Consider the following 397,716-nt stretch of genomic DNA (forward strand, 5'->3'; position numbering starts at 1 on the left):
ATGACGTGGCCCTGGGCGAAGGCATCCATCAGGCCCTGAGCCGCGAAGGCTATACCGTAGACTGGTTGAAGGACGGGAGCAGCGCCTTGCACGCACTGCTCAGCGAAACCTTTGACCTGGCTGTGCTTGACCTGGGCCTGCCACGGATGGACGGCCTGCAGGTGTTGCGTCGCTTGCGTGACAGCGGTTCCAACCTGCCGGTGCTGATCCTCACCGCCCGGGACGCCACCGAAGATCGCATTGCCGGGCTCGATGCCGGGGCCGACGACTACTTGATCAAACCCTTCGATCTGGCGGAACTCAAGGCCCGGTTGCGGGCCTTGTTGCGCCGCAGCGCCGGTCGTGCCCAGGCGCTGATCGAGCATGCCGGCATCAGCCTCAATCCGGGGACCCAGCAGGTCAGCTATCAGGGCAACCCGGTGGCGTTGACGCCCAAGGAGTATCAGTTGCTCCATGAATTGCTGTCGCCGCCGGGCCGGGTCATGACGCGCGATCATCTGATGCAATTGCTTTACGGCTGGAACGAGGAGGCCGAGAGCAACACCCTGGAAGTGCATATTCACCACCTGCGCAAGAAATTTTCCACCGACCTGATCCGTACCATTCGTGGCGTCGGGTATCTGGTGGAGGAGCGCCGATGACTTCAATCCGGCGGCGCACCCTCACGCTGATCCTGGGGCTTTTGTTCGTTGGCCTGTTGATCATCACCGTATTCAATCTGCATGACAGCAACCACGAGATCGCTGAAGTCTACGATGCCCAACTGGCCCAGAACGCCCGGCTGTTGCAGGGTGTCATGCGCATGCCCATGGCCAGCAAGGAACATGCGCAGTTGTATCAGGCATTCAATTCGGCCTTGGCGTCGGCGGTTCCCAAAGTCGATGGACATCCCTATGAGAGCAAAATCGCCTTTCAGGTCTGGGATTCAAAAGGTGCGTTGCTGGTTCACACCTCCAGTGCACCGACATTCACCTCACCGCCGATTGCTCCTGGTTTCAGCGACGTGATAGACCAAAAGGACCGTATGTGGCGGGCGTTCGTACTGGATGATACACAGTACGGCCTGAAAATCTGGGTAGGGGAGCGTGATGATGTGCGGTCCGATCTGGTCGATCGTATTGTCCGTCACACGGTGGTGCCTAATCTGATCGGCAGCCTGATTCTTGCCGCCGTGATCTGGTTGGCCATCGGCTGGGGGCTCAAGCCTCTGGTCGACATGGCAGCCAAGTTGCGTGCGCGGCATCCGGGCTCACTGGAGCCTCTGCAATTGGTGCCGCTGCCCAGCGAACTGGAGCCCATGCAAGCGGCGCTCAATCGGGTGCTGGCGCAGATCCAGGAGTTGATGGGCCGTGAACGGCGTTTTATTGCCGACGCAGCCCATGAGATGCGAACCCCCCTGGCGGTGCTCAGGGTTCATGCGCAGAACCTGATGGAGGCGGGGAATGAGCAGAGCCGGCGTGAGTCCCTGCAACACCTGATCGTCGGAGTGGATCGCACCACGCGCCTGGTCAATCAGTTGCTCACCATGGCACGCCTTGAACCACAAGCCGGCGTGCCTGCACCCGCCGTGATCGATCTGCCCGCCACTGTGCGTGAAAGTCTGGTTCAGATGACTCCCTGGTTGCTCAGCAAGGGGCTGGAGCTGGTTCTGGACGTCAGTGATGACATCGACCCGGTGAGGATTGATCCGGTGTCCATCGATATTGCCTTGAACAACCTGGTGACCAATGCGGCCAACTTTTCTCCCCCCAACGGCTTGATCACGGTGCGACTGGCCCGACAGGGAGATCATTACGAGCTGGCGGTCGAGGATCAGGGGCCAGGCATAGACGAGGCCGAACGGGACCGGCTTTTTGAACGCTTCTACAGCCGCGGCAACGACCAGGGTGCTGGGTTGGGCTTGACGATCGTGCGGACCATCGCCAATCGGCTTGGCGGGCAGGTCCGGTTGGAGAATCGCCCCGAGGGAGGTCTGCGCGCCACGTTGCAGATGGGCCGTCTTTAACCTTGCTCGTCGCGTGCCGGTAGTGTTTGGGCATCGGATGGACCGACGAGGAAAGCGGCAATTTCGTTGACCGTGCTGCGGGCCGTGCGTGTTACGCCGATCAGCGTAGCGGAGGCCGCACCGGTCCATTCGCCATAGCCGACCAGCCATAGCCTGGGCTCTTGAATCGAATGAGTCCCGTCAACGTCCACGCGTCCTTCAGCGTTGAGCACACCCAGTGGCTCCAGATGCTGCAGGGCGGGGCGGAAGCCGGTGCACCAGATCACCACGTCCACCGCAGACTCGCTCCCGTCGGCCCAGATTACGCCGTTGCGGGTGAAGCGTTCGAAAGGTCGGACTGATTTGAGCGCGTTGCGCGACCGGGCCTCGACAACGGGCGGTACCATGACGATGTCACCCAGCCCACCCACGGGCTGTTCGATGACGCGACCTTCCTGTTGCGCTTTCCAGCGCTGCGTGGCGCGCTCGAACAACACCTGCCCATCCACTTCATCAGGCAGGAACAGGGGTTCAACAGGTGTTACCCATGTGGTTTCGGCAACCCTGGAAACCTCGGCCAGAATCTGCGCCCCTGAATTGCCGCCACCGATAACCAGGACTTTTTTTCCGGTGAACGGCTGCGCTTGGAGGTAGTTTGCCGAGTGCAGTTGTTGACCGGCGAATAATCCCTCGCCGGGGTAGTGGGGGATGAACGGGGTACTCCAGGTGCCGGTGGCGCTAACCACAACCTTGGCGTCCCAATGTCTATCGTACGCCTTAATCCGCAACCCGGTTTCTGTACGCTCTACAGAGGTGACGCGCACGGGACGCACGATGGGCAATTGATAGCGCTGTTCGTACTGCTTGAGGTAGTCGATCACATGGTCGCGTGATGGGTAGCCATCCTGCGTGGGCGGCATCATCCAGCCTGGGATCGAGCTCCAGGTGGCGGGGGAGAATAGACGCAAAGAATTCCAGCCATGGCGCCAGGCACCTCCTGGCCCTTGCTCGGCATCGAGAATGACGAACGAAAGTCGGGTGCGCCGCAGGAAATACGCCACCGCCAAGGCGGATTGGCCTCCACCGACAATCACCACGTCATATTGACTGGCAGTGGCAGGCGAATGAGTCATGACGGTGGTCTCCGATTGAGGTGGGAAAACAAGCCGGTGTAATGGCTGACAGTACCGTCATTTGCAGGCGCGGCAGCACCCGCCTCAGCAGCGTTTGCAGGTCCTGATGCCCAGTAATGTATAGACCGGGCAGAAACGGAAGATCCCCGTGGCCAGCGGCACCAGGCCGATCCAGCCCCACAAGCCGATCACGCCGCTCAGGCTGAGGGCAATGAGGACAAGTCCCGCGGCAATACGCAAGCTACGGTCGATGGTTCCGATATTGGCTTTCATGACGATCTCCCGATCAGTGAGTGCGCCGGTTCTCCAGCGCGGTGAACAACAACATGCCAGCCAGCATGGCCGCCATGAATACGATGATTTGCCAGTGCCCGGTGAGCAGGATCGCCACGGCGGGCCCCGGACAGATACCGGCTATCCCCCAACCGATGCCAAACAGCAGGCTGCCGCCGATCAGGCGAGGGTCCAGCTCACGCTTGATCGGCAATTGCATCGGGTTTCCCAGCACCGAACGGGTCTGGCGGCGGGCCCAGGTCAGTGGGCCGATCGCGACACCAATCGCTGCGAGCATGACCAGGGCCAGGGAGGGGTCCCAAGTGCCGGTCACATCCAGGAACGCCAAGACTTTGCTCGGATTGGCCATGCCCGCCAGGAGCAGACCGAAGCCGAACACCAGACCGGCCATGAATGCAGTCAGTTTGAGCATGTTCAACCCTCCAACACATGACGCAGGACAAAGACCGTGGCGAAACCGCTGAACATGAAACATGCCGTGGCGATCATCGAACGCGGTGAAAGGCGCGACAGGCCACATACGCCGTGGCCGCTGGTACAGCCCGACCCGTAGCGGGTGCCGATGCCCACCAGCAGGCCGGCGACGCTGAGGCCGAGCCAGCCGCTCTGAAACTCGATCTGCGGCAACGCGGTGAATAGGCCCCATAGCAGCGGCGCAACGAGCAGCCCCAACAGAAACAGCGCTTTCTCGCTAACCCCCTCGCTACCACGCTGCAGCAGGCTGCCGAGTAAACCGCTGATGCCGGCGATACGCCCATTGGCGACAACGAAAAGGCTGGCAGCCAAACCAATCAACGCACCGCCGGCAAGGGCTGACCAGGGCGTGAAGTTGAGCCAGTCAATGTTCATGAGATTTCTCCGATACAAACCACGTTGAGACTCCAGCAGGCGATTAACCCAGGGCTTTTACAACCAATGCCAGGGCCACCAGCGCAGCCAGAATGGCGAAGCCTTTTTGCAGATAGGGCTCCGGCAGCCGGGCGGCGAGCAAGCGGCCGCCGGTCATTCCCAACAATGCGCCAAGGGTAAAAGGTACGGCAATCGCCCATTGCAAATGACCCGCCGCCGAGCTCGCCACCACGCCGGAAATTGAAACCAGGGCAATGACCGTCAGCGACGTGGCGAGCACCGATTGGGTGGACAGATTGGTGTAGCGCTGGAGTGCCGGGACCATGACAAAACCGCCGCCCACACCCAGCAGGCCGGACAGCGCGCCGGCGACCATGCCGGATACCGCAAGCGCCCAGGCACAGGGTGCGGTCCAATGGAGCTTGCCGCGGTTTTCGTCCAGTACACAAGGCGGGGGTTTGCGCTTCGACGTGGCTTTGCAATCTGCGCGCGAGGGCAATGATTTTTGAAAGGCTCGGAAGGCCACGTACATCAATAGAAGGGCAAACAGGACCGCCAAAGGACGGTTGGGCGTGCGCTGAGCCAGCCAGATCCCCAGTGGAGAACAGATGATGCCCGCGCCTGCGGTCAGCAGCGCAGCCTTATAGCGTACGGTGCCGTTTCTAAGGCCCATCACTGCACCCAGGGACGCGGCCAAACCCACCGCCATCAAGCCGATGGGCCCGGCTTCGGCCATGCTCAGGCCCGCGCCGAAGACCAGCAGGGGAACCGCCAGTATTCCCCCGCCAGCGCCCGTCAGCGCCAGAATCACACCCACGGTCAGGCCGAGCAGCAAGATGACGATCATCCCTCTCTCCTTGCCTTGAGGTCTGGTTTCATAGATCCGCCAACTCCGGTTTAGCCAGCCACTCATGTCCCTTGAGCATGCCCTTCCAATACAACGGAGGGAGAATCCGCTCCTTGAGTAGCCAGGCCAGCCGCGATGGTCGGGTACCGTCAATCAGCCAGGACGGGAAGCTGGGGGCGACGGTGCCGCCATAGGTGAACTCCGCCAGGACGATCTTGCCCCGTTCGACTGTCAGCGGACAGGAGCCGTAACCGTCGTAATGAGCGTTGCCCTTGGCTTTGCCCATGGCTGCCAGCACGTTATGGGCGACCACGGGCGCCTGCTTGCGAGCGGCCGCGGCGGTCTTGGCATTGCTGGAGTTGGTGGCGTCGCCCAGTGCGTGAATATTCGCCCAGGTTTTATGGCGCAGCGTGTCGGGGTCGACATCAATCCAGCCAGCGGCATCGGCGAGGGGGCTGACGCGGATAAAGTCTGGCGCAATCTGTGGGGGCACCACATGCAGCAGGTCGAAGTCGCGCGTGACAAGCTGGCGTGTGCCATCGGGCTGGGCGCAACTGAAGGTGGCGGTTCGCGCGGGACCGTCAACGCTCGTCAGCGTGCTGCCGAAGTTCAGGTCGATGCCATAGGCGCGGATGTACTCCATCAGGGCCGGCACGTAATCGGGCACGCCGAACAGCACTGCTGCGGCACTACAGAAATCGATCTTGATGTTGCCGAGTACCCCTTCACGCCGCCAGTGGTCGGCAGAGAGATACATGGCTTTTTGCGGCGCCCCGGCACATTTGATCGGCATCGGCGGTTGCGTGAAGATGGCCCGGCCACCGCGCAGTTGCTGCACGCACTCCCAGGTATAGGGGGCGAGGTGATACAGGTAGTTGGATGTAACGCCGTTGCGACCCAATGTCTGCGGCAGACCTTCAATGGCATTCCAGTTGAGTTTCAGGCCAGGGCATACGATCAGTTGTTGATACTTGACGACTCTGCACCCATCGAGAATGAGCGCATCTTTCTCGGGTTCAAAAGCGGCCACGGCGGCTTTGATCCAGTGCACGCCGCGAGGAATGGTCGAGCCCATCGTATGGGCGGTCCGGGGGGCATCGAAGACACCGCAACCGACCAGCGTCCAGCCGGGCTGGTAATAATGCACATCTGCCGGGTCAATGATGGCGATGTCGAGCCCCGGTTCCCTGGCCAATAAGCTGGATGCCGCCGCAATGCCCGCTGCGCCGCCCCCGATAATGACCACCGCATGTTCGGCCTCGGCCACTTCGATCGGGGTCTGCCCCTTGTTTGCAATCCGGCGGATAACGCCTTTCATGTCAAACCCGGCATCTTTGGCTGTTTCGACGATCTGCGGCAGAGGAAGCAGGTTCGCTTGTGACAGCGCCCACATCGTTGTCGAACGCATGCCGGAGCGGCAATACGCCAACACCGATTTTGGCAGCGATTCAAATAGCCGGCCGAAGGCAACGCCTTGCTCGTCGGTGACCTTGCCCGATTCCGCGGGAAGATAGTGAGCTTCAATGCCCATCGCTTCAGCCGCGCGCTTGATTTCGGCAAACAAGGGTTGATCGCTGCCTTCGCCATCCGGGCGATTACACACGATGGCGCGAAAGCCGGTGTTTTTCAGTTCCGTCAATTGATCGGGGAAAATCTGCTCCGATACCGCTAAGCCTGGCGCAAGGTGGCGGATGTCCATGGTGGTCTCCGTGATGGGATTTTCTTATAGGGGGAGGGGACGTCAGAGCACGTTGAGCGGGATCTTCAGATAGCGTGTGCCGTTCGATTCCGGCTCAGGAAAGTGTCCGGCGCGCATGTTCACCTGAACCGATGGCAGGATCAGCGTCGGCATTTCCAACGTGCTGTCACGCTTGGTGCGCATGGCCACGAACTCTTCTTCACTGATGCCGTTGCGCACATGGATATTGTCGGCGCGCTGCTCGGCAACGGTACTGGCGAACAGTACCTCGCGGCCGTCGGGCTGGTAGTCGTGGCACATGTACAGCACCGTATCGGCCGGCAGGCTCAGTACCTTGTTGATGGACCGGAACAAGGTGCGGGCATCGCCACCAGGAAAATCACAGCGCGCCGTACCGTAGTCGGGCATGAACAGGGTGTCGCCGACGAATGCCACCGTTTGCCTGGCGTCGCTGACGACGTACGTCATGCAGGCGGGTGTATGGCCCGGCGTATGCAGTGCGCGGCATTGCAGCGAACCGATGGAGAACGTGTAGTCATTGACGAACAGATGATCGAACTGACTTCCATCCTGGGCCATGTCATCACCGGTATTGAACAGCGTGCCAAAGGCTTGCTGCACGGTGGTGATGCGACTGCCGATGCCGATCTTGCCTCCCAGCTTTTCTTTGAGGTAAGGCGCTGCCGTGAGGTGGTCGGCGTGGACATGGGTTTCAAGAATCCATTGAACCTTGGCGTCCAGCTCGGCCACCCTGGCGATCAACGTGTCGGCAGACGTCGTCGTGGTATGGCCGGACTTGGGATCGTAATCCAGTACGCTGTCCACGAGTGCGCAGTGGCGGGTCGCCTGATCAAGCACGATATAACTGACAGTATGAGTATCGGGATCGAAAAATCCTTCGACGTGCAGTGTAGCGGTCATGATCGGTCTCCTGGTCTTGTTGCCGACTGGTTTAACCTGACATAGCAATAAGTCTGCCATGGACCGAGTGAGCGAAAAATCATAGCTATCTATTTGAATTTGTTGTGTTTATTTTTGTAGGTTGGATGCGGCATTTTCACGCACACGAATAAACAACTGCCATTGGCAGTGTTTGTTGGCATAGTGGCAGTGTCGCTTGCGTCCGGATGAATCCACAGGAACCCCGATGAGCACTATCCTGCCAACCCCGAACAATTCGATCCCCCCGCCGGACCAGGTGCAGTCTCTGGTTTCGTTTCTCGAGCACGAGCCGCAGCCGATGATCGTGCTGGACCCGGACTACAACATTCTGGCGGCGAACACCGCCTATCGGCGCCAGTTCGGCAGTGCCGATCAACCGTTTATTGGTCATAAGTGCTATCGGATTTCCCATCATTACGATGTGCCTTGCGATCAGGCGGGGGAGAACTGCCCGATGAAGAAGGCCAGGGAAATGCGCGGCCCGGATCGAGTCCTGCACATTCACCACACCCCCCGCGGGCCTGAACATGTCGACGTGGAGCTGCGGCCGATCCTCAATGACCATGGCGACATAACCGCTTATGTGGAGCGCCTTACCCTGGTACGCAGCGCCTCAGCACGGCCCAGCAATGAGGGCCTGGTGGGCAGCTCTCCGGCGTTCAACCGTGCACTGTCGGAACTGCAGCGGGTCGCGCCGTCCATGTTGCCGGTGCTGCTGCTGGGAGAGTCGGGGACGGGTAAGGAACTGTTTGCCCGTGCGGTCCATGAAACCAGCGAGCGGGCCAACGGGCCCTTTGTGGTAGTGGACTGTTCCGGGTTGACTGAAACGCTGTTTGAGAGCGAACTGTTCGGCCACGAGAAAGGCGCATTCACCGGGGCCACCCTGCGCAAGCAGGGCCTGGTCGAAACAGCCCAGGGCGGTACGCTGTTTCTTGATGAAATCGGCGACGTTCCCCTGGCCATGCAGGTGAAACTGCTCAGGCTGATTGAGTCGGGAACCTATCGCCGTGTTGGCGGCGTGGAAACCTTGCATGCCGATTTCCGATTGGTTGCCGCCACCCATAAGCCCTTGGAACAGATGATGGCCCAGGGTGAGTTCAGGCAAGACCTGTACTACCGCATCAGCGTATTTCCCATTCATTTACCGCCTCTGCGCAATCGCATGGAGGACATCGCGCTGCTGGTCAATTCGTTATTGCAACGTTCCGGTACGGGCAAGCGCCGGCTGACCATCGACGCCGATGCCTTGATGCAACTGCAGCGATACTCCTGGCCGGGCAATATCCGCGAGCTTCGTAATGTGCTGGAAAGAGCCAGCCTGTTTGCCGATGACGGGGTCATTCATTCCGTGCATTTACCCCAGGTCCCCGATGCGACAGCCCAACGACTGGCTAACCCGGCTGGTGCTGATGGCCACTCGTTGGCCCAGATCCTGTCTGCGTTCAAAGGGACCCGCAGTGAGCTGGCCCGGCACTTGGGTATCAGCGAACGGACTTTGTACCGGCGCTTGAAAGAGCAGGGTTTGGCCTGATCAGCCGCTATGACACCTGACTGCCAATCACTGCCGTCATGGCAGATTGGCAGGCTCTGAGGTTGGCGCAAAATCCCCCTTCTCCCAGGTTACGTTCCTAATCGGCTGTTATTTAACGATAAAAACCTGACCCTGAGCCTTGGCATGGCGCGTGCTAACTGCACCGACATGACTATTTCCGACAAACGACTGCGCCGTCATCTGCTCACAGCAGTGCTTATCAAGCTGCTCGTGCTGGCAGTGCTGTGGTGGCTATTCATCCAGGATTTCCACGTCAGCGTCGATTCCAACGCGGTCGGCAACCGTTTCGGTGTACCCACCTCGGCTCAAGGGGCAAGCAAGTGATCTCAGAACAACTGGTGGATTTGTCGCGGCTGCAGTTCGCAGCCACGGCGCTTTATCACTTCCTTTTCGTACCGCTCACCGTTGGCATGGTGTGGCTGCTGGTCATCATGGAAAGCGTCTATGTGATGACCGGTAACGTCATCTGGAAAGACATGACGCGCTTCTGGGGCAAGCTATTTGGCATCAACTTCGCGCTGGGGGTGACCACCGGGATCACCCTGGAATTTCAGTTCGGCACCAACTGGGCCTACTACTCGCACTATGTCGGTGACATCTTCGGTGCACCGCTGGCAATCGAAGGCTTGATGGCGTTCTTCCTCGAATCGACCATGATCGGGCTGTTCTTTTTTGGTTGGGACCGTCTCAAGAGACAGCATCACTTGCTGGTCACGTTGTTGATGGCAATCGGCACAAACCTGTCGGCGCTGTGGATCCTGATCGCCAATGGCTGGATGCAGAACCCGGTGGGCTCAGAGTTCAGCTACATCACCATGCGCATGGAAATGGTCGATTTCTGGACGGTGGTGTTCAATCCGGTGGCCCAGGCCAAGTTTGTCCATACGGTTTCGGCCGGGTATGTCACCGGTTCGATGTTTGTGCTGTCGATCTCCAGTTGGTATTTACTCAAAAATCGTGATGTCGAGTTTGCCAAACGTAGCTTTCGGGTCGCCGCAGCGTTCGGCCTGGCCTCTGTGCTGAGCGTCATCGTACTGGGCGATGAGTCCGGTTACACGGTGGGGGAGGCGCAGCAGACCAAGCTGGCGGCCATGGAGGCCATGTGGGAAACAAAGCCCGCGCCGGCTGGCCTGACGCTGATCGCGAGCATCGATGAAGCTCAATCCCGAAATAATTGGGAGGTCGAGGTGCCATGGTTGATGGGCCTGATCGGGACCCGCTCGGTCAGCCAGCAGATTCCCGGCATTCATGAGATCAAGGAAAAGAACCGCGCCCGAATCATCCGCGGTATTAGCGCAGTCAATGCGCTGGAAGCACTGAGAGCCAATCGCAGCGATCCGGCGGCGTTCAAGACGTTCGAAGAATACAAAGCTGACCTGGGCTTCGGGTTGCTGCTCAAGCGCTATGTCGAGGACGTCAATCAGGCCACGCCGGCCATGATCGAAACCGCGGTGAACGATACGGTTCCGCGCGTGACGCCTATGTTTTGGGCGTTCCGGATCATGGTCGGCCTGGGTTTTGCGATGCTGATGCTCTTTGCACTGGCATTCTGGAGCACGCTGAAGTCGAACCGCACCCGCCACCGAGGGTTGTTGCGTTGGGCACTCTACATGCTGCCGGCGCCCTGGATCGCCTGTGAACTGGGCTGGTTTGTCGCCGAATACGGCCGTCAGCCCTGGACGATCTACGGCGTATTACCGACCCACATGAGCGTGTCCACGCTCAGCGTCAACAACCTGTATGGCTCGCTGGCCGGGTTCATCGTTTTCTACACCGTCTTGCTGGTGGTGGAAATGTTCCTGATGGTCAAGTTCGCCCGCCAAGGGCCCGGCAGCCTCGGTACAGGCCGTTATGTTCACGACGCTCATCTGAAGGAGCTTCACCATGCTTGATTACTTCACCCTGAAAATAATCTGGTGGGCGTTGGTCGGCGTCCTGCTGATCGGTTTTGCGATCATGGATGGTCATGACATGGGCGTCGGCACGCTGCTGCCATTCGTTGGCCGCAATGACCTGGAGCGGCGCGTTGTCATCAATACTGTCGGGCCGCATTGGGATGGTAATCAGGTCTGGTTCATCACCGCTGGCGGCGCCTTGTTCGCGGCCTGGCCTGTGGTCTACGCCACTGCCTTCAGTGGTTTCTACTGGGCGATGATTCTGGTGCTCTGGGCGTTGTTCTTCCGCCCGGTGGGGTTTGACTACCGTAGCAAGATCCACAACGCCACCTGGCGCAGCACCTGGGATTGGGGGCTCTTTATCGGAGGGGCGGTGCCTCCGCTGGTGTTCGGGATTGCGTTTGGCAACTTGCTGCTGGGCGTGCCGTTTCACTTCAATGACTATCTGGTGTCTACCTACACTGGCAGTTTCTGGCAACTGCTCAATCCTTTCGCGCTGCTGTCCGGTGTTGTGAGCAGTGCAATGATCACCCTGCAGGGCGGCACTTATCTGGCCCATCGCACTGAGGGGATTATCCAGTCCCGGGCAGTAAAAGGTGCGGTGGCGGCGGCGATCGTGCTGGTGTGCTCATTCATCGTGGCCGGCATTTGGCTGCAATGGATTGACGGCTACCGCATCACCTCGCTCGTTGATACCGCGGCGCTGCCGGACATCCTCAGCAAGACTGTGGTACGTGAACCTGGCGCCTGGATGGCCAACTACGAACGCTATCCATTGCTTTGGCTGCTGCCCGTCCTTGGATTGGGCGGGGCTATAGCTGCCGCGTTCTTGTTGATGGTGCGCCGTACGCTGTCGGCGTTTGTCGCCTCATCGCTTGCGGTGATTGGCGTGATCAGCACGGCAGGCGTCTCAATGTTTCCGTTCATCATGCCTTCATCAACCATGCCCGCGGCAAGCCTGACGGTGTGGGACAGCGTCTCCAGCCACCTGAGCCTGGCGATCATGTTCTGGGCCACGTTGATCTTCATGCCCCTGATCGTGATTTATACCTCTTGGGCGTATCGCGTCATGAGCGGAAAAGTCACCGCTGCCCAGATCAAAGCCAACGAGCATTCGGCCTACTAGTGCCGGCAAAGGAGCAAAGAATATGTGGTATTTCGCCTGGATGTTGGGAGTCGGCTTTGCGCTGTTGCTGGCGATATTGAATGCAATGTGGGGGGAGAACGAAGCGAACCGGGCCTTGAGTGACAATGACGAGCAGCAGCGATGATTCAGCAACGCTCAGATACCCAGCCGTCTTCACGCATTCATCTGGCGAGTCTGATGATCGCCATCACCATCATGCTTGCCTGCACACTGTACCCGCCGATGATGGCAACCCCGGAGGGTAAAGCTGATCACGCACTGGCGGGTGCTTTGTTTGCGGCGATGAGTGTGGCTTTCGTCAGGGGCGTGGGTTTTATCCCGCGCCGGTGGCTCTGGCGCTGGCTGTTTTCAGGTTGGACCTGTACTGCGGCATTGGTGCTGGCCGGATGGCTGATGTTCGTGCGGTGAAGGCGGGCTTACGTTCAATAACGCTGCACGAGAACGGCGACAGTAGTATTGGCTGCGCCGTTCATTCAGTTCCCTGGCCAAGTATCACGCCGTTCACTTCTTTGCCATAAAGATTGATCCCGTCATTGGCATGGAATTTCAACCGGGTCTGCTCGATAGAACCGGCAATCATCCTGGGGTCTTTCGGCCGTTCGTGGCTGTTCATGTAGGCAGCAACGTGCCAGGCCTCATCGGCGGACAGGGTGGCGCCTTTACCTAATGGCATATTCGACTTTATGAACCCGGCTGCGGTATTGATACGATGCATCCCCGCGCCCCAATTGAATGAGTCTTTGCCCCATAACGGTGGGAATACGTAATCGCTCCCGGCCTTTTGGCCTTCGCCCTCGTTGCCATGACACACCGCGCATTGCTGGGCATAGATGACCTTGCCCTTGGCCACATCGAAGCCTCCCGCCGGTTGTGGCACCTCAGGATAAGCTCGCCCGGGCAGTTCCTGGCCTAGCGGTGCTCCTGTTGCCAACCAGTAGGAAAAGGCAGTCAGGGCGGCGATGACCTGCCCGTCGGCCGGAGGCGGTTTTCCGTTCATGCTGAACTCAAAGCAGCCTTGTAGGCGCTCGGCGTAGGTATTGACCTTGTCGTTCTTTTTTCGATAAGCCGGGTACATCGTGTAAGCCGCCCAAAGGGGCGCCGAGTCGGCTTTTCTGCCTTGGTCCAAATGACAATTGGTGCAGTTCATCCCGTTTCCCACGAACTCGGGGGCGTTGGCTTTGGTATCGACAAAGATCGCATGCCCTTGCCGCACCAAACGGCCAAAGGCGTTATCAGGCAGCGTGTCCTCTGCTGGCGGAATAAATGTCGCCGTCCGCTGTTGTGGGGTGTCTGGGCCGGGCAAAGGGGGCGATGCACCTGCCACATCAGCAGCGCCAGCCATTGATACCATGTTGAAACTGATGAGTGCCGCGATGAATGATTTCATGGCCAGACCTCTATTGACTGAGCTCAGCGAAATACCGGGAAACAGCCTCGACCTCGGCTTCAGTGAGGGACCTCGCGATGTGGCCCATGAGATCGTCTGGATCATTTTTCCGGGTCTTCTGCCGCCAGGCATTCAGTTGCGAGACCAGGTACTGAGCCGATTGGCCCGCCAGCGGTGGAAAAGAGGCACCGACCCCGATTCCGCCAGGGCCATGACAGGAGACGCACTCGGGTATGTTTCGATCCCATGCGCCTCTCAATGCCAGGGTCTGCCCCAGGCCCTTGGCCGCCTGCGCACGATTGATGGGTTTGACAGGTGGGCCTGGCATGTTGGCGAGCATGCTGGCGAGGGCTTGTACCTCGTCCTCGCTCAATGCCTGGGCGATAGGAAGCATGATTGGGTTGGCCCTGGAGCCTGAGCGAAAATCCGCGATTTGTTTTGAGAAGTACTCAGCAGGTAACCCTGCAAGCCTTGGGAAGCCAGCCGCGGGCATCCCTGTACCGTCCGCACCATGACAGGTTGAACAGGCAATGGCGGCGGGGTTGGTCCCGCCCTGGGTGAAGGTCTTTTGCGCGTCAGCTGCATAAGCGGATGTTGCCAGCGCACCGGATAAAGCAAGGACTGATCCCCATCGCGACATACCCATCGTTCTGCCTCGCAGACGTTATGGGGGACAGGCCCCCTGGTGCGCCATCAACTGCAACTCACCCTCGGTTATTTGACCAAGGTAATCGGGATACTGGACAGCTGGATCACTTTGGCCGCGACAGAGCCCAGGAAAATGCCTTCGAGAAAACCACTGCCGTGCGAACCCAGGATGATGCTGTCGCACCCCAAGGATTTGGCGCACGCCACGATTCTGCTGGCCGCGTCGCCGTGCAGTGTATGGAAAGTAAAGGCGATGCCTTGCTGTTTCAGAAGAGCGATTGCCTTATTCGCATCTTCGGCACTTTTGCCGTCGTAGTAACGGTCAAGTTCATCCTTGCTCATGGTTTGCGCGATGCGAGTGGGTAAAAATGACTGCACATTGACCAGGTGCACCTCCACGCTGCCTCCCAGCAATCCGCCGTCCCGGATCAGTCCAATGAGGTAATGCACCACACGTTCGGAGTGCTCTGAACCATCGACAGCGACCAATACTTTGTGCATTTTCCGAATCCTCTTTCAGTAACATCCAGCGGCTGGTCGAACACCATGCCAGCCGCAGCGTCAGGGTGACTTCGGGGTCTGTCCCACTATGAGCGTAGCGCCCTTGGGGTCGGTTAACCGTAGCCGAATCTGTTTTTCAGTTTCGATGATCGCAAAGAGCGCGATGCCCACTGCGATAATCAATAGCCCATCCATAAAGGGGATCGCTTGAGTGGCAAACACCCTTTGCAGGGGCGGCGCGTAGGTGATGGCGAACTGAGCGAAGGTTACCACTGCAACGGTCAGCCACACGACCTTTGTGCCTCTGACAGCCTTCCAGGTCAGTGAAGTGCCATAAAGATTGCGAATGAAGAATAGATGGAATATTTCCATCACCACCAGCGTGTTGACGGCGATGGTGCGGGCCAACTCCACCGGGTAGCCTCGGTCGAGTGCGTAGGTAAAAATGCCGTAGACACCGCAAAGAAACAGGATCGAAACCAGCACCATGTGCCAGATCAACGCGCCGCTTATCAACGGCTCGTGCCTTGAGCGCGGCGGCCTGCGCATGGTGTTTTCTTCGGTCGGCTCGAACGCCAGGGCGATACCCAGCGTTATGGCGGTAATCAGGTTGATCCACAAGATTTGAATCGGTGTCACCGGCAGGGTGAGGCCAAACAGCAGCGCGACAATGATGGTCATGGTTTCGCCCGCGTTGGTGGGCAACGTCCAGCTCAGCACTTTCTTGATGTTGTCGTAGACCGTCCGCCCTTCACGTACGGCGGCCACGATGGAGGCGAAGTTGTCATCGGCCAGTACCAGGTCCGCCGCCTCTTTTGCCGCCTCACTGCCTTTGTCACCCATGGCGATGCCGGCGTCGGCGCGTTTGAGCGCGGGTGCGTCGTTGACCCCGTCGCCGGTCATGGCCACGGTCATGCCGTTCGATTGCAGCAACATCACCAGCCGTAGCTTATGTTCAGGGCTGGTGCGGGCGAAGATATTCACGTCCTTGAGCGCTTCTTTGAGCGTGCCGTCGTTCATCGCGTCCAGGTCGACGCCCGTCAGCACCTTGTCGGGATTTTGCAGGCCGATTTGCGCGCCGATCGCGGCGGCGGTGCCGGAGTGATCGCCGGTGATCATCTTGACTGCGATACCGGCAGCCTGGCATTGCTGGACCGCCTGGATCGTCTCGGGGCGAGGCGGGTCAATCATGCCTGTCATGCCAAGCAGGGTCAGCGAACCCTGCACGTCGCCAAACTCCAGAACGGTGTGCTCGGACGGCACGGGGCGGCTGGCAAACGCCAGCACGCGCTGACCTTTGCCGGCAATGGTGTTTGCCTGTTGGTGCCAGTAGTCAGCATTGAGCGGCTCCGTGGCGCCGGTACTGCCACGCTGCTGCGCGCACATGGCCAGGATCTGTTCCGGCGCGCCTTTTACATAGATTGACGCCTGTCGCTCATGGTTGTGGTGCAACGTCGCCATGAAGCGGTGTTTGGCGTCAAACGGAATCGCATCGGTGCGGGGCCAGGTGCGTCGTTCTTCTTCGCCATCGATTCCGGCTTTCACGGAAAACGCCAGCAGTGCGCCCTCCATGGGATCGCCCTCGACCTTCCATGTGGCGTCGTGCAGTCTCAACACCGCGTCATTGCAAAGCGCGGCGGCGCGTCCCAGTTCGGCTAACGTGGGGTGATTGGAGGTGTCGATCAACTGGTCAGCCAGGTTCATGTTTCCCGACGGCTGATAACCGGCACCGTCGACCGTGAACGTCAGATCACGGGTGACCACTGATGCGACCATCATTTCGTTGCGGGTGAGGGTGCCGGTCTTGTCCGTGCAGATGACCGAAACCGATCCCAGGGTTTCGATGGCGGGCAAGCGGCGAACGATGGCGTTGCGACGGGCCATCGCGCGAACCCCGACCGCCAGGGTAATGGTGAGAACGGCGGGCAGTCCTTCGGGGATGGCAGCGACCGACATGCCCACCACCACCATGAAGATTTCGTTGAATGCGTAATGGCCGACAAAATGACCGTAAACCAGTAACAGCCCGGCGACGAGCAGAATCAGGATCGTCAGCCAGCGCGCGAAGACGTTCATTTGCTGGACCAATGGCGTGGTCAGTGTCTCGACTTCCGACAACAGATTGCTGATGCGCCCGATCTCGGCGGCGGTCGCGGTTGCAACGACAACCCCGGTGGCCTGTCCGCAGGTCACCAGGGTTCCACTGAAGGCCATGCAGGCACGATCACCCAGGGGCGCTCCAAGGCGCACAGGTTCAGTGTGCTTTTCCACGGCGGCGGATTCACCGGTCAGGATGGCTTCCTGGATCTGCAGCCTGTTGGCGTGCAGCAAGCGAAGGTCTGCCGGGACTTTATCGCCGGCCTCCAACAAGACGATATCGCCGGGTACCAGCGCTTCACCCGCGATGCTCAAACGTTCACCAGCACGAATCACGGCGGCGCGGGGCGCCAGCATCTGCCGGATCGCGTCCATGGCTTTTTCCGCTTTGCCCTCCTGGACATAGCCAATGATGGCGTTGGCCACCACCACCGCCAGAATGACCACCGTATCCCAGAGGTGTTGCAGCAGCGCGGTGATCACCGCAGAGCCCAGCAGCACGTAAATCAGGATATTGTGAAACTGCAACAGAAAACGCAGCCACGCCGGTCGCCGCGCCGACTCCGGCAGGCGATTGAAGCCTGTGCGCGCAAGCCGGGCTTGAACTTCTGCATCGTTCAGCCCGGTGTGCTCATTGACCTCCAGCCGTTCGAGCACCTGCTGCGCAGGCAACGTGTACCAAGCCTCGGCATCTGTGGGAATCGGATCCCGCTCGGTCGGTGCGTTGCTCGCTCGGTTCATCAGGCCGCTATCCCTGCGCTCATTATGCTGTTGGTATTCATGCGTTCAATCGAACTGCTGCGGTGCAATCACCCACAAGCTGCACGGCATCTTGTACAGCAGGCCTTCCACGGTGCTGCCGATCAACTTGTCCAAACCTTTGTAGCGCACGCGCCCCATGACAATGACATCCATGTCATGGGATGCCGCGTAGCTGGCCAATACCTTGGCCGGGTCGCCCATGACCATGCGTCGTTGTTCCGGCGCGATGCCGTTGCGCTCGGCCAACGCGTCAAACGCCTCGCCCTGGGATTCATAGAGCTGCCGGGCCAGGGTGGAAGAAAAGAACATCGAGCCGCTGCCGAAACCATATTCGGAGGCGGTGATGGACGACAGGTCATAGGCGTAGATGACTTCCAGGCTCGCGTCGCAGGAGGTGGCCAGTTTGTTGGCTTCGCTCAGGATCCGGTCGTTGAGGCCTTCGTAGCGGCCGTCGAGATGAAAGGGGTCAATGGCCGCCAGAATCTTGCGCGGACGGGCGTGAGTGACTTTGTTGACGAAATGCAACGGCACTTCGCTTTCGCGCAGCAGGTGCACATCCAGCGGGGTGAACATCAGGCGCGAGAACCAGGATTCATGCTCCACCGTCTTGATCAGGGCATCCATCGGCTGCTCCTTGAGGTGGACCAGAATCTCCTGCAGCGGTCGCTCGACCCACGCCACTTCGGTCGTGACTTCAATGCCCAGCTTGCGCAGTGGCCGGGCCTGGTCTTCCAGCCAGTGGCGATGGCGTTCAACGTAACCCAGGCGCATCTGTTCCAGGGCCTGCTCATTGACCAGGCTAGCGGTGGCCAGGCCTTCGAGGTAGTCGAAGGCAACGATATGCAGCGCGGCGCCTTCGGCCTTGGCCAGCGCCGCTGCCCGGTCGAAGGCCGGACTGTGTTCCATCAGCGGCGAGACGACCAACATCAAACGTGATTGCGTGGACATGACAAACCTCCCGAGCATGGACGTATGGGTACCCGACGGCCTTCGCGCCGCGTGGAGCCAGGGTTTGATCATGATCGTATCGGGCATCGGTCACTTGATTTGCATCAAGCTCATGCCAGAAGCGTGGCATCAATGCACACGACGCCTGGCAATAGCGCTATGTTTGATCATGAAATCCTCCCAGGGACTACCCTGGACTCAGGTACAACCGGAACACTCAGTATAGAACCGAGGCCATGAGCGAAACCCTGGGCTTTGCCAATGCCGCCGCTGCGCTCGGAATCGGCTTGTTGATTGGGCTAGAACGCGAGCGACGCAAAGGCGAGGGCGCTCGGCGCGACTTCGCCGGCCTGCGTACCTTTGCCATTACCTCGTTGCTGGGGTATGTCACGGTCCAGGCTGGCGGAGTCTTGCTGCTCGGGTTCGTGGCGCTTGCGCTGGGGGCACTGGTCACGGCGGCGTATTGGCGAAACCTCGACCAGGACCCCGGTATCACCAGCGAAGTGGCGTTATTCGCGGCGCTGGCGTTGGGGGCGCTCTGCATGACCGCCCCGGCCCTGGCGATCGCGATCGGCGTGGTGATGGCCGGTCTGCTCGCCAGCCGCCAGGCGCTGCACCATTTTGCCCGTAACCAATTGACCGCCGCGGAAATGCGTGACGGGCTGGTGCTGTTGATCGCCGCGCTGGTGGTGTTGCCGCTGGTGCCGGATCGCTTTCTCGGACCTTACGATGCGATCAACCTGCGCACCATCTGTATGTTGACGGTCATGTTGATGGCTGTGGGTGCGCTGGGGCATGTTGCGGTCCGTACCCTCGGCACTCACTACGGTTACGCCCTCAGCGCGGTTGCCTCGGGGTTCGCCTCGGCCACGCTGACCGTCGCCACCATGGGTAACATCGCCGCGAAAGAACCGGCCAATCTCAAGGTGCTGAGCGCCGCTGCCGTGCTATCCAATCTGGCGACAGTGGCGCAAATGGGGCTGATCCTCGGTGCCGTCGAACCGGCCCTGTTACTCTGGATGTGGGGCCCGTTGCTTTGCGGTGTATTGACAACATTGGTCTACGCCGGGGTGCTGATGTTTCCCCGACCCAGGGCTCGGGCGGATGAACCGATCAAGCGCGGCGGGGCCTTCAACCTCAAACTGGCCTTGACGGTAGTCCTGGCGATGGCCGGTATCACGCTCCTGTCGTCTGCGATGCTTGCCGAGTTCGGCCAGACCGGGGTAACCGTAACGGCGGTTTTCAGCGGGCTGGTTGATGCTCATGCTTCGATTGCCTCTGTTGCTTCCCTGGCGAAGGCCGGATTGTTACCCCTGGATGGCATCGCCATACCGGTCTTGATGGCGATGAGCAGCAATTCCCTGAGTAAATGCGTAGTGGCCTGGCTCAGTGGCGGACGGCGTTTCGCCGGGTATTTCATCCCCGGCCAGGTGCTGGTGACGCTGGGAATGTGGGCCGGCGTTCTGCTCCCGAATCTGTGAGCCTGTGTGGTGGCAGTTTGATGAAGATCAAGTCCTGCCCGTGGCATACGTTCATTCTGGAACCCTCAATCCTTTAAGTGGCTGCCGCCACGTGCCGAGGTGTTCCATGTCCCAGACCCAACGTTTGTTGTTATTGGCACCCGATGCCATGACCCGTTCGCCTGCGTTCGACCGCGCCACCGAACTGGCCCTGGCGCTGGATCTGCCCCTGCACATCGTCGCCATCGATTATCTGGAGGTGCTCTCGGTGGCCGGTCTTTTTGCGCCAGAACAAGTCAAGAAGGCCCGTGACGGGTATCTGGAAACGCACCGGCACTGGTTGTGGCAACAGGCTGAGCTGGCGCGCCGCCATGGAGTGGAGGCGACGAGCGAGGTGGTCTGGGGCAAAGACGCTTATCAGGCCTTGCAGCAGTACGTCAAAGAGATGCCACTGGCGCTGATCATCAAGGACGCCGAGCCTGAACCGGCGATGAAGCGGATTTTCTTCACACCCATGGACTGGCGCCTGCTGCGCGACTGTCCGGTGCCGGTGCACCTGGTCACCGACGCGCGTCATCCGCGGCCCCGGCAGGTCCTGGCGATCGTCGATGTGCTGCGCAGCGAGGAGCAGGACCTGGTGTTCAACGACCGGATCGTCGATGCCGCCGTGAAACTGGCCGATCAATGCAACGCCCAGGTTGAGTTGTTGCACGCCTTCGACTGGACGGCGGTGTACGCCGCCGACATGGGCGTGGGTGCGCTCCCGCTCGCCACTGGGCTCTATGAAGCATTGGGGCAGGCGCAGCACGAAGTGTTTGAATCCCTGGCCGAGCGTCACGGCGTGCCGCCGCAGCAGCGTCACTTCATCGAAGGTGCGCCGCTGAGCAGCATCTGCACATTCGCCACCGATCATCAGTGCGACGTCATTGTCATGGGCACGACACAGCATCGAGGTCTGGACAAGCACTTGGGCAGTACTGCCGAGCAGGTGCTGCAACGGGCACCTTGCAGTATATGGGCAATCAAGCCGGGCGAGTGACGGCAGGGTGACCTTGCGCGGGGCCTGGCCCCGGGTCCCGCGCAATGCACTGTGGTTAAAGATAGAGCCGGTGGATGACCTGCCGGGCGTCGTCGGGGTCGGTGCGGGTATCAAATCCAAGGCTATGGGCCAGATCCCGCATAGGGGCGTTATCGGCGGCGTCGATGGAATACAGCTGGCGATAGCCGTTCTTGCGGGCCGCCTCTATCAAATGTTCCATCAACAACGTCCCCAGCCCCAGATGCTGCCATTGATCGGCTACGGTCACGGCGCACTCGCATTCGTGTTCACTGGTAGCGCAATAGCGACTGACACCGATTTCGATCAGTTGGCCGTTGTCGTGGACCAGGGCGATGTAAGCCATGCGCGTCTTGCAGTCGACATCCATCAACTGGTCGAGCATGGCCGCGCCGGGCTCATTGATTTGCGCCAGGAAACGCATGTGCCGGGACTCCGGTGACAGACGCTTGATGAAGTCATACTCACGCTGGCGATCTTCTTCCTTCAGTGGCCTGATCAACACGTGCCGGCCATCTCTGAGGGCCTGGATCCAGTGCTTGCCGCTGATGCTGGCATACAGGGCAGCGGCGCGTTCATTGTGGTCTTTGACGTTGAGCATGATGCGTTCCTCCATCGGGTGTGAACCTTCGGCGCGGCAAAGGCCGTGCATTCGCTACTGTTCTACGCCGGCGTGGCAGATCGATTCTGATCTGGATCAGTGCTCGCGAATCCGCTCGTCGATGATCAATGCCGGGGAGCAATTTCTGTGGGAGCCAAACCTGTGGGGGGCAAGCTTTGCTCCCACAGGTATGTGCATGCAGTTGATAAAGATCAAGCCGCCCCGGGGTGACAAGCGCAGGCTGTTGCACATGCCAGAGAGGGACCGCTGGGGACCGGATGGCCAACAGACCAGTGGAGGTGTGTAATGGGACAGTACCAACGTTTGCTATTGATCGTTGAAGCCGACCTGCATCCGTCTGCCGCGCTACGTCGCGCCAGTGCCCTGGCCAGGGTCAGTGGCGCGGCCTTGCACTTGTGCGCATTTGTTCAACCACCGCCTCACACGCATTTGTGGGGCGAAAAGAACGATGAAGCGACAGCTCAGCGCTATATGCACCACTACCGTCGCTGGATGGTGGAGGAGGCGGCGCTGCTCAAGGAGCAAGGGCTGGATGTGACGACCCATGTGGTCTGGACCACTCATCCATTACTGGACATCCTGCGCTACGTCGAGCAGTTTCAGCCCGATTTGCTGATCAAGGATGTGACCCTTGAGCCGCTGCTCAAGCGTGTTTTCGTGACGCCCCTGGACTGCCATCTGCTGCGCGATTGCCCGGTGCCGGTGCATCTGGTCAATCGCGCCACCCACAGCTTGCCACGCCGGGTCGTGGCGGCGGTGGACCCCGCCAATCCGCAGGCCAACGCCTTGAACCAGCGCATTATCGAGGCCGCCGGGGCAATGGCCCTGCAATGCAATGCCCCGCTGCATCTGCTGCACGCCTGCGACCTGTCTCCGGCCTTCAACGGGGAGGCTTCGTTGGTGGCTGGGGCCTGGGATGAAGATTTTGCCGAGGCCTTGCGAGAGTCGCTGCATGCGGCGTTCATCAATTTGGCCGAGCGGTGGAGCATTCCACCCGAGCGCCGTCATTTCGTCATTGGCCTGCCGGTGCCGGTGATCCATGAGTTCCTCGATGAGTTCGAGGCTGATGTGGTGGTGATGGGCACCGAGCAACGCGCTGGGCTGGACCGTCTGATCGGTAGCACGACGGAACGGGCCCTGTATTCGGTGTCGGGCAGCTTGTTGGCAGTCAGGGTATGAGCAGGGCGCGTTGACTCTGATGTAAATCAAGTCGGGTTTGTTCAAGCGCTCCAGAATCAGTCGTGGCAGACCGTTCGATATCGGTTCAAGCGACCAGGGCAGTTCGCGGGTAATCCAGCCTCTTTGGGAGAATGTGATGAGTGATTTTCTTAGCCCCGACCAACTGGAAGGCATTGACGCCTATTGGCGTGCTTCCAATTATCTGGCTGTGGGTCAGATTTACCTCAAAGACAACCCATTGTTGCGCAAACCGCTGCTACTGGGCCACGTCAAGCCGCGCCTGTTGGGTCACTGGGGCACCACGCCGGGATTGAACCTGATTTACGTTCACCTCAATCACCTGATCAAGACCCACGACCTGAACATGATCCTGGTCACCGGCCCCGGACACGGCGGCCCAGCCATCGTCGCCCAGAGCTATCTGGAGGGCAGCTTCACCCAGTGTTATCCCTCGGTGGAACAGAACGAGAACGGGATGCTGCGCCTGTTCCGGCAGTTTTCCTGGCCCTACGGGTTGTCCAGTCATGTCTCGGCGCAGATCCCAGGGTCCATTCATGAAGGCGGGGAACTGGGGTATTGCCTGGCCCACGCCTACGGTGCGGCGTTCGACAACCCTGACCTGATCGTGGCCTGCGTTATCGGCGATGGTGAAGCCGAAACCGGTACGCTGGCGGCGAGCTGGCATTCCAACAAGTTCCTCAACCCCCGGCGTGACGGTGCGGTTCTGCCCATCCTTCACCTCAACGGCTTCAAGATCGCCAACCCCACGCTGCTTTCGCGTATCAGTGAAGACGAGCTGTCAGCCCTGATGTACGGGTATGGCTACGATCCTTATTTTGTCGAAGGCGACGACCCCCACAGCGTTCACCAGCAACTGGCGATGGTCCTGGACGCCATGCTGCTCAAGATCCGCGAAATCCAGCGTACGGCCCGTGCAGACTCGTCGGCACATGAACTGGAGCGGCCACTGTGGCCGATGTTGGTGCTGCGCACGCCCAAGGGCTGGACCGGTCCGAGATTCGTCGACGGTCAGCAGGTCGAGGGCACCTGGCGCGCCCATCAGGTGCCACTGAGTCATTTCGAGCAGCCCATGCATCTGACGCAACTGCAACAATGGCTCGAGAGTTACCGGCCACAGGAGCTGTTCGACGCCAGTGGTGCATTGCTGCCGGAGATTGCGGCGCTGGCGCCCACAGGGCATCGGCGTCTGGGCGCCAATCCCCACGCCAATGGCGGCTTGCTCCTCCAGTCACTTGAGCTGCCTCGATTTACCGATTACGCCGTGCAGTTCTCCGCGCCCGGCAGTGTGCAGGCGGAGTCCACCCGGGTGTTGGGCGGTTTTGTCCGGGACGTGATGAAGTACAACCTCAAGGCCGGCAACTTTCGCCTGTTCGGCCCCGACGAAACCGCCTCCAATCGCCTTGATGCGGTGTACGAGGTCAGTGGCAAGACCTGGATGGCGGCACTTGAAACGGGGGATACCAACCTGGCCTGCGAAGGCCGGGTGATGGAAATCCTCAGCGAGCAGGTGTGTGAAGGCTGGCTTGAGGGCTATTTACTGACGGGCCGCCATGGCCTGTTCTCCTGCTATGAGGCGTTCATCCATATCGTCGATTCGATGTTCAACCAGCACGCCAAGTGGCTCAAGACCGCTGCGCAGATTCCCTGGCGCGCGTCGATCGCTTCGCTCAACTACCTGCTCACATCCCACGTCTGGCGCCAGGACCACAATGGTTTCTCCCATCAGGATCCGGGATTTATCGATCATGTGGCGAACAAAAGTGCCGATGTGGTGCGTATCTACCTGCCGCCGGATGCCAATTGCCTGTTGTCGGTGGCCGATCACTGTCTCAAGAGCCGCGATTACATCAACGTGATCGTGGCCGGCAAGCAACCAGAGTGGCAATGGCTGGATATCGATTCGGCCATCAGGCACTGCTCCATTGGCATCGGTCGCTGGGCCTTCGCCTGCCAGAACGATGACGACCCGGATGTGGTGATGGCCTGCGCCGGTGATGTGCCAACCCTGGAAACCCTGGCCGCCGTGACACTGTTGCGCCAATACGTGCCGGATCTGCGCGTGCGGGTGGTGAACGTGGTGGACTTGATGGCCCTGCAACCGCCGCAACAGCATTGCCATGGTCTGCCGGATGCCGGGTTCGATGAGTTGTTCACCGTGGACAAACCGGTGATTTTCGCGTTCCACGGCTATCCTTCATTGATCCATCGTCTGGTCTACAAGCGCCATAACCATGACAATTTCCATGTGCGCGGTTTCATGGAGGAGGGGGCCACAACCACCCCGTTCGACATGGCGGTCATCAATCACTTGGATCGCTACCAACTGGCATTCGATGTCATCCAGCGAGTACCGCGCTTGCAACCGTTGGTGGAGGGCGCCCGGGACCGCTACTGGGCCACCATGGAGAAGCACCAGCTTTACCTGATCGAACATGGGCAGGACATGCCCGAGGTCTTGAACTGGCGCTGGACGCCGGCGCCGGGTTGACTGTACGCCCTGTTACGACTTCGACATCGCGCCGTTCGCCCTGACTTTTTGGAGATCCATCATGAGCCAGTACCAGCGCTTACTGCTGATCCTCAACCCGGCACAGCGACACTCTCCGGCCCTTCATCACGCAGCGGCCCTGACGGCGGCCAGCGGGGCGCACTTGCATGTTTCTGCGTTGGTGCCGTCACTGGACATTCTCAAACTGTTGGAGCAGGAGCCCCGTGATGAAGCGCGTCAGAATTACCTGCAGGACCACCGTCACTGGCTGGAGGAGGAGGCCGACAAGATGCGGCGCCGAGGCCTGAGGGTCACCACGCAGGTGGATTGGGTCGACGGCATGGACGAGCAGATTCTGCAGCACGTTACGCAAATCCAGCCTGATCTGCTGATCAAGCAGGTGCAACACGAGCCCCTGCTCAAACGGGCCTTCCTTACTCCGCTGGACTGGCGTCTGTTGCGCCAGTGCCCGGTTCCCATGTACCTGGTGGGCGCCACCGGCCACGCCTTGCCGCGCAAAGTGGTTGCTGCGGTGGACCCTTCCAGCGACTTTGCGCAAAACAGTGGGCTCAACGACCGGATTATTCGCGAGGCAATCGGCTTGGCCTTGCAGTGCGACGCCGAGTTGCATCTGGTTCACGCCTATGAGGTTTCGTCGGTCTATCTCGGCGATGTCGGCGGAGGTGGCCTGACGCTTAAACAGCTCAGCAATGAACTGCGCAGGAGCCTGGAAAAAACATTCCTGGAGCTGGCCAACCTGTTCGGCGTGCCGGCCGAGCGCAGGCACTTCGTGCTGGGCCATCCGGTTTCAGCCTTGAGTGAGTTTGCCCTGGAGCATGAGGTCGATGTCGTGGTCATGGGGCGCTCGCAGAAGGGTGGTTCGCACGGGCTGTTGGGTAGCACCACGGAGCATATTTTGTATCAGGTGTCGTGCAGCGTACTGGCTGTGTGAAGAAACCGGTGCTCATGGCTGTGTCCTTGATGAAAATCAATGGCCCGCTGGGCGAATAGTGCGACCAATGGAACGCCAATCGATTGTTCAGGAGCACGCTCATGCGCATGACGTTTCTAGGGGCGGCCGGCACAGTCACCGGCAGCAAGTACCTGCTGGAGCATGACGATCAACGCATCCTGATCGACTGCGGGCTGTTTCAGGGCTACAAACAATTGCGCTTGCACAACTGGGACCCCTTCGAACTGCCGATGCGTGACCTGGACGCGATCGTGCTGACTCACGCACACCTGGACCACAGCGGTTACCTGCCAGTGCTGGTGCGAAACGGTTATCGCGGTCCGGTCTATGCCACGTCGGCCACCTGTGAGCTGGTCAAGATCCTCTTGCTCGACAGCGCCCGCTTGCAGGAGGAAGAGGCCGAATACGCCAACCGCAAGGGGTTTTCCAAGCATGATCCTGCCCTGCCGTTGTACACCCGGGAGCATGCCGAGCGGGCACTGAAACTGTTACGCCCGATAGCGTTCGATCATCCGGTGGATATCGCCCGTGGGGTGGGGATTGTGCTGCGCCGCGCGGGACACATCCTGGGCGCAGCCACGGTGCAGGTGCAGGCCGCTGGCGTTACGTTGGTGTGCTCCGGCGACCTGGGGCGCCCCGAGGACCCGGTGATGTTTGCCCCGCAAACCATCGAGCAGGCGGATTACCTATTGGTTGAGTCCACCTACGGCGACCGGAGGCACCCGAGTCAATCGCCCGAAGATCAACTGGCTGACGTCATCACCCGCACCGCATTGCGCGGCGGCATCACCTTGGTGCCCTCGTTCACGGTCGGTCGGGCACAACTGCTGATGTATCACCTGTATCGCCTGAAACAGCGGATGGCGATCCCGGACATCCCCATCTACCTGAACAGTCCCATGGCCATTGATGTAACCCGCTTGTATCAACGCTTTGGCGATGAGCATCGTTTGTCCAGGGAGGAGTGTGAGGGCATGTGCCACATCGCGCACCCGGTGCGCTCGGCCAGGGATTCCATGAACCTGGACCTGCAACGCACCCCGGCGGTGATCATCGCCGCCAGTGGTATGGCTACCGGAGGGCGGGTGTTGTTTCACCTCAAAAGCCTGGCGCCGAACCCGATCAATACCTTGCTGATGCCAGGTTTCCAGGCCGGCGGGACGCGTGGCGCAAGGATCGTGGCGGGTGAGCCTGCGGTGCGCATCCATGGCAAGGACGTGCCAATCAACGCTGAAGTGGTGCCGATGCAAACATTGTCCGCCCATGCCGATGCCGATGAAATCATGCAATGGTTGCGCGGCTTCAAGACACCGCCCCGGCATACCTATGTCGTGCATGGCGAACCCAACGCGTCCGATGTCCTGCGCCATCGCATTCGCGATGAGCTGGGCTGGTCAGTATCGGTGCCGGAGTATCGCGACAGCGTGGAGTTCTGAGGCCTCCTTCGCGAGCAGGCTCGCTCCCACAAAGGTCCTGAGGTGTACGCGGTATTTGTGTTCATCACCGCCCCTGTGGGAGCGATCCTGCGCGCGAAGCGGCCCATCAGCTTCAACAACACATCTAAATGCACAGGCAAAAAAAAGCCCCTCGTCGTTGGCCGGCGAGGGGCAGGGTGCACAGCGTCAGTCAGCCTTGATCGGCACGACTTTTTCCGCTTTCAGCGCTTCCGGTTTTTTAGGCAGCGTCAGGGTCAGCACGCCTTTGCTGAACTGAGCTTCGATCTTGTCGCTATCGATGCCTTTTGGCAGGTTGAAAACCCGTTCGAAGGAGCCGTAATGGCGTTCGGACAGGTGATAACCTTTTTTCTTTTCTTCCTTGGCTTCTTTCTTCTCGCCCTTGATGATCAGGTTGCCATTGGCGAGCCGGATTTCGATGTCTTTCTGATCCATGCCGGGCAATTCGGCTGTGATTTCAAAGCTCTTTTCCTTCTCGCTGATGTCCACGGCCGGCAGGCTCGTGGAGAACTCCCTGCGCCAGAATGGCTCGACATCGAACAGTCCGCGACTGAAAGGAGAAAGACCTGTACCCCGGTTGAAGTCATCGAACAGGTGATCCACCTGCTGACGGAGTTTTTCCAGTGGATGCCAAAGGTCATTCTTGGCCGGATGTTGAGTGTTGTCTTGGGTATCGACCGGCATTTTTTTCACTGAATTGGACATTTGATTTTCCTCTTTGGTGATGTCCGGGCGGGACTTGGCATCATTGCCAGGGACCGGTTCCGGACGGGTCAATGCACGCTTGCAAGCCTTACAACGAGAGCTGGCCGGACCAGAGCATCCAGCCGGCGAAAATCGCCGCCACCCAGATCACCAGCAGCAACCCCCAGCCGAAACCATTGAGCGCATGCCCGGTCCTGGCCCGTTGCGCGCTGAGGTAAATCAGCGAACCGGGGGCATAGAGCAGGGCGCTGAGCAGCATGTAGCGGGGGCCGGCGGCGTAGAGCAGCCAAATGCAATAGGTGGTGGCGACCAAGGCGATGGCCATGTCGCGCAATTGCAGGACGCGGTGCCCGGCGTAGGTCTGGCCTTGCCAGGTCATCTTCAGCGCGTACAGGCCGCTGAACAGATAAGGCAGCAGGATCATCGAGGTGGCGAGTGAGATCAGGGCCAGGTAGCTGGCGCTCGAATACAGCGTCAACAACAGGAACAGCTGAATGCAGCCGTTGGTGATCCACAGCGCGTTGGCCGGCGCGCCATGCTGGTTTTCCGAGGCCAGCGCGCGGGGCATGACCTTTTCCCTGGCCGGCGTGAACACCGATTCCGCTGCCAGCAGGGTCCAGGCCAGCAACGCACCGCCGACCGACACAATCAGGCCGATACTGATCAACACCGCACCCCAAGGACCGGCCACCGCCTCCAGAACACCCGCCATGGATGGGTTCTTCAGGGCAGCCAGTTCAGGTTGTCTGAGGATCCCCAGAGACAGGAGCGACACGGCAATCAGCAGCAGCAACGTCAGGACGAAACCGATCACCGTGGCCCTGCCCACATCCGCCCGGTCGGCGGCACGGGCGGAAAACACGTTGGCACCTTCAATGCCGATAAAGACCCAGACCGTCACCAGCATGGTGCTCTTGACCTGATCCAGGGTACTACCCAATGCCGGCGTGCCCCAAAAGTCGACCATGAAGGTGTCTTTGGAAAATCCGGCGATCACCAGGCCGATGAACAGCAGCAAGGGCACGACTTTGGCCACGGTGGTCAGGGCGTTGGCCTTGGCCGCTGTGCGCATCCCGCGCAGGATCATCCAATGCAACGACCACAGCACCACCGACGCACCGGCAATCGCGGCCTTGTTATTGCCTTCGCCGAACAAGGGAAAAAAGTAACTGACCGCCGCGAACAGAATCACCAGATAACTGACGTTGCCAATCCACGCACTGATCCAGTAGCCCCACGCCGAATTGAAGCCCAGGAACTCACCCCCAAGCGCACGAGCGTAGGCGAACACGCCATTATCGAGTTCCGGTTGACGGTTGGAGAGTGTCTGATAGACCAGAGCCAATGACAGCATACCCACGCCAGTGATCAGCCAGCCGATCAGGATAGCCCCGGCACCCGCGCTGGAGGCCATGTTCTGGGGCAGGCTGAAAATGCCGCTACCGATCATCGAACCCACCACCAGCGCAACCAGCAGGCTCAATGACAGGCGTTTGGGTTCGACCTTTCGCAAACTGCCGGCCAAAGGATGAGGTTTGACGGCCGGGATGACCGGCTCAGTGCCTTGCAGGTGCGTTGCCATGATTGAAGCCTCCACGAGACGAAGGGGTCGACGACCTTCGCCAAAGCGAAGGTTCTAGCGCTGGTTATTAATCTCTGCGTGAAGAGGCTGGGGAGCATTGATTTAGATCAGAGGTTATGCAGGGCGTGCATGCGTGAATTTCATAGGAAAAGGACTGAGCTGCCTTGCAGGGAAATTGACATAAATCAACGCCGAGGCCGCTCTATCAGAGGACGCTGGATTGACGCTGAACGACGGGGCGCAACAGCCTGTGGAGGTTTTCCAATGAGTCAGAGTCCCTCAATGCAAACAGTGTGGAAGGACCGCAGCGCAGCGGGGCAAGGGCTGGTGGAACATTTGTTCAAATACGCCCATCGACCCGATGTCATCGTCCTGGCCTTGCCCCGCGGCGGAGTTCCAGTGGCTTATGAAGTGGTCACCGCTCTGCACGTGCGCCTTGATCTGATGCTGGTTCGCAAACTGGGTGTGCCGTCCAACCCTGAGTTCGCGATGGGCGCCATTGCCAGTGGTGGCATACAGATCCTCAATGACGACGCTCTTCGTGCCCATCCGATTGATCAGCCCAGTTTCGACGCCGTGGTTGCCCGGGAAACCCGGGAGCTGTTGCGTCGTGAGCAGGCGTATCGAGGCACTCGTGAGCCTGTACAACTCAAGGACCAGGTGGTCATCCTGATTGATGACGGTCTGGCGACGGGGGCCTCGATGATGGCAGCGATCCACGCGGTCCGCACGCAAGGGCCTTCGCGCGTTGTGGTCGCCGTGCCGGTTGGGCCGCTTGAAACAGTGGAGGCGCTACGCAGCGAAGTGGATGAGGTGATTTGTCCGCTTATTCCTGACTGGCTGGTTTCCATAGGCTATTGGTACAAGGACTTCCCTCAGACATCCGATGAAATCGTCATCGATTTGCTGCAGCGGGCCTGGCAACGGGAGTCGACCGCCGCGTCTCAGGGGTAGAGCGGCAGGACTGCGAACGGGCTCACACGCCAAATGGAAACGTCTCGTCTTCCGGCTCCAGCTTCTGGCTTTTCGGCAGTGCCAGCGCCGCTACCGGCTGTGTCTTTTCGATCCAGACCATGGCATCGAACTGTTCACTCAGGACTGCTTCGAAATAGTGGCTGTCACGCTCGGTTTCGGGACGATAAATCACCCCGATAGCCCGTTCCAGCATGGGTTTTGAGAGTGCGCGGCGCAGGTCCTTGCGCTGCGGATCTCGCCAGTCGGTCAATGAAGCCGGAACGCCGGCTTTGAGAAACTGATGCTCCCAGCTGTCCGGGCGCGAAGGTCGAATGTCTTTGATGAGCATGGCGCCGTCCCAGTCATCGGCCGCCGCCACCTGGCCACGGTCAGTGCTCATGCCGATCAGGGCGACGTCGCGCCCATAGGCGCTGCGGCATAGCTGGCCGATGTTGAACTGGCCCTTCCAGCCCATTTGCGTGGCAGCCGCGTTGCCAATGTGAGAGTTGTGAGCCCACACCACGGCTTTGGCTTGAGGGCCCCGGTGTTCCAGCAATGCTTGCAGGGTGTTGAACATGTGGCGGTCACGCAGGTTCCAGGAGGCGGTCGAACCTCGATAAATTGCCCGATAATACTGTTCCGCCGCCTGCACCACGCGAGCATTTTGCGTCGCGTTGAAGAACGCCTCATCGTCCTTGATAAGTCCTGCCAGTTGTTCGGCCAGCATGCTATTGAGCTGCGCTACCACGGCATCTTCACAGGGCATCACCCCACCGCGCTCGACAAAGTGGCCATATAGCGCCGGATCATCCTGCCAGGGTGTCAGGCAGCCATAGCGACGTCGGGCTTCGCTGGCCAGTTGCGGGTCGACGCGGTCCAGGTAATTCAGCACCTCATGAATGGAGTTACGCAAACTGTAGATGTCCAGGCCGCGGAACTCGACGCGATCTTCCGGGCTGCGCGGGTGGTTGAATTGATGGAGCCAGTGGGCAAATGTCTTAACTTCAGTGTTGCGCCACATCCAGGTCGGAAATCGGCTGAAGATGTGACGCTTCCACGCCGAGGGCGCGAGCCCTCGGACATATCGATCAACATGCGCCGCATCCGGCCAGTCCGCTTCAACGGCGACGATGTTGAACCCATGCTGTTCGATCAACCGTTGGGTGATGGCAGCCCGGAATCGATAGAACTCGCTGGTGCCGTGGCTGGCCTCACCGATCATCACGATACGCGCATCCGCGTAGCGATCGAACATTTGTCCAAAGCCCGGTGCATCCGGTTCCGGTAGAGGTTCGGCGTAGTGTTGCAGGACCGGGGCAATGCTGGCCTCTTCAATGGGGTGGGGTGAACCATACAGCCCATCGAGTGTGTGTTGCGAAGGTGTGTTCATGTTCGTCATCCGCTAATCGTGGGTGCGTGCGTCAAAGGTTGCACAACCCTTACCACGGGGCGCTTGAGCGGTAGGAGCGGTGCAAATTCTTCAGGGGTCAAGGTTTCCCTTTCCAGCAAAAGACGCGCGCCGGCGTCCAGATCGCCCCGACGGCTTTCAAGCAGCGTCTTGGCTCGTTGATAGGCTTCATCGAGCAAGGCGCGAATGGCCAGATCGATCTCTCTGGCCGTTATTTGCGAATAATCCCTTTCTGCGACTTCCTGCATGCGTTCGCCCAGGTAAGTGGCACTTTTACGTTCCAGCACCGCCTGACCAAGCTCGGCACTCATGCCGAACCGGGTGATCAGTTGGCGAGCGATATCGGTTGCATGGGCCAGATCATCGGCAGCCCCGGTCGATATCTGGCCATAGGCCAGGAATTCGGCGGCGCGGCCGGCCATCAGCACGACAATGCGGTCCTTGAGCATCTGGCAACTGATGAGGAAATGGTCTTCGGTGGGGCGCTGTAACGTGTAACCGAGCGAACCGATGGCACGGGGCACAATCGAGACCTTGTGGACCGGGTCCATGGCCGGCAGGTTGCTGGCGGCCAGGGCGTGGCCCATTTCGTGATAGGCCACCACCTGGCGTTCATCAGGCAACAACAGGCTGCTCTTGCGTTCAATTCCGGCGACGATGCGTTCCACGGCCGCGGTAAAGTCGTCGAGGCTGACGGTTTCGGCGCCGCGACGAGTGGCAACGATGGCGGCTTCGTTGACCAGATTGGCCAGGTCAGCGCCGGTGAAACCGGTGGTGATGTCAGCGATGCGCTCGCTGTCTAGATCCGGCCCCACGACGATTTTCTTGAGGTGTACCTTGAGGATCGCCTGCCGGCCTTTACGATCGGGGCGATCGATCAGAATCTGCCGGTCGATACGGCCGGCACGCAGCAATGCCGGGTCCAGGACCTCGGGCCGGTTGGTTGCGGCGAGCAACACAACACCCTCTCGAGGGTCGAACCCATCCAGTTCCGCCAGTAATTGATTGAGGGTTTGTTCTTTCTCGTCATTGCCACCCCAGGCGCCGACGCCGCGCATCTTGCCCAGCGCATCGAGTTCATCGATAAAAATGATGCAGGGGGCTGCCTGCCGTGCCTGCTCGAACAAATCGTGCACGCGAGCGGCACCGACACCGACGAACATCTCGACGAACTCGGAGCCCGAAATCGAGAAGAAGGGCACCCCGGCTTCTCCGGCGATGGCTTTGGCCACCAGAGTCTTGCCTGTGCCCGGCGGGCCGACCAGCAGCGTACCTTTGGGTATATGCGCCCCCAGCCGTGCGTATTTCGCCTTGTCCTTGAGAAAGGACACAATTTCCACCAGCTCGACCTTGGCTTCGTCGATTCCGGCCACATCGGCAAAGGTTACTCCGGTGTCCCGCTCGACGAATACCTTGGCGCGGGACTTGCCGATGTTCATCAGGCCGCCCATGCCTTGTTTTTCCGCCAACCCCCGGAACATGAAATGCCAGATCACCATGATCAAGCCGAAGGGCAGTAACCAGCCCAGCAAACCACCCAGGAAGGTATTCTCGCTCACCCCGGTAAAACCGACACCCGAATGGGCAAGATCCGTCGCCAGCGCAGGATCCACCCGTATAGTCGAGAACAGGTTATGACCGGCGATCGGCTCCTGCAGTTTGCCGCTGATCCGATCGTTTTCCACCCGTAGATCGCTGACCTTTTGCTCGTTGAGCAACTGCAGGAACTGGCTGTAGGGAATGACCTGGACCATGGGGCGTTCGAAAAACAAAAACTGCGCAAGGCTGAACACGACCAGGGCGACCAAAAAATATGACAGGTTCCATTGGTGGGTTTTTTTCATGGCCTCGGCTCAATGACGACAGCAGATGGAAATACAGCGAATGGATCACCGCAGAGACGGTTCTCTGCGGGCCTGCGACTCAGACAAGCAACAGGTGATCGTCCACCTCTCTGACCCCCGGCACCGACCAGGCCGCCCGTTCCGCGATTTTACGCTGGCGCCATAAATGGACTTTGCCTTCGAGCCTCACCACATCCCCATCGACCTTGACGTGAATTGCCTTGGCATCCACTTCGGCATTGCGTTTAAGGGCCTCTTCGATACGACGCTGGATGTTGCCCGCGTCCACTCGAGGGCGCAGGGTCAGTCGATTGTTCACGCCCACCACGCCGGATAGCTTGAACACGGACCGCTCCACGCTTTCTTTCTGGTATTGCCATTCCACTTCGCCTTCCAGGCTGACCCAGCCGTTCTGCACGATGACTTTTATGTCGCCTTCAGGAACGTCGCAGCTCCAGTTGATGATCTTCAAGGCGCGATTGGCAATGGTGTCGTCTGCGGTGCCGGCGTTTTTATTCAATCGGACCTGGATTTCCTCAGCTACGGCGCGCACGCCCTCGATGCTTTTGACGGCGCGTTCGGCGCTGATCTTTTCTGCATAACTGCCGACATGACCGGAAAGGGTGACGACGCCATTGTCCACGGCCACGCCAATATGGGCTGCGTTGAGGTCGGGTTGGAATTCCAGTTCTTCCAGAATGGTCTTGCGCAGGGTCAAGTCGCTCATCGTGGCGTCCTCCAGGTAATGCGAAGCGGGCGGGGCTATCAGGGCCCGGTCTGCTTTTTCTACGCCTGGGTGATGCCGACACATTGAGCTAAATCAACAAGGGTGTAAGTGGGGTCAACGCGCTGTCGGGGCAACGGCCTGTGATTTGATGAAAATCAGCAGGGCGGTCGACCGTGCCAGCGGAAGGGGCGATCAGGCGACGGGCAGGTGATCAGTGATGCAAGCGCCTCGAGAGGGTTTCACCGCTCTGAATGACGGTGGCAACCAGCCACTTTTTGCTTGAGGCCGGGCAGGTCCAGGATGGTGACGTTGCGTCCATGCATTTCTACCAGTTCCTCTTCTCGCAGGTGCGCGATACCCCGGCAGATCGTTTCCAGCCGCAGGCCCAGATAAGAGCCGATAGCCTCGCGGCTCATGCGCAAGACGAATTCCCTGGAGGAGTAACCGCGCATGTTAAGTCGCTGAGACAGGTTCAGCAGAAACGCCGCAAGACGTTCATCGGCATTCATGTTGCCAAGCAACAGCAGCATGCTGTGGTCGCGCACGATCTCCTGGCTCAGGAGCTTGTTGAGGTTGTGCTGTAAAGAGGGCAAATCGTGGGCAAGTTTTTCCAGGTTGCTGAAAGGAATCGGGCAAACTTCGCTGTCTTCCAGCGCTATTGCATTGCAGGCGTAATGATCGGTGCTGATGGCGTCCAGACCGAGCATTTCGCCTTGCATCTGGAAACCGGTGATTTGTTCGCGTCCGTCCATCGACAATACGCTGGTCTTGAAGAAACCCAGCCGCACCGCATACAGAGAGCGCAGCGGATCGCCGATGCGGTACAACGCCGCGCCTTTTTTGACCTTCACACGCTGTGAGATCAAGGTGTCCAGGCGCTCGACTTCGCCGCCCGTCAGCCCGATAGGCAGGCACAGCTCAAGCACGCTGCAGTTGGAGCAAGCGGTTTTAAGGGAATGCACGCGCAGAAGTCGTGCTTCTGATTCGCTCATCGGAATAAACTCCTTTGCTGGAGCAATCATAGAAGATCAAACCCGTTGCGCCTGTAATTTGTCGTATATAGATATACCGGCTGTCATGTTTCAATCTGCAAGCTCAGGTCTTGAAGCGAATGGTTCGACAAACACGAGGCCGACTACACTCAATTGCTGCTCTTCAGCGCGCTAGAAAAGATCCCTGTCCAGTTCAAACACCGAACCTGTTGAACTTTCATGAACTAGCGCGGTGAATAGGGATCTAGACCTCCAACACAACGGCTCTATGAAATATATCCGAACCCGCATTCAGAAGGATTATCCGAGCTGGAATCACCGACTCCGGCCATAAAACCGGGGGCGATGGGGAGCGTGGGCGTTTCAGCCAGGCGGATTGAGGATTACCAGATGTCGAACATTGAAGAGCTTGCCGTGGAGGTTTGCGCTCCGAGCGAGTACCAGAGCCTGCTCACCCTGGGCGCGAGCGCGCTCGACGCCATACCGGGGGCGGTATACCTCTGTGATCACGAGGGTTGGCTCGTCAGGTACAACAGTGAAGCGGCCGAGCTATGGGGCAGGACGCCCATTATCGGGAAAAACGGTGACCGCTTCTGCGGCTCGCACCGGCTTTTTTTACCGGATGGCACGCCGCTGGCTTTCGAAGACTGCCCCATGGCTTCGGTGCTTATTACCGGCGCAGCGACACGCAATCAGGAAGTGATCATTGAGCGTTCGGATGGAACGCGGCTTATGGCGCTGGTGAACATCCGGGCCCTCAGGGATCGGCGCGGGGCCATTCAAGGGGCGATCAACTGTTTTCAGGATGTCTCGGCGCGTCATGCGATGGCCGAAGAGCTTCGTCGCAAGAGTGCCGACCTCGAGGATTTTTTTGAAAACAGCGCGGTGGGGCTTCACATTGTCAGCAACGCGGGCATCATCCAGCGTGCCAACAAGGCCGAGCTGAACATGCTGGGCTATGCGGCTGACGAATATATCGGCCGCCACATTACGGAGTTTCATGTGGATGAGCCCGTTATTGGTGACATCCTCAATAAACTGGGCAGCGGCGAAAGCCTGGACAGCTACCCGGCGCGGTTGAGGGCCAAAGACGGCACGATCCGGCATGTAGCGATTACCTCCAATGGGCGTTTCGAGGACGGTAAGCTCTTTCACACACGCTGTTTCACCATCGACGTCACGCTCGCCCAGCAAATGGAAAGCCAGATTCGCGAAAGCGAACGGCATATGCGCAATCTTCTCGAGGCTCTGCCCGCTGCGGTTTATACAACCGATGCACAAGGGCGCATCACCTTCTTCAATCGGGCGGCTGTCGAATTGTCTGGCCGGACCCCACAGTTGGGTGACCTGTGGTGCGTGACCTGGAAAATATTCAATACCGATGGAAGCGCGCTTCCCCACGACCAGTGCCCGATGGCGGTGGCCTTGAAGGAAAACCGCCCGATACGTGGTGTCGAGGCCATTGCCGAACGGCCGGATGGCACTCGTGTGCCGTTTGCGCCGTATCCCACACCGCTGCATGACGCCGATGGCAATCTGGTGGGCGCCATCAACATGCTGGTGGACATCACCGAGCGAAAGCAGGCGGAGAACCGGCAGAAGACCCTGATCGACGAACTCAATCATCGGGTCAAGAACACCCTGGCCACCGTGCAATCCCTGGCGGCACAAACGGCGCGCAATGCCGAGGATGCGAACGACGGTTACAGGCGTTTCGAAGCCAGGCTGCTTGCGTTGTCCCGGGCTCACGATCTGTTGACCCGGCGCCATTGGGGCCATACCCCGCTGGGGTCCCTTGCCCATGAAGTGCTGATGCCGATATTTGGCCAGGAACCCAGCCGAATCGTGGTGGAGGGCGACCCTGTCGACGTCGGCACCCGCGTTGCGCTCAACCTCACCATGACCCTCAATGAACTGGCGATCAATGCACTGAAATACGGCGCGATGTCAGTAGAGACGGGCACGCTTTCAGTGAAGTGGGTTGTGCAACCACAATCCGATGGAATGCTACTGACCCTGGACTGGCGCGAGCAGGGCGGGCCACGGGTGGCCCAACCCAAGCGGGAAGGGTTGGGTTCGCGTTTGATGAAGCGCTGCATCGAGCGCGATTTGGGCGGGACATTTGACCTGACCTTCGACCCGAAGGGCGTTTGCTGCCGAATCTCGTTTCTGATCCGGGCGTCCAGCCCATGAGTTCGTTCCCCGGAGTCAGGGTGCTGCTGGTTGAGGACGAAGGCACCATCGCCATGCTGGTCGAGCAAATGCTGGAAGAACTCGAATGCGTGGTGGTGGCGTCAGTGGCACGGCTCGCTACGGCCTGCGAAGTGGCGAACCGGGTGGCAATTGACCTGGCCATTCTCGATGTCAACCTGGCCGGTGAGCGGGTTTTTCCGGTTGCCGAAATTCTCCAGGCGCGCCAGATTCCGTTTTTATTCAGCACCGGATACGGTGCCAGCGGGCTGCCGAACGAGTTCGCCCATCGTCCTGTGTTGCACAAGCCATTCTCCGAAAACGAGTTGCAACTGAAAATCGCTCTTGCGCTGGGGCGCTGACCTTCAGCGATGAGCGGGCACGCTGTCCGGCCCTGGTGATTCCCCGCAGGCGCCCAGGACGTGTTCATTCCAGTTTATGAAACAGTGGATTGCAGTTCGTGCGTATTCCTCCCCAATCCCTTTGGGAAGAAGATAACCCCACCTGCAATGCACCCTCGGCAAGAGGCGTAGCGCAGTCCCCCTGACCGTAGCGTCTTAACGCAGCCTGCAAGGCTGCGGGCGCGAGGAGTAGCTGATGGACGAAGCCGCGAAACCACAATCCTCACCCTGGCATGAAGGCGAACTGACCTTGCAACGCTCGGTCGGTGCGGTCGACATGATGACCAGCGTCGGCCAGCGACAATTGGCGCGCAACTGGATGCCGGACCAGCACCGGGAGTTCTACGCACAGTTGCCTTTCGTGGTATTGGGCGCCGTGGATCGGCAAGGTGACGTGTGGGCGACCCTGCGCACCGGCAAACCCGGTTTCATGAGCTCACCTGATCCGCAAACCCTGCAGATCGATCTCAAGCCACAACCCAGCGATCCGGCCCAGGAGGGCATGGGCGAGGGGGCTGCCATCGGCATGCTGGGTATCGAATTGCACACCCGTCGGCGCAACCGCATGAACGGCAACATTCGCCGTCTGCTCGATCACGGGCTGGAGATTTCCGTCAGCCAGGCCTATGGCAATTGCCCTCGTTATATCAACCTGCGCCAATATTCCTTTGTCCGCGAACAGGCCGGTGACGTTCGGCACCTGGTGGCAACGGACCCATTGGCTCGACGCCTGATCACGGCGGCTGATTCGTTTTACATCGCCACCTATGTGGAGCGCGACGGCGAACGGCAGGTCGATGCGTCCCACCGCGGCGGCAAGCCAGGTTTTGTGCGCATGGACGAGGACGGCACGCTGACCATCCCGGACTTCTCTGGAAACCTGTTCTTCAACACCCTGGGCAACATCCTGCTCAATCCCCGCGCAGGCCTGATCTTCGTCGATTTCAAGACCGGCGATCTTCTGCAAATGACCGGTTCCGCCCAAGTATTGCTGGACGATCCCGAAATTGCCGCGTTCCAGGGCGCCGAGCGGCTGCTGCGCTTCAAGCCGCAGCGCGTGGTTTACCGCCAGGCCGCGATCCCGTTGCGCTGGAAGGACCAGAGCGCGGGCGACTCGCCCAATTCATTGATGACTGGCAGTTGGGAGCAGGCCGCCGAGCGCTTGCAGGCCGAAGCCCTGCGGACCCAATGGCGCCCATTGCGTGTGGTTCGTGTGGTGGATGAGAGCCACAACATTCGCTCCTTCTACCTGCAAGCCGCCGACGGAGCGGGCGTGCCCCGGTTTGACGCCGGCCAGCACTTGCCCGTGCGGATTTCGCTGGAGGGGCAGAAAGTCCCCTCGATTCGTACCTACAGCGTGTCCAGCGCGCCGTCGGATGATTTCCTGCGCATCAGCGTCAAGCGCGAGGGCTTGGTCTCCTCGCATCTGCATGACCGGATTGAGGTGGCGCAGCAGATCGAGGCGCGAGCGCCCCAAGGGCATTTCACCGTTCAGGCCGCTGAGCGGCGGCCCTTGGTGCTGCTGGCGGCGGGCGTGGGTGTGACGCCGCTGTTGTCGATGTTGCGCGAGGTGGTCTATCAGGGTCTGCGCATGAGTCGGATGCGTCCGGTCTGGTTGGTGCAAAGCGCGCGCACGGTTGCCGACCTGGCATTTCGCGAGGAAATCGATGAGCTGGTCAAGCGTGCCGCAGGCAAGGTAAAGGTACTGCGTCTGGTCAGCCAGCCACCTACGGACGGTGCGGGGCAAGGCTACGACGCGACGGGCAGGATCGATGTGGAACTGCTCAAGCAACTGCTGGCGCTCGATGACTACGACTACTACCTGTGCGGGCCCGGCAGCTTCACCCAGTCGCTGTATGACGGATTGCGCAAATTGCGCATTCCAGACGATCGCATTCATGCCGAAACCTTCGGCCCATCCACACTGGTACGCGACGCCGAAGTCAGCGTGCCAGCGGCCCCGCAAGTGCCTGCATCGAGCGAGTCGGTGAAGATCCTGTTCGCCAGCTCCGGCAAGGAGGCCCGCTGGGAACCGGGCAGCGGGACCCTGCTGGAGCTTGCCGAAGCCCGGGGCCTGAGCCCTGAGTTCAGCTGCCGCGGCGGTTCGTGCGGCACCTGTAAAACCCGGCTAAGCCAGGGGCAGGTGCATTATCTGAACAGTCCGGCCGAGCCGGTTGCCGAAGATGAGGTACTGATCTGTTGCGCAGTACCGGCACAGGGGAGTGAGACCGTGGTTCTGGACGTTTGAGCAGGTGCTAATCTCGCCCCAATCGCCCAGCCAAACAGAACCCGTGGCGAGGGAGCTTGCTCCCGCTGGGCTGCGCAGCAGCCCCAAAAGAGCTGAACACCATCACCCTGACACACCCGCGATGGCAGATCTTAGGGCTGCTGCGCACCCCAGCGCCCTTGCCACAGGCTAGATCGTACGTCGCACTTTTCCTGGTGCTTGCCCATAAATCTCCTTGAACTTCTTGCTGAACGCCGCCTGGGATTGGTAACCGACCTGCACGGCAATATCGCTCAAGCCCAAATGTGAATGGCTGAGCAGACTGAACGCCAACTCCATGCGTATTTGCGTCAACAACACCCAAGGCGATACCCCGGCCACGCGAACGAATGTTCGCATGAAGTTCGCGCGGGACATGTTCGCGAGGTCCGCCAGGCCTTGAATCGTCCACTCGTAGGCCGGATCTGCGAGCATCGCCTGCCAGGCTCGGCCCAGACGTTTATCGCCCAACAGCGCCAGCGAGCCGCTGTCCTGGCCATGACTTGCCAGATGCGCACGCAGAATAAGCGTGAACAATGCCTGGGAAAGCGCATCGAGCAGAAAACGGGCACCGACCTTGGCCTCATCGGCTTCCGCACGAATGACTTCCACCAGCGCGGGTAGCGGACCGTTGGCCGGCAACGCGCCGCTGGGGATGACCAGGTATTCGGGCAGGGAGGCAAACAGCAGTGAAGCCCGATTGAAGTGAAAGTCGCCACACAGCATGTCCAGTTCGGCACTGGCGTTACCAATACGATGGACCGGCAGCGCGCCACCTGTGACGAGTTTCGGTGAAGTTGGCGCCACTGTTTTCCCAGGGCTGTGCATCAGGTGTCGCGCACCACGGGGCAGAAGCAGGATGTCACCTGCGCGCATGGGCAAACGCTGCCCATCGGGAAACTCCACCCGGCACTCTCCCGCCAACACGATGTGATAGGGCGCTCTGCCCAGGGCTTGCTGTTCATGATCCAGAGCCCAGTCACCCTGGAACTGACAGCGTAGATCCAGACTGCCGCGCACATTGGCCAGGCTGATGAGTCGATCGATCGCATTCATTTGAGAGCATCGCCAAAAAAACTGAGCGGATTGAACAAAATCGACCCGCCCCGGAGTGAAAAACTGAGGGCGTCGAAACAGTACACCCAACCCACTCAGGAGTTAATGCCATGTTCCACAACTGGTCTGAATTGTTGCCCACCATTCAAAAAGCCTTTGGCGCACTGGGCAAGAGCAACCCGAAAATGGTCAAGGCCTACATGGCCCTTGGGGAGGCCGCCAGCGAAAATGACGTACTCGATGCCAAGACCCGCGAGCTGATTTCAATCGCGATCGCGGTCACCACCCGCTGCGATGGCTGTATCGCCGCGCACACGGACTCGGCGATCAAGGCCGGGGCGAGCCGAGAGGAAGTGGCCGCCGCCCTGGCAACCGCGATCTCGCTGAATGCAGGCGCTGCGTACATTTACTCGCTGCGTTCGCTTGAAGCCTATGACACGTTGAAAAACCGCGCGTGACGCCACGCAACGTCAGGCCCCGGCACTGCAAAGTACCGGGGCTTTTGCCCGTTTTATGGAAAACAGCCAGTTGATTGTGCTAAACCTTCTGATCGTTCGATGCCGGCTTGCTGGCAGTCAACTGTCCTGACAACCGCTTAAGGGAATGATCATGAGCCTGCACGGCGATTACGATCCGCAGAACATCTTCGCGCTAATCCTTCGTGGCGACGCGCCGTGCTACAAGATTTACGAAGACGCCGATGTACTGGCCTTTCTGGATATCTTTCCTCAATCGCGCGGCCACGTCCTGGTGATTCCCAAAGCGTCCCAGGCCCGGAATATTCTTGATGTCGAGCCTGCGGCTCTCGGCGCGATGATGTCTGCCGTGCAGCGGCTCACACGGGTCATCGTGGACGAGTTGAAACCCGATGGTGTGCAAATCGCGCAGTTCAACGGGGCTCCGGCCGGGCAAACGGTCTACCACATTCATGTACACATCGTCCCTCGCTGGGAGGGCGAGGAGGCGGGCATACATGGGCGGGGCAAGGCCGACCCCGAGGAGCTCAAAGTGCTGCAGGCACGTCTGGTCGAGCGCATCCGTGCAGAGGGCTAGCGCTGGCCCGATCCTGACGTAGGTAGAGAGTCAGTACACGGTTTTCTTGAAAGGGCGGGTGACCACGCCCTTGTAGAACGCCAGGATCGCGAGGCCTTGCACCACGACAGCGGCAATCACGATAGCGGCGATGGCCTGGCTCGGTTCGGCAAAGACTGAACGGACCAGGCCGAAGAACGCCGGAGCGAAGGCATAGGTGGCTTGACTGATTGCGACCATCAGCGCAATCACCCTGGCGGTCTGTTCGCGGCTGAACTCAGTCTGGGCGATCAACGGCGGCAATGAAGTGGCGTTGCCGATTCCCGAACCGATCAACACCACCGCCACCCAGGCGACCGCCGGATGGATATCCAGGCCCAGGAGCATCAGTGTTCCAAGCATCTGAATCCCATAACCCAGGCAGGCCAGTTGACGGCGGTTGACGCCTTGGGTCATCAGGCGTGCGGCCACGTAACGCCCGCCCATGGCGCTGGCGGTGGCCAGGCCCATGGCGAATGAGGCGTCATGGGCGCCCATGCGTCCCGCCAGAATCGAATACAGGTGGGCGATCAAGCCTATTTGGGCGAACAACCCCAGGGACATGCCCGCTGCCAAGGAACGGAAACTGGCCGACTTGAGAGTTTGCGCCGCATTCCAGGGTGTGGCGCTCGTGCCAGTCGCTATCGGTTCTGGTTGGTCGGCATTGTCCGGATGCTGGCCGAGGCTTTGAGGGCTTTTATTGAACACCAGAAAGGCGAAGCAGCCGAGCAGCACCACGGCTGCGAGGCTGATCACCAGCGCCGCCGTGGCAAAGCCAAAACGCTCGATCAGCAACACCCACAACGGCGAGAAAATCACCCCACCCATGCTGGCGCCGTTGTAAGCCTTGCCCAAGGCTTTGGGCCGCTCCTTGATATACCAGGGCGCGATCAGGGTGTTAACGGCGGCGGCGCCCAATGTCACCCAACCGATGCCCGAGCAGATGGCCCCGGCATACAGCACCCATAATTGGCTGGCCTGAGCCCAGATATTCACCCCGACCCCCAGCACCACGCTGCCCAGCAGGGTAATGGCCGGCACACCGAAGCGCGCGTAGAGCCTTGGCAGGTTGGCGATGACCAGGGTGCCGCTGAGAAAGTGCAGGGTAACGGCCGCCGACACCTGGGCCACCGGCCAGCCGGTGCGATCCATCACGGCCTGCATATAGATCGGCGGCCCATAGAAACCGACCCCCCATCCGATCATTGCCAGGATGAATGTGCAGGTCAGTACGGTCTTTCCAAAAAAACGGGTGGGTTTCATCGCCATCTCCTCCATGTGGGCTCACAGGTTATGCACCTGAGACATCGCTCACTTCGAGGAGGGTCAAACTATGGATGTCGCTGCTGCCAGTACTTTTTATCCCACACCCGGTGGCAGGTTCAGCGCACGCGCGTGCGGCTCTGCTCCGCCAGGTCCAGCGCTTTTTGCATGTCCAGCCGCGCCGAACGCCCCACGTCCTTGTCGTTTAGCTGATAGCTGCGCTCCGACGGCAGGATGGGCGCGGTGAGGTCCTCGCCATCCATCCGTTCGAAGTCGTGGTTTTCACCGATGGTCATGGCGCTGCGCCGTAGCAGCATGCGTAATTGCTCGGGCTGAAGTTGCGGGTTGATGGACAGCATCGCCGCCAGCAAGCCCGCGACCATGGGCGTGGCATAGGATGTGCCGCAATGCACTGCGCCGTTTTCGCCGGCGCTGGTGGTCGAGGCGTGGGCGCAAGCGGCGGCGGTGATGTCCACGCGCATGTCGATATTCGAGGAGCTGCGCTTGACCGCATAGGCCGGATCATCGACGGCAACCCCGGCGCGCTCGTTGCGCTGGTGCCCGCCGACCACCAGCAGTTGTTCGGTGATGAACGAAGAGGGCAGGCGGTATTCATCGGTGCCCGAGAACGAAGACCCATTGCCGGCGGAGTTCACCACCACCACGTCGGGATGCTCCTTGCGCAGCCACAGGAAAAACTCTTCCAGCAGTTCCTCGTAACCGCTCATGGCGATGCCTGAGCGCAACAGCGAGTCGACTTCATCGCCTTTGACGTTTTTCGCGCCAACGCGGTGAATGCCCCAGCTCCAGTTGAGCACCCGCACGCCGTCCTCCACAAGGTTGACCGAGGCGGCGATGTTGGCGGTGATCCCGGCATCGGAGTTGCGCTCGACAATGACTTCGAAACCACCGCTGGCTTTGTCCAGACCCCGGAGAAAACCGGTGTTTCCACCGTCATCCCAGCGCGCGGCGAGAATGCCGGCGACGGTGGTGCCGTGGTTGTCTGGCGTACTCGCATCGCGCGCATAGACGCAGGTGCGCGGCATCGAGCAGCCACCGAGGTAGTCGGCGAAATCGGCGGTGTCGAAATCCACGTTACGTTCGATCAGGCCAATGCGCACCGGTTGCGGCGGGGTGGGCGGTTGCCGCGCAGGAATGCGCCGCTGGTAGTAGTTCACCGCGTCGAGAAAGCGGTTGGCGGCCCATTCATCGGAGTCCAGGGCCGGCTTCTTCGGCTCTTCAGGGTGGGCGCTGGCTTGCTCGGCCTCTTCTGCCGCCGACTCCTCGATCACCACGGCATCGACACTGGTCTCGCTGCCCATCCGTAGCACCAGCGCGTCGCGCTGCACCAGATCCTTGGCAGGTAGCCGAAGCTGATACAGGTTCAGGGGAGCAATGCTGCCGACGACCTTGGCGCCGAATTTTTGGGCGAGACGCTCAGCTTCCTGGCGCCCATCGTGATTCTCCTCGATCAACAGGCTCACCAGATCGACGTAGGTGCTCAAGCCGTCCATGTTCTTCGCCACTTCGTCCGGCCCGGCGGCCAATACGTGACTGTTGCGCAGGCTCAGCCAGGCTGCATTGCTGACGCGCTGCCCGTCTTCCAGCCAAATAGGGCCGCTCTGATAGGCGGCGCTGTCCAGGCGCACGCGCAAGGTTTGCCCTTCGCGCTGGACAATGAGCGCGGGTAGCGTTTTTTCACCGAGTTTCAGTTGTGGCGTTTGAGTATCCAAGCCGTGCACCGTCAGGCACCAGTCCTGATGCTGGCTTTGCAGCAGGTCACCGCAGCGGTCCAGGCGTTCCAGACGCAGCGGTTCTTGTGCGGCGGCTGCCGTGCTGGCGGCCAACGTGAGCAACGTAGCGAGGACAGCAGATCGTAAGGACATGAGTCAGGTTTCTTTGCCGAGGGGCCTGGTGTTCCGACTGCCCCGTGGCCTGTTTCGTTCAGCGCGAACAGCAACGGTGACTGACTCACAGCATCCGGGGGAAAAACCGTTTCATCTGATCTGCTCGCCGAGAATTTCACCCTGAATTCTTGCCGCATCGCGTGCTGGGGGCAGTCCGAATACTCGTGCGTAATCGCGACTGAACTGTGTAGCGCTTTCGTAACCGACCTCCAATGCCGCGCTGGTAACGCTTTTGGCATGGGCGACCAAGAGTGTCCGAGCCTGAAGCAAACGCACTCTTTTTTGGTACTGCAGAGGGCTCAACGCGGTCACGGCTTTGAAGTGACGGTGAAAGGCCGAAACGCTCATCGCAGCCCGTTGTGCCAGCGCTTCCACGCGAATGGACTCGGCAAATTCCCGGCGAATGTACTGGATCGCGAGGCTAACCCGAGCCATGGCGCTATCGGGTGCTGCGATATCACGCAGCATCCAGCCGTGAGGGCCTTGTAACACCCGGTAGAGGATCTCTCGTTCGTAAACGGGGGCAAGGGCCGCAATGTCTTCAGGCCGGTTCATCAACCGCAGCATGCGGACCCAGGCATCCATCAACTCGGGCGTGACCGCGGCTACCGAAAAGCCTGCATCCTTGTCGTAGTGGCCGACAGGCTTTGGCAGGTCGGCGAGCAAAGTCGCCAGGACCGCCGGGTCGAGTGTCAGGCTGACCGCCAGGTAAGGCTCGCCGGACGCAGCGGGATGGACTTGGCCGACCGCTGGCAATTCGATGGACATGACGAAATAGGTCGCAGGGTCATAGTCCAGCGTACGGTCGCCGATGGTCATTGACTTACTGCCTTGCAGAATCAGGTTGATCATCGGTTCGTAAACGGCGGCCAGCAAATGCGCCGGGATTTCACCCTGGACCATGGCCAGGCGCGGTATGCCCGTTTCCGTGCGGCGGTTCTCGGCCCGAGCAGCCAGGGCGCGCAGTTCGTTGAGTGGGTTGGTCATGGGGGCCATCTGAACCCAGGCGGATGCGTCCACGCAAGCAAAAAGCAGAAACAGGCAGGATTCGAGCAGGAACGGCTGCGCTCGCTACCAAGGCGATGGTTACTGTGGTGACTCAACTCAGTGACAGTGGCGCAGCGAATGAGCGTGATCGCCATGCTGCTGTCCGAAGAAGGACGCTGGATCAATGCTCAGACGATCGAAGTCGCGGGCGGCTACAACATCTGAATAGCGAGGCTAGCGCATGCTTGATCATATTTTTATCTCAGTCAGCGACATTGAGCGTTCCATCCGTTTCTACACCGCGACACTGACCCCGCTGGGCATTACCGCGCGACTTGATTACGACGGCAAGGACGGACCGCCAGGCCACCCGGATCTCAAGGGCTTCGGCGCCAATGGGCGGATGTTCTTCTGGTTGCGCGAGGGCGTGGTCGAGGGTAGAGCCGTTCATGTTGGTTTCGTGGCGAGCAGCAAGGCCGAGGTCAACGCGGCGTATGCGGAGGCCATGGCCAATGGCGGCCGCGACAACGGCGCCCCCGGCGCACGTCTGCATTACGACCCCGATTACTACGCAGCCAATGTCCTTGACCCGGATGGCTACAGCCTCGAATTCGTCTACAAGAACTGGCAGCACAATCAATGAAAAAATTAATGATCTACGGCGCGACAGGCTACACCGGGCGCATGGCTGCCGAGCATGCCAAAGCGTTGGGGCTGGAATTTGTCATCGCGGGACGCAATGGTGAAAGGTTGCAGGCTCTGGCTGCTCAACTGAACGTCACGTACCGAGTGTTCAGCCCGGATATACACGCAGCACAATCCCTGGAAGGCATCAGCGTGCTGCTGAACTTCGCCGGGCCTTTTGCACAGACGGCGCACGCCCTGATGCAGGCCTGCATCAAGGCTGGGGTCGACTACCTGGATATCACTGCCGAGATCAACGTCTATCGGCAAGCCGAACAGCTTGGCGCACAGGCCGCCCAAGCGGGTGTCATGTTGCTGCCCGGCGTTGGCTGGGACGTGGTGCCGACAGACTGCCTGGCCATGCATGTCGCCCGTCGTGTACAGGATCCGCAGTCGCTGAAGGTGGCGCTGCAGGTCGCAGGCTCCATGTCACGGGGATCGGCTTTGAGCGTCAGCGAGATCATCGGCGCGGGGCTCTTGGCGCGGGTGGACGGGTTACTGGTGGCAACACCCGACGCGCAGCCTCAGCACTTCGACTTTGGCGATGGCCCGGCACTGTGCGCGCCGCTGTCCTTCGGTGATCTGATCACCGCGTGGCATTCCACCGCTGTCCCGAATATCGCCATGTTCGTGAATATCACCGGTGACGCCTTTCCCGAAGGCGATCTGTCACAACTTTCCGACGGCCCAAGCGTTGAACAACGTGAGGCCAACCGCGCCCGCGCCGTGGCAGAAGTCACAGGAGCTGACGGCACGGTGGCGTGTTCAATGATCGAGACGGTCAACGGCTATACCTACACCCCCCAGGCGGCCGTGGAGGCTGCGCGGCGGGTGCTGGACGGTGAGCGGCGGGCAGGCTTTGAAACCCCGGGCCGGATGTTCGGTGTCGGTTTCGCCGAGACGATTGCAGGGACGACAATCACTGATTTATAGGGCGCTATAGCGCTCCACACGATCACCCTACGGCCTGCTTGCGATATCCCTTCGCCAGGTCCCGAGCCAGCACGACGAAATTGCGCAATGCGGGCGATTCGTTGTCCTGGCGGCAGACCAGCGTCAGCGGTGCGACAAGGCGGGGGCGGGCGCCCAGGATGCGACGGTAGACGACACTTTCCCGGTGAATGTCGCGCATCGAGGCCGGCACGACCGAGACACCCTCACCAGCCGCAACCAGGCTGACATTGGTCAGCATTCTTTCCACTTCGAAAGCGACTCGCGGTTCGAAGCCGACCGCCTCGCAGGCGCGCAACAGATTGGCGTACATTCCCGGCGCGCCGGGCCGACGAACCAGGATAAAGGGCTCGTCACGTATGGCCCGCAGCTCTACGGCATCGGGGTGCTCGGCCAATGCGGGGTGGCCCACCGGCAACACCATCAATAATTCCTCCACCAGCAGGCGATGGAACTCGATCCCGTCTGGTCGGCTGACCGGCGCACGAAGGATGCTCACGTCCAACTGGCCGGCGCTGGCACGTTCGGTCAAGCGACCGGCGTTGCCTTCGGCGAGCGTGATTGCCACCGCCGGGTACTGTTCGCGAAAGGCACGGATGATGCGCGGGATCAGCGGGTGTGCCGCGGCTGACGAGGTGAAACCAATTGCTAATGTACCTTCCACGCCCTTGGCCACCCTTGCAGCCCGACGCGAACCGTCCTGCACGCGGGCCAGGATGGCTTTGGCCTCCTCCAGAAACACTGCGCCACCGGTGGTCAGGTCAGCGCCCTTGGGATGGCGTTTGAACAATTCGAATCCGAGTTCGGTTTCCAGCGCGCGGATCTGTTGGCTCAGCGGGGGTTGTTGCATGTTCAGGCGCGCGGCGGCGCGGGTGAAATGCCCTTCTTCGGCGACCATGACGAAATAGCGGAGATGGCGAAGTTCCATATAAACGGGAGTCCTGGTGGGGCGGGAGCAGACCGGTGGCGCAACTGCGGCTCTTGATCGGTTAGGATACGGGGCACTGAAGCGACTAAAACAACAATATTGCGCGACGGCCCATGATTTTAGCCAAGCTATACCGCAACGATACCCTGCTGATCCTGATCGCGATTGCCCTGGGCATATCGCTTGGTGTCGTGCAGCCGCAATGGGCGACGCGGATGAAGCCGCTGAGCGATGTTTTTCTCGGCGTGATCGGCCATGCGGTACCCCTGGTAATGTTCGTGCTGGTGTCTTCTGCGGTGGCGGGCTTCGGCGAACGCGGGCAAAAGACGCGGTGTGCCAGCCGCGTGCTGGCTTACTTCCTGCTGATGACCGTGCTGTCGCTGATCACCGGGGCGGCACTGGCGATATTGCTCGCGCCTGGCGTCGGCGGTGAGTCGCTCCCGGCTTCCATCGCGCGGCCGATCAGCGATCTGCCCTCGGCGGTGATGACCAGTCTGGCTCAGATAATGGCTCATACCGTCATTCTTCCCGTGTTGTTGGCTGCATTGGTGTTCGGCCTGGGGCTTGGCTATGCCGGTGATGCGGGCGAGCCGCTGCGGCGCAGGCTGGATGCGCTGGTCGGCTGGCTGCTGTGGGCGTTGCGCAAGGTGCTCAGATTCGCGCCGCTGGCCGCCTTCGGGGCGATGGCCTTCACGGTGGGGCGCTATGGGCCAGCATCCGCCTGGTCGCTGCTCAAGTTCGTGGGCACTGTCTACTGCGCCTGTTTGTTGTTTGTCACCCTGGTGCTGGGCCTGACGGCGCGGTGCACCGGCCTGGGGTTATGGCGTCTCATCGTCTATATCAAGGCCGAACTTTGTCTGGTGGCCTTTACCGGCGCTTCGGTGGCGGCGGTGCCAGGGCTGATCGAAAAGCTCGAGCGGGCCGGATGCGATCAGCGGGTGGTGCGGCTGGTGCTCAGCACTGGCTACACCTTCAATCTCACCGGCTCGAATATCTACCTGACCTGTGCCCTGGTGTTTCTCGCCCAGGCCGCTGGGGTAGTGCTGGATGGACCGCTTCTGGTAATGCTGTTGTTGGTGACGCTTGTGACCTCGATGGGCTCGACCAGCGCGGCTGGCTCTGCCTTTTTGACGCTTGCCGCCACGGTGGCCGGCCTGAATCTGGTGCCGCTGGAAAACCTCGGGCTCCTGCTCGGTGTCGAGCGATTGATGAAATGCCGATCACTGACCAACGTGATCGGCAACAGCCTGGCGTGTGTGGTGATCTCGGCCTGGAGTGGTGCGCTTGACCGCTTGGCCCTGCGCGAGGCGCTGATGCCTGGGAAGGCGACGCTTCCCGACGCTGTGGCCGGGAAGCGCTAGGGCTCAGTTTTTCAGCAGTGCGCCAAAGGCATTGCCCAGACTGGTCTCAGCCTTCGCCAGCCGCTCACGACGACCATTGGCCCAGTGCTGATCACCGGCCAGCGCGTCGTTCGCTTCCTTGAGCATGCGCTTGACCTCGGCTGGTTGCGGGCCGCCCGTACCGACGCGGGTCTTGACCATGTTCTGTGGCGATAGGGTAGCCCGCAAAGCCGACTCGCTCAGCGGCAGTGTATGGGTCTTCCAGTTGTACTTCTGCGCCGCTTTGGTGAACAGTTGCTGCGCCTCGGCGTAGGGGAAGTTGGCTGGCACGAAACCTTCCTTGCGCGCATGGCCTACCACCAGCGAGGCGAAACTGTGACCGATACGGAAGGGCACCTTGTGCTCGCGCTCCAGGGTGTCGGCCAGCTCCATCGAGGTTGTCCATTCGCCCTCCAGCTCCTCCAGCGCACGCTGCGGATTGATCACCAGCGCATCCAGGACCTGGCGCGTGCGGACGAACATCTGCTGCGCATTATCGAACAGCCCGAGTGCGTCGAAGGCGAACTTGTAGTCGGTCATGCCGGTGGTCACGTTGTGCGCACGCAGAGTGACGGTCTGGGCAAGACCGACCACATCAGTGGCCGATTCCCGCGCGCGCATGATCAGGCCCGGGTTGCGCTTCTGCGGCATGGCGCTGCTGGTGTAGGTGGCGCCTTCCTCAAGCAACAGCCAGGGCCGAATCTGATGATATTGCGTATGGATGTCGCCCAGCATCGCGCCGATACGAATCGCCGAGGATGAGGCAATCCCGGCCGCCTCAATAGGAATGTCATAGGTCGAGACCTGTCCGGCATCCAGCGAGTTTTCCCGGACGCCATCGAAACCGAGCAATTCGGCCAGGCGTTCACGGTTGAGTGGCCAGCCGGAATTGGCCAGCACCGCCGTGCCCATAGGGCTGAGATTCAGACGCTCATACAGCTCGCGTATACGCTGGGCGTCGCGCTCGAACGCGGCCTCATAAGCCAGCAGGTAATGGGCGTAGGTGATCGGCTGCGCCTGCACGCCATTGGTGTAGGCGGGGATCAGCGTATCGACATTGTCCTTCGCCAGCTTCAGCAGTTGCGCGCGAGTGTCATTCATTGCGTCGGTGTAATCCAGCAGTTGGCTGCGCAAGGTCGCGAGACGGTAGGTGGCGTACATGTCCTGGCGACTGCGGCCGGAGTGAATCAGCGAGGCCTGCGGGCCGATCTTGTCGATCATGATGCGCTCGATCTGTAGCACGTCGCTGGGCTTCTTGCCGTCGGGTTTGCCGGCCTGATCAATCACGTACTGAACGCCGCGGGCGATCTCTTGCCCTTGTTGGCGGCTGACGATGTCTTCTTCAGTCAGCATGACGATGGACGCCTTGTTGATCCGGTTGACCCAGGTGAACTGGTTGTCGTGCTTGCTGTGCTTGGCACCAGCACGATCGACCGTCGCGCCAATCTTCGCCGCCTCGGCCGCGCATTCGGCTGTGGTGCGGCAGGGCAGGTCGGCAGTGTCTGCCGCCTGTGCGCTCAGCTGGGTGGTGGCCAGGGCGCACGCCACGGCCAGGCAAAGCAGTGTTTTTCGCAAAGTCATGATCAATATCCTGTTCAGCAAAACCGTTGCCCGCTCGGGCAACGGTGCGGTGTGGGCGGGCGTTAGAGCAGCGACAATGTGTAGCTGAGGATGAAGCGGGTCTGATCGATGTCATTGCCCGTGCTTCGGTAGGTGCCGTTGCGCAGCTTCACGCCGAAGTTCTTCAGCGCGCCTTGCTGGAACACGTAGCCGATATCGGTATTGCGTTCCCACTCACGGCCGTCACGTCCGCCAGGGCCGTCGAAATCGTCGCCCCGCACATAGCGGGTCATGAAGCTCAACCCAGGCATGCCCACGGCCGCGAAGTCGTAGTCGTAGCGCAACTGCCAGGACTTCTCGCCGGGGCTGGCGAAGTCCGGCGAGATCATCACGTAGTTCACCAGATACGAATTGGTGCCATTGATATGCGGAAAACCCGTCTCGCCACTCATCTTCTGGTACGCCGCCCCGAACGCGTGACCGCCAAGCTCATAGGTGAACTTGGCGCCAAAGGCATCGTTGTCGACGTTGGTGTTTCCGGCCTCGGTGGAACGGGCGAAGCGCAGATCGCTCTTGAACGCCTGGTCCTCGCCCAGCGCCAGCACGTGCGCCAGGTTGAAGATGTGCTGCTTGTAGTTCTGATCCAGATGGCCGTAGTGATAGCCCGTGGTCAGTTTGGGCGTCCAACGATAACTGGCGCTGGCGAAATCGAACCGGTCACTGGCCTGACCGCCGCTGATGCCCTTGCCGGCCACCAGCATGTCCTCATTAGCGGGGGAGTTGCGCAGGCTGTTCTGGGTCAGGCGCCCCGCGTTCAGCGTCAGCCCGCTGATTTCCCGCGAGGTCAGCATCCCGCCGCGAAAAGTCTGCGGCAGCAGGCGCGAGTCGTTGGGCAGCACGGTCGGCAGCTTCGGCACCAACGTGCCGGCGTACAGCGTGCTTTTCGAATAACGCGCCTTGGCTGTCACGCCCAGCTGGCTGTACTCATCCGGTGCCTTGTCATCGCCGACCGGCAACAGGCCAGAGTTCTGCCGGTCCGGCCCCGAGTCGAGCTTTACCCCCAGCAGGCCAATCGCATCGATACCGAACCCCACCGGCCCTTCGGTGAATCCGGACTCGTAGTTCAATAGAAAGCCCTGCGCCCATTCTTCGCGTTTCGACTGGTTGGCGTCTTCCTGTCGGTAATCGGCGTTGAAGTAGAAATTGCGCAGTTCCAGCGATGCCTTGCTGTCCGCAAGAAAGTCGGCCATGACCACGCCCGGCAAACTCGCGCCCAGCGTAGCGGTCGCAATTGCCGCAGCGAGCGGCTTCGATGACCTGTGCATTGATGTCTCCTGATTATTTTTATTGGAGGTAGACGCCGCAGATAGAAGGCCACGCAGCGTCCGGGCGAATGCTAGTCACCGGTGCGAGGGAATTGAAAATATATGTTATGTACTGAGTTCAGATGTTTTGCGTATGGGTGGGGCGAGTTAGGGTTTTTTGCGGACTACTTACCGTGCTCAATGTTCATGTGTCGTTGGGGTTTGGGAAGCCAAGGACTGGCTTGCGAAGTCGCACCGCTGGACGTGCCAGCGATCGGGGGCGCCGGTCCTGATTGACGCTGGGCAGCTAACGTCCGCTAGGGTTGAAAGCCTTCGTTTCTATCGTCGACTCACGTCGCACTTGAGTCCGAGACACGTGCAGTTCGCACAAATAACGCGTGCACCTTCTCCCAGAAATTCCCCCCGAGTACAAAAAAGCTGCCAATCAGCATGACGTCACCCAGCAATTGGGCCTGCCAGAGGTTCGGTCTGAGACCTGGCCAGAAGGCATCGACGTAAGGCTCGAGGAATGAGGAGATCAACGGCAAGCAGAACATCACGATGCCGATTCGATGACGAACCGGGCCAACTTCGTCCTTCATGGAAGGCACAAGCCCGGACACGTAACCGACCAAGCTGCCCTTCAACTGCTGGAAGCCGGCCTTGCCCATGACGGCGATGATGAGAATCAGCAGGACTTTGTTGCTGATAAACAGGACCCCAGTCAGCGCTGCGATCTTTGATCCAGGCACATCGAGCGCCGCCGCGACTGGCACCATCAGCCAGGAGCCTAGCATCAGACAAATGATGGCTATACCCAGTTTGAAGCGCCATTTAGCGGTATGGGGGGAGTTCATGGCTGCCGTACCTTTTTGACGGGTCTTATCAAATATAACGATGCTGAAAAGCTTAGCAGTCTGCGGGCGATCAGGGCGTCTATGCTCCTGTAATCTTCCTTGACTGGAAAAAACGCATGCATCTGACGCGATCGGGCCAACTGCTAGTGTTTGGAGTGCTCGGCTTGAGCGGCTGCGTGCGCCTGGGGCCAGACTTTCAGTCACCGAGGGAGGCGTGGCCAGGACACTGGACTACTCCTGCCCTTGAGCAAGTCAGCCAACGCAGCCGGGCCCCGGACTTTCGTCAATGGTGGCAAGTTTTCGGCGACCCGGTCCTCAATCGTCTGATTGCCGAGGCGGATGCCAACAATTCAGACCTTAAAGTTGCCGGTCTGCGGGTGATTGAGGCACGGGCCCAGCTGGGTATTGCCCAAAGCGGGCGTTACCCACAACTGCAGCAAGCCAGCGCCGACAGTCTGTACTTCAACCGTCAGCAATCCGGCGGAAGTAGTCCGCAAAACAGTCATTTCTGGCAATACAGTGCGGGGTTCGACATTGGTTGGGAACTGGACTTCTGGGGGCGCTTCAGTCGCGCCATTGAATCATCCGATGCCAGTTACTTCGCCGCCCAGGCCAATTTCGAAGACGGGCTGGTTCTGCTACGCGCCCAACTGGCCAGTACTTACTTTTCGCTGCGTACCACCGAAGCACGTTTGCGCGTGGCCAAGGAAAACGCCAAACAGCAAAAGCGTAACTTCGAGATAACCGAGAAGCTGTTCAAGAGCGGCCAGAATGCAGAGCTCGACTTGCAACAAGCCAGAACCCAATACCTGGGCACCCTGAGTACCATCCCCAACTTCGAGGATCAGGTTCTGCGTACCCGTAATTCGTTGGCGGTACTGATTGGACGGCCGCCCGGCGCTCTGCCGCAACTGGTCGAAAATGAAGGATGGATTCCGCTGGTGGACCGTACCGTGCTGCAGGATGTACCGGCCAACCTGCTGCTGCGCAGGCCCGACGTGCGTGCCGCTGAACTCAATGTCGCGGCCCAGTCGGCCCTGATCGGCGTGGCCGAAACCGATTTCTATCCGTCGCTGACCTTGCTGGGCAGCATCGTTTGGACGACTGATACGCTCAATGGCACCCCCAGGAGTCTGGACCTGATCGGTGGCCCGAGTCTGCGCTGGAATCTGTTCGATCACGGCCAGATCAGTAACAACGTGCGCGTGCAGGATGCGCGGTTGCAGCAACTGATCGAAGGGTACCGCGAAAAGGTGCGCCAAGCGGCACGCGAGGCAGATGACGCAGCCAATGGACTGATCAAGTCCCTGGAGCGCGAAGCAATCCTGCGCGAGGCCGAAGTCGCCGCCAAGCGATCACTGGTGCTGGCCAACGCCCTGTATCGGGAAGGGTATTCGGACTTCCAGCGGGTGCTCGACTCGCAACGCGCACTGCTGGAGCAACAGGACAATTACCTGGTCAGCCGAAGCAATGCCGTCAGCAATGTGATTGCCCTATACAAAGCGTTGGGCGGCGGTTGGTACAGCGTCCAACCGAAAGTCGCCCCGGCCACCCGCCGGCAAATGGAAGGGCGCACGGACTGGGGCAACTTGCTGGATGAGCCTTCAGCAGCGGAACCGAAAAAGGTCAACAATCATGAGTGAAGCCGCGCAGTCTTCCACCGATGCCTCTTCCCCCGAGGCGCCAGAACCGCCAGTTGAATCCGGCTCAAAAGGCATCAAATGGGTACTGATCTTGATCACACTGAGTCTGGTCTGGTACTTGTTGGCGGACCGCTTTACGCCTTATACGCAACAGGCTCGAGTCGGTGCCTTTGTGATACCGGTGGCTGCGGAAGTGGCTGGTCGAGTCATCCGCGTCAACGTGCGTAACAATCAGGACGTCAAGGCGGGAGACGTGCTGTTCGAAGTGGATCCTCAGCCTTATCAGATTGCCGTCGACCGTGCGCATGCAGATCTTGAGTCCACCCGCCGACAGATCGGTGCCAGCACCGCCGGCATAGCCGCTGCACAAGCCAATTTGCGAGCGGCTCAGGCGAATGAACTCAAGGCGCGGCAGGACAACCAGCGGCTCGAGAGTTTGTACCGCGAAGACCCAGGCACCATTTCCGTACGCTTGCTCGAAGTATCTCGCGCCAACTACCAACAAGCGCTCAGCCAGGTCGCCGCCGCCCGTGCCGAGGTCCAGCGCGCGCGCGAGCAAGAAGGTGGCAGTGCGGAAAACAACGCTTTGCTGCGCAGCGCCGCCACCGCGTTGTCGAAAGCTGAACTCGACCTGGCTAATACACAGATTCGCGCACGTTCGGCAGGTTTGATCACCGATCTACGCACCGACGCGGGACAGTTCGCAGCCATCGGCAGCCCAGTCATGACCCTGATCGCCATCCACGATGTGTGGATCAGCGCAGACATGACCGAAAACAACCTCGGTCTGGTCAAGCCCCAGACACCGGTGGCGATCGTCCTGGATGCATTGCCAGGCGAAGTGTTCGACGGGCGTGTACGCAGTGTCGGCTACGGCGTCAGCGTGGGGCCAACGACAGCGCCCGGTACATTGCCAACTGTGCAGAACAGCCGGGACTGGCTTCGTCCGGCACAGCGTTTTCCGGTGATCATCGAATTTTCCGAGGATTCAATGGCCCGGCTGCGTGACACTCGCGCGATACGTGCCGGTGGCCAAGCCGAGGTCATGGCTTTCCCCTCTCAAGGCAACCCGCTGAATCCACTGGGCCGCATATTTCTGAGGCTGATGAGTTGGCTGTCTTATGTCTACTAAGCGGACGCCGAGGACTCAGCGGGCGTTGCGCCTGGCTACAGGCACCGCGCTGTGCCTTGCGGTCAGCTTCGGCATGGCCTTGCCGATTCCCTTTATCGCGCCCGTGCTTGCGGTACTTTTGATTTCCACCCTCAATCGTCCGTTGCAACTCAAGGCTGGACTGACACTGGCCCTGGTCGCGATGTTGATCACCGGTGTCGGCCTATTGCTTATCCCAATCCTGCGCTACTACCCGTTCAGCGGCGTTCTCCTGGTCGGCGTGAGCCTGTTCCTGGTTTTTCGATTGGGTCTGCGTGGCGGCAATAACCTGATCGTCACGTTTCTGGTGATTGGCCTGACCATGATCTCCTCAGCTGGCTTCGTCGATTTTGACTTGGCGATGATGATCATCGGTGCATTGGTTAAAGGCTTGATCCTCGCTGTCATCGTGCTGGCGATAAGTCATTGGCTGTTTCCCGAGTCAGCCAATACTCCGTCACCACCTGCGGCCCCGGCCTTGCGGGCGGAAGACGTCGACAGGGTTGCGCTACGGGCAGCGCTGATTGTATTACCAGCGTTTCTGGTGGCCCTGATTGATCCGGCCACTTACCTGCCCATTGTCTTGAAAGCGGTCAGCCTGGGTCAGCAGAGCTCCACAACGACGTCGCGTAATGCCGCTCGAGAATTGATTGGCTCGACCTTGTTGGGAGGCCTGCTGGCGGTGTTGTTCTGGTGTGCACTGAGTCTCTTTGTACACCTATGGATGTTCTTCCTTTGGATGCTGCTGTTCGGCCTCGTGCTGGCGCGCAAGCTATATGGGATAAGCCCTACACGGTTAAGCCCAGGGTTCTGGCTCAACAGCCTGATCACCCTGATTATTCTGCTGGGCCAGTCGGTTCAAGACAGTATTGCGGGCAAGGACGTCTACACGGCGTTTGCCGTACGCATGGGATTGTTCATTCTCGTGACGCTGTATGCCTGTCTGATGGTTCATATTCTGGATCAGCGACAACCAAGACGAGCTCAAGAATTAATCTGATGGATAGACCGCTTCATGGGCAATCCTTGCGATGAAATCCTCAGAAATCATGGCAAGGGGTGGCAAAAGCGTTTACTCACTTTGGGGCGATGCAGACTGCCGGTCGTGAAAGTCCACTATCGACTCATACTGTTTTAAACCGCAGGTCTTGAACTGCTCGGCGGTGTTTTCACACAGCCTGGACCCCTTGCTGCCGGTTGTGACAGGCAGCAAGGGGCCAATCTCTCTCGTGCGCTGCGTCGGCAGCCGTGGCAGCAGATCTTTGAGATAGGCATACGGATCATGCCCATGCATGCGTGCTTAGATATCCAGGCAAATTTTGCCGAAATGCTGGTTGGTTTCCTGATACTTGAACGCTTCGACAATCTCGCTCATAGGGAAATGACGATCAATAATCGGGCGCATGCCATTAGCATTGATGGCTCGGATCATGTCCTGCTGCTGGCTGCGGCTACCCACCAATACACCCTGCAGACGCACTTGCTTGATCAGTGCCGGTACAAAATTCATTGCACCGCTTACGCCACTCAATATGCCGATGACGGAGATGTGACCAGCAACCCGAATTGCACTCATCGATTGCTCAAGCGTCGCAGGGCCGCCGACTTCGATGATGTGGTCAACACCACGGCCACCCGTTAGCGCGCGTGCAGTTTCGCCCCAGTTGAGGTCTTTGCGGTAATTGATCACATGATCAGCGCCTAGCGCTTTCAGACGTTCAAGTTTTTCGTCGCTTGAAGAGGTCGCAATAACGGTAGCGCCGGCCATTTTAGCGAACTGCAGGGCGAAAATTGAAACGCCACCAGTGCCTTGGACGAGCACGGTGTCGCCCGGCTTGAGTGAGTCATCGGCCATCAGGGCGCGCCATGCAGTCAGGCCAGCGGTGGTAAGCGTCGACGCTTCAGCATGGCTGTAGCCAATAGGCGCGAGGGTGAACGATGTGGCGTGGGCCGTTACTTGCTCACGAGCGTAGCCGTCAATGCCATCACCTGGCACGCTGACAAAGCCTTCAACCAGTGGCGTACCGTTGATCCATTCCGGGAAGAAGGTGCTGACGACCGAGTCACCTACCTTGAATTCAGTGACATCTGGGCCGACAGCAATGACTTCACCTGCACCATCGGCCATGGGGATGCGTTTTTCGCTAGGGCCCCACATACCGCTGACCACCGCGAAGTCGTGGTAGTTGAGCGAGTTTGCATGAAGACGTACGGTGATTTCGCCACGCGCTGCGGCTCGGACTTCGCTGCTGCCAACCACAACCTTTTCATAGCCGCCACCGGGTTCAACGAAGATAGTTTTGCTGCTCATAGGGGTTCCCTCATGCTTTCTCATTACGCGAAATAACGAAATGAATGTTTAAAAATTACAATTCGATGATCAGCCTAGCCGCAAAGTCATTAATCGCCTGCTCATTGCGCCGGTAGTAAGTCCATTTTCCGATGCGGGTGGTCAGCACGAAGCCTGCACGTTGCAAGATAGCTAAATGTGCAGACGCAGTAGAAGGTGAAAGCCCGGCCTTGTGCTGCAAATGGGTGACGCACACGCCTATCGCAGGATCGCCATGATCCTGTGGGGGGAAATTACTGAGTGGGTCTTTGAGCCACTCCATCATTTGCATGCGAGTGTCATTGCCCAGGGCTTTGAGCTGTTCGAGTATCATGGGCGGCAATGCTACGCTTTTTTACGAAATGTTCAATAAGTAATCTATGGTCCCGCGCAAAGGGTTGAAATCAAAAACGCATCCAGCTGAATCGACCCCGCTCCGGTAGACATCCCCGGTCTATGCCTGAACGACTGCTTCTGGCCGCAAGCCGACTCTCGCAATCAACGGTTCTCGCTGTTTTTCACTCGCAGTTTGAGCAGAGTGACAGTGAGACGAAATAAAACAAACCCGAGACAAGATACCGGGTTTGTTTCATTAGCAGGATGCTCACCTGCTATCGCGGATCCACGTTTTCCAGCACCCGGTTCGCCAGCATCGCACTCAGTTCGATCAGTTGCTGAATGCCGAGGGCAGCGTGACGTCGTGAACCATCCAGCTCGAAGCCAGGTCGCTAACCATTGCATCGGCTGAGGCCAGGGTCTCGCTAAGCAACGAACCATGCTCCGCGGAACGCGTACATTTTCGTGGCGAAAGCTTGACCACGCTCGGAGACGCTGCGGTCCTAAGCCGGATGACCTCCGTTCAGAAATGGCCTGTCGACTGACTAGGCCTGGACAGTTACGCTGACGTTTTTCACCGGCACGGATGAACTTATGCCAGAGGTTTACCAAGGAAGCTGCCTGTGCGCAGCCGTCAGTTATGAACTGCTCGCCCCACCGAAAGCAGTGAGTCATTGTTATTGCAGTCAGTGTCGCAAAAGTCACGGAGCAGCGTTTGCTTCCTACGGCAGCGTTCCGCGTAACGCGCTTCGAATACTCAGTGGCGCCACCAGCATCAAAACCTATGCATCTTCACGGACGGTATTACGAGAGTTCTGCGTGCAGTGCGGTTCGACGCTGTTCTGGTCACGTTCTCAAGGGGAGTTTGCCAGCTGGGTTTCGGTAGCACTGGGTACCCTCGATACGCCTTTTCTGCCCCAAAAGCAGAAACACGTTCATTTCGATAGCGCAGCTCCTTGGTACACACTGTCGCAGGAACGCTTGGGCAGCCAGTAAAGTCATCAATATCGATATGTCTCACGCTGGGAAGGTGAGAGGGTATGCGCCTTTTGCTTGGCCGGGATAGGCCAAGCGCTCCGATTCAACTTTGGATTTCTACGATCCTGAGCCAAGGCCAGCGAGCCTGATAACTTTTCGCCTTCTGATCGAACAGATCCGGCTTGGGATTCTTTGGGTTGATGCGAAGGAGTCCTTGCTCGGTGTCGGTCAGGCCGTAGGGAGCATAGACTTCGCCAGTTTCTATATCCAAACCAATGCACGTACCCGAAACCAGGTAGCGATCAACTCCGTCTTTAGCCGACTGAAGCTGGGGATAGTCCCATACCGTTAAAGCAACGACGAACAAAAGGGGCACCGCTGCCAGAGGGCATGAAACAGTGGGCGGCTGCGTTGATGAGTTTGAAGTTCGATAGGGGTAAGAAATGGCGAATCAACCCGACCCCGAGTCATGCATGTTGCGCCATGAGGTGCAGGGGGAAGCCTCAACAGGGGAAACCTATGGGCCAGGAAATGAGCCGGGTAATCAGGAGTCCGGGATGCCGATGCTGTTATCCGAGTTACTGAGAAGGCGAATACGACCGTAGTACCTGAGAAGCTATGGAACAACGGGCCTAGTCCTGTGAAGATGGTTTTTCATCCTGAAGGGTGCCCACCAGGGGCACCGTTTCAGTTCTATCGCAAGACGCCAGACTCAAGCCAAGTCTTCAGGCTGCATGGTCAAAATGATTTTCCCGACGTTCTTGCAAGATTCCATCCGGCGATGTGCATCGGCGGCACGTGATAACGGGAACGTGCTGTCAACGACAGGCTCGAGGCTTGCAGCGCCATCGAAGCGATCAAGCCAATGCTCACGGAAGCGCCTGATCATGTCGTGCTTCTCCGGCTGCGTGCGGGACTTCATGACCGTGCCAATGATTTGCAAGTGACGGTAGAGGATATGCTCCAGCTCTATAGTTACTTTGCCGCCACCGCCGAGGATGCCAACCTGAATCAGGCGGCCGCCATGCGCAAGGGACGCGACGTTGCGTGCGAAGTAGGGCTCGCCGACGAAGTCGATGACGATATCGACGCCTCGACCGTTGGTTTTATCGGCAATGACTTCGGCGAAGTCCTGTGTCTTATAGTCAATCGCGACATCTGCCCCCAAGTGTTCGACGCGAGACAACTTGCTGCCTTCAGTTGTCGCATACACCGTGGCGCCTGTGGCGTAAGCCAGCTGCACGGCGGCAGACCCAACGCCTCCAGCAGCAGCGTGAATCAGCACCGAATCGCTGGCCTTGAGCCGAGCCAGATGCATCATCGCTTCATGGGCAGTGACGAAGACCTCCGGAATTGCTGCCGCGTGCACATAGTCCAGCTGGGCAGGGATGTGCATGGCCATGCGGTAGTCGATTCGAGCCAGTTCGGCATAGGCGCCGCCTCCAACAACGCCCATCACTCGATCACCCACCTCAAATCCGATCACCTCACTGCCTGCATCGATCACCTCTCCGGCGATCTCCAGCCCGATGATCAGGGAGTCGCCGAAATTAGGATGGCCATAGCCACCCGTTCGATGAGTCAGATCCGCACGGTTTACCCCCGCGGCATAGACACGCACTAGCAGGTCGGTAGGACGCACTTCAGGAGTGGCAACCTCTGCGAGTTCCAGAACGTCTGCGGCACCAAATTCTCTGATGTTGATGGCTTTCATGCTTGGTTGTTCTCCGATTCGGTAAACGTGGCGTTGGCGATAGCAGACGCGGTAATGGCGCCAGGGAATCCCACGTAGAAAGCCAGGTGCGTGATCGCCGCTGCAATTTCGTCATGGTTAACGCCATTGCCCACCGCCCGGCGTAAATGAGCGGGCAATTCTTCCGAGTGGCCCCCGGCGATCAATGCGGCCACGGTGATCAGGCTGCGGTCGCGGGGGGACAATGCCGGATCGCTCCAGATCTGCGGATAAAGCGTTGAGTCGACGAACTGCGACAGCTTGGGAGTGAATGCGCGCGCCGCCTCGCGGGGACTGCTGAAATTGATCTTGGACATGGGAATTACCCTTAAACCTGGCTGATGAATTTGTGGGTCAGATAGTGCTCGATGCCTTCAATGCCGCCTTCCGAGCCATGACCGCTTTCTTTCATGCCGCCGAACGGAAGCTCGGTGGCGACGATGCGGTATTGGTTGATCCCGATCATTCCGGCCTCCAATCCGTCAGCGACGTCAATGGCGGTTCGTGCACTGGATGTGAATGCGTACGCTGAGAGCCCGTAGGGCAGGCGGTTTGCTTCTTTCAGTCCATCCGCCAATTCATCGAACGGCATCAGCACTGCGATCGGGCCAAAGGGTTCTTCGTGCATGACTCGGGCGTTCAGCGGCACATCCGCCAGAACGGTGGGCTGGAAGAAGAAGCCTTCACGTGACAAGGCTTCGCCCCCGACCAATACCCGAGCACCTTTCTCGACGGCATCGGCCACCAGTTCTTCCATCTTTGCCAATTGCCTTGGGTTGGCCAAAGGGCCCACTTGAGTGTCTGGATGCAGGCCATCACCGATTCTCAGGGCTTTGGTTGCAGCGACAAAATGATCGACAAAAGCTTGATAGGCACCGCGCTGGATCAGAAAACGAGTGGATGAAATGCACACCTGTCCGGTCCCGCGAAACCGATTCGCGACACCTTCGGTTGCAGCCTTTTCAATATCTGCATCTGCGAATACGAGCACGGGGCCGTGCCCACCCAACTCAAGGGTGATGGGCTTAACGCCTTCGGCAGCTCGGGCAGATAACAGGCGACCGATGGGCACTGAGCCGGTAAAGGTGACTTTGCGAATGATCGGTGAGGCGATCAGATGGCTGGACACTTGATCCGGTACGCCGAAGACCACCTGCAGCACCCCTTTGGGCAAGCCTGCGTCGTCGAGCGCACGAGCCAGGGCCAGCGCTGTGGAAGGACTTTCTTCACCTGGCTTGAGGATAACGCTGCACCCGGCGGCCAAGGCTGCCGAGAGCTTGCGGGCTGGAGTAATGGCCGGGAAGTTCCAGGGTGTGAACGCTGCCACTGGGCCGATGGCCTGGCGTTTGACCAGTTGCAGTACGCCAGGACGGTTGGCGGGTACCACGCGGCCATCAATACGCCGGGCACTCTCGGCGAACCACTCGAAGTATTCCGCCGCACGTATCACTTCATCCATGCTTTCACCCAGCGGCTTGCCTTCTTCCAGTGTCATTTGCGCGGCGATGTGCGGTGCTCGTTCAATGATCAGGTCGGCGGCCCGCTTGAGGATTTTTGCGCGTTTGTCAGGTACGGTCTGGCGCCATTGTTCGAAGCTCAGTCGAGCCACCTCAAGGGCGTTATCAAGGTCACCTGCGGTGGCGAGGGGGACGCGCCCGATCATCCGTCCGGTTGCCGGGTTAACGACAGCAGCAGTGTCGCGCCCTTGGTCACTGATCCATTCACCACCGATGAAAAGATAAAGCGGGTCGTAGGGAGTGTTCATGATGTGGCCTTCATTTGGTTGTCAGGGTTTGGTATGACGCTCGGCGCCTGAGTGGCTGTGCCGCAGGCCTGTTGAGGCGGCCTGTGCAACCAAGTCTATGGAAGGCGACACCGTTGATTTAGTCGGCCCAGAGGGAATCATTGTTGTCAGCAGAGGTAATATCGAGCATCGGGCCGAGCGTGTAGCATCATGGAAAAATGCGTGTTTTCACGGGTATGCGTCAGATCTGAAGGAAGGTCGCAATGGATAAGCTTTCGAACATGTCGGTCTACATAAAGGTTGTCGAGATGGGCAGTTTCACTGCCGTGGCAAATCATCTGGACTCCACAGTAGGTAACGTATCGCGTGCTGTTTCTGCGCTCGAAAACGTGCTCGATGCGCGTCTGTTGCAACGCTCGACCCGGCGCCTGTCGGTCACTGATGCGGGGCGGCGGTTCTATGAGCGGTGCACGAAAATTCTGGCTGATCTTGAGAGTGCGGAAGCCGAAGCAAGCAACGCGGCCTTGCAGCCCAGGGGAACACTCCGTGTGCATTGTGTACCCGGACTGGCTCGGCATCTGGTCACGGGAGCCGTGCTGGAATACCGCAAACATTTTCCGGATGTCACTGTGGATCTATTGCTTTCCCAGCGCATGCCTAACCTGCTTGAAGACCAGCTCGATGTCTCGATTCTGATTGCCCGAACGCTGCCTGATTCGGCGTATGTCAGCCAAAAGATCGGTGTCAGCCATTGCGTTCTGGTGGCGTCACCAGACTATCTGGCTCGACATGCGCCGCCCGTGACGCCGAAGGATCTCGATGATCACCAGTGTCTGCTGCTGGGCACCGTGGACTATGTCAGGGATGAGTGGCAACTGAAGAGCAAGGCGGGCGACGCGACATTTGTCCCTGCCGGGCCAAGTTTCAGCGTGAACGATATGGATGCGATGGCGGTGGCTATTCGGGAGGGGGCTGGAATTGGGTTGCTGGCCGGGTTTACGGCCGTCGAGGATTTGCGCTCCGGGAAGCTGGTGCGGGTTCTGCCTGACTTCCATACGTATGAGCGCAACGTCTATGCCATCTACAACTCACGACAGTTTGTCGATGCAAAAATCACCCGCTTCATCGACACGTTAAAGGATCGGGTTGGTCGTCAATTGGCAGCCACCGCTCAGGAGCTCATCCATTGAAATACCGCGAGTCATAAGTATTTTCACCTCGACAAGACAACTTTCGAGCAACTCGCCTAAGCGCAAGGATATGTAGCCCCCCAAAAACCACCACCGGTAGCATCGACTGGCCAATACCCAATAGTGAATTAAGCTATGAGGGCTGACCGCCTCCCGGCTCAAGTCGCTTTCAGGACACGTTAAGTCGTCTGTGTGCAATCGCCGCCCCCCGGGAGTGGCAAGCTGTAACGATGCCCCGGACCTGGTGCGCCTAGACACTTGGCCGGAGAGCGAGAATGGTGACTGGATCAGCCACGCGTCCGTGACGTGGCCCGGCACCGCAGCCAAGACTCCGGACGGTCGTCGCGTTGCGGCGGTATCGTTCGAGATGCCGAGGTACGTTTATGCCTGATGAGACGCTTCACCTGCCTCTGATTCATAGCGTGTTGCAGCGCGAAAAGGACACTCCCGGTGCCTTGCTGCCGATTCTCCACGCCATCCAGGAAGGCTGCGGGTACGTTCCCGACGCCGCCGTCCCGGAGATTGCCCATGCCTTGAACCTCAGCCAGGCTGAAGTGCGCGGCGTAATCAGCTTCTACCACGACTTCCGTACCTCGCCGCCGGCGCGCCACACGCTGCGTCTGTGCCGGGCCGAGTCCTGCCAGAGCATGGGGGCCGAGGGCCTGGCTGCGCAGTTGCGTGAGCAATTGGCGCTGGATGACCATGGCACCAGTGCCGATGGCAGCATCAGCCTGCGTCCCGTCTATTGCCTGGGTGCCTGCGTCTGTTCACCTGCTCTGGAACTGGACGGCGAGCTGCATGCACGGTTAACCCCCGAACGCTTGCGCGAGCTGGTGAAGGGCTGTCTGGAGGAGGGCGCATGCTGAAGCTCTGTATCCCCCGTGATTCAGTGGCCCGCGCCGTGGGGGCGGACAAGGTTGCCGTGGCGCTGGTGAGTGAGGCCGAGCGTCGACAACTGCCGCTTGAACTGCGCCGCACCAGCTCCCGTGGGCTCTATTGGTTGGAGCCAATGCTGGAGCTTGAAACCGCCGAGGGCCGGCTGGGCTTTGGCCCGATCACGCCGCAAGACGTGCCGAGCCTGCTCGATGCCCTGGCGGGAGATCCCGCCAGTCATCCGTTGGCCTTGGGGCTGGTCGAGGAAATTCCGTACCTCAAAAGCCAGCAGCGTCTGCTGTTTGCGCGTGCCGGCATCACTCAACCGCTGTCCCTGGACGATTACCGTGCCCAAGGTGGCTTTCTTGGGCTTGCGCGGGCGATCCAGATGGACGGCGCCGACGTGGTCGCCAGCGTGCTCGATTCCGGCCTGCGTGGCCGCGGTGGCGCGGCGTTCCCGGCGGGCATCAAGTGGCGCACCGTTCGCGACGCGGTAGGCGCACAGAAGTATGTGGTGTGTAACGCCGATGAGGGCGACTCCGGCACGTTTGCCGACCGTATGCTGATGGAAGGCGATCCGTTCCTTTTGATCGAAGGCATGATTATCGCGGGTATCGCGGTCGGCGCGACCATGGGCTACATCTACGTGCGTTCGGAGTACCCGGACGCGGTAGCTACCCTCAATGCCGCCCTGGGCATCGCTCGCCAGGCGGGTTATCTGGGGACGAACGTGGGCGGCAGCGGGCGCGCGTTCGAGCTGGAAGTCCGGGTGGGCGCGGGGGCCTACATCTGTGGTGAGGAAACCGCCTTGCTGGAATCGCTGGAGGGCAAGCGCGGCACCGTTCGCGCCAAACCGCCATTGCCGGCGCTGCAAGGTTTGTTCGGGCTGCCGACACTGGTCCACAACGTGCTGACCCTGGCCTCGGTGCCCGTGATCCTGGAGAAGGGCGCACAGTTTTACCGTGATTTCGGCATGGGCCGTTCCTTGGGCACGATGCCTTTTCAACTGGCGGGCAACATCCGTCACGGCGGCCTGGTAGAGCGCGCCTTCGGTTTGAGCCTGCGTGAGCTGGTGGAAGGTTATGGGGGCGGTACCGCCAGTGGTCGGCCGCTCAAGGCCGCGCAAGTGGGCGGGCCGTTGGGTGCCTGGGTGCCGCCTTCGCAGTTCGACACGCCGCTGGACTACGAGGCATTCGCCGCCATGGGCGCCATGCTCGGCCACGGTGGAGTGGTGGTTGCCGACGACAGCCTGGACATGGCCCGGATGGCCCGTTTTGCCTTGCAGTTCTGCGCCGAGGAATCCTGCGGCAAGTGCACGCCGTGCCGGATCGGTTCCACCCGTGGCGTGGAAGTGGTGGACCGCTTGATCGCCAGCACCGATGCCGCTGCGCGCCAGGAGCAGGCACTGCTGCTGCAAGACCTTTGCGACACCATGCAGTACGGCTCGCTCTGCGCCCTGGGTGGGATGACTTCCTTTCCCGTCGGCAGCGCCCTCAAGCATTTTCCCGCCGACTTCGGTCTGGCGACCACGGAGGCCGACCAATGATCAATATCTTCGACCCAAGCAGCGATATCGACCTTGGCACCCCGGCACGTGAAAGCGACGTGCAGGTCAGCCTGACCATTGATGGCCGCGAAATCAGCGTCGCCTCTGGCACCTCGGTGATGCGTGCGGCGGCCATGCTCGGCACCACCATTCCAAAACTCTGCGCCACCGACAGCCTGGAAGCCTTCGGCTCCTGCCGCATGTGCCTGGTGGAGATCGACGGTATGCGTGGCTACCCGGCCTCCTGCACCACGCCGGTGACACAAGGCATGGTGGTGCGCACCCAAACGTCCAGACTGGCCGATCTGCGGCGCAACGTGATGGAAATGTACATTTCCGATCACCCGCTGGACTGCCTGACGTGCGCCGCCAACGGCAACTGTGAATTGCAGACGGTGGCGGGGCAGGTGGGCCTGCGCGAGGTGCGCTACGGCTACGAGGGTGCCAATCACCTGGCCGAAGCCAAGGACGTCTCCAACCCTTATTTCGAGTATGACCCGAGCAAATGCATCGTCTGTAACCGTTGTGTGCGCGCCTGTGAGGAAATCCAGGGCACGTTTGCCCTGACCATCACCGGCCGCGGCTTCGATTCCCGCGTGGCGGCGGCCGGCGGTGACAACTTCCTCGACTCCGAATGCGTCTCCTGCGGCGCCTGTGTCCAGGCCTGCCCGACGGCGACCCTGATCGACAAGAGCGTTGTGGAGATCGGCCAGCCGGAGCGCAGCGTCATCACCACCTGTGCCTATTGCGGTGTAGGCTGCTCCTTCCGCGCCGAAATGAAAGGCGAGCAACTGGTGCGCATGGTCCCGGACAAGAACGGCCAGGCCAACCATGGCCACTCCTGCGTCAAGGGCCGTTTCGCCTGGGGTTACGCCACCCACCCAGACCGCATCACCAAACCGATGATCCGCAAGCACATCAGCGACCCGTGGCAGGAAGTCAGCTGGGAAGAGGCGGTCAACTACGCGGCCAGCGAATTACGGCGTATCCAGCTCAAATACGGGCGCGACTCCATCGGTGGCATCACCTCCAGCCGCTGCACCAACGAAGAAACCTACCTGGTGCAGAAACTGGTGCGCACCGCTTTCGGCAACAACAACGTCGACACGTGCGCCAGGGTCTGCCATTCGCCCACCGGTTATGGCCTCAAGCAGACCTTGGGCGAATCCGCCGGCACCCAGAATTTCGACTCGGTGATGAAGGCCGACGTGATCCTGGTGATGGGCGCCAACCCCACCGACGCACACCCGGTGTTCGGCTCCCAGCTCAAGCGTCGCTTGCGCCAGGGCGCGCGGCTGATCGTCATCGACCCGCGTCGTATCGATCTGGTGGACTCACCCCATGCCCGTGCCGAACTGCACTTGCAACTGCGTCCGGGGACCAACGTGGCCATGCTCAACGCGCTGGCCCATGTGATTGTCACTGAGGGGCTGGTCAACCAGCCTTTTGTCGAGGAGCGCTGCGAGGCGGCGGACTTCGCCCGGTGGCGCGACTTCGTCAGCCAGCCGGAAAACTCGCCCGAAGTCCTCGGACCGGTGTGTGGCGTGCCCGCCGAGCAGATCCGCGCCGCCGCGCGGCTTTACGCCAGCGTGGACAATGCCGCTATCTACTACGGCCTCGGTGTCACCGAACACAGTCAGGGCAGCACCTCGGTGATGGGTATCGCCAACCTGGCCATGGTCACCGGCAATATTGGCCGCGAAGGGGTCGGGGTGAATCCGCTGCGCGGGCAGAACAACGTCCAGGGTTCCTGCGACATGGGTTCTTTCCCCCACGAGCTGCCGGGCTATCGGCACATTTCCAACGAGACGGTACGCGCCCAGTTCGAACAGGCCTGGAACGTGACGCTGCAACCTGATCCAGGGCTGCGCATTCCCAATATGTTCGAAGCGGCCCTGGACGGGACCTTCAAGGCGCTTTACTGCCAGGGCGAGGATATCGCCCAGAGTGACCCGAACACCCAGCATGTGACCGCGGCACTGTCGGCCATGGAATGCGTGGTGGTGCAGGATATCTTCCTCAACGAGACGGCCAAGTTCGCCCATGTGTTCCTGCCGGGCAGCTCGTTCCTTGAGAAGGACGGCACCTTCACCAACGCCGAGCGCCGCATTTCCCGCGTGCGCAAGGTGATGGAACCGCTGGCCGGTAAGGCCGACTGGGAAGCCACCGTGGCCCTGGCCGATGCCTTGGGCTACAAGATGCACTACAACCATCCTTCGCAGATCATGGACGAGATCGCTCGCCTGACCCCCACCTTCAGCCGCGTCAGCTACGCCGAACTGGATCGTCACGGCAGCCTGCAATGGCCGTGTAACGACGCCGCGCCCGACGGCACGCCGACCATGCACATCGAGCAGTTCGTGCGTGGCAAGGGACGCTTCATGCTCACCGGCTATGTACCCACCGAGGAGAAGGTCAACAGCCGTTATCCGTTGCTACTGACCACCGGGCGGATCCTTAGCCAGTACAACGTCGGCGCCCAGACCCGACGCACCGACAACGTGGCCTGGCACGAGGAAGACCGGCTGGAAATTCATCCGACTGATGCCGAAAACCGCGGTATCGTCGAGGGCGACTGGGTCGGTATCGGCAGTCGCGCCGGGCAGACCGTGCTGCGTGCGAAAGTCACCGAGCGGGTGGCGCCAGGGGTGGTCTACACCACCTTCCACTTCCCCGAATCGGGCGCCAACGTCATCACCACCGACAACTCCGACTGGGCCACCAACTGCCCGGAATACAAAGTGACGGCGGTCGAGATCGTGCGGGTCAGCCAGCCTTCCGAATGGCAGAAGCGCTACCAGGCCTTCAGTGATGAACAGGGACGTCTGCTCAGAGAGCGTCGCCATGCCGAGAAAGCCGAGGTGCGGCGATGAGTTCCGAAAGCCTGATCAAGATGGCCAACCAGATCGCGCAGTACTTCGCCAGTGAACCGGATCACGCACAGGCGGTGAACGGCGTGCGCCAACACATGAAGAACTTCTGGACGCCGGCCATGCGTCGCCAGTTGAGTGCTTGGCAAACCGAGCATCCAGGCGCAGTACTGCATCCTTTGGTGCTGGCGGCACTGATGGAAACGACAGAGGGGGCGGTCTAGCGGGGCCTGCGATGGCGGGAACGGGCACAGCCCTGGCCGGTTCATCGTCGAAGACGTATGACAAAACCGATCAGGGCTGTGGTCAACTCAGGGATCTGTCAGTTGACAGTGATGTAGGGGTCCCAGCTGTAGTTCGGACCAATCTGGTTCAGGTTCCGGTCCAGCAGAACGAAGGTAACGGTGTACCAGAGTTTTCCTGCGTTCAGGGCCGTGGACTGCCAGAAGGTGTAGGTCACGTCAGTTTTGGCGATGCCGTGGGGGGCGCCCTTGTCCAGGTACGGCACCGGGATATTCGGGATGTTGTAGGAGATCGGGGTCGACATGGAACCTGGGTAATCACCGCCCTGGTGAGGATTGCCTTGCTGGACGTTGGTGATCAGTGCGACGCGGTCGAAGTTGCGCGACAGGGTCGTTGCGCGCCAGCGGATGTTGTCGCCGGGGTTCACGTCGATCCACAACTCGTCGCCACCTTCGCCGGTGTTGCCGCTGGCTTGCTTGTCGACCGCATCGCGGCTCACCAGCATGGCCACTGCGCCGCCGACATCGCCAGGATGGGCGATCAGGTAATCGGCATCAATCGTGACAAGCACATCAATTGTTTGGGTCGCTCCAGACATTTTGTTGCTCCTTGATCGTAGTGACATCGACGACCGCGCCCTCAAAGGGCGTCCGGGCCACCCGGTCCCTGGGTGCGGTCTCGGGGGGAACGATAGAAGACGGCTTTATGGAGTCAAATTTCGATTTCTTGACGCTGAAAAAGCGCAGCGAAGCGCGACGGCGGCATGTCCTTGATTCGGTTCCGAACCGGACATTTTCGTAAGATGCATCGGGTGAAATTCTGGCGGCATGCGTAGGTGAAGGCGCACAGCGCATGTCTGTCTTTGCCTTCAATGCCGCCACGGACACGCCACAGGAATTGGTCAGCCGCCGTGCTCGGTCCTGCGGCTGCTGACTTCCGCCGGTACGTCATCCCCGGCCATGCGTTTGCGAAACAACGCGGCGCGGGCCAGCAACAGGGTGGTCACCGGTACCGTGATGGACAGCAGGATCGGTATCAGCCAGGCATGCAGAACCGGCGCGGACTTGAGCGCTGAAAAATAGATGATCGAGGCCAGCGCCACGCACCAGGCGCCCAATGTCGAAGCCAGGGCCGGCGGGTGCATGCGCTGGAAATAATCCTTCAAACGCACCAGGCCGATCGCTCCGGCCAGGGCGAACAGGCTGCTGAGCACCAGCAGGATCGCCACGGGAATTTCGAGCCACATCGACAGTTCGCCGCTCATTCAATCACCTCGCCGCGCAACAGGAACTTGGCCAGGGCGAACGAGCCGACAAAGCCGAACAGGGCGATCATCAGCGCCGCCTCGAAATAGGTGTCACTGGCGTAACGAATGCCCAGCACCAGCATCATCAGCATCGCCACGATGTACAGATAGTCCAGGGCCAGTACCCGGTCTTGCGCTGACGGTCCCTTGAACAGACGCAGCAAGGTCAGCACCATCGTCAGGGAGAACAGGAACAGGCTCAACAGGATCGCGTTGGACAGCAATGGGCTCATTCGAAAATCTCCATCAGCGGCCGCTCGAAGGTGGTCTTGAAGTGCGTAATGAATGCCGCTTCGTCTTCCAGATCGAACACGTGCAGCAGCAGGACGCTGCGATCCAGGGCCAGTTCCGACCAGACCGTGCCGGGAATCACTGTGGTGATCATCGACAGCGCCGCCAGGCCATTGGCATCGTGCAGGTCCAGCGGCACCTTGATGAACCGCGAGCGAGGTGGGCGGTGTCCAGCGTTGATCACACTCCAGGCCACGGCCAGATTGGACACCAGCACTTCGCGACCCACCAGCAGGAACAACCGCAGCACTGCCCAGGGCCGCCGAATATGGATGGGTCTGGGGCGCAACGGGCGCATCATTAAAGGTGCCAGCACGCCCAGTGCCGCTCCCAGCAGCAGATGCCCTGCGCTGAGGGACAGGTTCAACAGCAGCCAGAGCAACCAGAGTGCCAGGGACAACCACGGAGCAGGAAACAGACGTTTCATGGTTGCACCTCTGTCAGTGCGCTGTCCGCTTTCGGGCCGGGGACGGGGCGGGTAGCGAGCACCGACATCACATAATGTTCGGGGGTGTTCAGCCCGGCGGCCGCCTCCTGGGTGTAGCGCAGCAGTGGCTCGGCCTTGAAGGTCAGCGCGATGCCCAACCCCAGCAGCACGATGATCGGCAGGCATTCGGAAGGTCGCAACAAGGGGGACGGTCGTTCTTGCGGCGTCCAGAAACGCTGGATACCCAGGCGCGAGAAAGCGATCAACGACGCCAGCCCCGACAGGATCAACAGCGCCAACAAGCCCCACGCCTGGTTCGACACCGGTTCCACACTGTCCCCAAGCCCCTGAGGGTTGAGCAATGCGCTCATGAGCCCCAGCTTGCCGATGAACCCCGAAAGTGGCGGCATGCCCACCACCAACAGCGTGCAGGCGATGAAACTCAAGCCGAGGAAGGCCATGGTCCAGGGAATGACTTGCCCGATGACGGCTTTCTGTTCGTCATCAAGGTTGATGCCCTTGGGCGGTTGCAAGGATTCCAGCGGCCGAGGCAGGACATCGAGATCGTCCTCCAGCGACGGTTCATTGGCCGAGCGCGAGCGTTCGATCAGCTCGGCCAGCAAGAACAACGCACAGAGTGCCAGGGTCGAGCTCACCAGATAAAACAGCGCCGCACCCACCAGGTTTGGCTGGGCAAAGCCGATGGCCGACAACAGGATTCCGGCGGACACCAGGATACTCAGGCTGGCCATGCGCTCCAGGCGCTGGGCCGCAAGAATGGCGATGGCGGCACAGATGATCGTCGCCATGCCGCCGTAGATCAGCCAGTCGCCGCCGAAATATGCCGAGGCACCGGCCTGGCCGGAGAACAGCAACGTCCACAGGCGCAGGATCGTGTAGACGCCCACCTTGGTCATGATCGCGAACAGGGCCGCCACCGGCGCACTGGCGGCGCTGTAGGCCGGCACCAGCCAGAAGTTCAGCGGCCACATGCCGGCCTTGGCCAGGAACGCCACCGCCAGGATGCCCGCCCCGGCGTGCAGCAAGCCCCGGTCGGCTTCCGGTACCAGGGGCACCTTCAACGCCAGGTCAGCCATGTTCAACGTGCCGGTGACGCCATAGATCAGCGCCGCGCCGATCAGGAACAGCGAGGAGGCCAGCAGGTTGATGGAAATGTAGTGCAACCCCGACGACACCCGCGCCCGGCCCGAGCCGTGCAGCATCAAACCGTACGACGCTGCCAGCAGCACCTCGAAGAACACAAACAGATTGAACAGATCCGCGGTCAGGAAGGCCCCGTAGAGGCCCATCAACTGGATCTGGAACAGCGCATGGAAACTCGCGCCGGCGCGATCCCAGCGGGCTGTGGCGAACAGCAAGGCACTGACGCCGATGATGCCGGTCAACACCAGCATCAACGCCGACAGACGATCGACCACCAATACGATGCCGAACGGCGCCTGCCAGTTGCCCGGCAGGTACACGCCGATGGAGGCGGGCAGGGCCTGGTCCTGGGTCCAATGCAACAACAGCATGGCGATGCCCAGGCCCAGCAGGCTGGAAAACAGATTGATCCGCGCTTTGAGCGGGCGATGCTTCTCGCCCAGCATGAGCATCAGCGCAGCGGTCAAAAGCGGCAGCAGGATCGGCGCGGCGATCAAATGAGGCGTCAACGTCATTCCTTGGGCTCCCGACCGTCCACATGGTCCGTGCCGGTCAAGCCCCGGGAGGCCAGCAGGACCACCAGGAACAGCGCGGTCATGGCGAAGCTGATCACAATCGCAGTGAGAACCAGCGCCTGGGGCAGCGGGTCGGTGTAATGCAGCAGGTCCTGGGGTATGCCGTCCTTGATGATCGGTTCCTTGCCGATGAACAGGCTGCCCATGCTGAAGATGAACAGATTGACGCCATAGGACAGCAGGCACAGGCCCATGACCACTTGGAACGTCCGTGGCCGCAGCACCAGCCAGACCCCGGAGGCGGCCAGCACGCCGATTGCTATTGCGATGACTTCTTCCATCAGGCCGCGCCTCCCGCTACCGGTTGTGCAATGGGTTTTGGATGCAGGCCAGGCTTGTGGGCCCGCACCGACTGGTGAGCCAGAGCGGTGAGAATCAACAGGGTCGAACCGACCACCACGGCGTAGACGCCGATGTCGAAGAACAGCGCGCTGGCCAAATGAATATCACCCAGCACCGGCAACTCGAAATGCCAGGTGTGGGTGGTCAGGAATGGATAACCCACGGCCATCGCTCCAAGCCCCGTGACCGTGGCGAACAACAGCCCCGTGCCCATCCAGCGCAGCGGACGCAGGCTCATCTGCGCTTCGACCCATTGGGTGCCGGCGACCATGTATTGCAGGATGAACGCCACCGACATCACCAGCCCGGCCACAAAACCGCCGCCGGGTTGATTGTGACCGCGCATGAACAGGTAGAACGACACCACCAGGGAGATCGGCAGCAGCAAACGCACCAGCACCGACGGCACCATCATGAACCCCAGTGCGGTATCACTGGCGTGGCGCGGGTTGACCAGGTCGGTGACCACGTCGGGTGCCAGCAGACGCTGTTGGGCCGGTAGCTGCATGCTTTCCTTGGGTGGCCGGAAACGTCGCAGCAGGGCGAAGACCGCCAGGGCCACCGCCACCAGTACCGTGACTTCGCCAAGGGTGTCGAAGCCGCGGAAATCTACCAGCATCACGTTCACCACGTTGCTGCCGCCGCCCTCGGGCAAGGCCCGGCTCAGGTAAAACGATGAAATATCGTTGGGTGTCTGGCGGGTCAGCATTGCGTAGGACAGCAGCGCCATGCCGCCACCCACGGCGATGGACAGCAGCAAGTCCCGTAGGCGGCGGATGCGTGCGCGTCGTTCGCTGTTGGGCCGCGGCGCTGCATCCTCGATCCGCCGGGGCAACCAGCGCAGGCCCAGCAGGATCAGCACGGTGGTCACCACTTCCACGGCCAGTTGCGTCAGGGCCAGATCGGGGGCCGAGAACCAGACGAAGGTCACGCAGGTCATCAGGCCGCAGACGCTGACCATGGTCAGGGCCGCGAGCCGGTGATATTTGGCTTGCCAAGCCGCGCCCAGGGCGCAGGCAATTGCCAGCAGCCACAGGGTCACGAATACGATGGAGCCAGGGATCTTCGGCCGGTCACCCCACACCAGCGTGCTGTTGAGCATCGGGATCAGCCCGGCCAGTACGGCGGCCAGCACCAGCCAGAACAGCTGCGCTTGCAGGCGCCGGGTGCTGATCTTGCGCTCCAGCCGTCGGCCCTGGCGCATCATCAGCACCAAGCAGCGCTCGAACAGCCGCTTGCCGCTGAATCGGCCGATGAACGGTGGATGCTTGATGTGGCCCAGTTTGAACTGATTGCGCAGCAGCAGATAAAGCACGATGCCGCCGGACATCGCCACCAGGCTCATGATCATCGGCGCGTTCAGGCCATGCCAGATCGCCAGGCTGTACTCGGGCAACGGGCCGCCCACCACCGGCAATGCGGCGGCGGCCAGCAACGAGCCGACCACCTGGGCCGGGAAAATGCCCACCAGCAGACAGGCGAACACCAGCAACTCCACCGGTGCTCGCATCCAGCGTGGCGGTTCATGGGGGGTATGGGGCAGGTCGGTGGCCGGGGGGCCGAAGAACACGTCCACGGTAAAGCGCAGGGAGTAGGCGACGCTGAAAGTCCCGGCAATGGTGGCGATGATGGGTAGCGCCAGCTCGACCCAGGCCGTGGCGGAGATAAACACGGTTTCGGCGAAGAACATTTCCTTGGACAGGAACCCGTTGAGCAGCGGCACCCCGGCCATCGCCGCGCTGGCGACCATGGCCAGGGTGGCGGTGAACGGAATCAGCCGCACCAGGCCGCTGAGCCTTCGAATATCGCGGGTGCCGCTTTCGTGGTCGATGATCCCGGCGGCCATGAACAGCGAGGCTTTGAAGGTGGCGTGGTTAAGAATATGAAACACCGCCGCCACCGCCGCCAGCGGACTGTTGAGGCCCAGCAGCAGGGTGATCAACCCCAGATGGCTGATGGTGGAGTAGGCCAGCAGGCCCTTGAGATCGTTCTGAAACATCGCGCAGTAGGCGCCCAGCAACAACGTACAGGCCCCGGCGCCGCCGACGATGTAGAACCATTGTTCACTGCCCGACAGCGACGGCCACAACCGCGCCAGCAGGAATACGCCGGCCTTGACCATGGTGGCCGAATGCAGATACGCCGATACCGGAGTGGGCGCGGCCATGGCATGGGGAAGCCAGAAGTGGAAAGGGAACTGCGCGCTTTTGCTCAGCGCGCCGATCAGGATCAGCGGCAGCAGGATGGGGTAGAGAGCGTGGTCACGGATCAGGTTGCCGGCAGCCAGGACCTTGTCCAGGTCATAGCTGCCCACCACATGGCCGAGGATCATCACGCCGGCCAACAGGCACAGCCCGCCGGCCCCGGTCACCATCAAGGCCATGTAGGCACCGCGTCGGGCATCGGCGCGGTGATGCCAATAGCCGATCAGCAGGAATGAGAACAGGCTGGTCAGTTCCCAGAAAAACACCATCTGGATCAGGTTGCCGGAAATCACCAGGCCAAACATGGCGCCCATGAAGGCCAGGAAAAACGCAAAGAAACGCGGCACCGGATCGTCCGGCGACATGTAGTAGCGGGCATACAGCGACACCAGCGTGCCGATGCCCAGCACCAGCATCGCGAACAGCCAGGCGAAACCGTCCAGGCGCAGCACGACATTCAGGCCCAGGCTCGGTAGCCAGAAATACTCCTCACGAATCACACCGCCGTCGGCGATCTGCGGGTACAGCAAAGCCACCTGAACGGTGCCGACCAAGGCCACGAGGCCTGCCAGCAAGGATTCGGCGTTACGGGCGTTATGCGGCAGCAGCGCCGCGACACAGCTGCCGATGAAGGGCAAAAGCAATAGAACTATCAGTGACATAGGCTTCTATTCGGCGGGAGTTTGTCAGGGATCATACGTGGCGAGCGTCCGATCACCAACCGCCAGCCTGTCGCAGAATCCTACAAGGCCGGTGGAGTTTTCCTATTTTGCGTGGGGTAGGAGCCGCCGAAGACGGCGATCTTCCTAGAGACAAAACTTCTCGAAAGGTTTTTCGATTGCCTCAGCGTTCGCGCTCGAGCACCTCATTCGCCTCGTTGACAATTTTGCCGCGGGTTTTCAGTTCACTGACGATCACCGCCGCCACGATCAACACCGCACCTACCAGCGCAATCGCCGGCAACCGCTCGCCGGCCAGGCGCCCGGCAATACCGGCCCACACCGGCTCGCCGGCATAGATCAGCGTGGCGCGGGTGGGCGAGACGCTTTTCTGCGCCCAGTTCATCGCCACCTGGATCGCCGCGCTGGCCGCCCCCAGGCCCACGGCGCTGATCAGCAACAGCCAGGAAAAGTCCGGAATTCTTTCCTGGGTGGGCACCACCATCAAAAATGCCAGCACCGCCGTGCTTGCCAGTTGCACCACGGTTACCCGGCGCACATCGACCTGACCGGCGTAGGCACTGATCAGGATGATTTCGGCGGCAATGGCGATGGCGCTGATCAGCGTGGCGATTTCACCGGGGCTGAAATTCAACGATGCCCCGGCCGGGCCCGACACCAGCATCAACCCGGTGAAGGCCAGCATGATGCCCAGGCTCGGCATCAAGCCGGGCCGACGGCCCAGCACCAGCCACTGCAACAGCGGCACGAACGGCACGTAAAGTGCGGTGATGAACGCCGATTGACTGCTGGGAATGGTCTGCAGGCCGACGGTCTGCAAGCCATAGCCGAGCATGATCGCCACGCCGATGAAGCTCCCAGCCTTGAGTTCGAACAAGGTCAGGTCCCGCAGATGCCGCCACGAAAACAGCGCGACAAAGGCAGCAGCGGCGGCAAACCGCAGGCCCACGAAAAACATCGGCCCGCTGACCGTCATGGCGTGTTGCACCAGCAAGAAAGTCCCGCCCCAGATCATGGTGATCAGCACCAGCACGCATTCGGCCTTGCTGAACCTTGAGAAACGGGAGGAAGCTTGAGGGGAGTTCACCGATGCCATGACCTTGCGCGCCACTTGAGGCGGACGCACAATGCGCCCGAAGAAGGTGGGCAGTATAATGCGCAACCCCAGCAGATGAGCAATATAGTGCACAAAGAAAACGGCCAGCGGGCATCCGTCCTGCAACACGTCAGCCAGAACGTCCGCCGCCTGCGGCACGCCGCGCAGCTCAGTCAGACAACCCTGGCCGAACTGTCAGGGGTCAGCCGGCGCATGTTGGTGGCCATCGAGGCCGGCGAAAAGAACGTCAGCCTGACCACCCTTGACCGTGTCGCCGAAGCCCTCGACGTGGCCTTTAGCGACTTGATCCAGGCCCCCGATGCCCGCGACCCGAGTCGCATCAACGAACTGGCCTGGGCCGGTACCATCCCCGGCAGCAAAGCCGTGCTGCTGGCCAAGGCCACCGCCAGTCGCGAAGTCGAACTTTGGGAATGGCGCCTGGAGCCCGGTGAGCATTACCCATCCGAACCTGATGCCGATGGCTGGAGCGAGCAGCTCTATGTGTTCGAAGGCTGCCTGACCCTGACGCTGGGCAGCGCAGAGCACCAGATAGGCGCCGGTGAGTTTTTCATGTTTGCCAGCAACCAGCCCCATGCCTATCGCAATGAGGGTCCGGTGGCGACGAGATTCGTACGCAACGTGGTGATTTGATTCCTGGAGAGCGACATGCATACAGCGCTGGATCGACCTGGCAGCAGCATCACCCGCGAGGCCGATGTCCTGATCATCGGCGGTGGCCTGAGCGGAGCCATGCTGGCGGCGCAGCTACTGCGCCTGCCTGGCCGGCGCAACGTGCTGATCGTCGAGCCGCGCAGCGAGTTGGGCCGGGGCGAGGCCTACAGCGCCGTGGAGCTGGGCCACACCTTGAACGGCAACGCCGCGCGAATGAGCGTCGATCCGGACAACGCCGATGACCTGACCCAATGGCTCGCCGAATTCATCGAGGCCGGCGGCTGGCCCGAGTCGGATCAGCAGCATGTGCCGGTCAGCGAGCTGTTCCCGCCCCGGGGAATCTTTGGTTTATATGTGCAGCAGCGCCTGGCGGAAGCCCGGGCGCTGGGGGCCCGCAATGGCTCTGTGGCGGAGCATGTGCGCGGGGAGGCCGTGGATCTGCAGGTCGCCGGTGATGCCGTGCTGCTGACGCTTGACGATGGCCAGACGTTGCGCGGACGTTGCGCGGTGCTCGCCACCGGCATGTTCCCGGCGGCGCGCACCCCGCAGACCGAATCCAGCGGCTTGAATGCCGCCGCGCTGGACCCTTGGGATGTAGCGGCGATGCGTCGGCTCAATCCGCAATCCACGGTGTTGATCATTGGCTCAGGGCTGACGATGGTGGATGCCGTGGTGTCCCTCGAGCAGGCCGGGCATCGCGGACCTATCGAAGTGTTTTCCCGCCATGGCCTGCTGCCCCATGTGCGTCGACAACCGCCTGAGTGGGTGGACTTTCTCGCCGCCGATCACAGCCTCCGCTCGCCACGCCAATTAATGCGCGCTCTGCGTGAGCAATGCCGTCAGGCCCAGGCCGAAGGCATCGACTGGCAGGCCCCGCTGGACACGGTGCGTGCGCACATCGGGCGCTTGTGGAGCCAGGCCAGCGATGTGCAGCGCCGGCAATTCGTGCGGCATGTACGACCCTGGTGGGAGAGCCATCATCATCGTTCGCCGCCTCTGAGCGCTGAGCTGGTGGCGCGGTTGCACGAGGAAGGGCGGTTGCGGATCCAGGCAGCGTCGTTCAAGGGGCTGGCGCCGTCTGCCGAGGGAGCGGTGAACATCCGCATTCGCCGAAGGGGCGAGGCAGACCTGACGGTGGTGCAGGGCGCTGCGCTGATCAACTCCAGTGGCATTGAATACGATTGGCGCCGGGTTGCACGACCGTTGCCCCAACAACTGCTGGCTCGCGGATTGGTCCAGCCCGGCCCGCTGGCCCTGGGCATCGCCGCCCGTCCCGATGGCGCGGTGCTGGATGCCCAGGGCGAGCCTGCCAGTCGTCTGTTCGCCATGGGGCCACCGTTGCGCGGGATGTGGTGGGAAAGCACCGCCGTGACCGATGTGGCGAGCCAGGCCAAGGCGCTGGCGGCGCGGTTGGTTGAGTGGCAAACCCAATACCCACGTTGAACACAGTCCCCTGTGGCGAGGGAGCAAGCTCCCTCGCCACGGGGTGTTCACTCGCGTGTGAGGTTACAGCTCGCTGATATTCACCCAGCGCTGTTCCCTCGCCGCCAGGCGAATCGCCGCCGCCAGCCGCTCCACTTCCCAGGCTTCTGCAAAATCGGTCCCGTCGCCGCCTTGGCCAGCGAGGGCCATGATCAGTTCCTGGACTTCCAGGGTCTTCAATTCGTTGTACCCCAACTGATGCCCGGCCGCTGGGCTGAACGCGGCATAGCCCGGCAGATCCGGGCCGGCCAGCAGACGTTGGAAGCCCCCGTGGCCGACGCGGCACAGGCGCAGTTCATTCAGCCGTTCCTGATCGAACGCCAGGGTGCCGAGCGTGCCGCTGATCTCGAAGCTCAGGTGATTCTTGTAGCCATGCTTGAGCCAACTGCTGCTGACCGTGCCTCGGGCGCCGCTGGTGAAGCGCAGCAGGGCGTGGACCTGGTCATCCACGGCGATGGTGCGCTGCTCAGTGTTGCCGGCACTGGCGGGGCGTTGGCTGTGTACGGTCTGGCTGTCGGCACACACGGCCTCGACATCGCCCAATAAATGACGGGCCATGGCCAGCAAGTGACTGCCCAGGTCCGCCAATGCGCCGCCAGCGTGGGCGGCTTCGCAGCGCCATGACCATGGTGAGGTCGGATCGGCCATGAAGTCTTCGCTGAACTCACCCTGGAAACTGATGATCTGCCCCAGTTCCCCGCGCCGGATCATGTCACGCGCCCGTTGAATGACTGGATTGTGCTGGTAGTTGTAGCCGACCCGCGTGACCACGCCGGCCGCCTTGGCCGCCCGCTGCATCTGGTCGGCCTGTTCCAGCGACACGGCCAGGGGCTTTTCACAATAAACCGGCTTGCCCGCTGCCAGCGCAGCCATGGCCATCGGGAAGTGCAAATGGTTGGGCGTGGTGATGGCGATCAGGCCGACCTTCGGGTCGTCGATCAGTTGTTGCCAGTCGCTGTGGGCCGTCTCAAACCCCCAGCTCTGGGCGCACTGCCGGGCACGCTGGGGATCGGCATCGGCCAGCGCCGCCAGTTTCAGGTTCAGGGGGAGGTCGAATACCGCTTTGGCATTGTGAAACGCCAAGGCATGGGCACGGCCCATGAAGCCAGTGCCAATCAGACCGATGCGGAGTTCGCGCATGAGAAAGAGCCCTTTGAATTTTTATTTTCAGAAGGGCTCTTTATGGAATAAATATTCGCATATTGCAAATACTGGAATAAATATTCTTTTGTTGGCACTCCCTGCACCACCCCCTGTGGGAGCGAGCCTGCTCGCGATAGCGGTGGATCAGTGACATCAATGCTGGCTGATCCAACGTCATCGCGAGCAGGCTCGCTCCCACAGGGGAAACATCATCAGGAGAGGAAACCCCCATCCACATTCAGCGCCACACCGGTGGTATAGCTGGACGCATCACTGGCCAGGTACAGCACCGCGCCGGCCATTTCGCTTGGGTCGGCCACGCGCTTGAGCGGGATCTGCGCCAGGGCGGTTTTCAGGATCGCGTCGTTCTTGACCAGCGCCGAGGCGAACTTGGTGTCGGTCAGGCCCGGCAGCAAGGCATTGCAGCGGATGCCGAATTGCGCACATTCCTTGGCGAACACCTTGGTCATGTTGATGACTGCAGCCTTGGTTACCGAGTAGATGCCCTGGAAGATCCCCGGCGAGATGCCATTGATCGACGCCACGTTGATGATGCTGCCGCCACCGTTTTCGCGCATCAGCTTGCCGGCTTCGACCGACATGAAGAAATAGCCGCGAATGTTCACGTCGACGGTTTTCTGGAATGCCCCCAGGTCAGTGTCCAGCACGTTGCAGAACTGCGGGTTGGTGGCGGCGTTGTTCACCAGGATGTCCAGGCGCCCGAACTGCTCGCGGATACCGGCAAATACCTGGCTGATCTGTTCCATTTCACCGATGTGGCAGGCGATGGCGGTCGCTTTGCCGCCAGCGGCGATGATGGCATCGGCCACGTGCTGGCAACCCTCGAGTTTGCGGCTCGAGACGATCACATGTGCGCCTTGCTGGGCCAGCAGTTTGGCGATGGCCTCGCCGATGCCGCGGCTGGCGCCGGAAACGAAAGCGATTTTACCGTCGAGGTCGAACAACTGAGTCTTGGACATGCTGTTTCCTTGTTATAGATGCGCTCAGAGCGTGGATTTGCTGATGACCTGCAGGCTCATCTGCTCCAGCAGTTTGTTCATCTGAACGAACTGCGCGAAGCGTTTGTCCTGGGTCTGGCCATGGAAGAAGCGGTAGTAGATCTGTTGGACGATGCCGGCCAGACGGAACAGGCCGTAGGTGTAATAGAAGTCGAAATTGTCGATGCGGATCCCGGAGCGTTCGGCGTAGTAATCGACGAACTCGCGACGGGTCAGCATGCCCGGTGCATGGCTGGGCTGGCGGCGCATCAGTTGTACCGGGGCGGGGTCGCCGGCTTCGATCCAGTAGGCGAGGCTGTTGCCCAGGTCCATCAGCGGGTCGCCAATGGTGGTCAGTTCCCAGTCCAGCACGCCGATGATCTGCATCGGGTTCTCTGGGTCGAGGATCACGTTGTCGAAGCGGTAGTCGTTGTGCACGATGCTGGAGGTGGGGTGGTCGGCAGGCATCTTCTCGTTGAGCCAAGCCTTGACCGCCTCCCATTTCGGCGCGTCCGGGGTCAGGGCTTTTTCGTAACGGTCGCTCCAGCCTCGGATCTGCCGGGCCACGTAGCCTTCGGGCTTGCCCAGGTCGGCCAGGCCGCAGGCCTTGTAGTCAACCTGATGCAGTTCGACGAGGCGGTCGATGAAGCTCTTGCACAGGGCTTCGGTACGGGCAGCGTCAAAACCCAGTTCCGGCGGCAGGTCGGAGCGCAGGATGATGCCTTTGACCCGCTCCATCACGTAGAACTCGGCGCCCATCACCGACTCGTCGGTGCAGTGCACGTAGGCTTTCGGGCAATAGGGGAAACCTTCGCGCAACTGATTGAGGATGCGGAACTCACGGCCCATGTCGTGGGCGGACTTGGCTTTATGGCCGAACGGCGGACGCCGCAGGACGAATTCCTGTTCAGGGTATTCCAGCAGGTAAGTCAGGTTCGAAGCACCACCGGGAAACTGGCTGATCTGCGGCGTACCGGTCAGGCCTGGAATGTGGGCCTTGAGGTACGGGTCGATCAGACTGGCATCGAGTTCTTCACCGTCGCGGACACGGGTGGACTGATCAGTAAACGCCATGCTTATCCCTTCTGCTTATTTTGGAGGCCATCGATCATTGGCTAATCTAATGGCAGGTGAGAGGCGTCACAAGCACGCCAGGGTCTTATAGGTTAGCGTGTTGCAGGATAATCAGCGGGCCTGATGCCGGGTGGATGAGCTATGGTTTCAGCGTCTGCCGCTTTTCAGGGAGCCATCGCGATGGGATGCCCGCAAGTCTGTGGCACCGCAACCTTGCAATGCAGTTTCGGCGCCGCCCCGGCGGTGCTCAATGTGCTGCCGGTCAATCGGCTGCTGACCGGCGGGATGCCGGCGGCGAATATCATGGATCACATTCCTCTGGTGAACATCACCACCTTCGGCATGTGTCAAAGCCTGGCTAACCCGACCGTCGCCGCTGCGACTGCCGCGGCATTGGGCGTGCTGACACCCATGCCGTGCATTCCTGCCACCGCTACGCCCTGGATCCCCGGCGGCCCACCGACCTTGCTGCTGGGCAACATGCCGGCCATCGATGCCAACAGCACCCTGATGTGTACCTGGGCCGGGGTGATCAAGATCGTCGTGCCGGGGCAGGTGCAGATGCTCATTCCCTGATTGGTTCGGACCTACAGGTAGGGATGATTTCCTGTGGGAGCGAGCCTGCTCGCGATAGCGGTGGGTCAGTTGGTGGAGATGTTGGCTGTACCACCGTCATCGCGAGCAGGCTCGCTCCCATATGGGTAAGGGGAAAGATAATAATTATGCTTGCGCCGGATCACTCCAGCGCCTGAACCACCAGCGCACCCTGGAAATCGGCTTGCCCTCGGCGTCCAGTGGTCGGCCGTCTTCGGCATAAGCGTGTGCCGGTTCCAGCAGTTGGCCGTTGAGGTAGCGGGCCTCGACGGCGGGGTTGCCATTGGGGTGCATGCGTCGATAACGACCGTCACGCACACCGTCACGATAGAACTCGGACTCGGCCAGTTGCCCATCGGGGAAATAGTTGTTCGCTTCACCGTGCAGCAACCCACCCCGATAAGTGGCCTGGCGCTGCAGCCCGCCTTCGGCGGCGTAAAAACTCGCGACGCCCTGCAGTTTGCCTTTGACGAAGGGCAACACCGCCGAGACTTTACCGTTGGGGTGATACAGCGTGCTGGTGCCTTGCAGCTCACCTTGCTGATAGTTGAGTTTCGCTTGCGGGCGCTGGGCCTCATCAATCTGCAGCGGGCCGTCGAGGTGGCCGTCGACCAGTTGCCCGCTCAGGTGGCTGTCGCCACGCTCCACGTCGAGTTTTTTCGAGGTCATTGGCACGCTCCCGTCAGTTGACCTTCACCAGGCCGCCCTTGATGGTCAGCATGCCGCCGCCGTCCACGGTCTGTTCGGCGGCGGCCTTGTTCACCAGGCTGATGCCTGCGTCGTTGGTCAGGGTGGTGCCGGCCTTGTTCTCCAATGACGTACCGGCCTGGTTGCTCAGGGCGGTTCCAGCCTTTTGGCTGATGGACGTGCTGGCCTGGGCCGCCAGGTCCGCACCGCTCTTGATCGCGAAGCTGCCGCCGCTTTGCAGGGTCAGGGTGCCACTGACCTTGATGGTCAGGTTGCCGTCCACCGTCAGCTCATAGTTACCAGTGACCTTGTGCGCGTAGTTGCCCCCGGTGCTGTGATTCTGGTCCGAACCCACGGTCACGGTGCGAGTGTCCTTCACATCGAGGCTGTCGCTGCCGGTCTGGATGGTCACGCTGCGTTTGCCCTTTTCCAGGGTGACGGTTTCGTCGCCTTCCTTGACCGTGCGGGTGCGCGCGTTCTGCACCGTGAGGGTTTCATCGTGACCGACCGTGGCGGTGGTGTCGTTGAGCACGTTGATGTTGAAATCTTTCTGGGCCTGGAGAAACACCTCCTCGGCGTCCTTCTTGTCCTCGAAGCGCAATTCGTTGAAACCGCCGCCGCCCTTGGACGAGTTGGTCTTGATCCCGGACTGGGTCTGGTTGGCCGGCAGCGCGTAGGGCAGGGCGTTGTCGCCGTTGTAGACACAACCGGTCACCAGCGGCCGGTCGGGGTCGCCGTCGATGAAGGTGACGATGACCTCCTGGCCGATGCGCGGCACGAACTGCATGCCAAACCCCTTGCCGCTCCAGGGCAAAACCACACGAACCCAGCAGGATGAACTCTCGTCGTTCTTGCCGGTGCGGTCCCAAGGGAACTGCAACTTGATCCGCCCGTATTCATCGGTCCAGATTTCTTCGCCGGCCTTGCCCACCACCAGTGCCGTCTGGGTGTGCATGCGTGGTTTTTGCGTGGTGCGGGGCGGTCGATAAGTGGTGGCCTTGGGAATCGCCTCGAAGCGGTTTCGGTAGCTATCGTGGCTGGCTTCGTGGCTGACCGAGGTCACCACCCAATCGATATTCAGCGTCGGGTCTTCATGGCCGGCGAGGGTGAACCAATACCCCGGCACCAGCCAACGGCAGTCGCTTTCGCCGACAAACCGCTTCTCCTGACTGCGCAGGCCATCCACCCGTTGTTTGGTCAACGCATCGCCCTGGCCCTTGGCGTCATAGCCGCCCGGATGCTCGTATATCGAACTCGGCCCGGCGACGGCTTCGGCCTGGCTGTAGAGCGAAGTCGTTGGCGTGGTGAATTGGTAGTCGGTTGCCTGGTAGACCCCGGCCACCGCTTGCAGGCACACCTGGCCTGAGCGGACGCCATGCAGTTCCCGATCACCTATTTTCTGCCCGAGATAACTCACCGTCGGGCCATTGGGGATCGGCAAGAACGCATCATTGTTGTCAGCCAGCACCAGCGTGTGCGTGCCTTGCTCGTGGCTGAAAAACCAGAAAATCCCGTCTTCTTCCATCAAGCGCGAAACAAAGGCCAGATCGGTTTCGCCGTATTGCACGCAGTATTCGCGTGGTGTGTAGCTGCCGGTGAGTTTGAGCTGGAAATCGGTGAAACCATGGGCCTTGAAAATCGTGGTGACGATGTCCGAGGTGGCGAGGTTCTGAAACACCCGATTGTTGCTCGCCAGGGTCAGCCACCAAAGCCACGGGCGCAATAAAAGTTGATAGCGTTCGGCGGTGGCGTCGGCGGGGAGCTGGCGGATCTCCGCGACCAGAAAATCCAGCGGGCGCAACAAGGCGTCCTTGTGCAGCGTCATGGTGACATGGCTGGCGACAGCGCTGGTGAGGGTCAGCGAAGGGCCGTCGTTGATGCCGTTGAGGATGTGCGAGCCCAACGCATTGAGGCTCTCTTCGCCGGACAGCGATTCCGGATACAGCGCCGACAGCGTGGCCGCGGTGAAGGAGAGGGTGGTGTTGCTGTCGGTGGAGCGGGGCATTGATTGTCCTCAGCGCCTTTAAATATCGTCAGGAAATCCTTCGACCGGGCCTGCCCATAAACACGACTCAACCGGGAAAGGAACATTGTCCAGTTGATTGGTATTGACCCCAATGCGTTGAGCGCAAATTTTGTCAGGCTCGCCAACTTTTTTAATCTTGATGAATCCGCTATTTACGTAATCATCCACTTTCTTCATCTGTTTTGGTTTTATCCATGCGAGGTTGAAATACAAAACATAGACTTCTGACAGTTTGCTAATGCCGAGTTTCTCTTTTTTCTCTCGTATTTCAGACGGCGGTATGGTCGTTAAATAGAAACCTTCTTCATGCTGCTTTTTGAACCAGGCCCACTTTTGAGGTTGATTCATCGTGCATTTCCACTCCCGGACGGCGGGGGTGCCGATTTGATTATCAGTGATGGATTTGGCCGCTGACTGGGTGGTGTAGTGATAGAACTTCATAAGGGCTCCGGTCCAACTCAGAAAGACTTAACAGGCGATGAACCACGACGGTTTGTCACTCCAACACCCACTCCGCCAACTTCCCCGTCACCTGCGTCATCAACACATTCTCCACATCCCTTGCTCCTGCCGCGCTGCACTTGGCCAACACGGCCTTGACGATCCCTGCGTCGAACTCGAACTGCTTGCCGGTCGCGGCCTTATACCGCCCACGCAGTTTCTCCAGCTTGGCCAGGACAATGGCTTCCAGCGTCGCCTCCTCCAGCGGCCGATACGCCACCACCGTCATGCGCGCCAGGAATGCGGGGCGAAACGCTTGCAGCAAGACTTTATGCAAGGCTTCGTTGAAGGCGTCGCTGCCCAGTTGCGCGGCTGGCGTGTCCAGTAGCAGTTCGGCGCCGACGTTGCTGGTGGCAAGCATCACCGTGTTCTTGAAGTCCACCACCAGGCCGGTGCCGTCTTCCATCAGGCCTTTGTCGAAGACGTTGTAGAAGGCCTCGAGCACATCCGGGTGGGCCTTTTCGATTTCATCCAGCAACACCACCGAGTAGGGTTTGCGCCGCACCGCTTCGGTGAGCACACCGCCGCTGCCGTAGCCGACATAGCCGGGCGGGGCGCCCTTGAGCTGGCTGACGGTGTGGGCTTCCTGGTATTCCGAAAGGTTGATGCTGATCAGGTTACGTTCGCCGCCATAAAGGGCATCGGCCAGGGCGTAGGCGGTTTCGGTCTTGCCCACGCCGGTGGGGCCCACCAGCAGGAATACGCCGACCGGTTTCTGTGGATCGGTCAGGCCGGCGCGGTAGGCTTGCAGGCGCTGGGCGATGGTGTTCAACGCGGTGTCCTGGCCCATCACCCGCAGGCCCATGCGCTGACCGAGGGTGCGCACGGCGTGGGCTTCGTCGGCGAGCATCTTGCCTACCGGGATGCCGGTCCAGCCGGCGATCACGGCGGCGACGGTCTTGCTGTCCACCTGTTCGGGTACCAGCGGATCGTCCTGGCGAATGGCATCCAGGCCGGCCTCCAGACGCAGCAGTTCGGCAGCCAGGTGGTCGATGCGGTTATCGATCTCGGTGTCGGGCTTTTCACCGTCGGCGCGCTCGCTCAAGGCCAGCAGCTCGCGGCGGGTGTCGAGCAGTTCGCGCACCGCTTCGCGCTCTTCACCCCAGCGGGTCTCCAGCTCGCGGATGGCCTGCACGTTGCCGCTCGACTCGGTTTCCAGCAGGGTGATGCGCTCGCGGTGATCCAGTCCGGTGGCCTGTTCACGGCGCAAGCGTTCGACTTCGTCCTTGAGGCTGTTCTGGCGATGGCGCAGGCTTTCCAGAGGCGGTGGCACATCGTGTTGGCCGAGGGCGACCCGCGCGCAGGCGGTGTCGAGCACGCTGATGGCTTTGTCCGGCAACTGTCGCCCGGAAATGTAGCGGTGGGACAGTTTCACCGCCTCCTGAATGGCCGCATCCAGCACGTGTACGCCGTGATGTTGTTCCAGTTTGGTCGCTACGCCACGGAGCATTTCCACGGCGGTGAGTTCGTCCGGTTCTTCGACCTGCACCAGTTGGAAGCGGCGGGCCAGGGCCGGGTCTTTCTCGAAGTATTTTTTGTATTCCAGCCAGGTGGTGGCGGCCAGGGTGCGCAGTTCACCCCGGGCCAGGGCCGGTTTGAGCAGGTTGGCCGCGTCGCTGCCACCTTCAGCGCCGCCGGCACCGATCAGGGTATGGGCTTCGTCGATAAACAGGATGATCGGTTTTTCAGCGCTGCGTACAGCGTCAATCACGCCTTTGAGACGCTGTTCGAACTCGCCCTTGACGCCCGCGCCGGCCTGCAACAGGCCCAGATCCAGCACGCGCAATGTGACCTCCTGCAACGACGGTGGCACGTCGCCTGCGGCGATGCGCAGGGCCAGTCCCTCCACCACCGCGGTCTTGCCGACGCCCGGCGCGCCCACCAGGATCGGGTTGTTCTGCCGACGTCTGAGCAGGATATCGATGCACTGACGAATCTCACCGTCGCGTCCGACGATGGGATCGATGCGTCCGTCCCGAGCGTCGGCGGTCAGGTCCTGGGTGTATTGGTCGAGCACCGGGTCCTGTTTCGGTGGTGCCTCACCGGGTTTTACCGGGCGCACGCCGCCGACATGTTCCCGCGAGCTTTCGGTCCATTCCAACAGATGGGCGCGCAAGGCCTCCCGGGGAATGCGCAGCAGCGACGAGGCACTGTTGAGCAACAGGCTGCGACGCTCATCACGGTCCAGCAGTGCCAGCAACAACAAGCCGGAACGAATGCTGTCCAGGCCCAGCACGCTGGCTTGCACCACGGCGTCCTCCAGCAGGCCGATGGTTTGCGTCGACAGGGCCGGCGTGCGGGTACTGCCGGATTTGAACAGCTCCAGGGCCTTGTTGATTTCTGCCGCCACCGCGTCGCGCTCCAGGCCAAAGCGCGGCAACAGACAGGCGAAGTCACCGCCTTCGATGTCCAGCAGTTCCAGCAGCAGGTGCTCGATTTCCACATAGTGATGGCTGCGTTGCAGGCAGCGTTGCGCGGCGCGTTCCAGGGCACGACGGTTGTCCGGGTTGAGGCGTCCGATCAGGCTGGCCAGTTCCATTTCAGGCGATCTCCGGCTGACGAAGGCGAGTTTCGATCCGTTGTACGGCAAGGTTCGGCTGGCGTTGCAGGCCACCGTTCCAGCTCAATCGTGGCGGCGCCTGGCGAACCAGTTGCAGTGGCCCGGCGCCACGGATCAGCAGCACCAGGGTGCAATCCAGATCGGGACCGAAGTACAAGGCGTAAAGGCTGGCGAGTAACGGATGGGTCTCGCCGGTGGGCAGCAATGCATTGGCCTGAACCGCGGTCAGCGGGCCGAGGGTCAGGCGCACGCCGGCATGTTCGTCCCAGACCCGAGTGCCGGCGACCGCGCTGTGGCCCAAGCGCAAGTTGCGCCCGCCGGGCTGCAAGCGGCTGCGGCTGGCGGGAGGAATTTCGCGCCAGCCACCTTTGTAGGCGGTCAGTTCCACCGGCAGCCCGAACTGTTCGCGCACGATGGCTGCAAACCCGGCCAGGGAGCGCCGGCCATCGGCGTACAGTGCGGTACACGCCAGCACGCCCGCATCGGGTGCGGCCTGGCGTTCTTGCAACGCCTTGGGCAGCAGGCCGGTCAATGCACGCAATTGCGCCTGCACGGCAGACGCCGCCGGTGCGGTAAAACCCAGGGCGATGCGGTGTTTGCGCATCACTTTGTAGAGCAGGCTGAGCAGACGATGCTGGAACAGGTCGAGAAACTCCGCCGGCGCATGATCGCGCGCCCGTGCCCGTTGTTGCAGCCATTCCTGATAGGCGTAGGGCAAGGGGCCGTCGGGGCCGCCGAGGCCAAAGATCGGCGTGGTCAGGATGGGTGCCGTGCCGGGCTCCTGCTTCAGGCTTTCGACTTCACTGGCGGCGAACAGCGGTGTCAGCGGTCCCCGCAGGCGCAGGGCTTCGGCGTGGGGCGCGGTGCCGCTGCCCAGGGTTTCGGCCTGGGGCTGTTCGCGCTCCAGCACCAGCAATGCCTGAAGCCATTCGAAACGATGCGGGGCGCGCCGCAAACGTTCGCTCAGGTTCAGAGCGTCAGGGGCTTGCCGGCTTGGGGTTGCCATGTTTTCACCTCCCTGTCCGACTGAACGAGTACGGTGCGCACGAAACGATTGGCGGTGGCATAGAGGGAAAAGAACTGCGCCAGCACCCCGGAGAACAGCACGGCACTGCTGCCGACGAAGTGTTGCGGGTCCAGTTGCAGGCTTACTTGCAAGCCGTTGCGCCAACCGCGCCAGGCGTCTTCGCCGACATGGGCGATGACCCGGTCACAGGCCAGTTCCAGCACCCCGGCGATCTGTCGCCGGGCGCTGGCCTCGTCCCGCAGATTGTGCAATTCGAGAATTTCCCGCAGCGCGTCGAGAGCCTGGGGACCTTCCACCAGCGACAGGTGGTTGAGGGTCAATTGCGACACCAGTCTCCAGCGCGATTCGCCATCCAGGCGTGGCAGGCTTTGCGGGCTGGGCGGGTTGCGCAGACGAGCCCAGGCCACCGGCCCGGGACGCTCAAAACCCAGCGCGGTGCCGGACGGTAGGCTCTGGGCCAGATGGCGGTTGGTGCACAGCAACTCGGCGGTGAGGCTGTAGTCCCGCGTGTCAGCCAGCGGGTCGAACTGAGTGTCCACCAGGCTGACCATCAAATCGGTGCCCAGGCGATTGGGGCTCATGCCGCTGACTCGCCGCGCATGCCAGTAATAGGCCTGGTCGTTGCCGTGCTGGCTGCCGTAATAGGCCGGCACTTTGCGCACCCCCTGGCTCGACGTCGCGCGCATGCCGCGGATGCTGTGGATCTCGACGCTGTTCTCTCGATGACTGTCGGCCACCAGGCGGTATTCGCTGCGGGTGCCGTCCGGGCGTAGCGGCTCGGACGTCCTGGGGAACAGGTTGATCACTGGCGCGCAGCCCAGGGCGATGTCGCTGGCCTGGAGCGGAAGGCGGCTGACGGGGGCGCGGTCGAACACGATGTACAGGTACAACGCTTGGCTGTCGCTGGACGCTCCGGCCAGTGGCAGGTCGAAAAAGCCGAATTTGTCGGGGAAGGCAAAGTACTCCGCCAGCAGGCGCATGCCGGGATGCACCCCGGCCTCGTCCGGCAGCAAGGCTTGATCACTGGCGAAACCGACGATCTCAGGCAGGCCGGTCAGGGGTTCCGGCACGCTGCCCGGTGGGCCGGCCAGGACCTTCACGGCATGGGCGCCGAGCAGGTCATACAGCCAGGCGTTGATCATTGGTGAGGCTGCCAGGTGCACCCGCAGAGAATCGATCCCCAGCGTCGACCATTGGCTTTCCCCCAGGCAACGCAGGTTCAGGCGCAAGGCGGAACGCGCCTGCACCACCCCCGTCAGCGCCTGAGCCTCATCGCTGCCCAGCAGCAACGCTTCACTGACTTCGACCGGCCACAGGCGCACGGCGGCCGTGGTGCGAAAATGAATGCTCTGCCCCTTGTCGGTGGTGACGAACAAGGGCGTGTCCCGGGGCAGGGGGTAGCCTTCATTGAGGTTGCCTTTGCTCGGGTCGGGCTCGAACTGCACGATGGCGCAGGACGGCAGAGGACGCAGGGCCAGAGGGTAAAGCTGTTCGAGCAAGGCATCGCTGAACTCGGCGTAGTCGTCGTCCAGTCTTCGCTGCAAGCGGGCGGCCAGCAGTGCGAAGCCCTCCAGCAGTCGCTCGACATGCGGGTCCGGGCATTCACCGGGAGACAGTTCCAGGCGCCTGGCGACCTTGGGGTAACGTTCGGCGAACAGGCTCCCGGCATGTCGCAGCCAGGTCAATTCACGCTGGTAATAATCCAGCAGTTGCGGGTCAATCGAGTCGCTCATGTCGTACCTCAAGGCCGTCGCCGGCGGGCTCGATGACAAATGCCACAGGCCATGAGTGCTGATCACCGCGCAACTCGCCCAATAGCCGTATGTTCAGTTGCTGGGGATGACCCGGCACAGGGTTGACCTGGACCTCGCCCAATCGCAGGCGCGGTTCGAAGTGGTTGATGGCCTGACGGATCTCGCGGGTCAGTTGGCGACGGTCATCGCTGCGCTGCTGTTGTAGCGCCGTCCAGTCAGCGATGCCGTAATCCAGAATGCTCGGCGGCTCGGTCAGCGCCTTCGGGCCGCGTCGGGTGTTGAACAGGCGCAGCAGTTCGGCATGAACCGAGTCCTGCAGCGCCTGCCGGTCGAACGCCCGCTCAGGGTCTTGCGCCGGGCTGGCCAGGCGGTCGAACAGGGGAGGGCGAAGCCCGAAATCAGCCATGGGCGCGGCTTCCTTACTTGGTCATCTTGTTGGCCGCCAGGTCCCACGTCGTGCCCGCCGTGCCTTCCTTGGTGCCGTCGTCTTTCTGCGCGGTGAGTTCCCATTTGATCTTGGTGAAGTTCAGCGACAGGGTTTCCACCGGTTTGCCGCCCGTACCGCCACTGACGCTGACGTTGGACAGCACGACGTTGGTCAGGGTGTAGACGATGAACGGCATGATCTGACCGCTGCCTTCGGCAGCGTTGCGACCGATGGTGATGATGGCTTCGGGGATCGGTTTACCGGCGCAGCAATATTCGTTGAGGGTGGGGGTAGAACTGTCGACGAATTTGGTCAGGGTGAATTCGCCGATGTGGGGCCTGCCGGACGTACGTTCCGAGTTGCTGACGTCATTGGTGACTTGCATCGCCACGTTGTGGCTGTAGGACATGACTTCGATTTTGTCCGTGAAGCCCTCGAGCAGGCTGTCGCCCTTGATGTCGCCGCCGAGGTCGAGAATGATCGCATCCATTGTGTGGAACTCCTGAATAAGACGAGATGGGGGGGCCAATACCGATCTGTTAAAGACGAACGCCGAACCTGTGGCGAGGGAGCTTGCTCCCGCTGGGTCGCGCAGCGGCCCCCTCTTTTGTGGGACTGCTGTGCAGTCCAGCGGGAGCAAGCTCCCTCGCCACATAGCTACATAGCCGTCAGGCCGCTACCGGCGGCGGCAGGGTCGCCACCAGGCGGATCGAAGCAGTCAGCTCCTCCAACTGGAAGTGCGGCCGCAGGAACACCGTGGCCTTGTAGGCCCCTGGCTTGCCCGCCACCTCCGTGACGTCCACCCGCGCTTCGCGCAACGGGTACTGCGCCTTGATCTCTTGCGGCGCGTTGTCGTTGATCAGCACGTAATCGGCGATCCAGTTATTGAGGTAGGTCTGCACGTTGTCGCGGGTCATGAAGCTGCCGACTTTGTCGCGCATGATGACCTTCAGGTAATGGGCGAAACGCGAGGCGGCGAGCACATACGGCAACATCGCCGAGATTCGCGCGTTGGCGTTGGCCTCGTTGGTGTTGTAGAGCTTGGCCTTGTTGGTGGTCTGGCCGCCGAAGAACACTGCCACGTCACTGTTTTTCTTGTGGCACAGGGAAATGAAGCCCAGGTCGTTGAGTTCTTTTTCGCGCCGGTCGGTGATCGCCACTTCGGTCGGGCATTTGAGCGACAGGTCCCCGGAACTGGTGCGGAAGGTATGGGCCGGCAGGCCTGCTACCGCGCCACCGCCTTCGGCCCCGCGAATCGCCGCGCACCAGCCATATTTGGCGAAGGCTTCGGTGATGCGTTGCGACAGCGCCCAGGCGGCGTTGCCCCACAGGTATTTACTGTGGTCGGTGCCGTTGACGTCCTCGACGTAGTTGATGCCTTCCACCGGCAGCGTGTCCGGGCCGTAGGGCAGGCGCAGCAGAAAGTGCGGCAGCACCAGGGACACGTAGCGCGAATCTTCGCTTTCGCGGAACGAGCGCCACTTGATCAGCTCCTGGCTTTCGAAAATCTTCGACAGGTCACGGGGCACGGCCAGCTCGGTGAAGCTGGTCATGTCGAACAACCGGGGGCTGGCGGCGGCAATGAACGGCGCGTGCGCGGCGGCGGCGACGTTCGACAGCTTTTCCAGCAGGCCGATGTCCTGGGGGTGGCGACCAAACGTGTAGTCGCCCACCAGCAGGCTGAACGGATGCCCGCCGAAGGTGCCGTATTCTTCCTCGTAGATCTTCTTGAACAGCGCGCTCTGGTCAAACTCGACGGCTTTTTCCAGATCGTTCTGCAGTTCTTTCTGGGTCACGTTGAGCAAGCGCAGTTTAAGCCGCGTGCTGGTTTCAGTGTTTTGCACCAGCAGATGCAGGCCGCGCCAGGAGGCTTCGAGTTTTTGCAGTTCCGGGTGGTGCAGCACTTCATTGAGCTGGGCGCTGATCAACTGATCGATCTGGCTGATGCGGTCGTTGATCATGGCCACGGTGTCCTTGTCGATGGCCATGCCTTCGTCGAGGACCTGGGTGGCGAATTCGGCCAGCATGTCGCGGGCGTAGTCCTGCTGGCTGTCGTCGTGGGCCATGCGGCCTTCGGCGATGATCTTGTCCAGCAGGGACAGGGTCTGGGTCGTGCTCTCGCTGGTTTGAGCGCTGGATGAAGCAGGCATGGCTTTATCTCCCTTGAGTGATGAGCGCGATCAGGCCTGTGGTTCGGCCGGGGCTGGGTCATCGTTGGCGGCTTCGGTCGGCAGGTCTTGCGCATCCTGAGGGCGGGCTGACTTGATCTCTTGCAGGCCTTCGGTGTTGGCGATCACGTCGCGCAGCAGCTTGTCCAGGTCGTCGTTGCCATCAAGCTTGGTCAGCAGGTCCCGCAGCCGCTGGCGGGCTTCGAACAGTCGGCGCAGGGGCGTGACCTGCTCCACAACCTTGACCGGGTCGAAGTCGTCGATGTGACGGAAGTTGAGTTCGATGTTGAGCTTGCTGTCGTCACCGCTGAGGGTGTTATTCACCTGGAGCGTGGCGCGAGGGGAGATGGAGGCCAGTACCTCGTTGAAATTGTCGCGATCGATTTCGGTGAAGCGCCGCTCGTTGAGCTTGGGCAGCGGGTCCAGTGGTTTGCCCGAGAGGTCGGCCAGAATGCCGACCACCAGTGGCAATTCTTTCTTTTCGATGGCATTGCCGATTTCCACGTCATAGGTGATCTGGACGCGGGGAGGACGGACTCTGTCGAGCTTGTGCTGGGTACTTTCTGCCATGGCGGCCGACTCCGATGCATGTAGGGAGCAATGCATCGGGGGGCCCGCTCATCGCATTCCCTTGCTGATCCGCAGGTTGCAAATGGAGGGCAGTAGACCTGTCATTCCCTTGACGAACCTGGTGCATTCGACTGTGTGGGTCGAACTACCCAAGACGCTAGAACAGGTCTATAAAAATGCAAGCAAAAACAATTTTTGACCGCTGAGAAAAGGAAGATTCATTTTGCGTGTTCTTTTTTCCGGATTTTTTTTGAGCGTCGCGCTCACCGGTTGTTCGCTGTTTGCTCCCAGTGTCGACCTCGACAGTTTGACCCTGGACGTCGCGCCCCGAGCCAATGACGACACACCCATCGCAGTGGATTTTGTCGCCGTGAACGACCCGGATCTGCTCAAGCAGCTTTCGGGAATCAGCGCACGCCAGTGGTTTGCCGAGCGCGAACAGTTCCAGCGCGACTATCGTCAACTCATGTCGGTGTGGGGGCTGGAGCTGGTGCCGGGGCAATTCATCGACCGCCAACCCTTCCCTCTGGAGGGCAGGCGCGCCGCTGGACTTTTGGTCTTCGCCAGCTATAACACTCCCGGAGCCCACCGGCTTCGGCTGGACGATCAGCGCCAGGCTTGGCTGAAGTTCGAAAGTCGTGAGATGACCCTGGTGAACGATGGCCAACTTGCCAGTCAGCCTTGAGTGACCGCGGGCCGCCCAGGGGCGGCGTCATTGGGATGTCGAAGGGAGTCGTATGAGTCTGTTACCTGACGCGGTTTGCTGGCACGAGGGCATGCAGTTGCTGCCCCAGCACTTCCAATTGCAAGGCCTGCGCGCTGAAGCCCTGGCCGCGCATTTTGCCGGCGCCTGCAACCCCTGGTTCTGGGGTGTCAGCCAGTTGGAGGTCGACCCTTCGGCCCTCAGCGCCGGCCAGGTCCGGCTGTTGCAGCTACAGGGCACCTTGCCGGACGGGTTGCCGGTCAACGTGCAGGCCGGGGTCGGGCCGACCCTGGAGCTGGACATCACCGAAGCGGTGAACAAGACCGACGACGCGACGGTGACCGTGTACCTGGCCATCAGTCCGCTCTGGCGCGCCGGGCAATTGCTGCCGCTCAAGGGCCGGCTGCAATCGGTAGTGGGTGACGCCTTGCCGGACCTCACCAGCGGCGAGTTCCCCGAGTCCATCACGGTGTGGCGGCCGAACCCTCGGCTGTGCACACAACTGAGCAAGGCCGACTCGATCTGCCTGCCGCTGTTGCGCATCCGCAAGGAGGGCGGCGGTTTCCTGCGGGTGGCCTACACACCGCCGACGCCGATCCTGTTGCCGGAATCAATTCTTGGTCGGCGAGTGGCCGGGCTGTGTGCCAGGGCTCGGGAGAAATGCCTGTTCCTGGCCGGGCGCCTGCGTCAGGCCCAAGCGGCCGGTAACCAGGACGATGCCATGGAGATTCGCCGTCAATTGACTGCGTTGTGGGCGCGTTTGCCGGAAGTCGAAGGCGCGCTGAACACTCGGGTGGCGACACCCCAGGCCTTGCATGGTCTGCTGTTGGGGCTGGCCGGCAGCTGGGCGGCGCTCGATCCGCTGGCCGGTGTCCCGGCCTTTGCGCCATTGGATTTTCTTGAGTTGCAACGCGGCTATGAGCCGCTGCTGGACTGGCTGGAAAACACCCTGGAGCTGGTCCGCGCCGGTTATCGCAGCCTGGCCTTCGAGCGCGATGACCAGGTGTTCTCGATCCAGTTGCCCGACGACCAGCCGAACCAGCGCCTGGTGATCGGCCTGCGTATGCCCAACGGCGCCAGTGAGCAAGCCGCGGCCGAGTGGTTGCGCGGGGCGATCATCGCGTCGGCGCCGCACATCCCGTTGTTGAGTCGCCAACGCATGAGCGGTCTGCCCCATCAGGCCATGAGCCGCAACGAACAGGTGGCCTACAGCGTGGGTGACGACACCCGGTTGTTCGTGGTGGCCGCCAGCGGGCAATGGTTCGATGGGCAATTGCCGTTGCACATCGTAGCGCCGGCCTCGCATCAGGCCAGCAGTCCGTGGCAAGTGGTGTTGTTTGTGGCGCAAGCCGGTGAAAGCGCCTGATCGTAAAAGGGGAGTCGTATGCCTGACGGAAGTGGCGGGGCGGTTCGGAGTCTGCATGAGGCACCGCTGAGCAGTGCGTTTCGTCAGGCTTGGCTGAAGTGGTCCCAGGACTGGCAGGACTTGCCCAAGGACAGCGACCCCGCGGTATTGGTCAGCCGGGTGGTGGAGTTTTCCGGTCGAAGCGCCCAGCGGTTGTGGCGGGTTGCCTTTGCCACCGTGGGCGATGCGGCCACCGAGCAGGTCAAGGCATTGGTCTACGCCTTCGTGGCGCTGGTGGACGAGACCTTGCTGTTCACCCCATGGCCGGGACAACTGGCCTGGCAGCAGCATCCCCTCGAATCGCGCATGTACTCCAGCCGTCAGGCCGGCGAACGGTTGCCGGCTGCGATCAAGAAACTGCTCGATGAGCAGATGCCCGGCACCCGGGACCTGGCCAACGTGTACCTGCAGTGTCTGATTCTCGGTTTTCAGGGCCGATTGCGGGGCGAGCCCGGTCAGGTCCAGCACGAAAAATGGCGTGTGGCGCTGTTCACGTTCGCCTGGCAGCACGAGCCCGATTATGTCGATGTCAGCCAGCGCCTGGCGATGTCTGCGGCGGCCACACCGATACGTGTCCCGGTTCAACAGTCGTTGCCGGACGGTTTGCGCCTGGGCCTGGTGATCCTGGCGATGGTGCTGTTGCTGACCGGGTTGGGGCAGGTGTTCTGGCGTGACATCCAATCAGAGCTTGAACCGGTGCTGCAACTGAACGAGTCGGTGGTTCAGGAGCAGGACTCATGAGCCTCTTGAGCATCGTCGCCCTGGTGTTGCTCGCCATTGTCGCGGTGCTGCTGATTGCGGCCGCGATCTGGTGGCTGCGCACCCAGGGCGGGGCGGCCATCCGCAGCTTCTATGGCGCGGTGCGCCACATGGAGCAGGAGCAAGGCACTCGGGACCGCTATCAGATGCCCTGGTTGTTGATGCTGGGCAACGAGGCCGATGGCGCGCAGTTGTGCGCCCAGTGGCGTTTGCAGCCGACAGACAAGGCGGCGTGGTTCGGGCGCTGGTGGTCGGATGCCGAAGGCGCGGTGCTGGTGGTGCCCCAGGCGCTGTTTTTGCCCGATGAGGGCATGAACATGCAGCGGGGCAACTGGTGGCGGCTGTTGGGATTGATTCTGCGCCTGCGCAGCAGACGTCCGCTGGATGCAGTGATCTGGACTGTGCCGTTCGGCAAGCTCGATGACATCGAGCAGACGACCGAGCTGAGTCTCAAGGTCCGGCGCTGTTTCATCGACCTCTTGCAACGGTTCGGTCTGAGCTTGCCGGTGTACGTGGTGATCACCGGGATGGAAGAACTGCCGGGGTTCCAGGAACTGGTCAGCGCCTTGCCCGCCCAGGCGCGGGAATCGACGCTGGGCTGGTCGTCGCCATATTCGCCCGAGGCGGCGTGGCAATCGCAATGGAGCGATCAGGCGCTGGATCAGGTCAACGCCGCATTGTCCCAGTCGATCATCGAAATCGGCGCGCTGTCGGGGCAGTTGAGCAGCGATCTGTATGGGTTGCCGGAGCGTTTCGAAGGGTTGCGGCGCGCCATGCAGCTGCTGCTGGAACCGGTTTTCCAGGGCAACGCGCAAGGCGAGGCACCACGCTTTCGTGGCGTGTATTTCACCGCCAGCCAGGCGCCCGCCGTCACTGGCGATGGGTTGACCGCCAGCGACAGCGTTTTGCGCCAGACGGTGTTCGCCCGGCAATTGTGGTCGCGCCGGCTGGTGGCCGAGCGGGGGCTGGCCCAGCCGGTGCCACGCCTGCTGCGCTTGCGCCAGCGCTGGCATCGGCTGGGCGGTGGGGTGGCGCTGGTGGTCGGCGTGGTCTGGCTGGGGAGCATGGTCTGGGTCTGGCACGATTCGGTCGAGCAAGCCGAGGGCTTGTCGCGGTTGGTCCTCAGCGCGCACAAAAACCATGTCGTGGTCGACCCCGACAAGCCGCAACTGGAGCCGACCCGGCACAACGTGCAGAACTACTGGAACGTGCTGGAAAAAGCCCCGCGCTGGCGTTTCGTCTCGGTGGTGTTTCCGACTTCCTGGTTCTCCGCCGTGGACGTACAACTGGACAACGGCTTGCGCATGACCGCCCGCCATCATTGGATATTGCCGCTGCGTGACCTGCTGGTCTCGGATCTCGAACAACTCAAGGGCATCCGCAATACCGAGCGGCGCGGCAACGTGGAAAGCGAAGATCCGGCGCAATGGCAAAGTTACGTGAAAGCCAAGGACCTGGTTGAGCGTGCGGTGCGCCTGGAACAGCACAACCAGATGTTCAGCCAGGCGGTGAACAACCCCAAGGCACCGTTGGACGAGCTGGTGCAACTGAGCAACAACGCCCTGTCGTTGAACCTCAACACCGGGACCTTGAGCCGGGCGCGTTTTTACAATCGGGTGCTGTTCGATGCCCAGAATAGCGATTTGAAAGGCCTGGACCTGAACGCCGCGCGCCCGGTGATTGCCGATAACTTCATGGGCCTGATGCAGCGCTGGCTGGATCATTACTTTCTGGCGGACAACTTCGTGCGGCAGGCCGGTTACCTGAAGCTGCATCTGCAACGGCTTGAGGCCGGCGGCGGCAACTCCTTGAGCGAACTCGAAGAGCTGATGGCGTTGGTCGATGACCTGCAAAGGCTCGTCAGCCTGACCAACTCAGCCTGGGGCCGGGGCAAGGGGCAGGACCTGGTGCCCGGTTACACCCAGTTGATGGACAAGGTGGGCCACAGCACGCTGCTGGGGCCGGATCTTGAGCAGGATCTGCAGAGCCAGGCGGCAAAATTGCAGCAGAGCTTTCGCGACCAGTGGATCGTCCAGACCGGTTCCAGGGACAATCTGTTGGTCCAGCAGGGCAGCGGTTTGCTGGTGCTGCAGGAGCATGTCACGGCGCTGGACGGCGCGGTACAAGCGCTGTTCAAGCGTGACTTCGTGGCGTTGGCCATGCAGAAGGCGCCGTCGGACAGTAACGCCGACTCGATGGGCCGGGGTGACAGCGACGATTTCAGCGTTGCCTTGAACTACTTCGCCAGCTACCAGAGCTACGCCAATGAAGAACTGCCGCGCATCCCGCCGGATTATCGAGGGGCGCTGATGGAGGCTGCTGAAAGCGCGGCGGCGCGGGCCATGTGGCTGAGTCTGGATGACAGCGAGCAACCGCTACCGGGCATGAGTTTCAATGTGCAGACCTCCCAGGCCGTTGCCCTGCAAAAAGCTTTCATGGATGTGAAGCGCAGCGATCTGGCGATTCGTTTTCAGCGCCTGCTCAACCGCCGCGCGTTGGCGCAGATCCAGAGCGGCCTGAACGAAATCGACGCCCAGCCACTGTTCACTCAACGTGCCGATGTCCAACGCTGGGACGGCTCGAAGAACTTCGGCTTGCAGTTGTACGGCGCCACTGATCCTCAGGACTTGAAGCTGAACCTCAACCAGCAGTTCGGCGCCATGCTACAGATCGCCGAGCAGCGCATGCCCGCGCTGGAATGGCTGATTGTCCAGCAGGACAACCTGTCGGCCCTGGAGCATGATCAGGTCGCCCGGTTCATGGCGCTCAACGACGAACTGCTCAAATACAAGAACCAGAACCCGGCCAGTGCGGCTGCCCAACTGGAGCAATTGGTAAGCCGCGATTTCATCGAAATGGACACCACGTCCTGCGCGCAAATACTGCAAACGTCCAGCCTGCCCGGCGGACGTGGCGACCTGGCCGTGCGCACCGTTACGCTGCAACAAAGTGCCTTGCAGCGCTGCCTGTATCTACAACAGAACCAGGCGGCGACCGCCTGGAATGACCTGGCCAATTATTTCAATCAGTACCTGGCCGGGCGCTTTCCGTTTTCCCAGGACGTGCGGGCCAGCGATGCCGACCCGGCGCGGGTCCAGCGCCTGCTGGAGCTGATCGACACGCGGCTGCCTCAGGCACAGGCCGGACTGGCGTTGAGCCGGACGCCGGAGCGATTGGCGGCGGAGGATTTTCTCAACCGTTTGAAACAGGCCGGTGCCTGGCTCGGGCCGCTGTTCGTGCGGGACAAGAGTGGCTTGCTCGGCGTGGAAATGGACGTGCGCTGGCGAACCGATCGCGAGCAGGAACGCGGCGCGGATCAGGTGATCGCCTGGGGGCTGAACGCCGGCAACCAACAGATCAGTTACCCAGGTGAAACCGGGCAGAACCTGCGCTGGATGGTCGGGCAACCGGTGAGTTTGACCCTGCGCTGGGCCCGTAACGGTTACCAGCGTCCGGCCAACGACCCCTTGCAACCCGACCTGGTGGTGCGCGATCTGGAAGCCGGCTGGGAGTATCAGGGGCCGTGGGCGTTGCTGCGCCTGATGCGCTCACTGGTGTCGAGCCAGCGCCAGCCGAACGCCGACTACACCGACTTCCCGCTGACCCTGCAACTGCCCGTGACGGCCCAGACCCAGGCGACAACGGCGCAACAGACCCAGATGTTCCTGCGTTTGTCGCTGATGAGCCAGGGTTCGAAGCTACCGCTGTCGATTGCGCCGCTGCCGACCCAGGCCCCCCGTTCACCTTTCATGGCGACCTCATCGAGCACCGCCATCGCAACCCGCGAGGAGGGCTTGTGAGTTTGCCGATATCCCCTTTGCCCGAACTCATCCCCCGGTTGCTTGAGCCGATCAGCGCCGAATCGCCCTGTGGCCAGGATCTGCGCTACGAGCCGGAGTTCGACCAGTTGCGCGAGTTGCGCCGGGAGGACGACACCAGCCTGCCCACAGGTGTGTGGCAATCGTCGATCAAGCGTGCCCAATGGCCGGAACTGGAAAGACTCGCCACTGCGTTGCTGCTCGAGCGCAGCAAGGATTTGATGATCAGCGCGTGGCTGGGGGAGGCCTGGTTACACCTGACCGGGCTGGAAGGACTGCCGGGAAGCCTGGCGTTGGTGGCGGGTCTGTGTGAGCGTTACCCCGAGCAACTGTATCCCCGGGCCGATGACGGTGACCCGTCGTGGCGGGTCATTCCGCTGGAGTGGCTGGCCCGTCGCTACAGCGAAGTGTTACTGACACGGGTGCCCTTGTTCGATGGCCGGGACCCTGATTTCGACGGCTTCTGCCTGGCCGACTGGCAACGCTTGCAGCGTCAGCAGGTGTTGGTCAACGACAGTAAAAACGCCAAGGCCTCGGCGGAAGCGGCACGCAACGACCAGAAAAAACTCAGCGAACTGATTCGCACCACGCCATTGTCGTTCTGGTTGCATCGCCAGGGCAGCCTGATGCTGAGCCTGCAGCACCTGCAACGGCTTGAAGCCTGGAGTGATGCCTACCTGGGCGATCAGGCCCCAGGCTATTCCTCCCTGCAGGACGTGATGCAGGCCTTGCTGACATTGATAGAGGAGTTCATTGCGATGAACCCACAGCAACCCACCGTCGTGCCGGTGCAAGCACCACCGCCGGTGACGCCGCAAACCGCCCCGGCGCAGGCGGGCGCCGCGGCAACCCTGGCTTTTCAGGAGCCGGTCAGCCGCGAAGAAGCCTATCGCCAGTTGCTGGTCATCGCCAGCTACCTGGCTCGCACCGAACCCCACAGTCCGGTGCCCTATTTGATCCGGCGCGGCGTGGAGTGGGGCAACAAACCGTTGAACGAGCTGCTGGGCGAACTGATCAGTGCCGATGCCGAATCCCGGCGCGTGTGGACGCTATTGGGCGTTCTCTAGCGCTCCTCGTCGGGCAAGCGCACCGGCGTCAGTACCGGTTTGCCGGAAAAAAACGCGGTCAGGTTCTGGCCCACCAACTCCACCATAGCGCGGGTGGCTTCCGGCGACAGGCCTGCCACGTGGGGTGTGAGGACGACGTTGGGCAGGTTCTTCAGCGCCTGCGGCACCTCGGGCTCGTGATCGAACACATCCAGGGCCGCTCCGGCAATTCGCCGTTGTTCCAGGGCGCTGATCAGGTCGGCGGTGGCAACCACGCTGGCCCTGGCGACGTTCACCAGAAATCCTTTTGGACCGAGCGCATCCAGGCTCTGCTTGTTTATCAACTGCCGGGTATCCAGGCCGCCTGGCGTGGCGACGATCAGGAAGTCCGAGACCCGCGCCAGTTCCGTGGGCGTGGCACAGAAGGTGTAGGGCACGTCGTTGCGTACCCGGCGATTGTGATAGCTGACACTCATGTCAAAGCCCAGGGCGGCCCGTTTGGCGATCGCCATGCCCACCGCGCCAAGGCCCAACACGCCCAGCCGCTTACCGGCCAGGGAAGGGCGCGCGCTCCTCGGCCATTCGCCCCGTCGCAGGGCGGCATCGCAATGGGGGATGTCGCGCACCAGCGCCAGCAACAGCGCCATGGCATGGTCGGCAACCGACGACGCGTTGACCCCGGCGCCATTGGTCACGACGATGCCGCGCTGATGGGCGGCCTGCAGGTCCACCTGCTCGTAGCCGGCGCCGATCACGCAGATGATTTTCAGGTTGGGCAGGGCGGCAATTTCCTCGGCCGTCAAACCCAGGGGACCGCGGGTCAGAACCGCACTGAACCGTTCTCCATGTTCGTAAATCGCCGTCTTGCGCTCGGCAGGCGTTGGCGCCAACTCCAAGTGATAGCCCTGACGCTCAAGAATCGGCAGGTATTCGTTGACGGTTTCAACCAGTACAAGAACGGTTGCGGTCATGCTGTGCTCCTGTGGGCAATCGGACTGACGAAAAACCTGTGGGAGCGAGCCTGCTCGCGATAGCGGTGTCTCAGGAAATACCATGGCTGGCTGTTCCATCGCTATCGCGAGCAGGCTCGCTCCCACAGGGTTTTGTGCATTATGGCTTATCCTGCGCTGGTAACTGTTTCATCTGTTCTGAGTGTAGGAGTTGGCGCAAAAAGGCGATAGGTCGGCGGCTTCATCATAAGCTTTCAATATCGATTGGCACGGGAATCCCTGAATACTTACTTGAAATGGATCTCGAATGCGGGATTCTTGTCTTTCTTTTTGAACAAGCGTTTACCGGTAGGTTTTCTCTGATCGCGGAACTTTAAACTCCCCCAACCCTTTGATCGAGGCGCATCATGCGAATCCACGTCACATTCAATGATCGCGTCGGTATTACCCAAGAAGTGCTGGCACTGCTCGGCGCGCGAAACCTCAACTTGGACGCGGTGGAGATGATTCCACCTAACGTCTACATCGATGCGCCAGACCTGAGTCAGACGGTGCTGGACGAGCTCAATTATGCGTTATTACGAGTAGAAGGCGTCAAAGCTGTGGAGCTGGTCGACATGCTCCCGGGTCAATGTCGCCGTCTTCAACTTGATGCGTTGTTAGCCGCTATGAGCGATCCGGTATTGGCGGTTGATCCGGGGGGGTATGTCCTGTTGGCCAATCCCGAACTGATCAGTCTTTATGGCAGCGATCCAACGGGAGAGCCCCTTTCGAATTTGTTCACAGCGCCGAACTTCACAAGGGCCTTGTTGGACAAAAGCTTTCGGTTGCCGATGTGTGAGGTCAATTTCAAAGGACACGACCTGTTGCTTGACGCCACTCCCATTATCGGTACGACACAGAGTTCGCGTTTGCTCGCGGGTGGATTGTTGACGCTTTATCCTCCGAGCCGTATCGGTGAGCGCCTGGCTTCTCTGCATCACGATCATGCGGAAGGGCTGGACGCTTTACTGGGGAAGTCGCCGGTGCTAGCACAGCTCAAGACGCGACTGCACAAGGTTGCCGGGCTGGACGCACCGTTGTTGATTCAGGGCGAGACGGGGACGGGTAAGGAACTTGTAGCGAGGGCCTGTCACACCATGAGTGCAAGACGAGACGCACCGTTCCTAGCCCTGAACTGTGCAGCGCTGCCGGAAAGCCTGGCCGAGAGTGAGCTGTTCGGCTACGCCGCCGGTGCGTTTACCGGAGCACAGCGAGGCGGCAAGCCTGGGCTGTTGGAGCTGTCGGATCGGGGTACGGTATTTCTAGATGAGGTAGGCGAGATGTCACCGTACCTGCAAGCAAAATTGCTGCGCTTTCTCAGTGATGGCTGCTTCCGCCGCGTCGGTGGTGATCGCGAGGTGCATGTCAGCGTGCGGGTGCTGTGCGCCACCCACCGAAATCTCGAACTAATGGTGACTGAGGGTAGCTTTCGCGAAGATCTTTACTACCGACTCAACGTCCTTAACCTGATGGTGCCTGCGCTTCGCGAGCGTGGACAGGACATCCTGCTGCTGGCTGAACATTTCTTGCGCCAGGCCTGCGAACAGATTCAGCGTTCGCCCTGCCGGTTGGCGCCATCGACCCATCTACTGTTATTAGGAAACCAATGGTCAGGTAATGTTCGCCAGTTGCAGAACGTCATTTTCAGAGCGGCCGCAATCTGCGAAGGGGACGTGATCGACAGCGACGGGCTTGAGCTCGCCGGTACTGAACTGATCAGTCAGAAAGCAGATTCGCAAGGAATAATCAGCCTGGAAGCGGCTGTGCAGGATTTCGAGAAGTCGCTATTGGAGAGCCTCTATCTGGCCTATCCCTCAACCCGGCAATTGGCACATCGTCTGCAAACGTCGCACACCGCTATTGGGCAGCGGTTACGCAAATACGGCATAGGTTCTCGTTCGTAGCTGTCTCCTGATTACTGGTTCGATTACGTTCCATTGGAGCGTTTTCGCTCCAATGTCAGGTAGACACCGTGTGCCTTGACTTAACCCTTGCTTTTTGGGCGCAAGCCCACGTTCGCTGTGGAGCGATTTCGCTCCACAGAATCCAGAATAATTTGTTTTTCCTTAATAACTATCTGATAAATATGAAAAATATAAAGATGGCATTTCCTTTGCTCTTGTTCTGTCAGCCAATGCCGACTACCTGCCGGCTCATTCGTCCTGAAATCGGGACACACTGATAACAAGAGGAAAATCCATGAGCACGCTGCGTTTCACTTCCGAGCATGAATGGTTACGTCTGGAAGCTTCCGGCGAATTGACTGTCGGCATTACACACTTTGCTCAAGAAGCATTGGGTGACGTGGTTTTCGTGCAATTGCCAGATCTGGGGCCATTTGCCGAAGGACATGAGGTGGCGGTGCTGGAGTCGGTGAAAGCCGCGAGCAATATCAGCATGCCGTTGACCGGAGATGTGGTCGCGATCAATCAGGCGCTGGTCGATGATCCCGAGCAGGTCAATGCCTCGCCGATGAACGATGGCTGGTTCTTCCGTATCCGTGTCGACAATCTGGATGCCTTCAACGATCTGATGGATCAGGAAGGTTATGACCGTTTCCTGGTCGAAAACGCCTGAGTCGGGAGGGGTGAGATGAACAAGCCACAGATTCCCCTGGGCACGGACAACGAATTCATTGCCCGCCACATCGGTCCTCGCGACGAAGACATTAGCGCCATGTTGTCGCTGATCGGTCATGACTCGCTGGAAGCCCTGATCGACAGCGTCGTTCCACAGAGCATCAAGGGCACCAGTGTGCTCGAGTTATCGGCGGGGCAGGGCGAAGCCGAGGCCCTGGCCGCAATCAAGGCCATTGCCGGCAAAAACCAGCTGTTGCGCACCCACATCGGCCAAGGCTATTCCCCTTGCCATACGCCGACGCCGATCCTGCGAAACCTGCTGGAGAACCCGGGCTGGTACACCGCGTACACACCGTATCAACCGGAAATTTCCCAAGGTCGTCTGGAAGCACTGCTGAATTTCCAGACTTTGATCAGCGACTTGACCGGAATGGAAATCGCCAACGCCTCGTTGCTCGATGAAGCGACGGCGGCCGCCGAAGCCATGACCTTCTGCAAGCGCTTGGCAAAAAACAAAGCGCCGGCTTTTTTTGTCTCGCGCCACTGCCATCCGCAGACCCTCGACGTGCTGCGCACCCGGTCCGAACCGCTAAACATCGAGATTGTGATCGGCGACGAGTCCGAACTGGAGAAAGAAGGGCTCGACGGTTATTTCGGCCTGCTGTTGCAATATCCGGCCAGTACCGGCGAGATCGTCGATCATCGTTCGCTGGTCGAGCGCGCCCACCAGGCCGGTGCATTGGTGGCGGTGGCGGCCGATCTGCTGGCATTGACCCTGCTGACACCGCCGGGTGAATTTGGTGCCGATGTGGTGTTGGGCAGTGCCCAACGCTTCGGCGTGCCCCTGGGTTTCGGTGGCCCGCACGCCGCTTACTTTGCGACACGCGATGAGTTCAAGCGCGACATGCCCGGGCGCCTGGTAGGCATCTCCATCGACCACCATGGCAACCCGGCGCTGCGCCTGGCGATGCAAACCCGTGAGCAACACATTCGTCGTGAGAAAGCCACGAGCAACATCTGCACCGCGCAAGTGCTGTTGGCCAATATCGCCAGCATGTACGCGGTCTACCATGGCCCCAAAGGTCTGACAGGCATCGCCCGCCGCGTGCATCGCTTGACGTCGATCCTGGCCCAGGGCCTGGAACAACTGGGGCATCGGGTCGAGCAACAGCATTTCTTCGACACTCTCAGTGTCGTGTCGGCAATCCCGGTGCAAACCGTACATGACGCGGCCAGGTCGGCGGGGATCAACCTACGTGTCATCGACCCACCTCGCGTCGGTCTGTCGCTGGACGAAACCTGCGAGCAACAAAGCGTAGAGGCCCTCTGGGCCGTGTTTGCCGTCAAAGGACAGTCGCTGCCGGACTTCCTCGCCCTGGCGAAAACCACTGGCGATTGCCTGCCACTGTCGTTGTTGCGTGAGACACCGATCCTGCAGCACGAAGTGTTCAATCGCTATCACTCGGAAACCGAGTTGATGCGCTATCTGCGCAGACTGGCGGATAAGGACCTGGCGCTAGACCGCACCATGATTCCGTTGGGCTCCTGCACCATGAAGCTCAATGCCGCCAGCGAAATGATCCCGATCACCTGGCCAGAGTTTGGCGCCCTGCATCCGTTCGCGCCGGGCGAGCAAGCCCGGGGTTATCAGCAACTGATCAAGGAGCTGGAGCAGATGCTGTGCGCGGCGACGGGTTACGACGCCATGTCGTTGCAACCCAATGCTGGCTCGCAGGGCGAGTACGCAGGGCTGCTCGCCATTCGTGCGTATCACGCCAGTCGTGGCGAAGCCAATCGCGATGTCTGTCTGATCCCTTCGTCGGCCCATGGCACTAACCCGGCCACCGCACAAATGGCCGGTATGCGCGTGGTCGTGGTCGATTGCGATGCCAGGGGCAACGTCGACATCGCCGACTTGGAGTACAAGGCGCAACTGCACGAAGAGCGCCTGGCGGCATTGATGATTACCTACCCGTCGACCCATGGCGTGTTTGAAGACGGCATCCGCCAGATCTGCGCGATCGTGCATGAGCGCGGCGGCCAGGTGTACATCGATGGCGCCAACATGAACGCCATGGTCGGGCTCTGTGCGCCGGGCAAATTTGGGGGTGATGTCTCGCACCTGAATTTGCACAAGACTTTCTGCATTCCCCACGGAGGAGGCGGGCCAGGCGTTGGACCCATCGGCGTCAAGGCACACCTGGCGCCGTTCCTGCCAGGGCACGAAACCATGGCGCGCAAGCAAGGTGCAGTCAGCGCCGCAGCCTTTGGCAGCGCCAGCATCCTGCCGATCACCTGGATGTACATGCGCATGATGGGCGGGGAAGGCCTCAAGCGTGCGTCGCAACTGGCCATCCTCAGCGCCAACTACATTGCCCGGCGGCTGGAGGATCACTACCCAGTGCTCTACACCGGCGAGAATGGACTGGTCGCCCACGAGTGCATCCTCGACCTGCGCCCGATCAAGGAGACCAGCGGCATCAGCGTGGAAGACGTGGCCAAGCGGCTGATCGACTTCGGTTTCCATGCCCCAACCATGTCATTTCCGGTGGCGGGCACGCTGATGGTCGAGCCGACCGAGAGTGAATCCCTGGAAGAGCTGGACCGGTTCTGCGAAGCGATGATCTGCATCCGCGAAGAAATTCGCGCAGTGGAAAGCGGTGATCTCGATCTGCACGACAACCCATTGAAAAATGCGCCACACACCGCTGCCGAACTGGTCCATGAGTGGCCGCATTGCTATAGCCGCGAGTTGGCGGTGTACCCGCTCGAGTCGCTGCGCGACAGCAAATACTGGCCGCCGGTCGGTCGGGTCGACAACGTGTATGGCGACCGCAATCTGGCCTGTGCCTGTCCGCCAATTTCGATTTATCAAGACGCTTGATGATTGTGCCCGGACCCTGTCCGGGCCTTCATGCCAGTGCGCTGTGTGTACTCAAACAAAAAAAGGAAAGCTCACCATGTTCCATAAAAGTCTGACCCTGTCCGATTTCGACCCCGTGCTCGCTGAGGCCATTCATCGCGAAGCGAAGCGCCAGGAAGACCACATCGAATTGATCGCCTCGGAGAACTACGCAAGCCCGCAAGTGATGGAGGCTCAGGGGACCGAGTTGACCAACAAATACGCCGAGGGTTATCCCGGCAAGCGCTACTACGGCGGCTGTGAACATGTCGACGTGGTCGAGCAGTTGGCGATCGATCGAGCCAAGGCGCTATTCGGTGCCGGTTACGCCAACGTTCAGCCGCACTCCGGTTCGCAGGCCAATGCGGCGGTCTATCTGGCCTTGCTGCAAGCCGGCGATACGCTCCTGGGCATGAGTCTGGCTCACGGTGGTCACTTGACGCATGGGGCGAAGGTCAGTTCGTCCGGCAAGCTGTACAACGCTGTCCAGTATGGCATCGATGCTAATGGCCTGATCGACTATGACGAGGTAGAACGTCTAGCGGTCGAGCACAAGCCAAAAATGATCGTCGCGGGTTTCTCAGCCTATTCGAAAACCCTCGACTTTCCGCGTTTCCGCGCCATTGCCGACAAGGTTGGGGCGTACCTGTTCGTTGACATGGCGCACGTCGCCGGTCTGGTGGCTGCTGGCCTGTACCCGAACCCGGTGCCTTACGCCGACGTGGTCACCACTACCACGCACAAGACCCTGCGCGGTCCCCGCGGTGGACTGATTCTCGCCAAGGCCGACCCGGAGCTGGAAAAAAAACTCAACTCGGCGGTGTTTCCGGGCGGGCAAGGCGGGCCATTGATGCATGTTATTGCGGCCAAGGCTGTGTGCTTCAAGGAAGCATTGGCGCCGGGTTTCACGGACTACCAGTTGCAGGTCATTCGCAACGCACAAGCCATGGCTGACGTCTTCAAGCAGCGAGGTTACGACGTCGTGTCCGGCGGCACTGACAATCATCTGTTCCTGGTTAGCCTTATCCGCCAGGGGATTACCGGCAAAGACGCCGATGCCGCGTTGGGTCGTGCCCGTATCACCGTCAACAAAAATGCCGTTCCTAATGACCCGCAATCGCCTTTCGTGACGTCCGGTCTGCGCATCGGTACGCCCGCCGTCACCACGCGTGGCTTCAAGGTCGTTGAGTGCGTGGGGTTGGCCAACTGGATCTGCGACATCCTGGACAACCTTGGCGATGCTGATGTCGAGGCGCATGTCGCGCGGCAAGTGGCCGGGTTGTGCGCGTTGTTCCCGGTGTATCAGGCCTGATCACGGATCAGCATTCGAGACGCAGGCCTGCATTCCCTATTGGGATGGCCTGGCCGTGAGCTCACAGCCTCCTGACAGCCATTCCATTCATTCCAGGAGTCACCCATGTTCAACGAAGAATTGTTGCGTACGCCATTGCACGCTTTGCACCTGGAGCTGGGTGCACGCATGGTGCCCTTCGCGGGCTACGAGATGCCGGTGCAATACCCGTTGGGAGTGATGAAAGAACATCAACACACGCGCGCACAGGCAGGCCTGTTCGATGTATCGCACATGGGGCAGATACGTCTGCACGGAGCCTATGCCGCCCTGGCGCTGGAAGCCCTGGTGCCAGTGGATATCGTCGACCTGCCGGTGGGCATGCAACGTTATGCACTGTTCACCAATGAGGACGGCGGCATTCTCGATGACTTGATGGTGGCGAACGCCGGTGATCATTTGTTCCTGGTGGTAAATGCCGCCTGCAAGCATCAGGACCTTGCGCATCTAACCAAGCACTTGCAGGGCCATTGCGAGGTCGAGTCGCTGTTCGAAAGCCGCGCATTGCTCGCGCTTCAGGGGCCCCGCGCTGCCGATGTGCTGGCACGTCTGGCGCCTGATGTGAAAAGCATGACGTTCATGCAATTTGCGCAGATGCGCTTGCTTGGCATCGATTGCTATGTCAGTCGCTCGGGCTACACCGGCGAAGACGGTTACGAAATTTCCGTACCGGTCGAGCAGGCGACCACGTTGGCCCGTTCACTCCTGGCCGAGCCAGAAGTGAAGGCGATCGGCTTGGGGGCCCGGGATTCGTTGCGACTTGAAGCCGGCCTGTGTCTGTACGGCCATGATATGAATCCGGACATGACGCCCATCGAAGCCAGCCTGACCTGGGCCATTTCCAAAGCGCGACGCGCCGATGGTGTTCGTGCCGGCGGCTTCCTGGGTGCGGAACGTATCCTTGCCCAGCAACTCGATGGCGTGGCCAGCAAGCGAGTCGGGTTCCTGCCGAAAGATCGCACACCTGTACGTGAGGGGACGAAGATCATCAACGCACAGCAAGAATTGATCGGTCAAATCACCAGCGGTGGTTTCGGCCCCAGCTTTGGCGGGCCGGTCGCGATGGGCTATTTAGAGAGGGCCTACGCCGCCCTTGGCACGGAGGTGTTCGCGCTGGTGCGGGGTAAGCCTGTGGCTATGGAAGTCGTCAAAACGCCGTTTGTGGCGCAGCGTTACTACCGTGGTTAACACGGGTGCAATTTTCCTGGGAGCAGGGCAATGACAGACATGCAAAAGGTTGGTCTTCGGCCGGAGCCCTTGCAGGGTGGCGTCAAGCTGCGGGGCGCGGAGAAGGTCGCGCGTATTCCGGTAAAAATTCTTCCCACCGAAGACATCCCGCGCAAACCCGACTGGATTCGCGTACCGATCTCCACGTCGCCCGAAGTCGCGAGGATCAAGGCATTGCTGCGTAAGCACAAATTGCACAGCGTCTGTGAAGAAGCTTCTTGTCCAAACCTCGGCGAGTGCTTCAGTGGAGGCACTGCCACCTTCATGATCATGGGGGACATTTGTACCCGCCGTTGTCCGTTCTGCGATGTGGGGCACGGGCGCCCGAAGCCGCTGGATGGCGATGAACCACGCAACCTGGCGACTGCCATTGCGGATTTGCGGTTGAAGTATGTCGTGATCACTTCGGTGGATCGCGACGATCTGCGAGACGGCGGAGCAGGGCACTTTGTTGAATGCCTTCGCGAGATTCGAAAACTGTCACCGGGCGTGCAGCTCGAAACCCTGGTGCCCGATTACCGCGGACGTATGGACGTGGCCCTGGCAATCACCGAGCAGGAGCCGCCCGATGTGTTCAACCACAATCTGGAAACAGTACCGCGGCTATACAAGGCGGCCCGCCCAGGTTCGGATTTCGATTGGTCGCTGGACCTGCTGGACAACTTCAAGAAACGCGTACCTGGTGTGCCCACCAAGTCCGGCTTGATGCTCGGGCTGGGTGAGACGGATGAGGAGGTGATTGAAGTCATGCAGCGTATGCGTGAGCACGGTATCGACATGTTGACGTTGGGGCAGTACCTGCAACCTTCACGCAGCCATTTGCCCGTCCAGCGTTTCGTCCACCCGGATGTATTCGCCTGGTTTGCCGAGGAAGGGTTGCGCATGGGCTTCAGCAATGTCGCGTCGGGTCCATTGATGCGATCTTCCTACCATGCGGATCAACAAGTACTGGGCAACCGAATGGTTCAAGACGCGTAGCCCCAAACAAACAAGACGACCCTGAGGTCGCCTTGTTTGTCGGTCACGTGCTTGTTCGTAAGCAGCAAATACTCAAAATGGAGCGTATAGACTCAATGTTCAGCCGGACCCTTGAAAGGACGAATTGATAGGCAAATGGACAGGATTTCCGTCTCACCGTCAGCACCGGAGACAAACGCATGTCGCATGGTGCTATCGATATAACAGCTGTCGCCTACTTTCAATGTCAGCGGCGCATAGTGCTCGGTGTGGAAAATAAGCACACCCTTCAACACAAAAACGAATTCCTCCCCATCGTGCAGACTCCAGTCTTCCATCGGAGGTACTTCGTGGTTCCTGATCGTCATGCGCAAAGGCACCATGACTTTGGATTTCAGCGCCGCCGAATGCACGCGGTAATCGTAGAACGGCGTACTGAACAGCTCCGCTTCCTCAGCCTTGGTCGAGATGAGGCGTGCCATGCCGCCTTGAGGCTGGCTGGCCGACGCCCCATCCATGATGTCGACAAAGTTCATTTTCAGGCATCGAGCGATACTCAACAACGTATCAAAGCTGGGGCGTGACTGACCCTTTTCGATTTTCGAGATCGCCGCTATCGACACCCCGCTGCGCTGGCTGAGTTCTTCCAGTGTCCAGCCGCGCGCATTGCGCTGAGCCTTGATCTCGATGCCGAGCATGGGATCAGGTTTGGGTTTAATAGGGTTATTACTCAAGCTATCGTCTCCGTGAATTTAACCGAGGCAACGGGTCAGGACGTTTGAAATCAACGATTCAACCCTGGGCTGTACCTCTTTTACCTCGGCGACGGCAGTATAGAGAAATTGTCCGATATCAACATTGTTACGGAGCATGGACTCGAGATTTATCTCAACCCACGTTCTGATAGTCTCCTCATCGACCTCAGGATGAAACTGCATTCCGACGGTATTTCCCTTCTGAAAGCCCTGTATCACCTTACCTGCGCTGGCTAGCTTTTCTGCGCCTTCCGGGAGGGTGAAATTGTCCCCATGCCAGCGAAACCAAGGCCCTGCCCACGTTTGATCGACTGCGTCATCATTGAGAAGCCAGCCTGAATCGCGATATCCCATCGGTTTGACTTGAGCGCCATGCGCTGCTGCGAGCATCTGCCCGCCGAAACAAATACCCACGATGGGACGAGCGCGAGCGATGAGCTGTTTGGTGAATTCCAGTTCCGCCTCAATCCAAGGTATGTGCGTGTCATAAACGCCATTGGGGGAGCCCAATAGAACGAAAAGGTCCGCCGACTCTGGATCGATGTCATCAAAATTAATCGTCCTGGCATCGATCGTCTGCAATTCGAAACCATGCAGATCACGAAGGATTGGGCCAACCAATCCAATCCCGGTATCGGGGGAGTGTTGAAGAACAATGGCTTTCATATGTGGGCAGTCCAAAGATGTTGAATAGAAGGAGCTTTTATTTTTTTACAAACGAATCGTGGTTGTGGATCGCTTGTTGACGCGTTCGATCGATCGAGAAGCGGAATACGTCCTGCCGGGAGTAGTGGCCAGTGGGGTCGAAGTTGTGTCGCTCCTCGCGCACACGGCCTAGATCGGCATCGAAAGAAATGATCTGTTCCTTGCCATCCTCAGCCTGCGCGACAACCTGTCCGGAAGGGTCGACGATGCATGAGCCTCCGGTGAATATGACGTCCACGCCGTCAGCTTTGAGCGCGTCGTAAAACACAAAATCCTCGGGCACGTCCGTCAGCGAAAGGAGGCCGCTGGAGCTGACTACCCAAACTCTGCCTTCAGTGGCAATCAGTTGCCCCGCATTCTTGATCGCTGACGCGTTGCCTGGCCACACGCTGACGTGAATGTCCTCGCCTTGCGCATAGAGCGCAAAGCGAGCGAGCGGCATCCAGTTTTCCCAACAGTTGAGGCCGCCGACCTTGAACTCGCCAAAGTCGTGGCACTGCAATCCGTGACCATCGCCCGGTGCCCAGCAGAGACGTTCGTCGAACGTCGGGACCAACTTTCTGTGGATCCCCACTAGGCCCCGCTCGGGGTGAATGGCCACGAGCGTGCAGTAGATTGAGCCGCGGCCTTCTCGTACGCCGCGCTCGTTGATTCCCAGATAAACGCCAACGCCATAATCACGACTGGCCTCGACGATCAAATTGATTTCGTTGCCCGGAACTTCGACGGCCGCCTCTAGAAACTGCGAGTACGCACGTTTCTGAAGAGGGTCATCGAAGGCCGATCCATTGGTGCGACATATCCAGAACGGGTAGCCGCTCAGAAACGACTCCGAAAACACCAGGAGTTCGATACCCTGTTCGCTAGCTTCCTTGATCGCGTCAATGACGATCTGGCATGTCCTGGCTCGATTGAGCCAGGCAGGCCGTAACTGAGCTGCGCCAATTTTCATAGTTAACCTCCTGGTTCTTGAGTTCATGAGTACGCTTCTGAGCAGCGGTCGCTCAATTAGTACATTTCGAAGTATTCTGACTGTTCCCAATCGGTGACTGCGGAGAGGAAGCGGTTGGCTTCGAACTCCTTCAGCATCACCATGTAGTTGTGGAAAACAGGGCCCAGCTCTTCCTTGAGCACTTCGTTGTTCTTGAAGGCGACGATGGCTTCCATCAGACTCATTGGTAGCTGCGGACGGTCTGCCAGGTAGGCAGCCTTGACCGCTTCGCCTGGATTGAGCTTGTTCGCGATGCCGTTTCTGCCCGCAATGATCTGCGAGGCGATGTATAGGTACGGGTTCGCTGTTGGTTCGCCCACACGGTTTTCGATACGCGAAGCCTTGTCGCCAGGGCCGCCGATCGAACGCAGCATTGAGCCGCGGTTTTCGTGGGCCCAGGAAGCCTTGTTCGGGGCAAAACCGTCTGGCCGGTGGCGTTTGTAGCCGTTGACGGTCGGGGTGGTGAGCAGTGCGGTACCTGCAGCGTTTTTCAGCAGACCACCCATGTAGTGCATACCCAGCGGTGACAAGGGACCTTCGTTGTCCTCTCCTGCCATGAACACGTTGTTGCCATTGTTGTCCACGACGGACTGGTGCATGTGCCAGCCGCTTGGGAAAACGTTCTGTACCTTGGGAATCGCCATGAAGCTGGCATGCAAGCCATTGCGGCGACACAGTTGCTTGACCGCCGAGCGGAACAGCAGCGCAGCGTCGGCTGCTGCCATGGCGTCCATTGGCAAGAACGTCACTTCACACTGGCCAGGGCCCCACTCGTCTTCGAGGGTTGCCAGTGGCAGTCCGAGCTTCTGGACGTTCTCATGAATGAACGACAGCAGGCCTTCGACTTCGTCGCCGCGATTTTCCGTCAGGTACTGATAACCGTGCTGGATCATCATGACTTCCGGAGGCGTTGCCGGGTTGGCGCACGACTCTGGAGAAAGCTTTGGATCCAGCAGTTTGAAGACGTAGAACTCGAATTCCAGCCCCACAACCATGTTCAGGCCGTCGGCTTTCAGTTTTGCGATTTGGTCGCGGAGAATCTGGCGAGTCGAGAACGGGCAAGGGGCGCCATTCGACAGGTATGCATCGCTCAAGCACCAGCCGGTGTCCTTGACCCATGGAAGCACACGGAATGTGGTCGGGTCCGGTACCAGGATTCCATCGGGCAGACCGATCATCTCAGGTACGCCAAGCGCGTTCTCAGCGCCGAAAGGAGGGACGATCGGGTGGTTGGTCGTGTCAAAGATCGCTGTAACGAGCTGGAAGTCCTTGCCGCTATGCAGGGCGGTCTTGAATTCTTCGACGGTTATCGTTTTCCCGCGAACGATACCGTGTTGGTCACCCCATCCCAGACGAATAAAGCGTAATCCTTCTTCCTCAATACGCTGGAGGACACCAGCTGCGGCGCGTTCCATGTCCTCAGTCCAGAGGTTGTGACGTTTGATGAAGTGAGCTCTTTCGGTAGACATATCTGGCCTCATTTTTGTTGTGATGCAGCTTGGCTATGACGAATGCGCTTTACGGTTTTCGTCCCTTCGAATGTGAGGGGGACAGTTTCAGCATACAGCTATTTTTCTTTTGCGCGAGAAAAATTTTACTGATATGTTTCTTGTGCGTCCTGTTTTTCTCCTTTAAGAAAATAATAAGAGGGTAAAACGTATGAACTCTGTTCTCGCAACCGCAATCGGCGTCGGCGTCATGGGTGGCATAGCCACCTTCATGTTCCTAAGCATAGAAACCCTGCTTCTATGGGCTGCTTTTGTTGCTTGGGCGTGCTATTTCGCCTTGGGCGGTGATCGGCCCGCCATCTCACTCAACCTCACTTCAAACGCCTTTGGCGTCGTGGTCGCATGGATTGTTGCGTTGCTCGCACTTGCCAAGCCCTTTCCCGCGCTTCCGGCGCCTGTTTGGGTCGGCCTGCTCGTTGCACTCAGCGTCTTTCTCTACATCATGGCGTCGCGCATTTACATCTTCTCCTCAGTTCCGGCAGCGACGCTGGGGTATGCCACAACCTTCGCCTATATCAGCCAGACGCCTGGCGCTTTCGCTTATCCAGCGTTGCTGTCCGCCGGGTTTCACAACGTGCTGATAGTGGTCATCGTTTCGATGTCGATAGGGACAGCTTTCGCAGTGGCTTCCGCGAAGCTGTCAGCGGCTTTGACAGCCAAGGCATAACCGGAGAAATCGCCGCGGGTCCGCTTGGAGTGGGCCACGGCAACTCTGTGCAAACCGAGGAAATACTCATGTTCAAAGACTGGAAAACTGCACGTCGATCGATGTATTACGCGGGGGCGCCAGAACCCGATGATCCTGTGCTTGCTAAAGGCAAGGTGGCGCTACTGGTCATCGATGTCCAAAACACCTACCTGGAACGCCCGGACCCCGCATCGCTCGACAAAGTGGAGCGGGCCCGATTCGACGCTTGGACTCCGTTCCATCAGCGAATGCATGGAACCGTAATTCCGAACCTGGAACGATTGATTGGTGCTTTCCGCAGGGCGGATCTCGAAGTCCTGTTCGCGCGCATCGGCTGTCAGAAAGAAGATGGCGGCGATCGTTCGCTGAGCCAGAAAAAGCCTGGCTGGAACAACCTGCTGCTACCTGCGAACGAGCATGCCTCTCAGGTGATCGACCGTCTCGCCCCTGCATCGGACGAGATCGTCGTTCTGAAGACGACAGACAGCGCATTGACGGGTACCAACCTGCGACTGATCTTGCGCAACTTGGGCATCACCCATGTGGTGTGCGCGGGGCTGTTCACCGACCAGTGCGTGTCATCTACAGTGCGTAGCCTCGCCGACGAGAGCTTCGATGTCATTGTGATCGACGATGCCAGCGCGGCCGGCAGCATAGAGCTTCACAATAAGGAGTTGGAGATCCTCAACATGATCTACTGCAACGTAATGACAACCGATGAGCTGTTGGACTATCTCCCCTAGGGAAAAGCGGTGATCTAGGGGCATAATTTTTATTCGGGATGGAATCTATAGGATTTTGCTAGGGGCCAACGCACATGGTAAGTGCTGAGCCCCTTTTACTTCATGCAAGAGTTTTCCGAGTCGTTATTATTGTCTAGGGCTGGTTTCTAAGGATGTAGCGCTACGAGAGAACAGAAAAGCGCTTTAGAGGAAGTTCAATTGAGTCAATTATTGCCCCTTAACGATTCAGTGCTCTTGATTGATGACTCGGCGCAAATGATGCTTGGCCTCAGTCTCCGGAGCGCTATGAGGTTGGAGGCGTAGCGCACATCTAAGCGTGCCCCCTCGCCGCGGCTGGTAAATTCTTGACTAGAAAATCTGAAAATGAATATATCGATGATGAGCTTTTGATTCGCTCCCGGAAAATCAAATTCACGGGGAGCGGAGGAAGCTCATAGTCTTCCAGCAGTAGTTCCAATTGTCCGCGCCGTACATAGTCGGCTACTTGGTATAAGAATGCCCGAGTAATTCCGCAAGCATCGAGTGCTATGCTGACAGCGGCCTGGTTGCAAGTGACATCCATCCGGGCCGAAGGAGTGATTGTGAGTAACTGGTCACCGTTTTGAAATTGCCAAGTAGGGGGCAGTGCGCTGGCAGTGCAATTGATAATGTCGTTGTCACGAAGTTGCTCAGGGTGTGTTGGACGGGCATGCTTTTGAAAATAGGAAGGAGAGGCACACAAAACCTGTCTGGTTTCTCCAATTTTTATGGAATGACCGGCGTTCAATTCAAAGTGTCCAATCTTAATGCAAATATCGATGCCCTCGTTCAGCATGTCAGTCTCCCTGTCGACGAATAAGCACGAAAATCTTACGGCCGGGAACTGCTCTAGGTACTGCCTGACAAGCGGAGCAACAAACATCCCTCCAAATATCATCGGCGCTGATAATCTGATAAGACCGACTGGTGCAGTATGTTGTCCTGTGACTGCCGCTTCCGCGGACTTTATGCCATTCAGAATATGTCGACAATCAAGTAGGAACCGTTCGCCGGCTTCAGTTAAATTCATGCTACGACTATTCCGCGAGACGAGGGGTAGCCCTATCCGTTGCTCAAGCGCTGCTATTGTTCGCGTTACGCTCGGTGGTGAAATGCCTTCGCGCCGCGCTGCAGCCACAAAGCTTCCCTCATCCACTACCGATAGAAAAATCTCCATTTCTCGAAATCGATCCATTCGCTACCCCTAGAACTCGCAAATTCCTTCCGTGATCCTTTAGGACCAAGAGGACCCGCGCCATTGCGCATACAACATTTGATAGGTGCTTACCATGCGTTTTGAGAAGCAACCGGCTTCCTTGCGATTCTTCGACATGGACGATGAGGGGGGAATACGGTTTTCTTACAAAAGTGAATTTCAGCTGACGAAATGATTTAGAGGTTTAGCGCGATCAGATCATTGTTCTAAAAACAGCAATTAAATTAGCCAGGTTTTGACCTGTATACACGCGTGGGGCGACGGCATATTCACAAAGCATCACCCAAACATGCTGAACCTACAGAAGATTATTTCTTCGCGTCGCGTCGCTTTCACTGGAGATCAACTGAGCCTTCTAACGAAGGTGATCGCATCGTCGCTATCCTGCTGAGGGCTGGTAGTGACCGGTGAGGAGGCGTTGGCGCCGCTCAGCTCCTTATTGTTGTCTGAAGGAAAATTCATGAAGCCGCTTTTTGAACACGTAGTGCTTGGAGCGTTGAAGGCCTCTAATCGAATCATTATGGCTCCTCTGACCCGTGCTCGCGCGACACGCGAACACGTCCCGACCGAGATCATGGCCCAATATTACGCACAACGCGCATCAGCCGGACTCATCATTGGCGAAGCTACGGGCATCTCACGCCAAGGCGTTGGCTGGCCTTACGCACCGGGGATCTGGTCTGAGGAGCAAGTGAACGCCTGGAAGCCTGTCACACAGGCGGTGCATGACAAAGGTGGTCTGATCATCGCCCAGCTTTGGCATATGGGTCGCATGGCGCATTCCGCCGTCACCGGCCAACAACCCATTTCGTCAAGCGCGACCGTAATGCCAGGGGATGCCCACACCTATGACGGCAAGAAGCCTTTTGAGGTGGCCCGTCCCCTGACTCAGGAGGAGATTCCGGGTCTTATCGCTGATTATATCCGAGCGGCGAAGAATGCCATGGCTGCGGGTTTTGACGGAGTTCAGATACACGCGGCAAACGGCCAATTGATGGACCAGTTTTTACGCGACAATAGCAATATGCGCTCCGATGAATATGGCGGAAGCGTTGAAAATCGTGTGCGCCTATTAGAGCAGGTGACGCGAGCGGTGGCGGATGCCGTAGGTGCGAATCGCACAGCGGTTCGGCTATCCCCCAATGGCGAGAGCTATGGTGTGGACGACAGCGATCCCGTCCCTCTGTTTACGGCAGCTGCAAAGATGCTGAATGATATCGGTATCGCCTTTCTGGAGCTACGTGAACCTCCGCCGAACGGTACGTTTGGAGCGACCGACGTACCACGGCTTTCTCCATTGATCCGCGAGCATTTCAAAGGTCCGATCATCCTCAACAGCGACTATGACGTAACGCGAGCACAGGCCGACCTCCAGAGCGGTCTAGCCGATGCCATCAGCTTCGGACGTCCCTTCCTGGCCAATCCAGATCTAGTCGATCGGCTGCACAAAGGCGCGACCTTGAACGAGGACAATATGGATACCTATTACAGCCAGGGTGCTGAAGGTTATATCGACTACCCAACGCTTTCAGAAACTCAAACACCACTCCCGTAAACTTAAGGCGGCCTACGAATGAATGACAACCGCAAGGGCGCGATGGTGGGTGACAGAAGGGCCTGGATTCTACCAGCGTTAGTGAGTCTGTTCGCGTTCGCCGCCAATTCGCTGTTCTGCCGCTTGGCGCTAATTGACGGAGATATCGACCCTGAATCCTTTACTGCAATTCGCTTGTTAAGCGGTGCGATTTTTCTCCTGTTGCTACTTCGTATGAAGAGGCTGAGTAAAGCGGAGGGCGGGAGCTGGAAGGGTGGCGTGTTGTTGTTCATATACGCCTGGTTCTTCTCGATGGCCTACGTCGAACTCGGTGCCGGCATAGGCGCATTGATATTGTTTGGCACTGTGCAAATTACCATGGTCACGTATTCCTGGTGTAAAGGAGAGCGGGTCAGCTACAGCGTAATGGCGGGTATGCTAATCGCATTCAGTGGTTTGATCATTCTGCTCCTCCCGGGCTCGACTACGCCCGAATTCCATGACTCGATGATGATGGCAATTTCCGGGATCGCTTGGGGGGCTTATTCGCTTATTGGTCGTGGGGCCGTCAACCCAATTGCTGATACCTCAGGAAATTTTCTGAAAAGTTTGCCATTTCTGACTTGTCTGTTATGGGGTGTAGTGTCGGGAGAGGGCCCGCACATGAGTGGCGCTGGTTTGGTGTACGCCGTGGCATCGGGTGTATTAGCTTCCGGCGCCGGATATGCAATCTGGTATGGGGTTGTAAGGCGAATTTCCGGACACCACGCCGCCATACTTCAGCTGAGTGTTCCGATCATTGCGTCTCTCGGGGCCGTCATTTTTTTGGGTGAGTCTATTTCATCGCGCTTGTTGATTGCTACGATCGCAGTGTTAGGAGGAGTTGCACTATCTCTGGCTTCGTCTCGCAAAAAAACGTAGCGCTGCATTGGCAAAAATTTCCTTAACCGCTTCTGGAAAAATCAAACTTAGATTATCACGCTAAGTGATAGGTGGGTTGAGCGACTTTTTATGTTTGACTTAGAAGTGAAATGCAGACATGGTCAGCGCAGCTATCATTCACAATGATAAATCTAGCTCAAGGCAAAAAAAACCGCCTGGTAACAGGCGGAAAACCAAAGGATGGAGCACAGATCATACCGGCCTCTCAACTCGGCAACACCTGCTTTCCACGGATATAAATTTACCATGTAAATGGACCTATTTTTATTATTTGCATTGATATCCATAATTAAAGAATATTGCTGTACCAAGACCGTCATCAGTTGTATTTATCGGCTCGCAGCATATGCTGGCATTTCTAATGCCAGTCACGCCTGCATCAGTTGCCATCTATTCTGGGCAACCCTCACGTAAGTGTTCTGCCAATAATAATCCAAACGGTTTCTTGGGAGCATCTATGATTAATCGTAAAACTATCGCGTTGGCGTGTACGTTATTCTCAATCAACGCACCGATTGCATCCGCCAGTGAGCAGTCCGAGTCCAAAGGATTTGTCGAGGACAGCAACCTGAAATTGCTGTTGCGTAACGCCTACTTCAACCGTGATTACAAGAATCACGCCAACGACGCCAAAGTATGGGGTCAAGGCTTTATCAGTACGTTTCAGTCGGGCTTCACCCAAGGCACCATCGGGGTGGGGGTGGACGCTTTTGGTCTGCTTGGCGTCAAGCTCGACAGTGGTCGGGGTCGAAACTACAAAGCCTTTTTTGATACCGATAGTAATGGGCACCCGGTGGACGATCTGTCGGAAGCTGGCGCTGTTCTCAAACTGCGTATTTCCAACACTGTCCTGCGCTACGGTAACCAGTTCCCGTCGATGCCGGTGCTGGCGTATGACGACTCTCGTCTATTGCCCGAGGCGTTTACCGGTACGCTGATTACGAGCAAGGAAATCGAAGGACTGGAATTGAATGTCGGGCGATTTACCGCCGATAGCCCGTTGGGTGATTCAGCGCGGGATCCGAATCGTCTGAAGAGCATCGACGTGATCGGTGGCACTTACGGCGTCAGCGACGCTTTGAGTGTCGCGGTTTATCACTCCGACGTCGAGGACACCTACAGGAAGTACTATGGCAACGTGAACTATACGGTGCCGTTTTCCGAACTCCAAGCGTTGAACCTGGACTTCAACATCTATCGCACTGACTACGATAATGGCTCTCAAGCTGCGCGGGATTTTGGCGGCGATGGGGTAACCGACAGCAACACCATCTGGAGCCTGGCGGCCAAGTATAGCGTCGGGGCGCATTCCTTCATCGTTGCTCATCAGCGTAACAGCGGCGATGCAGGTTATGCCTATGACTATGGCGATGGCGGAAGCACTATCTATGTAGCAAACTCATACTACTCCGACTTCAACCTGAAGGACGAACGGTCCTGGCAATTAAGCTACGAGTTGGACTTCGCGGAATTCGGACTACCGGGACTCACCTACAAGACTGCTTATGTGCGCGGCAGCAACATTGATGCTGGCGGCGAGCAGGACGGCACCGAGCGTGAGTTCTTCAATCAGGTCAAATACGTTGTTCAGGACGGCACGTTGAAAGATATGTCATTCAAGTTGCGCAATTCGATCTACCGGGCAGACCGCGATGTCGGTCCCAACCTGAATGAAGTCCGTGCCTTTATCGAATACCCGTTGGACGTGCTTTAATCGATTGCGCCGTTCAGCCATTGCATTTCCGGGCATTGAGTAACTTGGAGATGTGTGGAAATGGCTACGGCACAAACCTTCGCACCGTTCTTAAATCGGTGCGAATGTCCAAGCAGATCCCGTCGAAAAAAAACAGCGCATTCAGGGTATGAATGCGCTGCGAGGTATCTCGAAAAGGCAGAAAGTTTTAAGGTTATAGTAGCGGGATGGAGTAACTGACGATCAGGCGGTTTTCATCCTGGGAGCGCGTGTTTGGCAGCTCAGTGCGCCAAGTGGCGTTTTTCCACATCAGGCCTAGGTTCTTAAAGGCGCCAGACTGAACAACATAACCAACGGTCAAATCCCGTTCCCACTCTGAGGCGTCATTAGCCGCTTTGCGACCTGCCGCATTCATGGTATCGATATTGTCTCCGCGTACGTAGACCACGCCAGCAGTCAAACCAGGCACGCCAACTTTAGCGAAATCATAGGAGTAGCGTGCTTGCCAGGAGCGCTCGCCGGCTCGGGCAAATTTCTGGATTTGCATGTCGCTGATGATGTATGCCGAAGAGCCATCGCCCTGATTCAGCCAAGGGAAGTCGCTACTGCCGTTACTGACTTGATAACCACCGCCGAAGGTATGACCGGCTACCGAGTACAAAAACAGGCCACTGTATAAATTGTTATCGACCTTACCCTTACCGCTGGGCGCGTGATAATTGCCAGTGGTGTAGTAAGTCGAGTCGTGACCATTGGCACCGTCATCGGAGCTGTTGAAGTAACGCATGTCGGACTTCAGAACACCCGAGCCGATTTCCCAGTTGTGAATCAACCCCACAAAATGCTGCTTGTAAAAATTGTCCAGGTTTCCGTAATAGTACTGGGCAGTCAGATCCTTTGTGATTTTGTAGTCACCGCCTGCGTAAATAAACTTGTTGCTGTCACGCCCCGATGCAGTGCGGCCATTAGCGCCCGCGATCGAAAATTCTTCGTTGTTACTCGAGTTACGACCCTTGACGTGCTCGATCTGACCGCCGACCAGCGTTAGGTCCTTGATGTCGTTCGAAGTGATCTGACCGCCCTGGAAGGTCTGCGGCAACAGGCGACCGTCGTTGGTCACGATGACTGGCAGCTTCGGCTGCAGGGTGCCTAGCCTCAATTCAGTCTGCGAGATTTTGGCTTTAGCGGTCAGGCCCAGGCTGGAAAAGTTATCAACTGCTTCGCCGTTGGACTTGCTTGGGAAAACTATACCGCCATAAGCGTTGTTGCTCGCACCGTTCGTACCGCCACCCGAATCAAGTCGTACGCCCAGCAGGCCTATTGCGTCTACGCCCAAACCGACCGTGCCCTGGGTATAACCGGAGGTAAAGCGCAGGTCGAAGCCTTGCCCCCACTCCTCATATTTACTCGGCCCGGTACCATCACGGAAGTCTTGGTTGATGTAGAAATTACGCAGCCCCAATGTAGCCTTACTGTCTTCGATAAAACTGGCGGCGCTTGCGTTCTGGGCGAGCACGACCGAGGCGACCGCTAGGGACAAAGTGGATCGATACATGTGGAGCACTCCATTTACTATTATTGTTTTGTGCACAGAGCAGAGCCGACACAGCGAAGGTCGGCTGCAAATTGAGAAGGATTAGTCAGGGGTTAAAAACGATAGCAATCATTGACTCAACTAATAGCTATTAGTCGGATATGACTTCCAGTATGGGAACCATACGGATGGCCTTTGAGAAGTTGGCCAGATTGACTGAGGTTTTGGTGGCTACGCGATGCAACTCTTCCACTTTCTCGGTCGATGCATCGGTATGAATGCGAACAACGAAGCTTACCTCGTCATAACCTGGATTGACGTTCTCATCCAACCCCAGAAATCCACGCAGGTCCAGTTCACCATCGGTTTCAATTTCGAGGCTGTGAATAGTGATCCCCATCACCGAAGCATTCACTGCATAGCCAACGGACAGACAGGCGTTCAACGCTGCCATCAGTAATTCTTGTGGGTTTGGCGCAGTATTTTCCCCCAACAGTTCCAGTGGCTCGTCGGCCGCAATTTCAAAGTGACGAGGGTGATCTTGACCACTCAGGTGATAGCGGCTCACAGTCGCCACGCTGCGGGTTTGATGCTGCCACTTGGTCTTTACGTTGAAGCGCGCATGACGTTTTGATACATCTTGCTTGATGCTTTGCGCAAAACCTTGCAGGGCAGGGACATTGATACCGTTGAGGAAGTTACTCATGTCTAAATCCTGTTTGAGTTGTGGGTGAAATAAAAACGACTTAATTGACGGGCGAGTTTCGTCCGGCAGTTAAATCTTGATCGCCTTCAGTTAAGGTTTTTTAATGCGGTACTTAATTAAACTTGAGCGGTTTCGTACCAATGTCTATCTGGTGTGGGAAATCGCATGATTTTGCGAATAGTGTCGGCGTTAGATTTGTTTGTCAGCATTTCAATTAACAAAAAAGCAACTTCCGATGCGGTGCCAGGACCGCTGGAGGTAATGATGTTTTTGTCGCGGACGATTGGCTGATCAATGAACATTGCCCCTGTGTCGACAAGCTGCTGCTTCCTGCGCCCACCGACTTGATGATAAATCGTAGCCTTCCTGTCTTGCAGCGCTCCGGCATGTCCCAGACTCAGTGATGAAACACAAACGCTCGCAACAATTTTCTGTACGTGGATAAAGTGCTTGATAGCGGCTAGATACGGTTCACTCAACGCTTCCTCGTAGAATCCGCTGGGTTCGAACCCCCCAGGTAGCGCCAGTGCATCAAATTCATTGAGGTCCAAATCTGCCAGCATTCGGTTTGGCCGAATAGTGATATCGAAAGTAGAAACGATTTCTGGCCTGAGTCCCGCCATTACCAGTTCAATTCTTTCATCCCCTAGCAGATCAGCCCAACCGAGGATGTCGGTAAACGCAGCCATTTCCATTGGCTCAACTCCATTTGCGAGCAGCATCAAGACCTTTTTCACACTCTTTCTCCATCAACGGCAGGCGTCAGCCTGTCTACCGGATTAATGGGCGGGATACTTGATGGTTTGCTCCTCGGTTACAACCCTCGGATTTGCAATAAATAATTCCACTGTGTGAAAAAAAGCGTTGGGGGGCAGCGCCATGTGCCGTTCATGTCGATCGCCAACCAGGTTCTGCCTCACGAACGACATCGGCTACCCAGTCCACGAACGCTCGCACGGTGGGTGAAAGGTGACGGTTTTTGGGGTAGATGACAGACAGCGGAACTGAAGGAGCGGAGTAGTCGCTCAGTATGGGCTGAAGGCGGCCACTCATGAGGTGCTGAATCACCATGTAGCTTCCTGCGCGAATGATCCCCAAGCCTTCGAGGGCGCATGCTACGTACGCATCCGTATCGTTGACGATGAGGCGCTCCGGCATCCTGATACAGCGGTCCTCGCCATCCACAACGTAGTGCCATTCCATCGAGCGTGCCGTTCGACTCGATAAGTAGCCCACGGCTTGATGGCCGGCCAAATCCTCAAGGGACTTCGGCGTCCCGTGAAGAGCGAGGTACTCCGGCGAGGCGCATGTTATCCAGTCAAAGCCGCCAATGCGTTTTGCAACCAGCGTCGAAGAGTCTTCAGGGGTTCCCGTACGGATGACGCAATCAATACCCTCCTGAACCAATTCGACGGTTCGGTCAGACATTGTCAAAGTCAGTTCAACGTCTGGAAAACGAGACTGGAAGTCCTTGATCGAGGGCAGGACAACAAGGCGCGCGAGGGACAGTGTCATGTCTACTCGCAAGCGGCCACGAGGCTTTCCGGCAGATCCCGGGAAGCTGGACTCGACAGCCTCAACGTCGGCCAGTAATCGCCTGCAGTGATCGTAATAGAACGTGCCATCCGGGGTCAGGCTGATATGGCGAGTGGTCCGTCTTAACAGACAGACGCCGAGAAATGCCTCCAGATCTTTCACCGCGCGCGTTACCCGCGAAGGTGGTAGGGAAAGACTATCGGCTGCCCGACTGAAGCTGTGCATTTCGACGACGCGAGTAAAGATTTGCATTGATTGGAGGCGGTTCACTTCATCACTCCTTACCAAAATTTGTTCTCATTCAAGCAATAAGTATGACTTGTTTTTCTTGAGTTTTACCTATTTATGCCACTTTTGCGCGGACGAAAGGTGGTAATTATTCCAAAAAAGGCAATAAATTTACCCAGGTTTTGATCTAGATGTCCATGCGAAGCGTGCTCAGACTCCAAGCTATCCAACTTGGCTAGGCACATCACATGAATCCCTTGAAGAAACATCATCTAGCGGTCCTGACGGTTGCCATCGCAGTGATTGGCGGCGGGAGTGTCCTCTTGACTAATGGTTCGCAAGTACACGCAGAAGCAGCCGCGGTACTGCCGACCGTGAAGTACCAACCAGCACTGCAACGTGCGGTGTCGGACTCGCAGGACTACACCGGTCGCCTCGAAGCGGTGGACGTCGTAGACGTGCGACCAAAAGTGCCGGGAACGTTGCTGACCGTGCATTTCAAGGCCGGTCAGCATGTTCGTCAGGGCGAGCTTCTTTTCACGATTGACCCGGCGCCGCTTGAGACCCAGGTGCGTCAGGCGCAGGCGAACCTATCCGTTACTGAAGAGCGCAAACGGCTTACGGAACTCGAGCGGGCTCGTGGGAAAAGGCTGATGGAGTCGAACTCAATCGCGCGCAGAGAGTTTGACGTGCTCGACAATGCGGCCCGAGAGGCGGCGGCATCTTTGAAAGGAGCGCAGGCTGCATTGGCTGAGGCTCAATTGCAGCTCAGCTACACACAAGTGAGGGCGCCGATTGCAGGGCGTATCTCACGCGCGGAAATCACGGCGGGCAACGTAGTAGGGGCAGGCGGGGATGCGACACCGCTCACCCGAATTGTTTCTGACGACAAGCTCTACGCGTCTTTCAACGTGGACGAGCAGAGCTACCTGCGAATCATCGCACCCTCGCTGCAGGCCGGTGCGCAACCGGTGGTCAAAGTTGGTCTTGCTAACGATAACGCCTACCCCTACGCGGCCATCATCGAGGCGATCGATAACCAGATGGATACTCGTTCGGGAACGGTGCGAGTTCGCGCCCGGATTGACCGTGTGAGCCCCGAAATGCTCCCGGGTCTCCAGGCAAGAGTCCATCTTCAGGGAGGGAAGCCTTACAACGCCGTGATGGTCGACGATGCCGTCGTGGGTACCGATCAAGACCGCAAGTACGTGCTGATCGTGAACGCTCAGAACAAGGTCGAACGGCGTTTCGTCGAGCTCGGCGTTCTCCAGGGAAAAGAACGGGTTCTACGCAGCGGAGTTGAAGCGGGTACCAGGATCATTGTGGACGGAGCATTCCGGGCTCCACCGGGTTCCGAGGTATCTGCGGTCGCCGCCGACGTTCAGAAGGAGCCCGTCAGTGCCTCAATCGGAGGCCGGTCGTGAACATCTCTAAATTCTTCATCGATCGTCCCATCTTTGCGTGTGTGCTGTCTGCGCTGATCCTGCTCGCTGGGATAGTTTCCGCGTTTAATATGCCGGTCTCGGAATACCCACAGGTCATTCCTCCCTCAGTTGTGGTGCATGCTCAATACCCGGGCGCGAACGCAAAGACCATCGCGGAAACAGTTGCGGCACCACTGGAGCAGTCCATTAACGGTGTGCAAGACATGCTGTACATGGATTCGAAAGCCAGCGGTGACGGACACCTGTATCTGACGGTGACTTTCAAGCTCGGAACCGATCCCGATAAAGCTCAACAGTTCGTGCAAACGCGTGTGTCCCAGGCTCAAGCGCGACTTCCCGAGGATGTTCAACGGCTGGGCGTTACGGCAATTAAGAACTCGCCCATCATCACCATTGCCGTACACATGGTTTCGCCGAATGGCACCTACGACAATAACTACGTGAGCAACTACGCGATCCTCCACGTGAAGGATCGTTTGGCAAGAATTGCAGGTGTTGGTGAAGTGTCGATCTGGGGGCCTGGGGGTTATGCCATGCGTGTGTGGCTGAACCCAGCCGCGCTGGCTGAGCGTGGCCTGAGCGCCAACGATGTTGCCGACGCCATTCGCCGTCAAAACATTCAGGCCGCAGTCGGTACCATCGGCAGCGCACCTACCCCTTCGGACACTGCCTTCCAGCTTAACGTCAACGCCGACGGGCGACTCAAATCCCCTGAAGAGTTCCAGAGGATTGTCATCAAGTCCGATGCTCGTGGGGCGATCACTCGGTTGGGCGATGTCGCTCGAGTAGAGCTCGGCGCTGAGGACTATGGCATCCGTGCAACACTGGATAACGCACCCGCCGTCGCAGTGACAGTGCAAGAAGCGCCTGGGGCAAACTCGCTGGAGATTTCTCGAGAAGTGCACCGAGTCATGGAGGAGCTCGAGAAGGATTTCCCGCAAGACCTGATTTACCGCGTGGTGTATGAGCCGAGTCGTGCGGTCCAAAGTGGTATCGATGCGGTTGTCGAAACACTTCTCGAATCCGTGGCGCTGGTAGTACTGGTCGTGTTCCTGTTCCTGCAAACATGGCGTGCATCGATCATCCCGTTGCTGGCAGTGCCGATATCGATCATCGGCACATTTACCTTCTTGCTGCTGGCTGGATACTCCATCAACACGCTGTCGCTATTTGGGCTGGTGGTCGCGATAGGAATTGTGGTCGACGATGCCATCGTGGTGGTCGAGAACGTGGAGCGAAACATCGCGCGCGGGCTCAGTCCCCGTGAGGCGACGTACCAGGCGATGCGAGAGGTCAGTGGTCCTATCATTGCCATCGCTCTGACCCTGTCCGCTGTTTTCCTTCCGCTGGCTTTCCTTAGTGGGTTGACCGGTGAGTTTTACAAACAGTTCGCGGTCACCATCGCCATTTCGACACTGATCTCTGCCGTGAACTCGCTGACGCTGTCCCCGGCGCTTTCGGCCTTGCTCTTGAAGGGACATGGCGAAGCGCCCGATGCCGTGACTCGTGTGACGCACAAACTGTTTGGCCGCTTCTTCGGACGCTTCAATCGGACCTTTGATCGAGCCTCCGTTGGATACGGTGGAAGCATCGGTGGTTTGGTAAAGCACAAGGGCGCAATGCTCGTGGTGTACGCCGGATTGCTCGCTGCTACCTGGTGGCTTACGGGTCATGTTCCCGGCGGTTTTGTCCCTGCACAGGACAAGGAATATCTAGTCAGCCTCGCCCAGTTGCCGGAAGGATCGACACTGGATCGCACCGAAGCAACCATGAACCTGATGAATGAGATGGCGCTCAAACATCCTGCGGTCATGGGGACCTCGGCCTACAGCGGCCTTTCGATCAACGCGGTAACGAAGAGCTCCAGTACTGCGCTGAGCTTCGTTCTGCTCAAACCGTTCAAGGACCGCAACGGCATCAGCGCCAATCAGGTTGCGGCCGACCTGGCCCATGAGTTCAGCACTATTGGTAACGCCTTCACCGGTATTTTCCCACCTCCGCCGGTCTATGGTCTGGGCACGCTGGGAGGCTTCAAGTTACAGATCGAGGATCGGTCGGACCTGGGCTATGAGGAACTGTACAAAGCGACTCAGGCCTTCATCAAAAAGGCGTCCCAAGCGCCGGAACTCGGCCCGCTGTTTTCAACCTATACGGTGAACGTTCCTCAGCTGAAGATTGATATCGATCGTGCAAAAGCGCTCCAGCTCGGTGTGGACACGCCAGCGATATTCGATACGTTGCAAGCTTTCCTTGGTTCGTATTACGTCAATGACTTCAACTTCCTTGGGCGTGTCTATCAAGTACGGATGCAGGCCGACAATCAATACCGCTCCAAACCGGATGACATTGGGCAACTGCACGTACGCAGTGAGTCCGGACAGATGATCCCGCTCGCCTCAGTGGCGAAGGTGAGTCAGACCTACGGTCCAGATCAAGTCGTTCGCTACAACGGTTTCACGGCGGCTGACATCGGCGGAAGTCCTGCCCCCGGCTATTCATCGGACCAAGCAATGGCCGCTATTCAAAGGGTCGCTTCCGAAACGCTGCCAGCCGGCATGACCTATGAATGGACCGACCTGACGTATCAACAAATCATCGCAGGCAATACCGCGGTCTGGATTCTTCCGCTCTGCGTCCTCCTGGTGTTTTTCGTCCTGGCCGCCCAGTACGAGAGCCTGACGCTGCCGTTGGCCATCATCCTGATCATCCCAATGAGCATCTTCTCCGCATTGCTCGGCGTATGGCTCACAAAGGGTGACAACAACATTTTCACGCAGATCGGTCTCATCGTGCTCGTGGGCCTGGCGTCGAAAAACGCCATCCTGATTGTCGAGTTTGCCCGCGAGCTGGAGATAGCCGGGAAATCCACGGTCAACGCAGTGATCGAAGCCTGTCGGCTGCGTCTGCGGCCGATCCTAATGACTTCAATCGCCTTCATCATGGGCGTCATTCCTCTCGTCTTGTCCACGGGTGCAGGCGCGGAGATGCGCCAGGCGATGGGCATTTCAGTTTTCTTTGGAATGATTGGCGTCACGCTTTTCGGTCTGTTCCTTACACCGCTGTTTTACGTGGTCGTTCGGGCACTTGGCGGAGGAAAACCATTGCACTCTGCAGCGCATCACAAAGCTCCGGCCCTCGCCCCTCATCATCTTGAACAGAAGCAGCCGGAGGGCCTGGTATGACCAATCGAATCCACACACGCCTGCGTGGGGCACGCGCGAACAAGAGTGCAATTGCACTGGCGATCGGTGTGTCGCTTCTGACAGCGTGCTCGTTGACGCCCGTCGAGAACAGACCGGACTTCGACGTGCCGGCGAATTTTGCAGAGTCCCATCACCAGGCACTTGTCCCATTGAAGCCAACTGAAGAGCCTGGTCGATGGCAGCCGGCAGAACCCGCGGACCAGCAAAAACCTTCTCCATGGTGGAAGGTGCTGGGCGACCCTACGCTTGAGCAACTGGAAGAGCAGGCTCTCGTAGCCAACCCCGATGTCACCATCGCAATGGCGCGGCTCAAGCAATCACGGGCCCTCACCGCCCGAAGCCAGGCAGCCCGTTTCCCGGACGTAGACCTAGGCTTCGGCCCGACTCGCCAGCGCACTTCAGGTGCCGCTGACGGGTATGGAGATGGCGCGCCAGGAACCACGCAAACATTGTGGCGAGCGCAGGCCACCGTGGGCTACGAAGTTGACCTTTTTGGTCGTGTCTCGGCAGGGATCGCAGCCGCACAGGCTGATGCAGCTCAGCAGCAAGCATTGGCCCATCAGATGTTGCTGCTGGTTCAGGCCGACGTCGCTAGAACCTACTTCAGCCTGCGGCAACTGGAAGGTGAACATCGTTTGCTACGGGAAACTGTAAAGCTTCGGGAAGACACCGAGACGCTGTTGCAACGAAGACTTAGTGACGGCGACGTGGCCAGCTATGTTGTCGACCAGGCAAAGACAGAACTGTTCTCTGCGCGCGCTGAACAATTGGCGGTGGAGCGTCAGTACGCACTGGTCGCGCACGCGTTGGCGACTTTGCTGGGCAAGCCTCCGGCGTCGTTCACACTTGAGCCAAAACCCTTGGAAAACGTCACCGTTCAGATTCCGCCAGGTATCCCATCGACGTTACTTGAGCGTCGACCGGACATCGCAGCCGCGGAGCGAGCTATGGCCGCCGAGAACGCCAGGGTCGGCGTGGCAAAGGCGGCCTTTTTCCCTTCGCTCTCGCTCACTGGGGCTGTGGGCTATGAGTCGACGGATCTGGGAAATCTGACCAATTGGTCGCAGCGGACTTTCCTTTTGGGTCCATTTGTAGGAACGGCCTTGAGCTTGCCCATCTTTGATGGCGGAAGACGTGAGGCCGACATCGCCCGCGCCCGTGCAGCCTACGAAGAGAGGGTCGCTGAGTATCGCAAGACCGTACTCCAGGCCTTCCGCGAAGTTGAGGACTCATTAGTGTCCATCAGGACCCTGGATGAGCGAATCGTCCATCAGCGCGGTGGAGAAGAAGCATCGTCCCGCGTCGCACGGTCTGCGCAGCAAAGATTCGATGAGGGGGATGTCGACTACCTGGTGGTGGTTGATGCGCAGCGTACCCTGCTGCGTAGTCAGCAATCGCTTATCCAGTCAGAAGGCGAGCGTGCTCGAGCGACCGTGGACCTGGTGCGCGCACTCGGAGGGGGCTGGCAAGTCTCCGACGTTGAAAAGCCCGGGACGAAAGGCTGACAGGGAAGGGGGCGAAGGGCCTTTCGAACTCGTCTGGCCCTTTACCCGACGCTGCTGGTCGATGTTGGTAAGACGCACTTGTCAGTTGGAGATTTTTTACATGTCCGTTTCAGATTTATTCAAACCGCTCACGCTCTTGCATGGCCCGGCAATGAGAAACCGTTTCATGCTGGCCCCGCTTACCAATCAACAGAGTGGGCGTGACGGTCTCGCGTCCGAATTCGATCAGGAATGGATCAGACAGGTTGCGCAAGGTGGTTACGCATTGATGCAAACCTGCGCCACGCATGTAGAGGAAACGGGTATCGGATTTGACCGGCAGTTGGGCATCTTCAGCGACGCTCATCTACCAGGTTTGACGCAGATGGCCACTTCGATTCGTGAAGGTGGCGGTCTCTCTGCGGTGCAACTGCACCATGCGGGACACCGCGCAAATCCGTTGCTGGGAGGCGTTCCAGCGCCTGCTTCCGATTACACAGTACCGGGCGTCAGGGCGTTGTCGACTGAAGAGGTTGAGCGCATTCGCGACAGCTTCATTGCCGGCGCGAAAAGAGCCGAGTTGGCAGGGTTTGATGGTGTCGCAGTTCACGGTGCTTTCGGGTGGATTCTGTCGGAATTCATGTCCCCGCAATTCAACGACCGTACAGATAAATATGGCGGTAGCCTTGAGAACCGTGCTCGCCTCACTCTTGAAGTCATCGAAGGTATTCGACGCGAATGTGGTCCTGACTTTCAGATCGGCTGGCGATTGTCGGTCGAGCGCTACGGGCTGCTTCTGGAGGAACTGCGTGATATTACCGCGGATATTCTGGATCGCGAGGTGATCGACTATCTGGATCTGGCTCTTTGGGACTCCGCTCAAATAGTGCAAGACGGGACGTTCAGGGGGCAGAGCATGCTGAGTGTCTTCACAGAGCTTCCGCGTAGAGGAGTAAGGGTAGGGACAGCAGGCAAGATTATGAGCGCCCAGCGTGCCGGGCAATTGATGGACGAAGGGTGCGACTTTGTGTTGATTGGCCGGGCCGGCATTCTTCAGCGCGACTTCCCTCTTCAAGTGCAGGCAAACCCCTTCTATGACAGTCCGAAACTTCCAGTGACGGCTGACTATTTGCGCAAGGCCGGGTTGAGCGAGCGATTTATCAATCACATGCGCGGATGGCAGAGCTTTGTTCTACGTGGAAGTCTGTGAGATCAAGGGTGTCAGGAACATTGCTCAGAATTAAACGACGGGGTGCTGGATAAATATCTGGTATCCATTCTATTGATCAGTAAGCGCCTTCAAGAGTTTATTGAGCGATTCAATTTTTGTCGGCTAAGAATCTTCACACAATAAAATATCGATGGTTTTTTATCCTGTTAAGGGGAGGGCGTCGTGTTTCTTAAATTTCGCAGTAAAGTCATATTGCTCGCCGTTATTCCGAGCTTTTCTCTGGCGCTGATCATCAGCGGAATAATTTGGTTTGTATTACAAAGTCTGGCGGCAGAGGAGGTCGAGCAAACCAGGGAGTTGCTTCTGGAAGAGCGCAAACTTGCCCTCAAGAATTATCAGCAAATCGCAGAGGCTGCTATCAAGCCAATTTACGATGCCTCGGCCCAGGGAGATATGGAGGCTCGCAAACAAGCCATTGCCATTCTCAAGACGCTCCAGTTCGACAAGACGAGTTATTTTGCTGGGTATACGTCCGGCAGTGTGCGTGTTTTTTGGTCTGATAAAGACCAGGATATTGGAAAGGATTTTTCGGACGTCAAGGATGCCAACGGGATCTATGTGATTCGCGGCCTCGTCGCCGCCAGTAAATCAGGGCCTTCATTTTTCAGATATGACTGGCCAACGCCGGGCAGTGACAAGCCAGTTCCAAAGATCGGTTATTACCATTACCTTCCTAAATGGGATATGTCGTTTGGCACTCAAGTCAATCTGGATGACGTAGAAGAACGTGTACAGATCATTGCGACATCTATGCAGACGCGCTTGGGTGCTTCTGCCGCAATGATCGTAACGGTAGTGGCATTGCTGCTGCTGATCGTTGCAGTCGTAGCTGCTTTCCTGGGTAATGGCTTGGTTAAACCTATCTTGATAATCAAGCAGAATCTCGATGATATCGCTGCCGGAGACGGTGACCTGACACGCCGTCTGCCCGACGGAAACGACGATGAACTAGGCGCACTGTCGAAGTCGTTCAACCGATTTGTCGAAAAAATTCATGGGCTGGTCCGACAGATTTATGAGATGACAACTCAATTGGCACTGTTGGTCGACAATGTATCTATTCAGGCTTCTCGTTCCGAAAAAGCGATGGCAGGGCAGCGACTTGAGACCGATCAGGTTGCCACCGCCATTCACGAAATGTCGGCGGCAGCTCAACAGGTTTCTGCCAGTGCGCAAAGTGCTTCGCAGGCTGCTCGCGAAGGCTCCGATGTGAGCAGCGAAGCCAAGTCTGTCGTGAACAAGAGCATCACCAGCATCCATGCATTGATTTCGGATGTTAACCAAACGAGTGCTTCGCTCGACAACCTCCGTTCAGATGTTCATTCGATCGCGAGCGTTGTGGACGTTATCCGATCAATTGCCGAACAGACAAACCTGCTGGCACTCAATGCTGCAATCGAGGCAGCGCGAGCAGGAGATGCTGGCCGTGGATTTGCTGTAGTGGCAGATGAAGTACGAGCGCTTGCCAGTCGTACCCAGCAAAGCACCGTAGAGATCAACGAAATGATCAGTTCATTGCAGCGCGGCGCCGAAGAAGCGGTGGTCGCCATGGCGCGCTCCAGCGAGTCCGGCGAGACCACCGGGAAGCTGGCAAATCAGGCCGGAGAGTCATTGGACTCGATTGCGCTGTTGATCGAAACCATCAACGACATGAACGCACAAATTGCCAGCGCTTCAGAAGAGCAGACATCGGTTGCCGAGGAAATCAATCGCAGCATGACCGCCATTGCCCACGCAGTGGATGCTGTTGCAGATGATGCGTTGGTCGGTGCGAACACAGCACGAAAACTTACGGACCTCGGCGAACGACTACGGTTACAGGTCAAGCAATTCAAGATTTGATGGATCTTTGAAGTGTAAAACCTTTCATAGTTATAGCCGACGTTACAGTTCTGTCCGGAGAAGCAGGTCAAAGTAGTTTAATAGGGGTATTGCCATGTTAATCAACGCTGTCAGCACTCTTGAAATCGAAATTGCAGAGGGCAATGTAAGCGATCTCAAATGCTGCGTTGCAAACTACATCTCTAGATTTGAAAAAATGCCCGGCTGCTTGGCCTACGGGTTAGCTCACAGTGCATTGTATCCTAACCTTTGGTTACTGAGTGGCTACTGGGAAAACAAGGAAACGATGCATGCTCATTTTATCGCTTCAGAGTTCAACACATTAATTTGGATGATTGGCCAGCGTTCACTGGGTGTTCGGTTCGCCAGCTACTTTCCGCATACTGGCGGAGAAGCTTGATGCCAATTGATCAAACGATCTTCCACAAGTTTGACCTCAATTCGTTAGTGACGTTTTTGGTAATTTATCAGGAGAGAGGTGTATCCAGGGCGGCCAAATCGCTGAAAGTGACGCAACCTGCAGTCAGCAATGTGCTGAGCAAACTCCGGGCGAGATTTGACGATCCGCTCTTCATTCCTTGTGGGCGAGTGGTGCGACCGACCCATAAGGCAGATTTGATTGCTGAAGTGCTGGCACCCGCGATGATCATCGTACAAGAGCTCATCACTCAGGATGCGATAGATAAAGGAGCTGTATGCCCGACGACACAACAGACGAAAGCAGAAAATTTCAGCCTGACAGGAAAATAAATAAAAATGTTTCACAAGGATAAATTCTCAACGAAATTGCAGAGTGCTTTTTTTTTATGTGCCTGTATCACGCTGCTCGTTGGATCAATTGGAATTGCGGGAGTCGGACGGTTAGCAGACGCGTTGTCGAAGACCTATTCTGAGGATCTGATAGCGGTCTCCAGCGTGGGAAATATATTGAGCGGGGTGACGGCACACAATCGGGGGGTCTATCGCTTGATAAACGCCAAGGCGCTAAATGCTCCCGAGGCCGATATCCAAAGACTGCACAGCGAAATAACAAACAGTCTTGACACTGCAGAACGAACGTTGAGCGCTTCGCGCGATCTTCTTCAGGGCAAAGATAAAGATGTTTTCAAGAATATTGACGAGCGCTGGTCAAGCTATGTCGCGACCTCACGCAAGGCTCTCGAGCATATCAATAATGGTGAAATCGAGGTTGCACAGAAGCAGCTTGATATCGGGAACCTCCATGTTTTCAGAGAGCTGCGACAGAATTTGCGAGAAATGGTGGCTCACAATGACAAAGGTATTCAGGACGGCGCCAAGCGGGCCATGGAGCTGCGTCAGACTGTATTCTCTCAGTTGATCATCGGTATCGTTGCCGCCTTTTTATTTGCCTTGGGCACTGGCGTCATCATTACGCGCATGATCACCCGCCCACTGGCCGAAGCCGTGGCAAGTGCCGAGCGTATTGCCAGTGGCGATCTCACGCACCCGATTTGCACTGAGCGCTCTGATGAGGCAGGCCGACTCCTGGCCGCGTTGAGCGATATGCAGATCAGTCTCAAGAATACACTGCTGGAAATAGCGAGCGCAGCGGATCAACTGGCGACATCCTCAGAAGAACTGAGCGCGGTCACCGATGAGAGTACACGTAGCCTGATCCGGCAAAATGATGAGATTCAACATGCCGCGACTGCTGTCACGGAGATGACCAATGCTATAGAGCACGTGGCCACAAATGCGGTGTCCACATCGGATGCCTCACGACACGCCACAGACGAGGCGGAGGATGGGCGCAACCAGGTCGAGCGGACAGTCGACGGCATTCATATCGTACTAAGTGATATTCAGAGGTCATCCGAGACAGTTACTGATTTGGCTTCGCGTGTGCACAACATCACTGGGTCCTGGATGTGATCCGCAGCATCTCCGAACAGACCAATTTACTGGCGTTGAACGCTGCGATTGAAGCAGCGCGCGCTGGCGAACAGGGCCGAGGATTTGCGGTGGTCGCCGATGAGGTCCGTGCGCTGGCTCATCGAACGCAAGCATCAACGGTCGAGATTGAAACCATGATTGGCGCGGTGAAGACCGATGCCGACAGCGCCGTGGCCGCGATGGGCAAGAGTCTTGCGGTGGCAACGGCTACCCAAAACAAGGCGCGTCAGGCAGGTATCGCGCTAGAGCAAATCGCACGAAACGTCTATCAGATCAACGAACGTAACCTGGTGATTGCCTCCGCCTCCGAACAACAGGCGCAAGTCGCTCGGGAAGTCGACAAAAATCTACACAACATCCAACAGCTTTCTGAACAAACCACCGCCGGAGCGAACCAGACGGCAGGATCCAGTCGAGAACTGTCCCACCTTGCGGCCTCATTCAATATGATGGTTTCGAAATTTAAACTGTAAAAAGCGATTGGCTTCGTGCACTCAAGGAACAAAATGAACAAATTCCAAGCAATGGAGGTGTTCGTCCAGGTGGTGGATACCGGCGGATTCAATCGTGCGGCTGAAAACCTGAAGCTTCCCAAGGCAACCGTCACCACCTTGATACAGTCGTTGGAAACTTCTCTATCGGTGAAGTTGTTGAACCGAACCACCCGTCACGTCAGTGTAACTTCCGATGGGGCTGCCTACTATGAGAGGTGCGTACAGATCCTTTCAGACGTTCGCGATGCCGAGGACTCATTAATACTAAACCGCCTGAATCCATCAGGGCGTCTGCGCGTCGACGCTCCTACCGGCCTGGCCAGCGACGTGATCATTCCTGCTCTTCCTGATTTCTTCGCGTTGTATCCGGATATCCGATTGGAACTGGGTTGCAGCGATCGTCCGGTTGACCTGGTGGAAGAGGGCGTGGATTGCGCGATACGCGGTGGTCGTCGCTTGGCTGACTCTCGGTTGATTGCGCGCCGGGTTGGAACCATGAATTACGTCACTTGCGCCTCACCCGCCTATCTGGAGCAACACGGGCGACCAACGCACCCCGACGATCTTGTGCATCATCGCTGTGTGAATTACTTCTCCTCCCGTGGGGGTAAACCCTTTGATTGGTATTTCACGCGAGGAGGTGAAAGCGTTCAGGTCGCGCTATCCAGTCACATTGCGCTCAGCGACAGTTATGCTTACACGTGCGCGGGCCTGTCAGGGCTGGGTATTGTGCAAATGGCCAATTTTTTGATGACATCCTTTATCGAGGACGGACGATTAATTCCGATACTGGAAGACTGGACCAATGAACCGCTACCTATTCATGTCGTATATCCGCAGAACCGTCACCTTTCGGCCAAGGTTCGTGTGTTTGTGGAGTGGATCGCGGATCTGTTTTCCAATCACCCGACGATGCGTGAATAAAGACCTGCAAAACTCCACATTACAAATAACCATGGAGCTTTGCAGAGGCGCTTATTTAATCAAAGCTGCTCGGCTGCTAAAGCATCGCGAACGCTTGGCCGCTGCTCCATTCGGGCCATGAATTTCTGAATGGAGGTGTATTTGGATAGGTCAATATTCACTCGTGGTGCCCAAGTCAAAACGTTGTACAAGTAAGCATCCGCGATTGAAAATTTGTCGCCTAAAATATAGTCGTTGTTAGATAGGTGCTTTTCAATATATTCAAAATGAACGCTCATGTTGCCTTCCGCAAAACGGATCTTTGACGCTCCATCTACAAACGATGAAAACATCACGCCCATGCCTTTATGCAAATCAGAAGCTACAAAGTTTAACCATTCCAGGGCCCTATAGCGCTCCCAGGTACCAAATTCAGGTAAAAGTTTACGCTCAGGGTTGCCATCTGCAATCCATTGCAAAATTACCGCCCCTTCAGTAAGGACGTCTCCGTTCTTTAATTTCAAGGCCGGCACGTAGCCTTTTGGCGTTACCTTGTAATAATTACCTTCAATAGTCGTTTTGGTGGCGAAGTCGACTTTGATAAGTTCAAATTTCTGCTCGGACTCGCGCAATGCGATTTGTGAAGCAAGGCCGCAAGAGCCAGGCGCAAAATACAGTTTCACAGTACCTTCCTTCTATTTTATCAACGATTCAAAATCACGTGCATCATGACGCTCTCGCAAGAACTCGCCCGGAGCTCCTGAGATGCGGTTAACGACTCTGCCGCGCGCAACTGCGGGTCGTGCGGCAATCGCGTGATACCAGCGCAGCAGATGCTCGTATTCCTCTACAGCGAGAAACTCGTGTGCGGCGTAAACACCGTAAAGACTGCCGGGGTACCACGGCCAAACAGCCATATCTGCGATCGTATATTCGTCCCCCGCAAGGAATTCATTTGATGCCAGGTGAGTGTCTAGGACATGCAGCTGTCGTTTGGTTTCCATCGCATAACGATCGATCGCGTACTCGATCTTGATTGGCGCATAGGCGTAGAAATGGCCTAGGCCACCGCCAACGAAAGGAGCGGATCCCATTTGCCACATCAGCCAGTTGAAAGTCTCGGCTCGTGCTCTAGGGTTAGTGGGCAGGAACGCGCCGAACTGCTCCGCAAGGTAGACCAGGATCGAGCCGCTCTCGAAAACCCGCGTAACGGGCTCCGTTGTATGGTCCACAAGCGCTGGAATCTTGGAGTTGGGGTTGATATTGACGAAGTCGCTGCCGAACTGGTCTCCTTCGAAAATATCTATCAGCCATGCATCATATTCAGCACCCGAATACCCTGCCGCCAGTAGCTCCTCCAGCATGATCGTGATCTTCTGACCATTCGGCGTTCCCTGCGAGTAAAGCTGTAGGGGGTGTTTACCTACCGGGAGCTTTTGTACGAACCGGGAACCTGATACCGAGCGATTGATGCTGGCAAATTGGCCGCCGTAGGTGGTCTTCGGACTCCAGACCTTAGCCGGCATGTAGCCTGCGGGCAGGTTCTCATGAGAATTGTCTGACATCGATTACTCCTTATGTCGGAGATATTCAGAATGTTTAAAAGGCCGTATGAAATACCATAAAGCGACTTGCAGTAAGCTCGCGTCGAAATGCTATCGAGGCTTGGGGAATTGATATATAGCCAGAGCGCGAATTCACAATTCACCAATTCGAATAATGTCGTGGCGTGATGGGTGTAGAAAGTTTAACTCCACCAAATGTGATACTCGTGAATCAAGGAAGATTTTTTCCGCCACACGCGAGCGTCACCTCTGCAGTAGCCCTGCCTTCATCAAACACCGCGAGCAGCTTTTTACCTGTCTCGCTTCCGTTGTCATAATCCAGAATTATTTTATGTGCTCCATTAGGAGTAATTGCTCGATCCTATCGAGCATAATGTGAATGCCCCAAAAATTTCCTAAAGGATCGAAAATTATTTCATCGATTACAACCACGGTGGCTGTCAGGGCCAAAGACTTGGCGATCGGTCAGAGAGCCATCGTTGAGCACACGTAACCTTGAAACTCGCATTGCGCAGGTCTCGGCAACGTATAACCACTCTTGATAGGCGTCTAGTCTGATTTAATTTGTAAAATTAAATCCATCGACAACGACTCTCAATCTTCAATTTTCGTATAAGGCAATATAACCGCCGCAGACATTGGGCCCATCGCCTCCATCCAGTTTTTAATGCGTCATGTTGAGCTTTAGGGTTAGCCATCCAGCTCGACCGCGACAGCAATAACCGTCCTTCGGGGCGTTTAGAGGCTGACGTCGGGAAAACTTATGAGGCGTCAGCGCGCGGGCTCCTAACGTGTTTATCTGCCACGGCGCAGACACATCCATATCCAGGCCGAAGCGACATGTGCTCCGCGATAAGACTCATCATCAAGAGAGGGGTCTATCGATCACCTTGTAAATCAGGTCTCGCTAGCTGGAAGGAGCCTCTTTCCCAACCTGTTTAGCCGTGGCGCGAACGGTTTGTTCGGTTCCGTAGATACGAGTTGGCAGCAGAAGGGCTATAGGTATCGTGCTGATCAATCATCAGAGCGGCCATAAATCGGGGGATCAGGTGCGCGAAGTGTTTGAAATCATCCGCTCAAGTTATTACTCCCACCTGATGTCGGCGGGGCTCTTATCGGCATTCCAAGGATCGTGAAAAAGTCAAAAAAATTCTGAAAACCTATGAAATGAAAGCACCAGCAAATGCTTTCGCAGTGAGCTACTTACAACCGCTCCTCAGCTAAGTCTTTGCTTCTGCTCGTTAATCCCGGACAATCGCGCCCCTGTTTCGGCCAGGGCGCTGCCTGTCGGGGTTTCCCGACTCGTCCTGGTCGGGTGCATGTGACCGGAATGCGGAGATCCGACCGGATGAATGATCAGGCCACTAGCGTCGAAGAACGCTTTGAAACGACAGCCCCAGCTACGCTCAGCCAGTGGGGGCGGCATGACACTACTTGGATGTTGGGCCTGTTTGGCACCGCCATCGGTGCAGGTACTTTGTTTTTGCCCATCAACGCCGGCCTCGGCGGTTTCTGGCCGTTGTTGATCCTGGCGTTGCTAGCCTTTCCCATGACGTTCTACGCCCACCGGGGGCTGACCCGTTTCGTGTTGTCCGGCCGTGAAGGCGCGGACATCACTGACGTGGTGGAGGAGCATTTCGGTATCAAGGCCGGTGCACTGATCACGTTGCTGTACTTCTTTGCAATTTTCCCGATCCTGCTGATCTACAGCGTGGCGCTGACCAATACGGTGGGCAGCTTCCTGGAGCATCAACTGCATATCCAGCCGCCACCTCGGGTGGTGCTGTCGCTGGTGTTGATCCTGGGTTTGCTGGCAGTGGTGCGATGCGGGGAGCAGGCGATCGTCAAGGCCATGAGCCTGATGGTCTATCCGTTTATCGTAGCGTTGCTGTTCCTGGCGGTGTTTTTGATCCCGCACTGGAACGGTGGCATTCTGACCACAGCGTCCACGCTGCCTGAACCTTCGGCGCTGCTGCACACTTTGTGGCTGGCGATTCCGGTGATGGTGTTCTCGTTCAATCACTCGCCGATCATCTCGGCGTTTGCGGTGGATCAGAAGCGTCGCCATGGCGATAACGCCGAAGTGCGCAGCTCGCAGATCCTCTCGCGCGCCCATGTGCTGATGGTGGTGATGGTGCTGTTCTTTGTGTTCAGTTGTGTTTTGACGCTTTCCCCGTCGCAACTGGCCGAGGCCAAGGCGCAGAATCTGTCGATCCTGTCGTACCTGGCCAACCACTTTAGTAATCCGACCATCGCTTTTGCCGCGCCATTGATTGCGTTCGTGGCGATCTCAAAGTCCTTCCTCGGGCATTACATTGGCGCCAGCGAAGGCCTCAAGGGCCTGATCGTCAAGAGCGGTCGACGTCCGGCGGCAAAGACCCTGGACCGTCTGACCGCAGCGTTCATGTTGGTGGTGTGCTGGATCGTCGCCACCCTTAACCCGAGCATCCTGGGCATGATCGAAACCCTGGGCGGCCCGGTAATCGCGGCGATCCTGTTCCTGATGCCGATGTACGCCATCCAAAAGGTCCCGGCCATGGCCCGTTACCGCGGCCAGGCGTCCAATGTATTTGTCGCGCTGGTGGGGTTGGTGGCGATTACTGCGTTGGTCTACTCCCTAATGGCCTGATAACACAGGCCCCTTGGGGAAGCGGGCTTGCTCGCGAAAGCGGTGTTTCAGTTGGCATGGATGCTGGCTATCCGGTCGCCATCGCGAGCAAGCTCGCTCCCACAGTGTGTCCGAGGTGTTCATAGGCATCGCATCCACCGAAAGTCCCCTGTGGGAGCGAGCTTGCTCGCGATAGCGGCCTGCCAGCTTGCATCGAAATCCCAGGCATAAAAAAACGCCGCCCCTCGCAAGAAGGGCGGCGTTTTTAGTCGAGCGTTGAAGCCTTAGGCTTGAACGACCGGGATGTTGGCATTGGCAGCCGCTTCACGGAACTCGGCGATCTGGTCGAAGCTCAGGTAGCGGTACACGTCCGCTGCCATGCTGTCGATCTTGCCGGCGTATTCCATGTACTCCTCGACGGTCGGCAGGCGACCCAGGATAGACGCCACGGATGCCAGTTCGGCCGAAGCCAGGTAGACATTCGCGCCGTCGCCCAGACGGTTCGGGAAGTTACGGGTCGAAGTCGATACCACAGTGGAGTTCGGTTCCACGCGTGCCTGGTTACCCATGCACAGCGAGCAGCCTGGCATTTCCATCCGTGCACCGGCCTTGCCGTAGATGCCGTAGTAGCCTTCTTCGGTGAGCTGGTGAGCGTCCATCTTGGTCGGCGGCGAGAGCCACAGACGGGTTGGCAACTGACCCTTGACCTGTTCCAGCAACTTACCGGCAGCGCGGAAGTGGCCGATGTTGGTCATGCACGAACCGATGAACACTTCGTCGATCTTCTGCCCAGCGACGCTGGAGAGCAGGCGGGCATCGTCCGGGTCGTTCGGCGCGCAGAGCACAGGCTCCTTGACGTCGGCCAGGTCGATCTCGATGACTTCGGCGTATTCGGCGTCCTTGTCGGCTTCCAGCAGTTCCGGGTTGGCCAGCCAGGCTTCCATCGCCTGGGCACGACGCTCCAGGGTGCGGGCATCGCCGTAGCCTTCGCCGATCATCCAGCGCAGCAGGGTGATGTTCGATTGCAGGTATTCGGCAATCGATTCCTTGGACAGCTTGATGGTGCAACCGGCAGCCGAACGTTCGGCCGAGGCGTCGGACAGTTCGAACGCTTGCTCGACGGTCAGGGTTTCAAGGCCTTCGATTTCCAGGATGCGGCCGGAGAAGGCGTTCTTCTTGCCTTTCTTCTCGACGGTCAACAGACCTTTCTGGATCGCGTAGTAAGGGATGGCGTGAACCAGGTCACGCAGGGTGACGCCTGGTTGCAGCTTGCCCTTGAAGCGAACCAGGATCGATTCCGGCATGTCCAGCGGCATGACGCCAGTGGCGGCGGCGAACGCCACCAGGCCAGAACCGGCCGGGAACGAGATACCGATCGGGAAACGGGTGTGGGAGTCACCACCGGTGCCGACGGTGTCCGGCAGCAGCATGCGGTTCAGCCAGCTATGGATGATGCCGTCGCCCGGACGCAGGGACACGCCGCCACGGGTCATGATGAAGTCAGGCAGGGTGTGGTGAGTGGTCACGTCGATCGGCTTTGGATAGGCCGCGGTGTGGCAGAAGGACTGCATCACCAGATCGGTCGAGAAGCCCAGGCACGCCAGGTCTTTCAATTCGTCGCGGGTCATCGGGCCAGTGGTGTCCTGGGAACCGACGGTGGTCATCTTCGGCTCGCAGTAGGTGCCCGGACGAACGCCGGTCACGCCGCAGGCCTTGCCGACCATTTTCTGCGCCAGGGTGAAACCCTTGGTGCTTTCGGCCGGGGCTTCCGGCTTCTTGAACAGGTCCGAAGCGGGCAGGCCCAGCTCGGCACGTGCCTTCTCGGTCAGGCCGCGACCGATGATCAGCGGGATACGGCCGCCGGCACGCACTTCGTCCAACAGGACCGGGGTCTTCATTTCGAAGGTGGCCAGGACTTCATCAGTGCCGTGCTTGCAGACTTTGCCAGCATGCGGGTACAGGTCGATCACGTCGCCCATGTGCATGTTGGACACATCGAATTCGATCGGCAGGGCGCCGGCGTCTTCCATGGTGTTGTAGAAAATCGGGGCGATCTTGCTGCCGAAGCAGAAACCACCGGCGCGCTTGTTCGGCACGTAAGGCACGTCGTCACCGAAGAACCACAGCACCGAGTTGGTGGCTGATTTACGCGACGAACCGGTACCGACCACGTCACCGACGTAGGCGATCGGGAAGCCCTGGCCGCGCATCTCTTCGATCTGCTTCATCGGGCCGGTCTTGCCTTGTTCATCCGGCACGATACCGTCACGGGCCATTTTCAGCATGGCCAGGGCGTGCAGTGGGATGTCCGGGCGGGACCAGGCGTCAGGAGCCGGGGAGAGGTCGTCGGTGTTGGTTTCGCCGGTAACCTTGAACACCCGAAGGCTGATCTTGTCGGCCAGCACAGGGCGGTTCTTGAACCACTCGCCGTCGGCCCAGGATTGCAGCACGCCCTTGGCGTGAACGTTGCCATTGCGGGCTTTTTCAGCCACGTCGTGGAAGGCGTCGAACATCAGCAGTGTGTGCTTGAGTTCTTCGGCGGCTACGGGCGCCAGTTCGGCGTCGTCCAGCAGGTCCACCAGGGTCACGATGTTGTAGCCGCCCTGCATGGTGCCGAGCAGTTCAACGGCGCGCTTCTTGTCCAGCAGAGGGGATTGGGCTTCGCCTTTGGCCAGGGCGGACAGGAAACCGGCCTTCACGTAGGCGGCTTCGTCGACTCCAGGCGGAACGCGATTGGTGATCAGGTCAACGAGGAAAGCTTCTTCGCCAGCCGGAGGATTCTTCAGCAGCTCGATCAGGCCTGCGGTTTGTTCGGCGTTAAGCGGCTGGGGAACGATACCCAGTGCTGCACGCTCTTCGATATGTTTGCGGTAGGCTTCAAGCACAGTTATTACCCTCATCAGTGGTCCCAAATGGGTGTCCGGGACGCTCATCCAGAAACCCACGGTACTCATGCGCGTCGGAGGCTTTTTGAGCCACCACGCCAGAGTTTCCGCGAGTTCCTCACAGAAGCTGCTTTCAAAGTTTTACGCCTGCAGAACGGGGAGCTGATGAGGGTTGGCGTTGGGCTTTCCCCGCTGGAAAGACCCTCGGCCAACACCGCTCTGAAGGAACGACTGTGCTCGTGACGCTTTGAAAACAGCTTCTAACGGACATTGGCGCCTTAAAAGGCTGGCTGATTCTACGGCAAAAAAAAAATAAACGTAAGTTGGCCCCTGAAGTTTGAGGGGTGATCAATCTTAGACAAAGGGCTAACATGCCGGCCTGTCCTGCTTTTTGCGTGTGTTTTTCCTTATGCCCAACCAGCTCATCAAGACCCCCTGCGTCGGCCTTTGCTCCACTGTCTACGGTGACCTGGTGTGCCGTGGCTGCAAGCGGTTCCACCATGAAGTGATTCATTGGAACGGCTATAGCGAGGACGAAAAACGCGCGGTGTGGATGCGGCTTGAGCAGTTGCTGGTCCAGGTAATGGTGGCCAAGCTGGAGGTTTTTGATCCTGCGCTGCTGCGCCAGCAACTGGAAACACGCAAGATTCGTTTTGTGCCGCACCAGTCGGAATATTGCTGGGCTTATCAATTGATCGCCCGTGGCGCGCGGGTGATCAACAACCTGGAAGCCTACGGCATGGTGCTGATGCCCGAATTTCGCGACTGGGACCTGCCGGACCTGCGCGACGCCATTGATCGGGAATTCTTCCTGCTGTCCGAAGCCCATTACCAGCGCTACATCGCGCCGGGCTTCCTGAAGGATGCCATTGGCGGCTGAAGGAGATGGCTTTTGTGGCGGGGGGTGTCAGTCCTTGACCGCCAGCTCCACCAGATGATCCTCGACCTCCTGCGGTTTGAGCACCAGCACGTCGCTTTCCAGCGTGTCGAGCACCGCTTCGGCGGTATTGCCGATCAAGACCCCTGACAACCCGGAACGCGCCACGGTGCCGATCACTGTCACCGCTGCCTGCAGCTTGCGTGCCATGTATGGAATCAGGACGTCCGCCGGACCTTCTTCGATGTGCAGGTGTTGGTCGTCGATGTCGAACTCAGCCTGAAACGCCCGGCATTGTTCGCGGTATTTGGCCTCGATGGTTTCCTTGAGCTGGAACGTCGGATCGGCGGAGGACAGCATCGGTGTGGGATGGGCGCTGATCACGTGCAGGTGCGCCTTGGCCAGGATGGCAATGTCGTAGCCGTGATCGATGATGGTGGAGTGCAGGTGGCGGTGCTCGCCGTCGGCATTGCCCACGTCGACGGCGGCGAGGATCACTTTGTCTTTCCAGGAACCGGCGGTTTTCACCAGCAGCACTGGAGTCGGGCAATGGCGCAGCAATTTCCAGTCCGCCGGGGTGAGCAGGGCTTTTTTCAGCGGGCTGTCGGGAAAATGTTGCTTGATCACCAGGCCGCAACCTTCGGCCTGCTGTACGTCGATGATGGTTTCGTACAGGCTTTCGTTCCAGGCCTGTTCGGTGGTGACACTGTAGCCGTCGGCCAGCAACGCGGCCTTCAGCACGCTGAGCATGCCGGCATGGTCATGCTTCTTGTCACACACCAGCAGATGCAGGTGGGCCTGGGTGACACCGGCAATCAGCTTGGCGCGCTTGAGCGCCAGGCTTTCCGAATGTTCGGGGTCGATGACCACCAGAATGCTGCGAATGGCTTGCATGATCGGTGTCTCCAGCAATAAAAAGGCATGGCGTTGCTCAACTATAGTTGTTGTATGGCAGTCGTCGACTTGATGCATATCAACGGCGGTGGCTGGTGGTCTGGAGGCAGGCCGGTATAATCGGCGCCCTTCGCTCGACTCTCTTTTTCCGTGAGCCCCATGATCCTTCCCGAAATTCATGAATTCCTTGGTTGCCGCACTCCCGATGCCTGGGTCCAGGCGGCGCTGGCCGACCAGGAGACGCTGCTGATCGACCACAAGAACTGCGAATTCAAGGCCGCCAGCACCGCCCTGAGCCTGATCGCCAAGTACCACTCCCACGTTGACCTGATCAACCTGATGTCACGTCTGGCCCGGGAAGAACTGGTGCATCACGAACAGGTGATGCGCCTGATGAAAAAACGCAAGGTCGGCTTACGCCAGCTCTCTGCCGGGCGTTACGCCTCGGGGCTGCGCAAAGTGGTCCGCAGCCACGAACCGGTCAAACTGGTGGACACTTTGGTGGTCGGCGCTTTCATCGAGGCCCGCAGTTGCGAGCGTTTCGAGGCCCTGGTGCCGCACCTGGACGAAGAATTGGGCAAGTTCTATTTCGGCTTGCTCAAAAGCGAAGCCCGGCATTTCCAGGGCTACCTGAAACTGGCCTACCAGTATGGCGACGCCAAGGACATCGCCCAGGTGATCGACAAGGTTCGTGACGCCGAGCAGGCGCTGATTGAATCGCCGGATGTGGAGTTTCGCTTCCACAGTGGTGTGCCTGCGGTATAGGGCTGTTTGCCCTGACGCCATCGCGAGCAGGCTCGCTCCCACATTTGATCTTCAGTGAGCACAAGTAATGAGTACACCGACAATCCCTGTGGGAGCGAGCCTGCTCGCGATGAGGCCTTACGCAGCTCTGCATTCTTAATCGCTCAAACCCAGGCGTTCATGCCATTGGGCAATGGACTCCTGGGGATAGACCTCGAACTGCTGATCGCCGGCGTGCGCCTCGACTTCCACCCACGGCGCCTTGGAGCCCAGCATCAGATGGGTGTGCTCAGGCGGTACCGGCAACGGCGTGTCGATGGCAGAGGCGAACGGGTGGATCAGCTCAGGCCATTCGGGGCTGAACAGCCACAAGCCTGAACCGCAAAGGGAACAGAAATGCCGTTCGGCGCTGCTGCGGTGGGCGCGTTTATCCCCGTCATTCTTGAGCCGCGCATGATAGATCGAGATGTGCTTGCGACCGCGTACCTTCAAGCTCCGGGCATCGCCCCCCAGGTTTATCGCAAAGCCGCCTCCACCCTGGGTCTTGCGACAGATCGAGCAGTAGCAGCGCTGATAAGGGTAGGGGTGGGCGCTGTCGAGGCTGAACGACACCGCGCCGCAATGGCAGGATCCTTCGAGCTGCATGAGAACCTCCGGTTGGCAATTGGGAAGTGGCTCAGGACAGCCTAGACGGTCGGCATTTTTTGACAGCTGAATTCAGGCCGGCCATGCGGCAGCCATCGCGAGCGGGCTCGCTCCCACATTTGATCTTCAGTGAACACAAACACCGAAATCCCTGTGGGAGCGAGCCTGCTCGCGATGAACGATGACGCGCTCTAGCGACCGGGCACCCGCCACAAATACCACGCCGCCACCGTCCGATGCGGGCTCCACGCCTGTCCAATCCCACCCATCTGTTTGCGCGTCGGTTGGACGTCCAAACCCTTGAGCCGCCGATACCCCTCACGCACTCCAAAGTCATCCGCCGGCAGGATGTCGGGTCGCTCCAGGCTGTAGATCAGCAGCATCTCCACGGTCCAGCGTCCGACGCCGCGCAGGGTGATCAAGCGTTCGATCAAGGCCTCATCATCCATGGCCAGCGCCGCGGGGTAGTCCGGCACCACCTCGTCCAGCGTCGCTTGAGCGATGCCCTGTATGGTCGCGATCTTGCTGGCGGAAAATCCGCAGTCGCGCATCTGTTGGAAGTCAGTCGCCAGGATCTGCTCAGGCCTGGGGAATATCGCTCCCGGAAACAGCCGCAGAAAGCGACCGAGAATCGCATCGCCGGCTTTAGCATGCAATTGTTGATAGGCAATCGCCCGGACGAGTGCTTCATACGGGTCGCGGGCCGGTTTGGGTTGCAGCAGACAAGGGCCGATCATCTCGACATGACGGCGCCAGTCTTCGTCGAGGCTTGCCAGAAAGGTGCTGGCATCGTGGTACGGGACAGGCATCAGGTGTTCACTCGGCAGGCTGATCAGAATGCCAGTGGCAGGGACACCTGCACCGCAGCTTTTTCCAGCCGCAACAGAAAAGCCTTGCGTGGCTGCCCGCCACCATAGCCGGTCAACGAGCCATCCGCACCGATCACCCGGTGGCAGGGGATGACGATGGCCAGGCGATTCTGGCCGTTGGCCAGTCCCACCGCACGGCTGGCACCAGGACTGCCGAGGGCAGTGGCGATGTTGCCGTAGCTACGGGTTTCGCCGTAGGGGATTTTTTCCAGTTCAGCCCAGACCCGCACGGCGAAGGCGCTGCCGGGCATGTGCAGCGGCACGCTGAACGAGGTGAGCTTCCCAGCGAAATAGTCGGCCAGTTCGGTTTCGATCTGTTGCAAGTGGGGATTGTGCCCCGGGGCGACGGTATAGCCGTAGCGTTGTTGCAACTCTTCGATTTCCCGGGTCAGGGCCGGGCGGTCGAGGAACTCCAGCAACACCAGGCCGCGCCGTTCGGCCATGGCCAGCATCGGCCCCAGTGGCGTTGTCAGGCGGGTGAACAGCAGGGGTTCGCTGTGGGCGGCGCGGCCCGGTGTGATGTGGAAAGACTTCACGAAGGCGTCACGAAATCCGCTCAGGGACTCGTAGCCTGAGTCAAAGGCCGCATTGTCGATGGAAATCCCTTCTTTGATGCCCCCCAGGGCGATGCCCAGCCGTCGGGTGCGCAGGTAGGCATGGAAAGTCATGCCGAAATGCTGCTTGAACCAGCGCCGCAGCTTCAGCGGTTCAATGCCTTGTTCCAGCAACAAGGCGTCGGTCCAGCGCAGGTCGGGTTCGGCGTCCACCGCCTTGAGAAGCGCCTGGATCCAGGCCGGCGCGATGGCGGCGGCATCTAGCGGCTTGCAACGCAGACAGGCCCGGTAGCCGGCCGACATGGCTTCGTCAGCGTGGGCGAAAAATTCGACGTTTTCCGGCTTCGGCTTGCGCGCCGTGCAGCTGGGGCGACAGAAGATGCCGGTGGTCTTGACCGCCGTGAAGAACACCCCCTCGTAGGCGGTGTCTCGTTCGAGCATGGCGCGGACCATCTCGGCATGGGGTGGGAGCAGCGAGTCGTGTAGGTTCATGGGAGGAGCATAGAGCCAGGCCCGGGATGGCTCCACCGGAAAATCGACAGTGAATTTTCATCCGCCTCAATACTTCCAGAACACCGGCGTGAACAACACCAGCACGGTCAGAATCTCCAGACGACCCAGCAGCATGCCAATGGTCAGCAGCCATTTGGCCGCATCCGGCAAGGTGGAGAAGTTGCCGGCCGGTCCGATGATCGAGCCCAGCCCTGGCCCGACGTTGCACACGGCCGTGGCGGCACCGGTGAGGGCCGTCGTCCAGTCCAGGCCGATCAGCGCAAGCCCAAGGGCGATAGCGCCGATGGTAATGGTGAAGAAAAAAGAAAACGTCAGCAGCGAACGGACGATCTCTTCGTCGATGGGGTGCTTGTTGTATTTTTTCTGAATCACCGCCCGCGGATGGATCAGTTGTTTCAAACTGCCCATCAGTAAGGCGCCGGCCACCTGAAAACGAAAAATCTTCAGCCCGCCGGAGGTGGATCCCGAACAACCGCCGACAAACGTCAGGTAAAAAAATAGCAGCAGGGCAAAGCTGCCCCATAGCGAGTAGTCACCCAGCGCCACACCGGTGGTGGTGACCACCGAAGTCACGTTGACGGCTACGATGCGCACCGCGTCCAGCCAGGCGTAGTCGCTGTTCAGGCTCAGCCAGGTGCCCACCACGAGCCAGGTAATGACCAGGAATCCGAGGAATCCACGGACCTGATGATCCCTGAGCAACGCTCGTTTGTTCCCGCGCAACGTGGCGACATACAAGGTGAAGGGCAGTGCGCCGGCGATCATGATAATCACCGAGATCCAGTGGATGGCCGGTTGAGACCAGTTGGCCAAGGACGAATCCGAAGTGGAGAACCCTCCGGTGGAAATCATGGTCATCGCATGGTTGATCGCTTCGAAAGGTGTCATGCCCGCCAGCCACAAGGCCAGGGCGGCCAGGGCACTCAAGCCTAAGTAGAGCCACAGGATGTAGGTCGCCGCCACATGGGAGCGCGGTGTGACTTTCTCCGACCAGTCCGATGATTCGGTCTGGAACAGTCGCATGCCGCCGACCCGCAACAGCGGCAGGATGGCCACCGCCATGCCGATGAAGCCGATCCCTCCGAGCCACTGCAACATCGAGCGCCAGATCAGCAGGCCCGGGGAGGCATTGTCCAAGCCGGTGAGGATGGTCGAGCCGGTGGTGGTGATGCCGGACATCGTCTCGAAGAATGCGTCGGTGTAGCTGATGTGCTGGATAAATACCATCGGCAAGGCGGCGAAGGTGCAGACAACCACCCAACTGGCAGTGGTCAGCAGGTACATGTCCCGCGGACGCAGTTGTATGTGCTCCGGTCGACCACGTGCTACCAGCAAGATGCCGCAGACAAAGGTGATCAGGCTCGACCACAAGAACGCCGAGAGGTCATCGTTTCGCTCGTACACCATCAGCGTGAGAAGCGGGATTGCCATGCTCGCGGCCAGGGTGATCAGGAAAATGCCGAGGATGAATCCGATAAACCGCACAGCCGCAAGGGACATAAAACACGCCTGAAAGAATGAGCCGCCCAGTATCGATTTCGTTGACCGGACGCTGCGTAAAGTTTGCGTAAAAAAAGCCCGAAACAGCACCTGTTCGCACGGCGCGCGCTGAATCGTCGTCATTGGGCAGTTTTGTTCAATACCGCCAGTGGCGTGCAATTTACCTTGAACGCCACCTCACGGACATGAAGAAGGTATGCAATGAGTCTGATTATTTCCATGGCGGCGTTTGCACTCGTCGCGTCCATCACCCCCGGCCCGGTCAATATAGTCGCCCTCAGTTCCGGGGCGCGATTCGGCTTTCGTGCCACCTTGCGTCACGTGGCCGGGGCCACCCTGGGGTTTGTCTTGCTGCTGGTGTTGATGGGGCTGGGGTTGCACGAAGTGCTGCAGCGCTGGCCCGGCCTCACGCGAGTGGTGCAACTGGGGGGCGTGGGTTTTCTGTTGTTCATGGCCTGGAAACTGGCGATGGACAACGGGCAGCTGGGCGCCGGAGACGAGGAGCGGGCGCCGTCGATGTTTTACGGCGCGTTGATGCAGTGGCTCAACCCCAAGGCGTGGCTGGCCTGTGTGGCCGGGATGGGAGCGTTCGTGGCCGATGGTGAGGCGCGGTTGGTGTGGCAGTTTGCAGCTATCTACCTGGTGATCTGTTATCTCTCGGTGGGCTGCTGGGCCTATGCCGGCAGTTTTCTGCGGGTCTGGCTGGGCAACCCGGCGACCATGCGCCTGTTCAATCGGACGATGGCGGCGTTGCTGGTGGTCAGTGCGGTGTATTTGTTGTTGCCTTGAGCCATCCCCGCAAAAGCAGGGTCGGGTATCAACCGCGATATTGGCCCGGGGTGGCGGCCAGGTGTTGTTTGAAGGCGCGCTGGAAATGCGCCTGGTCGGCAAACCCGCTGTCCAGTGCGACATCGGCAATCAGCTTGCCTTCGCGTAACTGCCGACGGGCGAACTGGATCCGACGATTGACCAGGAAAGCATGGGGCGTCATGCCGTAATGGCGCTTGAAGGCCCGGCTCAGGTACGACGGCGAAAGTTGTGCGGCGGCGCAGATGTCTTCGAGTTTCAAGGCCTCGCTGCAATGGTCATGGATAAACTGCGCCGCTCGCATCAACCCCGGGTGGCTGCCACGATCCGGGCGCCCGGCAGGGTTGAGCCGGAGTTGCAGGTCGATGAAAAACGCTTCGGCGGCGGCGTGTTTGCGGGCGATGTCGATCCGCTCATCCACCAGTTGTCCATACAAACCCTGTAAGGCGGCAAACAGCTCGATGTCGCGGCTGTGGGTGGTGGCGAAGCCCTGAAAACCCAGGGTCTCGTCAAAGCCGATTCGGCGCTGCAAGTCCGTCAGCCACTGGGTGTCGACGTACAGCATTACATACGACCATGGCTGATCATTGATCGGGTTGCACGCATGGACATCGCCGGGGTTCATCAATACGACCGTACCGCTCTCTACCTGGAAATTCGATTGCTCATGCAGGTAGGTGCTGCGCCCGGCCGTGATCGCCCCGATGGAAAAGTGGTCATGGGAATGACGCGAATAGCAGACCTTGCGTCCATCGGCGATGCCCCGGGCTTCGATGAAGGGCAGCGCTGCATCACGCCAGAAACGTGGGGCGGCATCATGGGGGGCGGGCTTCATCGGTCGGCGTCCTCGTCTTGAACCTGTGTCGCAGTGTATTCGGCCCCGTCGAGAAATGCCTGTCTGATTTGGCCGTTCGGTTTGAAGAGGAGAGGGCCTGGGCTAGACTTCAACAAGCCCTCTCTATGGAGTTTCCGATGCTTGCGCCTGGTAAACCGGATAACGAAGCCGTTCGCCTCAAGAATTTGCACTCGCTCAAATTGCTCGACACTGCGCCCGAGGAGCGCTTCGACCGCCTGACTCGCCTTGCCCGGAGTTTGTTCGATGTGCCCATTGCGCTGGTGTCGCTGGTGGATGCCAACCGTCAGTGGTTCAAGTCCAACGCGGGCCTGGACGCCAGTGAGTCCGGACGCGACGTTTCATTTTGTGCACACGCCATTTTGCAGGATCAGATTCTGGAGGTTTGCGACGCGGAGCAGGACGAGCGGTTTCGCGACAACCCGTTTGTCACCGATAAACCCGGCATTCGTTTCTACGCCGGGCAGCCGTTGGCACTGGATGACGGCAGCAAGCTTGGAACCCTGTGCTTGCTGGACACCAAGCCGCGCAAGCTCAATGACGAAGAGCGCGAACTGCTGCGCGACTTGGCCAGCATGGCCGAGCAGGAAATGATTGCTGTGCAGATGGCGAGCATGGACGAACTGACCTTGCTGTCCAATCGACGTGGTTTCAAGACGTTGGCCCAGCATGCGCTGAGCGTTTGCGAGCGCCTGTCGCGTCCGGCAACACTGCTGTTCTTCGACCTCAACGACTTCAAGCTCATCAACGACCGCTTCGGACACGCCGAGGGCGATACGGCACTAAAAACGTTTGCCGACGTGCTACGCATCGCCTTTCGCGAAAGTGATGTGATCGGTCGTTTGGGTGGCGATGAGTTCGTGGCGCTGCTCACCGGCTCTGCCCATGTCGAAACCTCGGCGATCATGGCGCGACTCAGGGAAATCCTTGATGAGCGCAATGCGATGTTGCAGCGTGGCTATGACATCCGTTTCAGCGTGGGCCAGATCGACTATGACCCGAAGCGTCATCAGTCCATCGACAGCCTTTTGGCGGATGCTGATGAGGCGATGTACATTCAAAAACAGGCTGGCTCGCGCTGACGGCGTCACATCAAGCCCTTATGTGTGCAGGTCCTTCGTCATCGCGAGCAGGCTCGCTCCCACAGGGGATTTGCGGTTTGCCCGAAGTCTATGAGCAACTCGGAAAATGTGGGAGCGAGCCTGCTCGCGATAGCGGTGGCCCATTCAACACGAATGCAAGCTGACCCGCCGCCATGACCAGAGCGGAATAAAAAACGCCGCTTGTCCCTTTTCAGGACAAGCGGCGTTTTTACGCAGCGGATGTGACGTGAAGATTACTCTTCGATGTTACCCATGGCGGTGGTGTTGAAGCCGCCGTCCACGTACATGATTTCACCGCTGATGCCCGAGGCCAGGTCCGAGCACAGGAAGGCGCCGGCGTTGCCGACTTCCTCGATGGTGACGTTGCGACGCAGCGGGGTCTGCGCTTCGTTGGCGGCCAGCATTTTGCGGAAGTTCTTGATGCCGGAAGCGGCGAGGGTACGGATTGGACCGGCCGATACGCAGTTGACGCGGGTGCCATCCGGGCCCAGGGAGCCGGCCAGGTAACGCACGCCTGCTTCCAGGGAAGCCTTGGCCATGCCCATCACGTTGTAGTTCGGCATGGTGCGCTCGGCGCCCAGGTACGACAGGGTCAGCAAGCTGCCGTTGCGGCCTTTCATCATTTCACGACCGGCTTTGGCCAGGGCCACAAAGCTGTAGGCGCTGATGTCGTGGGCAATGCGGAAGCCTTCGCGGGTGGTGGCTTCGGTGAAGTCGCCGTCCAGTTGATCGCCCGGGGCGAAGCCCACGGAGTGCACGATGCAGTCCAGGCCGTCCCACTTCTTGCTCAGTTCTTCGAAAACCTTGGCGATTTCTTCATCGCTGGCCACGTCGCACGGGAAGCACAGCTCAGGGCTCGAACCCCAGCCTTGTGCGAACTCTTCGACGCGACCCTTGAGTTTGTCGTTCTGATAAGTGAAGGCAAGCTCAGCGCCCTCGCGATGCATGGCGGCGGCGATGCCGGATGCGATGGACAGCTTGCTGGCGACACCGACGATCAGTACGCGCTTACCGGCGAGAAAACCCATGTGTTGCTCCTCTTTCAGGTTATTCGGCAGTTGTTGGGGCCAGGAAAGCGGCCTCCAGCAACTGCTGTGTATAGGGGTGTTGCGGCGCGGCGAATATGCTGCGGGCATCACCTTGTTCGACCACTTGGCCATGCTTGACCACCATCAACTGGTGGCTTAGCGCTTTGACGACAGCCAGGTCATGGCTGATAAACAGGTACGTCAGGTTGTACTTGGTTTGCAGCGACCGCAACAGCTCCACCACCTGGCGTTGCACGGTACGGTCCAGGGCCGACGTCGGTTCATCCAGCAGAATCAACGCCGGCTTGAGCACCAGGGCCCGGGCAATGGCGATACGCTGCCGCTGCCCTCCGGAAAATTCATGGGGGTAGCGGTTCCGAGTCTCCGGATCCAGGCCTACCTCCTTCAATGCCGCGATTATCGCTTGTTCCTGCTCGGCTGCGGTGCCGATCTTGTGGATCCGCAGGCCTTCGCCGACGATCTGGCTTACACACATCCGTGGGCTCAGGCTGCCGAACGGGTCCTGAAACACCACTTGCATCTCCCGGCGCAGTGGCCGGACCTGTTGCTGCGACAGGCAGTCCAGCTGCTTGCCTTCAAAGCGGATCCCCCCCTGGCTGCCGATCAACCGCAAGATCGCCAGCCCCAGGGTGGACTTGCCGGAGCCGCTTTCGCCAACGATACCCAGAGTCTGGCCCTGGGGCAGGCTGAAGCGGATACCGTCCACGGCCTTGATGTAGTCCACCGTGCGTTTGAACAGGCCTTTCTTGATCGGGAACCAGACTTTCAGGTCCTCGACCTGCAACAGCGGCGGGCCGACCACGTTGGTCGCCGGGTTGCCGCTGGGCTCGGCGGCCAGCAGTTCCCGAGTGTACGGATGCTGCGGCGCGCGGAACAGCTCTTCGCACGATGCCTGTTCGACGATGCAACCGCGCTGCATGACACATACGCGATGAGCAATTCTTCGCACCAGGTTCAAATCGTGGCTGATCAACAGCAGCGACATACCCAGCCGCGCCTGCAAATCCTTGAGCAATTCGAGGATTTTCAGCTGGACGGTGACGTCCAGTGCCGTGGTCGGTTCGTCGGCAATCAGCAGCTCCGGCTCGTTGGCCAGGGCCATGGCGATCATCACTCGCTGGCGCTGGCCACCGGACAGTTCGTGGGGCAGGGCCTTGAGGCGCTTGTGCGGCTCGGGGATGCCCACCAGTTCCAGCAACTCCAAGGTGCGACGGGTAGCGACCTTACCGGATAGCCCCTTGTGAATGCCCAGCACTTCATTGATCTGCTTCTCGATGCAATGCAGCGGATTGAGGGACGTCATCGGCTCCTGAAAGATCATCGCGATCCGGTTACCCCGGATGTGGCGGATAGTCTTTTCTTTCAACCCGAGCAAATCCTGGCCGGCGTACTGGATGGTCCCGCTTGGATGGTGGGCCAGCGGGTAGGGCAGCAACCGCAGGATCGAGTGGGCGGTCACCGACTTGCCTGAGCCGCTTTCGCCGACCAGGGCCATGGTTTCGCCACGCTTGATGTCGAAACTGACGCCTTCGACCACTCGTTGCCGACGTTCGCCGACGATGAACTCCACGGCCAAGTCGCGCACTTCGATCAGATTGTCCTGATTCATTTCATTTCCTCGGATCGAAGGCATCGCGAGCTGACTCGCCGATGAACACCAGCAGGCTCAGCATGATCGCCAGTACGGCGAACGCGCTGATGCCCAGCCACGGCGCCTGCAGGTTGGATTTGCCTTGGGCCACCAGTTCACCCAGGGACGGAGCGCCCGGAGGCAAGCCAAACCCGAGGAAATCCAGGGCCGTGAGGGTGCCGATGGCCCCGGTGAGGATGAACGGCATAAACGTCATGGTCGAGACCATGGCGTTGGGCAGGATGTGGCGGAACATGATCGCGCCGTTCTGCATGCCTAATGCCCGCGCGGCACGCACGTATTCCAGGTTGCGCCCGCGCAGGAACTCGGCGCGGACCACGTCCACCAGGCTCATCCAGGAGAACAGCAGCATGATGCCCAGCAACCACCAGAAGTTCGGCTGCACGAAGCTGGCCAGGATGATCAACAGGTAAAGCACCGGCAGCCCCGACCAGATCTCCAGGAAACGCTGGCCGGCCAGGTCGACCCATCCGCCGTAAAAGCCCTGCAAGGCGCCGGCGATCACGCCGATGATTGAGCTGAGGAGGGTCAGTGTCAGAGCGAACAGCACCGAAACACGGAAACCATAGATCACCCGGGCCAGCACATCGCGGCCCTGGTCGTCGGTGCCCAGCCAGTTGACCGAGGAGGGCGGTGCCGGGGCGGGGACCTTCAGGTCGTAATTGATGCTCTGGTAGCTGAACGGGATCGGTGCCCACAGCACCCACGCGTCCTTGGCGGCCAGCAGTTCGCGGATGTATGGGCTCTTGTAGTTGGCTTCCAGCGGAAATTCGCCGCCGAACGTGGTTTCCGGGTAGCGCTTGAGTGCCGGGAAGTACCAGCCGTCGTCGTAGTGCACCACCAGCGGCTTGTCATTGGCGATCAACTCGGCGCCCAGGCTGAGCCCGAACAGGATCAGGAACAGCCACAGCGACCACCAGCCACGCTTGTTGGCCTTGAACAGTTCGAAACGACGGCGATTGAGGGGGGACAGGTTCATCTCAATGCTCCCGGCTTTCGAAGTCGATGCGTGGATCGACAAAGGTGTAGGTCAGGTCACCGATCAGTTTCACCACCAGCCCCAGCAAGGTGAAGATGAACAGGGTGCCGAAGACCACCGGGTAGTCACGGTTGATTGCCGCCTCGAAACTCATCAAACCGAGGCCATCAAGGGAAAAAATAACCTCTACCAGCAACGAGCCGGTGAAGAAGATTCCGATGAACGCCGAAGGGAAGCCGGCAATCACCAGCAGCATGGCGTTGCGGAACACATGACCATAGAGCACCCGATTGCGGGTCAGGCCCTTGGCCTTGGCGGTGACCACGTACTGCTTGTTGATTTCATCGAGGAAGCTGTTCTTGGTCAGCAGGGTCATGGTGGCAAAGTTGCCGATCACCAGGGCCGTCACGGGCAAGGCCAGGTGCCAGAAATAGTCGAGGATCTTGCCGCCCATGCTCAGTTCATCGAAATCGTTGGACGTCAGCCCCCGTAGCGGGAACCAGTTGAAATAGCTGCCGCCGGCAAACACCACGATCAGCAGGATGGCGAACAGGAACGCCGGGATGGCATAGCCGACGATGATCGCCGAACTCGTCCAGACGTCGAAATGACTGCCATGCCGCGTCGCCTTGGCGATCCCCAGCGGGATCGACACCAGGTACATGATCAGCGTACTCCACAGCCCTAGCGAGATGGAGACCGGCATTTTTTCCTTGATCAGGTCGATGACCTTGGCGTCTCGGAAAAAACTGTCACCGAAATCCAGGCGAGCGTAATTCTTGATCATGATCCACAGGCGTTCCGGCGCCGACTTGTCGAAGCCGTACATGCGCTCGATTTCCTTGACCAGCGCCGGGTCCAGCCCCTGGGCGCCGCGATAGGCGGAGCCGGCCACCGACACTTCGGCACCGCCACCGGCAATGCGGCTGGTGGCGCCTTCGAAACCTTCGAGTTTGGCGATCATCTGCTCCACCGGCCCGCCGGGCGCGGCCTGGATGATCACGAAGTTGATCAGCAGGATGCCAAACAGGGTCGGGATGATGAGCAATAGACGCCGAAAGATATAAGCCAGCATCGGTTACTCCACACTCGCCGGGGCGACGATTGTTTGCTCGATGACCTGTTTTTCCACCTCGATGGAAGGCTTGACGTCTGGTTTGACCCACCATGTGGTGGTGCCGATGTCGTAGGTCGGGGTGATTTTTGGATGGCCGATGTGGTTCCAGTAGGCTACGCGCCAGGTCTTGATGTGCCAGTTGGGGATCACGTAGTAGCCCCATTGCAGCACCCGGTCCAGCGCCCGGGCGTGGGCCACCAGGCTCTTGCGTGAGTCGGCGTTGATCAGTTGCTCCACCAGTTGGTCGACGGCGGGGTCCTTCAGACCCATGGTGTTGCGGCTGCCGGGATTATCGGCGGCGGCCGACATCCAGAACTCGCGCTGTTCGTTACCCGGCGAGCTGGACTGCGGGAAGCTGCCCACGATCAGGTCGAAATCCCGCGAGCGCACGCGATTGATGTATTGGGACACGTCGACCCGGCGGATCACCAGTTCGATGCCCAGGTCACTGAGGTTACGCTTGAACGGCAGCAGCACCCGCTCGAATTCGGTCTGGGCCAGCAGGAACTCCAGCACCACGGGTTTGCCCTGGGCATCGACCATCTTGTCGTCGACGATGCGCCAGCCGGCCTCTTGCAGCAATTGATAGGCCTTGCGCTGCTGGTCACGAATCATGCCGCTGCCGTCGCATACCGAAGGCTGGAAGGCCTGGGTGAACACCTGCTCGGGGATCTTGCCACGCAACGGCTCGAGGATCTTCAGCTCGTCTTCGCCGGGCAGGCCGGTGGCGGCCATTTCCGAGTTTTCGAAATAACTGCGGGTGCGGGCGTAGGCACCGTGGAACAGTTGTTTGTTGGTCCATTCGAAGTCCAGCAGCAGGCTCAAGGCCTTGCGCACCCGCACGTCCTGGAAGACCGGGCGGCGCAAGTTGTAGACAAAGCCCTGCATGCCGGTGGGGTTGCCGTTGGGGATCTGTTCCTTGATCAGCCGGCCTTCGGTCACGGCCGGGATGTTGTAGGCGTTGGCCCAGTTCTTGGCAGCCATTTCCAGCCAGAAATCGAACTGCCCGGCCTTCAGTGCCTCGACCGCCACGGTGTTGTCGCGATAGTAGTCGGTGGTCAGCACGTCGAAGTTGTAGAAGCCGCGGTTGACCGGCAGGTCCTTGCCCCAATAGTCCTTCACGCGTTCATAGCGAATCGAACGGCCAGCCTTCACTTCGGCGACCTTATACGGACCGCTGCCGAGGGGGATCTCCAGGTTGCCCTTGTTGAATTCGCGCCCGGCCCACCAATGCTTGGGCAATACCGGCAGTTGGCCGAGGATCAGCGGCAATTCGCGGTTATTGGTGTGCTTGAACTTGAACAGCACCTTGAGCGGTTCTTCGGCGATGACTTCGGCCACGTCGTTGTAATAACCGCGGAACATCGGAGCGCCGTCCTTGGTCAAGGTCTGGAAGCTGAACACCACGTCCTCGGCGCGTACGGGATGGCCGTCGTTGAAGCGGGCTTCGGGCCGCAGGTAAAAGCGCACCCAGGCATTGTCCGGGGCCTTCTCGATTTTTTCGGCGATCAGGCCATATTCGGTGAAGGGTTCGTCCAGGCCTTGTTTGGCCAGGGTGTCGTAGATCAGGCCGATGTCATCGGCGGGGACGCCCTTGCTGATAAAAGGGTTGAGGCTGTCGAAGCCACCAAACCCGCCCTGACGAAAAATCCCGCCCTTGGGGGCGTCAGGGTTCACATAATCGAAATGCTTGAAGTCGGCCGGATATTTCGGCGGCTCGTTGTACAAGGTCAAGGCGTGCTGCGGTGCGGCACAGGCCAGTCCGGCGAACAACAGGCCGCTGGCCTGCAGGAGCAGGGCGCGTAAAGGCTTCATTGATCTTTCTCCGAAGATTTCAGCCACCATGCGCTCAAACCCAGGGTGTAGGGCGGCGTAGTGACAAAGGCAAACCGGTTACGGTAGGCCAGGCGATGATAATTGAGATACCAGTTAGGGATGCAGTAGTGCTGCCACAGCAGCACACGGTCCAGGGCTTTGCCGGCGGCGACCTGTTCGTCACGGGTGCGGGCAGACAGGAGCTTTTCCAGCAGGTGATCGACCACCGGGTTGTTGATGCCGGCGTAGTTCTTGCTGCCCTTGACCCCCGCCTGGCTGGAATGGAAGTACTGCCATTGCTCAAGACCCGGGCTGAGGGTTTGCCCCAGGGTTAGCAGGATCATGTCGAAGTCGAACTGGTCCAGACGCTGCTTGTATTGAGCGCGATCCACCGTACGCAGGCGGGCCTGGATGCCGATGCTGGCGAGGTTTTCCACGTAGGGCTGCAGGATGCGCTCCAGGTTCGGGTTCACCAGCAGGATCTCGAAGCGCAGGGGCTGGCTGTCGGCGTTGAGCAGGCGCTGGCCGTGGATGGTCCACCCGGCTTCCTTCAGCAATCCCAGGGCTTTGCGCAGGGTTTCCCGGGGGATGCCCCGCCCGTCGGTCTGGGGCAGGCTGAAGGGTTGGGTGAACAATGCGGGCGGTAGTTGTTCCCGATACGGCTTGAGCAGCAGCCATTCGTGGCCCACCGGAAGACCGCTGGCGGAGAATTCACTGTTGGGGTAGTAGCTGAGGGTGCGCTTGTAGGCACCGCTGAAGAGCGTGCGATTGGTCCACTCGAAGTCGAACATCAGCCCCAGGGCTTCACGAACCTTGACCTGGGCGAACGTGCTGCGCCGGGTATTCATGAACAGACCCTGGGTCTGGGTCGGGATCTGGTGAGCAATCTGCGCCTTGATCACCTCGCCGCGATTGACCGCCGGGAACCGGTAGCCGTTGGCCCAGTTTTTGGCCTGGTGTTCAATGTAGATGTCGAATTCCCCGGCCTTGAAGGCTTCGAAAGCCACTTCACTGTCGCGGTAGAACTCCACGTCCATCCGGTCATAGTTGTATTTGCCGCGATTGACCGGCAGGTCCTTGCCCCAGTAATTCTTGACCCGCTCAAACACCAACTGGCGACCAGGCTGCACTTTGGTAATCCGGTAAGGGCCGCTGCCCAAGGGCGGTTCGAAGGTGGTGGCCTTGAAGTCGCGGTCTTTCCAGTAATGCTGGGGCAGCACCGGTAACTCACCCAGGCGCAGGATCAGCAGCGGGTTGCCCGTACGCTTGAACACAAAGCGGATTTTCAGCGGGTTGAGGATGTCGACCCGTAGCACTTCCTGAAGGTTGGTGCGGTACTGCGGATGACCTTCCTTGAGCAGCGTTCTGTAGGAGAACGCCACGTCATAGGCGGTAATCGGCACGCCGTCGTGGAAACGGGCTTCGGGTCTGAGGTTGAACACCACCCAACTGCGGTCTTCGCTGTATTCCACTGACCGGGCGATCAGGCCATAGCTCGACGTCGGCTCGTCGCCGGAAGGCGCATACTGACCGGTGCCAACCATCAGCGGTTCGTTCAGCTCGTTGATGCCGTATTGCAAGAAGTTGGGCGTGGAAACTGGGCTGCTGCCCTTGAAAGTATAGGGATTGAGCGTATCGAAGGTGCCAAATGCCATGACCCGCAAGATACCGCCCTTGGGCGCTTGCGGGTTGACCCAGTCGAAGTGGGTGAATCTGGCCGGGTACTTGAGCGTGCCGAACTGCGCATAACCATGGCTTTCGCTAATGGTTGCGCCGGCGGGAGAGCTCAAGGCCAGGCTGATCAGGAGCAGGAGGAGGGGACGTATCAAGTCTGAGATCCGATCCAGGCGGCTTGGGCTTTATGGCCCGTACAGTAACAGCTTGTATCGGCAGGAAAAAGGCGGGAGCCGAAAGCTTCAGGGATTACCCGAAACCGTGGCGAGGGAGCTTGCTCCCGCTGGGCTGCGAAGCAGCCCTCTCTTCAGTCAGGCTTAGTGCGGAGAGTAAACCGTCAGCATCTGCCCAGGCTTCAGTGCCTTGCCTACCCGTGGATTCCAGCGCTTGAGGTGCTGCATTTCCACGTTGAAGCGTTTGGCGACCACGTACAGCGAGTCGCCTTGCTTGACCTTGTACTGGGTTTGTTTCTTTTTATTCTTGCTGCTGGCAGCGACTACCGTGTTGACGCGTTTGCGGGTGTCTTGCATGACCAGGGTCTGGCCGATCTTGAGTTTGTTGCCGCTCAATCTGTTCCAGCGTTGCAAGTCTTTGATCTGAACGTTGTTGGCCTTGGCGATCAGCCCCAGGTTATCGCCACGCTTGACGCGATAGGTGCGCTTGGCGCCCGCCACCGTGCTTTCTTCGGCTGAGTCAAAAACCGGTTGGAGCGATCGTTTGCTGATCAGTTCTTCCGGACGCATGGTGGACAGGCTGGCGGTCAACAACTGGGCCTTGGACGTGGGTACCAGCAGGTGCTGCGGGCCATCGATGGTGGTGCGCTGCTTGAAAGCCGGGTTGAGCTGGAACAGCTCGTCTTCGTCGATGTCAGCCACCGCCGCGACTTTGGACAGGTCCATGCGCTGGTTGATCTCGACGACCTGGAAGTACGGTTCGTTGGCGATCGGGTTGAGGTTGACGCCGTAGGCCTCGGGAGAAAGTACGACCTGGGACAATGCCAGCAACTTCGGCACATAGGCCTGGGTTTCGCTGGGCAGCGGCAGGTTCCAGTAATCGGTGGGCAGGCCAAGTTTTTCGTTGCGCTCGATGGCGCGGCTGACCGTTCCCTCGCCTGCGTTGTAGGCAGCCAGCGCCAACAGCCAGTCGCCGTTGAACATGTCGTGCAGGCGCGTCAGGTAATCCATCGCGGCCGTGGTAGAGGCCGTGATGTCGCGACGCCCATCATAGAAGCGGGTCTGGCGCAGGTTGAAGTAGCGCCCCGTGGACGGGATGAACTGCCACAGGCCCACCGCATGGGCCCGGGAATAAGCCATGGGGTTGTAGGCGCTTTCGATCACCGGCAGCAGCGCCAGCTCCAGGGGCATGTTGCGTTCTTCAAGGCGTTCGACGATGTAATGAATGTACAGGCTGCCGCGTTCGCCGGCGTTTTCCAGAAAGGATGGATTGCTGGCGAACCACAGGCGTTGCTGCTCGATACGCGGGTTGACGCCGGCGGTTTCCTGCAGCTGGAAGCCCTGGCGCATACGCTCCCAGACGTCCTGAGGCACTTGAGGGACGGGTTTTTCAGTGAGCCAGATGGGCTTCTGTTTGGCGCGAGCGGCGATGTTCGGCGTGTGCGCCACATCGCTCTGCGGCACCTGGCTCGTGCTCTGGCAGCCCGCCAGGGTGGCGGACACAGCCACTGCGACAGCTTGAGCCAAGCGGGTCAATGTGTCTGACTGGACGGACTTACGTATAGATGACGACATTGGCTGGAAGTAAGTTCCGGGCAAAAATGTCGGCCGATTCTAGGAAGCGCACCCCAACAGGTCAACCTTTCAGAATTTTTGTATCAAACGCCAGCGGCCTTAGAACTTATCTTTCCACGCCCTCAAGGCCGCAAAAACCTCACTCGGCGTCTGGTTACGCTGGCCGTTCCGTTCGTCTGCTTTTTGTTTAACGGATGTTTCAGCGGTACGCAGGAACGGATTGGTGAGCTTTTCAAGTGCCAGGGTCGAGGGCAGGGTCATGACGCCGGCGTTGCGTTGCTGGCTGACTTTTTCCAGGCGGGCGGCAATGTCCGGGTTGCCCGGCTCTACCGCAGCGGCGAATCTAAGATTGCTGAGGGTGTATTCATGGGTACAGTAGACCAGCGTATCCTCAGGCAGAGAGGCCAGGCGGCTGAGGGACTGATGCATTTGTGCAGGCGTGCCTTCGAAGAGTCGCCCACAACCGGCGGCAAACAGGGTGTCGCCACAGAACAGCAAGCCATGATGGTAATACGCGATATGCCCCAGGGTGTGGCCGGGTACGGCGTAGACATCGAAGTCCCAGTCGAGGACGCTGAGCCGGTCGTTGTCCTGCAGCGCCACGTCCCGCGCCGGGATGTTTTCACTGGCCGGGCCGTAGACGGTGGCGTGTGTCGCGTTTTTCAGTGCCTGGACGCCGCCGACATGGTCGTGATGATGGTGGGTGATCAGGATGTCGCTCAGGACCCAGCCAGGATGGGCGTCGAGCCAGGCCTGCACCGGCGTGGCGTCGCCGGGGTCGACGACGGCGCAGCGTTGAGTGGCGTGGTCCTGTAACAACCAGATGTAGTTATCGGTGAACGCGGGCAGGGCACTGATCTGTATCATCGCGGAATTCGCCAAGCAGAAAACAAAGGCGCATCTTAGAACTTCCTGACGCGTTGGAGAATGCAATGACCGATGAAGCGTTCGCTCAGGCTGATCCCGACTGGCTTGCGTTGATCAGCGCCGCTCGTGAGTGGCTGTCCGGCCCTGTCGGGCAATTTTTGCTGGAAGAGGAGCGGCGCATGCTCGAAGACGAGCTGGGCCGGTTCTTTGGTGGCTATCTGGTGCACTACGGGCCTTCGGCGCAGACCCCGCCGTCGGCGCCGCAGGTTCAGCGTAATGTACGCCTGGGGGCACCATTGCCTGGCGTGGAGATCGTTTGCGAAGAGCAGGCCTGGCCGTTGAGCGAGCATGCCGCCGATGTGGTGGTGATGCAGCACGGGCTGGATTTCTGTCTCTCCCCGCACGGGCTGCTGCGCGAAGCCGCCAGCAGCGTCCGTCCTGGCGGGCATCTGTTGATCATTGGCATCAATCCCTGGAGCAGTTGGGGGTTGCGTCACGTGTTCGCTCACGATGCTTTGCGTCAGGCTCGCTGCATCTCGGCGTCAAGGGTCGGTGACTGGCTCAACCTGCTGGGCTTCGCGCTGGAGAAACGTCGCTTCGGATGCTATCGTCCGCCGCTTGCGTCGCCCAAGTGGCAGGCCCGTCTGGCCGGCTGGGAGCGCAAGGCCGGTGAGTGGCAACTGTCCGGCGGCGGCTTCTATTTATTGGTGGCGCGCAAGATTGCGGTCGGGCTGCGCCCGGTTCGTCAGGCGCGACGCGAGCCGATGGGCAAGCTGATTCCCTTGCCGATGGCCAAGGTCAATCGTCGCCACATCGAGCCTTAACCCTTTTCTGATGGTCTGGCGGCATTTCGGTTGCGGGCATTGTCGTTCCCGTCCGGCAGGCCTTTGCATTTTTTTCTGGATGGATTGGCATGAGCGATAGCGTAGAACTCTTCACTGACGGCGCCTGCAAGGGCAATCCCGGCCCGGGTGGCTGGGGGGCGCTGCTGGTATGCAAGGGTGTCGAGAAGGAACTCTGGGGCGGTGAAACCAATACCACCAACAACCGTATGGAGCTGATGGGCGCTATTCGGGGGCTGGAAGAGCTTAAGCGGCCTTGCGACGTATTGCTGGTGACCGACTCGCAATATGTGATGAAAGGCATCAATGAGTGGATGGCCAACTGGAAGAAGCGTGGCTGGAAAACCGCTGCGAAAGAGCCGGTGAAGAACGCCGATCTGTGGAAACTGCTCGACGAGCAGGTCAACCGTCACAACGTTACCTGGAAATGGGTGCGCGGCCATATCGGCCATCACGGTAACGAACGGGCCGACCAGTTGGCCAACCGTGGGGTGGATGAGGTGCGGGGTTTCAAGCAGGCCTGATACGAGTGGTGTCGGGGCCTGAACAGGATGATCTGTGGCGAGTGGGCTTGTGTGGGAGCAAAGCTTGCTCGCGACACAGGCGCCCTGGTTTTCCTGAAAGACCGCATTATCTTCATCGCGAGCAAGCTTTGCTCCCACAGCTTCGCTCCCATAAGCCAGGTTTCAGGTAAGTCCCCTCGTTACCGGAGCGTGTTAACATCGCCGCTTTTGCAAGCATGCCCGTTGAGAGCTGAACACTGATGGCCAACAGATCTGTTGTACTGGATACCGAAACCACCGGCATGCCGGTGACCGATGGTCACCGGATTATCGAAATCGGCTGTGTCGAGCTGATCGGCCGACGCCTGACCGGTCGCCATTTCCATGTTTACCTGCAACCGGACCGCGAAAGTGATGAAGGCGCCATCGGCGTCCACGGCATCACCAACGAGTTCCTGGTGGGCAAGCCGCGCTTCGCTGAAGTGGCCGATGAGTTCTTCGAGTTCATCCAGGGTGCGCAGCTGATCATCCATAACGCGGCGTTCGACGTTGGCTTCATCAACAACGAATTTGCCCTGATGGGGCAGCACGACCGGGCCGATATCACCCGGCACTGCACCATCCTCGATACCCTGATGATGGCTCGGGAACGGCACCCGGGGCAGCGCAACAGCCTCGATGCCTTGTGCAAGCGCTACGGCGTCGACAACTCCGGTCGTGAACTGCACGGCGCCTTGCTCGACTCGGAGATTCTCGCCGACGTCTACCTGACCATGACGGGTGGCCAGACCAGCCTGTCCCTGGCCGGCAACGCCTCCGATGGCAATGGCACGGGTGAGGGTTCAGGTAACCAGGCAACGGAAATCCGTCGTTTGCCCGCTGACCGCACGCCAGGCCGGATCCTTCGCGCCAGCGAAAACGACCTGGCCGAACATGCCGCGCGTCTGGAAGCTATCGCCAAATCTGCCGGTGCTCCGGCACTGTGGACGCAACTGGTCGAATCCCAGGCCGCGGCGAACTGATCTTGCGCCACGGTCGTACCCTTTGTGGGAGCGAGCCTGCTCGCGATGCAGGCGGCTCGGTCTGTCTGTTGGACCATGGAGATCCCATCGCGAGCAGGCTCGCTCCCACAAGGGCAGTCTTCATTCATTTCTCGCCACAATCGCCAGTACCTTCTAACCTGAGGTAACGGGCAGGCTACGGATACCCGCTTGATGTATGAAGTTTCGAGAGGCAAGGGCAATGGATGGCAGAGCGCCGTTGGTTGTCTCAAGGAATGAGGACTTTTCCCAGTATGCAGCCGGTCATGAATCCCAAGCACCCCGGCCTGTCGGTGCGTGTCGTCGATGACGGCTTTGCCGCCTACATCTGGGGCAGCGACTTCAGTTTCGAGGTCAGCGCCTATGGGACGGCGCAGGTGGGTCGGCCGGTGAGCCAATGGCCAGTGACGCCCATTGCCCCTTATCGTAAATGCTATGGCATCGATCCTGAGGAATTCAGCAGTTTCCGGGACGCTCCGGACAGCGAGATCTTCATGGCTTACCTCGATGACCAACCGGTAGGGCACCTGGTGGTGAGTACCAACTGGAACGGTTTTGCCCACATCGATGAGCTTGCCGTGCATGCCCCGGCCCGTCGCCACGGTGTGGCCAGGGCATTGCTGGACGTCGCTCATTTCTGGAGCCGCAAGAAAAAACTGCCGGGCATCATGCTCGAAACCCAGAACAACAATCTGGGCGCGTGCCGGCTCTATGAGCGTTGCGGTTACGTGCTGGGCGGGATCGATCACCTGCGCTATCGCGGCATTGACCGTCATACCGCCGAGGTGGCGTTGTTCTGGTACCGGTTGTTCGACGATCCACTGGGCATGGCGATCAGTGGCCCAACAGCGCCTCGGCTTGTTCCGTAATCAGTTCCAGCAGCGACTGGAGGGTGGGAGAGGCCGCCGTGCCATTCAGACTCAGCGCATACAGGCAGATGGGAATGGCGGGCGATACCGGGCATACGTCCAGCCCGCCGTCCTTGGCACCTGAAGCGGTGAAGGGGTCGACGATGGCAAGCCCTTCACCAGCCTCGACCATGGCGCGCATCATCTGATGGGTCTGTACGCGGATCTGGATGACCGGCGCGGGGCGTAGCGCCGCCAGCTTATGGTCGAACGCAGGGCTCAGCGGGTCGTGGCCATCCAGGCCCACCAGCGACTGGCCGGCCAGATCCTGAACCGAAATGTATTTTTGCCGCGGTTGCAGCCAGCCGTGGGGCGCCAGCAATTGCAGTTTGCCCTGGGCGATCATCTGGCACTGGATGTCGGAGTGTTCGGGGTCGTGCAGACTAAGGCCCAAGTCACTGTCGCGCAGCAGAAGGCTCTGAACAATGTCTCGGGTCGGTTGGCTGAGCAGGGTGCAAGGGGCGTCCGGATGGCGTCGACGCAGGGCAGCGATACTCTGGGGCAGTAACTGCTGGGCCAGCGGTGGGGTGCAAATGATGCGCAGGGGCGGCGCCTGGTAGTGTTTCAGGCTGCTGGCCAGGCGTTGCACCGGTTCGAGGGTGTCATACACGCGGGTGATGCCGTCGCGCAACTCAAGGGCTTCGCGAGTCGCCTGCAATCGCCCGCGCACACTGGCAAACAGCATGAAACCCAGCTGCAGCTCGGCATCGCGCAGCGTCGCCTCCACCTCTGCCACCGGTAATTGCAGCCATTCAGCCGCCGTGCCGAGGTGGCCGGTCTGCAACAGCGCCTGGATCACTTCGATGTGGCGTAAACGCATGCAAGCAGTCCATGTTGGGCGGGAGAGCCATTGAGTGGCTGAATCCTAACCCAAGTCCGGGCATGACTTCTGCTCATAACAACAGGTTATGAGGCAATTAGCGTTTCAGCGGGCGTTTGAGCGGGCGGTAGCGTTTCCGGTTCGCGGGTTAATTCAATCTGGGACTGCACCAGCATGAATTTGCCGTCTTCGAGTTGGTTGACGCGATCTCCGATCGCCAGCTTGAAAGTGGTCACAGGCTCCTTGCCGTTACCGTCGGGCGACGGGGTCGATTCTTGGTATTCATGCACTGAATAGACGCGACCTTCGGCGTCCCGCGCATGAAATTGTCCGACAAGTACTGCTGCCATTGCTTAGAACCTCTGGAAATAAATCACTCGATTTGCGGTTCTGTAGACCTTGGTCAAGCGCGGTAAGTTTTCCTACATGAAAAAAATAGTCCAGTCGGAAGGTTTTCGGTTCTCCGCTGGTCCAATTGTTCGCCCGATCATCTATAAATGGGGCTCCCTTGAACCCATCGTCGAGAAGTGTCCAATGAGTAATGTCTACACCGTGGCCGTTTTAGTGGGGAGCCTGCGCAAGGCTTCGATCAATCGCAAGCTGGCTCTGGCCCTGGCGGATCTGGCGCCGAGCAACCTGAAGCTGGAAATCATCGAGATAGGCGACCTGCCGCTCTACAACGAAGATATTGACGTCACACCCCCACAAGCCTACAGCACTTTCCGTGAGCAGGTTGGCGCGGCCGACGCATTGCTGTTTGTCACGCCTGAATACAACCGCTCGGTTCCGGCCCCGATGAAAAATGCCATTGACGTCGGCTCGCGGCCTTACGGCAAGAGCTGCCTGAGCGGTAAACCGGGTGCGGTGATCAGTGCCTCGCCGGGAGCCATGGGTGGTTTCGGTGCCAATCATCATTTGCGCCAGTCCCTGGTTTTCCTCGATGTGCCTTGCATGCAACAGCCGGAGGCTTATCTGGCCGGTGCGGGGAGCGCGTTCGATGAGCAGGGCGAGCTGTCTGAGTCGGTGAGGCCGTTTCTGCAGAAATTCATTGATGCCTATGGCAAGTGGGTTGAACAGCACAAAAAGGCCTGATGCCCGGCATTTTCAGGCATGCATAGCGGGTGAGGGGGTTATCCCCTCGCCACAAGGCGACCCTTCTTTTCCCCTGCTAAATCCCTTCTTTCAAGGCTGTTGCGCATGCTCCTCGCGTCGTTGATTTTTCTGCTGACCATTACACTGGTGATCTGGCAACCCAAGGGCCTCGGTGTTGGCTGGAGTGCAACGCTCGGCGCGCTGCTGGCGTTGTTGAGCGGGGTGGTGCAGGTCGGTGACATTGCTCTGGTGTGGCAGATCATCTGGAACGCCACCGGTACGTTTATCGCGCTGATCATCATCAGCCTGTTGCTGGACGAGGCTGGGTTCTTCGCCTGGGCCGCCTTGCATGTGGCCCGCTGGGGCCGAGGCAGCGGGCGCAAGCTGTTTGCGTTCATGGTGCTGCTGGGCGCGCTGGTGTCGGCTTTGTTCGCCAATGACGGCGCGGCGTTGATCCTGACGCCCATCGTAATTTCGATGCTGCTGGCCTTGCGTTTTTCTCCGGCGGCAACCCTGGCATTCGTGATGGGCGCCGGCTTCATTGCCGATAGCGCGAGCCTGCCGCTGGTGGTGTCGAACCTGGTGAACATCGTCTCAGCCGACTTCTTCGGCATTGGCTTCAACCGTTACGCGGCGGTCATGGTGCCGGTGAACCTGGTCAGCGTCGCGGCCAGCCTGGCGATATTGCTGTGGTTCTTTCGCCGCGACATCCCGCGCGACTATGACCCGCATCAACTGGATGCCCCGGCGAGTGCCATCCACGACAGGGCCACCTTCTTCGCGGGCTGGGCGGTGTTGGCGATTCTGCTGCTTGGTTGCTTCGCCCTCGAGCCGTTGGGCATTCCCATCAGCGCGATTTCGGCGGTCTGCGCCGCGTTATTGCTGGCCGTCGCGGCCCGCGGTCACAAAATCTCCACTCGCAGGGTCATGAAGGAGGCGCCGTGGCAGATCGTGATCTTCTCCCTGGGCATGTATCTGGTGGTCTATGGCCTGCGCAATGCGGGGCTGACTGGCTACCTGGCGCAATGGCTCGACGGTTTCGCCGCCTATGGTGTGTGGGGGGCGGCGATGGGCACCGGGCTGTTGACGGCTTTGCTCTCGTCGATCATGAACAACCTGCCGACGGTGCTGATCGGTGCCTTGTCCATCGATGCCAGTCAGGCCACCGGGGTGGTGAAGGAGGCGATGATCTACGCCAACGTCATCGGCAGCGACCTGGGCCCGAAAATCACTCCGATCGGCAGCCTGGCGACTTTGCTTTGGCTGCACGTGCTGGCGCGCAAGGACATCCGGATTGGCTGGGGGTACTACTTCAAGGTCGGGATTGTGCTGACCGTGCCGGTGTTGTTGGTGACGTTGGCGGCGTTGGCGTTGCGGTTGTCCATTTAGACCGCGTTGGCTTTATCGCGAGCAGCTTCCACATCGATGCTTTGTTGCCATTGAGATTGCAAACGCCGCGGTCACTGTGGGAGCGAGCCTGCTCGCGATGAGGCCCGGACAGACGCCGCCCATCTCACCCATTCCCCGGCACATCCGGCCAACGATCCGCCACCAGGAACGCTCGCTCGGTTTCTTCCCACTCACCCTCGGCATTTTCACTCAGGCGCACCATCAATTGTGCGGGGGCCATGGGGTCGAGGGCCATTCGCCAGGCATCCAGTTGCCCGGCGCTCCAGGTCTGGTCCGCCGGATAATGGGCCGGGGCCAGCCAGCCAGCGCGGGGCAGGGGTTGCCAGCGCCCCGGCGGACGCTGGGCAACGAACGCCGGCCAGTCCCGCTGATGCAGCCACCTTCCGCGCAAATGCCTGGGATGGGCGCCGGTTGGGGGTTCGGCATGGCCGGGCCACGGGTAAAGCAGATAGCCGCCTAGCCAGAGTTCCGAGCGAAACAGCTCGATGCCCGAGGGTTCAATGCCCAGCGTTGCCAGGGCCTCTCGGCTTTCCGGGCGAGCGGAGATTGGTAGCTGGTGTTCGCGCAAATGCGCCAGTTTAAGGTCGAGCCGGTCATGGCAGCCCGGGCCGAGCCATTGTGCGGTGTCCTGCCCGTGGCCGTTTTGCGGCCCGAGGTACAACTTGATCGCCAGTTCCAGGTGGTGGATGCCGTCGCCATCGCGCAGCAGCAGGTCCAGTTCACCCAGGGTCTGGCCCTGGTGGCGGATCGGCAGGTTGGCGGCGATCAGCTCAATGCCCGGCGCGTGCTGCACCGCAAACTGCCACAACCGTTCGTAATACAGACCCAGGCGCCGGGTTCTGCCCTGGGACAGGCAATGCAGTAACGGATAGCTGTCGCGGTCCAGTTGTCGCAGCCAGTGTTCCAGTTGATGAGGCTGTTGCACCCAGTCGCTGCCGGTCAGGGGATGGCGTTGGGGCCAGGGCGTGTCGATCAGCATCGGCGGGGCAAGGATCGCCCACGCCAGGTCGCGCACTTCGGGATGGCGCAGGCGGCGGGGCAAGTCGAGCAGTTCGGGGAACAGGATCATTTTGCGAGCATAGCCTGCGTCGAAGGCTTAAAGAATTTTGTCTATGGGCGGCTTTCGCCCATAATCGTGTTTTTCGCCCGACGCAGACCCTCGCAGGAGCCCCATGGAGCAATTTCGCAATATCGGCATCATCGGTCGCCTGGGCAGTTCGCAGGTGCTGGACACTGTTCGCCGACTCAAACGTTTCCTCCTGGAGCGGCACCTGCATGTGATCCTCGAAGATACCATCGCCGAAGTCTTGCCTGGTCACGGCCTGCAGACTTCGTCGCGCAAGATGCTCGGCGAAGTCTGTGACATGGTGATCGTGGTCGGCGGCGATGGCAGTCTGCTGGGGGCCGCCCGAGCCCTGGCGCGGCACAACATTCCGGTACTGGGCATCAACCGGGGCAGCCTGGGGTTTCTGACCGATATCCGCCCCGACGAGCTGGAAACCAAAGTGGCCGAGGTATTGGACGGTCACTATCTGGTGGAGAATCGCTTCCTGCTGCAAGCCGAGGTGCGCCGTCACGCCGAAGCCATCGGCCAGGGCGATGCCCTCAACGATGTGGTGCTGCACCCCGGCAAATCCACGCGGATGATCGAATTCGAGCTGTATATCGACGGTCAGTTCGTCTGCAGCCAGAAGGCCGACGGCCTGATCGTCGCCACGCCCACCGGCTCCACGGCCTATGCGCTTTCCGCCGGTGGCCCGATCATGCATCCCAAGCTCGACGCTATTGTGATTGTGCCCATGTACCCCCATACCTTGTCTGGGCGACCCATTGTGGTCGATGGCAATAGTGAGCTGAAAATCGTCGTGTCCAAGGATATGCAGATCTACCCGCAAGTGTCCTGTGACGGCCAGAACCATTTCACCTGCGCGCCGGGTGACACCATCACCGTCAGCAAAAAAGCGCAGAAGCTGCGCCTGATCCACCCGCTGGATCACAATTACTACGAAGTCTGCCGGACCAAGCTCGGCTGGGGCAGTCGATTGGGGGGTGGAGGCGACTGATGCTCGATCCTGCGCGCAGTTACGACCTGATCGGCGACGTGCACGGATGCGCCCTGACCCTGGAACGCCTGCTGGACCGCCTCGGTTATCACAAGCAGGGCGGCGTCTGGCGGCACCCGTCGCGCATGGCCGTGTTCCTGGGGGACATCATCGACCGTGGTCCGCGGATCCGCGAAGCCCTGCACATCGTCCACGACATGGTGGTGGCCGGTCAGGCGCTGTGCATCATGGGCAACCACGAGTTCAACGCCCTGGGCTGGAGCACGCCGGCGTTGCCGGGCAGCGGCCAGCGCTACGTGCGCGAACACACCCCGCGCCATGCCCGTCTGCTCAACGAAACCCTGACCCAGTTCGAGCAGCATCCGGGCGACTGGCATGACTTTCTCAAGTGGTTTTACGAGTTGCCGCTGTTTGTCGATGCCCAGCGCTTTCGGGTGGTCCACGCCTGCTGGGACAACGGTCTGATCGAGCCGCTGCGAGGCTTGTTCCCGGACGGCTGTATCGACGAGCATTTCCTCCAGGCCTCGGCGGAGCCGGGCAGTTTCGCCTGCACGGTGTTTGATCGCCTGCTGCGCGGTACCGACATGCGCTTGCCCCATGGCCTGACCCTCACCGGCGGCGACGGCCTGACCCGTTCGTTCTTTCGCACCAAGTTCTGGGAAGACGATCCTCAGACCTATGGAGACATCGTGTTCCAACCCGACGCCTTGCCCGAACCGGTGGCTCGCACGCCGCTGTCACCCGACGAAAAGAATAATCTGCTGCGCTATGGCGTGCATGAACCCATGCTCTTCGTCGGTCATTACTGGCGCAGCGGCAAACCCGCGCCGATCCGCTCGAACCTGGCCTGCCTGGATTACAGCGCGGTGCTTTACGGAAAACTGGTGGCCTATCGTCTCGACGCAGAAACCCGACTGGACCCGCATAAATTTGTCTGGGTCGATGTCGAACGGCCGGAGGAACTGCGATGAGCGTCGTGGCGGTCTTGCGCTTGCCCTTGGCCGAGGATCTGAGCGGCTTCGTCAAATTGCTGCAACGCATGCAGGTGCCCCATCGGGTCAGCGAGGAGGCGGGCGAGCAGGTGCTCTGGGTGCCCGATGAAATCAGCGAAGACGTGCGCTCGTTGTATGCACGCTTCCCGAGCGGCGATCCCGAGCACCAGTTGGAGTTGCCGGGCACCGGCAGCACGTCGCGACGACCTGGTTTCGTCCAGCAACTGACCCGCAGCCCGGTTACAGCACTGGTGTTGCTGCTGAGCCTGATCGTCGGCGCCGTGACGTTGCTGGGGGAAAATCTCGAGACCTTGCGCTGGCTGACATTCCTGGAGTTTCGCGTCGTCGGCGACTATATCCATTTCACGCCCCTGGCCGACAGCCTGGCGGCAGGGCAGTGGTGGCGCCTGGTGACGCCGATGCTGATCCATTTCGGTTTCCTGCACATCGCCATGAATGGCATGTGGTACTGGGAACTGGGACGGCGGATCGAAGCGCGCCAGGGCGGCATCAACCTGCTGGGGCTGACACTGCTGTTCAGCCTCGTGTCCAACTTCGCTCAATATTTCTTCAGCGGCCCGACCTTGTTCGGCGGCTTGTCCGGCGTGCTCTATGGTCTGTTGGGGCACTGCTGGATCTTTCAACTGCTGGCGCCGAACCCGGCCTATCACTTGCCCCGTGGGGTGCTGGTGATGATGCTGGTGTGGCTGGTGCTGTGCCTGTCCGGGCTGATCTCGCTGATCGGTTTCGGCGAAATCGCCAACGCGGCCCACGTCGGCGGGCTGCTCATCGGTTGCTTCACGGGTTTGTTGGGCGGGCTGTTCGCTCGTCGTAAAATGGCCCTCTGACGGCGCCTGTAATATTTGAATATGCGCGATTGCGCGGAGAACCCATGTCCTCGTTCAACGAAATGATCAAAAACATCACCCCCGAGATCTATCAGAGCCTGAAGCTGGCGGTGGAAATCGGTAAATGGGCCGATGGCAACAAGCTCACCGCCGAACAGCGCGAATTGTCGCTGCAGGCGATGATCGCCTGGGAGATGCAGAATCTGCCCGAAGAGGAACGCACCGGCTACATGGGCCCGCAGGAGTGCCAGTCGAAGGCCACAGAAGTGCCGAACATCCTGTTCAAGTCGGATGCCATCCATTGATCGAGATTGGCCGCGGTGCAATCAGCAAGATGTCGGCACGCCTTGACGGGCCGACCGTTCAATACGCCTTTCGCCTGGGCGATACCGAGGTGCCAGTCAACCCGTTGATTGGCAGCACGGTGCGCCTGGAGTTTCTCGGTGCGATCCACTGCAGCCATTGCGGACGCAGGACCAAGACCAGCTTCAGCCAGGGTTATTGCTACCCCTGCATGACTAAACTGGCCCAGTGCGACCTGTGCATCATGAGCCCTGAGCGCTGCCACTTCGATGCGGGCACCTGCCGCGAGCCGGCCTGGGGCGAACAGTTCTGCATGACCGATCATGTGGTGTACCTGGCCAATTCCTCGGGCGTGAAAGTCGGCATCACCCGCGCCACGCAGCTGCCGACCCGCTGGCTGGACCAGGGCGCCAGCCAGGCGCTGCCGATCCTGCGGGTCGCCACTCGCCAGCAATCGGGCTTTGTCGAAGACCTGTTCCGCAGCCAGGTGGCGGACAAGACCAACTGGCGCGCATTGCTCAAGGGCGACGCCGTGGCGGTGGACCTGCCGCAGATCCGCGATTCGCTGTTCGAGAGCTGCGCCGAAGGACTGCAAGGCTTGCAGGAACGATTCGGCCTGCAAGCGATCCAGACCATAGCGGACGTCGAGCCGGTCGAGATCCGTTATCCGGTGGAGCAATACCCGGCCAAGATCGTCAGCTTCAACCTGGACAAGAACCCGATTGCCGAAGGCACGCTGCTGGGGATCAAGGGCCAATACCTGATTTTCGACACTGGCGTGATCAATATTCGTAAATACACGGCTTATCAGCTCGCCGTGCATCAGTAGAAGGATTTGCCCCATGCGCACCGAACAACCGAAGATGATTTACCTGAAGGACTATCAGGCGCCCGAGTACCTGATCGACGAGACGCACCTGACCTTCGAGTTGTTCGAGGACCACAGCCTGGTCCATGCGCAACTGGTGATGCGCCGTAACCCCGAGCGCGGTGCCGGCCTGCCGCCCCTGGTGCTCGATGGCCAGCAGCTGGAACTGCTCTCGATCAAGCTCGATGACACCGACCTCAATCCGCTGGACTATCAGCTGGACGCCAGCCACCTGACCCTGCAACCCAAGGCCCCGGCCTTCACGGTGGACACCACTGTCAGGATCCACCCGGAAACCAACACCGCCCTGGAAGGCTTGTACAAGTCCGGCAGCATGTTCTGCACCCAGTGCGAGGCCGAAGGTTTCCGCAAGATCACCTATTACCTCGACCGCCCGGATGTGATGAGTACGTTCACCACCACGGTGGTGGCCGAGCAGCACAGCTATCCGGTGTTGCTGTCCAACGGCAACCCGATCGCCAGCGGTCCCGGCGAAGATGGCCGGCACTGGGCGACCTGGGAAGACCCGTTCAAGAAACCCGCCTACCTGTTTGCCCTGGTGGCCGGCGACCTGTGGTGCGTCGAAGACACCTTCACCACCATGACCGAGCGCACCGTGGCGCTGCGCATCTATGTCGAGCCGGAAAACATCGACAAGTGCCAGCACGCCATGACCAGCCTCAAGAAGTCGATGCGCTGGGATGAAGAGGTCTATGGCCGTGAGTATGACCTGGACATCTTCATGATCGTCGCGGTCAACGACTTCAACATGGGCGCCATGGAAAACAAGGGCCTGAACATCTTCAACTCCAGCGCAGTGCTGGCCCGCGCCGAAACCGCCACCGATGCCGCGCACCAGCGGGTCGAAGCGATCGTTGCCCACGAGTATTTCCATAACTGGTCGGGCAACCGCGTGACGTGCCGTGACTGGTTCCAGTTGTCCCTCAAGGAAGGCTTCACTGTGTTCCGCGACGCCGGTTTTTCGGCCGACATGAACTCAGCCACGGTCAAGCGTATCCAGGACGTGGCGTACCTGCGCACTCACCAGTTTGCCGAAGACGCAGGTCCCATGGCCCACCCGGTGCGCCCGGACAGCTTCATCGAAATTTCCAACTTCTACACCCTGACCGTGTACGAAAAGGGGTCGGAAGTGGTCGGCATGATCCACACCCTGCTGGGGGCCGAGGGCTTTCGCAAGGGCAGCGACCTGTACTTCGAGCGCCACGACGGCCAGGCCGTGACCTGCGATGACTTCATCAAGGCCATGGAGGATGCCAACGGCGTCGACCTGAGTCAGTTCAAGCGCTGGTACAGCCAGGCGGGTACGCCACGGCTGGCGGTCAGCGAGTCCTACGACGCTGCTGCCCGAACCTACAGCCTGACCTTCAGCCAGAGCTGCCCACCGACCCCGGACAAAATGGAAAAACTGCCATTTGTGATTCCCGTGGAGCTGGGTTTGCTGGACAGCAAGGGCAATGAAATCCCTCTGCGCCTGGCCGGCGAAGCGGCGGCAACTGGCACGTCCCGGGTGATCTCGGTGACCGAAGCCGAGCAGACCTTCACCTTTGTCGACATCGCCGAAAAGCCGTTGCCTTCGTTGTTGCGCGGCTTCTCGGCCCCGGTGAAGCTTAGCTTCCCGTACGATCGGGACCACTTGATGTTCCTGATGCAGCACGACAGCGACGGCTTCAACCGCTGGGATGCCGGCCAGCAGTTGTCGGTGCAGGTGCTGCAGGAACTGATCGCCCAGCATCAGAAAGGCGAAAATCTGGTGCTGGACCCGCGTCTGGTCAGCGCGTTGCGTAGCGTGCTGTCGGACGAATCCCTGGATCAGGCCATGGTCGCGGAAATGCTCTCGCTGCCAAGCGAGGCTTATCTGACGGAAATCAGCGAAGTGGCCGACGTGGAGGCGATCCATGCCGCGCGGGAATTCGCCCGTCAGCAACTGGCGGACAATCTGTTCGAAGCCCTGTGGCTGCGCTATGAGGCCAACCGTGACCTGTCCAAGCGCACGCCGTACGTGGCCGAGGCCGAGCATTTCGCCCGCCGTGCCTTGCAGAACATCGCGCTGTCGTACCTGATGCTGACCGACAAGCCGGAAGTGCTCAGTGCCACCCTGGAGCAGTTCGACACCGCCGACAATATGACCGAGCGTCTCACGGCCCTGGCGGTGCTGGTCAATTCCCCGTTCGAAGCCGAGAAGGCCAAGGCCCTGGAAGTGTTCGCGGAGAACTTCAAAGGCAACCCGCTGGTCATGGACCAATGGTTCAGCGTCCAGGCCGGCAGCCCGTTGCCGGGCGGCCTGGCGCGGGTCAAGGCCTTGATGGAACATCCGGCGTTCAATATCAAGAACCCGAACAAGGTACGCGCTTTGGTGGGGGCGTTTGCCGGGCAGAACCTGATCAACTTCCACGCGGCTGACGGTTCAGGTTATCGCTTCCTGGCGGATCTGGTGATCCAGCTCAATGGCTTCAACCCGCAGATCGCCGCACGGCAACTGGCGCCACTGACCCGCTGGCGCAAATACGACAGTGCCCGCCAGGCGCTGATGAAAGCCGAGCTGGAGCGCATCCTGGCGTCCGGCGGGCTGTCGGCCGATGTGTTCGAAGTGGTGAGCAAGAGCCTGGCGTGACCTTGGCACCGCGGTCTGCCTGGCAGGCCGCGGTGTTCCCATCGCGAGCAGGCTCGCTCCCACAGGTGATCTTCAGTGAGCATATATCTTGTGTTCAACATTGATCCCTTGTGGGAGCGAGCCTGCTCGCGATGGCGTCAGACCTGTCTACACAACAACCGCCTCGATAGCCTGCCATAACCTCCCCGAATACCCCTTCATTCACCCCCGACCGCACTGCGCCACGGTTAACAAAAGATAACGCGGCGTCGATTGTCAGACCTTTCCAAAGCCCGATAGGATAGGTCAGCTTCCGAAGTGGCTCTAGATTGCAGGTTTCAGGACTATGCTCCAGAACAGTCAATCACGATGAGCCCGCTTACGGCGCCCTGAAGGGTTGAATGACCTAACAATAATAATGGGGGAAAGGTCTATGAATGAGCCTGTCATGGCTGTGGGCCGCTGCCGGCCGCCGGTACTGCGCAGAGTCGCGTTGCTGGTCTCGGCGCTCTCGCTGCTGGGCTCTGCCGTGTTGTCTGCACCGGTGATGGCCGTAGCGGCTTCGACATCCGATGTCATCTATTCCGTCGAGTCGGCCAAGGCCAGCAAAACCCTGATGCTCGATGTGGTCCATGCCGGCAAACGCCTGGTGGCGGTCGGTGATCGCGGGCACATTGTCTATTCGGACGATCAGGGCGGTTCCTGGACTCAGGCCAAGGTGCCGACCCGCCAGTTGCTCACCGCAGTATTTTTCGTCGATGACAAACACGGCTGGGCCGTGGGGCACGACGCGCAGATACTGGCCAGCGAAGACGGTGGCAGCACCTGGACCAAGCAATTCGAAGACCTGACCCGTGAATCGCCGCTGCTGGACGTCTGGTTCAAGGACGCGAGCAACGGTTTTGCCGTGGGCGCCTACGGGGCGCTGTTCGAAACCACCGACGGCGGCAAGCACTGGGAAGAGGTCGGGGATCGTCTCGACAACGAAGACCAGTTCCACCTCAACGCGATAGCTGCGGTGAAAGACGCCGGGCTGTTCATCGTTGGTGAGGCCGGCAGCATGTTCCGCTCCAGCGATTGGGGCCAGACCTGGGAAAAGATCGAAGGCCCATACGAAGGTTCGCTGTTCGGCGTCATCGGCACCGCTCAGCCTTCAACGCTGTTGGCCTACGGCCTGCGCGGCAACCTCTATCGCTCCACCGATTTTGGTAGCACCTGGGAGCAGGTCGAACTCAAGGCCACCCGCGGTGCCCTGGAATTCGGCCTGTCCGGGGCCACGCTCTTGCCAGATGGCTCCATCGTAATTGTCGGCAACGGCGGCAGTGTGGTGCGCAGCAGCGATGACGGCGTGACCTTCAGCGTTTTCAACCGCCCGGATCGGATTTCCGTGGCGGCCGTCACGGCGGCGGGCAACGGCAATCTGATCCTGGCAGGACAGGGTGGCGTTCACGCCACCACCCCCACCGGCGCTGAATTGAGCAAATGAGCCGCAAACATCCGGCGGGCACAATAACAAGAAGGCGGACCCCATGAGCAGTCATCACCAAGACAAGGCGACGTTCCTCGAGCGCCTGATTTTCAACAACCGCCCGGCAGTGATCGTCATTTGCCTGTTGGTCAGTATTTTCCTGTTCTGGCAGGCCACGCTGATCCGGCCGTCCACCAGTTTCGAAAAAATGATCCCCCTCGAGCACCCCTTCATCGAGAAGATGCTCGAACACCGCAATGACTTGGCGAACCTGGGCAACACGGTGCGGATTTCCGTGGAGGCCACCAACGGTGACATTTTCTCCAAGGATTACATGGAGACCTTGCGCCAGATTCATGACGAGGTGTTCTACATTTCCGGCGTCGACCGCTCCGGCCTCAAGTCGTTGTGGAGCCCGAGCGTGCGCTGGACCGAAGTGACGGAGGAGGGCTTTGCCGGTGGCGAGGTGATTCCCCAGAGCTATGACGGCTCGGCAGACAGTCTCGACCTGTTACGCAACAACGTGCTCAAGTCCGGCCAGGTCGGACGCCTGGTAGCCAACGATTTCAAATCGAGCATCATCGATATCCCGCTGTTGGAGTCCTATCCGGACCCGCAGGACCAGGGCAAGCTGCTGGCCCTGGATTATCAGAAGTTCTCCCACGAACTCGAAGACAAGATCCGCAACAAGTTTGAAGCCCAGAACCCCAACGTAAAGATCCATATCGTGGGCTTCGCCAAGAAGGTCGGTGACTTGATCGACGGCCTGACCATGGTGGTGATGTTCTTCGGCGTGGCCTTCATCATTACCCTGGTGCTGCTGTACTGGTTCACGAACTGCATGCGCAGCACCATTGCAGTGCTGAGCACGACTCTGGTGGCCGTGGTCTGGCAGTTGGGGCTGATGCACGCCGTCGGTTTCGGGCTCGATCCTTATTCGATGCTGGTGCCGTTTCTGATCTTCGCCATTGGTATCTCCCACGGCGTGCAGAAAATCAACGGCATCGCTTTGCAATCCAGTGAAGCGGACAACGCCCTGACGGCGGCGCGGCGCACATTCCGCCAGTTGTTCCTGCCGGGGATGATCGCAATCCTGGCGGATGCCGTCGGCTTCATCACCTTGCTGATCATCGACATCGGCGTGATCCGGGAACTGGCCTTCGGTGCGTCCATCGGCGTGGCGGTGATTGTGTTCACCAACCTGATCCTGTTGCCGGTGGCGATTTCCTATGTCGGCATCAGCAAGCGTGCCATCGAGCGCAGCAAAAAGGATGCGACGCGTGAGCACCCGTTCTGGCGCCTGCTGTCGAAGTTTGCCAGCGCCAAAGTCGCGCCAGTGTCGATCGTCCTGGCCTTGATCGCCTTTGGTGGCGGCCTCTGGTACAGCCAGAACCTGAAGATCGGTGACCTGGACCAGGGCGCGCCGGAGTTGCGTCCGGACTCGCGCTACAACCAGGACAACAACTTCATCATCAGCAACTATTCCACCAGCTCCGATGTCCTGGTGGTGATGGTCAAGACCAAGGCTGAAGGCTGCTCACGCTATGAAGCCATGGCTCCCATCGACGAACTGATGTGGAAAATGCAGAACACCGAGGGGGTGCAGTCGGCGATCTCCCTGGTCACCGTGTCCAAGCAAATGATCAAGGGCATGAACGAGGGCAACCTGAAGTGGGAAACCCTGTCGCGCAACCCTGACGTGTTGAACAACTCCATTGCCCGGGCCGATGGCCTGTACAACAACAACTGTTCCGTGGCCCCGGTGTTGGTTTTCCTCAACGACCACAAGGCCGAGACCCTGGACCGCGCCGTGAAGGTGGTGCAGGAGTTTGCCAAGGAAAATAATCGCGACGGCCTGGAGTTCATCCTCGCCGCCGGTAACGCCGGCATTGAAGCTGCAACCAACGAAGTGATCAAGGAATCGGAACTGACCATTCTGGTCCTGGTGTACATCTGTGTGGCAACCATGTGCATGATCACTTTCCGTTCCTGGGCGGCGACGCTGTGCATCGTGCTGCCGCTGGTGCTGACCTCGGTGCTGGGGAACGCCCTGATGGCCTTCATGGGTATCGGTGTGAAGGTCGCGACGCTGCCAGTGGTGGCGCTTGGCGTGGGGATAGGCGTGGACTACGGCATCTATATCTACAGTCGCCTGGAAAGCTTCCTGCGGGCCGGCTTGCCGTTGCAAGAGGCGTACTACCAGACGCTGAAGTCCACCGGTAAGGCCGTGTTGTTCACAGGCCTGTGCCTGGCCATCGGTGTGTGCACCTGGATCTTCTCGGCCATCAAGTTCCAGGCCGACATGGGGCTGATGCTGACGTTCATGTTGTTGTGGAACATGTTCGGGGCACTGTGGCTGCTGCCGGCGCTGGCGCGGTTCCTGATCAAGCCTGAAAAAATGGCAGGGCAGAAGAGTAAGTCGTTGTTTGCCCATTAATACATGTGGCGAGGGAGCTTGCTCCCTCGCCACAATGAATTACGCCAGCCTTTGAACAGAGATCAAGGCGCCAACGGCAAGAACTTGCTCTGCGCCAACGGCCTGCCGATCTGCCCTCGATGCACATTCACCACCGCATAAGGGCTTTTCGCCTTGGCCAGCATCGAGTGATAGTGCTCCCGGCGTTGCTCCTTGGTTTTCAGATGCGCGACGCTGAAATCCGCTTTCGGCGTATCGGCCGCTTCGTAGTGAAAATGCGCATACCACAGCGGCCAACCGTCGCGGTCATTGATGGCGTATTCCTGAAGGAAATCCTTGCGCTCGCTTTTCAAGGCTTTGCGTTCGCCGAGCCGGGCAACCTGTATCAGATTCTTTTCGAACAGGTAGCGCAGGTTGCTGTCGGTGGGCGGCAATTTGAAACTCAGTTCGGTGCGCAGGGCGCTGCCCCGAGTGGCCAGGCGGGAAGCTGCGTTTGACAGTTCATCGATCAATGTTTGATCTGCTGGTGTGCGCGGTTTTGTCGAGGCGGTGAAGGCCCTTTCCAGTTCTTCGCAGCGTTTGCGGTAGCGACTCGCCTCATTGTTCATGATCTCCTCGATTTCCTGAGGAAAGCGGCACTGGGTTTTATATCGCTCTGCGCTCAGTAAACTGTTTTCCAATTGATCCAGCAGCTTGCGCGCTTCGCTCTTGATCGTTTTGATCGCTCTGGTGCGCGGTGGTGGCGGAACCGGTCGTTGTACTTCGACGATGTCCCAGACGTCATCGTGCTGTGAATACGTGGCGAGTAACTCGTCATCGACTTCGGAGCGTAACTCGACGACTTCAATCGGCAGGGAGGTGCCGGCGGGTTTCAGATCACCAATCAACACGCCCCCCTTACGGGTTTTGATCACCTTTTTTTGCGGGCGCCCGCTCGCCGTTTTGGTGCGTTTTTGCGGACGCTTGCGCGGTTGCGGCGCCGGTTTTAGCTCGGCGGACAATGTCTTGGAGGCGTCGTCATAGAGCTGTTCGATCAGCTTGAACAGCCTGTCGAAATAGGATGGGTCAATGTCGCTGGCATTGAGTGCCTTGATGCCCTGCATGGCATCAAGGGAAGCGCCATAGTTTTCGGTCAGACTTTCCAGCACTTCAAGCCGCTCCGAAGGGGGCAGGTCATATGTTCCCAGGTCGGAGTGGGAGCGCACCTGTTCCAGCAAGAACTTGATGAGGTTATGCAGACTGGCGGGAAGGTCGGAGTCGGGGTTTTTGACCAGCAGGGCCCCGAGTATGGGTAACTGCACGGCCTTGGTGGCCAGCGCCGTTCTTTCTTCCTCGGGACGGTCCTTGGTCAGCCGCTCGAATATCTGCGCGCCTTCGGCATCCAGGTTCAATAGCGCGTCCAGGTGTCGATCTTTGAGTTCCAGCCAATAGATGGAACGATCGTTGATGACGCTCATTGCGTCGAGGTACGCAAAGTAGCCTGCGGGGTTGTCGGCGACAGCCTCCTTCAACGCCGGTCCGTTTTTTATGAATTGGATATTGGCGGCATCCAGGGCCAATAAATCCAACTCGACGACAAGAAAGGCTTTACGGGCATTGTTGACCACGTTTTCCATCAGGGCGCGAAGCATTTCCGGGGGCAATGTCATGTCAAGGCCGGCATATTCGGTTGCTTTGTTCAGCAGCCGCAGATAATCGTCAGTCTGGTCCTGGAGCAATTCATAAAACTGCGTACGTTTTGCCGCACGTTGCTCCTCGGTAAAGGCGCCTTCCTGAGTTCTGCTCATGACTTCCTGGGCAACTTGCACGGCCTTTAGCTTATCGGCTTCCTGTGCATGATAATTCGCTAGCTCCCGGCTCAGTTCCATCCCCCGCTGGGCCCTGAGCTTGCGCAGTTCGGCCACCCGCTTTGGGGGCATGCCCCCGCGCAGACGCAGGCGTAGATCCATGGACCAGTTGCCTTGGGTATCCGATTTCAACACCGGACCATTTTTTGCCGAGTCTCGTGGAGCCTGCGGGTCGACGATCACCGTATTGCCGTCCGGCTCCGGACTGATCCGATACAGTTGGTCTTCCACCAGTGCGTGCCATTTGTTCTGGATGACGTACAAGCCTGTGTAGGGGCCATATTTGATCGGTTCAGGCATTGAAGTGGGACGTGGCACCTGTAGCCGCTGCAGCCGGTTACGTTGTTCCGCTGTCAGGCGCTGGCGGGCACTGGCGAAACTGAGGTCCAGGTGCCTGCTGGCGCCCTGCAAGTGTTCGCCGGGCAAGCCCACCGGCCCTTCGAGAATGCGAGGCGACGCAGGCGCAGGCCATTGCTCAGGGATGACGCGCGGTGCTGGGGGACGCATCGCCTGTTCCTTCAGCGCATCGGGCAACGGTGCATGGGACAAGGCGCTGATGGCGGGAAACTGGTGCACCAGCATGCCGAGGTTGAGCAGCAGATCGACAGCGGCGAGCTCCCGGGTCACCGGGTCTTCGCTGCTCAGTGCCGGGATATCCTGGCTGGCGCTAGCCATCAGGCTCCACAGCCAGAAGGTGGCCATGACCGGGCCACGCAGCAAGGGCATCAGCAACGTATTGAACAGCAGGCTGCCGCCCTTGAGGAGCATGGCCCAGCGGCTCTCGCTGTTGGAGACTGAATCACGGTCGGCCTGGGAGATCAGGGCGCGGGCATTGCTGCCGTAAAGATACAGCATCAGCTCGCCGTTGCGCAGGAACTGCCGCAGTTCATCGTTTGCACCGTCGATGGCCAGCGTCGCAGGGGCGGGCTTGGCGGGGAGGTTGAATTCATCGCCCTGGAAAAACCGCACGATGTGCGGCTCCTGGAAGCCGCCATTGGCATAGATCGGCCGTGCGGCATCAGTCATCCAGGTCAGGATGCTTTTTTGCAGGTCCCCTGGGGTGACGACGGCCTTCAGCAGTGCCTCGCGCGTCGGGAACTCTTGCAACGAGGGCGCGTAAAGCGGGCGATACAGCAGGTGTGGTCCGGTTTGGACATCCTCCGGCTCGATAATGAACATATTGTTCACGATGTCGGGGTGGGCCTCGGGTTTGCGCAGGAAGGCCAGGTGGCGGATGACTACCGGTCGACCGCCTACCTGTTGGCTATCGGCCCCAGGATTGAGCAAGGCTTCAACCAGGCCCAGTCCTTGGCGGGTCACACCGTTTTCGTGGTTGAGCATTTGCTGGAAGGCTTCAAGCGGCAACTGTGCCGCGATCTGTTCGGCAAATATTCGCTGGCGTTCCTGGGCTTGAGGTACATCGTCCAACAGCCGTTGTTGCAGGTAGCGGGGATAGGCCGAACCAATGTCGACCTGTTCGATCAGCCCGTTCTTGCGGGTAATGAAGTCCGGCGTCAACCACCGGGGCAGCGTCAGGCCCAAGCGATGGCTGAGGATCAGGTTTGCACTCGGTCGGGCGATGAGGTTGTTGATGGCCAGTTCGGTCAGGCTCATCGTCCGTTTTTCGATGATCCCTGTGGTCCCGGGATAACCAGCCGCCACGCTGAAGGTCAGCTCCACATCGTTGGGGTGGTAGCGGCTGGATAGAACCTTGTCCGGGCTGCTGTTGTTGGTTGACTGCATCTGCTTGAGCAAGGCGTCGGCGGCAAAGGCCCTGATGTCTTCAATGTCGCTGAGAAAGGTGCGGCCCTGGTGGCGTTTTTTCGCGCTGGCCAATGTCAGGCTGTAGTGCTGGAATTTCGTTTGATCGACGATGGAAGCTTTTTTCAACCAGTCGGGCAACAGCGGCTCGATCCGTGCCGACGTTTCCGGCGTCAGACGCGGCGCGTCAAGCAGATAACGGGCAGGGTCGCTCAGCTCCTGGTAGAGCGTCGACAGGTCTTGCAGGCCAATCCGCGAAGGCAACTGCACTGCGTTCAGGTCGGCCAGTTGCTGCTCCAGCACCATAGCCGCCTGGGTGTCGAAGACATTGCCACTGATCTCGTTGCGTTGACAGGTGAGCGTGTCGACCACGTACCGGCTGGCGATCAGTGCGCCCCAATGGTGATTGAAGGCTTCCAGGGATGCAAACGACTGCACGGCGCCGCCAGGGCTGCATAGCAGGAGGAGGGCTACGCCCTTTTTGGAGTGGCTCAGGAGAATTTCGCTGCCGGTCACTACGCTGCTGGAGCTGTCTCGGATGAGCTTGGTTTCCAGGCTGTAGGCGTAGACGGGGGACGGGTTGTTGCGGCGAAAGCGCTGCTCGCGCTCCGGCCAGCGGACGATCTGGTCCAGGGCTTCGCGCGCCTGGTCAGTGAGGCCGGGTTGTCGCAGCCTGCGGATAGACAGCGTGTTCTTCAGTGCATCGCTGAGCCAGCGCCAGCGGCTGAGGTTATTGCTTGTGTCGATTCCGGCGTTCCAATAGCGGGTCAGCGCATCCTCCAGCCCGATCGGTACGCTCCAGGGCAGTTCAAGCAGCAGTTTTTCGATGACCCTGATGTCCAGCTTCCCGTCGTCTGGTGAGAGCTCGCGGGGCGGGGTGTCGGTAAGAAAACATCGACGCCCACCGCGCTCCGTGAAATCCACGGGCGTGCCGAGGGCCAGGTATTCGAGGACGCGGGGCATGAACGGTTGGAGCGTAAAGCCGCGAGAGGCTGGGTCCGGTGTGGCCAATCGGGTCTTGGACAGGTCGAAGGTCAGCGAGGGGTATTTTTCCTTGATGGCTTGCTCGAGCATGCGTTGCGCGATTTCTTCGAAGGTCGGGCGGCTGGCAAATAGCAGGCTGACCCTTTGCGCCAACGCGGGGAGCGTATTGGCCGGAGCGGGTGCGGTCATATGAAATCCTTTTCATAAATTCATGGCCGCCGGGAGTGACGACGAGGGAAGTATCGACATCCCGCTCCTGCGAGGGCGGTAAATAAATACCACCCTGGCGAATGCGGGTTATGCCTGGCCTCGTCGGGAGGGAAGATCAGGAAGGGTCGGCGCCCAGCACCACATTCAGTGCGCTGCGGGCATCGTCAAGCTGCACCAGCGTGGCATGGCGGGCGCCGAGAGCGTCGCGGTTCTCGATGGCGGTAAGGATCGCCTTGTGGCGCGGCATCGCCAGTTCATGCAGGTTGGGCCGCTGGTTGGAGTGCTTGAGCGCTTCGGCGATGGCCACCGACAACATGTTGCACAGGTTGGCGAGCAGATCGTTGTGGGTGGCGTCGGCGATGCGGCTGTGGAAGTCCAGATCCGGTTGCAGCACTGCCTCGGGAGTCGGTGCCGCCTCCATGCGCTGGTAGGCCTCGCGGATGGCGGCGATGTCGGCATCGTTGGCGAACTGTGCGGCGAGGGCCGCGGCGGCCGGCTCGATGATGCTGCGCACGCTGGTCAGCAGATTGAAGAACTCATTCTGCGGGCTGCTTTGCATCAACCAGTGCAGCACATCGGGGTCGAGCATGTGCCATTCCCGGCGCGCCTTGACCACCGTGCCAACCCGTGGCCGCGAATACACCAGACCCTTGGCTACCAGCACGCGCGTGGCCTCGCGCAACACCGGACGGCTGACGGCATACTCCTCGCACAACAAAGCTTCGGCGGGCAGTTTATCGTCGGGTTTGAACCGTCCGGAAACGATCTGCATGCCCAGTTCCTGGACGATGCGCGCGTGCATGCTTTTGCGGTCGGAGGGTTTACGGTAGTCCATGGGGGGGGGCGCGATCCTGTGCGAAGGGGATGCAGCGCATGATAGCAGGCGCGGCGAGGGCGGGTCGCTAGTGCGATTTTGATGTAGACCCGAGCCCATTGTGGGAGCGAGCCTTTGTGGGAGCTGAGCTTGCTCGCGATGAGGCCCTGCCAGTCAATATCTCTGTTGTCTGTTACACCGCTATCGCGAGCAAGCTCAGCTCCCACAAAAAGCTTGCTCGCGCAAGGGGATGAGTGGGGTCAGTGGGAGTGACGCGGCACCTCGGCGCCGCGGCAACCGACCAGGAAGTCGAAGTCACAACCCTGGTCCGCTTGCAGCACATGGTCGATGTACAGCTGACGGTAGCCACCCACCAACAGGTTCTGCGCTGGCGGCAGGTCGGCCAGGCGGGCGGCCAGTTCGGCGTCGCAAATGTCCAGGTGCAGACGCCCGCTGGCGCAGTCCAGTTCGATCCAGTCACCTTCCTTCACGGCCGCCAGTGGTCCGCCGGCTGCGGCTTCCGGGGCCACATGCAGCACCACGGTGCCGTAGGCGGTGCCGCTCATGCGCGCATCGGAGATACGCACCATGTCGGTCACGCCCTGGGCCAGCAACTTGGCCGGCAAGCCCATGTTGCCCACTTCGGCCATGCCTGGATAACCCTTGGGCCCGCAGTTCTTCATCACCAGAATCGAGCTGGCATCGACATCCAGCTCCGGATCATTGATCCGCGCCTTGTACTCGTCGAAGTTCTCGAACACCACCGCGCGACCACGATGCTGCATCAGCTCGGGCGTGGCGGCGGAGGGTTTGAGTACCGCGCCCAGGGGCGCCAGGTTACCGCGCAGCACGCAGATACCGCCGTCGGCCCGGATTGGGTTGTCCAGGGTGCGAATGACTTCGTCCTGGCCATAGATCGGTGCGTCCTTGGTGTTCTCGCCAAGGCTCTTGCCGTTGACGGTCAGCGCGTCGGGGTTAGGGATCAGGTTGGCTTCGCCGAGACGGCGCAGCACGGCGGGCAAACCACCGGCGTAATAGAACTCCTCCATCAGGAAGCGCCCGGACGGCTGCAGGTCGACGATGGTCGGCATGCCTCGACCGATGCGGGTCCAGTCGTCCAGGTCCAGTTGCACGCCGATGCGTCCGGCAATGGCCTTGAGGTGGATCACCGCGTTGGTCGAGCCGCCGATGGCTGCGTTGACGCGGATGGCATTTTCGAAAGCCTCCTTGGTCAGGATCTTCGACAGTTTCAAGTCTTCACGGACCATTTCCACCGCACGCATGCCGGACATGTGGGCCAGCACATAACGGCGCGCGTCCACCGCCGGAATCGCGGCGTTGTGCGGCAGCGACGTGCCGAGGGCTTCGGCCATGCAGGCCATGGTCGAGGCAGTGCCCATGGTGTTGCAGGTACCGGCCGAGCGGGACATGCCGCCCTCGGCCGCAAGAAAATCATCGATCGTGATGGTGCCGGCCTTGACCTGTTCACTCAACTGCCAGACCACCGTGCCCGACCCGATGTCCTGGCCCTTGTGCTTGCCGTTGAGCATCGGCCCGCCGGTGACGACGATAGCCGGGACGTCGCAACTGGCGGCGCCCATCAGCAAGGCTGGGGTGGTCTTGTCGCAACCGGTGAGCAGCACCACGCCGTCAATCGGGTTGCCGCGAATCGCCTCTTCCACGTCCATGCTCGCCAGGTTGCGCGTCAGCATGGCGGTGGGGCGCAGGTTCGATTCGCCGTTGGAGAACACCGGAAACTCCACCGGGAAGCCCCCGGCCTCGATCACGCCGCGCTTGACGTGTTCGGCGATCTGCCGGAAGTGCGCGTTGCATGGCGTCAGCTCCGACCAGGTGTTGCAGATGCCGATGATTGGCTTGCCATGAAACTGATGGTCGGCGATGCCCTGATTTTTCATCCAACTGCGGTACATGAAGCCGTTTTTGTCGGCGGTGCCAAACCATTGGGCCGAGCGCAGGGAGGGTTTCTTATCAGACATGATCGATTCTCTTATTGTATGACTATATGGTTTTAGCTTGCGCCTAACATAAGCGTAATTTGCTCTGTTTGGAAGTGTTGTTGGGTAAATAGTATTACTATATAGTCCGATTCAACGAAGGGATTGTCCTGGCGCTCATTGGTCAGAGAAATCCCCCAAGGTTCTATAACAACAACAATCGGAGACCGGTCCCATGAGCCAGGAATTGCGGCTTATTCGCCGCATCACGCTGAAACTGATTCCTTTCCTGATCCTGCTATACCTGATCGCCTACGTGGATCGCTCCGCCGTGGGTTTCGCCAAGCTGCACATGGGCGCCGACATCGGCATCGGCGACGCCGCCTACGGCCTGGGCGCCGGGTTGTTTTTCATTGGCTACTTCCTGCTGGAGATCCCCAGCAACCTGATGCTGGAACGCTTCGGTGCCCGGCGCTGGTTCGCGCGGATCATGATCACCTGGGGCGCCATCACCATCGGCATGGCGTTTGTGCAAGGGCCTTACAGCTTCTATGTGATGCGCTTTCTGCTCGGCGCGGCGGAAGCCGGATTCTTCCCCGGCGTGCTGTACTACATCACCCAATGGTTCCCGGTCCGCCATCGCGGCAAGATCCTGGGCTTGTTCATTCTGTCTCAGCCCATCGCCATGATGATCACCGGCCCCGTCTCCGGCGGCTTGCTGGGCATGGACGGCATCCTGGGCCTGCACGGCTGGCAGTGGTTGTTCATCGTCATCGGCCTGCCGGCGGTCTTGCTGACCTGGCCGGTGCTGCGTTATCTGCCAGATGGGCCGCAACAGGTGAAGTGGATGGACCAGACCGAAAAGGACTGGCTGACCGCTGAACTGAAAAAAGACCTTGAGGAATACGGCCAGACCCGGCACGGCAATCCGCTGCACGCCTTGAAGGACAAGCGTGTCCTGCTGCTGGCGCTGTTCTATCTGCCGGTGACCCTGAGCATCTACGGGCTGGGTCTGTGGCTGCCCACGTTGATCAAGCAATTTGGCGGCACTGACCTGGTGACCGGTTTCGTGTCCTCGGTGCCCTACATCTTCGGCATCATCGGTTTGCTGATCATTCCTCGCAGTTCCGACCGCTTGAACGATCGCTACGGCCATCTGGCCGTGCTCTATGTGCTGGGCGCCATCGGTCTGTTCCTCAGTGCCTGGCTGACGGTGCCGGTGTTGCAACTGGCGGCGCTGTGCCTGGTGGCGTTCGCGCTGTTTTCCTGCACCGCGGTGTTCTGGACCTTGCCGGGGCGTTTCTTTGCCGGCGCCAGTGCGGCGGCGGGTATCGCGCTGATCAACTCGGTGGGCAACCTGGGTGGCTACATCGGGCCATTCGTGATCGGTGCGCTGAAGGAATACACCGGCAACCTGGCGTCGGGGCTGTACTTCCTGTCCTGCGTGATGGTGTTCGGCCTGGTGTTGACCGGCGTGGTGTATCGCCTGCTGGAGCGCAAGCATGTGCTGCCGGCGGAGCAGTTCGCGGCCAGTGCGCGGGGGGCGACGCGGACCTGAGGTGATTGAAATCCCCTGTGGGAGCGAGCCTGCTCGCGATTGCGATCTGTCAGTCGCATCAATGTTGCTGACCCAACGCTATCGCGAGCAGGCTCGCTCCCACAGGGGTCAGCGTGTTATTCAAGCTTTGTTTGCAGGGAGAAAAATATGCGTTTAGTTCAGTTCGAATTGAATAACGGCGAACGCCGCGTCGGTGTGGTCGAGGGTGAGCAAGTGCGCGAAGTGCAGGGCGCCCGGACCGTGCGCGACCTGGCTCTGGCGGCCATTGAGGCGGGTGTGAAGCTTGAGCAGCACGTCAACAGCCTGGGCCTGGGAACCGCCCATGATTACCCGCAGTTACTCAGTGAACTGCGCATTCTGCCTCCGCTGGACCACCCGGACCCGGCGCACCTGCTGGTCAGCGGCACCGGCCTGACCCACCTGGGCAGTGCCTCGGCCCGGGACAAGATGCATCAGCAGGCCGGCGACGAAACCGCCATGACCGACACCATGCGCATCTTCAAGTGGGGCGTGGAGGGCGGTAAGCCTGAGAGCGGACAGGCCGGTGTGCAACCGGAGTGGTTCTACAAGGGCGACGGCAGCATCGTGGTCCGTCCGGGCCATCCGTTCCCGCTGCCGCCGTTTGCCGAAGATGCCGGCGAAGAGCCGGAAATCAGCGGGCTGTATGTCATCGGCCACGACGCTAAGCCATACAGACTGGGCTTTGCGGTGGGTAACGAGTTTTCCGATCATGTGATGGAACGCAAGAATTACCTGTACCTGGCCCATTCGAAACTGCGCAGTTGCAGCTTTGGCCCGGAACTTCGCCTGGGTGAACTGCCTCAACATCTTTCCGGGACCAGTCGTATCCTGCGCAACGGCCAAGTGCTGTGGCAGAACGAATTTCTCAGTGGCGAGGCAAACATGTGCCACAGCCTCGAAAACCTTGAGTTCCACCATTTCAAGTACAGTCAGTTCCTGCGTCCGGGTGACGTGCACGTGCATTTTTTCGGCACCGCGACCCTGTCGTTCGCCGACGGCATCCGCACGCAACCGGGGGATGTGTTCGAAATCAGCCAGACCGAATTCGGCGCACCGCTGGTCAACGGCATTGCCCCGGTGGACGCGGTGTTCAACCCGGGCACTATCGGCACACTTTAAAGGAGACTTTCGATGAACCAGATCCTTGGCCACAACTACATTGGTGGCGCGCGCAGCGCGGCCGGCCAGACACGCTTGCAGAGCCTTGACGCCAGCAGCGGCGAAGCCTTGCCCCATGAGTTCGTCCAGGCGACGGCCGAAGAAGTTGACGCTGCCGCCAAGGCTGCGGCTGCCGCTTATCCGGCCTACCGCAGCTTGAGCGCAGTGCGCCGGGCCGAGTTCCTCGAAGCCATTGCCGATGAGCTGGATGGCTTGGGCGATGAGTTCGTGGCCGTGGTCTGCCGGGAAACCGCCTTGCCGGCGGCGCGGATCCAGGGTGAGCGCGGTCGCACCAGCGGCCAGATGCGCCTGTTCGCCAAGGTCTTGCGTCGCGGCGATTTCTACGGCGCGCGCATCGACCGGGCCCTGCCGGAACGCACACCGTTGCCGCGTCCGGACTTGCGTCAGTACCGCATCGGCCTGGGGCCGGTTGCGGTGTTTGGCGCCAGTAACTTTCCTCTGGCATTTTCTACAGCAGGTGGCGACACCGCGTCGGCCCTGGCCGCGGGTTGCCCGGTGGTGTTCAAGGCCCACAGCGGCCACATGGCAACGGCCGAGTGGGTGGCTGATGCGATTATTCGCGCGGCTGAGAAAACCTCGATGCCGGCCGGCGTGTTCAACATGATCTACGGCGGTGGTGTTGGCGAATGGCTGGTCAAGCATCCGGCGATCCAGGCGGTAGGCTTCACCGGTTCCCTCAAGGGCGGCCGGGCCCTGTGCGACATGGCCGCCGCGCGGCCCCAGCCGATCCCGGTATTCGCCGAGATGTCGAGCATCAACCCGGTGATCGTGTTGCCGCAAGCGTTGGAAAAGCGTGCCGACAGCGTCGCCCGCGATTTGACAGCCTCGGTGGTACAGGGCTGTGGTCAGTTCTGCACCAATCCCGGCCTGGTGATCGGCATCCGTTCGCCGCAATTCAGCGCCTTCACCCAACAAGTGGCCGCGCTGATCGGCGATCAGGCGCCGCAAACCATGCTCAATGCCGGCACGCTGCAAAGCTACGGCAAGGGCCTGCAGAAGTTGCTGGCTCACCCGGGCATCGAACATCTGGCCGGACGTGCGCAACAGGGCAACCAGGCCCAACCGCAGTTGTTCAAGGCTGACGCCAGCTTGTTGATCAACGGTGACGAGGCGCTGCAAGAAGAAGTGTTCGGCCCGACCACGGTGTTTGTCGAAGTGGCGGACCCAGCCGAGCTCACTGCCGCGCTGCACGGCCTGCACGGTCAGTTGACTGCAACCATGATCGGGGAGCCAGCGGATTTCGAGCAGTTCAGCGAATTGACTCCGTTGCTGGAGCAAAAAGTCGGTCGCATCCTGCTCAACGGTTATCCAACCGGCGTCGAGGTCTGCGACTCGATGGTCCATGGCGGGCCTTACCCGGCGACGTCCGATGCCCGTGGGACTTCGGTGGGTACGCTGGCGATCGATCGTTTCCTGCGCCCGGTGTGCTTCCAGAACTACCCCGACAGCCTGCTGCCCGAGCCTTTGAAAAACGCCAATCCGTTGGGCATCCAGCGATTGGTCGATGGGGTGCCGGGGCGCGAGGCGCTCTGATCGCAGTCAGGCAGTTGCATTGAGGTTCAATGGGCTGCCGCTATCGCGAGCAGGCTCGCTCCCACAGTGGATGGGTGGTGAATACAAGATGTGTGTTCGCTGCAAATCCAATTGTGGGAGCGAGCCTGCTCGCGATGCGAGCTGGCAGTTGACCGTGCTTTCGAACCTTTTGGCCCAAGGCCCACTCCCACATTGGGTTATCATGAGCACTTTCCCAACGACCGACTGATTGCCATGACTGCCTCGACCGACACCCTGCTGCACGCCCTCGAAACCTGCGACATGCTGATCATCGACGGGCTGCACGCATTCGATTTTTCCCTCGACGAACAAGACCAGTTGCACGTCGAGTGCATGAACGGTCGCACCCTCGAGCATTGGCGCTTCACGCCTGCGCAGATGGAGGCCGCGACGTTCGACGTGGTCAAGAAACACTGGATCATCACCAGCGATTCGGGCGACCACCACTTGGAGTGCGTGGAAGCGACCAGCGGCCACGACGATGAGGAAGACACACATGAGGATGCGTAGTTTCTGGCCCTTGTTGATGGCCGGTAGCGTGGGTGCCATGGGCGTCCAGGCAGAGACCGATGAGCGCCATCAACTGTTGGTGGGTTCCTATACCGCCGGCCAGAGCCAGGGCATCTACCGCCTGCAATTCGACAGCCGCAACGGCCAGCTCGATGCCCAGCCGTTGCAAGTGATCAAGACCGACAACCCATCGTGGCTGACCCTTTCCAAGGACATGAGCCGGCTGTTCGTGGTGAATGAAAACGGACCGGGGCAAAAAGACCCGGTGGGCAAGGTCAGCAGCTACGCCATTGACCCGAAGACCCATGAGCTGAGCCTGATCAGTCAGGTGCAGTCATTGGGCAACGAACCGACTCATTCGAGCCTCAGTGGCGATGGTCGACATTTGCTGGTCAGCAACTATTCGGTGGTGGAAGACCCGGGAGGCACCCTGGCGGTGTTGCCGGTGGGAACCGACGGTAAGCTGTCGCCGGTGGTGCAACTGAGCAGCCATCAGCCGAGTCGGATCAATCCCGAGCGGCAGATGTCCGCCCATGTGCACTCGGCCGTGTCTTCGCCCGATGGCAAGTACGTGTTCGCCAGCGACCTGGGGGCGGACAAGGTGTTCATCTACCGCTACGACCCCAAGGCCAACCCCGAACTGCCACTGACCGCCGCCGATCCGGCCTTCGTGCAGTTGCCGCCCGGCAGCGGCCCGCGTCATCTGCTGTTCAGCGCCGACGGCAAGCATGCGTGGCTGACCATGGAAATGAGCGCCCAAGTGGCGGTGTTCGATTATCAGGACGGGCGTTTGACCCAGCGGCAACTGGTCGACCTGGCAGCGGGTAAACCACAGCCCGGCAGGGCGGCGGCAGCGCTGCATGCCTCCAAGGATGGCAGGTTCCTGTACGTCAGCAATCGTGGCACCACCAACGAAGTGCTGGTGTTCGCCATCGACCCGGCTGCCGGCACGCTGAAAGAGCTTCAGCGCCGCTCCGTGGAGGGCGATCATCCGCGGGAATTCAGCCTCGATCCGAGCGGGAAATTCCTGCTGATCGCCAATCAGAAGAGCAACCAGATCGTGGTTCTCGAGCGTGACCCCAAGACCGGCCTGCTGGGTAAAACCGTGCAAAAGCTGGCGATGGATGCGCCGAGCGACTTGAAGTTCATGCTCCCTCAGTAAAGCGCAGGCCCCGATTTTCGGGGCCTGCGTCGCTGTATCAACAAGACTGATATTCGCTAGTGTTGCAAAGCATTTCAAAGCGAGACGCCTCGGCGCGTAAGTTTGCTTCACGGCCCAACCGGGCAGGCAAGCCAACTCATCCGAGGACTACCGACATGAATCTGAATCTCTTCTCCGTGATCGCTGCTTCCGCTATCTCCGCCACCGTAGCGCTGCCAGCCAGTGCCAACATTGAAATCAGCGACAAGAAAAATCGCACCCAGAGCTATACCGAAAAATACCTGCAACAGAGCGCCAACTTCTACGCCGCCCTGGACCACAAGACCCAACACTGAACCGCGCTGAAGACTGAAGCCTGCGATCTTTTCATCTTTGAAAAAGAGAAAGAATCGCAGGCTTTGCCTGCTCCTACGAAAAACCCGCTGTAATATCACATGGCCATGTGTTTAAATTTGACGCTAGTAAATTGACTCCTTCTCCAACAAGAGATCGACACTATGGCGATGCGTCTGGCAATGATGCTGCTGTTCCTCTATTCCACCCCCATTGTTTCGGCTGCCCAGCCAACCCCCGGCGAGCCGGACGCTGCTCGTGAGCGATTATTGAGCCTGCTTAGGGACTGATCTGTTTGGATTAGTAATCAATAAAACTGATAGACACTATGCGTATTGGTCGCTATTAAAATCGGTTTAGTTGATTGATTCTGTGGGCACTGAAACATGCCCACGGAGAACCCCATGGCCAGCGCAATCCTATCTTCTGCCAGACACGGCGCGTACATCGCCATCGGCCTGTACGTGGCGATGGTGTTGGTGGTTAGCCTCGGTGCCCAATACCAAGGCTCTGCCGAGACCTCTCTCCAGGCCGCCCGGCCTTCTGTTCATTATGGTCCCCCGGTTGCCCGCGCGGCGCTCGAGCATGGCGCCGCAAAAGAGGCGGTCGGCGCATGAACAGAAGCAAGTTTTGGGTGATTGCATTCCTGGCGTTCATCACCAATGGTTTTTCATTGCTGGGTCTGGGGCAAGCCTCGGCGGGATCTCTGGCGCGGACCATCGAGTGCAACCACAACATCGCGCACAACATCCTGACCGCCAAGGCTTTGGGGGCGTTGGTGGGGAATCCGCCGGTCAAGCCCAGGGTTGCCGTCTTCGGGCCTTTTCAGATCGATTGTGCAGTGCTGCGCATGTGCAGCGTGGCTGCCTGAAGCCAGTCACAAAAGCTGTTCACCGGGTGGGGTGATTACTTGGCCATGATCGCCACGAACAACTCGGAATCCAGCAAGCCTTGCAACCAACGCTGTAGGCGAGGGTAGGGCGCTGCGGCAAACCATTCCCGGTCGACATGAGCAAACTGCCGTACGAACGGCATCACCGCCACGTCGGCCAGGCTCTGGTAATCCGCCGCCAGAAATGCTCGGGTTTCAAGCAACGCTTCCAGCCTTTGCAAGAAGACCTCGCCCTCGGTCCGATAATGTTCCAATGGATACTCGGGATGGCGCTCGGGGTATTTGTAGCGGTTCAGATGAAGCTTGAAGACCTGGTCGTTTTCCTCGATCAACGCGGCCGTCAACGCATGGCCTTCGAGGTCGCCAAGCAATCTCCAATTATCCGGATCGTGCTGCGCCAGGGCCCAGTGCATGATCTCCAGGCTTTCATCAATCACCTTGCCATCGACCTGCAGCACCGGCACCGTACCCTTGCTGGAAAGCGCCAGCATTTCGGGCGGCTTGGCCTTGAGGCTGACTTCGACAATGTTCAAATCGACCGCGCTGTAGCGCAACGCCATGCGCGCTCGCATCGCGTAGGGACAACGCCGGAACGAGTAGAGCGTGGCGCGGCTCATTTCACCTCCACGGTACTCAAGCCATTCCCTTGACGACGAACCTGGATCTGCACCGGGATCCGCTCATGCATTTCCTGCACGTGGGAAATCACCGCAACCTTGCGTCCCTGGGCTTGCAAACCGTCGAGAGCATCCATGGCCAGTTGCAGCGATTCGGGGTCCAGGCTGCCAAAGCCTTCGTCAATGAACAGCGATTCGATTTTCAGCGTGCTGGAAGCCATCGAGGCCAGGCCCAGCGCCAAGGCCAGGGAAACCAGGAAGGTTTCACCGCCGGACAACGAATGCACCGAGCGCAGCTCATCGCCCATCTCTGTGTCCATCACCAGAAGCCCCAACATGCTGCCACCGCGTTTGAGCCGGTAGCGGCGCACCAGTTGTCGTAGCTGCACGTTGGCGTGATGCACCAGCAAATCGAGGTTGTACGCCTGCGCCAGCTTGCGGAAGCGGTCGCCGGTGGCCGAACCGATCAGCGCATCGAGCCGTGCCCAGCGCTGGTACTCGGTATAAGCCTGTTCGATCTGCTGGGCCAGGGCCTGGTTGGCGTTCTGCCTGCGCTGGTCCTCGGCCTGTTCGGCGCGTAGTTCGGCGCAGCGCTGCTCGCTGGCGGTAAATTGGCTTTGAAGTTCGGTGAGGGCCTGGGCCAGTTGTTCAGATTCCAGGTTGCCGTTGTGCTGGGCCTGATGCTGTTGCAGGCGCTGCTCGCGCTCAGTGAGCAACACGCGGGCTTGCTCAATGGCTTTTTCGCTGTTGAGCAGTTGCTGACGCAGTTGGCCGACACTTTGCTCGTCCAGGTCAAGCAAGGCGGTCAGAGAGGCATCATCCAGTTCCGGGTGGCTGGCGCGCCATTGTGCGATGCCGGCGGCCAGGGCTGTGTGTTCAGTGTCCAGCGCGTGAGCTTGTTCCTGGCGGGCCTTGAGTTCGGCGGCCAGTTCCACCCGGTTGTGGCGTAGCGCTTGCAGTTGTTGATTGGCCGCTGTTTCGGCGCTGTGTGCCTGTTCCAGGGCCTGGTCGAGTTGCTGCTGCCACTGTTCGGCGCTGGTGTGTTCGCCCAGCAATTGCTTGAGCCGCTGCTGGCAGGCCTGCTGTTGTTCCGTCAGGGCGCTCAGTTGCCGTTGCGCGAACTCCAACTGCTGGAGGCGGGTTTGCTGGCGATCCTGCTCTTTCTCCAGGGCCTGCTGACGCTGAAGCTGCTCGCTGAGTTCGTCGCGTTGCTGTTCCAGGTGCGCCAGGCGTTGAGCGATCTGCTGGTCAAGCTGCATGAAGGTCGCGGCCGGCTCGGTGCGCAGGGCCTGTAGTGTGTCTGCCGGCAACAACGTACTGAAGTGGCTCAGTTCCTCGTCCAGGCGCTGGCGATCCCGGGCTAGCTCCTGCTGTTGGTTGTTCAGGTGCAGTGATGCCTGCTGATGCGCAGTTTCAGCCTCGCGCAAGTGCTGCGCCAGGCGCGCGGCGTCCTGTTGCAGCGTCAGCAGGGCGGCCTGGCGTTGTTCGTCCTGACTGATACGCAGGTTGAGCTGACTGCTTTGCTGGTCCAGCCAGGCGTCGCGTTTGGCCGCATCCTGGGCCAGCAGTTGCACCGAGAGCGGATGGCTTTCAAGGGCGGGCGCCAGACTTTGATGCTGGCTGGCGAGCTGTTCCTGTTGCTGCTTGAGTTCTTTGAGCTGGGCGATGACGCCGCTGTATTGCGCGCGCAGGTCGATGACTTTTTCATGGAGCGACTCGACGGCTTTGCGTGCATTGGCCTCTTCGGTTTCATCAAAACGCCCCAGGCTTTGCAGCAAGGCTTCGGGCTGATGGTAAGGATGCTCGACGCTGCCACACACCGGGCATGGCTGGTCATCCTTGAGCTGTTCACGCAATTGTTCGACGCTTTCGCTGCGGGCCAGGCGCTGACGCTCCAGCAGTTGGCGGGTGACGCTCAGGGTCTGTTCGGCAATCGCCAGTTCGGCCTTGGCTTCGCTGCCTTCGCGTACCAATCGGTCGCGTTCCTGCAACGCCTGTTGCTGGCGCTGTTCAAGCTCGGCACCTCGCTTGTCCAGCTCCTGCTGGCTGGCCCAGAGCCGCGTCAGATCCTCGAATGCACGCAGTTGCTTGCGATTGTCTTGGAGCAGATTAGCGAGCAACTGGATCTGCTCGGCCACCGCTTGCGGTTCGGCGTCGGCTTCCTTGTAGAGCACTTCGAGGTTTTGCCGGTGGGTTGCCAGGTGCTCGGCGGCGTGGGCGGCATTTTGCTCCAGGGTGGCGAGTTCAACCTGACCCTGGTTCAGGCGATTGCCAATCAGCATCAGCTGTTGGAGGCGATCACGATAGGCCTGCCAGGCGTCGCTCAACGGCGCCAGGTGAGTGCTTTGTTCAAGCTCCCCGGCGATTCGCTGCAAGCGCTCGGCCACCTGTTTTTGCTGCTCAAGCAGCGTGTCGATGGTGCGCTGGCCTTCGCTACAGGCGTGTTGTGCCTGCTCCTGGCGTTCGGCGCTTTGGCGAGCCTCCTTGTCGAGGCGGGCGAGGGTGCCTTGTTCTTCAAAGGCCTGGCGCAGCAAGGGGGCGCTGTCGGTGCTTTGTTGTCGGGCTGCGGTCAGCGCCAGTTGCGCAACGCCCAGGCCTTTCTCCAGCTCGGCCTGGCGTTCATGCAGATCGATCTGCTGCTGGGTGAGCTGCTGAACCTGTACGGCCAGGGGTTCGAGCTGCCGGGTCAGTTCCGTCTGGCGGATGAACTGATGCCGTTGCGGCGCGAGTTGTTCCAGGCGGGTCAGCTTCAGGCGTTCGTCGGCCAGGGCGTCCCAGTCAGTTTGGGCCTGTTGCAGTTGCTCGGCGGCGCTGGCCCGTTGCTCTTGCAACTGGCGCAGTTCCTTAAGCCAGGTGTGTTGCTGCTCCAGTTGCTTGAGTTGCGCCTGTTGGGTCTTGAGCTGTTGCTGGGCTTCGTTGAAGCGCTGGTCCAGTTCGGCGCGGGCCTCTGGGGCCAGTGGTGTGACGCCGGTGGCCTGGTCCTGCAATTGCTTGTGGGACTCTTTGGCTTGCTTGGCCTTGTCGAAGGCGCGCCGGCCCAATCGGGTATACAGGGCCGTATCAGTGAGCTTTTCCAGCAGCTCGCTGCGGTCGTTGTCGTCGGCCTTGAGGAATGCACTGAACTCGCTCTGGGCCAGCAACACGGCACGGGTGAACTGTTCAAAGTTCAAGCCCAGGGCGGCTTCGAGCTGGGCCTTGTATTCGCCTTTCTGACTCGCCAGCAACTGATCGTTGTCCAGATCCCGCAGGCTCTGGCGGCTGGCTTGCAGCTTGCCACCGGCCTTTTCCCGGGCGCGATTGGCTTCCCAGCGCGCACGGTAGCGACGGCCGTCGATGCCGCGAAAATCCACTTCGGCGTAACCATCGCCAGTACCACGGCGCAACAGCGTACGCGGATCGCCCGTAGCGATTTCGCCGTCGGCGTCCGGCACCTTGGCGTCGCGCCCGGTGTTGTTGAGGCGCGGCACGGCGCCGAACAGCGCCAGGCACAACGCGTCGAGCAGGGTGCTTTTACCGGCGCCCGTGGGGCCGGTGATGGCGAACAGGCCTGCACTGGCAAGCGGTTCGGCGGTGAAGTCTATTTCGAAGGGCCCGGCCAGGGACGCGAGGTTCTTGAGACGGATCGCGAGAATTTTCATGGCTGCTCGCCCTCCATCTGCACGTCTTGCAACAGCACGGCAAAATCCTTGAGGGTCTGTTCGTCCACTTCGTTGCCGTAGGTGTCTTGCCAGGCGCGGCTGAACAATTCCTGCGGGCTCAACTGATCCAGTTCCACCAACGCGGCGCCGTCATCGACGTTTGTGCTGCCGCCGTTGCCGGCGTATTCGGCGGCGATCCGCACCAGGCGCACGGCTTTGCCTTGCAGGGCGGTTTCCACTTGATGGCGCAGGTCAGGCTGCGGCTCATCGAGGCGCACCCGCACCTCCAGCCAGGGCTGGCGCTGGACATCGGCCAACAGGTCGATGTCCAGCAGGTCCTTGAGTTGCACCAGAATATCGGCCAGGGGTGCCGGGCCCAGGCGCTGCAGATTGACGGCCCGGGGAATCAGCCGTGGCTCGACTTTGACCAGGGTTTCGCCTTCCAGGGTGATATCGAGAATCTGATGCTGATAACCGATTTCCGAAAATGACAATGGAATCGGCGAGCCGCTGTAGCGGATGCGCTCTTCGCCGTTGACCTTTTGTGGTTTGTGCAAATGGCCGAGGGCGACGTAGCTGATGCTCGGGCCGAACAGGCTGGCGGGCAGGGCCTCGGCGTTGCCAATGATCAGGCTGCGCTCGGAATCCTCGGACACCGAGCCGCCGGCCATGTGGGCGTGGCTGATGGCGATCAGTGCCTGGCCCTTCTTGCGTTTGTCGTTGGCGGCGGCGATCAGCCATTCATGGACCTGACCGATGCCCCGCAGGTAATCGTCACCCAGTTGTGCGCCGGTCACCTCGGCAGGCCGCAGGAATGGCAGGGCCAGGCACCAGGCCTTGACCTTGCCCTTGGCGTCGGGCAGCGGCAGCAGCAAGCGCTCGACGTCCAGTTGCCCGTCGTCCAGCCACAACACCCGGCCCAGGGCATGGGTGCGCAACCGACGCATCAGCGGCGCCGGCAGTTCGATGCGCGAACCGGAGTCGTGGTTGCCGGCGATCATCACAATGGTCAGATTGGCGTTTTGTTCATGGGCACTGACGATGAAATCGTACAGCCGCTCCTGGGCTTTGACCGGCGGGTTCACCGTGTCGAAGATATCCCCGGCAATCAGCAGCACGTCGGGCTTTTCACTGGTCAACTGACGCAGCAGCCAGTCAAGGAAACAGGCGTGTTCGAAGTCGCGTTCCTGACCGTGCAGGTTTTGCCCAAGGTGCCAGTCGGAGGTGTGGAACAGACGCAAGATGAACTCCAGAAAACAGATGATGGCCGCGGGAAGAGAGGCGGCTAAAAGATGGAGAGTTTACTGGGAAACAGAGGAGAGAAACCGGGCAACTTCTCCAAATGAGTTGGCACCACTCCTGTGGCGAGCCACAGAAGCGCTATGTCCCGCAAAGGGATCACTTGGGGTAGAGCGGTGGCAAGCCACTGTCGCCGGCCGGGTCCTGGAAGCCTTCCGCAGCGGGAATGGTACGAATGGCTCGCCACAGATCTTCGCCCTGCCAATATTGACCCGTTTCGCTGTAGAGCGCGCCGTTGAGGCCGTCCAGGGCGTCGGACAGTGGCACGAAGCGTGCGGCCATGTCGGCCAGGGTTTCCGGTTGCTGGCGAGCCCAGGCGTCCAGCGCCTGGCGTGTAGCGTGGGAGTCGTTGGCCAGGCAGGCACGCTTGAGGTCGTCCAGCAAGGTCCGCGGGCTCGGCCCGGCCTGGGTCGCGCGCAGGATGGCCGGCTGCGAACGGGCGCGCCACCACAGGCCCAAGCCCAGCAGCGTGGTGCAGGCCAGGATGAAAGTGCTCAATTGCCAATACCGCAAGGTGTCGCTGTCGACGATCGTCACAATCTGAGGTGTGCTTGTTGGCGTGTCCACCATCAGGCTCGGGTTGTTCGCCACTTGCAGGGTCCGCGCTGGAAGGCTGGTGCGGTCCAGGTGGTCTTCCCGGGTGTTCCACCAAACCACTTCCACCGGCGGCAGTTCAATGGTGCCGCTGCGGTTGGGCACCAGGGCCTCGCGGTCTTCACGGCTGCCCACCAAACCGCGCTCGCTGCTGCGACTGCTGAGTACCGGTTGGTCGGGGTAGCGCCGCAGGCCGCTGATTTCAGTGGCTGGCAGGGGCGGTAGCTGGGCGCTGGCCAGGCCCTCGGCTTCCAGGGTCAGGCTGCGGGTCAGGGAGTCACCCACCTGGCTGTGGGTTGGTTCCGGGCTCCAGCTCTCGCTCAAGGAAAGGCTGCGCGCCGGCAGCCAGGGCACATCTGCCGGGTAGCTGGCGGGCTTGGGGTTGACGGTCAGGCGCAGTTGCTCGGAACTGACCCGCATCAACTGGCCGGGCTTGGGCCCCGACGGCGCGGTTCCCTGGGCCACCGGCTCGACCAGGGTGGCGCTGAAGGTCTGGGCCGGGATCATCAGTTCGCCGCTGCGTTGGGGGTAGATGCCGTAGCGCAGTTCGATCACGCCGTGGCGTACGTTGTTGATGACCTTTTCGTAGGTGCGTGATTCGCCCAGTTGCTCGGTACGGGCATCGGGAATGTGCAGCGGTGTCAGGCTGCTGTCGTCGTACAGCGACACCGAATGGTAGATGCGCAAGGTCAGGATCGCCTGTGCCTGCACATAGACGTCGGTCTGGTCGAGGCTGGCCTCGATGAACACCGGGGCCAGTTTGCCCGGCTCATTGCGCGTTTCGCTTTCGATCACTTGCAGGGTGATCGGTTGGCTGGTCACTTCGCCCAATTGCAGGGGCGGAATGACCACGGTGCCACTTTGGCGTGGCAGCAGGGTGACGATCCAGCGGGTGGTGGCGCGATTCTCGCCGTCAAGAGTCGTCAGTTGGTTGACCTGGCGGGTGCCGCGCACTTCGAACAGCGCCTGGAGCGGGCTCAGGTCGGGTTTGCCGAACAGTGTGGCGTCATTGGACTCCAGGGTCAGTTCCACGGTCTCCCCGGAATTCAGGCGCCCGCGATCCACACTGGCAGTCAACTGTACGGCCTGGGTTCCAGATGCCCAGAGCAGCAACACGAGGAGGTAGGCGGTGAAGCGGGTCATGGGGTTTTTCCCTGGGCCTGATGGCTTTGCTGTTCATACCAGAATTTACGTCTGAGCAGTTCGCCCGGATTATCCGGGATCTGGCGCAGCCATTGTTCCAGTGCCTGGCGTTGTTCTTCGTCGTTGCGCTGGCCGGCCGCGGGGCGCAGCGGTGGGGTCGTGGTCCGCTCATCAGGCAACTCGCTGCCCGGCACATCCTGGGCAACAGGCGGTTGCGCTGCCTGGGGGCCCTGGGATTGTTCCGGTGTCGCGGTCGCTTCGGAGGAGGGCTGTCCCGGCGCAGAAGTTTGTGCCTGGGCACTGGCGTTCGGTGCTTGCTCGGCGGGCCCTGGCTGCTCACTTTCACTGGGTTCAGGTTCGGCAGGTTTTGTCGTCTGCTCTTTGAGCAGGCTCTGCACCAGCGCTTTGTTGGTTTGGGCCGGACGCAGGTCCGGTTGCAACTCCAGCGCTTGCTCGTACGCATCCAGCGCGGCGTCCAGTTCGCCGCTTTTGGCCAGGGCGTTGCCGCGGTTGTAGTGGGCGCGGGCGTCGTTGCCCTCGGCAAAGCGGCGAGCGGCTTCGCTGTAGGCACCGGCTTCATACAGGGCCACACCTTGCCATTGGTGGTCCTCGAAGTGGGCGGCGGCCTCGGCCGGACGCTTCTGCTTGAGCAGGTGCTGGCCCTGTTGATCGGGGCGCAGCCACAGGTCCTGGAGTTCGAAGGCATGACCGGTTTGCGGCACCATGAACATCCACGGCAGGCAGAACAGCCAGCCGCGCCGTCCGGCGCAGGCGGCCAGCAACAACAGCGGCAGGAGCAGCCAGTAGCCATGGTCCGCCCAGGTATCCAGGCGCAACGTCTGACCGTCGCTGCGCAAATGGCGAGGGCCGTCCAGCAGCCCCAGGCCACGCAGGTCGCTATCGTCCAGGCGCGCCGGGCGATAGCGGCCGTCCAGCTCATTGAGGAAGGACTTGAGGCTCGGGCTGTCCAGGCGTGGTACCAGAATCGCGCCCTGGGCATCCTTGAGGTAACTGCCATCTTCCTGGGTTACCGGGGCGCCTTCGCGTGTTCCGATGCCCAGCATCAGCAATTGCGTGGCAGATCCATCGAGGATCTGGCGGATATGCTCGCGTTCCTGTTCGTTCAACGATGAACCTATCAGCAGGATCCGACCGTGACCAAGTCCGCTCTGATCCAGCAGGGCCATGGCCTTGTTGACCGCCAGGTCGGCGCGATGGCCGTTCTGGGGCATGATCGAGGGGGTGAGTGCTTCCAGGAGGTTGGCGCTGGTGGACAGGTCGTCGGACAGCGGCACCAGCGTATGGGCACTGCCGGAATAGACGATGATTGCGGTCTGGGCGTCGCTGCGGCTATGCAGCAAGTCCAGCACCTTGCGCCGGGCTTGCTCCAGACGCGTGGGCGGGACGTCGGCGGCGAGCATTTGCGGCGTCAGTTCCAGCACCACCACCAGCGGATCGGCGGGTTTTTGGCTGGTCTGTTCGACCCGTGCCCAACTGGGGCCCAGCAGCGCAAGCACCACCAACAGCCAGCCCAAGCCAAGGGCAACCCACGGGAGTTTGCTTTCGCGGCCGTTGCCGCCACTGAGCAGCACGGCATGAAACGCCGGCGGCAGAATCATTTGCCAGCGGCCCACGCGTTTCTGCCGGTGCCACAGGTGCCACAGCAGCCACCCCAACAAAGGCAGCAGCAATAGGAACCAGGGACGCAACCAGTGTGGCCAGAGAGCGATCATCGGCGTTTCCCCAGGCGCATGCGCTTGAGTCGCCGGCGCCACTCGGAATGTTCTGCCGGTTGGAACAATGGCTGGGTGAACAGACGCTGCAGAGGGTTGTCCGGCCAGCGTTCCCGGGCTACCAGCAAGACGCTCAGCAGCAGCGCAACGGCCAGGGGCCATTGGTAAAGTGCCTGGGCGGGGCGCGCCTGGGTCGGCTGTTGGGTCACCGGCTCTAGCTGGTCGAGGGTGGTCTTGATCGCCAGCAACTGTTGGCCATCCTGGGCGCGGAAATACTGGCCGCCCGTGGTTTGGGCAATTTCCCTGAGTGTCGCTTCGTCGAGGTCCAGGCTCGGGTTGACCCCGACAAACCCTGCTGTGCCACTTTCTTCCGGATCGGCGCCAATGCCGATCGGGTAGATCTTCACGCCTTCTTCGGCGGCCAGCCGGGCGGCGGTCAGCGGGTCGATTTCCCCGCCATTGTTGGCGCCATCGGTCACCAGGATCAGCACGCGGCTGTTTGCCGGACGTTGACGCAGGCGCTTGAGCGCCAGGCCGATGGCGTCGCCGATAGCGGTGTTCTTGCCGGCGATGCCGATGCGCGCTTCATCCAGCCACAGCCGCACGGTGCGACGATCGAAGGTCAGCGGTGCCTGGAGGTAGGCCTGGCTGCCGAACAGGATCAGGCCGACCCGATCACCTTCGCGGCTTTCGAGAAAGTCTCCCAGCAGGTGCTGGACCAGCGCGAGGCGACTGATTTCCTCGTCTTGCCAGTGCATATCGGGAAAGTCCATGGACCCCGAGACATCCACCGCCACCAACAGGTCACGACCGCTGGCAGCGATCGGCAACGGCTCACCCAACCATTGCGGGCGGGCAGCGGCAATCAGCAACAGCAGCCAGAGCAGGATGAAGGGTGCCTGCTGACGCCAGGTCGGCAGATTGCTTCGGGCCCGGCGCCCCACGAGACCTTCGAGATCGCCCAGGAAACTGACCCTGAGGGCCGGCTCGCCACTGTCGGCCGCCGGCAGCACCAGGCGCATCAGCCAGGGCAGCGGCAACAGCGCGAAAATCCACGGCCAGGCGAACTCAAACATGTTTGCGAATCCAGATTTCGACGGCTTGGGTCAGGCCGGCAATGGCTTTGTCATCGAGCTTGCATTCGGGCTTGTAGGCGCCTTCCACCAGCACCATCCAGCGGGTCAGGCCTGCCGCCGGGCAGCGGTTATCCAGGAAAGCCAGCCATTTACGTCCGTTGAGGGTGTGACTCTGGCTGTACGGGTAGTGGTTGCGACACAGGCGCTTGAGCAGCCCGTTGAGCTGTTGCAGCCAGGCGCCGGCAGGGGCGCCATCGTAGGGTTTGGGCAGTTGGGCGAGTTCCGCCAGCGCGGCCAGGCGCGCCGGGTCCAGGGGTTGCTCGGCGCGCACGGTGGAGCGCTTGGCGGGAAGGAACCGGCGCAATTGCCACAGTCCAAGCCCCAGCAACGGCAATACCACCAGCAGCAGCCACCAGCCCGGCGCGGGAGGCCAGAAGCCGATGGGTGGCGGCGTGATCAGTGGCTGCAGGTGATCGAGACTGCTCATCGGCTTTTCCCCGACCGCTTGGGGTTCAGGTATTCGCGTAGCTGTTCGACCATGTCGCCCTGGGTGCTCAGGGGCATGAGCAGAATCCGCAGCTTCTGGGCCAGCAATTCCCAGCGCTCCTGGCGTGCCTCGGCCTGGGCGCGATAGGTCTGGCGCAGTTCGAAATTCAGGGTGTCGAGTTCCAACTGCGCGCCGCGCTGGGCGAAACGCAGCAATCCGGCGGCGGGCAGGGCGTGATCAAGTGGATCCGAAAGCGGCAACAGCAACAGGTCGCAATGGCGTGACAGCAGACTCAACTGTTGTTCGGCGCTGTCGGACAGCGCGCGCTCATCGCAAATCACGATCACCAGGCTGCCAGGGCGCAATACTTCCCGGGCGCGGCGCAAGGCGTTGCCGAACGAATCGCGGTCCGCTTCGCCCTCGGTATGCAGCGATTGATTGACCCGCACCAGGCGGTTCAGCAGTTGCAGAAGGCTCTGTTTGCTCCGCCGGGGCTTAACCTCGTAATGGGTGTTATCTCCGAACACCAGCCCGCCGACCCGGTCGTTGTGCCCCAGCGCGGCCCAGCCGATCAGGCTGGCGGCCTGGGCCGCGAGCACCGACTTGAACATCAGCCCCGAGCCGAAGAACAGCCGATGGCTTTGCTCGATCATGATGAAGATCGGCCGCTCCCGCTCCTCATGAAACAGCTTGGTGTGAGGCTCCTGAGTACGAGCGGTCACGCGCCAGTCAATGGTGCGTACGTCGTCGCCGGCCTGATAGACCCGCACCTGATCGAAATCCACGCCGCGCCCGCGCAGTTTGGAGTGGTGCAGGCCGATCAGTGGGCTACGCTGGCCTGGCGTCGAGAACAACTGCACTTCACGCACGCGATGGCGCATCTCGATCAGCTCCGAAAGGCTGACGCGGATGCCCGGTACGGGCGCCAGTGGGTTGTTCATGGCTGGCTACTCAAGCGACGGCGACGACGTCGAGAATCCGCTGCACGACGCGGTCCTGGTCAATACCGGCAGCTTCGGCTTCGAACGACAGGATGATGCGATGGCGCAGCACGTCGAACAGCACGGCCTGGATGTCTTCGGGGCTGACGAAGTCGCGGCCGGCGAGCCAGGCGTGGGCACGGGCGCACCGGTCCAGGGCAATGGAGCCTCGCGGGCTGGCGCCGTAGGCGATCCATTCGGCCATTTCCGGGTCGAACTTGGCCGGCGTACGGGTGGCCATGACCAGTTGCACCAGGTATTCCTCCACGGCGTCGGCCATGTACAACCCGAGGATCTCCTTGCGAGCGGAGAAAATAGCCTGCTGGCTCACGCGGCGCTCGGGCTTGGTTTCGCCGTGCAGCGCTTCACCTCGGGCCTGCTGCAGAATACGACGCTCCACCGCGGCATCCGGGAAGCCGATCTTGACGTGCATCAGGAAGCGGTCGAGCTGGGCCTCGGGCAGCGGGTAGGTGCCTTCCTGCTCGATCGGGTTTTGCGTGGCCATCACCAAAAACAGGGGCGACAGCTCGTACGTGCTGCGCCCGACGCTGACCTGGCGCTCGGCCATTGCTTCGAGCAAGGCCGACTGGACCTTGGCCGGGGCACGGTTGATTTCGTCCGCCAGCACCAGGTTGTGGAAGATCGGCCCCTGCTGGAACACGAAACTGCCGGTTTCCGGGCGGTAGATTTCCGTGCCGGTAATGTCGGCGGGCAGCAGATCGGGGGTGAACTGAATACGATGGAACTGCGCTTCAATGCCCTCGGCCAGCTCTTTGATGGCCTTGGTCTTGGCCAGCCCCGGCGCGCCTTCCACCAGCATGTGGCCGTCAGCGAGCAGGGCGATGAGCAGACGCTCGATGAGTTTTTCCTGGCCGAGGATCTGCGTTGAAAGAAAGGTTCGCAGCGCCAGCAGCGCTTCACGATGTTCCATCGGTGACTGTTCCTGGAAAGGGTGGCCCAGGCGTTCGGATAACGTCGGGGCTGGGGGCGTTACTTTAATGCATGGCGGGGGGTGGCGACTAACGGGATTTTGTTTGGTGTGCGGATTTGTGATCGGTTTTGAGTCTGTGTGGGAACTGAGCTTGTTCGCGATGACAGCGGTACATTCAACTTTCAATGCGGCTGATCCACCGCCATCGCGAGCAAGCTTGCTCCCACAGGGAATTGGCGGTGGACGCAGGAACAAGGAACACCACGGATCCATTGTGGGAGCGAGCCTGCTCGCGAAGAGACCGGCACATCCAGCATTTTCGTTTCAGACATGCCGCCATCGCGAGCAGGCTCGCTCCCACAGGGGGGCGGTCGCCTTTGGAATCAGAGCTGGCTTATATAGGTGCCCGTTCCCTTGAGGATGTTCTGCAACGTCAATTCCACCTCCGCCAAATCCGCCGCATCGGTGTTGTGGGTGATCTCCAGCACATCATCCCCGTTCAGCACATCGGCGTCCGACGCGGCAATTTCGATTTTCAGCAGGGTCGGGCTGAGGGTCACCTTGACGCCTTCCAGTGTCGAAGGCTCACCCTCCAGGGCGATTTCCAGTTCGTCTTCGTCGGGGTAACGGGTCATCAGGAACATTTCGCCCTGGGTGCTGTGGCAGCACAGCATGGCCATGTTGTCTTCTTCCTCGTCGCACGGGTTGGCGATCAGAAGGGCGGTGGTCATTTGCATGGTGATGGCTCCTGGCTCGATGAGCCTTGCTGGGCGCAAATAGAGTGGATTTTGCCAGCCCGAACAACTTTCTGCTGGATTACTGCAGTCACACGCAGAATATGCGCGCAATTTCCCACCGCAAGGTGCCGTTTTGCTCGCCGGGCTGCTACGGTTGTTCGACGCAAACCGGCTGTTTAGCTTGCCGTTGACCGAATATGTCGCAGCGCTGCAAGCAGGCACATTGTCGCACTCGTTAAGCTGCACGGCGGATGTACACCTGCAAAGGGCACCACGAGGGCTTTTTGCAGGTGTCCATTACATGGAAATTACATGGAAAAGGATGTGACCTGCCGGTCTTGTCCAGCTTCACCCACCTGTCGTCCTGTTTCCTCTGCCCGAGAATCAGGAGCAGGATGGCCGACAGCCCTGAAAGGGGCTGCACGCGACGCTTCCATCAATAACAAGCCCAAGCGGAGTACCACAGATGGCGTTCTTCACCGCAGCCAGCAAAGCCGACTTCCAGCACCAACTGCAAGCGGCACTGGCGCAGCACATCAGTGAACAGGCACTGCCACAAGTGGCGCTGTTCGCTGAACAATTCTTCGGCATCATTTCCCTCGATGAACTTACCCAGCGCCGGTTGTCCGACCTCGCCGGCTGCACCCTGTCTGCCTGGCGCCTGCTTGAGCGCTTCGATCATGCGCAGCCACAGGTCCGCGTCTACAACCCGGATTACGAACGCCACGGTTGGCAGTCGACCCATACGGCAGTGGAAGTGTTGCACCACGACCTGCCATTTCTGGTGGATTCGGTCCGCACCGAACTGAACCGTCGCGGTTACAGCATCCATACCCTGCAAACCACCGTGTTGAGCGTGCGTCGCGGCAACAAGGGCGAGTTGCTGGAGATCCTGCCCAAAGGCACCCAGGGCGATGGCATTCTCCAAGAATCCCTGATGTATCTTGAAATCGACCGCTGCGCCAACGCCGCCGAACTCAACGTCCTGAGCAAGGAACTTGAGCAGGTGCTGGGCGAAGTGCGCGTGGCGGTGGCTGATTTCGAGCCGATGAAAGCCAAGGTCCAGGATATTCTGTCCAGCCTGGACAACAGCGCCTATGCCATCGATGCCGACGAAAAAGGTGAAATCAAGAGTTTCCTGGAATGGCTGGTGGGTAACCACTTCACCTTCCTTGGCTATGAAGAGTTCGTGGTTCGTGATGACCCTGATGGCGGCCATATCGAATACGACGCCGATTCGTTCCTCGGCCTGACCAAACTGTTGCGTGCCGGCCTCACGGTCGATGACCTGCGCATTGAAGACTACGCCGTCAATTACCTGCGTGAACCGACCCCGCTGTCGTTCGCCAAGGCCGCACACCCGAGCCGTGTACACCGTCCGGCTTACCCGGACTACGTATCGATCCGTGAGATCGACGCCGATGGCAAGGTCATCAAGGAATGCCGCTTCATGGGCCTGTACACCTCGTCGGTGTATGGCGAAAGCGTGCGCGTCATCCCGTATATCCGTCGCAAGGTCGAGGAAATCGAACGTCGCTCGGGCTTCCAGGCCAAGGCGCACCTGGGCAAGGAACTGGCTCAGGTGGTCGAAGTGCTGCCCCGCGACGATCTGTTCCAGACCCCGGTGGACGAGCTGTTCAGCACCGTGATGTCCATCGTGCAGATCCAGGAACGCAACAAGATCCGCGTATTCCTGCGCAAAGACCCGTATGGCCGTTTCTGCTACTGCCTGGCCTACGTGCCGCGCGACATCTATTCCACCGAAGTGCGCCAGAAGATCCAGCAAGTGCTGATGGAGCGTCTGAAAGCCTCGGACTGCGAGTTCTGGACCTTCTTCTCCGAATCCGTGCTGGCCCGTGTACAGCTGATCTTGCGGGTAGACCCGAAGAACCGTCTCGACATCGACCCGGTCTTGCTGGAAAAAGAAGTGGTGCAGGCCTGCCGCAGCTGGAAGGACGACTACGCCAGTCTGGTGATCGAAAGCTTCGGCGAAGCCCATGGCACCAACGTGCTGTCCGATTTCCCGAAAGGCTTCCCGGCCGGCTACCGCGAGCGTTTTGCCGCGCACTCGGCCGTGGTCGACATGCAGCACCTGCTGAGCCTGAACGAAAAAAATCCGCTGGTCATGAGCTTCTACCAGCCGCTGGGCCAGGTGTCCGGCCAGCGCGAGCTGCACTGCAAGCTGTATCACGCCGACACGCCGCTGGCGCTGTCCGACGTCCTGCCGATCCTGGAAAACCTCGGCCTGCGCGTGCTGGGCGAGTTCCCGTACCGCCTGCGCCACACCAATGGCCGCGAGTTCTGGATTCATGATTTCGCGTTCACCGCCGCCGAAGGCCTGGACCTGGACATCCAACAGCTCAACGACACCTTGCAGGACGCCTTCGTCCACATCGTGCGTGGCGATGCCGAGAACGATGCATTCAACCGCCTGGTGCTGACCGCCGGCCTGCCATGGCGCGACGTGGCGCTGCTGCGTGCCTACGCCCGTTACCTGAAGCAGATCCGCCTGGGCTTCGACCTGGGTTACATCGCCAGTACCCTGAACAACCACACCGACATCGCTCGTGAACTGACCCGGTTGTTCAAGACCCGCTTCTACCTGGCGCGCAAACTCAGCGGCGACGACCTGGAAGACAAGCAGTTGCGTCTTGAACAGGCGATCCTCACGGCACTGGACGACGTTCAGGTGCTCAACGAAGACCGCATCCTGCGTCGCTACCTGGACCTGATCAAGGCCACCCTGCGGACCAACTTCTACCAGACCGACGCCAACGGCCAGAACAAGTCCTACTTCAGCTTCAAGTTCAACCCGCACCTGATCCCGGAACTGCCGAAACCGGTGCCCAAGTTCGAGATCTTCGTGTATTCGCCTCGGGTCGAAGGCGTGCACCTGCGCTTCGGTAACGTTGCTCGCGGTGGCCTGCGCTGGTCCGACCGTGAAGAAGACTACCGCACCGAAGTGCTGGGTCTGGTCAAGGCCCAGCAAGTGAAGAACTCGGTGATCGTGCCAGTCGGCGCCAAAGGTGGTTTCCTGCCGCGACGTCTGCCGCTGGGCGGTGGCCGGGATGAGATCGCCGCCGAAGGCGTAGCGTGCTACCGCATCTTCATCTCCGGTCTGTTGGACATCACCGACAACCTCAAGGAAGGCGCACTGGTTCCGCCGACCAATGTCGTGCGTCATGACGACGATGACCCGTACCTGGTAGTGGCTGCGGACAAGGGCACTGCAACCTTCTCCGACATCGCCAACGGCATCGCCATCGACTACGGCTTCTGGCTCGGCGATGCGTTCGCTTCCGGCGGTTCTGCCGGCTACGACCACAAGAAAATGGGCATCACCGCCAAAGGCGCGTGGGTCGGCGTACAGCGTCACTTCCGTGAACGCGGTATCAATGTCCAGGAAGACAGCATCACCGTGGTGGGCGTCGGCGACATGGCCGGCGACGTGTTCGGTAACGGCCTGTTGATGTCTGACAAGTTGCAACTGGTGGCAGCCTTCAACCACCTGCACATCTTCATCGACCCGAACCCGGAGCCTGCCAGCAGCTTCGCCGAGCGCCAGCGTCTGTTCGACCTGCCGCGTTCGGCCTGGACCGACTACGACACCAGCATCATGTCCGAAGGCGGCGGTATCTTCTCGCGTAGCGCCAAGAGCATCGCCATCTCGCCACAGATGAAAGAACGCTTCGACATCAAGGCCGACAAACTGACCCCGACCGAGCTGCTCAACGCCTTGCTCAAGGCGCCGGTGGATCTGTTGTGGAACGGCGGTATCGGTACTTATGTCAAGGCCAGCAGCGAAAGCCACGCCGATGTGGGCGACAAGGCCAACGATGCGCTGCGCGTGAACGGCAACGAACTGCGCTGCAAAGTGGTGGGCGAGGGTGGCAACCTGGGCATGACTCAACTGGGTCGTGTCGAGTTCGGCCTGCATGGCGGCGCCACCAACACCGACTTCATCGACAACGCCGGTGGTGTGGACTGCTCCGACCACGAAGTGAACATCAAGATCCTGCTCAACGAAGTGGTGCAGGCCGGCGACATGACCGAGAAGCAACGTAACCAGTTGCTTGGCAGCATGACCGACGAAGTCGGTGGCCTGGTGTTGGGCAACAACTACAAGCAGACCCAGGCCCTGTCCCTGGCGGCACGCCGCGCATTCGTGCGCATTGCCGAATACAAGCGCCTGATGAACGATCTGGAGGCACGAGGCAAGCTGGATCGCGCCATCGAGTTCCTGCCGGCCGAAGAGCAACTGGCGGAACGCGTCGCGGCGGGCCAAGGTCTGACCCGTGCCGAACTGTCGGTGCTGATCTCCTACAGCAAGATCGACCTCAAGGAAGCGCTGCTCAACTCCCAGGTGCCGGATGACGACTACCTGACCCGTGACATGGAGACCGCGTTCCCGCCGACTCTGGTGAGCAAGTTCTCCGAAGCCATGCGTCGCCATCGCCTCAAGCGCGAGATCGTCAGCACCCAGATCGCCAACGACCTGGTCAACCACATGGGCATCACCTTCGTTCAACGGCTCAAAGAGTCCACCGGCATGAGCCCGGCGAACGTGGCTGGCGCTTACGTGATCGTGCGGGACATCTTCCATCTCCCGCACTGGTTCCGTCAGATTGAAGCCCTGGATCACCAGGTGTCGGCTGACGTGCAACTGGAGCTGATGGACGAGCTGATGCGCCTGGGTCGTCGTGCGACGCGCTGGTTCCTGCGCAGCCGCCGCAACGAGCAGAACGCTGCCCGTGATGTTGCTCACTTCGGTCCGCACCTGGCGGCGCTGGGCCTCAAGCTCGACGAACTGCTGGAAGGCCCGACCCGCGAAGGCTGGCAGACCCGCTACCAGGCCTACGTAGCAGCCGGCGTGCCGGAACTGCTGGCGCGCATGGTTGCAGGCACTACGCACCTGTACACCTTGCTGCCGATCATCGAAGCGTCCGATGTCACTGGCCAGAACGCCGCCGATGTGGCCAAGGCCTACTTCGCCGTGGGCAGTGCCCTGGACATCACCTGGTACTTGCAACAGATCAGCGCGCTGCCGGTGGAAAACAACTGGCAGGCCCTGGCCCGTGAAGCGTTCCGCGATGACGTCGACTGGCAGCAACGGGCGATCACCATTTCGGTCCTGCAGCAGGGCGACGGCACCCAGGAGGTGGAAACACGCCTGGCGCTGTGGCTGGAGCAGCATCACGACATGGTCGAGCGCTGGCGCGCCATGCTGGTGGACATCCGTGCCGCCAGTGGCACGGACTACGCCATGTACGCGGTCGCCAACCGCGAACTGCTGGACCTGGCGTTGAGTGGTCAACCGGTCCTGCCGGCCAACTGATCCGGCGTTGAATGAAAAAGCCCCGCATTGAGAGATGCGGGGCTTTTTTGCGTTTGTAATACGCGATTGGTTGGAGCGCAGAGCCCCTGTGGGAGCGAGCCTGCTCGCGATGGCGTTTGACCCGCGACATTGATGTTGACTGACACCCAGCTATCGCGAGCAGGCTCGCTCCCACAGGGGGCTCAAAGGTGTTAGTTCTTCAGCGGAATCAACACCGCCTCATCCTTGCCCATCACCATGAACACCAACAGTTTCGCCGGCTCGGTCGAGCTGGCGTTTTTCGAAACCAGATGCTCGGAACCCGCGGCTTCGTACCAGAACTCCCCGGCCTTGTAGGTGGTCGCCGGCTCGCCTTTGACCTGGGAGGTGATGGCGCCTTCCAGCACATAGGCCATGGCCGTTCCTTCATGTTTGTGGGCGACGGACGACTGGCCGGGGGCGTAGTCGACGGTCAACATCATGGCTTTTTTACCAGGCAGGTTCTTCAGCATCTTCTCCTGCAGCACGTTGACCTTTTCCGAGGGTGCGGTTTCGTGGGCATAGACCGGGGCCAGAGGCAGCAGGCTGAGGGTGGCGATCAGGCAGAGGGTTTTCATGGCAATGACCTTCGTGGGTTTGAGTGAGTTCGCGCTGTGGCAGCGATGGATTCACCCTAAGCCCCACGGAGGGGCAAACAAACGTCCAATCTTTCGGAAGGCGGGTAGACCAATGCCGCGATCCACCCCAAGACAAAGGTCAGCGGTTGAAGTCCACGCTTCGAGCCAGACGGTTGTCGATCAGGCCGATGAACCCTTGCACTTCAGGGCAGTTGAAATGGGCTTGCATCGCCGCTTCCGATTGCCAGCGGGCGCTGACGGTCCAGCGGTCACCGTCGTCCGGGCAACGGTCGACCATGTAGGCATCGCACCCCGGTTGTGCACGCAGGGTTTCGACGATTTGCTGCAACTGGCGGCCCAGTTCTTCCGAGCGCCCGGCGGCGGCTTGGACCTGTACGGTATTGATCACCTGGCGAGTCATGGTTCTGGCTCCTGAATCAAGTCGGACGGGATTGGCTCGACAATCAACGAGACCCCTGCAGGATAGGCCTGTATTTACGAGGCTAAAACAGCCAATGGGCGGATAAATGTCCAGTCCAATGGCTCAGGCGACCTGCTGCAAAATGTCTCGCAAACGGTCCAGCGCGGTGTCGATGTCGAGGATTTCGATGGCGCCAAAACCGAAGAACAGACCCGGCCGCACCGGGGCGTCGTTGAAAAAGCCATCGAGGCGGTACAGCCCGACTTCGGCTTTTTTCGCCAGTTCGATCACCAGCGCCAGGTCGATGGGCACCTTGCACAGCACGGCCAGGTGGAAGCCTGCGGTGGTGGGAACCGCCTCGAACCAGGGCGACAGGTCCCCGGCCATGCGCGCCAGGATTCGCTCGCGGCGGCCGGCATACAGCGTGTGGCAGCGGCGGATGTGCTTGAGCAGGCAGCCCTCGGCGATGAACTTGGCCAGTGCCCACTGGGGCAGGGTGGAGGTGTGTTGATCGGTGAGGCGCTTGGCCAGGATCACCGCTTCGAGGATCGCCGGTGGCAGGATCGCGTAACCGAGGCGCAGCTCCGGCAACAGCGTTTTCGAGAAGGTGCCGACGTAGGCCACGATCCCGCGGTCGTCCATGCTTTGCAGTGAGTCGGCAGGCCGGCCTTCGTAACGAAATTCGCTGTCGTAATCATCCTCGATGATGATTGCCCCCAACTCGTAGGCCCGCGCCAGCAAGGCCTCGCGGCGGGCCTGGCTCATGGGCATGCCCAAGGGAAACTGGTGGGACGGCGTCACATAAATCAGGCTTGTGCCGTCGGGAATGAGGTCTACCCGCATGCCCTGGTCATCCACCGGTATCCCGGCCACCGTGGCGCCGTGGGAGCCAAACAGCAGGCGTGCCGGCGGATAGCCCGGGTCCTCCATGGCCACCAGGCTGCCCGACCGGGTCAAGACCCGCGAGATCAGATCCAGGGCCTGTTGTGCGCCGTTGCACACCACCACGTCATCGTCCTGACAATTGACCCCGCGGGAAAACGCAATATGCCGGGCAATGGCATTGCGCAGCGCCGGCAAACCCTCGGGCTGGCTGTAGAAGCCCTTGGCGCTGGCGATCTGGCGTAAGGCGTGGGCGGTACAACGTCGCCAGTCGTCCAGGGGAAACTGGCCTTTGCCGGTGGCGCCGCCGATGAAGTCATAACGCAGCGCACCTTCAAGGGTGGGATGGCGCATCAGGTCCGGCTGTTGCGCCAGGTCTCGACGACATCGGCGCCGGCCAGCTCGCGGTGGCTTTGTTTGCGCACGATTGGGGCCGGGCGCGCATTGACATAGGTGCCCTTGCCAATGATGCCGGTGAGAAAGTTTTCGTAGGTCAGTTGGGCGTAGGTGTCGGACACGGTCTTGCGCGAGACGCCCAGTTGTTCAGCGAGCAAGCGGCTGGGCGGCAGTTGCGTGCCGGCGGCCAGGCGACCACTTTCGATGGCACTGCGCAGTTGTTGATACAACTGGCCCGCCAGGTCTTTGCGGCCGTTGATGACAACATGAAGTTCCATACCCGCGCGCTCCTGGGCGATTGTGTGGCGCTAGCCCGCAAAGGCGCAAGATTAACCGCATTGTGCGTATGCATAGAAGTTGCGTGGAGAAAATCGCGCTGATTGGCCTGCTATGAACTGGTCCGGTTTTTTTCGACACATTGGATCTGTCGCGCAGCGTGCTCACGGCCTACCGTGGAGATACCGATCAGCACGGAATTGCGCCATGAGCCAGCGTCTGGATTACTACAGTGCGTCCCCAGGGGCGATGAAAGCCATGATTGGCCTTGAGGCGCTAAGCAGTCGCCTGAGTATAGAACCGGGATTGCTGCATCTGATCAAGATCCGTGCCTCGCAGCTTAACGGCTGTGCGTTTTGCACCGACATGCATTCGGTGGATGCGCGTCGCCTGGGTGAGAGCGAGCGGCGCCTGTTCGCCGTGGCGGTGTGGCGCGACAGTGGCTTTTTCACCCCCCGCGAACGCGCCGCCCTGGCCTGGACCGAGGCGGTAACGCTGTTGGCCGAAAGCCAGGTGCCGGATGAGGTCTTTGCCCAGGCCCGCGCCGTGTTCAGCGAGGAGGAACTGGTCGACCTCACGCTGGCGATCAGCACCATCAACAGCTGGAACCGGCTGGCGGTGAGTTTCCGCCAGAGTCCCGGTTCCTGATGGTTGATCGATCTGCCTGCTCCCGTCAGGCCGTGAAGTCGCTGGCATGCAGCTCCTTGACCCCCACCAGTTCGAATTCGAACTCGGCGCTGGCGTCGGCATTTACACTGCCGTAGAGGATGCCATCGGCAAAGCGCAGTTGACCGGTGGCATCGGCGCTAAAGGCATTGCTGCCAATGAATGTGAAGGTGTCGATCTCGGCGGTCAGCGGATTGGCGTCCAACCCGGTGAAGTCCAGTTGGTCGAACTCGGTGCTCTTGAAGCCGCTGATGACATCGCGTAACGCCCCGACGCCCATGTCCGACAGTGCTTCGAATGCGTATGTGTCTGCACCCGTACCGCCGCTCAGGCTGTCAGTGCCTGCGCCGCCGATCAACCGGTCATCGCCCGAGCCACCCACCAGCGTATCGTTGCCCGCCCCACCGTTGAGCACGTTGGCGCCGCTGTTACCCGTCAGGTTGTCGGCGTAGGCACTGCCGGTCAGGTTCTCGACATACTTGAAGGTGTCAAGGCCCGAACCCACGGTGTTCTGTTGCGCGGAGGTGGACAGGGTGGCCGTGACACCGGCCATGGCCCGTTCGAACGAGACCGTGTCATTTCCATCACGGCCGTCCAGCACGTTGTTGCCGGCCCCGGCAAACAGTATGTTGTCCAACGCATTACCGGTGCCATTGGCGGCGTCGGGGGTATCGATGTACAGGTTTTCGACGTTGTTGTTGAGGGTATAGGCCGTCAAGCTGCTGTGCACGCTGTCGATCCCGCCAGACACCGGGTTGCTGTTGGTCTCGATCACGGTATCGCCGGTGTTGTCGACATAGTAAGTGTCGTTGCCATCGCCCCCGCTCATGCTGTCGGCCCCGGCGGCGCCATCAAGCACGTTGTTGGCGGCGTTACCGGTGATGAAATTGCGCCGCTCATTGCCGGTGCCGTTGATGTCCGATACGCCGGTGAGCACCAGATTCTCCAGGTTATCGCCCAACGTCCAACTGACCGAGGCCTGCACCGTGTCGATCTGTGCGGTCGAGGTGTTGCTTTCCACCACGCTGTCGAACGCGTTGTCGACCACATAGATGTCGTTACCGTCGCCGCCGGTCAAGCTGTCGGCGCCCAGGTCTCCGTCCAGAGTGTCGTTGCCCGAGCTGCCCACCAGCGTATCTGCCTGGTCGGTACCGGAAATCATCCCGCCTTCGTTCTGGGCATCGTCGAATATGTCCTGCACGCTGTTGTTGTCATCAGGATTGCCCTGGAAACCCAGGTCATCGGCGATGTAATCGGCCAGGCGCTGGCCGACGATTTCCGCCGATTCCTCGTGCAAGTGCCAGACGTCGTCGGGATACACCAGTGGGTCGACTTCGTAGCGCAAGGGCAGATCGGTGTAGTCCACGGCCAGTTTCACGTCCGCGCGCTCGGCGGCGATGGCCTCCTGGGTGGCGCGGACATAACCGACACCTTCGACAATGTCGGCGATCTTTTCTTCCGAATAGCCACGGGCACGCGCCGCGTCCTGTTGGTAGTGCCCGGTCTCCATCAGGTACACGTTGAAACTGCCGAACTGGGCGTGCAGGTAATCAAACACGGCCAGCGTTGCGGTCTTGTAGGCCGCCGCCGCAGCTTCCTTGTCGGAGGCGCGGGCGATTTCCTGGGCCGCTTCCTCGCCTTGGCCCCAAACGATGCCCATGGTGACGTTGTCGATGGCCCTGAGCTCGGCAAGCTGATCCTGCAACAACGCCACGGCGCGCAACAGCGCAGGCCCCGGTTGGTTGGTGTCGGTCAGCCACCAGCACAACTTGAGCTCCTCGGCGCCCAGGGTCGACAGGCCATTGACCGTACTGCCACCCACCGCGATGTCGATGCCATTGCCGTCGGCATCCTCGAACTGACTGCGTACGTCATAAGGGGTGTACTTGCTCAGGTCATTGACCAGCATCGACGTACCGGACTGATCGTCGTCCTCGGTCATGCGCAGCAGGCGCGCATTGGACTGGCCGAGGGTCGGCAGGTAGAGGATGTCCTGCTGGGCGCGCTCGCCGAACACGAAGTCATCGGCGGTCAGGGTGTTGAGGTAGTTACCGCTGAGGGCGATTTCGAAGCGATTGCCGTCGGCGTCCGCTTCGCTGGATTTGATGTAGGTCTTGTCGCCGGCCGAGTTGAGGGTCATGTACAGCGTGCCGTTGCTGCCATTGCCGAGGCCGAGATAGCCCAGGCCGGAGACATCGATCTTGTCGACACCCACGGTGAAGTCATAGATCGTGTCCGTGGCCGTGACCCCGCCGGTGTCGTAGTCGCGGTAGCTGTCGAGCACGTTGGTGTAGCGGAAGGTGTCGGCACCGTCGCCACCGTACAACGCGTCGCGACCGGCGCCACCATCGACAATGTCCGCGCCAGTGCCGGCCCTGATCGTGTCGTTGCCGCCCAGGCCGAGGATCAAGTCCGCGCCCGCGGTGCCAGTGAGGGATTCGGCGTTGTTGGTTCCGGTGATGGTATTGGCCGGCGCATCGGCCACTGCCAGGGCGAAGCTGTCGCTCACCGAGGCACCTGACGGATCGGTGGCCTTGACCAGTACGTTGTAGTTGCCTGCCGCCGTGCTGGTGGGTGTGCCAGCGAAAGTCAGATTGCTGGCATTGAAGCTCAGCCAGGCGGGCAGGGCGCTGCCATCGGCCAAGGTGGCGGTGTAGGTCAGCACATCCTGATTGGCGTCGCTGAAGCTGTCGGAGGTCACGGTGTAGGTGAACGGCGTACTTTCGGTAGCGTTCTGGTCGAGCAGGGGGATAACCACCACGGGCGCCACATTGCTGGGGGTGTTCTCGTCGGCGAAGACGAAATGACTGGCGGTCAGGCTGCTGACCAGGTTACCCGCCAGCGACACTTCGAAACGGTTGCCGTTGGCATCGACCGTGAGGTCTTTGAGGTAGGTGCGGTTGGTCGAGCTGCTATAGGTCACCAGCAGCGTGCCGCCCTGGCCATTGCCCAGACCGGTATAGCCGAGGGCCGATACATCGATCTTGTCGGCGGCCACGTCGAAATCGAGGATCTGGTCACTGGCGCTGGTGGAACTGGTGCGGTAGCTGTCGAGTTTGGAGGTATAGCGAAACACGTCGGCACCCGCGCCGCCGGTGAGTTTGTCCACGCCAGTGCCGCCCACCAGAATGTCGTTGCCAGCCCCGCCATTGAGGGTGTCGTTACCGGCGCCGCCATACAGTTGTTCGTTGGCCGCGGTACCGGTCAACGTGTCGTTGTTCGGCGTGCCATTGATTACGATGGGCGCGGCGGGCACGTCCTGCACCGCCAGGGTGAAGCTGTCGCTGACGGTGGCGTTGCTGCCGTCGGTCGCCGTGACCTGTATGGAATACGTGCCTGATGCTGTATCACTTGGCGTGCCGCTGAATGTGCGGCTGGCGGCATCGAACACCAACCAGCCGGGCAGGGCGCTGCCGTTGGCGAGGGTGGCGGTATAGCTGAGGCTGTCGTTGTCCGGGTCGGTAAAACTGGTGGCCGGCACCACGTAGCTGAACGGAGTGTTTTCGGTCGCATTCTGATCCAGCAACGGCGTGGCCAACACCGGTGCCTGATTGGTGGGCGAGGCGGTGGCGAAGACAAAATTGGCGCTGGTCAATGTGTCGAGGTAGTTGCCCTCCAGCGCCACTTCGAAGCGGTTGCCATTGGCGTCGGCGGTCAGGGATTTGATGTAGGTCTTGGTCCCGGCGCTGTTGAGTACCACGTACACGGTGTCGTTCTTGCCGTCACCAAGGCCGGTGAAGCCCATGGCCGACAGATCGATCTTGTCGGCGCTGACATCGAAATCGGTGATCACATCGCCCAGGTTGACGCCGCCGGTGTTGTAGTTGCGGTAGCTGTCCAGACGGTTGGAAAACACAAAGGTATCGGCCCCGGTGCCACCGGTGAGGGTGTCCATGCCGGCCCCGCCGTCGAGCTTGTCGTCGCCCGCGCCACCACTGAGGCTGTCGTTGCCCGCCAGACCCAGCAGGGTGTCGGCCGAGTCACTGCCGATCAGCGAGTCACTGCCACTGGTGCCGGTGACCACCCGATTGAATATGAAGTTGCTGGCGGTCAGGGTACTGGTCAGGTTGCCCGACAGAATCAGCTCGAAGCGATTGCCGCTGGCGTCGGCATCGTAATCCTTGATGTAGGTGCGGTCGCTGCTGGCGCTGTAGCTGATCTGCAATGTGCCGCCACGGCCATTGCCCAGGCCGGTGAAGCCCAGGCCCGCGAGGTCGATCTTGTCCTGGGTAACGTCGAAATCAGTGATGGTGTCGTCGAAGCTGGTGGTGGCGTTGCGGTAACTGTCGGACTGGCTGGCGAAGCGAAACGTATCGGCGCCGGTGCCGCCAGTCAGTCTGTCGATGCCCGCGCCACCCACCAGGATGTCGTCTCCCGCGCCGCCATTGATGGTGTCATTGCCGGCACCGCCGTAGAAAATCTCGTTGGCGGCGCTGCCCAGCAAGGTGTCGTTGCCGGCGGTACCTTGCACGGTGGTCACCGGTACCGTGGCGCTGACATAGCTGCCGTCGCCATAGACCAGCGTCGCGCCCTTGCTGGTGTGACTGATGGTGTTGGCGATGATCGCATTACGGTCGGTGCCGTCTTCGTTGCGTTCGGCAACGCCGTAGGTCGACAGGTCGCTGCCACTGATGATGTTGCCCTGGATCAGGTTGTCGCTGCCGTTGAAGTAGCGGCCGGACACGCCCAGGGTGTCGTCGTAGGACTGGATGATGATTTCCGGTACCGGATTGCCCAGGGAGTTGTTGTTGAGGGTGTTGTCGATGACTTCAACGTGGTTGCTGCCATAGATGCGGATCCCGGCGCTGGCGTTGTCGTGGATGTCGACGCCGCTGACGGTGACGTCGCTGGACAGCTTGATCAGCACGCCTTCGCCGCCGTTGCCATACACCTCGCCGCCGGTGATGGTGATGTTGCTGGGGGAGGGGATGTTCTCGCTGCCGCGCTGCACCACGATGCCGTTGCCGCCGTTGTTGTAGGCAACGTTATTGGTGAGGGTGAAGTCGTGGGTGCTAGTGACGACGTTGAAACCGTGGCGGTCATTGTCGTAGGCGACGTTGTTTTCAAAGGTGCTGTCGCTGAGGAAGTCAGCAACAAAACCGTCCAGGCCGTTGCCGTGGGACACGCTGTTCTTGATGACCATGTTGACGGTCTGCTCGTGGGGGTCGAAGCCGTACCCGGAGCAATCCTTGATCTCGACGCTGTCGAGGGTGACGTTGGAGTCGTAGCCTTCTTCGCCGGGAATGTAGCCGTTGAACCAGCCGTCGATCTTGCCTGTGGTGTTGTCGCGGTTGCCGTCGATGGTGAGATGGCTGACGCCGAAATCGTGGGTTTCTTCACCGTAGGCCGAGCGGATGATGCCGGTGATCTTGGTGTCGGAGCCGTCGGCCACCTTGACGGTGGTTTCGCCCATGCCGTCGCCGTACAAATAGACGTTGCTCTTGAGCATCAGGCAACCGTCGGAGGGTTCCTCGCCGGCCGAAACGATGTAAGTCCCGGTCGGCATGTACACCTGCCCGCCGCCTGCGGCAGCCGCCGCATCAATGGCACTTTGTATTGCCGCCGTGTCGTCGGTGATGCCATCTCCTTTGGCGCCAAAATTTTGTACGTTGAAAATCATGAGCTTATCTCCGTATCGGGCTGGAACCACGGTAGAAGCCAATATTCCATCGGCGGCCACCGTGTTATGACCCGCAGGAGCGCAAAAGTTGTGACCGCATATCGGCAAAGCGTCAAAAAAACGAACGGGCTGATCAACGGTCGGAACGATTTCAGCAACAGATAACGTTCTGTTGACGCTTTTGGGGTTGCACAACCCTTGTGGGAGCGAGCCTGCTCGCGATAGCGGTGTGTCAGTCGATGGGATGCAAGCCGAACCGACGCTATCGCGAGCAGGCTCGCTCCCACAGGTGCGGTATCGGATTTCCTTGATTGGCATCAACCCCCAATCCGAAGCCGCGGGATAACCTCGACTAAACCATCGCCCGATGATTCAGGGGCGACCGAGGAGCTCATGAGCTATCCGCTGTTTCTGACATTGCACCTGTTTGCTGCGCTGGTTTTCATTGGCACGGTGTTCTTCGAGGTACTGTTCCTGGAGAGCATCCGCAAACAGCTGCCCGCCAAAGTCATGGTGCTGCTGGAACAGGGCATCAGCCGGCGTGCCCGGCAGTTGATGCCCTGGGTGTTGCTGACGCTGTTCGGTGCCGGCGCTGCCATGGTCTGGCTGCGGTACTGGCCGACGCTTTCCGCGCCATGGGAGTCTTCTTTCGGGTTGCTGCTGGGCCTGAAAATAGCCTTGGCGGGCAGCGTACTCGGGCATTTCCTCTGGGCCATGTGGCTGTTCAGAAGCGCCCGCATGAACGCCCGTTACGTGCAGATCATCCATACCAGCGTGTTCATTCATCTGCTGGCAATCGTGCTGTTGGCCAAGGGGATGTTCTACCTGACCTGGTGAGCGGTTGTGGGGCGTATGCAGGGCGCTTGATACAGGTCAAGGCGACCCATCGGGACAAGTCCGACACTGTGCCTGCGCAGCCATTCGGAGATTGTCATGTTCGACCTGTTCCACACCCCCGGCGATCGAGCCCCGCGCCGTACCCCGGCGGTGGCTGATGTCGATTGCCCGGTCGGTACGCGCAAATTCCATACGGGGGTTGGCTCGCTCGATCTGCTTCGGGAGTTGCGCGACAGCCGCCATAAACGACGGCCGCTGTCCCTGGCGGTGCATCTGCCTTCGCGCTTGCGTTTGTCATCGTGTTCGCCCCTGGCGAGCGTGTGCCGATGTGGCGAGATCGAGGGCTATCTGCAACACCTGAGCTATGAAATCGGATTGGTCGGTTGTCACTTGGGCGCAGGGCGTCGGGTCGAGGCGTTCTGCCTGACTGGCGGTACGCCGGTGATCGCCCATTTGCAGCGGCTGATGGATGACCTGCGCAAACGTTTCGAGTTCTGTGAATACGACAGCGCCGAACACAGCATCGAGGTCGACCTGCATCACACCGACTGGTCCACCATGGGGCTGATTCGCGACCAAGGGTTCACCCACGTCAGCATCGGTGTGCCAGACATTGGCCTGGACAGCGATTTGTCCGTGGATTGCTATCAGAACCCGGCACCGATTCATTCGCTGATCGATGCCGCGCGAACCTTCGGTTTCCGTTCCATCAACATCGATCTCGGTTATGGCCATGCCTGGCAAACGCCCCAAAGCTTCGCGCGCAAACTGGCCACGCTGATCGAACTGGAGCCCGACCGGCTGCATGTGTTCGACTACGCCCATGCGCCGTATCGCTATCGTTCGAAAAAACACCAAGCGGCGGTTGCCTTCAGCAGCCAGGCCGATACCGACACCATGCGCCAAATCTGTTGCGAGCAACTGACCGGGGCGGGGTATCACTACATCGGGCTGGGGCAGTTCGTCAGGGCAGACGATGATCTGGCCGTCGCCCAAGAGCACGGGCGCCTGCATCGCAATTGCCAGGGTTTCACCCGACGCGGTTGCTGTGACCACCTGGGTTTCGGCCTGTCGGCCATCACCCAGATCGAACACTTGTACGTGCAGAACACCGATGACCTGCTGGAGTACTGCCAGCAGCTGGACGCCGGGCAGTTGCCTGTGTGTCGCGGTTGGCGCTGTGAAGCGCAGGACCTGCTCAGGGCCGCGGTGACCGAGCAACTTGCCTGCGACCTGGAGCTGGATATCCCGGCCATGGAAGCGCGTTTCGGCGTGGTGTTGCGCGATTATTTCGCGTCCATCTGGCCGCAGCTGGAGGTATTGCGCAGCCAGGGTTTGATCGAATTGACCAGCCGTTTTATCGGCATCTTGCCCGCCGGGCGCCTGAGTGTGGATGCGATCTGCAATCTGTTCGATCCAGTTCCCGACGACGCAGGCACTTTGACCGGCCCCTTTGACAGGTTGACCCCATCATGAATGCTGTATCCGCTTTCAATCGCGCCCTGGTCGAGAAGTACGACCGTCCGGGGCCGCGCTACACCTCCTATCCGACGGCCCCGCAGTTCCATCAGGCCTTTGCCATGGATGAGTACCGCCAGGCCGCCGAGCTGAGCAACCAGGCCCCGGTGCCCAAGCCCTTGTCGGTCTACATCCATATTCCGTTCTGCCAGAGCCTTTGCTACTACTGCGCGTGCAACAAAATCATTACTCGCAAGACTCATCGCGCCGCTGAATACCTGACTTACCTCAAGCGTGAGATCGGCCTGCAGGCGGCGTTGTTCGACCGCTCGCGCAAACTGACGCAACTGCATCTGGGCGGTGGCACGCCGACCTATCTGACCCATGAGCAACTGGCCGATCTGATGGAGTGCCTGCACCAGGCGTTCGACATGGATGACAGTGACGCCCATGAGTTTTCCATCGAGGTTGATCCTCGGACCATCGATGCGCAACAGATCCAGGGGTTGCGCCAGCTGGGGTTCAATCGCCTGAGCTTCGGCGTCCAGGATTTCGATGCCCAGGTGCAGGCCGCGGTCAATCGGGTGCAGAGCGAGGCCCAGGTCGTCGAGTTGGTGGAGGCGGCCCGGCTGGCGCGTTTCAAGTCCGTCAGTGTCGATCTGATCTACGGCTTGCCGCTGCAAACCATCGCCAGTTTCGATGTGACCCTGAGCAAGATCATCGCCCTGCGTCCCGACCGGATCGCCGCCTACAGCTATGCGCATCTGCCGCAACGGGTGCGGGCGCAACGGATGATCCGACCCGAAGACATGCCGCCGCCGGAGCGCAAGCTGGAGTTGCTGGAACTGACCATCAATCGTCTGACCGAAGCCGGTTATGTCTACATCGGCATGGACCATTTCGCCTTGCCGGACGACGAGTTGGTGCGCGCTCGGGTCCAGGGCACGCTGCAACGCAACTTCCAGGGGTATTCCACCCATGCCGATTGCGATTTGATCGGCCTGGGTGTGTCTTCGATCGGTAAGGTCGGTGACAGCTATGGTCAGAACGTCAAGGAGCTTTCCCAGTACTACGCTCGCCTGGATCAAGGCCTGCTGCCGGTGCAGCGCGGCTATCGCCTGAGCGACGATGACCGGTTGCGCCGCGAGGTCATCAGCGAGTTGATGTGCCATGGACGGATCGATTTCACCCGGGTCCAGATCAGTCACGGTGTGGGTTTCAACGAGTACTTTGCCGATGCCCTGGTCCGGCTTCAGGAACTGGTGCGCGACGGACTGCTGGAGATCCACCCCGACTCGCTGGTGCTGCTGCCCCAGGGCCAATTGATGATGCGCAACGTGGCGATGGCTTTCGATGCGTACTTGGGCGTCGACCAGTCGGTCCAGTATTCGCGTACGGTTTGACGAGCGCTCCCGCTGGCTGCGCAGCCAGCGGGGATAACCCCCTCGCCGCAGGGCGTGCGCCAGGCAGGTTGCCCTTCAACCTCCAGGTTGCAGCACCCTGCCCAGAAAGGCCGCCGTTCGACTTTCCTGACATTCGGCGACCTTCGTCGGAGTCCCGCATGCCACGACTTTCCCGCCCTGGTTCCCAGCGCCCGGGCCGATGTCGATGACCCAATCACTCTGCGCCACCACGCGCATGTCATGCTCCACCACAACCACGCTGTGGCCTTCATCCACCAGGCGATTCAACTGCACCAGCAAGCGATCCACGTCCTGGGGATGCAAGCCGTTGGTTGGCTCATCCAGCACGTACAAAGTGGTGCCCCGGGCTTTGCGCTGCAGCTCGGTGGCCAGTTTGATGCGCTGGGCCTCGCCGCCGGACAGTTCCGTGGCCGGTTGGCCCAGGCGCAGATAACCCAACCCGATATCCTGCAGCACTTGCAGTGAGCGCTTCGCCGACGCCTGCTCGGCAAATACCTCAAGCGCCTGGTTCACGGTCAGTTGCAACACCTGAGCGATATTCAGCCCCTGCCAATTCACTTCAAGGGTCTGGGGGTTGTAGCGATCCCCGTGGCACGTGGGGCAGGGTGCATACACGCTGGGCATGAACAACAGCTCGACGCTGACGAAGCCCTCGCCCTCGCAGGTTTCGCAACGGCCTTTGGCGACATTGAAGGAGAACTGTCCCGCATCGAAACCCAGTTCCTGCGCCTGAGGCGTGGCGGCGAACAATTTACGTACGTGATCGAACAGCCCGGTGTAGGTGGCGAGGTTGGAGCGCGGGGTGCGGCCGATGGGTTTCTGGTCCACCTGGACCAGCCGCTTGACCGACTCGAGTCCGGCGGTGACGTGGCCACCGCTGGTTTGCAGCGGTTCATCTTCCAGGCTTTGTTCGTCGGCTTCGGCGTTGTGGCTGGCCTGGCCCAGATGGCCACCCACCAGGTCCAGCAGGGCCTGGCTGACGAGGCTGGATTTACCCGAGCCGGAAATGCCGGTCACGGCGCTGAAGCAACCCAAGGGAAAGGCGGCGCTGAGGTTGTCGAGATTGTTGCGGGTGATGCCTTCCAGGCGTAGCCAATCCTTGGGTGTTCGAGGCGTACGCCCCGCAGCGCTGTCCTGGGCAAACAGGTAGGCGCGGGTGCGTGACTCCGGCACCTGCCGCAGGCCCGCGGGTGGACCGCTGTAGAGGATTTTTCCGCCTTGTTCCCCCGCGTCGGGGCCGACGTCGATGAGCCAGTCGGCGCGGCGCATGGTGTCCAGGTCGTGTTCGACCACAAACACCGAATTACCCGAGGCCTTGAGGCGTTGCAGGGCCTGGAACAGCGCTTCGCTGTCGGCCGGGTGCAGGCCGGCGGAGGGTTCGTCCAGCACATAGATCACGCCGAACAACTGAGAGTTGAGCTGGGTTGCCAGGCGCAGGCGTTGCAGCTCGCCGGAGGACAGCGTCGGCGTGCTGCGTTCCAGGGCCAGGTAGCCGAGGCCCAGGTCGATCAGGGTGACGATGCGTTCCAGCAATTCAGTGGCGATGCGTTGGGCGGCCAGGCGTTTTTCCAGGGACAGATTGTGGGTATGGCGTGCATCAGGCCCACCGGCATGGGGATTCTCACCCCGGGCGGCGCGTTGCTCGCGGGCCTCGCGGGTTTGCTGGTGGGTGAGGGTTGTTCCCGGTTCCTCGGCTTGTGCCAGATAATCGGGGGCGGCAACGCCCTTGAGCACCTCGGCCAGTTCCAGCAACGGCAGGTGGGACAGTTCGGCGATGTCCAGGCCGGCAAAGGTCACCGTCAGTGCCTGGCGCTTGAGGCGTTTACCTTCGCACACCGGGCAAGGGCTGGCGCGCATGTATTGCGCCACGCGTTTGCGCATCTGGGCGCTTTGGGAGTGCATGAACGTGTGCAGCAGGTAGCGTCGGGCGCCGCTGAACGTGCCTTGATAGCTGGGCTCGAGTTTGCGCTTGAGGGCTGCGCGGGTCTGGGCCGGGGTGAGCCCGGCGTACACCGGGACAGTGGGGGTTTCTTCGGTGAAGAGAATCCAGTCACGCTGCTTTTTGGGCAGGTCGCGCCAAGGAACGTCGACGTCATAACCCAGGGTCACCAGGATGTCTCGCAGGTTCTGGCCCTGCCAGGCCATGGGCCAGGCCGCCACGGCGCGTTCGCGGATGGTCAACGAAGGGTCCGGCACCATGGACGCTTCGGTCACTTCATAGACCCGGCCCAGGCCGTGGCACTGCTGGCAGGCGCCCTGGGGCGTGTTGGGCGAGAAATCCTCGGCGTACAGCATCGGTTGGTCGGCCGGGTAGCTACCCGCTCGGGAGTAGAGCATGCGGATCAGGCTCGACAAGGTGGTGACGCTGCCCACCGAGGATCGCGCGCTGGGCGTGCCGCGCTGCTGTTGCAAGGCCACCGCTGGCGGCAGACCTTCGATACTGTCCACGTCCGGCACGCCCACCTGGTCGATCAGGCGCCGGGCATAAGGCGCGACTGACTCGAAATAACGGCGCTGGGCTTCGGCATACAGCGTGGAAAAGGCCAGCGACGACTTGCCCGACCCCGACACGCCAGTGAATACCACCAGGGCATCGCGAGGGATGTCGACGTCGACATTCTTGAGGTTGTGCTCGCGGGCGCCACGCACCCGGACGAAACCGGTGTCTTCAGGCAATGGCGAAGCGGAGGCGGGACCGGAGCGTGGGGGCATGGAGCGTTCCTTGTGTGCGTCTGTTCAACGCGTGGAGGCTTTCTGGCGAAACGGCGTCACTCGGAGAGTGGAACCTGAGTCACAGCACTGATATTTATGCGACCGGGTTCGTCGATTCTCGTGCAATAAAATTTTTCTCCGAAGCGAAGAGATGAGAAAAGCTTCGCAATTGTCATGGAAACGGACCCCGGATGCCTCGATCAAAGCTGTTCACTGCTCTGTTTGTTGCGCTGCTGTGGATGATAACCAGCGTGGCCCGCAATGATAACCAGCGGCGTGTTCGCCATTTTCGCGTTCAGGATGGCGCCCCAGGCGTACCGTGTTTCCAATCTGCCGCGCCGATCAATCTTCCCCGGCCGCACCCGGCATCCCACCAGATGACCCGCAGCAAAGGCGCTTGCTGCGCGATCAGGATCGCTTGTGTCGGGTCGCTTTCAACGAAGTGCGTGCACCCCAACTGTACGCATGCCCGGGCTTTGTAGAGGGCAACCTGTTCTGGGCTGTCGTTGCTCGAGCGGGTATCTCTCATGATCAGCGGTGTCCCGCCATGGCCGTGCTGGCTTAGCCAGGCTTGAGTACGAACGCGATCCATCTCCGGGCGCCCGGTGATAATCGCCTTCACCCGCCCCAGAGGTGGCAGTTGCTTGAAGGGCTCGAGGCGGTCGCGTTCGCCAAGCGCCGCACTCAAGTCCGCCGCATAACGTTGGAGCGGGATATCTGGAAGCAGTATTCCGTCGAGGTCGATGGCGTACACGTCGTAATCATGGTCATGGGCCATACTGCCGGTACGCCCGCCACCGGTGTCGATCCAGCGATCGCGATAGGCGCAGGTAAGGGCTTGGCGCTCCCAAGGGAACTGCAAGAAATACCCTCGCCCGTCCAGCCCGTAATCGGGGCGTATACCGCTTAGGTCGTCAAAGCCGACAGTGAAAACCCTCACGATCAATCCCCTGCGCTGCAAGAATGCCAGGCAGTCCTTCAGGGTGTGCCCGGTGCCAGCGATGTCTTCACAGAGCAACACCTTGCTGCCTGGAGGAGGAAGGGGGATCGACGAGTCCCAAATCACGCTCCGATCGACCCGGTAATAGCGCAAAAAGGCCGGTTCAACGCCCGTGGCATGCGAGACCATCAGCGCTAAGGGGCCTCCACCTCGCAATATACCGATGATACTACTGAACGCCTCTTCGAGAAGCGTAGGCTGTATCGACGCGACCAAGCGATCCATCTGCTCATACGAGATAGGCAGCACGGGTTTGAGCACGTGCGATTTCTGGACAGACACTGTTTTATCCGGTGATGAAAGCGAGTCGTTCGGTGGGTGCTTGATGGCCCTACGGAGCCGTGACAGGGCTATGGGGTTGGCACAGGGTTCGATGTCCAGTCGTTTGACTCACCACCGTCGGCGTCTATTAAGGAAAGTCTGAAGGACAGATCGCGATATTCGCCCTTTGCTTTCAACCAACGGCAGCAGAGAACGGACGGCATCGCTGCGCAGGTAAAGCGAAGCCCAGGCCGCAATGCCCAACATCCCACTGATGATCTGCGAGGCGGAGCCCAATTCACCCAGGCGCAAATGGGTGCAAATGGCACCACCCAGGAATCCTGTCACCAGTATTGCGCCCAACACGGCGGTTCTCCGGAATCATGTAGAGCACGGTGCAAACCAGGATGATGCTGCCAATGACAGAGGAGAGGTGATCGGGGAATCCGGTCAGCTCCATGTTTTTTGCGAGGACTTGGGGCGCGAAAATATTCACACCGGCGTCGACAAGTAATGCCAACACCACCAGAGCGCCCAGGACTCTGCCCGTCCAGTGCGCGACGCTGGTTTTTTTCTGCATATCTGAAATCATGATTATGACCGTGGTAAAACTCATTGGGTGGGTTGACGCACACGCGTTTAATTCAAGCAAGGCCCGGTTCTCCCGCAGGGTTCGGCGCAGCCCTCGGCGAGTGGCCGGCTCGAACACAGTCAGCGGCGCCTGCTGACGCTCAAAGCTCGTAAGTGGACCGTATAGCCTCCACGGCCCGCTCACCGATCACGACGCACGGAGCCATCGTGTTGCCGCTCGTGACATGCGGCATGATGGAGGCATCGGCAATGCGCAGGCCCTGGACTCCATAGACCCGCAGTTGACCATCGACCACGGACATCGCGTCCTGGCCCATTTTTGCCGTACCGCATTGGTGCCAGTAAGTAACGGCAGCGTTGCGAGCGTAATGTTCGAGCGATTGGGTGTTGAGTTTTCCAGGCAGGCTTTCACGTTTGACCAAGCCCTTGAAGGGCGCCTGCGCGCCCAGTTCCTGGACAAATCGGATGTTTTCCAGCGCGTTGCGCCGGTCGGTCGGATGCGACAGCGTGTTGGGTTCAATGATGGGGGCATCAGTCACATTCGGGCCGCTGAGCTTGACCCGGCCGCGACTTTCCGGATGGGCAAGGCCTGCGAACATTGTCCAACCATGTGCGGGAACGCCGAGTGAGGCGTTCTCTGCGCTGGGCACTGGAAATTCAACTTGGCAGTGGAACATATCGGGGAGATGCAAAGCGCTTTCGCTGCTCCAGTAGAGCGTCGCCTCCGAGCCGCCGTAACCCACCGGTTGTGGAGCCGCGTATTCGAAAATAACGGCAAAGGACACGTGGTCCTGATGATTGGCGCCAACGCCGGGGAGATGCTGGACGAGCGGAATACCATGGCGCTGTAGTTCCTCCTCCGGCCCCACGCCTGATTGCATCAGGACCTTGGGCGTGTTGACCGCCCCCAACGAAAGAATGACTTCGTGATCGGCGTAAAAGCACTCGATCTGCCCATCTTTTATGGTTTGTACGCCGATGGCGCGTTGGTCCCTGAAGAGCACGCGACTGACAAGCGTATCAGTCAGGACCGTGAGGTTGGGCTGACCACAGCGTGGAGCGACGTAGGCGCGGTAAATGGAATTACGCCGGCCGTCCTTGACGATGAGGTCGTTCAAGGCTGCACCTCCGCGGCCTTCCATCATGGCGCCGTTCGGGTTCTCGAAAGCCGGTATACCCATGCCGGCAGCCGCACTGATCATGGCGTTGGCAATCGGTTGGGCGTCTCGCACAGGCGCGACATGAACCGGTCCGCCCTTGCCGCGACGCACCGGATCGCAGGTGCCCTGATAGTCTTCCACGCGTTGATAAATTTTCAGGACCGACGCGTAGTTCCACGCCGGGTCGCCACTGAGTGCGGCGAAGTCTTCCCAGTCGTTTTTATGGCCGCGGGCCCACAGCATGACATTGACGCTGGACCCGCCCCCCAAGCCGCGGCCCATATTCAATGGGATTTTCCGGTCGTTGAGATGAGGGTTCGCGGCGCCCACGAAGTTCCAGTCGCGCTCGGTGCCCAGGTTAAGCGGCCAGTTCCCCGGTTCCAGCACGTGGGGGTGGTCATCGCTGCCTCCCGCCTCGATGAGCAACACGTCCACCTCGGGATTCTCGGCCAGTCGTCCGGCCACGACGGAGCCGGCGGTTCCCGCGCCACAGACGATGAAATCGAAATGGCGTTTATTCCGCGCGCAATTCATAGGCATGAGCGAGGTTCCTTGGTCGGGGTGGTATCGCTCGCCAGGTTCAAGCGTAGATCGAGGTGCAAAATCATTGCTGGGGAGAACATGCGGTAAATCTCGCTAGGGTATTGATAGGGGAAGCCGGGCACGATGACGGGTCCATCGACTGCCGTTTTGTTTGCTGGGCAATGAGTGACGGCAGGGGGGCAAAAGGTTCCAACGGATGTTTGCCGTCGGCTGGGTAGCAGGAGGCGAAGCTCAATCTCGCCAGATGTGACGACCGTTGCGAGGGAAGTGCGTTGCGTCCGAGCTTCCGCCAACTTGTCCTGAGACCGGTGGCAATCCATCCTGACGCAGCACTTCCCTCGATCCCGGCGCAGAAGAGGCCTGAAATTATTGGCTCTTCTGAACAGCCTGGATGATGACTTTTGCAACATCTGCCGGGCGTGACTGTTGCGGCACGTGGCTGGCGTCGATTTCGGTGACCTTGGCACCGATCTTCTTGGCGAAAGCTCGCTGCAGATCAGGCTGGATCATCCGGTCTTCCTTGGCCACGACGTACCAGGATGGCTTGCCTTTCCAGGCGGCGGCGCTGGTTTTGTCATCGAATGCCGAGGCGCGGATCGGCCCTTGCGTCGCGGCCATTACCGCGGTTTGCTCTGCGGAAAGATCCTGGGCAAAACCGGTGGCCATGCCCTCGGCGGTCATGTACAAGAAACCGTTTTTGTCGGCGGCGATGTCTTTCACGCCGGACGGGGCAGGGTAGTCCTTGCCCAGGTCTTTACTGGCTTGACCGGCATCCGGAGCGAACGCGGCGACGTACACCAGGCTGCGTACTTTCTTGTCGGTGCCAGCCTCGCTGATGACGGTACCGCCCCAGGAGTGGCCGACCAATACGACATCGTTCTCCTGGTTGTTCAGGACACGTTGCGTGGCGGCGACATCGTCAGCCAGCGAGGTCAGCGGGTTTTGTACCACGGTGACCTTGATGCCTTCCGCCTGCAGCAGCGGGACGACCTTGCCCCAATCTGATCCGTCGGCGAAAGCGCCATGGACGATGACGACAGAAGGTTGCTGCGCCGCGGCATGGACCGCGCCGCCGAACAATGAACAGGTCATGGCGAGTGTGAGGGCAAGGGCCTTGGGTTTGAACATGATGCGATCTCCTGTGTGGGGTGAGCGCAGTTTCAGCAATACTCGACGGCTGAGGTATCGGTCATTTATCCGAGGCCGTGAATAATGTTCAATCGAATGCCCGGAGGAAACGACATGTCGGCAGGTGGCGCGGCTGCGACCCTCAAAGCCCTGACGCTGGGGTGGATTGGAGGCTAAGTCGAATAAGTCTTTTGTTTCAATCGCTTGGCAGCATCGTTGGTTTCGGCAGGTTCACTTGCGCACGGGTGGAAAAAATCCTGGGTAGGCACCAAGTTATTTTTATTGCGTAGTTTCTAATTTATTTGCAATAAAATTCGTTTTTATGATTGAAAGCACAACATTATTTCGTGTTTTATTGAAAAGATGCAACACGATTTCTATTAAGCCTACCTAAGATTAAGCAGCGGACCTGTCGAACAAGCTTGAATAAAATAACCAGGAGCTGAGCATGATGGACCTGAACGGTTTTAGTTGCCTGTCAAGCAATGCCGAGAGCCACGTCATGGCGGCTCATCATGTCTGGCTCATTCCTGGAGCACTTCCAGACGACGGTTTTGAAAAGAACGCGGGGGTGCCTCATTGGACATCGCGCGCCTGTGGCCAGGCTGTTGGGTGCTCGTTGGCAGCTCAGGGGGCGGTGCAGTCTTATGAGCGGCTCGATGGCCGCGGCTACGTCCGCGGCTTCGAAGGTGATGCAGTGCAGGTCCGCTATCGGCTGCGGGTTGCAACACTGACCTTGCAAGCATTGCGCAGTCAGCCACCACGGCAACCCGGCTTGAGCGAGAAGGGCAGGCGCGCCATGGCCGTCTCCAGAGCAAGCAGCAGCCCACTCTCCGAACGTGAAACACAAATCTTGCGCTGCATCAGTGAGGGCGGCAGCAACAAGGAAGTGGCGCGTCAGCTTGGCATCAGCCCGAGTACGGTGCGCATTCACGTCGAAAGCATGTTCCGCAAACTGCAATGCACCACTCGCGCAGCGGCCACACTCAAGGCGCTGAGCCTGGGGTTGATCTGATTCAGAGCGCAATAGGCAGCGTCGACAGCAGCTAGCGCGGCCCCATGAATTGTCCAACCGCGCGACGATGCCCCTGATCAGCCCTGCCTGCCTGAGCCGTTCGACATGTCTCAGGCACGCCGGGGCGCTCAATTTCACTGTGCCGGTCAATGCAACGCTGGAGATGGATGCATCGCGCTGCAAGGGTTTGAGAATTGCGCGGTCAGTGCGATCAGGCTGCACGGGGCAGGGCACGGGAGGCATCAGGTTTTCGTTGTTTGTTTATTGTGTGAGTGATGGCTGTGGAGCAATAACAAAACGAAAATACTGGTTAGATCGAAATAATGTTTTTTAATCGGCGAGTAACTTGCAACACATATTTTAGATTTTTTTCTTACTATTTATTCATCGAAGTCACTGCGCGCGTTTGGATATCCAACTCGTAGCGAGTTCCCTGAGGGGGCAAAAGTGCTTTACGCACATTTGGGTGGAGCGCCTGCCCTCAATGCCTATAGTTTCATGTTCCGTAACGGTTGAGATGTATCGGCGCACGACAAATTGGGGAGCGAATCTGGCGACAGGTTCGCTCTCCAGGATCAGGTCGTGCAAATGGGTGCAGATTATCGGGGAGTGAGTGCAATGGATGCGATGTCGCAAGCAGCAGCCTGGATCAAGGAGCCTTCGGCGGATGTCGGGGTGGTTATTGTCATCAGCGCGTCGTTACCCAAATACATCATTGATCAGGTGCACGTCGCAATAGACGACTGGGACCAGGTTGCGTATCTGGCGGTCCAGCGTCCGGCAGAGTTGATGCTCGACTGGCTGCAGTCAGGGGCGAAGCCGATGCAGTCGGTAACAACTTCTCGCTGTCAGGCCAAGCAGCTACTCAGTCCAGTGTGTCCAAATTGCTTTTTGTTGGATGTCGAAGTCGAAGCAGTCCCAAGCCTCGCCTGGCTGGGGTCGGTCTGTGGTCACAAGCTGCGAGTCCTTGAGTTGAGCATCGACGGACCGTCCAGCACGGACATGGACCAACAGGTCGAGCGGATTCTGTCGGCAGCTCAAACCCTGGCCCGGTGCCTGCTGCAAGAGCGATGCGTGCTCTAGCCTAGGGCGTCATCGGTACGCCTTCGAAACACTCCCTGAACCACGCAGGAGTAGTTCATGAACTCGTTCGTCCTTAAAAACACCTTGCCAGCCCAGGCCGAGGCAGATGCACAGGAACTTGCCGAGTGGCACGATGCCTTGCTTTCGGTCATCGCCCACCGGGGAGAAGCCCACGCGGGGCGGGTGCTCGACCTGCTCGTCGCTGTCGCTGGTCGCGCTGATTTAGGCTGGCGGCCCCGCTTGGGTACACCCTACATCAACAGCATAAGCGTCGAGCAACAACCCGCGTTTCCAGGAGACCTGGCCACCGAAGAGCGCCTGGCGTCGATCATTCGCTGGAATGCTTTGGCAATGGTGGCTCGGGCCAATCAGGTGTATGGAGAACTGGGCGGACACATTGCCAGTTATGCCAGTGCAGCGGATCTATTCGAGGTCGGCTTCAATCATTTCTTCAAGGCGCGCAACGAAAACTCCGCTGGCGATCTGGTGTTCTATCAGGCGCACTCGGCGCCCGGTGTGTATGCCCGGGCCTACCTTGAGGGGCGCCTTGATGAAACAGACTTGCAGCATTATCGGCAGGAGATCGGTGCTCGCGCAAAAGGCGCCAGGGGCTTGTCCAGCTATCCGCATCCCTGGCTGATGCCGGACTTCTGGCAGTTCCCGACCGGTTCCATGGGGATCGGCCCGATCAGTTCGATCTACCAGGCTCGCTTCATGCGCTATCTGGACCATCGCGGCCTGAAGAACACCCGCGGCCGGACGGTCTGGGGCGTATTCGGCGACGGTGAAATGGATGAGCCAGAAAGCATGTCGGCGCTCACACTCGCCGCGCGTGAAAGGCTCGACAACCTGGTCTGGGTGGTCAATTGCAATCTGCAGCGCCTCGATGGTCCGGTGCGAGGCAACGGCCGAATCATCGACGAGCTGGAGGCGTTATTTGCAGGCGCCGGCTGGAACGTCATTAAGTTGGTCTGGGGCTCGGATTGGGATTCGCTATTTGCGCGCGACCACGACGGCGCCCTGGTTGAGGCATTGTCGAATACTGTCGATGGTCAGTTTCAAACGTTTGCCGCCAAGGACGGGCGTTTTAATCGCGAGCATTTCTTCGGACAGAGCGAAGCGCTGGCGCAATTGGCTCGAGGCCTGACCGACGAGGATATTGATCGCCTCAAGCGCGGCGGTCACGACATGGTGAAAATTTTTGCCGCTTATCACCGGGCCGCGCTCGAAGACACAAAGCCGACGGTGATTCTCGCGCAGACCAAAAAGGGTTTTGGCATGGGGGAGGCCGGGCAGGGCAAGATGACCGGGCACCAGCAGAAGAAGCTCGACAGTGAAGCGCTCCTCGCTTTCCGCAATCGCTTCAATCTGCCACTGACCGACGACCAGGCGACCTCCCTGGCGTTCTTCAAGCCCGACGCCGACAGCGCGGAGATGCGCTACCTCCATGAGCGCCGTCGGGCGCTGGATGGCTACCTGCCGACACGGCACTCGTCGTGTGACGACGATAAGGTTGCCGTGCCCGAGATCGATCGTTACGCCAGTTTCGCCATCAATGCCGGAAATAAGGAGATGTCCACGACCATGGCCTTCGTGCGCATGCTCAACGGGCTGCTGCGAGACACCACGCTGGGTCCACGCATTGTGCCGATCGTGGCGGATGAGGCGCGCACGTTCGGCATGGCCAGCCTGTTCAAGCAGATCGGTATCTACTCCAGCGTAGGACAACGCTACGAGCCAGAAGACATCGGGTCTATCCTCAGCTATCGCGAAGCGCAGAATGGCCAGATTCTCGAAGAAGGCATCAGCGAGGCCGGGGCAATCAGCTCCTGGGTGGCCGCCGCCACGAGCTATTCGGTGCATGGGTTGCCGATGTTGCCGTTTTATATCTATTACTCGATGTTCGGCTTCCAGCGCATTGGCGATCTGATTTGGGCGGCGGCCGATCAACGTGCTCGCGGCTTTCTTCTCGGCGCAACTGCCGGACGCACGACGCTGGGCGGCGAAGGCCTGCAGCATCAGGACGGCAGCAGCCATTTGATGGCCGCGACTGTACCCAACTGCCGCGCCTATGATCCGGCGTTCGCCGGTGAGTTTGCGGTGATCCTGGATCACGGCATGCGCCAGATGCTGGAGCGCCAGGTCGACGAGTTCTACTACGTCACCCTGATGAATGAAAACTACCCGCAGCCCGACCTTCCAGGTGGTGTTGAGCAAGACATTCTCAAAGGCATGTATCTGTTTGCCCGGAACGAATTGCAAGACCCTCGTGGCAGCGTCCAATTGCTCGGATCTGGCACTATCCTGCGCGAAGTGATCGCGGCCGCCGAACTGCTCGCCAACGACTGGAACGTTGACAGTCAGGTCTGGAGCGTCACCAGTTTCACCGAACTGGCACGGGACGCGCGCGAGGTCGAGCGCCACAATCGACTGCATCCTCAACAGCCCGGGCGCAGGAGCCATCTACAGGCGTCGCTCAATAATGCGACGCCCGTCGTCGCCTGTAGCGATTACGTCCGGGCCGTGCCAGCGCTGATAGCCAGCTACATTGAGCCTCGCTACACGGTGCTCGGCACCGATGGTTTCGGCCGAAGCGATACCCGCGCTCAACTGCGTCGATTCTTCGAAGTGGATCGTCATCAGATCGTTCTGAGCGCCCTGACCGCGTTGGTTCAAGCACAGACACTGGCGCCGCAGGTGTGCGTCGAAGCGATTGCCCGGTACGCCATCGATGTGGATTGCCTGGCGCCGTGGGAGGCGTGAACAGGGTGCGTCGATAACACTTCAACCTGCAGCACTGATGATATGTCTGCAGGCTGGAGTGTTCAGCTATCCGGATGCTATCGAGCCGCTCACTTCTGCGGCACAGCCTCAGGTGGTTCCGCCACGTCATCAGCGTTGTTCCCCACGCGAGCGGTAACCTGCTTGATTGCAAGCTCGGTGAGTTCGGTCGGCGCCTGGGATGCTATTTGCAACCCTCCTCGGATACGGTGAAAGGTGTTTTCCGCGGTTCTGCCCCAGGTTCCCGGCATGGAACCGTGCGGTAGATCGGCCCGATCGGGCGACCGGATGTTCTGCATTGCCGTTTGTGTGCGTGGGAAGTTGGACGTGGGTACTTGAGCGGGGGCGCCCGGTCCGGGAAGCTCTTGCGTTTTTCGCTCCTTTTCAAGCGCCGCAAGACGAGCCTCGGTTTCAGCGCCCGCCTGAAAGCTCGCATAGGCCGGAATAAGGAGAGCAGGCGAGCCCAATGCGGCCAAAAGCACCTGGCCAAACTGCTGCGCCGGCGTGTCTGAGCCAACGGCCCGTGCCGCTAAGCTGACGCCCATGGCGCTGCCCAACCCGGCAAGTGAGCCGTAGGTTTTACTGAACAGGCTTTGACGAATTTCAGGATTGCTCGGGTCGCTGGCCAACACCGCGTCCGAAGCCGCTTTTGCCAGGCGATTGGCCAAAGGTACATTAGTCGAATCGATGAGTGGCTCCACCGCTACGAAGAGTTCCCTGCGTTGTGTGAACGCAAGCGCTTTCTCGGCAGTGCCCGCTAAAAATAAAGCAGTGCGCGGGGACCGGTGGCTCACTTGGACCAGCCGCCTGATTGCGTCGAGCCCGGCACTCGGAGGAGTTCATTTCCTCAACTTGATTTCAATCAAGGGCCGCGCAGGGGAGTGGGTCCTACCATGATCGCCAAGATCCTGTCCTTAAGCCCTGGCGTCCATGACCCCTCCCTTTGTGATGCTGCACCCATCCCGCTTCTGGCTCCATGGGCTGTTCGTTCTCCTGCTGTTGATCGCAAGCCTCGCCCAGGCCAAGGACTACGGTGATATCCAGCAACAGCGCATCCACCAGGTCCTGAGCCCGGTCGATTCGATCTCCGAGCCCGACGGCCCCTTCAAGGTTCGCAAACTGTCCGCTGCCGGCAAGGTCGTCGGCTATGTGTTCCAGAGCTTGGATGTGGTGGACATTCCCGCTTATTCAGGCAAGCCCATCAACGTCCAGGTGATCCTCGATCCGGCCGGTGTGATCCTCGATGCTTTTGTGCTTGAGCACCACGAACCGATCCTGCTGATCGGCATTGCCGAAGAAAAACTCCACGCGTTCAGTGCCCGCTACAGCGGCATCAAGGTCAATCAACGGGTGGTGGTGGGGCATTCCAGCGACCCGAACGCGGTGACGGTGGATGCAATTGCCGGCGCCACCGTGACGGCGATGGTGGTCAATGAAGTCATCATGCGCGCCGCTCACGATGTCGCGGTTTCCCTGGAGCTGGTCAAGGGGGACGCGGGGTTGGCGGTGGCGCCGGCACGCGTGCGCGATGACCTCTACGAACCCGCCGACTGGAAAACCTTGACCGGCAACGGCGCGGTGCGTCGCCTGCACCTGACGCGCGGCCAGGCCGATGCTTCCTTCAAGGGGACCGAGGCCGAGGGTGTTGAAGCCGCCAGCGCCGAGCAAGCAGACGACACCTTCATCGACCTGTATGTCACCCACCTGAACCCGCCCACCATCGGTCGCAACCTGCTGGGCGAGGCGCAATACCGCACGTTGATGGCCGAACTCAAACCCGGCGAGCAGGCCATCGCCGTGATGGGCAGCGGTCGCTATTCCTTCAAGGGCTCGGGGTATGTGCGCGGCGGCATTTTCGATCGGGTACAGGTGCGTCAGTTCGGCGACGCCATCAGCTTTCGCGACCTGGACTTCCAGCGTCTGGACGACGTGGCGCCGACGGACATGCCGGAGTTCGACGAAATGGCGATTTTCATCGTCCGCGCCTCCCACCGTTTCGACCCGGGTTCGCCCTGGAGCCTGGAGCTGCTGGTGCGTCGTCAGACCGGACCTGTCAGTGGCATCTTCAGCAGCTTTGAACTGGCTTATCAATTGCCCGAGCCCTATCTGGAAAGGCCATTGCCAACGGCTGAGCAACTGGCAGCGGCCGAAGAAGCCAGCCGACCGATGTGGTTGACCCTCTGGTACCAGAAAAGCCTCGAGATCAGCGTACTGGGCGTGGCCCTGGTGGTGCTCACGGCGATCCTGTTCCTGCAGGATGCGCTGGCCCGGCGCCCGAAGCTGTTGCACTGGCTGCGTCGCGGCTACCTGATGTTCACCGTGGTGTTTCTCGGTGGTTATGCATTGGCCCAGCTGTCGGTGGTCAATGTGCTGACCTTCGTTCATGCCCTGTTCGAAGGCTTTCGCTGGGAACTGTTCCTCACCGATCCGCTGATTTTCATCCTTTGGGTGTTCACCGCCGCCAGCATTCTGTTGTGGGGGCGCGGGGTGTTCTGCGGATGGCTGTGTCCGTTCGGTGCGTTGCAAGAGTTGCTCAACGAGCTGGCGCGCAAGTTGAAAGTGCCGCAGTACGAGCTGCCGTTCGCCGTCCACGAGCGACTCTGGGCAATCAAATACATCATTTTGCTGGTGCTGTTCGGCGTCTCGCTGGAGTCGATGTCCAGCGCCGAACGGTTGGCCGAAGTGGAGCCCTTCAAGACCGCCATCACTCTCAGGTTCGACCGTCAGTGGTGGTTCGTGGCGTATGCGCTGGGTCTGCTGGTGGTCAACCTGTTCACCCGCAAAGTCTATTGCCGCTACATCTGCCCGTTGGGGGCCGCCCTGGCGATGCCGACCCGGCTGCGATTGTTCGACTGGCTCAAGCGCCGCAAGGAATGTGGCAACCCCTGCCAGCTGTGCGCCAAGGAATGCGAGATCCAGGCGATTCACCCCGATGGCCGGATCAATGCCAACGAATGTCACTACTGCCTCGATTGCCAGATGACCTGGCACAACGAAAACAAATGCCCGCCGCTGATCAACAAGCGCAAGAAGCGCAGCAAGGCGAGCGCGACCGAGACGCAACTGATTCCCGTGGTGCAGGTGAACCCGGCGCCTTGAAACCCCCGAATGTCCTGTCCCTTGACCCTTTCATTCTTCATGGAGCACACAGCATGATCGATAAAAAAACCGAAACCAGCGGCGCGATCGAAGAACCCAGGGGCGTCAGCCGTCGAGGATTTTTAGGGACCAGTGCGGTGACCGGCGCCGTACTGGCCGGCGCCACGGCGCTGGGCGGCGCGGTATTCACCCGTGAGTCCTGGGCTGCGGCGGCCAAGGAAGCCAAGTCCAAAGTCCACGTCGGCCCCGGCGAGCTGGACGACTATTACGGTTTCTGGAGCGGTGGCCATCAGGGCGAGGTGAGGGTGTTGGGCGTACCGTCCATGCGCGAGCTGATGCGTATTCCGGTGTTCAACGTCGACTCGGCCACCGGTTGGGGGCTGACCAACGAAAGCAAGCGCATCCTGGGTGACAGCGCCAAGTACCAGAACGGCGACTGCCATCACCCACACATCTCCATGACCGATGGCAAATACGACGGCAAATACCTGTTCATCAACGATAAGGCCAATTCCCGGGTCGCGCGCATTCGCCTGGATATCATGAAGTGCGACAAGATTCTCACCGTGCCCAACGTACAGGCGATCCATGGCCTGCGCCTGCAAAAGGTGCCGTACACCAAGTACGTGTTCGCCAACGCCGAATTCGTCATCCCGCACCCCAATGACGGTCGCACATTCGACCTGCAAGACAAGAACAGCTACACAATGTTCAACGCCATCGACGCCGAAAAAATGGAAATGGCCTTCCAGGTGATCGTCGACGGCAACCTGGACAACTCCGACGCCGACTACACCGGCAAGTACGCCGCCAGCACCTGCTACAACTCCGAGAAGGCCTACGACCTGGGCGGCATGATGCGCAACGAGCGCGACTGGGTGGTGGTGTTCAACATCCCGCGCATCGAAGCGGCGATCAAGGCCGGCAAGTTCATCACTCTGGACGGCTCCAAGGTGCCGGTGGTCGATGGTCGTAAAACCGATGGCAAGGACAGCGCGTTCACCCGCTACATCCCGGTGCCGAAGAATCCCCACGGGCTCAATACCTCGTCCGACGGCAAATACTTCATCGCCAACGGCAAACTGTCGCCCACCGTCTCGATGATCGCCATCGACCGGCTGGATGATCTATTCGACGACCGCTACAAAGACCCCCGCGAGGTGATCGTCGCTGAGCCGGAACTGGGCCTGGGGCCGTTGCATACCACCTTCGACGGGCGCGGCAATGCCTACACCACCTTGTTCATCGACAGTCAGGTGGTGAAGTGGAACATGGACGAGGCCATCCGTGCCTACAAGGGCGAGAAGGTCAACTACATCAAGCAAAAGCTCGATGTGCAGTACCAACCCGGCCACAACCACGCGTCTCTGACCGAAACCAGCGAGGCGGACGGAAAATGGCTGGTGGTCTTGTGCAAGTTCTCCAAGGATCGCTTCCTGCCCACCGGTCCGCTGCACCCGGAAAACGACCAGTTGATCGACATTTCCGGCGAAGAGATGAAGCTGGTACACGATGGCCCGGCCTTTGCCGAACCCCATGACTGCATCCTTGCCCGGCGTGACCAGATCAAGACCCAGAAGATCTGGAGCCGCACCGATCCGTTCTTCGCTGAAACCGTGGCCTTGGCCAAGAAGGATGGCATCAACCTGGAGACCGACAACAAGGTCATCCGCGACGGTAACAAGGTGCGGGTCTACATGACTTCGATGGCGCCGGCCTATGGCCTGACGGAGTTCACCGTCAAGCAAGGCAACGAGGTGACGGTGACGATCACCAACATCGACCAGATCGAAGACGTCTCCCACGGCTTTGTCATGACCAACCACGGCGTGAGCATGGAGATCAGCCCGCAACAGACCTCGTCCATCACCTTCATCGCCGACAAGGCCGGTTTGCATTGGTACTACTGCAGCTGGTTCTGCCACGCCCTGCACATGGAAATGGTCGGGCGCATGCTGGTTGAAAAGGCCTGAGCAGGTTCAACGAGGAGACGGGTTCAATGACCGGTAACCAGCAACAGCCTGCGGGCTACGCTCGCGCACCGGTCATTGCCCTGGTGCTCCTGCTACTGTCGGGCGGCGCGCTTGCCGCGCCGCAGCCGATCACCGACTTGCCATTGCAGGCCGACGGAGAACGGCAATGGCGCCTGCCTGCGGGGCAATACCGCGGCTCGTTCAGCATCGACCAACCCATGACCCTCACGTGCGCGCCGGATGCGGTATTCCAGGGGCAGGGTGAGGGCAATGGGTTGATCATTCGCGCCCCGAACGTCCAGGTCCAGGGCTGTACCTTCCTGGACTGGGGCCACGACCTCACGGCCATGAACGCGGCCGTCTTCATCCAACCGGTCGCCCAAGGGGCGGTGGTTCGTGGGAACCGCATGCAGGGCCAGGGTTTCGGTATCTGGGTCGATGGCGCGCGGGATGTCAGCCTGATCGACAACCGCATTCAGGGCGATCCCGGGCTGCGCTCCCAGGACCGGGGGAACGGCATTCACTTGTACGCGGTACACGGTGCCCGGGTGATCGGCAACCACGTACGCGAAACTCGCGACGGCATCTATATCGACACCTCCAACGGCAACCTGCTCGAGGGCAACATCCTCGAGGACCTGCGCTACGGCGTGCATTACATGTTCGCCAACGATAACCGTCTGTTGGGCAACGTCACCCGGCGCACCCGCACCGGTTATGCCTTGATGCAAAGCCGTCAACTGACGGTCATCGGCAACCGCTCCGAACAGGACCAGAACTACGGGATCCTGATGAACTACATCACCTATTCCACCCTGCGCGACAACGTGGTCACCGATGTTCGCGACGGGTCCACCGGCGACACCATGATCACCGGTGCCGAGGGCAAGGCCCTGTTCATTTACAACTCATTGTTCAACCGCATCGAAGGCAATCATTTCGAGCGCAGCGCGGTGGGCATCCACCTGACCGCCGGTTCGGAGGACAACCGCATCGCCGGCAACGTGTTCGCCGGCAACCAGCGCCAGGTCAAATACGTGGCCACGCGGTTGCAGGAGTGGTCGGTGGACGGGCGCGGCAATTACTGGAGTGATTACCTGGGTTGGGATCGCAACGGCGACGGACTGGGGGACGTGGCCTATGAACCCAACGACAACGTCGATCGCCTGCTGTGGCTGTACCCCCAGGTACGGCTGTTGATGAACAGTCCGGGTATCGAGCTGCTGCGCTGGGTGCAGCGGGCGTTCCCGGTCATGAAATCCCCCGGGGTGATGGACAGCCATCCGTTGATGCACGCGCCGCTCCAGCCCCCGCCACGCAACAGTGCTCAGGAGGACGCGTCTTGAACGTCGTCGAGATCGAAGGCGTCAGTCAGCGCTACGGCAATGCTGCTGTGCTGCGCGGGCTGAACCTGAACCTGGCCCAGGGCGAAGTGCTCGGGCTGTTCGGGCACAACGGTGCGGGCAAGACCACGACCATGAAGCTGATACTCGGTCTGCTGCGCGCCAGTGAGGGTCAGGTGCGGGTATTTGGCCGCGAGCCGAGTGATCCGGGCGTGCGCAGAATGCTCGGTTACCTGCCGGAGAACGTGATGTTCTATCCGCAGTTGAGCGGGCTGGAAACCTTGCGCCATTTCGCCCGGCTCAAGGGCGCGGCGCCAGACCAGGTCGAGCGCTTGCTGGAGGAGGTCGGGTTGGCGCAAGCGGCCCGGCGGCGTGTGCGCACGTACTCCAAGGGCATGCGCCAACGCCTCGGGCTGGCCCAGGCCTTGCTCGGCCAGCCGCGACTGCTGTTGCTGGACGAACCCACCGTCGGCCTGGACCCCATCGCCACCCAGGACCTCTATCAACTGCTCGATCGGCTGCGCTGGCAGGGCACCAGCATCATTCTTTGTTCGCACGTCTTGCCTGGCGTGGAAGCTCACATCAACCGCGCCGCGATTCTCACCCAAGGTCGCCTGTTGGCCCTGGGCAGCCTGGACCGGTTGCGCGAAGACGCGGGGCTGCCGACGCTGATCCGCGCCTCGGGCCTGTCGCGGGCCGACTGGCTTCGCCAGCATTGGCGCAGCGAAGGGCACCTCACCCAAGGGTGGGGCGCGCAAGGGCTGCAGGTGTCCGCGCCGGATGGCAGCAAACTCAAGTTGCTGCGCCAGTTACTGGCCCAGGATGACCCGACGGATGTCGAGATCAAACCGCCGTCCCTGGAAGATTTGTACCGTCATTACATGGTTCGCGCGGCGACCGAGGAGGCCGGCTCATGAACCCGATCTGGAACATGGCCCGCAAGGAATTCAGTGACGGCTTGCGCAACCGCTGGTTGTTGGCGATCAGTCTGTTGTTCGCCGTGCTGGCCATCGGCATCGCCTGGCTTGGCGCGGCGGCGTCCGGCCAGTTGGGGTTTACCTCGGTGCCGGCAACGGTGGCGAGCCTGGCCAGCCTGGCAACGTTCCTGATGCCGTTGATCGCCTTGTTGCTGGCCTATGACGCGATCGTCGGCGAGGACGAGAGCGGCACCTTGCTGCTGATGCTGACGTATCCGTTGGGGCGCGGGCAGTTGCTGCTGGGCAAGTTTGTCGGTCACAGCCTGATCCTGGCGCTGGCGACCCTGATCGGCTTTGGTTGCGCGATGTTCGCCATAGCCCTGCTGGTGGACGATATCGAGCTGAGCCTGCTGCTCTGGGCCTTTGGCCGCTTCATCGTCTCCAGCACGCTGTTGGGTTGGGTTTTTTTGGGGCTGGCCTATGTGCTGAGCAGCCTGTCGGCGGAGAAATCCACCGCCGCCGGGCTGGCGCTGGGGGTGTGGTTTTTCTTCGTGCTGGTGTTTGACCTGGCGTTGCTGGCACTGCTGGTGCTGAGCGAGGGCCGGTTCAGTCCGGACCTGCTGCCGTGGCTGTTGCTGTTCAACCCCACCGATGTGTATCGGCTGATCAACCTGTCGGGGTTCGACGCCGGTTCCAGCGGCGCGGCAGTGCTGACCTTGGGCAGCGACCTGCCGGTGCCCGGGCCTTGGCTCTGGCTGTGCCTGTGGTTGTGGATGGCTGTGCCGTTGTGGCTGGCCTATCGATTGTTCAACCGCCGGTGTCCGTGATTTCTGATCTTGATAGAGGGAGCATGTAACGATGAACAGGGTGTATTCGAGAACGGGCCGAGTCCTGGCCGGAGTGTTGGTGTGCCTGGTGCTGGTGGCATGCGGCAAGCCTGAGTCGACACCGGCCTCAAAGGCGGCGCTGGCGTTCCATCCCAGTGACGAGTGCCATGTCTGCGGCATGGTCATCACGGATTTTCCCGGACCCAAGGGCGCCGCAGCGACCGCCAGCGGCGTGAAAAAATTCTGCTCGCCGGCCGAGATGCTCAGCTGGTGGCTGCAGCCGGAGAACCATCGGGCCGACGTCCAGTTGTACGTCCACGACATGGGGCGCAGCCACTGGAACACCCCGGATGATGAGCACCTGATCGATGCCCGGACCGCCTATTTCGTCGTCGGCTCCAGGCTCAAGGGCGCCATGGGCGTCGTCCTGGCCACGTTCGCCGACGCCCAGGCGGCGGAAAAACTCGCCCGCGAGACCGGCGGCCGGGTGCTGCGTCTGCAAGACATCGATCAGAAGCTGCTGGGACAGGCCACCGCTATGTCGCCGATGAATCATTGAACGAGCAACCTGCTCCCGCTGAGGTGAGCAGGTTTGCCCTGATCGCCCGTTCAGTGAGACGTACCTTCGGCAAATTCGATCTTGTTGCCCACGTTGTATTTGCCTGAAGGTTTGTTCATGGGCAGGCGCTTGATTTCCTTGAGGGTGTGGCTGTCGTAGACGATCAGCGCGCCGTCGGTGTCCCAGATGCTCAACAGCAGGTAGCGGCCGTCGTGGGTAAATTCGACGTGGGCGGCGGTTTTGCCGGGCATGGGGCGCAAGGTGTGGGCGATTTCCAGGGTTTGTTTGTCGATCAGGTGGATGGCATCGTTGCCGGTGGCGAAGAACACGTCGGTCCAGGCATAGCGGGAGTTGGCATGGCTGCGCAGGAAGAAACCCGGCCCGAGGGTAGGGATCTGCCTGATGACTTTCCAGGTGTTGATGTCGATCACCGACACCAGTCCTTTGCTGATGTTGGGGGTCGCGAACACCCAGCGGCCATCGCGCTTCCAATAGGTGCCCGAGCCCAGGTGCGGCATGCCCGGCAGGCTGATGTCGCTGACCACCTGGCCACTGTCGAGGTCGATCACCTGTCCACCCTGGGCCTTGCGCGAGGTGGCGAGCAACTGGCGATAGTCGGGTGAGAAGGAAAAGTCATCCAGATGATCCTGGACCTCGATGCGCCTGGGCACGAAGTCCGGGTTCGGACCGGTGGGCAGTTCCCAAACCTCGTTCACATCCTTCAATGCGACGATGAAGCTGTTGCGCGGCGCAGCGGTGTAGACCGCGCTGACCCGCGAAGCCTGGCCATCCCTGCCCAGCGTCGTGATCGTCTTGACCAGGGACAAGTCCCGGGCATCCAGCACCGCCAGGTTGCCGGGCAGCGAGTTGCCCACCAGCACCCAGCGACCGTCCTTGCTCACCGCCAGGTTACGAGTATTGAGCCCGGCCCGAACTTCGGCGATCAGCTTGAGGTTGTGCAGGTCATACAGACTGATCCAGCCATCGCGCGACGCCAGGTAGACAAAACGCCCGTCCGGGGAAAACTTCGGTCCGCCATGCACTGCAAAGTGCGAGGCAAAGCGCGCGAGCACCTCGAACCGATCCCCGTCGACCACCGCGACGTGATGATTGCCGGCTTCCACCACTACGAACAGGTTCAGCGGGTCGGCCCGGTGTTGCGGCTGGTCGGGCAATGTGGCGACGTCCACCAACACCCGATGACTTTGGCGAATATCCTCTTCATTCCAGTTGGGCGCGACGCTGGGCGGGCGCTGGAGATAAAGCGCCAGGGCGTCGATTTGTGCAGGCTCCAGCAGCGTACCGAAGGCCGCCATCTGACTGGCGGGGCGGCCATTTTCGATCACCTGGCGAATTTCGCCGGGCTTGATCCGGCCCAGGCTCTGGGGCAGTAACGCCGGCCCGGCGCCGCCGATGCGGTTTACGCCGTGGCATTGTTGGCAGAGCTGCTGGTAATTGCGCTCGGCCTGTTCCAGGTCGGCGCCGGTGGTAACGGCGCCATGGCTCGTACCGATCCACAGCATCGCAAGCCCGATGCGCTTCATAGCGCCACCTTCAAAGCCTGGGGGATGGGATGAACGCGCGCCGGATGCTGCATCGGCTGCTGGGCAAACAAGCCGACCACCTTACCGATCACCGTCAATGTCGGCAGCCCTTCAACGCAATCTCGTGCCATGGCCGGCAGTTGTTGCAGGGTGCCACGTAGCACCTGCTGGTCGGGACGAGTGCCGTTGCTGATCAATGCCGCCGGAGTCTCGGCGGCCAGGCCTGCGGCCATCAACCGTGCGGCAATGCTGCCCAGGTTCGACAAGCCCATGTAGAACACCAGGGTCTGGCTGTCATCCGCCAGGCTTTGCCACGGCAGGTTCAAATCGCCTTCGCGCTGTAAGTGGCCGGTGATGAAACGGCAGGAATTGACCAGGTCGCGATGGGTCAGCGGAATGCCGGCGTAGGCGCTGCAACCGGATGCGGCAGTGATACCGGGCACCACCTGACAATCGATACCACGGACCAGCAAGTATTCCAGCTCTTCGGCACCGCGACCGAAGATGAACGGGTCGCCGCCCTTGAGCCGGACCACCCGCTGGCCCTGATCTGCGAGGTCGGCCAGCAATTGGTTGATCTGGGCCTGGGGCAGACTGTGGCAGCCGGCGGCCTTGCCGACGTAATGCCGGGCGCACGTCAGCGGGATCAAACCCAGCAGTTGCGCACTGATCAGCCGGTCATAGACCACCGCGTCGGCCTGCATCAACAGGCTCCAGGCGCGTAACGTCAGCAAACCAGGGTCACCGGGACCGGCGCCGACCAGCGCGACTTCCCCCGGTCTGAAGGACGATTGCAGGGCAGCGGGCAGAACGATAGAGGCAGACATGGGACTTCCTTGGTTCATCATCAGGTTCGCCGTCGGGTTATCGGGCGCAGGGCAGTGCAACGCTGGGAATCAAAGTGCTGGGGAGCGCGTGCAAGCCGATTTCGTCATCGCTGAGGTGGCAGCCGGGGTCCTGGCCCCACAGGTCGCCGTCGGCCCAGGCGCGCGTGCGGGTGTTGCCGTTGCAGATAGCCAGCCAACGACACTGTCCGCAGCGGCCACCCACGGTGCGCGGATGCTCGCGCAGTTTTTGCAGCAGAGCGTCGGGACGTTCCAGCCAGAGTGTGCGAAAGGGCGTCCGGCGCACGTTACCCACCGAGTGCTGCCACCAGTAAGTGTCGGGGTGTACCTCACCGGTGTTGTCGATGTTGGCGATGCCGCTGCCCGAGGCGTTACCGCCCCAAGCCTTGAGCATGCGTTCCAGTTCGGCGTAGTGATGGGGCAGGCGCGAGGCTACCCATTGCAGCAACAGCACCGCATCGGCGTCGTTGTTGCCGCTGACGAAGTCCGTGTCGCGTCCGTGCAGGATGTCGCTCCAGGCCCGCTCGAAGATCAGGAGCATGGCCTCGCGGCTCATCTGTTGCCGGGCGTCGAGCTGACGACTGCGCTTGCCGCGACCGCTGTAGTTGAGGTGCGACAGGTAGAATTTCTGCACGTCGTATTCAGTCATCAGATCCAGCAGTCGCGGTAGCTGGGTGTGGTTCTGCTGGGTCAGGGTGGTGCGCAACCCGACCCGAATCCCGCGTTCGCGACACAACCTGATGGCCGCCATGGAACTGGCGAAACTGCCTTTGAGCTGGCGGAAGGTGTCGTGCGTCGCTTCCAGGCCATCGATGCTGATGCCCACATAATCGAAGTTCGCCGCCTCGATCTGCTCGATGTTGCTCGGGTCGATCAGCGTGCCGTTGGTAGACAGGGCCAGGAAGAATCCCTTGCGCCGGGCATAGGCACTGAGCTGGAACAGGTCCTCGCGCAGCAGTGGCTCGCCGCCGGACAGGATCAAGACTCGTACGCCCGCGTCATGCAAATCGTCGATGACCTTGAGCGCCGCGGCCGTGTCCAGCTCATCACGAAACACGCTGTCGGCCGAGGTGGCGTAGCAGTGTTTGCAAGTCAGGTTGCAGCGCCTGAGCAGATTCCAGATCACCACCGGCGCTCGTGTACTGCCCGGTGGTGCAACACGCGGCGCGGGACATTGACCGGCCAGGGCACGCAGGTAATGGCTGATCCTCAACATAAGTCACTCCTTCCTTGTGGGGGCTAGGTTTGCCCGCCCTGAAGCCGATGCGGTCCCTCAGAAACCGAGGCGGCTGTTTCGCGAGCAAGCTTTGCTCCCACCGGCGACAGGCGCAGGCCGGTTTTTTTCAGGATGCGGCTGCTCACCAGCATGTCGTCGGCGCTACAGGCCTCACCCAGCAGATAGCGCAGGTGCTCGCGGTAGCTGTCGATTTCCTCGCGGCTGCGGCCATGGACCATGGCAAACAGGTTGTAGCGCCAACCGGCCCGGCGCGGGCGGCGGTAGCAGTGGCTGACAAAAGGCTGCGCACCCAGCAGCGCGCCCAGGCGCGGCACATCGGCGTCGGCGACATCCCAGACAGTCATGCCGTTGTGGCGATAACCCAGGCGATAGTGATTGGGCACCGCGGCGATGCGGCGGATCGCGCCTTCGGCCTGCAAACGCTTGAGCAGGTCGAGGGTCGATTCCACGCTCAGCCCCAGTTGCTCGGCCAGCCAGGCCCAGGGATCTTCGAGCAAGGGCAGGCCGTCCTGGGTCAGTTCCACCAGCCGCAGGGCCAGTGGCGTTTCATCCAGGCGAGGCAGCGTCTGCGGCAACGGCTCAGACCGGGAAATACAGGCCGACATGGTAGGTCTCCTCCTTGGGCAGGTTCAGCGGCTCCAGGCCGGTCAGGCGTTCGATACGCAACAAGGTGTCGCTGATCGCCTGTTCACTGGGGCAGGCAAGCACGAACCACATGTTCCAGGCGTGCTCGCGACGGTAGTTGTGGGCCACTTCGGGCATGGCCGCGAGCAGCTCGGCGATGGTGTCGAAACGCGGTTCGGGCACCGCCAGCGCCGCCAGGGTGAACGCGCCGCCCAGGCGGTCGATGTCGAACATCGGGCCGAAGCGGGTAAGCACGCCGTCGTTGAGCAACTCGTGCAGCCGGTCGAGCAGTTCGGTACTGCTGCTGTCCAGTTCATCGGCCAAGGCTTGCCAGGGCTGGCGTACCAGCGGCAAACCCAGTTGCAGACGATTGATCAGGCGTCGGTCCAGGTCATCCATCGATCGCCACTCCGGCCGGTATTGCGTAGCGTCCGCCACACTGCTTGAACAGGTGGGTGCTGAACAGCAACTGGTGCGGCAGATCACTCAACCAGTGCTCCTCCAACAGTGCCTGGACCTGGGCCTCGACACGGTCGCGCTGGCGACCGTGGATCATGCAGAACAGGTTGTATTGCCACTGGGGCAAGCGTCGTGGTCGTTGATAGCAAAGGCTGATGCCCGGCGTCTGGCCAAGGCGGCGACCTACTTCATCGACCAATGCATCCGGCACGTCCAGCACCAGCATGGCGTTGGCGGCAAAGCCCAATGCGCGGTGATTGACTACCAGGCCGACGCGGCGGAACAGGCCCTGTTCCTGCCAGTGCCGCACCTGGTCGAGAACCTGTTGTTCACTGGCGTCGACCTGCTCGGCCAGGGCCTGGAAGGGCCGAGATGTCAGGGGCAGACCGGTCTCCAGCAGACGGCGCAGTTGCAGTGACTGGTGGTCACTCAGGGTCGTGTTCATGGGGTAACCTCCAGGGCAAAGCCCAGGTCGATGCGGTAAGCGGTCAGCATGGGTAGGTCCAGCGGCGTGAGGCCGGTGTCGTTTTCCAGTTCCTGGAGAATGTTGTCCAGGTGGGCACGATCAGGCCCGGTCAGCACGAACCAGAGGTTGTAGCGATGCTCCCGTGCGTAGTTGTGATTGACTTCCGGGTACTGACTGACGCGCGCTGCGACCTGGTGCAATCGGTCCACGGGCACCGCCAGGGCGGCGAGGGTGCTGGCCCCGGCTCGGCTGTGTTCGAACACCGGGCCGACCCGTGACAGGGTGCCCGCCAGTTGCAGGTGCTGCAGACAATCGAGCACCTGGGCTTCGCTGCAACCCAGGGCATCGGCCATTGCCCGATAGGGTTCGGCGCACAACGGCAGGCCATGCTGGAACTGATCGATCAGGCGGCGGGCGAGTGGGCTTGGTGTCATGGTCAGTACCCCGGTTTGTGCGCACGGCTGCTGAAGAAGATGCCGCTGGGGCTCAGGGCAGGCAGGCTGCTCAGGCGTTCGAGCCGATACGGATCCCAGACCTGCACCTCACCGCCATCGCGAGCGGACAGCCACAGCTGGTCGCCCCGAGCGGTGAATTCCATGTGCAGCACCCCAGGCCCTGGTCGCAGGTCGGCAATGATGGCGTGAGTCTGGGTGTCGATGACCTGCACCCGGTCATTGTCCGGGTAGGCGAAGTTGACCCACAGCTGTCGGCCATCGGGACGGGCGGTGACAAACACCGGTTGGCCGGCCACGGCGACGGCGTCGACCGGTTGCCAGGTGCGGGCGTCCAGCACCAGCACCTGATGATGGCCAACGGCGGGCACAAAGGCTTGTTGATCGGCCAGGGCCCAGCCTTCCAGGTGGGGCATCTTGTATACCGGGAGCCGCGCCTCGCCGCGCCCGTACTGGTCCAGCACCCGTTTCACGCCGCGCTCCGGGTGCCAGAGGTCAAGTTGTGCCATGCCGTCCTCACCAAACAGTCCGGCCATGTAATAACGCCCGTCCGGCGTAATCAGTGCGTCATAGGGTTGCCGACCGATGGCGGTGAAGCGTTCGATACGTGGTGTCTGGCCCTGGCTGAAGTCGGCGGTCCAGATTTCGCCGGTGTCGAACAGGCTGAATACGAAGCGCTGCCCCGGCGCGTCCACCAGGCCGACCACCCGCGAACGTTTTTGGCCGTCGGGCAATGGTGTGGCTGGAATGTCCGCGACCGGTTCCAGTGTCTGCGCGTCGAATACCTTGACGCCGCCGGGCTCGTAGTTGGAGACGGCGATCAGCTTGCCGTCCTGGCTGATCGCGCCGCCGATGCTGTTGCCGCCCTGAATGATGCGACGGTCGATGCGTGCGCTCAGCAAGTCGACCTTGCTTAAGCCGCCATCGCGGCCAAATACATAGGCATAACGCTGGTCGCGGGAAAACACCACCGAGGCGTGCGACAGATCCCCCAGCCCTTCGACGCGGGCGAGGGCGGTGCGGGTGGCGCTTTCGATGATTTGCAGGCTGCCGGTGGCGCGCTCCACCACCACGCCCAAGTCGCCGGTGCCGCGCAGCGGTGGCTGGGCACAAGCCGAGAGCAACAGCACGCAGGCGGTGAGAGACAGCAGAGATCGGATCATGGGGCGGGAGTTCCTTGAAGGAGCCGGTCCACCAACCAGCGAATATCGTCGGGACCGAGCAATGGCTCCCAACCGGGCATGGCGCTGCCGGGCCGTCCCTGGGTGACGGTGGCGATGAGGCTGTCGCGGGTTTTTCCGGCCAGGGCATCACGGGTCAGGGGTGGGCCAAGGCCACCGGTCAGGTGCAGGCCGTGGCAGGCGCCGCAGTCCTGGACCAGCAGGTGTTGCAGTTGGGCCTGGCGCTGGTGGTCGGGAGCGGCCAGCACCTGGGTACAGAAGACGAAGAGGAGGGTGGTCATCCGGGTTGCATAGCGGTGTCGGTCCATGACGTACTCCTGTTTGAGAAATAAAGCCGAGCGCGGCCCCTGTGGTGGGGGATTTATGGGGGAGCAAAGCTTGCTCGCGAAACAGCCGCCTTGATCTCGGAAAGACCGCACCGCCCCCATCGCGGGCAAACCTTGCTCCCCCATAAATCCCCTCGCCACAGGGAGATGCTCTTGATCAACGTTACTTAAGGGTCAAGACCCACGCCGCGAGGATCTTGGCTTCTTCATCGGTCACCGGATTGGCCGGCATCGGCATTGGTCCCCAGTTTCCTTGCGTGCCTTCCTTGATGTGCTTGGCCAACAGCTCTTGTGCTCCGGCGACGCCGGCATTCTTTGCCGCCACCTCCTTGAGCGCCGGCCCTACCAACTTGGTGTCAATGGAGTGGCAGGCGCCACAGGGTTTGCTCTTGAACAGTGTCGGGCCGTCCTGGGCCAGTGCCGGTTGCAGGCTGAATGCGGCACTCAAGGTCAGGGCAAGCAGAATAGGCTTCATGGTTTTTCCTCTTATTGATGGGGCTCAATAGATGTCGTGTTGGGTGTTGTAAACGTTGAATTTTCCGGTAGGGGTGATCAGGCGTTTGTCCTTGATCACGCTCTTGAGCTTGAGGGTCTTGTCATCGATCACCACTAGCGCCGACTCGTCTTCCTGACCGCTCCAGACCGAGAACCAGACTTCATCGCCGGCCTTGTTGTATTCCGGTTGCACCACGCGCATCGCACCTTTCTTGATACCGGCGTACTTGGCAATCGGCAGCACGGTGTAGCCGGCGTCGAGCTTGTCGATGTCGAACACCGCCACTGATTGGCTGAGCTTGGTGTCGGGGCTCAGGGTGGTGTCGACGTACAGGTGACGGGACTTGGGATGGGTCTTGATGAACAGCGAACCGCCACCCTGGCCCTGGAGCGAGCCCACCTGTTTCCAGGCATATTGCGGATGCTTGACCGGGTCGGTGCCGATCAGTGAGACGCCGGCATCACCCAGATGACTGGTAGCCCAGACCGGGCCGTAGAGCGGATGGTTGAAGTTGGCGCCGCGTCCCGGGTGCGGGGTTTTACCGACATCCACCAGGGCGGTGAGCTTGCGCTCCTTGGAGTCGATGACTGCCACCTGGTTGGAGTTGTTCGCCGCCGTCATGAAATAGCGATGGCTGCTGTCCCAGCCACCGTCATGCAGGAACGGTGCGGCGTCGATGCTGGTGATGGTGAGGTTCTTGATGTCCTGGTAGTTGACCAGCATCACCTTGCCGGTTTCCTTGACGTTGACGATGAACTCCGGCCACTCATGTGACGCGATGATCGCCGCCACCCGCGGCTCGGGGTGATATTGCTGGGTATCGACGGTCATGCCGCGTGTCGAGACGATCTGTCTGGGCTCCAGGGTCTCGCCGTCCATGATGGTGAACTGCGGCGGCCAATACGAGCCGGCAATGGTGTACTTGTCTTCGTAGCCCTTGAACTTGGAGGTTTCCACCGAGCGGGCTTCAATACCGACTTTGATCTCGGCCACCTTGGTCGGCTCTTGCGGCCACAGGTCGATCATGTCGATCTTGGCGTCCCGGCCGATCACCAGCAGGTAACGCCCGGACGCCGAGATACGCGAAATGTGCACCGCGTAACCGGTGTCGATCAGCTTGACGATCTTTTTGCTGTCGCCGTCGACCAGGGCAATCTTGCCGTCATCGCGCAGGGTGACTGAAAACAGGTTCTGCAGGTTGAGTGAGTTGAGTTGCCGGGTGGGCCGGTCTTCGGGTTTGACCAGCACCTTCCAGGTCTTGAGGGTTTCGGCCATGCCCCATTCCGGTGGAGTAGGCGGGGTGTGCTGGATGAACTTGGCCATCACCGTGATCTGGTCTTTGGTCAGGGCGTTGGAGGTGCCCCAGTTGGGCATGCCGGCGGCTGAACCGTAGGTAATCAGCGCCTCCAGGTAGGCCTGGCCGCGGCCCTGGGTGATGTCGGGTGTCAGCGGTTTACCGGTGGCGCCCTTGCGCAGCACACCATGGCAGCCGGCGCAGCGCTGGAAGTAGATTTGCTTGGCCGCGTCGAAGTCGGCCTGGCTCAGGTCCGGCGCGCCTTCGGTCTTGACCATGCGGGCGTCTTGCGGCGCAGCGGGTGGGTTGGCGAAGGCATTGAGTGCAGCCAGCGCCGTACACAGCGCCCCGACCCCCATGACCCACGATTTTTTGTGGCTGATCAGCATTCCATTTCTCCTCAGGCATGACCCGCGCGGCCCTGCAATTGACGTTCGGCGCGCAGATTCTTGGTGCGCTGCAAGGCTATGCCCAGGCCGGTGGTTACCCGCTTGACGGCGATCAAGTTTGCCGGCCACAGCCCTTGCCAGGTTGTCGCAGGGGCCCGTAGCGTGGCTGGCAATCGTGTTATCTGATCAGGTCATGCCATGAACGCTATCCACACCCTTGAACACCCGGCCGAACCTTTCTACCAACCCCAGGACAACGAGCTGGCGTTGTTCGAACAGGCCTGGCGGCACGGCATGCCGGTGCTGGTCAAAGGCCCCACCGGTTGCGGCAAGACCCGTTTTGTCCAGCACATGGCTCACCGTCTGAAATTGCCGCTGTACACCGTGGCCTGCCACGATGACCTGAGCGCAGCCGACTTGGTGGGTCGTCACCTGATCGGCGCCCAGGGCACCTGGTGGCAGGATGGGCCTCTGACCCGAGCGGTGCGCGAGGGGGGCATCTGTTATCTGGACGAGGTGGTGGAGGCACGCCAGGACACCGCAGTGGTGTTGCACCCCTTGGCCGATGATCGCCGACAGCTGTATCTGGAACGCACCGGCGAGGTTCTCCAGGCACCGCCGTCGTTCATGCTGGTGGTGTCGTACAACCCCGGTTACCAGAACTTGCTCAAGGGCATGAAACCCAGCACCCGCCAGCGTTTCGTGGCGATGCGCTTTGGCTATCCTACGGTTGCCGATGAAGAGCGCATCGTTGCCCGCGAGGCCGGGGTGGATATGGCTTTGGCGGCCCAGGTGGTGCGGTTGGGGCAGGCGCTGCGTCGGCTCGATCAGCATGATCTGGAGGAGGTGGCCTCCACGCGTCTGCTGATTTTCGCCGCGCGCATGATCGGAGCCGGCATGGACCCGCGCCAAGCCTGTCTGGCCTGTCTGGCCGAGCCGTTGAGCGACGATCCGCAAACCGTTGCCGCATTGATGGATGTGGTCGATGTCCACTTCGGCTGAAGCCGCTGCGCTGTCCACCCGGCGTTTGCCAGGGGATCTGGCAATGTGGTTTTTCATCCTCGCCGAACTGACGGTGTTTGCCTTGCTGATCCTGGCATTCGCCGTCGCCCAGGCATTGAACCCGCCGTTGTTCAGCGAAGGCCGGCAGTTGCTGGATCGCTCCACCGGCCTGGCGATGACCCTCAGCCTGCTGAGCGCCGGGTTGTTCGCAGCCTTGGCCCAGGAGCAAGTCCGACAGGACCGGCCACGCCAGGCGGCGCTGCTGTTTTGGCTGGCCTTGTTGGTTGCCGGCGGCTACGTGGCGCTCAAGCTCATCGAGTACGCCCACTTGTTGGCCAACGGTCTCGGCCTGGAGCACAACACCTTCTTCACCTTGTACTGGATCCTCACGGCGTTTCACTTTCTCCATGTGTTGCTGGGCATGGTGATCCTTGCCTGGCTGGCCGAGGGTTGCCGGCGGCGGCGTTACGGGGCGCAGCAGTGCAGCGGGCTGGAATCCGGCGTGCTGTATTGGCACATGGTGGACCTGGTCTGGGTGTTGCTGTTTCCGGTTGTCTACATTCTCGGTTGAGCGGAGGTGCTCATGTCGGTTTCACGTGTCTTGATCGTCTGCTGGATGACACTGGCCGTGCTGAGCATCGGCACCGTTGCCCTGGGCCAGGTCGCTGCCACCGGGCTGGTGTCCATCGCCATCCTCGCGGTGGCGGTGACCAAGGCCTGGTTGATCGCCGACGGCTTCATGGAGTTGCGCCATGCGCCGCGATTGTGGCGCTGGCTGGTGTTGAGCTGGGCGGCGCTGCTCGCGATTGTGATCTCGTTCGCGCTCTGAATCCCGACGTACTCCCTGTGGCGAGGGAGCTTGCTCCCGCTGGGCTGCGCAGCAGCCCCTACAGCAACAACTCAATCCATCTGACACTCCGCGTCAGCAGGTTTTAGGGTCGCTTCGCAACCCAGCGGGAGCAAGCTCCCTCGCCACAACAGCTCATCTGCCTTCCTGGCTGTGCTGGAACAACCCACTAAAACCATCGGAGATTCTTGATCGCCATCAAGCGGGTTCTGGACCCTCGCTTCCTAGAATGGACACGCCAAGCAATGAGGAAGTGACCATGTCAGATACCTTTACCAAAGGCATGGCCAGGAATATTTATTTCGGGGGAAGCGTGTTCTTTTTCCTGATATTCCTGGCCCTGACCTACCACTCGGAACAGACCTTTCCAGAGCGCAGCAACCAGGCGCAATTGAGCGAATCGGTGATACGCGGCAAGGGCGTCTGGGAGCGCAACAACTGTATCGGCTGCCATACGCTGCTGGGCGAGGGCGCGTATTTCGCGCCGGAGCTGGGCAATGTGGTCAACCGGCGCGGTGGCGAGGAAGCCTTCACGCCGTTCCTGCAGGCCTGGATGAAAATGCAGCCGCTGAACGTTCCCGGCCGTCGCGCCATGCCGCAGTTCAACCTCAGCGAACAGGAAGTCGACGACATCGCCGAGTTCCTCAAGTGGAGTTCGAAAATCAATACCAATGGCTGGCCGCCAAACAAGGAGGGCTGAGAGATGAGCATGGCTAATCCGCATCTGAAATTCGCCTCGCAGGCCGTCGCCAAACCTTACTTCGTGTTTGCCCTGATGTTGTTCCTGGGGCAGGTACTGTTCGGTTTGATCATGGGGCTGCAATACGTGGTCGGCGACTTCCTGTTTCCGCTGATTCCCTTCAACGTGGCCCGCATGGTCCACACCAACCTGCTGATCGTCTGGCTGCTGTTTGGCTTCATGGGTGCGGCGTACTACCTGATACCCGAGGAAGCCGATCGGGAGCTGCACAGTCCTAAGCTGGCGATCGTGCTGTTCTGGGTGTTCGCCGCCGCCGGGGTACTGACGATCCTGGGCTACCTCTCGGTGCCCTATGCCACGCTGGCGAAAGTTACCGGCAACGATTTGCTGCCGACCATGGGCCGTGAGTTCCTGGAGCAACCGACGATCACCAAGATGGGCATCGTGGTGGTCTGCCTGGGTTTCCTCTACAACATCGGCATGACCATGCTCAAGGGCCGCAAGACCACGGTCAGCATGGTGATGATGACCGGCCTGATCGGCCTGGCGGTGTTCTTCCTGTTCTCCTTCTACAACCCGGAAAACCTCGTCCGCGACAAGTATTACTGGTGGTGGGTGGTGCATCTTTGGGTTGAAGGCGTCTGGGAACTGATCATGGGTTCGATGCTCGCCTTTGTGCTGATCAAGGTCACTGGCGTGGACCGCGAAGTGGTCGAGAAGTGGCTCTACGTGATCATCGCCATGGCCCTGATTACCGGGATCATCGGCACCGGTCACCACTTCTTCTGGATCGGCGCACCCGAGGTCTGGTTGTGGGTCGGATCGATCTTCTCCGCGCTGGAACCGCTGCCGTTCCTGGCGATGGTGATCTTCGCCTTCAGCATGGTGAAGAACCGTCGCCGGCAACACCCCAACCGCGCCGCCACCTTGTGGGCCAAAGGCACCACGGTCACCGCGTTCTTCGGCGCCGGCGTCTGGGGGTTCCTGCACACCTTGGCACCGGTGAACTTCTACACCCACGGTTCGCAACTGACTGCGGCCCACGGTCACCTGGCTTTCTACGGTGCCTACGCGATGATCGTCATGACGCTGATCAGCTACGCCATGCCGCGTCTGCGCGGGTTGGGTGAAGCGGCGGATGAACGTTCGCAGCGCCTGGAGATCTGGGGCTTCTGGCTGATGACGCTGTCGATGGTGATGATCACCTTGTTCCTCACCGCCGCCGGTGTCGTCCAGGTGTGGCTGCAACGCTGGATGGCGGACGGCAGTGCCTTGCCGTTCATGGCGACGATGGACCATTTGAAGCCGCTGTTCTGGGCGCGTCTGGTCAGCGGGGTCGGGTTCCTGGCTGGTTTGCTCTGCTACCTGTTCAGCTTCCGCCAACGTGGCCGCGCCGCTTTGCGCGCACCGGCGGCGGTGGTGCCGTCTTGAAAGGCCACCACTGAGGCCGTGGCGAGGGAGCTTGCTCCCGCTGGGCTGCGCAGCAGACCCTTTTTGATGGGCGCTGCGCACCCAAGCGGGAGCAAGCTCCCTCGCCACAAAAGCGATGCGAGCCAGTCCCTCCACCGCAACGCGTCGATAGGAGAATAACCATGGCATTCACCCTTGAACTGGAAGAGTGGGTCGGCAGCGTCTGGCACCGTTTCATCACCCGACGAGCCAGTGTGGATTTTCCCGAAGCGCGGGTGGAGTTGATCCCCCGGCAACGGGCTTTGCATGTGTTGTTACGCGCCACCGGTGGTGCTTCTCACCTGGGTGTGGAGGCGGTCAGCGACCGCGACCTGCTGCTGCGCCGCAACCTGTTGCAGCAGATCGCCGGCACCTGCAAGCAAGTGCCATTGGCCTGGTGCGATGGCGACAACCTGCGTTTGCCAGCGAGCCTGGCGGCGTTTCCCGATGCCGGGTTGAACGAAGAACTGTACCGCTGGCTGGCGTTGCTGGCCGCGCAAGCGGGGCCGATGAAGCATTGGGGACGGGACAACCAACGCTGGACCCAAGCACTGCTGGGGCGTTACCCGGCGCTGCGTGGCCGATATCGGCGGCTGGTGGATGCGCATCTGTCGTTGCGTCCCGACCCACAATCATTACCCCCGGCCGAGGCGGCCCTGGAACGCGCGCTGTGTCAGGCCTTGCGCGAACCGGGCAGCGTCGAGCATTTTCCGCGCAGTGAGCGGGCCGCCTGGCCGCTGCCGCTGTGGCTGTATCCGCCCCAGCATCTGGGCAATCCCCAGGCGGCCAACTTCGAGGAGTCCGAGCAATACCTGGCGACGCCGCCGGGTGAGCAGCAGGGCGGTCGCAAGCGCGCCGAGCGCATCGACGACACCACCCGGGACGGTGGGTTGCTGATCGTGCGCCTGGAGAACCTGTTCAGTTGGACCGAGCACGTGGACCTGGATCGCTGGGCGGACGACAGCGAAGACCCGGACGCGGCGCGAGTCGCCGAGGACCTGGACCAATTGACCCTGTCGCGCACCCGCTTGCGCAAGGGCGGCGGTTTGAAGTTGCACCTGGACTTGCCGCCGGCCGATGTGGATGACATTCCCCTGGGCGCGGGCATCCTGTTGCCGGAATGGGACTACCGCAAGCAACGCCTCCAGGATGATTTCGTCAGTGTGCAGACTTTCACTCCCCGGGACTGCGAACCTCAGCCGCTGCCGAACCGCCTGCGCGCCTCGGCCCAGCGTTTGCGACGCCAGTTCGAGCACCTGCGCAACGATCGACAATGGCTGCGCCAGCAAACCCAGGGTTCGGAGCTGGACCTGCAAGCCTGGCTGGACTTCCACGTCGAGCGTCAGCACGGCCAATGCAGCGAACGCGGCTTGTTCATGGAACAACGCCAGACCCGCCGCGACCTGGCTTGCCTGCTGTTGGCCGATCTGTCGATGTCCACCGATGCCCACCTCAACGACGAACACCGGGTGATCGACGTGATCCGCGACAGCCTGCTGCTGTTCGGTGAAACCCTGTCGGTGCTGGGGGATGATTTTGCCTTGTACGGGTTCTCTTCACTGCGCCGACAACAGGTGCGGATGCACGAGATCAAGGCGTTCAACCAAGGCTATGACGACCATACCCGCGGTCGGATCCAGGGCCTGAGGCCCGGTTACTACACGCGCATGGGCGCCGCCATTCGCCAGGCCACCCAACGGCTGGAAGGGTGCAAGCGGCGACGCAAGTTGTTGTTGCTGGTGAGCGATGGCAAACCCAACGACCTGGATCTCTATGAAGGGCGCTATGGCGTGGAGGACACCCGCCAGGCGGTGCTGGAGGCTCGGCGTCAGGGGCTGACGCCGTTTTGCATCACCATCGATCGTGAAGCCGGGGATTACCTGCCGTACATGTTCGGCGCCAATGGCTACACCTTGATCCGTCAGCCGGAGCAACTGCCGCTGCGTTTGCCGCAGTTGTACCGGCAGTTGACTCAGGATTGAGGGTTCAGGCGATGTCGCGGGGTAACCAGAAAAACATGACGACGCAGAATATCGTCAGACCGATACAGAACCAGGTGAAGCGTCGCAGGCGACGCTCGCCAGCCAGCGCCGCCTCGGCCGGCAGCGGCATGCCGCACTGGCGACATTCGCTTTGATTGGCGGGGTTGGTGTGTTGGCAATACAGGCAGGTGGGTTGCGCGCTCATTCGAAATGTTCCAGGCGCAGGCGATCGAGAATGGCGATCTGGCGACCATCCTGGGTGATGATTTTTTCATCGATCAGCCGGCGGATGATCCGCGAGAAGGTTTCTGGCTGGATCGACAGGTGTCCGGCGATCAGTTGCTTGGCCATGGGCAGCTCGAACTGGCTGTCCACGGTTTGCAAGCGCACCAGTTGTGTCAGCAGGTAGCGCACTACGCGGTGGGTGGCGTTTTTCAGCGACAGGGTTTCAATCTCGTTGACCCGTTGGTGCAGGCGCACACAGAGCTTGCCGAGCAGGGCGAAGGTCAACCGGCTGTTACTTTGCAAAAGACGCATGTACGTGGCATTGGACAGGCGATACAGCTGGGTTGGCCCAACGGCCTCTGCGCAAGCGACGTAGTTCGGCGTGTCCATCAGCATCATGGCTTCAGCGAAGGTCTGGCGCTCGCCGATCACCTCGAAGACTTTTTCCTGGCCGTCCGGCGTCAACCGGTAGATTTTCACCGCGCCGGAGATCACGAAGTAAAACGCCTGCGCCGGTTCGCCTTGGCGGAACAGCGGTTCGCCCCTGTCGACATTCAGCAATTGGCTGGTACTCATCAGTTCGTCGAGCTGTTCTTCGTTCAACGGTTCGAACAGGTGATGACTGCGCAGAATCTGGTGATGAACACGGTGAAGCACCATGGCATGAGTCCTTGTATGGCAGGGAAATGAATCGGATTCAGACGAGGCTCAGGGACAGGCCGCTGGCCAGACCCACGACGCAAGAGAGCAGGACGAACCAGGCGAGCGGCAGCGCGACGTATTTCAAGGATAACCCCGGCAAAAAAAAGTCTGTGCCCTGCCAGAGCAAGAGACGGGCCATGCCCGCAACCGTTGATTTGCGGGGCCGTACGGTGAGATGGGTATAAATGACCCTGTACTGTTAGGGTGATAATCACCATGACAGGGTTATATTTACCCGGTTGATGGCCATTTGTGGGAGCGAGCCTGCTCACGATGGCGGCTTATCAGTCAGCGGAGATATCGAGCTGACCGGCCTCATCGCCAGCAGGCTCGCCCCTTCAGGGGATAAACAGACGGTTTATTGAGTGGGGCGGTGCACCCTCGAATAGTTTCGGCAAGCCCCTTGCAAGTACCTGGGTGAGGCAGGCTGGCTTGATCTGAGACAAGGCCCGCCGGTGCCGATAGCTGATCATTCGAACCCTGATTGTTGACCCCTCACCGCTGGCCCGTCCCGCGCTGAGGTAAAGGAGTGGTGTATGCAAGTGCTTGACCGTCGCAAGGCCATGGCCATCCTGCCGTTGTGGCGGCTGGCGTTTCGGCCGTTTTTCCTGGCCGGGTGTGTGCTTGCATTGTTGGCCATACCGTTGTGGCTGGCGGCGTTTACTGGAAGGCTGTCGGCCTGGCAACCGGCCGGCGGCTGGTTGGCCTGGCACCGTCATGAACTGCTGTTCGGCTTCGGCCTGGCAATCATCGCCGGGTTCTTGTTGACGGCCGTGCAGACCTGGACAGGTACTCCGGGGCTTAGTGGCAAACGTCTGGCGGCGCTGGCGCTGTTATGGCTGGGCGCGCGACTGGCCTGGCTGGCAGATGCGCCCTGGCCATTGCTGACGGTGCTGGAGCTGGGTTTCGCCCTGGCGGTTGCGGCGTTGATGGGCATTACGTTGTGGCGCGTACGGCAGAAGCGCAACTACCCGATTGTGCTGGTCTTGCTGCTGTTGGCCGCCGCTGATGGGTTATCCGTGTACGGTCTGGTGCAACATGACGAGGGCTTGCAGCGCCAAAGTGTGCTTACGGGCCTGTGGCTGGTGGCGGCGATGATGGGGCTGATCGGCGGGCGGGTGATTCCTTTCTTCACCCAGCGCGGTCTGGGCCGGGTAGAAGGCGTTGCCCCCTGGCCGTGGCTCGATCGTCTGTTACTGGCGGGGTCGGCACTGGTGGCGCTGCTGTATGCCTTCGGCCCGGCGCTGTCGACCAGCCTCTGGGTCGGCCTGTTGTTCGCCGCGCTGGCGGTGGGGCACGGGGTGCGGCTGGTGCGTTGGCATGATCGGGATTTGTGGCGGGTGCCGCTGCTGTGGTCGCTGCACCTGGCCTACGCCTGGCTGGCGCTGGCTTGCCTGGGCATGGCCCTGTGGCATTTCGGCGTCGCGCTGAACCCGAGCCTGGCGGTGCACAGCTTGTCCATCGGCGCCATGGCCGGGTTGATCCTGGCGATGATCGCCCGCGTCAGCCTGGGCCATACCGGGCGAGCCCTGGAACCGCCGGCCGGCATGACCCTGGCGTTCGTCCTGCTGAACCTGGCATGCCTGAGCCGAGTGCTGCTGGTGCTGCTGTTCCCGTTGGCCGCGCTGTGGCTGGCGGGGCTGTGCTGGACCCTGGCATTCGGACTCTACGCCTGGCGTTATGGGCCGATGCTGTTGCAGGCCCGCGTGGATGGGCATCCAGGATGAGCCGAGGGGATCGATGATGTATGGGGTTTTGCTGGTCACTCATCTATTGGCGGCTATCGCTTTTATCGGCACGTTGTTTTTCGAGGTTTTTATCTGGCATGCCGCCCGCCGGCCTTTGGCCCAAGGCGTCAGGGACGCCGCCGATCCTGCGATCGCCAAGCGTTCGCGGCAGGTGTTGCACGGGGTGGTGCTGGTGCTTTACAGCGCCGGCATCGCGCTGGCCTGGCAGCATCGCGGTGCATTGAGCCAACCGTTGAGCAACAGCTTCGGCCTGTTGCTGAGCCTGAAGATTCTGCTGGCCTTGAGCATCATCGGCCATTATTTGTGGCTGGCGTACTGGCTCAAGAGCGGGCGGCTGACCCCGGACCGCGCCTGCTGGCTGCGTCGCAGTATCCTGGGACACATGGTGCTGATTGTGGTGTTGGCCAAGGCGATGTTCTATTGGCAGTTTTGAGCAGGAATGAGAGCCACAAACGGCTGTGGGAGCAAAGCTTGCTCGTGATGGCGCAATGTCAGTCGGTATCAATGCTGACTGATCCAGCGCTATCGCGAGCAAGCTTTGCTCCCACAGGGGTAATGGCAATGTTTGAGAGTCAGCGAACGGGTTTCATCGCATTGACGAACAACACATTGTTTTCCAGATGGATGTGCTGCATCAGGTCATCACGAAACTCCACCAGCCCGCGATACAGGGCGCGCCAGGTGTTGCAGGCATCGGAGGGCGGGGTGATCTGGTCGGTCAGGGCAAGCATGGTTTCCAGCGCTTCACCGTGCTGGTCGTGTTCGTAGCGCAGTACCTGGATGGGGGCCGAGGCCCGATCACCCAGGCCCTGTTGCAGCATCGGAAACAGCACCTGCTCCTCCTTGAGCATGTGGCCTTCGAGTTCCTGATACATGTCCTGCAAGTGATCGGCCAGGCCGACGGGGCAACTGGCCCGGGCGCCATGGACCATCTCGACGCGGCGGGCCAGACGGATCAATTCCGGCAGCTGTTCGCGGTGACGGGCGTGGTAGCGTTCCAGGATGTGGGCGATCAACAGCGCCTGGGGTTCGTCGCGCCAGTCATGGCCCAGTTCCCCAGCGGCCTGCAGGGTGCGCAGGGCATCGGCGATCAGCAGTGGGTTCAGGCCCTTGCCCAGCGCTGCTTCGCGCAAGGATTTTTGCCCGCCACAACAGAAGTCGAGGTTGTAGTGATGAAAGGTACGGGTGGCACCGGGAATGTCGCAGGCCAATTGGCCGAGGCTTTGTTCCAGCAGATCGAGGCTCATCATGTTTCCTTGGGTTGAATCCCGGGAGGGACAGATGAGCGAACTTTGCAGCCGACGTGCCAGAATTAACTGTCTGAAAATTAACGGATAAATATTTACCAGGGTGATTCTCACCCTGGCTGCAAGGGGTCAAACGAACCCTGGAGGGTAATCACTACCATGCTGCGTGAAAGCCTGGCCGCCGACCTGATCGTCGAGTTGCCCAATGCCGTTCGATTGCAACGCCTGGTACAGACCCTGCGCGAATACTTCAACAGTGGCGCCGTAGGCTTGTTGCGGCTGGACGATGACAGCCTCAGGCCTGTCGCCACCGTAGGCCTGGTGCATGAGGCGCTCGGCCGTCGGTTCGTGATCGCCCAGCATCCGCGCCTGGCGGCGATCATGGCGTCGCGCGAACCTACCTGGTTCGAGCCCGACAGCCGCTTGCCCGACCCTTATGACGGCTTGCTCGATAACCACGTCGGCGAACCGCTGCCGGTGCACGACTGCATGGGCGTGAGCCTGTACGTGGAAGGGCGGCTCTGGGGCGCGATCACCCTGGATGCGCTGCATGCTGGCACCTTCGACAGCCGCGCAAGGGAAGAACTCAAACGGTGCACCTTGCAGATCGAAGCGGCGGTGCGGGTGACCCGGCTCGAGCAGGAAAACCGCAGCCTGCGCGCCTCGCGCAGTGATCTGCCGGATGTCCGTCGGCCGGCCGAGGAGGGCGAGATCCTTGGGCGCAGCGAGGTGCTGGATCAACTGCTCAACGAGCTGGACGTATTGGCCGACTCCGAACTGCCGGTGCTGTTGCTGGGAGAAACCGGTGTCGGCAAGGAGTTGTTTGCGCGTCGTTTGCATCGCTTGTCCCGGCGCAGTCACAAGCCGCTGGTGCAGGTCAATTGCGCAGCCTTGCCCGAGTCCCTGGCCGAAAGCGAACTGTTCGGCCACGTCAAAGGGGCATTCTCCGGCGCTACGACCGACCGCGCCGGGCGTTTCGACGCGGCCAATGGCGGCACGTTGTTTCTCGACGAGGTGGGTGAATTGCCGTTGAGTGTGCAGGCCAAGTTGCTGCGCACCCTGCAAAACGGCGAGATCCAGCGCCTGGGTGCTGACAAGCCGCTGCACGTCGATGTGCGGATCATCGCCGCCACCAACCGCCACCTGCCGGACAGCATTCGCGATGGGCTATTTCGCGCCGACCTGTATCACCGACTCTCGGTCTACCCGGTGCCGATCCCGCCGTTGCGCGAACGCGGTAGCGATGTGCTGATGCTCGCCGGGCATTTCCTCGAGTTGAACCGCACGCGCCTGGGCTTGCGCGGTTTGCGCCTGTCACCGGCCGCTGAACAGGCGCTGCTGGCGTACTCCTGGCCGGGCAATGTGCGGGAGCTGGAGCACGTGATCAGTCGCGCGGCGTTGAAGCAACTCAGCCGCGGGGCCAGTCGCAGCCTGATCATGACCCTGGAGCCGCAGGTGCTGGACCTGGACGTCAATGCCAGCGGATCCACGGCCCACACGACACTTGAACAGTCTCTAGAGGTCGCCGATGTACCATTCCAGCCGCTGAATGAAGCTGTCGACACTTGCCAGCGCCAGGCGATCCTCAAGGCCCTGGAGCATTGCGGGCAGAACTGGGCCGGTGCGGCGCGGCTGCTGGAGGTTGATCCGAGCAATCTGCATAAGCTGGCGCGGCGGTTGGGGCTCAAGTAGCCGGCGACCTATTAGACCGAGTCGTCTTCATCGCGAGCAGGCTCGCTCCCACATTCGTCCTGTGGCGTTCACAAAACCCTGTGGGAGCGAGCTTGCTCGCGATGGCGTCGGTAAATTCAACACAGGAATCAGCATTGACAACGATCAAGGTCGGCTCAGGCGGCCAGGCGCAGACTGGGCCAAACCTATCGGGAGATCACCGCCATGCCCCTTTCCCTGACCAAAATGCGCCGCCAGTACACCCTCGATGGCCTGGATGAAACCCATGTCCCGGACGATCCGATGGTTCTGTTCGGGTTATGGATGCAACAAGCCCGCGACACCGAAAGCCCGCCGGTGGAAGCCAACAGCATGACCCTGGCGACCGTGGACGAGCAGGGCCGGCCGCACTGTCGGGTGCTGCTGCTCAAGGGGTTCAGCGATGAAGGTTTCACATTTTTCGGCAACTACGACAGTGGCAAGGGGCGGGACCTGGCGATCAATCCGTGGGCGGCCATGACCTTTTTCTGGCCGGGACTGGAGCGGCAAGTGCGGGTTGAAGGGCAGGTTCACAAGCTCGATTCCGGGCTATCGGATGCCTATTTCATTTCCCGCCCCCTGGCCAGTCGTCTTGGTGCCTGGGCCTCGCCGCAAAGCCGTGAGCTGGAGGATCGGGCCGCCCTTGAGGCGTTGCTGACGCAGACCGAACGACGGTTTATCAATCAGCCAGTGCCGCGTCCCGAACACTGGGGCGGCTACTGCCTGAGGCCTGAACGGCTGGAGTTCTGGCAAGGCCGCGCCGACCGTCTGCACGATCGCCTCGACTACCGCCTGCAAGAAGGCGCCTGGCAGCGTAGCCGACTGGCACCGTAAACGCCGAGGGAGGTACCTCTATCGGGGAATAGGCCCGGCCCCGATTGCGGTTCAGGCTGGGCCATCTTTTTTTAAAGGACGGCTGACCATGGCCCATCTGACGCAACGCCACTTTCAACCGCTGAATATTGCGGTGCTGACCATCAGCGATACCCGTAGCTTCGAAACCGATACCTCCGGGCAAACCCTCGCCGATCTGCTGCAAACCGCCGGGCATGTGCTGATCGACCGTGGGCTGGTGAAGGACGATATCTACCAGATCCGCGCCCAGGTCTCGCAGTGGATCGCCGCCCCTGAAGTGCAAGTGGTGCTGATGACCGGCGGCACCGGTTTTACCCCCCGCGATAACACCCCCCAGGCGGTGCTGCCGCTGCTGGACAAGCAGGTGGACGGGTTCGGCGAACTGTTCCGGCAGGTGTCACTGGCAGAGATCGGCATGTCCAGCCTGCAATCACGGGCATTGGCGGGTATGAGCAACGGCGTATTGGTGTGCTGCCTGCCGGGTTCGCCGGGCGCGTGTCGCACCGGTTGGGAACAGATCCTGGTCGGTCAACTGGACAGCCGCACCGGCCCGTGCAACTTCACTCCCCACCTCAAACCGCAGCCCGGCGTTGTCGTTGAGCCTTGCGGGACGCGCTCATGAGCAGTGGCGCGTGTGGCAGCGTCTGTGAGAGCGGCGCGCTGATGCCGGTGGATGAAGCCATCCGCTACCTGCTGGATCAGGCACCGCTGCCGCCTCCGGTGCAACGGGTGGCGCTGGACCAGGCCCTGGGTCGGGTGCTGGCGACAGACATCCGCAGCCCCATGAACTTGCCTGCGTGGGACAACAGCGCCATGGACGGTTATGCCCTGCGGGCCGCTGACCTGCCAGCCGCCGGAGGTTATCTGACCCTGGCCGGGCGCATTGCCGCCGGACAGGCATCCAATAATCCGCTGCAGCCCGGGCAGGCGGTACGGATTTTCACGGGCGCGCCGCTGCCGCCGGGGGCAGACACCGTGGTGCCCCAGGAAAGCTGTCAGGTAGCAGGTGAGCGGGTCTGGTTGCCACCGGTCAATGACGGCGACCATGTGCGCAAGGAAGGCGAGGAAGTGCGCCGAGGAGACCTGTTGCTTCGTGCCGGCAAGCGCTTGCGGGCCCAGGAGCTGGGGTTGCTGGCCGGTGCCGGGATTGCGCGAATGGAGGTCTATCGGCCGTTGCAGGTCGGTCTGCTCAGCAGCGGCGATGAACTGCGCGAACCGGGCGAAGCGGTGGCGCCGGGGCAGATCTACAACAGCAATCGCCATAGCCTCGCGGCACTGCTGCGCGGCTGGGGCATGGAGGTGCATGACTACGGCGCCATGCCCGACAAGCTGCTCGCCAGTCGCCAGGCCTTGAGTCTGGCGGCGGCCGAGTGTGACGTGCTGCTGACCTCCGGCGGCGTTTCGGTGGGCGAGGAGGATCACCTCAAACAAGCCATCGAAGCGCTGGGCAGCGTCGACCTGTGGCGCCTGGCAATCCAGCCGGGCAAACCGCTGGCCTTTGGCGAAGTCGCCGGCAAACCCTGGATCGGTTTGCCAGGTAACCCATCGGCGGCGCTGATTACCGCGTTGATCGTCGTGCGCCCGTTCCTGTTCCGAGCCCAAGGCATGGACGAAGTATTGCCGGTCCCGTTGCAGTTGCCCGCCGGCTTTGACTGGCCCAAGCCCAACCGGCGGCGGCAGTACCTGCGGGCGAAACTGGTCCCCGGTGCCGATGGTTCGCTGTGTGTCGAGCTGCATCCCCAGCAAAGTTCGGCCATGTTGGCTGCCGCATGCTGGGCCGACGGTCTGGCCGTGGTCGAGTGCCAGGCGCGCGTGCGCATGCACGACAAGGTGATGTACTTGCCGTTCGCGAGCCTGATGCATTAACGGCAATTGATTGTCGTCAAGGTCGCCGCCGATGAGCTGACTAGACTGGCGGCGCTCCGAGTTTTCTCATGAGGATGCCCCATGCAACTGGTTTGCCCGGCAGGGAATCTGCCTGCCCTCAAAGCGGCGGTGCGCCAAGGCGCCGATGCCGTCTATGTCGGCTTTCGCGATGACACCAACGCCCGGCATTTCGCCGGGCTGAACATGGACGACAAACAGTTCGACGCGGCGGTCGCGCACATCCGCCAGCACCAACGCAAACTCTATGTGGCGGTCAACACCTACCCACAACCCAAGGGCTGGGAGCGTTGGCAGCGCGCGGTGGATCGCGCCGCCGATCTGGGCGTCGACGCCCTGATCGCCGCCGACCCCGGGGTGCTCGGCTACGCCAGCCAGCGCCACCCACAACTGGCCCTGCATCTTTCGGTACAAGGTTCGGCGACCCATGCCGCGGCGCTGGCTTTTTACGCCGAGCGCTACGGCATTCGGCGTGCGGTGCTGCCACGGGTGCTGTCCCTGGCCCAGGTGCGGCAGGTAGCAGCAGCGAGCCCAGTGCCGATCGAAGTCTTCGGTTTCGGCAGCCTGTGCATCATGGCCGAGGGCCGTTGTCACTTGTCCTCTTACATCACCGGTGAGTCGCCGAACCTGTGCGGCGTGTGCTCACCGGCCAAGGCAGTGCGCTGGAGCGAAGACGCCGACGGCCTGAGCGCACGCTTGAGCGAGGTGCTGATCGATCGCTACACCCCTGACGAGCCGGCCGGTTACCCGACCCTGTGCAAGGGCCGCTTCCTGGTCGGCGGCAAGCGCTTCCATGCCCTGGAAGAACCCACCAGCCTCGACACCCTGGACCTGCTGCCGGAGCTGGCGGCCATCGGCGTCGAGGCAGTGAAGATCGAGGGCCGCCAGCGCAGCCCGGCCTACGTTGAACAAGTGACCCGGGTCTGGCGCGCCGCACTGGATGCCCACCGGGCTGCGCCGCAACGATTCCGGGTGCGGGAAGAATGGCGCCAGGTGTTGGCCGGTTTGTCGGAAGGCAGCCAGACCACCCTGGGCGCTTACCATCGATCATGGCAATGAGGGAGGCCAGATGAAACTCAGCCTGGGACCGGTCTTGTTTTACTGGGACAAAGCGCAACTGGGGAATTTCTACGCCGAGATGTCGGCCTTGCCGCTGGATGTGATTTACCTGGGGGAAACCGTGTGCTCAAAGCGCCGGGCATTCTCCCTGGATCAATGGCTGGGCCTGGGGCGCGAACTGCAAGCCTGCAGCCAGGCACAGATTGTGTTGTCGAGCCTGACGCTGATCGAAGCGGCCTCGGAGCTGTCATCCTTGCGTCGGCTGTGTGACAACGGCCAATTGTTGGTGGAAGCCAATGACATGGGGGCGGTGCAGTTTCTCGCTGAACGCAAGTTGCCTTTCGTGGGCGGCCCGGCGTTGAACCTGTACAACGGCCATGCCCTGGGGCAATTGCTCGACAGCGGCATGATTCGCTGGGTGCCACCTGTGGAGTGCTCGGCGGCGCTGATCGGCGATGTACTGGAGCAGGTGCGGGAAATGGACCGCGAGGTCCCCGAGGTGGAGATTTTTGCCTACGGCCACTTGCCCCTGGCTTATTCGGCACGCTGCTTCACCGCCCGGGCCGAAAACCGGCCCAAGGACGACTGTCAGTTCTGTTGCATCAACTATCCCGACGGCCTGGCGCTGAGCAGTCAGGAGGGCCAGCAACTGTTCACCCTCAATGGCATTCAGACGATGTCCAGTGAGGTGACCAATCTGTTGGCCGATTACCCCGCGCTGATGGCCAGTGGCGCCGACGTGCTGCGCCTGAGCCCGCGCGCCCAGGGCATGGCCGAGGTGGTCAGGGCCTTCGATAACGTTCGCCAGGGCGAGGCACCACCGCTGTTTGTGGCCGGTTGCAACGGCTATTGGCACGGTCATGCCGGTATGTTGAAAGTTGAGGAGGCGGGCCTGTGCTGAGTCGAAAAAAATGGTTGCTCAAAGGCGCTGACCGGGTGCTGCCGCTGGTGGGCAAGGTGCCGTTTGTCGTACAGCGCCTGGCGTTGCAGCAAGCGCTCAACCGTTGCCTGGCCGAGCCGCTGCGCGATGGCGGGTTCGAGGTGTTGCGCGGGCGTTGGCTATGCCTGCGGGTGCCGGACCTGAAGTTGTGCTGGTACCTGACGCTGTCGCGGGATGGACTGCGTATTGCCGAACAAGCCGAAGCCCAGGTCAGCATCAGCGGCAACTGGCGTGAATTTCTCTTGCTCGCCAGCCGTCAGGAAGATCCAGACACGCTGTTCTTCCGGCGACGCCTGGTGATCGAGGGCGACACCGAACTGGGGCTGGCGCTGAAAAACCTGATCGACAGTCTCGACCCGGAGGTCTTGCCGCCCTGGTTATGGCGCAACCTGGAACGGGCGGGCAAGGGATTGGCGGCGGCCTGATGAAAGCTCCAGGCACACTGCCCCTGGTGTACTCCTGTTCCGGTTGTTCCAACGTGGCGCAACTGGCCAACACCGTCGCCCTGCGCCTGGACCGCGCCGGCCTGGCCGAGATGTCCTGCATCGTCGGGGTCGGCGGGCATGTGCCGGCACTGGTCAATAAAGCGCGCTCGGGGCGGCGGATCATCGCGCTGGACGGTTGTCCGTTGCAGTGCGTTCAGGCGTGTTTGCAGCAGCATGATCTGGAAGCGGATGTGCATGTGATTTTGAGCCAGTTGGGCTGGCGCAAGCGTTTCGGCGTCGATTGCACGCAAGAGGAGGGGGACGCGTTGTTTGAGCGGTTGATACCGATGATGGGTGTCGATTAAAGACTCTGGCGCAAACACCCACCCTGTGGCGAGGGAGCTTGCTCCCGCTGGGGGCGAAGCCCCCCAAGGATTGTCACTGCGGTGGGTCAGGTTGATTGCATTCGGTTTCTTTGGGGCTGCTGCGCAACCCAGCGGGAGCAAGCTCCCTCGCCACAGGGGCTTGTTAGCACTTCGCTGCATTATTGCTGATAAGCGTCCAGCTCATCTTCGGCCAGGATGCGAATGTTGCGCCGCTCCATGGCAATCAGGCCACCGTCTACCAGGCGATGGAGAATGCGTGAAAAAGTCTCTGGCTGGATTCCCAGCTTGGAGGCCACCAGGCGTTTGGACACCTGCAGCACTACCTGGCCGTCGCGCGGGTCGCGTTCCTGAAGCAGAAAGTTGATGACCCGCCGACTGGCGCTGGCCAGGGTCAGGTTGTCGATGTCCTTGAGGCGCTGGTGCAAATGGATACTCATGCTCGCCAGGATCGCCAGGCAGACCTTCGGCTGGTCTTCCAGGGCCTTGCGGTAATGAGTGCCTTCGATACTCACCAGTACGCTGTCCTTGAGCGCCGACGCACTGACCGGGTAGCACCGGGCCTGGCTGAACAGCAGAGCCTCGGCGAAGGTCTGCCCGGGCTGGATGATTTCCACCAGGTTTTCCTGGCCTTCGCCGGTGACCCGGAACAGCTTGATCTGACCGCTGACCAGCAGGAAAAACCGCTTGGCCGGGTCGCCCTGGTGCATGAGCGTGCTGTTGCACTCCAGGCGTTTGAGCACGGCCAGGTTGCACACGTCTTCGAAGACCCGCTCCGGTAACTGGCTGAACAGGTGATGACGACGCAACAGTAAAACGATGGAAGGATGAGTCAGCATGGCGTACCTCCGCGTGCCGTCATGGTAGAACCCCACGCGCCCCCGGCCTATGCCTCCGCAGGCCTACCTCGGAAGAGGGAGGTGCGTCCCCGCTCAAACACAAGCCCTGTGGGAGCGAGCCTGCTCGCGATAGCGGAGGGTCAGCTTGCAGGGATGTTGAATGTGCCGCCGTCATCGCGAGCAAGCTCGCTCCCACAGTTTTTCGGGCCGTGCGCAGACGCTGTATTCGCCTGAAACACCCTGTGGGAGGTGTGGTTTGCCGGGCTAGCCCACTCCGCGCAGATGCTCCATGGCCCACACGGCGGCTTCGACCCGTGAGCGCAACCCCAGTTTGTGCAGCAGGTTCTTCACATGGACCTTGACCGTGCCTTCGGTGATGCCCAGCTTGTGGCCGATGACTTTGTTGCTGCAGCCGCCGGCGATGGTCTTGAGTACCTGGCGCTCGCGTTCGGTCAGTTCCACGTCGGCCTGGCGGGGAGGGGAGCGCAAGGCCTGGGCCATGACGCGGGTCAGGCCGGGGCTGATCACCAGCGCGCCGTTGAGGGCATCGCGGATGTACTGCACCAGCAACTCCGGCTCCATGTCCTTGAGCAGGTAACCGTTGGCATCCAGGCGCAGGGCATCGCGAATGTCGTCCTCGGCGTCGGATACGGTGAACAGCAATACCTTGCCGGTGTAATGCATGGCCCGCAGCCGGCGCAGGGTTTCGATGCCGTTCATTTGCGGCATGTTGTTGTCCAGCAGGACCAGGTCAGGTTTGAGCGGTTCGATCAGTGTCAGGGCTTCTTCGCCGTGGCTGGCTTCGCCGACGATGTGCAAGTCGTCTTCGAGTTCGAGCATTTGGCGGATCCCTCGACGCATCATTGGATGGTCGTCGACCAGCAGGAGGGTGTGACGCAGGGGGGCGTTCATGTTGCGAGACCTTCGCTGTGTTGGCCCAGGAATTCCGGTTGGAAATGCACCTGGATACGGGTGCCCTGGGGCGTTCGGGAGATAATTTGCAGTTGGCCGCGCAAGCTGCGGGCCCGTTCGTTCATGATGTTCAGGCCGTGGTGTTCGCGCTGGTCCACTTCGCCACTGAAGCCCCGGCCATCGTCTTCGACCGACAGTCGCACGGTTTCGCCTTCCTGGCGCAGTTCGAGCCAGGCGTTCTCTGCGTGGGCGTGGCGCAGGCAGTTGGAGAGCGCCTCGCGGGTGATCTGCAGGATATGGATCTGCTCACTGGCCGACAGCTCGAAGGCCAGGGTGTCGACGAACAGATGCACCCGGAAATCGCCCCGGCGGGAGAATTCTTCAGCGGTGTCCTTGAGTTCCTGGACCAGCCCGTCGTCGTGGATCTGCAAGCGGAACGTGGTGAGCAGCTCGCGCAACTGCCGGTAGGCATTGTTCAGGCCTTCGCGCAGTTCGGCGGTGACGGTTTCCAGGGTTTGCACCGGTTCGCCGCGACGCATCAGGGTTTGCATGCGGCTGACTTGCAGCTTCATGTACGACAAGGCCTGGGCCAGGGAGTCATGCAGTTCGCGGGCGATGATCGTGCGCTCATCGAGCAACAGCAGGCGATGGTCCTGTTCGCGCTGGCGCTTGAGAGACAGCGAGGTGCCGATCAGGTTTGCCAGGGCCTGGATCAGTGCGGTTTCCCAGGGTTGCGCCGCGTGACCGTCGACAAAATGCGCCTTGAGTTCACCCAGTTCCGTGCCCTGGTTACTGATGCTGAACGTCTGCGGCCGGGCGCTGTGGTGTTTCTGGCAGGTGGCGCAATCGCTGCTGGCGCAGACCTCGCGGCTGTTGGCGCCATGCAGCGACAGCAGTTGCCGGGCGGGCGCCTGCAACTGGCCTTGCAGACACAGCGACAGGCGCAGGCCCGGCAGTCGCTGCTGGAACCGGCTGATCAGTTCATCCAGCCCTTCGGCATTGGCCTGCCGCGTGGCCAGGCTGCGGCTGCTCTGGTACAGCAGCTCCAGGGCGGCATTGGCCTGTTGCAGGTTCAGGGTCTTTTGCTGGACCTGATTCTCCAGGGTGCGATGGGATTGCTCGATGGTCTCGGCCATGGTGTTGAAGCTGGTCGCCAGTTGGCCCAGTTCATCCTCTGACTGATGGTTGACCCGCACCTGGAATTCGCCACGGCGAAAGCGCTGGGTGGCGTCCACCAGTTCCTGCAAGGGCGTGACCACGCCGTACTGCAATTCATACAGACCGATCAGCAGGATGATCATGGTGGTGAACAGCGCCATGCCCTGGATCGTCTGTTGCCAGGCTTGCTTGTGCTCGCTCTGGCGTTGCAACAGGGTGACGAACTGGTCCAGTTGCGCAACGAAGGAAGCGGCACTGGCCTGGAAGAACGCCGAATCGCCGCGTTCGATCGCCGGGCGCAAGGTCTGGTTCCAACGCTGCATGAGGCTCTGATAACTCTGATGCAGGGAGGTCGCCGGTCCGTCTTCCAGCACGGCGCGCAAGGACGGGCTTTCGAGACGTCGTTGCAGGCTGTCGATGATCGCCGGGACATCGTCGCTGGCCCCGGCTGCCAGTTTCCAGCTCAGGTGATAGGTCTCCATACGCACGGAACCGGCGGTGTTGATGGCGGCCGCGTCGCCCTGGCTGAACCAGGCAATCAGACCTGCGCTCAAGGAACTGGCCAGGGCGAGGATGGCGATCAGGATCACCGCCAGCCCGGCGCGAGCGGGCAGGGAACTGCGCAGCCACCGCATCATCGAGACTGGCCCTGGAGGAAATTCTGCAAACCGAACATGGGGACGCCCTGGCGTTGGGGGGGTATAGCAGCCGATCCCGGGCGCACTACCTCTAAAGAGTTGTCGGCCGCTACGTTTCGATAAAAGCCACGGCCGAAATGTTCAAAGCCTTGATAAATAAAGGTTCTTATCAACTTCAGGCTCTACCCCCTAAGAGGTAGACGGGCCCAGCATAGGCCAGTACCGCCGGGACGCACGTTGACCCAGGTCAAGTTTTTACGGGGTACGCATCACTAGGCTGCGCTCATCGAACTGACGGGGAGTGCATCGAGATGCGAGCGCAAGTGCAACAAGGGTTGGTACTGGGGATGAGTACCCTGGCCTTCACCGTGTGCTTCATGGTCTGGATGATGTTTGCCGTGCTCGGTGTTCCGATCAAGGAAATGCTGGCGCTCAACGAAACCCAATTCGGTCTGCTGGCCGCCACGCCGGTGCTGACCGGTTCCCTGGTGCGCTTGCCCCTGGGCCTGCTGACCGACCGCTTCGGCGGGCGCATCGTGTTCTTCCTGCTGATGCTCTCCTGTGTGCTGCCGTTGTACCTGATCACCCTGGCCACGGCTTTCTGGCAGTTCCTGGTGCTGGGCCTGTTTGTCGGGCTGGCCGGTGGATCGTTCTCGGTGGGCATCGCTTATGTGGCCAAGTGGTTCGACAAGCAGAATCAAGGCTTCGCCATGGGTGTGTTCGGCGCGGGCAACGCCGGCGCCGCGCTGACCAAATTCCTCGCTCCGGCCTTGATCGCCTTCGGTTCCTGGCACCTGGTGCCGAAGGTGTTCAGCGCCATTCTGTTCATCACCGCGCTGCTGTTCTGGTTTCTCACAACCGAGAAGAAGGAGCACAGCGGCACCGGCGGCGCCACGTTGCGCGAGCAACTGAAAACCCTGAAAGAACCAGCGGTGTGGCGCTACTGCCAGTACTACTCGATCGTGTTCGGCGGCTATGTAGCCCTGGCCCTGTGGATGACCAAGTACTACGTGCAGGAATACGGCTTCAGCCTGCAAAGCGCGGCGCTGCTGGCGGCCTGCTTCTCCTTGCCCGGTGGCGTATTGCGGGCCGTCGGTGGCTGGATGTCCGACCGCTGGGGCGCCCAGAGCGTGACCTGGTGGGTGTTGTGGGTCAGCTGGATCTGTCTGTTCCTGCTCTCGTACCCACAGACCCAACTGCAAGTGCAGACCGTCAACGGCACGGTGGGTTTTCACATCGGCCTCAACGCCACGCTGTTCACCGTGCTGCTGTTCGTGATGGGCATCGCCTTCGCGTTCGGCAAGGCCTCGGTCTTCAAGTACATCGCCAACGACTACCCGAAAAACATGGGCGCGGTGTCCGGCATCGTCGGCCTGGCCGGCGGCCTGGGCGGGTTCGTGTTGCCGATCATGTTCGGCGCCCTGGTGGACCTCACCGGCGTGCGCTCGTCCTGCTTCATGTTGATGTACGGCGTGGTCTGGGTCTCCCTGACCTGGATGTACTTCAGCGAAGTTCGCAAGCGCCCGCTGCTGGGTAAACAGCCGCCGGCCAGCCAATCCCCGTTTTCCAGCATTGCCCAAGGAGAAGAACATGTCCGTTCTGCAAACGCCTGAAAAGGGTCCGGTCATTCATGACTGGCGTCCGGAAGACCCCGCGTTCTGGGGCAAGAGTGGCAAACAGACTGCCCGGCGTAACCTGTGGATTTCCATCCCGGCGCTGCTGTTGGCCTTCGCGGTGTGGATGGTCTGGAGCACGGTGATCGTGCGCCTGAACGCCATCGGTTTCAGTTTCAGCACCGACCAGTTGTTCTGGCTCGCGGCGTTGCCGGGCCTGTCCGGCGCGACCTTGCGCATCTTCTATTCGTTCATGGTGCCGATCTTCGGCGGTCGTCGCTGGACGGCCCTGAGCACTGCGTCGCTGCTGTTGCCGGCGCTGTGGATGGGCTTTGCCGTGCAGGATCCGGCCACGCCTTACAGCGTGTTCGTGCTGATCGCGCTGCTCTGCGGCTTTGGCGGCGGTAATTTCGCCTCGAGCATGTCCAACATCAGCTTCTTTTACCCCAAGTCCCAGCAGGGCACGGCCCTGGGCCTGAACGCCGGGCTGGGCAACCTGGGCGTGTCGGTGATGCAGTTCAGCGTGCCGCTGGTGATTTCCTTCGGCGTGTTCGGCTTCATGGGCGGCCAGCCGCAGGTACTGGCTGACGGCAGCTCGCTGTGGCTGCAAAACGCCGGTTTTATCTGGGTGCCGTTCATCCTCGCCGTGACCGTGATTGCCTGGTTCGGCATGAACGACCTGTCCAGCGCCCGCGCTTCGTTCAGTGAGCAGGCAGTGATTTTCAAGCGCAAGCACAACTGGCTGATGTGCTGGTTGTACCTGGCGACCTTCGGCTCGTTCATCGGCTTCTCCGCCGCGTTTCCGCTGCTGATCAAAACCTCGTTCCCGGAAGTCATCGCCCTGAAGTTCGCCTTCCTCGGTCCGCTGGTCGGTGCTCTGGTGCGGCCACTGGGTGGCTGGCTGGCGGACAAGCTCGGCGGCGCGAAGGTTACGTTGTGGAACTTCGTGCTGATGATCGCGATGGTGTTCGGGGTCCTTCATTTCCTGCCCCAAGGCGGCCAGGGCGGCAGCTTCTACGGCTTCCTGGGGATGTTCATGTTGCTGTTCGTCACCACTGGCGTGGGCAACGGTTCGACCTTCCGCATGATCCCGGTGATCTTCCGCACCCTGCATGAAAAAGCCAGCCGCGGCCAAAAGCCCGAGCTACGCGAGCAAGCGCTCAAGAACGCCGGCAAGGAATCGGCCGCAGTGCTGGGTTTCAGCTCGGCCATGGGCGCCTTCGGCGCGTTCTTCATCCCCAAATCATTCGGCACTTCGATGGCCCTGACCGGCGGCCCGGAGATGGCCTTCTACATGTTCGTCGGCTTTTACCTGAGCTGCATCGTGGTGACCTGGTGGTGGTATGCCCGCAAGGGTGCCGCAACACCGTGCTAAGCCGAACCTAAACCTGCGTGGGCGGGGCGCAGACCCCGCGGAGCAAGCCTGAGAGGAACACACTGTGAGTCATTTACTGGATCAACTGCGGTTTTTCAACCGCAAGCAAGGCGAGTTTTCCGAGGGGCACGGCGAGACCCGCAAGGAGTCCCGCGACTGGGAGAACGTCTACCGCTCCCGCTGGCAGTACGACAAGATCGTGCGCTCCACCCATGGGGTGAACTGCACCGGCTCGTGCTCGTGGAAAATCTACGTCAAGAACGGCCTGATCACCTGGGAAACCCAGCAGACCGACTACCCGCGCACCCGTAACGACCTGCCCAACCACGAGCCGCGTGGCTGCCCTCGTGGCGCCAGCTATAGCTGGTACATCTACAGCGCCAACCGGCTCAAGTACCCGAAGATCCGCAAGCCATTGCTCAAGCTGTGGCGCGAAGCCCGGCAGACCCTGGCGCCCGTGGAAGCGTGGGCCAGCATCGTCGAAAACAAGGCCAAGGCCGACTCGTATAAAAGCAAGCGCGGCATGGGTGGTTTCATCCGTTCCAACTGGGAAGAAGTCAACGAGATCATCGCCGCCGCCAACGTCTACACCGTCAAGCAATACGGCCCGGATCGGGTGGTTGGCTTCTCGCCGATCCCGGCGATGTCGATGGTCAGCTACGCCGCGGGTTCGCGTTACCTGTCGCTGATCGGTGGCGTGTGCCTGAGCTTCTACGACTGGTACTGCGACCTGCCGCCAGCCTCGCCGATGGTCTGGGGCGAGCAGACCGACGTGCCGGAATCGGCCGACTGGTACAACTCCAATTACATCATTGCCTGGGGCTCCAACGTCCCGCAGACCCGTACCCCCGACGCGCACTTTTTCACCGAGGTGCGTTACAAGGGCACCAAGACCGTGGCGATCACCCCGGACTATTCGGAAGTCGCCAAGCTCACCGACCTGTGGCTCAACCCCAAGCAGGGCACCGACGCGGCACTGGCCCAGGCTTTCAACCATGTGATCTTCAAAGAGTTTCACCTGGACAAGCCCAGCGCCTACTTCACCGAGTACGCCAAGCGCTACACCGACCTGCCGGTGCTGGTGATGCTCAAGCCGATGCTCGGCGTGGCGCCGGGCTCCGGCTACCAGCCTGATCGCTTCCTGCGCGCCAGCGACCTGACCAACAACCTCGGCCAGGACAATAACCCGGAGTGGAAAACCATCGCCCTGGATGCCAGCGGTGAACTGGTTTCTCCCCAAGGCTCCATCGGCTATCGCTGGGGCGAAGAGGGCAAATGGAACATCCTGGCCCGTGAAGGCGGCGAGGGCCGTGAGATCGACCTCAAGCTCAGCCTGATTGGCGATGACGTGGCTGAAGTGGCCTTCCCGTATTTTGCCGGTGAAGCCCAGGAGTACTTCCAGCATGTGGCCGGTGACGCGGTGCAGTACCGCCGGGTGCCGGTGCACAACGTGGTGCTGGCCGACGGCAGCGTGGTGAAAGTCGCCACGGTGTTTGACCTGTCGGCGGCCAACCTGGCCATCGACCGTGGCCTGGGCGGCGCCAACGTCGCCAAGGACTACGACGACGCCTCGGTGCCCGGCACCCCGGCCTGGCAGGAGCAGATCACCGGTGTGAGCCGCGAGAAAGCGATTCAGATCGCCCGCGAATTCGCCGACAACGCCGACAAGACCCGTGGCCGTTCGATGATCATCGTCGGCGCGGCGATGAACCACTGGTACCACATGGACATGAACTACCGTGGGCTGATCAACATGCTCATGCTGTGTGGTTGTGTCGGCCAGACCGGCGGCGGCTGGGCCCACTATGTCGGCCAGGAAAAACTCCGTCCGCAATGTGGCTGGCTGCCCCTGGCCTTCGGCCTGGACTGGAACCGTCCGCCACGGCAGATGAACGGCACCAGCTTCTTCTACGGCCACAGCTCGCAATGGCGCCACGAGAAGATGAGCATGCACGACGTGCTGTCGCCTCTGGCGGACAAATCGCAGTTCCCTGAGCATGCCCTGGACTACAACATCCGCGCCGAACGCGCCGGCTGGTTGCCCAGCGCGCCACAATTGAACACCAACCCGCTGAACATTTGCCGCGATGCTGCTGCCGCCGGCATGGACCCGAAAGACTACGTGGTCAAGTCCTGGCAGGACGGCAGCCTGCGGTTTGCCTGCGAACAACCCGACAGCCCGGAAAACTTCCCGCGCAACATGTTCATCTGGCGCTCCAACCTGCTGGGGTCCTCGGGCAAAGGCCACGAGTACATGCTCAAGTACCTGCTGGGCACCAAGAACGGTGTGATGAACGAAGACATCGGCTTTGGTGGCGAATCCAAGCCGACCGAGGCTGAATGGGTCGACAACGGTGCCATCGGCAAACTGGACCTGGTGACCACCCTGGACTTCCGCATGTCCTCGACCTGCGTGTATTCCGACATCGTCTTGCCGACCGCGACCTGGTACGAAAAAGACGACATGAACACATCGGACATGCACCCGTTCATTCACCCGTTGTCGGCTGCCATCGACCCGGCCTGGGAATCGCGTTCGGACTGGGAAATCTACAAGGGCATCGCCAAGGCGTTCTCCGCCATGTCGGTCGGGCACCTGGGTGTCGAGAAAGACCTGGTTACCGTGCCGTTGATGCATGACAGCGTCGGTGAACTGGCCCAGCCGTTTGGCGGCACTGACTGGAAAAGCGCCGGCGTGGCGCCGCAACCGGGCAAGAACGCACCGAACCTGCAAGTGGTGGAGCGCGATTACCCCAACATCTACAAGCAGTTCACCTCCCTGGGCCCGATGCTGGAGAAACTCGGCAATGGCGGCAAGGGCATCAACTGGAACACCGACGATGAAGTGAAATTCCTCGGTGAGCTCAATCACCATGAGGTCGACGCCGGTATCAGCCAGGGTCGGCCGAAGATCGACAGCGCCATTGATGCGGCCGAAGTGATTCTGTCCCTGGCCCCGGAAACCAACGGCCAGGTGGCCGTCAAGGCCTGGGCGGCTCTGTCGAAATTCACCGGCATCGATCACAGCCACCTGGCGCTGTCCAAGGCCCACGAGGCGATTCGCTTCCGCGACATCCAGGCGCAGCCGCGCAAGATCATTTCCAGCCCGACCTGGTCCGGCCTGGAAGACGATCACGTCAGCTACAACGCCGGCTACACCAACGTTCACGAAGCGATTCCATGGCGCACCATCACCGGCCGCCAGCAGTTTTACCAGGATCACCCGTGGATGCAGGCGTTCGGCGAGCAACTGATGAGTTATCGGCCGCCGGTCAACACCCGCACCATCGAAGGCGTGAAGGGCAAGCGCAGCAATGGCGAGACCGAAATCGTCCTGAACTGGATCACCCCGCACCAGAAGTGGGGCATCCACAGCACCTACAGCGATAACTTGCTGATGCTCACCTTGAGCCGCGGCGGGCCGATCGTCTGGCTCTCGGAAATCGACGCCAAGCGCGCCGGTATCGAGGACAACGACTGGATTGAATGCTTCAACGTCAACGGTGCGCTGACCGCCCGTGCGGTGGTCAGCCAGCGGGTCAAGGAAGGCATGGTGATGATGTACCACGCCCAGGAACGGATCGTGAACGTGCCCGGCTCGGAAACCACCAAGACCCGTGGCGGCCACCACAACTCGGTGACCCGCGTGGTGCTCAAGCCCACTCACATGATCGGTGGCTACGCGCAACAGGCCTACGGTTTCAACTATTACGGCACGGTCGGTTGCAACCGCGACGAGTTCGTCGTGGTGCGCAAGATGTCCAAGGTCGATTGGCTCGACGGTTCCAGTGGCGATGATCTGCCGCGTCCACTGCCAACCGATATCGAGGAGAACTGAGATGAAAATTCGCTCACAAATCGGCATGGTCCTGAACCTGGACAAATGCATCGGCTGTCACACCTGCTCGATTACCTGCAAGAACGTCTGGACCAGCCGCGAAGGCATGGAATACGCCTGGTTCAACAACGTCGAATCCAAGCCTGGCATCGGTTACCCCAAAGAGTGGGAAAACCAGGACAAGTGGAAGGGCGGCTGGATCCGTAACGCCGACGGTTCGATCAACCCACGCATCGGCGGCAAGTTCCGCGTGCTGGCGAACATCTTCGCCAATCCGGACTTGCCGAGCCTGGACGATTACTACGAACCGTTCGACTTCGACTACCAGCACCTGCACACCGCGCCTTTGGGCGAGCATCAGCCCACCGCACGGCCGCGCTCGCTGGTGTCTGGCAAGCGCATGGAGAAAATCGAGTGGGGCCCGAACTGGGAGGAGATCCTGGGCACCGAGTTTGCCAAACGGCGCAAGGACAAGAACTTCGACCAGATCCAGGCGGACATTTACGGCGAGTACGAAAACACCTTCATGATGTACCTGCCGCGCCTGTGCGAGCACTGCCTGAACCCGGCGTGCGCGGCGTCCTGCCCGAGCGGGGCGATCTATAAGCGCGAGGAGGACGGCATCGTCCTGATCGACCAGGAGAAATGCCGCGGCTGGCGCATGTGCATCAGCGGCTGCCCGTACAAGAAAATCTATTTCAACTGGAAGAGCGGCAAATCGGAGAAATGCATTTTCTGCTACCCGCGCATCGAAGCCGGGATGCCGACGGTTTGCGCTGAAACCTGCGTCGGCCGCATCCGCTACCTCGGGGTGTTGTTGTATGACGCCGACCGCATCAGCGAAGTGGCGAGCACCGCTAACGAGCACGATCTGTATGAGAAGCAACTGGAGATCTTCCTCGACCCGAACGACCCGGCGGTGATTCGCCAGGCCCTGGCCGACGGCGTGCCGCAGTCGGTGATCGACTCGGCGCAACGCTCGCCGGTCTACAAAATGGCCGTGGACTGGAAACTCGCGCTGCCGTTGCACCCGGAATACCGCACCCTGCCAATGGTCTGGTACGTGCCGCCACTGTCGCCGATCCAGAACGCTGCGGCGGCCGGCACCGTGGGCATGAACGGGGTGATCCCGGACGTCGACAGCCTGCGCATTCCGCTGCGCTACCTGGCCAACATGCTCACCGCCGGCGATGAAAAACCGGTCAAGCGCGCCCTCAAGCGCCTGCTGGCGATGCGTGCCTACAAGCGTTCCGAACAGGTGGACGGCGTGCAGGACCTGCAAGTGCTGGCCGATGTCGGCCTGAGCGTGAACCAGGTGGAAGAGATGTACCGCTACCTGGCCATCGCCAACTACGAAGACCGTTTTGTCGTACCAAGCGCCCACCGCGAAGACGCCATGAGCGATGCGTTCGCCGAACGCTCCGGTTGTGGTTTCAGTTTCGGCAGCGGTTGCAGCGGCAGTTCCGACACCAACATGTTCGGCGCCAAGAAGGCCAACCGCCGCGACGTCATCAAAACCGTGCAGTTGTGGGAGGAATGAACATGCGCATTCTCAAGGTGATTTCGTTGCTGCTCGATTATCCGACCGAAACCCTGGTGGCCGGTCGCGACGAGCTGGAGCAGGCGATTGTGCAGGCACGGGAAATAAGCCCGAAGCAGCGCGCTGCGCTGTTCGAACTGCTGGAACTGATCTGTGGCCAGGACCTGATGGACGGCCAGGAGCACTACGGCGCGCTGTTCGGCCGTGGGCGCTCGCTGTCGCTGCTGCTGTTCGAACACGTCCATGGCGAGTCCCGCGACCGGGGCCAGGCCATGGTGGACATGATGGCTCAGTACGAAGAGGCCGGTTTTGCCATCGGCGTGAAGGAACTGCCCGATTACATCCCGCTGTACCTGGAGTTTCTCTCCACCCGCGAAGACATCGAGGCCCGCGAAGGACTGGCCGATGTGGCGCATCTGCTGGCCTTGCTGGCGGCGCGCCTGGAAGAGCGCGAGAGCGCCTACGCCAGTTGTTTCCGGGCCTTGCTGCAAATCGCCGGGGCCGAGCCCCAGGTGGCGGTGGCCGAGTTGCGTGAGCAGGTCAAGGCCGAGCCACGCGACGACTCCCTCGAAGCCCTGGACAGGATCTGGGAAGAGGAAGCGGTGGATTTCATGAAGGCCGAGCAGCAGGACCGTTGCAGTTCGCTGCCGAGTGCGCCGGGCAAGGCCCGGGACGAAAGCGCGGTGCCGTTGCATTGGGTGGATTTTCAGCATGAAGGACGGGCCGCTGCGCCCGCCGGGGAGGTGGGCAATGTCTAAATGGGATCTGTTGATGTTCGGGGTCTACCCCTATGTCGCCTTGGCGATTTGCCTGATCGGCAGTTGGGCGCGGTTTGACCTGTCCCAGTACACCTGGAAGGCCGGCTCCAGCCAGATGCTGAGCAACCGTGGCATGCGCGTGGCGAGCAACCTGTTCCATGTCGGTGTGTTGTTCGTCCTGGCCGGCCACTTTGTCGGCCTGCTGACGCCGGCGGCGATCTATCACCATGTGTTGAGCACTGAGAACAAACAGTTGCTGGCGATGGTGTCCGGCGGGTTCTTTGGGGTACTGGGTCTGATCGGCCTGGTGATGCTGCTCAACCGGCGGCTGAGCGACCCGCGAGTGCGCGCCACGTCCAGCACGTCGGACATCCTGGTGTTGGTGGTGCTGCTGGTGCAACTGGTGTTGGGGTTGATGACCATTGTGGCATCCACGGCCCATATGGACGGTTCGGTGATGGTGATGCTGGCCGACTGGGCACAGAACACCGTGCTGTTGCGTCCGGTGGAGGCGGCCGCGGCCATTGCGCCGGTGGGCTTGGTCTACAAGCTTCATGTGGTACTGGGCCTGACCCTGTTCGTGCTGTTCCCGTTCACCCGTCTCGTCCATATCGTCAGTGCGCCGGTCTGGTACCTGGGGCGTCGTTATCAAATCGTGCGGCAGAAGTTCTAAGGAGACGATCATGGCTAGTGGATGCGGATGTGGCGGCGGTAACGGGGGCAGCGGCGGCTGCGGTTCTTCAGCGAAAGCAGCGCCAGTGACCCCGCCGCTCAGCGATATCGAGCCGGCGGGCGCGGTGCAGTTCGAACCGGCCCAGGCCGGGCCGGTGGCCGGTGAGGAAGCCCCGGCACAATTGATTGCCAGCAGTGAGCAGGAGTGGCCGATCATCAGCGTCAACGGGGTGTCGATCACACCCCAGGCGATGGCCCAGGAGCTGCAGTATCACCCGGCTGAGAGCCGCGAGGATGCGGTCTACCAGGCGGCCCGGGCGTTGGTGATCCGGGAGTTGCTCCAGCAACGCATTGCCGAGCTGGGGCTGGCGTTGCAGGTGGGCGCCGGTGAAAACGAAGAGGAGGCGGCCACGCGGCTGTTGCTCGAGCGTGAGGTGCAGGTGCCGCAATGTGATGAGGCGACCTGTCTGCGCTACTACGAAAGCAATCGGGCGCGCTTTCACAGCGCCCCCTTGCTGGCGGTGCGGCACATTCTGCTCGAATGCGCACCGGACGACGTCGAAGCGCGTGACCAGGCTCACGGCCAGGCCGAAACCCTGCTGCAACGCCTGGACGAGTTCCCCGGCAGCTTTGCCGAACTGGCGTTGAATCACTCGGCCTGCCCGTCCAAGGCACAGGGCGGCTCGCTGGGGCAGATCAGCAAGGGCCAGACCGTGCCCGAACTGGAGCGCCAGTTGTTTGCCTTGCCGGCGGGCCTGGTGGGCAAACCGCTGGAAAGCCGCTACGGCTGGCATGTGATCAGCATCGATCAGCGTGTCGAAGGCCAACCGTTGCCTTATGAGGCGGTGGCGACGGCGATTCGTACCCAGCTGCAACAAGGCGTATGGCAGAAGGCGCTGGTGCAGTACCTGCAAACCCTGATCGGTGCGGCGGACATTCGCGGCATTCATCTTCAGGGCGCCGACTCGCCGCTGGTGCAGTGAGCACCGGCTCAATCAGGGGACAGACATGAACGCCGTGTTGCAGGACGGATTTGGGCGCCAGATCGACTATCTGCGGATGTCGGTGACCGATCGTTGTGATTTTCGCTGCGTGTATTGCATGGCGAAAAACATGACCTTCCTGCCGCGCCAGCAGGTGTTGACCCTGGAGGAACTGCACCGATTGGCGCGGTTGTTCGTGGGGCTGGGGGTCAAGAAAATCCGCCTGACCGGTGGCGAACCGCTGATCCGTCCGGGCATCGTCGGGTTGTGTCGCGACATCGCGGCATTGCCCGGCCTGCGGGAACTGGTGATGACCAGCAACGGTTCGCAGCTGGGGCGACTGGCCCGGCCGCTGGTCGATGCCGGGGTCAAGCGCATGAACATCAGCCTGGACAGCCTGGATGGCGAGCGCTTTCGGGCGATCACCCGCAACGGCGATCTGGATCAGGTGCTGGCGGGCATTGAAGCGGCGAAGGGCGCAGGGTTCGAGCGGATCAAGCTCAACTGCGTGGTGATGAAAGGGCGCAACTTCGATGAAGTCCCGGCGCTGGTGCAGTACGCCATCGAGCAACGCATCGACATCAGCTTCATCGAGGAAATGCCCTTGGGTGAGGTCGGGCGTGCCCGGGGCGAGTCGTTCTGTTCCAGCGATGAGGTCCGGGCGGTCATTGCCAATCATCACCGCTTGCTCGACAGCACCGAAAACAGCGGCGGCCCGGCGCGTTATGTGCGCCTGGAGCAGCACGCGCAGACCCGGATCGGTTTCATTTCCCCCAATACCCACAACTTTTGCGCCAGTTGCAACCGGGTGCGCATGACCGTTGAAGGGCGGTTGCTGCTGTGCCTGGGACAGGAAGATTCTCTGGACCTGCGCAGTTTGTTGCGGCGCTATCCGCTGGACGATCAACCGCTGATCCAGGCGGTACAACAGGCGCTGCGCGGCAAACCCCTGCGTCACGACTTCAACCCTGGCGGGGAAGTGCAGATTGTGCGGTTCATGAACATGAGTGGTGGGTGAGCCTCAGCGCAGATGTTGAATGGACCGCCGTTATCGCGAGCAGGCTCGCTCCCACAGGGATTTGTGGTGTACGCAGAAAGAGCAGACACCTGAAAACCCATGTGGGAGCGAGCCTGCTCGCGATGGGTTATACCGGTCGACATCTCAAGCGGCTGATCCACCCTCGATTCTTGATATCGATCAATTGCAACCCTCACTTTTGGCCGTACTCTCCACTGCATATTGTGTTTGAAGCTTGTTAATTATCTATATGTAGTGTCTGGAGCCAAAATGCAGAGCACGTTGATCTCAGTAGGCTGTAACCGCTTGCACAAGCGCGATGGCAGTGTGGTTGCCTTCGACGCGGACAAGATCCGCCAGGCGCTGATCGCCGCCGGCAAGGCCACCGGCGAATACGCTGAGGGGGAGGCTGAAGGGTTGCTGGAAGCGGTGCTGACGCGATTGGAAGGACAGACGCGCTTGAGCGTCGAGCAGATCCAGGACCGTGTCGAGCGAGTACTGATGGACGCCGGTTTCTTTCTGGCCATGCGTGCCTATATCGTCTACCGCGAGCAACATGGGCGCCTGCGCCGGGATCGTCGCACCTTGGTGGAAGTCGCCACCTCGATGAACGAATACCTGGACCGCGAAGACTGGCGCGTACAGGCCAATGCCAACCAGGGTTACTCCCTCGGTGGGCTGATCCTCAACGTATCGGGCAAGGTCACCGCCAACTATTGGCTCGACGAGGTCTACAGCCAGGCCATCGGCCAAGCGCACCGCGAGGCCGACCTGCATATCCACGACCTGGACATGCTCGCCGGTTACTGCGCCGGCTGGTCGCTGCGCACGCTGCTGCACGAAGGCCTCAATGGGGTGCCGGGACGGGTCGAAGCCGGGCCGCCCAAACATTTGAGCAGCGCCTTGGGGCAGATGGTGAATTTCCTCGGCACGCTGCAAAACGAATGGGCCGGTGCCCAGGCGTTCAGCTCGTTCGACACCTACCTGGCGCCGTATGTGCGCAAGGACAGACTCAGCTATGACGAGGTCCGCCAGTCGTTGCAGGAGTTCATCTACAACCTCAACGTCCCGTCACGCTGGGGCACGCAAACACCTTTTACCAACCTTACGTTCGACTGGGTCTGCCCGGAGGATCTGCGCGAACAGATTCCGGTGATCGGTGGCGAGGAGATGCCGTTCGCTTACGGTGATCTGCAAGTGGAAATGGAATTGATCAATCGCGCCTACATCGAGGTGATGCAGGCCGGTGATGCAAAGGGCCGGGTGTTCACTTTCCCGATCCCGACCTACAACATCACCCATGACTTCCCGTGGGACAGCGAGAACGCCGACCGCTTGTTCGAGATGACTGCCCGCTACGGTCTGCCGTATTTCCAGAACTTCCTCAACTCGGACATGCAACCCAACCAGGTGCGCTCGATGTGCTGCCGCCTGCAACTGGATGTGCGCGAGTTGCTCAAGCGCGGAGGAGGCCTGTTCGGCTCGGCGGAACAGACCGGCTCACTAGGTGTGGTGACGATCAACTGCGCACGCCTGGGCTACCTGTACAAAGGCGATACCAGCGCATTGCTGCAACGCATCGATACGCTGATGGAACTCGCGAAGGAGAGCCTGGAGGTCAAGCGCAAGGTCATCCAGCACCACATGGACGCCGGGCTGTACCCGTACACCAAGCGCTACCTGGGCACCCTGCGTAATCACTTCTCCACCATCGGCGTTAACGGCCTGCACGAAATGCTGCGCAATTTCACCGATGACCAGCAAGGCCTGCATACCGAGCAAGGCCGGGCATTCGCCCTGAAACTGCTGGATCACGTGCGCGCCACGCTGCTGCGGTTCCAGGAAGAAACCGGCCACCTCTACAACCTGGAAGCCACCCCTGCCGAGGGCACCACCTACCGTTTCGCCAAGGAAGACCTCAAGCGTTACCCCGATATCTTGCAGGCCGGCAGCCCGATCGCCCCGTATTACACCAACTCGTCGCAGTTGCCGGTGGGCTTCACCGACGATCCGTTCGAAGCCCTGGAGCTGCAAGACGAACTGCAATGCAAATACACCGGCGGCACCGTGCTGCACCTGTACATGGCCGAGCAGATTTCCTCCACACAGGCCTGCAAGCAGCTGGTGCGCAAGGCCCTGGGACGCTTTCGGCTGCCGTACCTGACCATCACGCCGACGTTTTCCATCTGCCCGGTCCACGGCTACCTGGCCGGGGAACATGAGTTTTGCCCCAAATGCGACGAGGCCTTGCTGTTGCAACAGCAGTTGGCAGGCAGCGTTCACTGATCCGATCCATCGACCGCAAGGAGCTTCATCCATGAACGCATCACAATCTCTTCCGCAGGCACAGCGTCAACGTTGCGAAGTCTGGACCCGCGTGATGGGTTATCACCGTCCGGTGGCGGCCTTCAACCCAGGCAAACAGTCCGAGCATCGCGAACGGGTTCACTTCACTGAAAGCGCGGCCGGGCGTCCATGAGTCGAGCGCTACGGGTTGGGGGCATGGTGCCCCTGACCACCCTCGATTATCCGGGCCAACTGGCTTGCGTACTGTTTTGCCAAGGCTGCGCCTGGCGTTGTCGTTATTGCCACAACCCGCAACTGATCCCGCCGCGCGGCAGCGAAGAGGTGGATTGGTGTCGGGTGTTGGCATTTTTGCAACGTCGCCAGGATCTGCTTGACGCCGTGGTGTTCAGCGGTGGTGAGCCGACCCTGCAGGACGGCCTGGCGCCCGCCATGGAACAAGTGCGGCAGATGGGTTTTCGCATCGGCCTGCACAGCGCCGGCATCAAACCGGCGGCCTTCGCCAAAGTGGTCGGGCAAGCCGACTGGGTTGGCTTCGACATCAAGGCCTTGCCCGAAGACGCCCTGGACGTGACTCGGGTTCATGGCAGCGGTGCCGCCAACTGGCGCAGCCTCGAATATCTGCTGGCCAGCGGCGTGGATTATGAATGCCGGACCACCGTGCATTGGCATTTGTTCGATCCCGAACGGTTGTTGACCCTGGCTCGCCGCCTGAGCGAGCAGGGCGTCACGCGTTTCGCTGTGCAACTGGTGCGCACGGCCCGGATGCTCGACCCTCATCTTTCCAGTGTTTCGGCACAGGCCTTGCAGCCGGAGTTGTGGGCCGCCATGCGCGAGTTGTTTCCCTCGTTCGTTTTACGCAGTTGACCGTCCCCGGGGATGAACGACCGACAGCGGTTCGGGATCGCCGGGCCCCTCTTTTTTATGGCTTTTTTTATGGTTTTCAAATGCGCTGCCAATCGGCAGGTAGTTGAACAGGGAGCATTTGATATGACCAGACTCACCACTGCCCACCGTATCGTGATCGGTTTTGCCATCGCGCCACTGGCGTTGATCGCCCTGGCGTTATACGCCTTGAACGACCTGGCCACGCTGCGCGACCAGGCGGTGCAAATCGTCAGACAGGATTGGCCGAAGATCGACCCGATCATGGTGATCGCCACGGGTGTGCGCGATAACGCCAGGAACACCCGGGACCTGTTGATCGACAAGAACAACGCGCAGGTCCAGCAATCGATCGACATGACCCGGCAACGTATTACCCAGGCCTTTACCACGCTGGAGCCGCTGTTCGACCAGCCGGAAGGCAAAGCGGCGTATGCGGCACTGAAGAAGCACCGTGAGGCGTATGTGGCCGCGTTCGTTCAGGTGCAGGCGTTGATTCGCCAGGGCGCGATGGACGACGCGATGACACAACTCAAGCAGGGCGTGATGCCGGCCGAGCTTGAGGTCTACAAAAGCCTGGAAGGGTTGATGGCGATGCAGGGCCGGTTGTTTGTCGAGCGTGAACGTCTGGCTCAGGCGCGCTACAGCGACGCGCGGCGCAACATGCTGACACTGGTGCTGGCCTGCCTGGCCCTGGTCAGTACCGTTGCGGTCCTGGTGACCCGCAGCGTGACCCGTCCGCTGGGTGGCGAGCCCGATGATGCGGCGCGGGTGCTGAGCCAGATTGCCCAAGGCGACTTGACGATCCGCGTGCCGCTGGACGCCGGGAGTGCAAACGACAGCGTAATGAGCAACATGCATGACATGCAGCAGAGCCTCAACAGCATGGTCCGGCACATTGCGGCTTCGGTGGATCGGGTGGCCAGTTCCTCCGAAGAGCTGAGTGCGGTGAGCAGTCAGACCAACAGCACCCTGGAACTGCAAGGCCAGGAAATCGAACAGGCCGCGGCGGCCGTGAACCAGATGACGGCGGCGGTGGACGAAGTGGCGCGCAATGCGGTGAGTACCAGCGAAGCCTCGCGGATATCCGAGCAAACCGCCCAGCGCGGTCGTGAGCAGGTTCAGGAGACCGTTGCTTCGATCAGCGCATTGGCGCTGGGGGTGACGGACTCCTCGGGACGCATCCAGCAGTTGGCAGGCAGGGTCGAGCACATCAGTTCGGTGTTGGACGTGATCCGCGGCATTGCCGATCAAACCAATCTGCTGGCCCTGAACGCCGCCATTGAAGCAGCCCGCGCCGGCGATGCCGGGCGTGGTTTTGCCGTGGTGGCCGACGAAGTCCGGGCACTGGCCCATCGCACCCAGGATTCGACTCGGGAAATCGAGGAGATGATCGGCAACATCCGCCAGGGCAGCGAGCACGCCGTGACCGCCATGCAAAGCAACAGCGAACTGGTGCAGACCACTTTGCAAGTGGCCCGCCGCTCCGGCGATGCCCTGGATGAAATCGCCCGTTCGATCTCGCAGATCAACGAGCGTAATCTGATGATCGCCAGCGCCACCGAAGAACAGGCGCTGGTAGCCCGGGAAGTGGACCGTAACCTGGTGGGCATTCGCAACCTGTCCGAACAGGTATTGCTCGGGGCCCGGCATACTGATACTGCCGGTCAGGACCTGGCGCAGATGGCCGGCTCACTGCATGAGACCGTGGCGCGGTTCAAGGTCTAGGCCAGCCCCGCGTCAGATGTTGTGAACCACACAAATCCACCGTGGGAGCAACGCTTGCACTGCGTGCTCACCATCCCCAGAACTGCAGCCACCAGCCATAACCCACCAGGCCATTGGCCAATACCAGGCAGGCCATTGCGAGGGGCCGGCGGGCTGCATGTTCCAGGCGCTTGTAGCCCAGCCACAGACTCCAGGCGATTGCCGCGACCAGCAGCGCGGCCCGAGCCGGTTGTACCCAGTCGAGCAACAACCCTTCATAGCGCAGCAGTTTGACGGTGGTGGCCGACAAGCCGAGGAACAACCCTGCACCGCCGAGGGGCGTCAGGGTGATGGCCAAGGGCCAATACTGTGCAGGATCGCCCGAGAGTCTTGCCGCCAGGCGCATCAACAGCAGCAGCGATGTGCCCAACAGCAAGGCACTCATGCCCAGATAAGCGACGATGCAAAAGCCATCGAGCCAACTGAAGCTGTCATTGAGCTGCGGATAGTGGGTCAGCAACCACCAAGGGGCGTTGTCTTGCAATGGCCAGAACAGCTCATGGGCGACCAGCCATTGGGCCAGGCTCTGCTTCATGGCAATGAACCAGGGGCTGACGGTCCACTGAAAAGCCCCCATGGCCAGGCCAATGACGCCGAACAACAACAAGCGCGCGTCCCAGGGCGAAAGGGTGGTTGCGCTCGAGTGAAGGATTTCCTCGTTACTGGAACGGGCTATCAGGTGTACCGCATCGCGCTGGCCGCTGCAGCGACCACAGGCGTGGCAATCGGCGGCACCGCGCATCCGGCGAATGTCCAGCAATGGCGCGCAGTTGGGAGGCGGTCGGCGCGGCGCGGGGTTTTCCAGCCAGCGTTGCTCGTCCACCTGGAAGTGCACCGGTGCCAGGCGAGCAAGCAGGGCGAAGACGCCACTGACTGGACACAGGTAGCGGCACCACACTCGCTTGCCTCGGGCGAACAGCAGGCCAACGATCACCGCTGCGACCGTCGAGCCCCCCAGGATCAACAGCGCCGCCTGGGCATAGTCATAGACGCTGATCAACTGCCCATAGATCGTGGTCAGGCAGAACGCCAGGGTCGGCCAGCCGGCCCAGCGCACCCCGCGTGGCACGCCCAGGCCTTTGCCATACTGGCTGGCCCATTCACTCAAGGCACCTTCAGGACACAGCACGCCACACCAGAGTCGACCGAACAGCACAATCGACAGCAACACGAAAGGCCACCAGATGCCCCAGAACATAAACTGCGCCAGCAGCGTGAGGTTGTCCAACAGCCGAGCCTGGCTGCTGGGCAATGGCAACAGCGCCGGCACCACCAGCAGCACCGCATAGAACAGCACCACCGCCCATTGCACGGCGCGAATGGTTGCGCCGTGGCGCCGCATGCCGTCGCCCAGACGTTTCAGCCAGAGGTTCAAGTCGGACATGGCAGCGTTTGCGCTTTGCGTGGCCGCAGCCAGCCGGCAACCCCCAGCCAGTAGCCGAGCCACACCAACAAGGTCATGGCACTGGGACTGGCTCGATAGCCGGTGAAATCCGCCAGGAAACCGCCCAGGCCATGGCCGCCATCCAATATCGCGCTGCTGTCCCAGAGCGCGTCGCCGATGCCTTGGTAGACCACTTCGGGCCAGTCCATCGCCAGCAACTGACCGCTGATCCGCTCAATGCCGCTGACCAGCAGCGCTGCCCCCAATAACAACAGAATGGTTTCGCTGATGGCAAAGAAACGCGGCCATGAGATGAACCGTCGACTGCCGTGCAGCAAGACGATGGTCAGCAGCGCCAGCAGCAGGCCGGCCACCGCGCCCACGGCGAACAAGCCCAGTGGCGCCCCTTGCAGACGCGCCCCGGCGCCATACAGGAAGACCACGGTTTCACTGCCTTCGCGGCTGACGGCCAGCAGCGCCAACACCATCAGCCCCCATCCACCTTGGCGGCTGAAACGATGGTCGGCGTGACGCGTCAGATTCTGTTTCAACGTCCCGGCGTTTCGGTGCATCCAACCGACCATTTGCACGATCAGCAGACTGGCGACCAGCGCCAACGCCGCCTGGAACCATTCATTGGCCGCGCCGCTCATGGCTTCGCCGACTAACAGAATCAGACCGGCCAAGATGCCCGACAACAGCAAACCCAGCGCCACGCCAGCCCACACGAACTGCAACAAGCGACCGGCCTGTTGCTGCCGGCTGACCCAGGCCTGGAGTATGCCGATTACCAACAGCGCCTCGACGCTTTCGCGCCAGACAATAAACATGGATTGAGTCATGCAAACACCTCCTGTTCGCCGACTACTGGGCGAGGATGCCGCCCTCGGGCAGTTGCGGGTTGAATTCATCGAAAAACGGATAGTGCCCGGGGCGCAGCGGGTGAATGACGACAAACGTGGTAACGCCGGGCGACAGGACCTTTTCCACCCGCAGGGGCGTGCTCTCGAATTCCGCCGGACCCTGGCCGACGTTTTTCAGCACGATCTTGAAGCGCTGCCCGGCCGGTACTTCCAGCAGCGGCGGGGTGAAATGGCCGTCGCGCATGCTCAACTCGTAAGTAAGCAGTTGGGCATGGGCGACTGAAGGCAACAGCAAGCCGGCCAGCACCCAGCCGGCCAGTTGTCGCGCTGTTCGGCTCGTTGAACGACGCATCTTCAATACCCGCCTTTTTTGCCAATCCCGGCGTAGACGAATTCGTAATGCAGTTCACAGCGCTCGAACCACGGTGCCACGCCGGTTTCCTTGTCGGTATGACGGCCGAGGGAGCCATGGCCGCCGGGCGGCAGGACAGTGAAGGTCAATTGGTATTTGCCGGGGCCCAGCAGCTTGACGTTGTCGCCATAGTGCGGCCCGTCATTGGCCACCATGGCGTGGAAGTCGCCCTTGAGCGGGGTGTCGTTGCCTTGTTTTTTCAGTTGGAACGACACGTTGAGGTAGGGCACGAAGCTGCCTTCCTGGAAACCTTGCTGGTTGTCGGCCGTGGCCCTGATATCGGCCTCCAGGTGAACGTCAGACTCGGCGGTTGGGCGCATCATGCCGGCCGGGGCCATTTCGATCGGTTGCAGGTACACCGCGCCGACCTCCAGGCCCGGGCACATTTGCGGTTCGCCAATGGGGTATTCCTTGGCCTGGGACAGAGGGGCGAGAAACAGCAGGGCGAGAGACAGCGGAGCGAGGGTACGCATGGGAAGACTTCCTGAGGACTAAGGGATGGCCGAGTCTAGGAAGCTTTGCTGCGAATAATAATGATTCTTGTCAATTTTCGAGGCATTTAACCCGCCAGGAACGCCGATACCGTCATGCCGGTGGTTCTTGATCGATATCAAGGGCACTTTGGCCCTGACACGCTAGGGTACAGGCACACCCATCGGCTATACGGGGGCGTCATGGCAAAGCCTTTTCCAATCAGTCCGAAACATCCCGAGCGCATTTGCTGGGGCTGCGACCGTTATTGCCCGGCCAGTGCCCTGGCGTGTGGCAACGGTGCGGATCGAACCATGCACCCGGCCGAAATGATCGGGGAGGATTGGTACCTGCATGGTGATTGGGGGGTGGAGTTGGTGGACATTAGCGCCAAGGTCATCGATCCAAGCACCACTCACCCGAAGGAATGAAGTGAACCTGTGGCGAGGGAGCTTGCTCCCGCTCGGTAGCGCAGCAACCTCAAAATCTTGGGGCCGCTGCGCAGCCCAGCGGGAGCAAGCTCCCTCGCCACAGTGAATAAAATACGCCTCACAGGTTTTACAACTTCGGCAACTGCCCGATCCGCCCCATCATCTCGGTCACGATCTGCAGGTCCAGAAGAAACTGCTCGACCGTCTTGAACTCGTTGTCGTTATGCCCGGTGTACTTGACGTCGGGCATGGCCAGGCCGAACTGCACGCCGTTGGGCAAGTCATGAACCGAGGTGGCGCCAGCGGAGGTGCCGTACTTGTGCTCCATGCCGAGGTTTTCGCTGGCCACGGCCAACAGTGCCTTGACCCATTCACCGTCCGGGTTGCGATACATCGGCTCATCGATTGAATAATCGAACGCCACGGCGACCTCCGTCTTCTTGCTCCAGGCGGCCAGTTTGTCGGTGATTTCAGCCTTGATCGCTTCCGTCGGCTTGCCCACCGGCACGCGCAGATTGACGGCCAGCTTGAAGGCTTTGTCATCCATGCCGACATACGTCAGGGAAGCGGTCAGCGGCCCCATGAAGGCGTCGGAAAAGCCAATCCCCAGTTTGCTTCCCAGGTAGTCCAGGCCCCAGTTGTCGGCGGCATAGCGGGCGGCATCGGTGATGTGGTTGTGCTTGAGCGCAACCTTGCCCTCGAGGCTGTTGATGAAGTCCAGCATCCTCGCCACCGGGTTGACCCCGGACTCTGGTTCTGAGGAATGGGCGGAGACGCCTGTGAAGGTCAGTTTGACGTCCTTACCGACGACCGCGGTGGTCACCTGGAAGTCGCCGCCATTGCCCTTGGCATACGCGGAAGCGGCTTTTTGCAGCGTCGCGGCCAGTTCAGCAGGCTGATCGCCCACGAAGGTAGCGACCGATGTGGACGGAATCTGATTGGTGGCCAGGCCACCGGTCATCGCCGTGATCTCAGCGCCTTTGCCCTGGGCCGCACGCCGGGCGAAGTTGGCCATGACGGTGCCATAGCCTTTTTCGGCAATCACCACCGGGTAGCCGCCATCCAGCGCCAGGTTGTAGTTGGGGGTTGGGTTGCGCTCGAAGTAATAGGGGATGGCGTCGCCGGTGGTTTCCTCGGTGGTGTCTACCAGCAGTTTGAAATTCCTCGCCAGCGGCAGGTTTTCTTCCTTGATGATCTTCATGGCGTACAGCGCCACGACAATGCCGTTCTTATCATCTTCGGTGCCCCGCCCGTACATGCGGTCGCCCACCAGGGTGACCTTGAACGGATCCAGACGAGTGCCGTCTTTCAATACCCAGTTTTCCGGGGTCACCGGCACGACGTCGGCATGGGCGTGAATGCCCACGACTTCGTCGCCACTGCCATGCAGTGAAATCTCGTAGACGCGGTTGTCGATGTTGCGAAAGTCCAGGTTGAAGGCTAGGGCAAGGCGCTTGATCTTGTCCGCGATCTTGAGGAACTCGGGGTTCTCGTGCTGGGCAACACCGTCCTTGCGAAAGGTCGGGATCGCCACCAGTTCGCGCAGGGTTTCGGTAGCGGCGTTGCCGTATTTCACCCGTGCATAGAGGCCGAGCAGACGATGAATTTCGTTCTGCTGCTCAGCCGTAAGGGGTTTGTTGTCGAGGAACGTGCTGATGGCCGGGCCGAGCTTGGCGGTTTCGGCCAACTCACTCCTGGCCACATTTCCCAGGAACTGCCTGAAGTCGGTGACGGAGGTGTCAGCGAGGGTTTTGACGAGGGACGAACTCTGTTGCGCAGTGATGTTGGCCAAGGCGGGTGGGGTGATCGACGCCAGGCTGGACAGCAGCAGGGTGCTCACGGCCAGGTGCTTGAGGGATAAGTTCATTGGTAGAGGCATTCCTTTGCAGACGGTGGGAAAGAAGTGACTGATTGATGGAACACTCACTTACAACCTAGCACCGAGAAGGACCTGCCGGGAGTTTTGTAATCAACATTAATGCATGCCGATCCATTGCTATCGCGAGCAGGCTCGCTCCCACAAGGGATTAGGGGTGGTCACACGATCTTGTGTCCACTTTGCAATCCCTGTGGGAGCGAGCCTGCTCGCGATAGCTTAATGCGGCGCGCGAGGGATCGTCTTGAGCAGGTCTTCCGGGCTGATGTGACCGACGATGGGCTCCGCGCTGCTGCCCGGCAGCGGCAGGTCGAGGATGTGCCCCTTGATCTTGCCGACCACATGCATCTCGCAGGGTTTGCAGTCGAACTTCAGCGTCAGCACCTCGTCACCATGGATCAACTGCATCGGCGCAACCTTGGTGCGCACGCCGGTGACGCCCTTGGCCTGCTTGGGACAGAGGTTGAACGAGAAACGCAGACAGTGCTTGGTGATCATCACCGGCACTTCACCGGTTTCTTCGTGGGCTTCGAACGCCGCATCGATCAGTTTCACACCGTGGCGATGATAAAAATCCCGGGCCTTCTGGTTGTAGACGTTGGCCAGGAACGACAGGTGCGACTCCGGGTACACCGGCGGAGGATTGGTCTCGGCCTTGCGCCCCCCTCGGGGATGGGCCTCGACACGGGCGGTGGTCAGGGCTTCGATGACTTCGCGGCGCACTGCCTTGAGCTGCGAGTTGGGAATGAAATACGCCTGGGGCGCATCCAGCTCGATGGCGGTGGCGTGGTACTCGGTGGTGCCCAGTTGGCCGAGCAGGTCGTGCAGTTGCTCCAGCGCCTGCTCCGGCTTGTTCGCCAGGCCGAATGGCCCGTCCAGGCTGACGCTGGCGCTGACGCCTTCCTCGCTGGTAGCAGTCAGCTCCAGGCGCTCTTCACGCAGGCGTGCGACCCAGGCAACGCCCACCCGGCGCTCGGCGGAGGTCTTGAGCAGCGCTTGCTGCCAGTTGTGGTCCAGGTTACGACTCAGCGGGTGGTTGGGGCGTAATGTGTGCAACCCTGCCGGCATTTCGTTGGGCTCGACGCGGTAGCGGTAACGCTTCTGGCCGTCTTCCTCGAATTCGCCCTTGGGCTCGGCGATGTTGGCGCGAAAACCCACCACTTCACGCTTGACCAGCACGTTGAGGCCATCGCCGTTGGACAGCGGATCAAAGGTCACGACTTGCAGGTCGCGCTTGCCGACTTTTTCCACCACGCCCACCGGCACGCCGGTAAAGGTCGGGGAATCGAAGGCGCCGATGTCGATCTTGCGCTCGCTGACGAAGTAGTCGGTGCTGCCGCGGTGGAACGTCTTCTCCGGGTCGGGCAGGAAGAAGTGCGCGGTGCGACCGCTGGAGGCGCGGGCCAGGTCCGAACGGTCTTCGAGGACATCGTCCAGGCGCTGGCGGTAGTAGGCGGTGATGTTCTTCACATAGCCCATGTCCTTGTAGCGTCCTTCGATCTTGAACGAACGCACACCGGCTTCGACCAGGGCGCGGATGTTGGCGCTCTGGTTGTTGTCCTTCATCGACAGCAGGTGCTTCTCATAGGCAACCACCCGGCCCTGATCATCCTTGAGGGTGTAGGGCAGGCGACAGGCCTGGGAGCAATCACCACGGTTGGCGCTGCGGCCGTTCTGGGCGTGGGAGATATTGCATTGGCCGGAAAACGCCACGCACAGCGCGCCGTGGATAAAGAACTCGATGGCCGCGTCGGTTTCGTCGGCGATGGCGCGGATTTCCTGCAGGTTCAACTCCCGCGCCAGTACCAGTTGGGAGAAACCGGCCTGATCAAGGAACTTTGCCCGTGCCAGGGTACGGATGTCGGTCTGGGTGCTGGCGTGCAGTTCGATCGGCGGGATGTCCAGTTCCATCACCCCTAGATCCTGGACGATCAAGGCATCGACACCCGCATCGTACAACTGGTGGATCAACTGGCGGGCCGGCTCCAGTTCGTTGTCATGCAGGATGGTGTTGATCGTGGTGAACACCCGGGCGTGGTAGCGATGGGCGAACTCCACCAACCGGGCGATATCACTCACCTCGTTACAGGCGTTGTGACGCGCGCCGAAACTCGGGCCACCGATGTACACGGCGTCAGCGCCATGCAGGATGGCCTCGCGGGCGATGGTCACGTCGCGGGCGGGGCTGAGCAATTCCAGATGATGTTTGGGCAAGGACATTTGTTTTTAGTCAGGCTGATCACGGTCGAAGCGCGCATTGTAGCCGCCAGGCGCCCGGCCGGCACCTGTGGACTTGGATTTGCGCGATATGACCGATATGCGGCTTCGCCCCGTGGGTCATCCCGGCGAAGCATCAGGGCTGCACCAGCGGTTTCTCCCGGTGTTTTTTGCCAGATACAAGAACGCATCAGCGGCCTTGATCAGCATGGCCGGGGTCACGTCCTCGGTGCTTGGCCGGCAGGTGGTGATGCCCGCGCTGGCGGTGACCAGGCCCAAGGGATGGTCGCCGTGTTCGATGTTCAGCGCCCTGATGGACTCCAGAATCTCTTGTGCGATCGTGGCGGCCCCCGCGCTGTGGGTGTCGGGCAGCAAAATGGTGAATTCTTCACCCCCGTAGCGCACCGCCAGGTCGCCGGGCCGTTTGATCGCTTGCTGGATCGCCCCCGCGATCGCGCGCAGACAGTCGTCCCCGGCAGCATGGCCGTATTTGTCGTTGTAGCGTTTGAAGTAATCGACATCAAGCATGATCAAGGCCAAGGAGGCGTGCTGACGCCTGGCCCGGCGAATCTCATCGGCCAATGCAATGTCCAGCCGTCTGCGGTTGCCCAAACCGGTCAGGCTGTCGGTCAGTGCCATGTCCCGCATGGTTTGGTGGGCGCTGCGAATCTGTTTCTCCATGGTCATTCTGTAGCGCAACTGGCTCAACACGATCAGCCCAAAGCCGACGAGTATCACGATCAGGAATATCAGTACGAAGCCGGTCTTGAGCAGATCGTGACGCCAGGGGGTGATGATCGATTCGCGAGACAATCCGGCCTCGACCACCAGCGGATAAGTGGTCAAGGCTCGGTAGCCATAAATGCGTTCAGTGCCGTCGACGACGGCCCTGGCCTCGGCGACGCCCTGATTGGAGTTGGGCAAGTGGTCACGGAAGATCACGCTATTGACCAGGCTCTTGCCGACCACCGAGGCGACGAAGGGCCGCCGGACCAGAATCGTGCCATCTCGCAGGGCCAGGACCAGGGCTCCCTTGTCGTCGATCTTGAAGTCGCCGTAGTAGTCCACGAAATAGCTGACCTTGACCGTTCCCAGCAACACACCGGCGAACGAGCCGTCAGGATTGTTCAAGCGGCGGGAGATGGGGATGATCAGGTCATTGGTGGATCGGCTCCTGATCACTTCGCCGATCCGCACGCTTCGGTCCTCGTGGGTGCGGTGATACTGGAAGTAGTCGCGGTCGGCATTGTTCGCCGAGTCTGGCGTTGTTTGCTTGTCTGTCACTATCCACTGCCCGTCGGGGCCGTAGATAAACAAACCGTGCAACTGCGGCATGATGGCCGACTGTTGCACCAGCAGTTTATGGATGCGCGGGATGTCGATGTTCTGCAGGCCATCGCCTTCCACTCGCTCGCTGAGTGCTGCGGTCACCACGTCCACTTGCCGGATGGTGTCTTCGGCGTGCTGGGCCGTCGCTCGCGCCAGGTTTGTCACCGAATCGCGGGCCGAGGCAAAGGCAGAGCGATAGTCACGCCATGTTCTCCAGCCTTCAACGGCCAGGAACACCATCACCACCACCAGCATGAAAGTGATGGTGAGCCGCAGGGCAGCTCCGGCCCGCGCTACCTGAGGGGGAAAGGATTCGTCAGCACTTTCTTTCTTTAGCTGCGGCCGTTCACGTCCGAGCATTAACATTTCCTTCTACAGCAGCGCGACTGCGCATTATTAGGGCGCAGGCTACCTTATCCGATAACAGGACGTTAGCTGAAGGATTCGAGGCAGGCACAGATCGCCAAAGCACGGGTGGATATAAAAGGCCATAACTCGCAAATCCACTCAAAAAGCTGTACAAACCATACTTCATGTACAACTATTGAGCGACCTTCGGCAATCCAGTGATGTTTTTTCAATGGCAAGGTCGTTTGCGTTCAAGAAAAGCCTGAGCCGGTTCATGGCCTGCGTTTTGGTGCTTTACGCCAGCCAAGCTCTGTGCGACTGGCGCACGGTACTGCCTGACGCCCGTCTGGTGGGGCAAGCCGATTATTCCTGGTACGGGTTCGATCTCTACCAGGCCAGGTTATGGAGTGCGACCTTGCAACCCAGCCTGGAAACGCCGCTGGCACTTGAGCTGAATTACCGCCGCACGATCAGCAAGCAAACCTTGGTGCAAGCGAGCATCGAGGAGATGCGCCGAATCGCGGGTAAATCCCTGGACCCAGTACAGCTCGACAGCTGGAGCGATGACATGCGGCGGTCCTTCGTCGACGTCAGGCCAGGCAGTCAAATCACCGGGCTTTACCTGCCCGGCAAGGGTTGCCGCTTTTATGTCGACGGGCGCTTGACCCATGAAGTCGCCGACTCATCGTTCGCTCGAAGTTTCTTCGCCATCTGGCTCGATCCCCGCACCCGGCATCCGGAGTTGCGGCAACAGCTGCTGGGGCTCAATAACGCGCGCGTAGGGGGGCAAACACCATGACTCGGTTAATGGTTGGACTGCTTTTAATGATGAGTTTGACCAGTTGCGGGAACGTGAATGTCGATCGTTATGCCGACCAGCAACCGCAGCTGGATCTGGTGCGCTTCTTCAGTCAGCCAATCAAGGCCTGGGGCATCTATCAAAAACGTTCCGGCGAGGTCATCAAGCGTTTCGAGGTTGAGATATTGAGTCACCGTGAAGGTGAACAGCTGATTCTCGATGAGCGCTTTCTCTACAGTGATGGCAGCCGACAACGGCGCGTATGGACGCTGACCCCCGATGGCCCGGGGCTCTGGCGCGGTCGCGCCGACGATGTGATCGGCGAGGCGCGGGGAGAGGTGGCCGGCAACGCGCTGCGCTGGCGCTATCGATTGAACCTGCCAGTAGACGGATCGACTTACGAAGTGACTTTTGACGACTGGATGTACTTGATGGACGAAGACACGATGATCAACCGCTCGAGCATGAGCAAGTTTGGCGTCGAGTTGGGCCAGGTCACGCTGTTTTTCCGTCGTCAGGGCGGGGGCGCGCCATGAACCTGCAAACCCTGATCGAGCTGGCCATCGAAGGCCGGGTACACGAGCTGGAGTTATGGTCGCTGGAGGGCGGTATCTACGTGTTGCGTGCGCGACTGGACCGCGGGTTTCGTACGTTGCTCGACGACTCCGGACGAACATTGCATTTGCGATCCACCACCCATTTGCGTGAGTTGCTGCGTGACGCGCCGCGGTTACCCTGCATGTTGGTACAGCATGTCGTTCACGACGAAATGTGTGGCCAGCGCGAGGGGCCGATAGAGCCTTTGCGTGTGCCACTTTTTCTGGATGAACCTTGGTAATAATGTTCGCCTGGCGCGGGTTCTGACCTCAGTGGGGATCAGCCAGGCGCAACGCCAACGGCAGCCAGAGTGCCCACAGGGGCGCCAACACCAGAGCGGTTCCCACGATGCCAAGCGGCAGCGCAACGCCGGCCAGTGGAGCGCCTGCGCAATAGGCCAGCGGACCGCCGACCATGCCCACCAACGCACCGCGCCAAACAGGCTGTACGGCCCAGGCCAGGCTGTGCCGCAAGCTTGTGGCAAACACCAGCCAGAGCAGCGCAAGCCAGAGGGGCAGGGCGGTCTGAGCGAATCCGAACAGACCCAGCACACCCAGGCTCCAGTCCAGCACCATGCCGCACAGCCCCACGCGCATCACTGCACGCAACTCGGCCCGGGGCTGTGGGCAGAAGCTCAGGTGAGCCAGCAATCCTGCCGCCACAGCCAGGAGCCACCAGGCATTCTGTGCGCCCAGTACACAACCCCACCAGCCCAACTGGACCCAGAGTGCGTTGACGATCAGGCCCGCGCGACTCATCAAGCCTCCCGCCGCTCCAGCAAAGAGAGCTGACGCGCCCCGGGAGCGGCAAAGAGCAGTTGCGCGACGCCGATGGCACGCTCCTGGAATCCGCCTTCGCAGTAACACAGGTAGAACTCCCACAGGCGTTGGAAGGTTTCGTCGTAACCCAGCTCCAGCAGCGCTTGGCGTGATTGCCGGAAGTTCTCGTGCCAGTGCTTCAGCGTGCGGGCGTAGTGCGCGCCGAAGTCTTCCAGGTGCAGCAGGTTGAGCGGTGTTTGACGGCTGGCGGTGTTTAGCAGAACGGACAACGATGGCAGCGCGCCGCCGGGAAAAATATGCCGCTGGATGAAGTCCACCGAGCGGCGTGCCTGCTCATAACGCTGGTCGCGAATGGTGATGGCTTGCAGCAACATCAGGCCGTCATCCTTGAGCAGAGCGCAGCAGCGCCGGAAGTATTCGGGTAAATAGCGATGACCGACAGCTTCGATCATTTCGATCGAGACCAGCTTGTCGTAGCGCCCCTCCAGATCGCGATAGTCCTTGCACAGCACCTCAATGCGCTGCTGCAGACCCAGTGCCTCGACGCGCCGGCAGGTATGGGCGTACTGCTCGTGCGACAACGTTGTGGTGGTCACCTTGCAGCCATATTGGCTGGCAGCATAAATCGCCAGGCTGCCCCAGCCGGTGCCGATTTCCAGTAGGTGGTCGCCGGGGCGCAGGTCGAGCTTGCGACAGATGCGTTCGAGCTTGTTGAGCTGGGCTTCTTCCAGGCTTTGTTCGGGGCTTTCGAACATGGCGGCCGAGTACATCATGGTGGGATCGAGCAAACGCTCGAACAAGTCATTGCCCAAGTCGTAATGGGCAATGATGTTGCGCCGAGAGCCGCGCCGGCTGTTACGGTTGAGCCAGTGCAGCCAACGCAGCACCGGGCGGCCGAGGCGAGCCAGACCACTGTCCATCGCATCGAGCACGTCCAGGTTGGCGACGAACACGCGGGTCACCGCCGTCAGGTCGTTGCTGCGCCAGTACCCCTGGATATAGGCCTCACCGGCGCCGATCGAACCGTTACTGGCGAGCATGCCCCAGACGGCGTCGTCAAGAATTTCGACTTCGGCCTGCAGAGCACTGGCCGGATCGCCGAAGTTTAGCGATTCCCCATCGAGCAGCAGGCGCAAGTGGCCTTGGCGCAGGTGTCGTAATTGGCCGAGAACGACTTGCTTGAAGACGCCGCCGTTGAACAGGCGAAAGCTGCCGGCCTTAGTAACGCTCAGGGTGGGTTCGGGCATGGTCGGGGTCCTTGTGGGCGGTTTCGCCGACGCTCAGGCCGTTTTGGCTGGCCTGATGGTCGTGCAGGGGCGTGCGTTTGAAGAGCAGGCGCAGGGCCTGCCAGTAAATGGCGCTCAAGGTGCGCAGGCTCATCCACGGGAAGGCCAGGAAGTGACGACGCACAGCCGCGGCATCGAGAGGTTGACGCTTGAGCGCAAGGTCGGCCTCGAACACCTTGCTGCCATCGCGCCAGTTCTCCATATGCACCCGGATATGTGAGTCCGCGATCAGAAAGCGCATGCGGTAGTCCATGTCCCGAGGCAGGAACGGTGATACATGGAACGCCTTGGCCACCCGGAACGCATGGGGTTCACCGGGGCTTACCGGCAACACATAGTGATAGCGCTCGCGCCATGGGGTGTTGCGGACCTCACAGAGAATGGCCGCCAGACGCCCATCGGTTTCGTGGCAGAAATAGAAACTCACCGGATTGAAAGACACCCCCCAACTGCGCGGTTGGGTCAGCAGCTGGATTGCGCCCTGGGGCGCGGTGCCCAGGGCCTGGGCAAGCAATTCGCGCACCGCGTCGAGCAAGGGGACGCCCAGACGTGTGCGAGCGGGCAGGTAATCGTGCTCGCGCCAGCACAGCGGTGCCAAGGGCCACCCCCGCAGCAGGCGGGACAGACCCAGCACCTGGCTTTGTTCGGCGAGGTCCAGATAAAGCATGCCGATGGGGTATCGGAATCCATGGGCGCGGGGTGAATAGCGGCGATGGTCGATCCAGCCGCGGCACAGGCTGCTATTCAAAGGTATTCTCCAAAATGCCCGGCCACATCCAGCCCACTGACCACACCGTCTTCGTGGAAACCATTGGCCCAATAGGCGCCGCAGAAATAACTGTGCTGACGCCCTTGCAGATCACCCTGGCGAGCCTGGGCGGCGACGCCGGCGAGGCTGTATTGCGGATGCGCATACTCGAAGCGAGCCAGGACCTTGGCCGGATCCACCACGTCACTCTGATTGAGGCTCACGCAGAAGGTCACCGGGGCGTCCAGACCCTGGAGGATGTTCATGTTGTAGGTCAGCGCAGCAGGCGCTCGCACCGAACCACCCAGTCGGTAATTCCAACTCGCCCAGGCCTGGCGGCGCTGCGGCAAGACACCGGTGTCGGTATGCAGCAGTACTTCGTTGCTGGCGTAGGCCAGGGCACCGAGCACCTCACGTTCCGCTTTGCTTGGCGTTTCAAGCAGCGCCAGGGCCTGGTCGCTGTGGCAGGCAAACACCACTTTGTCGAAACGCTCAAGTCCCGCCGCGCTGAGTATGTTCACGCCTGTCGCGTCGCGGCTCACGCGCTGCACCGGGCAGTTGAGCCGAATATGCTGGCGAAAGTGCGCGCATAACGGGTCGATATAACCCCGCGAGCCGCCCTCGATCACTCGCCATTGTGGGCGTCGGTTGACCGATAGCAGGCCGTGGTTATGGCAGAAGCGCACGAAGAACTGCAGCGGAAACTCCAGCATTCCGGCAGGCGACATCGACCAGATCGCCGAGCCCATGGGCACGATGTAGTGGTCGATGAACCGTTGTCCATAATTGTGGACATGCAGGTAATCGCCCAGCCGGGTGGTGCTGTCGATGCGCTGCGCCTTCAAGTCGGCCGTGGCCTGCCGGTTGAATCTGAGGATGTCCTGCAACATGCCCCAGAAGCTCGGCGACAGCAGGTTGCGTCGTCGGGCGAAAAGGCTGCGCAGGGTATGCCCCTTGTACTCCTGGCCGGTGGCCGGGTCATGCACCGAAAAGCTCATCTCAGTGGCACGGGAAGTCACGCCCAACTGGTCCAGCAAACGGATGAAGTTCGGATAGGTCCAGTCGTTGTAGACAATGAAACCGGTGTCCACCCCATAGCGCTGACCTTGCCAATCCACGTCCACAGTGTGGGTGTGGCCGCCGATCCGGTCGTCGGCTTCGAACAGGGTGATCTGGTGCTGGCGAGCCAACAGGTATGCGCATGTCAGCCCCGATATGCCGCTGCCGATGATTGCGATGCGCATGTTTCAAGACTCCTGGGAAGAGCGTGCCAGACGCCGGCCAAGGGCCAGGCGCCAACGGGCGGGCAAGCGTCCGAGCGAACGCAGGACGAAGGTGAAAAACCATGGAAAAGCGATGTCCAGCGGTCGCGCGGGCAGGCGCTGGGTGATATGCCGCGCTGCGCGCTGGGCCGACCAGCGCATGGGCATCGGAAAGTCATTGCGGCGGGTCAGCGGGGTGTCGACGAAACCGGGGCTTACCAAGGTGACATCGATACCCTCGGCGGCCAGATCGATGCGCAACGACTCAAACAAATAGCGCAGCGCCGCCTTGGACGCGCCATACGCGCCGGCACGCGGCAAAGCCAGCCAGGTCACTGCGCTGCACACCCCCACCAAATGCGGGCGTTGGCCTCTGCGCAGCAAGGGCAGGGCGGCTTCCAGGCAGTGGCTGGTGCCCAGCAGGTTGGTGGTCAATACCCGTTCGACCAGTCGCGTGTCGAAGTGCCCAGGCTCCAGGTATTCGCAGGTTCCGGCATTGAGAATCACCAGGTCCAGCGCCCCCCATCGAGCGTCGATGGTCCGGCAGATATCGGCCACTTGCGCTGGATCGGTCAGGTCTCCCGGCAGCACCAGGACCTGATCCTCATAGCGAGTCGCTAACGCTTGAAGGGGGGCGACCTGTCGCGCACTCAGCGCCAGACGGTGTCCTTGCTCAAGAAGCTGCGAGGCCAATGCTGCACCGATACCGCTACTGGCGCCGGTCAACCAGATGCGACTCATGCCAGCCTCCGCTTCAGCCAGCCGATCACCGAGCCAAACAGTGGAAGGTGCTCGTAGAGCAGGGCACCCGCGTCGAAGAAGTCCTGGTGCAGGTAGACCCGTTCGTTCCAGCGCAAATAACTGCAGCCTTGCAGGGAGATAAGTGCGCCGCCGGCCAGACGTGGGTGGCTGTAATGCAGCGTCCAGCGTAGATAGCCCTCGCCGGGGCCGACCTCATCAAAGCCATGAAAGTCGTAGCGCACCTGATCGACGTTGGCATACATCTGCGCGAAGTAGTTGCGCAGGGCAGGCAGGCCTTCGATCCGATGCAATGGGTCCTGGAACTTAATGTCAGCGCTGTAGAGGGTATCGAGCTCGGCCAGGTGACTGGCGTCCAGCTCGGCGAAGGCGCGGGCAAAACGCTGGAGGTAGGCAGACATGTCAGGCTCCGAATTATTGTACAGGTAGTTATTCCTGTACAAGTTTTCGAAGCCTACTGCACGACCTGTACGTTTTAAAGTGTTTTGTATAGGTATTTGTAAATTTGTATAACTTTGCTGCTGAACGAGCCCGGTCATGATCGGGCTAGGCTGGTTCAGTGCAACGGCTGAATGTCAGTCAAGTGCGTTGCAGAAACCACGAATCGCTTCGCAGGCCTGGCGCAAAGACGCATCGTCCAGGGCGTAGGCGATACAGCAGTTTTTTCCTTGCCTGCAACGATAAAAACCCTCGTTTCGCAAATTCCCGCCTGCCGACAGAATCGCTTCGACACCTCTTGTCGATCGTCGCAAACGCAGAACTACAAAAAATCCAAACCCGAGGCGGCGTCATGCCGGCCTGAACCATCCCACTGCCGGAAGTGCACAGACATGCCCGTTGAGACCCTACAGATAGATACGCTTGTTATAGGCGCCGGCCAGGCCGGCGTGGCCATGAGTGAACATTTGAGTCGCCAGGGAGTGCCTCATCTTGTGGTGGAGCGCAACCGCATTGCCGAGGCCTGGCGCACCGCGCGTTGGGATTCGCTGGTGGCTAACGGCCCGGCCTGGCATGACCGCTTTCCGGGGCTGCAATTCCAGGGGCTCGACCCTGATGCCTTCGCCACCAAGGATCAAGTGGCCGATTACTTCCAAACCTATGCCAATACAATCAACGCACCGATCCGCACCGGTGTGGAAGTCAGAGAGGTACAGCGTAATGTCGGCCGCCCAGGCTTCAGCATTGAAACCAGCGAGGGCCCGATCGAGGCCATCCACGTGGTGGTCGCCACCGGGCCCTTTCAACGGCCGGTGATTCCACCTATCGCCGCGGATATGGCGCAAGTCACCCAGATGCACTCCGCCCAATACCGCAATCCCCGGCAGCTGGCCGAGGGCGCTGTACTGGTGGTCGGGGCGGGCTCGTCGGGGGTACAGATCGCCGATGAGTTACAGCGCGCTGGCAAGCAGGTCTACCTCTCGGTGGGCGCCCATGATCGCCCGCCTCGGGCCTATCGCAACCGGGATTTCTGCTGGTGGCTGGGTGTGCTCGGCGAGTGGGATGCGGAGGCCGTCCAGCCGGGCAGGGAGCATGTGACCATCGCCGTGAGCGGTGCCCGCGGCGGCTATACAGTGGACTTTCGCAGGCTGGCCCATGAGGGCATCACCCTGGTGGGCCTGACGAAGTCGTTCAACGGTAGCGTCGTGACGTTTGAACCCAACCTTGCCGAAAACATTGCCCGTGGCGATGAAAACTACCTGGCGCTGCTGGATGCCGCCGATGCCTACATTGCCCGCAATGGCCTGGACCTGCCGCCGGAGCCAGAAGCCCGCCGGCTGTTGCCTGACCCGCACTGCCTGACCCATCCGATCCTGGAACTGGATCTGGTGAACGCTGGGGTGACCACCGTGATCTGGGCCACCGGCTACTCGGTGGATTACAGCTGGCTGAAGGTCGACGCGCTGGACGCCAACGGCAAGCCACGGCACCAGCGGGGTGTTTCCAGCGAACCGGGTGTGTATTTCGTGGGTCTGCCCTGGCTGTCACGGCGCGGGTCGGCGTTCATCTGGGGCGTGTGGCACGACGCCCGGCATATCGCTGACCACATCGTGAAACAGCATACCTATCTCAACTATCGAGACGCTTCGCAGCGCCAGAACGACGACGTTCAAGCCCCGGCGCTCGATAGCGATTCGAACAGTTCGAAAACCAGCCTCATGGGAGTCCGTTGATGCCTACCCACACTCGCATCCGCATGTTCAACACCAAAGACACCTATCCCAACCAGACGCTGGACAACGACTTGTGCCAGGCCGTGCGCGCCGGCAATACCGTCTACGTGCGCGGTCAGGTTGGCACTGATTTCAACGGCCAGTTGGTAGGTCTGGGCGATCCGCGTGCCCAGGCTGAACAGGCCATGCGCAACGTCAAGCAATTGCTGGAAGAGGCCGGCAGCGACCTGAGCCACATCGTCAAGACCACCACTTACCTGATCGACCCGCGCTATCGCGAGCCGGTGTACCAGGAGGTGGGCAAATGGCTCAAAGGGGTGTTCCCGATTTCCACCGGGCTGGTGGTCAGCGCCCTCGGCCAGCCGCAATGGCTGATGGAAATCGACGTGATCGCAGTGATCCCCGAATAAGGAGAGTGGAGCATGACTTTTTCCATTGTCGGGCGCTGCGCCGAGACGGGCCAGTTGGGCATCGCCATCAGTTCCTCGAGTATTGCCGTCGGCGCCCGTTGCCCCTGGTTGCGGGCCGGTGTCGGCGCGGTGTCGAGCCAGAACATCACGCTGCCGGCCCTGGGTCCGCAGATCCTCGACGAACTGGCCGGCGGCCTGGCCGCCCAAGAGGCTGTCGACCGCGCCCTGGCGCGCAATGGCTACAGCCAGTACCGCCAGGTGGCGGTGGTGGATGCCCACGGGCGCACGGCGATTTTCAGCGGCAGCCACGCCTTGGGCACCCATCGCGCGCTGGCCGGTGAGCAATGCGTGGCGGCCGGCAATCTGCTGGCCAGTGTGGACGTGATCGACGCCATGGTTGCCGCATTCGAACACAGCGAAGGTTGCCTTGCCGCGCGCCTGCTGAGTGCGTTGCAGGCCGGGCAGAGCGCAGGTGGTGAAGCCGGAGCGGTGCATTCTGCGGCGCTGTCGGTGGTGGATGAACTCACCTGGCCGATCGTCGATTTGCGTGTCGACTGGGCCGAGGAAAACCCCATTGCTGAGCTGGAAAAACTGTGGCTGGCCTATCAGCCGCAACTGCAGGACTACCTGACCCGCGCCCTCGATCCGACCCTGGCCCCCAGCTACGGAGTGCCGGGTGATGAGTGAGCTGCGCAGCCGCGCACTGCTCGCCAGCCTGGTGGGCTTTGCCACGGTCAGTCGCGAGTCGAACCTGGCGCTGATCGAGTTCGTGCGTGGCTACCTCCACGATCTGGGCGTGAGTTGCGAACTGATCTACAACCTCGAGCGGACCAAGGCCAACCTGCTGGCGAGCATCGGCCCAGCGGTGCCCGGTGGGGTCGTGCTGTCCGGTCATACCGATGTAGTGCCGGTGGACGGACAGCACTGGACGGTCGATCCGTTTTGCTTGAGCGAGGCCGGCGGCAAGCTGTACGGCCGGGGCACCGCCGACATGAAAGGCTATTTGGCTTCAGTGCTGGCGGCGGTGCCGATGTTCCTCGCCAGCCCGCTTCGCCGGCCCGTGCATCTGGCGTTCTCCTATGACGAAGAGGTCGGTTGCCTGGGCGTGCGCAGTCTGCTGCAAGTGCTGGCGCAACGCATTCCCCAGCCTGCGTTGTGCCTGATCGGCGAGCCCACCCAACTCCAACCGGTGTTGGGCCACAAGGGCAAGTTGGCGATGCGTTGCCATGTCAAAGGGGCGGCCTGTCATTCGGCTTATGCGCCCTACGGGGTGAACGCCATCGAGCAGGCAGCGCGCCTGATCGGTCGGTTGGGGGAGATCGGCGCGAATCTGGCCGAACCTTCACAGCACGATGCGCGCTTCGATCCGGCGTACTCCACGGTGCAGGTGGGCGTGATCCAGGGCGGTACCGCGTTGAACATCGTCCCGGCCGATTGCCGCTTCGATTTCGAAGTGCGCGCCTTGCCGGATTTCGCCCCACAGGTCGTCGTCGAGCAATTGCGCGAGTACGCCGAGCAGGCGCTGCTACCAGCGATGCGGGCCGTGCAAGGCGACACCGCGATCCGGTTTGAACCACTGTCTGCCTACCCGGGCCTGGCAACCCGACCTGACAGCGCCGCGGCGCGTCTGGTGGCCGAGCTGTGCGGCAGTGATGCCTTCAGCACCGTGGCATTCGGCACCGAAGGCGGCCTGTTTGATCAGGCCGGAATCCCGGCGGTGGTCTGCGGCCCCGGCAGCATGGATCAGGGGCACAAAGCCGATGAATACGTGAGCGTTGAACAGATGGCGGCCTGCGACCGATTGATGGATCGCCTGGCGAGCCATCTCAGCGAACCCAACGACTTCTGAGACAAGGAATTTGCGGTGAACGATTTCAATGTTTGGAAAACCCGGGCCGCGCAACTGCGCCTGAAGGATAACGCCCTGATTGACGGCCTGCCTCGTGAGGCCGGCACTCTGGGCCGGATGATCATGGCCCCGGCGCTGGTAGCCAGCCATGCCGACATCAACGAACTGGTCGACAAGACCCGTATTGCTGTAGATCGCACCGCCCGCGCTTACGGTCGCCTCTGAGTCCCGTCGCCGGCTCGTGCGGGCGAGCCGGCCTTTCGAGGAACCGCTTCATGTCCAGATCCTTGCGTTGCAATATCGCGTGTGCCCTGGTGCTGCTGAGTAGCAGCGTCCTGGCCGCGCCACAGAGCCTCACCGTGATCTCCTTTGGTGGCGCCACCAAGCAGGCCCAGGACAAGGCCTACTTCCAACCCTTCAACGCCAGCGGTGCAGGAAGCATTGTCGCCGGCGAATACAATGGCGAGTTATCGAAGATCAAGGCCATGGTCGCGGCCGGCCACACCAGTTGGGATGTGGTCGAAGTCGAAAGCCCCGAGCTGTTGCGCGGTTGTGAGGAGGGCCTGTTCGAAAGGCTCGATCTGAGCGCCTTGGGTGATCCGGCGAATTTTGTGCCGGGAACACTCACCGAATGTGGCGTGGCCACGTATGTCTGGTCGATGGTCCTGGCCTATGACCAGAGCAAGTTGGCCAAGGCCCCCAAGTCCTGGGCGGATTTCTGGAACGTCACCGAATACCCGGGCAAACGCGGGTTGCGCAAGGGAGCCAAGTACACCCTGGAAATTGCCTTGCTGGCCGACGGGGTCGAGGCGCAGGAGTTGTACAAGGTGCTCAACACCCCCGAAGGCGTGTCGCGGGCGTTCGCCAAGCTGGATCAGATCAAGCCGAACATCCAGTGGTGGGAGGCCGGTGCGCAACCGGCACAGTGGCTAGTGGCGGGGGACGTGGCGATGAGCGCTGCCTACAACGGTCGCATCGCTTCGGCGCAAAAGGAAGGCATGAAGCTGAGTATCGTCTGGCCGCAAAGCCTGTATGACCCGGAGTACTGGGCGGTGGTCAAGGGCACGCCGAACAAGGTCCTGGCCGAGCAATTCATTGCCTTTGCCAGCCAGCCGCAGGCGCAGAAGGTGTTCTCGGAAAACATCCCTTATGGGCCGGTGCATCGCAAGGCGCTGGCGTTGTTGCCTGGAGCGGTCCAAGAGCAGTTGCCTACCGCCGAGGCCAACCTGGCCGAAGCCCGGGCCGTGGATGCCGAGTTCTGGGTTGACCATGGTGAGGAACTGGAGCAGCGCTTCAACGCCTGGGCCGCTCGCTAGTCACAACGTTCCATATCAATGGCTGGCTCAGGCCAGCCATTGTTTGAACTGCTCTTTGCAGTAATCCACGAACAACTGCGCAGGTTTGGTCAGGTGCGCGCGCTTGAGCCATCCTGCCACCAGGGCCGAACCGGTGACGTCCTCGGCGATGTTGACGCACACCACTTGCTGCCCATCGTAGGTGCAGGTGGAATGTGGCCGGGTTACCAGCAGCGCAAAGCCGAACGATTGCCCGACCATGCCGCGCACCATTTCGATCGAGGGTGAGCTGAATACAATGTTCGGTGTCAGGCCCAACTCCTCGAATATGCTCACGAAATAGGTCCGGCTGGGTTGCACGTCCAACAGAATCATCGGCTCCAGCGCCAGATCGCGCAGGGACACCTGAGCCTGGCTGGCAAAGCGGTGCTCCGCCGGCAGCAGCGCGTATGGTTGTTGAGGCGCCATCAGCGCCTCGGTCTCGATGGTGCCGTCGAGGTCGTGCTCATAAAAAATCGCCAGATCAAAACGGCCCCCCGTCAAACCTTGCACCAGTTCCTGTTGCTCGCCGTCTTGTAGACGGATCTCCACGCCGGGGTAACGCTGGCGAAAACCGGCGATCAATCGTGGCAAGTACAGGGGCGCGACAGTCTCGAAACAGCCAATGTCGATCTGACCGCTGACCACGTCGTTGTCGGCCAGCGCGTTCTGCTCGAACTCTCGCGCCATGCGCAGCAGTTCCTGGGCTTTGCGATAGAAGCGAGCGCCGCTGGGGGTTAGCGATACACCCTGGGCGTGGTGACGGATGAGCAACTGCACGCCGAAACTGTCTTCCAGCCCTTTGACGGCGGTCGCAATCGAGGGCTGGGCGATGTACAGCTTGCGGGAGGCTTCGGCGACGCTGCCACATTCGACGGTGGTGACGAAGTACTTCAGCTGACGCAAGGAATAGGACGCCACGGCACACCTCGATCCGGATGATTTTTGCCTACCTTACCTTGTGCACAGAGGGCAGTGGGCGGGCATTGCGACGGATTTTACTGGGCAGTGACGATATTCAGGCTGGCTTGGGGACGAGCGCCTGAAAAAAACGCCTGCCCAAGCATCATCGGCAGGCGTCTGGGAAAGACCGGCGCAGAAAGGAGGGACTGGCCGGGGTCGGAAACGGACTCAGGCCACCGGGATCAACGGGTCGGCGGCGGCCAGGGCGGTCGCGCGATCAGCCGCGGGCGGATAGATCCACACGGTGTTGATCTGGGTCTTGAGCTCCTTGGCTTCCTGCCCGACCAACTTGAGCTGGCGATCCCAACCCTCGGTATACACCGCGCCCCAGGCACCCAGGTCCAGACAGGTCACGTACTTGGGTTGGCTGTAGGCCATCGGCGCGACGCCCAACAAGTCGGCCGCGACGTTGTTGCCGGCATAGCGGCCCAGGGCGATGGCGTGCTGGCAGGACATGGCCGCGTAGTTACCCAGGGTATCGGTGGCGGCATAGGCCACGTCGCCGGTGGCAAATATGTCGGTCTGGCCCAGGACTTTCAGGTTGGCATCGACGTGCAGGCGACCCTGGCGATCGCGAATGCCGGGTATCTGTTGGGTCAACGGATTGGCGCGGAACCCCACGGTCCAGATCACAGTATGGGACTCGATACGCTGGCCGCTCGACAGGGTGACGCCACCGGCATCCACCGATTCGACCGAGTCGTTGACGATCCACTCGATACCCAGATGCTCGGACGCTTGGACAATGGACGGACGAATGCCGTCGCCCAACGCTGCGCCGATCTGCGACCCGCGATCCACCACGATGACCCGGATGTTAGCGTCTTCACCCAGGACCGCGCGCAGGCGTGCCGGCATTTCGGTGGCGGTTTCGATCCCGGTAAAGCCTCCGCCGGCCACCACCACGGTGTTGCGGGCCGGGCTGTCCGGAAGATTTTTCAGGGACTTGATATGGGCTTCGAGGCGGGTTGCCTGTTCGATTTCATCAACGTCGAAGGCATGCTCGATCATGCCTTCAAGGTCTGGGCGGACCAGTTGGCTGCCCGCCGCGAGCACCAGGCGGTCGTAGCCCAGGCTGCCCTCGGTGCCGAACACATCCACGTAGCCAACCTGTTTGTTGTCGACATCGATACGGCTCGCCGAACCTTGTACGAATTTCACGCCCACCGCGTCGAACAGGCCACCCAGCGGGGCGGCCATGGTGTGGACGTCCGGCTCATAGAAACGAGGACGGATGCGCAGCTCAGCCTGGGGGGCCAGGACGCTGATCTGCACGTCATTACGATCGTGTTGGTCCAGCAGCCGGGCGGCGCTCAATGCACTCCAGACCCCGCCGAAACCTGCGCCAACAACCAGAATATGTTGTTTCATGATGAGCTCCCGAAGACAAAATCGATACGTTGAATTGTTTAACTGTTTCAGCGTGACCGTGTCGCGAACTACTCCAAAAGCGCCTGGCTGCAATGAGTTGCCATCGAGCACATTCAATTTCAGTTCGCTGTAGGGAAGCTTATTGGCAGGGCCTGTGTTTAACACTTCTACATAAGGTCATCCGGCCTATGCCTGGGTAGGGGGGATCTATACAAAGGTATGAGGTCGCGACGATGGCGCGGCATCAGGAAGGCCGGCCAACTACCGATTCGATGCAGGCGATCAATTGAGCGCAGTCGAAGGGCTTCGGGAAAAACGCCACCGGCTCGGGCGCCCCGGCGCTGACACGGGGTGGCACGCCAGGGTATCCGCTAATGAAAATGATCGGGATATGAATGCCCAGGGTCGACAGTCGATCGTACATCTGAATACCGGTCATGCCAGGCATTTGAATATCCGATATCAGGCACGCTGTGTTTTCAAGTTCACAAGAAGATAAAAAGTCCAAGGCGCCCGCGTATGTTGTAACCCGATATCCGTGGGAACGTAACAAGCCATCCAGTGCAATTCGAACTGACTCGTCATCATCAACAATTGAAATAGTTGCGGTATTGGACATGTCGATACCTGGGGTGATATCAGGTAGCCATAAAGGCGCCTGTATCACTGCAAGATACGCCGTCCAATAGTCCCGCCAAGTATACGTGTGTATGAACTTTCTACTGCTCGCCGCGCCATTCCAGCACCTGGGCCATGCGGACCAGATCGGCAAACGAGCCTGCGCACATTTTGCGCATGGCTTGGCCGCGGTGAATCTTGACCGTGATTTCGCTCAAGCCCAGTTCCCCGGCGATCTGCTTGTTCATCAGGCCTGACGCCGCCAGCGCCATGACCTGTTGCTCGCGCGGGGTCAATGTGGTGTAACGGTCAAGCACTTGCTGATGGCTGCGTTCGGCGTCGCGCCGCCGACAGTCCTGTTGATGGGCGGCGGTCACGGCGTCGATCAGGTCTTGTTCGCGAAACGGCTTGGCGAGGAAATCCACGGCACCGGCCTTCATCGCCCGCACGGTCATGGCGATGTCACCGTGGCCGGTCATGAACACGATGGGCAGATGGACGTTGGCCGCGACCAGCGCCCGTTGGCACTCCAGGCCGCTGGTGCCTTGCAGCCGTACATCCAGAACCAGGCAACTGGGCAGGTCGGGCCTGGAATGGTTCATGAACTGTGCGACCGAATCGAACAGATGCACCTGCAGGCCGATGGAACGCAGGAGGCTGCCGAGGGCTTGGCGCAGCGGTGCGTCGTCGTCAACGATATAAACGATGGGCTCGTTGCCGAGGACCGGTTTCGTGGGCTGCATGGCGTTCATTGCCCGCTCCCCGACACAGCGGTGCAAGTGAGCCGCGGCAGCGCGAACCTGAATGAGGTGCCTTGGCCGGCCTCGCTGGTCGCCCAGATCCTGCCGTCATGGAAGTCGATGATGGACCGGCAGATGGAAAGGCCCATGCCCAGACCGTTTTCCTTGGTGGTAAAAAACGCATTGAACAAGGACGGCAGGACCTCGGGGGCAATGCCGGTTCCGTGGTCAGTCACCTCCAGCAGCACTTCGTCATCCTCCATCCAGGTGCGTATGTGCAGGGTTCGTTCGTGTACCTTGACTGCGTCCATGGCGTGACAGGCATTGATGATCAGGTTGATGATCACTTGCTGCAGTTGCACCCGGTCTGCGCTGACCTGGCTGTCGGTCGCTGTCAGCTCCACCTTCGCCCGGACTTTATGATGAGCCAGTTGCTGCTGGACCAGGTTCAGGGTCTCGCGGACGATGTCGTCCAGCCGCTCGGGCTGGCGCACCGGGTCGCATTTGCGCGACAGCGCTCTGATACCGCTGATGACCTCGCTGGCGCGACAGCCGTTGGCGACGATTCGGTCGAGGCAATCCAGGGCTTCCCCGAGATCGGGCTCCGGACGTTTGAGCCAGCGGCGGCAGGCCTCGCCACTGCTGGTGATGGCCGTCAGTGGCTGATTGACCTCGTGGGCGATGGACGCGGCCATTTCCCCCAGGGAGGTCAAGCGCGTGACGTGGGCCAATTGGCTCTGGGCGCGGAACAATGCGTCTTCGGCCTGCTTGCTGGCGGTGACGTCCATGAGCGCGCCCAAGTACTGGAAACGGCCATGCTGGACGAGCAGGGGGCTGGCGATCATGTGGATGTGCTTGATGCGCCCATCAGGCATCAGCAGGCGCAGCTTGACCTCGATCTGCGGTTCACCAGCGGCGGCCTGTTGGAAAACCCCGCGTGCCAACTCCAGGTCTTCGGGGTGAGTGCGCGCCAGCATCATCGACACCGTCGGTGTCTTGTTGGGCGAGTACTCGAAAATCCGTGCCGACTCCTGCGACCAGGTCAACGCTTGGCGATCGCCGCGAAAGCCCACGCTGCCGGTCTGGCTCAGGCGCTGGGCGCCGATCAGGTAAGCCTCGTTGTGCCGCAGGCTGTCGGAAGCCTGCTTGCTGCGCAGCGCCAGGAACGCAATGGCGGACAATGCGGTCAGGCAGCGAAAGAAACCGGTGGTCGATTCCCAGCGGTGATAGCCGCCGTTGTACAAGAACATCGCGGTGAGCAAGCCCATGCACATCAGCGCGACGGTGATCACCAGATTGATGGAGAACAGGTTGGCCGCCATCAATAACAAGGTGATGTACAGCAGGGTCGGCGCCAGGTCGGAATGGGTCTCGGAGTTGATGATGACAATCCCGCAAGCCACCACCAGGCCTACCAGCCAGCCGAGGGCGTTGACCAGCGGATGGGTACTGATTCCCATCGACAGTCGCGGCCCCTTCTGGCATGGGGCGTATCGCAGGCTGTCATAGACGTTCTTGAGCATCGCGGAGGGTAGGGGCACGCTGGCAGACCTTTTGTTTTTACGTGGTCTCGCTCTGGGATGTCGGGGGACAGAGCATCGGTTCGTATCTTAGAAGCGCCGCTTGGGCTGAGGTAGGACATAAAACCCTGAAATTCCGCCAGGTCGTGCCAATACTTTATTTGTGGCGAGGGGATAAATCCCCTCGCCACAAAGGCAGTGTTCGCCACAGGGCTTGGTATATACCGAAGTATCGATGAAGCCGCCCAAAGGGTGGGTGGAGTGTCCCCACGTACAACAGACACTGGCTTGCCTCGGGGATTACGCTTTCAACACCTCGTCGCCGTAGGCCTTGATGGAGGGCGCAGGCGATGATCTTGTCCACTCCTGACTCAATGGCCTGGCGCCTGGGGCGACGACGATGATGAACAGAAATGACCTGCGTCGTGCTGACATCAATTTGCTGGTGGTCTTCGAAACCATGATGCACGAGCGAAACGTGACCCGCGTCAGCGAAAAGCTGTTCCTCGGCCAGCCAACGATCAGCAGTGCCCTGGCACGCCTGCGGTTGATGTTCGATGATCCCTTGTTCATCCGTTCGGGGCGGTTGATGGAACCGACCTCCCGGGCGCGGGAAATCTTCTCCAATCTGTCACCGGCGCTGGACGGCATCGCCGCAGCCTTGAGCCGCTGCCAGGCGTTCGAGCCAGCCACCAGCGAGGCGACCTTCCATATCGGCCTTTGCGATGACGTCGAGTACGCACTGCTGCCGGAGTTGTTGCGGCGCCTGCGGATCGAGGCACCGGGCACCACCTTGGTGGTGCGCCGGGCCGATCAATGGCAGGTGTCCCAGCTGTTGGCCAGCGGCGAGATATCCCTGGGCATCAGCCCGACCCTGGAGCTGCCGGCCAATGCCCGGCGCAAGACGCTGCGGCCGATTCGACCGATGCTGCTGCGCGCCGATTCGCAGCCCGGCGAACTGACCCTGGATGAATTCTGCCGTCGGCCCCATGCCATCGTGTCGTCCATGGGCAATGTCATCGATGATTCGGACCGGGCGTTATGCCTGATGGGCCGACAGCGCCGGGTGGTGTTGACCGTGCCGCAGTTCAGCGCCTTGCCCATGCTGTTGGCCGGGAGCGACATGATTGCTATCGTGCCGGATTACGTTGCCCTGGCGATGGCCGTGGTGGCTGGTATGCGGGCTCAAGCGGCCCCGATCTGTTTGCCCCAGCACGAGCTTTCCATGGTCTGGCGCGGTGCTTCGCACAATGATCCGGGGGAGCGTTGGCTGCGCTCCCGTTGCAGCGCACTCCTGGCTGAGCAGGGCGACTCGCAGGCGCGATCCTGGAAAGTGGCCTGACAGGCCAGTAGCGCAAGTTTCGCGCTTAACGGGAAAACCGGCTGCGATACTCGCGGGGGGAAATCGACAGGTGACGCTGAAATGTGTGACGCATTCGTTCCTCGTCACCGAAACCGCAGGCGCGGGCGATCTGGTCGATGTTGCGCTGAGAGTCTTCCAGCATTCGCCGCGCCGCCTCAAGGCGGAACATCTCGATGGCTTTGGCCGGGGTGCGGCCGGTCTGGCGTTTGTAGACCCGGGCAAAATTGCGCGGGCTCATCCTGGCCTCGCGGGCCAGTCGCTCGACGGTGAGGTTGTTGTCGTCCAGATGTGCGCAAATCCACACGTGCAGTTCATCGAAGCCGGCGCTCTCCTGCATCTGCAATTGCAACAGTTGGCTGAACTGCGCCTGACCGCCGGGGCGTTTGAGAAACACCACCAGCTCACGGGCCACCTGCAGGGCCACGTCGCGACCGCAATCGGCTTCGACCAATGCCAAGGCCATGTCGATGCCCGCGCTGACACCGGCCGAGGTCCAGACGTTGTCCTGCTGGATGAAGATCGCATCAAGATCCACCTCAACCGACGGGAAACCACTCTTGAGCATCTCGCACATGGCCCAATGGGTGGCGGCCCGGCGTCCGTCCAGCAAGCCGGCCTGGGCCATGAGGAAAGTGCCGCTGCACACCGATGCGGTGCGCCTGGCCTGGACCGCGGCAATGCGCAGCCATTGCACCAGGTCGACACAGTCGATCATCGCCTGCCGAATGTCCGGTGCGCCGGGGACAATCAGCGTATCGATGAGCGTCCCGTCGAGCTCACGCAGGGCACGGGTATCCACGACCAGGCCTTCGGCGCTTTGCATCAATCCGCCTGCCAGGCTGGCGGTGTGCATGGCGTAGCCGGGCAGGCCGCGTTCGGTCATGGCCTTGGTGGCGGCCCAGAACACTGTTTGGGCGCCGGTCAGGTCCAGCAAGCCCATTTGCGGATAGGCCAGGAATACCAGGGTGCGCGGTTGGGAAATGGACTCGGCGGCGAGGCCGACATCCAGGGTCATCTCGTTCATGATCGTTTCGCGCGGGGTGTTTGTCAGGGCCGGTGAAAGAGTCTATCCGTTTTCGGCACAATTGAACGAATGGCCTACCCAGCGGAATGGAACTTGCCTGAGCTTTGATCCATAAGCCCTGGAATCATCAAAGGTCGGGTCAATGAACAATGACAACATGGCGCAACCAGCGGTCTCGTCGGAGGGACTGCCGATGCTGCCGATCAATCGGTTCCGCACCACAGACATCGACGAGCACGCCCGGAACATGGGCGGTTGGCAGGTTTGCTACGACCAGTTGACCCCCGGGCGCTTCGACGGCGAGTTGATCGAGTTCCGCTCGGAGTGGATGCAACTGGTGCGCGACCGCTCTAATCAGGCTCTGACCAAGCAAGGCACGGCCTGGGAGGGCGCCATCACCTTCAGCGTGCCGCTGAGTGCGGACGGGCCGGTCTTTTGTTCCGGGCACCCGATTGTCGAGCCCAGCCTGTTGGTCGCCCGTGGGCATAACCTGCCCGAGCTGCGCACGCCCCAACATCTGGATCTGCTCGGTGTCGCCATCGACGAGCAGGCGTTGGAGCATGTGCTGGAACGTCAAGGCAGCCGCTTTCGAATTACCGATCTTCCCAAGTGTTACCGTCTCGGCAACTCGACGCTGCCCGCCGAGCTTGCGGCGTTATTCGATGAGCTTGAAGGGGGCGAGCAGGGGCGTGACTCGTTGCTGGGTTACGAGTCGATTCGTCGTGGCCTGCGTGACACGGTGATGCTGCACATACTGGAACTGGTGGCACCGGACGAGGCGCCGCCGCTCAGCCCCACGGCGCGCAAGCGCATGGTCGACCGCGCCCGGGAGTACGCCTTGGCCCATGTCGATGAGCCGCTGTCGATCCTCGACCTGTGCAACCACATCGGGGCCAGCCGACGCAAACTGCAGTATTGCTTCCAGGAAACCCTGGGTATCAATCCGGTGGCCTATTTACGAGCGTTGCGCCTCAATGCCGTGCGCCGTGAACTGCGCAACGGGGATCAGGCCCTGGGCGTCCAGGAGGTGGCGGCACGCTGGGGCTTCTGGCACTTGAGCCGCTTTTCCAGCGATTATCGGGTGCTGTTCGGCGAGACACCTTCCCAAACCCTGCGTCGCACGCATCTGTGCTGAAAACGGATAACGGCTGACCGGCCGGCTCCCTAGGATGACCCCAACACCACAGGGTTGGAGGGGCATTCGATGAATCAAAATAAAAAAGCAAACGCCTGGCGCTGTACTTGGTTGACCTTGGGGCTGATCGGTATGGGGGGCGCTGCCCATGGCACCGAAAACGGTGCGCCGACCACGGCGGTCGGGGTCTATGATTTCGGCGCGGGCATGATGCCGCCGGCCACGCCCTTTGGCACCGTCGGCCTGCGCACCGCGTTCTATTCGGCCAACGTGCAGAAGGACCGCCACGGCAAGTCCGTGGATAACGATTTCTCCCTGGATGTGCTGTCCATCGGCGTCGCCTATATGCGCATGACCGATTACACCGTGCTGGGCGCCCAGTATGGCTTCGGCACCGTGGTGCCGTTCTTCCAGATGGACGCTTCGGTACAGGTGCAGACGCCAATCGGTCCGCTGGACCTTGAGGCCGATCCGTTTCGCATGGCCGACATCCAGCTGTTGCCGCTGATCTTGCAGTGGACCCTCTCGCCCAACCTGTTCGTCAACACCCAGTTCCAGATCCAGGCACCGACTGGCGACTATGACAAGAACCGGCTGATTTCACCGGGGCTCAACCACTGGACCTTTTCGCCGATCCTCAACGCCACTTACATCTCCGACAGCGGCTTCGAAGTGTCTTCCAGTTTCGAAGTCGACATCAACACACGCAACCCGGCCACTGATTACAAGAGCGGCGTCGAGTACCGCCACGAATTCGCGGTGGGCCAACACGTCGGGCCCTGGACGGTGGGCGTGGGCGGGTATTACTACCGCCAGTTCAGCGATGACGATGCGCCAGGGCTGCAATCGGGCAATCGCGCCCGGGTGATGGCCGTCGGGCCGGCGGTGAGCTACTTCAAGCCCGGGATGCCGCCGGTATGGCTGCACGTCTACAAGGAGTTCGACGCGCGTAACCGTGCCGAGGGCTACACCACGGCACTGCGCATTTCTCACAGTTTCTAAAGGGGCTCCCATGAACCAATCAAGTTCCGTATCAACGGCCGCAGCCCCGTCACGCCAGGCCACGGGTCGGCGTGAAGGGCTGGTGCTGATGCTCGGCAGCAGCCTGACCATCATGGGCTCAGTGATGGTCGCACCCATCTTGCCCCGTTTGGGCGCCGAATTCGGTCCCATGGAGCCGCGAGCCGATCTGCTGGTGCCGCTGGCGATCACCGGGCCGGCCCTGACCATTGCCCTGTGCGCGCCGTTGGCCGGTTGGCTGGCGGACCGGGTCGGGCGCAAGGCGCTGCTGGTGATTGCCACGTTGCTCTACGCAGTGCTCGGCGCGCTGCCGGCGATGCTCGATAACCTGCCGGCGATTGTCGGCACCCGGCTGCTGTTCGGCTGCGCCGAGGCGGCGGTGATGACCTGTTGCGCGGCCCTCATTGCTGACTACTGGCACGGCGAAGAGCGCTTGCGCTACGTCAACCGGCAAGTGGTGACCATCGGCCTGGTGGGGGCGCTGTTTTTTGTGGTGGGTGGGGCGCTCGGGGAGCATTCGTGGCGCTCGCCGTTCCTTTTGTACCTGCTGCCATTGTTGCTGGTGCCCGCCATGATGAAGGTGCTGTGGGAGCCGTCGATGGCCAAGCGGCCAAGGGCCGAGCAGCAAGCGGACGAATCGGGTCCGGCCAAGGTCGCGGTACGGTCGCTGGTGATCGGTTACCTGATGATTCTGGGCGGCATGGTGCTGACCTTCATCGTGCCGATCCAGGCGCCGACGCTGTTGGTCAGCCTGGGCATCACCTCCAGCACGCTGATCGGCATGGCGGCAGGCTTGAGTCTGCTGGCGACCCTGGGCGGTTCGTTGATGTGGCCCTTGCTGCGCCGTCGCTTCGGCATTGCCGGTTGCAACGCGCTGTTGCTGAGTCTGATAGGGCTTGGGCTCTGGCTGCTGATGCGCGCCCAGAGCTACAACGCCGTGCTGGTGGCGGTCTTCATTCAGGGCCTGGGTTCCGGATTGCTGGTGCCCAACGTGATGGCTCCCGTGATGAATGCCTTGACTGCCAGCACCCGCGGCCGTGGCCTGGGTGGGTTCACCTCGTTTCTGTATATCGGCCAGTTCGTCAGTCCGCTGGTGGTGGCCTCTGTGGGCGCCTTCGCCAGCGATCTGCGCCAGTCGATCCAATGGCTGGCAGTCGCCAGTTTTGCCGCCGCGCTGCTGTGGATCGCTGTCGGTCTGCGTACTCGAGGCCATGGTCAGGCGACCACTCTCGGCTCCCGTCAATCGTCATGAAACAAGGAATCTGAAGCATGGGCATGCAAGACATCCACCACTTGATGGACAACGAAGACGCCAGCGCACTGGCCGAGTGGGTCAGGCGCGGCGAGATCCGCCCCGGCGAACTGCTGGAGGCGGCCATCGAACGTCTTGAACGGGTCGAACCGCAGCTCAACGCGGTGGCCGAGCGGTTATACGATTCGGCGCGGGAAGCGGCCGACACGCCTGAGGTCGGGCAAGGTCTGTTGGCGGGCGTGCCGACGTTGATCAAGGACCTGTTTTCGCCCGTTGCGGGGGCGGCAATGACCAACGGTTCACGCTCATTGGGCGATTTTCGCGCGGATTTCGAATCCGAAGTCGTCACCCGCTTGCGCCGTGCGGGGTGTCAGGTAATGGGCACCAGCACTTCACCGGAGTTTGGCACGTCGTACTCCACCGAATCTTCACGGTTTGGCGCCACCCGAAACCCTTGGAGCACCCGGCATAGCGCCGGTGGTTCCAGCGGTGGCGCGGCAGCGCTGGTGGCGGCCCGGGTCGTGCCGTTCGCCCACGGCAACGATGGCGGCGGGTCGTTGCGCGTGCCGGCCTCTTGCTGTGGCGTCTTCGGGTTCAAGCCAAGCCGCGGCCTGCTGCCGTCCGGGCCGATGATCGGCGAGGGTTGGGCGGGGATGGGCACGCCCCATGCGATCACCTTGTCGGTGCGCGACAGCGCCGCGCTGTTGGACGCCACCGCCGGAATGGACCTGGGAGCGCCCTATGCCGCGCCGGTCCAGACGTTGCCCTATGTGACGGCGTTGCAGCGCGATCCGCAACCGTTGCGCATTGCCCTGGTGGAGCAACTCGGTCCCTGGCCAACATCGCCACAGAGCCTGCAGGCCGTAGGCGAGGCGGCGCGGTTGTGTGAGTCCCTCGGCCACCGTGTCGAACCAGTAAACCTGCCGGTGGTATTACCGGAGTTTCTCGATCAGGTCTTCACCATCATCGGCGCAAGCACTCGCCATTACGTTGACCTGCTGGGCCAGATGCGCGGGTTCGCGGTACAGGCCGAGGAGCTGGAGGTGCGCACCCGGATCATCCTGCGGGACAAGGGCAACGTCAGCGGCGCCCAGTACGCGGCTGCAGTGGAGTGGATTCATACCCTGGGCCGGCAACTGGCGACGTTCATGCACGATTACGACCTGATCCTCACCCCGGTCCTGACCCGTGAACCGGTACCGATTGGCGAGCTGGACGTTGAGGACGTGTGCATGAGCCTCGATCAACTGCTGGAGCGTTACCACAGCTACTCGCCATTCACCGCGCTGTTCAATGCCAGCGGTCAGCCGGCGATGTCCGTGCCGTTGTCCTGGAGCAGCAACAGCCTGCCGATGGGCGCGCACTTCGCCGGTCGCTTTGGCGAAGAAAGCACCCTGCTGGCCCTGGCCGCGCAATTGGAACGCGCCCAGCCGTGGCGTGGCCGGGTGCCTGCGGTGAACGCCTGTCGTCGTTGAAGACGGCGATGTCTCAATAAAGTGAAGCGGGCCGGTTCCAAGCACGGCACATCCAGCGTCGATGGAATGCCGATCTCGATGCCTGATCAGGCCCGCTTCCCACCACTCAGCCGTGCCCCTCCCTAAAACGCTGATCAAAATCCTCCGCTAACTGCGCCAGAGTGATGCTGCCCAAACGCTTGAGCAGCAACGCCTGAGCCTCATCGAACGCATCCGTCAGCGCCGCATTCACCGCTTGTTCCACCAGGCACTGCGGGTGATCGGTGGACAGGCCGATGGCAAAAATCGACGTGCTACCCAAGGCCTGATGGATGTCGAGCAGGGTCATCTCTGCCAGGGATTTGCTCAACGTCCAGCCGCCGCGATGGCCTTTCTCTGACGTGACATAGCCCTGTTCCTTGAGCAGCGCCATGGTCCGGCGCACCACCACTGGGTTGGTGCCGAGCATCTGCGCGATGGTGTCGGAGGTGGCGGATTGCTGGTGACGGTCCATGTGGATGAGTACATGAAGCATGCGGGACAGGCGCGTGTCGTTTCTCATGGTAACGGCGTTGTTCTGTGGTTGAGACGGGGTGGAGTATCGCCTGTAATTGCAAAAGTTACGAGATCGTTGACAGGCGCTTTTCAAGGAACTTACGATGTGTCGAGACTTTGGCGATCCTTCGAAAACCACCCTTGGAGAGAGATCATGGGCTACGACGTCATCATTACAGGCGGCAGCTACGCGGGTATGTCGGCAGGACTTCAACTGGCACGGGCCCGGCGAAAGGTGCTGGTGATCGATGGGGGGCAACGCCGTAACCGGTTCGCCGCGACTTCCCACGGGTTTCTTGGCCAGGATGGCCGCGCACCCGCTGACATCGCCGAGGATGCCCGCGCCCAGCTCATGGCTTATCCGACGGTGGAGTGGGTGTCGGACACCGTGGTCCAGGCGCGCAAGGAGGAGGGCGGCTTCACCCTGGAAACCGCCCGTGGGCAACATTTCCAAGCCCAACGCCTGCTGCTGGCCACCGGAGTGGTCGATGATTTGCCGGCGGTGCAAGGCCTGGCTGAGCGCTGGGGCAAAAGCGTTTTCCACTGTCCTTACTGCCACGGCTATGAGTTGGACCAAGGGCCGATAGGCGTGCTGGCGACGTCGCCAATGTCGCTGCACCACGCCTTGATGCTTCCCGACTGGGGGCCGACGACGTTCTTCACCAATGGCGTATTCGAGCCCGACCCGGAGCAGCGGGCCAGCCTGGAACTACGTGGGGTGACGCTGGTAGCCGAACCGGTCGAACGCATTGACGGCGAACGGGCGAATGTGGTCCTGGAAGGGGGGCGTGTGGTTGCCATCGATGGTCTGTTCGTCTTGCCCCGTACCCGCGTGGGAGGTTCGTTGGCCGCCTCTCTGGGGTGTGAGTTCGAGGACGGCCCGCTCGGCGCCTTCATCCAGACTGACATGACCCGCGAAACCAGCGTGCCGGGAGTGTTTGCCTGTGGTGATGCGGCCATGCCGTTCGGCTCGGTGGCACTGTCGGTGGGCGATGGTGTGCGGGCGGGATCGGGCGTGCACCGATCGTTGATCTTCGGCACACACTGAAAACCCGCTTCCCGCGCTGCCCCCTAAACCTGTACCGCCCCGGTCGCCACGGCGAAGGCGAGCATCACCAGGCTGACGCCCCAGGCCCAGAAAAAGGTGTAGGCCATGTGTTTGCGCAACTCGACGCCGGACAACGCCAGGGCCAGGTACACGCTGGGCACCACCGGGCTGATGGAGAAACCGGTGTTTTCACCGATCAGCATGGCCCGGGCCACCGCTTCCAGGGGAACGCCCGCGGCGGCGGCCACATCCCTGATCACCGGCAACAGGGCAAAGTAGTAGGCGTCCGGCGAAAAGATCATCCCCAGGGGAACGCCAAAGAATCCGACGATCACATGCAGGTACTGAGCGGATCCGCCAGGCAGAAAGTCGATCAGCGCCAAGGCCATGCCGTCGGACATTTTTGCTCCGGACAGCACACCCAGCAACACGGCGGCGGCCATCATCACCAGCACCATTTGCAGGGCATCGGATGCGTGGGCCTTGAGACGTTCGGCCTGGGCATCCAGGGAAGGGAAGTTCAGCGGCAGGGCAATGCCCAATCCCACCATGAAACAGGCATAGAGCGGAAAGATACCGGTGAACAGGCAAGCCAGGATCGCGCCGGTCAGGGCCACGTTCAGCCAGTACCGCAGGTTGCGGGGCGAGAGGCCGAACTCGCGACCTTCGGTGGACAGACTGTCCAGATCGACGCTGGCGGCCGCTCCCAGTGACATTGGCCGGCGACGCTGGGCTCGCGAGCCCAGCACGGTGGCCACCAGCAACATGCAGACCAGCCCCACCAACTGCACCGGCAGCAAACCTAGCCAAAGCTCCGTGGCGTCCAGCCCGGAAACTGCGGCAGCCCGAGCGGTGGTGCCACCCCAAGGCACCATGTTGATGACCCCGGCGGTGGTGCCCACCAGGCACAACAGCATGGCCGGGCTCATGTTCAGACGCTTGTACAACGGCAACAGCGCCGGAATGGTCAGCAAAAATGTCGCGGCGCCCACCCCGTCCAGATGCACCACTGACGTCACCAGCACCGTGACCAGCGCCACAGCCAGCGGCTTGCCACCGGTACTGCGGATCAGCAGGTTGACCAGCGGGTCGAACAGCCCGCGATCACGCATGATCCCGAAGAACAGAATGGCAAACAGAAACAGCGCGGCGGTGGGCGCCACGGTGATCAGCCCGGCCTTGATGAACTCGCCGATCTGTCCGGGGTTGAAACCGGCCAGCAGGCAAGCGGCGACGGGGAGGGTGGTGAAGGCGACGACGGGGCTGATCCTGCGCAGCAATATCAGCCCGATGATGACCAGCATCATCAAAAAACCCAACGTTGTAATCATGGTGCAGCCTCTCTTTTTATTGTTGTCGACGGTACGGGCGCGTGAATCCTTCAGCCCTGTGGTTGGGGCAGGCGCAGGGACAGCAGCAGATAACTCAAACTCTTGCCGTGGCGATCAAGGCCGCAACTGAGGTTTACGCCGCCTTCCAGGGCGTCTTCGAGGACGAAATTCAGCGCATGCAGGTTCGGCAGTTCATAGCGATGCACCTTGGCAGGCCGGCGCGTGGCGAATTGTTCGGCGACTCGTTCGCAGGTCAGTTCGCGCAGCAACCATGGGTAGTGCGCCGGATCGAGGGGGAATACCGCAATGCTGAGGATATTGCCTTTGTCTCCGGCACGAGCGTGGGCGAAGTCGGCGAGGGTGACCAGGTTCATCAGTACCACTCCAGGGTCGTGTGGATTTCGCTGCGCGGCAGCAGGAAGCTGCGGGTGGTGACGGCTTCAGCGAGGTGCCGGCGCACGCCGCCACCGCCGGCCGGACCGTTGGTGTAAAGCGATTCCACCTCGGCCAACAGGGTCTGGACTGTTGCCTGGTCGGTATGGGTCAGGCCGACGCGCACACGCACATCATCGAGGGCCGGCGCCAGGGCCAGTCGTTGTTGCAGATAGCGGCCACCGTGGTCATTGAACAGACTGGCGACACCCGACAAATCGATCCAGGGCTGTACGCCTGGCGCCAATCGGTCAAAACGTTGCAGCAGAATTTCCCGGGCCAGGGCGGCACGGGCCACGGCACCGGGGCCGGCATAGGAAATTTCTGCTTCGCCGAACCAGAGCCCACGCACACCGGCCAGGCCCTTGAGCGTATCGGGGCGCGGATGGCCCAGCAGGCCGCTGATCTCAACGCGGTCTTCACCCAGGTCCCGGACGCGGGCCTGCCCCAGGTCCAGCACCACGTCCGGGGTCAGGTAGCGGCGCGGATCATGCACCTCGTAAAGCAATTGTTCCTTGACCGTTTGCTCGCTGACGCGGCCCCCGCAGCCCTGGGTTTTGCCGATGATCAAACGCCCATCCTCATGGACCTCGGCGATGGGACAACCGAGGTTCGCCGGGGCCGGGATCTCTTTGATCCCAGGGTGGGCAAAGTACCCGCCGGTGACCTGGGTGCAGCACTCCAGCAAATGCCCAGTCGCGGTGGCGATGGCCATTTTCTGCCAATCGTCGGCGGCCCAGCCCAGCCCATGGCGAATCGCGCCCACCGCCAGCGAAGGGTCGGCCACTCGCCCGCACAGCACGATACCGGCACCTTCTTGCAGCGCCGTATGAATGCCGTCGGCACCGGTGTAGACGTTGACCGAAACCACGTCTGCCGGGGCCACGGGCAGCCATTGCTTGAAGCGCGGTGTGGATTCTTCCAGCAGGTCATCGCCCAGTACGCAGGCAATTTTCAAACTCGGATAGCGTCCTGCCAGTGTTGCTCGCAGGCGCTGCGCGGCGGCTCTGGGATTGGCTGCCCCCCCATTGGTAATGATGGGGATGCCGGCGTCGATACACACATCCAGCATCGGCTCGAGGAAATCGAACAGGCGAGAGGCGTATCCGGCTTGAGGATCGAGGCCCCTGCGCAGTTGCGCTTCGGCCAGCGTCCGTTCGGCCAGCAACTCCAGCATGATGTAGCGCTGGCCGTTTCGTTGCGCCAGGTCCTGGGCCAGGCGCAAGGCGGCGTCCGGGCGATCATTGGCAAAACCGGCGCCGCATCCGACGAGAATTGTTTTTGTCATGTCCGTTTCCACTGATGGGATGGCCCATAGTGGCGGCCATGGATTGTTCTGTGAATTTTAAAGGTAGAATCAATTGATCCATTATCTTTATAAGTACGGCCATGAACGTTTCTTTCCGACAGCTTCGTGCCTTTATCCTGATCGCTGAAACCTCAAGCTTCACGCGCACCGCTGAACAGCTTCACCTGTCCCAGCCAGCGCTGAGCTACAGCATCCGCAAACTGGAGGAGACCATGGGTCTGCAGTTGCTGGCGCGTAACACCCGCAGTGTCGAGCTGACGCTGGCCGGCGAACACTTTCTGCCCCAGGCCAGGCGCATGCTCAGGGACATGGACGATGCCGTACGGGACGCCCGCGACACCCTCAGCCTGAGTCGTGGCTCCCTTCGCCTGGCGGCACTGCCCACGGCCGCCGCTTCGTTCCTGCCTGTGGTCATCGCGTCGTTCCAGCGCAAACACCCGGGTGTAAGGGTGAGCGTACTGGATGGTCGGGCCGGGGAGATCATGGGGTGGGTGCAGCGCGGTGAGGTGGACGCGGGTATTACCTCGTTACCCGACGACCTGTCCGGGCTGAGCTTCGTGCGCCTGTTGGATGACAATCTGGTGTTGCTGACCCACAAGGATCATCAGCGCGACAGTCTGGACGACTGGAAACGCAGGCCCTACATTGCCCTGACTCCCGACACGAGCATCCGGCCCTTGGCCGACGCAGCGTTGCGCTACCTGAATGTCGAGCCTGAGCCGGCCTGGGAGGTGGCGCACATGAGTACCGCCACTGCGCTTGTACGCGAAGGGTTGGGGTTTTCCCTGCTGCCGGCCAGTTGCACGGCGGTGTTCAACATTGGCGAGCAATGCGCGGTGATTGCCATCGACCAGCCCGGAAAGCGTTCGATCGGCCTGTTGCAACGCAAGCCAGTGGCCCAGTCGCCGTCGTTGAGCCAGTTCATGCAGCATTTGCGGCAGACGCTGCGTCAGCAATGACAGTTCCATGGTCATCGCGAGCAGGCTCGCTCCCACAGTGTGTAGAACCCTTGTGGGAGCGAGCCTGCTCGCGATGGCGGGATTGCCGTCAGTGCCAGGCGATCTGATCAAACGCTATTGGGTGCCAAACATCGCTGTCCAATAAATCCCTGCATCGCTCTTCGGGTCCACCGCATAGCCGGCGCCCAGTTCTTTGAACTGCGGGTTCATCAGATTGGCGCAATGACCGGGGCTTGCCAGCCAGCCGTCCACCACTTTGAGGGCCGTATCCTGTCCAGCGGCGATGTTCTCACCGATCAACTGGCCGAGGTAACCGGCCAACTCGGCGCGATCGCCCGGCATGCGGCCGTCGCGATCCTTGTGGTCAAAGAAGTTGTTGTTGGCCATGGCCCGGGAGTGAGTCACGGAGGCCAGGGCCAGCGTCTCGTTCCAGGCCAGCGGGGTTGTCGCTGCGTAGGCTTCGGTGCCGCAGCGGCGCGGTTGGGCACGGGCACTGTTGATCAGCTTCAGCAGTTTCTGACCTTCGGCTTGCCAGTCCCCCAGGCGCGCCGACAACAGCGGGCGCGCCAACACGATGCGCCATTCGCGATCCAGGCGACTGACACCGATGTCGACAAACTGCGGGTCCAGCACCACCTGGCAGAAGCTTTCCTGCACGGCCTTCATCGCGGCTTGCGCGTCCCGCGGCCCGGACAGGCTGATGGCCTGTACGTTGACCATCGGATAGGCCGTGCGGGCCAACGCCTGCTGCAGGTCACCAATGCCGTTGGCTGACAGGATCAGCCGCGAATCCATGGCCAGCGGCGGTAGCTCCAGAGAGGCCTGATCCGCACAACTCTGGGACTGACTGCGGTATAGGTTGATGGACTCGACCAGTTGCGTCTCTTCGGTGGCCAGGACACTGGTGGCGAAGGCCAGCCCCAGCGACAGCCCGATGAGACGCATGACGGATGAAATGGCACGCATGTAAATCTCCCTTGAGCGGACGGCGCCTATGATGCGCAATTTTTGCCCGGCTGGGGCAACGGTATTCACGCTCTCTTGAAATCCCTTGCAACGGCACCGTTGGGTACCGTTTGGGACAATCCTCAAGTAGTGGGATCAATTTTCAGGCAAATAAGTCCATCTCCGTCGATTCAAGGGCAAAACTTGCGAATTATCAGCTCATCCAGTTCCCGCCATCGACGTTATAAGTCTGTGCTACCACATATTCGCTCTCCGCAGAGGCCAGGAATATCGCCATCCCCACCAGGTCCTGCGCGGTGCCCATCCGGCCATAGGGCACTTGCGCACCGACCTGACGCTTTTTCTCTCCCAGGGGCAGGTTTTCATGATGGGCGAACAGCGCATCCACGCCATCCCAGTGCTCACCCTCCACCACACCAGGGGCAATGGCGTTGACGTTGATTCGATGCTTGATCAAATCAAGGCCGGCCGACTGGGTCAGGCTGATCACCGCAGCCTTGGTGGCGCAATACACCGCCACCAGGGCTTCTCCACGCCGGCCGGCCTGGCTGGCCATGTTGATGATTTTGCCGCCATGCCCCTGGCGGATCATCTGCCGGGCGGCGGCCTGCAGCGTGAAGAGTGTGCCGGCGACATTGATGCAAAACAGCCGTTCGTAGCTTTGGCGCGTAATCTCCACGATAGGCGCCAGGTCGAAAAGCGCTGCGCTATTGACGAGGATATCGAGCTTGCCCGTCCGGGCCACGACCGCCTCGATGGCCTGGTCAATCGAAGCTTGTTCAGTGACGTCCATTTTGACCGCGTAGGCGCTGTCGCCCAGTTCGGCGGCGGTGGCTTGGGCGCTTCCAAGATCGATATCGGCAATCGCCACAGTAGCCCCTTCGTTGATATAGGCCTGGGCGAACGTCCTGCCAATACCACGGGCAGCACCGGTGACCAGCGCGCTTTTTCCTTCCAGTCGTTTCATGGGTTGTCCTGTCTCGAATGACAAAATAAACAGCAGGGGAGCGCGTCTCACCATCAATGACGTGCCGATTACAGCAGCGCCATTGGCGCCGGACAAACGCGGGAGGGATCATCGGCTGGTACTTTTTTAACGCCGTGACGTGTCCCTTGGCCGGGTTAAAAAAGTATCGGTGGACGATCAGGTCAGGGCTGGTGAACCGGTGCGCGCCGGGCGTAAGGTGCTGCCTACAGCGATAGAGACGCGCGACATGCCTGATCACTCAACGCCCCTGTTCGAGCAGCCACCCGCCGAACTTGAAGTCATCCTGCCTGAGCCCGAGCACAGTTTTCGCTGGTATGAGCACGACTATCCGTATCCGCTGGCGCGCTGGAACCACCATCCCGAATTCGAGATCCATCTCATTCGTCGGGGCAGCGGTAAATTGCTGGCGGGCGATTATATTGGTCCATTCGGCCCCGGCCACGTGGCGATGATCGGCCCAGGCTTGCCCCACGACTGGATGGGCGACCTGGCCCCGGGCGAGTACTTGGCTGGAAGGGACGTGGTGCTGCAATTCGATGGCGCAACGCTGTTGAGCCTGCGCCGGACGCTACCTGAACTCGGGGATTTACAGCCGCTGTTCGAAAGGGCACGACGAGGTCTGGTCTTCCGCGGCGACACCGCGGTGAACGCCGCAAGGCTGTTGGAGAGCATCGGCCCGGCCCAGGGACTCGGGCGACTGGCATTGTTTCTCCAACTGCTCAACACACTCAATCTCGCCCCGCAGGAGCAGGCCCAGTGCCTGGCCAGCCCTTGTTATGCACCCAGTCTGGATGCCCGCAGTTCCGAACGCATCCACAAGGCCTTTGAGTACCTGCAGACTGAACTCACGGGTGACCTGCGCCTGTCGGTGATTGCTCGGCAACTGGGCATGAGCGAGCCCGGTTTTTCGCGTTTCTTCAAACGCATCACCGGACACGGTTTCATTGATCTGATGCGCAAGCTCCGAGTCCAGCGAGCCTGCCGGTTGCTGTTGCACAGTGAAATGCCGGTGACCGATATCTGTTTTGAGGTGGGTTACAACAACCTGTCCAACTTCAATCGGCACTTTCGCATCGAGATGCACCAGACGCCCAGCGAGTATCGATCAGCTAGACCCTGAACTGCTTCAGCAACCCGTTCAATTGCTCACTCAGCGACTTGAGACGGGTACTCGCCAGGCTCGATTGTTCAGCCGCCAGGGCGGTGCTGTGGGAGAGGCCGGCGGCCTGGGTCACGTTCTGGTTGATGTCTTCCACCACATGGGCCTGTTGCAGCGTGGCGCTGGCGATGGAGGCGTTCAGGCTGTTGAGATTGCGCAGGGCCTGGCCGATGGCGTTGAGGCTGGCGCCTGCCAGCCCGGCTTGTTCAATGGTCAATTGCGAAGCACGGCTGCTGTCGCTGATGACTTTCACCGCCGCTTCGGAGTGGTTCTGCAAGCGTTCGATCATCGCCTGGATCTCGGCGGTGGACTTCTGCGTGCGCTGGGCCAGCAACCGCACTTCGTCAGCCACCACGGCAAAGCCTCGACCTTGTTCACCGGCGCGGGCCGCTTCGATCGCGGCGTTGAGGGCCAGCAGGTTGGTCTGCTCGGCAATGGAGCGGATCACCTCCAGCACACTGCCGATCTGGGTGCTTTCGCTGGCCAGGGTGCGAATCACTTCGACCGCCTGATCAATGGTCTGGGACAGTCGGTCAATCTGCTGCAAGCTGCCATCGATATTCACCTGGCCCTGCTGGGCCTGGGATTCGGCGTCGCGCATTTCGCTGGCGGCGTGTTCGGCGTTCTTGGCGACGTCTTGCACGCCGTAGGTCACTTCGTTGATCGCGGTCGCCACCAGTTCCATCTGTTGCGATTGTTGCTGGCTGCGCTCCTGGGCTTGGGCGGCGTCGTTACCCAGGTCGTTGGACGATTGCCCCAGGGCCCTGGCCGAGTCCTGCAACTGGCTGACTACTTCGCGCAGTTTGGCGGTAAAGGCATTGAAATGCCGGGCCAGTTGCGTCACTTCATCCTGGCCGTGGGTGTCGAGGGTGCGGGTCAGGTCGCTTTCACCGCTGGCAATGTTGGCCATGGCATTGACCGTTTCCTGCAGCGGCCGAACGATGCTGCGCACGATCAGGGTCAGGAGCAGGCCCATGAGCAGGGTGATCGCCAGGCCGATCAGCGAAGCCTTGATCACTTGAGAGCGGAATTCGGCCTCCACGTCATCCACATACACGCCTGAACCGATGATCCAGCCCCACGGCTCGAACAGTTTGACGTAAGAGGTTTTCGCCACCGGCGCCTCGGCGCCCGGTTTCGGCCAGAGGTAATCCACCATCCCGGCGCCCTTGGCCTTGGCAATGGCGACCATCTCGTTGAACAGCGCAAAACCATTTGGGTCGCGAATCGCCGAGAGGTTCTGGCCTTCGAGTTTCGGGTTGGTCGGGTGCATGACCATCACAGGGGTCAGGTCATTGATCCAGAAGTAGTCACTCTGGTCGTAGCGCAAGCCGCGCACCGCGCTAAGGGCCTGCTTCTGCGCAACCTCGCGAGTCAGGGTGCCAGCCGTTTCCAGACCATGGTAGTAGCTCAGCACGCCGCTGGCAGTCTGGACCACATGCTGGGTTTTCTGCACCTTGGCCTGATACAGGTCGGTGTGGATCTGCTTAAGCATGAACGCGCCTAACGTGAACAACATCACGATGGACACGACCAAGATGAGCCACAAGCGTCGGCTGATCGACACACTGCGCAAGCTATTCATACGCTGTCACTCCGGTTTCTTATTCTTGTCATCTGCGACCGCCTGAGTCTGGCGTCGGGCGGGTATGCCTTTGTGTCCTGAGTCATAACGCGGCAGCGTTATCAGGGCTTGTCTGATAGGATTTCGGCCCCGCGGCGCAAAACCTGAGCCTGTTACGGTTTTTTCATTGGTTTTTTTGAGAAATCGCAGTCACCGTGCGCCTGCTGTTTACACCTGCATAACGCTTAAATTTTGATGAGACGTGCGCAAGCATAGTCTTTTGGGGGATGAATGGATTTGTGGACCGCCTTTCAGGCACTGATTCTTGGCGTGGTAGAAGGCTTGACGGAGTTCCTGCCGATCTCCAGTACGGGGCACCAGATCATTGTCGCGGACTTGCTCGAGTTCGGCGGCGAGCGCGCGATGGCGTTCAACATCATTATCCAGCTCGGGGCGATCCTGGCGGTGGTGTGGGAGTTTCGGCGCAAGATCTTCGACGTGGTACTGGGCTTGCGCACCCAGCCCAGCGCTCGCCGGTTTACGGCCAACCTGCTGATTGCCTTCATGCCCGCTGTGGTATTGGGCGTGTTATTTGCAGATCTGATCCATGAATACCTGTTCAACCCGATCACGGTGGCCATGGCGTTGGTGCTGGGCGGTTTCGTGATGCTCTGGGCCGAGAAGCGCCAGCACACAGTGCACGCCGAAACGGTAGACGACATCACCTGGAAGGATGCACTGAAAGTCGGCTTCGCCCAGTGCCTTGCGATGATTCCCGGCACCTCCCGCTCAGGCTCGACCATCATCGGTGGCTTGCTGTTCGGGCTGTCGCGCAAGACCGCGACCGAGTTTTCATTCTTCCTGGCGATGCCAACCATGGTCGGCGCGGCGGTCTACTCCGGCTATAAATATCGCGAGCTGTTTGTGCCGGCGGATTTTCCGGTGTTCGCCATCGGCTTCGTCACGGCGTTCATTTTCGCCATGATCGCGGTCAGGGGCTTGTTGCTATTCATCGCCAGCCACAGTTACGCCGTATTTGCCTGGTACCGGATCGCTTTCGGCCTGTTGATCCTGGCCACCTGGCAATTCGGTTGGGTGGACTGGACGGCGGCCCAGCCATGAGCCGTCCAGGCCGTGAGCCGGGCCCAGCCGTGCAGAGTTTGCGGCTCAAGCTCGTGGTATTTGCGCTGGTGTGCGCCTTGCCGCTGCTCGGGTCACTTTTGCTCGGGTTGCGCGCGGTGTCCTGGGTGCCGCTGACGGCCTACGGGCTCGTCAGCGTGGTGGCGTTTCTGTTGTACTGGAGCGACAAGCGCAAGGCCCGCGCTGACGCCTGGCGCACCCCGGAAAACGTATTGCACGCCGTGGAGCTGGCCGGGGGCTGGCCCGGGGCGTTGTTGGCCCAGCAAGTGTTTCGCCACAAGACTCGCAAGGTGTCGTTTCAGGTGGTGTTCTGGTTCATCGTGTTGCTGCACCAGGTGTTCTGGATCGACCAGTTATTCCTGGGCAGTCATCTGCTGATGCTTTTCTGAGCCTCACGACAGCAGCAAACCCACCTGGGTGCGCTTGGGCAGCTTGCTCACCACCAGTTGGTGGGAGCGCTGCAGCAGGCCACGCAGTTCATCGGCACCCAGCGGGTAGGGCGTCTGCATGATGACCCACTGAGCCCGCGCCAGATAGGGCGCCGGGTGGATCCCCGGGCGGTCGCAATGCCCCAGGAACAGATCCTTGTCCACCTTGAACGCCAGTGATTCGCCCCGCAGGTTCTGCAGGGCGAACATCTTGTTGCCGGCAATGGAAAATACCCGCACGCCGCCCCATTTGTAGTCCTCCCTGGCGCCCGGCAAACTCAGGCAGAACTGCGCGACATCCTCTTCGCTCAAGCTCATATTTTTCTATCTCCACAGCCATCGAATGCTTCTACCAAGTGGTCGATCCACGCGCGTACCGCCGGCAGCATGCCGCGTCGATGCGGGTAGACTGCCTGCAGCCAGCCGTCCGGCAGCGACCACTCGGGCAACAATTCCACCAGTGTGCCGTCCTGCAGTTCCTCCTCGCAATACATGCTCGGCAACAAGGTGAAACCCAGGCCGGCGAGGGCGCAGGCGCGGCGCACAATGAAGTCGTCGATGCCTAGCCGGGCTTCCAGGGCCAGTTCGACGGGCTCTGCGTTGGCCTTGAGCAGACGCAGGTGGACCAGGCGATCGGCATCCAGCGCCCCGAGTATCGGCAGTTTCTTGAGATCCTCCGGGGTATTGATCTGCCGTCCTGCGACGAACGCCGGGCTGGCGACCATGATGAGCCGCGCCTGACGCAGCCGTCGCGTCATCAGCAGCGGGTCTTCGTCCCCCAGATCGCGCACGCGCAATGCCACGTCGATGCCTTCGCTGACCAGGTCTACCCGCCGATTGACCAGCATCATTTCCAGCTGCACTTGAGGGAATTTTTCCAGGAAGCTGGCGATCACCCCGCCCAGCATCTGATGAGCCAAACCCACCGGACTGGAAACCCGCAGGCGCCCGCGCGGCTCAGTGGACATGCTCGCCACGGCTTCATCGGCCATCTCGGCTTCCAGCAGCATGGCTTGGCAATGGCGCAGATAACGCTCGCCAACGGCCGTGAGCTTCAACTGGCGGGTGGTACGTTGCAGCAGTCGGGCGCCAAGGCGCTCTTCCAGTTCAGCGATACGTCGTGACAGCCGCGACTTGGGAATACCCAACAGGCGTCCGGCCGCGGCGAAACCACCGGCTTCAACCACTTTGGCGAAGTAGTACAGATCATTGAGGTCTTGCATATCGAGTTCCATTGTCCTGTCAGTGGAACGAACTATCGCATTAATACTGACTTATCGGCTATTGGCTTCATCGATAGGATTGTTCTCAATTGATCGCTTGGTCGCGATCCTCACTTGGAGAGCACTCATATGAAACTGTTGCACATTGACTCGAGCATCCTGGGCGACAATTCCGCGTCCCGCCAACTGAGCCGTGACGTGGTTGAGGCCTGGAAAGCTGCCGAAGCGGACGTCGTCGTGACCTACCGCGACCTGGCGGCCGATGCCATCAGCCACTTTTCCGCCCAGACCCTGATCGCCGCCGGCACCAGCGCTGAACTGCGCGACGCTGCCCAGAAGCACGAGACTGATCTCAGTGCCTCGACCATGGCCGAATTCCTGGCGGCGGACGCGGTGGTCATCGCAGCGCCGATGTATAACTTCACCATTCCGACTCAACTCAAGGCCTGGATCGACCGTATCGCCGTGGCCGGCCAAACCTTCCGCTACACCGAAGCCGGCCCCGAAGGCCTGTGTGGTGGCAAGAAACTGGTGATCGTCTCCACCTCTGGCGGCCTGCATGCCGGCCAGCCAAGCGGCGTAGCGCATGAGGATTATCTGAAGGTCATGTTCGGTTTCCTCGGCATTACCGACATCGAGTTCGTCCGCGCCGAGGGCCTGGCTTACGGTGACGAAATGCGCAGCAAAGCCATGAACGAAGCCAAGCTGCAGATCAGCGAGCAATTCGCCGCAGCTTAAAGACCGCGCAAAAAAACACCAGGCCTGGGCGAACCGGCCTGGTGGGTTTGCACAAGGTCGATCAATAAGCGGCTGTTTCGGTACGGCGCCGCAGCAGTAAAGTCAGCCCCAGTCCGATGATCGACAGCAGTGCCGCACTGAAAAAGATCGAGGAATACCCCAGATTCAACGCCACCGCGCCCATCAAGGGCCCGGCAATCGCCAGCGCCAGGTCGAAGAACACCGCATAGGCGCTCAGTCCTGCGCCACGGCTGGTATTTGGTACTTGCTTGATGGCCTCCACACCCAACGCCGGATACACCAGCGACAGCCCGAAACCGGCCAGCCCCGCGCCAATCAGCGCGAACGCGGTAGAAGGCGCCAGCCATAGCAACACCAGCCCCAGGGTTTCTATACACATACAGGCAATGGCCGTCCTGAAGCCTCCGAAGCGGGCGATGCTGGAAATGAACAACAAGCGCGACAGGATGAAACAGACGCCAAACACCGTCAGGCACCAGGCTGCACCCGTCCAGCCGCGACTGACATAAAACAACGTGATGAAGGTGGTGAGCGTACCGTAGCCGATCGACGCCAGGCACAGGCTCGTCCCGTACGGTGCAATACGCCCGAACACCGCCCAAAAGGGCAAGCGCTCGCCTCGAATGACCGGCACCGACGGCTTGTTGCGTATCAACAGCAGCGCCGCGCCGGCCAGCAGCGACAAGGCGATCCCCAGGCTGACAAAGCCCAGCTCACTGACCATCACCACCCCCAGCGGCGCCCCGATGGCAATGGCCCCATAAGACGCGATGCCGTTCCATGAAATCGAGCGGGCCGTGTGTTCGACACCCACCTGGCCCATGCACCAACTGATGGTGCCCACGCCAATCAGGCCCTGAGCCACCCCGAGCAGCAAACGCCCGGCGATCAGGATCAACAGGCTCAGCAGTGGAAAGCTTTGCAGCAGCGTCGAAAGCAACGTCAGCAAACCACTGAGGACGATCCCGTACAGCCCATAAACGATCGCCCGCTTGGTGCCGATACTGTCCGACAGCCGCCCGGCCATGGGCCGACTGAGCAGCGTCGCCAGATATTGGGAGCCGATGGTCAGCCCGGCCACCACGGCACTGAAGCCCAACTGTTCGTGGACATAGCCCGGCAACACGGCAATCGGCAGGCCGATGCAGAGAAAGGCGATGAAGGTATAGAAGACGATGGAGATGATCTGCCAGGTGATCGACAGGGAACTGGGGGTGGATGGGTGTGTTGGCATGAGGCTCGTTCGCGGGCAGCGGTAAGAGGGGCTCATCATGGCGCGCGGCGGGAATAAAAGAAAGCAGGCTAACGGTTTGCCCGGGTGGTGATAGTGCCGACGCTATCGCGAGCAGGCTCGCTCCCACACTGGCTGCAGGGCTTGGAAGAACATCGGTTCCTTGTGGGAGCGAGCCTGCTCGCGATGACGGTAGGTCGGCCAATACCAAGTCGACTGAAACGGCCAAATCGCAAGCAAGCTGTGCTCCCACATGTTCTACCTTGAAAACAAAAAGCCCTGTCACAACGGACAGGGCTTTTCACTTGCAGCTTGAAGCTTACAACTCAGCGCTGCTCTTAAATCAGCACACCCTGGCTGCGCAGGTAATCGTCGTAGGTGCCGCTGAAGTCGATCACGCCATCGGCGCTCAACTCGATGATGCGGGTGGCCAGGGACGATACGAACTCACGGTCGTGGCTGACGAAGATCAGCGTCCCCGGGTAGTTTTCCAGCGCCAGGTTCAGCGCCTCGATGGATTCCATGTCCAAGTGGTTGGTCGGTTCGTCCATCACCAGCACGTTCGGCTTTTGCAGGATCAGCTTGCCGAACAGCATGCGACCCTGTTCACCACCGGAAATGACCTTGACCGACTTGAGGATCTCGTCGTTGGAAAACAGCATGCGGCCCAAGGTGCCGCGAACCAGTTGTTCGCCGCCCTGGGTCCACTGGCCCATCCAGTCGAACAGGTTGACGTCGTCTTCGAAGTCGTGGGCGTGGTCCTGGGCGTAGTAACCCAGTTCCGCGGCGTCGGTCCATTTCACAGTACCGGCGTCCGGCTCCAGTTCATTGACCAGGGTGCGCAGCAACGTGGTCTTGCCGATGCCGTTCGGGCCAATGATCGCCACGCGCTCGCCGGCTTCGACGGTGAAGCTGAAGTCCTTGAACAACGGCTTGCCGTCAAACCCTTTGGCCATGCCTTCGACAATGACCGCCTGACGGTGCAGCTTCTTGGTCTGTTCGAAGCGAATGAACGGGCTGACACGGCTCGATGGCTTGACCTCGGCCAATTGGATCTTGTCGATCTGCTTGGCACGGGAGGTGGCTTGCTTGGCCTTCGAGGCGTTGGCCGAGAAGCGGCTGACGAACGATTGCAGTTCGGAAATCTGCGCTTTCTTCTTGGCGTTGTCCGACAGCAGTTGCTCGCGGGACTGGGTCGCCACGGTCATGTACTCGTCGTAGTTGCCCGGGAACAGGCGCAGCTCGCCGTAGTCCAGGTCCGCCATGTGGGTGCAGACACTGTTCAGGAAGTGACGGTCGTGGGAGATGATGATCATCAGGCTCGAACGCTGGGTCAGCACGTTTTCCAGCCAGCGGATGGTGTTGATATCCAGGTGGTTGGTCGGCTCGTCCAGCAGCAGCACTTCCGGGTCGGAGAACAACGCCTGGGCCAGCAGTACCCGCAGTTTCCAGCCGGGCGACACTTCGCTCATCGGGCCGAAATGCTGCTCGATGCCAATTCCCAGGCCCAGCAGCAGTTCACCGGCACGGGACTCGGCGGTGTAGCCGTCCATCTCGGCGAATTCGGTTTCCAGCTCGGCCACGGCCATGCCGTCTTCTTCGGTCATTTCCGGCAGCGAATAGATGCGGTCGCGCTCGGCCTTGACCTTCCACAGCTCTTCGTGGCCCATGATCACGGTGTCGATCACGGTGAATTCTTCGTAGGCGAACTGGTCCTGGCGCAGTTTACCCAGGCGCACGTTCGGCTCAAGCATGACCTGGCCGCCGGACGGCTCGAGGTCGCCGCCGAGGATCTTCATGAAGGTCGACTTGCCGCAACCGTTGGCGCCAATCAGACCGTAGCGGTTACCCGCGCCGAACTTGACAGAGACGTTTTCGAACAGTGGCTTGGCGCCGAACTGCATCGTGATGTTAGCTGTAGAGATCAAAGGTTTATCCTGCGGAACATTCAGAGTAGCTAAGGGTGCGGCAGTACCTGTTCAGTACCTGTTTGCGCAGGTCCCGACCGCGCAAGAGCATCGCGGTCGCAAGCGCAAGGGTCCATCCGGCATAAGAGGACAGCAGCATACGGAGCGCCTGACCCAAATAGACGTACGCCGAAGCCGGAATCCGGTATCGGCCCAAAAGGGGGCGCGTAATGTTTGGCGGCAATTGTACTGATCTGGCCGCGTTAACGATAGGGTGTAACCCAGGCAAGACAATTTTTCACAACGCAGGGATAACCTTTGGTTACGAGTTGTGGCTAAATTGCCGTTTCACTTACGCCATTCCCCACACTGTTCGGCTGTGCGGGAAGTGGCAGCCTGTCCACTTTTGATGTGTGCGGATACTGTGAAACTCATCATTGCCGCGATCTATCTTCTCTCTATCGGTTATGTGCACCTGCGCGGGCGCGTTCGGCACAAGCTCGGACGCCAGTTGAGCGACCATTCGTCCTTCCTCGCGCCGATCAACTGCCTGCTTTACCTGTGCTCGAAACTGCCCAACAAGCCTTTCCTGAACCCGGCGCAGTTTCCCGACCTGAGCCCGTTGCAGGCCCATTGGCAGGAGATCCGCGCCGAAGGCCAGAATTTGCTGCGAGCGGGGGAGATCAAGCGCTCCAACCAGTACGACGATGTGGGCTTCAATTCGTTCTTCAAGACCGGCTGGAAGCGTTTCTACCTGAAGTGGTACGCCGACAGTCATCCCTCGGCCATGAAGCTGTGTCCGCGCACCACTGAACTGGTGCAGAGCATCGGTTCAATCAAGGCGGCGATGTTCGCCGAACTGCCACCGGGCTCCAAGCTGGTTCGTCATCGCGACCCGTATGCCGGGTCCTACCGGTATCACCTGGGTCTGGAAACGCCCAACGATGCCGGCTGCTACATCAATGTCGATGGTGAGCATTACCATTGGCGTGATGGCGAGGCGGTGATATTCGACGAGACATTCATCCATTACGCCCAGAACACCACGCCACACAATCGCATCATTCTGTTTTGCGACGTGGAACGCCCCATGAGATTTCGCTGGGCCAGTGCCTTCAACCGCTGGTTCAGCCGCACCGTGATGGCGGCCGCCGGAGCGCCCAATGACGCCGGAGACAAAACCGGCGCCCTGAACCGGGCGTTTTCCAGGCTTTACAGGATTCGCCTGCAAGGCAAGGCGCTGAAGAAGCGCAACCGCAAGCTGTATTACTTGCAGAAGTGGGCGTTCTTCGGCGGTCTGCTGGCGGTCTTCATCTGGATATGAGCGGGTGACTCTCCGTACCTGCGTCATTCCCCAGGTTTTTGCGCATCCAGCTGCTCCCACATCCTGGCCGTGATTCGCTGGCGATGGTTGTACCCCTCCCAAGGATCGGCGCCCAGGTTTCTGGCCCGTTCTAGGGCCGTATAGATGTCCCACTGCTGGGCGTTACGCAGACCGTCAAGCTCGGCCCGGGCAATCGGCACGGATACCGGCAGACCTGGCCGAGCGCGCACGGAATAGGCGCTGACGGTGCTGGCGCCCCGGGCGTTACGCAGGTAGTCGACAAATATCTTCCCGACACGGTTCTTCGGCCCCATGGTCGCGGTGATCCGCTGCGGCATCTGCCGGGTCATGAACAGGGAGATGGCCTTGGCGAAAGCCTTGGTAATGTCCCAGCCTTCACTGCGCGCCAGCGGCACGATGATATGCATGCCTTTGCCTCCGCTAGTTTTGAGGAAGGCCTGCAAACCCAGTTCGTCGAGCACCGAGAGGGTCAGGCGAGTCGCCTCGATCATCGCGCTCCAGGGCAGCGACGGGTCGGGGTCCAGATCAAGAACGAACAGGTCCGGCGTCTCGATCCGATCATGCGTGGCGGCCCATGTGTGCAGCTCCACCGTGCCCATTTGGGCCGCGCTGACCAGCGACTGCACACTGTCGATTTCCATCAGCGCGGCATGCCCGGGATCCAGTCGCGGATCCAGCTGTTTGATGTGGGGAATGTCCAGGCGATCGGCGTGTTTCTGAAAGAACTGCTCTTCACCGATTCCCTCTGGTGCCCTGAGCAGGGCAACCGGGCGCTGCTTCAGGTGCGGCAGAATCCAGGGAGCGATGTCCTCGTAGTACTGCGCCAGTTCGACTTTCTGCACGCCGCTGACACTGTCGATGACGCGCTCAGGGTGGGAAATCTCCAGCCCTGAGACCTGTGCGCTACGGGCTTTGCCGCGAGGCGTGGTTTTGGCGGGCAGGGGTTTTATCGGAACTGGCTGCTGACGCACAACCTTGCTTGCCGGTATGTCGTTCTGCAGATCCAGGAACACCGCCTGGCGCACCAGGCCGTCGCGGGTCCAATCAGCGAACTCGACTTCACAGACCTCGGTTGGCTCTACCCAATGCACGCTGCGGCTTTGCGCGCTGCTGACCGGTGCGGCCAGTGGCGAATCGTCCCGCTCCAGGCTACAGAGTTGCTCGTGCAGTTGTTTGAGCCGGGCTTGTGCGAACCCTGTGCCGACACGGCCGGCATACATCAATCCCTTGGGCCCGTTGACCGCCAGCAACAGTGCACCGAAACCATTGCGCCGACCTTTGGGGCGGGTGAAGCCGACGATCACGAACGGCTGGCGCAGACGGCACTTGAGTTTGATCCAGTCGGCGCTGCGGCGCGACACATAGGGGCTGCCCAGGCGTTTGCCGACCACGCCATCGAGTGCGAGGGCGTTGGCACTTTCAAAAATGTCGTGCTGGTTGGCGGAAAACGACTCGGAGAAGCGCAGGCGCTTGCTGGCATTGTTCTTCAGCGCCTTCTTGAGGGCTGCCCGGCGTTTTTCAACCGGCGCCTGGCGCAGGTCGACGCCATCTAGAAAAGGCGCATCAAACAGGACGTACACCAGGTCTACCGTGCGGCCAATCTCGAACGACTGTCGCAGGGCTGCAAAGTCAGAGTGGCCGTCGTCATCGAGCGAAACGAGGCCGCCGTCGAGCCAGCTGTCACCCAGATTCAGCTCAGACAACGCAGCGGCGTGCAATTGCAGTCGGTCGGTCCAGTCCTGTTGATTGCGGCTGAGCAATCGCACTTGACCCGCTTCAATGCGGGCCATCAGTCGATAGCCATCGAACTGGACTTCATAACGCCATTCACCGGCCGGGGGCTGCTCAACGGGGGTGGCGCGTTGCGGCAACAAGCGCTCGGGAAGGGCACTGCTACCGGTCTGGTTCTGCCGGGTGCGCTTGCGGCTGTGCTTCTGCTCCGGCTCGACACCGGACAAACGGGCGTATTCACTCTCGGCCTTGGCCATGACGTATTCCCTTGTATTGCTGGCGCCCGGGGATTAGCCCCGGGAGACCTTGGTGGCTTTTTTCGCGGGAGCGGATTTGCTGGTCTTTGCGGGCTTTGCAGCGGTTTTTCCGGCAGGCTTTTCTGGCGCCTTGCCCTTGCCGCCCAGGCTGCGCTTGAGCAGTTCGGTAAGGTCGATGACATCGGCGCTCTTGCGTTGCTCTTCACCCGGATCGGTTTCCACCGCCTCCAGGCGGCCTTCTTTGGCCTTTTTCTCCACCAGTTCCATGATCTTGTCTTCGAAGCTGTCCCGGTACTCTTGCGGTTCCCAATCGGCGCTCATGTCCTGCACCAGCCGCTTGGCCATTTCCAGCTCCCCCTTGGCCAGGGTTGGCTTGATGACTTCATCGCCCAGTTCCAGGATGTCGAGTTCGCGCACTTCGGCGGGCCAGCGCAGCATCACCAGCACCAGCGCAGACTCCAGCGGCATCAGCGCTGCCAGATGCTGGCGGGTATGCAGCACGACATGGGCCAGCGCCACCTTGTTGGTCTTGATCAGGGTTTCGCGCAGCAGGGCGTAGACCTTGCCGCCGCGTTTGTCTGGCGCCAGGAAGTAGGGCGTGTCGATGTTTTGCAGGGGAATTTTGTCGCTGTCGACGAAAGAAAAAATATCGATGGTCTGGGTGGACTTGGGGTGGGCGGAGCGAATCTCCTCTTCGCTCAGCAGGACGTATTGACCCTTCTGGTATTGCACACCCTTGACGATATTTTCCTTGGTCACTTCCTTGCCGGTGACCTTGTTCACTCGCTTATAGCCAACCGGGTCCATGCTGCGCTTGTCCAGCCAGTCAAAATCCACTCCCTGGGAGGACGTGGCCGACACCAGCGCCACAGGAATGTGGACCAGTCCGAAGCTGATTGCGCCTTTCCAGATTGCCCGTGCCATGGAGGGGTTTCCTTGCCGATGAATGAGTCATTCAGGTGACCTTGCGGCGTTCGCAAAAGTTTCCATGGAGCGCCGGTTGACCCGCCCCGCATTGCCTTCGAGACGCTTGGTTACATCTTCGGACGGACATTTCCCTTAACAACGGCGAACCGGCGGCGTAGCGTGCTTTCGATATGCCTGAATCCAAGAGGTGCTCCGATGAACAGGCTGCTACTCACTCTCATGACGCTGTTGCTGGCCACCGCCGCCCACTCGGCAACGCCCGACCGCGGGGCCATGGTCCTGGCCCAGAACCTGCCAGGTAACAACAATCCCTATAACAGCCCGATCCGCCGGGCCAATCCCAACAGCATGCAGGGCACCCGGCCCAACGTGCCGATGATCCATAACAACCCGACCGTTCCCGTTCCCCGGCCACCCACGCTGGAAAATGGCGGTATCGGCAACGGGTATCCCCGTTCCGGTCAGCCTGCCGGCTCGCCACGGCCTACCATCAAGCCCAATCCGCCGCCGAGGGACACCTCAAACGACATTCGCTGAGTACCGAGCCCTGGCAGTCTTTATTCACACCACAGAAGGAAGTGTGCATGTTGCGTAAAACACTCCTGGCCGCATTCTGCGCCAGCGCTGTACTGACTCTCGCCACGCCGGCGTCTGCCGCGCAAAGCCGGCAACTCAAGAGCGAGGAGGGCACGGTGGAGGTGACCACCGTGGTCAAGGGGCTCGAACACCCCTGGTCCGTGGCTTTCCTGCCTGACCAACAAGGCATGTTGGTGACAGAGCGAGCGGGCAACCTGCGTCGGGTCAGCCCGGATGGCCAGCTCTCGGCACCATTGAACGGCGTACCTGAGGTCTGGGCCAGAGGCCAGGGCGGTTTGCTGGACGTCGTGCTGTCGCCGGACTTCAAGCAGGACCGCACGGTCTACCTGTCTTACGCAGAGGCCGGCGATGACGGCAAGGCAGGCACCGCCGTGGGCCGTGGGCAATTGTCCGAAGACCTGCAGAGCCTGAAGAATTTCAATGTGATTTTCCGTCAGCAGCCCAAGCTTTCCACCGGGAACCACTTTGGGTCGCGCCTGGTGTTCGACCGGGACGGCTATCTGTTCATCACCCTGGGGGAAAACAACGAGCGTCCCACGGCCCAGGACCTGGATAAGCTCCAGGGCAAGATCGTGCGCATCTACCCCGACGGCAAGGTGCCGGACGATAACCCGTTTGTCGGTCAGGCAAACGTACGCCCCGAGATCTGGTCCTACGGCGTTCGCAACCCCCAAGGGGCGGCGCTCAATCCCTGGAACGGTACGTTGTGGGAGAACGAGCACGGCCCCAGGGGCGGCGATGAGCTGAATATCATCGAACGCAGCAAGAATTACGGCTGGCCGCTGGCGACTCACGGCATCAACTACTCTGGGGCGCCGATCCCGGAAGCCGGCGGCAAGACCGCCGAAGGCACGCTTGGCCCTTTTCATGTATGGGAAGTGTCACCCGGGCTGAGCGGCATGGCGTTCTATGACAGTGACCGCTTCAAGGCCTGGCAACACAGCGTGTTCATCGGTGCGCTGGTGTCCCGGAATCTGATCCGCCTGGAACTGGAGGGTGACAAGGTCGTGCACGAAGAACGCCTGCTGGGTGAGCTTGGCGAGCGCATCCGCGACGTGCGCCAGGGGCCGGATGGTTTCCTGTACGTGCTGACAGATGATGACGATGGGACGCTCTATAAAGTCGGGCTCAAGTGATTCGCAACAGTGCCCATTGACTTGCCAGTCAGCGGCAGGCTAATTTCCAGGCATGACCAGCACCGTATTGCGTAGCCAGCCAAGCATTATTACCGCCATTCCTTATTTGGCGGGCTAGCTGACGACTGCACCCAACCCGCCTCCGAGGCGGGTTTTTTCTTTCTGTCTCCGGAGTTTTGTCCAAACCAGGAGACCGCCATGCCTACCACCCGCCCCGAGCAAGCCCTGCTAGAACATTACGTCAAGAAGATCCTGGCCGCGCCGGTGTACGAACTGGCCGTGCGCACGCCGTTGCAAGCGGCCACCGGACTGTCCGAAGCCTTGGGCAACCGGATCCTGCTCAAGCGTGAAGACCTGCAGCCGACTTTTTCTTTCAAGATCCGTGGCGCCTACAACAAACTGGTGCAACTGACCGCCGAGCAACGGGCTCGCGGTGTCATCACCGCTTCAGCGGGCAATCATGCCCAGGGCGTGGCGCTGGCCGCGCGAGAGCTGGGCATATCGGCCAGCATCGTCATGCCACTCACCACACCGCAGCTCAAGGTGCTGGGCGTGCGCAACCGGGGCGCCGAAGCAGTGCTGCACGGGGAGAGCTTTCCCTTTGCCTTGGAATACGCACTGGAGCTGGCCCGACAGACCGGACGAGAGTTCGTTTCGCCCTTCGATGATCCGGACGTGATCGCCGGGCAGGGCACCGTCGCCATGGAAATCCTGCGTCAGCAGCCAGGCAGCCTGGACGCGATTTTTGTCCCGGTCGGTGGCGGGGGGCTGATTGCCGGGGTCGCGGCCTACGTCAAGTACCTGCGCCCGGAGGTTCGCATCGTCGGGGTGGAGTCACAACATTCCGCCTGTCTCCAGGCGGCGCTGACAGTCGGTGAACGGGTCAGTCTGGCAAGTGTGGGAACCTTCGCCGATGGCGTGGCTGTCGCACAAATAGGGGCCTACGGCTTCGACATCTGCCGTTTCTGCGTTGATGACGTGATCACCGTCACTGACGACCAATTGTGCGCAGCCATCCGAGACATCTATGACGATACCCGGTCGATAACCGAGCCCTCGGGCGCCTTGGCGGTCGCCGGCATCAAGCAGTACGTCGCCCAAACCGGCGCGCGAGGCCAAACACTGGTGGCAATCGATTCCGGCGCGAATATCAACTTCGATAGCCTGCGCCATGTGGCAGAGCGGGCTGGCGCCGAAGCCATTTGACGTTTTTTACGCGACGTCACACTTTTTTCGAAGCAGCCGACGGGTGCCCACTCACCCCTGCGCAATAGGGTCTAATCTAGCTTGCGACAGGATCACTGGCGATTGCAGTTTGCATGAGGAAAATCCCGCTTCCTTGCAATCTGCACGCACGCTCTCACAGGCCTGGACGCTAAGTAGTTGATTTGGATCAATCGGGATTTTCTTTAAAGCAGGCATATTTTTTGCGGGATGATTAGGGAGTCGCTGCACGGGCTCATTAATTAGAAAACGCCAAGAACGAACGAACGGCACGGCATTCGTAGTCCCAGTCCGCAGGGAAGAACGGACGAAAATACCGCCGTCGTGAACATAAATTGGCCGCCTCAACAGGAGAGAGTCGCCATGTTTTTATCTGCCCTCGAAATGCGAAATATCATTGAAAGCAGCTTGCTGCCCAAGCGCTCGCAATGCACCTTGTCACCTGATTTGTCGATGACAATCAAGATCTATGACGATCATGAAACCGATCGTGTGGCCTTGGTCAAAACTGATATCGATGCCAATAAACTCAATGGCTGCCGGGCAATCAACGACCTGATCGCCGAGTTGCGCTCCGAACTCGACCAAAATCACCACACCGGTAATCACTTCCATCAGCAACACCGCATGACCGGGCGCTGATCACGGCCTTGTCTTCCCAGGAATCACGTCCGGGTTCGGTCATTGTCCGAACCCGGTGCCGTGCTTTTTCCCAAACAGCTCAATCCAATTGTTGCCGGTAAGGCAGATCCGGTCCGGTCCGGCCGCACGTCAGCGCAGCAGCGCGCATGGCAAAAGCAAGCATCTCGCTCACCTGCTCCCGGGTCAGGGTATGCAGGCCTTCCACCGAATCCAGTTGGTGCTCGGTCAGCCAGGTAATCAACGCCGCCTGGAAGGTGTCCCCTGCGCCCACGGTATCGGCGATCTGCACCGAACATGCCGGCATTGACCAGGAACCGTGCTGGCGGCTGAATACCGTCGCGCCTTGACTGCCACGGGTAAGGAACACCAATTGGCAACGGTGCTCCATCCAACGCTCGATGATGGTCTGTGGCGGTTGGTCGGGATAAAGAAGACTCAGGTCTTCGTCGCTGACTTTGATCAAATCGGCATATTCGACCAGCGTTGCGATTCGCGAGCGCCACAGTTCGATGTCCGGTTGCGGGTTGAGTCGCACGTTCGGATCCAAGCTGACCAGGCGTTTACCGCTCTCGCGTCGCACCAAGGCCAGTAGGGTGTCGGCAATCGGCTGCACCACAAGAGAGAAAGAGCCGACATGCAGCCCCCGTACGTGCTCACCGAGCACCGGTAGGTGGTCCAGGCCTAGTTGCCGGTCCGCGCACCCTTCACCGCGAAAGCTATAGTGGGGCGAACCGTTGGCGCCGACCGCCACCATTGCCAGGGTCGTAGGCGCGTCGAAGTCCAGTGCGTATTCGGTGCTGACACCTTCGGCAGCCAGGACCTGATGCAAGCGTCGGCCCAGGTAGTCCGTGGACAGCCCGCCAAACAGTGCCGATTCCACGCCCAGGCGTCGCAACCCGACTGCCACGTTGAACGGCGAGCCGCCGGCGATGGCTTTGAAGTTGACCTGCGACGCCGGACCGCCCATCTCGTTTTCGCTGAAAAAATCAAACAGTGCTTCACCACATACCAAATACATAGGTCTTTTATCTCAAAGGGTTGCGATACATTCTTGATAGTGGACATAAGATTTTTGCGATGCTGCGACCTGCTCGGTAATGGGCCGGGTTTCACTGGCCGGGTCGAGCTTGACACAGCGCTCGCACAGATCGGCCAGGCTTTGCTGCGAGCCTGAATGGCACCACGCCGCCTGAATCGCCGCACCCAGGGCGGCCGCTTCACTCTGTTCAGTGCAAATGACCGTGGTATCCATGATGTCGGCGACGATCTGCCGCCAAACCGGGCTTTTCGAGCCCCCGCCGATCAAGCGGATGCTCTGGGCCTCGAGCCCGTTGGCGCGCAGCAGGTCCAGGCCATAGCGCAAACCGAAGGTGGTGCCTTCGACCACCGCCCGGCACAGATTGGCCCGGGTCAGGTTGGTGGTGGTCAGCCCGAAAAGGCTGCCGGTGGCATGGGGCAGGGCGGGAACTCGCTCGCCGTTGAGAAACGGCAGCATGCACACGCCTTCGGCGCCTATCGGGGCCCTTGCCACCAAGGCGTTGAAGGCGTCGATGTCCAGCTCCAGCAGCTCGCGCATGGCTCCGGTGGCGTTGGTCAGGTTCATGGTGCAGATCAGCGGCAGCCAGCCGCCGCTGGATGAGCAGAAGGTTGCCACCGACGGCTGCGGACTGACTGCAGGTTCTGCGGCATAGGCGTAGACCGTGCCGGAGGAGCCCAGGCTCATGGTGATCACACCGGGCTGGATGTTGCCGGTGCCGATAGCGCCCATCATGTTGTCGCCACCCCCGCTGGCCACCAGCGCATCAGGATTGATGCCCAGGTGCGCGGCAACGGCCGGCAGGATCCGCCCGACCGGCTGATGGGCCTCGATCAGCTCCGGCAAAGCCGATTGCAGCCGGCCGCTGGGATCGATGTGCTCCAGCAACCGCGCGTCCCATTGACGGGTGCGTACGTTGAAATAGCCGGTGCCCGAGGCGTCGCCGTATTCGCTGCAATGGCGGCCGGTGAGCCAGTGATTGAGAAAGTCGTGGGGCAGCAGGACGCTGGCGATGCGTTCGAAAACCTGGGGATGCTGCTCCCGCGTCCAGAGCAGTTTGGAAACCGTGTAGCCCGGCGCGATCACCACGCCGAGGCGTGCGAGGCTGCCGTCTTCACCCCCCAGGTAGGCCAAAAGCCGATCGTTCTCCGGCGTCGTCTCGGTGTCGCACCACAGCTTGGCCGGGCGCAAGACCTGGCCCTGGTCGTCAAGCAGCACCAAGCCGTGTTGCTGGCCGGACACGCCGATGCCGAGGATCGCCTGGCCATCGACCCCGGCGGCGGCCAGGGCTTGGTGAGTCGCCTGGGTGAATGCATCGAGCCATTGCTGGGTGTCTTGTTCACGGCGACCGTTGGCGCCGCTGATCATGCTGTGGGCAGCGGCACCCTGGCCGAGCACCTGGCCGCTGAGCGTATCCAGGATCAGTGCCTTGGTGCCCTGGGTGCCGCAGTCGATGCCCAGGAACAGTTGTTGGTTTGCCATAAAAATCCTTGGGTGAGTCAGATCGATATCTGCAAGAAGTCATCGGCCGGTAAACACAAACCCCGTGGCGAGGGAGCTTGCTCCCGCTGGGGCGCGAAGCGGCCCCATCAACCTGACAACTGGGTGTCTCAGGCCGATCCAAGGGGCTGCTGCGCAGCCCAGCGGGAGCAAGCTCCCTCGCCACAGAAGCGGATTGCGTGCGCAGTTTAGTCCGCGTCAGCCAACACTCGCTCAAGCGTCCGCGTGACCCCGTGTTCGCGCAAGCTGTTGCAGCACCACTCGAAGGCTGCCACGAACTCGGGCGAGTGGGGAATGGCCGTACCGAAAATCTCTTCGACCTCCAGCAGGCGCTGGGTCACCAACGCATCGTCGGCCACCAGCGCCTGGCAGAACGCCGCCCGCGGGTCCGGGATCGAATACGTCACGCCGTTCTCATCCACGCCCTTCAGGTACACGGCCCAGGCCGCCACCACCAGCGCCGCGCGACGGGTTTGGCCGCCGTCGGCAATCAAGCGGTTGATCGTCGGCACGGTGAATTTGGGAAACTTCGACGAGCCGTCCGAGCACACCCGCTCCAACTGGTCGGCAATTGCCTGGTTGGAAAAACGCTCCACCAGCGTGTTCTTGTAGTCGGTCAGGTCGATCCCTGGCACGGGTGCCAGTTGCGGGGTCACGTCCAGGTCCATGTAGGCACGCATGTAACGCACGAACAGCGGGTCGTTCATGGTTTCGTGGACGAAGCGATAACCCTTGAGAAAACCCAGGTAGGTCAGCGCCAGGTGACTGCCGTTGAGCAACTTGATTTTCATTTCTTCATAGGGCGAGACGTCATCGGTGAACTGCACGCCGACCTTTTCCCAGGCCGGGCGACCGTTGACGAATTTGTCTTCCAGGACCCACTGCACGAAAGGCTCGCAGACCACCGGCCAGGCATCGTCGACCCCATGCTCGTCATGCAGTTGCAGCCGGTGGGCGACGCTGGTCATGGGCGTGATGCGGTCAACCATGGCGTTGGGGAAGCTCACGTGGCGATCGATCCATTGGCCCAGCTCGGCGTCGCGCAACGCGGCGAATGCCAGCAGCGCCTTGCGGGTCACGGCACCGTTGTGCGGCAGGTTATCGCAGGACATCAGGGTGAACGCCGGGGTGCCGGCGGCCCGGCGCTTGGCCAAGGCTGCGCAAAGGAAACCGAAGACGGTTTTCGGCTCGTCAGGATGGGCCAGATCGTGCTGGATCTGCGGCAGGTGGGCCATGAACTCGCCGTTACTGTCGTCGATGCAATAGCCGCCCTCGGTGATGGTCAGCGAGACGATGCGGATTTGCGGGTCGGCCAGTTTGTCGATCAGGGCCTGGGCGCCGTCTTCGGCCAGCAGCATGTCATTGATGGCTCCGATCACCCGGATTTCGGTGTCGTCGGTGTCCCCCAGCTCGTACAGGGTAAACAGGTAGTCCTGGCTGGCCAGGTCATCCCGGGCGCGGCGATCTTCGGCCCGCAAGCCCACGCCGCAGATGGCCCAGTCCAGGTCGGTGCCGGTGTTCATCAGCGCATCGGTGTAGTAAGCCTGGTGCGCGCGGTGGAAGCCGCCGACGCCGATGTGGGCGATGCCCTGGCTGATCTCGCTCAAGGAATAAGCGGGCAGGGCGACCTCAGGGCTGAGGTTGTGCAGGTTCTGTCGATTGAGTTTCATCACAAATCTCGGTAATCAGGCGGCGATGCGCAGCGCACGGGTGACCGCCACGCCCTCGGCATCGAATAAGTGGCAGTGTTCAGCATCCAGGTGCAGGTTCAGTTGCTCACCGAAACGGCTCGCCAGGTCGCCGCGCACGCGCATGGTCAAGGCTTCACCCGAGGCGGTGACGACGTGACAGAAGGTGTCGCTGCCCAGACGTTCGCTGACATCGGCGGTGACTTGCAGCGTGCAATCGCCCGGTTGTGCCAGGTTCAAATGCTCCGGGCGAATCCCCAGGGTCACCGCGCCGCCGACGCTCAGGCTGGCCCCACTCAGGGGCAGGCTGATCCGGGTGCCGGCGTCCAGCAGGACCTCACAACCCTGGTTCTCCAGCCGTGTGACTTTGCCTTTGAGAAAGCCCATTTTTGGCGTACCGAGGAACCCGGCAACAAACAGGTTGGCCGGCTGGTGATACAGCTCCAGCGGCGAGCCGATCTGTTCGACGCGCCCGCTGTTGAGCACCACCACCTTGTCGGCCAGGGTCATGGCTTCGACCTGATCGTGGGTGACGTAGATCATCGTTGCCTGCAGCTCCTTGTGCAGGCGCGCCAGCTCCAGGCGCATCTGCACGCGCAGGGCGGCGTCGAGGTTGGACAGCGGCTCGTCGAACAGGAAAATCTTCGGGTTGCGCACGATGGCCCGGCCAATCGCCACACGCTGGCGCTGGCCGCCGGACAACTGCTTGGGCTTGCGTTCAAGCATCGGCCCCAATTCGAGGATGCGCGCCGCTTCGTTGACCTTTTTCTCGACCTCGGCCTTGGGCACGCCGGCCAGGTCCAGGGCGAAGGACATGTTCTTGCGCACACTCATGTGCGGGTAAAGCGCGTAGGTCTGGAACACCATCGCCAGGTCGCGCTTGGCCGGACTGACTTCGGTGATGTCCCGGCCGTCCAGTTCGATGGTGCCGTCGCTGACTTCTTCCAGGCCGGCGATCAACCGCAGCAGCGTGGACTTGCCACAACCCGACGGGCCGACAAAGACCACGAACTCACGGTCGTTCACTTCAAGGTCGATGCCCTTGATGATGGAGAAACCTTCGAAGCCTTTTTGCAGATTCTTGATTTTCAGGTTGGCCATGATGATGGGCCTCCACTTCTGATAATGGTGTAAGGCGCGTTATTTCACGGCGCCGAAGGACAAACCGCGTACCAGCTGTTTCTGGCTGATCCAGCCGAAAATCAGGATCGGTGCGCAGGCCAGGGTCGAGACGGCCGACAACTTGGCCCAGAACAAGCCTTCGGGGCTGGAGTAGGACGCGATCAGAGCCGTCAGCGGCGCGGCTTTGGACGAGGTGAGGTTCAGCGACCAGAACGCCTCGTTCCAGCACAGGATCAGCGACAGCAGTACGGTGGAGGCCAGGCCACCCTTGGCGATGGGCAACAGGACGCGAACCATTTCCTGCCACAGCGTGGCGCCATCCAGACGCGCGGCTTCAAGGATGTCGCGGGGAATGTCCTTGAAGTAGGTGTAAATCATCCAGACCACGATCGGCAGGTTGATCAGCGTGTAGATGATGATCAACGCAGTCCGCGTGTCCAGCAGGCCAAAGCTCTTGGCCAGCAGGTAGATCGGCATCAGCACGCCCACCGGTGGCAACATTTTGGTGGAGAGCATCCACAGCAACGTGCCCTTGGTGCGCTGGGTTTCATAGAACGCCATGGAGTAGGCCGCCGGCACCGCAATCAGCAGGCAAAGGGCGGTGGCGCTGAAGGAAATCACCACCGAGTTCCAGGCGAAGCTGAAGTAGTTGCTGCGCTCGTTGATGTGCAGGTAGTTCTCCAGCGTCGGCGTGAAGATGAACTGCGGCGGCGTGGCGAACGCGTCGATTTCGGTCTTGAAGCTGGTCAGCACCATCCAGAAGATCGGGAAGAAGATCAGGATCGCGATGGCCCAGGCCAGCGTACCCAGCAGCAGGCTTTGCAGGCGACGGGATTGTTGAAGTGTCATGGCTGCGGCCTCAGTTCTTGTCGGTGAGGTTTTTGCCGATCATCCGGACCAGGATGATGGCGGCGATATTGGCAATCACCACGGCAATCAAGCCGCCGGCCGAAGCCATGCCGACGTCGAACTGCACCAGCGCCTGGTTGTAGATCAGGTAGGCGAGGTTGGTCGAGGCATAGCCGGGGCCGCCGTTGGTGGTGGTGAAAATCTCGGCGAACACCGACAGCAGGAAAATGGTTTCAATCATCAGCACCACCGCAATCGGGCGCGCCAGATGGGGCAGAGTCAGATGCCAGAAAATCGCGATGGGCCCCGCGCCATCCAGGCGGGCGGCTTCTTTCTGTTCCTGATCGAGGGACTGCATGGCCGTCATCAGGATCAGGATCGCGAAGGGCAACCATTGCCAGGACACAATGATGATGATCGACAGCAGCGGGTAGTGGGCCAACCAGTCCACCGGCTGTGCGCCGAACAGTTTCCACACCGAGGCGAGAATTCCCGAGACCGGGTGGAAAATCAGGTTCTTCCAGATCAGCGCGCCCACCGTGGGCATGATGAAGAACGGTGAAATCAGCAATACCCGCACGATGCCCCGGCCGAAAAACTCGCTGGCCTCCAGCAGCGCACTGATCAACACCCCGAACACGATGCTGATCAGCAACACGCTGCCCACCAGCAGCAGAGTGTTGGTCGCCCCGGGGACGAAGCCCGAATCGGTCAGGAAGTAAGTGAAATTCTCCAGCCCGACAAATTCGTTCTCGCCGGGGTAAAGCAGGTTGTAGCGGATCAGCGAGAAGTAGACGGTCATGCCCAGTGGCACGATCATCCACAGCAGCAGCAACCCCACCGAGGGGCTGACCAGAAACCAGCCTGGATTGGCCAAGCGGTTTTTGCGAACCGGTGGGGCAATCTCGCTGTGTGCTTTGGCGGTTGTCGTTGAACTATTCATGGCATTGAACCGATTTGTGCGGGCCTACAAAAATCCATTGTGGGAGCGAGCCTGCTCGCGATAGCGCAGGGTCAGGCAACATAGATGTTGAATGTGCCGGCCTCATCGCGAGCAGGCTCGCTCCCACATTGACGTCGGGGTTACTTGGGATAACCTGCGCGTTTCATCTCGCGTTCCGTGGTGGACTGCGCTGCGGTCAACGCCTGGTCCACGGTCTGCTGGCCGGTCAACGCGCCCGAAAAGAACTTGCCGACCTGGGTGCCGATGGCCTGGAACTCAGGAATGGTCACCAACTGGATACCGATATAGGGCACAGGCTTGAGAGTGGGGGCTTTCGGGTCAGCGACTTTCAACGACTCCAGGGTCACCTTGGCAAACGGCGCGGCCTTCATGTAGTCGTCGCTATAGGTCGAGGTACGTGTGCCTGGCGGTACGTTGGCAACGCCATCGGTCTTGGCGACCAATTGGCTGTATTCCTTGGACGTCGCCCACATGGTAAAGACCTTGGCCGCTTCCTTGGCTTTGGAACTGGCGGGGATGGCCAGCGACCAGGAGTACATCCACGAGGTGCCTTTGTCAGTCGTTTCATGGGGGGCGAAGGTGAATCCGACGTGATCGGCCACTTTGCTTTGGGTCTTATCGGTGACGAACGAACCGGCGACGCTGGCATCGACCCAGATTGCACATTTGCCGCTGTTGAACAGCGCCAGGTTCTCGTTGAAACCGTTGCTGGAAGCGCCCGGCGGGCCGGATTTCTTCATGTTGTCGACGTAGAAGTTCAGGGCATTCTTCCACTCGGGGCCATTGAACTGCGGCTGCCACTTCTCATCGAACCAGCGCGCGCCAAAACCGTTGGCCAGGGTCGTGATCAGCGCCATGTTTTCGCCCCAACCAGCCTTGCCTCGCAGACACAGGCCATATTGCTCCTTGGTCTTGTCAGTGAGTTTTTCCGCGAACTCACCGATCTGGGTCCAGGTCGGGTGTTCGGGCATGGTCAGCCCGGCGTCCTTGAACAGGTCGGTGCGGTAGTAGGTGATCGAGCTTTCGGCATAGAACGGCAGGGCGTAGAGCGTGCCCTTGACCGACAGGCCTTCACGCACGGACGGAAAAATATCATCCAGGGCATAACTGGCCGGCAAATCCTTCATCGGCTCCAGCCAACCCTTGGCCCCCCAGAGTGCGGCTTCGTACATGCCGATGGTCAGCACGTCGAACTGCCCGCCCTGGGTGGCGATGTCGGTGGTCAAGCGCTGGCGCAGGACGTTTTCTTCGAGCACCACCCAATTGAGCTTGATGTCCGGGTGCTCAGCCTCGAAGGTCTTCGAGAGCTTTTGCATGCGGATCATGTCGCTGTTGTTGACGGTGGCAATGGTGAGGGTCTGTGCGCCGAAACTGACGCTGCTGAGGGTCATGCAGGTGGAGACAAGCAGAGCTTTTACCGAAGGTTTCATCGCGCACTCCTTTTCCGCGCCCAAGGGCTGCGGAAGGACAGTTATTGTTTTTGTGTCTTCCGGATGAAGGGAAGAATGTGCGCTGATTACAGCCCTCAATCGCCGGCGAGACAAATCATCCGTCGCACTTGCGCTGATACTTTTTTGCACTGGATGGGATTTGGTCTGAGAAGGGGTTAGCTGTGGCGAGGGGATTTATCCCCGCTGTGTGGGAGCAAGGCTTGCCCGCGATGAGGATGACGCGGTCTTCCGGAGAACCGAGGCGCCTGCATCGAGCAAGCTTTGCTCCCACATAAATTCCCGCCACAGGGATAACCTGGGATTGTCAGCCCTGGTTCTGTTCGGTCAACCGCTGCACCGCCAGCCGCCGGTAATGGGAAGGGGTCATGCCCTTGAGCTGCTGAAAGCGCCGGTTGAAGTTGGATATGTTGTTGAAGCCCGATTCAAAACACACGTCCGTCACCGGTTTGTCGCCGTCGGCCAACAACTCGCAGGACTTGCTGATACGCAGGCGATTGACGAACTCGATGAAACAGCGGCCGGTGGCTTGTTTGAAGACGCGGCTGAAGTACGTCGGTTTCATGCCCAGATGGTCGGCCACTTCTTCCAGGGACAGTTCCCGTGCGTAATGGGCAAAGATGTAATCCACCGCGCGGTTGGTACGGTCAACGCTGTGCTCGTCCGCCGGTTGCGCCGCAGTGGCCCCGGAAAGCAACTGATAGTCATCGGTTGCGGCCAGCAGCTCCATCAGGATGAAAAAATGCCCCAGGCGGCTCATGCCTTGGGAATCGGCGATGCGCTGCATCAGGATCATGGCCTGGCGGATAGTGCGCTTGCAGCGAAATTCGATGCCGTACTGGGCGCGCTCCAGCAATGGCGCGACGGTCTTGAGCTCGGCAAACACCTGATGGCCGCTCTCGAACAGCTCGTCGGTAAAATTCACCAGCATGTCACGCTTGGGCACCACTTCGTCCTCGGCGACCTGGCTGATCCAGTTGTGGGGCAGGTTGGGGCCGGTGAGAAACAGCGATTGCGGGTAAAAGTTGCCGATATAGTCACCGATGAATACCTTGCCGGAGCTGGCGACGATCAGGTGCAACTCGTATTCCTTATGGAAATGCCAGCGCACCAGCGGGCACGGGAAACCGTGCTGGCGATAGATGATGGACAGCCCGTTATGGTCGTCCATCAGCTCATAGGAAGGGTCGGTGACTCTTGCAGTTCGGGTCATGGCCTGGCGCTTTTATTGTTATTGCCGCTGGATAATGCCCCCTTCGCCGCACGGGTGCTACCCCGTAACGCTTCCGGCCTGACTGTTGCGGTTCTTCTCCTCAATCCACTGGGACATGTATTGAGTGCTCTTGTGCTGGTGATGACGCAACATGCTGCCGGTGAAGTTATCCCGGCGCCGTTGCTCAAGGTCGGCGCGACAGGCTTCGAGGCAATCGATCAGCGCCTGGGCGTGGACCTGTCGGCGGTAACGGTCCGCCAGCAGCGCCAGGCCGTTATCCCGGGCGCGGGTCCAAAGGCTCTGCTCGCGGTACAACTGCACAGCGGCGTGGGCGATATCTTCGGCGCTTTGGGCAATCGCTCCGGGCCAGGGCATTTCACCGTGCATGGCTTCTGCGCCGATGGGTGTGGTGACATTGGGTGTGCCGCACAGCATGGCATCGATCAGCTTGCCCTTGATGCCGGCACCGAAACGCAACGGCGCCAGACAGACACGTGCCGCCGACATGACCTGCAGCGCATCCTCGGCCCAATTCATGATGTGAAACCCTTGGGCCGCGTTGTGCAGCGCCGCAGCCTTAGGCGGGGTGTAGGCGCCATACAGGTGCAGTTGCGCATCAGGCAGCTGTTGGCGGATCAATGGCCAAATGGCGTTTTTCATCCAGAGCACGGCGTCCCAGTTCGGCGCGTGGCGGAAATTGCCGATGCTGAGGAAATGCGCCCGGTCTGCGAACGGCACGCGTGCTTCGCTCGGCAGGTCCAGCATCAGTGGGCACCAATGCAAGAGGTTGCGGGGCAGTTTGAAGTGCTCTACCAGCAACTCGATCTCGACTTCGGACACCATCAGGCTCAGGTCGCACCGGTACAGGGCGGCGATTTCCCGCTTGGCCAGGTCGGTGCCGGCCATCAACTCGAACGCTTGAGGCAGGTCCTGCGCAAACAGATCGCTGAAATCCTGGGAAACGTCATCCTTCTTCAACCGATCCTTGAGCCGCTGATGCCGGGCGTGGCGCAGGCTTTGCAAATCGGACGTCTCCAGCACCCGAAGGGCGCCGGGGCAGTGTTTCTCGACCCGCCAGCCGAACTGTTCTTCCATCATGAACTGGTCGAACAACACGATATCCGGGGCCAGTTCAGCGATGAATGTATCGAAACTGCTGCTGTTGAGCTCGATCGGCACTTCGCCGATCCCCAGCGCGATCAGGTCGGCACGGTTCTCGCCAGGGCCCGCGGGACTGCTGAAGGTGATGTCCCAGCCTTGCCCAAGGAAGGCTTCGAGGATCTGCATGACGTGCCCGCTGGCAGCCGATGAACGCGGCTCGGGCCAGACATAGCCGATAACCAGGACCTTGGTGGCGGTGGGTTGACGCATGAGCGGGTGCTTCCTTGGAACGAATCGACGTGGGCGCTATCAGCGCGGGGCGCCGATAGTGACCAACAATTGCGTCAGGCTCAAGAAAGAATGCCGTTGACCTTGTCGCGCAACTGATCGATGGAAAAAGGCTTGCCAATCACCGCCATGCCTTCCGGCACATCGATGCTTTCGGCGTAACCGCTGGCAAACAGAATGGGTAGCTGAGGCCGAGCCGATCGGGCCTGCTTGGCCAGCTCGCGACCGTCCATCACCGGCAGGCCGATATCGGTCATCATCAGGGCGATGGGCTGCGCATCGTTACGCAGATACGCCAAGGCCTGTTCGCAGCCGTCCGCTTCCAGTACCTGGTATTCCAGCTCTTCCAGCACGTCGACAATCAACATACGTACGATGTCGTCGTCTTCGACTACCAGAATGGTTGGCTGGGTATCAGGAGCGGGGTTGTGCATGGTAGACATTCTCAGGGGATTGGGTTGGGGAGGTGTGCCAAAAAACGGCCTTATGCATGAGTAAGTAGCGAGGGGGCACAAGTTCCCTGGGTTGTACAAGAAAGGATCTATAGTACAAGAGCTGACAAGGATCGTCGCTTCCTCAGGCTTTTCGTGGAGTTTGCGCCTTTGCCCCGTCAGAATGTGGATCCAACCGGTATTTTTCGGCAAACTCCACGGTTTTCAACTGTCCACCAAGGCTTATTCCATGACTCCTTCGTCTTCGGTTGACGAGCAAAGTTTTCGCAAGCTCCTGAGCCGCAATATCAGCCTGCCACTGGGCATGGGCGCCCTCAGCGCGGTGTTTTTCATTGTGCTGATCACCTATCTCCTGTCGGTGATCCAATGGGTCGGGCATACCGATCGGGTGATCAATAATGCCAATGAAGCGCTCAAGCTGAGCGTGGATCTGGAAACCGGCATGCGCGGCTACCTCCTGACGGGCGACGAGCATTTCCTCGACCCTTATGAAGTGGCCAAGCCGCGTATCGCCGTCGCCCTGGAGACATTGTTGGAATTGACAGCCGACAACCCGATCCAGACCGACCGCCTGCATAAAGTGCAAGCGCTCCAGGTGGAGTGGGCCAACTACGCGCAAAGCATGATCGACCTGCAACGCAGCAGTGGCGATTACCGGGGAGCGGTGAAGGCCGGGCGTGGCAAGCGCTTGACCGATGAAATACGCAAGACCTACGAGGATATCGTCGAATCCGAGCAGCAGCTGCGCGCAGAACGCAACGACCAGGTGCGCACCACCACCCTCTGGAGCATCGCTCTGTACCTGTTGTTCGTGGCCGCCGTCAGCGGCTTGCTGGCCTATGTCGGGCGCCGGGATCTGTTGGGGCTGTCCAACAATTACAGCGCCAGCCTGAAGGTCCAGCAGCAGAGTGCTTTGCATCTGGAAAAACAGGCCTGGCTGCGCAATGGCCAGACGCTACTGGCCGAGCAGGTTCTGGGGCAACTGACGTTGAACCTGCTGGGACGCAACATCCTGCAGTTCTGTGCCCAATACATGGGCGCTGTCGTGGCCGCACTGTATGCGCGGGAAGAAAGCGGCCTGCTCAGGCGTGTCGCCACCTACGGCATGTCCCGAGAGGACGAAGAGCAACAGCAACAGGTGATCGTTGTCGGCGAAGGCATCGCTGGCCAGGCGGTCCAACAGGCGCGACTCATCCGCCTGGATGACGTGCCCGACGACTACCTGAAAGTCAGTTCGGGGTTGGGCCAGGGGTTGCCCAACAGCGTACTGGTCATGCCCACCAGTGACGATGACCGGATCAACGGCGTTGTCGAACTGGGCTTCCTGCGACCTGTGACCGATCGCGATATCGAACTGCTGGAACTGGTGGCCGGCAATATTGGCACCTCCATCGAAGCGGCCCGTTACCGGCAGCGTTTGCAGGAAGTCCTCGCCGAAACCCAGCAGCTAAACGAAGAGCTGCAAGTTCAGCAGGAAGAACTCCGGACCGCCAACGAAGAGCTGGAAGAGCAGTCACGCATCCTCAAGGAGTCCCAGGCGCATCTGGAAGCCCAACAACAGGAACTGGAGCAGACCAACGAGCAACTGGCTGAACAACGCGATGCCATGGACCAGAAGAACAGCGAGCTGAACCTGGCGCAGATCCAGTTGCAGGAACGCGCCGAAGAGTTGCAGCGTTCGAGCAAATACAAGTCCGAGTTCCTGGCGAACATGTCCCATGAACTGCGTACACCGCTCAACAGCTCACTGATCCTGTCCAAGCTGCTGGCGGAGAATCCGCAGCAGAACCTCAACGAAGAACAGGTGAAATTTGCCGAGTCGATCTATTCCGCCGGTAACGATCTGCTGAACTTGATCAATGACATTCTCGACATTTCCAAGGTCGAGGCCGGGAAACTGGAAGTGCGTCCGGAGAACACCGGCGTGACGCGCCTGGTGGAAGGCTTGCGTGACATGTTCATGCCCCTGGCGACGGATAAAGGCCTGAGCTTCGAGGTGCAACTGCTGCCCGACGCCCCGGCCATGCTGTACACCGACCGTCAGCGCCTGGAACAGGTACTCAAGAACCTGCTGTCCAACGCCATCAAGTTCACCGAGAAAGGCACGGTATGCCTGACGGTGGCCGGCCAGGCCGGGGCGGGCATCGCGTTCATGGTGCGGGACTCAGGAATCGGCATCGCCGCCGATCAGCAACAAAGCATCTTTGAAGCCTTCCGCCAGGCCGATGGCACTACGAATCGCCGGTACGGTGGGACCGGTTTGGGCCTGTCGATTTCCCGTGACCTGGCCACCTTGCTCGGCGGCTCGATTTCTGTCTCCAGCGAACCGGGGCAGGGCAGTGTGTTTACGCTGGTATTGCCAGAACGCTATGTCGAGTCGGGTGAGCCGCTGGTAGAACCGGGGATATTCACTGCGACCACCACAATGGCGCCACCCGCGCCCCCTGAACCCGTCAGCGCTCCGCTGATCGCCCAGGTCGATGTGCCCGTCGCCCCCTTCGCCGATGACCGCGACAAGGCACCGTTCAACACCCGCTGCATTCTGGTGATCGAAGACGAGCCCAGCTTTGCCCGGATCCTGTTCGACCTGGCCCACGAACTCGGTTACCAATGCCTGGTGGCCCAAGGTGCCGATGAAGGCTTCGACCTGGCTTCGCAATTGAGCCCCGATGCAATCCTGCTGGACATGCGCCTGCCGGATCACTCCGGATTGACGGTGTTGCAGCGGCTCAAGGAGCAACCTGGAACCCGGCACATCCCGGTACACGTGATTTCCGTCGAGGATCGTGTAGAAGCCGCGATGCACATGGGCGCCGTCGGCTATGCGGTCAAGCCGACCTCTCGCGAAGAACTCAAGGAGGTATTCGCCCGCCTGGAAGCCAAGCTGACCCAGAAGGTCAAGCGGGTGCTGCTGGTGGAGGACGATGATTTGCAACGCGACAGCATCACCCGGCTGATCGGTGACGATGACATCGAGATCACCGCTGTCGGCCTGGCGCAGCAAGCCCTGGACCTGCTGCGAAGCAACGCCTACGACTGCATGATCATCGACCTGAAGCTGCCTGACATGCTGGGCAATGACCTGCTCAAGCGCATGTCCACCGAAGATATCTGCTCATTCCCGCCCGTGATCGTCTACACCGGACGCAACCTGACCCGCGATGAAGAAGCCGAACTGCGCAAGTATTCACGCTCGATCATCATCAAGGGCGCCCGTTCGCCGGAGCGGTTGCTGGACGAAGTGACACTTTTTCTGCACAAAGTCGAATCCCGGTTGTCCCATGAACGGCAGCGGATGCTCAGGACCGCCCGCAGCCGCGACAAGGTTTTCGAGGGCCGTAAAGTGCTGCTGGTGGACGATGATGTGCGCAACATTTTCGCCCTGACCAGTGCCCTGGAGGCCAAGGGGGCGATCGTCGTCATCGGCCGTAATGGCTATGAAGCGATCGAGCGTCTGAATGAAGTCGACGACATCGACCTGGTGCTGATGGATGTGATGATGCCGGAGATGGACGGTTTCGAGGCCACCGCGCTGATCCGCAAGGACCCGCGCTGGCGCAAGCTGCCCATCATTGCCGTGACGGCCAAGGCCATGAAGGATGATCAGGAGCGCTGCCTGGCGGCCGGTTCCAACGATTACCTGGCCAAGCCGATCGACCTGGATCGTCTGTTCTCGCTGATTCGCGTGTGGTTGCCGAATATGGAAAGAATTTAGTGGAACGTAACACTGACATTGAAATCCGTTTGTTGATCGACGCGATCTACCTCAAGTACAGCTACGATTTTCGGGACTATTCCGGCGCCTCCATCAAGCGTCGGGTCCAGCACGCGCTGAGCCAGTTCGAGTGCAAGACCATCTCGGCACTGCAGGAGCGCGTGTTGCACGACCCGGGCATGTTCATGCAACTGCTGCAACTGTTGACGATCCCTGTCAGTGAGATGTTTCGCGACCCGTCGCATTTCCTGGCGATCCGCGAAGAAGTGGTGCCGCTGCTCAAGACCTATCCTTCGATCAAGATCTGGATCGCCGGTTGCAGTACCGGGGAGGAGGTCTATTCCATGGCGATCCTGCTGCGCGAGGAAGGGCTGCTGGACCGTACGCTGATTTATGCCACCGACATCAATCCGCGCTCCCTGGAAAAAGCCAAGCAGGGCATTTTTTCGCTCGAGAACGTACGGGCCTACACCCAGAATTATCAGCGCGCGGGAGGGCGGCGATCATTTGCCGATTACTACACCGCCGCCTACGATTACGCGATGTTCGACAAAACCCTGCGCGAGAACGTGACCTTTGCCGATCACAGCTTGGCGACTGATAGCGTATTCTCAGAAACTCAGTTAATTTCATGTCGTAACGTCTTGATATACTTTAACAAAAAGCTGCAAGATCGCGCGTTCGGATTGTTCCATGAGTCCCTCTGTCACCGTGGTTTCCTGGTACTGGGCAGCAAAGAAACACTGGATTTTTCGTCTTTCGGCAAGCAATTCGAGCCGTTGGTCAAACAGGAACGGATCTATCGCAAGTTATGAACCAGACGATGCACAGATCCAGATCGCCCATTCAAGCCATTGTCGTCGGTGCATCCGCCGGCGGCGTCGAAGCGCTGCTCAAAGTCTTCGGGCAACTGCCAAAGGGCTTCGGCGTCCCCATTCTGGTCGTGTTGCATCTGCCCGATGAGCGTGACAGCCAGATGGCCCAGGTCTTCGGCCATCGTCTGGCGATACCGGTGCAGGAAGCTCAGGACAAGCAGAACATTCAACCGGGCACTTTGTATGTAGCCACACCCGGCTATCACCTGTCGGTCGAGGCCGACCGCAGTCTTTCGTTGAGCCTGGAGGAACCGGTGCACCATTCGCGGCCGTCGATAGATGTGCTGTTCGAATCCGCCGCCGACGCCTTCGGTCCGAACCTGCTGGCGGTAGTGCTGACCGGCGCCAACAACGACGGTGCCCAGGGCCTGGCCAAGGTCCGGGAGCTGGGTGGAATAACGGTGGTCCAGGACCCCGGCGAAGCCCAGGTTTCGACCATGCCCGAAGCAGCACTTGCCCTGCAAGAGCCCGACCATATCCTCACTTTGCAAGGCATCGGCCAATTGTTGGCCGCTCTGGAATGAACCACATGCCAAGAGATATTCAAGCCAAACTGCTGATCGTCGACGATCTGCCAGAAAATCTGTTGGCCCTGGAAGCGCTGATCAAACTCGACGGCCGCCAGGTTTTCAAAGCGCTGTCGGCCGATGAGGCGCTGTCCTTGCTGCTGCAACACGACTTTGCCCTGGCCATCATCGATGTACAGATGCCGGGAATGAACGGCTTTGAACTGGCCGAGCTGATGCGCGGCACGGAGAAGACCCGCAGCATTCCTATCATCTTTGTCAGCGCCGCCGGCCGTGAGCGCAACTATGCCTTCACCGGCTATGAAAGTGGCGCGGTGGACTTCCTGCACAAGCCGCTGGACAACCACGCCGTCAAAAGCAAGGTCAATGTGTTCGTCGAGCTGTATCGCCAGAGAAAGGCGATGAAGGAGCAGGTCATAGCATTGCAGGAGAGCCGCCGCGAGCAGGAGGCCTTGTTGCAGCAGTTGCAGGCTACTCGCAGCGAGCTGGAACAGGCGGTTCGCATGCGTGATGACTTCATGTCGATCGTTGCCCACGAGGTCCGTACGCCTCTCAACGGCCTGATTCTCGAGACGCAACTGCGCAAGATGCACCTGGCCCGGGACAACGCCGCCGCCTTCAGCTTGGATAAGGTGCAAGCGATGGTTGAACGCGACGAGCGCCAGATCAAGAGCCTGATCCGGCTGATCGAGGACATGCTCGACGTGTCGCGGATTCGTACTGGCAAATTGTCCATCCGGCCAAGCCGCTTCAACCTGACGACACTGGTTGAAAACCTGCTGCGCAACTTCCAGCCGCAGATCGCGGCGGCCGAATGCACATTGACGTGCTCGACCGAGCCGTCGGTGGAGGGACAATGGGATGAGTTTCGTATCGAACAAGTGGTGTCGAATCTGCTGACCAACGCCTTGCGCTACGGCGGGAAAAGCCCGATCGAGGTGCGCGTCTACAAAACGCCTGACCATGCTTGCGTCGAAGTCCAGGATCACGGTATCGGCATCAGCGAGGAAAACCAGCAGCGCATCTTTCAGCAGTTCGAGCGGGTGTCGTCCAAAGCCGTCGCATCCGGTCTGGGCCTGGGGCTATTCATCTCCGAGCAGATTGTGACCGCCCATGGCGGTACTATTACGGTCAATAGCCGCCTCAATGAAGGGGCGTTGTTTCGCGTCTGCCTGCCTTTGCAGAAAACGGTCCTGGCCAAAACCGTCGAACAGACGCAACCTCTGAGTGACCCTACGGTCGTATCAGCAGCTATTGATCGAACAAAGGCTTCTCATGAGTGAAGATGCGCAAGACGTTGTACTGATCGTCGAGGATGACCCGTCGATCCTGATGGTATTGTCGGCCTACCTGTCGGGCGAGGGGTATCGAGTGCTGCAGGCCGAAAACGGTGAGCAGGCGTTCGAGATCCTCGCCAGCAAGCCCCACCTGGATATGATGATCACCGACTTCCGCCTGCCCGGGGGTATCACCGGCGTGCAGATCGCTGAACCGGCGGTCCGGTTGCGACCCGACCTGAAAGTCATCTTTATCAGCGGTTATGCCCAGGAAGTGCGCGACACCGACAGCCCCATCACCCGCAAGGCGCCGATCCTGGGCAAACCGTTCGACCTGGATGTGCTGCAGGACATGATGCGGACGATGTTGTCCTAGGCCTGTAAAAGCAGGGTGCAGGGCGGGATTTTGTGGGAGCAGGCTTTGCTGCCACAAAATCCTTGATCACGGGCGCACGGTCGGCTGATATCCGGGCATTGCCTCAAACCTTGATCATCTCCCGCACCTTGGCCGTCAACAGGTCAAAAGTGAACGGTTTGGTGATCATCTGCATGCCCGGGTCCAGGAAGCCGCCGCGCACCGCTGCATGCTCAGCATAACCGGTGATGAACAGTACCCGCAGGTCCGGGCGGATCTGCCGGCCGATTTCCGCCAGTTGCCTGCCGTTCATCCCTGGCAGGCCCACGTCACTGATCAGCAGATCGATGCGCTGGCTTGACTGAAGGATCGGCACCGCGCCGTCAGCATCGGCTGCCTCGACGAAGGCATAACCCAGCTCGCTCAGTACGGCGCTGACCAGCAACCGCACCGCCGGGTCGTCCTCGACGATCAGCACGGTCTCACCGTCTTGTGCGTACGGGGCGTGTTGTGTATCGACCCGTGGTTCGTGAACCTCTTCACCGACGAAACGCGGCAGATAGAGGCTCACGGTTGTGCCTTTGCCGACTTCACTGTCAATCGTCACGTGACCACGCGACTGCTTGCTGAACCCATAGATCATCGACAAGCCCAGCCCGGTGCCCTGGCCGATCGGCTTGGTGGTGAAAAACGGGTCGAACGCACGATTGATGACCGCTTCGGGCATTCCGCAACCGGAATCCTGCACACTCAGCACGACGTAATCGCCCGGCTCCAGGTTGGTATAAGCCTGGGTGAAGTCGGCATCCAGGTGTTGATTGAGCGTCTTGACCACCAGTTGCCCACCGTCGGGCATTGCGTCCCGAGCATTGAGTACCAGGTTGAGTAGGGCGCTTTCCAGTTGGTTTGGGTCGGCTTCGGCGATCCAGAGCTGGTCGTCCAGTTCCATGTCCAGCCGGATACTCTCGTTGAGGCTGCGCTGCAGCAGCTCGCCCATGGACAGCACCAGGGTATTCATCTGCACCGCTTTTGAGTCCAGCGATTGGCGGCGGGAGAAGGCCAGCAAACGATGCGTCAGGCCGGCTGCGCGATTGGCCGATGTCACCCCCAGGTCGATCAGGCTGTCCAGATCCTCGGTGCGGCCTCGGGCCAGGCGCCGGCGCAACAGTTCGAGGCTGCCGATGATCCCGGTGAGCATGTTGTTGAAGTCATGGGCGATCCCCCCCGTGAGTTGCCCGACCGCCTCCATTTTTTGCGACTGGCGCAAGGCCTCTTCGTTGTGGCGCAGTTGGGCCGTGCGTTCTTCCACTTGTTGCTCAAGGGTCTCCAGGGTGGTTTGCAGGCGCAGCTCGCTGTTGCTCAGATCGATCAGCCGGTCTCGGGCTTCATATTGCCTGCGCCGGCCCCGCAGGGCGGTGGTGACCACGCTGACCAGGGTTATCGGGTGAAAAGGGCGCTCGAGGAACGTTACGTTGCCCAACTGGGTGCCGATACGCGCCGCTGGGTTTTGTTCCGGCCCGCCGTGGTGGGTCAACAATACGATCGGCAAATCCGACCAGGCCGGTTGCTCTTCGATATGTGACAACAGCGTTTCCAGCTCCGGCCCGACCAGGGCTTCGGAGGAAATCACCAACAGGCCGGCGCCGTGCTCCAGCTCTTCGCACAAGTGGCCCAGATGCTGGCAGATAAGGCCGCCGAAGCCGGCTTCGCGCAGGATCATCAGGGCGATCTGGCTGTCGCGCCCCAGCGGTGCGAGGATCAACGCCCGCTCCGACAGGGGCTCGACCAGCGTCACTGTTGATCATCCTTGAGCAACGGATTATCCGCTCCCATATAGTTCGGCACCCCACGCAATACCCCCTGGAATGCTTCCAGCGGCTCGCCGATGGTCATGCCCTCGCTGCTGATGCGGTATTCGCGAATAGTGGATTCATGGCTGCCGGTGCGTTTTTTGATGATGGAGATCGCTCGACGAACTTTGCCCAGCGCTTCGAAATAACGCAACAGAATCACCGTGTCGGCCAGGTAGGTAATGTCCACCGGGGCCTGCATATCGCCCACCAGACCGTGTTGCGCAACGGTCATGAAGGTCGCAGCGCCCCTGCGGTTCAGGTAGAGCAGCAGTTCATGTACGTGCAGCACCAAGGCGTTTTCTTCCGGCATGGCGGCCTGGTAGCCATTGATACTGTCGATCACGACCGTCTTGATGTTACCTTCATCGACGCAACGGCGTACCCGATGGGAGAACTCACCGGGAGACAGCTCAGCGGCGTCCACCTGTTCGATCACCAGGTTGCCGGTTCGTCTCAGCGCTTCCAGGTCGATACCGACGTTCCTCATGCGCTCGAACAGCAGGCCCAACTCTTCATCGAAGATGAACAGCGCGGCTTTTTCGCCACGCTGCACGGCAGCCGCAGCGAAAATCATCGAAATCAGCGACTTGCCGGTGCCGGCCGGACCCAGGATCAAAGTGCTGGAGCCTGTCTCGATGCCACCGCCGAGCAAGGCATCCACGCCATCGAGGCCGCTGGACAGTTGCTGGCGCCGGTATTGTCCACGGTGTTCGGCGGCTACCAGGCGTGGGAAGACATGAATGCCGTCGCCCATGATGGTGAAGTCGTGAAAGCCGCCACGGTATTTCTGCCCGCGATACTTGACCACCCGAATGCGTCGCCGCTCGGCGCCATAATTGGGTGTCAGTTCTTCCAGGCGAATCACCCCATGGGCGACGCTGTGCACGGTCTTGTCCAGGGATTCGGTGGTCAGGTCATCAAGCAGCAGCACCGTGGCGTCGTAGCGCACAAAGTAATGCTTGATCGCCAGGATCTGCCGGCGATAGCGCAGTGAGCTTTGCGCCAGCAGGCGGATCTCCGACAGGCTGTCGAGCACCACCCGGGTCGGCTTGACCCGCTCGACCACCTCGAAAATCTGCCGGGTCGCTTCCCCCAGCTCCAGGTCCGAGGAGTACAGCAGGCTTTGCTGATGCTCGGCGTTGAGCAGGCTCTCAGGAGGGGTCAGCTCGAAGATATGCACGTTCTCGTCGATCGTCCAACCGTGAGACGCTGCGCCTTGGCGCAACTCACGCTCGGTTTCCGACAGGGTGATGTACAACGAACGTTCGCCGGCCTGGGCACCGGCCAAGAGGAATTGCAACGCGACCGTGGTCTTGCCGGTCCCGGGTTCCCCTTCCAGCAGGAACACATGGCCGCGGGACAAGCCACCGGAAAGGATGTCATCCAGCCCTTCGATACCGGTGGCGGCTTTAGCGCTGATCAACTCGTTAGATGTAGACAAAAAAAGCCCTCTCATGACTAGGGAAGTGGGCAGCAGGCTGGAGTACGCCTGAAAATGAACTGCCTGAACACTTGACCTTTTGCCGTGATCACGGTTCCGCTTTCGTTGATAAAACGAGGTGTACTGCTCAATTTTCTGGCATCGGGGAAACGCCTACAGGCCTTGCTGCAGCGCCGGATCATCGGGGTTGAGTTGCTCCAGTTGCGCCAACAGGATCTGCACATTCTGCAACTGCCCGGACTCCTTCCAGTAGTTGATCAGCAGCACCCGCGCCCTGCGATCAGCCGGGTAGCGCTGGACGATTTCCTGTAACTGTTTCTGCGCCGCTTCCAGTTCCTGTTCGGCATACAAGGTGGTTGCCAGGTCATAACGGTAATGTCGGTTTTCGGGCTCAAGCTCCACGGCTTTTGCCAAACCAAGCAGCGCGTACTCCGCCTGGCCATGGTGCAGCAGCCACAGACCCAATGCATGTTGCAGATAAGCCGACTCCGGCTGGTTTTTCAACTGTTGGGCAAGCAACTGACGTGCAGCGTCGGCCTGGCCCTGTTTGTCCAGCACGTCGATCTGCATGACCAGCGCTGGCAGGTTGTCCGGTTGCAGGCGCAGGACTTGTTCCAGCGCCAACTGAGCCTTTTTCAGTTCGGCGTTATGCAGGTGCAGCCGGGCCAGCTGATAGTGGGACTCGGCGGTTGGTGGACCGTCTTCAAGCATCTGCTCCCACATGCCGATGACAAGCTGCATAGGCCCGAAGTACAAACCAAGCTCATCCGGCGATAGGCCCAGCAACGCGTTCACTGCGGCGAAGCGGACGCTGGGGTCTTGATCTTCGAGCAACGGCCCCAGCAACAGGCTGCGTTGGCCGGTTGGCACCAGCCCGCTGATGCTGCCGATGGCCGCTCGACGCACATCCGGCGACTCGCTGTGCAGGTCCGCGTCCGCCAGTTTCAGGGCTTGGGGGCTTGGGTAGTTCGCCAGCTCTGCGTGCAGCCATACCCGGCGCTTGGGCGACAGGTCCGGGCGACCCAATTGCTGATAGAGCATCCGCGCCGCCCCTGGCTGCCCATTGCGTGCGTGCTCAAGGGCTTCACTGTAGCCACGCTTGATTGCCTCGGGAATTTGCGGCGTGGTGCTGCGTAGCCACATTGCGACTAGACCGATTACCAACAGGACAGACAGGCTGAGCAACAGATAGCGGCGAGGCGAGGGCATGCAGGTAGTCCATAACCAGGAAGCGTGAAATGCCGCAAGCTTCGGTCAGGTGCGGGCTTGAGTCAAATCTTGAAAGAATCTGCAGATAACGCGGTGGGAGCGAGCCTGCTCGCTATAGCGGTATATCAGTTGGCATTTGAGTTGACTGACCCAGCGCCATCGCGAGCAGGCTCGCTCCCACCGGGCGTTTGCAGCAGGCAAAAAAAGCCCCGCGTCCAACATGGGAGGCGGGGCGAAAATTTGGTTGGTTGCGGCCAACCAAAGGAGCTCGGTTGAATAAGGTCGGTCAGTTGCTGGCTACGGCTTCCGGTTGCCAGCCGCCGCCCAGGGCCTTGTAGATCGCGACAATGCCGCGATACAGGTCCACTTCGGCCTGGGCCTGAGTGTCCTCGGCGGCCAGGCGCTCACGTTGGGCATCCAACAGGACGAGGAAATCCTCTGTGCCTTCGCGGTAGCGGATTTCGGCCAGATCAGCGGCGGCTCGACTCGATTCGCTCTGCCGGATCAGCGAAATCAGGCGTTGTTGGCGCTTGCCGTAGTCGCTGAAGGCATTTTCCGATTCCTCCAGGGCCAGCAGCACTTGCTGTTCGTAGGTCGCCAAGGCGCCGTCCGCCTCAGCGTCGGCACCGCGCAGACGCGCCCGCACACTGCCCAGATCGAAGGCAGCCCAGGTGATGCTTGGCCCCAGCGCCCAGGCATTGGCCGCCGATGAGCCGATCTGCGAACCGCGCCCGGCGGTAAAGCCCAGGAAACCGCTGAGGCTGACCCGTGGGAACAGATCGGCCTTGGCCACGCCAATGCGCGCGGTGGCGGCAGCGAGTTGGCGCTCGGCGCTGAGAATGTCCGGGCGACGTTGCAACAGTTCACCCGGATCGCCAATCGGCAGGGCCTTGGCGATGGCCGGCAGCTGTTTGGGACTCAGGTCCACACTCAGTTTGTCCGGGCGCTCACCCAGCAAGGTAGCGATGCGGTTGCGCTGGCGTACCTGTTCGGCCTGCAACTGCGGCACGCTGGCTTCGACCGAGGCCAGGCGCGCATCGGCACGGACCACGTCGAGCTGATCGCCGACGCCGGCATCACGCAGGCTTTCGGTGATCTTGCGCGACGCCTGCTGGTTCTCGAGGTTTGCCAGGGCGATTTTTTCCCGCAGTTGGGCGCCGCGCAGTTGACCGTAGGCGTCCACCAGTTCGGCGATCATTGTCACCTGCAACTGGTAGAGATCGGCTTCGACCGCCTGCTGATCGGCATCGGTGGCTTCCAGGTTGCGCTGGATGCGTCCGAACAGATCCAGCTCCCAGGCCATGTCCAGGCCCAGGTCATAGCGTTCGGTGCTGACCCGGTCGGTGGTCTGCCCCGGAATCTGGCCTTTGCCCAGGTTGCTGCTGGCGCGGCTGGTGATGGTCGGCATGACGTCATTGCTGGCGTCGTCGCGTATCGCTCGGGCTGCTCGCAAACGGGCGAACGCCACGCGTAACTCGCGGTTGCCCTCCAGGGAACGGGTGACCAGCGCGTTGAGCGTCGGGTCTTCGAACTGCTGCCACCAGATCCCTTCGAAACGGGCACGGTCAAAATTCTTCTGGCCGGCGGCACCGTCGGTGGCGGTGGTGATGTTCGCCGCCTCCGTTTGCGGTGCCTTGTAGTCCGGGCCTACGGCGCAAGCACTCAAGGCCAGTACCAGCAGGCTCGGCACAAACACTTTCAAACTCATTGTTGCGCCTCCAGTTTCAACGCCCGGGCCGCTTTGCGGGCCTCGCTGCGCTCGACGAAGTTGCGGATCAGTACATAGAACACTGGCGTGAGCAGCAGACCGAAGAAGGTCACCCCGAGCATGCCCGAGAACACCGCGACACCCATGGCATGGCGCATTTCAGCACCTGCACCGCTGGAGAAGACCAACGGCACCACGCCCATGATGAACGCGAAGGAGGTCATCAGGATCGGCCGCAGACGCAGGCGGCAGGCCTCCAGCACCGCAGCCAGGGGGTTCATGCCCTCGAGCTGTTTATCCTTGGCGAACTCAACGATCAGAATGGCGTTCTTACAGGCAAGCCCCACCAGTACGATCAATCCGATCTGGGTAAAGATGTTGTTGTCGCCGCCGGAAAGAATTACCCCGGTAATGGCCGACAGCAGGGTCATCGGTACGATCAGGATCACCGCCAGCGGCAAGCTCCAGCTTTCGTACTGTGCCGCCAGCACCAGGAACGCCAGCAGGACACAGAGCGGGAACACGAACAGCGCGGTATTGCCCGAGAGAATCTGCTGGTACGTCAGGTCGGTCCACTCGTAAGTCATGCCGTTGGGCAATTCGTCCTTGAGCAGTTTCTCGATGGCTTTTTCAGCCTGGCCGGAACTGTAGCCCGGGGCAGCGGCACCGTTGATTTCCGCAGTGATGAAGCCGTTGTAGTGCATTACGCGGTCAGGTCCCGAGGTGTCGCTGACCTTGATGAAGGTCGCCAGCGGGATCATCTCGCCACGGTTGTTGCGCACCTTGAGCTGGCCAATCTGGTCCGACTCCAGGCGGAACTGTTGCTCGGCCTGAACGTTGACCTGATAGGTGCGGCCAAAGCGGTTGAAGTCGTTGGCATACAGCGAGCCCAGGTAGATCTGCAGGGTGTCGAAGATGTCACTGACGGCCACGCCGTGGGTCTTGGCTTTTTCACGATCGATGGCGGCATCGACCTGCGGCACGTTCACCGTGTAGCTGGTGAACAGCCCGGCCAGTTCCGGCACGTTGTGGCTCTTGGTGATGATGTTCATGGTTTCTTTGTACAGCTCGTCGTAGCCCAGGTTGCCCCGGTCTTCGATTTGCAGACGGAAACCACCGATCGTGCCCAGGCCCTGTACCGGCGGCGGCGGGAAGATCGCCATGTAGGCTTCCTGGATTTCCGAGTACTGGCCGTTCAAGGCCCCGGCAATGGCCCCGGCAGACATGCTGGGGTCCTTGCGCTCGTCGAAAGGCTTGAGGGTGACGAACACGATGCCGGCGTTCGGACTATTGGTGAAGCCGTTGATCGACAGGCCAGGGAAGGCCACGGCGCTTTCGACGCCCGGCTGCTTGAGGGCCATGTCCGACATACGCTTGATCACGTCTTCGGTGCGGTCCAGGCTCGCGGCATCCGGCAGTTGGGCAAAGGCCACCAGGTATTGCTTGTCCTGGCCGGGTACGAAACCGGTCGGGGTGTTGGAGAACCCGAAGAACGTCAGCACCATCAGGCCTGCGTACACCAGCAGGGCGATGCCGCTGCTGCGGATCACGCGGCCAACTGTGCCCACGTAGCTGTGACTGGCACGGTCGAAGAAGCGGTTGAACGGACGGAACAGCCAGCCACCGAAGATCTTGTCCAGAAACCTGGAAAAACGGTCCTTGGGCGCGTCATGACTCTTGAGCAGCACTGCGGCCAGGGCTGGCGACAGGGTCAGGGAGTTGAATGCCGAGATCACCGTGGAAATGGCAATGGTCAAGGCGAACTGCTTATAGAACTGCCCGGTCAAGCCACTGATGAACGCCGCCGGTACGAATACCGCGCACAACACCAGTGCCGTGGCGATGATCGGCCCGGTCACTTCGCCCATGGCGCGTTTGGTGGCTTCCACCGGAGTCAGTCCCAAGCCGATGTTGCGTTCGACGTTCTCCACCACCACGATGGCGTCGTCCACCACGATACCGATCGCCAGTACCAGCCCGAACAGCGAGAGCGCGTTCAGCGAGAAGCCGAACAGATGCATCACGGCGAACGTACCGATCAGCGACACCGGCACGGCCACCAGCGGAATGATCGAGGCGCGCCAGGTCTGCAGGAACAGGATCACCACCAGCACCACGAGGATCAGCGCTTCGAAGAGGGTGTGAACCACCGCCTCGATGGAGCCGCGCACGAAGATCGTCGGGTCATAGACGATGCTGTAGTCCATCCCCGCCGGGAAGTTCTGCTTGAGTTCGTCCATCTTGGCGCGAACATCGTTGGAAATCTGGATGGCGTTGGAGCCGGGGCGCTGGAAGATCGGGATCGCCACCGCCGGCTGGTTGTCGAGCAATGAGCGCAGGGCGTATTGACTGGAGCCCAACTCCACTCGTGCGATGTCTTTGAGACGGGTGATTTCACCGTTCTCGCCGGAACGGATGATGATGTTTTCGAACTCTTCCTCATTCACCAGGCGTCCCTGGGTGTTGATCGAGAGCTGGAATGCCTGGGCATTGGGTGCCGGAGGCGCGCCCAGGGCACCGGCGGCGACCTGACGGTTCTGTTCGCGGATGGCGGTGACCACGTCGGTGGCGGTCAGGTTACGCGAAGCAGTTTTGTTCGGGTCAAGCCAGACCCGCAGGGAATAGTCCCCCATGCCGAATAGCTGCACATCACCCACACCGCCCAGGCGCGCCAGCTCATCCTTGATATTGAGCAGGGCATAGTTGGACAGGTAAAGCATGTCGTAGCGCTGGTCCGGCGAGGTCAAGTGCACAACCATGGTCAGGTCGGGCGATGCCTTATCCACCGTGATGCCGATCCGGGTGACTTCTTCCGGCAACTTGGGTTCAGTCCGCGTGACGCGGTTCTGCACCTGCACCTGGGCGTTGTCCAGGTCGGTGCCCAGCGCGAAGGTGATGGTCAGGGTGATCTTGCCATCGGCGGTGGATTGCGAGGACATGTACAGCATGTTCTCGACGCCGGTGATGGCTTGCTCCAGGGGCGCGGCTACGGTTTCGCCGATGACCTTGGGGTTGGCGCCCGGGAAGTTGGCGCGCACGACCACGGTCGGCGGCACGACTTCCGGGTATTCGCTGATCGGCAACTGGAACAGTGAGATGGCGCCGGCGATCAGGATCAGCAGCGAAAGCACCGCTGCGAAGATCGGCCGCGAAATGAAGAACTGGGAAAATTTCATCTTGAGTTCAGTCCCTTAACCGCGTGGGGTCGCTGCGGCCAGTTTGCCTGCCGATCCGGAAGCAGCCTTGGCAGGCGCGACTTGGGGCAGGTTGCTGGCTTCGAGCGCTTTTCGTTGTTGTGCCAGGGCGGCAATGGTTTCTTCGCTGGCCATCGGCACGGTTTCAGGCGTGACCGGTGTACCGGGGCGAGCGCGTTGCAGGCCCTTGACGATGATGGTGTCGTCCTTGCTCAAGCCGTTGCGCACGATGCGCAGGCCTTCGATCTTCGGTCCCAGCTCGACAGCGCGGTAGGCCGGCTTGTTGTCGGCGTCCATCACCAGCACGAATTTCTTGCCAAGGTCGGTGCCGACGGCTTCATCGTTGATCAGCACGGCCGAGTAAGTGCCGCTGCCCACCAGTTTCAGCCGGGCATACAGCCCAGGGGTGTAGGCGCCATCCTTGTTGTCGAACACCGCGCGACCACGAATGGTACCGGTCTGTGGATTGACCTGGTTGTCGATGAAATTCATATGGCCCAGGTGCGGATTACCTTCCTCGTTGGACAGGCCCATGTAGACCGGAGTGGTCTGACCACGCTGGCCTTCGCGGGCGAGGCGGGTGTACTTGAGGAAGACGCGCTCGTCGGCATCGAAGTAGGCGTAGACCTTGTCGGTGGACACCACGCTGGTGAGCGGCGTGACATCGGCTGTCACCAGGTTGCCGGCGGTGATGTCCGCCCGGCTGACGCGACCGCTGATAGGCGAAGTGACCCGGGTGAAGCTCAGGTTCAGTTTGGCCAGGTCCAGTTGTGCCTGGATCGCCGCAGCGGCAGCGCGGGCTTCCTGGGCAGCACTGGTACGCGAATCTGCCAGCTCGGCGGAAATGGCATTGCTCAAGCGCAGGCGCTCGCCACGCTTGGCTTCGTTCTCGCTACGGGTAGCCGTGGCTCGGGCCTGGGCCAACTGGGCTTCGAGGCGACGCACTTCAGCCTGGAAGGGGCGCGGATCGATCTGGAACAACAGGTCGCCTTTCTTGACCAGAGCGCCTTCGGTGAACGCTACGTTATCGATCTGCCCTGAAACGCGGGGTCGGATCTCAACGGTTTCAGGTGCCTCGAGGCGCCCGGTGAATTCGTCCCACTCGTTGACCGGCTGCTCCAGCACCTTGGCCACACTGACTTTGGCCGCCGGCATGGAAGCCGCCGTATCTGGGGTCTTGCCGCATGCACTCATCACCAGCACCGCCATCAGTGCCAGGGGAAAGCGCAATTTTGAAAGTGAATATTCCATGGATAGCATCCGCCAAGAGTATTGAGATGGGCGGATGATGCGTGGGGAGGCGGTGAGGCACGAATCGAATGAAGCAAAGGTAACTATCATTCGGAATGATATAAGACATCGTCCAGCGCTCTAGCTGAGGGCTTTCGTTAGGCGGCTATCAATTGCGTTGATGTCCCTTCAGGTTGCCAGATGCACCGAATTACCTGCGTGAAGAACGCTAATGCGGCAGATAGCGGTCATGAATGCGCTGAATTTCGCCGCTGGCGCGAAGGCTTTCAACGGCCGCCCGCAGCTTCTTGACCATTTTCGGGGAGCACCGTTTGGAGCAGGCCAGATAGAGATCGGCACTGCTATTGACCGGGCTCATGAGCAGTTCGCGCTTGGACACCTTGGGCCAGATATACCGACTCTCAGGGACGCCGTTGAACCAAGCGTCGATACGTCCCATCAAGAGCATCTGGGCGGGGTTGTCGCCAATGACCAGCGGGTAGATCTGGTCGTCGCTGAACCCTTCGGTGCGCAGGATCTCCTGCTGCGCACTTCCCAGGCCGACGCCGATCTTGCGGTACGTTTGCCGGGCTTCGGCGAAACTGCTCACTTGCCGGTCGAGGGTGAAGAAGGCGCGTTCCATGGGCATGACCGAAGCGATCCAGGTAAAGCGATCCTCGCGTTCCGGCGTGCGCGACAGGGGCGCGATCAAGTGATTGCGCTGTTCGCTGACGTGTTTCTGTGAGCGGGCCCAAGGAAGGATATGGAGCTGCACGGCATACCCGGCCTTGGTCATGGCCGCTACAGCAACATCGCCGACAATTCCGTGCCCCTTGGGGTCATCGACAAACGTCAGCGGCGGCGCGTCCAGAATGTGCAGTTCAATCGTCAAAGGTGCGGCGTAGGCGCTACAGACAATCAGCGTCGGCAGCACCAGGCATAGGCGCGAGAGTGCTTTGGTACGGCCTTCCAATACGCGTTTGATCCGGCTCATGATCGATACTTCAGGCATTGAAAGTGATGCGCCATTCCAAACCCACGGCGCCAGAAACATCATCCTGCGATGTTCACCACGGCTTTTTTATTATTGCCTATCAACGCTGTCGGCCTGACTGCGTGTATCTGAAGGTATAGATCATTCGGTCGACAAAAGCTTTTTTACTCAGAACCGGTCCTGGCTTGTTCGGCAATCAGTTGAGCCAAAGTCCGCACCGGTTCGGTGAGGCTTTGTCCCGACCGATGCACCAGTCCGATATCCCGATGGAAGGTGTGCTGACCAAGGTCCAGGGCTCTGACACCCGCCGGCCAGTCATGGGCCGATGTTTGCGGGACCAATGCCACTCCCACACCGTTTTCAACCAGCTTGATGATGGCCTCCAGTTCATCCAGTTCACACACCTCGCGCACGGTGAAATGCATTTGCCGCAGGAAACGATCCACCTGCCGGCCACCGAATGAAGCACGGTCATATCGAATGAATGGAAGGCTGGAAAGGAGTGTCGCCCAATCTTCCCCTGGCACTTCGCGGGCAACGATCAATCGATACGGCTCAAGTGTCAGGGTCGTCCAGCGCAGGTCGCTCTGAAGCGAGAAGGGCGGACGGATGATGGCCGCCATGTCGATTTCGCCAGCGTCCACCAGATTGACCAGCTCCATCGACAGCCCCGGCAACACCCGAGTACGGCACTGAGGGCATTGCTGATGGAACCTGGCCAAAGCGTCCGGCAAATAGGAACGCTGAACGGACGCAATGGCGCCGATGTTCACCAGAACACTGGCCGCAAGTTCTGCGGTGCCGCAGCCCAGGTTGTCGTAGAGGCGCAGCAACTCTTGTGCCTGCAAGAGCACTTGGTGCCCCTTGCGGTTGAGGTGCGCCGAGCGTCCTTTCCTGTCGAATATTTCGAAGCCAAGCTGCGCCTCCAGACGCTGGATTTGCGCGCTCACGGCGGCCTGTGTGAGGCCGATCCTGTTCCCGGCCGCAGCGAAAGTGCCTTCCCGTGCGACGGCGAGGAGCGTCTTGAGTTCTTTAATCATTCACAAATATTAATTGTGTTTCTAAGCAATATATATTGATTTTTCCGCCTGTAGCGCCGCTCTACGATGGCCTCACCCAAAAAGCACAAAAAAGGAGTCCTGATGAACCTCTCTCCCTTCCACTTGGCAATCCCGGTTTACGACCTCGCTGGCGCACGCACCTTTTATGGTGAAGTGTTTGGACTGCAAGAGGGGCGCTCCAGCGCCCACTGGGTCGATTTCAACTTTTACGGCCACCAGTTGGTGATCCATGAGCAGCCAAAAACCGCGGCTCAGGAAAGCGTTCACAGCAACCCGGTGGACGGCCATGACGTACCTGTTCCTCATTTCGGCATTATTTTGGGCTGGGAGGAATGGGAAGCACTGGCCGAACGCTTGAAATCCTTCGGTACCCAGTTTGTGATTGAACCCTACATTCGCTTCAAGGGGCAGGTGGGTGAGCAGGCGACGATGTTCCTGTTCGACCCTTGCGGTAACGCGCTTGAATTCAAGGCGTTCAAGGATATGAGCCAGTTGTTCGCAAAGTAGTCCAAGCAAAGGTGGGCAGGCACAGAGGTGGGGCGACAAAGATGTAAGAACAGGCGATGGCGATCCTTTGAGGGTACCCTTCAGAACCGCACACACATGCCGATACAGCGCGCGTAGATCCTGATTGCGCAAGCGCTTCAGAGGGGGTCGCCCCCAATACTCAAGGCGTATGTGCGCCTGTACCCACTAGGTTTTCGCAGGTTTGCCCATCAGCGGGCCTCAGGTAAGAATCATGTCAGCCCACCCCAGGACCGAGCTGGAAGGTGCCCTTGCCCTATGCAAAGGCAGTTTTCTTTGCGTCGGTTTTTTCAGTTTTTTCGTCAATTTGCTGATGCTGGTTCCATCGTTCTACATGTTGCAGGTGTATGACCGTGCAGTAGGAAGCGCCAGCCAGTCGACTCTATTGATGCTCACGCTGATCATGTTGCTGTTGATGATCACGATGGGCGGCCTGGAGTGGGTTCGTTCGCGGATTATGGTACGAATCAGTACTCGTCTGGACACGCTGCTGGGCCAGCGTCTGTTCGACGCCAGTTTCAAGCGGGCACTCAACACCAACGGCATGAATGCCACCGCCCAGCCGTTGAGCGACCTGAACGCCTTGCGCCAGTTTCTGACCGGTAACGGCTTGTTTGCCTTTTTCGATGCTCCGTGGATTCCGATCTACCTGGCGGTGATGTTCATTTTTCATCCCTGGTACGGGTGGATGGGGGTCGTGAGTGCGGTGATGCTAGGGGCGTTGGCTTTCATCAACGAGAAGCTCACTCATGCACCGTTGCAGGCGGCCAACCGCGAGCAGATCGCAGCTACCACCTTCACTAACAAGAGCCTGCGCAATGCCGAAGTGGTCGAATCCATGGGCATGCTTGCAAGTCTGCGTGAGCACTGGAACGGGCAAATCCATAAGGTCCTGACCTTGCAAAGCCTGGCCAGCGACCGCGCCGCGACCATGATGGCGATGTCCAGGACGTTCCGCCAGATTGTTCAGTCGCTGATGTTGGGCCTGGGCGCCTACTTGACGATCAATCATGAGATTTCGCCCGGGCTGATGATTGCCGGCTCCATTTTACTGGGGCGCGCCCTGGCGCCCATCGATCAGTTGATCGGCGTCTGGAAAGGCTTTCTTGGCGCACGCTCGCAATATGCCCGATTACACGAGTTGCTGGTCAAGATCGCCGCCGAGCCTGAGCGCATGTCGTTGCCCGCACCTGAAGGGGCGATTCGCGTCGAGGGGCTTTCAGTGGGGTCCCCGGACAATCGCAAGCCGATTATTCGCGGCGTGGACTTCCAGGTGGCCGCTGGTGAAGTGGTGGGGATCATTGGTCCCAGCGGCGCAGGAAAGTCGACCCTGGCCAGGGCGTTGCTGGGGATCTGGCCAAACCTGGCCGGAACCGTGCGCCTGGACGGTGCAGACATCAGCCAATGGCGCCGGGACGAACTGGGCCAGTACATCGGCTATTTGCCCCAGGACATAGAACTGTTCGAGGGCAGCATCAGCCAGAATATCTCACGCTTCGGCCCGGTGAATGCGCCTGCAGTGGTCGCCGCCGCGCGCATGGCCGGTGTACATGACCTGGTGCTGCAACTGCCCGATGGCTACGACACCTTGATTGGTGCCAATGGCGGTGGACTCTCTGGCGGCCAGCGGCAACGCATCGGGCTGGCCCGCGCCTTGTACGGCGAGCCGCGTCTGGTGGTACTTGACGAGCCGAACTCCAATCTGGATGACGCTGGAGAAAAAATGCTCGCCGAAGCGCTGCAGAAACTGCGGCAGAATCGGGCCACGGTGTTTGTCATTACCCATCGTTCCGGGGTGTTGGCGCAGGTGGACAAACTGCTGGTTCTCAATCACGGCGAGCTGAGTCTGTTCGGGCCGCGCGACAAGGTCCTGGCACGGCTGCAGGGCGCGACGCCGACGGCCCACCAGGCTGCCGCGGTTGAATCGTAGGGACGGATGAACAACGTTATGCAAGACACTAAGCACTCATCCGTCGATATGTCCGGGCTGCCAATCGATGACAAACCAGTACGGCGCATCGGCTACTTGATGCTGCTGGTCACCTTTGGCCTGTTTGGCGGCTGGGCTACCCTGGCTCCGCTCGACAGTGCTGCGCTCGCGCCGGGTGTGGTCACCGTCAAGAGCTATCGCAAGACCGTACAACATCTTGAGGGCGGCATTGTGCGCGAACTGCGCGTGCATGACGGCGACCTGGTGAAAGCCGGCGATGTGTTGTTGGTACTCGACAACACCCAGGCGCGTTCGGAAATGGAAGCCATGCGTAGCCAGTTGATCGCCGCGCTCGAACTCCAGGCCCGATTGGTGGCTGAACGTGATGCGCTGCCCGAGCCAGCGGCCGTGCCTATGCTGGATCCCAATGATCCCCGAGTGCGCGAGGCTCGCGACAGTGAAGGGCGGATCTTCCAGACCCGCCGGACCTCGTTGCTGGGCGAAATCGGCTTGCTGGAGAAGTCCATCGGACAAATCGAAGAACAGATTCGCGGATTCAAGGCCGTCATCGCCAGCAAACAGATGCTCGCCGCTTCCTATGAAGAAGAGATTGTCGACTTGCGTGCATTGCTCGCCGAAGGCTACGTGGACAAGCAGCGTCTGCGCGAGCAAGAGCGAAGTCTTTCTCGGCTGCAGGCCGAAATCGCTGAAAGCCGCTCCGAAAGCGCGCGAGCGCGGGTTCATATCGACGAGGCGCGGTTGAAGATACTGCAACTGAAAAAGACTTTTGCCACCGAGGTCGCAGGTCTGCTGGGCGATGCGCAGACCAAGGTCTATGAATTGCGCGAGCGGCTGGCCACCCTGCAGGACCGCGACCAACGCACCGATATCCTCGCGCCCGAGTCGGGAATGGTCATGGGTATGACCGTACACACGCTGGGCGCAGTGGTCAGTCCAGGCACTGCGCTGTTGGACATCGTCCCGGCCAACGAAGAACTGATTGTTGAAGCACAGCTGTCACCGATGGACATCGACCGTGTCGCACTGGGCAAACTGGCGGACATTCGCTTCAGTGCGTTCAAGAGCAGCACCACGCCAGTCATCGAAGGGCAACTGGTGCAGATATCAGCTGATCGCCTGATCAACAAGGACACCGGCGCCGCTTATTACCTGGCACGCGTGGCCCTGACCGACAAGGGGCGTCAGACCCTGGGCGATCTCACTCTGGTACCAGGAATGCCGGTCGAAGTGCTGATTAATACGGGCGCGCGGACGCTGTTGCAGTATTTGATGCAGCCGGCCAGCAATGCTTTTGCCCGTTCGTTGATCGAGGATTGACATGAAGCTTCTGATCGCGATGAGTCTGGCCCTCGTGCCGCTTGGCGCTCTCGCTGACGACAGCTCGGCGCTCCCTTACACAGATCTGTTGCAACTGCATCAGGAAGCCCAAGTGGCTGACCCGCGTATTTTACGGGCACAAGCGATGGTCCGTAGTGGTGAGGGCAGCGAGCGGGCGGCCTTTGGTCAACTGCTGCCACAGCTCAATGCCAGCGGCAGTGTTAACCGCAGTCGGCGTGATGACGATTTGAGCCGTATCCAGTACAACGGCAAACGCATGGCCGTGATGCTCAATCAGGTGATCTACGCCCCGCAGATCTGGCGCAGTTACCAGAAGTACATAGAGCTGGCCAGACAGAGCGAATACGAATTCGCCGATACCCAGGTTCAAGCCAGCATTGACCTTTCCGAACGTTATTTTGCTGTTCTCGCGGCGGAAGATGAACTGTCCCTGGTGCGCAGCGAGTTGGACGCGACCGAGCGCAACCTTGAGCGAATCAATGCTCTGTATGCGCGCCAGATGGCCACGGTCACCGATGCGCTTGATCTTGAATCTCGAGTGGATGCGCTCAAGGCTGACGAGATTGAAGCCCACAACACGGTCGAGGTCAGTCGTGAAGCCATTTCCGAACTGGTGGGGCGCGACATTCAGGAACCGCTCAAGCGCATCGGCGACAATCCAGCTTTCAGTCTGCCAGCGCAAGCGCAGGACTATTGGGTGCAGACGGCACTCGATAGCAACCCGGCGCTGCATGCTCGCGAGCACAATATTCGGGCCACCGAAGCGGCTATCGCTGAAGCCAGGGCCGGCCATCTACCCCGGCTGGGCCTGAACCTGACCGCGCAACGCAGTGATATCGGCTATGAAGGCGCGTTGGCGCCTCGTTCGGACAATCTCGTCGCCTCTCTGGACTTGCAGGTGCCGCTCTATAGCGGCGGCTCCACCCGTGCCCGAGTATCAAGCTCGGAAAGCGATAAGGAAGTCGCCCAGCAAGAGCTGGAAGCCTTGCGGCGTCAGGTCATCAGGGAGACCCGCACGGCTTATCTCGGTATGACAGCCGAACTCAGCCGTATCAAGGCAACGCGTCGTGCGCTGGAATCCGCGGAAAAGTCACGGATAGCCACCGAGAAAGCCTTCGGCTATGGCGTCAAGAATGCGATCGACGTCCTGGACAGCATCAAAGAAGAGTTTCGTGCACGGCGAGATTTCTATCAGTCCCAGTACAAGTTCGTGACCAGTTTGCTCGTACTGCATCGCTGGAGCGGTAGGTTGGGAGAGAGTGACATTCGCAGGGCCAACGAATGGCTTATTGCTCCATAGTCAACGGACTCAAGATTATAAAATAGTGGCCAAATGATGTTAATGCCACTGTTTCTAATGCAAAATAAACCCTTTGTAGCGGCCGCATCCAGGAAGGGCCGCAGATAGCTCATAGGAGACTCAGCATGCCTAGTCCAATTGGTTTTTCATTTACTTCGACCGCAACGCTGACCGGCAACGCGCAAGTCGATAGCTTGCTTTCCGGTACCTATTGGATGGGCAACTCGTGGAGCACCGGCACCTTCACCACGCCCCTGACATACAGCTTTGTCACCGCGGGTTCACGTTTCGCCTTCAACTACAGCAGCGACGACGAGTATGAGTCCATCTATCTCCTGACGTCAGCGCAGCAAAGCGGTATTGTCAGCGCGCTCGGCACGTGGAGTTCGGTCGCCAACATCAAACTCTCACAGGTCAGCGAAACCTCCACCAATGTCGGGGATTTACGATTCGGCGGTTATCAGGGTATGGACGGCGATATCGCTGCCTGGGGTTATTTCCCCGCTGAAACACCCAGTGGCGGCGATGTCTGGCTCGGGCCAGTGACAAACGACCCCGCGCCCGTGGAAGGTACCTATGACTACCTGACCTTTGTGCATGAGATCGGCCATGCGCTGGGCCTCAAGCATCCGTTCTCCCAAAGCCTCTCAAATCCCACGGTGCTTGCACCTCAGTTCGATGATGTCCGTTACACGGTCATGAGTTATGACGCTGCCTATTCTTATCAGCCGACCACGCCCATGCTGCTGGACATCGCCGCCATACAGAGTCTCTACGGTGCAAACACCCAGTGGCAGACTGGCAATAACATGTATAGCTGGGCATCTGGTCAATCGGTTTTCGAGACTATTTGGGACGCTGGCGGCAATGACACTATCGATGCACGCAATCAGGCAGAAGCGGTCCGCATCAATCTGAATGAAGGGCAGTTCAGCAAAATCGGGCAGGCATTTACGGACTTCAGCACCATGAGTGCCTTCAATGAAGGCTTGGCGATTGCTTACGGCGCGAAAATCGAAAATGCTCTCGGCTCGGCTCAAGACGACACCCTGATTGGCAATGCACTGGGTAACGTTCTGGATGGTCTTGCCGGCGGGGATACTATGATCGGCGGGGCAGGCAACGACACTTACGTGGTAGATAGCCTTCAGGACATCATCAGTGAAACCACCACTCTGACCAGCGAAATCGATACCGTGTACTCCTCGGTGAGCTGGGGTTTGGGAGCCAATCTGGAAAATCTCACGTTGGTTGGCGCTG

The 397,716-nt window shown here is 60.5% G+C and carries 338 protein-coding genes and 10 pseudogenes (1 of these 348 cut by a window edge); 170 read left to right on the top strand and 178 right to left on the bottom strand.

The features are described from left to right. Together PSEUDOMOFG3G_RS10510 and PSEUDOMOFG3G_RS10515 are read left to right on the top strand one after the other, a co-directional pair. Nucleotides 1–641, top strand: the 3' portion of a protein-coding gene (locus tag PSEUDOMOFG3G_RS10510) for a response regulator (protein ID WP_047225655.1). It extends 22 nt beyond the left edge of the window; the window shows 641 of its 663 coding nt (coding positions 23–663); its start codon lies off the left edge, out of view; it ends in the stop codon at nt 639–641. After that, nucleotides 638–2,005, top strand: coding sequence for an ATP-binding protein (locus tag PSEUDOMOFG3G_RS10515; protein WP_047225656.1), 1,368 nt, complete (start codon nt 638–640; stop codon nt 2,003–2,005). The genes PSEUDOMOFG3G_RS10510 and PSEUDOMOFG3G_RS10515 overlap by 4 nt, the downstream gene beginning before the upstream one ends. On the opposite strand, the gene PSEUDOMOFG3G_RS10520 is transcribed toward PSEUDOMOFG3G_RS10515, so the two are convergent. The 7 genes from PSEUDOMOFG3G_RS10520 to PSEUDOMOFG3G_RS10550 all read right to left on the bottom strand — a co-directional run bounded on the left by PSEUDOMOFG3G_RS10520 (nt 2,002) and on the right by PSEUDOMOFG3G_RS10550 (nt 7,727). Further along, nucleotides 2,002–3,117, bottom strand: a complete 1,116-nt coding sequence (locus tag PSEUDOMOFG3G_RS10520; RefSeq protein WP_139049880.1) for an ArsO family NAD(P)H-dependent flavin-containing monooxygenase — start codon at nt 3,115–3,117, stop codon at nt 2,002–2,004. The genes PSEUDOMOFG3G_RS10515 and PSEUDOMOFG3G_RS10520 overlap by 4 nt on opposite strands. Before the next feature lie 84 nt (nt 3,118–3,201). Beyond that, nucleotides 3,202–3,390 carry a DUF2892 domain-containing protein gene (locus PSEUDOMOFG3G_RS10525; RefSeq protein ID WP_047225658.1) on the bottom strand — a complete coding sequence of 63 codons (189 nt, stop codon included), beginning with the start codon at nt 3,388–3,390 and terminating at the stop codon, nt 3,202–3,204. Between the two features lie 13 nt (nt 3,391–3,403). After that, nucleotides 3,404–3,823, bottom strand: coding sequence for a DUF6691 family protein (locus PSEUDOMOFG3G_RS10530; protein WP_139049881.1), 420 nt, complete (start codon nt 3,821–3,823; stop codon nt 3,404–3,406). Nucleotides 3,824–3,825: 2 nt separating this feature from the next. Next, on the bottom strand, nt 3,826–4,260 hold the full coding sequence (locus PSEUDOMOFG3G_RS10535) for a YeeE/YedE family protein (RefSeq protein ID WP_139049882.1): 435 nt from the start codon (nt 4,258–4,260) through the stop codon (nt 3,826–3,828). 43 nt (nt 4,261–4,303) lie between these two features. Next, complete coding sequence (locus tag PSEUDOMOFG3G_RS10540; protein WP_139049883.1) at nt 4,304–5,107, bottom strand: sulfite exporter TauE/SafE family protein; 804 nt, start codon at nt 5,105–5,107, stop codon at nt 4,304–4,306. 28 nt (nt 5,108–5,135) lie between these two features. Next, complete coding sequence (locus PSEUDOMOFG3G_RS10545) at nt 5,136–6,806, bottom strand: bifunctional protein tyrosine phosphatase family protein/NAD(P)/FAD-dependent oxidoreductase (RefSeq protein WP_139049884.1); 1,671 nt, start codon at nt 6,804–6,806, stop codon at nt 5,136–5,138. Between the two features lie 42 nt (nt 6,807–6,848). Then, nucleotides 6,849–7,727: an MBL fold metallo-hydrolase gene (locus PSEUDOMOFG3G_RS10550; protein WP_047225663.1), complete on the bottom strand. Its 879-nt coding sequence runs from the start codon at nt 7,725–7,727 to the stop codon at nt 6,849–6,851. 226 nt (nt 7,728–7,953) lie between these two features. Here PSEUDOMOFG3G_RS10550 and PSEUDOMOFG3G_RS10555 point away from each other — a divergent pair, with 226 nt between their 5' ends. The 6 genes from PSEUDOMOFG3G_RS10555 to PSEUDOMOFG3G_RS10580 all read left to right on the top strand — a co-directional run bounded on the left by PSEUDOMOFG3G_RS10555 (nt 7,954) and on the right by PSEUDOMOFG3G_RS10580 (nt 12,750). After that, complete coding sequence (locus tag PSEUDOMOFG3G_RS10555) at nt 7,954–9,279, top strand: sigma-54-dependent Fis family transcriptional regulator (protein WP_139049885.1); 1,326 nt, start codon at nt 7,954–7,956, stop codon at nt 9,277–9,279. A 144-nt stretch (nt 9,280–9,423) separates the two neighbouring features. After that, complete coding sequence (gene cydP / locus PSEUDOMOFG3G_RS10560; protein WP_052915280.1) at nt 9,424–9,624, top strand: cytochrome oxidase putative small subunit CydP; 201 nt, start codon at nt 9,424–9,426, stop codon at nt 9,622–9,624. Beyond that, complete coding sequence (locus PSEUDOMOFG3G_RS10565) at nt 9,621–11,192, top strand: cytochrome ubiquinol oxidase subunit I (protein WP_047225665.1); 1,572 nt, start codon at nt 9,621–9,623, stop codon at nt 11,190–11,192. The genes cydP and PSEUDOMOFG3G_RS10565 overlap by 4 nt, the downstream gene beginning before the upstream one ends. After that, on the top strand, nt 11,185–12,321 hold the full coding sequence (gene cydB, locus PSEUDOMOFG3G_RS10570; RefSeq protein WP_139049886.1) for a cytochrome d ubiquinol oxidase subunit II: 1,137 nt from the start codon (nt 11,185–11,187) through the stop codon (nt 12,319–12,321). The genes PSEUDOMOFG3G_RS10565 and cydB overlap by 8 nt, the downstream gene beginning before the upstream one ends. A gap of 22 nt (nt 12,322–12,343) precedes the next feature. Beyond that, on the top strand, nt 12,344–12,466 hold the full coding sequence (gene cydX / locus PSEUDOMOFG3G_RS10575) for a cytochrome bd-I oxidase subunit CydX (RefSeq protein ID WP_047225667.1): 123 nt from the start codon (nt 12,344–12,346) through the stop codon (nt 12,464–12,466). Then, nucleotides 12,463–12,750 carry a cyd operon YbgE family protein gene (locus PSEUDOMOFG3G_RS10580; RefSeq protein WP_047225668.1) on the top strand — a complete coding sequence of 96 codons (288 nt, stop codon included), beginning with the start codon at nt 12,463–12,465 and terminating at the stop codon, nt 12,748–12,750. The genes cydX and PSEUDOMOFG3G_RS10580 overlap by 4 nt, the downstream gene beginning before the upstream one ends. A 61-nt stretch (nt 12,751–12,811) precedes the next feature. On the opposite strand, the gene PSEUDOMOFG3G_RS10585 is transcribed toward PSEUDOMOFG3G_RS10580, so the two are convergent. The 5 genes from PSEUDOMOFG3G_RS10585 to PSEUDOMOFG3G_RS10605 all read right to left on the bottom strand — a co-directional run bounded on the left by PSEUDOMOFG3G_RS10585 (nt 12,812) and on the right by PSEUDOMOFG3G_RS10605 (nt 18,685). Beyond that, nucleotides 12,812–13,729: a c-type cytochrome gene (locus PSEUDOMOFG3G_RS10585; protein ID WP_139049887.1), complete on the bottom strand. Its 918-nt coding sequence runs from the start codon at nt 13,727–13,729 to the stop codon at nt 12,812–12,814. Nucleotides 13,730–13,739: 10 nt separating this feature from the next. Further along, nucleotides 13,740–14,375, bottom strand: coding sequence for a cytochrome c (locus PSEUDOMOFG3G_RS10590; protein ID WP_047225670.1), 636 nt, complete (start codon nt 14,373–14,375; stop codon nt 13,740–13,742). A gap of 68 nt (nt 14,376–14,443) precedes the next feature. Then, entirely contained in the window at nt 14,444–14,878 is a 435-nt protein-coding gene (locus tag PSEUDOMOFG3G_RS10595; protein WP_047225671.1) for a universal stress protein, read from the bottom strand. A gap of 60 nt (nt 14,879–14,938) precedes the next feature. Continuing rightward, a complete protein-coding gene (locus PSEUDOMOFG3G_RS10600; RefSeq protein ID WP_139049888.1) occupies nt 14,939–17,716 on the bottom strand; it encodes a cation-transporting P-type ATPase in 2,778 nt (925 codons plus the stop codon). A 45-nt stretch (nt 17,717–17,761) separates the two neighbouring features. Continuing rightward, nucleotides 17,762–18,685, bottom strand: a complete 924-nt coding sequence (locus tag PSEUDOMOFG3G_RS10605; protein ID WP_139049889.1) for a universal stress protein — start codon at nt 18,683–18,685, stop codon at nt 17,762–17,764. Between the two features lie 236 nt (nt 18,686–18,921). On the opposite strand from PSEUDOMOFG3G_RS10605, the gene PSEUDOMOFG3G_RS10610 reads away from it, so the two are divergent. Beyond that, nucleotides 18,922–20,166, top strand: coding sequence for an MgtC/SapB family protein (locus PSEUDOMOFG3G_RS10610; RefSeq protein ID WP_047225674.1), 1,245 nt, complete (start codon nt 18,922–18,924; stop codon nt 20,164–20,166). A 106-nt stretch (nt 20,167–20,272) separates the two neighbouring features. After that, nucleotides 20,273–21,184 carry a universal stress protein gene (locus PSEUDOMOFG3G_RS10615; RefSeq protein WP_047225675.1) on the top strand — a complete coding sequence of 304 codons (912 nt, stop codon included), beginning with the start codon at nt 20,273–20,275 and terminating at the stop codon, nt 21,182–21,184. Nucleotides 21,185–21,239: 55 nt separating this feature from the next. On the opposite strand, the gene PSEUDOMOFG3G_RS10620 is transcribed toward PSEUDOMOFG3G_RS10615, so the two are convergent. Next, a complete protein-coding gene (locus PSEUDOMOFG3G_RS10620; protein ID WP_047225870.1) occupies nt 21,240–21,803 on the bottom strand; it encodes a GNAT family N-acetyltransferase in 564 nt (187 codons plus the stop codon). A gap of 306 nt (nt 21,804–22,109) precedes the next feature. Here PSEUDOMOFG3G_RS10620 and PSEUDOMOFG3G_RS10625 point away from each other — a divergent pair, with 306 nt between their 5' ends. The 4 genes from PSEUDOMOFG3G_RS10625 (at nt 22,110) to PSEUDOMOFG3G_RS10640 (ending at nt 27,921) form a co-directional block, all read left to right on the top strand. Further along, complete coding sequence (locus PSEUDOMOFG3G_RS10625; RefSeq protein WP_139049890.1) at nt 22,110–23,003, top strand: universal stress protein; 894 nt, start codon at nt 22,110–22,112, stop codon at nt 23,001–23,003. Nucleotides 23,004–23,139: 136 nt separating this feature from the next. Beyond that, nucleotides 23,140–25,512 (top strand): phosphoketolase, encoded by a 2,373-nt coding sequence (locus PSEUDOMOFG3G_RS10630; RefSeq protein ID WP_076384338.1) that lies wholly within the window; start codon nt 23,140–23,142, stop codon nt 25,510–25,512. A gap of 61 nt (nt 25,513–25,573) precedes the next feature. After that, entirely contained in the window at nt 25,574–26,464 is an 891-nt protein-coding gene (locus PSEUDOMOFG3G_RS10635) for a universal stress protein (protein ID WP_047225679.1), read from the top strand. 101 nt (nt 26,465–26,565) lie between these two features. Next, on the top strand, nt 26,566–27,921 hold the full coding sequence (locus tag PSEUDOMOFG3G_RS10640; protein WP_139049891.1) for an MBL fold metallo-hydrolase RNA specificity domain-containing protein: 1,356 nt from the start codon (nt 26,566–26,568) through the stop codon (nt 27,919–27,921). A 186-nt stretch (nt 27,922–28,107) separates the two neighbouring features. Here the strand turns inward: PSEUDOMOFG3G_RS10640 and PSEUDOMOFG3G_RS10645 are convergent, their stop codons facing one another. Beyond that, nucleotides 28,108–28,644, bottom strand: a complete 537-nt coding sequence (locus PSEUDOMOFG3G_RS10645; RefSeq protein ID WP_047225871.1) for an Hsp20/alpha crystallin family protein — start codon at nt 28,642–28,644, stop codon at nt 28,108–28,110. An 88-nt stretch (nt 28,645–28,732) separates the two neighbouring features. Next, on the bottom strand, nt 28,733–30,226 hold the full coding sequence (arcD, locus tag PSEUDOMOFG3G_RS10650; RefSeq protein WP_139049892.1) for an arginine-ornithine antiporter: 1,494 nt from the start codon (nt 30,224–30,226) through the stop codon (nt 28,733–28,735). A gap of 264 nt (nt 30,227–30,490) precedes the next feature. Between arcD and PSEUDOMOFG3G_RS10655 the strand changes: the two genes are divergently transcribed. Continuing rightward, the gene (locus tag PSEUDOMOFG3G_RS10655; RefSeq protein ID WP_047225681.1) at nt 30,491–31,180 is read left to right on the top strand and encodes a phosphoribosyltransferase; all 690 of its coding nucleotides are present in this window, start codon (nt 30,491–30,493) and stop codon (nt 31,178–31,180) included. Nucleotides 31,181–31,202: 22 nt separating this feature from the next. Here PSEUDOMOFG3G_RS10655 and PSEUDOMOFG3G_RS10660 read toward each other — a convergent pair whose 3' ends face one another. The 4 genes from PSEUDOMOFG3G_RS10660 to fnr form a co-directional block, all read right to left on the bottom strand. Continuing rightward, complete coding sequence (locus tag PSEUDOMOFG3G_RS10660; protein WP_139049893.1) at nt 31,203–32,570, bottom strand: erythromycin esterase family protein; 1,368 nt, start codon at nt 32,568–32,570, stop codon at nt 31,203–31,205. Nucleotides 32,571–32,575: 5 nt separating this feature from the next. Then, nucleotides 32,576–34,432 carry an ATP-dependent zinc metalloprotease FtsH gene (gene ftsH, locus PSEUDOMOFG3G_RS10665; protein ID WP_139049894.1) on the bottom strand — a complete coding sequence of 619 codons (1,857 nt, stop codon included), beginning with the start codon at nt 34,430–34,432 and terminating at the stop codon, nt 32,576–32,578. A gap of 79 nt (nt 34,433–34,511) precedes the next feature. After that, nucleotides 34,512–35,159, bottom strand: a complete 648-nt coding sequence (locus tag PSEUDOMOFG3G_RS10670; protein ID WP_076384342.1) for a BON domain-containing protein — start codon at nt 35,157–35,159, stop codon at nt 34,512–34,514. A gap of 239 nt (nt 35,160–35,398) precedes the next feature. Further along, entirely contained in the window at nt 35,399–36,151 is a 753-nt protein-coding gene (fnr, locus tag PSEUDOMOFG3G_RS10675; protein ID WP_139049895.1) for a fumarate/nitrate reduction transcriptional regulator Fnr, read from the bottom strand. Between the two features lie 390 nt (nt 36,152–36,541). Between fnr and PSEUDOMOFG3G_RS10680 the strand changes: the two genes are divergently transcribed. The 3 genes from PSEUDOMOFG3G_RS10680 (at nt 36,542) to PSEUDOMOFG3G_RS10690 (ending at nt 40,990) form a co-directional block, all read left to right on the top strand. Beyond that, nucleotides 36,542–38,344 (top strand): PAS domain S-box protein, encoded by a 1,803-nt coding sequence (locus PSEUDOMOFG3G_RS10680; protein ID WP_139049896.1) that lies wholly within the window; start codon nt 36,542–36,544, stop codon nt 38,342–38,344. After that, nucleotides 38,341–38,703 (top strand): response regulator, encoded by a 363-nt coding sequence (locus PSEUDOMOFG3G_RS10685; protein ID WP_076384348.1) that lies wholly within the window; start codon nt 38,341–38,343, stop codon nt 38,701–38,703. Before PSEUDOMOFG3G_RS10680 ends, PSEUDOMOFG3G_RS10685 begins: the two co-directional genes overlap by 4 nt. 235 nt (nt 38,704–38,938) lie before the next feature. After that, nucleotides 38,939–40,990, top strand: a complete 2,052-nt coding sequence (locus tag PSEUDOMOFG3G_RS10690; protein ID WP_139049897.1) for a pyridoxamine 5'-phosphate oxidase family protein — start codon at nt 38,939–38,941, stop codon at nt 40,988–40,990. Between the two features lie 168 nt (nt 40,991–41,158). Here the strand turns inward: PSEUDOMOFG3G_RS10690 and PSEUDOMOFG3G_RS10695 are convergent, their stop codons facing one another. Then, entirely contained in the window at nt 41,159–42,064 is a 906-nt protein-coding gene (locus PSEUDOMOFG3G_RS10695; protein ID WP_047225687.1) for an AraC family transcriptional regulator, read from the bottom strand. Nucleotides 42,065–42,174: 110 nt separating this feature from the next. Here PSEUDOMOFG3G_RS10695 and PSEUDOMOFG3G_RS10700 point away from each other — a divergent pair, with 110 nt between their 5' ends. Beyond that, nucleotides 42,175–42,522: a carboxymuconolactone decarboxylase family protein gene (locus PSEUDOMOFG3G_RS10700; protein WP_139049898.1), complete on the top strand. Its 348-nt coding sequence runs from the start codon at nt 42,175–42,177 to the stop codon at nt 42,520–42,522. A gap of 151 nt (nt 42,523–42,673) precedes the next feature. After that, nucleotides 42,674–43,117 carry an HIT family protein gene (locus tag PSEUDOMOFG3G_RS10705; RefSeq protein ID WP_139049899.1) on the top strand — a complete coding sequence of 148 codons (444 nt, stop codon included), beginning with the start codon at nt 42,674–42,676 and terminating at the stop codon, nt 43,115–43,117. Nucleotides 43,118–43,147: 30 nt separating this feature from the next. Here the strand turns inward: PSEUDOMOFG3G_RS10705 and PSEUDOMOFG3G_RS10710 are convergent, their stop codons facing one another. The 3 genes from PSEUDOMOFG3G_RS10710 to PSEUDOMOFG3G_RS10720 form a co-directional block, all read right to left on the bottom strand. Next, on the bottom strand, nt 43,148–44,398 hold the full coding sequence (locus PSEUDOMOFG3G_RS10710) for an MFS transporter (RefSeq protein ID WP_139049900.1): 1,251 nt from the start codon (nt 44,396–44,398) through the stop codon (nt 43,148–43,150). Between the two features lie 119 nt (nt 44,399–44,517). Further along, nucleotides 44,518–46,284 (bottom strand): S8/S53 family peptidase, encoded by a 1,767-nt coding sequence (locus PSEUDOMOFG3G_RS10715; RefSeq protein WP_139049901.1) that lies wholly within the window; start codon nt 46,282–46,284, stop codon nt 44,518–44,520. A gap of 111 nt (nt 46,285–46,395) precedes the next feature. After that, complete coding sequence (locus tag PSEUDOMOFG3G_RS10720) at nt 46,396–47,292, bottom strand: AraC family transcriptional regulator (protein ID WP_171061356.1); 897 nt, start codon at nt 47,290–47,292, stop codon at nt 46,396–46,398. A gap of 144 nt (nt 47,293–47,436) precedes the next feature. Between PSEUDOMOFG3G_RS10720 and PSEUDOMOFG3G_RS10725 the strand changes: the two are divergent. The 3 genes and pseudogenes from PSEUDOMOFG3G_RS10725 to PSEUDOMOFG3G_RS10735 form a co-directional block, all read left to right on the top strand. Further along, nucleotides 47,437–47,517, top strand: a pseudogene (locus PSEUDOMOFG3G_RS10725) (3-oxoacyl-ACP reductase); the annotation flags it as partial. A 16-nt stretch (nt 47,518–47,533) separates the two neighbouring features. Beyond that, the gene (locus tag PSEUDOMOFG3G_RS10730; RefSeq protein WP_139049902.1) at nt 47,534–47,935 is read left to right on the top strand and encodes a VOC family protein; all 402 of its coding nucleotides are present in this window, start codon (nt 47,534–47,536) and stop codon (nt 47,933–47,935) included. Beyond that, the gene (locus PSEUDOMOFG3G_RS10735) at nt 47,932–48,909 is read left to right on the top strand and encodes a trans-acting enoyl reductase family protein (RefSeq protein ID WP_139049903.1); all 978 of its coding nucleotides are present in this window, start codon (nt 47,932–47,934) and stop codon (nt 48,907–48,909) included. The genes PSEUDOMOFG3G_RS10730 and PSEUDOMOFG3G_RS10735 overlap by 4 nt, the downstream gene beginning before the upstream one ends. Nucleotides 48,910–48,931: 22 nt before the next feature. Here PSEUDOMOFG3G_RS10735 and PSEUDOMOFG3G_RS10740 read toward each other — a convergent pair whose 3' ends face one another. After that, nucleotides 48,932–49,855, bottom strand: coding sequence for a LysR substrate-binding domain-containing protein (locus PSEUDOMOFG3G_RS10740; protein ID WP_047225695.1), 924 nt, complete (start codon nt 49,853–49,855; stop codon nt 48,932–48,934). Between the two features lie 113 nt (nt 49,856–49,968). Here PSEUDOMOFG3G_RS10740 and PSEUDOMOFG3G_RS10745 point away from each other — a divergent pair, with 113 nt between their 5' ends. Continuing rightward, a complete protein-coding gene (locus PSEUDOMOFG3G_RS10745) occupies nt 49,969–51,216 on the top strand; it encodes a cation:dicarboxylate symporter family transporter (protein ID WP_171061357.1) in 1,248 nt (415 codons plus the stop codon). 3 nt (nt 51,217–51,219) lie between these two features. Here PSEUDOMOFG3G_RS10745 and PSEUDOMOFG3G_RS10750 read toward each other — a convergent pair whose 3' ends face one another. The 3 genes from PSEUDOMOFG3G_RS10750 to PSEUDOMOFG3G_RS10760 form a co-directional block, all read right to left on the bottom strand. Next, nucleotides 51,220–52,815 carry an argininosuccinate lyase gene (locus tag PSEUDOMOFG3G_RS10750; RefSeq protein ID WP_047225696.1) on the bottom strand — a complete coding sequence of 532 codons (1,596 nt, stop codon included), beginning with the start codon at nt 52,813–52,815 and terminating at the stop codon, nt 51,220–51,222. 62 nt (nt 52,816–52,877) lie between these two features. After that, nucleotides 52,878–54,119, bottom strand: a complete 1,242-nt coding sequence (locus PSEUDOMOFG3G_RS10755) for an OprD family porin (protein WP_076384365.1) — start codon at nt 54,117–54,119, stop codon at nt 52,878–52,880. Between the two features lie 329 nt (nt 54,120–54,448). Then, complete coding sequence (locus tag PSEUDOMOFG3G_RS10760; RefSeq protein ID WP_139049904.1) at nt 54,449–54,955, bottom strand: transporter suffix domain-containing protein; 507 nt, start codon at nt 54,953–54,955, stop codon at nt 54,449–54,451. Nucleotides 54,956–55,071: 116 nt separating this feature from the next. On the opposite strand from PSEUDOMOFG3G_RS10760, the gene PSEUDOMOFG3G_RS10765 reads away from it, so the two are divergent. The 3 genes from PSEUDOMOFG3G_RS10765 to PSEUDOMOFG3G_RS10775 are packed head-to-tail and all read left to right on the top strand — an operon-like array spanning nt 55,072 to nt 58,748. Next, on the top strand, nt 55,072–56,598 hold the full coding sequence (locus PSEUDOMOFG3G_RS10765; RefSeq protein ID WP_139049905.1) for a TolC family protein: 1,527 nt from the start codon (nt 55,072–55,074) through the stop codon (nt 56,596–56,598). Next, complete coding sequence (locus tag PSEUDOMOFG3G_RS10770; RefSeq protein WP_139049906.1) at nt 56,591–57,730, top strand: HlyD family secretion protein; 1,140 nt, start codon at nt 56,591–56,593, stop codon at nt 57,728–57,730. The genes PSEUDOMOFG3G_RS10765 and PSEUDOMOFG3G_RS10770 overlap by 8 nt, the downstream gene beginning before the upstream one ends. Beyond that, on the top strand, nt 57,720–58,748 hold the full coding sequence (locus PSEUDOMOFG3G_RS10775; protein ID WP_139049907.1) for a DUF2955 domain-containing protein: 1,029 nt from the start codon (nt 57,720–57,722) through the stop codon (nt 58,746–58,748). The genes PSEUDOMOFG3G_RS10770 and PSEUDOMOFG3G_RS10775 overlap by 11 nt, the downstream gene beginning before the upstream one ends. A 204-nt stretch (nt 58,749–58,952) precedes the next feature. Here the strand turns inward: PSEUDOMOFG3G_RS10775 and PSEUDOMOFG3G_RS10780 are convergent. The 4 genes and pseudogenes from PSEUDOMOFG3G_RS10780 to PSEUDOMOFG3G_RS28005 all read right to left on the bottom strand — a co-directional run. After that, a pseudogene (locus PSEUDOMOFG3G_RS10780) lies at nt 58,953–59,048 on the bottom strand (transposase domain-containing protein); the annotation flags it as partial. Continuing rightward, entirely contained in the window at nt 59,049–60,059 is a 1,011-nt protein-coding gene (locus PSEUDOMOFG3G_RS10785; protein ID WP_139049908.1) for an NAD(P)-dependent alcohol dehydrogenase, read from the bottom strand. It abuts the pseudogene before it with no gap. 55 nt (nt 60,060–60,114) lie between these two features. Then, the gene (locus tag PSEUDOMOFG3G_RS10790; protein WP_047225704.1) at nt 60,115–60,411 is read right to left on the bottom strand and encodes a helix-turn-helix transcriptional regulator; all 297 of its coding nucleotides are present in this window, start codon (nt 60,409–60,411) and stop codon (nt 60,115–60,117) included. A gap of 277 nt (nt 60,412–60,688) precedes the next feature. Beyond that, a pseudogene (locus PSEUDOMOFG3G_RS28005) lies at nt 60,689–60,843 on the bottom strand (DUF6124 family protein); the annotation flags it as partial. Nucleotides 60,844–61,007: 164 nt separating this feature from the next. Here PSEUDOMOFG3G_RS28005 and PSEUDOMOFG3G_RS10795 point away from each other — a divergent pair. Beyond that, nucleotides 61,008–61,409, top strand: coding sequence for a GFA family protein (locus tag PSEUDOMOFG3G_RS10795; protein ID WP_076384371.1), 402 nt, complete (start codon nt 61,008–61,010; stop codon nt 61,407–61,409). An 85-nt stretch (nt 61,410–61,494) separates the two neighbouring features. On the opposite strand, the pseudogene PSEUDOMOFG3G_RS10800 reads toward PSEUDOMOFG3G_RS10795, so the two are convergent. The 4 genes and pseudogenes from PSEUDOMOFG3G_RS10800 to PSEUDOMOFG3G_RS10815 form a co-directional block, all read right to left on the bottom strand. After that, nucleotides 61,495–61,731: pseudogene (locus tag PSEUDOMOFG3G_RS10800) on the bottom strand (nucleotidyltransferase family protein); the annotation flags it as partial. Nucleotides 61,732–62,103: 372 nt separating this feature from the next. After that, nucleotides 62,104–63,105: an NAD(P)H-quinone oxidoreductase gene (locus PSEUDOMOFG3G_RS10805; RefSeq protein ID WP_139049909.1), complete on the bottom strand. Its 1,002-nt coding sequence runs from the start codon at nt 63,103–63,105 to the stop codon at nt 62,104–62,106. Continuing rightward, nucleotides 63,102–63,440, bottom strand: a complete 339-nt coding sequence (locus PSEUDOMOFG3G_RS10810) for a carboxymuconolactone decarboxylase family protein (protein ID WP_047225708.1) — start codon at nt 63,438–63,440, stop codon at nt 63,102–63,104. Before PSEUDOMOFG3G_RS10810 ends, PSEUDOMOFG3G_RS10805 begins: the two co-directional genes overlap by 4 nt. Before the next feature lie 11 nt (nt 63,441–63,451). Then, nucleotides 63,452–64,888, bottom strand: coding sequence for an NAD-dependent succinate-semialdehyde dehydrogenase (locus PSEUDOMOFG3G_RS10815; protein WP_139049910.1), 1,437 nt, complete (start codon nt 64,886–64,888; stop codon nt 63,452–63,454). A gap of 242 nt (nt 64,889–65,130) precedes the next feature. Between PSEUDOMOFG3G_RS10815 and PSEUDOMOFG3G_RS10820 the strand changes: the two genes are divergently transcribed. The 5 genes from PSEUDOMOFG3G_RS10820 to PSEUDOMOFG3G_RS10840 all read left to right on the top strand — a co-directional run bounded on the left by PSEUDOMOFG3G_RS10820 (nt 65,131) and on the right by PSEUDOMOFG3G_RS10840 (nt 71,570). Beyond that, nucleotides 65,131–66,057 (top strand): LysR family transcriptional regulator, encoded by a 927-nt coding sequence (locus tag PSEUDOMOFG3G_RS10820; RefSeq protein WP_047225710.1) that lies wholly within the window; start codon nt 65,131–65,133, stop codon nt 66,055–66,057. A gap of 383 nt (nt 66,058–66,440) precedes the next feature. After that, nucleotides 66,441–66,923, top strand: a complete 483-nt coding sequence (locus PSEUDOMOFG3G_RS10825) for a formate dehydrogenase subunit gamma (protein WP_047225711.1) — start codon at nt 66,441–66,443, stop codon at nt 66,921–66,923. Then, nucleotides 66,917–68,476, top strand: a complete 1,560-nt coding sequence (locus PSEUDOMOFG3G_RS10830; protein WP_139049911.1) for an NADH-quinone oxidoreductase subunit NuoF — start codon at nt 66,917–66,919, stop codon at nt 68,474–68,476. Before PSEUDOMOFG3G_RS10825 ends, PSEUDOMOFG3G_RS10830 begins: the two co-directional genes overlap by 7 nt. Next, nucleotides 68,473–71,349, top strand: a complete 2,877-nt coding sequence (gene fdhF, locus PSEUDOMOFG3G_RS10835) for a formate dehydrogenase subunit alpha (protein WP_076384379.1) — start codon at nt 68,473–68,475, stop codon at nt 71,347–71,349. The genes PSEUDOMOFG3G_RS10830 and fdhF overlap by 4 nt, the downstream gene beginning before the upstream one ends. Next, entirely contained in the window at nt 71,346–71,570 is a 225-nt protein-coding gene (locus PSEUDOMOFG3G_RS10840) for a formate dehydrogenase subunit delta (RefSeq protein WP_139049912.1), read from the top strand. Before fdhF ends, PSEUDOMOFG3G_RS10840 begins: the two co-directional genes overlap by 4 nt. A 98-nt stretch (nt 71,571–71,668) precedes the next feature. Here the strand turns inward: PSEUDOMOFG3G_RS10840 and PSEUDOMOFG3G_RS10845 are convergent, their stop codons facing one another. The 8 genes from PSEUDOMOFG3G_RS10845 to PSEUDOMOFG3G_RS10880 all read right to left on the bottom strand — a co-directional run bounded on the left by PSEUDOMOFG3G_RS10845 (nt 71,669) and on the right by PSEUDOMOFG3G_RS10880 (nt 79,767). Then, nucleotides 71,669–72,187, bottom strand: a complete 519-nt coding sequence (locus tag PSEUDOMOFG3G_RS10845; RefSeq protein WP_047225715.1) for an AidA/PixA family protein — start codon at nt 72,185–72,187, stop codon at nt 71,669–71,671. Nucleotides 72,188–72,490: 303 nt separating this feature from the next. Further along, nucleotides 72,491–72,853 carry a Na+/H+ antiporter subunit G gene (locus PSEUDOMOFG3G_RS10850; protein WP_139049913.1) on the bottom strand — a complete coding sequence of 121 codons (363 nt, stop codon included), beginning with the start codon at nt 72,851–72,853 and terminating at the stop codon, nt 72,491–72,493. Then, on the bottom strand, nt 72,850–73,128 hold the full coding sequence (locus PSEUDOMOFG3G_RS10855; protein WP_047225717.1) for a K+/H+ antiporter subunit F: 279 nt from the start codon (nt 73,126–73,128) through the stop codon (nt 72,850–72,852). The genes PSEUDOMOFG3G_RS10850 and PSEUDOMOFG3G_RS10855 overlap by 4 nt, the downstream gene beginning before the upstream one ends. Then, nucleotides 73,125–73,613: a Na+/H+ antiporter subunit E gene (locus PSEUDOMOFG3G_RS10860; protein WP_139049914.1), complete on the bottom strand. Its 489-nt coding sequence runs from the start codon at nt 73,611–73,613 to the stop codon at nt 73,125–73,127. Before PSEUDOMOFG3G_RS10860 ends, PSEUDOMOFG3G_RS10855 begins: the two co-directional genes overlap by 4 nt. After that, nucleotides 73,610–75,292: a monovalent cation/H+ antiporter subunit D gene (locus PSEUDOMOFG3G_RS10865; RefSeq protein WP_139049915.1), complete on the bottom strand. Its 1,683-nt coding sequence runs from the start codon at nt 75,290–75,292 to the stop codon at nt 73,610–73,612. Before PSEUDOMOFG3G_RS10865 ends, PSEUDOMOFG3G_RS10860 begins: the two co-directional genes overlap by 4 nt. Next, on the bottom strand, nt 75,289–75,633 hold the full coding sequence (locus PSEUDOMOFG3G_RS10870) for a Na+/H+ antiporter subunit C (RefSeq protein WP_047225720.1): 345 nt from the start codon (nt 75,631–75,633) through the stop codon (nt 75,289–75,291). Before PSEUDOMOFG3G_RS10870 ends, PSEUDOMOFG3G_RS10865 begins: the two co-directional genes overlap by 4 nt. Beyond that, on the bottom strand, nt 75,633–78,560 hold the full coding sequence (locus PSEUDOMOFG3G_RS10875) for a monovalent cation/H+ antiporter subunit A (RefSeq protein WP_139049916.1): 2,928 nt from the start codon (nt 78,558–78,560) through the stop codon (nt 75,633–75,635). Before PSEUDOMOFG3G_RS10875 ends, PSEUDOMOFG3G_RS10870 begins: the two co-directional genes overlap by 1 nt. 181 nt (nt 78,561–78,741) lie before the next feature. Beyond that, complete coding sequence (locus tag PSEUDOMOFG3G_RS10880) at nt 78,742–79,767, bottom strand: DMT family transporter (RefSeq protein ID WP_139049917.1); 1,026 nt, start codon at nt 79,765–79,767, stop codon at nt 78,742–78,744. Between PSEUDOMOFG3G_RS10880 and PSEUDOMOFG3G_RS10885 the strand changes: the two genes are divergently transcribed. Continuing rightward, entirely contained in the window at nt 79,762–80,325 is a 564-nt protein-coding gene (locus tag PSEUDOMOFG3G_RS10885; RefSeq protein WP_047225723.1) for a helix-turn-helix domain-containing protein, read from the top strand. The genes PSEUDOMOFG3G_RS10880 and PSEUDOMOFG3G_RS10885 overlap by 6 nt on opposite strands. A gap of 15 nt (nt 80,326–80,340) precedes the next feature. Then, complete coding sequence (locus PSEUDOMOFG3G_RS10890) at nt 80,341–81,789, top strand: FAD/NAD(P)-binding protein (RefSeq protein ID WP_139049918.1); 1,449 nt, start codon at nt 80,341–80,343, stop codon at nt 81,787–81,789. 63 nt (nt 81,790–81,852) lie between these two features. On the opposite strand, the gene PSEUDOMOFG3G_RS10895 is transcribed toward PSEUDOMOFG3G_RS10890, so the two are convergent. The 3 genes from PSEUDOMOFG3G_RS10895 to PSEUDOMOFG3G_RS10905 form a co-directional block, all read right to left on the bottom strand. Then, complete coding sequence (locus tag PSEUDOMOFG3G_RS10895; protein ID WP_139049919.1) at nt 81,853–82,968, bottom strand: Gfo/Idh/MocA family protein; 1,116 nt, start codon at nt 82,966–82,968, stop codon at nt 81,853–81,855. 215 nt (nt 82,969–83,183) lie between these two features. Continuing rightward, the gene (locus PSEUDOMOFG3G_RS10900; protein WP_047225726.1) at nt 83,184–83,951 is read right to left on the bottom strand and encodes an SDR family oxidoreductase; all 768 of its coding nucleotides are present in this window, start codon (nt 83,949–83,951) and stop codon (nt 83,184–83,186) included. Nucleotides 83,952–83,975: 24 nt separating this feature from the next. Continuing rightward, nucleotides 83,976–85,043 carry a phosphotransferase family protein gene (locus PSEUDOMOFG3G_RS10905; protein ID WP_076384387.1) on the bottom strand — a complete coding sequence of 356 codons (1,068 nt, stop codon included), beginning with the start codon at nt 85,041–85,043 and terminating at the stop codon, nt 83,976–83,978. A 180-nt stretch (nt 85,044–85,223) separates the two neighbouring features. Between PSEUDOMOFG3G_RS10905 and PSEUDOMOFG3G_RS10910 the strand changes: the two genes are divergently transcribed. After that, nucleotides 85,224–85,619: a DUF4280 domain-containing protein gene (locus tag PSEUDOMOFG3G_RS10910; RefSeq protein WP_047225728.1), complete on the top strand. Its 396-nt coding sequence runs from the start codon at nt 85,224–85,226 to the stop codon at nt 85,617–85,619. Between the two features lie 144 nt (nt 85,620–85,763). Here the strand turns inward: PSEUDOMOFG3G_RS10910 and PSEUDOMOFG3G_RS10915 are convergent, their stop codons facing one another. From PSEUDOMOFG3G_RS10915 to tssB, 10 genes are all read right to left on the bottom strand, one after another. Further along, nucleotides 85,764–86,306, bottom strand: a complete 543-nt coding sequence (locus tag PSEUDOMOFG3G_RS10915; protein WP_139049920.1) for a toxin-antitoxin system YwqK family antitoxin — start codon at nt 86,304–86,306, stop codon at nt 85,764–85,766. Between the two features lie 13 nt (nt 86,307–86,319). After that, nucleotides 86,320–88,329 carry a type VI secretion system tip protein VgrG gene (gene tssI, locus PSEUDOMOFG3G_RS10920; protein ID WP_139049921.1) on the bottom strand — a complete coding sequence of 670 codons (2,010 nt, stop codon included), beginning with the start codon at nt 88,327–88,329 and terminating at the stop codon, nt 86,320–86,322. A gap of 18 nt (nt 88,330–88,347) precedes the next feature. After that, nucleotides 88,348–88,791, bottom strand: a complete 444-nt coding sequence (locus PSEUDOMOFG3G_RS10925; protein WP_047225731.1) for a hypothetical protein — start codon at nt 88,789–88,791, stop codon at nt 88,348–88,350. Nucleotides 88,792–88,846: 55 nt separating this feature from the next. Next, the gene (gene tssH, locus PSEUDOMOFG3G_RS10930) at nt 88,847–91,390 is read right to left on the bottom strand and encodes a type VI secretion system ATPase TssH (protein ID WP_107322341.1); all 2,544 of its coding nucleotides are present in this window, start codon (nt 91,388–91,390) and stop codon (nt 88,847–88,849) included. 1 nt (nt 91,391) lies between these two features. Beyond that, complete coding sequence (gene tssG / locus PSEUDOMOFG3G_RS10935) at nt 91,392–92,417, bottom strand: type VI secretion system baseplate subunit TssG (protein WP_139049922.1); 1,026 nt, start codon at nt 92,415–92,417, stop codon at nt 91,392–91,394. After that, nucleotides 92,381–94,171 carry a type VI secretion system baseplate subunit TssF gene (tssF, locus tag PSEUDOMOFG3G_RS10940; RefSeq protein WP_139049923.1) on the bottom strand — a complete coding sequence of 597 codons (1,791 nt, stop codon included), beginning with the start codon at nt 94,169–94,171 and terminating at the stop codon, nt 92,381–92,383. The genes tssG and tssF overlap by 37 nt, the downstream gene beginning before the upstream one ends. After that, the gene (gene tssE, locus PSEUDOMOFG3G_RS10945) at nt 94,155–94,598 is read right to left on the bottom strand and encodes a type VI secretion system baseplate subunit TssE (protein ID WP_139049924.1); all 444 of its coding nucleotides are present in this window, start codon (nt 94,596–94,598) and stop codon (nt 94,155–94,157) included. Before tssE ends, tssF begins: the two co-directional genes overlap by 17 nt. A 13-nt stretch (nt 94,599–94,611) precedes the next feature. After that, complete coding sequence (locus tag PSEUDOMOFG3G_RS10950; RefSeq protein ID WP_047225736.1) at nt 94,612–95,109, bottom strand: Hcp family type VI secretion system effector; 498 nt, start codon at nt 95,107–95,109, stop codon at nt 94,612–94,614. Nucleotides 95,110–95,287: 178 nt separating this feature from the next. After that, nucleotides 95,288–96,769 (bottom strand): type VI secretion system contractile sheath large subunit, encoded by a 1,482-nt coding sequence (gene tssC, locus PSEUDOMOFG3G_RS10955; RefSeq protein WP_047225737.1) that lies wholly within the window; start codon nt 96,767–96,769, stop codon nt 95,288–95,290. A gap of 30 nt (nt 96,770–96,799) precedes the next feature. Beyond that, nucleotides 96,800–97,357 carry a type VI secretion system contractile sheath small subunit gene (gene tssB, locus PSEUDOMOFG3G_RS10960; RefSeq protein WP_047225738.1) on the bottom strand — a complete coding sequence of 186 codons (558 nt, stop codon included), beginning with the start codon at nt 97,355–97,357 and terminating at the stop codon, nt 96,800–96,802. Between the two features lie 223 nt (nt 97,358–97,580). Between tssB and PSEUDOMOFG3G_RS10965 the strand changes: the two genes are divergently transcribed. Genes PSEUDOMOFG3G_RS10965 through tssA form a run of 5 tightly spaced genes read left to right on the top strand, consistent with a single transcriptional unit; the run spans nt 97,581 to nt 105,109 of the window. Further along, a complete protein-coding gene (locus PSEUDOMOFG3G_RS10965; protein WP_047225739.1) occupies nt 97,581–98,042 on the top strand; it encodes a hypothetical protein in 462 nt (153 codons plus the stop codon). 52 nt (nt 98,043–98,094) lie between these two features. Beyond that, nucleotides 98,095–99,426, top strand: a complete 1,332-nt coding sequence (gene tssK / locus PSEUDOMOFG3G_RS10970) for a type VI secretion system baseplate subunit TssK (protein WP_139049925.1) — start codon at nt 98,095–98,097, stop codon at nt 99,424–99,426. Between the two features lie 18 nt (nt 99,427–99,444). Continuing rightward, nucleotides 99,445–100,206, top strand: coding sequence for a DotU family type IV/VI secretion system protein (locus PSEUDOMOFG3G_RS10975; RefSeq protein ID WP_107322346.1), 762 nt, complete (start codon nt 99,445–99,447; stop codon nt 100,204–100,206). After that, nucleotides 100,203–104,024: a type VI secretion protein IcmF/TssM N-terminal domain-containing protein gene (locus tag PSEUDOMOFG3G_RS10980; RefSeq protein WP_139049926.1), complete on the top strand. Its 3,822-nt coding sequence runs from the start codon at nt 100,203–100,205 to the stop codon at nt 104,022–104,024. The genes PSEUDOMOFG3G_RS10975 and PSEUDOMOFG3G_RS10980 overlap by 4 nt, the downstream gene beginning before the upstream one ends. Beyond that, nucleotides 104,021–105,109 carry a type VI secretion system protein TssA gene (gene tssA / locus PSEUDOMOFG3G_RS10985; protein ID WP_139049927.1) on the top strand — a complete coding sequence of 363 codons (1,089 nt, stop codon included), beginning with the start codon at nt 104,021–104,023 and terminating at the stop codon, nt 105,107–105,109. Before PSEUDOMOFG3G_RS10980 ends, tssA begins: the two co-directional genes overlap by 4 nt. Here tssA and PSEUDOMOFG3G_RS10990 read toward each other — a convergent pair. Beyond that, complete coding sequence (locus tag PSEUDOMOFG3G_RS10990) at nt 105,106–106,059, bottom strand: 2-hydroxyacid dehydrogenase (RefSeq protein WP_047225744.1); 954 nt, start codon at nt 106,057–106,059, stop codon at nt 105,106–105,108. The two genes, tssA and PSEUDOMOFG3G_RS10990, sit on opposite strands and share 4 nt — an antisense overlap. 386 nt (nt 106,060–106,445) lie before the next feature. Here PSEUDOMOFG3G_RS10990 and PSEUDOMOFG3G_RS10995 point away from each other — a divergent pair, with 386 nt between their 5' ends. From PSEUDOMOFG3G_RS10995 to lipA, 6 genes are all read left to right on the top strand, one after another. Then, nucleotides 106,446–107,984, top strand: coding sequence for a sigma-54-dependent transcriptional regulator (locus tag PSEUDOMOFG3G_RS10995; RefSeq protein ID WP_139049928.1), 1,539 nt, complete (start codon nt 106,446–106,448; stop codon nt 107,982–107,984). A gap of 295 nt (nt 107,985–108,279) precedes the next feature. After that, a complete protein-coding gene (gene gcvH / locus PSEUDOMOFG3G_RS11000) occupies nt 108,280–108,657 on the top strand; it encodes a glycine cleavage system protein GcvH (protein ID WP_139049929.1) in 378 nt (125 codons plus the stop codon). A gap of 15 nt (nt 108,658–108,672) precedes the next feature. Beyond that, nucleotides 108,673–111,543 carry an aminomethyl-transferring glycine dehydrogenase gene (gcvP, locus tag PSEUDOMOFG3G_RS11005; RefSeq protein WP_139049930.1) on the top strand — a complete coding sequence of 957 codons (2,871 nt, stop codon included), beginning with the start codon at nt 108,673–108,675 and terminating at the stop codon, nt 111,541–111,543. A 76-nt stretch (nt 111,544–111,619) separates the two neighbouring features. Beyond that, nucleotides 111,620–112,873, top strand: a complete 1,254-nt coding sequence (glyA, locus tag PSEUDOMOFG3G_RS11010) for a serine hydroxymethyltransferase (protein ID WP_139049931.1) — start codon at nt 111,620–111,622, stop codon at nt 112,871–112,873. Between the two features lie 105 nt (nt 112,874–112,978). Beyond that, the gene (gcvT, locus tag PSEUDOMOFG3G_RS11015) at nt 112,979–114,100 is read left to right on the top strand and encodes a glycine cleavage system aminomethyltransferase GcvT (RefSeq protein WP_139049932.1); all 1,122 of its coding nucleotides are present in this window, start codon (nt 112,979–112,981) and stop codon (nt 114,098–114,100) included. A 30-nt stretch (nt 114,101–114,130) separates the two neighbouring features. Beyond that, nucleotides 114,131–115,117, top strand: a complete 987-nt coding sequence (gene lipA / locus PSEUDOMOFG3G_RS11020; protein WP_139049933.1) for a lipoyl synthase — start codon at nt 114,131–114,133, stop codon at nt 115,115–115,117. A 92-nt stretch (nt 115,118–115,209) separates the two neighbouring features. On the opposite strand, the gene PSEUDOMOFG3G_RS11025 is transcribed toward lipA, so the two are convergent. From PSEUDOMOFG3G_RS11025 to PSEUDOMOFG3G_RS11040, 4 genes are read right to left on the bottom strand one after another with little or no spacing between them, the layout of a single operon-like run. Further along, nucleotides 115,210–115,830 carry a helix-turn-helix domain-containing protein gene (locus tag PSEUDOMOFG3G_RS11025; protein ID WP_139049934.1) on the bottom strand — a complete coding sequence of 207 codons (621 nt, stop codon included), beginning with the start codon at nt 115,828–115,830 and terminating at the stop codon, nt 115,210–115,212. A gap of 18 nt (nt 115,831–115,848) precedes the next feature. After that, the gene (locus tag PSEUDOMOFG3G_RS11030) at nt 115,849–116,517 is read right to left on the bottom strand and encodes a type 1 glutamine amidotransferase (RefSeq protein WP_139049935.1); all 669 of its coding nucleotides are present in this window, start codon (nt 116,515–116,517) and stop codon (nt 115,849–115,851) included. 37 nt (nt 116,518–116,554) lie between these two features. Continuing rightward, nucleotides 116,555–117,508 (bottom strand): carbon-nitrogen hydrolase family protein, encoded by a 954-nt coding sequence (locus tag PSEUDOMOFG3G_RS11035; RefSeq protein WP_171061358.1) that lies wholly within the window; start codon nt 117,506–117,508, stop codon nt 116,555–116,557. Nucleotides 117,509–117,564: 56 nt separating this feature from the next. Then, a complete protein-coding gene (locus tag PSEUDOMOFG3G_RS11040; protein ID WP_218939003.1) occupies nt 117,565–118,962 on the bottom strand; it encodes a glutamine synthetase family protein in 1,398 nt (465 codons plus the stop codon). A gap of 244 nt (nt 118,963–119,206) precedes the next feature. On the opposite strand from PSEUDOMOFG3G_RS11040, the gene PSEUDOMOFG3G_RS11045 reads away from it, so the two are divergent. Continuing rightward, a complete protein-coding gene (locus PSEUDOMOFG3G_RS11045; RefSeq protein ID WP_139049937.1) occupies nt 119,207–119,722 on the top strand; it encodes a DUF1097 domain-containing protein in 516 nt (171 codons plus the stop codon). 68 nt (nt 119,723–119,790) lie between these two features. Continuing rightward, complete coding sequence (locus PSEUDOMOFG3G_RS11050) at nt 119,791–120,486, top strand: cysteine hydrolase family protein (protein ID WP_139049938.1); 696 nt, start codon at nt 119,791–119,793, stop codon at nt 120,484–120,486. A gap of 310 nt (nt 120,487–120,796) precedes the next feature. Here the strand turns inward: PSEUDOMOFG3G_RS11050 and PSEUDOMOFG3G_RS11055 are convergent, their stop codons facing one another. Further along, nucleotides 120,797–121,699, bottom strand: a complete 903-nt coding sequence (locus PSEUDOMOFG3G_RS11055; protein WP_139049939.1) for a LysR family transcriptional regulator — start codon at nt 121,697–121,699, stop codon at nt 120,797–120,799. A 481-nt stretch (nt 121,700–122,180) separates the two neighbouring features. On the opposite strand from PSEUDOMOFG3G_RS11055, the gene PSEUDOMOFG3G_RS11060 reads away from it, so the two are divergent. From PSEUDOMOFG3G_RS11060 to PSEUDOMOFG3G_RS11070, 3 genes are all read left to right on the top strand, one after another. Further along, nucleotides 122,181–123,275, top strand: a complete 1,095-nt coding sequence (locus PSEUDOMOFG3G_RS11060) for an alkene reductase (protein WP_139049940.1) — start codon at nt 122,181–122,183, stop codon at nt 123,273–123,275. A gap of 18 nt (nt 123,276–123,293) precedes the next feature. Then, nucleotides 123,294–124,175: a DMT family transporter gene (locus PSEUDOMOFG3G_RS11065; protein ID WP_257220718.1), complete on the top strand. Its 882-nt coding sequence runs from the start codon at nt 123,294–123,296 to the stop codon at nt 124,173–124,175. 478 nt (nt 124,176–124,653) lie between these two features. Further along, nucleotides 124,654–125,910 (top strand): OprD family porin, encoded by a 1,257-nt coding sequence (locus PSEUDOMOFG3G_RS11070; RefSeq protein WP_139049941.1) that lies wholly within the window; start codon nt 124,654–124,656, stop codon nt 125,908–125,910. Between the two features lie 193 nt (nt 125,911–126,103). Here the strand turns inward: PSEUDOMOFG3G_RS11070 and PSEUDOMOFG3G_RS11075 are convergent, their stop codons facing one another. The 4 genes from PSEUDOMOFG3G_RS11075 to PSEUDOMOFG3G_RS11090 form a co-directional block, all read right to left on the bottom strand. Then, nucleotides 126,104–127,444 carry an OprD family porin gene (locus PSEUDOMOFG3G_RS11075; protein WP_139049942.1) on the bottom strand — a complete coding sequence of 447 codons (1,341 nt, stop codon included), beginning with the start codon at nt 127,442–127,444 and terminating at the stop codon, nt 126,104–126,106. Between the two features lie 130 nt (nt 127,445–127,574). Next, a complete protein-coding gene (locus PSEUDOMOFG3G_RS11080; protein ID WP_139049943.1) occupies nt 127,575–128,129 on the bottom strand; it encodes an OsmC family protein in 555 nt (184 codons plus the stop codon). 116 nt (nt 128,130–128,245) lie between these two features. Then, on the bottom strand, nt 128,246–128,866 hold the full coding sequence (locus PSEUDOMOFG3G_RS11085; RefSeq protein WP_139049944.1) for a DJ-1/PfpI family protein: 621 nt from the start codon (nt 128,864–128,866) through the stop codon (nt 128,246–128,248). Between the two features lie 151 nt (nt 128,867–129,017). After that, a complete protein-coding gene (locus tag PSEUDOMOFG3G_RS11090) occupies nt 129,018–129,935 on the bottom strand; it encodes a LysR family transcriptional regulator (RefSeq protein ID WP_139049945.1) in 918 nt (305 codons plus the stop codon). 206 nt (nt 129,936–130,141) lie between these two features. On the opposite strand from PSEUDOMOFG3G_RS11090, the gene PSEUDOMOFG3G_RS11095 reads away from it, so the two are divergent. From PSEUDOMOFG3G_RS11095 to PSEUDOMOFG3G_RS11135, 11 genes and pseudogenes are all read left to right on the top strand, one after another. Then, nucleotides 130,142–131,317, top strand: coding sequence for an efflux RND transporter periplasmic adaptor subunit (locus tag PSEUDOMOFG3G_RS11095; protein ID WP_139049946.1), 1,176 nt, complete (start codon nt 130,142–130,144; stop codon nt 131,315–131,317). After that, nucleotides 131,314–134,520 carry an efflux RND transporter permease subunit gene (locus PSEUDOMOFG3G_RS11100; RefSeq protein ID WP_139049947.1) on the top strand — a complete coding sequence of 1,069 codons (3,207 nt, stop codon included), beginning with the start codon at nt 131,314–131,316 and terminating at the stop codon, nt 134,518–134,520. The genes PSEUDOMOFG3G_RS11095 and PSEUDOMOFG3G_RS11100 overlap by 4 nt, the downstream gene beginning before the upstream one ends. Beyond that, nucleotides 134,517–136,046, top strand: a complete 1,530-nt coding sequence (locus PSEUDOMOFG3G_RS11105; RefSeq protein ID WP_139049948.1) for an efflux transporter outer membrane subunit — start codon at nt 134,517–134,519, stop codon at nt 136,044–136,046. Before PSEUDOMOFG3G_RS11100 ends, PSEUDOMOFG3G_RS11105 begins: the two co-directional genes overlap by 4 nt. Before the next feature lie 100 nt (nt 136,047–136,146). After that, the gene (locus tag PSEUDOMOFG3G_RS11110) at nt 136,147–137,235 is read left to right on the top strand and encodes an NADH:flavin oxidoreductase (RefSeq protein WP_139049949.1); all 1,089 of its coding nucleotides are present in this window, start codon (nt 136,147–136,149) and stop codon (nt 137,233–137,235) included. Between the two features lie 183 nt (nt 137,236–137,418). After that, a pseudogene (locus tag PSEUDOMOFG3G_RS28370) lies at nt 137,419–138,240 on the top strand (cache domain-containing protein); the annotation flags it as partial. A gap of 102 nt (nt 138,241–138,342) precedes the next feature. Further along, nucleotides 138,343–139,098, top strand: a complete 756-nt coding sequence (locus PSEUDOMOFG3G_RS28375; RefSeq protein ID WP_373685074.1) for a methyl-accepting chemotaxis protein — start codon at nt 138,343–138,345, stop codon at nt 139,096–139,098. Between the two features lie 94 nt (nt 139,099–139,192). Continuing rightward, a complete protein-coding gene (locus PSEUDOMOFG3G_RS11120; RefSeq protein WP_139049951.1) occupies nt 139,193–139,498 on the top strand; it encodes an antibiotic biosynthesis monooxygenase in 306 nt (101 codons plus the stop codon). Then, entirely contained in the window at nt 139,498–139,848 is a 351-nt protein-coding gene (locus tag PSEUDOMOFG3G_RS11125) for a LysR family transcriptional regulator (protein ID WP_139049952.1), read from the top strand. The genes PSEUDOMOFG3G_RS11120 and PSEUDOMOFG3G_RS11125 overlap by 1 nt, the downstream gene beginning before the upstream one ends. A gap of 6 nt (nt 139,849–139,854) precedes the next feature. Next, the gene (locus PSEUDOMOFG3G_RS11130) at nt 139,855–140,991 is read left to right on the top strand and encodes a methyl-accepting chemotaxis protein (protein WP_373685070.1); all 1,137 of its coding nucleotides are present in this window, start codon (nt 139,855–139,857) and stop codon (nt 140,989–140,991) included. Between the two features lie 8 nt (nt 140,992–140,999). Then, nucleotides 141,000–141,485, top strand: a pseudogene (locus PSEUDOMOFG3G_RS28380) (methyl-accepting chemotaxis protein); the annotation flags it as partial. 33 nt (nt 141,486–141,518) lie between these two features. Next, nucleotides 141,519–142,430: a LysR family transcriptional regulator gene (locus PSEUDOMOFG3G_RS11135; RefSeq protein WP_139049953.1), complete on the top strand. Its 912-nt coding sequence runs from the start codon at nt 141,519–141,521 to the stop codon at nt 142,428–142,430. 59 nt (nt 142,431–142,489) lie between these two features. Here PSEUDOMOFG3G_RS11135 and gstA read toward each other — a convergent pair whose 3' ends face one another. Both gstA and yghU read right to left on the bottom strand, forming a co-directional pair. Then, nucleotides 142,490–143,092, bottom strand: coding sequence for a glutathione transferase GstA (gene gstA, locus PSEUDOMOFG3G_RS11140; protein WP_139049954.1), 603 nt, complete (start codon nt 143,090–143,092; stop codon nt 142,490–142,492). 12 nt (nt 143,093–143,104) lie between these two features. Then, complete coding sequence (gene yghU / locus PSEUDOMOFG3G_RS11145) at nt 143,105–143,974, bottom strand: glutathione-dependent disulfide-bond oxidoreductase (protein ID WP_139049955.1); 870 nt, start codon at nt 143,972–143,974, stop codon at nt 143,105–143,107. A gap of 1,348 nt (nt 143,975–145,322) precedes the next feature. Between yghU and PSEUDOMOFG3G_RS11150 the strand changes: the two genes are divergently transcribed. Next, nucleotides 145,323–146,603, top strand: a complete 1,281-nt coding sequence (locus tag PSEUDOMOFG3G_RS11150; RefSeq protein WP_139049956.1) for a serine/threonine transporter — start codon at nt 145,323–145,325, stop codon at nt 146,601–146,603. 263 nt (nt 146,604–146,866) lie between these two features. On the opposite strand, the gene acnB is transcribed toward PSEUDOMOFG3G_RS11150, so the two are convergent. Further along, on the bottom strand, nt 146,867–149,467 hold the full coding sequence (gene acnB, locus PSEUDOMOFG3G_RS11155) for a bifunctional aconitate hydratase 2/2-methylisocitrate dehydratase (protein WP_047225746.1): 2,601 nt from the start codon (nt 149,465–149,467) through the stop codon (nt 146,867–146,869). Nucleotides 149,468–149,876: 409 nt separating this feature from the next. Here acnB and PSEUDOMOFG3G_RS11160 point away from each other — a divergent pair, with 409 nt between their 5' ends. Continuing rightward, nucleotides 149,877–150,347, top strand: a complete 471-nt coding sequence (locus tag PSEUDOMOFG3G_RS11160) for a DUF1289 domain-containing protein (RefSeq protein ID WP_139049957.1) — start codon at nt 149,877–149,879, stop codon at nt 150,345–150,347. A 27-nt stretch (nt 150,348–150,374) separates the two neighbouring features. On the opposite strand, the gene PSEUDOMOFG3G_RS11165 is transcribed toward PSEUDOMOFG3G_RS11160, so the two are convergent. Then, nucleotides 150,375–151,238 (bottom strand): universal stress protein, encoded by an 864-nt coding sequence (locus PSEUDOMOFG3G_RS11165; protein WP_047225748.1) that lies wholly within the window; start codon nt 151,236–151,238, stop codon nt 150,375–150,377. 159 nt (nt 151,239–151,397) lie between these two features. Between PSEUDOMOFG3G_RS11165 and PSEUDOMOFG3G_RS11170 the strand changes: the two genes are divergently transcribed. After that, nucleotides 151,398–152,003, top strand: a complete 606-nt coding sequence (locus PSEUDOMOFG3G_RS11170; RefSeq protein ID WP_076384407.1) for a tRNA-(ms[2]io[6]A)-hydroxylase — start codon at nt 151,398–151,400, stop codon at nt 152,001–152,003. Between the two features lie 135 nt (nt 152,004–152,138). Here the strand turns inward: PSEUDOMOFG3G_RS11170 and PSEUDOMOFG3G_RS11175 are convergent, their stop codons facing one another. The 4 genes from PSEUDOMOFG3G_RS11175 to PSEUDOMOFG3G_RS11190 all read right to left on the bottom strand — a co-directional run bounded on the left by PSEUDOMOFG3G_RS11175 (nt 152,139) and on the right by PSEUDOMOFG3G_RS11190 (nt 156,063). After that, nucleotides 152,139–152,627 carry a GFA family protein gene (locus PSEUDOMOFG3G_RS11175; protein WP_139049958.1) on the bottom strand — a complete coding sequence of 163 codons (489 nt, stop codon included), beginning with the start codon at nt 152,625–152,627 and terminating at the stop codon, nt 152,139–152,141. 191 nt (nt 152,628–152,818) lie between these two features. Beyond that, the gene (locus PSEUDOMOFG3G_RS11180) at nt 152,819–153,436 is read right to left on the bottom strand and encodes a DNA-3-methyladenine glycosylase (protein WP_139049959.1); all 618 of its coding nucleotides are present in this window, start codon (nt 153,434–153,436) and stop codon (nt 152,819–152,821) included. A gap of 23 nt (nt 153,437–153,459) precedes the next feature. Next, nucleotides 153,460–154,542, bottom strand: coding sequence for a bifunctional transcriptional activator/DNA repair enzyme AdaA (locus PSEUDOMOFG3G_RS11185; protein ID WP_047225752.1), 1,083 nt, complete (start codon nt 154,540–154,542; stop codon nt 153,460–153,462). Nucleotides 154,543–154,608: 66 nt separating this feature from the next. After that, nucleotides 154,609–156,063 (bottom strand): TrkH family potassium uptake protein, encoded by a 1,455-nt coding sequence (locus PSEUDOMOFG3G_RS11190; RefSeq protein ID WP_107322352.1) that lies wholly within the window; start codon nt 156,061–156,063, stop codon nt 154,609–154,611. A 201-nt stretch (nt 156,064–156,264) separates the two neighbouring features. Between PSEUDOMOFG3G_RS11190 and PSEUDOMOFG3G_RS11195 the strand changes: the two genes are divergently transcribed. Further along, nucleotides 156,265–156,852, top strand: a complete 588-nt coding sequence (locus PSEUDOMOFG3G_RS11195; RefSeq protein ID WP_047225755.1) for a LysE family translocator — start codon at nt 156,265–156,267, stop codon at nt 156,850–156,852. A 28-nt stretch (nt 156,853–156,880) separates the two neighbouring features. On the opposite strand, the gene PSEUDOMOFG3G_RS11200 is transcribed toward PSEUDOMOFG3G_RS11195, so the two are convergent. Next, a complete protein-coding gene (locus tag PSEUDOMOFG3G_RS11200) occupies nt 156,881–157,705 on the bottom strand; it encodes an AraC family transcriptional regulator (protein ID WP_139049960.1) in 825 nt (274 codons plus the stop codon). Nucleotides 157,706–157,842: 137 nt separating this feature from the next. Here PSEUDOMOFG3G_RS11200 and PSEUDOMOFG3G_RS11205 point away from each other — a divergent pair, with 137 nt between their 5' ends. After that, on the top strand, nt 157,843–158,805 hold the full coding sequence (locus PSEUDOMOFG3G_RS11205) for a sensor domain-containing diguanylate cyclase (RefSeq protein ID WP_139049961.1): 963 nt from the start codon (nt 157,843–157,845) through the stop codon (nt 158,803–158,805). Nucleotides 158,806–159,059: 254 nt separating this feature from the next. Here PSEUDOMOFG3G_RS11205 and fabI read toward each other — a convergent pair whose 3' ends face one another. The 8 genes from fabI to gloB all read right to left on the bottom strand — a co-directional run bounded on the left by fabI (nt 159,060) and on the right by gloB (nt 169,726). After that, entirely contained in the window at nt 159,060–159,854 is a 795-nt protein-coding gene (fabI, locus tag PSEUDOMOFG3G_RS11210; protein WP_003202751.1) for an enoyl-ACP reductase FabI, read from the bottom strand. Nucleotides 159,855–159,873: 19 nt separating this feature from the next. Further along, on the bottom strand, nt 159,874–161,484 hold the full coding sequence (locus tag PSEUDOMOFG3G_RS11215; RefSeq protein ID WP_076384417.1) for an ABC transporter ATP-binding protein: 1,611 nt from the start codon (nt 161,482–161,484) through the stop codon (nt 159,874–159,876). Between the two features lies 1 nt (nt 161,485). Next, nucleotides 161,486–162,505, bottom strand: a complete 1,020-nt coding sequence (locus tag PSEUDOMOFG3G_RS11220) for an ABC transporter permease (RefSeq protein ID WP_047225759.1) — start codon at nt 162,503–162,505, stop codon at nt 161,486–161,488. 1 nt (nt 162,506) lies between these two features. After that, nucleotides 162,507–163,580 carry a microcin C ABC transporter permease YejB gene (locus PSEUDOMOFG3G_RS11225; RefSeq protein ID WP_047225760.1) on the bottom strand — a complete coding sequence of 358 codons (1,074 nt, stop codon included), beginning with the start codon at nt 163,578–163,580 and terminating at the stop codon, nt 162,507–162,509. Nucleotides 163,581–163,583: 3 nt separating this feature from the next. After that, nucleotides 163,584–165,437, bottom strand: a complete 1,854-nt coding sequence (locus tag PSEUDOMOFG3G_RS11230) for an extracellular solute-binding protein (RefSeq protein WP_139049962.1) — start codon at nt 165,435–165,437, stop codon at nt 163,584–163,586. Next, complete coding sequence (locus tag PSEUDOMOFG3G_RS11235; protein WP_047225762.1) at nt 165,434–167,266, bottom strand: extracellular solute-binding protein; 1,833 nt, start codon at nt 167,264–167,266, stop codon at nt 165,434–165,436. Before PSEUDOMOFG3G_RS11235 ends, PSEUDOMOFG3G_RS11230 begins: the two co-directional genes overlap by 4 nt. Nucleotides 167,267–167,428: 162 nt before the next feature. Next, a complete protein-coding gene (locus tag PSEUDOMOFG3G_RS11240) occupies nt 167,429–168,859 on the bottom strand; it encodes a transglycosylase SLT domain-containing protein (RefSeq protein WP_076384421.1) in 1,431 nt (476 codons plus the stop codon). 99 nt (nt 168,860–168,958) lie between these two features. Next, the gene (gene gloB, locus PSEUDOMOFG3G_RS11245) at nt 168,959–169,726 is read right to left on the bottom strand and encodes a hydroxyacylglutathione hydrolase (protein WP_139049963.1); all 768 of its coding nucleotides are present in this window, start codon (nt 169,724–169,726) and stop codon (nt 168,959–168,961) included. 65 nt (nt 169,727–169,791) lie between these two features. Here gloB and PSEUDOMOFG3G_RS11250 point away from each other — a divergent pair, with 65 nt between their 5' ends. From PSEUDOMOFG3G_RS11250 to PSEUDOMOFG3G_RS11265, 4 genes are all read left to right on the top strand, one after another. Further along, nucleotides 169,792–170,550 (top strand): class I SAM-dependent methyltransferase, encoded by a 759-nt coding sequence (locus PSEUDOMOFG3G_RS11250; RefSeq protein ID WP_047225765.1) that lies wholly within the window; start codon nt 169,792–169,794, stop codon nt 170,548–170,550. Nucleotides 170,551–170,639: 89 nt separating this feature from the next. After that, nucleotides 170,640–171,092: a ribonuclease HI gene (gene rnhA / locus PSEUDOMOFG3G_RS11255; protein WP_047225766.1), complete on the top strand. Its 453-nt coding sequence runs from the start codon at nt 170,640–170,642 to the stop codon at nt 171,090–171,092. A gap of 239 nt (nt 171,093–171,331) precedes the next feature. Further along, on the top strand, nt 171,332–172,093 hold the full coding sequence (gene dnaQ / locus PSEUDOMOFG3G_RS11260; RefSeq protein ID WP_047225767.1) for a DNA polymerase III subunit epsilon: 762 nt from the start codon (nt 171,332–171,334) through the stop codon (nt 172,091–172,093). A 272-nt stretch (nt 172,094–172,365) separates the two neighbouring features. Continuing rightward, nucleotides 172,366–172,980, top strand: a complete 615-nt coding sequence (locus PSEUDOMOFG3G_RS11265; RefSeq protein WP_047225768.1) for a GNAT family N-acetyltransferase — start codon at nt 172,366–172,368, stop codon at nt 172,978–172,980. On the opposite strand, the gene PSEUDOMOFG3G_RS11270 is transcribed toward PSEUDOMOFG3G_RS11265, so the two are convergent. Both PSEUDOMOFG3G_RS11270 and PSEUDOMOFG3G_RS11275 read right to left on the bottom strand, forming a co-directional pair. Further along, nucleotides 172,946–173,839, bottom strand: coding sequence for a LysR substrate-binding domain-containing protein (locus PSEUDOMOFG3G_RS11270; RefSeq protein ID WP_076384427.1), 894 nt, complete (start codon nt 173,837–173,839; stop codon nt 172,946–172,948). The genes PSEUDOMOFG3G_RS11265 and PSEUDOMOFG3G_RS11270 overlap by 35 nt on opposite strands. Nucleotides 173,840–173,925: 86 nt before the next feature. Beyond that, the gene (locus PSEUDOMOFG3G_RS11275) at nt 173,926–174,189 is read right to left on the bottom strand and encodes a hypothetical protein (RefSeq protein ID WP_047225770.1); all 264 of its coding nucleotides are present in this window, start codon (nt 174,187–174,189) and stop codon (nt 173,926–173,928) included. Nucleotides 174,190–174,373: 184 nt separating this feature from the next. Between PSEUDOMOFG3G_RS11275 and PSEUDOMOFG3G_RS11280 the strand changes: the two genes are divergently transcribed. Next, a complete protein-coding gene (locus tag PSEUDOMOFG3G_RS11280) occupies nt 174,374–174,931 on the top strand; it encodes an NADPH-dependent FMN reductase (protein WP_139049964.1) in 558 nt (185 codons plus the stop codon). 105 nt (nt 174,932–175,036) lie between these two features. Then, nucleotides 175,037–176,320: an arsenic transporter gene (locus PSEUDOMOFG3G_RS11285; RefSeq protein WP_107322357.1), complete on the top strand. Its 1,284-nt coding sequence runs from the start codon at nt 175,037–175,039 to the stop codon at nt 176,318–176,320. Nucleotides 176,321–176,444: 124 nt separating this feature from the next. On the opposite strand, the gene PSEUDOMOFG3G_RS11290 is transcribed toward PSEUDOMOFG3G_RS11285, so the two are convergent. Then, a complete protein-coding gene (locus tag PSEUDOMOFG3G_RS11290) occupies nt 176,445–177,410 on the bottom strand; it encodes a DUF1853 family protein (RefSeq protein WP_139049965.1) in 966 nt (321 codons plus the stop codon). A gap of 103 nt (nt 177,411–177,513) precedes the next feature. Here PSEUDOMOFG3G_RS11290 and PSEUDOMOFG3G_RS11295 point away from each other — a divergent pair, with 103 nt between their 5' ends. From PSEUDOMOFG3G_RS11295 to PSEUDOMOFG3G_RS11330, 8 genes are all read left to right on the top strand, one after another. Then, the gene (locus PSEUDOMOFG3G_RS11295) at nt 177,514–178,404 is read left to right on the top strand and encodes an NAD(+) kinase (protein ID WP_003202709.1); all 891 of its coding nucleotides are present in this window, start codon (nt 177,514–177,516) and stop codon (nt 178,402–178,404) included. Then, nucleotides 178,401–179,375, top strand: coding sequence for a metallophosphoesterase (locus PSEUDOMOFG3G_RS11300; RefSeq protein ID WP_171061363.1), 975 nt, complete (start codon nt 178,401–178,403; stop codon nt 179,373–179,375). Before PSEUDOMOFG3G_RS11295 ends, PSEUDOMOFG3G_RS11300 begins: the two co-directional genes overlap by 4 nt. Then, a complete protein-coding gene (locus PSEUDOMOFG3G_RS11305) occupies nt 179,372–180,244 on the top strand; it encodes a rhomboid family intramembrane serine protease (RefSeq protein ID WP_047225775.1) in 873 nt (290 codons plus the stop codon). The genes PSEUDOMOFG3G_RS11300 and PSEUDOMOFG3G_RS11305 overlap by 4 nt, the downstream gene beginning before the upstream one ends. Before the next feature lie 44 nt (nt 180,245–180,288). After that, nucleotides 180,289–180,549 (top strand): YeaC family protein, encoded by a 261-nt coding sequence (locus PSEUDOMOFG3G_RS11310; protein WP_047225776.1) that lies wholly within the window; start codon nt 180,289–180,291, stop codon nt 180,547–180,549. Continuing rightward, complete coding sequence (locus tag PSEUDOMOFG3G_RS11315) at nt 180,546–181,376, top strand: DUF2797 domain-containing protein (protein ID WP_047225777.1); 831 nt, start codon at nt 180,546–180,548, stop codon at nt 181,374–181,376. Before PSEUDOMOFG3G_RS11310 ends, PSEUDOMOFG3G_RS11315 begins: the two co-directional genes overlap by 4 nt. Nucleotides 181,377–181,389: 13 nt before the next feature. Next, a complete protein-coding gene (pepN, locus tag PSEUDOMOFG3G_RS11320; RefSeq protein WP_076384437.1) occupies nt 181,390–184,047 on the top strand; it encodes an aminopeptidase N in 2,658 nt (885 codons plus the stop codon). A gap of 412 nt (nt 184,048–184,459) precedes the next feature. Beyond that, nucleotides 184,460–185,512, top strand: a complete 1,053-nt coding sequence (locus PSEUDOMOFG3G_RS11325) for a YCF48-related protein (protein WP_047225779.1) — start codon at nt 184,460–184,462, stop codon at nt 185,510–185,512. 43 nt (nt 185,513–185,555) lie between these two features. Continuing rightward, the gene (locus PSEUDOMOFG3G_RS11330; RefSeq protein WP_139049966.1) at nt 185,556–187,931 is read left to right on the top strand and encodes an RND family transporter; all 2,376 of its coding nucleotides are present in this window, start codon (nt 185,556–185,558) and stop codon (nt 187,929–187,931) included. Nucleotides 187,932–187,993: 62 nt separating this feature from the next. On the opposite strand, the gene PSEUDOMOFG3G_RS11335 is transcribed toward PSEUDOMOFG3G_RS11330, so the two are convergent. The 3 genes from PSEUDOMOFG3G_RS11335 to PSEUDOMOFG3G_RS11345 form a co-directional block, all read right to left on the bottom strand. Further along, the gene (locus tag PSEUDOMOFG3G_RS11335) at nt 187,994–192,691 is read right to left on the bottom strand and encodes a dermonecrotic toxin domain-containing protein (RefSeq protein ID WP_139049967.1); all 4,698 of its coding nucleotides are present in this window, start codon (nt 192,689–192,691) and stop codon (nt 187,994–187,996) included. 136 nt (nt 192,692–192,827) lie between these two features. Next, entirely contained in the window at nt 192,828–193,547 is a 720-nt protein-coding gene (locus PSEUDOMOFG3G_RS11340) for a FadR/GntR family transcriptional regulator (protein WP_076384441.1), read from the bottom strand. 239 nt (nt 193,548–193,786) lie between these two features. Then, a complete protein-coding gene (locus PSEUDOMOFG3G_RS11345) occupies nt 193,787–195,523 on the bottom strand; it encodes an IlvD/Edd family dehydratase (RefSeq protein ID WP_047225783.1) in 1,737 nt (578 codons plus the stop codon). Nucleotides 195,524–195,716: 193 nt separating this feature from the next. Here PSEUDOMOFG3G_RS11345 and PSEUDOMOFG3G_RS11350 point away from each other — a divergent pair, with 193 nt between their 5' ends. The 9 genes from PSEUDOMOFG3G_RS11350 to PSEUDOMOFG3G_RS11385 all read left to right on the top strand — a co-directional run bounded on the left by PSEUDOMOFG3G_RS11350 (nt 195,717) and on the right by PSEUDOMOFG3G_RS11385 (nt 202,669). Beyond that, nucleotides 195,717–197,039, top strand: coding sequence for an MFS transporter (locus tag PSEUDOMOFG3G_RS11350; protein WP_047225784.1), 1,323 nt, complete (start codon nt 195,717–195,719; stop codon nt 197,037–197,039). Nucleotides 197,040–197,186: 147 nt separating this feature from the next. Next, on the top strand, nt 197,187–198,179 hold the full coding sequence (gene araD1, locus PSEUDOMOFG3G_RS11355; RefSeq protein WP_139049968.1) for an AraD1 family protein: 993 nt from the start codon (nt 197,187–197,189) through the stop codon (nt 198,177–198,179). A gap of 12 nt (nt 198,180–198,191) precedes the next feature. After that, nucleotides 198,192–199,772 carry an aldehyde dehydrogenase (NADP(+)) gene (locus PSEUDOMOFG3G_RS11360; RefSeq protein WP_139049969.1) on the top strand — a complete coding sequence of 527 codons (1,581 nt, stop codon included), beginning with the start codon at nt 198,192–198,194 and terminating at the stop codon, nt 199,770–199,772. A 234-nt stretch (nt 199,773–200,006) separates the two neighbouring features. Continuing rightward, nucleotides 200,007–200,303, top strand: coding sequence for a DUF5629 family protein (locus PSEUDOMOFG3G_RS11365; protein WP_171061359.1), 297 nt, complete (start codon nt 200,007–200,009; stop codon nt 200,301–200,303). Further along, nucleotides 200,290–201,465 carry a lactonase family protein gene (locus PSEUDOMOFG3G_RS11370; protein WP_139049971.1) on the top strand — a complete coding sequence of 392 codons (1,176 nt, stop codon included), beginning with the start codon at nt 200,290–200,292 and terminating at the stop codon, nt 201,463–201,465. The genes PSEUDOMOFG3G_RS11365 and PSEUDOMOFG3G_RS11370 overlap by 14 nt, the downstream gene beginning before the upstream one ends. A gap of 155 nt (nt 201,466–201,620) precedes the next feature. Next, a complete protein-coding gene (locus PSEUDOMOFG3G_RS11375) occupies nt 201,621–201,800 on the top strand; it encodes a hypothetical protein (protein ID WP_047225788.1) in 180 nt (59 codons plus the stop codon). A gap of 162 nt (nt 201,801–201,962) precedes the next feature. Further along, nucleotides 201,963–202,088, top strand: coding sequence for a hypothetical protein (locus PSEUDOMOFG3G_RS28010; RefSeq protein ID WP_256676792.1), 126 nt, complete (start codon nt 201,963–201,965; stop codon nt 202,086–202,088). Between the two features lie 114 nt (nt 202,089–202,202). Continuing rightward, a complete protein-coding gene (locus tag PSEUDOMOFG3G_RS11380; protein ID WP_139049972.1) occupies nt 202,203–202,415 on the top strand; it encodes a hypothetical protein in 213 nt (70 codons plus the stop codon). Further along, complete coding sequence (locus PSEUDOMOFG3G_RS11385) at nt 202,412–202,669, top strand: hypothetical protein (RefSeq protein WP_139049973.1); 258 nt, start codon at nt 202,412–202,414, stop codon at nt 202,667–202,669. The genes PSEUDOMOFG3G_RS11380 and PSEUDOMOFG3G_RS11385 overlap by 4 nt, the downstream gene beginning before the upstream one ends. A gap of 35 nt (nt 202,670–202,704) precedes the next feature. Here PSEUDOMOFG3G_RS11385 and PSEUDOMOFG3G_RS11390 read toward each other — a convergent pair whose 3' ends face one another. The 10 genes from PSEUDOMOFG3G_RS11390 to PSEUDOMOFG3G_RS11435 all read right to left on the bottom strand — a co-directional run bounded on the left by PSEUDOMOFG3G_RS11390 (nt 202,705) and on the right by PSEUDOMOFG3G_RS11435 (nt 215,925). Further along, on the bottom strand, nt 202,705–203,307 hold the full coding sequence (locus PSEUDOMOFG3G_RS11390; RefSeq protein ID WP_139049974.1) for a glutathione S-transferase: 603 nt from the start codon (nt 203,305–203,307) through the stop codon (nt 202,705–202,707). Then, entirely contained in the window at nt 203,304–206,945 is a 3,642-nt protein-coding gene (locus PSEUDOMOFG3G_RS11395; RefSeq protein WP_139049975.1) for an AAA family ATPase, read from the bottom strand. Before PSEUDOMOFG3G_RS11395 ends, PSEUDOMOFG3G_RS11390 begins: the two co-directional genes overlap by 4 nt. After that, nucleotides 206,942–208,186, bottom strand: a complete 1,245-nt coding sequence (locus tag PSEUDOMOFG3G_RS11400; protein ID WP_139049976.1) for an exonuclease SbcCD subunit D C-terminal domain-containing protein — start codon at nt 208,184–208,186, stop codon at nt 206,942–206,944. The genes PSEUDOMOFG3G_RS11395 and PSEUDOMOFG3G_RS11400 overlap by 4 nt, the downstream gene beginning before the upstream one ends. A gap of 157 nt (nt 208,187–208,343) precedes the next feature. Then, the gene (locus tag PSEUDOMOFG3G_RS11405; protein ID WP_047225794.1) at nt 208,344–209,981 is read right to left on the bottom strand and encodes a BatD family protein; all 1,638 of its coding nucleotides are present in this window, start codon (nt 209,979–209,981) and stop codon (nt 208,344–208,346) included. Then, entirely contained in the window at nt 209,978–211,714 is a 1,737-nt protein-coding gene (locus PSEUDOMOFG3G_RS11410; RefSeq protein ID WP_139049977.1) for a VWA domain-containing protein, read from the bottom strand. The genes PSEUDOMOFG3G_RS11405 and PSEUDOMOFG3G_RS11410 overlap by 4 nt, the downstream gene beginning before the upstream one ends. After that, nucleotides 211,711–212,790 carry a VWA domain-containing protein gene (locus PSEUDOMOFG3G_RS11415; RefSeq protein ID WP_139049978.1) on the bottom strand — a complete coding sequence of 360 codons (1,080 nt, stop codon included), beginning with the start codon at nt 212,788–212,790 and terminating at the stop codon, nt 211,711–211,713. The genes PSEUDOMOFG3G_RS11410 and PSEUDOMOFG3G_RS11415 overlap by 4 nt, the downstream gene beginning before the upstream one ends. After that, nucleotides 212,783–213,277 carry a DUF4381 domain-containing protein gene (locus tag PSEUDOMOFG3G_RS11420; protein WP_139049979.1) on the bottom strand — a complete coding sequence of 165 codons (495 nt, stop codon included), beginning with the start codon at nt 213,275–213,277 and terminating at the stop codon, nt 212,783–212,785. Before PSEUDOMOFG3G_RS11420 ends, PSEUDOMOFG3G_RS11415 begins: the two co-directional genes overlap by 8 nt. Further along, nucleotides 213,274–214,218, bottom strand: coding sequence for a DUF58 domain-containing protein (locus PSEUDOMOFG3G_RS11425; protein WP_047225798.1), 945 nt, complete (start codon nt 214,216–214,218; stop codon nt 213,274–213,276). Before PSEUDOMOFG3G_RS11425 ends, PSEUDOMOFG3G_RS11420 begins: the two co-directional genes overlap by 4 nt. A gap of 10 nt (nt 214,219–214,228) precedes the next feature. Further along, entirely contained in the window at nt 214,229–215,188 is a 960-nt protein-coding gene (locus PSEUDOMOFG3G_RS11430; RefSeq protein WP_047225799.1) for a MoxR family ATPase, read from the bottom strand. 383 nt (nt 215,189–215,571) lie between these two features. After that, nucleotides 215,572–215,925, bottom strand: coding sequence for a hypothetical protein (locus PSEUDOMOFG3G_RS11435; RefSeq protein WP_139049980.1), 354 nt, complete (start codon nt 215,923–215,925; stop codon nt 215,572–215,574). 466 nt (nt 215,926–216,391) lie between these two features. Here PSEUDOMOFG3G_RS11435 and PSEUDOMOFG3G_RS11440 point away from each other — a divergent pair, with 466 nt between their 5' ends. Further along, on the top strand, nt 216,392–221,260 hold the full coding sequence (locus tag PSEUDOMOFG3G_RS11440) for an NAD-glutamate dehydrogenase (protein WP_139049981.1): 4,869 nt from the start codon (nt 216,392–216,394) through the stop codon (nt 221,258–221,260). A 191-nt stretch (nt 221,261–221,451) separates the two neighbouring features. On the opposite strand, the gene PSEUDOMOFG3G_RS11445 is transcribed toward PSEUDOMOFG3G_RS11440, so the two are convergent. The 3 genes and pseudogenes from PSEUDOMOFG3G_RS11445 to PSEUDOMOFG3G_RS11455 form a co-directional block, all read right to left on the bottom strand. Further along, nucleotides 221,452–221,856 (bottom strand): cupin domain-containing protein, encoded by a 405-nt coding sequence (locus PSEUDOMOFG3G_RS11445; RefSeq protein WP_047225808.1) that lies wholly within the window; start codon nt 221,854–221,856, stop codon nt 221,452–221,454. Nucleotides 221,857–221,995: 139 nt separating this feature from the next. Continuing rightward, the gene (locus PSEUDOMOFG3G_RS11450; protein WP_047225809.1) at nt 221,996–222,277 is read right to left on the bottom strand and encodes an antibiotic biosynthesis monooxygenase family protein; all 282 of its coding nucleotides are present in this window, start codon (nt 222,275–222,277) and stop codon (nt 221,996–221,998) included. A gap of 123 nt (nt 222,278–222,400) precedes the next feature. Beyond that, a pseudogene (locus PSEUDOMOFG3G_RS11455) lies at nt 222,401–223,833 on the bottom strand (PLP-dependent aminotransferase family protein). Between the two features lie 205 nt (nt 223,834–224,038). On the opposite strand from PSEUDOMOFG3G_RS11455, the gene PSEUDOMOFG3G_RS11460 reads away from it, so the two are divergent. Beyond that, entirely contained in the window at nt 224,039–224,479 is a 441-nt protein-coding gene (locus tag PSEUDOMOFG3G_RS11460; RefSeq protein ID WP_076384471.1) for a carboxymuconolactone decarboxylase family protein, read from the top strand. 25 nt (nt 224,480–224,504) lie between these two features. On the opposite strand, the gene PSEUDOMOFG3G_RS11465 is transcribed toward PSEUDOMOFG3G_RS11460, so the two are convergent. Beyond that, on the bottom strand, nt 224,505–230,117 hold the full coding sequence (locus PSEUDOMOFG3G_RS11465) for a putative Ig domain-containing protein (protein ID WP_139049982.1): 5,613 nt from the start codon (nt 230,115–230,117) through the stop codon (nt 224,505–224,507). Between the two features lie 393 nt (nt 230,118–230,510). On the opposite strand from PSEUDOMOFG3G_RS11465, the gene PSEUDOMOFG3G_RS11470 reads away from it, so the two are divergent. The 3 genes from PSEUDOMOFG3G_RS11470 (at nt 230,511) to hemN (ending at nt 233,815) form a co-directional block, all read left to right on the top strand. Continuing rightward, nucleotides 230,511–230,954 (top strand): CopD family copper resistance protein, encoded by a 444-nt coding sequence (locus PSEUDOMOFG3G_RS11470; protein ID WP_047225813.1) that lies wholly within the window; start codon nt 230,511–230,513, stop codon nt 230,952–230,954. Nucleotides 230,955–231,050: 96 nt separating this feature from the next. Further along, nucleotides 231,051–232,430 (top strand): coproporphyrinogen III oxidase, encoded by a 1,380-nt coding sequence (locus PSEUDOMOFG3G_RS11475; RefSeq protein WP_139049983.1) that lies wholly within the window; start codon nt 231,051–231,053, stop codon nt 232,428–232,430. Then, on the top strand, nt 232,427–233,815 hold the full coding sequence (gene hemN, locus PSEUDOMOFG3G_RS11480; RefSeq protein ID WP_139049984.1) for an oxygen-independent coproporphyrinogen III oxidase: 1,389 nt from the start codon (nt 232,427–232,429) through the stop codon (nt 233,813–233,815). The genes PSEUDOMOFG3G_RS11475 and hemN overlap by 4 nt, the downstream gene beginning before the upstream one ends. A gap of 75 nt (nt 233,816–233,890) precedes the next feature. Here the strand turns inward: hemN and PSEUDOMOFG3G_RS11485 are convergent, their stop codons facing one another. From PSEUDOMOFG3G_RS11485 to PSEUDOMOFG3G_RS11505, 5 genes are all read right to left on the bottom strand, one after another. After that, nucleotides 233,891–236,548, bottom strand: coding sequence for an excinuclease ABC subunit UvrA (locus tag PSEUDOMOFG3G_RS11485; RefSeq protein WP_139049985.1), 2,658 nt, complete (start codon nt 236,546–236,548; stop codon nt 233,891–233,893). 295 nt (nt 236,549–236,843) lie between these two features. Further along, a complete protein-coding gene (locus PSEUDOMOFG3G_RS11490; protein ID WP_257220721.1) occupies nt 236,844–237,830 on the bottom strand; it encodes a phosphoribosyltransferase in 987 nt (328 codons plus the stop codon). Nucleotides 237,831–238,107: 277 nt separating this feature from the next. Next, nucleotides 238,108–238,461, bottom strand: a complete 354-nt coding sequence (locus tag PSEUDOMOFG3G_RS11495; RefSeq protein ID WP_218939004.1) for a DoxX family protein — start codon at nt 238,459–238,461, stop codon at nt 238,108–238,110. A 79-nt stretch (nt 238,462–238,540) separates the two neighbouring features. Further along, nucleotides 238,541–240,100 carry a GMC family oxidoreductase gene (locus PSEUDOMOFG3G_RS11500; RefSeq protein ID WP_257220722.1) on the bottom strand — a complete coding sequence of 520 codons (1,560 nt, stop codon included), beginning with the start codon at nt 240,098–240,100 and terminating at the stop codon, nt 238,541–238,543. 369 nt (nt 240,101–240,469) lie between these two features. Next, nucleotides 240,470–241,231 (bottom strand): alpha/beta hydrolase, encoded by a 762-nt coding sequence (locus PSEUDOMOFG3G_RS11505; RefSeq protein ID WP_047225817.1) that lies wholly within the window; start codon nt 241,229–241,231, stop codon nt 240,470–240,472. Nucleotides 241,232–241,679: 448 nt separating this feature from the next. On the opposite strand from PSEUDOMOFG3G_RS11505, the gene PSEUDOMOFG3G_RS11510 reads away from it, so the two are divergent. Next, the gene (locus tag PSEUDOMOFG3G_RS11510; protein ID WP_139049986.1) at nt 241,680–242,246 is read left to right on the top strand and encodes a LuxR C-terminal-related transcriptional regulator; all 567 of its coding nucleotides are present in this window, start codon (nt 241,680–241,682) and stop codon (nt 242,244–242,246) included. Between the two features lie 51 nt (nt 242,247–242,297). On the opposite strand, the pseudogene PSEUDOMOFG3G_RS11515 reads toward PSEUDOMOFG3G_RS11510, so the two are convergent. Continuing rightward, nucleotides 242,298–242,489 (bottom strand): annotated as a pseudogene (locus tag PSEUDOMOFG3G_RS11515) (Lrp/AsnC family transcriptional regulator); the annotation flags it as partial. A 180-nt stretch (nt 242,490–242,669) separates the two neighbouring features. On the opposite strand from PSEUDOMOFG3G_RS11515, the pseudogene PSEUDOMOFG3G_RS11520 reads away from it, so the two are divergent. The 3 genes and pseudogenes from PSEUDOMOFG3G_RS11520 to mdeB all read left to right on the top strand — a co-directional run. After that, nucleotides 242,670–242,762 (top strand): annotated as a pseudogene (locus PSEUDOMOFG3G_RS11520) (1-aminocyclopropane-1-carboxylate deaminase); the annotation flags it as partial. A 102-nt stretch (nt 242,763–242,864) separates the two neighbouring features. After that, nucleotides 242,865–243,329: a transketolase gene (locus tag PSEUDOMOFG3G_RS11525; protein WP_139050072.1), complete on the top strand. Its 465-nt coding sequence runs from the start codon at nt 242,865–242,867 to the stop codon at nt 243,327–243,329. A 57-nt stretch (nt 243,330–243,386) separates the two neighbouring features. After that, on the top strand, nt 243,387–246,092 hold the full coding sequence (gene mdeB / locus PSEUDOMOFG3G_RS11530) for an alpha-ketoglutarate dehydrogenase (RefSeq protein WP_139049987.1): 2,706 nt from the start codon (nt 243,387–243,389) through the stop codon (nt 246,090–246,092). 89 nt (nt 246,093–246,181) lie between these two features. On the opposite strand, the gene PSEUDOMOFG3G_RS11535 is transcribed toward mdeB, so the two are convergent. Then, nucleotides 246,182–246,811 (bottom strand): hypothetical protein, encoded by a 630-nt coding sequence (locus tag PSEUDOMOFG3G_RS11535; protein WP_139049988.1) that lies wholly within the window; start codon nt 246,809–246,811, stop codon nt 246,182–246,184. Between the two features lie 229 nt (nt 246,812–247,040). On the opposite strand from PSEUDOMOFG3G_RS11535, the gene nosR reads away from it, so the two are divergent. The 6 genes from nosR to PSEUDOMOFG3G_RS11565 are packed head-to-tail and all read left to right on the top strand — an operon-like array spanning nt 247,041 to nt 254,828. Next, a complete protein-coding gene (gene nosR / locus PSEUDOMOFG3G_RS11540) occupies nt 247,041–249,209 on the top strand; it encodes a transcriptional regulator NosR (protein ID WP_257220723.1) in 2,169 nt (722 codons plus the stop codon). Between the two features lie 53 nt (nt 249,210–249,262). Next, entirely contained in the window at nt 249,263–251,182 is a 1,920-nt protein-coding gene (gene nosZ, locus PSEUDOMOFG3G_RS11545) for a TAT-dependent nitrous-oxide reductase (RefSeq protein ID WP_139049989.1), read from the top strand. 26 nt (nt 251,183–251,208) lie between these two features. Continuing rightward, entirely contained in the window at nt 251,209–252,528 is a 1,320-nt protein-coding gene (locus tag PSEUDOMOFG3G_RS11550) for a nitrous oxide reductase family maturation protein NosD (RefSeq protein WP_139049990.1), read from the top strand. Next, on the top strand, nt 252,525–253,442 hold the full coding sequence (locus PSEUDOMOFG3G_RS11555; RefSeq protein ID WP_076384485.1) for an ABC transporter ATP-binding protein: 918 nt from the start codon (nt 252,525–252,527) through the stop codon (nt 253,440–253,442). Before PSEUDOMOFG3G_RS11550 ends, PSEUDOMOFG3G_RS11555 begins: the two co-directional genes overlap by 4 nt. Beyond that, nucleotides 253,439–254,269: an ABC transporter permease gene (locus PSEUDOMOFG3G_RS11560; protein ID WP_139049991.1), complete on the top strand. Its 831-nt coding sequence runs from the start codon at nt 253,439–253,441 to the stop codon at nt 254,267–254,269. Before PSEUDOMOFG3G_RS11555 ends, PSEUDOMOFG3G_RS11560 begins: the two co-directional genes overlap by 4 nt. Before the next feature lie 31 nt (nt 254,270–254,300). Then, the gene (locus PSEUDOMOFG3G_RS11565) at nt 254,301–254,828 is read left to right on the top strand and encodes a nitrous oxide reductase accessory protein NosL (RefSeq protein WP_139049992.1); all 528 of its coding nucleotides are present in this window, start codon (nt 254,301–254,303) and stop codon (nt 254,826–254,828) included. 50 nt (nt 254,829–254,878) lie between these two features. On the opposite strand, the gene PSEUDOMOFG3G_RS11570 is transcribed toward PSEUDOMOFG3G_RS11565, so the two are convergent. From PSEUDOMOFG3G_RS11570 to nirS, 11 genes are all read right to left on the bottom strand, one after another. Further along, the gene (locus PSEUDOMOFG3G_RS11570) at nt 254,879–256,372 is read right to left on the bottom strand and encodes a nitrite reductase (RefSeq protein ID WP_139049993.1); all 1,494 of its coding nucleotides are present in this window, start codon (nt 256,370–256,372) and stop codon (nt 254,879–254,881) included. Next, on the bottom strand, nt 256,369–257,199 hold the full coding sequence (gene cobA / locus PSEUDOMOFG3G_RS11575; protein ID WP_139049994.1) for a uroporphyrinogen-III C-methyltransferase: 831 nt from the start codon (nt 257,197–257,199) through the stop codon (nt 256,369–256,371). Before cobA ends, PSEUDOMOFG3G_RS11570 begins: the two co-directional genes overlap by 4 nt. Nucleotides 257,200–257,236: 37 nt before the next feature. Beyond that, nucleotides 257,237–258,433, bottom strand: coding sequence for a heme d1 biosynthesis radical SAM protein NirJ (gene nirJ, locus PSEUDOMOFG3G_RS11580; RefSeq protein ID WP_139049995.1), 1,197 nt, complete (start codon nt 258,431–258,433; stop codon nt 257,237–257,239). Between the two features lie 23 nt (nt 258,434–258,456). Beyond that, nucleotides 258,457–259,059, bottom strand: a complete 603-nt coding sequence (locus PSEUDOMOFG3G_RS11585) for an Lrp/AsnC family transcriptional regulator (RefSeq protein ID WP_047225826.1) — start codon at nt 259,057–259,059, stop codon at nt 258,457–258,459. After that, a complete protein-coding gene (locus tag PSEUDOMOFG3G_RS11590; RefSeq protein WP_047225827.1) occupies nt 259,034–259,477 on the bottom strand; it encodes an Lrp/AsnC family transcriptional regulator in 444 nt (147 codons plus the stop codon). The genes PSEUDOMOFG3G_RS11585 and PSEUDOMOFG3G_RS11590 overlap by 26 nt, the downstream gene beginning before the upstream one ends. Further along, nucleotides 259,470–259,982, bottom strand: a complete 513-nt coding sequence (locus tag PSEUDOMOFG3G_RS11595) for an Lrp/AsnC family transcriptional regulator (protein ID WP_139049996.1) — start codon at nt 259,980–259,982, stop codon at nt 259,470–259,472. Before PSEUDOMOFG3G_RS11595 ends, PSEUDOMOFG3G_RS11590 begins: the two co-directional genes overlap by 8 nt. Continuing rightward, entirely contained in the window at nt 259,979–260,437 is a 459-nt protein-coding gene (locus tag PSEUDOMOFG3G_RS11600) for an Lrp/AsnC family transcriptional regulator (protein ID WP_076384498.1), read from the bottom strand. Before PSEUDOMOFG3G_RS11600 ends, PSEUDOMOFG3G_RS11595 begins: the two co-directional genes overlap by 4 nt. Nucleotides 260,438–260,439: 2 nt before the next feature. Beyond that, on the bottom strand, nt 260,440–261,618 hold the full coding sequence (locus tag PSEUDOMOFG3G_RS11605) for a cytochrome D1 domain-containing protein (RefSeq protein ID WP_076384500.1): 1,179 nt from the start codon (nt 261,616–261,618) through the stop codon (nt 260,440–260,442). Continuing rightward, on the bottom strand, nt 261,615–261,944 hold the full coding sequence (locus tag PSEUDOMOFG3G_RS11610) for a cytochrome c (RefSeq protein ID WP_139049997.1): 330 nt from the start codon (nt 261,942–261,944) through the stop codon (nt 261,615–261,617). The genes PSEUDOMOFG3G_RS11605 and PSEUDOMOFG3G_RS11610 overlap by 4 nt, the downstream gene beginning before the upstream one ends. A 181-nt stretch (nt 261,945–262,125) precedes the next feature. Continuing rightward, nucleotides 262,126–262,437, bottom strand: a complete 312-nt coding sequence (locus tag PSEUDOMOFG3G_RS11615) for a c-type cytochrome (RefSeq protein WP_047225832.1) — start codon at nt 262,435–262,437, stop codon at nt 262,126–262,128. A 24-nt stretch (nt 262,438–262,461) separates the two neighbouring features. Then, the gene (nirS, locus tag PSEUDOMOFG3G_RS11620; RefSeq protein ID WP_257220735.1) at nt 262,462–264,030 is read right to left on the bottom strand and encodes a nitrite reductase; all 1,569 of its coding nucleotides are present in this window, start codon (nt 264,028–264,030) and stop codon (nt 262,462–262,464) included. A 309-nt stretch (nt 264,031–264,339) separates the two neighbouring features. On the opposite strand from nirS, the gene PSEUDOMOFG3G_RS11625 reads away from it, so the two are divergent. From PSEUDOMOFG3G_RS11625 to PSEUDOMOFG3G_RS11650, 6 genes are all read left to right on the top strand, one after another. After that, nucleotides 264,340–265,143: a CbbQ/NirQ/NorQ/GpvN family protein gene (locus tag PSEUDOMOFG3G_RS11625; protein ID WP_076384504.1), complete on the top strand. Its 804-nt coding sequence runs from the start codon at nt 264,340–264,342 to the stop codon at nt 265,141–265,143. After that, on the top strand, nt 265,127–265,714 hold the full coding sequence (locus PSEUDOMOFG3G_RS11630; RefSeq protein WP_139049999.1) for a cytochrome c oxidase subunit 3 family protein: 588 nt from the start codon (nt 265,127–265,129) through the stop codon (nt 265,712–265,714). Before PSEUDOMOFG3G_RS11625 ends, PSEUDOMOFG3G_RS11630 begins: the two co-directional genes overlap by 17 nt. Before the next feature lie 12 nt (nt 265,715–265,726). Further along, the gene (locus PSEUDOMOFG3G_RS11635; protein ID WP_047225836.1) at nt 265,727–265,972 is read left to right on the top strand and encodes a cytochrome C oxidase subunit IV family protein; all 246 of its coding nucleotides are present in this window, start codon (nt 265,727–265,729) and stop codon (nt 265,970–265,972) included. 277 nt (nt 265,973–266,249) lie between these two features. Then, complete coding sequence (locus PSEUDOMOFG3G_RS11640) at nt 266,250–266,690, top strand: cytochrome c (RefSeq protein ID WP_047225837.1); 441 nt, start codon at nt 266,250–266,252, stop codon at nt 266,688–266,690. Nucleotides 266,691–266,693: 3 nt separating this feature from the next. Beyond that, nucleotides 266,694–268,121, top strand: a complete 1,428-nt coding sequence (locus PSEUDOMOFG3G_RS11645) for a cbb3-type cytochrome c oxidase subunit I (protein ID WP_047225838.1) — start codon at nt 266,694–266,696, stop codon at nt 268,119–268,121. Between the two features lie 161 nt (nt 268,122–268,282). Next, nucleotides 268,283–270,121, top strand: a complete 1,839-nt coding sequence (locus tag PSEUDOMOFG3G_RS11650) for a nitric oxide reductase activation protein NorD (protein ID WP_139050000.1) — start codon at nt 268,283–268,285, stop codon at nt 270,119–270,121. 4 nt (nt 270,122–270,125) lie between these two features. Here PSEUDOMOFG3G_RS11650 and PSEUDOMOFG3G_RS11655 read toward each other — a convergent pair whose 3' ends face one another. From PSEUDOMOFG3G_RS11655 to PSEUDOMOFG3G_RS11665, 3 genes are read right to left on the bottom strand one after another with little or no spacing between them, the layout of a single operon-like run. Then, nucleotides 270,126–270,326: a hypothetical protein gene (locus PSEUDOMOFG3G_RS11655; RefSeq protein WP_047225840.1), complete on the bottom strand. Its 201-nt coding sequence runs from the start codon at nt 270,324–270,326 to the stop codon at nt 270,126–270,128. Beyond that, nucleotides 270,323–271,006 carry a Crp/Fnr family transcriptional regulator gene (locus PSEUDOMOFG3G_RS11660; RefSeq protein ID WP_047225841.1) on the bottom strand — a complete coding sequence of 228 codons (684 nt, stop codon included), beginning with the start codon at nt 271,004–271,006 and terminating at the stop codon, nt 270,323–270,325. The genes PSEUDOMOFG3G_RS11655 and PSEUDOMOFG3G_RS11660 overlap by 4 nt, the downstream gene beginning before the upstream one ends. 37 nt (nt 271,007–271,043) lie before the next feature. Then, nucleotides 271,044–271,187 carry a hypothetical protein gene (locus PSEUDOMOFG3G_RS11665; RefSeq protein WP_171061360.1) on the bottom strand — a complete coding sequence of 48 codons (144 nt, stop codon included), beginning with the start codon at nt 271,185–271,187 and terminating at the stop codon, nt 271,044–271,046. Between the two features lie 397 nt (nt 271,188–271,584). Between PSEUDOMOFG3G_RS11665 and PSEUDOMOFG3G_RS11670 the strand changes: the two genes are divergently transcribed. Together PSEUDOMOFG3G_RS11670 and PSEUDOMOFG3G_RS11675 are read left to right on the top strand one after the other, a co-directional pair. Beyond that, nucleotides 271,585–272,775 carry an NnrS family protein gene (locus PSEUDOMOFG3G_RS11670; protein ID WP_047225842.1) on the top strand — a complete coding sequence of 397 codons (1,191 nt, stop codon included), beginning with the start codon at nt 271,585–271,587 and terminating at the stop codon, nt 272,773–272,775. Nucleotides 272,776–272,788: 13 nt separating this feature from the next. After that, on the top strand, nt 272,789–273,229 hold the full coding sequence (locus PSEUDOMOFG3G_RS11675) for a hypothetical protein (protein WP_139050001.1): 441 nt from the start codon (nt 272,789–272,791) through the stop codon (nt 273,227–273,229). Between the two features lie 139 nt (nt 273,230–273,368). On the opposite strand, the gene ytfE is transcribed toward PSEUDOMOFG3G_RS11675, so the two are convergent. Then, on the bottom strand, nt 273,369–274,043 hold the full coding sequence (ytfE, locus tag PSEUDOMOFG3G_RS11680; protein WP_047225844.1) for an iron-sulfur cluster repair protein YtfE: 675 nt from the start codon (nt 274,041–274,043) through the stop codon (nt 273,369–273,371). 159 nt (nt 274,044–274,202) lie between these two features. Between ytfE and norR the strand changes: the two genes are divergently transcribed. From norR to PSEUDOMOFG3G_RS11720, 8 genes are all read left to right on the top strand, one after another. After that, nucleotides 274,203–275,735, top strand: a complete 1,533-nt coding sequence (gene norR / locus PSEUDOMOFG3G_RS11685) for a nitric oxide reductase transcriptional regulator NorR (RefSeq protein ID WP_139050002.1) — start codon at nt 274,203–274,205, stop codon at nt 275,733–275,735. Nucleotides 275,736–275,939: 204 nt separating this feature from the next. Continuing rightward, nucleotides 275,940–276,587, top strand: coding sequence for a pyridoxamine 5'-phosphate oxidase (gene pdxH / locus PSEUDOMOFG3G_RS11690; RefSeq protein WP_139050003.1), 648 nt, complete (start codon nt 275,940–275,942; stop codon nt 276,585–276,587). Between the two features lie 88 nt (nt 276,588–276,675). Then, nucleotides 276,676–277,230: a molybdenum cofactor biosynthesis protein B gene (moaB, locus tag PSEUDOMOFG3G_RS11695; RefSeq protein ID WP_047225846.1), complete on the top strand. Its 555-nt coding sequence runs from the start codon at nt 276,676–276,678 to the stop codon at nt 277,228–277,230. Next, nucleotides 277,227–278,474: a gephyrin-like molybdotransferase Glp gene (gene glp / locus PSEUDOMOFG3G_RS11700; protein ID WP_139050004.1), complete on the top strand. Its 1,248-nt coding sequence runs from the start codon at nt 277,227–277,229 to the stop codon at nt 278,472–278,474. Before moaB ends, glp begins: the two co-directional genes overlap by 4 nt. An 81-nt stretch (nt 278,475–278,555) precedes the next feature. Next, nucleotides 278,556–279,551, top strand: coding sequence for a peptidase U32 family protein (locus tag PSEUDOMOFG3G_RS11705; protein ID WP_047225848.1), 996 nt, complete (start codon nt 278,556–278,558; stop codon nt 279,549–279,551). A 10-nt stretch (nt 279,552–279,561) separates the two neighbouring features. Further along, entirely contained in the window at nt 279,562–280,452 is an 891-nt protein-coding gene (locus PSEUDOMOFG3G_RS11710) for a U32 family peptidase (RefSeq protein WP_139050005.1), read from the top strand. Further along, nucleotides 280,446–280,916, top strand: a complete 471-nt coding sequence (locus PSEUDOMOFG3G_RS11715; RefSeq protein WP_047225850.1) for an SCP2 domain-containing protein — start codon at nt 280,446–280,448, stop codon at nt 280,914–280,916. Before PSEUDOMOFG3G_RS11710 ends, PSEUDOMOFG3G_RS11715 begins: the two co-directional genes overlap by 7 nt. Continuing rightward, complete coding sequence (locus PSEUDOMOFG3G_RS11720; RefSeq protein WP_139050006.1) at nt 280,916–281,281, top strand: putative zinc-binding protein; 366 nt, start codon at nt 280,916–280,918, stop codon at nt 281,279–281,281. The genes PSEUDOMOFG3G_RS11715 and PSEUDOMOFG3G_RS11720 overlap by 1 nt, the downstream gene beginning before the upstream one ends. A gap of 179 nt (nt 281,282–281,460) precedes the next feature. Here the strand turns inward: PSEUDOMOFG3G_RS11720 and PSEUDOMOFG3G_RS11725 are convergent, their stop codons facing one another. The 3 genes from PSEUDOMOFG3G_RS11725 to PSEUDOMOFG3G_RS11735 all read right to left on the bottom strand — a co-directional run bounded on the left by PSEUDOMOFG3G_RS11725 (nt 281,461) and on the right by PSEUDOMOFG3G_RS11735 (nt 284,846). Continuing rightward, nucleotides 281,461–282,138, bottom strand: a complete 678-nt coding sequence (locus PSEUDOMOFG3G_RS11725) for a Crp/Fnr family transcriptional regulator (RefSeq protein ID WP_047225852.1) — start codon at nt 282,136–282,138, stop codon at nt 281,461–281,463. Nucleotides 282,139–282,402: 264 nt separating this feature from the next. Continuing rightward, a complete protein-coding gene (gene narL, locus PSEUDOMOFG3G_RS11730; protein ID WP_047229176.1) occupies nt 282,403–283,050 on the bottom strand; it encodes a two-component system response regulator NarL in 648 nt (215 codons plus the stop codon). Beyond that, nucleotides 283,047–284,846, bottom strand: a complete 1,800-nt coding sequence (locus PSEUDOMOFG3G_RS11735; RefSeq protein WP_076384511.1) for a HAMP domain-containing protein — start codon at nt 284,844–284,846, stop codon at nt 283,047–283,049. Before PSEUDOMOFG3G_RS11735 ends, narL begins: the two co-directional genes overlap by 4 nt. A 311-nt stretch (nt 284,847–285,157) precedes the next feature. Between PSEUDOMOFG3G_RS11735 and PSEUDOMOFG3G_RS11740 the strand changes: the two genes are divergently transcribed. From PSEUDOMOFG3G_RS11740 to PSEUDOMOFG3G_RS11795, 12 genes are all read left to right on the top strand, one after another. Further along, the gene (locus PSEUDOMOFG3G_RS11740; RefSeq protein ID WP_139050008.1) at nt 285,158–286,459 is read left to right on the top strand and encodes a nitrate/nitrite transporter; all 1,302 of its coding nucleotides are present in this window, start codon (nt 285,158–285,160) and stop codon (nt 286,457–286,459) included. After that, entirely contained in the window at nt 286,437–287,834 is a 1,398-nt protein-coding gene (locus PSEUDOMOFG3G_RS11745) for a NarK family nitrate/nitrite MFS transporter (RefSeq protein WP_047229173.1), read from the top strand. Before PSEUDOMOFG3G_RS11740 ends, PSEUDOMOFG3G_RS11745 begins: the two co-directional genes overlap by 23 nt. 64 nt (nt 287,835–287,898) lie before the next feature. Continuing rightward, a complete protein-coding gene (locus PSEUDOMOFG3G_RS11750; protein WP_139050009.1) occupies nt 287,899–291,672 on the top strand; it encodes a nitrate reductase subunit alpha in 3,774 nt (1,257 codons plus the stop codon). A gap of 1 nt (nt 291,673) precedes the next feature. Beyond that, nucleotides 291,674–293,212 (top strand): nitrate reductase subunit beta, encoded by a 1,539-nt coding sequence (gene narH, locus PSEUDOMOFG3G_RS11755; RefSeq protein WP_076384515.1) that lies wholly within the window; start codon nt 291,674–291,676, stop codon nt 293,210–293,212. Nucleotides 293,213–293,214: 2 nt separating this feature from the next. Further along, nucleotides 293,215–293,970: a nitrate reductase molybdenum cofactor assembly chaperone gene (narJ, locus tag PSEUDOMOFG3G_RS11760; RefSeq protein ID WP_047229170.1), complete on the top strand. Its 756-nt coding sequence runs from the start codon at nt 293,215–293,217 to the stop codon at nt 293,968–293,970. Beyond that, the gene (gene narI / locus PSEUDOMOFG3G_RS11765; RefSeq protein WP_047229169.1) at nt 293,963–294,643 is read left to right on the top strand and encodes a respiratory nitrate reductase subunit gamma; all 681 of its coding nucleotides are present in this window, start codon (nt 293,963–293,965) and stop codon (nt 294,641–294,643) included. The genes narJ and narI overlap by 8 nt, the downstream gene beginning before the upstream one ends. A gap of 10 nt (nt 294,644–294,653) precedes the next feature. Continuing rightward, a complete protein-coding gene (locus tag PSEUDOMOFG3G_RS11770) occupies nt 294,654–295,625 on the top strand; it encodes a peptidylprolyl isomerase (RefSeq protein WP_139050010.1) in 972 nt (323 codons plus the stop codon). A 25-nt stretch (nt 295,626–295,650) separates the two neighbouring features. Next, nucleotides 295,651–296,643, top strand: a complete 993-nt coding sequence (moaA, locus tag PSEUDOMOFG3G_RS11775) for a GTP 3',8-cyclase MoaA (protein ID WP_107322430.1) — start codon at nt 295,651–295,653, stop codon at nt 296,641–296,643. Between the two features lie 270 nt (nt 296,644–296,913). Beyond that, nucleotides 296,914–298,929 carry a ribonucleoside triphosphate reductase gene (locus PSEUDOMOFG3G_RS11780; protein WP_047229166.1) on the top strand — a complete coding sequence of 672 codons (2,016 nt, stop codon included), beginning with the start codon at nt 296,914–296,916 and terminating at the stop codon, nt 298,927–298,929. A 31-nt stretch (nt 298,930–298,960) separates the two neighbouring features. Then, nucleotides 298,961–299,122 (top strand): anaerobic ribonucleoside-triphosphate reductase, encoded by a 162-nt coding sequence (nrdD, locus tag PSEUDOMOFG3G_RS11785; RefSeq protein ID WP_003182303.1) that lies wholly within the window; start codon nt 298,961–298,963, stop codon nt 299,120–299,122. Continuing rightward, nucleotides 299,119–299,814 (top strand): anaerobic ribonucleoside-triphosphate reductase activating protein, encoded by a 696-nt coding sequence (locus PSEUDOMOFG3G_RS11790; protein WP_306670303.1) that lies wholly within the window; start codon nt 299,119–299,121, stop codon nt 299,812–299,814. Before nrdD ends, PSEUDOMOFG3G_RS11790 begins: the two co-directional genes overlap by 4 nt. A gap of 123 nt (nt 299,815–299,937) precedes the next feature. After that, a complete protein-coding gene (locus tag PSEUDOMOFG3G_RS11795) occupies nt 299,938–301,560 on the top strand; it encodes a methyl-accepting chemotaxis protein (protein ID WP_139050012.1) in 1,623 nt (540 codons plus the stop codon). 67 nt (nt 301,561–301,627) lie between these two features. Here the strand turns inward: PSEUDOMOFG3G_RS11795 and PSEUDOMOFG3G_RS11800 are convergent, their stop codons facing one another. Genes PSEUDOMOFG3G_RS11800 through PSEUDOMOFG3G_RS11815 form a run of 4 tightly spaced genes read right to left on the bottom strand, consistent with a single transcriptional unit; the run spans nt 301,628 to nt 304,731 of the window. Then, nucleotides 301,628–302,983: a 4Fe-4S binding protein gene (locus PSEUDOMOFG3G_RS11800; protein ID WP_139050013.1), complete on the bottom strand. Its 1,356-nt coding sequence runs from the start codon at nt 302,981–302,983 to the stop codon at nt 301,628–301,630. Further along, nucleotides 302,971–303,825 carry an FTR1 family protein gene (locus tag PSEUDOMOFG3G_RS11805; RefSeq protein WP_139050014.1) on the bottom strand — a complete coding sequence of 285 codons (855 nt, stop codon included), beginning with the start codon at nt 303,823–303,825 and terminating at the stop codon, nt 302,971–302,973. The genes PSEUDOMOFG3G_RS11800 and PSEUDOMOFG3G_RS11805 overlap by 13 nt, the downstream gene beginning before the upstream one ends. 22 nt (nt 303,826–303,847) lie before the next feature. Beyond that, nucleotides 303,848–304,198, bottom strand: coding sequence for a cupredoxin domain-containing protein (locus PSEUDOMOFG3G_RS11810; RefSeq protein ID WP_047229161.1), 351 nt, complete (start codon nt 304,196–304,198; stop codon nt 303,848–303,850). Between the two features lie 2 nt (nt 304,199–304,200). Beyond that, nucleotides 304,201–304,731, bottom strand: a complete 531-nt coding sequence (locus PSEUDOMOFG3G_RS11815; protein ID WP_047229160.1) for an iron transporter — start codon at nt 304,729–304,731, stop codon at nt 304,201–304,203. 201 nt (nt 304,732–304,932) lie between these two features. On the opposite strand from PSEUDOMOFG3G_RS11815, the gene PSEUDOMOFG3G_RS11820 reads away from it, so the two are divergent. Next, complete coding sequence (locus tag PSEUDOMOFG3G_RS11820) at nt 304,933–305,160, top strand: DUF3079 domain-containing protein (protein ID WP_047229159.1); 228 nt, start codon at nt 304,933–304,935, stop codon at nt 305,158–305,160. A gap of 127 nt (nt 305,161–305,287) precedes the next feature. Here the strand turns inward: PSEUDOMOFG3G_RS11820 and PSEUDOMOFG3G_RS11825 are convergent, their stop codons facing one another. The 3 genes from PSEUDOMOFG3G_RS11825 to PSEUDOMOFG3G_RS11835 all read right to left on the bottom strand — a co-directional run bounded on the left by PSEUDOMOFG3G_RS11825 (nt 305,288) and on the right by PSEUDOMOFG3G_RS11835 (nt 310,942). Further along, entirely contained in the window at nt 305,288–307,027 is a 1,740-nt protein-coding gene (locus PSEUDOMOFG3G_RS11825) for a dipeptidase (RefSeq protein WP_139050015.1), read from the bottom strand. A gap of 228 nt (nt 307,028–307,255) precedes the next feature. Beyond that, nucleotides 307,256–309,256 (bottom strand): U32 family peptidase, encoded by a 2,001-nt coding sequence (locus PSEUDOMOFG3G_RS11830; protein ID WP_139050016.1) that lies wholly within the window; start codon nt 309,254–309,256, stop codon nt 307,256–307,258. Nucleotides 309,257–309,373: 117 nt separating this feature from the next. After that, on the bottom strand, nt 309,374–310,942 hold the full coding sequence (locus PSEUDOMOFG3G_RS11835; RefSeq protein ID WP_139050017.1) for a sensor domain-containing diguanylate cyclase: 1,569 nt from the start codon (nt 310,940–310,942) through the stop codon (nt 309,374–309,376). Between the two features lie 220 nt (nt 310,943–311,162). Between PSEUDOMOFG3G_RS11835 and PSEUDOMOFG3G_RS11840 the strand changes: the two genes are divergently transcribed. Genes PSEUDOMOFG3G_RS11840 through PSEUDOMOFG3G_RS11850 form a run of 3 tightly spaced genes read left to right on the top strand, consistent with a single transcriptional unit; the run spans nt 311,163 to nt 312,567 of the window. After that, the gene (locus PSEUDOMOFG3G_RS11840; RefSeq protein WP_047229156.1) at nt 311,163–311,729 is read left to right on the top strand and encodes a chalcone isomerase family protein; all 567 of its coding nucleotides are present in this window, start codon (nt 311,163–311,165) and stop codon (nt 311,727–311,729) included. After that, nucleotides 311,726–312,265 carry a DUF3833 domain-containing protein gene (locus PSEUDOMOFG3G_RS11845; protein WP_047229155.1) on the top strand — a complete coding sequence of 180 codons (540 nt, stop codon included), beginning with the start codon at nt 311,726–311,728 and terminating at the stop codon, nt 312,263–312,265. The genes PSEUDOMOFG3G_RS11840 and PSEUDOMOFG3G_RS11845 overlap by 4 nt, the downstream gene beginning before the upstream one ends. Beyond that, nucleotides 312,262–312,567 carry a DUF6482 family protein gene (locus PSEUDOMOFG3G_RS11850; RefSeq protein WP_047229154.1) on the top strand — a complete coding sequence of 102 codons (306 nt, stop codon included), beginning with the start codon at nt 312,262–312,264 and terminating at the stop codon, nt 312,565–312,567. The genes PSEUDOMOFG3G_RS11845 and PSEUDOMOFG3G_RS11850 overlap by 4 nt, the downstream gene beginning before the upstream one ends. 28 nt (nt 312,568–312,595) lie before the next feature. Here PSEUDOMOFG3G_RS11850 and PSEUDOMOFG3G_RS11855 read toward each other — a convergent pair whose 3' ends face one another. From PSEUDOMOFG3G_RS11855 to PSEUDOMOFG3G_RS11880, 6 genes are read right to left on the bottom strand one after another with little or no spacing between them, the layout of a single operon-like run. Then, nucleotides 312,596–313,084 (bottom strand): DUF2878 domain-containing protein, encoded by a 489-nt coding sequence (locus PSEUDOMOFG3G_RS11855; RefSeq protein ID WP_047229153.1) that lies wholly within the window; start codon nt 313,082–313,084, stop codon nt 312,596–312,598. Beyond that, a complete protein-coding gene (locus PSEUDOMOFG3G_RS11860; protein WP_139050018.1) occupies nt 313,084–314,352 on the bottom strand; it encodes a cyclopropane-fatty-acyl-phospholipid synthase family protein in 1,269 nt (422 codons plus the stop codon). The genes PSEUDOMOFG3G_RS11855 and PSEUDOMOFG3G_RS11860 overlap by 1 nt, the downstream gene beginning before the upstream one ends. After that, entirely contained in the window at nt 314,324–315,139 is an 816-nt protein-coding gene (locus tag PSEUDOMOFG3G_RS11865; RefSeq protein ID WP_139050019.1) for a DUF1365 domain-containing protein, read from the bottom strand. Before PSEUDOMOFG3G_RS11865 ends, PSEUDOMOFG3G_RS11860 begins: the two co-directional genes overlap by 29 nt. Further along, entirely contained in the window at nt 315,136–316,383 is a 1,248-nt protein-coding gene (locus PSEUDOMOFG3G_RS11870; RefSeq protein ID WP_139050020.1) for an NAD(P)/FAD-dependent oxidoreductase, read from the bottom strand. The genes PSEUDOMOFG3G_RS11865 and PSEUDOMOFG3G_RS11870 overlap by 4 nt, the downstream gene beginning before the upstream one ends. Nucleotides 316,384–316,386: 3 nt before the next feature. Further along, a complete protein-coding gene (locus PSEUDOMOFG3G_RS11875) occupies nt 316,387–317,142 on the bottom strand; it encodes an SDR family oxidoreductase (protein ID WP_047229150.1) in 756 nt (251 codons plus the stop codon). Continuing rightward, on the bottom strand, nt 317,139–317,561 hold the full coding sequence (locus PSEUDOMOFG3G_RS11880) for a nuclear transport factor 2 family protein (protein WP_047229149.1): 423 nt from the start codon (nt 317,559–317,561) through the stop codon (nt 317,139–317,141). The genes PSEUDOMOFG3G_RS11875 and PSEUDOMOFG3G_RS11880 overlap by 4 nt, the downstream gene beginning before the upstream one ends. Nucleotides 317,562–317,990: 429 nt before the next feature. Here PSEUDOMOFG3G_RS11880 and PSEUDOMOFG3G_RS11885 point away from each other — a divergent pair, with 429 nt between their 5' ends. The 6 genes and pseudogenes from PSEUDOMOFG3G_RS11885 to PSEUDOMOFG3G_RS11910 all read left to right on the top strand — a co-directional run bounded on the left by PSEUDOMOFG3G_RS11885 (nt 317,991) and on the right by PSEUDOMOFG3G_RS11910 (nt 322,906). Beyond that, a complete protein-coding gene (locus PSEUDOMOFG3G_RS11885; protein ID WP_107322439.1) occupies nt 317,991–319,331 on the top strand; it encodes an NAD(P)/FAD-dependent oxidoreductase in 1,341 nt (446 codons plus the stop codon). After that, nucleotides 319,331–319,741, top strand: coding sequence for a RidA family protein (locus tag PSEUDOMOFG3G_RS11890; RefSeq protein ID WP_003201555.1), 411 nt, complete (start codon nt 319,331–319,333; stop codon nt 319,739–319,741). Before PSEUDOMOFG3G_RS11885 ends, PSEUDOMOFG3G_RS11890 begins: the two co-directional genes overlap by 1 nt. Before the next feature lie 12 nt (nt 319,742–319,753). Further along, on the top strand, nt 319,754–320,428 hold the full coding sequence (locus PSEUDOMOFG3G_RS11895) for a DUF1028 domain-containing protein (protein ID WP_139050021.1): 675 nt from the start codon (nt 319,754–319,756) through the stop codon (nt 320,426–320,428). Continuing rightward, nucleotides 320,421–321,590, top strand: coding sequence for an acetylornithine deacetylase (gene argE, locus PSEUDOMOFG3G_RS11900; protein WP_139050022.1), 1,170 nt, complete (start codon nt 320,421–320,423; stop codon nt 321,588–321,590). Before PSEUDOMOFG3G_RS11895 ends, argE begins: the two co-directional genes overlap by 8 nt. A gap of 102 nt (nt 321,591–321,692) precedes the next feature. Next, nucleotides 321,693–321,815, top strand: a pseudogene (locus PSEUDOMOFG3G_RS28020) (hypothetical protein); the annotation flags it as partial. 50 nt (nt 321,816–321,865) lie between these two features. Continuing rightward, the gene (locus PSEUDOMOFG3G_RS11910; protein ID WP_139050023.1) at nt 321,866–322,906 is read left to right on the top strand and encodes an ABC transporter substrate-binding protein; all 1,041 of its coding nucleotides are present in this window, start codon (nt 321,866–321,868) and stop codon (nt 322,904–322,906) included. Nucleotides 322,907–322,933: 27 nt separating this feature from the next. On the opposite strand, the gene PSEUDOMOFG3G_RS11915 is transcribed toward PSEUDOMOFG3G_RS11910, so the two are convergent. From PSEUDOMOFG3G_RS11915 to PSEUDOMOFG3G_RS11935, 5 genes are all read right to left on the bottom strand, one after another. Beyond that, nucleotides 322,934–323,845, bottom strand: coding sequence for a LysR substrate-binding domain-containing protein (locus PSEUDOMOFG3G_RS11915; RefSeq protein ID WP_076384559.1), 912 nt, complete (start codon nt 323,843–323,845; stop codon nt 322,934–322,936). A 210-nt stretch (nt 323,846–324,055) separates the two neighbouring features. Next, nucleotides 324,056–325,258, bottom strand: a complete 1,203-nt coding sequence (locus tag PSEUDOMOFG3G_RS11920; RefSeq protein ID WP_047229143.1) for an NAD(P)/FAD-dependent oxidoreductase — start codon at nt 325,256–325,258, stop codon at nt 324,056–324,058. Nucleotides 325,259–325,502: 244 nt separating this feature from the next. Further along, nucleotides 325,503–325,877, bottom strand: a complete 375-nt coding sequence (locus PSEUDOMOFG3G_RS11925) for a response regulator transcription factor (RefSeq protein WP_139050024.1) — start codon at nt 325,875–325,877, stop codon at nt 325,503–325,505. Between the two features lie 100 nt (nt 325,878–325,977). Then, nucleotides 325,978–326,628, bottom strand: a complete 651-nt coding sequence (locus tag PSEUDOMOFG3G_RS11930; protein WP_139050025.1) for a response regulator transcription factor — start codon at nt 326,626–326,628, stop codon at nt 325,978–325,980. After that, on the bottom strand, nt 326,625–328,076 hold the full coding sequence (locus PSEUDOMOFG3G_RS11935; RefSeq protein ID WP_139050074.1) for a sensor histidine kinase: 1,452 nt from the start codon (nt 328,074–328,076) through the stop codon (nt 326,625–326,627). The genes PSEUDOMOFG3G_RS11930 and PSEUDOMOFG3G_RS11935 overlap by 4 nt, the downstream gene beginning before the upstream one ends. A 460-nt stretch (nt 328,077–328,536) precedes the next feature. Between PSEUDOMOFG3G_RS11935 and PSEUDOMOFG3G_RS11940 the strand changes: the two genes are divergently transcribed. After that, entirely contained in the window at nt 328,537–329,478 is a 942-nt protein-coding gene (locus PSEUDOMOFG3G_RS11940) for a LysR substrate-binding domain-containing protein (RefSeq protein ID WP_047229140.1), read from the top strand. Between the two features lie 25 nt (nt 329,479–329,503). On the opposite strand, the gene PSEUDOMOFG3G_RS11945 is transcribed toward PSEUDOMOFG3G_RS11940, so the two are convergent. Further along, the gene (locus PSEUDOMOFG3G_RS11945; protein WP_139050075.1) at nt 329,504–330,514 is read right to left on the bottom strand and encodes a GlxA family transcriptional regulator; all 1,011 of its coding nucleotides are present in this window, start codon (nt 330,512–330,514) and stop codon (nt 329,504–329,506) included. Between the two features lie 151 nt (nt 330,515–330,665). Between PSEUDOMOFG3G_RS11945 and PSEUDOMOFG3G_RS11950 the strand changes: the two genes are divergently transcribed. From PSEUDOMOFG3G_RS11950 to PSEUDOMOFG3G_RS11965, 4 genes are all read left to right on the top strand, one after another. Next, nucleotides 330,666–331,658: a helix-turn-helix domain-containing protein gene (locus PSEUDOMOFG3G_RS11950; RefSeq protein WP_047229139.1), complete on the top strand. Its 993-nt coding sequence runs from the start codon at nt 330,666–330,668 to the stop codon at nt 331,656–331,658. Between the two features lie 69 nt (nt 331,659–331,727). Then, the gene (locus PSEUDOMOFG3G_RS11955) at nt 331,728–332,660 is read left to right on the top strand and encodes a transporter (protein ID WP_139050026.1); all 933 of its coding nucleotides are present in this window, start codon (nt 331,728–331,730) and stop codon (nt 332,658–332,660) included. A gap of 10 nt (nt 332,661–332,670) precedes the next feature. Then, entirely contained in the window at nt 332,671–333,930 is a 1,260-nt protein-coding gene (locus tag PSEUDOMOFG3G_RS11960; protein ID WP_139050027.1) for an MFS transporter, read from the top strand. Nucleotides 333,931–333,947: 17 nt separating this feature from the next. Further along, nucleotides 333,948–335,405: an amidase gene (locus PSEUDOMOFG3G_RS11965; protein ID WP_139050028.1), complete on the top strand. Its 1,458-nt coding sequence runs from the start codon at nt 333,948–333,950 to the stop codon at nt 335,403–335,405. A 106-nt stretch (nt 335,406–335,511) separates the two neighbouring features. On the opposite strand, the gene PSEUDOMOFG3G_RS11970 is transcribed toward PSEUDOMOFG3G_RS11965, so the two are convergent. After that, nucleotides 335,512–335,946, bottom strand: coding sequence for an Rrf2 family transcriptional regulator (locus PSEUDOMOFG3G_RS11970; RefSeq protein WP_047229136.1), 435 nt, complete (start codon nt 335,944–335,946; stop codon nt 335,512–335,514). 147 nt (nt 335,947–336,093) lie between these two features. Here PSEUDOMOFG3G_RS11970 and PSEUDOMOFG3G_RS11975 point away from each other — a divergent pair, with 147 nt between their 5' ends. Further along, on the top strand, nt 336,094–336,987 hold the full coding sequence (locus PSEUDOMOFG3G_RS11975) for an NAD(P)/FAD-dependent oxidoreductase (protein WP_139050029.1): 894 nt from the start codon (nt 336,094–336,096) through the stop codon (nt 336,985–336,987). A gap of 23 nt (nt 336,988–337,010) precedes the next feature. On the opposite strand, the gene PSEUDOMOFG3G_RS11980 is transcribed toward PSEUDOMOFG3G_RS11975, so the two are convergent. The 3 genes from PSEUDOMOFG3G_RS11980 to PSEUDOMOFG3G_RS11990 are packed head-to-tail and all read right to left on the bottom strand — an operon-like array spanning nt 337,011 to nt 340,038. Further along, on the bottom strand, nt 337,011–338,318 hold the full coding sequence (locus PSEUDOMOFG3G_RS11980; RefSeq protein WP_047229134.1) for a CitMHS family transporter: 1,308 nt from the start codon (nt 338,316–338,318) through the stop codon (nt 337,011–337,013). Nucleotides 338,319–338,368: 50 nt separating this feature from the next. Next, nucleotides 338,369–338,692, bottom strand: coding sequence for a hypothetical protein (locus tag PSEUDOMOFG3G_RS11985; protein WP_171061361.1), 324 nt, complete (start codon nt 338,690–338,692; stop codon nt 338,369–338,371). Further along, complete coding sequence (locus PSEUDOMOFG3G_RS11990; protein WP_139050030.1) at nt 338,692–340,038, bottom strand: acyclic terpene utilization AtuA family protein; 1,347 nt, start codon at nt 340,036–340,038, stop codon at nt 338,692–338,694. Before PSEUDOMOFG3G_RS11990 ends, PSEUDOMOFG3G_RS11985 begins: the two co-directional genes overlap by 1 nt. Nucleotides 340,039–340,139: 101 nt before the next feature. On the opposite strand from PSEUDOMOFG3G_RS11990, the gene PSEUDOMOFG3G_RS11995 reads away from it, so the two are divergent. Beyond that, nucleotides 340,140–341,018 carry a LysR family transcriptional regulator gene (locus PSEUDOMOFG3G_RS11995; protein WP_047229131.1) on the top strand — a complete coding sequence of 293 codons (879 nt, stop codon included), beginning with the start codon at nt 340,140–340,142 and terminating at the stop codon, nt 341,016–341,018. A gap of 114 nt (nt 341,019–341,132) precedes the next feature. Here PSEUDOMOFG3G_RS11995 and PSEUDOMOFG3G_RS12000 read toward each other — a convergent pair whose 3' ends face one another. After that, entirely contained in the window at nt 341,133–341,984 is an 852-nt protein-coding gene (locus PSEUDOMOFG3G_RS12000) for a CAP domain-containing protein (RefSeq protein WP_139050031.1), read from the bottom strand. Nucleotides 341,985–342,177: 193 nt separating this feature from the next. Further along, nucleotides 342,178–342,951, bottom strand: coding sequence for an L-iditol 2-dehydrogenase (locus PSEUDOMOFG3G_RS12005; RefSeq protein ID WP_139050032.1), 774 nt, complete (start codon nt 342,949–342,951; stop codon nt 342,178–342,180). Between the two features lie 247 nt (nt 342,952–343,198). Between PSEUDOMOFG3G_RS12005 and PSEUDOMOFG3G_RS12010 the strand changes: the two genes are divergently transcribed. Further along, nucleotides 343,199–344,092, top strand: a complete 894-nt coding sequence (locus PSEUDOMOFG3G_RS12010; RefSeq protein ID WP_139050033.1) for an AraC family transcriptional regulator — start codon at nt 343,199–343,201, stop codon at nt 344,090–344,092. On the opposite strand, the gene PSEUDOMOFG3G_RS12015 is transcribed toward PSEUDOMOFG3G_RS12010, so the two are convergent. After that, nucleotides 344,082–345,716: a methyl-accepting chemotaxis protein gene (locus PSEUDOMOFG3G_RS12015; RefSeq protein WP_047229127.1), complete on the bottom strand. Its 1,635-nt coding sequence runs from the start codon at nt 345,714–345,716 to the stop codon at nt 344,082–344,084. The two genes, PSEUDOMOFG3G_RS12010 and PSEUDOMOFG3G_RS12015, sit on opposite strands and share 11 nt — an antisense overlap. Before the next feature lie 270 nt (nt 345,717–345,986). Between PSEUDOMOFG3G_RS12015 and PSEUDOMOFG3G_RS12020 the strand changes: the two genes are divergently transcribed. Both PSEUDOMOFG3G_RS12020 and PSEUDOMOFG3G_RS12025 read left to right on the top strand, forming a co-directional pair. Beyond that, a complete protein-coding gene (locus tag PSEUDOMOFG3G_RS12020) occupies nt 345,987–346,817 on the top strand; it encodes an undecaprenyl-diphosphate phosphatase (RefSeq protein ID WP_047229126.1) in 831 nt (276 codons plus the stop codon). After that, the gene (locus PSEUDOMOFG3G_RS12025; protein WP_047229125.1) at nt 346,814–347,224 is read left to right on the top strand and encodes a DUF1294 domain-containing protein; all 411 of its coding nucleotides are present in this window, start codon (nt 346,814–346,816) and stop codon (nt 347,222–347,224) included. Before PSEUDOMOFG3G_RS12020 ends, PSEUDOMOFG3G_RS12025 begins: the two co-directional genes overlap by 4 nt. 3 nt (nt 347,225–347,227) lie before the next feature. Here the strand turns inward: PSEUDOMOFG3G_RS12025 and PSEUDOMOFG3G_RS12030 are convergent, their stop codons facing one another. Together PSEUDOMOFG3G_RS12030 and PSEUDOMOFG3G_RS12035 are read right to left on the bottom strand one after the other, a co-directional pair. Beyond that, on the bottom strand, nt 347,228–347,581 hold the full coding sequence (locus PSEUDOMOFG3G_RS12030) for an MmcQ/YjbR family DNA-binding protein (protein WP_139050034.1): 354 nt from the start codon (nt 347,579–347,581) through the stop codon (nt 347,228–347,230). Next, nucleotides 347,578–348,486, bottom strand: a complete 909-nt coding sequence (locus tag PSEUDOMOFG3G_RS12035) for a LysR substrate-binding domain-containing protein (RefSeq protein WP_047229123.1) — start codon at nt 348,484–348,486, stop codon at nt 347,578–347,580. Before PSEUDOMOFG3G_RS12035 ends, PSEUDOMOFG3G_RS12030 begins: the two co-directional genes overlap by 4 nt. 129 nt (nt 348,487–348,615) lie before the next feature. On the opposite strand from PSEUDOMOFG3G_RS12035, the gene PSEUDOMOFG3G_RS12040 reads away from it, so the two are divergent. Then, the gene (locus PSEUDOMOFG3G_RS12040; RefSeq protein ID WP_139050035.1) at nt 348,616–349,224 is read left to right on the top strand and encodes an FMN-dependent NADH-azoreductase; all 609 of its coding nucleotides are present in this window, start codon (nt 348,616–348,618) and stop codon (nt 349,222–349,224) included. A gap of 61 nt (nt 349,225–349,285) precedes the next feature. Here PSEUDOMOFG3G_RS12040 and PSEUDOMOFG3G_RS12045 read toward each other — a convergent pair whose 3' ends face one another. After that, the gene (locus tag PSEUDOMOFG3G_RS12045; RefSeq protein ID WP_047229121.1) at nt 349,286–350,479 is read right to left on the bottom strand and encodes an MFS transporter; all 1,194 of its coding nucleotides are present in this window, start codon (nt 350,477–350,479) and stop codon (nt 349,286–349,288) included. Nucleotides 350,480–350,814: 335 nt separating this feature from the next. Further along, nucleotides 350,815–352,404, bottom strand: coding sequence for an ABC-F family ATPase (locus PSEUDOMOFG3G_RS12050; protein ID WP_076384583.1), 1,590 nt, complete (start codon nt 352,402–352,404; stop codon nt 350,815–350,817). Nucleotides 352,405–352,807: 403 nt separating this feature from the next. Here PSEUDOMOFG3G_RS12050 and lpxO point away from each other — a divergent pair, with 403 nt between their 5' ends. Next, on the top strand, nt 352,808–353,707 hold the full coding sequence (gene lpxO, locus PSEUDOMOFG3G_RS12055; protein ID WP_139050037.1) for a lipid A hydroxylase LpxO: 900 nt from the start codon (nt 352,808–352,810) through the stop codon (nt 353,705–353,707). Between the two features lie 23 nt (nt 353,708–353,730). On the opposite strand, the gene ligD is transcribed toward lpxO, so the two are convergent. Beyond that, a complete protein-coding gene (gene ligD, locus PSEUDOMOFG3G_RS12060; protein ID WP_139050038.1) occupies nt 353,731–355,716 on the bottom strand; it encodes a DNA ligase D in 1,986 nt (661 codons plus the stop codon). A 33-nt stretch (nt 355,717–355,749) separates the two neighbouring features. Beyond that, nucleotides 355,750–356,640 (bottom strand): Ku protein, encoded by an 891-nt coding sequence (locus PSEUDOMOFG3G_RS12065; protein WP_139050039.1) that lies wholly within the window; start codon nt 356,638–356,640, stop codon nt 355,750–355,752. A 198-nt stretch (nt 356,641–356,838) separates the two neighbouring features. Between PSEUDOMOFG3G_RS12065 and PSEUDOMOFG3G_RS12070 the strand changes: the two genes are divergently transcribed. From PSEUDOMOFG3G_RS12070 to PSEUDOMOFG3G_RS12085, 4 genes are all read left to right on the top strand, one after another. After that, nucleotides 356,839–357,180 (top strand): hypothetical protein, encoded by a 342-nt coding sequence (locus PSEUDOMOFG3G_RS12070; protein ID WP_139050040.1) that lies wholly within the window; start codon nt 356,839–356,841, stop codon nt 357,178–357,180. Between the two features lie 47 nt (nt 357,181–357,227). Continuing rightward, a complete protein-coding gene (locus PSEUDOMOFG3G_RS12075) occupies nt 357,228–358,376 on the top strand; it encodes a PQQ-dependent sugar dehydrogenase (protein WP_139050041.1) in 1,149 nt (382 codons plus the stop codon). A gap of 198 nt (nt 358,377–358,574) precedes the next feature. After that, entirely contained in the window at nt 358,575–359,582 is a 1,008-nt protein-coding gene (gene ilvA, locus PSEUDOMOFG3G_RS12080; protein ID WP_139050042.1) for a threonine ammonia-lyase, biosynthetic, read from the top strand. Between the two features lie 381 nt (nt 359,583–359,963). Further along, nucleotides 359,964–360,242 carry a DUF1652 domain-containing protein gene (locus tag PSEUDOMOFG3G_RS12085; protein ID WP_139050043.1) on the top strand — a complete coding sequence of 93 codons (279 nt, stop codon included), beginning with the start codon at nt 359,964–359,966 and terminating at the stop codon, nt 360,240–360,242. 79 nt (nt 360,243–360,321) lie between these two features. Here PSEUDOMOFG3G_RS12085 and PSEUDOMOFG3G_RS12090 read toward each other — a convergent pair whose 3' ends face one another. The 10 genes from PSEUDOMOFG3G_RS12090 to PSEUDOMOFG3G_RS12135 all read right to left on the bottom strand — a co-directional run bounded on the left by PSEUDOMOFG3G_RS12090 (nt 360,322) and on the right by PSEUDOMOFG3G_RS12135 (nt 371,885). Then, the gene (locus PSEUDOMOFG3G_RS12090; protein ID WP_047229115.1) at nt 360,322–361,260 is read right to left on the bottom strand and encodes a carbohydrate kinase; all 939 of its coding nucleotides are present in this window, start codon (nt 361,258–361,260) and stop codon (nt 360,322–360,324) included. A 12-nt stretch (nt 361,261–361,272) separates the two neighbouring features. Next, nucleotides 361,273–362,760, bottom strand: a complete 1,488-nt coding sequence (gene xylB / locus PSEUDOMOFG3G_RS12095) for a xylulokinase (protein WP_139050044.1) — start codon at nt 362,758–362,760, stop codon at nt 361,273–361,275. 206 nt (nt 362,761–362,966) lie between these two features. Further along, nucleotides 362,967–364,448, bottom strand: a complete 1,482-nt coding sequence (locus tag PSEUDOMOFG3G_RS12100) for a mannitol dehydrogenase family protein (protein ID WP_139050045.1) — start codon at nt 364,446–364,448, stop codon at nt 362,967–362,969. A 15-nt stretch (nt 364,449–364,463) separates the two neighbouring features. Further along, the gene (locus tag PSEUDOMOFG3G_RS12105; protein ID WP_047229112.1) at nt 364,464–365,567 is read right to left on the bottom strand and encodes an ABC transporter ATP-binding protein; all 1,104 of its coding nucleotides are present in this window, start codon (nt 365,565–365,567) and stop codon (nt 364,464–364,466) included. A gap of 39 nt (nt 365,568–365,606) precedes the next feature. Then, the gene (locus PSEUDOMOFG3G_RS12110) at nt 365,607–366,437 is read right to left on the bottom strand and encodes a carbohydrate ABC transporter permease (RefSeq protein WP_047229111.1); all 831 of its coding nucleotides are present in this window, start codon (nt 366,435–366,437) and stop codon (nt 365,607–365,609) included. A gap of 10 nt (nt 366,438–366,447) precedes the next feature. Continuing rightward, entirely contained in the window at nt 366,448–367,380 is a 933-nt protein-coding gene (locus PSEUDOMOFG3G_RS12115; protein WP_139050046.1) for a carbohydrate ABC transporter permease, read from the bottom strand. Between the two features lie 140 nt (nt 367,381–367,520). Further along, the gene (locus PSEUDOMOFG3G_RS12120) at nt 367,521–368,831 is read right to left on the bottom strand and encodes a sugar ABC transporter substrate-binding protein (protein WP_047229109.1); all 1,311 of its coding nucleotides are present in this window, start codon (nt 368,829–368,831) and stop codon (nt 367,521–367,523) included. Between the two features lie 325 nt (nt 368,832–369,156). After that, on the bottom strand, nt 369,157–370,062 hold the full coding sequence (locus PSEUDOMOFG3G_RS12125) for an AraC family transcriptional regulator (RefSeq protein ID WP_047229108.1): 906 nt from the start codon (nt 370,060–370,062) through the stop codon (nt 369,157–369,159). A 57-nt stretch (nt 370,063–370,119) separates the two neighbouring features. Then, nucleotides 370,120–371,433, bottom strand: a complete 1,314-nt coding sequence (locus tag PSEUDOMOFG3G_RS12130) for a glycosyltransferase (RefSeq protein ID WP_047229107.1) — start codon at nt 371,431–371,433, stop codon at nt 370,120–370,122. A gap of 80 nt (nt 371,434–371,513) precedes the next feature. Beyond that, complete coding sequence (locus PSEUDOMOFG3G_RS12135) at nt 371,514–371,885, bottom strand: response regulator (RefSeq protein ID WP_373685073.1); 372 nt, start codon at nt 371,883–371,885, stop codon at nt 371,514–371,516. A 247-nt stretch (nt 371,886–372,132) separates the two neighbouring features. Here PSEUDOMOFG3G_RS12135 and PSEUDOMOFG3G_RS12140 point away from each other — a divergent pair, with 247 nt between their 5' ends. From PSEUDOMOFG3G_RS12140 to PSEUDOMOFG3G_RS12160, 5 genes are read left to right on the top strand one after another with little or no spacing between them, the layout of a single operon-like run. Next, complete coding sequence (locus PSEUDOMOFG3G_RS12140) at nt 372,133–375,618, top strand: response regulator (RefSeq protein WP_139050048.1); 3,486 nt, start codon at nt 372,133–372,135, stop codon at nt 375,616–375,618. Next, entirely contained in the window at nt 375,618–376,433 is an 816-nt protein-coding gene (locus PSEUDOMOFG3G_RS12145) for a protein-glutamate O-methyltransferase CheR (protein WP_047229105.1), read from the top strand. Before PSEUDOMOFG3G_RS12140 ends, PSEUDOMOFG3G_RS12145 begins: the two co-directional genes overlap by 1 nt. Then, nucleotides 376,430–377,017 carry a chemotaxis protein CheB gene (locus tag PSEUDOMOFG3G_RS12150; protein ID WP_047229104.1) on the top strand — a complete coding sequence of 196 codons (588 nt, stop codon included), beginning with the start codon at nt 376,430–376,432 and terminating at the stop codon, nt 377,015–377,017. The genes PSEUDOMOFG3G_RS12145 and PSEUDOMOFG3G_RS12150 overlap by 4 nt, the downstream gene beginning before the upstream one ends. A 5-nt stretch (nt 377,018–377,022) precedes the next feature. Further along, entirely contained in the window at nt 377,023–378,303 is a 1,281-nt protein-coding gene (locus PSEUDOMOFG3G_RS12155; RefSeq protein WP_047229103.1) for a hybrid sensor histidine kinase/response regulator, read from the top strand. Beyond that, the gene (locus tag PSEUDOMOFG3G_RS12160; RefSeq protein ID WP_047229102.1) at nt 378,296–378,673 is read left to right on the top strand and encodes a response regulator; all 378 of its coding nucleotides are present in this window, start codon (nt 378,296–378,298) and stop codon (nt 378,671–378,673) included. The genes PSEUDOMOFG3G_RS12155 and PSEUDOMOFG3G_RS12160 overlap by 8 nt, the downstream gene beginning before the upstream one ends. Before the next feature lie 103 nt (nt 378,674–378,776). Here the strand turns inward: PSEUDOMOFG3G_RS12160 and PSEUDOMOFG3G_RS12165 are convergent, their stop codons facing one another. From PSEUDOMOFG3G_RS12165 to PSEUDOMOFG3G_RS12200, 8 genes are all read right to left on the bottom strand, one after another. Then, nucleotides 378,777–380,447, bottom strand: coding sequence for a response regulator (locus PSEUDOMOFG3G_RS12165; protein WP_139050049.1), 1,671 nt, complete (start codon nt 380,445–380,447; stop codon nt 378,777–378,779). Beyond that, nucleotides 380,444–381,946, bottom strand: a complete 1,503-nt coding sequence (locus PSEUDOMOFG3G_RS12170; protein WP_139050050.1) for an ATPase domain-containing protein — start codon at nt 381,944–381,946, stop codon at nt 380,444–380,446. The genes PSEUDOMOFG3G_RS12165 and PSEUDOMOFG3G_RS12170 overlap by 4 nt, the downstream gene beginning before the upstream one ends. 153 nt (nt 381,947–382,099) lie before the next feature. After that, nucleotides 382,100–383,155: a HEAT repeat domain-containing protein gene (locus tag PSEUDOMOFG3G_RS12175; RefSeq protein ID WP_139050051.1), complete on the bottom strand. Its 1,056-nt coding sequence runs from the start codon at nt 383,153–383,155 to the stop codon at nt 382,100–382,102. A 286-nt stretch (nt 383,156–383,441) separates the two neighbouring features. Beyond that, nucleotides 383,442–384,863, bottom strand: a complete 1,422-nt coding sequence (locus tag PSEUDOMOFG3G_RS12180; protein WP_139050053.1) for an efflux transporter outer membrane subunit — start codon at nt 384,861–384,863, stop codon at nt 383,442–383,444. Next, a complete protein-coding gene (locus PSEUDOMOFG3G_RS12185) occupies nt 384,860–388,039 on the bottom strand; it encodes an efflux RND transporter permease subunit (protein ID WP_139050054.1) in 3,180 nt (1,059 codons plus the stop codon). Before PSEUDOMOFG3G_RS12185 ends, PSEUDOMOFG3G_RS12180 begins: the two co-directional genes overlap by 4 nt. Before the next feature lie 15 nt (nt 388,040–388,054). After that, nucleotides 388,055–389,308 (bottom strand): multidrug efflux RND transporter periplasmic adaptor subunit MexE, encoded by a 1,254-nt coding sequence (gene mexE, locus PSEUDOMOFG3G_RS12190; RefSeq protein WP_139050055.1) that lies wholly within the window; start codon nt 389,306–389,308, stop codon nt 388,055–388,057. A 208-nt stretch (nt 389,309–389,516) separates the two neighbouring features. After that, on the bottom strand, nt 389,517–390,281 hold the full coding sequence (locus PSEUDOMOFG3G_RS12195) for an ABC transporter substrate-binding protein (protein WP_139050056.1): 765 nt from the start codon (nt 390,279–390,281) through the stop codon (nt 389,517–389,519). A 164-nt stretch (nt 390,282–390,445) separates the two neighbouring features. Further along, the gene (locus PSEUDOMOFG3G_RS12200; RefSeq protein ID WP_139050057.1) at nt 390,446–391,321 is read right to left on the bottom strand and encodes a LysR family transcriptional regulator; all 876 of its coding nucleotides are present in this window, start codon (nt 391,319–391,321) and stop codon (nt 390,446–390,448) included. A 102-nt stretch (nt 391,322–391,423) separates the two neighbouring features. On the opposite strand from PSEUDOMOFG3G_RS12200, the gene PSEUDOMOFG3G_RS12205 reads away from it, so the two are divergent. The 5 genes from PSEUDOMOFG3G_RS12205 to PSEUDOMOFG3G_RS12225 form a co-directional block, all read left to right on the top strand. After that, nucleotides 391,424–391,849, top strand: coding sequence for a VOC family protein (locus PSEUDOMOFG3G_RS12205; RefSeq protein WP_076384613.1), 426 nt, complete (start codon nt 391,424–391,426; stop codon nt 391,847–391,849). Between the two features lie 232 nt (nt 391,850–392,081). Beyond that, on the top strand, nt 392,082–393,797 hold the full coding sequence (locus PSEUDOMOFG3G_RS12210) for a type I secretion system permease/ATPase (protein WP_139050058.1): 1,716 nt from the start codon (nt 392,082–392,084) through the stop codon (nt 393,795–393,797). Between the two features lie 18 nt (nt 393,798–393,815). Further along, nucleotides 393,816–395,135, top strand: coding sequence for an HlyD family type I secretion periplasmic adaptor subunit (locus PSEUDOMOFG3G_RS12215; protein ID WP_257220732.1), 1,320 nt, complete (start codon nt 393,816–393,818; stop codon nt 395,133–395,135). A gap of 1 nt (nt 395,136) precedes the next feature. Further along, nucleotides 395,137–396,456, top strand: coding sequence for a TolC family protein (locus tag PSEUDOMOFG3G_RS12220; RefSeq protein WP_139050060.1), 1,320 nt, complete (start codon nt 395,137–395,139; stop codon nt 396,454–396,456). 125 nt (nt 396,457–396,581) lie between these two features. Continuing rightward, the coding region (locus PSEUDOMOFG3G_RS12225; RefSeq protein WP_177500508.1) for a M10 family metallopeptidase at nt 396,582–397,716 on the top strand (1,135 nt) is incomplete at its 3' end.

Source organism: Pseudomonas sp. FG-3G, from assembly GCF_901007645.1.
Classification (GTDB): Bacteria; Pseudomonadota; Gammaproteobacteria; order Pseudomonadales; family Pseudomonadaceae; genus Aquipseudomonas; species Aquipseudomonas rhizophila.

Coding starts and splice junctions, on each gene's coding strand:
- ilvA (WP_139050042.1), top strand. CDS start 358,575: ATGCCTACCACCCGCCCCGAGCAAGCCCTGCTAGAACATTACGTCAAG.
- PSEUDOMOFG3G_RS11275 (WP_047225770.1), bottom strand. CDS start 174,189: ATGGCAGCAGTACTTGTCGGACAATTTCATGCGCGGGACGCCGAAGGT.
- ytfE (WP_047225844.1), bottom strand. CDS start 274,043: ATGAGCCTCGATCTGCTGGAACAAAGCCTCGGCCAATTGGCCTGCGAC.
- PSEUDOMOFG3G_RS11870 (WP_139050020.1), bottom strand. CDS start 316,383: ATGCGCATCGCAATCATCGGCAGCGGCATATCGGGGCTGACATGCGCA.
- PSEUDOMOFG3G_RS11860 (WP_139050018.1), bottom strand. CDS start 314,352: ATGCCCGAACCCACCCTGAGCGTTACTAAGGCCGGCAGCTTTCGCCTG.
- tssF (WP_139049923.1), bottom strand. CDS start 94,171: ATGAGCGACTCGATTGACCCGCAACTGCTGGATTATTACCAGCGTGAA.
- nrdD (WP_003182303.1), top strand. CDS start 298,961: ATGAACGCATCACAATCTCTTCCGCAGGCACAGCGTCAACGTTGCGAA.
- PSEUDOMOFG3G_RS28010 (WP_256676792.1), top strand. CDS start 201,963: ATGGCGATGCGTCTGGCAATGATGCTGCTGTTCCTCTATTCCACCCCC.
- dnaQ (WP_047225767.1), top strand. CDS start 171,332: ATGGCCAACAGATCTGTTGTACTGGATACCGAAACCACCGGCATGCCG.
- PSEUDOMOFG3G_RS11880 (WP_047229149.1), bottom strand. CDS start 317,561: ATGTCTGCCTACCTCCAGCGTTTTGCCCGCGCCTTCGCCGAGCTGGAC.
- hemN (WP_139049984.1), top strand. CDS start 232,427: ATGAATGCTGTATCCGCTTTCAATCGCGCCCTGGTCGAGAAGTACGAC.
- PSEUDOMOFG3G_RS11995 (WP_047229131.1), top strand. CDS start 340,140: ATGAACGTTTCTTTCCGACAGCTTCGTGCCTTTATCCTGATCGCTGAA.
- PSEUDOMOFG3G_RS11825 (WP_139050015.1), bottom strand. CDS start 307,027: ATGAACTTATCCCTCAAGCACCTGGCCGTGAGCACCCTGCTGCTGTCC.
- PSEUDOMOFG3G_RS11095 (WP_139049946.1), top strand. CDS start 130,142: ATGAATCCCTTGAAGAAACATCATCTAGCGGTCCTGACGGTTGCCATC.
- PSEUDOMOFG3G_RS11330 (WP_139049966.1), top strand. CDS start 185,556: ATGAGCAGTCATCACCAAGACAAGGCGACGTTCCTCGAGCGCCTGATT.
- PSEUDOMOFG3G_RS11660 (WP_047225841.1), bottom strand. CDS start 271,006: ATGGTGCTTCACCGTGTTCATCACCAGATTCTGCGCAGTCATCACCTG.
- PSEUDOMOFG3G_RS10595 (WP_047225671.1), bottom strand. CDS start 14,878: ATGCACAAAGTATTGGTCGCTGTCGATGGTTCAGAGCACTCCGAACGT.
- PSEUDOMOFG3G_RS11305 (WP_047225775.1), top strand. CDS start 179,372: ATGAGCGTCGTGGCGGTCTTGCGCTTGCCCTTGGCCGAGGATCTGAGC.
- PSEUDOMOFG3G_RS11610 (WP_139049997.1), bottom strand. CDS start 261,944: ATGGACCGACACCGCTATGCAACCCGGATGACCACCCTCCTCTTCGTC.
- PSEUDOMOFG3G_RS10830 (WP_139049911.1), top strand. CDS start 66,917: ATGCTGAAGCTCTGTATCCCCCGTGATTCAGTGGCCCGCGCCGTGGGG.
- tssG (WP_139049922.1), bottom strand. CDS start 92,417: ATGGCAACCCCAAGCCGGCAAGCCCCTGACGCTCTGAACCTGAGCGAA.
- PSEUDOMOFG3G_RS11180 (WP_139049959.1), bottom strand. CDS start 153,436: ATGCCTGTCCCGTACCACGATGCCAGCACCTTTCTGGCAAGCCTCGAC.
- PSEUDOMOFG3G_RS11650 (WP_139050000.1), top strand. CDS start 268,283: ATGGCATTCACCCTTGAACTGGAAGAGTGGGTCGGCAGCGTCTGGCAC.
- tssH (WP_107322341.1), bottom strand. CDS start 91,390: ATGGAACTGGCCAGCCTGATCGGACGCCTCAACCCGGACAACCGTCGT.
- moaA (WP_107322430.1), top strand. CDS start 295,651: ATGAACGCCGTGTTGCAGGACGGATTTGGGCGCCAGATCGACTATCTG.
- PSEUDOMOFG3G_RS11065 (WP_257220718.1), top strand. CDS start 123,294: ATGAATGACAACCGCAAGGGCGCGATGGTGGGTGACAGAAGGGCCTGG.
- PSEUDOMOFG3G_RS12005 (WP_139050032.1), bottom strand. CDS start 342,951: ATGAAACGACTGGAAGGAAAAAGCGCGCTGGTCACCGGTGCTGCCCGT.
- PSEUDOMOFG3G_RS10950 (WP_047225736.1), bottom strand. CDS start 95,109: ATGGATGCGATCATTCTCGACCTCGGCGGCGACATCAAGGGCGACAGC.
- PSEUDOMOFG3G_RS11420 (WP_139049979.1), bottom strand. CDS start 213,277: ATGAGCAGTCTCGATCACCTGCAGCCACTGATCACGCCGCCACCCATC.
- PSEUDOMOFG3G_RS10775 (WP_139049907.1), top strand. CDS start 57,720: ATGTCTACTAAGCGGACGCCGAGGACTCAGCGGGCGTTGCGCCTGGCT.
- PSEUDOMOFG3G_RS10670 (WP_076384342.1), bottom strand. CDS start 35,159: ATGAGCGACTTGACCCTGCGCAAGACCATTCTGGAAGAACTGGAATTC.
- PSEUDOMOFG3G_RS11710 (WP_139050005.1), top strand. CDS start 279,562: ATGAAACTCAGCCTGGGACCGGTCTTGTTTTACTGGGACAAAGCGCAA.
- gloB (WP_139049963.1), bottom strand. CDS start 169,726: ATGATACAGATCAGTGCCCTGCCCGCGTTCACCGATAACTACATCTGG.
- PSEUDOMOFG3G_RS11335 (WP_139049967.1), bottom strand. CDS start 192,691: ATGACCGCACCCGCTCCGGCCAATACGCTCCCCGCGTTGGCGCAAAGG.
- PSEUDOMOFG3G_RS11190 (WP_107322352.1), bottom strand. CDS start 156,063: ATGTCCCTTGCGGCTGTGCGGTTTATCGGATTCATCCTCGGCATTTTC.
- arcD (WP_139049892.1), bottom strand. CDS start 30,226: ATGGCAACGCACCTGCAAGGCACTGAGCCGGTCATCCCGGCCGTCAAA.
- PSEUDOMOFG3G_RS12085 (WP_139050043.1), top strand. CDS start 359,964: ATGTTTTTATCTGCCCTCGAAATGCGAAATATCATTGAAAGCAGCTTG.
- PSEUDOMOFG3G_RS11340 (WP_076384441.1), bottom strand. CDS start 193,547: ATGGACTACCGTAAACCCTCCGACCGCAAAAGCATGCACGCGCGCATC.
- lipA (WP_139049933.1), top strand. CDS start 114,131: ATGACAGACATGCAAAAGGTTGGTCTTCGGCCGGAGCCCTTGCAGGGT.
- PSEUDOMOFG3G_RS11375 (WP_047225788.1), top strand. CDS start 201,621: ATGAATCTGAATCTCTTCTCCGTGATCGCTGCTTCCGCTATCTCCGCC.
- glp (WP_139050004.1), top strand. CDS start 277,227: ATGAGCAGTGGCGCGTGTGGCAGCGTCTGTGAGAGCGGCGCGCTGATG.
- PSEUDOMOFG3G_RS10755 (WP_076384365.1), bottom strand. CDS start 54,119: ATGCACAGGTCATCGAAGCCGCTCGCTGCGGCAATTGCGACCGCTACG.
- PSEUDOMOFG3G_RS11510 (WP_139049986.1), top strand. CDS start 241,680: ATGATGGACCTGAACGGTTTTAGTTGCCTGTCAAGCAATGCCGAGAGC.
- araD1 (WP_139049968.1), top strand. CDS start 197,187: ATGCGTTTAGTTCAGTTCGAATTGAATAACGGCGAACGCCGCGTCGGT.
- PSEUDOMOFG3G_RS10910 (WP_047225728.1), top strand. CDS start 85,224: ATGGGATGCCCGCAAGTCTGTGGCACCGCAACCTTGCAATGCAGTTTC.
- PSEUDOMOFG3G_RS10605 (WP_139049889.1), bottom strand. CDS start 18,685: ATGTCCACGCAATCACGTTTGATGTTGGTCGTCTCGCCGCTGATGGAA.
- PSEUDOMOFG3G_RS11670 (WP_047225842.1), top strand. CDS start 271,585: ATGCAAGTGCTTGACCGTCGCAAGGCCATGGCCATCCTGCCGTTGTGG.
- PSEUDOMOFG3G_RS11820 (WP_047229159.1), top strand. CDS start 304,933: ATGGCAAAGCCTTTTCCAATCAGTCCGAAACATCCCGAGCGCATTTGC.
- PSEUDOMOFG3G_RS11465 (WP_139049982.1), bottom strand. CDS start 230,117: ATGATTTTCAACGTACAAAATTTTGGCGCCAAAGGAGATGGCATCACC.
- PSEUDOMOFG3G_RS10770 (WP_139049906.1), top strand. CDS start 56,591: ATGAGTGAAGCCGCGCAGTCTTCCACCGATGCCTCTTCCCCCGAGGCG.
- PSEUDOMOFG3G_RS11845 (WP_047229155.1), top strand. CDS start 311,726: ATGACTCGGTTAATGGTTGGACTGCTTTTAATGATGAGTTTGACCAGT.
- PSEUDOMOFG3G_RS11030 (WP_139049935.1), bottom strand. CDS start 116,517: ATGAAAGCCATTGTTCTTCAACACTCCCCCGATACCGGGATTGGATTG.
- PSEUDOMOFG3G_RS11945 (WP_139050075.1), bottom strand. CDS start 330,514: ATGACCCTGGATGTCGGCCTCGCCGCCGAGTCCATTTCCCAACCGCGC.
- pepN (WP_076384437.1), top strand. CDS start 181,390: ATGCGCACCGAACAACCGAAGATGATTTACCTGAAGGACTATCAGGCG.
- PSEUDOMOFG3G_RS11370 (WP_139049971.1), top strand. CDS start 200,290: ATGAGGATGCGTAGTTTCTGGCCCTTGTTGATGGCCGGTAGCGTGGGT.
- PSEUDOMOFG3G_RS11050 (WP_139049938.1), top strand. CDS start 119,791: ATGTTCAAAGACTGGAAAACTGCACGTCGATCGATGTATTACGCGGGG.
- PSEUDOMOFG3G_RS10915 (WP_139049920.1), bottom strand. CDS start 86,306: ATGACCTCGAAAAAACTCGACGTGGAGCGTGGCGACAGCCACCTGAGC.
- cobA (WP_139049994.1), bottom strand. CDS start 257,199: ATGTCTGCCTCTATCGTTCTGCCCGCTGCCCTGCAATCGTCCTTCAGA.
- PSEUDOMOFG3G_RS11415 (WP_139049978.1), bottom strand. CDS start 212,790: ATGTTTGAGTTCGCCTGGCCGTGGATTTTCGCGCTGTTGCCGCTGCCC.
- PSEUDOMOFG3G_RS11895 (WP_139050021.1), top strand. CDS start 319,754: ATGACTTTTTCCATTGTCGGGCGCTGCGCCGAGACGGGCCAGTTGGGC.
- PSEUDOMOFG3G_RS11185 (WP_047225752.1), bottom strand. CDS start 154,542: ATGAACCTACACGACTCGCTGCTCCCACCCCATGCCGAGATGGTCCGC.
- PSEUDOMOFG3G_RS10580 (WP_047225668.1), top strand. CDS start 12,463: ATGATTCAGCAACGCTCAGATACCCAGCCGTCTTCACGCATTCATCTG.
- cydP (WP_052915280.1), top strand. CDS start 9,424: ATGGCGCGTGCTAACTGCACCGACATGACTATTTCCGACAAACGACTG.
- pdxH (WP_139050003.1), top strand. CDS start 275,940: ATGCCCCTTTCCCTGACCAAAATGCGCCGCCAGTACACCCTCGATGGC.
- PSEUDOMOFG3G_RS11855 (WP_047229153.1), bottom strand. CDS start 313,084: ATGAGTCGCGCGGGCCTGATCGTCAACGCACTCTGGGTCCAGTTGGGC.
- argE (WP_139050022.1), top strand. CDS start 320,421: ATGAGTGAGCTGCGCAGCCGCGCACTGCTCGCCAGCCTGGTGGGCTTT.
- PSEUDOMOFG3G_RS11040 (WP_218939003.1), bottom strand. CDS start 118,962: ATGGAACGCGCCGCAGCTGGTGTCCTCCAGCGTATTGAGGAAGAAGGA.
- PSEUDOMOFG3G_RS11395 (WP_139049975.1), bottom strand. CDS start 206,945: ATGAAAATTCTCGCGATCCGTCTCAAGAACCTCGCGTCCCTGGCCGGG.
- PSEUDOMOFG3G_RS11550 (WP_139049990.1), top strand. CDS start 251,209: ATGACCGGTAACCAGCAACAGCCTGCGGGCTACGCTCGCGCACCGGTC.
- yghU (WP_139049955.1), bottom strand. CDS start 143,974: ATGTCAGACAATTCTCATGAGAACCTGCCCGCAGGCTACATGCCGGCT.
- PSEUDOMOFG3G_RS11365 (WP_171061359.1), top strand. CDS start 200,007: ATGACTGCCTCGACCGACACCCTGCTGCACGCCCTCGAAACCTGCGAC.
- PSEUDOMOFG3G_RS10845 (WP_047225715.1), bottom strand. CDS start 72,187: ATGTCTGGAGCGACCCAAACAATTGATGTGCTTGTCACGATTGATGCC.
- PSEUDOMOFG3G_RS10720 (WP_171061356.1), bottom strand. CDS start 47,292: ATGACCAACCCACTCAACGAACTGCGCGCCCTGGCTGCTCGGGCCGAG.
- nirS (WP_257220735.1), bottom strand. CDS start 264,030: ATGGTCAAGACCGAAGGCGCGCCGGACCTGAGCCAGGCCGACTTCGAC.
- PSEUDOMOFG3G_RS11910 (WP_139050023.1), top strand. CDS start 321,866: ATGTCCAGATCCTTGCGTTGCAATATCGCGTGTGCCCTGGTGCTGCTG.
- PSEUDOMOFG3G_RS10530 (WP_139049881.1), bottom strand. CDS start 3,823: ATGCTCAAACTGACTGCATTCATGGCCGGTCTGGTGTTCGGCTTCGGT.
- PSEUDOMOFG3G_RS12205 (WP_076384613.1), top strand. CDS start 391,424: ATGAACCTCTCTCCCTTCCACTTGGCAATCCCGGTTTACGACCTCGCT.
- PSEUDOMOFG3G_RS11380 (WP_139049972.1), top strand. CDS start 202,203: ATGGCCAGCGCAATCCTATCTTCTGCCAGACACGGCGCGTACATCGCC.
- PSEUDOMOFG3G_RS11720 (WP_139050006.1), top strand. CDS start 280,916: ATGAAAGCTCCAGGCACACTGCCCCTGGTGTACTCCTGTTCCGGTTGT.
- gcvH (WP_139049929.1), top strand. CDS start 108,280: ATGAGCACGCTGCGTTTCACTTCCGAGCATGAATGGTTACGTCTGGAA.
- narH (WP_076384515.1), top strand. CDS start 291,674: ATGAAAATTCGCTCACAAATCGGCATGGTCCTGAACCTGGACAAATGC.
- PSEUDOMOFG3G_RS11780 (WP_047229166.1), top strand. CDS start 296,914: ATGCAGAGCACGTTGATCTCAGTAGGCTGTAACCGCTTGCACAAGCGC.
- PSEUDOMOFG3G_RS11505 (WP_047225817.1), bottom strand. CDS start 241,231: ATGTTCAAACCCAAGGCCCTTGCCCTCACACTCGCCATGACCTGTTCA.
- PSEUDOMOFG3G_RS12090 (WP_047229115.1), bottom strand. CDS start 361,260: ATGTATTTGGTATGTGGTGAAGCACTGTTTGATTTTTTCAGCGAAAAC.
- PSEUDOMOFG3G_RS12185 (WP_139050054.1), bottom strand. CDS start 388,039: ATGAAATTTTCCCAGTTCTTCATTTCGCGGCCGATCTTCGCAGCGGTG.
- PSEUDOMOFG3G_RS10700 (WP_139049898.1), top strand. CDS start 42,175: ATGTTCCACAACTGGTCTGAATTGTTGCCCACCATTCAAAAAGCCTTT.
- nosR (WP_257220723.1), top strand. CDS start 247,041: ATGACCCCTCCCTTTGTGATGCTGCACCCATCCCGCTTCTGGCTCCAT.
- PSEUDOMOFG3G_RS11795 (WP_139050012.1), top strand. CDS start 299,938: ATGACCAGACTCACCACTGCCCACCGTATCGTGATCGGTTTTGCCATC.
- PSEUDOMOFG3G_RS11070 (WP_139049941.1), top strand. CDS start 124,654: ATGATTAATCGTAAAACTATCGCGTTGGCGTGTACGTTATTCTCAATC.
- PSEUDOMOFG3G_RS10995 (WP_139049928.1), top strand. CDS start 106,446: ATGCGAATCCACGTCACATTCAATGATCGCGTCGGTATTACCCAAGAA.
- narI (WP_047229169.1), top strand. CDS start 293,963: ATGTCTAAATGGGATCTGTTGATGTTCGGGGTCTACCCCTATGTCGCC.
- PSEUDOMOFG3G_RS10585 (WP_139049887.1), bottom strand. CDS start 13,729: ATGAAATCATTCATCGCGGCACTCATCAGTTTCAACATGGTATCAATG.
- PSEUDOMOFG3G_RS11745 (WP_047229173.1), top strand. CDS start 286,437: ATGTCCGTTCTGCAAACGCCTGAAAAGGGTCCGGTCATTCATGACTGG.
- PSEUDOMOFG3G_RS11295 (WP_003202709.1), top strand. CDS start 177,514: ATGGAGCAATTTCGCAATATCGGCATCATCGGTCGCCTGGGCAGTTCG.
- PSEUDOMOFG3G_RS11600 (WP_076384498.1), bottom strand. CDS start 260,437: ATGACACCAAGCCCACTCGCCCGCCGCCTGATCGATCAGTTCCAGCAT.
- PSEUDOMOFG3G_RS11125 (WP_139049952.1), top strand. CDS start 139,498: ATGCCAATTGATCAAACGATCTTCCACAAGTTTGACCTCAATTCGTTA.
- PSEUDOMOFG3G_RS10735 (WP_139049903.1), top strand. CDS start 47,932: ATGAAAAAATTAATGATCTACGGCGCGACAGGCTACACCGGGCGCATG.
- PSEUDOMOFG3G_RS12030 (WP_139050034.1), bottom strand. CDS start 347,581: ATGAGCTTGAGCGAAGAGGATGTCGCGCAGTTCTGCCTGAGTTTGCCG.
- PSEUDOMOFG3G_RS11740 (WP_139050008.1), top strand. CDS start 285,158: ATGCGAGCGCAAGTGCAACAAGGGTTGGTACTGGGGATGAGTACCCTG.
- narJ (WP_047229170.1), top strand. CDS start 293,215: ATGCGCATTCTCAAGGTGATTTCGTTGCTGCTCGATTATCCGACCGAA.
- PSEUDOMOFG3G_RS12195 (WP_139050056.1), bottom strand. CDS start 390,281: ATGAGCCGGATCAAACGCGTATTGGAAGGCCGTACCAAAGCACTCTCG.
- PSEUDOMOFG3G_RS10615 (WP_047225675.1), top strand. CDS start 20,273: ATGTCCCAGACCCAACGTTTGTTGTTATTGGCACCCGATGCCATGACC.
- PSEUDOMOFG3G_RS11325 (WP_047225779.1), top strand. CDS start 184,460: ATGAATGAGCCTGTCATGGCTGTGGGCCGCTGCCGGCCGCCGGTACTG.
- PSEUDOMOFG3G_RS10990 (WP_047225744.1), bottom strand. CDS start 106,059: ATGACCGCAACCGTTCTTGTACTGGTTGAAACCGTCAACGAATACCTG.
- PSEUDOMOFG3G_RS12025 (WP_047229125.1), top strand. CDS start 346,814: ATGAGCCGTCCAGGCCGTGAGCCGGGCCCAGCCGTGCAGAGTTTGCGG.
- PSEUDOMOFG3G_RS11410 (WP_139049977.1), bottom strand. CDS start 211,714: ATGATCGCTCTCTGGCCACACTGGTTGCGTCCCTGGTTCCTATTGCTG.
- PSEUDOMOFG3G_RS12040 (WP_139050035.1), top strand. CDS start 348,616: ATGAAACTGTTGCACATTGACTCGAGCATCCTGGGCGACAATTCCGCG.
- PSEUDOMOFG3G_RS11990 (WP_139050030.1), bottom strand. CDS start 340,038: ATGACAAAAACAATTCTCGTCGGATGCGGCGCCGGTTTTGCCAATGAT.
- PSEUDOMOFG3G_RS10850 (WP_139049913.1), bottom strand. CDS start 72,853: ATGAGCGGCGAACTGTCGATGTGGCTCGAAATTCCCGTGGCGATCCTG.
- PSEUDOMOFG3G_RS10890 (WP_139049918.1), top strand. CDS start 80,341: ATGCATACAGCGCTGGATCGACCTGGCAGCAGCATCACCCGCGAGGCC.
- PSEUDOMOFG3G_RS12135 (WP_373685073.1), bottom strand. CDS start 371,885: ATGCACAACCCCGCTCCTGATACCCAGCCAACCATTCTGGTAGTCGAA.
- PSEUDOMOFG3G_RS11975 (WP_139050029.1), top strand. CDS start 336,094: ATGGGCTACGACGTCATCATTACAGGCGGCAGCTACGCGGGTATGTCG.
- PSEUDOMOFG3G_RS10785 (WP_139049908.1), bottom strand. CDS start 60,059: ATGAGCAGCAAAACTATCTTCGTTGAACCCGGTGGCGGCTATGAAAAG.
- PSEUDOMOFG3G_RS11925 (WP_139050024.1), bottom strand. CDS start 325,877: ATGTCCAATACCGCAACTATTTCAATTGTTGATGATGACGAGTCAGTT.
- PSEUDOMOFG3G_RS12180 (WP_139050053.1), bottom strand. CDS start 384,863: ATGAGTTTGAAAGTGTTTGTGCCGAGCCTGCTGGTACTGGCCTTGAGT.
- PSEUDOMOFG3G_RS11225 (WP_047225760.1), bottom strand. CDS start 163,580: ATGCTGGCTTATATCTTTCGGCGTCTATTGCTCATCATCCCGACCCTG.
- PSEUDOMOFG3G_RS11360 (WP_139049969.1), top strand. CDS start 198,192: ATGAACCAGATCCTTGGCCACAACTACATTGGTGGCGCGCGCAGCGCG.
- PSEUDOMOFG3G_RS28375 (WP_373685074.1), top strand. CDS start 138,343: ATGGCAGGGCAGCGACTTGAGACCGATCAGGTTGCCACCGCCATTCAC.
- PSEUDOMOFG3G_RS11350 (WP_047225784.1), top strand. CDS start 195,717: ATGAGCCAGGAATTGCGGCTTATTCGCCGCATCACGCTGAAACTGATT.
- tssC (WP_047225737.1), bottom strand. CDS start 96,769: ATGCCTGCTTCATCCAGCGCTCAAACCAGCGAGAGCACGACCCAGACC.
- gcvP (WP_139049930.1), top strand. CDS start 108,673: ATGAACAAGCCACAGATTCCCCTGGGCACGGACAACGAATTCATTGCC.
- PSEUDOMOFG3G_RS10790 (WP_047225704.1), bottom strand. CDS start 60,411: ATGATACTCGAACAGCTCAAAGCCCTGGGCAATGACACTCGCATGCAA.
- PSEUDOMOFG3G_RS12175 (WP_139050051.1), bottom strand. CDS start 383,155: ATGCCCTCGCCTCGCCGCTATCTGTTGCTCAGCCTGTCTGTCCTGTTG.
- PSEUDOMOFG3G_RS11585 (WP_047225826.1), bottom strand. CDS start 259,059: ATGTCGGCCTGTATTTCCCGGTCTGAGCCGTTGCCGCAGACGCTGCCT.
- PSEUDOMOFG3G_RS10980 (WP_139049926.1), top strand. CDS start 100,203: ATGAGCCTCTTGAGCATCGTCGCCCTGGTGTTGCTCGCCATTGTCGCG.
- PSEUDOMOFG3G_RS11170 (WP_076384407.1), top strand. CDS start 151,398: ATGATCCTTCCCGAAATTCATGAATTCCTTGGTTGCCGCACTCCCGAT.
- PSEUDOMOFG3G_RS10540 (WP_139049883.1), bottom strand. CDS start 5,107: ATGATCGTCATCTTGCTGCTCGGCCTGACCGTGGGTGTGATTCTGGCG.
- PSEUDOMOFG3G_RS12110 (WP_047229111.1), bottom strand. CDS start 366,437: ATGACACTTCAACAATCCCGTCGCCTGCAAAGCCTGCTGCTGGGTACG.
- PSEUDOMOFG3G_RS11405 (WP_047225794.1), bottom strand. CDS start 209,981: ATGACCCGCTTCACCGCCTACCTCCTCGTGTTGCTGCTCTGGGCATCT.
- PSEUDOMOFG3G_RS11970 (WP_047229136.1), bottom strand. CDS start 335,946: ATGAGAAACGACACGCGCCTGTCCCGCATGCTTCATGTACTCATCCAC.
- PSEUDOMOFG3G_RS11310 (WP_047225776.1), top strand. CDS start 180,289: ATGTCCTCGTTCAACGAAATGATCAAAAACATCACCCCCGAGATCTAT.
- PSEUDOMOFG3G_RS11735 (WP_076384511.1), bottom strand. CDS start 284,846: ATGATGCGGTGGCTGCGCAGTTCCCTGCCCGCTCGCGCCGGGCTGGCG.
- PSEUDOMOFG3G_RS11175 (WP_139049958.1), bottom strand. CDS start 152,627: ATGCAGCTCGAAGGATCCTGCCATTGCGGCGCGGTGTCGTTCAGCCTC.
- cydX (WP_047225667.1), top strand. CDS start 12,344: ATGTGGTATTTCGCCTGGATGTTGGGAGTCGGCTTTGCGCTGTTGCTG.
- PSEUDOMOFG3G_RS11285 (WP_107322357.1), top strand. CDS start 175,037: ATGCTCCTCGCGTCGTTGATTTTTCTGCTGACCATTACACTGGTGATC.
- PSEUDOMOFG3G_RS11135 (WP_139049953.1), top strand. CDS start 141,519: ATGAACAAATTCCAAGCAATGGAGGTGTTCGTCCAGGTGGTGGATACC.
- mdeB (WP_139049987.1), top strand. CDS start 243,387: ATGAACTCGTTCGTCCTTAAAAACACCTTGCCAGCCCAGGCCGAGGCA.
- PSEUDOMOFG3G_RS11890 (WP_003201555.1), top strand. CDS start 319,331: ATGCCTACCCACACTCGCATCCGCATGTTCAACACCAAAGACACCTAT.
- tssI (WP_139049921.1), bottom strand. CDS start 88,329: ATGCCCCGCTCCACCGACAGCAACACCACCCTCTCCTTCACCGCGGCC.
- PSEUDOMOFG3G_RS11625 (WP_076384504.1), top strand. CDS start 264,340: ATGAACGCTATCCACACCCTTGAACACCCGGCCGAACCTTTCTACCAA.
- PSEUDOMOFG3G_RS10975 (WP_107322346.1), top strand. CDS start 99,445: ATGCCTGACGGAAGTGGCGGGGCGGTTCGGAGTCTGCATGAGGCACCG.
- PSEUDOMOFG3G_RS11875 (WP_047229150.1), bottom strand. CDS start 317,142: ATGAGTCGCATCTGGTTGACCGGCGCCAGTAGCGGTATCGGTGCAGCA.
- PSEUDOMOFG3G_RS10525 (WP_047225658.1), bottom strand. CDS start 3,390: ATGAAAGCCAATATCGGAACCATCGACCGTAGCTTGCGTATTGCCGCG.
- PSEUDOMOFG3G_RS10740 (WP_047225695.1), bottom strand. CDS start 49,855: ATGGAACTTCGCCATCTCCGCTATTTCGTCATGGTCGCCGAAGAAGGG.
- PSEUDOMOFG3G_RS12070 (WP_139050040.1), top strand. CDS start 356,839: ATGAACAGGCTGCTACTCACTCTCATGACGCTGTTGCTGGCCACCGCC.
- PSEUDOMOFG3G_RS11450 (WP_047225809.1), bottom strand. CDS start 222,277: ATGACTCGCCAGGTGATCAATACCGTACAGGTCCAAGCCGCCGCCGGG.
- PSEUDOMOFG3G_RS11280 (WP_139049964.1), top strand. CDS start 174,374: ATGAGTAATGTCTACACCGTGGCCGTTTTAGTGGGGAGCCTGCGCAAG.
- cydB (WP_139049886.1), top strand. CDS start 11,185: ATGCTTGATTACTTCACCCTGAAAATAATCTGGTGGGCGTTGGTCGGC.
- PSEUDOMOFG3G_RS11200 (WP_139049960.1), bottom strand. CDS start 157,705: ATGAAGCCCGCCCCCCATGATGCCGCCCCACGTTTCTGGCGTGATGCA.
- PSEUDOMOFG3G_RS11265 (WP_047225768.1), top strand. CDS start 172,366: ATGCAGCCGGTCATGAATCCCAAGCACCCCGGCCTGTCGGTGCGTGTC.
- PSEUDOMOFG3G_RS11940 (WP_047229140.1), top strand. CDS start 328,537: ATGATGAACAGAAATGACCTGCGTCGTGCTGACATCAATTTGCTGGTG.
- PSEUDOMOFG3G_RS10660 (WP_139049893.1), bottom strand. CDS start 32,570: ATGAACACACCTTCGCAACACACACTCGATGGGCTGTATGGTTCACCC.
- PSEUDOMOFG3G_RS10750 (WP_047225696.1), bottom strand. CDS start 52,815: ATGACTTTGCGAAAAACACTGCTTTGCCTGGCCGTGGCGTGCGCCCTG.
- PSEUDOMOFG3G_RS11665 (WP_171061360.1), bottom strand. CDS start 271,187: ATGGCCCGTCTCTTGCTCTGGCAGGGCACAGACTTTTTTTTGCCGGGG.
- PSEUDOMOFG3G_RS11810 (WP_047229161.1), bottom strand. CDS start 304,198: ATGCGTCGTTCAACGAGCCGAACAGCGCGACAACTGGCCGGCTGGGTG.
- gcvT (WP_139049932.1), top strand. CDS start 112,979: ATGTTCAACGAAGAATTGTTGCGTACGCCATTGCACGCTTTGCACCTG.
- PSEUDOMOFG3G_RS10710 (WP_139049900.1), bottom strand. CDS start 44,398: ATGAAACCCACCCGTTTTTTTGGAAAGACCGTACTGACCTGCACATTC.
- PSEUDOMOFG3G_RS10640 (WP_139049891.1), top strand. CDS start 26,566: ATGCGCATGACGTTTCTAGGGGCGGCCGGCACAGTCACCGGCAGCAAG.
- PSEUDOMOFG3G_RS11935 (WP_139050074.1), bottom strand. CDS start 328,076: ATGGGAATCAGTACCCATCCGCTGGTCAACGCCCTCGGCTGGCTGGTA.
- PSEUDOMOFG3G_RS12210 (WP_139050058.1), top strand. CDS start 392,082: ATGTCAGCCCACCCCAGGACCGAGCTGGAAGGTGCCCTTGCCCTATGC.
- PSEUDOMOFG3G_RS10895 (WP_139049919.1), bottom strand. CDS start 82,968: ATGCGCGAACTCCGCATCGGTCTGATTGGCACTGGCTTCATGGGCCGT.
- PSEUDOMOFG3G_RS11605 (WP_076384500.1), bottom strand. CDS start 261,618: ATGATCCGATCTCTGCTGTCTCTCACCGCCTGCGTGCTGTTGCTCTCG.
- tssB (WP_047225738.1), bottom strand. CDS start 97,357: ATGGCAGAAAGTACCCAGCACAAGCTCGACAGAGTCCGTCCTCCCCGC.
- PSEUDOMOFG3G_RS10825 (WP_047225711.1), top strand. CDS start 66,441: ATGCCTGATGAGACGCTTCACCTGCCTCTGATTCATAGCGTGTTGCAG.
- rnhA (WP_047225766.1), top strand. CDS start 170,640: ATGAGCGATAGCGTAGAACTCTTCACTGACGGCGCCTGCAAGGGCAAT.
- PSEUDOMOFG3G_RS10855 (WP_047225717.1), bottom strand. CDS start 73,128: ATGAGCCCATTGCTGTCCAACGCGATCCTGTTGAGCCTGTTCCTGTTC.
- PSEUDOMOFG3G_RS10690 (WP_139049897.1), top strand. CDS start 38,939: ATGGACGAAGCCGCGAAACCACAATCCTCACCCTGGCATGAAGGCGAA.
- PSEUDOMOFG3G_RS11830 (WP_139050016.1), bottom strand. CDS start 309,256: ATGTCCTTGCCCAAACATCATCTGGAATTGCTCAGCCCCGCCCGCGAC.
- PSEUDOMOFG3G_RS10745 (WP_171061357.1), top strand. CDS start 49,969: ATGATTTTAGCCAAGCTATACCGCAACGATACCCTGCTGATCCTGATC.
- PSEUDOMOFG3G_RS10705 (WP_139049899.1), top strand. CDS start 42,674: ATGAGCCTGCACGGCGATTACGATCCGCAGAACATCTTCGCGCTAATC.
- PSEUDOMOFG3G_RS12045 (WP_047229121.1), bottom strand. CDS start 350,479: ATGCCAACACACCCATCCACCCCCAGTTCCCTGTCGATCACCTGGCAG.
- PSEUDOMOFG3G_RS11595 (WP_139049996.1), bottom strand. CDS start 259,982: ATGAACACGACCCTGAGTGACCACCAGTCACTGCAACTGCGCCGTCTG.
- PSEUDOMOFG3G_RS12200 (WP_139050057.1), bottom strand. CDS start 391,321: ATGATTAAAGAACTCAAGACGCTCCTCGCCGTCGCACGGGAAGGCACT.
- PSEUDOMOFG3G_RS11150 (WP_139049956.1), top strand. CDS start 145,323: ATGAATGATCAGGCCACTAGCGTCGAAGAACGCTTTGAAACGACAGCC.
- PSEUDOMOFG3G_RS10730 (WP_139049902.1), top strand. CDS start 47,534: ATGCTTGATCATATTTTTATCTCAGTCAGCGACATTGAGCGTTCCATC.
- PSEUDOMOFG3G_RS10840 (WP_139049912.1), top strand. CDS start 71,346: ATGAGTTCCGAAAGCCTGATCAAGATGGCCAACCAGATCGCGCAGTAC.
- PSEUDOMOFG3G_RS12035 (WP_047229123.1), bottom strand. CDS start 348,486: ATGCAAGACCTCAATGATCTGTACTACTTCGCCAAAGTGGTTGAAGCC.
- PSEUDOMOFG3G_RS11835 (WP_139050017.1), bottom strand. CDS start 310,942: ATGCTCGGACGTGAACGGCCGCAGCTAAAGAAAGAAAGTGCTGACGAA.
- PSEUDOMOFG3G_RS11630 (WP_139049999.1), top strand. CDS start 265,127: ATGTCCACTTCGGCTGAAGCCGCTGCGCTGTCCACCCGGCGTTTGCCA.
- PSEUDOMOFG3G_RS10715 (WP_139049901.1), bottom strand. CDS start 46,284: ATGTCCTTACGATCTGCTGTCCTCGCTACGTTGCTCACGTTGGCCGCC.
- PSEUDOMOFG3G_RS10900 (WP_047225726.1), bottom strand. CDS start 83,951: ATGTCCAAGACTCAGTTGTTCGACCTCGACGGTAAAATCGCTTTCGTT.
- PSEUDOMOFG3G_RS11980 (WP_047229134.1), bottom strand. CDS start 338,318: ATGATTACAACGTTGGGTTTTTTGATGATGCTGGTCATCATCGGGCTG.
- PSEUDOMOFG3G_RS12125 (WP_047229108.1), bottom strand. CDS start 370,062: ATGACCCGAACTGCAAGAGTCACCGACCCTTCCTATGAGCTGATGGAC.
- PSEUDOMOFG3G_RS12160 (WP_047229102.1), top strand. CDS start 378,296: ATGAGTGAAGATGCGCAAGACGTTGTACTGATCGTCGAGGATGACCCG.
- PSEUDOMOFG3G_RS11425 (WP_047225798.1), bottom strand. CDS start 214,218: ATGAACAACCCACTGGCGCCCGTACCGGGCATCCGCGTCAGCCTTTCG.
- narL (WP_047229176.1), bottom strand. CDS start 283,050: ATGAACGCCCCCCTGCGTCACACCCTCCTGCTGGTCGACGACCATCCA.
- PSEUDOMOFG3G_RS11250 (WP_047225765.1), top strand. CDS start 169,792: ATGACCGATGAAGCGTTCGCTCAGGCTGATCCCGACTGGCTTGCGTTG.
- PSEUDOMOFG3G_RS11345 (WP_047225783.1), bottom strand. CDS start 195,523: ATGTCTGATAAGAAACCCTCCCTGCGCTCGGCCCAATGGTTTGGCACC.
- PSEUDOMOFG3G_RS11645 (WP_047225838.1), top strand. CDS start 266,694: ATGAGCATGGCTAATCCGCATCTGAAATTCGCCTCGCAGGCCGTCGCC.
- PSEUDOMOFG3G_RS11655 (WP_047225840.1), bottom strand. CDS start 270,326: ATGAGCGCGCAACCCACCTGCCTGTATTGCCAACACACCAACCCCGCC.
- PSEUDOMOFG3G_RS10635 (WP_047225679.1), top strand. CDS start 25,574: ATGAGCCAGTACCAGCGCTTACTGCTGATCCTCAACCCGGCACAGCGA.
- PSEUDOMOFG3G_RS11035 (WP_171061358.1), bottom strand. CDS start 117,508: ATGAAAATTGGCGCAGCTCAGTTACGGCCTGCCTGGCTCAATCGAGCC.
- PSEUDOMOFG3G_RS11960 (WP_139050027.1), top strand. CDS start 332,671: ATGAACCAATCAAGTTCCGTATCAACGGCCGCAGCCCCGTCACGCCAG.
- PSEUDOMOFG3G_RS10680 (WP_139049896.1), top strand. CDS start 36,542: ATGTCGAACATTGAAGAGCTTGCCGTGGAGGTTTGCGCTCCGAGCGAG.
- PSEUDOMOFG3G_RS10590 (WP_047225670.1), bottom strand. CDS start 14,375: ATGGGTATGTCGCGATGGGGATCAGTCCTTGCTTTATCCGGTGCGCTG.
- PSEUDOMOFG3G_RS11800 (WP_139050013.1), bottom strand. CDS start 302,983: ATGTCCGACTTGAACCTCTGGCTGAAACGTCTGGGCGACGGCATGCGG.
- PSEUDOMOFG3G_RS10630 (WP_076384338.1), top strand. CDS start 23,140: ATGAGTGATTTTCTTAGCCCCGACCAACTGGAAGGCATTGACGCCTAT.
- PSEUDOMOFG3G_RS11770 (WP_139050010.1), top strand. CDS start 294,654: ATGGCTAGTGGATGCGGATGTGGCGGCGGTAACGGGGGCAGCGGCGGC.
- PSEUDOMOFG3G_RS11120 (WP_139049951.1), top strand. CDS start 139,193: ATGTTAATCAACGCTGTCAGCACTCTTGAAATCGAAATTGCAGAGGGC.
- PSEUDOMOFG3G_RS10815 (WP_139049910.1), bottom strand. CDS start 64,888: ATGAACACTCCCTACGACCCGCTTTATCTTTTCATCGGTGGTGAATGG.
- PSEUDOMOFG3G_RS12130 (WP_047229107.1), bottom strand. CDS start 371,433: ATGCGTCAACCCACCGCCACCAAGGTCCTGGTTATCGGCTATGTCTGG.
- ftsH (WP_139049894.1), bottom strand. CDS start 34,432: ATGAAAAAAACCCACCAATGGAACCTGTCATATTTTTTGGTCGCCCTG.
- PSEUDOMOFG3G_RS11385 (WP_139049973.1), top strand. CDS start 202,412: ATGAACAGAAGCAAGTTTTGGGTGATTGCATTCCTGGCGTTCATCACC.
- PSEUDOMOFG3G_RS11055 (WP_139049939.1), bottom strand. CDS start 121,699: ATGGATCGATTTCGAGAAATGGAGATTTTTCTATCGGTAGTGGATGAG.
- PSEUDOMOFG3G_RS11560 (WP_139049991.1), top strand. CDS start 253,439: ATGAACCCGATCTGGAACATGGCCCGCAAGGAATTCAGTGACGGCTTG.
- PSEUDOMOFG3G_RS10655 (WP_047225681.1), top strand. CDS start 30,491: ATGAGTCAGAGTCCCTCAATGCAAACAGTGTGGAAGGACCGCAGCGCA.
- PSEUDOMOFG3G_RS11130 (WP_373685070.1), top strand. CDS start 139,855: ATGTTTCACAAGGATAAATTCTCAACGAAATTGCAGAGTGCTTTTTTT.
- PSEUDOMOFG3G_RS12010 (WP_139050033.1), top strand. CDS start 343,199: ATGCCTGATCACTCAACGCCCCTGTTCGAGCAGCCACCCGCCGAACTT.
- PSEUDOMOFG3G_RS11470 (WP_047225813.1), top strand. CDS start 230,511: ATGAGCTATCCGCTGTTTCTGACATTGCACCTGTTTGCTGCGCTGGTT.
- PSEUDOMOFG3G_RS11790 (WP_306670303.1), top strand. CDS start 299,119: ATGAGTCGAGCGCTACGGGTTGGGGGCATGGTGCCCCTGACCACCCTC.
- PSEUDOMOFG3G_RS12115 (WP_139050046.1), bottom strand. CDS start 367,380: ATGAATAGTTCAACGACAACCGCCAAAGCACACAGCGAGATTGCCCCA.
- glyA (WP_139049931.1), top strand. CDS start 111,620: ATGTTCCATAAAAGTCTGACCCTGTCCGATTTCGACCCCGTGCTCGCT.
- PSEUDOMOFG3G_RS11640 (WP_047225837.1), top strand. CDS start 266,250: ATGTCAGATACCTTTACCAAAGGCATGGCCAGGAATATTTATTTCGGG.
- PSEUDOMOFG3G_RS12020 (WP_047229126.1), top strand. CDS start 345,987: ATGGATTTGTGGACCGCCTTTCAGGCACTGATTCTTGGCGTGGTAGAA.
- PSEUDOMOFG3G_RS10545 (WP_139049884.1), bottom strand. CDS start 6,806: ATGGACATCCGCCACCTTGCGCCAGGCTTAGCGGTATCGGAGCAGATT.
- PSEUDOMOFG3G_RS10535 (WP_139049882.1), bottom strand. CDS start 4,260: ATGAACATTGACTGGCTCAACTTCACGCCCTGGTCAGCCCTTGCCGGC.
- PSEUDOMOFG3G_RS11220 (WP_047225759.1), bottom strand. CDS start 162,505: ATGAACCTGTCCCCCCTCAATCGCCGTCGTTTCGAACTGTTCAAGGCC.
- PSEUDOMOFG3G_RS11985 (WP_171061361.1), bottom strand. CDS start 338,692: ATGAACCTGGTCACCCTCGCCGACTTCGCCCACGCTCGTGCCGGAGAC.
- PSEUDOMOFG3G_RS10695 (WP_047225687.1), bottom strand. CDS start 42,064: ATGAATGCGATCGATCGACTCATCAGCCTGGCCAATGTGCGCGGCAGT.
- PSEUDOMOFG3G_RS12100 (WP_139050045.1), bottom strand. CDS start 364,448: ATGAAACTCAATCGACAGAACCTGCACAACCTCAGCCCTGAGGTCGCC.
- PSEUDOMOFG3G_RS11570 (WP_139049993.1), bottom strand. CDS start 256,372: ATGAAGCGCATCGGGCTTGCGATGCTGTGGATCGGTACGAGCCATGGC.
- PSEUDOMOFG3G_RS12105 (WP_047229112.1), bottom strand. CDS start 365,567: ATGGCCAACCTGAAAATCAAGAATCTGCAAAAAGGCTTCGAAGGTTTC.
- mexE (WP_139050055.1), bottom strand. CDS start 389,308: ATGGAATATTCACTTTCAAAATTGCGCTTTCCCCTGGCACTGATGGCG.
- PSEUDOMOFG3G_RS11615 (WP_047225832.1), bottom strand. CDS start 262,437: ATGAAGCCTATTCTGCTTGCCCTGACCTTGAGTGCCGCATTCAGCCTG.
- PSEUDOMOFG3G_RS10550 (WP_047225663.1), bottom strand. CDS start 7,727: ATGACCGCTACACTGCACGTCGAAGGATTTTTCGATCCCGATACTCAT.
- PSEUDOMOFG3G_RS12015 (WP_047229127.1), bottom strand. CDS start 345,716: ATGAATAGCTTGCGCAGTGTGTCGATCAGCCGACGCTTGTGGCTCATC.
- PSEUDOMOFG3G_RS12075 (WP_139050041.1), top strand. CDS start 357,228: ATGTTGCGTAAAACACTCCTGGCCGCATTCTGCGCCAGCGCTGTACTG.
- PSEUDOMOFG3G_RS11075 (WP_139049942.1), bottom strand. CDS start 127,444: ATGTATCGATCCACTTTGTCCCTAGCGGTCGCCTCGGTCGTGCTCGCC.
- PSEUDOMOFG3G_RS11110 (WP_139049949.1), top strand. CDS start 136,147: ATGTCCGTTTCAGATTTATTCAAACCGCTCACGCTCTTGCATGGCCCG.
- PSEUDOMOFG3G_RS11165 (WP_047225748.1), bottom strand. CDS start 151,238: ATGCAAGCCATTCGCAGCATTCTGGTGGTCATCGACCCCGAACATTCG.
- PSEUDOMOFG3G_RS10765 (WP_139049905.1), top strand. CDS start 55,072: ATGCATCTGACGCGATCGGGCCAACTGCTAGTGTTTGGAGTGCTCGGC.
- PSEUDOMOFG3G_RS11950 (WP_047229139.1), top strand. CDS start 330,666: ATGAACAATGACAACATGGCGCAACCAGCGGTCTCGTCGGAGGGACTG.
- PSEUDOMOFG3G_RS10875 (WP_139049916.1), bottom strand. CDS start 78,560: ATGTCACTGATAGTTCTATTGCTTTTGCCCTTCATCGGCAGCTGTGTC.
- PSEUDOMOFG3G_RS11840 (WP_047229156.1), top strand. CDS start 311,163: ATGGCAAGGTCGTTTGCGTTCAAGAAAAGCCTGAGCCGGTTCATGGCC.
- moaB (WP_047225846.1), top strand. CDS start 276,676: ATGGCCCATCTGACGCAACGCCACTTTCAACCGCTGAATATTGCGGTG.
- nosZ (WP_139049989.1), top strand. CDS start 249,263: ATGATCGATAAAAAAACCGAAACCAGCGGCGCGATCGAAGAACCCAGG.
- PSEUDOMOFG3G_RS11955 (WP_139050026.1), top strand. CDS start 331,728: ATGAATCAAAATAAAAAAGCAAACGCCTGGCGCTGTACTTGGTTGACC.
- PSEUDOMOFG3G_RS10620 (WP_047225870.1), bottom strand. CDS start 21,803: ATGCTCAACGTCAAAGACCACAATGAACGCGCCGCTGCCCTGTATGCC.
- fdhF (WP_076384379.1), top strand. CDS start 68,473: ATGATCAATATCTTCGACCCAAGCAGCGATATCGACCTTGGCACCCCG.
- fnr (WP_139049895.1), bottom strand. CDS start 36,151: ATGAGCGAATCAGAAGCACGACTTCTGCGCGTGCATTCCCTTAAAACC.
- PSEUDOMOFG3G_RS10760 (WP_139049904.1), bottom strand. CDS start 54,955: ATGAACTCCCCCCATACCGCTAAATGGCGCTTCAAACTGGGTATAGCC.
- PSEUDOMOFG3G_RS11475 (WP_139049983.1), top strand. CDS start 231,051: ATGTTCGACCTGTTCCACACCCCCGGCGATCGAGCCCCGCGCCGTACC.
- PSEUDOMOFG3G_RS10520 (WP_139049880.1), bottom strand. CDS start 3,117: ATGACTCATTCGCCTGCCACTGCCAGTCAATATGACGTGGTGATTGTC.
- fabI (WP_003202751.1), bottom strand. CDS start 159,854: ATGGGTTTTCTCGCCGGTAAGCGCGTACTGATCGTCGGTGTCGCCAGC.
- PSEUDOMOFG3G_RS11460 (WP_076384471.1), top strand. CDS start 224,039: ATGAGCCAGCGTCTGGATTACTACAGTGCGTCCCCAGGGGCGATGAAA.
- PSEUDOMOFG3G_RS12000 (WP_139050031.1), bottom strand. CDS start 341,984: ATGCGTGCCATTTCATCCGTCATGCGTCTCATCGGGCTGTCGCTGGGG.
- PSEUDOMOFG3G_RS12150 (WP_047229104.1), top strand. CDS start 376,430: ATGAACCAGACGATGCACAGATCCAGATCGCCCATTCAAGCCATTGTC.
- PSEUDOMOFG3G_RS10795 (WP_076384371.1), top strand. CDS start 61,008: ATGCCAGAGGTTTACCAAGGAAGCTGCCTGTGCGCAGCCGTCAGTTAT.
- PSEUDOMOFG3G_RS11270 (WP_076384427.1), bottom strand. CDS start 173,839: ATGCGTTTACGCCACATCGAAGTGATCCAGGCGCTGTTGCAGACCGGC.
- PSEUDOMOFG3G_RS11815 (WP_047229160.1), bottom strand. CDS start 304,731: ATGCGTACCCTCGCTCCGCTGTCTCTCGCCCTGCTGTTTCTCGCCCCT.
- PSEUDOMOFG3G_RS11205 (WP_139049961.1), top strand. CDS start 157,843: ATGCTTGCGCCTGGTAAACCGGATAACGAAGCCGTTCGCCTCAAGAAT.
- PSEUDOMOFG3G_RS11440 (WP_139049981.1), top strand. CDS start 216,392: ATGGCGTTCTTCACCGCAGCCAGCAAAGCCGACTTCCAGCACCAACTG.
- PSEUDOMOFG3G_RS11500 (WP_257220722.1), bottom strand. CDS start 240,100: ATGCCTATGAATTGCGCGCGGAATAAACGCCATTTCGATTTCATCGTC.
- PSEUDOMOFG3G_RS11160 (WP_139049957.1), top strand. CDS start 149,877: ATGCCCAACCAGCTCATCAAGACCCCCTGCGTCGGCCTTTGCTCCACT.
- PSEUDOMOFG3G_RS12215 (WP_257220732.1), top strand. CDS start 393,816: ATGCAAGACACTAAGCACTCATCCGTCGATATGTCCGGGCTGCCAATC.
- PSEUDOMOFG3G_RS11230 (WP_139049962.1), bottom strand. CDS start 165,437: ATGAAGCCTTTACGCGCCCTGCTCCTGCAGGCCAGCGGCCTGTTGTTC.
- PSEUDOMOFG3G_RS11965 (WP_139050028.1), top strand. CDS start 333,948: ATGGGCATGCAAGACATCCACCACTTGATGGACAACGAAGACGCCAGC.
- PSEUDOMOFG3G_RS10685 (WP_076384348.1), top strand. CDS start 38,341: ATGAGTTCGTTCCCCGGAGTCAGGGTGCTGCTGGTTGAGGACGAAGGC.
- PSEUDOMOFG3G_RS10625 (WP_139049890.1), top strand. CDS start 22,110: ATGGGACAGTACCAACGTTTGCTATTGATCGTTGAAGCCGACCTGCAT.
- PSEUDOMOFG3G_RS11045 (WP_139049937.1), top strand. CDS start 119,207: ATGAACTCTGTTCTCGCAACCGCAATCGGCGTCGGCGTCATGGGTGGC.
- PSEUDOMOFG3G_RS11930 (WP_139050025.1), bottom strand. CDS start 326,628: ATGAACGCCATGCAGCCCACGAAACCGGTCCTCGGCAACGAGCCCATC.
- PSEUDOMOFG3G_RS11725 (WP_047225852.1), bottom strand. CDS start 282,138: ATGCTGACTCATCCTTCCATCGTTTTACTGTTGCGTCGTCATCACCTG.
- PSEUDOMOFG3G_RS11445 (WP_047225808.1), bottom strand. CDS start 221,856: ATGAAAACCCTCTGCCTGATCGCCACCCTCAGCCTGCTGCCTCTGGCC.
- PSEUDOMOFG3G_RS11675 (WP_139050001.1), top strand. CDS start 272,789: ATGATGTATGGGGTTTTGCTGGTCACTCATCTATTGGCGGCTATCGCT.
- PSEUDOMOFG3G_RS11435 (WP_139049980.1), bottom strand. CDS start 215,925: ATGCAAATGACCACCGCCCTTCTGATCGCCAACCCGTGCGACGAGGAA.
- norR (WP_139050002.1), top strand. CDS start 274,203: ATGCTGCGTGAAAGCCTGGCCGCCGACCTGATCGTCGAGTTGCCCAAT.
- tssE (WP_139049924.1), bottom strand. CDS start 94,598: ATGGCTGATTTCGGGCTTCGCCCTCCCCTGTTCGACCGCCTGGCCAGC.
- PSEUDOMOFG3G_RS12065 (WP_139050039.1), bottom strand. CDS start 356,640: ATGGCACGGGCAATCTGGAAAGGCGCAATCAGCTTCGGACTGGTCCAC.
- PSEUDOMOFG3G_RS10870 (WP_047225720.1), bottom strand. CDS start 75,633: ATGGAAGAAGTCATCGCAATAGCAATCGGCGTGCTGGCCGCCTCCGGG.
- PSEUDOMOFG3G_RS11590 (WP_047225827.1), bottom strand. CDS start 259,477: ATGGATGACCTGGACCGACGCCTGATCAATCGTCTGCAACTGGGTTTG.
- PSEUDOMOFG3G_RS11525 (WP_139050072.1), top strand. CDS start 242,865: ATGGATGCGATGTCGCAAGCAGCAGCCTGGATCAAGGAGCCTTCGGCG.
- PSEUDOMOFG3G_RS10610 (WP_047225674.1), top strand. CDS start 18,922: ATGAGCGAAACCCTGGGCTTTGCCAATGCCGCCGCTGCGCTCGGAATC.
- PSEUDOMOFG3G_RS11850 (WP_047229154.1), top strand. CDS start 312,262: ATGAACCTGCAAACCCTGATCGAGCTGGCCATCGAAGGCCGGGTACAC.
- PSEUDOMOFG3G_RS10810 (WP_047225708.1), bottom strand. CDS start 63,440: ATGTCCAAGATCAATTTCAGCAGTCCCCGCGAGGCGGCGCGCGCATTC.
- PSEUDOMOFG3G_RS12220 (WP_139050060.1), top strand. CDS start 395,137: ATGAAGCTTCTGATCGCGATGAGTCTGGCCCTCGTGCCGCTTGGCGCT.
- tssK (WP_139049925.1), top strand. CDS start 98,095: ATGAGTCTGTTACCTGACGCGGTTTGCTGGCACGAGGGCATGCAGTTG.
- PSEUDOMOFG3G_RS11215 (WP_076384417.1), bottom strand. CDS start 161,484: ATGAATCAGGACAATCTGATCGAAGTGCGCGACTTGGCCGTGGAGTTC.
- PSEUDOMOFG3G_RS10925 (WP_047225731.1), bottom strand. CDS start 88,791: ATGAAGTTCTATCACTACACCACCCAGTCAGCGGCCAAATCCATCACT.
- PSEUDOMOFG3G_RS11105 (WP_139049948.1), top strand. CDS start 134,517: ATGACCAATCGAATCCACACACGCCTGCGTGGGGCACGCGCGAACAAG.
- PSEUDOMOFG3G_RS11805 (WP_139050014.1), bottom strand. CDS start 303,825: ATGACTCAATCCATGTTTATTGTCTGGCGCGAAAGCGTCGAGGCGCTG.
- PSEUDOMOFG3G_RS11920 (WP_047229143.1), bottom strand. CDS start 325,258: ATGAAACAACATATTCTGGTTGTTGGCGCAGGTTTCGGCGGGGTCTGG.
- PSEUDOMOFG3G_RS11885 (WP_107322439.1), top strand. CDS start 317,991: ATGCCCGTTGAGACCCTACAGATAGATACGCTTGTTATAGGCGCCGGC.
- PSEUDOMOFG3G_RS11290 (WP_139049965.1), bottom strand. CDS start 177,410: ATGATCCTGTTCCCCGAACTGCTCGACTTGCCCCGCCGCCTGCGCCAT.
- PSEUDOMOFG3G_RS10865 (WP_139049915.1), bottom strand. CDS start 75,292: ATGACGTTGACGCCTCATTTGATCGCCGCGCCGATCCTGCTGCCGCTT.
- PSEUDOMOFG3G_RS11565 (WP_139049992.1), top strand. CDS start 254,301: ATGAACAGGGTGTATTCGAGAACGGGCCGAGTCCTGGCCGGAGTGTTG.
- PSEUDOMOFG3G_RS11390 (WP_139049974.1), bottom strand. CDS start 203,307: ATGAGCCGCGCCACGCTCTACTCGTTCCGGCGTTGTCCCTACGCGATG.
- PSEUDOMOFG3G_RS10905 (WP_076384387.1), bottom strand. CDS start 85,043: ATGGCGTTTACTGATCAGTCCACCCGTGTCCGCGACGGTGAAGAACTC.
- PSEUDOMOFG3G_RS11485 (WP_139049985.1), bottom strand. CDS start 236,548: ATGCCCCCACGCTCCGGTCCCGCCTCCGCTTCGCCATTGCCTGAAGAC.
- PSEUDOMOFG3G_RS10645 (WP_047225871.1), bottom strand. CDS start 28,644: ATGTCCAATTCAGTGAAAAAAATGCCGGTCGATACCCAAGACAACACT.
- nirJ (WP_139049995.1), bottom strand. CDS start 258,433: ATGTTGAGGATCAGCCATTACCTGCGTGCCCTGGCCGGTCAATGTCCC.
- PSEUDOMOFG3G_RS12155 (WP_047229103.1), top strand. CDS start 377,023: ATGCCAAGAGATATTCAAGCCAAACTGCTGATCGTCGACGATCTGCCA.
- PSEUDOMOFG3G_RS12140 (WP_139050048.1), top strand. CDS start 372,133: ATGACTCCTTCGTCTTCGGTTGACGAGCAAAGTTTTCGCAAGCTCCTG.
- PSEUDOMOFG3G_RS11240 (WP_076384421.1), bottom strand. CDS start 168,859: ATGTCGTCATCTATACGTAAGTCCGTCCAGTCAGACACATTGACCCGC.
- PSEUDOMOFG3G_RS11705 (WP_047225848.1), top strand. CDS start 278,556: ATGCAACTGGTTTGCCCGGCAGGGAATCTGCCTGCCCTCAAAGCGGCG.
- PSEUDOMOFG3G_RS11635 (WP_047225836.1), top strand. CDS start 265,727: ATGTCGGTTTCACGTGTCTTGATCGTCTGCTGGATGACACTGGCCGTG.
- PSEUDOMOFG3G_RS10515 (WP_047225656.1), top strand. CDS start 638: ATGACTTCAATCCGGCGGCGCACCCTCACGCTGATCCTGGGGCTTTTG.
- PSEUDOMOFG3G_RS10600 (WP_139049888.1), bottom strand. CDS start 17,716: ATGAACCGAGCGAGCAACGCACCGACCGAGCGGGATCCGATTCCCACA.
- PSEUDOMOFG3G_RS10805 (WP_139049909.1), bottom strand. CDS start 63,105: ATGAAAGCCATCAACATCAGAGAATTTGGTGCCGCAGACGTTCTGGAA.
- xylB (WP_139050044.1), bottom strand. CDS start 362,760: ATGGCAAACCAACAACTGTTCCTGGGCATCGACTGCGGCACCCAGGGC.
- PSEUDOMOFG3G_RS12120 (WP_047229109.1), bottom strand. CDS start 368,831: ATGAAACCTTCGGTAAAAGCTCTGCTTGTCTCCACCTGCATGACCCTC.
- PSEUDOMOFG3G_RS10860 (WP_139049914.1), bottom strand. CDS start 73,613: ATGAAACGTCTGTTTCCTGCTCCGTGGTTGTCCCTGGCACTCTGGTTG.
- PSEUDOMOFG3G_RS11080 (WP_139049943.1), bottom strand. CDS start 128,129: ATGAGTAACTTCCTCAACGGTATCAATGTCCCTGCCCTGCAAGGTTTT.
- PSEUDOMOFG3G_RS10820 (WP_047225710.1), top strand. CDS start 65,131: ATGGATAAGCTTTCGAACATGTCGGTCTACATAAAGGTTGTCGAGATG.
- ligD (WP_139050038.1), bottom strand. CDS start 355,716: ATGGCCAAGGCCGAGAGTGAATACGCCCGTTTGTCCGGTGTCGAGCCG.
- PSEUDOMOFG3G_RS11195 (WP_047225755.1), top strand. CDS start 156,265: ATGAGTCTGATTATTTCCATGGCGGCGTTTGCACTCGTCGCGTCCATC.
- PSEUDOMOFG3G_RS10555 (WP_139049885.1), top strand. CDS start 7,954: ATGAGCACTATCCTGCCAACCCCGAACAATTCGATCCCCCCGCCGGAC.
- PSEUDOMOFG3G_RS11060 (WP_139049940.1), top strand. CDS start 122,181: ATGAAGCCGCTTTTTGAACACGTAGTGCTTGGAGCGTTGAAGGCCTCT.
- PSEUDOMOFG3G_RS11430 (WP_047225799.1), bottom strand. CDS start 215,188: ATGGAACATCGTGAAGCGCTGCTGGCGCTGCGAACCTTTCTTTCAACG.